This window comes from Paenibacillus hamazuiensis (assembly GCF_023276405.1).
Lineage (GTDB): Bacteria > Bacillota > Bacilli > Paenibacillales > NBRC-103111 > Paenibacillus_AF > Paenibacillus_AF hamazuiensis.
Genome location: NZ_JALRMO010000001.1, coordinates 8109560 through 8570932, shown reverse-complemented (window position 1 = coordinate 8570932; position 461373 = coordinate 8109560). Strand labels below are relative to the sequence as shown.

Sequence of the window (461373 nt, the reverse complement as noted above, 5' to 3'; positions counted from 1 at the left end):
CACTCCTCCAAGAAAAACACCTGCCGATCCTCCGGCCGCTGCCGAAGCTCCCCAGAAACCAAGGGCTTTGCCCAGTTCCTTGGGGTTGCCGCTAAACAACATCATGACGATCGTCAGAGCCGATGGGGCAATCAGAGCGGAACCGAACCCCTGCAATGCACGGCCGACGTTAAGCGCTCCGTCGCTCCAAGCCAACCCCGCAAGCAAGGAGGCTAAAGTCAAAATCGTGAATCCCCACATGAAGATGCTTCGTTGTCCGAATAGATCCGATAACCTGCCTCCGAGCAGCAGCAAACCGCCAAAGAAAATCACATAAGCGTTAAATACCCACTGCAAACTTTCCTGAGTATAGCCGAGCGCATCTTTAATGGCCGGCAAGGCAACCCCGATAATCGAGGTATCCATAATTACCATAAAATTGGCCAGGCATAGTAAAGCCAATGCTTTCCAACGTTTGGGATCGGCTTGTGATAAAACCTGTGATTCCATAGACATGACTATAACCTCCACCTCATTAAGATCCTCCGGTGGCTTTCCCAATACGATAACAACTCGTGACGGCCGTCTTCAAACGAGGTTATCGGGAAACCAAATTTTTCCGGAGCTCACGATTTGATTATAGTATAGTCCCCTACCCTATTGTAAAGATTATTTTCGAACAATCAACAAAAAATAATCTGTCCAGTAGGGGTCCAGGCGAAATCTTATTGGAAGACATTTTCATCTCGGTAAAACCCTCGTGTCTTAACTTTAGTATCTCCTCCGACATTGCTGCAGCCCGCCAATACTCCCCTCCCCTACCCCTTAATGACGCTGGCAGCAATGCCGCCGATCAAATATTTTTAGCCAATGAAGAAAATAATCAGCGGAACGACGGTCACCAGGCTTGCAATGTAATGGCCATCAAGTTGTTCCATTCGGTCAAATAACTGTTCCGGAACAGATTAAGTCCAAGCGTCAGCGTGTATTTCCGCTGGTCGTTCAAGAAAATCACCGGCCCCATAAAATCGGTCCACGCATTCATCGCTTGAAAAATGGCCACCGTTACCAGGGAGGGAAAAACAATCGGCAGCAGGATCCGCGAGTAGACCTGAAACGTGCCGCATCCATCGATTATGGCCGCCTCGTCGAGATCGTAGGGAATTGTCAAAAAATACTGCCGAAGCAGGAAAATATTGAACGCCGAACCGAAGAAAGAAGGAATGATGAGACAGCGTAGCGTATCAATCCAGCCCAGGATGTTAAATTCCACATAAAGCGGAATAAGTGTGACCTCGTAGGGGATCATCATGGAAGCAAGCAGGACGGCGAACCAGAAGTTTCTCCCTTTAAACTGGAATGTAAATGTCAAAACACGATCATAATTTATGAAAAATCGATATCGATGATTGACGAATTTTTTTTAAAAAAAAGAAGCCCTTGAACTCAAGGACTTCTTTGACCGATCCGCCTGGAATCGGCCCAAGTGAGCAGCTCCGCCAGCGTGTGCGCTGCGTCTGTGAGACCGGAAATACATTTGGCAGGTTGCAAGTCTGGAACTGCTCATGATATGATTTGCCGTTACGGGATGCCAGATGACGACGGCAACCACAACGTCGAACAGACCGTTTTTGACCATAAAAACCTTGCCGCGCCCCGCCTTCCTCTGCCGGACAACCATGCAGATCAATCATGATTAGTGACTATTTTTACAAAAACTGGCCTAATGCAGCCACCCGAGGGGAACCATAACAATTTGAGGAAACATCGTGAGCAAAAGAAGAACCAGCACTTCCGCTATCAAAAATGGCATGACTCCTTTCATGACGTCGTCCATTCCGACCTTTCCAACTCCTGCGGCGACATTAAGCACTGTTCCGACAGGTGGTGTCAGCAAACCAATGCAATTGTTGAGCACAAACAACATACCAAAAAAAACGGGATCAATACCTGCATGTTGTATAATCGGCATCAACACGGGAGTCAGAATCAAAATTGTAGGCGTCAAATCCATTGCCGTACCTACAATAAATACAAGTGCATTAATGACAAGCAACAGCAGAACCTTATTTGCAATAAAAGGAGTAAGAAGAACGCTGACTTGATCTGGTATATTAGCTACCGTGATTAACCAAGCCGACACCATCGCAGATGCAGCCAGAAGCATGACCACACTCGTTGTTTTCCCGGCTGCGATCAATACTTTGTACAACTGCTGCAGCTTTAACTCCCGGTACACTACCAATCCAATGACCAAGGCATAGACCGCCGCCACGGCTGCCGCTTCCGTAGGTGTAAAAATCCCGCCACGCAAGCCGCCAATGATAATCGCCGGAAGCAGCAGTGCCCATATGGCTGCTCGTGTTGCCTGCCACATTTCTTTTGGTGATTTCCGCGGCTGAACCTCCACTTTATCTTTACGCACGATCCATGTCCAGGTAATGATAAGTGCGACGGCCAAAAAAAGCCCCGGTATGATTCCCGCCATAAATAGTTTGGAAATCGATACGCCGCTTGTCACCCCGAATATGATCATTGGGATGCTCGGAGGGATGACAGGCGCAATTATTCCTCCTGCTGCAATCAGACCTGCCGAGCGGCTGCGATTATAACCCGCCTTCACCATCATTGGAATTAAAATGGCTCCCAACGCGGCCGTATCGGCAGCTGCAGAACCGGATAATCCCGCAAATATAACGCTTCCAATGATAGCTACGTATCCAAGTCCCCCGCGAAAATGGCCGACGAAAGCCATGGCAAAATTAATAATTCGTTTGGAGATTCCTCCTGCGTTCATTAATTCGCCTGCAAGGATAAAAAAAGGAATCGCCATAAGCGCAAAATTATCGGCACCATCGAACAAGTTGGAAGCCAGAATTTGCGTGTCGAAATTACTCATGACCAGCATCAAAGCCAATCCGCTTATTAAAAGCGCGAAGGCGATCGGAACCCCTAAAGCCATTACTCCCAACAACGAAACGGTAAATACCGCTAAAGTCATCTGAAAGTCCCTCCATTTGCCAGCCGATTGACCTTATGCGGCATCTCGCTTTCTGCTTCCCCTTCCGCATGTTCAAGCTCCTCCTGCAGGGTAAGCTCTTCGGAATCCGTAGTCATAACGAAATCATTATCATCATGCGAAGCAGACAGAACCCGATACAGATTGGCCAGCACGATAATCATCATGCCGACACTTGTGACAAGACCGATTCCATAAATAAAGAAATAAGGCATTCCCGTTGCCGGAGCGGTTTGATCCAAATTAATCATCGTTAACTTCCAACTGCCGTCAAACAAGAGCACAAGCGTAACCATTATGAGAAGATTGCTGATGACATATAATAACTTCCTGCCCTTCGCGGAGAGCTTCTTTACAAGCATATCCACACCCAGATGTTCATTGTCTTTTAGCCCGAGAATGGATCCCAAAAAAATCATCCATATAAATAAAAACCTCGACAGTTCCTCCGACCAAGTAATCCCGGAATTAAAAACATATCTCAATACAACGTTTCCAAACACGAATATGGTCATCAAGGAGATGGCAGCAGCTATGAAAAAATTCAGCATGCCGCTTATCCCTTTGATTATTTTCGCCACAATCATCACTCCTCGCTCTTCTCTTCATTGGCCCCTGATATTCCCGACTTTATTGATTCATTTTACAATGGAGCTATAACGCTTATCCGAATGGCATTCCGATAACAAGGATTTCTTTTTCACATCTTTGTTAACCAAATACTTGGGATATGCGCCGTCTATCAACACATCCAGCACTCCCATTGCAGCCTTGAGGCGCAATTCGGAAATCGCTTCCTCGGAATACCAAGCCATATGTGGAGTAAGTATAACATTGTCCATGGTTAGTAGCGTGTTGTTCCAATGAATCGGCTCGTACTCCACCACATCAAGAGCCGCTCCTGAAATCCGTTTATTTCGCAAGGCTTCAATTAAGGCCGCTTCATCAATCACATGACCGCGTGATGTGTTGATTATAATGGCTTCCGACTTCATCAGGTCAAACTGCCGTTTTCCGATCATCCCTTCGGTAGATGCCATTAAGGGAGCATGAACGGAAATAATGTCCGCCTCCCGGCACAATTCATCCAATGATAACAGAGCGACTCCCCCATTCTCCGCTATTTCGCAAGGACAATAGGGATCGTATGCAATCACGTTCAGGCCGAGCGGCTTCACTTTTTCGGCAAGGGCTCGAGGTATTTTCCCGAATCCGACAAGCCCCAACGTACGCCCTCTCAGACGGTAAATAGGCTGCGTCATTTTATAATCCCATTCGCCGCTCTTGACTGCACGATTGGCAGCGGTAACCTTCCTCAACCAACTGAGCATCAGAGCTAATGCATGATCGGATACTTCGTCCGCGCAATAGTCCGGGACATTGGCTACACATATCCCCTTCTCTGTCGCTGCATCCAGATCGATCGTATTCACTCCGACGCCGTACCGGGTTATCACCTTGCAGTTGTTCAGCGCCAGAATAACCTTTCGGCTGATCGGAGCGTACTGATTCATAATTGCATCTGCATCGTGACATACAGCGATGACTTCATCTTCGGTACGGCATTGAGCCGAAACGAGATCGATAGGATCCATATTCAGTAAAGATTTTTCATACCGCAAATCCTCATACTCCGAATCCGTAACAACCACTTTCCATCTTTTCATGGGGTCCCCCTCATGTTCGTTTGAAAGAGAAGCGGGACGAAGCAGTTTAGCTTACCAGCTTCGTCCGTTTCCACAGACTCTTATCAGTCGATTACTTTTGTCCTCTTGCTTTTTGAATTTCATCCATCATTTGCTTTACCAGGTCCTCGCCAAGGCTTTTCGAGTACTTATCGATCACAGGTTTCACAACATCCTGGATCTTCTTCGTTTCCGCCTCGGAAATTTCGGATACTTTCATCCCTTTTGCTTTCAAATTATCGAGCGATTTTTTGTTTTCTCCCCGGATCAGTTCACGTTCAAACTTGCCGGATTCGATGACTGCATCTTGAATGATTTTCCTTTCTTGATCGGAGAGCTGATCCCAAAATTTTTTGCTGCCCAGGAAGATAAAGGGAGTATATAAATGCTTGGAAATACTTAAATAGGACTGAACCTCATAAAACTTGTTCGATTCAATGACGGTTAACGGATTTTCCTGTCCATCGATGGTTTTCGACTCCATTGCCGTGAATAATTCCGTAAATGGCATCGGTGTAGGATTTGCTCCTATAGCCTTAAATACGTCAAGATGAACTTCGTTCGGAATCGTTCTTATTTTTAATCCTTTAAAGTCCTCCAGAGTGGCCACAGGTCTCTTGCTGTTGGTAAGGTTACGGAAACCGTTTTCCCAGTAGCCAAGGCCGACTATGCGGTGAGCGGGCAGTTTGTCAAGCAAAGATTTACCTACCGGACCGTCCAAGACGGCATCGGCTTCTTTCTCTGTATTAAACACAAACGGCAAATCGAAAACACCGAATTCTTTCACGCTTGCAGTCAATGGAGAAGTAGAGATGACTCCGAATTCCAAAGTGCCTGAAGCAAGAGAGTCAGCCACTTTTTTGTCATCACCAAGCTGATTGTTGAAGTAGACGCTGACCTGAAATTTCCCTCCACTGTTTTTCTCCACGATTTCTTTGAACTTCTTTCCCGCTATTCCTTCCGGATGCTCTTCAACCAAGCCGATGGACAGTTTAATTTTACGTTCCTGTATATCCTTGTTTCCCGCAGTTCCGGATTGAGCGGACGGTTGATTGCTCGGTTGGCCCCCACATCCGATCACTGAAACGAGAAGACAAGAAACTGCTAAACCCGATACTGCCGTTTTCCACCATGTTTTCATTTATTTTTACCTCTCCCCAATTAGTTTTTAGAATTTCCTTACGGTTTTGCCGAAGTACCGTCCGGTGTTCGCGCGAGCGTCCAAGTTGGTATCGTTCCCTGAACCGGATAGTTAGCGGCTTCTTCCTCTATGATATCGATGCCGAGTCCAGGACGGTCATTTACATAGGCGTAGCCATTCCGAACTATTGGGCACCCAGGGAATACGGTATGCAGTTGCTCATTTAGCGGTGTCCATTCCTGTATACCGAAGTTTGGCGTGCTGATGGATAAATGCAGATTAGCCGCGACGCCTACCGGCGAAATATCTCCGGGCCCGTGCCAAGCTGTTCTGACACCGTAGAACTCCCCGAAAATCGCCAATTTCTTTGCCGGCGTTATGCCGCCGATAGCGCTCACATGAGCACGTATAAAGTCAATATGGCGGTTTGATATCAAAGGCTTCCACTCGTTCACATTCGTAAACAGCTCGCCCATCGCGATAGGGGTGGAGGTCTGCTGCCGGATCATCTCTATCCAATCCAGATTCTCCGGGGAAGTCGGATCCTCCAAATAGAACAGATGATACGGCTCGAGCTTTTTGGCCAATCGGACCGCTTCGATGGGTGCAACTCTTTCATGAACATCGTGAATCAGTTCAATATTGTAACCAAGCTTTGAGCGCAGATGAGCAAATAAATGCTCAATGCTTTTCGCGTATGCTTCCGGGTCGAAGTACACTCCTTCCTGTCTGTTTTCCGGGGAACGCTTCGCTTGAATATTCGTCGCGCGAGAAATGACACTGGCAATAAGGCGAGTATCCTCCGTGCCGGAACCGCCATACATCCCCATTTGCACCCGAAGGTATTGATATCCCTCATCCATTAACCTTCTTGCGTTCTGCTCTACTTGGGTCTCATCGCTTCCGTCCACATGCCGGTAGAGTGCAACCCCGTCACGGCATTTTCCTCCCAGCAACTCATATACCGGCAGCTCGGCTATTTTCCCCTTCAGGTCCCATAAAGCCATATCGACTCCCGACAAGGCATTATTCATAATCGGCCCATTCCTCCAGTAACCGCTTACATTTGCGCTGTGCCATATATCTTCTATTCTGGACGGATCCTTGCCGACTAAGAATGGCTTTAAATAATGCTCTATTGCCGATTTCACTGCGTAAATTCTTTGTGTAAATGTCGCACAGCCAAGTCCGTACAATCCTTGTTTGTTCGTCTCGATTTTCACAACAACCAAATCAATCCCGCCGGGGGCTGTTAAAATCACTTTTACATTCTCAATCCTTACATTGTTCATCCGTATCTTCCTTATCTATAATTTCTTGTTAGTCGTCCTACATGTTTCGGCAAATGAATGGCCTCACCTGGGGCCATTTTAACTATTTGATTTCAACAGTTGCTTAAATTTGGGAATATTGTCTTCCATGGCTTCTTTCAATATTTGCTGCGCCGCGGCACTGTCGCGCTTCTGAAGCAATCTGTACAAGTTAATATGCACTTCGATACTTTCGATAGTCACACCAAAAACCCGATTTAATTCCCCTAGATAAAAAATATACAGTTCTTTGATCCCTTTGGTTACTTTATGGAAGACTTCATTCTTCGAGGCTTTGGCGATAGCAAGGTGAAACTCAAAATCGGCTTCCGTATACTTTTTATAATTATTACGGTTATTTATCATCACATTTAAAATGTTCTCAATCTCTTTAAAATCGTCTTCCGTCGCGTTCTGCGCCGCAAGCTCCATGCTTTTGAACTCCACGGTCTGACGGAATACCAGCATATCCAAAAATTCCTTCTCGCTCAGGTGCATGATAGGCCCGGAATCCATAAAATGAAAGTCGTTCAGCATCTCCGATACGAACGTTCCTCTGCCCTGATGAGTGACTACAACTCCCATATCGCGCAGCTTTTGAATAGCGCTTCTTACGCTGACCCGACTTACCTGGAACATTTCGCAAAGTTTGCTTTCCGATGGAATTTTGCTGCCTACCTTCCATTTCCCGCTGCGAATATGTTCATTCATTTGTTCAAAGACGCTGTTTACGATATTATTTTTCTGAATGGATTTAATGCTCATTCCTGACCATCTCCAAACATGTCTTACAAGTTCTCTTCATTATATAACATGTGTTGGAACACGTAAACACCACCCTCGTCCTTCCGCTTACCCGAGCTCAAAGTAATTATCGTCCCAACCAGCCTCCGTCAACGGCCAGCAAATGGCCATGAATATATTGTGCCGCATCGGATGCAAGGAATACGGCAGGCCCTTTGAAATCGTCCGGCTTCCCCCATCTGCCCGCAGGGATTCTCTCCAAAATCTGCCTGCTTCGAACGGGGTCTTTCATCAGCGCCTCATTCATATCGGTAGCTATGTAACCCGGCACGATGGCATTTACATTAACCCCTTGCGAAGACCATTCGTTGGCCAATGCTTTCGTTAATTGCGCAACCCCGCCTTTCGCGGATGCATATGCAGGGACGAAAATTCCTCCTTGATAAGAAACCAGCGATGCGATATTAATAATTTTCCCGCTTTTTTGCACAACCATATATCTGCCCGCCTGCTGACAAAGTATCCATACGGCCTTCAGGTTGGCCTGCAGCACTTCATCCCAATCTTCTTCGGAAAAATCAACGGCCGGCGAGCGGCGCTGGATACCGGCATTATTAACCATAATATCGATTTGGCCGAGCTTTTCCACTACCTTCGGCACCGCTTCTTTAACTTGCTGCGAATTACTTATATCACATGGAATTATGACGCATCTCACGCCCAATTGTTCTATCTCCCGCTTCACGTTTTCTTGCTCCGGGGAACGTTGAAGCAGCGCAATATCCGCTCCCGCTTCTGCCATACCGAGTGCGACGGAACGTCCAATACCGCGAGTAGCTCCGGTGATGGCAGCCACTTTGCCTTTTAAGCTCAATAACATATAAAATTCCTCCTGAATTATAGGTGAAATAAAACTTTCATCGAAATTTCCGTATTCTCCATATATCCGAAACCTTGCTTGATCTGTTCGATCGGCAACCTGTGAGATATCAAGGGACGTACATCAATGAGCTTTTTTTCCATAAATTGAATGGCTGTGGCAAAATCGTTCGAATTAGCACATCTAGTCGTCGTCAAAGATATCTCCCTGAAATGCATCGCGGCCAAATCAACAACCGGCGCTTGTTTGTATACGCTTACTACGACAATCGTCCCTTGAAATTTGATGCATTCAACCATCTGCTTAGCCGTGCTCTGAGTACCCGCTACTTCGAATACGACATCGGCTCCAATTCCATCAGTTCGGGCAAGCACGACTTCCTTGATATTCGTTTCTTTGGCATTAACGCAAATAAAACCCAGTTCCTTAGCAAATTGCAAACGAAATGGACTTATGTCCGAGATAAATATTTCACTGGCCCCCGCCTGCTTTGCTACCAATCCAATTAACAAGCCAATGGGTCCCGCTCCTAATATCGCTACACTGTCTCCTACCTTAAGATTAGAACGGCGCACTGTATGCACGGCTATCGCAAGCGGTTCCACTAATGCAGCCTCATCGTCGGATACATTGTCAGGCAGATGATGAAGACGATCCACCGGGACCGCTACATACTCACTGAATCCCCCGTTCTTATCAATGCCGATACACTTCAATGTAGCGCAAACATGATATTGACCTGCACGGCACGCCGCGCACCGCCCGCAGGTCAAATACGGTTCCACCGTCACCCGGTCCCCTGGCTTGAAACTCACATGATCTGCAATGGATTCAATGATTCCGCTAAACTCATGCCCCATCACAAGCGGAGCTTTTGCGCGAGGATGCTTTCCCGAAAAGACCATCATGTCTGTTCCGCAAATCCCGGCATAGGCTACCCTAATCAGAGCCTCGCCTTCACCTGGTATTGGTTTATCGATCAATGCTGATTGAACTGTTTTTTCACCAACGTACAGTCCGGCTTTCATTTCTACGCCTCCATTTTGGTTTGCTTGCAAGTCGAGGATTCATCCTTCAAAATTCATGTCATACAAGTTATTAGTTTATTTATAACAACTTGTCATACAACAATTATAATCCATACCATTTTCTTTGTAAACGATTATATATAAAATTGAGTATTTATTCGGACTACTTCCCATAACGATACCGTACTGCCCGCTTCGGCGTTTCCCTGAAAGTCGGTTTCGGATTGCTTATCACCGAATGGTCCGCCGGCTGCAGAGGATCGGTGCGGCCGGCGGAATTGTACCAATCTAATTGTCATGCACTTTCGGATGGAGTCCTGCCTCGTATTCAGCGAAATTATCCAGCCCGTCTCCATCCGGATCGGCCTCCGGTCCGCTGATGGCAGAATTGCTTAGGTCAGCAGCGGAGAAATAAATATGCCGCCAATCATCGAACGCACCTTTAAATGGAGGCAGCTGAGAGGCGGGCAGCACGGTCGGTGCCGTCCCGGTTTTCGTGATCGGGTAATCCGCCTTGACGTACTCGGAATAAGCGTACGGCTTTATTTCCTGGTTATATTTATAGTTCTGCGATTCCTGGTATCCCACCCAAGGGCGCTGCGACCATCTGCTGTCGTAGGTGACCACATTGGACGTATAGACTCTGCCGCCCACCCGAAGGTTGGAGATGCCGTTATCCCAGACTTGTACGTTGGAAAAGGAGTTGGTCCCCATCTGCGTCGCCACTCCGTAACCGATATTGTTGTAAACTTTGACATTATACGCCGCAAACGTAACGGTGTCTCGAGACTGATTGTAGATCCCGTTCTCGTTGCCCCAGAACTCCCCACCATTAATCGTGGAATTTGTACTGTCATGAGAGGAGAACCCTTCATCGAAATTGTTGAAAGCTTCGATGTTTTCGAACACTAGCCCCGTTCCGGTACCGTGAATATTAAAACCGTCGTTTTGTACCCCGGTGACCCGCAGATTGCGATACGTCTGGTAAGAATCGGTGGTGACGATTTCAACTCCGTTCGATAATGTGGATATTTCCCAGCCCGAAGTCGGCGACGCTTTATCCGGGTTCAAAATCAGCTTGCTGCCGTCCGAAGACAATACCGCATAGTCGCTTGTGAATATCCCGGCATTTTGTCCCGACGGCTGATCCAGTAAAAGCCGCTGACCATTATACGCTACCAAATGACGGAACGTGGTGGATTTGCCGTCCGGAAGCGTGTTCGCTATGGGTGCCGGCAGCGCATAAGTCCACTGCCCGTTCGCCTCCTGGGTGAACTGAAACGGAGTGAATCCGCTAATCAGCTCGCCGTTCCCTTCAAATATAATCGGATTGCCGGGAGCGCCGGACGCGTGTATTTTGACCGTTTCATGGTATGGACCGCTCCCCGGTACCAGGGAAATGACGTCTCCCGGTTTGAGTGCCGGAGAACTGGCGACGGCTGCGGCAATAGAAGTGTACGCTCCGCTCGTCATTCCCCGCCGGTCCACAAGCAATACTCTGGGCTCGCCGCTTGCCTGCACCGTAAAAGCGACCGGGTTGCTCATCTTGCCGTAAACGGTGAGTGTAACTGTTCCTGATCCTGCGCTGAGCGGAATCAAAGTCGTACCGTTCACCGAGGAAAACGCGGTTCCTGTTTTTACCGTCCACGTTGCAGGCAGTCCGGCCAGGTCATAGGAGCTGCCGAATTGATCCTTGCCGGTGACGGTGAGTCCGTTCAAATCATACCCTGCGCCGCCCGCGGTAAGAACGGGTATGGTCCCGCTTACCCGGACGGAGTCAAGATAAGGCGGGATAGACGGATCCGGCTCGGTCATGAGATTAAATTCAAGACGGTCGACCCTTGCCGCTTCGGAAGCATTCGATGTGCCCTCCAGCTTGACGATATCCCCCTGTCTTAGCGGAATAGCCGATACCCCTCTGCTGGTTCTCGATTTGTCCGAAACGGAAGCCGAGCCCAAGTCTTGATTGGCCGTCCACGCATCGACTTGCACATCGTTAACAAACAATCGATACGTTGCGGCACCGTCATTTTCGTCAAAATAGTGCACCTTCAGATCGTAGGTACCGATTTGCCCATTAAATGGCATTGCAGCCGTTCCTGTGCCCGACACTTTAATCACTTTTCCCCCGGAAGCCACGGATTGAACCTCAGGCGTATAACCGGCGAGCGTCATGTCCTCCGCTTCGACGAAAGTGGTGCTAATCGGGGGCTGCGTACCGTTGTATACCATGCCGGACGGCTGGAATACGACGTTGCTGTAAAATGTATTTTTGAAGTCCAAAGGGACATCCTCTTTGCTCCCCGCTTGCGCGCCTTGTATGACGATATTATCGAAGGTGACATTGCTGACCAGGTGGGTGGAATCATAACCTTCTATCGTTGAAGCCTGAACCGCTTTATTCCAAACATAGAAGTCCTTCACTCGGACCTGATCGATCCACCCCGGCCTGGAATTCCCGTTCAATAACCGGATGCGGAAATAAAAGTAGCGTTCGTTATAGTTGCCGCCGATGAATTCGGCCCGATTATTGATCACGTCGATATTTTGAATATGGCTAGCATCTCCTGCCCAAAGGGCGACGAACCGGTCGGCGCGAACGATATCATTGTTCTCGAACAAGATATCGCCGATATCCATCAGCGTCTCATCGCCTACCTTAAACGCGGCTTTCAAAGACCATAATACGTTATTTTTGATCTGTAAGCCGGACGTCGGTCTTTTCAAGTTCAAATAGCCCGTGACTTTAGGCGTGATCGCGTCGTCGCCGGTATAGATAAACGCACCGTCAATGGTTACGTTTTGCGACGAATCGATATCCACCCCGTCGGTGTTGGTCACCGTCGGAAGCAGAATATTCGGATTCGCCGGATCGGGACCGCCTCTCAAATCGTTGATCAGCTTTATATTTTTCAGGACAACATCTTTAGCGTAAAGAAGATGAATCGTCCATCGGGCCGAATCGACGAAATAGACGTCCTCGATCTGCAAATCCGTTACATCTGCGGTCCGTAAAAGCTTGATATTCGCTTTGTTGTTCAAGGTTTTGATCGCCATTCCGCTGCCGTCAATTATCCCTCTGCCGCTAATTTTCACATGACTTGCGTTTTGTATGAAAAGGAAGGAGGAGTCCGAACCGTTTTGGACCGGATAATTCGCGGTGCTGGAATCGGACACGGCTTTAATCCAGGCGCCGCTTTGTAAATAAAGATGCACGTTGCTCTTCAGCTTGAGCTGTGCCGTCACGTACTTCCCGTCCGGAACAAGCAGAGTTCCCCCCGCTCCGTTGTTCAATGCGGACGTATCGTCGATCGCTTCTTGCAAATAGCCGGTGACAGCCGCTTCTTCATCACGGCCCGCCGGTAAATAGTCGGCCAAATTGATCACGTTCGGATCGTGAATATCGGGTGCGGCGGTTTCAAGCCCATCGGCGAATAGAAGCAAGTTCTCCAAATTGTTTACGCTTACAATCAGCGTTCTCGGTTGATCGATGGAGAAAGAAAGACGGTTTCCGCTGCTGGTTCCCTGGATTTGATAGCTTTGCGGACTGATGCCAAACGAGGAAACCGCCTCGTTCGCGGTCACTGTGAAATGGGCCGCTCCTGTAAAGGAAAACCTGGCGAAGCTGACATCGCCGAACTTCTCAACGAATATGTTCTCCCCGTTAACCGACAGTGTATAAGAGCCGCTCGGTACGGCACCGGACCTGACGGGATACTGCCGGATCGAATTGGCCCGGGTGGTATAATTCAACTGCGATTTCTTCGATATCCCCGCAAACGTTTGTCCATCCGAATCAAAGAATGCCCTGGCGTTAACGAGAATGTAGTACATCGTATTATTTTGCAGAGGAGCTGCATGTTGAAGGGAGATGACATTCGATCCGAACCCGGTGACCTGAGCCGAATTTCCGGCAATGGATTCCACAAGCGAATCGTCACTATATTTACGAATCTCGATAACCCCCGGACCTCCGCTTGCGATCGTTTCATTAAACGTCAATTGAATAGGATCGCTTGCAGCAACGGAAACCGCATCGTCATTTGGAACGGTTGCCGTAAGTATTGGCGGCGACCCGCTTTGCCGATAAAGGGCCGGAGTACCTCCATGATTTACATTCAAGATATCCTGATCACCGTCACCGTCGAAATCGCCTACCGCAAGAAACCCGGCAAAAAAATAATTGACATTGGCTGTAAACGATACGCTCGCGAAAGGATTGCCGCTCCCTGTAAGCTCGGCAAAAGTGCCGTTACCGTTATTTTTCCAATACTGCACCCCGGTGTTAGCGGAATTTCGGTTTGCCAAATCCATCCATCCGTCGCCGTCAAAATCCCCCGCAACAAATTTGCCGGCTGTTGTGCCTACAGCCATACCGAATTCGTGGAGAGGATTCATTCCCGCACCTTGCAAAACCGTAAAGTTCCCTCCGTCATTTCGGTACATAGCCGGAGCCCCGCCATGATTGCCGTTGAAGATGTCCACGTCCCCATCGCCGTCGAAATCGCCCGCCGCTAAAAGCGGCGCCGTGAAATAGCTGCTGTTTGATGCAAACGATACGCCGGCGAGCGGATTTGCGGTACCGGTCAATTCGGTAAACGTACCGTCGCCGTTGTTTCTCCAATACTGTACTCCGGTGCTGTTCGTATTGCGGTTCACCAGATCGGTATCCCCGTCGCCGTCAAAGTCGGCTGCAATCGCCCGAAAGCTGCCTGTACCGATCGCCGTTCCGAATGCATGGAGTGGGTTGACCCCCGATCCTTGCAGAACCGCGAAGGTCTCTCCCTCATTTCGGTACAAAGCGGACGAGCCTTGATGATTTCCGTTAAATACGTCGACATCTCCATCGCCGTCAAAATCGCCTGTGATCAAGTAAAGTGCGCTAAAGTAGTTCGCAGAAGCTCCGGAAAACGTCACATTTAGAAAAGGGTTGCCGGAGCCGGTAAGTTCCGTAAAGGAACCGTCTCCATTATTTCTCCAATACTGTACTCCGGTGTTGGACGTATTCCGGTTCACCAAATCCGTATCTCCATCTCCGTCAAAATCGGCTTCAATAAACTTATTGTTGCCGCCGGAAGCTCCGACTGCCATGCCAAACTCGTAAAGCGGATTGGTCCCTTGCCCTTCCAGAACGACAATGCTCCCGGCCGCCGACACTTGCGCGGGAGACGGCAGACCCGTAAACCACACGGCCATCGCGACAAAAATAGCATACCTGGCGATTCGAAAGTAACGCATAAGATTCTCCCCTTACTCGATAGGATTCTATCCACGTGCTTCCACTAACCGTACCGGCTATTTTTCCTTCGCCTGTTCCGTAGCGATAAACTTGTTAATCGATTCCTCCGCGTTTCGTAAAGCGGTGTTTAGGTCCGACGCTCCGTTCGCGAAATTGACATACTCCGCCATCAACCGCCTCCGTGCATCGATATAATACTTCGATAAGTTCATGCCTGCGGCGGGTTTGCTTTTGAAGATCGACTGAAGATCGATTCCTTTCAGATGGGGCATATCCGCCGCCAGCTGCTTTTTGATGTCAGGATTTTTGAGCGGCGACATCTTGCCGTACTTCCGTGCAATCTTCAGCTGGACCTCGTCGGAGGTCATCACTTCCACGACTTTCATGGCGGCGTCCTTGTTTTTGCTCTGCGGGGTAACCACTATAAAATGAGCGTCAAGATATCCGTAAGTATCCGGCAGCTCCTTATAGCTCGGATATTGAGCCACGCCGAGATTCAATCCTTTTTCCATCGCCCCCTTCGAGTTTTCCAGCATATTGATCGTCGCATACATGGCCACCGTCTTATTTTTCCAGAAGGCATCCGTGTCGCCCGAATCCACCTTCGGCGGCATATTGTTCGGGATGGTAAGAATATCTTTGCCCAGCTGAAAAACTTTGCGCCACGTATCATTATTTACGTTCGCCTTCTCGGTCTTCGGGTCGACGATGTTCGGCGAAAGCGGAGAAGAAAGGCGGGAAGCGTGTTCATAAGCGAGCCCGCGGTACTGAATCCCGTTCTCCTGGCGCGAAACCTGCTTTCCAAGCTCGATCGCATCTTCCCAGGTCATGCCGTCTTTCGGATAAGGGACGCCGAATTTGTCAAAGATATCTTTATTGTAATAAAGTGCGTTAAACTGCTGGTTATAGGGGATGCCGTACAATTCTCCTTTATCGGACAATGCTTTTATCGCACCCAGAGCCACCGGTTCAAATCTGTCGAGGTCGATATGATGCTGCTTGGCCAGCGGGGCCATATCGCCGACCAGGTGATAGTTTTCCAACGTTTTGATTTCCGCTTGCCAGCCGTTGACCAGATCAGGCGTCGTGCCGGATGCGAGCAAATCGGGAAGAGTCATTCCGCCCGATTGCGACCGAATCACCTCTACGGAAATGTAGGGATATTTTTTCTTAAGCGGTTCCAAAATAGAATCGTTCAGCATCTCTTCGCTGGTGAAATTCTGGAAAGTGTACATCTTTAAAGTAACGGGCTCCGGATCGTCCTTTTGCCTTGTTTCATCGTGGTTGTTCCGGGCCTCATTCCCCGCCTGATTCGAACCGCACGCCGTGGTAAAACCAAGCGCCATCATGATGGAGATCCCCGTCAACATTGGTTTCCTCATTCGTGTACGCCTCCTCATTATCCGGTTACTGCTTCAAGCTGTCTTTGTTTTTGTCATACCACTCCTGCACCTGTTTCCAAACGTTTTCCCCGTTCAACCGCTTCCATTCCTTCTTCAGCTCGGCGGCTCCCCATTCCGGCGTAAACTGCGGCCCGCCCATAATGACCTTGTTGTCGATTTCGTCGGCCTTCGGGTTAAACTCGGCTAAAAACTGGCTCAGCTCCGGAAACGAAGGCGCGTACGGAATGTCTCTTCTGAAATTGTTTTTCATCGCCGTTTCCAGGCCCGACGCCTTCAGCTTGGCATATTCCTGGGAAAGCGGATCTGACGCGGCCATTTTTACAATGTCATCCGGCTTCGGATCCCATTGGTTAACGATCGGGTATTCATACGCGTAATCCAGTTCTTTCTTGTTTTTCTCTCCGTCAATGGCCTGCACAACCCCATTCGTTTTCTTGTAATGTGTGCCTTCCATGCCGAATTTGAGCGTAAACCAGCCCTTATCCAGCATCCAATCCAGGAATTCGACGGCGGCCTTCGGATTTTTCATGTTTTTGTTAAAAGCAATCAGCATGGAGGCCGGCGCTTCCTGCAGCAAGCCGAATTTGCCGTACTTCGTCGTCACGGATTCCAGAGGAACCGGCTGCGCATTCGGCACGTTTTGCTTCAAATCCCGGTACTCGGAATCCAGGTGCCACGAGCCCAGATAGATGCCCGCTTTGCCGGTAATCCAAAGCTGACGCTCGCGCTGGTAATTCTTATCGGTGATATATTCCTTGTCGACCATGCCGCCGTCGTACATTTTTTTGGACATTGCCAAGGTATCCAGATATCGGTCACTCAACCGGCCCAGCTGCATCTTGCCGTTATCCAAGTACCATGTGTCCGGTCTGGAAGCGAACATAGCCGCCGGGTAACTCTTAAATTGGCTGTTGAAGGCAAAACCCACCGTATCGTTCTTGCCGTTTCCATCCGGATCTTTCTCCACAAACGCCTTGGCTACGCTCAGAAGCTCCTCATCGGTTCGGGGCATCGCCAAACCGAGTTTGTCCAGCCAGTCCTTGCGAATCCACATCCCCTGGTTGGCGATCGTATCGATTCCGCGTTTGCTGGAGACGGCAACCATTTTCCCATCGATCGTCACGTAAGGCTTTAGCTCGGGATGTTCGCTTACATATTTCTTATAGGACGTGCTGTACTTCTCAATATAAGCATCAATCGGCTGAATCGCTCCTTGGGCGGCCAGCAGCGCGATATAGTTGCGGTCGTATTCCCAGATGAGGTCCGGCGCTTCGCTCGCGGCAATCAGAACATTCAGCTTCTGCTGCGCCGTACTGCGGGGGACAGGCACCCAATTCACCTTGATACCGGAATTGTCGTTGATCCACCCCGTCCAACGGTTTTTCTCATAGGTTCCTTCTTCAGCCGGTACGCGTCCCCTGTCAAACATGGAAATACTGATTTCCTTGGGGAGACTGGCGTACTTGTCGGTTTCCTTACCGTCACCCTGCGCCGGGGGCGTTTCCTTTTTGTCTCCACAGGCGGTCAGTCCGGTCATCGCCAGAGCGATAGCCAGAGCTGAAGTGACGTGCTTGCTTTTCATTGGGATCTGCATACCCTTGACCTCCTAAGTCGTCTGTCGATTTATATCATTTTAAGACTTATCGTCTTACAGATATCCGAATAGTGTCAACCTTTTATCGAGCCTATCAACACCCCCTTAACGAAATGCCTTTGAAGGAAAGGATATACGATCAAAATCGGTGCGGTCGCCGTGACGATCGCCGCCGCTCTGATGCCCTCCGGAGTCAAATTTTGGCCGCTCACCGCGCCTTCCGAGCCGCCGCCCGTGCTTAAGAGCGCTTCACTGACGTTGTTGATCTTCTGGTACAGCACCATCATGAGAGAAAGCTTCGAGGAGCTGGTAATGTAAATTAATACGTTAAAATAGGCGTTCCACCAATAAACGGCGTAGAACAGGCCGAGTGCGGCAAGAATGGGCAAGGACAGCGGGAGAATGATACGCGCCAGTGTCACCAGATCATTAGCCCCGTCGATCGAAGCCGATTCCTCCAGCTCGCCCGGCAGTCCTTCAAAAAACGTCTTCATCACGAACATATTGTAGGTGCTGATTAAACTGGGCAGCCAAAGTGCCCAGTAGCTGTTCATGATGCCCAAGGTTTTGATGAGAATAAAATTCGGGATCAAACCTCCGCTGAACACCATCGTGAACGTAATCGCCATCAAAAGTCCTTCGCGTCCGCGCAATCGTCTGCGGGACAGCGGATACGCCGCCAGAATGGTGGCGATCAGGTTGAAGCACGTTCCGATCAGTGTAATGACAACGGTGTTGCGCATGCCGACAAACAGCTGTCCATCTTCTATGAGATTGCGGAAGCCTTGCAGCGTCCAGTCCACAGGCCATAGAAATACTTCGCCTGACGCTATGGCCCGCCCCCCGCTGAAGGAGGTGGCTATCACATGAATGAACGGAAAGAGCGTCAAGAAGCCCGTCAAACCAAGAAAAATCACAATCACTCCATGGAATGCACGGCTGCCAAGATTTCTTTGTTCGATCATCTGTCGTCCCCCCTCACCATAAGCCTTTTTCTCCGAAAAGTTTGACCACCCGGTTCATGGACACAATCAGGATGAGCCCGATCACGGATTGGAACAAGCCCAGCGCGGTCGTGTAGCTGTACTGCACGTTCTGAAGCCCCATCCGATATACGTAAGTGCTGATCACATCGGCCACTTCGGATACGGCGGAATTTTGCAAAATAAAAATGTGTTCAAAGCCGATATCCATCATATAACCCATGCGCAGGATGAGCAGAATCGCAATCGTGCTGCGGATGCCCGGCAGCGTGATATGCCATATTTGGCGAATCCGTCCGGCCCCGTCGATACGTGCCGCTTCATAAAGCTGAGGGTCGATTCCCGTCATCGCGGCCATGTATAAAATGGTATTCCAGCCCGCACTATGCCAAATCCCCGACAAAACGAAGACGATAGGCCACCAAAATTGGCTGGCCAGGAAATACACCGGTTCGATGCCGAATACATTGTGCAGCGCCATGTTCACCGCCCCCGAGCTGGGGCTGAGCAAAGCGATGATGATCCCGCCGAGGACGACCCACGAGATAAAATGCGGAACATACAGCAGATTCTGAACGAGACGTTTGTACCATTCGATTCGCAGCTCATTAAGCAGCAGCGCCAGAATAATCGGCACCGGGAAACCGAAAACGACCGTATATACGTTCAGCAGAAGCGTGTTTTTCAAGATATTGAAAAAATCGGGACTGCCGAACAGCTTGCGAAAATGCTTCAGTCCCACCCAGTCGCTTCCCCAGATCCCATCCGCAAACCGGTAGTCCTTAAATGCGATGATTTCTCCGAACATCGGTGCGTACTTGAATACAAGATAATAGGCGATGACGGGAATCAGCATCAGGTACAAATACTTGTCCCGCTTGATGCATTTCCATAACCCGCCTGATTTCAAACGGGCCGATACCCGAGGTTCAGTATGTGGGCTCGCGGGGGCGGCGGCCAATTTTTCTCTCATTCATTCCACTCCTTCATGCCATCTTTCTGTGATGACCCTATCCTACCTCCCTCTGGCGGTTTTGACCATGTACACTTCATCATTAAATCGGCATATGATCACCTTTGGAACGGTGTCTTTTGTTATCATCATGGATGATTATTATCCCTATAACCCCACAAAGTGGCGCCTTGGCTTCGAAGCTGATTCAGGTACTTTGCGGGGAGCCCCGAAATTAAAAAAGCCGGGCTACGTGCGGCCGGCTGGTTGGTTTATGCATAGAAGTGACTTTATTTATCCTCATGGACGTTTGTTTTGCTGCGTTCCAATATCATCTGTTCGCGGTATTCTCCGGGCGTGAGACCGGTAACCTTTTTAAAAATGCGGATAAAACTGTGCGAGTTGGAGTAGCCGACTTTTTCCGCAATGTGAATGACCTTCGCATTTCCCTCTTCCAGCAGCTGTTTCGCTTTGTTCACCCGCAATTGAATCAAATAATCGGTAAAATTGCTCTCCGTGTATTCCTTAAATATTTTACTCAAGTAAGGTACGCTGAGCTGGAACGTATCTGCGATCCTATTCATGGAAAGGTCGCTTTGCATGTAATGTTTCGAAATATACTCCAAAATATGGGCAACGGTCTCGTTGCTGCCGCGTGCGTTGCGCTTTTCAGCTATACGCTCCAGCAGATCTTTGAAAAAACCGGTAATATCCCGCTTGATTTCAACCGCATCTTCGGCGAGCTCGACTTTTTCGTACAGCCTGGTATCCTCTCCGGTGAGCAGATCGACGTCAATCCCGATATCCGAACCGATTTTTAAGGCGCGATGCACTAACTGCAAGCATATTTGCTTCAGCATCTTGGGAGGAATGTTCTCCTGCAGCGTCCTTTGGAACAAAAGCTCCAGCTGCTTGTAGACGGTTCCGGCATCCGCCGATCTCATCGCATCCATCACCGCTTCTTCCAGGTCAAAAAGCCGATAAAAATGTTGGCTGTCGAAATCCTCCACATCTTCTATCGAAATGACTTGATTGGCTCCGAGCAGCATCCGATATTGAAGCGCTTCGTTCGCTTCGCGAAAAGAATGGTGCAGATCCTCCAATTTTTCGTACGGTCTTCCCACACCGATGGAAACGGTCTTCCTGAATTGTTCCTGAACGAAGGTCTTGATCAAATCGGCGACCGATAAGGCTCGAAGCATGTTCGATTGGGGATCATTTTGTTCGAAGCTCATGATCATGACGACGCGCCCGTCGAACATCTCGACAGCCATTCCGTGACTTTCGGAATGGATCAACTCCTCAGCCACGTTGCACATGGCGTAGGAATACAGCTGTAAATCTTTTGAGGGAATCCGGGACTTGTAATCGAGCTCCGCCGACAATACGATATAATGAGCGGAATGAAGGCGGATGCCGAGCCAGTCCAGAGAAGATTTTACATCCTTATACTGAGTCCGGTAACCCATTAACATGTCGGAAACAAGTCTCCACTTCATAGCCGGTATATTTTGCCTCACCTGCTGTTGTATGTTGTCATGCTCCAGAAGAAAGCTATCAAACAACCCTTCCGCCGCTTCAAGATTACCGTCAAGCTTCTCGTTGTTACGTTCCGTCCCCGTACTCTTCCGGGAATTCAACTGTTTATTAATCGAGCGGACGAAGCTTTCAATCGGCCGATATGTAATCGCGTTAACCGTAAATACGGCCGCGATCGCCGCAACGAACATAAGAAGAGAGATGATGAACAGCCAATTGCGGACGGTCAGCAGCTCGCGGTTCAGCTGCAGGCTTGGAATGACACTGACGTATTTCCATCCGGTATAGCCGGATGACGCATAGAAAATCAAACTCGGTACGCCGCTCACCGTCTCGGTGAAGTTTCCTTCTCCGGCACTGCCCAGGATTCGATCGATTTCCTTTCGGGAACTTATATTTTTTCCGAGCATACTCTTATCCGAATGAGAAATGACCACCCCGTCTTTATCGATGACAAAGGCTTGACCGAGCCTTCTGACGTCTTCATTTAAAGCCGAGTTATAAATCATACTCTCGTCCATATTGATAATCAACGCTCCTTTGCGAAAGGAAGGGCTGCTGAGCGTAGGGTAGGATCGTACCAATGTCAACACTTGCTTGCTTACCGGAAAAGGGGCCGTCCTATCTTCGATACTGCGAACGCCCAACCATTTGAAGTAGCCATCGAATGAATCGAAGCCCTCTCTCCAACCTTTATCGAAAAACGCAGCCTCTTCAGATGAAGTATAGGGCGATAAATACAATTTTTGGCCATAAGCGTAAAAATAGATGGAATGGACTTGGGTATTCGAATTCATCACATTTTCAAGTTTCTTCATCAGGTCGCTGTGCCTTTGCATACGCTCCAAATCCGTTGCATAGTTACCGTCGACAAACATGCGGACTTCCGGTTCTTGCAGCAGCCCCAGTGCATCCTTGTCCACTTCATGGAAGATCATTTCCGTTTTCTCCATGATTTGATGCAATAAGGCTGTATTCGAATAAACGAGCTCCTGCTTTAGGCTCTTGGTCGTGTTCATGTAGGATAGCAGTACAGTGGCCGAGATAATGACGAGAAAGATTACTGCGTAGATCATTCCGGCCGCTCGACGGATATTTTTATTAATAAAGCGCATTCAAATCCACCTCGTATAAAACTGCGTTTAACAACAGAGGATGCCTGGAAACAGACACCCTTTTTAGTCTACCTGAAAATCTATTTCAGAGTATCAGTATGCTTTTGTAACGGAAGCAAAATAATTGTATCATTGGATATAGGTAAATCCAATACCAATGTTTCAAGGGATTCAAGCGCTTATAGAGCTGCACTGCTTGCGTTGCCACAGATTCAATGTCTCCATCTATTTCTTTCAGTACATAAGATTCCAATACTCCCATTGTCGCGGGTTCCTAAAAACTTAAAAAAATGTATGGTCCCACGGTATATAATTATATCTATTTCAAACGAGTCCTTTGTCCTATTTGTTCGTAACACCTCGTCGTGGACTTCATCCGGCGGAATTAAGCTGCAAACCAAAATGAAAACGGCCTTAAGTCCAATCAAAATTTGGACCAAGGCCGTTTTCATTATCATTTATAGTAAGAGTCGATCAATGGAACGAAGTAACCGCCGCCATCTTTAACCTGAAGGGAAATGGTTACTGTTTTCACGTTGCCGATATTGACCTCGATGTCTTTCAGCCCGTCATTCGGCGAGATGGTCCCAACATCCTTGAGAAGCGCATTGCTATCAAGATCCTTGATTTTAATATCGGTTAAATCTTTATCGAGCGCCGCAATTTTCAAGTGCAGCGTTTGGTATTTTTTGTCCGGAGTGATGATGAGTGTCGGTCCGCCAGACCCGTCGTGATAATAGTAAGCTTCCTTATAGTCTTTATTTTTGTAAGTCGTTTGCGTCGGATCTTTCGTATAAGTGTAGTCATTAAACTTCTCTGCATTCAAGGGGGTTCCATTCACTTTCTCCCCGAGGATGACTTCCTGATTCGCCGCATCGTAATCAACGGCTACTTGCAAAGCATTTGCAACCGCTCTGACCGGCAAATACGTATTACCCTCGTAAGTTATAGGAAGAATCGCCGAACCTTGCTGGTCATTAAGTTGGACCACGGAACCGTTGACCCGAACTTTGAGATCTGCGTTTAAATAAGCTTTGATTTCTTGCAAATTGGCGCCGGCATATGCGCCCGCCCCAGCTCCGACAAGTAAAGACAATCCCACGATCGAGGCAGCTAACTTCTTGTTTGGCAATGTGTCGTTCTCCTTTTAGCAAAAGTATAAAGACAAAATCATCCAGCTCTCCCTATTGATTATAAAATAAATCGAAAAAGAAGCAATAAGTCTATATATCTATGTTTTCATCATAAGCAAACAACTCGTATTGGTATGTTAATTGTATTGATATACAGTTGAGATTACTTAATTTTACTTAAAATCAGTAGTTTTAGCGTCAAGCTAATAATCAATTCTTTTTTTGAGGTGATTCCATGGATGATAAGAAAGCAGGAATAATCGCACCCACAGTACTTATCGGGATTATTGTGCTTATTGCTGGTGTTTTTTTTATCCTTCTATATCGGTGCATATTTTTCCATAAATTTACTCTTCGTTCTGCAGAGCAGTAAACGGAATCAAAACTTGAAATGTTATGGCCTTAAAATCGCCCCCTTGTATTTAATCGCCTCGTAACTTACCGGTTAAAAATTGTGCCTCACCTAGTCCAAAACTCCAATCAGAATCAGTATTTTCAACGATTGACACCATTAAATCGCTTGGCGATATACCGCACTCGACTTCTAGCCGTTCGGATAATAAGGAATATAGTTTTTGTTTCTTATCTTTGGGTCGAGCTTTACTTACAATGGAAAGAACAACCAGTTTGTCGCTTCGTTTAAACCCTAACCCAGTATCTTCAATAATCATATGATCTGCTGGATGTTCGTGAACGATTTGGTAACGATCCCGCTCGGGAACTTCGAAAACTTCTACGATAACGGCATGAACAACGTCTAAAAGCTTTTTAAGACTTTCTTTATCTCGCCCTTTTATAAGATCAAAACGAAGTAACGGCATTAATTTATGCTCCTTCATTTTTTGAATTATTACTACATTGTCCTACGAATTTATGGCTCGAATCAGAACCGTTCCCCTGAATAGAGAAAACTCTTTTTAACAAGAGCATCTGCTTGCTCAATAGTTTGTTTGACGATTTCAGCTGCAGATTGGTCTTTGGCTAACCTTAGACCCTGTCCCGCCCAGAGTGACATATACTCCGGGTCATTGGCTTTTGCAGCTGCCTGTCGAATGTCTCGCGTCAATGCGTTTTGAATTGGAAAGGCAGGGATTGTTCCGGGATACTGATGCATGTCATTCATAAACGTTGTTCGAATGCCCCTTGCCGCTTTACCCGAGTATGCACGTGTAATTTCAGTGGAGTCCTCATTTGCTGAAAGGATCTTTTGTTTGTATACTTCATGGGCGCCGCTCTCAGGGCAAGCCAGAAACGCGGTTCCCATCTGTACAGCAGCGGCCCCTAATGCGAGGCTTGCTACAAGTCCCCGTCCATCCATGATGCCCCCCGATGCGATAACCGGAATCGAAACATGATCGACGATCTGCGGAACAAGTGCCATAGTGCCAATCAGTGATTCGGAAACATTTTTCAAGAATGTGCCCCGGTGACCTCCTGCTTCACATCCCTGAGCCACAATTGCCGTTACGCCAGCCACTTCCAGATGTTTAGCTTCTTCAACTGTTGTAGCAGTGCCTACTACGACTGTACCCCGCTGCTTCATGGCTTGGATCACGTCATGTGGCGGTATGCAAAGTGAAACTAAATACCGAAATTTGTTCTTCCAGCAATACTTGCACTTGCTCTTCAAACGCTTCTGAAAACTTCGGAATCGATGGATCTGGTGTAATGCCAAGTTTGACGCGGTATCTATTGAGATAATCTGTCATTTGACCGACCGCTTCTTCCGATTCTTCAGGTTGCTCAGGTACAAACAAGTTTACCCCGAAAGGCTTGTCTGTTAATTCCCTGATCTTTCGGATCGCTCCGCGAAGTTGTTCCGGCGTTAAATATGCTGCTCCCAGATTGCCTAAGCCTCCGGCATTTGAAACTGCTGCTACTAGGTCGGGCGTTGTAGGTCCACCTGCCATCGGTGCCTGGAATATTGGGTATCGAATTTTTAGCGTGCGTGTTAATTCAGTTTCAAACATTGCCCAACGCCTCCTGTTATTGTGAGTAGCAAGAATGAGCGGCAAATTGTAACCATTGGGCAGCCATACAGGCATTATGCCCCCCAAAGCTTGCATGATGGAAGTATGGAAGTGTATGAAAACCGGCCGATTCCCATTGCAATGATGAGCATAACAAATCCACTTATCATGGCCTTGGTGGATTCTAACATTTTCGTATGCTTTGTTCCTGCATTCTCCACGAGACCAGCCCCTTTCTAAACTCATTGTATCTCTCGATCGACATCGTGTAAAATGAACCTAAATGATATTAAACATCAAAATTTTCAATACCTTGAACGGAGGAGCGGCGGTGGACATCCGAGACTTGCAGATCTTTCTGGCTGTTGCAAACGAGGGGAGTATTACCAGGGCAGCCGAGAAATTGGAATACGTTCAGTCGAGTATAAGTATCCGTATCCAACAGCTCGAAAGTGAGCTGAAAACTGAGTTATTCCGTCGTGGGCGACAAGGGGTTAAGCTCACAACATCCGGTGAGGCATTAAAGTCCTATGCTGAGAAAATTATCTTTCTTACTCAAGAGGCTGAACGAGTTGTGGCAGATAACTCGATCCCGAGAGGAACTCTCCGGATCGGATCTCTTGAAACCACAGCAGCCATTCGGTTGCCATTTATTCTCACCGAATACCATAAATCCTATCCAGAGGTCGACTTGACACTAAAAACGGGAACGACCGAAGAACTCATCCATTTAGTGTTGAAGTACGAATTGGATGGAGCTTTTGTAGCTGCTCCCGTTGAGCATGCAGAGCTCGAAACTATAGAGGTTGGGGTTGAGGAACTTGCGCTCATCTCAGGAGAACAGTTCCCCTCCATTGAGCGGCCGGAACAATTGCGTAATCTTCCTTTACTGGTGTTTCGTGTTGGTTGTTCTTACCGCCGAAAACTGGAGGATTGGCTACATTTGAAAGGAATTCTCCCTGCAAAGATCATGGAATTCGGAACATTGGAGGGAATCCTTGGATGTATTCACGCTGGCCTCGGGGTCTCCCTATTACCTCGCTCGGTGGTTGAGAGAGCCCTGATTAAATATAACTTGCAATCTCAAGACATTTCGGAAAATTTCGCCAAAACACCGACTCTTTTCATTCGCCGTAAAGATGCCTTTGAAAGTGTAGCTGTGTCTGAGTTCATCCGGACTGCACAACGTAGTTTCAACCATATGGAACCCGATTTTATTCAAACAAAATAAACTTAACGAGTCGTGTCTGGCCAAGATTATGCAGTTCCGCTACTTCTTCTTATTCCATTCGGTCAGGCACTATAAATTCATCTTCTCATTATTCTTTTGTATTCTAAAGATATGTTAATTTTTCATTTGTTAGTTAAAAGAGTGAAGCCAAATTTCACGCTTCACTCTTTCCCTCGTTTCCATGTATTCCAATGTTATCAAATTGCACCTTGGTGCTTCCGGTTAAGGCAGTTTGGATTTTCTCGAAGACTCAAAAATCATGAACGCTTGAATTCCTGAGATGCGATGAACATTTGTAAAAAAATTGTTCACTACAACTTAATAAATTTGCCAGTTGCTTGAGATTCAAAAGCCGCCAATATAACCTTGAGCGAACATGCGGAGGCATAAACCGCTGATTATGGCCAACCATCAAAAAGACGCTATTCCTTCGCGCAGCTTCTATTATCTGTTCACCTTCTTCTACAGTAGAAGCCATCGGTTTTTCAACCAGAACATGTGCACCGGCATTTGCAGCGGCAATCGTCATTCGAGCATGCAAATAGTTCGGCGTACATACACTCACTGCGTCCACTTTTTCATTTTCCAAATAATTCTTCAAAAGAAGAGTAGCTTTTCCCTCCATAAGCTGCTGCCATCTCTTCTGAACGCTCGGTTTTCGGATCGGATATGCAACCAGCTCCACATTTGGATTGGCGGCATATTCCGGAATATGTCTGCGCTGTGCGATAGATCCGCAACCAAATACTGCCTCCATTACGACGGAATAACACCACCACCGCCACCCATGATGCAGGCGAGTGAGTAATTTATATTTTTTTGGATTTATATCTTAAACGCAAAAAAACCGCCACTTATGTGACGGTCATTAATTTAAATTTGATTAACAACCGGATCATCCCATTCGGCAACCCCCCGTTTTCCACAAACCGGTTCAACCGGTGAAGAAGTTCATCTGGAGCAGCATATAACGCCGGCGATATCAAAGGGCTTTGACGCTTCGAAATGGTTTACATCCGGTTGAATCCCGTAAGGGCCGAGGAGCGGGAGACACCGCCGCTGCTACGTCCCCATGTACAATAACGTACATGGGAAACAGCTGACATAGACATAAGTTGATCTAGTCTTCCTTCAATAACCGCTCCAAATTGCCGTAGCTGATGGCCACGCCTTCCACCTCATCTTTGGCCGTTACATCCTGCTCGACAAAAATATACTCTGCGGAGCCGATGCTTCGCGCTGCTTCAATAATCGCACGTATATTCAGCGTGCCGGTGCCGATCTCGCAAAAATGGGCGGGATCCTGCGTTTTATACAGCTCGTTGATCGTAATGCTGCTCGTTGCTCCAAACACATCAAACCAGTTCACAGGCTGCACAGTGACCGGCAAATCCTTTTGATGCAGCTTTTTGCAGCGATCCCCCAATTCATGAAGCCATACGATCGGGTTAGCTCCCCCCCTCACCGCCCAGTACGAATCGAATTCAAAATGAATCAAATCTTTCTCCATGTTGTTCAGCAAGATGTCCATCACCGTCTCGCCTTCAAACTGCTGAAATTCCTGAAAATGGTTATGGTAATACAGGCCCAGCCCGTTCGTTTTGCAAAGCTCGCCGTAACGGTTGAAGGTTTCGCAAAACCGGAGCACATCGTCCTTATTGGAGAAAAAGGCAACGGAGCAGCCGATGGCCGTGCTGCCGATCGTATGGTTAGCCTCGATGATCCCTTCCCATTCCGTTTCTTCATTGATATGGGTATGACAGCCGACCACTTTCATCCCGAGCCGATCAAGCTGTGCCCGTACTTCCTTCGCCGACAGCCCGCCGATTAGGCTTAAGCCTTCGTCAGTTTTTCGGATGACCATTTCCAGGTTCTCATAGCCGATGGCCGCTAATTTTTCCAATGTCCCTATAAAATCTTGCTTCAGTGCATTTTTGACCGAATACAGCTGCAGTCCCATGGATAAACTCATATTCCATCCCCTCCGTCAAAGTTGTTTATTTCGAATTAATGAAACAATGACGCCTGTAATAACAAGGAAAGCACCAGCTATTTGACTGACCAGCACATCCTCTCCCATGAAAATACTCATCATCATGGAGGTAATAGGAACGAAGTTAAAAAATAGCCCCGTGCGAGAAACTCCAAGTTGGGATATACCTTTGTTCCACCATAAATAGGCCAGCACGGAACCGAATAATGCGATGAAACCAATAATCATCCAAACGTCCGCCAAGTTAACCAAATGATCAGGTTTTGGCTCAAGTGGGAAGTTCATAAATGGAATAAAACAAATGGCTCCAAAACACATAGTAAGTGCCGTTGTTTTTTGAGGAGTACTATCTTTTAAATATTTTCTTCCTAACACTCCATAGAGAGCCCAACAAGAATTTCCGCACAACACTAACAAATCTCCAACAGATACTGAGCTCAACTTTGTTATGGAGCCTGCCGTAATGACAAACCAGACTCCTATCAAGGAAAGGATCATGCCCAGCAGTTGTTGCCTGCTCATCCGTTCCCTTAGCAGCAAAAATGAACAAATTAAGGTTACCGCTGGATTCGCCGCCGTGATTAGTGCCGTGTTTACAGCCGAAGTAGATGACAATCCGCTAAAAACCAATGCGTTGGTCATGAAAATTCCAATGACTCCTATGAAGAAATATCTTATTAAATTGGGCTTCAGCTGCCGATAGGTCGGCCTCTCCTTCAGGTAATAAATAAGGAGCAAACAGCATGCGGCTATTAAAAATCTCCAGCCTACCACATTCATCGGACCGATAGCACTAACGGCTATTTTCCCTAAATTAAAGCTCACTCCCCATAAAATAGCTGATCCGATGAGCATCAAATATATCTTTCCGTTTTTCACATGTGTCGATCCTCTCTCCGTAATCATCCGGGACCACCTGTTTGCGGGCAAACGCTCAACCTTTAACCGCACCTTCCGCTATCCCCGATACAATGAATTTCTGGAAAATCGCATAAATGAGAATAACCGGAATCGCCGTCAGCACCAAGGCCGCCAAAATTAGCGACCAGTCTTTCGTATATTCACCGAATAATTTATTGGTAGAGAGGATCAGCGTATAATCGTTAGCATCCTGAATCATCAGCAATGGCAGCAGGAAATCGTTCCAAATCCACAAAAAATTCAAGATGCCTGCAGTAACGGTAATCGGCAGAAGCAAAGGGAGAATGATGGTCGTAAACGTTCTGAATTGCCCGCAGCCGTCCATATAAGCCGATTCCTCCAGCTCGCGGGGAATAGACTTCACAAACCCATGGTATAAGAAGATCGCCATGTTCACGCCCAGACCGATATAAATGACGGCAAGTCCGTAGATGCTGCCTTGCAACGACAGGCTTTTTGCCGTCTTCACCAGCGGGATCATGATCGAGTGGAAAGGCACCAGCATGGAAGAGATGAACAGGAAGAAAATCAAACCGCTCAGCTTGCCGGGCGTTCGGGACAGCTTATAGCCTGCCAAAGAAGCGAACAGTAAGATGCCGGCAATCCCGAGCACCGAGACAATCACCGTATTTCCGAGACTGGACAGCAGTTGAGTCTTCTGAAGGGCATCCGTATAATTCTCGATATGCATTGCAGTCGGCAGCGACAAGATGGAGCCGAATATTTCTTTTTCCGTTTTGAAAGAGTTCAAGACGGTCATGTACAAAGGAAAGAAGGAAACAACCGCAAACAGCGACAGTACGATGGTAATGATAAAGGAATACAGCCTCGCCGTCCTCACGCTTCCACCTCCCGCTTCTTCATCACAAAAACCTGAACAAAGGTAAACAGCATGATCATAACGAAGAGAAGCACCGATTTCGCGCTGGCATAGCCGTAACGGAAGTTGCTCGAGAACGCTTCCTCAAAAATATTCATGGTGATCACCTGCGTCGCTCTGCCCGGCCCTCCGCCGGTCAATCCATAAACGACGTCGTAAACCTTAAATGCGCTGTTTAAAGTAAGAAAGAAGCATATCGTAAGCGCATGCGTGATCATGGGCAGCGTGATATGAACAAGCGTCTGAACGGGAGTGGCGCCGTCGATCGTGGCGGCCTCGCGAAGCGATTGCGGCACTCCCTGCAGGGCGGCCAAATAAATAATCATCATATACCCGACGCCGTGCCATAAGGAAACGATGGCGATGGAGAAGAAGGCCACCTTCGGATTCCCGACCCACTCTTGATTCAGAAACAACATCCCCGTCTTGGCGGCTAGCTGAGGCAGCACTTGAGAAAACACGAAGGTCCATATGAATGCGCTAATAATCAAGCTGACCATATTCGGCATAAAAAAGATCGTTCTGAACAAACCTTTCGTCTTCCGCCGCGATTCGATGAGAATCGCAAGCAGGAGCGCGATCGCATTTTGCGCGATGACCATGAAGACGACGTATTTGAGAGTAAACCTAATTGCATGAAGAAAGTCGGAATCTTCCGTGATCGCTTCAACGAAGTTGTCTAAGCCGACGAAACGATAGCTTTTGGCGAGCCCGTTCCAATCCGTAAAGCTGTAATAAAAGCCGCCTAGAGTCGGAATCATCAGCATTACCAAATAGGTGATGAATGCCGGGGCGACGAATGCGAGCAAGGACAGATGGCTGTTTTTCATTATTACGTGCACCTCCAGGAAGGGATAAAGACAGCATTTCTGCTGTCTTTATCGTTGTTCGTTCGCAGAACTATTTGTTGATTTTATTGGCGTTCTTCCAAGCCTTGTCCAAGACGCTGATGACGTCATCCTGCGAAATCGATTTGGAATAGTACGCTTGCAGCAGCTTCCCGACCTCGTCCTTGACCGCAGGCGGCATGGTCGGATCTTTGTACGCTTTGCCCTCTTTAACATAAGTCAGCGCTTCGTTAATCCACGGATAGCTTTCGAACGTATGATTTTTGGCATTCGGATTGTACTTCAAGCTCTTGAACAAATCGTTCGTTACCTTATCGTCCAGCACAAAGTTTACGAAATCGTACGCCACTTCTTTGTTTTTGCTGCCCGCAGCGACAGCGAGCGAAGTGGAGACGCTCATATTGATCATCGTGGCGTTCGGATTATCGTTGACCGGCAGCGGCGCAACGCCGAACTGCAGATCCGGGTTCGACTTCAGAAGCGTATCGGCATACCAGGGTCCCATCACCCACATCGCCGCTTTTCCTTGAGCGAACGCCGCCGCGCCTTCGGCTGCGGATACTTCCAGCGCCCGTTCGGTTCCGTTGGCATTCACCAGGTCAAAATTGCCAAACAGCTGATTTTTGATCTCCGAGAACGAACCTTTGTCGCTGTTCATCCGGTCGACGAAGTCCTTGTTTTCCGTATTGACCAGTGCACCGACGGTTAGCGGCAAGAAGAGCTGCGGCGATCCCGCTTCTTTATAGGCCAGCTGGAAAGGCGTAATTTTATTTTTCTTCAACGTCTCGATCACCGACTTCATTTCGGTAACGGTTGTCGGCGGCTTCAGCCCGAGATCGGCAAATATTTTCTTATTGTACAAATAACCCCAGTTCAGCGTTTCAAGCGGTACGGCCAGCACCTTGTTGTCAATCGTGACAGCCGGTCTGACGCTATCCAGAATTTTACCCGCGAATGGCTGCTTGGACAGATCATCTACATAACCGGCTTTATAATAAGTCGGCAGATCGTTGATCGCGTGCAAGGAGAACACATCCGGACCATCGTTGGCCGCCAGTCTTGTTTTCAAAATTTGCGGCGCTTGATCGATCGGCGGCATTTCCATCTGCACTTTGACATTGATGTTTTTCTCCGCTTTCTCTTTGGCCGTGAAGTCGGCGACAAACTTGTCGTATTGCTCTTTGAATCGCGGCTGAGCCAGAAAGACCTTCAAGGTGACTTCCTTCGGCGCGGCCACGCCGCTTCCCGAAGCTTGATTGCCGGTATTCCCGCCGCCATCGCCTTTTGCCGAGCATCCCGCGAGCAGCGAGATCGCAGCCGCCGTACTCAACATGACCTTCCAACTTTTTCTCATATATTGCGACCTCCCTGTAATGGATTACATTTTGATTATAAAGGAATACCGGAATCAGTTAATTAGATGAATTTACCCGCTTTCATTGCATTTTTTTAACCTTCTTCTTGATTTTTGCGCATTTCTCCGGGAGCTATGCCGAAATATTTCTTAAACACTCTGTAGAAATAAGCGACATCTTCGTACCCGCACATTTCAGCCACCGCTTTAATCGGAATCCGATTGATGACGATCAGCTCTTTGGCCTTCTCCATTCGCAGCTGTTGCATATAGTCCGTAATATTGACGGCAAACTCGCTTTTGAATGCCCGGCTGAGGTAGACATAGCTGACAAAATAAACTTGGGCGATCTTCTCCACCGTAATGGGCCTGGTGAAATTGTTTTCGATATACCTTTTAATATCCCGCAAATTCAACTTTTTCTTATTTTTCCGTTGATGGATCAAATCTTCGATGATAGAAACATAAAGCTTGGACAATTCCTCCACGACCGCTTCCCATGAAGAAAATCCGCATGATTCTAAGGGCAGGGGATCGCCATCAACCAAGTTTTTCGCCATAAGCTCTTTCAGTAAAAATAAATACTCCTGATACACGTGTTCCATCTCGAACGCTTCCAATCGCTTATAGGCATCGATTTGGGCCCCCAGCTGCCGGAAAGCGGATTGAACGTTGTCCGCATCCAGATCGGCAAAGGAAGAAGCGATGGCGGGCATCGCATTTTTGATCATCTTCGTCAGCTCGATATCGAACGCAGCGTTCTGCCCCGCCGCAACGGCAGATTCTATCTCCTCTTTGCACTTTCGCAATACGGCATTCAGTTCTCTGGGATCGATCGGTTTCAACAAGTAATCTTTTGCTTTCGAGAGAATCGCTTGCTTCATATATACAAAATCGTCATGCCCGCTAACCACGATCAGCTTGATTGCCGAAAACCGGCTATGGATCTGTTGCAGCAATTCAGTCCCGTCCATGCCCGGCATGCGCATATCCGTAATCACAATATCGGGAGACTGTTCCTCAACGAACCGAATCGCCTCCAGCCCATCGGCGGCTTCCGCTATAATGCGCATCCCGTAGGCTTCCCAGTTGCCGAACCTCTTGATGATGTCCCGATTCCATTCTTCATCATCGACAATAAGCACCTTAATCACTGGTGACGCTCCTTTCCTTAGGCAGCAGCAGCCGAATGGCGGTCCCTTTGCCGGGTTGACTGTCGATGGACAGTCCATAGAGGGACCCGAAATGCATGCGAATTCTCGCGGCCACATTATTCAAGCCGATCCGTTCGTTGCCTGCCCGAAACGGTTCGATTTGTGTCTCCAGCTGGTGCTGAAGCTGAAGCAGGCGTTCGGGAGGAATGCCCACCCCGTTATCTTCAATCAAGATGAAGATGCCTTCCGCAGTATGCTTGACCGTAATATGAATTTCCCAAGCTCCGGTTTTCTTATCCAAGCCGTGAATGAATGCATTCTCCACAATAGGCTGCAAAGTGAGCTTCGGGATCGCACAGGATTCTACGCCCGGTTCCAGAAAGATGTACGTCGATATGCGGGAAGTAAATCTTTGCTTCTGAATGTGCAAGTAATTTTGAACGTGATCGAGTTCCTGCTGAAGCGTCGTCAGCTCTTCCGGATCCCGGATAATATAGCGGAACATGTCGCTTAACGAACGGATGACATCATAAATTTCGTCCGGTCTTTTGGAGAACGCCATACTGCCGATCAACTGCAGCGTATTTTGCAGAAAATGCGGGTTGACCTGGGCCTGCAGCGCCTTCAATTGGGCGGTCTTTTTCTCCAAATTCATGCTGTATTCCGTCTTGATATATTCTTTGATCCTTTTGGACATATTGTAGTAGCGCATCTCCAGCAGTCCGATTTCATCTTTCCTCGTAACGGGCGGAGTTTCATCCTCTTTCGGAGGGACCATCCCTTGCATGGCCCTAGCCAATTTCACAATGGGCTTCGATGTCTTCCAGGCAATGATAATAGCAACGAGGACGGAAAGGAGGATCGAAACCGCGCCGATAATGATCGCGTACTGCCAAGTTCTTCTCGCGCTGTCGTTAATAAAACTGCTGGGTATCACTTTGATGACGTTCAAATTCCATGGCGGGATGTTGCCGTAAAACACATATTCTTCTTCCGTTCGAAAATAACCCGAACCGGAGTGCATGCGGTTTTGAAGCTTTATCAATTGATCGGCAGAAACGGGCTGACCTCCGAGGGAGTATAGGATCTCGCCTTGTTGATTGGCGATGATGACCGTTTGTTCGCTTCCCGGAGTCAGCAAATTCAGCGTATTGTCCAGATTGGACCAATTGATTTCAAGCGCAATGCCGCCAAGTCGTTTCCGGTCTTCGAACCGATTGATGGTCCGCATGAGATAAAAGACGCCGGTATGTTCTTTATTTTCGATGATGAAATCCACGTGCTTCTTGAAAAAATCGCCGAACGGTTCCGGAATCCGCGGTGGCGTGAAAACCTCGATATTGCTGCCGCTGACGAGAAATTGTTTATTCGTATCGTTCAAATAGATTTGAATCCCGGATAAATAATTGACGTTGGAATAAAAAATCGAGGTAACGGCATTCACGAAACCTTTTTGAGCGTTAAAAGCAATGGAAGGATTGGCATCCCCCATCTTGCGGATATAATCGTTGTAGCTTTCGTTAATAAGCTGGGTGTAAATAATATTGTTCATTTGCTCGAACCGTTCCCCCAAATAACCCGCAGTCCATTCGATTTTTGACGAGTTGGACTCAATGACCTCCGCTTCAACCGATCTTCTTGTATTTTCGGCGGCAAGCAAAGAGATGAAGATCAAGGGGACGCAAGAAATACCGATCATCGTGACAATCAATTTATTTCGAATACTGCGTTGAAAAGGATCCAGAATGAACTGGATAATCCTGGTCATTATTCTCAATGAACTCACAGCCTTTTTCTACGAAGTCACTTGCATCATTCATTATAACATTAGACCGGACCCCATAACTTTGAGGAACCCGGTCTAAGGACGTCATAATGAAACGCTATAGCTGTCTGCCAAACAGATTTACCCCTTACCACCGGCATCTGTACTGCTATTATAATATGGAAACAGATCCGATAGATTAGAAGGAATTACCCAAATTTATTGTATTTTTTTACCCTCAAGCAAAAAAAGAGGGGTTGCCCCCTCTTCAATGTACTTCATACTATGGTTTTTGCTGCTGCATGCGGCCGGCTGCCTTCAATCCTAGCGCGAGCGCTCCGCAAAGTCCGGCATCGTCTCCCAAGCCCGGCGGTACGATATACTCGTCAATTCGGGCCGATATCGCTTTCGCGCTTACATATCCGTTCAGGTTGTTTTGAATCTCGGTACGAATCATCGGGAACAATTGGGTCTGGTGCATGACGCCTCCTCCAAGAATGATTTTTTTCGGAGAGAGCATCAATATGGCGTTGGTTACGGCCTGGCCGACGTAATACGCCTCCAAGGCCCATGCCGGGTGATCGTTCGGAAGCTCGCTTCCCTTCCGCTTCCAACGTTTTTCGATAGCCGGGCCCGAAGCCATCCCTTCCAAACAATCCCCGTGATAAGGACATATGCCCGGAAAGGGCTGTCCATCCGCATGGTCTTCGACATGGCGTCTTGTCAGCATATGGCCGCCTTCCGGGTGGACGAGCCCGTGCGCCAAATTCCCTTCCGTATATACCCCTATCCCGATTCCCGTGCCGACGGTAAAGTACAAGCAGCTGCCCAGTCCTTTGGCCGCCCCCCACATGGCCTCCCCGAAGGCAGCGGCATTTACGTCCGTATCCCATCCGAACGGAACGTCGAACGCCTGCCGAAGCGTATCCAGGAACGGAAAGCCCGCCCAGCCGGGCTTCGGAGTGGTCGTTATATACCCATAGGTCGGGCTGGCAGGATCCAGGTCGACGGGACCGAACGATCCGATGCCGATTGCCTCCACTCCTTTGCCGTTAAAATATTGAATCGCCCGCTCCATCGTTTTCTCCGGATGCCCGGTCGGAAAGCTCGCCTTATCCTCGATGTTTCCGGCTTCATCGCCTACTCCGCAAACAAATTTTGTCCCGCCCGCTTCGATAGCGCCGATACGCAAGATGAATCCCCCATTTTCCGCATATTTACCAGGCGGATCTCAATTTCCAAATATCCATAGATTTGACGATCACCGTATCTCCGACTGCATATAGATCGAGAAAAACACTTGCCGGATCGGGATAAATATTGTTCGTCAGCGCAACCCGGTAATGGTCCACATATATTTCAACGACACAAGTATCGATAAAAATATGCAGCGTCAGCGTCTCGGAAGCTTCCAGGCGAACGCTGCACACCCCTTCGCTCCATCCGTCCGACCGGTTTCTGTCAAACGTCAGCTCTTTTTTGCGCAGATTGTAGCTGAGAACCGTTTGCTGTTTGCGGTCCTCGGAGGCTCTGAGAATAAATCCGACTTCTTCCGCTTCGGAGCCGGACAATTGGAGCTCGGCTTTGATTTCCAAACAGTCGCTGGCCGTATAATCCGGAAGAAGCGGGGTACCCGGCACAATTTTGGCATTCGTATAATGATAATGCTCTCGCCTGAGCACCTGCAGCTCTTCGACCGGCGGGAAACTCAATCTTCCATCCTCGCCAAGCTCCACCGTTCTCGGGGCCGACATGGCGCCGCACCAATTGTTTTTCCCCGTAGGTCCGAAGTTTTTAAACCACGGCATCCAATCCCATGCATTCAGCCAGGCAATGACGATTCTTCTGCCTTTGCCGTCAAGGAACGATTGGGGGGCATAATACTCGTACCCGAAATCGACATCGCCTATTGTATCCCATGTAAATGTACCCGTTTCGTAATCCATGTCGCCGACAAGATAGATCGTCTTTCGCTCGCCCATTCCCATAGGCGAGAACATCAGCACGTAGCGGTCTCCGAGCGGGAAGAAATCGGGGCATTCCCACATCGAGCCCATCGTGCCGTCGCTCTCGGCCAGCACCCCGACATAATCCCACACTCGCAGATTCGGCGATTTGTACAGCAAAGCCTTGCCCTGGCCGTCTTTGCTCGAACCTACCACCATATACCAAGTATTCTCGTGCTTCCAAACCTTCGGGTCGCGGAAGTCGGAGGACCCGTCCTCCGGAGGCGTGCTAATGACAGGATTGCCTTCGTATTTGCGGAACGTAATGCCATCCGAGCTGGTCGCCAGATTTTGAGTCTGAATCACCGCGCCGTCGCGAATGACGGTTCCCGTGTACAGCACCGACAAGATGCCGTCGTCGTCAACCGCGCTTCCCGAAAAACATCCGCCTCTTTCGTGAAGGTCATAGCTCTCGCTCGGAGCGAGTGCGATCGGAAGGTGCTGCCAGTGAACCAGGTCCTTGCTTTTCGCATGCCCCCAATGCATAGCTCCCCACTCCGGTGCGTACGGATAATGCTGGTAAAACAAATGGTATTCGCCCTTGTAAAAAATAAGTCCGTTCGGGTCGTTAATCCAATAAGCCGGCGCCATGAAATGATATTTCAAGCGCATGAGGTCTTTGCTTACTGAATCTTTCACTTTGGCGATGGAGTTTTCCGCTTTCAACAATGCTTCGCGATGCAACGAATCGTTTGACATTACGATCTATTCCTTCCTTTATTCGGAATCATGGAGCCGGTTAAGTCCCCGGAACAGACTTATCCGTTTGGTTTTATGAGTGAAAGGCGTTTCTTACCGCCTTGCTTTGCTCGATGTTTCCGCGGGAATGCTGCGCCAGCCTGTCTTCTTTTTTCTTCACCTGAGCCGCGCGGCCTTCCGCATATTGCTCCATCCGCGTTTTGGCCATTTCGTACGACTGCTGCATCTCCTCGTTCAGGGCAACCGGCTTCAGCGGTCCCGGGCTCGGGAATTGCGGCATCCGCTGGATGCGCTCCTCTACCGGCAAAATACCGAAAGGCTCGGACGGCAGCGTCTGATACCAATACGCCGTGGAGGACCAATCGTCGGACAGATGATTGGCATGACCGTGCTCGATCGTCACCTTCAAGCTTTCCGAGAAGTGAACCGGGTCGGTAATATGGAAGCGGTACGAAACTTGGTAACCCGGCACATCGCTTTCGTGAATGATCGAGCCGTGGAACGGGAACGCATTTTTTTGCATGCCCCAGGCATGATTGAAATAGTCTTCGGCGCCAGTACCGACAATGCTCGGGAGCTTCTCGCCGTCAATGAAGATCATGTCGTCGCCTTCGCCCCACCAACTGCCCTGAAAATGGGTCACGGACAAGTTGCAGCCGATATAATGCCCTTTTCCTTTCGCTTCCAGAATCACATAATTGCCTTCACCGTCCAGATTGGCTATCCGGTTTACTTCCGGCGTATTGACCTGCAGGTCCGGCCCCCAGCCGTCGCAAGGATTTTCCCGGCGCCACTGCGCGTGAAAATAGGCGGTGTCTTCTCCAAAAGGCTGCTTATACAGCTCATAGTCGATATGGAAGTACAAGCCGAACGGCACGTCGTTTTCATTGATGATTTCAATCTTGGCCCGTTTGTTGAACGGCATCGGCAAATAGCAGTTGACCGATGCGACGCCGCCGAACTTGAACTGCTCTTCCGGCTTGACGGATACCGTGAAAGGCAGCGAAGCAAAGTTGCCCGGCATCGAATGGCCGATGCAGAAAAAGTCGCCGTAAGGAACCAGTACGCTCGGGTGATCCTGATCGTCCCAGGTCATTTTAATCAGCACTTTACGGTACCACGCCGGATCGGCCGATTCCCAGGTTACTCCAAGCGCATTATGAATTTCGTTGACCGGCGCGATATTGCCTCCCCATTCCGGATGTATGACGCTCGGTCCGTGAACTCGGCGGCAGAAGGAAGTCATCCACAGATGCGTGATGCTTCCCGGGCCTTCAATGTCCCCCAGTACGATCGACTCTCCGGCGGGAATCATCCAATAGTCTTGATTTTTCCCGTCCTGGTCCCAACTGGAGACACGGGCGGAGCGGACTTCCTTGATTTGGGTCAAGTTTCCAAGCAGGTTCAAAGATTGATTTCGCATACATGATTTCTCCTTTAGTTTTTTTATATGAAATGGTTGCTGCCCAATGGATACGGCTCAGCCTTTTACCGCCCCGGCGGTCATTCCTTCGATAATGAACCGTTGGAAGATCGCGAAAAATACGAGCTGAGGGATGATCAAAAGCGTGCTTGCCGCAATAATGCCGCCATAATCGATATTAAATCGGCCTTTAAACTGAGAGATTCCAAGCGATATCGTCTGCATGCCGTCTTTGTTAACGAGCGTCACAGCGAATGGAAACTCGTTCCATATATAGAGAACATTAAAAATAAATATTGTTGCGACAACAGGCATAATGACCGGGACTACGATGGATCTGCACAATGTAAACAAGCTGCAGCCGTCGATGACGGCGGCTTCTTCCACTTCTTTCGGGAAGCCTTTCAAAAAGCCGGTGAACAAAAGCGTATTAAACGATATCGAAGTGGCGATGTACGGAATGATCAGGGATGCGTACGTATTTAACAAGTCAAGCGAAATCGTAATCCGATATACCGGAAACAGCAGGATAAACGCCGGAATCGCCAGCCCCGCCAAGAGAAGAACATGGATCGAATGCTTCAGCTTGGCGGATCTGAACACCATTCGCGACAAGGCATATGAACTCATGAACGTGATGACCAGCTCGATCGCGATCGTGACGACTGCAATCAGAAACGTATTTTGATACAACAACCCCAGATTCAACGTGTTCCATGCGCGAACGTAGTTGTCCAAGCCGAACGTCCTCGGCAAGCTGAACGGATCGTTCAAGATGTCGTTATTGGATTTGAACGATAATAGAATCATCCACAAGAACGGCAGCAGGACGACTAAGGTGACGGCATAAGATAAACTATGCGTGCCGATCGCATGAACATATGGATTGGACCGTTTGCCGGCGATGTGATTCAAACCCCTTCAGCCCCTATTCATTATTCATCGATGGTTTTTCTATTGAAACCCATGTACGCAAGCGAAAAGATCATCGTCAGCAGAAACGTGACGAAAGCAATGGACATCCCGTAGCCGTATTCCCCCGAGGTAAACGTCACATTATACATATAAGTGACCATCACTTCGGATAGATGATTGGGCCCGCCGCCCGTCAGCATAAATACCGTCTCAAATATTTTGAATACGCCGGTAATGATGAGTACGACATTGATCTTGATCGTTTCGTTCAGCATCGGGATTGTTATGAATAACATCTGCTGCAGACGGCCGGCGCCATCGATCGTGCTGGATTCGTACACATCCTTCGGAATCATTTTGAGACCGGCCAGGAAAATCGTCGCCAAGAAACCGACGGTTTGCCAAACAAAGATCACGCCGACGGAATAAGGGGTCCATGTCGTGCCGCCGATCCATTGCAAGGCGAGCCTGCCCAAGCCGATGCTTTTAAGAAAGTGATTGATGAGGCCCATCTGCGGGTCCAAGATGAACACCCAAATCAATCCGACCAGAATCGGCGCCACAATGCTAGGTGCGAAATTTAATGCCTTAATCGCGTTTCCGCCTTTCACCTTGGCGTTCAAAAGCAGAGCCAGAAAGAAAGAACCCGGCAGCAGCAAGACGATGGAGACCCCCAGAACGATGATCGTATTTTTTAAGGAAACCCAAAACAGACGGTCTTGAAACAACTCCGCGTAGTTTTTAAGTCCGATGAACTCGGCTGCTCCTATGCCCGTATACTTAGTGAAACTGTAATAAAAGGAAATTAAAACAGGCAAAATGATGTACCCCAGATAGATAGCCAAGGTAGGAAATAACATCAGAAACAAATATTTACGTTTGCTAAGCCAAATCATCGCACTCTCTCCCTGTCTGCCTTCTTGATGAGCGCGTTCTGCCGACGAAATGCCGGCAAAAAGCGACGACGATTAACGCATCTTCTTATCGACAAGATCAAGAGCTTCCGCAGGCTTGAAGATTCCGTTGATGACACCGTAAATGCTGTCGTTCAGGGCGTTTGCCGCAGCTTCGCTGAGCACCAGGTCCGGCTGCGCGACAGGACGCTCCCAACCCGGAAGGTTCATTTGCTCGAGCACCGCATTGTAGACGGGATACTTCTCCTTGTCTATTTTGCCCATATACTTTACGACCGGCGGCGCTTCATTCTCGGCCATAATGGCCGCGCCTTCTTGACTGTAAAAGAACTGGAAGAACTTCATGACCGCGTCATATTTCGCGGCGTCTTTTTTCACTTCTGCATTCGCTACGAGCGGAGCCGCTCCAACCACCATGGCGACTTTCTGATTGCCGACGCCGTCAGAGAATGTCGGTCCCCAAGAGAAACCTACGTTTTTCGCAATCGGACTTGCTTCGATCTTCTTGGTTTCCCATACGCCGGCATCCAGCATAGCCGCCTTCCCCGCGGTAAACATCTCCACCGCTTGGAAATAGGACAGTGTGGATACGTTTTCAGGGAAAGCTCCCGCCGTCCGAAGCTCGTCGATTTTCTGATAAAACTTGAGAAAATCTGGGTTGTTGAATTTCTCCTTGCCTGCTGCGATGTTATCGATCTTGTTAAAAAAACCGTAACGGGTCAGCATCCCGAGGAAAGCCCAGGTGCTGAAGGCGTCTTTCGCGCCTTTGGCAATCGTGACGACATTATTGCTCTTGAACACTTTCGCCGCAGCCAGCAGCTCGTCGTAGGTTTCCGGCACTTTCACTTTGTATTGATCAAATATTGCTTTGTTATACCATAGTCCGGTTACCAGCGCCTGATAAGGAAGGCCGAATTGCTTGCCGCCATCCTGGTAGCTTTGTTTCAGCTTGGCATCCATATTGGAAGCGATGTCATCGTTGGTTTTCAGAAAATCCGTCAGGTCGAGCAGCATGCCGGCTTTGTTCATTTCTTTCGCAGGTGCCGGCAGCATCCAGAATATATCCGGCAGCTGCCGGGCTTGCGCAGCCATCTTCATCTTCTTGACGTGCGAATCCGTGTCGGATCCTTGCAAATCGATTTTGATATTCGGATATTTTTCCTGAAACTTCTGTACAATGCCGTACATGTAAGGCTCCTGATCCTTGACATTGGCAACATGCATAGCAATCGATAACGTGACGGCCTTTTGCGATTCCGATCCGGTTGCCGATTTCGTGCCGCCGGACGGCTGCTCGTTGCCGCATCCCGCCGAACTCAAAGCAAGCAACGCCGCAGTCATGATCGACAAACATTTTCTCATATGCCCGATCTCCCCTTTTCCCATATTGCTCTCCTAGCAAATGTTGCTTCTGCCGCTCGGAGGTTACCCTAATATTAACCGTTTACATCCCCATTGTATTTAGCAAAGCTTATTTATTATTTATCATTTATTGCTTTTCCAACTTGTGATAGGATCATATTATACCGAACCTGCGAGGAGGAATTTCGTGATCTTGCACCAAATATCCCCATATATTCGCGTCGCCATGGACAACATCGTGGAAGGGCCTTGGGTTATTGAAGAGAGGGTATTGTTCGATTACGAACTGCTTTACATCATGGAAGGCAAAGTGATTTGTACGATCGAGGATACGGTCTATGAGGGAGAGCGCGGGGATATTTTTTTATTTCGTCCCAAACAGCGCCATAAAATTGTAAAAGTGGATGGTTCGCGGTTTCGCCAGCCGCATATTCATTTCGATTTTTTCTATAATACGGACAGCGAGAAGGTCAAGGTATCGTTCCGGCCCCTCGAAGAAATCGGCGAAGAAGAGATCAACTGGTTCCGTCAGGATATCGTCGATCAGATGCCGGTTCCGCTCCCCAGCCATTTGCGGTTGAAAAACCCGATCATGATTGAAAAAATGCTGATGGATATCATTTACGAGTATGAAACGAAAATGCCGTTATACGAATTTAAAGTGAAGGGATTGTTCATCCAGCTCTGGATTCAGCTGCTAAGGGAGAACTATTGGAACATGAATCCTCAGCTCGAAACGAATATGCACACTTTGATGCACGTCAAGCAGTATCTCATGCACAATACTAACCGGAAAGTCCGTTTGGACGAAATCTCCAGAATGTCGGGAATCAGCAAACATTACCTCGTTCGTCTGTTTCATCATTCATTTGGCATGAGTCCGATTCAATATCATAACTTGATGCGCATGCACGCCGCACGCCATCTGATTCAGTTTACCACGGAACCGCTTACTATCATCGCCGAGAAAATGGGATTCCCGAACATTCATGCATTCAGCCGATTTTTCAAAATGGTCGATGGCACTTCGCCGTCCTTTTACCGTTGAAAAGGCTAGGAATTTCGCCGCGACATCCGCTATTTACTAGAGCGGGATTGCCGGGCTCAGTTATACTTCCAATACAAAAAAATCTTATGTTAACATATGAGTTATATTGGTCTCCGGCGTTAAGCCTTAGCGACGCTTAGTCCCTCTTCCGTTTTGGGCTATGCGATTTCTTTATGATATGTTCCCCGGAATAAAATCGCTTCCTGCCGAGCGAACCGTTTCGTTCAGCGCGTTGTCCAGCACGAACAGAACATAATGCGAGCCGCTCCGGGAAAACGGCGACGGGCAAGTAGGGTACGGCGTCGCTCAGCTGAATGCCGATCGTTTCCGAGGTTCAAGGTCGCCATAGCGCTTTGTTTAAGGGGCTTGCTGAATGGGGACTTAGGAACCCGAAGTTAACTTTCGGAGAATCGTTCGGTACTATCTTCCCCCCCCCAATTGAAACATTTGGCGTCGAGACTAGGGGTCGACCGAGATATGCCGGTTTACGCATTAAACGAACGGAGATGGGGAGTTGTTTTCCAAACTATGCTTGACCATGTCCCTTCCTATCGCTGGCCGAGAAGGTTCAACCGCTGGAAACCTCAAAAGAAAATCTATTTGTTCATTATTCGGAAGCGCTGCAGGATCTGCGTAAATGCCTTCAGACTGATGACGAAGCCGCCGTGGAAAATACGGTTTCCAAGTGGATTTCCTTCATCGGGAAACACCGTTATCCGGTCCACGCCGTTCGCAGCTGGGTGGTCAACCTGATGAGCGATTTGGAGCTGAAATATTCCGGGGATCATGCCAACGCTTGTGGCAATCGGTAATGACCGTGAACGTGATGTCTTGGCCATACCTCACAGAAGAGCTCGCTGCTCTGCATGAATTCCCCGATCAGCGCCGCAAACCGCTCATCATGGGGAGCAGCGCCTTCGCTTGGGCTACGTCCTCTTCATTATATTCCATTTCCGATTACTAATTAAAGAACGTACGCGAATAGCATGTAGCTCTTAAACAGGGGACTTATCTTAACCTAAGCATTAGGAAAACAACTTTATTTTTTCAGTCTACTCGATAGATGACTTCATACGATTTCGGGTAGTTATATTAAACTGCTTTCCTCCAAAGCCGTTTCAACCAATTTTCAGGATAGCAAAAACAAGACACCTACCCTGAGAGGCAGTGTCTTGCTTGCAGAGAACTGTGCTCATCCTTTATGCGCGCTGAAAGCTACCCCTTCGATAAACCGTTTCTGGAAAAGGAAGAACAGAACGATCATTGGAATAACGGCCATGAACGCCCCCGCCATCAATACCGGATAGTTTGTGCTGAACATGGAGACCAGCGTGGCGAGTCCCGAAGATAACGTGAGCTTATCCGGCGAACTATTAATAATAAGCGGCCACTGCAATTCGTTCCACGACCAAAGAAGCTGGATGATAACGATAGCTACCAAAGCCGACTTCACCAAAGGCAGCATAATATATCGGAACGTCTGAAACGGGTTGCAACCGTCCAAAATCGCAGCTTCCTCCAACTCTTTGGAAATCCCTAGAAAAAATTGCCTGAGCATGAACATGGCGAACGGACTGACTAAAGAACAGATCCATAGGGCCGTCACTGTGTTGACCAATCCCCACTTGCTCATCAGCAAATATTGCGGCGTGTAAAAAACAGGATTCGGCACCATCATCACGGAGATGATGATGAAAAACAGAATCGTCCTGCCCGGAAACCGGATTCTGGCGAACGCAAAAGCGGCCATAGAGCTGAAAATAACAGGGAACACCGTTTTCATGAATGCGGTAAACACCGTGTTTACATAGTAATGAGCAAAATCCGATTTCTCAAACGCTTTCGCATAATTGCTCAAATTCGGATGCGACGGGAAAATGTTCACCGGGATTTGCGTGGCTTCTGTAACGGTCTTTAAGGATGTCAGAATCATCCACGCAAAGGGGATGATCATGACGATGCTAGCCGCGGTAAGCACCATGTGAATGATCAGGTTGGACCGGCGATGACCGGCCCGTTGATTGTTCGCCATTCTCTTACCCCCTTAATCGTAGACGACCCATTTTTTCTGAAAAGCAAACTGCAGGCCAGTCAAAATCAAATTGATGACCAGCAAAATATTGACGATAGCTGCTCCGTAGTTCTGATCATAATATACGAACGAATTTTGATAATACGCATAGACGAGAGAACGTACCGCAGGCAGCGCTACGTTCGTTTTGCCGATCAGCAAATAGATCGAATCGAAAATTTGCGTTGCGCCGATCATGAGGACAACCGTCGTGAAAAACAAGGTTGGCGTAAGCAGCGGCAGCGTGATATATCGGAACTTTCGGAACCGCACGGCTCCATCGATTTCAGCCGCTTCATACAAGGCTCTCGGAATGCCCTGCAAGCCCGCCAATATGAGCAGCATATTGAATCCGATCGCCCCCCATACCCCTACGATCACCAGCGCAAACATCGCAAACCTCGTATCGGAAATCCATGCGACATGAGTGCCCAGCAAGTAGTTGATAAAACCGTAATCGCGGGCAAAAAGCACGACCCAAACCATGGCCGCTGCGGCAGGCATCGTGACTTGAGGCAAGAAAAAGATGACTCGGTATGCGGACAATCCGCGAATTTTGGCGTTGAGCAGTACGGCAAAAAAGGTAGAGAACAAAAGCGTCAGCGGCACGAACATCACCGCATAATACAACGTGTTTCGCAGATTTTGCCAAAATTCTTTATCCTTGAACAGCCTTTCGTAGTTCGCCAAACCAACCCAATGATTGACCATCCCGAAATTCTCGGATTTTAAAAAGCTAAGATAAATCGAGTAAATCGCCGGCCAGGTCCAGAATAAAACTGTACCGAGCAAGGTAGGTGCAATCATAATATATGCCCAGACGTATCTGCTTCTCGAATTCATGGCCTACCTCCCCTTATTCAGCGGAGGCATTCCGGACTTCCGAAATGCCTCCGACTTCTTCCTATGATCTATTGCGAATCGCTTACTTATTGCTCGCGATCGCCTGATTCATCATCGCAGCCACTTGTTTGGCGCCGTCTTCGATCGAGATTTTGCCGCCCCAAGCTTGCGCCATAATTTCTCCTTCTTTAGTAAACCAAACCGGATAAGCTTTCGATCCTGCCGGGTACGGCATCGCATCCGCAGCCTGATCGATGAACACTTTCAGGTTCAACTGCGGTTTCGATTTTACCCATGCCGCTTGCGTATCTTTGAATGCCGGGATTGCCGCGCCCATTTGCGCCGTAATTTCCGCTGCGCGCTTCGAGCCAAGGAATTTGAGGAACTGCCAAGCTTCGTTTTTGTGTTTGCCTGAAGCCGCCATAACGTTGCCGAGACCGTTGATGATGTTGCCGCGTTTTACTTTGCCTTTCGGAAGCGGAGCCCAGTTCCATTTTCCTTTGATGATGTCGCTGCTGTCGATATCCGTCGTTCTCCAGTCGCCTTCGAAGATCATGGCCACTTTGCCGGATTTGAACATCTCCGTGGCATCCGTATCCGTCATTTGCTGATGCGTCGGGGAAGATTTGTCGAGAATCATTTGGTAGCGGGCTTTCAGCGCTTCGATCGACGCCGGATCGTCATATCCGGATTTCGAGCCGTCCGCGGAAATGATGAATCCGCCGTTCGCGAGCATATCATTCCAGTAGCCGGTTTGCGTATCCATCTTGGCCGCAAAGCCGTAGATGCCTTTGTCCGGTTGGCTCAGCTGCTTGGCTGCTTGCGCCAGTTTCGTGTAGTCCCACGTACCGTCCGGATACGGAATGCCCGCTTTGTCGAACAGTTCTTTGTTGTACGCGAGCCCGATCGTATCGAAGTCTTTCGGAATCGCATAGTTTTGTCCGCCAAGCGTGTAAATGGATCCCAGGTTCGCTTCGTAATTGTTCAGGTCGATCTCGCCGGCTTTCACTTTATCGGTGATCGGCCCCAGAAAATTGCCGGAAGCGTATTTCACGAATTGTCCGCTATGCATCCAGAACACGTCCGGCAAAGTGCCCGCCGGCGCCGCCGCGGACATCTTCGTCCAGTACTCGCCCCATGGAATGACGTCGACTTTAACTTTAATAGTAGGGTTTTGCGCGGTAAATTCTTTGGCGATCGCTTCCATCGCCGGCTGCTGCAGCTGATCCCAGATCGTATAAGTCAGCGTAACATCTTCCTTCGGCTTGTCGGCATTTTGGCCAGCCGGCGTGCTGTTTCCCGAAGCGCTTGCCGGTTCGCCGTCTTTAGAGTTACTGCCGGAGCATCCCATCAGAGCCAGAGCGAAGACAATGAGAACGCTCATTGTGATAATCCAGACCTTTTTGCGAAATAACACGGTTTTTTCCCCCTCAAGATTCATAATGGATGAACGCAGCCCGAAAAAAAATTTGCGCACATTTTCTCGGAGTTCGCCTCACAAGGCGTCCCTTGTGTTTCCATCATAAAACAGGTAATCCCCCGGTGGAATGCCTTATTTTTAAGATTAAAGCCCGAAAATTAAGATCGGCTTGCAAGATTGACGTTCGCCATCCATCATTGAATTTCGGCGATAAGTAAAATATATGCGCAATTTTTTGTATTCAGACCTCCGGCGATTACAGCCCGTTCTTATATTCCTGCGGCGTCATGCCGTAATGATTTTTGAACAGCTTGATAAAGTATTGAGGCTTTTGATACCCGACCTCTTGCGCGATCTGATTGATTTTCAGATCCTTCTGTTTCAGAAGCTGCAACGCCTTATCCATCCGCACACGAAGCACGTAGTTGGAAAAATTGTCGCCTGTTTCGGACTTGAACAAATTAGAGACGTAAACGGGATGCAGATGAACGTGATCCGCCACCGACTGCAGCGTAACGTCTTTCACTTGCTCGTTGACGAAACGGATGACCTGCTTGATGAGATCGTTGCGGAAGCGATCCGACATGCTCCCGCTATAAGTTTTCAACTGCTGCAGACTCTGCAGAGACCATTCCCGCAACGGCTCGATGCTCCAACCGGCATCGAGCTTCAGCATTTTTTCGGCTTCCCGGCCGAAGATGTCATAGAAGCGCTTCCCTTTCTTATGAACGTAATAGGAAAAAGCTTGCAAAATCGTGATGTACGCTTCGAAAACATGTTCTTTCGTTTTATTTTCCCGGCGCGCCAGCTCTTCGAATACTTTTCTGATTTTCTCTTCCGCGGCGCTCCAGTTCTCGACCTCCAGCAATTGCATGAACGTTGGAGCCACGTACAATACGGACAAGGGGCGTATAGCCTCTACGCTTCGCTCCTGCAGGTCATGAAAAAAGCTCTCCGTTTGGAACCCGATATAATCGGTAAACACGGAAAGCAAATTATGATACACTGCAGGAACTTCGTCCGGAAACGAGCTCCAATTACTCATGACCACTGAAACCTTGATCTTCAAAAATTGCTTAATCTGATGCTGCACGAGCCGGGCAAGCCTTTCCGCTTCCTCCATCCATTCCTTCCCGGAAGTTTCGGACGGGTGCTTCGGACGAACAAGAAAGACCACATAGTTATAGTCGTCCTTGCAATGCCAAATATGAAATCGGGGGGAGAAAATCTCGTCTGCGATATTCGTCAATGCATATTCAAGCAGCGACACGCTATAGAGATCCGTTCCGGCAAAATCCTCCTCAATGCGCATGCACAGCATAAGAACCGGATACCGCTCATAAAACGACAGCTCGTACAGCTCCAGCTTGTCGCGAAGCATGGATAACGGCGGCATTTTGCCGCCGAGCAGCTCGCGCAGCAGCGACTCCCGCAGCTTGGGCAGGCTTTCCCGAAACAAATACGACAGCTTCTGCTGATTGACCAGCAATTCTCCTTCTCTTTGCAGATCGCCGATCAGAGCGCGAATCGCGCTCTCCAGCTCTTCATAGGATACTGGCTTTAGCAAATAATTGCTGATGCCCTGGCGAATCGCTTCTTGCGCATAATGGAACTCGTCGTGACCGGTCAAGATGACCGACTTGATTTTGACCCATTTATCCTTCACCACCGAAACAAGCTCCAGCCCGCTCATGCCCGCCATCCGAATGTCGGTAACAATCAGATCGACAGCGTGATACTGCAGCAGCTCCAGAGCCTCTTCTCCGGAATACGCTTTATGCACGGCAGAAATCCCCATTTGTTTCCATGGAAGTCCGTTCGCCAAACTATCCACCAAATGCGTATGATCGTCCACGATCAAAATTTCGTACATGTCCGATGCCCCCTCCGCCCCGAAATCCGTACAATTCATTCTTGAACAAGCCAACTCAATTCCGTGCACAATCCGCCCCACTCCGACATGCTGAGCGTTAATCCCGCCCCCTCGCCGTATAGCAGCGTTAACCTTTGATGCACATTCTGCAAACCCGAGTCGATTTCGCCGCTCGCCGTGTTGCGAATCTTAGCCAGCATCGCTTCCATTTGCACCGGCGCGATGCCCGGTCCGTTGTCCTCGACCGCTATCCGCGCGGTGCCGAACTTCACGCTCCCCCGGATACGGACGATCCCGAATTGGACCGGCTTTCGGAAAGCGTGTACAATCACGTTCTCGACGAGCGGCTGCAGCGACAGCCGAGGAATGTCCATTTCCAGCATGGACGGTTCGATATCGATTTCGTACTCAAAATCGTCTGTCAGCATCCGATGGATGTCCAAATAATTGACGACCAGCTCCATTTCTTCCTTAAGCGTAGCTAAACTGCGGCTAGTCTTGGTCGTATAGCGATAATACTTGCTCAAGCTCATCGTCATGGAAACGGCCGCTTCCTTCTCGCCCAGTTCCACCATGCTCTTAATATACGCCAGTGTGTTGTAGAGGAAGTGCGGATTGATTTGCGACTGCAGCTGTTTAACTTTCGCTTCCTTCGTCCGGATTTGCTCCTTCAACACGTCCTCGATCAGTTCTTCGATCTTGGCGGCCATGGAGTTGAAGCGGTCATACAAATAACGGAATTCCCCTTTCGGAGGATCTTTCATCCGGCTCGTGTAAATGCCCTTCTCGATAAAGTTCATGCCCTGCATCAGCTTGCGGAACGGAATGCGGATGCTTCGGTAAAGAATAAAACCCAGGATGCAGGCCATGAAGAGCATCATCCCGCTGATGATGTAGAACGTCATCTGGTTTCGCTTGATGGGCGCCATGATTTTGCCGATCGGTACGTAGTCCACCAAATACCAGCCCAGCGGTTGAATCATCTCCATATGAACCTGGTACGTGCCATTCTTCATGCGAATCAGAAGCGGCTTATAGCTGTCGGCATGCTCGATGAGTTTCAGTTCGGGCAGTATCTCCCGAATTAAAGCTTGATTAGCCGTGTAGTTGTAGATAGGTGAATAACCCGGCTTGTACAGAAAAGGATCTTCCAGCCCTTTGCCCTTGATATCGGATAAATCGCTTTTGATTTCCCCCTCGTCCACTTTCGCTACGACCGTTAAGTCAACCTCTTCCCCTTTGGCTGTTTTGGCCGGGCTGGATATCGTTTCAATGAAATAGGCTCCTTCGTTTGCTTTCGTCCGGTAGTTCCAGAACCCGTCTTTATCCGGCAGCACGGAAGGCACGGCGCCCAGGCTGGAATTGCTCTTGATGACCATCCCTGTCTTCGGATAAACGACGGCGATAACCCCTTTCCACCTTCCGTATCCCGCCAGTCGGTTAATTTCTTCGGACACCGTTTTCAAAGTGCGAAAACGAAGCAGATCGTCGCCCAGAAGGTCGGGATAAGCTAAATTTCGGACTTCCGTGCTTTCATAAAGCATTTTTTGATAAGAGTCGAATTGAGCGAACATTTGTCCGAGCTGTCCGACGAAGGTTTCGACCTGCGTACGCTTCGCCTTCACGATTTCCTCGGTCAGCACGCGCGAGCTTGTTTGGTTGGAATAGGCGTACAGGATAATAATCGGGGTCAGCAACAGCAACAAGGCGATAACCATGTTCGTAAAAATGCTCGATCGCATCGTTATTCCTCCTGACCCGCAGGGGACGGCTGGCTCGCCCGGAATGCCGCATATTGCTGCTGCAGTTCAGCCCAAACCTTGTCGTAGCCGGATTTCTTGAGCGCGGCGATCGCGCTGTCGTATTGCTTTTCGTAACTGACGATTCCTATGTTGATAGGAACGAACTTCTCGTTATATACCGCGAGCAACTTGGCGTATTCTTTCTTCACCGGCTCCTGGTCGAAATGAAACCCGAATATCCGCGATATTTGGGCGTTATCGTCGTTATGCATCATGTCCTGCACGACGGAATCGTCGACATTGGCCGGGGCCATGAAATATTTTTTGTTCCGCCACATCCACTCGTACATCAGCTGATCGTTCGTCAGCAGCTTGATCTTGCCGTTCTCGATCCGGTAATCCTTGCCTTCTATACCGTAAATGATAAAGTTGTAATGCTCCTTGCTTTGCAGAATCCAATTCATGAGTCGCATGGCCCGTTCCGGATGCCGGGCTTTCGCCGGAATCATATACGCTTCGTTGGAAGGCGCAGCGATATATTTCGGCTTGTCCGGCGACAGATAGTACTCCCTAAGCCTCGCCGCCGCATCCGCATTTTGAGCCGTTTGCAGGTTTTCCATCGCCCGGGAAACGGCACCGACGCGAAACAGCAGCTTGCCCGCATTCTCTTGATCGATATTGGCGGCCGGATTGCCCACGAGGTTTTTATCGATCAGCCCCATGCCGACCCATCGCTGCCGGACATGCGCCACCTTTTTATACAGATCGGATTCCAGATAATTCACGAGCTCTCCGGTGTTTTCGTTCACGGCGAACATTTGGTTCTCGTCCAGAAAAGTGAGCGGCTGATCCGACAGCTCGCGCCATAGAACGTCTTGGCCGCGGTCCGTTTCCAAATATCCGTAGTAACTCGGGTCAACGGCATACATTTTGTCGTAAAATGTCTCCAGATCCGATATCGTCCGAATGGCCTTCATCCCGACGGACTCAAGCAAATCCTGGCGAACCATGACCGATGTAAATTTCCCCGCCGAGGTAAAGGCTTGGGAAGGAATCGCCCACAGCTTCCCGTCGATTTGGTCCAGCTTAAAGTTGTCCGCCGGTATGTTGGCCGTCAGATCCCGCCCATACTTATGCAGCAGCATATCGAGCGGCTGGATGTATCCTTTTGTCTTGTAGTCCGACACGAACGGCGTTCCGTACCAGAACAAATCGTATTCTTCGCCGGTGGACAGAGCGAGCTCGAGCTTCGATTGATAGTCCGACCACGGGATATAGGTCAATTCCAGCTTCAGATTCAATTCCTTCTTTAACCGTTCGTTCAGCTCGTTATCGGCGAACTCCCGCATGCGGGCCGACTCGTCGCCCGGCATGATCATCTTTACGGTAACGAAGGTTTGCGGTACGCCAGCGGCATCTTCGCCTTCGGACGAAACGGCTTCCGAGGCGTCGGGCGTGCCCACAGCGAACGGGCCGATGCCTTGGCAGGCGCCAATCAGCGTGAAAAACATCAAGAAAACCATCACCGCGAACAGATGCAATGCTCTGCCGGTCATATGCAAGCCCCCCTCGACTGCCTTAGAACATCAATACGATAACACGGCTTATTCTGAAAATGAACTCCCGATCCCGAAATGCCCGAACCGGAATCGGGAACGCAGCCCCCCCAAATCCGACAAGCCCGACCATGATGAATCCGCTGCGCGGATCGCCTTCATAACGTTTTCCCAACGCGACCGCAAAGGTTTGGAAGTAAGCAATAATTTGCGCAACTTTATCCAAAAATTATTTTATCATATGCGGCTTCCATATGCACCCAAAATCGAAAACAACGTTCGCCACAAACCGAAATATTTCATGCGAAGTGCTGGCTGTCAGGCGTAAATACGTGAACTTTTTTCCTTGACCATTACACTGAACCATTCTATAATATGAAAATAGTTGCGCAACTATTTGACTCATTCTCTGTTTACCCCCTTCCACTCCATATCCAGCTCCCACTCGTTTCAGCAGTCGCACCCGGTCTTGTCCAGCCATCTCAATAACTTTGAAAGGAGGTTTTTTGATAACGCCTTCATATCTTGCCTTATCGCAGTAAACCCCAAAAATTGAAAATGGATGGAGGTTTTTTATGTTACGCAAAAGTGCATTGTCTCTCTTGCTTATCGTCGCCCTCTTGTATGTCATCGTCCCGTTCGGCTCAGCATCCGCCGCCACCCTCTCCTATACGGGAGATTTCGCGACTGCATTTCCGAATCCCGAACGCGGATATCATAACCGCTATGAAATCATCGACGACCCTGGCGTCAACGACTATGCCAGTTCCGCGACGAGCATCGCCGGCTTCAATCCGGATATGCTCGACCGAACCTTCGCCCGCGCCAAGGCGGACGGGGACACCCTCATTCATAGCTATATCCATCTCGACAAGTACAAAAATACCGATCCACTCCCCCAAGCGCTGCTGGACAACTTGGCGTCCGGGCTAGCCGCGATCCGCGCCGCAGGCTTGAAGATCGTCCTGCGTCCCGCGTACGCTTGGTCCGACTCCCCGTCCGTCCCCGAGAGCCGCATCCTCGGCCATATACAGCAGTTGGATGCCGTCATTGCCGCCAACGCGGATGTGGTCAATCACCTCGAAGCCGGTTATCTTGGCCCTTGGGGAGAATGGCACACGAGCCAATACACCGATCCGTTTAATCGCACCGAAGCCGACACCCGTTACCGGATCATCCAGAAAATTTTGAGCACGACTCCGGCTTCGATTCCAGTTGTGATCCGTTACCCCATCTTCATCAAAGAAGTGACGGAACTTCCCGCGCCTTCAGGCTCAACCGCCCTTACGCAACAGGACAAAGACCGGATCGGCTTCCATAACGACTGCTTCTTGTCCGACAGCGCCGATATGGGCACCTACGACAATAACTCTTGGATGGGCTGGTACTATGTCGAAGAGAAGAAACAATGGATGTACGACATGGCGACGGCTTCCGGCGCCAACAAAATGGTCGGTGGGGAAACGTGCGACTCCGCGGGCTCCAACGACGCCGCCGGCGTTAATGTACAAAGAGAAATGAGCAAGCTGCATTTCACCGAAATCAACGAAGACTACGCGCCGGTGAATCTGAACATATGGAAAGCCGCCAATCTGGACGCTTCCGGCAACGATCCGGCCGAAACCGCCTTTACGCGCATCAAGCGGAAGCTCGGATACCGCTTGCGAATGGTCGATGCGACTTTTCCGACTTCGGCGAGTCCTGGCGCGGGCTTCACCTTCTCCGCGCACCTGAGCAACGACGGATACGCCGGCATCATCAAGCCCAGGCCCGCATTCCTCGTGTTCGACAACGGTACGCAGCGATACGATGTGCCGCTGTCCGGCCTGGACCCGCGGCAATGGGTCAGCGGCACGGTTAACGTACCGCCGCAGACAGTCGCATTGCCTGCCAATATGACGGCCGGCACCTACAAGCTGGCCTTCTGGCTGCCGGATAACGCCCCCGGCTTGCGTTCGCGCCCGGAATATTCCGTGCGTCTTGCGAATACCGGCATGTGGGACGCCGCGAAAGGCTACAACGTCTTATCGAACGCCGTGACGGTCGGCACGCCGACGATACCCGCCGCTCCGACGAATTTGACTGCGACGGCCGGCAATGGCCAGACGACGCTCTCATGGAAGGAATCATCCGGTGCGGCGAGCTATTCCGTGTTCCGTTCGACGACGAGCGGATCGGGGTACGCCCAAATCGCCGGCAACATTGCCGGTACAAGTTATGTGGACACCGGGCTGAACAACGGCACGACGTATTATTACGTGGTGACGGCCGTCAATTCAGCCGGCAGCAGCAGCAGCTCCAATCAAGCATCCGCTACACCTAACAATAACGTGACGGTTCCCTCCGCTCCCACCGGTTTAACAGCGACGGCTGGCAATGCGCAGGTGGCGCTGACTTGGAAGGCGTCTGCCGGCGCGACAAGCTATACCGTGCTGAGATCGACGACGAACGGCTCGGGTTATTCCGCGATCGCCGACAATGTGGGCGATACAGCTTATTCCGACGCCGGAGTGACAAACGGCACGACTTACTATTACGTTGTGCAGGCGGTCAATTCGGCCGGCAGCAGCGGCATTTCCGCGCAGGCGAGCGCAACGCCTTCGGCTCCCGCGACGGCGGTCACGATCGACTCATTCCCGAGTCAGGCGAACTTCGCCGCGAAAATCAACGACCTGAATCAAACGATCAGTTGGTCGATGGACAGCATTTACTACGGTTCGGACACGTCCGGCAATCTGGTCATGAACTCCAGTTCGGCCGGCCAATATTTGCAGGAAAACGTCAATCAAAGCTTGGCGGGTTTGCAAAATTTAATCATCAGAGCCCGCGACTGGGGCGAGACCGATACGGAGCAGCATTGGAACGTCGTGCTGAACGACGGAACCGACCATACCGTCGGTCCGCTCTCCGCCTACGGCAACATCAACGGCAGCTATGTGGACTTGTCCATTCCGCTAGCGAGCTTTGGCGCCAACCTTGCGAATACGAAATACATCCGCATCGTTCATAAAGACGCGACCTATGCCGTGCTGCTAATCGATGCGATCAAGACCGACGGGCCAGCCGGTGGCGGGGGAGGCGGCGATACGCAAGCGCCGACGGCTCCGTCCAACGTGAACGGTGCCGCCTCAAGCACGTGGATCCATTTGTCATGGACTGCCTCCACCGATAACCGCGGCGTCACCGGCTACGATGTTTATCGCGGCGGTTCGCTCATCGGCTCTTCGACAAGCAACGGTTTCCTGGATACGGGACTGGCGCCAAATACGGCTTATACTTACACCGTGAAAGCGAAAGACGCCGCCGGCAACGTTTCACCCGCCAGCGCGCCGGCGACGATTACGACGCTCGCTCCCGACACGACCGGCGATCTTCCGACGGTGCCGGGAGGCCTGCCGGTTAACCCTTACCCGTCCCAGACGCCGGACAGCTCTTTGACCGTACATGCGCTGGCGAAAGGAACCGATCCGGTAACGAATCCGCTTAAAGGCTTCGCCATCTGGTTTTATCCCGGCGACCGCGCCGACAAAACGACGATGCAATACGGCGGCATCAACAACTCGGTCGAATGGCGTTACTTCGGCCTGGGTGAGCTGATGACCGGCATGAACACGTTCGAGTGGGAACCGATGGAGGCGGCATTGGACGAAGTCGCTTCCCACGGCAAACAGCTGGCGCTGCGCGTCGCTTCGTGCCAATCGTTTTCCAGCAAAGATTATCCCGACTTTCTGTCCGGGCAAATCCGCAATGGCTGCATCTTGAATTATGATTCTCCGACCGTCAAGCAGGCGTTCCAAAACTTCATCGCCGCTTTCGGCGCCAAGTATGACGGAGATCCGCGCATCGCTTTTATTACGATGGGGCTCGTCGGTTATTGGGGCGAGTGGCATACGTGGCCGAACGACGGCAGCAACGGGACCGAGAACTGGATGATTTCCGATGCCGGCGCCAACGTGCTGATGGACGCGTACAATGCGGCTTTCCGTAAGACGCCGGTCGAAAACCGCTATCCGCGATCGGGCGGAGGCACGCATCTGACTTCGCTGTCGCGCATCGGCTATCACGACGACTCCTTTGCGTACAAAGAGAACGACCCGAATCTCGGCAAGGTCGGTAGCATGACGCTGCCGCTGTCCATGGGCGGCAAAACGGACGCACAGCTGACGCAAGCGTTGCTTTACGGCGCCGAGAACAAATGGGTAACCGGCAGCTTCGGCGGCGAAGTGCGGCCGGAAGTCCAAGGCAATTTGTTCGATCCCGCTTCCGCCACCAAAGACGACGCATTGGCCGATATCGAGATGACGCATGACACCTGGATGATTTGCCAAAACTGCAAATACAACAAGAACGACCCGAATGAAGTGGCGGCATGGCAAAAGATGGGTTACAACTTCTACGCGTCGAACGCCTATTTCAACAACACGGTATCCGGCAGCTTCAAAGTCGGCGTGCAAATCGTGAATACGGGTGTGGCGCCGTTCTACTATGATCCGGATATGTATCCGGTCGAACTCGCGCTTAAGGACGGCTCCGGCAGCATCGTGAAGACTTGGACGACGAACTGGGATTTGCGCAAAATCATGCCGTTGCAAATTCGCGCGTTCCCGGACTGGAACGTCCCGGGTAATCCGACCTATGTCAACTTCGGCACGCCGCAATATTTTGATGCCACGGTGAGTGCCGCCGGGGTGACGCCCGGTTCCTATCAGCTCGCGATGCATATCTACAATCCGCTGTGGAAAATCAAAGAAGCCGACGTTCGCGCCAAAGGCCACATGCCGAGTTATCTTCCTTGGAACAATCCTTTGCCGATCCTGTTCGCGAACCAAAGCCAGGGAGCAGACGGCTGGCTCGGTCTGGGAACGATTGCGATCCAATAACGTTTCAACATGATGAGGCTCCCCGAATCGGCTATCGCCGAAGGGGAGCCTCCTTGTCGCTATCGATTGTCCACTGCAATGAATGCCGGTTTGCTTTGCAGAGTGACACGTTATTATCCATTGACGGACACGGGAGCGCACGACTCGCGCTCGATCAGTTCCGTCTTCAGGCTGATGTTGACTTCGGAAATCGTCTTGTTCGTAATGAGCTCGGTCAGCATAGTGACGATAAGTCCGCTGATGTCGTAACGGAATCGTCTGACGGTCGTCAGAGGCGGCATCATATATTCGGACAGCTTAAGATCGTCGAATCCGATAAGGGAAATGTCCTTGGGAATTTTCAGCTCCAGTTCGGCTAATGCCTTCATAGCGCCGAAGGCCATCATATCGTTAAAGGCAAACAGCGCGGTAATCCCGCTCCGCTGCCCGATCAACTGCTTGGCTGCTTGATAGCCGTGCGACGGGTCAAACGCCCCCGACCGAACGTGCCGATTGTTCCAAGCGAGGCCCAAATCGCGGAAGGCGTCCTTGCAGCCGTCCAGCCGATTCAAGCTGACGAGGTGGTCTTCCGGCCCCGCGATCAAGCCGATTGTCCGATGACCGAGGCGATACAAATACTGTATGACCTCATAAGCCCCCTTGCGATTATCGTAATCGATATAGTTTTGGACCCGGTCATACCTCCTGCCGTTCGTCACGAGATAAGGAATCCCCCGACTCACAAGCTCGTCGACCAGCTTGTCTTCGACGAACGGATCGAATACGATCGCAGCGTCGATCTTGTTGTCCGACAGCAGTCGATAAGCGGAGCCGGACGTCTGGGTACCGCACGAATGGGTCGCCAACAGAAACCGGTGACCGTGCGATTCGAATTCTTCCTTGAGATGGCTTAAATCCGCTGAAGAGGCGGGGTCGTTGTCCACGAAATCGTGAACTTCCGGCACGAATACGGCAATGGTGTACGAAAGGCCGGCGATCTTGGCAGGCATAACGCCCGGTTTCAAATATTCTTTGGCGATATCCATCACCTTGCGGCGCGTATCCTCGCTGAAATTTCCCTGGTTGTTGATGATACGGGATACGGTACTGATCGAGACGTTAGCTTTGGCAGCAATGTCCTTCAGCTTCATATAAGCATCTCCCTTCCGGCAAAAACCGATACACTCTCATTCTAAAATTTGCGCAAAAAGGAGTCAAACGGATTTTCCTTGCGATACCAAGGAAGCCTGGAGAGCGGGGCTGCAACGGACACGGTACAAGGGCCCGTTATCCGGCTTCCGTCTTCGCCACGCCACGTGCCTTCCGGAAAACGGATCAGCCGTTCCGACGCGCCTTTCTCCAGTACCGGAGCGACCAATATCGATGAGCCGAGCATGAACTGGTCCTTGACGATCTCCCAGCCGTCATCCGGAAACTCAAAAGCCATCGGCCTCAGCATCGGCTCTCCTGCCGTTGCCGCGGCCCCGGCCAGCCGGATGATTTCCGGTCCCATGGCGACCCGCAAACGAACCGCATCCTTGCAATAGCCCAAATGCTCCTCGTCCAGCACATTCCAGGGAGCGGTAGAAAACTGCATCATCGGAAACAGTGCGGCGCATTGCGCATAACGGACGAACAGCTCCGCATCGAACGGCGTCGTCCGCAAGTCTCCATCCCAGCCCCCTCCGATCATGTCCGGACAATTAAACGGGTAGCCCGTCAGACCTTGGGCGATCGCGTTCGGAATGAGCGCTTTCAGGCCGTCTTCCCCCCACGAGTGCGGTTTATCGCGCAGCCGCTGCATGAGCGGAGCGCCTCCCGCTTTCCAGCTGGCGCGATATTCGCTGAGCGGGTAATGAAGACCTAACCGGCTGTAAGCCGCGCAATCCTCGTTTGGAATGCCGGAGCCGCGCCAACGATACCCGGTCGCCCAAACGCCCGCATCATTTTCGGATGGATCGCCGGCATCGAATTTGAAGCCGTCGACGCCGTAGCGGGACACCAGTTCATCCAGCTTGCCCTTGAACCACTCGAAAGCAGGAGGGTACGTATAATCAAGCACCGCGCTGCAGCCGTTCCACCAGCGGCGAAGCGCCATCCGGCCCTCATTGTCCTGCACGAGAAGTCCTTGTTTATCCAGCTCCCTTGCCGTTTGACTGTCGGGACTTACGTAAGGGCAAACCCAAAGCATCACTTTGAAACCCAAATCGTGAAGCGTATCGAGCATTCGCTTGGGATCCGGAAAACGTTCGGCATGAAATTCCCAGGTGCCATAATCCTTCATCCAGTTATCGTCGATAATCAGAACGCCCGGTGGAAAACCGTTCCGTAATATCTCCATCGCGTAAGCAATCGTTTTTTCCTGTGTCGGCTCATAGTGCATTTCCATCCATGTGCAATATTGGGGTGCCGTGAATGCGATCGGATCGGGCATGCGGCCTTGCGCGGGAAAATGCTTCCGAGATGCTTGACGATAGGCACCCGGCAAATTAATAAAACCTTCAGAAGGCTGAACAATCTCTTCGTCGGATTTTACCGACAAGATTCCGGAGCGAAACGCAAAAGAAAAAGGCCGATCCAGCCATAGAAATCGGCCGCGGTTCGATACAAGGAAAGGCGCGCCCGAGTTTTCCAGCAAGTTCGTTAAATCTATCGCGACGGCATCTTCGGCTTGGCCATAGGGCATTCGCGTCCCGTCGTGCACGGCGCCGCCCCACCAAACCTCACCGGGCAACAGCTCGATCTCCACGTTTTTTTTCAATGACATCCACACTCGCTTTCGAATGCAAATTTTTGCGCAACATTTTTATCATTTTAAAATTTTTTGCCCGATTCGTCAATAACATTCCACTCGCTGCGGAAACTCCTTCATGCGCCATTGGGAGGATCGCAGCGTGACCGAGACTACGGCACAGTCCGTCGTACGCGGACCCAAAGAAGCATTCACGGAAAATCTCCGGACCAATACCGCATTGCTGCGACGGAGAATCAAAGACCCGCAGTTGTGGTCGGAAAGCAAATCGCTAGGCAAATATACGAAAACCGCCGTTGTCATTATGTATATTCATGGTTTAGCCAACGACAAAAATCGTAGAGGAAGTCCGCTCGCGTCCAGTGTCTCCCGACACACTTCAAGATACGGCCCTGCTCTTGAATAAGGGATAGCCGTTCTGCTTGAAATACCGTGTTTAAATGGTCACCACCTGAAAATAACTGGGCGCAAAAGAAAGAAGAGGGGCTCCCCCTCTTCACCGATTCGCTATATTTACTGGAATCCATCGTCTCGTTTGAACGGATGCCTCCACAGCCGCGAGCACTTCCTGATTGGCTACCCCATCATCGACGTCAACCGGAACCGGGGTATCGTTGGAGGCGGTTAAACAATTTTCTTACATGAGTCTTACGGAAGTAGTTACCCCATCCCCGTATGACAGGGTTTATGGAGTCGATGATTTGGAAGGTAGTGAGCGGTATGCGTCTGTGCGTTCGAACTCTAATGATATCCATGAACGATTTGATTGATTTGTCCTTGGGATAGGCATAAATATTTGTTCTGGGTTTCTTCTTCACCTTTTCGCATCCCTTATTGCCCTTGCGGCTTCCGCCTGCGTTTTGCAGAGAACCACCCAATCGTCGGCGAAACGCGTCAATCGGTACCCTCTCCCCGTCATTTCATGGTCGAACCGATATCTCCAAATTGGTTGGATTTCCGCCGACCCAGTTATACATATACATCGCCACAGCAAAAAGAAGCAGACCGCAAACGATAAACGGACGCCTGCCGAACCGGTCCAAGAGACCTAGACTCCATTTTTGAAATCTTTTCACCGTGGCTGAATTCCACTCGCAACAAATAGTAACTGCCAAATGTTTCGACAGAGTGTTTTTTCAAAGAATCTCCGTACTGGGAAAACGGACTCTATTTCGTCACGGATTCAGGTCCACAGGACAGAACCCTAGCTTTTTTAATGTATCCATGTAAATTACCAATTCATCAGTATTCATAATGCTTTTTATATTCATTAAAGATTTTAAACAACTTGAGATTACGGCTTTCCGCGGATTCTCAGACATTGCTTCATTCTGCACAAATTGTAACAAATCAAGGGCGTGCTGCCTATTATCGTTATTTGCAGGAAGTTTCTCAATTAATTTCTTTAAATTCCCAGCACTTAACATAAGGTCATTATAAGGGAAATCTACTTGTCCTATACTAAGTAAAGACTGTTCAAACTCTTCAATATTAAATAGCCGTATTCGCTTATGTTTGAGTAATGAAAGTACTTCATCTACCAGACTAAAACAATAATTGCAAATTTCAATCATAGGTTTTGGTTGGATTTGAACATTATTTATTTCGTTGGCATTATGCAGAATCCCCGTTAAAAAAATTGTAGCATCAGCAATATAATCTCGATATTCTGGGTAAATCTGCTTCATCCTTGTGAAGAACCAATATGCCCATTGTTGCCTAATCTGTTTTAAGAAAGCAATAATTTCATTATCGTTGGATACTAAAGCATCCATGAGCAATGCATCTACTTTTTTTTCTACGCGATAGTTCATCATAACTTCTAACTGACGAATAAAGATATCTTTGTTCGTTTCATCCTGTCCGATTAAAAGTTGATCGCGATCCACATACATTTTTTCTTCGGAATATACAAGTACATCCCTGAATAGTTCTCCTTTTGTTTGAAAGTGTTTATAAAAAGTTCCTCTTGAAATATTGGTTTGGTCAAGAATGTCCTGGATCGATGTGGCATGATAACCTTGTTCAATAAAAAGACGGAGAGCCGTAATTAATATATCGGATTTTTTCACCTGCATCATTATCATCCTTTCTGTTAACATTATACACCACATACTATATGTTTAAATGTATATTCCGAGTATATTTAGTGATTGATTTTTTGGTCATTCAAGTATAATATAGACCCAGTAAACTATGAGTTTAAATATATACTCAAGGTATAAACGGAGAGGAGCTGTATAAAACACCAGTCGCAAAAACCGTAGCTCATTTCGCTGTACCGATGATGCTAGGCACTGCAATGAGTGTCATTTATTCTATTTTGAATGCTTATTTTCTTGGCACCCTTAACAATACAAGAAGATAATAGGAGGAAACCAACATGGAGAAAGAACAGTCACTTCCAACGTTTAAGCGGACTGTACTTGTGGTAGTTATGCTTGCAGGTGCTTTTATCACCATGTTAAATCAGACGCTACTCAATACCGCTTTGCCACAAATCATGAAGGATCTATCCATTTCCGCCAATACAGCTCAGTGGTTAACGACCGGGTTCATGCTTGTCACCGGGGTATTGATTCCGGTTTCTGCTTTTCTAATAGAAAAATTTTCGACAAGAAGACTGTTTATTACTGCCATGTGCCTGTTTGCGTCCGGGACATTGATGGCTGCTCTTGCACCAAACTTTCCTGTTTTATTATTCGGGAGGATTCTACAGGCGGTAAGTGACGGGCTCATGCTTCCGTTAATGCAAACGATCTTTTTAATGATTTTTCCTGTTAAGCAACGTGGGTCAGCAATGGGTATGGTGGGACTGGTAATGGCTTTTGCTCCTGCGATTGGACCGACACTTTCCGGTTGGGTTGTCGGTAACTTTTCATGGCGAGCCCTCTTTTATATGATTTTCCCAATTGCTGTACTTATAATCATGTTTGCTTCGTTTATGCTTGAAAATGTTACCAAAATAACCCGTCCAAAAATTGATATTATGTCTATTATTTTGTCATCCCTTGGATTTGGAGGATTGTTGTACGGCTTCAGCAGCGCAGGTAATCATGCCTGGAACAGTTCAGAAGTGGTCATTGCTTTGATTGCCGGTACGGTCGCAATTGGTTTGTTTATTTGGCGGCAGCTGGCTGTTGAAAAACCGATGCTTGAGTTCAGAGTGTTAAAAAACTGGACCTTCTCATTGACCTTATTTATCGGTATGGTTGTTATGGTGACGATGATCGGCGTAGAGCTTTTTCTTCCGCTTTATATACAAACGGCAAGAGGCTTTACACCGCTTGAATCGGGTTTGCTCCTGTTACCCGGTGCGATTGTGATGGGGATTATGTCGCCGATTACCGGGAGGATCTTTGATAAGATCGGAGCACGACCGTTGGCTCTTATTGGTTCGGTTATCTTAGTAGGTATGACGTTCTTGTTCGGTAACATGACCGCTTCAACGCCATACTTCTATATGATGGTCATTTACGCCATACGAATGTTCGGAATATCTCTTATGATGATGCCAGTCATGACGGCTGGATTAAACCAACTGCCTGACCATTTGATTCCACATGGAACCGCGATAAGTAACACGTTGACGCAAATGGCCGCTTCTGTTGGAGCAGCCTTGCTGGTTACGGTTATGACGAACAATACAGCGGCTGCCGTGCAGCAAAAACTTCCCAATCCAATGATTCATGGGGTCTCAGCTGCCTTTACGTTCTCCACCGTTCTGGCATTCTTTGCTTTAGTATTATCATTCTTTATAAAACCGATGAAAATATCACAGAAAGAAGTTACACAAGACGAAGGCGGTTCTGCTACTGAAAGCTAAACCGGGTCTGCGCGCTGCCAAGCGCACAAAAGTCCGCGAACTTCGCGGACTTTTTAGCATTTATATTACTCATCTTTGTTATACTAGCTTAATAAAGCTGAATTGATTGGACCGCCTAATGGCGGTTTTTTTGATAACTTTTGTATGCGAATTTATGTATATTTATTTATTTTCTCATTAATTGTGAAAATATTTCTCATCAATTATGAAAAAATTATTTCTAATTATGACAACACACACCTCGACACCACTCCGTCAAAAATCTTTCACCACCCCATCACAATTGCTGTGAAAAAAATCACATACAATACTGTAAAATAATACATAGATCAACCGCATAGTATCCTTGAGAAGGAGTTGATTGCGATGCTGCCTTACGATCCCGTTCTGTACAGCCGCATTCTGACCGGAGTGACCTTGGGGTTTCACATCATTTTCGCGACGATCGGCGTCGGCGTGCCGGTGATGATTGCCATTGCCGAGTGGCTCGGCATTCGCCGCAAAGATCCTTATTACACGCTGATGGCCCGGCGCTGGGCGCGCGGCTTCGTTATTACCGTCGCGGTCGGCGTCGTGACCGGTACGGCAATTGGGCTGCAGCTCAGCCTGCTGTGGCCCAGCTTCATGCAAATCGCCGGACAGGCTATCGCGCTGCCGCTGTTTATGGAGACGTTCGCCTTTTTCTTCGAGGCGATCTTTCTCGGCATTTATCTTTATACGTGGGACCGGTTCCGGAATCCTTGGGTGCATTTCGCCTTCGTCATCCCGGTTGTGCTCGGGTCTTCGGCATCGGCCTTCTTCATTACGGCGGTCAACGCCTTCATGAATACGCCGCAGGGCTTTGAGCTGGCCGGGCGCACGATCATCAACATCGACCCGATCAAGGCGATGTTTAACCCGGCTACGCCGACGAAGACGGCCCACGTGCTCTCGTCCGCATATATGACCAGCGCGTTCGTGCTGGCGTCGATTGCCGCTTTTGCGATACTGGGAGGCCGGAAGCATCCTTATTATAAAAAAGCGCTCAAGCTCACGATGATCGCAGCGCTCGTGTTTTCCGCACTGACCGCTTTCATCGGCGACTTGTCCGGCAAGTTTCTGGCGAAGTACCAGCCGGAGAAGCTTGCGGCAGCCGAGTGGCATTTTGAAACGACGGAGCAAGCTCCGCTCATATTAGGCGGCGTGCTCGGTCCGAACAACGAGGTCCGCTACGCGATCAAAATTCCGTACGCGCTCAGCATTTTGGCGCACGGCGACCCGAATGCGACCGTGCAGGGCCTGAACGAATTTGATCCTGATAAGCTGCCGCCGCTGCGCACGCATTACTTTTTCGACGCGATGGTCGTTATCGGCGGATTTCTTCTGGTATTATCTCTCTTCTTCTGGCTCAGTATCCGTAAAACAGGACGTTTCGCCCATAACCGTCTGATTTTGCGCTGCATCGTCGCTGCCGGACCACTCGCCATGCTGGCGATCGAATGCGGCTGGATTTTCACCGAAGTCGGCCGCCAGCCGTGGATACTGCGCGGCTACATGACGACGCAGGCCGGCGCGACGACCTCCGATCACGTTGACGTGATGCTGCTGCTGTTCTCGGCGTTATACGCGATTCTTGCTGCGACTTCGATCAGCGTGCTCGGCAAAATGTTCCGGCGCAACACGGCGGAACAGGAGCTGATCGCCAGAGGCATCGAAAGGGGGCCGCGCACATGAATTACGAGCTGCTCGGCATCAGCGTGCTTTGGATTTTTTTGTACGGCTATTTGATTGTCGCCTCCATCGATTTCGGGGCAGGCTTCTTCAGCTTTTACAGCATGCTGACGAAGGAGCGCCATCTGATTCACGGCGTGATTGAACGCTATTTGTCGCCCGTATGGGAAGTGACGAACGTGTTTTTGATCTTTTTCTTCGTCGGGATGGTCGGCTTTTTTCCGGATACGGCTTATTATTTGGGCACGACGCTGCTCATTCCGGGCAGCATCGCGATCATTCTGATCGCGCTCCGCGGCTCGTATTACGCCTTCAGCACCTACGGCGCCAAGGACAACAAGCTGTATATGTTCGTGTACGGCGCAAGCGGTCTGCTCATTCCCGCCTCCCTGTCCATGGTGCTGACCATCTCCGAAGGCGGCTTTATCGAAGAGAAAGCCGGCAAGCTGACGCTGCTGTACGACAAACTGCTTGCCAGTCCGTATGCCTGGTCCGTCGTACTGCTTGCGATCGTCAGCATTTTGTACATTTCGGCCGTGTTCCTTACGTTTTACGCGGACCGTGCAAGAGACTTTGCGGCGCTTCAGGTTGTACGCAAATATGCCTTCGCCTGGAGCGTGCCGACGATCTTAAGCAGCCTGCTCGTATTTTTCTCGATCCATCGGCATAACCCGGACCATTTTGCAAAAATGATGGATCTTGCCTGGATGTTTGTGCTTTCGTTTCTCTGCTTCCTCGGCGCGATCCGGCTCATTTGGCAGGGGCGGCGCTACGGAACGGCATTTGTGCTGGTGATGCTGCAGTTTGCTCTCGCTTTTTTCGGATACGGGGCCGCACATTTGCCTTATATCGTATATCCGTTTGTGACGATTCACGAGAGCATTACCAGTCCGACGATGGCGCTGGCGCTGGTAATGGCCTTCATAGCCGGACTTTTGCTGCTTATTCCATCGCTCGTCCTGCTCATGCGCCTGTTCCTGTTCGATGCCGATTATGTGCAGGGGAAAAAGAAATGAATCGCCAATCGGCGCGATTCGTTAGCTGCCTCCGTACAGGCGATACCCGTTTTTTCCAGACTCTTTTATCAGGTACATCGCCTTATCCGCATGATTCAAAAGCGTGTCTACGTCCTCGCCGTCTTCAGGATAAACGGCGATCCCTATGCTGGGCGTAACTTTCAGCAGCTGGCTGTTATAGGAAATCGGCATTCCGAGCGACTGCACGAGGCTTTCGGCAAGCCGCACAATATCGTCGGTACCGCCCGCGTCGCATAGCAGAATCGTGAATTCGTCGCCGCCCATGCGGGCTACCGTATCCTTCATGCCTACCGATTGCTTCAGCTTCACCCCGACCTCATGCAGGACGTAATCGCCGGCGGCGTGGCCATATGTATCGTTAATGTGCTTAAATCCATCCAAATCGATCCAGAATACGCCGAACCTTTGACCGTTCGACGATGCCGAAACCATAACCTCCGTCAATCGTTCCTGAAATTGGCGGCGGTTCGGCAATGCGGTAAGGGCATCGTGGAAAGCCATGAAATTGATCATTTCGAGCGCCTGTTTATGTGAGGTAACATCTTTGGCTATGCAGTAAATCCCGACAATTTCTTGATCGACGACGATAGGCAGCAGCTTAACGTTCAGGTCCACCCGGTTTCCCCTCACATCGACAAGCGCGGAATCGAAGTGCTGAACCCCGGCCAACCTCACCTCACGGAAGTGCTTCTCGAAACGATGGCGCTCCTCGGGATGGATGTGCTCCAGAAGCGGCCTTCCCATGAGCTCCGTGCAGGAAGAACCGGTCATCGACTGGGCGGCGGGATTCGCATCCGTGACCCGGCCATTCAAATCCAGCGAAAGCGTGGCATCCGAATTTTGCTCGAACAGCGATTTGAAGCGTTGTTCGCTTTCTCTCAATTTCCTTTCGGCCATCTTCCGGGCGGTAATATCCCGAATGATGCAAGCGTAGGAAATGATGGAACCGCCACGGTCTTTTATCGGAGTAACCGTTTCGCTGGCGCTAAAAACGGCGCCGTTCTTCCGTTTCCTTACGGCTTCCTGCTGGCCTACATTCCACTGGTGCTCCCGGAGATTTTTCTGAAAAAAGGCCCAATCATCTTCGCGTACGATCGGCAGAGTCATACCCAAAACCTCCGATTGTTCCCAACCGAAGACGGTCACAAACGTACCGTTTACATAAATTACCTTATTTTGCAAATCACAAACGATGAAAGCAACGGTCGCATTATTCGTGAGTGCTTCCACCATGCCTCGAGCAAGCTCAAGCTCGTCATCGCGGTCCGTATCGGCGTTTTTTTTCTCGAACGATTTTGCCAAGATAATACCCCCTTTGTCCTGTCCATCCTACTGCCGGGCAACCTCAATCTGCTCCTTAGTAAGCCAGCTCGCGATTTCACCCGCTTTTAACGCAGGGCTGAACAGATATCCTTGGGCAATATCGCACTGCCAGGAGCGGCAGAGCCGGAGCTGCTCTTCCTTTTCCACGCCCTCGGCGACCACGGTCATTTGCAAACTGTGGGCCAATGTGACCATGGCCGACGCAATGGCTGCATCATCCTCGCTTTTGGTAATATCACGAATAAAAGCTTGATCGATTTTCAATGTATCCACCGGAAACTTCTTAATGTAGCTGAAAGAGGAGTACCCCGTGCCGAAATCGTCGATAGACAAATACAGCCCCAGCCGTTTCAACCCATCCAGCGTGCGAATGACCGAGGCTTCGTTGAACATCGCAACGCTTTCGGTGATTTCCAGCTCCAAATATTGCGCATCCAGTTCGGTTTCCTTCAGCGTCCTGCGGACGGTTTCGACCAAATCCTGCTGCTGAAACTGCAGCACCGACAAATTGACGGATACCCGGATATGCGGCAGCCCCAGTTGCTGCCATATTTTATTTTGCCGGCAAGCTTCGCGCAGCACCAGGCAGCCGATCGGCACGATGAGGCCGGTTTCCTCGGCCAGCGGGATAAAGCGGGTGGGGGATACGAGCCCAAGCTCCGGATGATTCCAGCGAATAAGCGCCTCTACCCCGTGAATGCGGCCGTTATGAAGGTCGATCTGAGGCTGGTACCAGAGCTCCAATTCTCCGAGCTCAAGCGCGCGGCGCAGCTTGCTCTCCATCTCCAGCTTTTCCAGCACGACTTCGTTCATCTCCGGCAAATAAAATTGATATTTGTTCGATCCGAGTTTCTTCGCGCGGTACATCGCCATATCGGCGAATTTGATCAGCGTCTCTCCGTCCTCCGAATCGATCGGATACAGGCTGATTCCCATGCTCGCCGTGACGTACAGCTCGCGGCCCTCGACCCGGTAAGGAAGCGACAAAGTTTTTGTCAATTGCCCGCATAACCTTCCCAGTTCCTGCGTGCTGCGAACATTGGAAACAAGAATCATAAATTCATCTCCGCCCAAACGGAAAGCTGTGCCCGAATCTCCGAGCAGCGGAGTTACGCGTTCCGCGAATGCCTGCAGCAGCAAATCTCCGGCCGCATGTCCGAGCGAGTCGTTTACATTTTTAAAGCGGTCGAGATCGACATACAGCAAAGCGAACTTCTCCTGATTGCGCTTCGCTCCCGCCAGTTCAAGCTCCAGCCTGTTTCTGAACATAAGCCGGTTCGGCAGCCGGGTCAGCGGATCGAAATAGATGACATCCTCAAGCTGACATACCATCTTGGAAAAAGCGCGGCTCAAGTCGCCGATCTCATCTTTGGCCGGATGTTCCTCCACCTTGGCGAGCCCCCCGCCTGCCACCGCTTGGGCTTGCAGCGCAAGCGTTTTTAAAGGTTTCGTGATATGCTGAGTCAGCCGCTCGTTCGAGACGTAGGCACGCCAAACGAGAAGAATTACGCCAAAGGAGCAGAGCCAGATAATGAGCCTGATTTCCGATTCCAATGTGGAGTTATGGTTCTCATACAGTTCGTTTACCCGCTTCTGGAGAAAATAAAGATCGTTGAGAAACCCGAGAGTTCGTATCGATTGACGGTTTGCTTCCATACTATCCCGCGTAGCCAAGGCAACGAGGGACGATGAATGAAGCTGCGACCACTTCCGTTCGATCGATGCGAGAACCGTCTGAATGTCCCCGTCCGCCGGCGGGGATATTTGCTGTGACACGATCAGGCGCTCCAGCGCACTCTTTAATTGGCCGAGCACTTGAGTGCTCCGCTCGAGCTGCTTCTTCACTTCGATTTCGCTGCCGTAGGTCGCGTTGGACGAATAGTGGCTCAGCGCTTGCCGCGTAAGCGCGATGGAGGCCTCAAGCTTCTGAACGGCGACAAGCGCGCTGACATTATCCTTATCCGACGCTTGCATCTCGAGCATTTTGATCAAAATAAACCCGATCAATAAGGTGGCAATAATTATGGTGAACACCGAATGAAACATTAACTTCGCACGCAATTTCATAAAACTCCCCTCACCGTTCATCGGTTTCCGCCGAAATTCCTTGCAGAAAAGGTGCGGTAAGACGATCCCATACCTGTTGTTCCTCAGGTGAGAAGGGAGCCAGGCGAAGCGAAGCCAGACCGACGCCGTTATCCCTAAGTCCGAGCTTAATGTGTTTCTGCTTGAAGGAACCGTCCTGCACGTAATTCTGTATGGCGCCATATATAGGCCCAGCATCCAAATGCTTCAACACGGAGGTCAAAATGGCGTTCATGCATCCTGATTTCCCTTTGCTGCGCAAGATCGTCCGATTACAGCGAAGCTGCCCTTGCAAAACGAAGCGGAGGCTTCTTCCCTTTATGCCCGGTTAGCCCGTCTCCTCCGGTTGCCGAATCATCCGGGCTTTTGTCCGACTTGGTTTCCTCCAGCGTAAATTGCTCCAATGTCATGGACAGCTTGTCGGATACTTCGCGCAGCACCTTGACTTTATCGCCGATCGAAAGGAAGGCCGTAAGCTGCTCGGAAGTGGATGCGGATATTTCCTCGCTTGCCGCTGCCGATTGCTCGGTGACGGCACTGATGCTTTCAACCGAGCGAAGCACCTGTTCGCTCTTTTCCACGGAATCGTGCATCCGCTCCGTCAGTTCGCGCAGTTGCTCGGCGATTTGCGCAACCTTGCCGCGAATGCTTTCGAACGCATCGCCTGTCGTGCTCACGGCCTGCTCCTGCAGCCTGGTCATCTCCAAATTGTCCTGCATCGTCATGACAACCTGCTCGATACCGCCGGCCACATTCTCCAGTATCGTCATCATCCTATTCGCTGTTAAAGAGGATTGCCCGGAGAGCTTTTTCACTTCCTGGGCGACTACAGCGAAGCCTTTGCCGGCTTCCCCGGCGCGTGCCGCCTCGATTCCGGCATTGAGCGCGAGCAGGTTCGTTTGAGAAGCCACCTCCGAAACGTACCCTACCATTTGGCGTATATCGCCGATCGAGTCGGACAGCTGCCTCACCGCTTCCTCCATCCGGCGAATGGCTTTCATGTTCTGTTCCATAATGCCGCGCTGCGTCTCGATGGCTTCCGTTCCTCTCCCGATCGCTACTACGGCTTCCTCTCCGTATTCCCCGGATTGCAGCGAGCCCTCCAGGTTGATCTGGAAGCTGCGCTTCAGCTCGTCCATATGCGAAACGGCTTGCTGCAAATCTTCCGCTACGGCTTGTCCGCCGGAAGCCATCTCGTCCGTGGAAACGGCGATTTGCTTCGAAATGTCGGACAGCACGGCATTTTCCTTCTCAAGCTCATGGGACAACCGGTCCACCCGCTCGCCGACCTGCTGGGCGGTGCCGACGATGCCGCGCAAATTCACCATCATCGTCGCGAACGCCCGCGTCAACTCGCCAACCTCATCCTTGTTGCGGCTTTCCTCGATGCTCACAAAAAGCTGCCCAGCGGCAATCGCATTTGTATGGCGGCTCAGCCTCTTGATCGGCTGAACGATCCGCCACGTCGTTATGTAGTTAAATAATCCGGCGATCAGGAACAGCGCAGCACCGCCGATCAGGGAGAAAACGTACACATTGCGGATCTTGGCGTCAATTTGCTCGGTCAAGCTTTGCTGAAACTCGGCCGACAGCACGGTGAGCATATGAACCACGTTCAAAACGCCGAGAATCCGCACCGATTGGCGCTTGATCTCCGCCGCATTGCGATCGCTGAGCGCCTTGCTTCCCTCCAGCGACACCGATTTGAATTTATCCTGCGCCTCATCCAGCATGCTGCGGTAAGACGGGATCGTCACCTTCCCCAGCATGTCGGTCAATCTGGAATCCGCTTTATGCAGCCTGCTGAGCGCTTCCGTCTTGTTGGCTTCCGTCATGTTGCTGGAGGCATTAGCCAGCGAAAGCTGGGAAAGAATCAACTCGGTCTTCAGCTGCTGGCTTTCGGTCATAAGCTCGATAATTTGCCGGTTCGACGCTTGCAGTCCGGAAACGTTCAGCACGACATAAACTAACACCGCCAGAAGCATAAGCAGCGAGATCATCGTATTGATCATCAGCTTCATTTGCAGTTTCATGGTTCGTCGCCTCCTCTGAAATGGGTTTATTGAATTCCGCCGGACAGCATTTGCTGCTTCAACGTCTCGAGCCGCTGCTCTTCCTGCTGCGTCATCGGCAAAACCCGGATCGGCGCCAAGCCGACGCCGTTCTCCTTTAAGCCGAACTGAAGTTGCCGCTGCGGGAACTTTTGCTGCTCCTTAAACGTTTTGACGGCGGAGTAAATGGAGACATCCACATTTTTCAGCATGGAAGTGAGAACCGCTTTTTCCGCCAAAAAAAACTGATCGGAGTCGACGCCAATGGCAAGTTTGCCGCGTTTCTGCGCTTCCTGCAGGGCGCCTGTCCCAGTAAAGCCGGCAGCGGCATAAACGATATCGGCCTTGCCCTGCTCGAACATGCGCCCGGCAATTTGCGCGCCAAGCTCGGCCTTGCCGAAGTCTCCGGCGAATTCGGAGATCACCCCGGCATTCGGATTCGCGGCTTTTACCCCGGCAATAAACCCTTTTTCGAATTTGCGGATAATCGGAACGTCCATGCCGCCAATAAATCCGACTACATTCGACGTCGTCTTCATCCCGGCGACGAGTCCGGCAAGATAGCTGCCCTCGTCTTCCTTGAATGTGAGCGAAACGATATTGGGCAGATCGGAAACTTCGTCGATGAGCAGAAACGTTTTGTCCGGATACGTTTTCGCTATTTTTTCCAGACTGTCTTTAACCATAAATCCGAGGCCGATCACCACATCGTTTCCTTCTTCCACAAGCTCCTTCAAACCTTGGTCGTACGTCTTGGAAGCTGCAAGCTCCCGGTAATCGAAAAAAATATCAAAATCCTCCTGGGCTTTGAGCAATCCCGCAAAAGCCGCATCGCTGAACGACTGGTCGCCGAGACCGACGTCGGACAGCATGATGCCGATCTTTAACCGCTGCTTCTCCGGTGCAGCCGCTCCGTTTTGCAGCGAGCATCCGCTTAATAACAGCGCCATCCCTAAAACGAACGTCCAAATCATCCGAATCGGTTTCATTTCCGATAATACCTCCGTTTGCCATTGGTTTGTCGTTGATTGGCGAAAGCATGCTGCAGCGCGAGATTACGAGGCTGTACTGATCCGAAAGCGCCCTATCATGCGGGCACTGATACAATTAGTTCAAACGACCCCGCAGGCAAATAGACCGTGATGAAACAAGTCGATTGCAAATCGGGCAATGGCGCTTGCTCCATTACTTTCTGAGGCGTCAGTCCGAGCTCGATGCCTTGCTCAGACATGTTGATGAGGAATAACCCATTGTGCAGGTTGAGAAACTCGCCGACGGAAGCCAATGCCAATTCGTCCGCCGCTTCAACCGGTTCTTCCGCAAACCGGGAGGCAACGTGCAGAAGTATATCCGTTTTCAGGGAAAATCCGGTCGTCAGTCGGATAGGGCCTGTAACCTCTTGCGACACAAGCCACTCGCATTCATAACCTGCAGGAATCCGGTTCATCTCCATGAACACCTGAGGTTCGATGAAACGGATCATATTTTTGATAAAAAGTGTTAGATATGGAGCATATGCAGAGGTGTTCATAGAAGGGTCGGCCTGCAAAACAGCCGATACCAGCGCATCGATATCGCCGTTTTGAACGGCGGAGAACTGCTCGTCGGATAAAAAGTAATCCGTCTTAAACTGCTTCAGCGCCTCGGAGAATTGCTCCAAGTTCAGTGCCTCCTGATCGATCAAGGCTTGTCCGAGCAAGAGATGGCTTTCCTTCTGCGCCGAAAGCAAGCTTTGAAGCTGCTCTTCCGTCATATACCCGAGGCCGACCGCAATTTCCCCGAAGCGCCGGTCCGTTTTCATTTGCTGCCGATGGACCTCTTCCGCTTGAGCGGCCGTCATGTAACCCGCATTGACAGAGAGCACCCCTAATTTGACATGAGTGATTTGCATCTGCTCAAGCGCCTTTTGCAAAGCCGAAGGGCCAACCCATCCCCGGTTCAATAAATAATGTCCGAAATACTGGGTAAACATTAAACCAACTCCCGTTCTTTCAACACTTTGCTTAATACGCCGGCAATCATTTCAGCGGCGACGGGCTTTTGCACAAAATCATAGGCTCCATATTTCAGAGCTTCGAGCAAATTCGCCTGCGTGCCGGCGGAGGAGGCCATAACCACTTTGGCGGACGGATCGAATTCCCTGATTTCTTTGAGCGCCTCGATCCCGGTTTTTACCGGCATGACTATATCCATAAACACGACATCGGGACGATGTTCCTTGTACTGCTGCACCCCTTGCTCCCCGTTTTCCGCAAATAAAATGAGCGAATTTCCATTCAACTCGACAAGCGTCTTCAGCTTCGCGCGAATCAAAGCGGAATCGTCGCATATTAACACTTTTATCATGTCATTCATCGTTCCACGGCTCCTTTTGTAATGAAATATGATTTCATGCCTAGAAGATTTAACAAATTTAAGTCTACCGGCACTTGTCTAGAATGATAATTGTCGATTGTTAGTAATAATCAATAACAATGTTAAGTTTTCTTGGATAAATTTTGTAGAAAAATAAAAACGCAAAAATCCCCTGCCTTTAAATAAGACAGGGGATAAATTTGCAGCACTTTCCTATTGTCATTGTGGTCCCGTGAAAAAGGTTAAGCCCGTTACTTTAATCGAAATATACGGCTTTGCCGGTTTTCGCGGATTCGTAGATCGCTTCGAGAATTTCCGATACGACGCATGCCTGCTCCGGCGTAACGACAGGATCTTTGTCCTGCTCGATCGCTTCGATCCACAATCTCATCTCGGTATCCTGCGCGCTCTCGCGTTTGCCGTCGTAGAAATCGACGCCTTTCGCGTCCAGCTGAATCGTGTTCATGTACAGGCGGCTGTGTTTCTCGCCGTTGATGCGAAGGCCGTCCCACATATCGGCGCCGCCTTCCGTGCCGCACAGCGTACATTTCGCTTCGCCCGTCTGCAGCGTATTCAGCGCCCAGCTCGATTCGAGCACGATGGTTGCGCCGTTTTGCATCGTGATCATCCCGAACGCGGAATCTTCCACCGTAAACTTTTTCGGATCCCACGGGCCCCAAGCGTTGGCGGCATTTTCACGGCTCGCCAGCTTGTGGTACGACGTGCCGAGCACAGCTTTCGGTTTGTAGTTGTCCATCATCCAGAGCGTCAGATCCAGCGCATGCGTGCCGATATCGATGAGCGGACCGCCGCCTTGCTTCTCTTCATCCAAAAACACGCCCCACGTCGGCACGGCACGGCGGCGAATGGCGTGAGCTTTCGCAAAATAAATTTCTCCGAGATCGCCATCCTCGCACACCTGTTTCAAATAAAGGCTGTCCGCGCGGAACCGGTTGTTGTAGCCGATCGTCAGCTTTTTGCCGGAACGCTTGGCCGCTTCCACCATCCGGCGGGCGTCCGCCGCGGTTTTCGCCATCGGCTTCTCGCACATGACGTGTTTGCCCGCATCCAGCGCGGCAATCGTAATTTCCGCATGAGAGTCGTTCGGCGTGCAAACATGCACGATTTCGATGGAACCGTCTTCAAGAATTTCCCGGTAATTGGAGGTTACCCGCGCGCCTTCGGCGCCGTATTTGCCGGCTGCCTCTCTCGCCCGGTCTTCCACGATATCGCAAAACGCGACCATTTGAACGTTAGGGAGCTTGGCCAGGCTGGGCATATGTTTGCCGTTTGCGATACCGCCGCAGCCGATAATGCCGATTTTGAATGTTCTGGACATGCTAACAATTCCTCCTTCGGAGATCATCAATGCTATCTGAGCTATCCATAAGTATAGTGAAGTTTTGTATAAAAAGATATTTCAAATCTGGCGCATCTTATATGCGATTTTGCCATTACCGTAATCTTTGCAAAATGCGGCAAATTCATGCATGGGGAAACTATGGGCGCAGCATGAAAAATCGGTCGACATATTTCGCCCGACAAATTTCCCGGGAAATTTAGCAAGCCTCTCTACTACGGGGAACCAAGTTCCCCGCAGCCTGCTTTGCTTCGCAAAACCCAAAGCGCTCGGACATGATGTCGTTCGGGTAGATCCCATAAAGGAACTATGGTGCGCTAAACCGGCCATTTCGGGTGTTTTGGAAAATTAGCGGAACTCAGGTGAGCTATTTGTCTTTTTTCCCACCCCCCAAGCCATTTTCCGACGATTTAGCGCATCTCAGTTCCTCTAATTTTTCGGATCAGTCCATTTACCGGAGAATAGCGTACTTCAGTTCCTTTATGCTTATGAACAGCTATTTTGCCCTTAACCCACCCGCTGGGATAACCATTCACCGCTAGTTCGCGTTCGTCGGGCATGGCATTAAAGCGGTTAGCCAATAAAACTTTAGCCCGGCACGCGGTACTTTTGGCGAATGTCACGTAAAGCATTTCGGCAAAATACTTATGACGGACACCTTTACGTCTGTCCTTGCCGCTCACAAGAAACATCGCTCTATTTATTAGCTTGTTACAACACCAAATCCGATACCAAGGAGTGTTAACCCGATGACCCAATCGAAGCGCCGCAAGGAGAATGATTGGAAAATCCGCAAACAGACACAGAAGCCGCACGGTAAAATCAAATCGCTGGATGAGCTCTCCGATGAATATGATGCGGAGCAGCAGTAACCGCCTGTCGCCGCGAAATGGCGCCGCAGGATTTTCGGCCTAATATTTCCTGGCAGCTAAAAATCGCCCCCGCGGCCCATTCAGGGCACGCGGGGGCGATTATTAACGTCATGAACCTTTTTTCAGCGACGCCGTGACCAGCTTGTAGCCGACGCCGCGGATCGATTCGATCTGCACCGACTGCTGGTTCATTTCCAGCTTTTTGCGCAATGAGCTGACGTGCACGTCGACGGTGCGCTGGCCGCCGATATAGTCGAATCCCCACACGATGTTCATCAGATCGTCGCGGGTGACGACGACGCCGGGGCGCTGCACAAGATAAAGCAGTACTTCAAATTCTTTAGGCCGTAAAGGAATCGATTCGCCGTTCAAATTCACTTCGTATTTTTCCGGATAAATGAGCAGATCGCCCACGGCGATCACTTTGTCGCCGGACGCCGTTTTATCCACGGCCGTTTCGTCGTTTGTCGTCCGCCGCAGCACGGCGGATACGCGCGCCAGAAGTTCGGCAACGCCGAACGGCTTCGTAATGTAATCGTCCGCTCCGTATTTGAGGCCCTGAACGACCTCCTCTTCGGCGTTGCGCGCCGTTAATATGATGACCGGCGTCCGGTTCCCCTTCTGCCGGAGTTTGGACAAAATTTCAAAACCGTTCAAGCCGGGAAGCATAATATCCAAAATAATCAGGTCGTAAGGATGCTGCAGCGCAGCCTGAAGGCCGTCTCCGCCATGGTCGATCACTTTCGTTTCATAACCTTCCTGCGACAAGTTATAGGAGAGCAGGCGGGCGAGCGTAGGCTCGTCTTCGATGACCAAAATGTTTTGCGGCATGGGAATCCCCCAATTATATATATAATCCATATTGCTCGCGACAAGCTTATCATAGCACGTTTTTGTAAATGTAACGTAAATATTTTGTAAATTTAATGTTAACGTTTTTGAAAACGGCCGAATTTTCAATGAATAACCGGCAGCTCGATGATGAAGCGCGTGCCCATGCCGACTTCGCTTTCGACGCGGATCGTGCCTTTATGCAGCTCGACAAGGTGCTTGACGATGGAAAGCCCGAGGCCGGTGCCGCCGGAGCTTCGCGATCTCGCCTTGTCCACCCGGTAGAAGCGTTCGAAAATGCGCGGCAAGTCCTTTTTCGGAATGCCGATCCCGGTATCGGAGATGATGAAGCGCAGGCGGTCATATTCGGCAGGATCGCCGGAGCCGGGATCGGAAATGCCGGCAGGTTCAACCCGGACGCGCACCCGCCCGCCTTCCGGCGTATAATTGATGCCGTTCGACAGCAGATTAATAAGGATTTGGCGCAGCCGATCCTCGTCCGCTTCCATGTACAGCTCCGCATCCACCTGCATTTCGAGGTCGATCGATTTTTTGCGCGCTTCCGTTTTCATCACTTTCATGCAATTGCTGACGAATGTCTGCAAATGAATCGGCGAAAACTGCATCGGAATGCGCCGCGACTCGATTTTCGACAGCTCGAGAATGTCGCCGATCAGCCGGTTGAGCCGCTCGCTCTCGTCAAAAATAATTTGCAAAAACGACCTCGCCGTTTCCTTGTCGTTCAGCGCCCCGGCCAGCAGCGTCTCGGCAAAACCTTTGACGGCGGCGATCGGTGTCTTCAGCTCGTGGGAAACGTTGGCTACGAACTCGCTGCGCATCCGTTCGAGCCTCCGCACCGCCGTAATGTCGTGCAGCACGATCAGCACGCCGGCCCATTCGTCGTCCGCCTGGGAAATCGGGCTTAAGTTGATTTCAAGAATACGCTCCGTCGGAAAATAAAAGATCATCTCGTCGCGAATATGCTCGCGGGAATCGATGCACTCGCGGATGAGCTGGGTAAACTCGAACTGCTGCTTCGCTTCGTTGAATCGCTTGCCGAGCAGCTCCTGCGCGGAAAAGCCGAGAATATCTTCCGCGGACCGGTTAAGCAGCACGATCTTCTCGTCGCGGTCGATCATCATGACGCCGCTGATCATGTTTTCCAACACGCTTTTCAGCCGGCTTTCGTTTTCCAGAATGCGGTTCATCTGCAGCTGCAGGCTGCCTGCCATTCGGTCGATCGCTTGGCCGAGCTGGCCGATTTCGTCCTTCTGCCCCGCACCGACGCGCGCTTTGTAGTTGAGATTCGCGATTTGGTGCGCGACGCGCGTGATCCTCTCGATCGGCCGCGTGATGCCGAACGCGATGCGGTAGCTGATCAGCCCGGCCAGCACGAACACCGCGAGAAGACCGGCGATCAGCCCGAGCCAGACTTGCCGGATCGACAGATCGACATCCTGAAGGCTCATGCTGAGCCTGAGATATCCTCGGAGGCCGCCTCCGTCCTGAAGCGGAATCGCCACGTACAGCATGTTGCGCTGGATCGTATCGCTGTAGCGGATAGCCGAGCCGACGCCGTTTTTACCGGCTTCGATGATCTCCTGCCGCCCGCTGTGATTGTCCATCGTCTGCGGATCGTGATCGGAGTCCGCCAGCACCTTGCCGTCAGCGCGAATATAGGTGACCCGCGCATCCGCAAAATCCTTCAGCTTTCGCGCCTGCTCCATATAATAGCGGATCTGCTCATCCTCGCTCCCCGCCTTGTTCCAGTCGATCGTCGACCGAATGATCCGCAGCTCCCGCAGCATGTTGTTTTTCAGCGCTTCCACATGGGAATCTTCCAGCATTTTGGCCATAAAAATGCCCGCGGCAAGAACGGAGGAACCGATAAGCAATATAAAAATGACCGTCAAACGGGCGCGAAATTTGTTCATGGCACGTCCCTCGCTTTGTCAACATTCGCATTATTTGAAATTTTATCGTAACTTATCCGCCGCGGACGGGCCAGTTAAGAAATTGTAAATGCCGGTTGCCCGGGAAAAAAAGAGAATCCAAGCATCTTGCGATGCCGGGATTCGGGGAGTAACGGCAAAACTTATTTGAAAACGGGTTCTTTGAACGTCGCCAATTTTTCCAAAGAATTTTTCTCCACTTCCGCATGCAGGCTGTTGCCGTGCGAATCCATCGTGACGATGGCGGCGAATCCTTCGGTTTGCAGATGCCACATCGCTTCCGGCATGCCGAATTCCATCAGGTCGACGCCTTCCACCTTCTTGAAGCATTCCGCGTAATATTGAGCCGCTCCGCCGATCGCGTTCAAGTACACGGCGCCGTGCTCTTTCAGCGCGGCCAGCGTCTTGGCTCCCATGCCGCCTTTGCCGATGACGGCGCGGATGCCGAACTTCTTGATGATGTCGCCTTGGTAAGGCTCCTCGCGGATGCTTGTCGTCGGGCCGGCCGCCTTCACCTGCCATTCGCCGTTCTCGTCCTTGGCCATAACCGGGCCGCAGTGGTAAATGATGCCGCCGTTCAGATCGACCGGGGAATCGTGGTCCATCAAATATTTGTGCAGGGCGTCGCGTCCTGTATGCATAAGTCCGTTGATGATAACGACGTCGCCGACTTTCAGCTCGCGGATTTGCTCCTCGGAAATCGGAGCGGTCAGCACGAACTCGCGGCGCTTCTCGTCTGCCGGAGCTGCTGCCGCAGCGGCTTCCTGCTGCATCGGATGTTCGGTGCCGCGCTCGTAAATCCATTCCTTGATCCCGCCGGTGGTTGCGTCGATCATTACGCCTTGACGGCGGAACGCCCAACAGTTGTAGGCAACCGATACGAAAAAGCTCGCCGGCAGGCGGTTCGCGACGCCGACTTTACAGCCGAGCAAAGTGACTTGTCCGCCGAAGCCCATCGTGCCGATGCCGAGCTTGTTGGCGTTTTCCATCACGTAATCCTCCAGCTTGCGCAGCTCCTCGTTCGGGTTCACGTCGTCCACCTTGCGGAACAGCTGGTGCTTGGCAAGCTCGTAGCCGCTCGTCCGGTCGCCGCCGATGCCGACGCCGATGAAGCCGGCGCTGCAGCCTTGGCCCTGCGCCTGGTACACCGCGTGCATGATGCACTTGCGGATGCCGTCGAGATCGCGGCCGGCTTTGCCTAGCCCTTCGAGCTCCGCAGGCAGGCTGTACTGGATGTTTTTGTTTTCGCAGCCGCCGCCCTTGAGAATGAGCTTGACTTCAATGTCGTCCCGCTCCCACTGCTCGAAGTGGATGACCGGCGTGCCCGGCCCAAGGTTGTCCCCGCTGTTCGCGCCGGTGAGCGAGTCGACGGAGTTGGAACGGAGCTTGCTGTTTTTGGTCGCGAGTGCAACCGCTTCGAGAATTTGTTTTTTCATGACGATCTGGTTGGCGCCTACCGGGGTATGCACGATAAACGTCGGCATTCCGGTGTCCTGGCAAATCGGCGAAACGTTGCATTCCGCCATATGGATATTATTGGCAATCGTGGACAGCGAGAGAGCGGAACGGGTCCCCTTGTCCTCCTGCTCCTTCGCTTTCTGAATCGCTCGCCGCACGTCGGCAGGCAGGTTGGTTGACGTTTCCACGATCAAATCGTATACGCTTTGCTGAAATTGTTGCATGAGTTTGGTTTCTCCTTTCGTTTCTATAAAAGAGGCATATCTATATAATAACATAAGTAAGATCAGGTTCGAAGTGTTTCAGCGCGGTTTACCTGCATTTTCATCGCCGGTTTCAACCGTCCGAAGCAGGAATTTCAGGACGCATTCGCGAATAAAGATTAACACGACTCAGGAAAATGCGACTACACCCAGCAAGGAGTAAAGAACTACATGCCCAAGCTCATCATAAAGGCCGTTTTGCTTGTTGTCATCGGCCTCAGCATCCTCGTACCTTCGCTGAATGCGGCCAAATCGAACGTGCTGTACAAGGATCAGGTCGCCGTCATCATGTACCATCACGTCGACGACTATGCGCAAAGCTCCGGCACGATCACGACCAAGCTGTTCAAGGACCAGCTGACTTATTTGCGAAACAAAGGATATCAGTTCATTACGCTGAAGCAGTTCAAGATGTTTATGGAAGGCTCCAGCGTGCCGAACAATGCGGTGCTCGTTACGTTCGACGACGGCTACGAAAGCTTCTATCTGAATGCGTATCCGATTTTGAAAAGCATGCGCATCCCTGCCGTCAATTTCGTCATTACCGGCGATCTGGAAAACCCGCTGGCCAGCTATATCCCTTCGCTGTCGCGCGACGAAATTATCGAAATGACGCACGATACCAATTTCATCGACGCCCAGTGCCATACGAATTCGTTCCATAACCGGCTGCCGGACGGAAGCGCCACGCTCGTCGGCCGTATGATCGTAAACGGCCAGCCGGAAACGCCGGAGCAATACAAGCAGCGTGTCATCAGCGACACGCAAATGTGCTTGTCCAAGCTGAGCGAGCTGTATTCCGAGCCGGTCGATTCCTACGCTTACCCGTACGGCATTTACGACAAGCTGTCGCTTGATTATGTGAAGCAGGGCGGCGTCAAATTCGGGTTTACGATCGTGCCGGAAATGGCGACGCGCCGCCTCGACCCGATGCAGGTCCCGCGCATCAACGCCGGCAACAGCGCGATTACGCCCGAAGGGCTGCACAATTCGATCCTCCGGCGCGTGGTTGCCGTGAACCATCCTTACAACGATGCGGACGCTGCGGCCGTCATGTCCCAGCTCGGCGGCAAAGCGACCACCGACAAGGGGGGCGGCGTAACGCTGCAGTTCCGGGGCAAAACGTGGACCGGCAAAATCGGCTCGAACCAGATGACATCCGGAAGTGAGACGACCACGCTGCAAAAGCCGCTGCTTTTGAAAAGTAATAAAGCGATGATCGGGCTGGACGATTTGCAAAAGCTGCTCGGAGTCAATCTCGTGTACAACCCGAACGTGCAGAGCTACTCCGTTCAGCAAAGTCCGGTCGTGAAGTAAGGCGGCGCATAAGTTGGAGGCGCCGCCGCACAGGACGCCTATTGCAGGCGCAAGGTGAGCGGGTCTCGGGAGGCTCATAAAGGAACCGCAGTGCGCTAAAAGGGTTAAATCGAGCCGTTCGGCGAGATTAGGGGAGCTGTGGTGCGCTATTTGCGTGTTTTTTCCGATCCACACGTCATTTTCGCCGATTTAGCGAATCTCAGTTCCTCTATATGTTCAGATGTGCTCGTTAACCTGAAGATAGCGAACGTGAGTTCCTTTATTTTTTTAAAGTTCAGTCTCTTTGGAAGTCCCATCGCCATCGGGTAACCTATGTTTCCGCGCGGATACACTACCTGGCAACATTGTGCAAGAGTAGACCGTGCAGACGGAAAACTTCCGCTCAGATGAAAACCGGCCATCGGCCTCGCTGACGAGTCCGGCGGCCGGTTGCTTTTTTTGCGCGATCTGGCGTAGAATTAGGGCTGCCGCTGGCATCCGGGACGACGGTCGCCAGGAAGAATCAAGGAAAGAGGAAAATCGTGATGGACAGTCATTTTTTTGCTTATATGTACCGTATGCGTTTCATCGAACGCTGGAGCCTGATGCGCAACGTCGTCCGCGAAAACGTCGCAGAGCATTCGTTTCACGTCGCACTGCTCACCCACGTGCTCTGTACGATCGCCAATGAGGTGTTCGGCAAGCAGGTGCCGACCGATAAAGCCGTCTCCATCGCGCTGTTTCACGACGTGACTGAAGTGTTCACCGGTGACATTCCGACGCCGGTCAAGCACCATAATCCGGACATTCTCGCCAACTTCCGCGAGATCGAGCAGATGGCGGCAGGACGTCTGCTGCAGATGATTCCGGAGCCGCTGCGGACCGTATATGAGCCGCTGATCGACGGCAAAAAGGTCGATGTCGACTATGCCATATATGTCAAGGCGGCGGATCTGCTTGACGCGTATTTGAAATGCGTGACCGAGCTGTCTGCCGGCAACCGCGAGTTCGGCGTCGCGAAAAAGCAGCTCGAGCAGTCGATTCAGCGGCTCGACATGCCCGAGGTCGACTATTTCCTTCGACATATGGCGCCAAGCCTGGAGAAAACGCTCGACGAGCTGTCGGACTGACGGGCAGTCCTCCGACAGACCGTTAAGCGGAGCGAAGCGAGGCGGGCGGGGCGGCAGACAGGGCCGGTGCCGGTCTCGGCCCCCTAAGTGTTGCGGTCAGGGCGCGGGGTCCCGCAGCGGGATCGCTCCGGGCACCATCATCGGTAAGTCCATCCGGGGGCCGTGGTCGAAAACGGCAGCTTCGGCAAATAAGCGCAAACACTTGGTTTATCCCCGCTCGATTCGCACCATTTTGTACAAATAATCCCAATTACTTGGTTTATTGGTGGACTTTCGGCCGGATTCGGGCATTATCCGGAGAATTAGTACAAGTTTTTACGTTTATTGATTCGGAAAAGGGATAAACCTGAACAATAATCCAAGAAATTGCGCTTATTTGCTCTTCCTGCGCCTTTGTGCGCCCTTATGTCTTCGCCCTTATGCGCCTTGGTGCGCCTTTGTGCGCCCTTATGGCCTTCGCCCTTATGCGCCTTTATTCGCCCTTATCTGCCTTATGGGCTTCATCCGCCCTTATGGCCTTCGTCCGTCTTTGTGGCCTATCTGCCCTTATGGGCTTCATTCCCCTTTTCCGTCCTTATCTTCCCTTATGCGCCCTCATATCGTCCTTGCACACCTTCAACCGCCTAAAGCATTGGCCAAAATCGCAGCCTAACTCGCGGCACCGGCGGGATGGCCCGGCGCCTTACGGCACCTTAACGAACAGCCGGGATTCGCACGCGCAGAAAAGAGCCTTGGCATCAGGCTCGGCCAAGGCTCTTTTTCCTATACGTTTCTATGCGAACAAATTCGGAAAGTTCATGATGAAGACGATCAGCAGAAACAGCACTCCGGTCAAGTTGCTAAGCGAGCGGATTTTCCCGAGCTTGCCCGCGATGTCGCGGCCGGAGCTGTCATTCAGCGCGAGACGCATGTTTTTGCCGAGCACGCCGGTAATGGCGCCGAGCGCCAGCAGCAAAACAACGGCTGCAATCATCCAGGCGACGGGATAATGTGCTTTGCCGACCATGTAGCCGCCGGTCAGCAGCTCGATAACCAGCGCCAGCTGGCCGACCCGGTTCGCGGCAAACAGCACGTGCAGAAATCCGAACTGGGCTTGTCCGCTTAGCGCCCCAATGCGGGCCGCCAAGAAGGGGAGCAGCAAGTAAAACCCCATCATGATAGCTCCAAGTATATGCAAAAATAAAAAAACTTGATTCATAACCTGCCTCCCAGCAAAAAGTCATATTATTCCTAGTATACTTGATGCTATGTCCAAGGGCAAGGAAGCAGGTCGAACCCACACGTATATTCGATGCTCGGCCGCTAGCCGATATCGATCCATTCTTCCTTATAGAGAGCACGCGGATAACGGATGAGCAGCAGTCCCCTGTCGAGCCGCGCGGAAATTCGCGGAGGCTCCCCGAGCTGGGGCAGCACGATACTCCTCTCGAAGGGCCCGTAAAAACGTTCCGTTTTTATAGCCGTTTGGGGGCTGTCGGTCGGATGTTTGATAAACCCTCTGACCGTAAGAACATTTCCCGAAACGGTCACCTGCACGTCTTCTTTAAAAGCTCCGGGAAGCTCCATCACCACGAGATTCGTATACTCCTCATAAAATATATCCACTGCCGGGAACATTGCGATTTTGTCATTCTCTTCCGCTTCCTCTTGGCTTGAGCCCGAAACTCCGGGGGTACCGCGCTCCAGCACCGTTCGCCAAAAATCGGTTTCGTCATGCTGCTGCGCCAGCTCCAGCCATTCCTTGATTTTGTCCATTTCGAACATCGCGGCAGCATCCCCTTATCCATTAAATTTGGTTGGCAACGGGTGCGGACGGGTTGGCGATTTGATCCTGATCGCTGACATCCGGGTCAATTGTATTGTTAAACAAAACCGCGCTTGCAGGGGCGATGTCGCCAAACGACTGGTTGACTCCTATCAATTTGGCGTTTGCCGTATGGCTGTTTTGCAGACCCGCTCCGAAAGTGACATTGCCGTTCGCCGAAACGGTGTTGACTTTAAAATTGAAAATATTAAATTGGTAAGGCATCTAAATGCCCCCTTTCAGCAATTCCCGCTGCAATCGATCATATCTGCGAGCTAATGGCAGTATCTTTGCTGGCAACTTCGCCCATATCATTCACATCCGGGTCGATGTAAATGTTTTTCATATTCGCCTGAGGTGGAGCTGTATCTCCGTAGGACGCGTTCAAGCCCTGCGATTTCGTATTCGCCGTTGGGCTGTTGTGCAGGGACTCCCCGATATTGACGGATCCGTTACTGGCAATACTGTTGATTTTCATGTAAAAAATGTTTATAACCGACGGCAACGGTTGTCACCCGCCTCCATTCCGTGATTTTTTATTATATGGGCAAACCCCCGGATTTGATGACTCCAAAAGGAAAAGAAAGCGCCGCTCCTGGAGGGGACGAACGCTTTCAAGCGGATTACATGCTCTGCCCGGGTCCGGCATGGGCCGAAACATGTGCTGAAGCATGGGCCGGGGCATGAGTCGGAGCGTGGGCCGCCGGATGATACAAAGAGACACCGCGCCGTGCCGCTCTGCGGTCGCGCCACTTGGCGACGATGACATACAGCGACGGGACGACGATGAGCGTCAGCATCGTCGAATAAAGCAGGCCGGAGATGATCGTCGTCCCCATCGGTCTCCACAGGTTGCCGCCCATAATCGTCATAGGCAGCAGTCCGCCGATCGCTGTCGCCATGGTGAGCAGGATCGGCCGAAGCCGCGCTTTCCCCGCTTCCGCCACCGCCTCGTACAGCTCGAGCCCGCGCTCTCTCGCCTGTTCGATGAATTCGATCAGAATAATCCCGTTGCGCACGACGATTCCCGATAAGCTGACCAGACCCATCAATGCCATGAAGCCGATCGGCGCGCCGGTGATAAACAAGCCGATAATAGCGCCGCCCGCCGCCAAATAGACCGTCGACAGGATGAGCAGCGGAAGCGACAGCGAATAAAACTGCATGACCATAACGATGTAGATCAAAATGATGACGACGATCGACAGCTGGCCGATGGCGGCAAAAGCGTCGTTGCGCTCCTCGTTTTCCCCGCCGAACTCGACGGTGTAGCCCGGGGGCATAGCGTAGCTCTCCATTTGCTTCTTCAGCTCGCCGACCACATCGTCCGGCAGCCTGCCGTCCGTAAAGCTGCGCACGGTGATCGTGCGGGTTTGATTGCGGTGCTGAATCGACTTGATCATGCCGGATGCCGTCGTCTCGCCGAGCTGCCGCACCTCCACCGTACCACCCTGAAGAGCAGGGACGTGCATGCGGCGGATCGTCTCCAGCGGATCGCTTTTCGTTTCTTTGGCGTAAAGCGTCACGTCGACTTCATCTTCGCCTTTTTGATATTTCGTGATGTCGAGACCTTCCGTAGCGATCCGTACGGTGGTCGACAAATCCTTTTCGCTGACTCCGAACAAATTCAGCTTCCCGGCATCGGGAATGACCTCGATCGTGCTCAAATCTTTGCCGACATCGTCGGAAATGCTGATCGTCCCCTGGATTCCGGCGAGCATATCCTGAATGTCCTGCGAAATTTTACGCAGCTGCGGAAGCTCCGCGCCGCCGATGCGCACGGCGATCGGAGCGCCGACCGGCGGGCCCTGCTCCAGCTCGCGGGGCGTAATTTTCACATCGTCCGGGAACATCGCCTTCAGATGTCCGCGCCACGGCGCCACTACTTCCTTCGTGTGAATGACCTTCGGGTCAATCTTGACGAACAGCTGCCCGATGTTCACTCCCGTTCGGTTGTCCTCGGAGTAATAAAACCGCGGGGTGGTGCGGCCCGAATATGCCGACACGAACAGCACGCCCGGCTGCTGCCTCATCCAGTCTGCGGCCTTGCCCAGCGTGTATTCGGTCTCGGCGAATACGCGCCCGGTCGGCAGCTCGAAATCGATCAGCATCTCGTCTTTCTCGGCGGGCGGAAAATACTGCACGCCGAGCTTCGGCAGCAGGCCGAAGGCGCTCGTGCCGACGAGCAGCGCGACCATTGCGGTGAGCAGCGGCCGGCGCAGGAAGCCGTAAATTTGCCGGCTGTAAAATTCGCTTAGCCGATGGATCGGCCGGCCGAGCAGTCCCGGCGCGGGCGCTTCCGTACGGGGCGCCGGGCGCTCCCCGGCTGCGCCTCGCCCTCCCGCTGCGCTTTCCGTAGCGGTCCCGGCCGCCTTGATCTTTCGCCGCATCTGCCGCTCCGACACCCACTGGCGGAAAATCGGAATGATCGTCAGCGACATCGCCATCGATGCGGCCAACGTGAGCGTGATGACGACCGGGATCGGCCTGATGAAGCTGCCGATGTTGCCCTTCAGGAAGAAGAGCGGTAAAAACGCCGCCGCCGTCGATATCGTCGCCGTCAAAATCGAGACGGCGACATCTTTGCTGCCCTCGAGCGCCGCGGTTTGCGGCGAATCGCCGAGCTGCAGGCGGCGCTGGATGTTGTCGTTGACGACAATCGCGTCGTCGACGAGAATGCCGAGCACAATCACGATCGCCACGATCGTAATCTGGTTCAGGTCGATGCCGAACCAGGCGACCGGGATGAAGCCGACCGTAATCGAAATCGGAATGGCCAGCGCGACAATCAGCGACGTGCCGAAGGTGAGCCCGAGCGAGCAGACGACGATGACGACGGCAATCCCGATAAAGAGCTCCCGGCCCAAATCGCTGAACAGATGGTCGAGGCTTTCCTTTTGCGTGAACAGCGATGACATCGTGACGCCGGCCGGCAGCTGGCTTTTCAGCGCGCCGACCTTCTCGTCGATTCTCCGCTGCAGCTCCGGAATATCGGCGCCTTTCTCCGCGTTGATGACAAGGTCGACAGTCGGCTTGCCGTTATGTAAAATGCTGACTTCGCGTTTCTCCGGCTTCAGCTTCACGTCCGCCACATCGCCGATCTTCAGTCGCATGCCGTTCGGCAGTCCGACGATGTCCGTGCCAGCAATCTCCTCCGGCGTCTTCCATTCGCTCGGCATATCGACAAAGTACGATTTCGCTCCCTTGTCGACGGTGCCGAGAGGCACGCGGTCATGTTTGTTCGTCAGCGCCTGAGCGACGACCGTCCATGGCAGATGAAGGGTGTCCAGCTTCTCCGTATCGAGCGTGACGGCGATTTCCTGGTCGGGCAGCCCGACGATGTCGACGTTGCTGACGCCGGAAATGGTGGCGAGCTGCTTTTTCCATATCTCCATCGTCGGACGAAGCGCCTCGAGCTCGCCGGGCGTCTCCACGGAAAAATGCAAAATCTGCTCGGCGATTTTCCCCAAATCGTCGTTGACGACCGGCTTGCGGGCGTCGTCCGGCAGCTCGCTTTCCGCCGCCTGCACCTTCTGCCTGAGCGTATCCCACGCCCGCTTGATGTCGACGTCCGGCTTGATCTCCACGTTGATCGCCGATACGTTCGCCGCCGAGGTCGAGCTGAGCACGCTGATTTCGCTCATCTCTTTAATCTTTTCCTCCAGCGGCCGGGTTACGAACTGCTCGACCTTTTCCGGCGAAGCGCCTGGATATACGGTCGTAACCAAAGCGACGGTCAGGTCGATTTCCGGATTTTCCCGCTGTTTCAGCGTCACGATGTTGAGCGCTCCGAGCAAAATCGCCATGACGAAAAACAGCAGCGTCACCTTGCGCCGATGTATGAGTTTCGCGATCACGGCGATTCCCCTCCTTTCGGCGGAAGGCAATCCGGCTGCAAATCAACGATGACGCGGGCGATTTTATCCACTTCATCCAGCCCTCTGTCCTTGATGATAAACCATTGGTAAGCTACCGCCTCGACCTTGCCGATTTTCGCATATGCCGCGATCTCCAGTTCCTCGTCGGTAAAGTCCGGGTATACGTTAAAGCGGATCAGCTTGTTCTTGATCGACGTCATCAGCCTGAAATAAAAATGGTCCATGATGTCGTGAAGCTCGTTCGAAGCGTTGCCGTGCTTGGAAATGATGCGAATAATCGAGCGGTTGTGGGCATATACCTTGAGGATGTCGGTGATCATCCGGTACATACCGTCATCTTCGCACGGATCGGCGTCTTCCCGCTCGAGCATCGAGACGATCTCACCGAGGCACGACTCGGCAATGCTGCGGAACAGGTCTTCTTTGCTTTTAAAATAAAGATAAAACGTCCCTTGCGCGACACCGGCCTCCTGCACGATATCCGATACCTTCGTGTTGTGGTAGCCCTGCACCTCCAGCAGCTTTAAGGCAGCCGCAATCAATCTGTCCCGTTTCTCTTCTCCCATCCATGAACCCTCCGAATTCTCGATCTGACTGATCAATCAGTCATTTTTAGGTTAGTGACTGACTCGTCAGTCATTTTTCTCACATCGTAGCATACGCTGGCATTTTTTTCAAGATCTCTGGATAGCAGTAGAACAATCCGGCATTTCTATTAATATGGCTAACGAACCGGGGGACGCTCTTAACCGAAATACGCGCAAACGGATGATTTTCTCATTATAATGGCGCTGAAGTCCGTTACCATTAGTCAGCCAGATATATTCAAAATTGCAACTGTTGTATAAATACAATTATATTCGTTTTCACGCGGCTGTCAACTCGATCGAACCGGTCCGAAGCATCTCTATCGTTTTGGGACATACTTTGTTATACTTTGATATACGCTTACGAATTTTTCAAAAGCTCGGGTGAACGCATGAATCCGGAAATATTGGCTGAATTGATCAATGAAATATTAATCAAGTCGACTTTGTTAGGCGGTTCCGACAAATCATTTATTGAGGGGCTTACCCCCAGACAAGTGCATATTGTTATGGAGATCGGCACCCAAGTTTTCAGAAACGGCGATTTGGCGGGCCGTTTGGGCGTAGAGCCCTCCACGCTGACCCGAACGCTCGACCCGCTTGTGAAAAACGGGCTCGTCGACCGCAGTCTCAATCCCGAAAACCGCAGAGAAGTGCTGATCCGGCTTTCGGAAAAAGGGCGGACCGTTCTGCAGCAAAGTCATCGGAAAATGGTTGAAAACTGCGCGCAAATTTTGGAGCACGTCCCCGGACAGCAGATGGAGCAGATGGAAGCAAGCATTCGTTTGCTGCTCGGCATCATGAAGCAAATCCATTTCAAGCATCATTGAATCGGCCATTCCTCCCGCTGGGGGCACCCAGGCTTCGGAAGCATGGGGCGCAATATTGTCGGTTAAACGGGACCATAGAGGAATTATGGTGCGCTAAATCGGTCCGTTTCGGATATTTTTGAGAATTAGCGGAACCCAGGTGCTCTATTTGCCTGTTCGTCCGGTACAAATGCCGTTTTCAACCGTTTTAGCGCATCTCAGTTCCTCTATTTTTCCGGTGCAGCTATTTTTCGGGGAATAGTGAACGTGAGTTCCGCTATTTTTACAGACGCTTGCCGGCTTGGACATGTAGCCCGTCACGCATCGCCAAGATTGTTCCTGTATTGGCTTGGCGTCATGCCGGTGTACTTTTTGAACACTTGAAAAAAATATTTCTCGTCGGTATACCCTACGTCATGAGCGATGTCGCTCAGCTTCAAGCTGCGGTCGCGGAGACGTTCGCAGGCGCGTTCGATCCGAATCTGGTGCAAATAATCGAGGAAACTCGTTTTCATCTCCTGCTTGAACAGCAGGCTCAAATACCCCGGCGTAATGAACACCTCGCGCGCGACCGTCTCCCGGCTTATATCTTTATGGAAGTTTCGCCCGATATATTCGAGCGCCGTCTGGAACAGCTTGTTGCGGTTTTTCTTCGCGTTCAGCTCCGCGGAGATCTCAAGCACCGTGCCGGCCAGCAGGCTGCGGATATACTCCAGGCTGGATTGCGACAATACAGCGGCCAGCCCCGTCAAATCGTGCCCGAACACGGAGCTCGTGTTCAAGTTTTTTTCCACGCAAAACCGGTACAACGTAAAAACGAGGGCGACCGTCGATTTTAAAATATGCTCTTTGGAGCTGCTGTCCGGCTTCAGCGCATCGTGAAATTCCTCTAACCGGCCGAGTATCGCATCGCGGTCTCCCTGGACGACGGCCTGCAAAATCGCTTTCTCCTGCACCAGCGGATACGACGACTGGTCCGGATCGTCATCGACCGACTCCGTATAATCGACGATTTTGGCGGAGCCGATGTAGTAACGGGCGTTGAGCGCCTTGACCGCTTCCCGGTAAGAAGCTCTCAGATGGGAGATGGACGCCTCGAAGCTTCCGATGCCGATCGAAACGGTGAACTTCAAATACTGCCGGATGTTTCTTTGAATCGCCTCCGCGTATGGGATGAGCGCCTCCGTCCCGATCCATTCCCCGGCATTGACGATAACCACGACGTCATCCTGCTGCTCGAAGGCGGCGCAGCGGAAGCCGGCGGACATCGTTTCCTCCGCTATGTTTTTCAAGCCGTATTTGTACAGCTCGATGTCTTCGTGGCTGTATGTTTGCAGCAGGCCGTGGAAATGATCGATTTGCAGCACCATCGCGCCGAAAAACATAAACGGAAACTCCAGGCCGTTGATCCGAAGATTGGACAGCAGGCGGTCATACGGCGGGTTATCCGTCATCACGAGCCGGCTTAACGTCTTCTCCTTCAGCAGCGGAAAGCTTTCTCTGAATCCCGCCTTCAGCTGCTCCAGCGTTTTCTCCTGATTCCTCTCATTTTCAATCACGGCGGCCAGCTTCAGGATCGTATCCAAAATCTCCTGGGTCCGGCTCGGCTTGAGCAGGTAGTCGCTCGCTCCGAGAGCCATCGCTTTCTTCGCATAGGCAAATTCGTCGTATCCGCTCATAATGACGCTTTTTATATGCGGGTACTGCCGGGCGGCACGCTCGATCAAGGCGAGCCCGTCCATCTCCGGCATGCGGATGTCGGTCAGCAGGATGTCCACCTTGTGCCGCTGCAGCAGCTCGAGCGCTTCGACGCCGTCCCGCGCCTCGGCGGCGATGGATATCCCGTGCTTGCCCCAATCGATCAACGTGCGAATGCCGGCGCGCGCCCGCTCCTCATCGTCGACGATCATCAATTGGATCATGTTCGTTATCCCTCCTGGGTATCGGGAATGGCGGGGAGCGTCAGCTCCACTCTCGTCCCCTGCCCGGGTTTGCTGTCATAGCGAATTTCATAGTTGTCCTTGTAATAATGGCGCAGTCTGGCGTTCACGTTCCGGATGGCGTAGCCGCCCGTTTCCCGGGACGTATTGATATCGCCGTCAGTCTCGGGCTCCAAAATGCGCTTCACCGCCATTTCGTCCATGCCGGCCCCGGTATCTTCGATGACAAAATGCAGCGAGTTCCCTTCCAGAGCGCCGGTGACCGTGACGCTCCCGCCTCCGCGTTTCCTTTCGATTCCGTGAACGAGCGCATTTTCCACAAACGGCTGCAGCACCAGCTTCATCATGACAAAACCACCCATCTCGTCCGGTATGTCGATCCGGTACTGCAGCAAATCTTTGAACCGCATTTTTTGGAGCGACAAATACAGCCCGAGCATCTCTTTTTCTTTGCCCACATTCGTAAAGCTCTTGCCGCGATTGAGGCTGAGGCGGAAGAGCCGCGACAGATTGACGATCATTTCGCTGATCCGGCTTTGCCCCGCCGCCTCGGCCTCCCAAAAAATCGTATCCAGCGTATTGTACAGAAAATGCGGATTGATTTGCGATTGCAGCGCCTTGAGTTCCGCTTCCTTCTCCCTTAGCTGAAGCACGTACACGTCGTTCACCAGGTCTTTGATGTTTTTGACCATGCTGTTGTAGCCGCGGCTGAGCTCGCCGATTTCATCCCGGTATTTGATTTCCACCCGCTCGTCGAAATGGCCGTTCTGGAACCTTTTCATGGAAGCGAGCAGCGTTTTGAGAGGAGCGGTCAAAATCGACGTCAGGATCATCATCAGCGGCACGCTCAGCAGCAGGCAGGCCAAAATCATCGCGATCACAAACACTTTGATCGAGCTGAGCTCCTGCGTGAGCAGCGCCAGCGGTACGACGTACAGAATGCGCCAGCCATTCTCGTTGATTCCGCTGTAGGAAATGAGCATCTGCTGCTTGCCGATGGACGCCACGGCCGAGCCCGGGTCCTTCTGCTTCAGTATCGTCGCGAGCGCCGGATCGGACGCTCCCGCGACGTCAATCTCCCTGCCGGCCTGCAGCAGAGGAATTCCGTTTTCATCGAGGATAATGATGCTGTGCTGGTCGTCGTACAAGTTTTTCAAATACAGCTGCCGGATCGTCTCGTGGTTAATGCCCATAAAAATAAAGCCGATCGTGCTGCCGTCCTGGATGCTGCGGACAATCCGGGCCATGCCGATTTTCTCGTTCCGGTTATTCTGGATCAACATGCTGTTGCTGCCCGTCAGCGGAAACCAGTAAGATGCGCCGTTCAGTCTCGCCGCCGCTTCGTACAAACGGCTGGACTCGATTTGCGGCAGACCGACCGCCCCGCTGCTGCCGTCCGTAGCCTCCTGGAATATGGGGGAGGCACCTTTGCCGTACAGCGCCAAATAGTCGAAATTGCGCGTGAACAGCATCTGGTTCATCATCGAGGCGGTCGGCCCCGAATAAAGCGACGATTCCAGACGATCGGACGTACGGCCGTCGCCGATCAGAGCGGCCTGCACTTCGGAAGCGAGGCTGAATACGGTCACCCAGTCCGAAATATTGCGCTGCATGCCGGTGATGTTGTTTTCGATCTCCTTGATCACCCCGGTGTTGGTCATGCTTACCTTCTCGATAATTTGATTGCTCGACGTTTGGTAAGAGTAATACCCGAGTGTCAGCGAAAGCGCAACGACAAGCAAATAAAACAAAATAAATATTTTGTATTTCACGCTAAGATTCAAATAAAATTTTCTCATGCGCCCACTTACCTTATCTGAGCTTGATGGTCCGTCATCATCGATTCTAACCTTGTTTGGCCGCGGCATCAACGTATACGGCCCGTTATTCGACAAACTTCCACTTTACGTTTCTTTTCTCTACTGACGGGTTCCCCGCGTTTTGTTATGATCCAATCAGGTTGCGACGATATCCAATATTTTGAAATGGGGGAACTTTCTATGACCGAAAAAAACAAACTGGCAAAAGCCGCGCTTCTGACCGCCTCCGTCGCCATGATCGGCACGCTCGCCGCATGCAGCAGCAGAGGCGGCGGCACTGGCAATAGCGGCGGCAGCGGCAGTGCAGGCAGCGGTGGGCAGACGGCACCCGCTCCGGCGGCATCCGATAAAAAAGAAGGAAGTGCCGTTACGCTCCGCTTCTTCTCCAACCTGCCGGACCGCAAATCCGGACAAGGGCTCGCCGAGCAGATCGTCATCGACAGCTACATGAAGGAAAATCCGAACGTCAAAATCGAAGTCGAAGCTTTGGCGGACGAACCGTTTAAAAACAAGCTCAAAGCATATATGGCGTCCAACGAGCCGATCGACATCACGATGGTGCACGGCGGCGCCGATCTGAACACCCTCGTTCAGGCGAAGTACGTCAAGGAGCTGAATCCGAAAGATTACGAAGGGGATAAATACAATTTCCTTCCCGGCGTGTTCAAATCGTTTACGTTCGGCGGAAAGCTGTACGGCCTGCCGCGGAACAGCGACTACGAGGTCATCTATTACAACAAAAAGCTGTTTGCCGATAACGGGGTTAAGGTGCCGTCGACCTATAACGAGCTGCTCGACGCGGCCAAAGCGTTCCGCGCCAAAGGCATCGTGCCGATGTCCACCAACGGCAAGGAGCTGTGGAGCTTCGGCCTGTTGTTCCAAAATATCGCGCAGCGGGTAAGCGGCGATCCTCTGGCCATTCTCGACGCCGTCGATCAGAAGAAGCAGTTTCCGCAGGACGACAGCTTCCTGCAAGCCGCGAAGCTGATGAAGCAGCTGATGGATGTGAAAATGTTCCAGGACGCGTACATGGCGGCGGATTACGGCGCTTCGCAAAACCTGTTCACCCAAGGGAAAGCCGCGATGTGGTACATGGGCTCCTGGGAAGCGGGCATGGCGACGAACGACAAGCTGCCGGAAGCGTTCCGCAGTAACCTCGGCGTGATGAAGTTCCCTACCGTCGAAGGCGGCAAAGGCAAGGACAGCGACCTGCTCGCCTGGAACGGCGGCGGCTACGCGCTGCCGGCTTCCTCCAAGCATCCGGAGGAAGCGAAGAAGTTTTTCGATTACCTGATGAGCGCGAATCAATGGGCCAAAGCGGCCTGGGATACCGGGGCTGCCGTGCCCGCACAAAAATATGCGCTGACCGGCAAGGAAAGCGAAGTGCAGAAGCAGCTGACGGACATTCTCGTAAACGCCACTTCCACGCCGGGCGCTTCGTTTATCGACTACGGCACACCGGGCTTCAAGGACGATTCGCAAAACGCGTTCGGCAAGTTTTTCGCCGGAACGTCCACGCCGGAGCAGCTCGTAGCCGATCTGCAGGCCGCCGCGGCGAAGCAGAAGAAGTAATGGGGGCCCCCGGTCCCCCTGGTCCTCCCCCTCGTAATCCCTACTCCTGGGAGGGCCTCGCTTCCGCAGCCAGCTTTGCTCCGCAAAGCTCCCGAGGTGCCCGGGCAATGCTGCCAGGTTAAAGCATTTAACGAATTCGCATAGATCGTGGTCCCGGACCTGACAGACCGGGTTACTAAAATAAGCTGCTTATTAAAAATAGCGGAACTTACGTTCGCTATCCTCGGAAAAATAGGCACTTCGGAAAAATAGAGGAACTGAGATGCGCTAAATCGGTGGAAAATGGCGTTTGTACCGGCCGAACAGGCAAATAGATCACCTGAGTTCCGCTAATTTTCAAAAATGTCCGAAATTGACCGATATAGCGCACCGTAGTTCCGCTATGATCCTAGCATTGGGCCCCGGGTACCTGGACTCGCCCGCCGGGAGGGGGCGCTCGTGGGGGGGGGGCTGATCGCCGGGAGATTCAGCTCGCTGCCAGGTCGCGTCTGCCCGGCATGGAATTATTGCTGTTAAGCAATAATTCCTATGCTGGCACGCTTCACTTTGGGAGCGGTGACGTTGAAAGAGGGTGAGTGCCTCTGACCCGCGGTTGCCCGGTACGTTTTTCGGCTATCGCGGAAAAACTGCACCGGGCACGCTCTACGACCGTCGTTTACGCCAGTGTCATATCAAAAAACACGATAAGGACAGGGAAACATCCTGTCCTTATTATGTTCGACAGGATTGGAGTGGAAAATCATGCAAAAGGTGTTAAGCAACAAGCTGGCCGTCTTTGTATTCGTCTTTCCCGGCGTCTTGTTGTTCGTGCTTACGTTTCTCGCGCCGATTGTGCTCAGCGCGTTTTATTCGCTCACCGATACGCTCGGACCGGGCACGCCAATCCGTATGGTCGGCCTGCAAAACTTCAAGGAGCTGCTTTTTCACGACGCGCGCTTCTGGAAATCGCTGCTCAACGCCGTGCTGCTCGGGATCGGTTATGTCGTTTTGCAGCATCCGGTCTGCATCCTGTTCGCCGTTTTGCTGGACAGACTCGGCGGGAAAGCCGAGAAGTTTTTCCGAACGGTCTTTTTCGTCCCGTGCGTCATTTCCGTAGTCGTCATTTCGAAAATGTGGCTGACGATTCTCGACCCGTCGTTCGGCATCTTGAACAAGCTGCTCGATATGGCGGGGCTCGGCGCGTGGAAGCACGCCTGGCTCGGCGATACGAGCACCGCGCTCGTCTCATTGCTGTTCATCCTGATCTGGTCCGGCTTCGGATGGGGGCTTCTGTTTTATTATGCCGGCATCAAAGGCATTCCCGACGATCTGTACGAAGCGGCGCAGCTGGACGGCGCTTCCGGCTTGAAGATGCACCTGCGGATCACCGTGCCGCTATTGTCCCCGGTCATCGCAGTGCAGGTGACACTCGCGATGATTACGGCGCTGAAGCAGATGGAAACGGTGTTTTTGACCACAAACGGCGGTCCCGGTGACGCAACTCAATTTCTCGCCGTTTATTTGTACAACAAGGCGTTCTCGGCGAGCGAGTACGGCTACGCCAACGCCATCTCCATCCTGTTCATCGCCGTCTGCCTGCTCGCCACATATTTGAGCAACAGACTGATCCGCAGCGATGCGGCAGAGTATTAGGAGGTGACGCGCATGAAAAAGAGACAAAAAACGATCACCTGGATCGTCTTTCTGATCGTCGCTTTCGGCCAGCTGTTTCCGCTCATCTGGCTGATCGATTTTTCCTTTGTAAACAGCAACGATTTCTTTTCGTCCGGCATTTTAAAATGGCCCGATGCCCCGGAGTGGAGGAACTATGTGAACGCCTGGGTGGACGGGAAATTTCCCAAATACTTGTTCAACAGCGTGCTCGTATCCGCCGTCACGATTGCGCTCACCGTGTTTTTTTCGCTGTCTCTCGGTTATGCGTTTACCCGCATGCAGTGGAGGCTTAGAGGATTTTTCTTTGCCGTCATTTTGCTCGGCATCATGATCCCGATTCACGCCACGCTGCTGCCGAACTTCGCCATTTTCAAGACGATCCGTCTTACCGATTCCTACCTCGGCCTGATTCTTCCTTATACGGCGGTCTCCGTTCCGCTCGGAACGTTTATTTTGTCCGGATTTCTGCGCAGCATTCCGAAAGAGGTCGAGGAGTCGGCCGTCATCGACGGCTGCAGCATTTACCGCATCGTGTTCCAGATCATCATGCCGCTGACGGCGCCTGCGCTCGTCACGATTGCGGTGACGACGTTCCTGAACTGCTGGAACGAATTCATTATGGCTTCGACCTTCCTCACCAAAGATTCGTTAAAAACGCTGCCGTTTTCGGTGATGAACTTCGTCGGGCAGTACTCCTCCGATTACGGCTCGCAGTTCGCCGTTATGGTGCTGACGTCGGTCCCGGCGATCGTCATCTACGCGCTGTTTAACGAGCAGATTACGAAGGGGGTTACCGCCGGCGCGGTGAAAGGGTAAAGCGCCCGCATTTGGGCCGAATGTGATAAAACTCTAACGGTCGCCACGGAGGTTATTGCAAGGATTTTGCTGAGTTTACAATTCTAACGGTTCTGACTGAGGTTATTTGGGCAATAGGATGATCTCTTATCGGATAATCTTTGAAATAAGCTCACTGGCAACCGTTATAATTTGAAAATGAGCATTTTCAGCCAAATAAGCTCTATCACAACCGTTACACTTTATGAACAGATTTACATGATTTTTCTGTCACGACAAAAAAAGGCCTTCGCCGTTTCCGGTTCGAAGGCCTTTTTACCCGCATTATTTCATAAACGCGCCGCCGTTGATTTCGATCGTCTCTCCGGTCAGGAACGAGCTGAGCGGCGAAGCCAGGTATACCACCGCCGCGCTGACGTCCTGCGGCACGCCGCCGCGTCCGACCGGAATGCCGGCGATCGTCGCCTTGCGCGCCTCCTCGGAAGTCAGCGTCGAGTGGAATTTCGTCTCTTCGATGAATCCCGGAGAGACGACGTTCACCCGGATGCCATGTGGAGCAAGCTCCTTGGCGAGGCCTTTGGAGAGGCTGAGCACCGCCCCTTTGGACGCGGCATAAACGGATGCGCCGTTCGCCCCGCCGTTGTGAGCGGCCAGCGAGCTCATGTTGATGATGACGCCGGAGCCTTTCGCTTTCATGCCCGGGATCACCGCTTTGCTGACAAAAACGGTGGAGAACACATTGACGTCCATAACCCGGTTGTACAAGTCTGCGGTCATTGCTTCCACCGTCCGGCGTTCGATCATATGGCCGGCGTTGTTGACGAGAATGTCGACGGTGCCGCCAAGGGCTTCCTCCGTCTGCGCTACCATCGCAGCGATTTCGTCCTCTTTCGTAACGTCCGCTTTAACGATAACCGCCTTGCGTCCAAGCTCGCGAATGCGCGCCGCGGTTTCCTCCGCGCCTTCCTGGTTGCTCAAGTAGTTGACCGCAACGTCGGCGCCGCAGGCCGCAAGATCTATCGCGATGGCGCGGCCGATCCCCCCGCTCGCTCCTGTCACGAGTGCAATTTTTCCGCTTAAATCGATGTTCATCATCCGTCAAAACTCCCTTCCGCTTGGGCTTGATCACATGCTTGCTCTATCATAACATGCTCATGCCCACCGTGATTAGGGATTTTTTTATGTCCGATTGGAATAATTTCATATCCCCGCTTCAAATGACGTTTATTCGCCGGCTCCTGTACGTCCCGCTTCGTGCGCCTGCCGGCATGCTGCTCCATCAGAAAACGCACGTACACATCATCCTTGACCAGCCATGCGCCGTATTCGCGTTTCACGGTACGCTCGGCCTCCTCGAAGGAGGGGTACGGCTCGTCCAACACTTCTCCGTTCAGATCGATGAACCAGCCTTCGTCCCCTTGAAACACGAACAGCTTCTCGTCCTTGCGGTTCTCGTACAGGGAGCCGAACGGGGAGTTTTTCAAATTATATATGTTTTTAAAAGCGTCCGCCCGCATCGGCTCGAGCTGGAACGGTTTGTCGACGTACAGCCGGTATACTTCGTCCGTCATTGCGCATCCCGATGCTTTCGCATGGCCGCCCCCGCCGAAGCTCCCCGCGATTTCGGACACATCGATATGGTCGTGGATCGTGCGCAGGCTGACTTTTTTCCCGCCCACGTTAAGTATCGCGATATAATCGAGATGCGGGTTTTCCTTGCCCAGCTCGCTGCCCAGCTCCGAATGATACGATTCGGCGTGAACGATTCCGACGCACAGATCGGCGATGTACGTCTGCACGATCTCCCTTTTTTTCCGGCGCACATACCGCTCGATCTTCTCCTCCTCCATATCGAGAATTTTCTCCTCGAACTCGTCGAAGGCGAAGTGCTCGCTGTGCAGCAGACGTTCCGTCATCTTCTCCTCGAATTCGTCGATCGACACCATGTAAAACAGATCGTTCAGCCGCTTCGCCCGGGACTCGTCCCGCTGCTCCCATTCCCACGTATCGTACAAGCGGACGAGCTCGACGAATTCATTCAGCGCAGGGGTAGCGGCGATGAGGCCGTTTTGCAGCAAATATTCGTAAAACAGCGATGTCGCCGAAGCGAGACGTCCGTCCTCGTATTTCACCTGCACGGAAGCCCAGTTATGTTCGTTTAAGTGCAGCGCCGACTTGTGGTGGTCAAGCAGCTTCGCCTTCCCCCCACCTTCCGTGTAAGCAGTAAGACCTTTGGCGTTATCTTCGTTCACCGACAAGTCGGTAATAAACAGGAAGTCGTGTTTCCCGCCCTTCTCCTTGGCCCGTTCCAAAAACCGCTGCACCTGCACGTTCAAGCCTTCGACGGAGTTGTACCGCACCTCCGCTTTGTCCCCAAACGCGTATTTCGCTACGATGCCGCATCCTACCCCATCCAGATCGTTATGCGTATACAATCGATACATGGCAGTTTTGACCCCCAGTCGTCTATTCGGCGGATGCCGCTGCTTCGTATTTTTGTAAAAAAAGGGTAATTCTATGCATAGTCGCTTAGAGAGAAAAAAAGAAGAGGGCTACCCCAAGGTTCCACCCTTGGAACAACCCTCTCATTGCCGCCAAGCCCTAAGCTTCGGCAAAGCTACTTCGCCTGCTGCAGCACCAGGCTCTGAATATCGCCGATGCCGATAACCAGATGGACGTTATTCATGGTCCGCAAAGATCCCGATATGATTCCCGCCAAATGACCGAAGCGGTCGATCAGCGGTCCTCCGGACATGCCGCTTACGATCTGGGCGGATGTCAAAATGCGATCCCGCCCGTTGATCTCCGCTTTCGGAGAATTGACGATCCCCTCCGATATGATAGGCACATCTTTCATCGGGTACCCGATGGCAAACACTTTTTCCCCATGCTTCACGTCTGTTTCCCGGATCGGAAGCGCGCGATACGTTTGATCCGCTTCCGATCGGGCGGGCAGCTTCAGCACCGCCGCATCCGTCGCTTCGTTAACCCCGAGCACCTCGACCGGAGAAACCGTCCGCCCGTCGTTAAAAATGGCCTCGATCCGCTCCGCATCGGCAATGACGTGGTAAGCCGTTGCCGCTATGCCGTCCGGCGAGATGACCACCCCGGAACCGGCGGCTTTAAGCGAATCGTCGCCGTTCAGCGCCCGGATATAAAATACCGATGCTTCGGAGCGCTCGTAGATTTCCTCCGCATTGTAAACGGCGGGGGCATCCGCGTTCACCTTTATGAAAAATGGTGCCCCCGACGCAATGATGAGGAACATGCACACTAAAGCGATTTTGACTCTCATTTGTTTTACCGCCTCGCCATAACCTGATTTTTTAGCGGGCTGCCGCCATAACGTCCTCGAAAGCCCAGTGGGTCGGAGGCAGATCGCTGAATTTCGGCTGCACGTCCTGCTGTTTCTGCTTTCCGATAATCCGGTTGACCAGGACGACGGCCTGAGCCCTCGTGATCCGGCTATCCGGCTGGAACGTACCGTCCGGGAAACCTTCGACATACCCCGCCTTCGTAAAGGCGTCCACGTATTTCTCGGCCCAGTGCCCGCTTACATCGGAAAGGACGGTCTCGCCGGCTTCGGAAATGTCGAGCTTCAGCACTCTGGACATGATGACGACGAACTCGGCTCTCGTCAGCCCTTTTTCCCCGCCGAACGTCCCTTCCGGGTAGCCTTCGATGATTCCGGCCGATGTGAAGAATGCGGCGAGCTCTTCCATACTTTTGTCCACATCGCCGAACACATTCCCGACGGGAACCTCCTCCTTGTCCAGCAGCGGTGAGAGAAGGTACATGATTTCATACCTGCTGAGAGCGGCATCCGGCTTAAACTCGTTGTTCTCATAACCGGAGATGTATTTCACCTGGCCGGCATCGCTCTTTAAGGCAAATTTGGCGTCTTCAACGAGATAATGGATCGTAACGACCGTATCGTCTTTATCGGTAATCATTTTGATGGTCATGTTCCCCGTGATAAGAATCCCGTCTTTATATTGCGGGCTATTTTTCGTAGGGGTGCTTCCATCGGTTGTATAATAAATGATTTGCCCCTCGGGAGCGGATAAGGTCAATTTGCTGTTTCTGGCGACAATGACCGCGGATTTGCCGTCGGTTTGAATTCGGGTTTGGCCGACATTGGCTTTAATTGCCGGTTCGGAAGCCGGTGCCGGTTCCTGTTCGGCAGCGGGTGTCGGGAAGAATCCGCCGCCCCCGCCTCCGCCGCTTCTAATGCCGCCTCCGCTGGTCATCACCTGCTTGGTCCAAGTACCCGACAATATCTCGCTGTTTTCCTTCTCATCCGCGATTGTAACGGCTCTGATCGTAGTCGTATTCGTGAGCAGTATCGGCCCCGTATACAGCTTGGACCAGACGTCCGGTTCGCTGCCGTCCACCGTGTAATATATTTTTCCGGCCGTCTCGTCCGTCGTCAAGGCGACGGAAACCTGAGGATTAAACCGGATATCTCCGGAAATGACCCTTGGCTTTAAGGCGGTCTCGGCAAAAGGCAGAACATCATTGATCGCGATGCTTCGGCTTTCCCCGTTGACCGTGGCTGTTAACAAGACGCTGCCCGCCGACTTCAAGGAGCCTTTGAGCACGCCGGACGCGCTGCTGAGCGATACCGCATTCGGATCGGCTGTCCATACGACCGGACTGCCGGTCAGCTCGAACTCGGATTTGATCCGGCCCACCGTATCCTTCAAGTCAAACATAACGGCCGCGGCGCTCACTTTGGACGCGTTCGTTTCCTTAAACGCGGTCAGTTGCGGGTAAAACCCTGCTGCCGCATACCATAGATCGGAGGAAAGCATTTCCGGCAGCGTTCCTTTCGCGAGGTCTTTGGCCGTCATTCCCGCCGCTTCCCCCGGAGCTCCCGCCGTCCTTTTCCCCTCAGCGTTGTAGTAGGCCGTGTCGGCTTTCAGCATCATCTTGTTGTAGGCCGTTTTCCCGATAACGGCGGCATCTTCCTTCTGTCCGGCGATTCCGCCGAAATAGCTGCCTCCCGGCACCACTTTTCCGCCGATCGACGCGATAATTTCGCCATAGTTCATCACCTGGCTTATCGAGCCGGCCACGGCGCGGCCGGCGATGCCTCCGGCCCATACTTTAGCGGTGCCTTCGGCTTTCGCGCGTCCCGAATAGTAGGAGTCGTGGATCGATCCGTAGTTCATCCCGGCAATCCCGCCGGCTGCGCCTTGATCGGATACGATGTCCACATCGGCGAACGAGAAGGATGATGCGATCTCTCCGCCTGCCTTGTTGACTCCGGCGATTCCTCCCGCTGCAGCTGCCGCGGCGGATGGCGCATTGCGGATGCTGCCCTTGGAATAAGCTTTGCGGATCAAACCTTCGTTCTCTCCGGTTATGCCGCCCGTGTAGCTACCGGCTTCTATGACGGCATTTACAGCGATTCCTTCCAAACTGCCCTTGTTCAGACCCGTCAGGCCGCCGGCGTAATTGCCGCCTTTCAAGGTCAAAGACGAAATCGTGACATCCGAAACGGCGCCTTCGTTTGTTCCGACCGCTCCGCCGGTATAATCGCCGCCTGTGACCGCACCCGCGGCCGTAATGCCGCTCACGGTCGCTCCGGCGCGATTCGTTCCGGCGATCAGCCCGGTGCCCGCTGCTCCCGTGACGGTAACGTTGTTCAATGCCGCATTGGTGATGGTCTTGCCGTTGTCTCCGGCCACGCCGCCGGTATGGCTGCCCGAACCGGTTACGGCCAGCGAAGCGGCGGTCATTTTCTCGATGGAGCCGCCGTTCAATCCCGCGAAGCCGCCTGCATAATCGGCGCCGTTTACGGTAAGAGACTCCGCGTTGATATCGGAAAGATTGCCCGCGTTTTTCCCTGCCGCTCCGCCCGTGTAGTCGGCTCCATTCACGATCAAAGATCGGATGGTGATTTTCGAGATGCTGCCTTCGTTCGTCCCGGCCGTTCCGCCGGTATAGCTGCCGCCCACAGCGGTACCGCCCGCTGTAGCCCCGCTGACGGTTCCTCCGGCACGATTGATTCCGACGATAAGCCCGGTGTTCGTTCCTCCTGTGACGGCCGTGCTGTTCAGCGCCGCATTCGCGATCGTTCCGCTGTTGTCCCCGGCAACGCCGCCGGTGTAGCTGCCCGCCGCGGCCACCGTTGTCGCGGAAAAGGCTGCGCTGCTGATGGTGCCGCTGTTCGACCCGGTCAAACCTCCCGTATAATCGGCGCCGTTCACGGTGAGCGATTCCCCGTTTACGTTCGACGCGCTGCCTTCGTTTTTCCCGATCGCTCCGCCGGTATAAGCGCCTCCGCTCACCGTACCTTTCACCGTAACGCCGCTGACGGTTCCGCCCTTACGGTTGATCCCGGCAACAATTCCGGTGTTGGTTCCGCCCGTCACATCGGCTTCGGCAAAGACGATATTGGCGATTTTCCCATTGTTCTCGGCGGCGAACCCATAAGCGGCTGCTGCCGGCGACTTTCCTTTAAAACCCGAGATCGTTTTGCCTTTGCCGTCGAATTCGCCGTTAAAGACGCCGAACGGAACCCATGCGCCGCCGTCCACGGAAATATCCGCTCCGAGCGAAAATTTGTTCAACGCCGGTTTGGCGGCAGCCGTTCGGTTAAACAGCCGGTAATAATCAAGTCCCGTATCGTTGTAAAGCAACACGGCACCGCTTAGCTGCTTGCCGCTTTGAATCACGATTTCGGCGAGCCCGTCCCCGGTCAGGAAAGACGTATCGGGATCAAAAATCCAGTTTCCGTAGCCGTAAGAGTCGGTCCGGTCGCTTTCGGCTTTGACGATGTCCGCCGCCCCCAGATTCCGTCCAACCGGCTCGGACGATCCCAGATAAGAAGAGAGCGCGACTTTGCCGTTTCGGAAATTGTATCCGATCAGACCGCCGCTAAATACGTTCGCGCCGCTCACATTCATGACCAATTCGGAGTCATTCGCAAATGCGCTTTCCACCGCCCCGTCGTTGTAACCGGCAAATCCGCCGGCATACGAGCGGATGGCTTGATTGATTCCGGTCGTTGCGATCGTTGCCGGGGCCGCGTAAGCTTTTTTCACGACGGCCGCTCTTTCGATAATGCCGGCAAAACCGCCGCTCCGCGTATCGAAGCCCGTGTTGGAAATATCGCCGGTTGCGTAAGCGTCGGTGATCGTATAACGGTCCACCGATCCGGCGAAGCCGCCGGCATAAGCGCCGGTCACACCTTTAACGCTCACCGCACCCTTGGCATAGGCGCTTTCGATCGTCCCCGCACCCGGCTCGGCATCGCCCAGCATACCTGCAAAACCGCCGGCATAAAGGGTGTTGTCTTGGTTGTCGCAGACGATCTCAAGCGGGATATCGGCAAACGAATGGGTGATTCTCGTATTGTCGCCCGTTCCTGCGAAACCGCCGGCATGAGTGGCCGGCGTCATTCCCGGCTTCGTGACGGCGCTGCCGACGGCGATCTTCTGTCCCGCGACGGAAACCGCGTTCGAATAATGAATTTCCCCGCCTGCGGCCTGGCCGACGACGCCGCCCACGTGATAAACGCGGCTGGAATCCGCGCCGATCCCGCTATGAACCGTCGCGCTGACGATGACGCCGCTGCTGTAGCCGGCAATGCCTCCGACCGTCGCCGTGCTGCCGCCGCTGACGGCAATTCCGGTAGACGATGCGGACAAATAAATGGAAGCTGACATGTTTTTGCCGGCGATCCCGCCCGCGTACAGGTCCGCTTCATTATCTACGGAAGCCGCTTTGATTCCTTTCGCGGAAACGGAAGCATTATAAATACCGTGATAGAAAGGCACCGGCTTGCCAAAATCGAAGCTTTTGTTCATATCCGCGGACGACAGGATCCCGGCGATCCCACCGGCGGCGGCTTCGCCCGCTGCCGAAACGACATCGATATCCGTCTTCGCGTCGGCCATATAGATAATGGAATCGTCCGCCTGGCCCGCAATACCTCCGGCTGCGATTCGGCCACCGTTTGCCTTCACCGCGCCGCTTGCCGCAGCCTGCCGCACCGCGGTCCCGCCAAGCTTCCCGGCGATACCGCCGAGAAATGCCTGCGGACTTCCGTCCGCCGCGGCGATTGCGAGGTTTTCAACCTTTACATTGTCCAGGTCAAACGTGTTGTTCCCTTTGCCCGTCTTGAGGCCGACGATGCCGCCGACGATGCCGTTGCCTGTCAGCTGCCTGCCGCCCGCCGCGGCGGTTACCGTCACGTTGCGGATTGGGCTGTCGGCGTTCGACTGTCCGATCACGCCGCCCAGCGTCGAGTCCGGACCGGTCGTCTGCATCGCGCCGTCCGTAAAGGCGAGCGTAATGTTTTCCGCTTTTCCCGACAGGTGCTGGCCGACGAGTCCGCCCAAAACGCTGCTTGCCCCTGACGACGAGAGGCGGTATCCCGCCGAAACGGTCATACTCATGCCGGTGACGTCTCCGGTTTGCTTCCCGACGATCCCTCCGATCGTCGCGTTGCTCTGGGAGCTTCCTGCGCTGCCGTCCACAGTGCTCAATTTGATGACGTCCGGATTTAACGCAAACGTATTTTCGCCGACGAATCCGCCGACAACCGGATTTGTTCCCGTGCCTTCCACCCGGCTGGCGCCGTCCAGGCCGACGGTCATCGCCGCCAAAGTCCCCGTGTTTTTGCCGATCGCGCCGCCGACGGTCGTCCCGCTAATTTTCGCAGCGCCGAGCAGCTTGATATCGACATTGGACACACCGCCTTGATTCCATCCGGCCAGCGCTCCGGTTACTCCCTGGCCTGCCACGGACAGAGGCTCCAGCTTGACGTTCATAATCTTGCCCTGCCCGCCGACAACTCCGAACAAGCCGGAATACCGGTAATTGGGCAGAACGCTAAGCCCGTCGATCAGCTGGCCGTTTCCGTTGAACGTTCCTTGAAAAGGGCTGTCTTCGCTAAAGCCGATCGGCACCCACATTTTCGATTGAATGTGGATCGAATTTTTCACCTTGACGGTTCTGCCCGCAAAATCGAACTTGGGTACGCCTGACATCGTGCCGTTCACGATGGCGGCAAGCCCGGCGAGCTCCGCTTCGCTTCTCAGCTCGAAGCTCAGCGCCCCCTGGTCCTTCATATACCAGCTGATGCTCGCATTGATATCGTCGCTGCCTCCCGATCCCCCGCCGGTATTGGCCGTACGGATTAATTCGGGATATTTGTACGCAGCGTCAAGCGATCCGTATCTCCAGGTCGAACTGAAGTCCCAGCCGGACAAGCCGGGGAAATAACTTCTGTCCTGCAGCGTTGCCGAAAGAATCGTGCTAAGCCGCGCGTGCACATTAAGCCAGATCATATTCCCGTCGGCAAAATCCGGCAAATCTCCGTTAATGTCGTTGTCAATGTCCTTGACATAATACGACTTATACAGCAATTCCTTGCTTTCGCTGTCATAACGCCCGGCGAAACCTCCGGCCAATGCGCCGCTTGCCGCCGACACCCGTCCCGCCGAGTAGGCGGTCGTCACGGTGCCGTTCGTAATTCGGCCGAGCAAGCCCCCGGCGTAGGAATGATCGGCATTCGCAACGACCTCTTTGGCCGCATACGAATTGGTGATGCTGCCTGCCGCATGATCGCCGACAAGGCCGCCTACATTCGTATAACTGCCGTTCGCAGTCACTTTCGATACCGAATACGATTTATCGATCGTCCCGCTGTTCCGTCCGACAAGCCCGCCCAAGTAAACGGAGCCGTTTTCGGTGCCGTACGCATTGCCCGTAATATCGATATCCACATAGGAGGTCAGGACGCGGCCTTTGTTTTCGCCCACCAATCCTCCGGCAAGCGTATCCTGCCCTTCAATGGTCAGGCTTGCGTTGGAGTACGTGTAGTAGAGCGTCCCGCTTTCCTCGTTAAGGCCGGCCAACCCGCCTGCAATGCCGGCTTCCCCTTTGGAAACGACCGAGATTTTATCGGAAATGCTCCCGTTGGCAATCAGACTTCTGTTGCTGCCAACCAATCCTCCCGTTACGGAAGCGCGCGCGCCGGACGAGATCGTCCCGACGATGCGGCTGTTTTGGATCGTGCTGATCTCCTTGTCCGGCGCGGGGCCCGGCTCGCCGGCCCGTTTGTCGTTCAGTCCGACCACTCCGCCCGCCGTGGAGGAAACGGCGTTTGGACCCACCTTGATGCTCAAGGCATCCGTATTATTGTTTATAATCACGGCCGTATCGGTGCCCAGGTTATATCCCGCCATGCCGCCCACCGTCGAACTCGGACCGTTCGCGATCAGATTGACGGCGCCGGAAAACACTTTCTCCACCCGGGTCTTGCTGCCGTAGCCTACAATCCCCCCGATATAGGAAGAGGAGGCGTCGGCTGTGCCGGAAACGATCAGGTTGTCGGCGTTGATCTTCTGGGCATCCCCGATGATTTTGCCGTTGTCCGTCTTGCCGGCGATGCCGCCTGCAGCCGATCCGGCACCGGCGACGTTCAGCGTCGCGTAGTCGGGAAGCACCGCTTCGATTTGAGGATTTTGGATTTCGGTATTTTTCGCATACCCGGCGATCCCGCCGACAGTCGAATTCTGACCGCTTGCGCCGATCAGCACATTTTCCCCGGCATGGACCCATACGTCCTTGACCACGGCAGGCGAAGCGCTGCCGTCGGGCGCTTCGGAACGTCCGACGATCCCGCCGATCTCGGCTCCGACCCCGCTCGCGCTAAGCTGATGATTTATCGCCTTGGCTCCTGCAATTACGCCGGTGCTCTTGCCGGCGATCCCGCCGATCTGCGGGTTATTTCCTTGCGCCGTCAATGTTACATTATTTACCGCAATCATAAATCCATCGGCCGCCTCGGTCCCCGCTGCAGCGTTCTGCACGCCTGCCGCACCGCCGAAGCTCACCCCGGAAGCGGGAATGGTGACGGTCAGGCCCTCTACGTTCAAGAAAATCTGCGGGGAGCGGTTTATGCCGATAGCCCCGCCCACACTGCTGTTATCCGCCTTAATGTCGATCACCAGATCATTAACCTTTACCGGCGATCCGGCGGTTCCGACTTTGGCGTCGGACATCAAGGATCCGGCAACGGCACCCAGGTTGTAACCGGTTCTTCCGGTTTCGCTGAGCAAGCCGATCTTCGCGACACTGCCGCTTGCAAGCGTAAGAGGCCCGTCATTATGCCCCACGATGCCGCCGGCCGTCACCCGGTCGATTCCGCCTCCTCCGGCAAACTTTACGCTGTCGCTTGTTTTTGAAGTTGCGTGCCCGATAGTTGCATTGGAAATGGTCCCCTGAGCCGTACCGGCTACCCCGCCGGCGAAGCCGTCCGCCGATGTCACGGTAAACGTTATATACTCAACCGTAGCCGTAGCCGCAGTCCCTTTCAAATAACCGGCCACGCCTCCGCTGCTTCCGTCGGACGTTATCGCCGCGTATTGCGGAGGCGTTTTACTTACGGTCGCGCCTGTCACCGAACCTCCGTCCACGTAGCCCGCGATGCCGCCGGTGAACGTACCCGTTCCGCCCGCCGCTGTGATCGTCCCATGGAATTCGGCGGAATCGATCGCTGCTCCGGCCGAATAGCCGACGATGCCGCCGGTGCTGACGGCATTGTCCGCGCCGGACGATGCCGCTGCGACGGTAATATCGCCTGCAAACACCGCTTTCCTGAGCGTTTTATCCGCGCTGTCCGCAGGCAGGGAACCTACATATCCGCCGGTCTGGATTTTGGTTTTGCCGGTAACCTTGATATTGCCCGTACTCGAGACATTTTCGCTGGCTTTTCCGTCCGATTGGGCGTAACCCCGGTTGGAAACGATCCCTCCCGTATATACGCCCGTGCCTGCGCTTACGGTGATAGATCCGCTGTTTTCATAGGCCGAAGCGGCCGTGCTTTCGAATATGACCCGGCCGGCGGCATAGCCGACAAGACCGCCGGTATAAGCTTCATCCGGTTGCCCCGATTGGCCTCCTCCCGAAATCTGAAGATCACCCTTATTTTTGGCAATATTGGAAAATTGTACATTTCCTGAAATGTACCCGACAAGGCCTCCGGTGTAGACGTGGTCTTTGCCCGACGCGGTAATGCCCGCGTTGTTGGTAAAGCTTCTCGTCCAGGTTAAGGAGCCTTCGACATAACCGGCAATGGCTCCCGTGTACACGTTCGATCCGCCGTTATTCGCCACTGCGCCGGTACCGGCGGCAAAAGGAAAATCCAACGTCATCGATCCGGCCGTATCCAACCGGCCGGTCAATCCTCCTGCATACGAACCGCGTGCAGAGGGAGCTCCCACATTGACCGCACCGCTGTTTGTCGTATTCGCAGAGAAGGTCACTTCCCCGCTCACTTTGCCTAAAATGCCGCCGGCGTAGTTGTTTAAACCGTTTGACGCCGTAACGGCGCCTGCATTCAAAATCGCCGTACTTTCTTCGTCCATTTTGATGGAGGTCGAAGAATGGCCGGCAATCCCGCCGGCATAAACATTCTTGCCCGCCTTGCTGGCGGCGCTGACTGCGCCGTAATTCCACATTTTCTTAAGCTTAAGCCCGTTTCTGTCCACGGCGCCGGTGATGCCGCCGGCATAAACGTCTCCGCCGTAAGCGGCAACCGCGCCGTTATTGACCAGGTTGGAAACGATGCCTTCCGCCCGGCCGACGATGCCGCCGGCATAGGTCACTTTCGTGACCGAATCGACCGAGATGGACACGTTGTTCGTAATATCGTACAAGATGCTGTTGTTCGCCATCAAGCCGACGGCCGCACCCACATAAACGTCCTGAGTTACGGAAGACATGCTGATGCTTCCTGTGTCCGTAAACTTGAATCCGCCGACCGTCGCTCCATCCATGTATCCGATAAAGCCGGCATAAGTCAAGTTGTCCGTCAATGTCATGCCGCTAATGTCCTTGACTTTTCCGCCCGCAGCAATAAGAGTTCCTTTGAACGGCTTGGCCCCCGTTCCGATAGGCACCCATTCGTACGCCGACAAGTCCAGGTCGCGGTCGATCTCGAGGATTTTGCCGCTGAACCCGTTAACTGAGGCCCCTCCCGGGCTGACGCCGTCATTGACCAGCTTGGCTACGCCGGCCAGCTTCGCCGGCGTATCGATCGTAAACGTCGTATAGACCGGATTGTACCAGCCGGTATCCGCATGGTCCGACCAACGCTCCCCGCTTGCATCGGCCAGAAACGCCCCTGCGCATGCAAATATCGCCATCAACAAAACGGCACATACAATCCCGCGGATTGATTTTTGCCTTACCGTCATTTCCACACCGCCTCAATTTGATAAAATCCGCTTACAGATCAGGTACCGGCACTCATCCGAAGAATCGTGCCGGTACCGTTTCATCACTGATTGCCGATGATCCACGAATCCAATCTGTTCGTAATGGCCGCAGCCTGCGCCCGCGTCAAAGCGTCCGTCGGATTCACATTGCTGCCGTCGCCTTCGATGATTCCGTTCTTGATGCAAAGCGCCGCAGGGATGCGGGCCCAGTCCGGAACCGCCTGGCCGTCCGCAAACGCGCTGAGCACCTTGGAGGCTTCCTCCTCCGTCAGATCGGCGACGCGCCCGGTCGCTTTGAGCAGCCTGCCCGCCATCGTCATCGCTTCGATCCGCGATATCGTGGCCTGCGGTGCAAAGCTGCCGTCCGCCAGGCCGTTCGCGATGCCCATGCGCGACGCGATCGCCACGCTTCGGCTGTACCAGTCGGTTTCCTTGACGTCCGTATATGCAGCTTCCGCATTTTTGTTCATCATGCCCGCAACCCGGAGCAGCAATGTCGGATATTCGGCCCGGGTAATGTTGCTTTCCGGCTCGAACCTATCGGCATCTTTGCCCTGCACCAGCATTTTGGCGGCCGCTTGACGAATGTTTTCCTTACCCCAGAAATCATCCTCCACGTCGGCGAACGTTTTGGCATTCCGCATAAAGACCAGACTTCCCTCTCCGCTCAGCAAAACGTCGGCATAAGCCCCGCCTTCCGGCTGTACGAGCCTCCACGGCAGCGTCGTCCATCGTCCGTCCGCCCCTTTCAGCACGACGGCCGTAATGTCTTCCGCGCGGACCGTATCCGGTACCGGAATTTGGGCGGAAACGTAACGGTTCCAGATGTCCTCGGGAATATTGGTTTTGATGGAAACGCCCTGATCCGCCGCAAGCAGGGAAGCGCCCGTATCCGCCGCTATTTGCCCCCACGCGGCCAAAGTATCCGCTTCGTTGTACCTGATATCCAATTCCAGATCCTGCTTAATGCCCGCGAGCAGGTAAGGCGGCAGCGTCAGCTTGGCCATAGGCAAATCGATGACGATGTTTTTCTGCCGTGCGGCAGCCTGTTCGGCGATGACTTTATCCAAACGCAGCGTGTAGCCCTTGGCCGTTTTGTCCTGCGAAGCGATCACGATGTCTGCGGTCCCCGTCAAGTTGACGTCTTGAGCCGTCAGATGGGCTGAGATGATGTCGTTGTTTCTTTCCGCGTTGATCGTCTGCCCGTTGGTGGTCAGGTCCGCCGCCTGGGTGCCGCCCCCAAAGCCGCCGCCTCCGCCGGGACCGCCTCCGCCACCGAGGCTGCCTCCCATTGCCCGCCATATGTTGGCGGTAAGCTTGCCGCTGGTTGCCACGGCCAGCTTGGTGGACGATTTTCTTTTCGCCACTACGACCGCATTGCCGTAGCCGGCCGAAATGATCCCGTCCTCAGGCAGGAAGCTCCAGCCGCTGAGATCCTGATTAAACGTCGGAAGCTCCGCGCCGGCATAAGATGAGAACACTTTATAGACGAGCTGGTAGCCCAGCGTCTCTCCGGCATCGCTCACCGTCACCCGCGTCTTGGTGCTGCTCCCCGAAACGGTGACGGTGGAAGCCGCGATGCTTCCCATTTGCGTCGGCTCGGGAACCTCCACCGAAGCGGCCGCCATCGCCTCCAGAGTAACGCCTTCAGACACGCGGTAGCTCGCTTGAAGAAGGCTTGCTCCGGTTGCTTTCGCCGTCACCTTTCCGCCTTCGGCCAGCTCGACCGCATCTCCCGACAGGACGGAATAGCTGATTTGTTCGGAAGGAACGGCGACTTCTTTGAACTTCGGCTTCCCTTTCGCATCCTTGCCGTCCGACAGCAGCAAATACGGCTGCATCGTATAACCGTCGCCGGGCTTCAGCACCGGCAGCTTCTTGATCACGAGCCCCGCCGGCACGTTGAACCGGTCGTTCGTGATCATCACCTTGGCCGTATTTCCGTTGCCCGCGCCGTCGCGGGCCTCGAACGTCAGCTCCACCGTCGGGTCGGCCGACGTTACGGCAATCTCCTGCGAGAAATGTCCGTTCTCTTCGCGGCTCAGGACGGTTTCGTTCCCGTTTTCGATCACCTTGATCTGCGCATCGCTCGAGGTGCGGCCGGAAACCTTTATTTTGCCTCCGCTCGTGCGGGCGCCGGTCATCGGCTCATCGAGATACAAGATCGGCTTGATCGTATCTACGGTAAGGTAAAGCATCTTGACCTTGTGGTCTTTGGTTTTCGTATTTCTCGCTACGAGCTCGATCGCATATGTGCCGTCCGTCGCGAACGGTTCGAGCTGCAGCACGCCATGGCTGCCGCTTCCTTCATTTTGCAGGCTGATCTTCCCGACCGACCTGCCGTCATAAATGGCCTCCACCTCGACATTCGGCTGATCGGAGAACAGCTCGACGCTTTGCTGCGCCGTATTGTTCGTCAGCTTGTCGATTTTCGGCGTTGCCGCAGCGCCGGCGGCCGTCTCCAAATTCGGCTTCGCCGGTATCGGAAGCTGCTTCTTCACGCTGTCCGTTCGGGCGGCATAATGGTAGTTCTCATTTTTATCCGCATCTTTGTCCGGCTTGACGACGGCGGAGACGCCGATGACATACTCCTGCCCCGTCTGCAAGCCGGTATATTTCACCTTGCCCGGATCCGGCGCCGCGCCGTCAAGGCTCTTCTGGTTCACCTCGTTGGTCATTGTCGTTGCCGTCCAGCCGCCGATCAGAATGCCTTCGTATTTGCCGTTCGCCGGATTCCAGTGGCCGGCCAGCTCTTTTTCCGTAAACATGAGCTCGCCGAAATTCGGATAAGCGACCAGCCCGCCGGCTTGCTCCTGCATGGCGTTGATGACGTAGCTGTGCTCATAGCCCTTCAGGCTGTCTTTCTTCAGCGCCGGTTTGAACGATAACGAGAAGTATCCGTTGCCCGCCGGCTCGATCTCAACTTCGCTGACCTCCTGCGGAGCGAGCGGATCGACGATGTCAAACTTCTCCTCCGAGGTTTTCGTGCCATAGGTGGCTTCCGATTTGAGTTCGGCGCGCAAGTAGTAGCTGCCCTGCTGCAGCAGGCCGCGAATATCTTCCTCGCCTCCCAGCATTTCAACCTTGGCTGCATCTATGATCTGGCTGCCGCTCGTCATATTCCCGTTGACGCCGCCGTTTCTTGCCACCGGCACATCCTTGGCAATCAGCATGCCCGGGTCGCCCGGATTCAGCACGGACTTCCCGCCCGGAAGCGCAGTTTGGTTGGCCGTCACGGCATCCTTGGTCAAATACAAGCTGACGGTATCCCCTTCGCGCGCATTGGCGACGGCCCAGCTTGCCGTAAACGTGTTTGCATCCGTGCCGCTCTTGGTCAGATTCACCTGCTTCAGCTGCGGTACGGTCGGAATGTTGAGCAGACGCGTATCGACAGCCGATTCGGACGTCAACGTCCAAGTGCCTCCATTTGCAGCCCGATCCTGCGGAATCGCGATATACAATTTCCTGTGGTCGACCTTGTCGCTTGATGTTGCCGCAGAGATATACTGCGTGTAAGCGGTCGCCTCCGGATTCGTGTTCGTATTGTCAATGACGATCGGATAAAGCTTTCCGGCGCCGTCTTTAAGCGTAATGTTCGGCATTTCCTGATCGGTATACTCCACTTCGATCATGGCATTTCCGGTAACTTCGCCCATCGGGATTTCATGTATCCGTCCGCTGTTTTTCACCGTAATGCCGCCGATGCCGATGTTCATCGTTCCGTTGTCCAGCACCTTGACGCCCGGAGCCACGTCCCGGTACACGATCTCGTGGGTTTCCTTCTCCTCCTCCACCCACGAGGTGGCGAGCGTCTTCATCCCCTGTCCGATGACCATCAGACGCGGGCCGTGCTGCGGATCTTCAATGAGCAGGTGGGTGAATCCTTCGGGCAGCTCTTCGCTGGAGGTGCCGAACTCGACCCCGCCGCCCCAATAATACGTGATGCCGATCGATAAAAATAAATACCCGACGCTGCCCCAAACCTTGTCGTTATTCAGTCCGAAAAATACGCTGGCCAGCGGCAAGCCGCCGACGACGGGCACGTCTCCCGGAATTTGCACCTTGGCTCCGATATATCCTTCGAAATCGATGCGGTGTTTTTCGAGATTTTGCCCTACAAAGATGCCGGCCTTGCCTACCACGACATCCCAGCCGCCTATGTCTACCTCCGCCTTCAGACGAACGAACCACGGCGTTACCCACTGGGCTTCCAAAAGCGCCTCTGTCAGCATCGGAACCAATTCCTTCTCCTTAGGCTCGGCCTTCGGAGAAAAATCCATCTTCCCTTCGATCGCGATTCCAGTCCGCTTCAAGGTCAGGTCGATGTCGCCGAAATGGTATGCAGGCGCGACGCCGAACCGCAAGCTGACGCCGGCTTCCAGCGTAAGCGGGAACGGATCGTCGTCGGTTCCGCCGGCGATCGTATCGGCCAGCTCACGAACGGCTCCGCGAATCGCCGTTAAGTATGTAGCCCCGGTAATCAGCACTCCCGGCTTGGGAAGCGTAGTGCCGAAAGCGACCACGTCGGGTAAAATTCGGCCGTCTGCCACCTTTTTGAAGCTCAGCTCCGCTTCGATCTCCATCATGTTTTTCAACTGCGCCGCGAATTCGATGCCGTACTCGTTCGAGACCCCTTCGACGGGCTGCACGTAGTGAACGATATGGATCTTGCCGCTCGGCTTGTCGGGACCTTCCGGCTCCTCCTTGCCGCCTGCGCCTTTGTCTCCGGCGCCTTTGTCTTTCTCTTCCCCGCCGTCTTTCTTTTTATCGGGCTCGAGAAGGCCCAGCTCTTCGTTCAAATCGAAATTGAGCGCCGCTTCGATCCCTACAAAACCTTTGTCGTTAAATACGACGTTGTTGATTTCCGCCTGCACAATCTTCATGGAAATCGTGCCGCCGAACGATACGCCTCCTTCTCTTAACACAAAATCGTTAAAAGATATGCCGAAGCCGGAAAAGGTGAAGTTCGGAACGGCGAACAGGCTGTGCTTGTTGAAATAGACAAGCTGGATCATCAGCTGGCGCAGCGGATTGAGCCGGTCTCCGAGCGCTCCCGCCGCCCATCTCAAACTGCCGTTCAGGCTGTCGTCCTCTTCGTTGTCCTTTTTCTCCGGATACTCCGCCTGCTTGATCGTATAACCTTCGCCGAGCGTTTTCTCGAAACCGTTGAAAAAGTCCAGAGTCCATTCTCCCTTGTGAAACACAAAGCCGCTGCTGGCCACGCTCAGCGTTCCGTCTCCCTTCACGAATAACGTGTCGAAGAACGGCATGCTGTCGTACCCGTTCACCTTCTGCTTGGCGCCGAAAATATCCAGCTTCCCCCGGGCAAAGACCATGTCCTTCCCTTTATATGCCACGGCGCCGTTGATGATGGCCGGCTCGGTTTTGGTGTCGACCACCACCTGCTGGTCCGTTCCCTTGCCGACCTGTTTGACCATTCCGCGAATGTCGACGAGCTTTTCCTTATCTTCGTCCTCGAAAAACTCATCCATCTCTTCTTCCGATTCGAACAGCTCGTATTGATAGGCAGGCACTTCTTTTAACGACTCGTCATCCAAAAATTCGGCAAGATCGAATTCGGGATCGAGCGCTTTGCTGGCAGTCCCGAAAAAGGTTTTGGCCATCTTAAAGGCCGTCACTGCGCTGAATAAATCCGTTCCCGCTTTAAAAGGCTCGCCCGGAAAAGCACTGTTGATTTCCTCCAGCAATTTGCCGCTGACCGATGGAGTCACATGGCTTAAGTCGACATACTGCTTGTAAACCGCGATAATATTCGCTTCGCGGATCCGCGTCGTCTCGTTATCCGTTACGGCAAACGTTTGGGGAGTCGCGATGTCGTACATGGCGGCGATTTCCGCATCGCCCCCGGTATCTCCCTTATAGTCGACTTCCACCTGGTATTCGCCCAAAGGCAGCTCGGGCCCTAGTCCCGCCTGAACGACATCGCCTTTGCCGTCCACTTCGTCCCCGCCCCGGTATGTGATGCGCATATCGCCAGAGAAGCCGTCGTCCGTCGGCTGCAAAATGACGGAGCTTTTGACCGGCACTTTATAGCGTTTGCCGGACACTTTTTCCTTGAAATACAAATCGAAGTTAGGTTCGGTCGTCTCGTTCCCCGTATTGTACGCGTCGATGTTCGTCAAGTTGACGGTTACGTATTTAACATCGCTGCTGAACGTTTCTTTCGGCGACACCGCGTATGAATACGTGGGCACCGCTTGGCCGATAGGCGGCAGCAAAATAAAATTCGCTTTGTTCGATTCATACTGGGCTTTAATCCCTTCGTCCGCCTCTCCGCCGATCTTGGCTTCGGTTTCCGGGCTGCTTGCCGTCAGCATATACTGCTTCGTCGTCGGCCACGGCCTGCCCTTCGCCTGCACCTTGAAGGAGGCGGTTATCGTATCTCCCGGCTTGTATTTCGGAATAATGCCTTGTGCCGCTTCTTCAGGTGTCGCCGATTTTTTGAACTCCAGCTTTTTGCTGCGGAACGCTTCGGTAAGCGCCTTGCCGTTTGCATCGCGCACGATCCGTCCCTGCTCATCCAGCTTGACGAAGCTCAGCCCGCTTTCAAGCGACAGGCTGACGTCGATTTGCGAATGCTGCATGTTAAACATCGCAAGGTTTTCCACTTCCGCATTCAAATCGAAGATGCCTTCGTTTTCATAGCTGCTGTTGTCGCTTAACGTAGCGAGCTGCTGCGGCGTATCGAGAAAACGGATGGAAAACACCTTGTCCGGCTCGACGATTTCCCCCAAGCCGTAGACGGTTTCGAACGATTGCATCGCTTCGCTGGCGAGCGGCTTCGGCTGCCAGTAGAAGGCCACCGCGGAATCGGCCGTGCCGTAGTCGTTCGTGTCCCGGGTAAAGTCGAGATTGCCGTTCGGGGTGTAATCCCATTTCGTATTGGCCAGCCCGTTCCAGTGCCCCACGATCATTTCGTCCACGATGTTGATGTTCTGCTCGGCAAAATTGTTAAATCCGTAGGCGATCACGTTGGTCGCCAAAGGATTTGTCAGATCGAGCTTATCCCTCATGACCCAATAGGGCGGCAGCTTGTGGAGGGGCCGATCCTCCTCCGAAATGCCCGGATCGTCCTCCGGATTATGCACGAGCTTTCTTTCCACCATAAGCGGAACTTTGTAGGCCGTCCCGATCTGAAACTGCGGACCGTCGTTGCCGGCTACCATCGTATCGAGCAGCACGCGTGTGCCGAGCTGCACCTGGGCGCCGCTGTGGTTGACGACTTCATAACGCACATTGACGTTTCCTGCATTTTTCTTGTCGGAAGGATCGCTGTACAGCATCAAAATCTGTTTGATTTCAACGCCCTTGATCTTCCATACGGTTTCAATTTGCCTGGTCCCGTTGGCGTTCTGCACAATTCGGGGCGGTGTTATTTCAGAGAAAAAATCGACGGCGAATTTGTACGGATTGCCGAAAATATAATCCGTCCCGTCGATCCGAAAGGTGGTAAAGGACGTTTCCGGGTCGTCCCCACGGAACATCAGATCGACGTTCTGGTCTTTCTTCCGAATGGGCTGCCCTTCCACCGTGCGGATTCCGAACCGCCCCGTGTTGTTGTCTACCGTAATCTTGATAAAATCGTTTTGCAGCACCGTCACCTTGGGCGCATTCAGCTCCGCCGCAAAAATGAGAGCAGCCTGCGTATTCGCGCTTAAGATGAAGATCAACGCAAGCAACGATACAAGCGTTTTTTTGATCAGCTTCAAATGAACTGCCTCCTGTCGTCAAACATAAATACCGCACGGGACAAAAAGCTCCTTGTGCCAGGAATCCCTTCATCCCGTGCCGGGCCAAGCTATTCCTTCCCGCCGATGAAGAAGGTTGCGTACTCCCGTTCCCGTTCCTGGTTTCTCACGATGATCGTGTACCAGCCCGCTTCCGGGAAGGTGACTTTGTAATGGCCATTGACCAAGTCGCTGTATGTGATCTTGCTTGCGATATATTTCATTTGCCCTTCCCGGTACAGTCCGGGCTGATAGAGCAGGTCATAGGTGCCCCATTCGTTAATCCGGTCCTGCCCGCCGACCTCCATGACATTGTATTGCGAGATGCTGAAGGTGAGCGTATTTTTGTTAAACAATGCGGTTTCCCCACTGGAGGAGGATATGAGTACATCGTCTGCGAAAATTTGCATTCCGTCGCTCGGGACGACGATGACATCCTGGTATTCCACCGTCGTATTGCCGACCTGATCGCGGGCCGTATATGTGACGCGCTGGCGTCCAAGCTTGCTTACATCGAGGCCGCTGGCCGATACTTCGATCTGATCCGCCGCAGACACGTTATCGGATACCGTGTAACCGCCCAAATCTTTGCGGAAGTCGAAGTCCGCCTTATTTTGCGCGATGGCGACGGTCGCCGCATTTAGCGTGATGGTCGGGGCGGTGTTATCCAGCCCTTTAATGGAAACCGGGACCTTCCTCACGTTGCCGAGCAGGTCCGACACGGCGATCAAAGTGGAGCCTTCCGTCGAATAGGTCCGCGAATAGCTGAAATTCCCGTCCGGATCGCTGATCCGGTTCGTATACACGCCGCCGTTCAAAATCGGCGTCGTTCCGGCGAACGCCATGTTCGGCGCCTCCGTTTTTCCGCTAAGGGTCGCCTTCACTTTGCCCCGCGCATACTGCTGCCCGCCTATTGTTACAATGCTGCTTTCCGGAAGCTGGTTGCCCGCCTCGTCCACGAACGTATAGACAACCTTGTCCACAATCGGCGGTGTCGAGATGATGTTGTTTACCGTTTCCGATACAACGGTGGTGTTGCCTAACGCATCGGCCACGACAAAGGAAACGGTGCCGTTCTCCTGCAAGGTCACGACCTTTTTCCCGTCGACCGCGATAAAGTCTTCCGCCTGCGCATCTTCTTTCTCAACCGAGAGAGTGACTCCCGAGGAGTACAGAACGTTCCCGTTCCCGTCCTTAATCGTCCCGAACGTTTGGCTGTTGTTCTCCCCATATGAGTAGGAACGGACTACCTTCACCCGTGGCGGCTGCTTGTCGATGTTGTATACCTTAGCCGTAACCGTATTGGTATTTCCCGCTTCGTCCTCGATATCGAAACCGAAGGAATCGTTTTTTGTAAAAGTATAAGTTGCATGACCGTTATTATTAGTGATCTTGAGCGGCTCGGAGAAATCCGTCAGCCTGACTGTCACGTTGCCGCTTGTCGGCTCCGTCGTGAGCAATTCGTAGCTCGCTTCGGGAGGAAATCGGTCTACATTCTTGACGACGACGTACAACTTCGCCGTTCTGCTTGCATCGGCTGCGTCGGTCAGGTCGAAGGAGTACAGTCCGTTCTCCCTTACCGTAAACTTGTTGCCGGTACGGACCGGTACGTCGGGATTGCCAGCAGACGGCGCAACTTTGATGCCGACCGGAGTCCAAACGTCGATATCCACCCCGGTGCCTGGAGTCACCGGCTTGTCCGTGCTCAAGGTGGCAAGCGCATAAATCGGCTCATCCGTCGATAAATGCGAGGCATCGAGACTTTTTGCTTCGCCGACGACCCCGCCCGACGTCCTGAACTTCACCTGTATTTTCAGGTCCTCCGGTTTGTTTGTCGGCACCTTCAGAGATGCAAAGTTCGTATACGGCCGCCATTTTAACCAGCTGACGCCATTATCGGGCGATACCGAATAATCGTACCCGCCTTTATCCATCGTTTTTGCGTCAAAGCCCAGGTTCACAACGGCGGTGTAGCCGTCCTGCGAATCGCCGTACAAATAAACGAGGTCCGAATTCACTTCGACCGGAGGCGTATCAGCCGGCTTCGAAACCTTGAAAATCCCGTCAGTCCTGACAATCGCGCTGTTCTTCGCATTATCCTCCGTCCACACGTACAGCCGGTAGCTGATTTCTGCGCCGGGAGGAACATTTTTGTTATCTATCTCAACTTTTCCTCCTTCAGGCAGGTCAACCCAACCGACGGAGGATTCGTTCGGTGCTGGCAATGTATCGTCAACCCACTGGTACACCTTTTTCACATTGCCGCTGTACGCATCTGTCACAGTGACGGTGACCGACTGCTTGGGTTGAGGGTAACTAACCCCGGACTTACTGAACTCAACCTTTGAAGGTTCGTTATCAAAATAGTAAGCCTTTGAAAAGTAATATTTCTTTTCCACTCCGTTCGAGATCGTCTTCACCAAAATATGGATGAATTGTTCGCCGCTTAACGTCGGGTCCGCCGGAACGGTATAGGTGCGTTCTCCGCCGCTTTCGTTATAAGAAGTAAAAGGTTTGAACGCGGACTCATCCGGACGAATGATGCTGTTACTGAACGTATAAGACACGTTGATCTGGTTCGCTAACAACGCGAAAGCCGATGCTTGATAAGCGGACTGCGTCACGGTAGCCGAATAAGTCGATTTCGTCACGGTCGGCGAATACGTCAATCCCGTTACGGTTGACGAATAAGTCGAAGAGCTGACGGAAGCGAAATTTTGCCCGGAGCGATCTCTGAGCTTAAAAGAGATATCGTAGCTCTTGACATATTTATTTACCTCAGGTTCCGGCTCAAATTTGCCTTGGATCATATTGGCGGAGTTAACCACGACCGCGCTGGAGCTTTTGACGGTTTGTTCATTGCCCAATTTATCCGTCGCCTTGACGTACAACCAATAGCTGCCGTCCTCGACAATTTCATTCTCGGTCGATAACGTAACGCTTTCTCCTGAAAGCTGCAGCTCGTTCCATGAAACTTGGTCGGGATCGCTTTTATCCTTCACCCACTTGTACATGGCGGTCTCAAGGCCGCTATGCTCGTCCTTAATGCTTACCGGAACCTGAACGACGGCGGTATCGCTGCCGATAACCCCCTTGAGCGTGATGTCCGGCGCCTTGTTATCCACCTTGATCTTTGCCACGTTGTACGTCCAGTTCGAATCGTCTTTCTTGAAGTCGGTCAGGGGCCATATGACGAGTTTCGAATAGTCGCCCACCGCCGCCAGCGCTTTATTGTTCGCATAAAATTCCTTATCCGCCTCGGAGCCGGAAGCCTCATCTTTCCACCCCTTATATTCGGCCGGATGTTCATTGATGTAGTTTTTCATTTTCGCATACTGCATCAGCTCTCTGGCCGAATCCCAGGTCATATCGGCCGTCCATGTATGAAGGTACCACTCTCCGCTGCCATCGCTCGTAAGCGCTTCGGCCGGCAGAGGAATCAGGTTTGTCTTGTTATTGGCCGTGCTGAAATTGAAATTCGTGAATTCTCCGGGGTACAGATCGTCTCTAGGCTGCTTGGCCGCCAAAGAATATCTTTTTACCGCTGCAAAATGATCGCCGCTCTTCGTCGCGAACGGATCATCCGGTTTATTGCTCCACCAGTAATAAACGAGCCCGACTGCCGGCGATCCCGTTCCGGTCATATTGGAGGGGCGGTAAATGCCCTTGCTCGGCCTTGTCGCTTTCGGGTCCTCCGGATCAAGATCTGGAACGATCAATTGCGGATCGTTGGCGTCGATCGTGATTTTGCCGTTCTTCTTATATTCCGTATCGCTCGCCCCGCCGGATTCAAAATGGTAGCTGATCACCGGCTTCGTATTGTCGATCGACAGCTGAGCCCAGTCGATTTTGGAATTGACGTTAGCCGTCTCGCCGCCGTCCGGATCGACAAAAACGCCGTCGTAGTTAGCCGGCTGGACCAGCATATTGCCCGCGTAATCCTGCAGAACATTTTTGTCTGCGCCGTTTACGTTGTCGTGAGACAAGGCGATCACCTTCAGCAGCGGAGCCTCAATGTCCACCCCATCGGGAATGTCGAGATGGAACCGCCATTTATCCGTTCCGGATCCAGTCTTTCCGGTGTCGTCCGGGACGTAGTAAGCTTTCATTCCGTTATTCAGGAGAAGGAACGTCTTTTCCACATCCCAACCTGTTTTCACAATCGCTTCTTCCGTGAACTGTACCGTAAAGTCGATAGAATCGTTGTTGTTCAAGGTGACCCCGGTTAAAATTTCCGGCTGAATCCCGTTGCCCACCTTAGTATACTTAGGGGGCACAGCATCGACGATTACCCGGTAGCCTCCTTTCTCATAATCGAAGGGGTTAATTGTTTTTCCATCAAGGTAGTCGTTGCTTGCACTGTTCGCTTCACCCGGGAATTGAATGGTGGCTACATTGCCGGCGGCGTCGGCAAATACGGCTTCCTTAAATTTTTGTTCCAGGGGTTCATCGATTGGGTCCACATTGGAGAGACTGCCGGTAATCTTCGGTTCAAGCGGATTATTCCCGCTGTTGTGATACTTGGATCCCGTGTACTTAAATACAACACTGTTGTGAAGTTCGTTCAAGTTATTGGAATTATAGGTTTGATTGATTAAATACTGCTGCTCTCCTGCAGCCGGCAAGCCGGTTCCATCAGGATTGACAAACAACGGATGCTTTAAAAAGTGCTCACTGTAAGACGGAATCAACTGCGTTGGTTTTACCGGCTCGCTGAAATTATATGCCAAAGTGATGTTTTCGTTTTTCTTGACATACAGCTCTTGCTGATTCTTTTTGTTCAGTCTTTCCGCCCCGTCACCCGTGAAGGTATAGCCGGTCATTACAGGACGTTCTTTGTCCTGAAACTTGATAAACATGCCGTATACCCCGGCTCCGCTGCCTTCTATCCATACGGAGATCTCTATAACTGTATCCTTCTTAATCCTGACTGTTTTCTCCAGGTGAGATGTATCTCCGCCATGAGAGCTGTCTGATAATTCCTGACCATCAACAGTAATCGAAGCTGAAGTTACGCGCGTTTTACAAATTCCAAACACGCAACCGAATTCATCGTAATCCAGCTTGTCCCACCCGAAATTCACCTCAGCATGCCCGCTTTGGGCAAGATCAAGCAATGCGGGGTTATCTTTAACATTTATCCTGAATTCCACGGATACTCCATTATCGCCATCGGGCAGTATATCGCCATCGGCCCAGCCGTAGATCGCGTCGTTATCGGTTTCTGTTTGAGTAAAACCTGGCGCATTTTGATGGAAATTTATAAAAGCATTATCCGCCGCGTAGGATAAGTTACCGATCCGCGTGCCCGCTCCGAAAGTCACTTCAAGATCGCCGCCTGCGGCTTGCACCTTATCCGCAGCCCAACCGGGCAGCAACGAGAAAATCATGATCAATGCTAACGCTATAGAGATGCATTTTTTTGCTATCCTGCTTTTAAGCATAAAAACTTGATCCTCCTTATAAAATCCTGGCTCCATTTTCTAAAGCTTCCGTTCGACTCTGCTGTCGGGAAGCGCGTGCAACCACCTTCAGCTCATAAAGTCCTCCCCTCCGACCTATTAATAATTAAATTTTTCAACAAATTTCGACAAAAACGGACCGTAATATATGCCAAAAGACATATATACCTGATCTTAACTGCCCAAAGAGTATAGTTTCGCCTTATTGTATCGTATACTGCAAGGGCTGTAATTTCACTTCAAATTTAATTAAAAATTATTTAAAAACTTTATAATTCTACAGTTTTGTCTTATTTCGCCCTCAATATCATACGATACGAAACCTTAAAAAAACCTTAAAAAGTTTAGGTCTTTCGATTCATAAGAAAAACGACAACCTTCTCTCCCGCCATCCGGGAAAAGATTGCCGTTTCTCGTCTCTCGCCAGCTCCGCCTACACCGTCTGCATAAGACGGGCCCTCTCCGCTTCGGCCGGAATCGATACCGTTACTACCGTTCCGCCTCCCGGGGTGCTCTCCAGCTTCAGCTCCGAGTTATATTCGTATTTGAGCCGCTTCATAATATTTTTTAGCCCGACCCCCTGCGGGCCGCCGGTCTTCCGGCCGAGCAGCTGCTCCAACCGTTCGGGCTCAATGCCGACGCCGTCGTCTTCGATTTGAAAAATATAGCATCCCACAGCTGGGGCAGCCGTGATTTTTACCGTTCCCCCTTCGGTCCTGCCTCGTATCCCGTGCCGGATGGCGTTCTCGACGAGCGGCTGAAGGAGCAGCGGAGGAATCATGACTCCATGCATCGCGTCGGCGATGTCGTATTCGATCCGCAGGCGGTCCTTGAACCTCGCCCGTTCAATCTCTACATAAGAGCGGATCAGATTCAGCTCCTGGGCGAAGGTAGTCCGCTTCTGGACGTTGCTGAACCGGAAGCTGCCGCGCAAATAGTCGGCTAGATCGGTCGTCAGCTTGCGGGATTTTTCCTCATCCGTATAACTTAAAGCAACAATCGTATTCAGCACGTTGTACAAAAAATGAGGCTTGATCTGCGATTGAAGAAACGCCACCTCCAATTCGATCGCCTTTTCGAGCGAATCCTTCATCAGCAGAAGTCCTTTGATTCTCGCCTTCAGCTCCATCGTATCGAACGGCTTCGGCAAAAAATCGTTGGCCCCCGCCTCGAAGGCGGCGAGTTTATCCTGCGGCTGAACCGCCGTCGTCAACATCAGCACCGGCATTTCCAGCAAACTGTAGTTTTTGCGGATTTCCTGGCACACCTCATACCCCGTCATTCCGGGCATCATCAGATCCAATATCACGAGGTCGACCGCATTCGGCCTATTGATTTGCTCCACGGCTTCGAAGCCGTTTTTGACGGCAATGACATTGCAGCCAAGCGGCTTCAGTTCGTCGATTAATATTTTCAGGTTCGAAAAATGATCGTCCGCAATCAGAATCGTATGTTTTCCGCCATTTTCCGCATAAAAGGGGGTGTCGAACGAATAATCCGGATCCTGCTTCTCTTCGTCATAGACAGGCGTGTTCGTCCCTGCACCGCCTTCTTCTCCGGAGGATGGGAGGCTGAACGTAAACACTGTCCCTTCGCCCTCCGCAGACGAAACCGTGATCGTGCCGTTTTGCAGCTCGACCAGCTGTTTGACGATGGACAGTCCGAGTCCGAAGCTTTGGCCCGCGGAATCTTCAAACGTTTGGAACGGCTCGAAGATTCGTTCAAGATCGTGCCGGGCAATCCCTTTCCCCGTATCTTTAACGGCAATTTCAATCCTCGCCCCGGCGGCCCGCGCCGATACTTCAATGGTTCCGTATTCGGTATATTTGACCGCGTTATCGATCAAATTATTGAGTATTTGCCGGAAGCGGTTTTCGTCCGCCCATATTTTCGGCAAGTTTACCGGAACGTTGTTGATCAAGCGCACATTTTTGCCCATCGTCATAAATGAAAAAATCCGCAAAACGATGTCGACCGTCGAGCGCACATCGACCGGCACAGGCCGCACGGTCATGTCGCCTTGCTTCAGCTTGGACAAATCGAGGATGTCGAGCACAAGCTGGGATAGCTTTTTGCTGATGCTGACGACAAGCTCCATCTTCTCCTGCTGCTCCTTCGGCAGCGGATGGCGCCGGTCCTCAATCATCGACTGCGAAATGGTAATGACGCCGGCAAGCGGCGTTTTAAATTCATGCGACGTGCGGGAGAGAAAATCGTCCTTGAGTTTATCCGCATTCAGCAGTTGGACGGACAGCTGCTCGATCTTTTTAAACGCGTTGGAGAACCGAAGCGACATCATCAAGGCGAGCATCAGCAGAAACAGGAACACCTCGAAAGGAACGACGGAATGCAAGGGCAAATTGCTGTAAATGTTCAAGTTTTGTACCATTACGTAATGATTCAAGGCTACCGCGGCCGCTACCAAATACAAGCTGCCTTCCGCGCGGTGAAACGCCGCCAGCACGAACACATACATCGCATACAAAAACGGATAGGTGCCGTAAGCCGTCGTCACCATCAGCAGCGTTTGTTTATATGCCGTTTCGGCGAACTCCAGCCCGCACACGATCATGATCAGCCCCCAAACAATTCCCGCATAAATGAACCGCTTGGAGCAAAATGCCCGAAAGGCCGTGTACACATACAGCAAAAGCGCCATGCCTCCGGCGTAAACGGAAACGATCTGAATACGGATATAAAGCCAATACGGGATGGAGTTGAACAAGAACAGCAGCAATCTTTCGCCGCGCGTTGACAGAAACATCGCGATAAATACGCATAACAGGCCGAATGCGAGGAGTGAATAGTCTCTTTTTCGCTGGCTGTACAAGCCGATAAAATACAGTCCCATAATCAAAAAACAGCAGATGGATACGAGATCGTGGGCGATCGCGTTATCGCGCAAGCCGGAAATATGGGAAGAGTCGCCGAAGAAAATCGAATTCATAATGCCGCTGCTGGCTTGAAAATTGTAATTGGCCACCTGCACGACCAGCTCGTTCCAGCCCGGCTGCAACGTAAAGTAACTTACATACGGCTTGTTGCTTGCTTCGTACAGTTGCTTTCCCGCCGGGGTTCCGCTGGAACCGACGACAACGCCGTTGACGATGATGCGGTTGGACATTTGGATGGACAACGTCTTGATTCCATAGATGCGGCTCGCGTCATCGATACGGATCTGCAGCCGGTATGTGGCCATGCCAAGCGTATCCATCTGCGACGCCCATGAACCGGGCACGTTGATCAGCGACGACGGCAGAGCGCCGCGGCCGCCGGAAGCGGATTGCACTTGATTATGATCGACCAATTGTCCCGGGTAAAACTCCCATTCCCCGTCCAATGGAACGACGCCGTCTTCACCGAAGCTCCAGCCGCTCAGGTCCAAAAGACCGCCTGCGGCAACGGGCGCCTTTCGTTCATGTGACAGGATCGTTTGAAACAAGAAGCCGTATGTAGCCGCTAAAATGATGAGAGTTACGGCCGCAGCCGCCAATTTTTTTCGCATGACGTTCTCCTCAACCGGTCAAGGAAATATCCTTGTACAACCGGACCGTTTCTTCTTCGAGCTCCACGCCGAGATTTACCCGTACGGCGTGGTCCAGCTGGCGGAATACCTTCAAAGCTTCGTTGCGTTGGTCCGTGCTTGCATACAGCCGGATCAGCTCCCGGCCGTCCTTCTCGGAATCGGGCGAAAGCGCCAGTATGCGCTGCAAGCTGTCGGTCGCCTGGGGAACATTTCCGTTTCGCATAAAATGCTTGTGCATCGTTCTCAACGTTTCGATATATTTCGCTTTCAGCTCCTCCCGCTTCCACAGCGCCCAGCCGAAATCGCAGCCTTCCAAATATTCGCCGCGGTGCAGAGCGTTCAGCTTCTCATAAAGCCGCTCGTCCGGATTTCCCCCCGCTGCCGCCTTCTCCATAATGGCCGAAAATTCCGTCACATCGCTTTCGATGGCGTTCATTTCAATCACGTACCCTCGGCCGATTTTGTCCACCACCGCCTGAACTCCGCTCATCTGAAAAGTTTTCCGCAAATAAGAGATGCAGGTATACAAATACGTTCTCGCTTTGCTCAGCTCGGACTCCGGCCAAATCGATTCGATAATGGTGGCCGCGTCGATACGGCTGCCGCCGTGATGGAGCAGAAACGCGCAAAGCTCCTTTTCCTTGTTCGTTTTCCACGGGAGCAGGCCGTTTGCCGTTTGGATCTCGAACCCGCCCAGAAATCGCACGTATGTACCATTTTTCTCCGAAACATCGCCTGGAGCAACCTTCACGAGACGCGAAACGGTATTCCGCAGCCTCTCTTTCGTAAACGGCTTTAACAAATAATCTTCGGAGCGTATCTCGAACGCTTCCACCGCGTACTCGGAGTAAGCCGTCGTAAACACGATCTGGGTTTGCGGCTTGTTCGCCTTGATCCGTCTCGCCGCCTCCACCCCCAATATGCCGGGCATCTGGATATCCAAAAACACGGCGTCCACCTGGAGCTCCTCCAGCGAATCCAGCGCCTGAAGCGGGTTTGTAAATCTCCCGGCAACCGTGACGCCGCCGATCTCGCGAAGCAGAATTTCCAATATATCCAGCGCGCTTTCTTCATCGTCGATCAGCAAAACGCGTATCATAAATTCACTCCTTTTTCGGGCAGTAGGCCAAAATCAACCGTCAATTAGTCAATCGGTTTTTCATCAACGAATCTTAATATGTGCTGCCTCCGACGGATGCGACCAATTATTCCCAGACTCGTTAGCAGCGAAAAAAGCCGACTCCGCCGTCAGGCAGGTCAGCTTCCTTCCAAAGCTTAATCAAAATCCTTATGCTCCCATTCATCTTCGGGTATCGGCAGCGGCTCGCCGGAAAACCGCTGCTCCCGGAACGGATCGGCGTAATTGTGAAAACCGCTGCGCTCCCAAAATCCGGGCCGGTCTTCCTTCATAAATTCGAACCCGCGGATCCATTTCGCGCTTTTCCAAAAATACAAATGAGGCACGAGCAGACGCAGCGGTCCGCCGTGCTTGTCCGTCAGCGGTTTGCCGTCATATTCCCAGGCCAGCAGCACGTCATCCCGCAGCAAATCGGCCAAGGGCACATTCGTCTCGTAGTCCGGGTCGGCATGGACCATCACATACTTGGCATCCGCGCTGACCTCTAGACGCTCATAAAGATCGCGAAACCGAACCCCCTTCCACTGGGTATCCAGCTTGGACCAACGGGTCACGCAGTGAATATCGCAGCCAACCGTTGTATGGGGTAGCGAAGTCAGCTCCTCGTAAGTAAACGTCCGTTCCTCAGCAGCCTCGCCGGCAACCTTAAACCGCCACTGCGCCATATCGTATCGCGGCACATCGCCTTCGTGCAAAATCGGGAAGCGTTCGGTCACCACCTGGCCGGGCGGTACCCGGTGCGCCACCGCCGGATCCGGCACGGGTACCCTTGTCCGCTGAATCCGCTGCGCCTTGTCGCTCGCCCTTCCGTTCATCATCCACCGCTCCTTCGTGTTGTCATGGTTCCTTGCATCTCTCTATTTATGACAAAAAGGAACGTATCCGTCAAGCCGCAAATGCGGCATGGAACCCCCTCGTCAAATCGTGCAGGGCGGGTCCGAAGGACTCCACTCCATGGCGATATAGGGAAACTTTTCTTCGACCACCGCAAAACCTAATCGGCGGTAAAGCCGCTGGGCCGGATTGTTGAAGATGACGTGCAGGCCGATCGCCTTGCCCAATTGCCCTGCATGCTGCTGCAAAGATGTAAGCAGATGCGTTCCTATTCCCCGGCTTCGGTAGGCCGACAGCAAGGAAATATCGACAAGAATAATCGTTTGCTCCCTTTCAGCCGTAATGATCCGGCCGATTTTCTCCCCTTGATTCAAGATGATATGGTAAACCGCTTCCGGATATTGCAGCTTGTAGGACTGCCGCTGCAGCTCAAACTGCATGCTCATAAATGACTCGGCTTGCTCCTCCGCCCATCCGAACATGGAAACCTCCCCGCTTCGGGTATCGCAATATAACGCATACATAAACGGATCGTCTTCGGTGGAAGCCGGTAAAATCGTTATCATTTTCCCATCTCGTTCCTGTTGAATTTATCCGATACAATCGCAAAATCGCCGGGCCGCCAAAACCGGTGCACCCGGTTAACCGACTCCGTATCCTCTTTCTGCAAAATTTCCCATAAATCCTTCCGGGAAGTCGAATTTTTAATGTACACTGTAAAGAGGAGTTTTTCTTGCCGGCCGCAGCCAAAACAAAAAGCCCCGCCTTAAAAGCGGGAGCTTTCTATTAGAGGTGTAGATATGATTTTACATAAAGGAGAAACACTGTTTCGCCAAGGGGACACAGGCCCGCTATACCGGGTCGAAAGCGGGCTGCTCAAGATCGTCCGCCTTCACGAGGACGGCACCACGGTGCTCATCAATATCATCGTGCCCGGAGAGGTAATTCCGCACCATTCGTTGATTACCCCGATGCCTTATCATGGGACGGCCATTGCGCTCATAACAAGCGAGATCGACGTGCTGCCTTCGCATGAATGGTATTCCTCTCTGGCTAACGATCCGGAAAAAAACCGCGAGATCGCGCTGCTGCTGCAGACCAAGCTGCGCATGATGCAGCAGCGAATCGACCAGTTGACGCAGGTAACGCCCGCGGAAAAGCTGCGCAAGCTGCAGAGCTGGTTCGAAACGTATATCTCCCCCGCTGCCTTGACCGATGTGCTCACTCAGGACGAAATCGGCCAGCTCATTGGCCTGCGACGGGAGACGGTCAACCGGCTGCTCAGGGCTCAAGCCGCGGGCAATTGGACCAAGCGGGAATCGTAATTACCCGCGATTCCCCGCTGTCTGCTCCGTCTCCTCCAGGCTGCCGGCAGGACCGAAAAATTCATACCGGATGTCCGCCGCGGCGACTCCCCACATCTTCAACGCACGGTGGATAGCTTTCATAAACGGAATCGGGCCGCAGAAATAGAACGGGCCGTCCGCCGTCGGCACCACCGTTTGCAGCCACGGCAGGTCGATATAACCGTCTTTATCGTAATCGCCGGACGCTTTATCAAACGTCGTCGGTTTTTCATAGCAGAAGTAAACTTTCACCTGCGGATGGTTTGCTGCAATAGCCCGCACCTCGTCCTTCAGCGCATGAACGTCGCCGTTCAGCGCCGCATGAATAAACGTGACCGGACGCTGCGGCTCCTGCTCGACGAGCGTCTTCAGCATGCTCACCATCGGCGTCAGCCCGACTCCGCCGCTGATCAATACGGCAGGGCGAGCATCGCCGCGCTGCAGTGTAAAATCTCCGGCCGGAGCCGACAGCGGCAGCACGTCGCCTTCTTTAACCTTCTCGTGCAAATATACGGATACTTTGCCGGCAGGACGCCCCGAAACGGCATCCTCCCGCTTGACCGAAATACGGTAATACGGCTTCCCCGGCGCATCGGACAAGCTGTATTGGCGAATATGCGTATACTCCTCACCGGGAATTTCCAGCTTGACGCTGACGTATTGCCCCGGCTCAAACCCGGCTATCGCCCCGCCGTCCCGCGGCGCCAAATAAAACGAAGTGATAACGTCGCTTTCCTTCACCTTCCGCTCCACGACAAACTCGCGGAAACCGGACCAGCCTCCGTTCTGCCTTTCCGCCTGCTCGTACATCTCGGCTTCCACACCGATAAAGGCGTTCGCGATAACCCCATAAGCGTCCGCCCACGCCTGCAAAATCTCATCCGTCGCCGCGTCGCCCAGCACATCTTTAATCGCCGTCAGCAGCGTTTGCCCGACAATCGGATAATGCTCCGGTTTAATACCCAGACTGCGGTGCTTATGACCGATTTGCTTCACTGCCGGCAGGATCGCCGCCAGATTGTCAATATGCACAGCCGCGGCATAAACGGCATTTGCGAGCGCCGTCTGCTGCCGTCCCTGCTTTTGATTGGCGTGGTTGAAAATGTTCAGCAGCTCCGGATAATTCGTAAAAAGCAGCTGGTAAAACCGCTGCGTGATGGCCGTTCCGTGAATCTCCAGAACCGGCACCGTCGATTTGATGATTTGAATCGTTTTTTCCTGCAGCATAGCTTTCCCTCTCCTTTACCCTTTCATGTAATCTCTGTATTTAGTTTAGCGGGCGGGAAAGTCTCATCTTGTGATTGAAATCACAGCAAAAAGCAACGATCTGTGACGATGCAATAAGTTTAAAAAAAGATTTGCTCGTGACGTTACGTCACATAATACAATTGAATACGAGGTGAGACAATGCACAGCGAACATGAGCAGCTCTTCACGGTGGGCGAACTTGCGCGAAAGTGCGGTGTGACGGTTCGTACCTTGCAGTATTACGACAAAAGCGGGCTCCTGTGCCCGAGCGGATACAGCGAGGGCGGCCGGCGTTTGTACAGCAGGCGGGATATCATTCGTCTGCAGCAGATTCTTTTTCTAAAATCTATGGGTTTCTCTTTAGAGGAGATAAGTCAAAAAGTATTGCCGGCGGATTCGGCCGCCGAGCTGACGCAGGTCTTTAAAAATCAAAAAACGATATTGGCCCGGCAATTGGCTCAAATTCAACAAACGATCGCCCGGCTGGACAAAATCATGGAGGAAATACAATCCGGCAACGAAGTCGGAATTGAAAAACTCCTTATGATCACAAGGGCATCCCGGTCGGACAATCCTTACTTTTTTTTGCCCCGGCATATGTCCAAAGAGCAGATCGAGTATTTCATTCAACGGTTTGACGAGGATGGAACGTCTGATTTCAATAAAAAGCTGCTGGAATTTTCGGCAAAGCTCATTGATCTGCACGGGCGGAATGAGAAACCCGAAGGCGCGGAAGGCCAGCAATTGGCGGAGATGTGGTGGAACCTTGTCATGCTGAAGACCAAAGGGGATTTATCCTTAATCCATGATATTGGCTCCGTAATTATTAACGAGAACAATTGGCCGCAGGACGCCGCCGATTTGAAGGACGCTACGTTAACGTTTTTAAGAAAAGCCGTTCTAACGTATTTACGAAAAAACAATATAAAATTGCCCAAAAATCACGGAGGAATCGATAAATGAAGCGTAAAGGGGTTAATTATGACGTAGGCATTGAAACCGGCGGTTTTAATTTGCGGCCAACATGGTCTCGGCCAAAGTTCGATATCGAAGTTGTCAGCCGGGAGATCGCTATTATCAAAAATGACCTGAACTGCAATGCCATAAGGATATCGGGCACCGATCCCGACCGCTTGATGGCGGCAACGGAGATTGCGCTTGGACAAGATCTGGAGGTATGGCTGTCGCCGCACCTTCATGACAAAGATGCGGAAGAAACATTATCTTACACTATAGCATGCGCAGAGAAAGCGGAGCGGCTGCGCCCGCGTTTTTCGAAGCTGGTATTTGTTTTAGGCTGCGAATTAACCTTATTTATGCAGGGGTTATTGCCTGGAAATACGATCTTTGAACGAGTCGGCAGTCCCTCTTTTATGGATATCGTTAAGTCAGGGGGGCACAACAAGCTCCTCCGAGCATTTCTTTCCAAAGCAGTCAGGGGCGTCCGGAATGTGTATCAGGGAGAAGTGACGTATGCTTCCGCCCCGCTGGAAGCCGTAGACTGGAGTATGTTTGATTACGTGGGTCTTGATTATTATCGGGCTTCGCACAATAAACCTTCCTATGCCAACAAACTAAAATCTTTCCACAAGTGGAATAAACCTGTAATCGTCACCGAGTTCGGCTGCTGTGCTTATCAAGGAGCCGACCAGGCCGGAGGAAGAGGATGGATGATTGTGGAACACACAACTCCGAAGCGGCTTAACGGCGAATATGTGAGAGACGAGGCTCTGCAAGCGAGGGAACTCACCGAGCAGTTAACCATATTGGATGACGCGGGCGTGGAAGGAGCATTCGTATTTACGTTTATCGCTCCGGTATGGGTCCACGACAAAAGTCCGCTGTACGATCTCGACATGGCAAGCTACGCCTTGGTTAAAAGTTATGCGGACGGACGAGGAGAGCGCTACCCGGATATGACGTGGGAACCCAAACAATCCTTCGAAGCGGTAGCCCGCTATTATGCACAGCATTAGCCTGCCGACAGTCCGTCACAGCATGAATAAGGATGTGAAAAATAAAATGACTCATAGAGCGGAAATGAAACGGCACTACCGACAGTCGCTTATAAAGTTAATCCCGAGTCTGGTTATCAACTGGCTTATTCCAATAGTGTTGTATTCCTTTTTGCGAAGCTACGTGGCAACCGACACTGTCGCGCTGGCTATATCAGGGGCCGTTCCGACGCTTTGGGTGATGATCCAAATGTTTAGAATCCGCCGAATCGACTGGATCGGCCTGCTCGGGGCGGCAGGCTTTGGAGCAGCGTGCTTCATATCTTTTCTGTCAGGTGGAGAATCGCTGCCAATTAAGCTTTATCATCCGATTGTCGCTTGTTTGATTGGAGTAATAGCCCTGGTTTCTGTCGTTATTCAAAAACCTTTAGGACTGGTACTCATTCGTTCGTTGAAAATAGGCAATCCCGGGTTTTTCAATAGTCCGGCCGCACGTCGAAAATTTACGCTGGCTACGGTGATATTCGGCATGCTTCTTATCGTTGACGGGATCATACACGTCATTATGGCACTTTCATTATCGACAAGCGTGTTCCTGATCTGGTCGAAAATCGTTTCTCTGATTATGGCGGTCATATTATTTTTTGCCGTCCGACATATACTTTGGCAAAAAACATAATGACGGAGCCTCCCCGCCTGCTACTCAATATTCCACTTGCTTTTGATTTCATGGGCGGATCTTTCTTTATGCTTGCGCATGAGCTCCTGGGCGCTTTCCGCGTCTTTTTGCGCCAGCAGATTAAAGATCTGCCTATGCTCCTGATACGAGCCTTCCGTAAACTCCGCGTTGTTCTTGAACACGCTCCGGTACCGTTTGGAATGATCCCACAGATTAAAAATGATATCGTTCAGCCGCTTGTTCGGATTTTTCTCATAAATAAGCTGATGAAACTCCACATTCAGAAGACTGAAGTCTTCGAGCTCTTCAAGTTCGATCGCAAATGCTTGCTTCTTCAAGTTTTTCTCCAGCTTCTGCAGGTCGCTTTCGTCCAGATGCGGAGCTGCAAAATATGTGGCCAACGCTTCCAAATAAATGCGCAGCTGCAAAATTTCATTCAAGTCGTCATTGGAAACGGGCGCTACGATCGCTCCGCTGTGAGGGACAACTTCAACCAGCTTTTCGTTTTCCAGCACTTGAATGGCTTCTCTGACGGGTATCTCGCTGGTCACGAGCTCCTTGGCGAGCGAACCGATGTGAAGACGGTCGCCGGGCTTCAGCTCGCCGGATAATATATTTTCCTTCAGACGGTTATACACCATCTCTTTTTTCGTTTGAAAAGACTTCACCCGTGATCGCTCCCTCATGCCGCTTGCATGCACGTTTTTTCTAATTTTATAATATATCATATATAATTAACGGATGAAAGATAACATCTCCCCCTAATTGATGATGATCAGGGGGAGATGCGAAATATTATGGCAGCAAAGCTTGGAATTGATCCGTAACAGGCTGATGTCCGTTGTTTTCCGGGTACGCTTCCTCCCGCTGCAGGTCAAACCGCTCCATAATCGGCAGATCGCTTGTGGAGAACAAATAAGCGTCTTCGCCGGAGGACGCGACATGTTCATGCCAGGCCCAGTTCGGCACGACGAAGAAGTCGCCTTTCGACCAGTCGAAACGAACTCCGTCAATCACGGTGCAGCCCTCGCCCTTAAATACGTGGTAGATCGTTGAGCTGGTGTGCCGGTGCGCTTTGGAACGAAAGCCCGCCGGCAGCTTCTGCATCCAGGAAGCGATCGTCGGACAGGCCGTTTTGCCGGTTGAAGGATTGATGAACTCCACGGCGTATCCGTCGTAAGGGTCCGGTTCGTACCGGCTGAGTCCGTTCAGCGCGGCCAGCGTTTGCGGCCATTTGAACGACCCGAGCGGCGCCTTCTGCGGGGTGCGGTCGTGAATCGGACGAACAAGGCCTCCCGCGTAGCGGTTGATCGAATAGTTGTCCGGTTTTTCCGGCTGCTGAATATGCTCCGGATACGATTCGAAGAAGGTTCCGCCAAGGGCGAAAATCGTCGGGATATCAAGGCAGTCCATCCAGATCATCGGTTCGTTTCCGGGATGGCCGTGCCCATGCCACAATCCGCCCGGCGTCGTCAGGAAGTCGCCTTCCTCCATAAAAATGCGTTCTCCGTCCACGATCGAATAAGCTCCCGAGCCGCTTGTAATAAAGCGCAGCGCGCTTTGCGTATGCCGGTGCGAAGGAGCGGTTTCGCCCGGTAAAATCAATTGAACGGCGGCGTAAAGCGTCTGCGTAGTGGAAGCCCAACCCCACGGCTCGCGATGCTTCAGGCCCGGATTTTGCAAAAAGATGGCTCGCCGTTCTCCGCCCCGGTCCGGGGTGAAAATTTCTCTGGCCTCCATCAGCTTCTGGTACAGCGTCTCCCACTTCCAGAGATAAGGGGCGGCCTGCGGCGTAGGCTGCTTGTGCATCAAGGCAGGGATCGCATTCCACAGCGGGCCCAGATGAAACCTTTCAATTTCTTGATTGAAGTCTTTGACGATCTGACTTTGAAAAAACTCGTTTTTTTCTGCCATCCCGTTTACCCCATTTCGTAAAAAATTGGATTTCAGGCCCGAGCCCCGTACTGCGTCTTGTTTCTGCCAATTTGCTGCAAATGTTTATCCAGATGTTCAACGAGCAAATGATCGATAATAAATTGCACCGGCTTTGTCCCGAATCGCGGATTGCGGCTCGGCGATTCTATGGCGAGTTCGGCATCGGTAAGCTTTCCGAGTACATCTTCGGCCGTCTTCTTCGATCGTTCAATATGCTCGAGCACGGCTTGAAGCGAACGCTGATGCGCCCCGCTTACTGCAGCCAATCTGGCCTCGTCCTGCAAGCCGCGTCCCCATTCGATGCCGGGCGATTCCACCATTTTTTCGATTTCATTCAACCAATACGGAACAGCTTCTTCCACGTGGCATAAAACTTCCATAATGGACCAAACATCATCGGCCGGCTTCCAGTAGAGCAAATCCTCGGACAAGCCTTTGACCGCTTCGAGGATGCGGTCCGTCGTTTCGTTTATGGATGCGATCGCCTGTTTAGTCATCGCTTACACCACCTGCCCGACGGATTTGACTTTATTCTCCAGAACGCCGATTTTATCGATGGCTACTCGTACGATATCGCCGTCCTTTAAAAACACCTGAGGCTCGCGGGCGACGCCGACCCCGCCAGGAGTGCCGGTAAGCACGATATCTCCCGGTTCCAAAGTCATAAGCCCTGACAGAAACTCCACCAAATAAGGCACCGTAAATACCAAATTCCGCGTATTCGAACGCTGTCTCTCTTCCCCATTGACCGTCAAAACAACCTCCAGACCGGATGGTTCGCCGAGCTCGTCGGCTGTGACGAGCCAAGGTCCCATCGGCGCGCTGCCTTCGACCGTTTTTCCCTGCAGCCATTGAATCGTTCTTCTCTGGATGTCGCGGTATGTAACGTCATTGACGATCGTATAACCCGCCACGTAATCCAGCGCTTGTTCCCGGGAAATATTGCGCGCCCGCTTGCCGATAACAAAAGCGAATTCGGCCTCATAATCCAGCTGCTCGGAGATCGGGAAAAAAGGAATATCGTCCTGCGGACCGATGATCGTATTGCTGAATTTGGCGAAGATGACGGGATACAGGGGAAGCTCGCGGCCCATTTCGAGAATATGCTCGCGGTAATTGTGCCCGACGCAAACCATTTTTCCGGGATTCGGCAAAGGCGCCTCCAGCTTGACCTCCGAAGACGAATAAATCACCTTGCGCTTCAAGCTTGCTTGGGATTTGAGGGCGTAACTCACGGCTTCTTTCGCCAGCGCCAAACTTTGTTCCCCGCCCTGCAGAAACTCGGTCATGTTCGGCGGAATAAACGCCTCGGCGATTTGTTTGGCGCGCAGCCGCCCCTGCTGTTCCAGCATGGATTGATAGGCTCCATTTAAATCTACAATCTGTTCATCAACGAAACAACCCAGCCGGGAAGTTCCTTCAAACGTAAACGTAACTAAACGCATTACTTGCGCCTCCTTCGGTTTGAATCAAGCTCTATATATTCATATATCATATATAATATATTTAGTACAGTGATTTTTTTTGAGGGTGTTGGAATGAACTTGGTTGACACCATATATAATATATTATATATTAACTCTTGTTCAAACAGATATGATTCCTCTAATACTCGAGTTATTGCATTTAGGAGGCGGTTGTTCCATGAGATGAACACGTTTACATATTGCCGTTCTTTAAAAAGCGGAATGTATCATTTTCGGGGAGGCAACATGCATGAAAGTCATCAACCTTCAACAAATCATTGATGCAAGCAAATTAAACCGCTTTCATCTGAGCTTGTTATTATGCTGCATATTTATCATCGTTTGTGACGGATACGACATGTTTATGCTTGGGGCGATTATCCCGGCCTTGATGAAAGAATGGCATATTACGCCGATTGAGGCCGGAGCCTTGAGCAGCTATGCGCTCGTCGGCATGATGTTCGGAGCGTTGATTTTCGGGCCGGTCGCGGACCGGATCGGGAGGAAAAATGTCATCCTGCTCTGCACCGTCGTTTTTTCCGTTTTCACCTTTACCTCCGGTTTTGCAGGCGGAGCGGCATCGTTCGGGGCTCAGCGGTTTATTGCGGGGCTTGGATTGGGCGGTGTTATGCCGAATCTGATCGCGCTCGTCACCGAGTATTCCCCGGCCAAATACCGCAGCACCCTGGTCTCCGTTATGTTTAGCGGCCATGCTCTGGGCGGGGTCGTCGCATCGCTTTTGGCTATCTATTTGATGCCCGGTTTCGGCTGGAGATCCGTCGTTTGGCTTAGCGCGGTTCCGTTGGTCCTCATCCCTGTCTTGTTCAAAGCGCTGCCGGAATCTCTTCGTTTTTATGTGTTAAAAAATCAGACCGATAAGGTGCTGAGTATACTTAACCGGCTTCAGCGGGATCATGTATACGGGCCAGGCGATCGGCTCGAGCATACATTTGCCGAAAAAAACGCAGGGTTCCCGGTTAAGGAATTATTTAGGGAAAACCGCGCTTTCAGCACCGTTTTGTTTTGGATTTCTTTTTTTATGTGCCTGCTGGTCATGTACGGTTTAAGCACGTGGCTGCCCAAGCTGATGCAGGGCGCCGGTTATGAGCTCGGATCGAGCCTGACCTTTTTGATAACGCTTAATGCAGGTGCGGTTATCGGAGCGATTGGCGGAGGAAAATTGGCGGACCGGTTCGGGGCGAGAAAAGTGCTCGTTATCTTTTTCTTTATCGCGTTTCTATCTCTGCTGCTGTTAAGCTTTAAACCCGGCATGCTGCTGCTGTATGTTTTGCTGGCGGTTGCCGGCGGCACGACGACGGGTTCGCAAATTATAGCCAACAGCTACGTCTCGCAGTTTTATCCTGCGGAAATGCGTTCGACCGGAATCGGATGGGCGTTGGGCATAGGCAGGCTTGGAGGAATTATGGGGCCGACGCTCGGCGGTGTATTATTAAGCCTGAATCTTCCGCTGCAGATGAACTTTTTGTCTTTCGCCGTCCCTTGCGTCATCTCGGCTTTGGCCATTTTGCTCGTTCAGGAAAAGTTCGGGCAGCACGCCCGGAGGTTCGGCCCCGCGGCGCGCAGCGATCTGCATATGAGCTAGAACAGAAGCTTTTCCGGACTGCCGGAAAACGATTTTCGGCAGATCTGCTCCGGCCTGTGCGCGAGGGCAGCAAAAACGGCGGAAAAAAGCGAACGAACCGTGCAGCTCCCGAAGCTGCACGGTTCGTTTATGTGAGCGATATTACTCGCCGGTTACGATTTTGATGACGTTGCGTACGGATTGAGCGGACTTGTCGAGAGCCGCTTTTTCCTCCGGAAGCAGCTCGAGCTCGAACACTTTCTCGATGCCGCCCCCGCCGAGCAGGGTCGGAACGCCCATAAACAGGTTGTCGTACCCGTATTCGCCTTCCAGCAAGGCGATGGAAGGCAGGATGCGCTTCTTGTCCTTAAGGATCGCTTCCGTCATTTGCACGAGGGAAGCCGCAGGAGCGTAATACGCGCTGCCGTTGCCGAGCAGGTTGACGATTTCGCCGCCGCCGGTACGGGTCCGCTGTACAATCGCTTCGATGCGGTCGGCCGGAATCAGCTTCTCGATCGGGATGCCCCCGACGTTGGAGTAACGAACGAGCGGAACCATATCGTCTCCGTGACCGCCGAGCACGAAGCCGCGCACGTCTTCTACAGATACGTTCAGCTCCTGCGCGATAAACGTGCAGTAGCGGGCCGTATCCAGCACGCCGGACTGGCCGATGACGCGGTTTTTCGGGAATCCGAGCGCTTGGTAGGCGACGTAAGTCATGGCGTCAACCGGGTTGCTCAAGATGATCACGATCGAATCCGGGCAATAGGTTTTCACGTTTTCGCAAACGGATTTCACAATGCCGGCGTTCGTGTTCACGAGGTCGTCGCGGCTCATGCCCGGTTTGCGGGCAATCCCTGCGGTGATGATGACGATGTCGGAGCCGGCCGTTTCTTCGTAGCTGGAAGTGCCGACGATATTCGCGTCGAAGCCTTGCACCGGGGAAGCCTCGAGCATGTCGAGCGCTTTACCTTTTGTAGGGTTTTCCAATTGCGGGATGTCAACGAGCACAACGTCTCCGAGCTCTTTTTGCGCAAGCATCAGCGCTGTCGTCGCACCGGTGAAACCCGCACCGACAACCGTAATTTTTTTACGACGGATGGCCATGGCAATAACCTCCAAATTATAGGTTGTGTTGCTTGGAACCGCGGATGTGGCTGGCCTGCTTTGCTTTTGCAGAGTTCCAGCCAATCATGCCATTCCAGCGTGTTCCCGACATTTAGCGGAACTGTGTTCCTCTAGTACCAGCGTCTCCCCGTCTCCGTGAATAAATGACTCTTTTCGCACTCAGCAACCCCGGTAGTCTCTTGATGTATCGCACCTCTAGAAAGCCGCTACGCCCCAATTATCTGCCCCTGACGTGCACGCAAGAGAGCGGGTCCAAGCGAGCCTTGCGACAGCAAGGCAATGCGCAGGACGAAAAGCGGGCCCCCTAACCAACCTGCCATCGAAGAGACAACTTTCGTCGTCCAGGGGGCGAAACCCTTGGGGTCCCCCTCTGTAGAGGGGGATTTAGGGGGTGTGCCCCACCGGCTTACATATTCGCAATAATCTGGTTAGCAAACTCCGAGCACTTCACTTCGGTTGCGCCTTCCATCAGGCGGGCGAAGTCGTAAGTGACGGTTTTTTTGTTGATCGAAGTTTCCATGCCTTTGTAGATCAGCTCAGCGGCTTCCAGCCAGCCGAGGTGCTCAAGCATCATAACGCCGGACAGGATGACCGAACCCGGGTTCACGACGTCCAGACCTGCGTACTTCGGAGCCGTACCGTGAGTCGCTTCGAAAATCGCGTGGCCTGTCACGTAGTTGATGTTGGCGCCCGGCGCGATACCGATGCCGCCGACTTGTGCTGCCAAAGCGTCGGACAAGTAGTCGCCGTTCAGGTTCAGCGTCGCGATGACGTCGAAGTCGGTCGGACGAGTGAGCACTTGCTGCAGCGCGATGTCGGCGATAGCGTCTTTTACGACGATTTTGCCTGCTGCTTCAGCCGCTTTTTGAGCTGCGTTCGCTGCGTCGGTGCCTTGCTCGGCTTTGATTTTGTCGTATTGCGCCCAAGTGAACGTTTTGTCGCCGAATTCGCGCTCGGCCAGCTCGTAACCCCAGTTTTTAAACGCGCCTTCGGTGAACTTCATGATGTTCCCCTTATGTACCAGGGTCACGCTCTTGCGGTTATGCTTGATTGCGTATTCGATAGCGGAGCGGATCAGGCGCTCGGAACCTTCCTTGGATACCGGCTTGATGCCGATACCGGACGTTTCCGGGAAGCGGATCTTTTTCACGCCCATTTCCTTTTGCAGGAATTCGATCACTTTTTTCACTTCGGCGGAGCCTTCTTGGTATTCGATGCCCGCATAGATATCTTCCGTGTTTTCACGGAAAATAACCATGTCGACGAGTTCAGGGCGTTTTACCGGGGAAGGTACGCCGTTGAAATAACGAACCGGACGCAAGCACACGTACAGATCAAGCTCCTGGCGCAGCGCCACGTTCAGGGAACGGATACCGCCGCCGACCGGAGTCGTCAAAGGCCCTTTAATAGCGACGATGTACTCGCGGATCGCGGTCAGCGTGTCGCCGGGAAGCCAGTTGTTGTATTGGTTGAAAGCTTTTTCGCCGGCAAACACTTCGTACCATGCGATTTTTTTCTCGCCTTTGTAAGCTTTCTCTACAGCTGCGTCAAGCACGCGTTTGGAGGCAGCCCAGATGTCGGAGCCCGTGCCGTCGCCTTCGATGAACGGGATGATCGGGTTGTTAGGCACCTGCAATTGGCCGTCTTTAATCGTAATGCGTTCGCCTTCCGTAGGCAATGCGTAAGATTCGAATTGTGGCATGTCGAAAATTCCTCCTAATTTGGATGTGAGCAAAATGGAACGGGAGTTCCAGCGGACCGCCGCATACGCAGGAGCAAACTCCCGCGCAGCGATGCCTGCCGAACAGCCCGTTTTTATTAGAAAAATGGATTAACGCTGGTCGATCGGAACGTATTTCTGCTGGGAAGGACCCGTATATTCCGCACGAGGACGGATCAGACGGTTGTTTTCGTATTGCTCAAGAATGTGCGCCGTCCAGCCGGAGCAGCGGCTTACCGCGAAAATCGGCGTGAACAGGTCGCGCGGAATTTCAAGCGACGTATATACCGAAGCGGAGTAGAAATCGACGTTCGGCTTCAGCCCTTTTTGCCCGGTAACGAGGTCTTCGATCTTGATGGACATCTCGTACCATTTCAGGTTGCCGGTCAGCTTGCCGAGCTCCTGGGACATCTTTTGCAGGTGCTTCGCGCGCGGGTCGCCGTTTTTGTAAACGCGATGGCCGAAGCCCATGATTTTGTCCTTGGCCGCCAGCTTGGCATTGATGTAGTTCTCGACGTTGTCGACAGTGCCGACTTCTTCCAGCATCGCCATAACCGCTTCGTTAGCGCCGCCGTGCAGCGGCCCTTTCAAGGCGCCGATCGCGGAAGTTACGCCGGAGTAAATGTCGGACAGCGTAGCGACGGTCACGCGCGCCGCGAATGTAGAAGCGTTCAGCTCGTGATCCGCATGCAGCACGAGAGCCTTGTCCAAAGCTTCGATAGCGACCTTGTCCGGATCTTTGCCGGTGAGCAGGTACAGGAAGCTTTCGGAGATGGAGCCGAACTTCTTCGGAGCAAGAGGTTCTTTGCCTTCGCGAATGCGGGCGAATGCCGCGATGACGGTCGGAATTTGCGCTTGCAAACGAATCGCCTTGCGAAGATTCGCTTCCTTGCTCATGTCCTGAGCTTCCTCATCGTACAAAGCGAGGCTCGAAACCGCCGAGCGAAGCGCCGCCATCGAGTTGGCGTCCTTCGGATATGTTTTTAATTGGTCGATCACCGCACCCGGGATCGCTGCATACTCGTTAAATTGGCTGATCAGCCCGCTCAGCTCCGTGCGGTTCGGCAGCTTGCCGTACCACAGCAAGTAAGCGACTTCCTCGAAAGTTGCATTTTCCGCCAAATCATCAATGTTATAACCGCGATAAGTCAGCACGCCGTCAATAATCGAGCTGATGGACGACTCCGCTGCGACAATACCTTCCAAACCTTTGGTCGCTGTCAATGCAATCTCTCCTTTGGCATACGAATTAGGCTGAATCCGCGCCTTCTTTCCATTCGCCGGATCCCTGCCCGAACGGTCTTTCAACTGTTACATAACTTAACATAACATCAGAGATGTTTGTCGCTAAACTTTATGATAAAGGATTTGGTAACCAAAGTGAACAAAATCGGCATAAAACTTAGTTATCACTACTATTAAAAAATGTTTTTCGCCATTTTTCCACGATAAAAGCTTTTTCTAATTGCTGCTAAAATATACAAACTTCTTCCCAATTCCGGGAAGACCTGCGAGTCGAATATTTGCGCCTTTTCAAAACGATGATAAAATAAGGATATTGTACATCATTCGTCACGGACTCTCGCTTTTGGAGGATACCTGCCTTGAACACCCGGCGTACCGGCATTATCGACATCGGCTCCAACTCCGTTCGGCTCGTCATCTATGAAATCGTTCCCCCGTCGGCTTACCGGGTCATTCACGAATTCAAAGAATCGGCCCGGCTCAGCCAGCGCATCGGAACGGATGGAGCGCTCGCAGAACAAGACATCTTCAGCCTCGTTCGCATTTTACAGCAATTCCAGCAGATTTGCCATGCCAACGATACTTTCGAAATACGGGCCGTCGCGACGGCGGCGATCCGCAATGCAGCCAACTCCGATCAAATTCTGGGCATGCTGCGGGCGCTGTCCGGAATGGACGTACAGCTGCTTTCCGGCTACGACGAAGCACGCATCGGCTTTATCGGCGTCATCCGCACGATGGACATCGCGGACGGCATTTTGGTCGATATCGGGGGCGGCAGCACCGAAGTATCGGTGTTCCGAAACCGCAATCTGGTGCGGAGCGTCTCGTTCCCGTTCGGCGCCGTCAATACGGCGAAGCGGTTTTCGGACGACGGGAATTTCCCGCAGGCCGCCCTGCAAAGCATTCGCTCGATGGTCGAAAAAGCGATCGACACCGAGCCGTGGATTCGCGAGCATCCGGGCATGCCCTTGGTCGGCTTGGGCGGTACGATGCGCAATCTGTGCAAAATCAGCCAGCGCCGGCGCAAATATTCTTTGCCGCAAACGCACAACTACATGATCGATGCGGCCGAAATGGACGATATGGCCGGATGGATTTGCGCCATGCCGGCGGACAAGCGCAAAAAAATCGACGGCTTGTCCAAAGACCGCTTCGATATTATCGTTCCGGGCGTGACCATACTGCAGACGATTTTCCGCGCGGCGGGCGCTTCGCATTACGTGGTGAGCGGCGCAGGCCTCAGGGACGGCCTGTTCTACGAGCACGTGCTGCCCGCGCAGGGCGAGGCGGCGCAAATCCTCGAGCGGAGCGCGCACAATCTGCTGGCGCTTCATCCGTCCGCGCCGAAACGGCACGCGGAGCAGGTCAGCCGCATGGCCGGCATCCTGTTTGATGCGCTGCGGCCGCATCATGGGCTGCCCGTCCGCTACCGCACGCTGCTGCAGGCTGCCGCTTTGCTGTACCGGATCGGCGTCTCGGTCAATTTTTACCATTATGCCAAGCATTCCTTTTATTTGATCGCCCATTCGCGGCTTGACGGGCTCACGCATCGCGAAGCGCTGCTGTGCGCGCTCATCGCCTCGTATAAAACGAAGAAGCGCACGCTGCAGCAGATTGCGAAATACAGAGACATTTTGCTGGAAACGGACACCGATTTGATCGCGCTGCTCGGCAGCCTGCTGCAGCTTGCCGCGGCGCTGGATTTCAGCGAAACGCAGCCGGTGGCGCTGCTGGAAGCGGGTCTGCGGGAGAAGGAGCTTCAGCTGCTCCTTACAACAAAACATGCCCCCGATCTCGAAATCCGAGAAACGGAGGCGTTGCGGAAAGATTTTAAAAAGACATGGGATGTGGCCTTCACGCTTCATGTGAGGTCTGGCGCTTAACGCGCCCGTGTTTCCAAGAGCCGATCTTCATCGCCTTAAACTGGCTGCGAAGCGGCTCTTCTTGCGTTTCCACCCGCGCGTACATGCCGTTGGGCTGCAAAATTCGCGCTTTGACGTTATCGTGCAGGCTCAGCTGCAAAATGCGGATCAGCTCTTGCTGCAGCCGATCGTTGAACACCGGGCAGATCAGCTCGATCCGCCGGGTCAGGTTCCGCGTCATCCAGTCGGCGCTCGACAAATACAGCTCCGGATCGCCGCCGTTTTCAAAATAAATGATGCGCGAATGCTCGAGAAAACGGTCGACGATGCTGCGCACCGTAATGTTTTCACTTAGGCCCTCGACGCCGGGCCGCAGGCAGCATACGCCGCGTACGATCAGGTCGATTTTCACGCCCGCCTGCGAAGCGGCATACAGCTCGTCGACCATCTGCTGGTTCGACAGCGAGTTCAGCTTGGCGATGATATGCGCCTTCCTGCCCGCCGCGGCGTGCTCCGCTTCCCTGCGGATGAGCGCAAACAGCTTATCCTTCATGTCGGTCGGCGCCACGCCGAACGCCTGCCATTCATGCGGCGACGAATAGCCGGTAATTTCGTTGAACAAGGCCGACGCATCCTCGCCGATGACGGTATCCGCGGTGAACAGGCCGATGTCCGTATACAGCTTGGCCGTGTTGTCGTTGTAGTTGCCGGTGCCGACATGCACGTAGCGGCGCAAGCCGTCCTCTTCCTGGCGGACGACAAGCGTGATTTTGGCGTGCGTCTTGAGACCGACGAGGCCGTACACGACGTGGCAGCCGGCCTGCTCCAGCTTGCGCGCCCACGCGATGTTGCGCTCCTCGTCAAAACGCGCCTTCAGCTCGACGACGACCGTCACCTGCTTCCCCGACTCCGCGGCGCGGGCGAGCGCCTGGATGAGCGGCGAATTGCCGCTGACGCGGTACAGCGTCATTTTGATCGCCAGCACCTTCGGGTCGTAGGCCGCCTGGCATATAAAATCCGTCACCGCGTCGAACGACTCGTACGGATGATAAACAAGCACGTCGGTTTCCCGCAGCTTCTCAAATACATCGTCCGTGTCGAGCAGCTCCTTCGGGTACTCCGGCTCGACCGGCGGGTAGCGCAAATGTTCGAAACCGGTCAGCGAACCGGCCCATTTCATCAAATACGTCAGATCGAGCGGCCCGTCGATTTCAAAAATATGCTCGGTCAACTCGAACTCTTCCTGCAGCACTTCCAGCGCATAAGGGTGAATCCCCTGCTGCACCTCGAGCCGCACCGGAGCGCCCCAGCGGCGGCGGCGCAGCTCCTTCTCAATCTCCTCCAGGAGATCCTCAGCGCCTTCCTCGTTCAGCGTAAGGTCGGCGTTGCGCGTAATCCGGAATCCGTGCACCGCAATAGGCGTATAGCCGCTGAACAACGTGTGAATATGCTGCGTAATCAAATCTTCCATCAGGATATATTCCTGCTTTTTGCTGTTTGAACGGGTCGGCACCGCAATGTGGCGCGGCAAATTCGACGGCACCTGAACGATGGCGAAATACGGCTCCTCCCCTTCGTCTTCCCCGTCTAGCCGCAGCACGACAGCCAAATACACCGCCTGCGTATGAACGAGCGGAAACGGACGGCTCTGGTCGACCGCCATCGGCGTCAGCACCGGAAAAATAATATCGTGATAATACGAATCCATCGCTTTGCGCTGGCTCGCCGTCAAGCTTTCGTAATCGGTAAAAATAAGCCCTTCCTTGGCCAGCAAACGGGAAATTTCGCGGAACGTCTTGTACTGCTCGGATACTAATTTGGTCGCCCGCTTCATGATGCGTTTGAGAAGTCCGGCCGGCGTGTAGCCGGTAAAGTCCTTTTTCAAATACCCGGCCTTGAGTTGATCCTTGATCCCCGCGACACGCACGCTCATAAATTCATCGAGGTTCGACGATACAATCGATAAAAATTTCACCCGTTCCAGCAGAGGTGTACTCGGGTCCTGCGCCTCCTCCAGCACGCGCCAATTGAATTCGATCCAACTCAAATCGCGGTTGATGTAGATCGACGACGATTCTCGGGATACTGACTCTTTTACGGCGATTGTCATGGAAACCCCCACTTTAATTTGGCGAAAAACGACATATTCCGATACGTTTGTCACTATTTCTTACTTTCATTTTACTATGCCCGGATAAGCTTCGACAACAAGTTCAACCTGCGCCCTTATGTTAATTTTATGTAAATGTCCGTGAAAAATGATGAAAACCGTTTGGGTTATCTCCGGTAAAAAAAGCGGAAATCGCCGCTTGCGATCTTTTTGCGGATAAACGCGGTGACGCCTATTTTAAACAGCGGGCGGGTCATCGGGAAGACGAGCAGAAAGCCGAGAATGTCGGAAAAAAATCCCGGCGTCATCAACAGCAGCCCGCCGGCAAAAATGCAAATGCCGTCGACGATCGAGTCGGCCGGAATTTGCCCCTGCGCCAGCTGGTGCTGTGCGTAGCTCCACACCTTGCGCGCCTCGCGTTTGGCGAGAAAGGCGCCGACGAAGCCGGTGGAGAGCAGCAGCACCACCGTCTGCCACGCCCCGATCAGCTTGCCGACGGTGAGCATGCCCCATATTTCCAGCGCCGGTACGATGATCATGAGCGCTGCGAGCATTTTAAACATAGGATCAGCCTCCGTTTCGGTTTTGGGCGAGCAGCGCGTACAGCTCCGGCGCTTCCCGGTCGATGCGCGCCGGCTTCCACTCGCGGCTGAGCCACACGTGGCGCGTCCCGCCGCTGACGAGCAGCTCGCCTTGCGGCTCGGTGATGGGCGCCGTCATGGCAGCCGCATGTATCGCTTCGTTCACCGCTTCTCCGTGCGTCCCGGCGGCTGCGTCCTCGCCCCCGCCTGCGGTGCTCCTTTTTCCCGTGACGGGGGCGGATACTTGTGGATTGGGTGCCCCCTCCGCTTCCTTCAGGCGCTTGCTTCCGTTTGTCCCGCTGGGCAGATCTGCGTGCCTCCCTGCTTGTGCGGCCGCTTCTTCCGGCGTCAGACGGCGGATTTCCGTCGCGAATTCGAGCCTCAGGTTAGTGAAGCTGACGATTCGCGTATAAATGCCGATCAGATCGTCATAACGCGCCGGCTGCCTGAATTTCATTTCCGCCTCGATGACCGGCAGCAGCAGCCCCGACGCCTCAATCGTCTGATAGGTCATGCCCATTGCCCGGATCAGCTCCGTCCGGCCGATCTCGAACCAGTTCAAGTAATTGGCGTGATAGACGACGCCCATCTGATCCGTCTCCTGGTAGCGCACCCGAATGATATGTTTGTGCCACATTGGTTTATGCCCCCCTTGTATACTAAGAGCAGCTCAATGATCGGTTTACATAATATCCGATCTTGAGGTGCTTTTTTTAAATGCTGCTCCTTGAAAATTGAATAATGCATCACTTTACTATGGTGGATGTGGACGTAGCCCAAGCGAAGGCGCGGGAGGCTTATGTTTTCACAGCCAACGTAGCAAATTTATTCGACTGGGTGCTTTACGATCCTGGGGTGTCTTTGGGAAAATAGCCAATAGGTGTTACCGACGGGAATGTTCCTTGCCCCCCTGTTGACCTTGCTTTCATGCGGGTTCTTCCAATTTAGAGTGTTCCCTTGGCCTCTTCCGTATTTTCCTACACGCTGACTGTTTCCCGGGCGTTCCCGTCCCTTCCGCATAGCAGAGGAAGGAAAGTGCACCGACGGGCCCCGGTGTATTCCTATAGCTCGCAAGGCTGTTAGCGGAGAGTTTCCCAAGGACATCCCAGGACCGTAAACACCGAGTCCCTTACGAAAGGAGGTGTACCCTATGCCCAGCATCTTATTTGTCGGGATCGATGTAAGCAGCAAGAACAACGTAGTCTGTTGCCTGCCGGAAGGTGATGTCCACAAACCTCTGAGCCGGTTTACCGTCACCAATGATGAACCCGGCGTGATGATCTTTCAGGAGAGGATCAAGGCGCTGATGAGCAAGCACGGGTTGACGCATATTCGTTTCGGACTCGAAGCTACAGGCCCTTTTTCCAGTCATCTGGCCCGTTACTTGCAAAGCGTTCTGACCTTCGAACCTTATGAGCATGCCGTCTACGTCTTCAACCCGAGTCTGATTAAGGAGTTCAAGAAAGCTCACTTTCTGTACGCCCCAAAAAACGACAGGGTAGACGCCTGGTTCATCGCCGCGAAGCTCCGATCCGGTCATCTACCCCGTGCCTACACGTGGAGCGAGTCCATGGCCGCCCTACAGCGCCTGACGAGAACCCGTTTCCACGTTGTACATACTTTGACACGGGAGACCAATTTCCTGCTGACCAACTTATTTTTAAAGTTCAGCAGTTATGCCAGCGGACCTTTCCGGCACAAGACGTCGGCGACCAGCTTGGCTGTCATCGAGGAATTTGCCAGTGTCGAAGACATTATTCACATGTCCGTCGAAGACTTGATGGCCTTTGTGATGGAGCGCGGCCGGAATCAGTTTGAGAACCCGGAGGAAGTGGCTTTGGCGCTGCAAAAAGCGGCGCGCTCCTCCTACCGCCTGCCAAAGGCCATGGCGGATGCTGTCAACTTTGCGATGGCTTCCAACATTCGCATCATCCGATCTTTACAGGAACAAGCCAAATCACTGCAAAAAGCGATTGAAGATCATTTGGCGTCCATTCCGCAGACCCTCACTTCGGTCCCCGGAATGGGCCCCATCTTCGCGGCGGGCATCCTCTCCGAGATCGGAGACATTGGGCGCTTTCCTAGCCATATGAAACTGGCCAAATACGCCGGACTTGCATGGACAGAAAACCAATCGGGTAACTTTAAAGGCGTTGAATCTCGGCTTATTAAGTCCGGCAACCGCTACTTGAAGTATTACTTCACAGAAGCAGCAAAGAGTGTCCAGGTGCACGACACTATATTTGCGCAATATTACAGCCACAAGAAAGCGGAGCCGGCTAAATACGCCGAAAAACGTGCCCTTGCGCTTACAGCTCGTAAGTTGGTGCGGTTGGTCGATCATCTGCTGCGAACCAACCGACTCTACGAACCCCAGGAGGTGATCCGACAAGAAGCTTAGACATAGATCCCTAGAAAAATCCACCTATTTCCATTATTAGACATGGTATTATTTACCATTTGATATAGTGGTAGGGTGGGTCTGATTTGGTGTTGCCTTTTTTCGGGTCACCTCCTAAAAAGGTTCGGAGCGAAAAATGTTATGTTAACAAAGGGGCTTGACATCGTACCGCTGCTCTAAATCCCCCCACCGGGGGGACCCCAGGCGCTTGCGCCCTGGACCCGCCCTGTTGGAGGGAGTGCTCGCTTCTAGTCCGCGTTTGTCCGGCATGGATTTATTGCTGTTTGGCAATAAATCCTATGCCGGACACGCTTCAGTTTTGGTGCAAAGGGCGCCGATTGAGACTTCGTGCCTCGCACTCGCGTTTGGCTGCATGGATTTTGCTGCCGCAAAATTACATGCTGCCACGCTTTACTTCTCCCTAATTCAGCCTCCCACGGCGCGCGTTCCGTCGCTGCGTGGCGGCTGGTCAGATCCCATGTCCTAGACCGGACCCACCTAAAATGCCCCTCCCCGCCGAGGGAACCATAGACACTGCGCAATGTTTGTCAGGTTATGCGGGATGTGGGATGCGGGATGCGGGACCATAGCGGAACTATGGTTCGTTAAGCTGGGCAGTTTCCGCTTTTTTTGAAAATTAGCGGAACTCAGGTGATCTATTTGCCTGTCTGCCCGACATACAAGCTCTTTTCCACCGGTTTAGCGCATCTCAGTTCCTCTATTGTTTTCAAAGTGACTATTTATCCAAGAATAGCGAACGTGAGTTCCGCTAACTTTTTAAACTACTTCATTATCGGGATAACAGTATCTATGCCTTTCAGTCTGCTAGGCGGTTCTCCGCTTAGGTTAAAACCACGATCCGCGCGAACGCGTTAACCGGCAACAACGAGCCGCTTGCGCGTAAATCCGGCCTATTCAAGGGAATGCCGCGTTCGTCCGACGTGGATTTTCGCTAATTGCCGATCCTATGCCGGACACGCTTACTTTTCCCGGTTATTTGCTTCTTATCTCCTAGCGGTGCGGGAAGTGGTTTGAGAGGCGGTTTTGGCCCCTCTCGGTTCATGCCCTCGCTCCGCGCAGTGCGGGGGCCGCCCCGAGAGGCGGTTTTTCCTGCTCTCGGCCGCTTCCAACCCCACTTCCGCGGGCCGAGAGACGGTTTTGGCCTCTCTCGGTTCATGCCCTCGCTCCGCGCAGTGCGGGGGCCGCCCCGAGAGGCGGTTTTTCCTGCTCTCGGCCGCTTCCAACCCCACTTCCGCGGGCCGAGAGACGGTTTTGGCCTCTCTCGGTTCACGCCCTCGCTCCACGCGGTGCGGGGGCCGCCCCGAGAGGCGGTTTTTCCCGCTCTCGGCCGCTTCCAACCCCGCTTCCGCGGGCCGAGAGACGGGTTTGGCCTCTCTCGGCCCGCTCCTTCACTCCGCGCGGTGACGGGGCCGCCCTTCCGCAGCAGCATACACCCTCCCAAGCGCAAAAAAAGAGCGAACGGGACAGCGCCCGCCACACTCTTTTTCAGCTTAAGCTATTAAAGAACCCGCGATTGGCCGGAGTAGATGACGCCAACTTCCGGATAAATCGACACTTCCACGCCATCTTGAACGGCGTTCAAAATGCCGTCCGCGCCGACGATCACCGGCTTGCCGAGGCTGAGGCCCACGACAGCGGCGTGGGAGGTGATGCCGCCGGCTTCGGTGATGATGGCCGCCGCTTTTTCAATCGCCGGCATGTAGTCTTTGTCGGTGGATACGGCGACAAGAATCGCGCCTTCGGTCACCTTCGCATTCGCTTCTTCGGCGGATTTCGCCGTGACAACCTTGCCGGTTGCGGTAGCCGTGCCGATGCCTTGCCCTTTGCCGATCATTTCGCCGATGTGGTGCACCTTGATCAGGTTCGTCGTTCCGGAGCGGCCGACCGGCACGCCCGCCGTGATGACGATGAGGTCGCCCAGGTTCACATGGCCCGCCTTGACCGCCGTATCGACAGCCGCTTCGAACAGCTCGTCCGTCGTTTTGCACTCCTCGCCTTTCACCGGGATCGCTCCCCAGATCAGGCAAAGGCGTCGCATCACTTGCTCGTTAGGCGTCACCGCGATAATCGGCGACTTCGGACGGTACTTCGATACCATCCGCGCCGTATATCCGCTCTCCGTAGCGGTCAGGATCGCCTTCGCGTTCAGATCAAGCGCCGAGCTTGCCACCGCTTGGCTGATCGCTTCCGTTACGGTGCGCTGCTGAGCTGCGCTTTGGCGCAGGAAAATTTCGCGGTGATCAAGCGCCGACTCGGCACGTTCCGCAATGCGCGCCATCGTCTGCACCGATTCGACCGGATATTTGCCTGCCGCCGTTTCGCCGGACAGCATGACCGCATCCGTGCCGTCGAAAATCGCGTTCGCCACGTCGCTCGCTTCCGCGCGGGTCGGGCGCGGGTTGCGCTGCATCGAATCGAGCATCATCGTCGCCGTAATAACCGGCTTGCCGACCTGGTTACATTTTTTGATCATCGCTTTTTGCACGATCGGCACGTCTTCGGCCGGAATTTCGACACCGAGGTCGCCGCGCGCCACCATCAAGCCGTCGGACACTTCCAAAATCTCGTCAAGGTTGTCGACGCCTTCCTGGTTTTCGATCTTGGAAATGATCTGAATGTGCGAAGCATTGTGACGCTCCAAAATTTCGCGGATTTCGATGACATCCGCCGCTTTACGCACGAAAGAAGCCGCGATGAAATCGACGCCTTGCTCGATACCGAACACGATGTCGTTCGCGTCTTTTTCGGTAATGCCCGGCAGATTGATTTTCACGCCCGGGACGTTGACGCCTTTTTTACCACCGAGCAAACCGCCGTTTTTGATCAAACATTCGATATCGCCGCCGCGGATATCCACGACTTCGAGTCCGATCAGGCCGTCGTCGATCAGAATCGTCGAGCCGATCTTTACATCGCGAGGCAGCTCCTTGTACGTGATCGAAACACGCTCGGCGTCGCCTTCAACTTCCTCCGTCGTCAAAACGATCTTGTTGCCCTGCACAAGCTCGACCTTTTGGTCGCCCTTCAGCTTGCCGGTGCGGATTTCCGGACCTTTCGTGTCGAGAAGAATCGCCACCGTCTTGTTCAGCTCTTTACAAGCTTGACGCACGTTTTTGATCCGGTTGCCGTGCTCTTCGAAATCGCCGTGGGAGAAGTTCAAACGGGCGACGTTCATCCCGGCCTCGATCAGCTTTTTGAACATGTCAACGGATTCGCTGACAGGTCCGATCGTACATACAATTTTCGTTTTACGCATGACTGCCCTCCTGAATATAAGTAAACCTGCCGATTTCTCGGAATTTTTTATATCGATCCTCCACGAGCTCGTCCTCCGAAAGGCGGAGCAGCTCCTGAAGGTGATTCCAAACGCTGGTCTTGATGCTTTCCGACTGGGCGGCGAGGTCGCGGTGCGCTCCGCCCTTCGGCTCGGGCACGATTTCGTCGATCACGCCGAGCTCCTTGATATAACCCGCCGTGATCTTCATCGATTCCGCCGCCTCCATCGCACGGGAAGCATCTTTGTATAGAATCGAAGCCGCAGCTTCCGGCGTGCTGACGGAATAGATCGCATGCTCCAGCATCAGCACGCGGTTGCCGACGCCGAGCGCAAGCGCTCCGCCGCTTCCGCCTTCGCCGATGACGACGCAAATGATCGGCACCTTAAACGAGGCCATCTCCATCAGGTTGCGGGCGATCGCTTCGCCTTGCCCCCGCTCTTCCGCGGCATTGCCCGGGTAAGCCCCCGGCGTATCGATAAACGTGATGATCGGGCGGCGAAACTTGTCCGCCTGTTTCATCAGCCGAAGCCCTTTGCGGAAGCCTTCCGGGTGCGGCATGCCGAAGTTGCGCGCGATGTTATCCTTCGTATCTTTGCCTTTCTGGTGGCCGACCACCGTGACCGGAATGCCGTTCAGCTTCGCGATCCCGCCGACGATCGCCAGATCGTCGCCGTACAGACGGTCGCCGTGCAGCTCCAGAAAGTCGGTGAAAATGTTATGGATATAATCAAGCGACGTCGGGCGCTGCGGATGTCTCGCCAGCTGGATTTTCTGCGAGGTCGTCATCTGGCTGTACAGCTCTTCTTCGAGCTGACGATAGCGCTGCTCGAGACGCGCGATTTCTTCGGTAAAATCGATCTGCTTGTCCGCTCCGAACTTGCGCAGCTCCTCAATCTTCGCGCGCAGCTCCACGAGCGGCTGTTCAAAAGGAAGTTCACCCGCCACTGACATTCGCCCCCTTCACCGTATGCAAATCGAGAATTTTGATCAGCGTGCTGCGGATTTCTTTGCGCGGAATCACTTTGTCGACTTGTCCGTGCTTCAAGTTGAACTCCGACGTCTGGAAGTTGTCCGGCAGCTTCTGCCGGATCGTCTGCTCGATGACACGGCGGCCCGTAAAACCGAACGCCGCCCCCGGCTCGGCGATGATGATGTCGCCCAGCATCGCGTAGCTCGCCGTCACGCCGCCGAACGTCGGGTCGGTGATGACGGAGATGAACAGCCCCTCCTGCTCGGCGAACTTATGCAGCGCCGCGCTTGTTTTGGCCATCTGCATAAGGCTCAGGATGCTTTCCTGCATGCGCGCTCCGCCCGAGGTGGAGAATACGATGAGCGGGTACTTCTTCTGCATCGCGTGTTCAATCGCCTTGGCGACCTTTTCCCCGACTACCGACCCCAGGGTGCCACCCATGAAATCGAAGCTCATCACCGCGACGACGACCGGAAACCCGCCGATCGTGCCTTCGCCGGTAATGACCGCATCATTCATGCCCGTCGCCTCGACCGCTTTGGCGTATTTGGCCCCGTAATCGGGAAACTCCAGCGGATCCTCCGACATCAAATCGGTATCATACTCAAAAAAACGGCCCTCATCCATCGTCATTTGAATACGTTCCACCGCATTCAATTTAAAATGATAGCCGCAAGCCGTACACACTTTTAAATTTTTGTCGAGTTCCTTCGTAAATTGAATCGTGCCGCACATCGGGCATTTATTCATCAAACCCTCGGGAATGTCGCGTTTGGTCCGCTCCGTCGGGATCGTAGCGTATTTCCGTTTTTTCTGAAACAAATCTTTTATCGACACAGGCTACACCTCACAGGCATTCCTAGTAATTTTCGCTTAATAATCGGATGAAGTTCTATGTAAAATCGCATTAAGCACTTCCTGTGCCTCTTCGAGCTCACCTTCGGGAACCAAAATCTCAAACTGGTTTTTCGTCATGCTGATCGCACGGACTTGTACGAGAAAACCTTCTTCCGTCATCTTTTCCTTGATTCTTTCACAAATCTTGGCCGTCGGTGCAATGTAAATCACCGTCCACATGAAAAAAGACCTCCTAAACATGCCCTGTCACGCGGACAACTGTGCCCACGCAATGGATTCATGATATCACAAGTTGCCTTTTTCCCGCAACAAAGCCAGGAGCCGCCAGGGGGCGTATGCGCGGGCGGACGGACGGTTTTACCCCAGAAAATCCTTCTCATCCTCATGATCGTGGGCAATTCGCGCCGACGCCGCCGCAGCCAGACCCGCCACAAGATCGTCGAGGAACACGTGAATTTTTTGGCTGTGATCGTTCAGTTCGCGGATGATGCCCATCTTTACCTTGTCCAAATAGCCGAAGCTGGTCAGTCCGATCATGCCGTACACGTGGACGATGCCGAGCGCCAGCGTCTCATCGGCGCCGTAAAGCGACGCATCCTTCTCCATGATCGTTTGCAGTGGCTGCGGCAGCAGCTTTTGCTCGGCCAATTCGTCCAGCGCAATGCCAGTGTACAACGTATACTGGACCTCGCGTTTTTTCAGTACGGCAAGCACGCTTTCCACGCATGCCTCTTTGGAAAGCTTCGGATTGTAAGGTTTTTGTAAATGGTGGACGATCTCTGCGATCGCTTCGACGGTTACCCCGCGTTTGCTCAATAGTTCGACGATCGGTTGAACGGACATGGATATGCCTCCTCCGGCTTTGCGATTTTTTGAGGGTTTTACCATCGTATGCCGGAGGGCTGACAATTATTTCACCTTTACAGTATCTTTACCGAGCAATTTTTCAATTTCGCCAAAAAGCTCCGGGGACGGTCTCACCGCGTAAGAATCGCTCAGTCCGATCGTTTTCTGGCTGCTTTCGTAGTACAATGCGACCGTGAGCGGCCCTTTCGACTTGAGGAGCAGCGCCTTAAGCTCCTCCAACACCGCAGGCTGCTCGCGGCCTGCGGAGATTTTGATAAACACGCGCTGGCTCGTTTTCGCGCGTGCCGCGGTTCCTGTCCGCGCGGCCGGCGATGCGGCCCCAGCCGGATTTGCCGGGCCCGCGGCAGGGCCGGGAGCGCCCACGGAGCCGCTCACGCGCGGAGCGGCGGCGGGTTGCGCTTCGGCAGCGCGCCCGCCGCCGGGGTGCGCACCTGCCGCTCGCGCCACCGCCGCAGGCGCATCCGCGCCACCGCGCCTCTCCGCCGCGCGCCCGCCTCCGGGCTGCGCGCCTGCCGGGCGCACTTCCGCCGGCCGGGCGCCGGCGTTGCGGGTACTCGCCGGCTGCCCCCCGGCCGCGTGCGGCTCCGCAGCCCGCTGCGGCTGCCCCGCAGCGGCCGCGGTACGGCCCGCCGCTGCCGCCGGCCGGCCCCCGCCGGCCCCGCTTCCGCCGAATCGCCCTCCTGCGGATGAAGGCACGAACCGCTTCGCTTTTTCCTTCAGCTCCGGATCGTTCAGCATGATCACCAGGTCGGCGAGCAGCTTGACGTCCTCGTCGCCGTGCTGCAGCTTGGCGCGAATGTACACCAGGCTGCCTTTTTGTACGAGCGGCGCGTACCGCTTCCACGTTTCCGGGAACAGCACGACCTCCGTTTTGGCGATGCGGTCCTCGAGCTCGATAAACGCCATCGGCTGGCCTTTTTTTGTGACGATCGTCTTGCACGAAACGACCATGCCCGCCACGGCTACGTCGCTATGATCGGGCAGCTCGATCAGGTAATGGATCGGCTCCGCCTCGAGCTCATCGATCAGCTCCGCATAGTCGTCCAGAGGGCTGCCGGAAATGTACAGGCCGAGCAGCTCCCGCTCCAGTTCCAGCTGCTGCGATAAAGTGAGCGGCGCCACCTCCGGGTACTCGACCTCCCAGTTGACCTCCTCGGTAAAACCGAGCAGCGACAGCTGCAGGTCGTCTCGCTCCTTGCGCCACTTGACGGCGGCTTCGATCGTTTCCTCCAGCATGCTGAGAAGCTGCGCCCGGTGGCCGGGCAGCGAATCGAACGCGCCGGCCTGAATGAGCGATTCGATCACCCGCTTGTTGCACACGCGCAGATCGACCCGGCGGCAAAAGTCGAGCAGGCTCTCGAACGGTCCGATCTGCCGCTCCTGCAAAATCGACTCGATCGCATGCGTGCCGACGTTTTTGATCGCGGCGAGCCCGAAGCGGATCGCTCTGGCGTTTGCCGCGGCAGCGCCGGCTGAAGCGTCCACGTTTTCGGCGGCGGATGCATCGCTAGCCCTCTCACGGGAATGTACGTTCCCATGAACAGCATCCACCGGAGCCGCGTCCGCTCCGGACGGACTCTCGGCGCCTGCGGACATAAGCGGCTTCCCCTCCGGCCCAAAATCCCGGCCTGTCTGCATCACCGGCGTGAATACATCGCGGCTTTCGTTGATATCCGGAGGCAGCACGGCGATGTCCATTCGACGGCATTCGTCGACATATTCCGCTACCTTATGGTGGCTGCCGAGAACCGCCGTCAGCATCGACGCCATAAACTGCACCGGGTAATGCGCCTTCAGATACGCCGTCTGGAAAGCAAGCACGCCGTAGGCCGTCGCGTGCGCCTTCGGAAAGCCGTAATCGGCGAAGCGCACGATCATGTCGTATACCTTGTTCGCGTCCTCTTCGGAGTAACCTTGCCGGGTGCTGCCGCCCACGAAATGCGCGCGCTGCTCGTCAAGCACCTCGCGTTTCTTTTTGCTCACCGCCCGGCGCAGCAGATCGGCTTCGCCGAGGCTGAAGCCGGCCATTTTCGAAGCGATCTGCATGATCTGCTCCTGGTAAACGATGATGCCGTACGTATCGCCGAGAATCGAAGCAAGCTCCGGGTGGGGGAACTCCACCTGCTGCTGTCCGTGCTTGCAGGCGATATATTTCGGGATGAATTCCATCGGACCCGGCCGGTACAGCGCAAGCACGGAGATGATGTCCGTAAACGCCGAGGGCTTCAAATCTTTCAGCACCCGCCGCATGCCCGGGGATTCGAGCTGGAATATCCCCGTCGTATCGCCATGGCTGAGCAGCGCATAGGTGGCAGGGTCGTCGTCCATCGGTATCCGCTGGAAGTCGATCTTCGTGCCGTACTGCTCGCGGATCCAAAACAGCGTTCTTTCTATAATAGAAAGCGTTCGCAGCCCGAGAAAATCCATCTTCAGAAGCCCGATCGCTTCCAAATGCTCCATCGGGTACTGCGTCAGCGCCGTCTGCTCATTGCCTTCCTGAAGCGGCACATACTGGGTCAAAGGCTCGCGGGAAATAATCACGCCGGCGGCGTGCGTGGAGGCGTGACGAGGCATGCCTTCCACCTTCATCGCGATCTCGAGCAATTCCGCCGTTTTCGGATGCTTCTCGGACAAAACCTTCAGCTCGGGACTGTATTGCAGCGCCTCCTGCAGCGTTACGCCGAGGTGGTGCGGAATAAGCTTCGCCGCCCTGTCCACCTCGTTGTACGGCATGTTCAGCACGCGTCCGACGTCGCGAACGGCGGCCTTCGCCGCCATCGTACCGAACGTGATGATTTGCGCGACATGCTCCTTGCCGTACTTTTGCACGACATAATCGATCACTTCGTCCCGGCGCACGTCGCTGAAGTCGATATCGATATCCGGCATCGTGACGCGCTCCGGGTTCAAAAACCGCTCGAACAGCAGATCGTATGCGATCGGATCGACGTCCGTAATCCGCAGCACATAGGCGACCAGACTGCCTGCGGAGGAACCCCGGCCCGGGCCGGTGGCGATGCCCCGCTCATGCGCGAAGCGGATGAAGTCCCAGACGATCAGAAAATAATCGCTGAACCCCATGCTGTCAATGATGCGCAGCTCGTAATCGAGCCGCCGCTCCACCTTCTCGCGGAAAGCTTCGTCCTCCCATTTAGGCGTATGCCCGTACCGCTTTTCGAGCCCCATCCAGCACAATTCCGCAAGATATTCGCCCGCTGTCCGATCCTCGGGAATCGGCGCAAATTTTGGCAAAATCGACTGACCGAATTCGATCTCCAGATTGCATCTCTGCGCCACGATCTCCGTATTTTCGATCGATTCCGGCACGTGCGCGAACAGCTTGTCCATCTCTTCGCCGCTTTTCAGATACATCTGACTGGTATGAAACTTCAGCCGCTCCTTGTCTTCGACCGTCTTGCCGGTACCGATGCAGATGAGAATATCCTGCACGGCATGATCTTCCTGTTTTACATAGTGCACATCGTTCGTGGCGATCAGCGGAATGCCGGTATCCTCGCTCAGCCGGATCATCGCCTGCATCACCTTTTTTTGCTCGAGGAGGCCGTGATCCTGAAGTTCCAGGAAAAAGTCCTCGCCAAAAATGCCGCGATACCGCAAAGCCGCCTTTTTCGCTTCTTCATATTTATCGTGCAGCAGATGCTGCGAGATTTCACTCCCGAGGCACGAGCTTAAACAGACGAGCCCTTCCCCGTGCCGGGCGAGGTGCTCGTGATCGATTCGAGGTTTATAATGGAAGCCCTGCAGATGGCCGATCGTGCAAAGCTTCATGAGATTCCGGTAGCCCTGCTCGTTTTTGGCAAGCAAAATGAGGTGGTAGATCGGCTGCTCCTGGCGCGTTCCTTTGTCACGGATCGAACCCGCCGTGTAATACACCTCGCAGCCAATGATCGGCTTGATGCCATGCTGCTTGCACGCCTTGTAAAAGGGAATCGCGCCGTACATCACGCCGTGATCCGTCAAGGCGAGCGACTTCATGCCGAGGCGGGCGGCCTGGCCGACCAACTCGTCGATCCGTGCCGCTCCGTCCAGCAAGCTGTATTCACTGTGCACATGAAGATGGGTAAATCGGCTCATGCCGCTGCCTCCTCCGGTTCGTGGACTTTTTCTTGAAATGTGTCTGCGGGTAACTACTAAGGGAGGAATCCATCTGTCATGGGTGGAGGTATCCCCTCCGGCCCGCTCTTGAAATCATATGAACTTATTTGAAAATTTAGAGGTATTCACATGATTTCAAAGGCGGGACGTAAACTCCTCCGGGGAATACCCCTCACCCTTGTCACAGGATTCGTCTCTAGCAGGTGACCACCGAAGAACAAACATTTCAAGAAAAAGTCTATATATTTCTTCTATTTTATCATATTGCGGTAGGGGTGTCCCATACATTAGCAGTAGAGGGACAAACCCGGCACGATCCGGGATAGCGGAAGGCAGGCGGCTTGGCATGTTTTGGGCGAAAATGACGGAATGTTTCTTCGTGGCGTTCGGAGCCGTGCTCGGAGGGTCCATGCTGGCCGGGATCGGTGCGATTTTCATGCTGGAGCCGCCGACAACAACGATGCTGCGCATCTCCGACAACATTAAAATCTGGGCACTCGTCGCTGCGGTGGGCGGAACGATCGATCCGCTGCGCGTCATCGAGAGCAACTTTTTGGGTGGCCATCTGTCTCCCGCATTTAAGCAAATCCTGCTGTTCGTCAGCGCATTCGTCGGAGCCTCCATGGGCACGTCGCTCATCCAATGGATTTGCAAGGGGGGAGGGACGTCTTGAGAGTCCCGCAGTTTGAATATTATGCTGGGCTGCTTCAGGCGTTCGGCCTCATGCTGGCGGGAGCCGTCATCGGCAGCGCCGTCTTCATGGGCATTTATAAAAACAACTTCAATATCGTGATCGAGCAAAACCGCGAGCTCAAAAAGGAGCAAGCCGAGCTGCTGGAAAAAATCGAGACGAACAACAAGCTGCGCAACAAGCAAAGCGTCATTGGCGACGTCAAAGTTTTCGTCTCCTCCGGGGATAACAGCCAGCTGGACAAAATTGCCGCAGGAGAGCTCGAGCGGAAGGTCGAACAGGATCTTAAGGTCGTAATCGGGCAAAAAATATCAGCCTTCGAGGAAAATCCGCAGCTGTACGAAAAACTGATCGCCCAGCGAATCTACCAAGGTGTCGCACAAAAAGACTACACCGTGTCCGTCAAAACGATGGTGCTTACGCAAACCCAGCTGAAAGTATGGATCGTCGCCAAGGAATGGAACCGCCTCCCTGCGGGATAAGCCGCTAATGCATTTTCCGGCAGCAGCCGTACGAAGTCGCGAAGATTCAAAGCAGCTTCGGGACGCCGCAAGCCGTCGGACGAACAGATGACACAGCTGCAACCTTTCCGGCATAAAAAAACCGCAAAACCGCCTTCCTGCTGGAAAACGGTTCGCGGCATTGCTTAATATTTTCGAACAATATCGGTATACTCTGTCCAAGACCCCTTGATCTTGATCGTTTTGACGTCCGCTTCCGTATGGCCGTTTGGCCAGACGCCGGTAAACGTAAATATATAATTTCCGTCCGGAAGCTGCTCGAAATCGTCTCTTTTCATCTCCCCGTTCCACTTCAGTCCGCCGCCGCTGCCGCTTAAGGCGATTTTCATTTCCGTGTAGCTCATGCCCGCATTGACGGAAACCGCCGGGTTCGAAACGTCCGCTTCCAGCTTAAACCCTTCGCCGGCCCAGAACATGTCGTAAGGTCGCGGCAATTCGGGATCTCCCGTTTTGGCGCGGTTGTAGGCTTGGCGATTCAGGTTCCATTGGTCAAAATGCTTCACGAACCCCGTTATCGTCAAATCCCCGACATTGACGGGCTTGGTGACGCTGGAGCAAAGTCCGTACGGATCGCAGGCCGTAAGGGTCACAACGTAAACACCCGGATGATAATCGGTAATATCGCCCGAAATCGTCGCATCCGTCGTCGTCTGGACCGGAACGGCCGGCGAGCCTGCCGGACCGGCTGCGCTCCAGGTGAAAGATAAACTGTGTCCGTCCGGGTCGGATGACCGGTTAATCAGCGTGATCGTATCGCGTTCATACGCCGGATTCGGCGTCCAGCTGAAGTCGACTGCAGGCGGTCCGTTGATATAAAACCAGGTGACGGAAGACCAGCCCGAGGCTGCGCCGTATTGATCCCAAACCTGCACGCGGACCCCGTATAACCGGCTTCTCGGCAAATCCTGATTGGGCGTCCAAGCTCCTAAGGTGCCGGTCGTATTTTGAGCGACGATACCGGAGTCAGCGGCAACATCGAAAGAGTCGTTTAAAATTTGCACCTGGTAGTTGGAGAATACTGCTGCTGCATCCGGATCGGACTGCAGCCATGTTACCGTCGGCCGGGTCGAATTCGTCACGTCCGGATTCGTTTGCGGGCCGGTCGGCCACGTCAGCACGACAGATGGCGGCCGATTGACTGATATCCAAGTGTAACCTGACCAATCGGACCATAAATAACCATCGGTAGTCATTACCCTTACAGCAATAGGAATGCCGGTTGGCAGATCAAAATTTACTTGCCACCAATTCGTCGTTGCTGTAGTGTTCTGCCAGATTTCCCCCGTGTCTTTGATCATTCCGTTTGTAGGGTCGGTATCCGTATCGAATTGGAACCTGAAATAAGTGAACGTCGTGCCGGGGTCCGGGTCGCTTTGATACCAGCCTACCGTCGGCCGCAGCAGGTTCGTCATATCCGGGTAGCTGGAAGATGTGCTGCTCGGATACGCCATGCTGGCGGAAGGTGCCCGGTTCGTGATCATCCAGCCTACATTACTCCAGTCCGAACACTTTTCACCGGCGCAAACTTGCACCTGGACTTGGTACTTCCCCCCCATGGAGAGCTTCGTGTCCATTGTCCACGCCCAGTTGTTTTGCGTCGTGTTCATGCTCCTGTTGTTGAAACATTCCGTGCAATTACCCCACTGATCTTTAATCGTCAAATTAAAGGTCGTGAAGATCGTTCCCGGATCGGGATCGTATTGGTTCCAAGTGATGGTCGGTTGCAGCGAAACCGGCGTCGGAGCGTCAAACGTTCCGGTCGGGAACGTCAGTATGACGCTTGGCGGGTTATCCGGCGCAGCTGTGCATCCGTCACAAATATAGATGGTTGTTTCGTAATACTCCGACCATGCCTTGTATTCGTCCTGCACGGCTTTCGCTACGATATACGTGCCCGATTCCGTCGGGTTTGTGAGCTGGCTTTGCACTAAGTTACCGCTCGGCGTGATGTAGTAATACTTTTCACCAAAAATGCCGCGGGTTCCACTGTATGCAGGCTGGCAATCTCCAGAATTATAACAACGGTCCGGATCGTAGGAATAATCGGTCCATTGGACTTTGTTCCCGGCGCCTAAAGCTACGCTGAAGTTGGCGATGGGCCTCCGATGAACAATGAGATACTGCGAATACCATTCCGCATACTTGGAATGCGCTTCAAACAAGTAATCGCCGTATGCAATTCGGTGATTCGGATGCGGATCGTCCGGCACCCGGTAGTCGATTTTGTATACGCCAACCTTGTCGAAGCTCGGGAATACCGTCTGTACGGTGCGTCCGTGGAGTGATGATAATCCAGATTTCCCATCCCCGGCATCAAGGAATTTGGTCGTATCGATGTGATTATAAGACCATTGTGTTCGCGGGTCTAACCTCGGATCGTTTTCCGGGTCCGAGTAGGTCGGATCGTAAATGACATTCGTGTCCACAATTGCCACGCCCGGCGTATTAAAGTTTGCGCCTGGTGTGGCCCATTGGAGCGTGATGCCTTTAAATTCCGTGTTGTCCGCCGCCGAATAAGGGCCGATCGTTCCTTGCGTATACGAGCTGTCATAAATGTCGATGACCATGGAGCCGTCTTCATATACCTTGATGTGATTTCCTGTCAGCTTAATCTGGTACGTTACCCAGCGCTCATTGGTCATCGTTCGCATCGCTTGGCCGATCGTCGTTTTCCTGCCGTTGACGATTTTGACCAGTTGGATGCTGTCCTTATAGTTTTCGAGGCGATACATGTTTTTAAAATCCTTGATCCGGAATCCGAGCCCGGCGTGCATGTTGACGTGATCGAGATTATGAAACTTCATGCTCCATGAGATCGTGCCGTTAGCCACCTGCGCGGAATACGGATTGAAGAGCTGTCCGAACGTAACCGCTTCGTTGCTGTAAGGCGATTGTCCCGTAAACGGCACATAGGAATATAATTGGGTTCCTGAAGCGTACTGGGTATCGCTGATAAATTTGATACTGGCATCGACTTCCTTACCGCTCCAAACATTATGAATGATGTTGGTTTCCTTATCCACCACCGCCCCGGAACCTTTATCATACAAAAGATCGCCGTAGTCCGATGGTTTTTTGCCTGCCCCAAATCCATTCTGAAAAACTTCGTATAAAGGAGACCCCGTCAAATGCGGCAAAAATTCAGCGAAATCACTCGGCTTGCTGGCGAATGTCGCTTCAGTTGAAACGTTTCGATATTGTTCCACGTCTTTATAGGTGTCATCTTCGTACACCGTCACGCGAACTTTCACATACTTGGCATCTGCTGAAATGTCTAATAAGGTTCCTCCGCCGCTCCCTATATTTCCTACGACTGAAGGCATTCCCGTGTTACCGTCCCAACGAACAAGTCCTGGAGCTTCCCATGTATAATAGTTGCCTTTTGCATCCAGAAGGGAGCTGCTAGTAAAAAACTTCTCCAATACACATTGATCGTTACAAGGCCACAAGTAGCCCGGGTAGGCGGTTGTCGAGCTGGCAGGCACCGCCGGAATTGTGGTGTACGTTTCCGTTTTGTAAGGGACTGTTTCTCCTTTCCGGTACGATTGAATCGTTCTTTGCGTTTTGTTGATGACTTTATAGTCCGTGTTAAACCGAACACGGGGGTTTTCACCCATTTTCTCCCCATTGCTAAAAGAAGGCATTGTTCCGGTATTGCTGTATCCGGGACCGCTGCCATACGTAGCGCGAAACGATCCGCTTTTAATCGACGAAACGGAGCCGCTGCGCAAGGCACTTATCTTATATACATTCCAACCGATATTATAAAATCTCAAACTGCCGGAGTAGCCGTCCGTTATGGCATAGAAGATAATTTCATCTAAATCTTCCCTTATCTCATAACTGCCGCAGGAGCCCCCGGTAACTCCTCCGCATGAAATGCTAATCGGATTATGGGTTGTACTTGCCAAATATATTTTGTTCCCTGTGTTAATGACCTGCAGAATGACAAACTCGTTATTTCCCAGTGACAGTAAAATGCCGGTAGGATAGTTTCCGCCGGTAGGTGTTATAATGTCTTGCTTGGACAAACCGTAATTCTCTGCGCCTAGCGGCAGCGAGAACGGGCTAAAATTGGGAGACACGCTCTCCCTTCGCGGACTTACCAAGCTGCCTTCGCCGGAAACGGACCATCCGTTCATGATCCAGGAAGCATCAAGGCTGGTCGCCGTCCAATTGACCAAATCCGATGGTTTGAATGGTGTAACATTCATCGGCATCGGTTCGGTGGCCGTGCCCGTTACCGTAAACGTCACATCGGGGTTGTCGTTGATGACCTGTACCGTGTAATCTTTCACGGCGTCTTTCCCAAAGTTTTCTTTGGCATAGACGCGGAAGCAGTAATTTCCGACATATGGCGGATTAAAGGCAAAATAATTCGCATCGTTCGAAATGACCGTGGTCGGGTTGCAGGTGCCATTATTGCCTGCATCATAGCCGTAAGACACCTGATATGCGTCAATCGTATCGCCGTCAGGACTGTACGAAGCATTTCTAAAAAACTTCGTTCCCCTTGTGATCGTTCCGGAATATTCAAATTGTATAACCGGCGGCTGATCGGGAACGACCGTAATATCATGCTTGTCAGGGCTAAGAGACTTTAGACCAGTATTATCAAAGACATGCAGATTCACCGTGACTTTCCCCGATTTTGGAAAAGATGTCGGCCGGCCGCTGACGTTGGATGTGGTGCCGTCGTCCCATTGCGCTTCATACCACCACTCGTCTCTGGAATGGTCGATAGACCGCCCGGTAACCGGCGAATAACTCTCATTTGCATCGAGCTCCGGAGTTAAGGTTCGCCCCTCCTTGACGGCGATTCCGCCATTGATTTTCGGGATCGGGTTTGGGCCTGTGACATACAGGTCGGCGCAGTCCGAGCCGACACCGCCGCGTGAATCCGTCACTTTTGCACATACCCTATGGGGCCCGAGGACTTCCGCGGTGATATTCGTATACTGCATTTTGTTGAAAGCCAGCGTCCATCCGTATTTACCCGGCAGCGATTTGATCCATGGGGTAAAGGTGGGGTTATTAAAGTCCCACTCCACCGTTAATTTGCTAGCGCTCTCGTCCGGATCGGATACGGAAACCACTTTCAGGAATACCTTTTCCCCTTGCGTGGTATTGTTGGTTTTTTCGTTGGAAATTGCGCTAAACCATTCGATATCAATGGACGGATTGTTATTCGGCGGCTGCGGCTTGATGACGAAGGTTTTCGGATCAATCAATGAAAAACCGCCGCATGTGTCCTTTATCGTATAGCTGACTTTGACCGTTCCATCTTGAATCCCGCCGGGATATTCGTCATGGTAATCGAAAATGTAGAAATCCTTGGTCGGCGTATACACGGCAATCCAATCCGTCTCGTACGCGATCGAACCTTGGGACATATAATACTTGCCCGATTCCGGCTTGCAGCTGTCCGGCGGCGTGTTGATCGTGACCGTAAACAGGTTTGAGTCGCCCCACTCAATTTCGGGTTTATCGATGGTTAGAGTGCCGGTTAGCTTCCCACCCGTTGGCGGCGGATCGGTCGGTCCTCCGCCTCCGCAAGAGGATAGGACCGTAACATCCTGCGTCTTTGCGTTATTGCCTTCGCCGGGTCCCTCATCAACGGTATTACCGCTATCCACGACAAAATTGAACGTATATGAACCGCCCGAGGAGAACGTATACGAAAAGGTTCCCGTTTTTTCTTGCAGTTCTCCCAATCCGTTAATGGTGAACGGACTGCCGCTTACATCGCTACCGTTCATGGTGATTTTGGCTTGAAAGCTGCCCGGTATGTTCGGTCCATTGTTGCGAATTTTGTACGTGAATGTCGTGCTGGCCCCTACCACGATGCAAGACGATCCGCTGGTGATGCTGACCGGAATCAGGTCGGGCCTGGCCGGAATCACGGCGTCTTCATATGTGACTTGAGCTTGCTTGGGATACTCGTAGGTTTCGCCTTGCAAATCGACTTTGAAGGCGTAAAAATACACCATAAGTTTAGCCCCGTTAGTATTGATCACTTTGGAATAAGGGCTTGCATAATTAAAGTCTTGTTTGAACTTGACTGAAAAGCTGGTTCCGGATGCAAGAGATACAGATATGTCATTGATTGTACTTTCATCAGCAAATCCATCTATTCCGCTACCATCTGGTCCCGGAATATTAACCTCGGTGTTTACCAGTGGATTACCATCTTGAGCCACGTTCTTAATAGCGTCAGCTGGCACAATATCAAGTATTTCATCCCTGAAGTCGTTGACAGTGTTTGTACTCGCCGAAAGTTCAAGCGACGTGAAGTCCGCGCTTGTACATCCGGGATATGCACGCATTGATGATCCTGCGACGGTTTCCATTGGAGCTGATGAGGAAGGGCATGTTACTTCACCCACAGCACTATCAAATACTGCATACCACTCTTTTCCATGTGGATCACCCACATTATAACGATACCATGCCCAATATGCTTTCAGGGACTGATTATTCTTAGACTTTACATGTAATTGTTTACCGGGAATATTGCCGCTCAAACTCCCGCTATATGAGGGGCTTCCTATAGCACTTGTGGGCGTAACATCACGGACGGTTCCGTTCTTGTCAGTCACCTTGATGCTTTTTATAACTTTACCCGATTTTCCGGAGATACTAATACCCGGCGTTATTTGCGTGTTTGTCGAATATGCACGATCGGTACTACTTAATCTGACGCTGTCGCCATAATCTAAGTCTACTGACTCAGTAATTTCTCCGGAAGCAGATGCTTCGTAGGGTGGAAGCAAAATCCCTATATTTAATAAGAGTTCTAAAATTAGGGTTAATGCCATGAGTAAAGATAGTCGTCTTCTGCGAATCATCTACGGCATCACTCCCAGTTTACTTGCCCAATGTATCAGGTACATAAGATTTGATTATGAACCGGCTTTGATCTTCTCTCGAATCATATGCAGGAGCATAAATGCTGATAGCTATCTCATTATTGTCTAATGCGAAACCTTTTTTCGGAATGATGAAGGCTGGGTAGTCGCCGGGAGATTTTACATATACTGGCGCTATTTTATTAAGAGATCCGGCGTACAATGCGTTTCGGTCTGGGGAGGTAATCCCATAGAATCCGTATAAAATGTTCCTTCCATATTTGGAAGTATCATTGTTAAAATTAGTATGGCGGTCAAAGAAAAGTACGTAACTTTGCGGGTAATCTTTTATAGGATAACCTGGTTTAGACGGTGCCCCCGACCAAAGTAACCCATCAATGTCCCCCAAAATCCAGCGATTCGGGTCGTTTGGGTCCTCCATATCGATTGCCACTAACTGATCAAGAGCGCCTTTAAACAATCCATCTGGTGTTTCCACAATCAATTTACTTTCGTCCCAAGGAAACTCCGGATATATCTTGCTCTTCCCATCCGCCCCGAAAAACTGCGGCATCACCATAAAGATGTTCGTCTTATGCCATTTCAGCTCGGCCCGGTTGACGGCTTGTTTTTGCACGGGGAGAGTTTCCCCTGCCCGTACCTTCTTGATCCGCTCGATGACGGTGATTGCTTGAGCGCGGGTCGTCACCTGGTCTTCCCCGAGCGTCCCGGTATCGTCTAGACCCTGTATGATACCTTTGCTCGTAGCAAGGTACATCCACTTTTTACTTTCATAGTTCGCTTGGCCGGTCGCACGAACGGCAAGGCGAGATACCTCTTCCCGCGAAATTGCCCCGTTCATGATGTTATCGCCATAAAATTCTTCATACTGGTGGATGCCGTTCGCTACAGCTGCATCGACATATGGCTGATACCACGGACCATCAGCACCCAGCCTCGGCTGAAACTTTAACGCGGCGACGATCATTTTGATAAACTCCGCACGGGTGATCGACGTATCCGGTTCGAATGTTCCGTTTGGGTATCCATCCACATACTTTTCCTGAACCGCATTCAAAATATCTTTTTTCGCCCAATGGTCGGCGATATCCGAAAAGGCCGGATTTTCCGCCAGCGCCGGGAAAACGAAAAAAACTCCCGCTACGACCGCCATTCCCGCGGCAGTCAGCCACCGTTTGATCTGTTTAACGTTCACCACAAAACCCACCCCTTGGTTGAATGTTTAGTTCCGCTCACCATCCCCTCCGTTCACCAGCATGAATTCGCCGGAAGGCGGGAATGGCACAGACACGCGCCCGCCGATAATGAATAAAAGCGCCGCATGCCCTTGCCACCGTAAAGAAGACTCTTCGCATATTACCCGGAAACAATTCGAAACGCGCTCCCCGCGGCCGGAAAACTGCTTCGCAGCTTCGACGAGCAGCGGCACGCAAGCGAGCAATGCCAACAAACCGATGGCGAGCATTTTTCTTCTTACCGCCGCTTCGCTTTTCTCCCCCCGTTTTAAGCGAAATTGTAGAATCATACACGTAGTATTACATAATTTTCCCATAATCGTCTACCAATTCCTTCCCATGATTTGTTAAAACAAAAAACCGCCCAAATCACGATACATTCGTGAAATGGACGGTTCTTCCGTTCCGAGGTTTAACTTGTAAGCAATAATTTACCATATGCGCATGCGATTTTCAAGACGGTTCATTGATTTTCTTGTCGAAAATAGCTACAGTTAAAGATAACCTATCGCAAAGGAAGTGCCTATTTTTCCATGGATACGATTCGAACCATACTGTTCGTTCTGATCGTGGTAATGCTGGTCGTCTCGGTCTACTTCAGCATCCGCTACCGCAGAGAGAGCGACCCGGGGCGGCGCGGACTGTTCACCTCGCAGATGAACATCTCGATCGGCATTATGCTCGCCATCATCGCTGTCACCCAGCTGTTCTTCTTTACCGACTCGGTGACGCGCAGAGTGTTCGGGACGGTCTGTTTGCTGCTCGGCCTGTTTAACCTGTTTGCGGGCATCCGCAACTACAGCATCTTCAGCCGTTACAAGGAACAAGGTCCGCCAAAGTGAAATTACGACTGATCGATCACCTGCGCGGTCAGCATAGCTTTGCAAACGAGAGATTGGGCGTGGTAAATTTCCACGTCCATTTTGCTGAATTTGCGGCTCACTTCGATGATTTTCGGACGAATTTCCACGACGCTGTCGATTTGCACCGGCCTGAGAAAATAAAACGACATGTTGTCCATCACAAGGTCGCTTTTTTTCACGTCCTGCACGACATGGTAGGCAGCCTGGGCCATCAGCGTCGTGAGCGCGCCTTCCGAAACGGAGCCGAAATGGTTGGTCATTTGCGGCGTGATCGTCCCGCGGAACAGCAGCTGCCCCTGCGCGTCCCGCTCCTCCGTGAATCCGCTCCAGATCAGATCCTCGAACGTTTCGCCGTTTTGCGGCTGCTTCTGGATATACTGCATCGCCCGCAGGACGTCCTTGCGGCTGATAACCCCGACGAGCTTGCGGTTACTGTCGACGATCGGCAGCAGCTCGATGCCTTCCCACACCATCATATGCGCGGCCGAAGCGACGGACGTTTGCGGGCTGGCGGTTACCGGATTTCGCGTCATCAGCCGGTCGATCGTCTGCTCCGGCTCGGCGCCGATCAGGTCCTTGGCAGTGACCATGCCGATCACGCGGTTCCACTCGTCGATGACCGGGAACCGGCTGTGCCCGGTCTGCTCGTTCATCCGCTGCCACTCCTTCAGCGTATGATGGCCTTTTAACGTGTAAATCGGCATCCCCGTAACCAAAATATCCTCGATCAGCAAAATCTTCTTCTTGATCAAACGGTCGTAAATCGCGCGGTTGATCATCGAAGCGACGGTAAACGTATCGTAGCTGCTCGAAATGATCGGCAAATCGAGCTCGTCCGCCAGCCGCTTCACTTCGTCGCTCGTATCGAAGCCCCCGGTAATCAGCACGCCCGCTCCCTGCTCCAGGGCACCGAAATGAGCTTCGCTGCGGTTGCCGACGATGAGCAAACTGCCGGCCTCGATATATCGCATCATCGCATCCTGCTCCATCGCGCCGATGACGAATTTATTCAACGTTTTCTCAAGACCGCCCCGTCCGCCCAAAACTTCGCCGTCCACCATGTTCACGACCTCGGCGAACGTCAGCTTGTCGATGTTTTGCCGCTGCTTTTTCTCGACGCGCACGGTGCCGATTCTCTCTTTTGTGCTGACCAGCCCTTGGTTGTCGGCTTCCTTGATCGCCCGATAGGCGGTCCCCTCGCTCACGTCAAGGGTTTCGGCAATTTTTCGCACGGAAATTTTAGTGCCGACCTTGAGACTTTCGATATATTGCAAAATTTGCTCATGCTTCGTGGACTGATGCGCTCCCTGCTGCTCCATACTGTTACACCTCGAATAAGACAAACTGTATCACTCTGTATTATATAATAGCATATATCGAGCAAATCAGCCATATCTCTACAAAATTGTAGAGAAATCAAAAAATTTTCGAAATATTGTAAAAATATGTTGAAATTCTGAATACGGTTCACTTATAATAGGGCTACAGCACCAGTTCATACATAATATTCCATAAAAGAAAGGAGGTTCCCAATGATTTTGGAGCATATGCCGCTGGGCAGACAGCTGGACATCGTATTTCGCCAACTGAAGGAAGAGCTGGCTCATTTGACTTCCGGGACGATTTTCATCCAAATCCGCAACAACGTGATTGGTAAATTCGGAATCCGGCATTTCCCTCTGGAGAGCAAAGGCGACCAATTGCAGAAGATGGAAAAGGGGCTGTCAGAAGTACATATCGTTTCGTTTCACAAGATGGCTAAAGAGTCTTTGAAGCTGAAACGTTGGACGCACGGGGAAATTTTATTTGAGTTCGCCGTTAGACAAAACATGCTGTGCACAAGCGTCCAATTCGAATCGAACTACAATATGTCCAACCTGATGACGGATCCTGACCGCCTTGTGTAAGACCAGGCATACGGCACTTATTCCCAATTATACCTGAATCAAGCCTGTCAAAAGAAATAGTCCTCCGAAGCGTATACCCATTACCTTCGAAGGAGCTTCCTCATGCGAAGGTCCCGTATTCCGCCAACGGAATCGGGACCTTTGTACTTGCGGTTACTTTTTAAATTGCAGCATTTTCCGTCTGCCCTGCAGCATCTGCTCGAACTGCCATTTTTTCATCTTCTTCACCCGGCTCATCTCTTTCCGCGCTTCTTCGTCCACGCCGAGAATCTCATGCAAATGCGCAGCGATAACCATAAGGGCAAAGCAAATCCACGTTATGCCAAATACGTTCGGCAGCGTCATGCCTTCGCCGATATCGAGCCGGGGGACGGCATAAAACAGCATCCCCAAGGCGATGGCCATGTACACGATATTTTTCGTCCCTTTTCCTTTCACAGAGCCGTTCACTCCCATCTTCATCAGCGTCCCAGTTTCAGCTTATGAGGATGCGGGACAAAATAGAACCTGTCCGCCGCTCAGGCGCGCACTTGCACTTTCTTCTGCATCACCACGCGGGACATCCGGCCGTAACCGAGCACCAGCAGCCACGGGATAATCATGCTCAGGAGGAAACCCGTAACGGTATATACATGGTAGCCTCCCACCTGCTCGGGTAAAAAATAGGTGCGCCAAAAGGACAATACGGACGGATGCACGAGATAGATGCCGAACGACGCGGCTCCAAGCGCAAGCAAAGCTTGCGACAGCCGGGGCACTCTGACGGTCAGCAGCCGCCCGAACCAAATAAACGCAGCCGAGGCGAGTATGGGGTAAAGGTTAAAAAGCAGCTCGTACCAGATGGCGGGTAAGTAAATGCCCTTCCATTGCTCCAGCTCGAACAGCATCATAAAGGCCCCTCCGCAAAGCAGCGCCGCCGGAGCAATCCAGCCGATATGCTTGCCCAGCCACGCGACAAAAGCATCGTAATACAAACCGATAAAACCCCCGAGCGTAAACAGGCTGAAATACGTCGCACACAGTGATGCGGAGTGCTCGAAGGAGTAGCCGTAACGCTGGATTTCGTAAAAAACGACTTGAATGGTAAGCCCGACAAGCCAAAGCAACCGCCGGAACCAGACAAAACGGGCGCAAAGCGTCATCAAAAGCGGGAACAGCAAATAAAATTGCACGATAATGACGATGAAATACAAGTGGTATGCGGCATCCGACCAGGGGAGAAGCTCCGCAAATTCACGCCAGTCCAAGCGGATGCGGGTGCGGTCGACAAGCCACTGGTCGTAGATGTAGTAAAAAAACGACCAAATCAAATACGGAATGACAATCTGCTGAATTCTTTTGCGATAAAATTGAGCCGCCTGTCTGGCGCCCCAATCGCCGGAATAACGGTAAAACAAAACGAGTCCGCTCAGAAAAATAAACACAGGCACCGCAAAATTGCTCAGCTTGTTGATCGCGAGATAGATGCTTTGTCCGATGCTCCCGGACGGCAGCTCCACAGTCGCTTCGCTCGTACCGTGAATCGTAAGCACCGCCAATATCGCAATAGCCCGAACGATGTCCAGCTCGATCAGTTTTCTTTTCGCCATGTCAGATCCTTTCGCGCTATGTAAAAGGTTTGTAAAGATTTCTTTATTTTTTGATTGTATCATAAAGAAGGCACAACCGGGAAGCTTGTAAAATTACTTAACATCACTTATATTCACTTAAATATGCTTATTTTCACTTGAAATACTTAAGCAATAGTGATTAAATAAATACATCCGATAGGAATCAGATGCGTTTATCACTTAAAAAGGAGGAGATTCGACTGTATCAGGAGGAACGTATCATCGCCATTTTGCAGTATATGAAAGAACACGGACGGATCAGCGTCGATACGATCTGCGAACGGTTCGGCGTTTCCCGGGATACGGCAAGAAGGGATATGGTCAAGCTGGAGGAGCAGGGCAGCATTTTACGCACGCGCGGCGGAGCCATCCTGCCCACCCTTTCCAAAGATATTCCGACCTACGATAAAAGAATGACCGACGAAACCGCCTCGAAACGGGCTATCGGCAAGCTGGCCGCCTCACTCATTCAGGATCGGGATTTTCTGCTCATGGACGCGTCGACCACCGTTTGGTGCGCCGCGGAGGAAATGCGTACCGAGAAAAACGTCGTCGTCACCAACTCGATCGACATCGCCTCCGCGCTGATCGCGAAGCCGGGAATGACCGTTCACATGCTGGGCGGGCAGCTTAATGCGGAGCACCGGTATATTTTCGGAGCGAGAACGCTCGAAATGCTGCGGGATTACCAGGTCGACAAGCTGCTGCTCGGCACGTGTGCGATCACGCTTGACGGCATCTCCACCCCTTTTGAAGAAGAAGGCTACGTGATGCGTGAAATGATGAAAAGGTCGGATCAGGTGATTTTGCTGGCCGATCACTCCAAGTTCGGCAAAAGGCAGTTTCATCGCGTGGCGGGCTTCGAATCGATCGATATTTTGATCACCGACAGAGAGCCGGATGAGCCGCTGCGGGAAGAGCTTCAGAAACACCAAGTGAACATTATGCTGACGGAAGGAGTGTCGCAAACGTGATTCAACTTATGATTACCGACTTGGACGGAACGCTGCTGACCCACGACAAGAAGGTGCGCCTGGAGGAAAAAAGAGCTATTCGCGAAGCGGCCCTGCAAGGGGTGCGTTTCGGTATGGCGTCCGGGAGGATGCATCCGGAAATGGCCGTCATCGCCCGGGACATCGGCATTCCGATGCATATCGTTTCGCAGAACGGGGCGTTCGTTCATACGTCGGAAGGAAAGCAGCTTCGGGAAACATTTTTTATGCCGGAGACCGTGAGGCAGATCATGCGGATCGGGGCGAAATTCGACCTGCTGTCCGTCGTTTGCGCATTCGACCGCAACATCGTCGCCGCATGGGATGAACGCGCCGAGAGGAAACAGGAGAGAATGTCCATCAAGCTGAGCTTCGAGCCGGATGTGCTTGAGCGGCTTGGCGGCGGCGTGGACTGCAGCAAAATTACCTTTTTCGGACCCATCGATTTGCTGCTGCAGCTGCAAACGGATATTCGAAATGCGATGGGTCATGAAACGGATACGTTCATCTCCGACGCCGATTGTTTGGACGTCATGCCCCGCGGCATTTCCAAAGGCAGCGGTCTCGGCATCCTGATGGAACATCTCGGACTTGAGCCGGAGCAGGTCGTATGCATCGGCGATTCGTTCAACGACGTGCCGATGTTCCGTGCAGTGTCCCACAGCTTCGCTATGCCGGGCAGCCATCCGGATGTGCGCAGATATGCCCGATATAACGCAAACAGCGTATCCCACGCCATCGAGTGGCTGCTGAGCTTTAACCGCAAGCGTAAAATCGCCGGTTTTCCGGGAGGTGACTGATCGTGGCAATGAGACTTCTTTGGATCGGCTGCTTCTCGTATTTGCTCATCGGCTTCACGCATGTGATCATCGGCTCGGTTCTGCCGGAGCTGCTGCACTTGTACGGCAAAAGCTACAGCGCCGGCGGCGACCTCGTTTTCGCCCAATTTTTCGGGCTGCTGACCGGCGTGCTCTGCATGCCTTGGCTGGTGCGAAGGCTCGGACGGCGCAGCAGCCTTGTGCTGGCGTTCGGCTGCATGACGGTGGCGGAGACGTGGATCAGCTTTCTCCCCCCTTGGCCCGGTCTGCTGCTGCTCGCGTTTGCCGCGGGCTTCGGCTTCGGGCTCGTGGAATCGAGCGTCGGCACGCTCGTGCTGCGGGCTGTCCGGGACCGTCAAGCGGTTGCCATGAGCCGGCTTGAGGTGTTTTTCGGGCTCGGCGCGCTCTTGATGCCGTTTATTTCCGGGTTTTTGATCGCTTACGGGCTGTGGACGTGTTCGTTTTGGTTTCTGGGCTTGTCTTCGCTGTGCATGCTGCTGTTTTGGCGGAAGCTGTCGTTCGGCGAGGAAATGGACGCGTATTTGATTCATCGCAGCGGCGCAGAGCCGGAGAGTTCCGGAGAAACGGCGGCGGGTCGGGCCGAAGCGGAGGGAACCTCACCTGTCAAAGCCGCGGCTGCCGTGGGATATCGCCGAGGTTCGCTGCCTCTGCTTATCGCATTTATCGCCGTATTTTTCATGTACGTGGGAAGCGAAGTCAGCCTCATTCATTACCTGCCATCCGTGTTCATCGAAAATTTCTCGCTCACCAGCTCGGCCAGCACGATCAGCGTCACGATCTACTGGGCCGCCATGGTCGCCGGCCGCATGGTCGCCGGCTTCGCAGCGGAGCGGGCCGGGTACGCCCGCTACCTGCTGCTCACCTGCATCGTCAGCGTCTTCGCGCTGATCGGCCTCGCCGTTGCCGCCAATCTTTGGGCGGCGTATGCGCTCGTGCTGGCGCTCGGGCTGCTGATGGCCGGCATGTTTTCGATCGCGCTGGTGTATGCGAACCAGCTGCTGCCCGGCACGACGGAGCGGACGACGAGCCTGCTCATCGCATCCGGCGGCCTCGGCGGCGCCGTGATGCCGCTCCTGCTCGGGCGGCTGATGGATGCCGCTTCGGCATCCGCTTCTTTATGGTGCGTGAGCGGGGCCGCTCTCCTCATGTTCGGCCTCATCGGCGCCGCGAGATTAGGGCAGGCGAAGCGGATGAGCGTGTCCGCGTGACAAACGGATGCGGCGCTGAGAGCGGCTTTTTCCTCCTCTCGCGCGGACACGCGGCGCTCCCGGGCGGCTGTTAGCCGGTTTTGCCGCCTCTCGGCCGATACGCACCGCCGATTCTGCGCTCCGCCGATGCCGAGAGCGGCTTTTTCCTCCTCTCGCGCGGACACGCAGCGCTCCCGGGCGGCTGTTAGCCGGTTTTGCCGCCTCTCGGCCGATACGCACCGCCGATTCTGCGCTCCGCCGACGCCGAGAGCGGATTTTTCCTCCTCTCGCGCTGCACCGCGGCGCTCCCGGGCGGCTGTTAGCCGGTTTTGCCGCCTCTCGGCCATCCCGCACCGCCGCTTCGGCGCTCCGCCGACGCCGAGAGCGGCTTTTTCCTCCTCTCGCGCTGCACCGCAGCGCTCCCGGGCGGCTGTTAGCCGGTTTTGCCGTCTCTCGGCCACCCCGCACCGCCGCTTCTGTGCTCCGCCGACGCTGAGAGCGGCTTTTTCCTCCTCTCGCGCGGACACGCGGCGCTCCCGGGCGGCTGTTAGCCGGTTTTGGCGTCTCTCGGCCACCCCGCACCGCCGCTTCTGCGCTTCGCCGGCGCCGAGAGCGGCTTTTTCCTCCTCTCGCGCTGCACCGCAGCGTTCCCGGGCGGCTGTTAGCCGGTTTTGCCGTCTCTCGGCCACCCCGCACCGCCGCTTCTGTGCTCCGCCGGCGCCGAGAGCGGCTTTTTCCTCCTCTCGCGCTGCACCGCGGCGCTCCCGGGCGGCTGTTAGCCGGTTTTGGCGCCTCTCGGCCACCCCGCACCACCGCTTCAATGCTTCGACGACGCCGAGAGCGCTTTTCCACTCTCGCCCGGACACGCGGCGCTCGGCTGCCCTCCAACGCCCGTACTCCTTTACCGGAGTGCGGGCGTTTTTGTATGCATCCGCCCGCTATTTGGGTGGCGATGGACCTGTTTTCTTTTCACCAAGGTAAAAATGTCCTCATATGATGAATTAGTTAGCTTTATTCAAGCCAGAAAGTCGGTGCTGGAAGGAGTTCGGTTCATGAAAAGAACAAAAGTCAGGGTACAAGTGCAAAGTGCCAGCATCTACATGGACGATAAGGTTATACTGCTCGGGGAAACCGTGATCAAAAAATGGAAGATCCCGACAGGGCAAACCTTGAATTTGCGCTTCGGTTCTTTCAAGCACGACGTGAAGGTTGCTTCGAGTCAGCAGCCTCTGGCCCTGCGCCTGTCGGACTCGCTTGCATCCAAGATGGGCCTGACGGGCGGCAGGCAGCTATGCCTGAAATACAGCGCAACCTCCCGCACCCTGAGCATCGGACCTCTTATCGGAGTTATGGTCAGCCGGGTATTCAGCAGTTCACCGGATCGTCCGTTCGGCACGATCACGGCGTTTTGCCGCGAAATGACCGACGCCTGCGAGGAGCACGGAGCTTTTGTTTATTTTTTCACGCCGGACGATATTAGCCCCCGCAGCGACACGGTGAAAGGATATACGTATTCGGGGCGCTGGATCCGAAATTCGTTTCCGGTCCCCCATGTCATTTACAACAGGCTGACTTCGCGCAGATACGAAAATCGTCCGGTCGTCCAGCAATTTATCCAAAACGCCAAGCTTCATCACCACAGCAGCATTTTTAACGAGAAATATCTCAATAAAAACGAAGTGTTCGATGCCCTGCGCAAGGAAGCGTCGCTGCACATTTATTTGCCGGAGTCGCATTTGCTGAGAAACGCACAATTGCTGAAGGGCATGTGCACGAAACATGCCACCGTATTTCTCAAACCGATAACCGGCAGCCTCGGCAAAGGCATCGTCCGGATTCGGCGGCAGGAGAGCGGAAGTTACGTTTGCCATTATGCGGGCGTAAACGGCACCCGCAAGCAGGCGTTCCCGAGCCTCACCGCCATGGTCCAGGCGCTCGCCGGAAAAATTAAAACCCGGCGTTACCAGGTTCAGCAGGGACTGAACCTGATCTCCGTCGGCAACCGTCCCGTCGACTTCCGCTCGCTCGTGCAGCGGGATAAAACCGGACAATGGGGAGTCACGTCCATTGTCGGACGCATCGCGGGAAACCATCACTTCGTGTCCAATCTGGCACGGGGGGGCACGTTATGCCCTGTGAAGGAGGCGATCGCCCGCTCCAACGCGGCAAACAAAACCAATGCGGCGGCAAGGCTGAAGCGCGCTTCGCTCCTGATCGCCAAAGGAATCGAGTCGCAAATTAACGGCCACTTCGCCGAACTCGGGATCGACCTGGCGATGGATACCGCGGGCAAGGTGTGGCTGCTGGAAGTCAATTCGAAGCCTTCCAAGGACGACAATACCTCTCTGCAGGCGGATCGCAAAGTGCGCCCTTCCGTGAAGCAAGTCGTCCAATACGCGCGTTATCTCGCCAAGTTTTGACCGGCTAGCAGGAAGGGGGAAAACGACCATGCCCGAAATGTTGCGGCAGCGGTTTCTAGGCATTATGACGTCCCCTGCGGAAGGAGAAATCCCTTTTCGGAATCGGGGCTTTTACCGTCAGCTCTGTTTGCTTGGGGCCAAAGCGGGGCTGGCCGTTTATGTGTTTTCGCCGCAAGACGTCGACTGGATGACGCGGACGACAGCCGGATACGCTTATGACGCCGCGGCCGGGTCGTGGTGCAAACGCCGGTTTCCGCTGCCGGATGCCGTGTATGACCGATGTTTTTTTTCCGGCAGAAAGCAGTATCTCGAATACCGCAAACAAGTGCGCCGGCTGAGCGGCGCGGGCATCGCCTTCCTCGGGGTAGGACTTGGAGGCAAATGGGACGTCCACCGCATGCTGCTGCGCGAACGGGAGCTGGCGCCGTATTTGCCCGAGACGACTCCGTACGCCGGCCCGAAAACGCTGGAGGCTTGGTTCGGGCGGCATGACGATGCGTTTCTGAAGCCGCTGGCCGGCTCCCAAGGCAAAGGCGCGCTGCACGTGCACAAAGACAAGGCGTCCGGCCTCTACCTCATCAACGGCAGGGACCGGCACAACCGAACGGTTCAATTGACCATTGCCGGGTTTACCCAACTGCAGCTCTGGCTCGAGCGCTTCATCCGCGGGCGCAGCTATTTGCTGCAGCGTTACCTCGCGTTAACGACGCCGGAAGGCGAGGCGTTCGACGTTCGCTCGCTGGTGCAAAAGGACGGCAGCGGCCGCTGGCGTCTGACCGGCATGGCCGTTCGTCGCGGGCGCCCCGGCAGCGTCACCTCCAACCTGCACGGCGGAGGCGACGTGGCGGAGATGATGCCGTTTCTCGCCGCACAATTCGGCGAGACGCACGCCGGGCGCATCGCAGCGGAGCTTGCCGCACTCTCCCGCCGGCTTCCGCCGGCGCTTGAACGCCGGCATGGCCGGCTTGCCGAGCTCGGCCTCGATTTCGGCATCGATGCCGCAGGCCGCGTCTGGTTTCTGGAGGCCAATTCCAAGCCGGGGCGCTCGATTTTTGCCAGGCTGAACGATTCCGAAGCCAGGCTGAACGCCTTGGCCAGCCCGATTCGCTATGCCGGGTACTTGATAAAGAGAACGTGGAATGGAGCAGATATACGAAAACTTGGCTTAGAAGAAGCTCCTTATTTTCCGAGGAGGAGTACAGGAGGACAATCATGAGTATCACTACCTGCACGATTCATGTGACGCAACGGCCGGAGAGAGCCATCTATCTCACCAGCGAGCTCGCCAAAACGTTAAAGCTGGCCAAGACAAAAACCGTGACTCTTCGGCTTGGGACCAAAAAGACGAACGCACCGCTAAAAATATTGAAAAAATCCGGGAGGCACGCCTACTTCCCTCCCTCGCTCGCCAGCGCCATCAAAATCCCGCCTTCGGGCTCCAGCATGATCATGTCGACGACCGGCAAAGACATTCAATTCGGTCCGCTCATCGGCATCATGACCGGGGTTCTTGCGAGCGAGTCGCGCCCTTTCGGCACGCGAACCGGCCTGATCCGCGAATTTATGAGTCCGGGCGAAGGCCGTTCGTTCACGTTCGCCTTCTCCCCGCGCCATGTCAATTGGGCGCAGGAGACGGTGCTCGGTTACTTTCCCCGCAAGGACGGCGGTTGGGTTCGCCGGACGGTGCCTTTGCCGGACGTCGTGTATAACCGGCTGCCGAGCCGCAAAGCCGAAAAGCTCGCCTCGATGGACAGCTTCAAGCAGCGTTTTCTGCGCCGGGGCATTCCGCTGTTCAACTGGGCTTTTTTCGACAAATCGGACGTCTACAACCTGCTTGAAGGGACGGAAGCGTTCAGGCATGTGCCCGAATCGCGAATGAATCCGACGCAAGCGCAAATCAAGGATATGCTGGAGAGGCACAAATTCATTTACCTGAAGCCGACCGGCGGATCGCTTGGCATCGGCATTTACCGGCTGACCTACAATCCGAAGCGAGGGTATTACGCCCGCTTCCGCAGGGCCGGCAAAAACGTGCTGCTCCGCTTCAGCAAGTTCGAGGGATTGTATAACCACATCAGCCGCCGCAACGGACGGCTGAACCATTATGTCGCCCAGCAGGGCATCCGCCTGATCGAAATCGATAACTGCCCGATCGACTTCCGCTTCCACCTGACGAAAAACAGCAGCAACGAGTGGGTCGTCGCCGGCGTCGGCGCGAAAAAGGCGGGCAAAGGCAGCGTCACGACCCACGTGCGCAACGGCGGCCAGCTGCTTACGCCGGAACAGGCGCTGCGGCAAGCTTTCGGCAGCCGCGGCGACGAAGTGCTGGATAAAGCGAAAGAGACCGTCATCCAGCTTGCCGAAGCGATCGAACGAAAGCATCGGCACATGCTGGGCGAGCTCGGATTTGACATCGGCATCGATCAAAACGAGGGGATTTGGATGTTCGAAGCGAACTCGAAGCCGGGACGCTCGATTTTTAAACATCCGGCCTTAAAAGGACAGGGGAAAGCGACGCTCAATCACATTTTCGACTTTTGCCAATATTTGAGCCGATTTCGCCCAAGGAGGGAAGCTTGAGTGGACGACATCGACATCGACGCCGTCGTACACGAAAAACGGCCACGGCCCACCCTGGCTATACTCACTTATGACGACGGCGAAAGAATTTTTCGCGGAAATCGGGAAAATTATATCGACCTGATCCGCACCGGCCAGGAGCTCGGCGTGAACGTCTACGTGACGACCACGTCCGACTTCAAGATATCCGGCAAGAACACGCTTGGCTACGTTTACGATTTTAACGCAAAAAGGTGGAAAAAAACGGAGGTGCCGGTTCCTAACGTCGTCTACAACCGGATCCCGTTCCGCAAGTTCGAGCTGCTGCCCGAAGTTCAGCAAACGCTACAGGCCTGCCTCAAACACGGGCAAATCCGCCTGTTTAATCCGTCGTTTTTTAACAAGTGGACCTTGTTCGAATGGCTGAACAAATCGGACGTTACCCGCAAGCTGGTGCCGGCCACGCAGAAGCTGACGACGAGCGAGGATCTCGCGGAGCTGCTGCAGAAGCACCGGGCGTTGTACTTGAAGCCGGTTCGCGGCAAGGCGGGCAAAGGCATCATGAAGGTCGCCAAAAGCACGAGCAAGCTGCGTCCGAACGATTTTCAATTATCGATTCAGGATAAAACCCGCAGCATTATATCCTATTATCCGACGATTTCCTCGCTTTGGACGCAAATCCGCAATTTGGCGGGAAATCAGGATTACATTATGCAGCAGGCCATCCCGCTCGCGACATTCAAAAACCGGCCGTTCGATTTGCGCGTGCTCGTGCAAAAAAACGCCAAGGGACACTGGTCGGTAGCCGGCGTCGGAGCGCGCCTTGCCGGCAAGCTGAGCATTACGACCCACGTGCCGCGCGGCGGGTCGATCGACAATCCGAAAAAACTGCTGTCCTCTACCTTCGGCCTGCAGGACACCAAGAAAATCATCCGGCGGACGAAACGGACCGCCATCACGATCGCAAAGCAAATCGAAAAAGCGTCCGGACAGACGCTGGGGGAAATGTCGATGGATCTCGGAGTCGATACGAAGGGAAACCTGTGGTTTTTCGAAGCCAACTCGAAGCCGATGAAATTCGACGAACCGCCGATACGCAAAAGATCGCTGGAAAACCTGATCAATTACTCGGCATTTTTGGCAGGGATGAAAAAAAGGAAACGCACGCGTGCCCGCAAACGAATCCGCACCCGCATGCGGACGCGTTCCCCCTTGGCTGCGCCTAAGCGAAAAAAAGCGTCTGTCCGTCTTTTAAAGCCTACGGAAGGCGGTTGATGCTGCATGGCGTCTTTACGTCTCGGCATTTTGGCCATGTATTTGAGCGAGAAACGGCTGGAGGAACGGTCGTTTTTCCGCAAGTTATGCATTCATGGAAAACGGCTCGGCATCGAGCCGTTCGTTTTCACTCCCGACGATGTCGATGCTTCCAGGCAGCTGGTGCATGCGCAGTATTACGATCCGGGTACGGGAATGTGGCGGCGCAAATGGATTTCGCTCCCACAGATCGTTTATGACCGCTGCCGCTACCATGGGGTAAACAATTACCGCAAAATCCAGGCTTTCCGAAGCCGGTATAAGCTGCACTATATCAGCAAGCCGCTCGCCAACAAATGGACCATGCACCAGATTTTGCTCGAAAGCGAGAAAATAGCGCCTCATTTGCCCCAAACGGTGCAGTATAGGGACGATAAGGCGCTCAGCCGCATGCTGAAGGAGCATCGGCTTGTTTACTTGAAGCCGCGAGGCGGCACCGGCGGCCGCGGCATCGTGCGCATCGAACGTATCGGCACGAACACTTTCCTGCTGCAGGGCCGCGACCAGCAGCGGCGCATCATGATGCCCCGGCAGGTGAGCGTACGCGGCATTGTGCGAACGCTAAACGGCTTTCCGCTCGCTCAAAGATATCTCGTCCAGCAGGGAATTCCGCTGAAGCTGAAAGATGGCCGCGTACACGACTACCGCATGCTCGTGCAAAAAAACGGCAGCGGCGAATGGGAGATCACCGGCTGCGCCGGCAGGATCGGTCCGAAGCGCTCGGTCACGTCGAATCTCCATGGCGGCGGCATCGCGGTGCCGATGGAGAAGCTGCTCGAAGGGCGCTTCCCAAGCGCGAAGGTGGAGCAGATCAAACGCGAAGCGTACCGGCTCGGGCTCGATGTCGCCGAACATCTTGAGAAGCGGTTCGGCAGCTTCTGCGAGGCGGGCATCGATTTGGCCGTCGATCCGACCGGCCATGTCTGGCTGCTGGAGGTCAACCCGAAGCCGTCCCGCGAGGTATTTTACCGCATCGGCCAGCTGTCGACGTACCGCAAGGCGATCACCCGGCCGCTGGAGTACGCGCTTTGGGTTCATAAGCAGGGCAAGGCGAAAGCCTCGCAGGCAGGCCCTTTCCATGAATTCGGTCCTGCGGACGGCTTGTCATGATGAAAGCCCTTGACTCCGTTTAAAAAAAAAGGATGCCCCCCGCACGCAGCGGAAAGTGCATCCTTTTTTTTGGGGCTGCATTCGCTTAACCCAAATGCCCGAGCAGCTCGCCGAACCGGCGGATCACGATGTGCGCCCCTTCCAGCTCGCCTTCCTTACGGAAGCCGGCGTAGTCGCAGCCGACGACGGTGAGCCCGTTTTTGCGTCCGGCTTCGACATCCGAGGAACGGTCGCCGACCATCCAGGCGCTCTTGATTCCGTGCTTATCCAGCAGCAGCCGAACCAGATCGACCTTGGAGGAGGTCTTGTATTCCCCGGCGCTGTACAGGCCTTCAAAGAGCGGCGCAATCCCTTTATGCTCCGGCACCTGCTTTACATAAGCTTCGAGGCCGTTGCTCGCGACAAACAACCGGAACCCCCGCTCTCTCATCTCCCGTAAAGCGGAAGCCACTTCGTCGTACAGCTCTCCTTGCCCGCGGCGCAAGCCTTCGAGCTGGTACTCCAGCAAAAGCTCGTCCGCACGCAAACGGGCTTCCTTCGAGGAGCCCGGCATCACGTTTTGCCAAATATGCTCCAGCAGCATCCCAAGGCTTCCCAAAATTCTCTCTTCCGGAGGCGTCGGCCCTGCAAACAGCCCTTCCGCCCTCAATTGGTCAAATGTGGCATGGTAGGCCGGCAGCAGCAAAGTTTCCGTTTTAAACAACGTTCCGTCAAGGTCAAAAAGAAGCGCCTCCGGCCGTTCCCCGGATTTCGATGACATTTTTATTCCACTCCCTTGTTCTTTCTGAATTCTATGTCTATACAAGCACGAACAAGGGGGGCGTGTCAATCGACCCGGTTAAAAACGGACAAATGTCACATACTGGTTTTAAGCATATGAACCGGAACCTTGAAGAGAAAAAGAAACGTCAAGGTGATAAAGAAGGACAGCACATAGGCTATCCACGATCTTTTTTGATGCAGACGAAGCATGGGGAACATGATGAAATCAAAACTGATCGACCACCAGTAGCTCCAACCGTGATGGTAATCGATCCGCCCGAACCTTTCCCAGACGAATTCAACCAAGGCGTATACGGCTATCCAAAAAACGATATGAAGCAGTTTTCTCCCAATCGTCCCTTCGGGAAAACGAGCCAAGTAAAGCAGCACCGTGCAGGGGAATACGATGAACGTATACATCAGTTCGGTTACGGCTTCGGGGAATACTTCCGGATGGAACTCCCAAAGAACCCACTCGTACGTCAGGACATTGTAGAGCAGATTCCCGACAATTACGTAAAGCAGGGATGTATGGAGCTCCGGCGCTTTTCTCCATACTCCGGTTAATAAAACCGCTAAAATACTGACCGCGGCAACGGTTAGGTGCATCCAAGTTACCCTCTCTTTGCGCTTCCGATTGCTATACTTTTTACCATCCCCATCCATCCGTTGGAATATACAATATTTGTAAAATATTTCGTCGTAAACTTGCTTTTGAATGCATTTCGAGGGTATGCCATTGGTACGAAATAGTCATAGCGACGATGACCTCCCCCATATCCATAATATAAAAAGGATGAACTCGCTCATGAGCCCAACCTGCCGTATCGAAGACCGGATCGCCGAAGGAGCTCTTGTCAACTCGAAGGTAACGCTCGGCCAAGCAGGTTATACGCTTCTTCACAGCAACAATCCCGAATACCTCGGGGGACAGCAGCTCAAACAGCAGGCCGTCGCCGACAACGGGTTTTATTTGTACCAGGACGTATCTCCCGGCCGCACCCGGGTGTTTTTTTACCATTACAACAACACAAGTGCACCCGTTATCATGCGCGTACGCGTACGGAATCCGAATGCGTCGGCGGTATATCTGTACCTGAACCGAACCGGACATGCCGTTCATTCAACCTCCATTTTCGCCGGTACCAGGGCGTGGGATGCCTGGCTGACGAACCATCCCCGCGGCCGCGACATGTACAAAGCGACTCTTCACCCCGGGGAACCTTTCGTGCTGCTTGAAACCGGCGCCGTGGGCGTCGACCAAACGGCAGCCGGCATCGTCGATTTTGTCGCCCATAACGACCGATCCGATCCGATGCCGATTGAGGTGACCGTCTACGCGTTCTGGAAAAAGGCGGCTCCGGTGCTGGAGGCGACCCAGCCCGATCCGTATTACCAGATATTGCCCGATCGTCCCGATGCGGACCCTTGCTTTAAGGGGCAAAGGGTCGGCTACGGGGAATACTGCTTCGAAGCGCAGGTGCGCGGCACATTCCCCTCATGTTCCCGCACCGCCTATATTCCGTGGAGCACGGCCGCCGGCACGGAGTACGTCGAGCTGTTCAACCGGCATTCGAACCCGCGAGCGCTGGCCGGAGAGTTCGAGCCAGGCATTGACCGAACGACCGGAAACACCGTCTATGTCGCCAATTACGGCGTCGATTATACGCTGCATTATTTGCTCACGGACGAGGCAGGGGCCGGCGCGGCGCGGGCGTTCATGCAAAATCCGTATGACAGCGGTCAATATTTTATCTTCAGCGACGACTCGACGACCAGGTACTGCGGACCGGTCTCGTCCGATCAAAGCTGGGGCTTCAAATATTTGAAGCTGGACGCGAGCCGCGTCTATCCTTTATGGACGACGATTCCCGGAGGCTTCGGCGGCAAGCTGCAAATCGTCTGGAAAACCTGATGCCCGCTCGCTTTTCGGCAGCTCTGCGGCCGGGCGAAGCCCGGCCATGTTTCTTTGCAGCATTTTGTTGTATGCTGGAGATATGTCTATTTTTTCTCCAAAGGAGCCATGATGGGCGTCATGTTCAAAATCAGCGCTTTTGCCAAAATCAGCCGGGTTTCCGTCAAAACGCTGCGGTTTTACGATGAGCTTGGCTTGCTGAAGCCCGCTCACGTCGACGAATTTACCGGCTATCGCTACTATTCCCCCGAACAGCTGCTGACGGTAAAGCGGATCTCCGCTTTCAAGGAACAGGGCTTTACCCTCGAGCAGATCAAGCCGCTTTTGGATGACGGCGTGTCCCCCGAACAGGTCAAGCAGCTCGTCGCAGCCAAACGCGCGGAGCTGGAGCGCACCATCCGGGAGGCGGAGCGCCGGCTCGGGGAAATGGACGCAAGGCTTGCCCGCCTTGAGCGGACTGTGCCTTCTGCGGATCAGCCGGAGGTGAAGCTGCAAAACGTAAAACCGCAGCTCGTCGCATCCGTACGCGCCGTCTGCCCCCGTTCGCACCTGTGCCTGCTGCTGGACGAAGTCAAGGCGTACGTGCGTGCGCACGGCGAAGACGACAACGCCCCGCTGACCGTGCTTTGGCACGATTGCGGCGGCGAGGGGGAACACTCCGACGTGGAGGTTGCCGTAGCCATCTCCAAGGAGATTCCCGGCAGCGACAGAGTGAGCGTCAAATGGCTGCCGGAACTGAAGGCGGCGGTCCTCGTGCATCGCTGCGACCCTTACGTCAGCTCGTGCCCCGCTATGGACGAGCTTGCTTCGTGGATGGCCGCAAACGGCTGCCGCCCTTCCGACACGGAGCCCGTCCGCGAGACCTATTTGACTCCGGACAAAGAGATTTACGGGAGCTCGAGAACGGCGGAGCTTATCGTTCCCGTCGTGCCCGCCGTTTCCTGAATCTTCTTGAACGTCGGCTGAAATCGCCTCTTGACTCTCCCCTTAAGGGGAAGGTGTAGTGTAGATTTACATCTACCGATAAGGAGTGAGGTTCATGAGACGTTTGGAAGGAAAAACAGCCATCGTTACAGGAGGAGGCAGAGGAATCGGAAGAGGGATTGCCCTTCGCCTCGCGGAGGAAGGCGCTCTCGTCGCGGTGCACTACGGCAGGCGGCGCGATGCGGCGGATGAAGTCGTTCGTACGATTGAGGACAATGGAGGCGCCGCCTTCGCCGTCGAAGCGGATCTCGAATCCGTTGACGGCGTGCACCGGCTCGTTCGTTCGCTGGATGAGGAGCTCGCCACGCGGAGCGACAGCCGGCATTTCGATATTTTGGTGAACAATGCCGGTATCGGCACCTCGTCTACCTTTGAGGAAACGACGGAGGACATGTTCGACGGGCTGTTTGCCGTCAATGTGAAGGCGCCGTTTTTCCTCGTGCAGCAGTCGCTGTCCCGCATCCGGGATGGAGGCCGCATCATCAATATATCGTCCGGCGTCACACGGATCGCTTATCCGCACATCATGGCGTACAATTTGACCAAGGGCGCCATCAATACGTTCACGCTGCATCTCGCCCAGCTGCTCGGACTGAGGGGCATTACCGTCAACGCGGTCCTGCCCGGCATCGTCGACACCGACGTCAACGCCTCGTGGCTCCATACGCCGGAAGGTCGCAAACACGCGGAGGACATATCGGCGCTGGGACGGATCGGAGAACCTTCCGACATCGCCGATATCGTCGCGTTCCTTTCATCGTCCGATAGCCGCTGGATCACCGGGCAGCTGCTCGACGCCACCGGCGGGTCGCATCTTTAAGCCGGAAAGCCGCCTTTTGGCGGCTTTTTTTAATGATAAATAATTTATGGATCTGTCCTTTTTGTCAAAATCGTCGCCCTCGAAAAAATAAATAATATTACATTTTATCCATATTATGTTTAGACGGCAGATGTAATATCTTGTATTTTAATGTATGTTATTGTAACTCAAATAAATTAAGGGAGAGATTTTATTGAAAAAAATGATTTGTCTGATGGTTGCACTTTTTCTACTGATCCCCGCACTAGAGGTTTCGGCAGCAACGGTAAGTTTACCATTGTCTGATGGCGCAGACGGAACTTCGGTTACCGCATACGCTGCGGGATGGATTGAGGGAGATGCCGTCCCCTCTGAACCTATCAACACCCGATACGTGATGCCGATCTCGGTAAACCTCAAAAGCAGTTCTCTTTCACCGGAACCTCCTACTGAATCCGGCCTGGAAAGCGCTAATTCAAACGAAGTCTCAGCGTTACCTCAAAACCCTTCCCTGACGGCACCCTCTGTATATGGCATATCTGGAAATGCACAAATCACTCTTGCGTGGAACTCGGTTCCAAACGCCGATTCATATAATATAAAACGCAGTCTCACCTCCGGTGGTCCTTACGCTATTATCGTGAACCTGCCTGCAACAAGTTATAGTTATACTGACAACTCCGTAACAAATGGTATTACTTACTATTATATCGTAACGGCTGTTAATTCCAATGGAGAAAGCGCCGATTCAAACGTAGTATCCGTGACGCCCGAAGATCCTATATTAAGTACCCCACAGATCCAATGGACATCGTTTGGCGATTCGGTAGTTAATAATTATTGGAACACGATTCCCGGTTCAACGGGGTACAATCTAAAACGTTCAACATCGCCAGGAGGGCCTTATACAACAGTAACCACCACCACTTATACATCTTATAGCGATACTTCCGTCACCAATGGAATTACGTATTATTACGTAGTTTCTGCTTTAAAAAGCAGCGGTGGGGAAAGCGGGTATTCAAGAGAGATATCCGTCACGCCTCGCATCCCTGTTCCTCCACCAGTGGCACCGACGAACCTAACCGGCGAAGTTAGCAACGGACATGTCATTTTGAACTGGAATGCATCAAATAATGCAGCGGCTTATAACGTTAGACGCTCAGTCTACGCCGGCGGCCCGCACATGTTATTGGCTTCCACCGTAACGGGAACAACCTACACGGATGCTTCCGCTGCCGCGGGCGTTACTTATTACTACGTCGTTTCTGCGATCGGAGCAGGCGGCGAAAGTAATCCTTCCAACGAAGCTTCAGTGACGATTCCCAATCAACCTAATCTGGACATCGCTATTGCAGAAACCAAGGTTGCAGTTGGAGATGAAATTAAAGCTAATGTGGTATTGAAGAACGTCAACAACATTTATGCTGAAGATTTCTCCGTACATTATGATAATAATCGCTTCGAATATTTAGGTATCGAGGAAGTATCAGGCTACAAAATTTATAACACCCCTATAGATCAAAACGGTACAATTCGTTTTATTATTGCAAGCCAAGGACAGGCATATGGCATTAACGGCGAAACTATAATCTTAAAGCTGAAGCTGCGTGCAAAAGCGGCAGGGACCGGCAAGATAGACGCGTTCAAATGCCGTATTGCGAACACCGAACGTGAATTTGATTTAGACGAAAATTCTTGTTTGGAGGACACCGTACTGATCGGTGATGTACAGGACGTCAACAAATCGGGAGATTACACGCTTCTTGACCTGGCTATAGATGCTTACTATTACGGCAAACACGCCTCCAACGCCGATCCGGTAAAATATAACGTCAATCAAGCGGGCGATGAATTTGTAACAAACGAGGACCTTGTTTACATTGTCAATAAAATCCTTGCCAATTCAAACTACACGCCTAATCACTAACAAAAAATCCCCGCCAGCCTCGCTAGCGGGGATGTCTTCTTATCATCCCAGATAAAAACTAAACTTCCCCTTAAGGTAATCCCCCTAAAAAACCGTCTTCACTCCCTGCCCCGCCTTCAAAATCTCCACCGCTTCGCGGAACCTCATCGAATGAACCACTTCCCGCTCCCGCAAAAACTTAAGGCCGTCCTGTAAGTCGACGTCGTCCGTCAAATCGATCAGCCATTGATACGTGGCGCGTGCTTTCTCCTCAGCGGCTATGTCTTCGTACAGATCGGCGATCGGATCCCCTTTCGCCTGTATGTAGGTGGCCGTCCACGGCACTCCCGAAGCGTTTTGATAAAACAAAGCCTTGTCATGGTTGGCGTAATGATCGTCGAGTCCGGCGGCTCTGAGCTGTTCCGGGGTGGCATCCTTCGTAAGCTTGTAAACCATGGTCGCGATCATCTCAAGGTGCGCAAATTCCTCCGTCCCTATATCCGTCAACAGCCCGATGACTTTATCTGGTATCGAATAGCGCTGGTTCAAATAACGCAGCGCCGCCGCAAGCTCGCCGTCCGCACCGCCGTATTGTTCCAGCAGCAGCTTTGCCATGCGCGGATCGCATTTGCTGACCCTGACCGGGTATTGCAGCTTTTTTTCATAAATCCACATAAGGGCCTGCTCACTCCTTTACGTTTATACTTGCCACGGCCAGGGTGTCTCCACCCACTGCCACGGGCTTCTGGAGTAACTGTGACCGAACTGCATGAGCGGCCCGTATTCCTGCTCGAACTGAAAGGCCAGCTTGTGGCGCTGCTGCGACATCTGATTGAACTGCGCGATGGCCTGTTCGTCCCAAGGATGCGTATCCAGGTAAAGCGTGAGCTCGACGAGTACAAAATCGACGGCCTGAAGCTCCTGCAGCAGTTGGTAATAATGTTCCGACAACGGATTGGACACGGCTTATTTCCCCCTTTCTACTTGAACGGATTCGGTTCATAATGACTATACAAGGCGGGCCAAAGCGTTCCCCGCATCAAAGCCTCCTGGGGCGAAAATTGCGGCAGATTCGGCGGCTGAAATTGAATAAATAACTGAGGCGGGGTGCTGTACGTCTTGACGATAATCGGCGGACAAGGGTCAAAAGGACCGACGAACGGGTGGTACACCTTTTCATTGCTGATCACGGACGATCCTCCTTCGTAAAACGATCTACCAATATGTATAGATGGAAAGGATGTCCATTATGTGTGGCGTTTGGATAAAACAAAAGCTCACCTAATCGGTGAGCCCTTGTACATACAGCATATCTTCGACAGCCTCATTGGAGTTTTCCTCACTGATCAGACCGTTTTCCAGCAAATGCTCGCGGATTGCTCCCGCCTCGTTTACAACCGGCCAATCATTATCATAAAGCCTTTGTTCCGACCAAAAGCCGACGATTTCCTTGATTTCCTGCAAAAGCTCCTGCTCCGGTACGTTGACAACACAGCCCGCCAAAACCTTTTTCAAATTAACCCGGATGGTTGTTCGGAAACTGATTTTCATCGGAATCACTTCCCAAGGTTCTTATAATATCAGTATATGTGCGAGTCCGATGATGTGCTAACATCCCGAGTCTCCCCGCAAGACCTTCAGGCGATTTTTGCATAATCGAGGCGGGTCACGCCGAAAAGCCAAGCTTGAAAGCTTTGAGCATTAGCTGCGATGCATTTCCCGGTATTTGGAGGGCGGTACACCTTCGATTTGCTTGAATAGTTTACTGAAATAAAAGGCGTCGTCGATGCCGATCTCGCGGGCGATTTCCTGGATCGACAGCTGGCTTTCCTCGAGCAGATGCTTGGCCCTTTGGACGCGCAGTTGATGGATGTAATGGACGATGTTCATTCCGGAATGCTTTTTGAATACTTGGCTGACGTACTCGTAGCTGCGGTTCATTTTGTTTTCGATTACTTCTTTGGTCAGATCGGTCTGGTAAAAGTCGTGCAAAAAATTAAGCAGCTGCCTGTAAATATTATAGGAACCCGGCAGCGTCATTGTTCTGAAGTTTTGCTCCAGCAGGTCGGTTGAGATGATCTCGATGATTTTGCACAAATGCTGGGTGAGACGAAAGCGGAAATAGCCGACGGGATGCTTCATTTCGTTGTCCAGATTTTCGAATAAATTGAGCAGTTTGAACCGTTGGTTCGGCTTGAACCGGCGCGGAATGAGCAGTTGGTCGGCGTCGCTCGTCGTTTTGGTGCGCAATTCGTTTTTTTCGGCATGTAATATTTCGTACTCGCTGATCGGTTTTGTCGAGGTGTCGAGTTCCTTGAACGGCGGGTTCGACGAAAATTGCACCCAGAAAAACGCGGACACGCCCTCCGGCCTTCTCCAGCCCATATGACGCTCCCACGGATTGAGCAAGAACGTTTCCCCCGCCTCCAGTATGAACTTTTCGTTCTCCACCTGCCAATAAACCGGTCCTTCCGTGACCATAATCAGCTGATAATAAGGGTTGTAATGATACGTATAGAAGGATTCGCCGACATGATACTGCTTGGTCCATTTGACGTCAAAGACGGAAAGGCGCGAAGCTGCGTAATATTTCATCTGATCACCCTATTCGTTCGTGTCGAAAATTATTTATATCGTAGCACAGTCAGATTTGTTTTACCAAGCGGTCTCCCGACCCTTGACAAGTTTGGGATAAATCGCTTAATAATCTTAAGATTATCGATGTTCACGACCTTTCCCGGCTGGTACATTGTTTGTTGAGCTTCAAAAATATGTCATCATGGAGGCTGAACAATGGGAGTCAGTAAATTGAACGAAACCGAGTATTATCGCAAAATTTACGGAGGCTGGCTGGGCAAAAATATCGGCGGTACGCTGGGGTATCCGGTCGAAGGGCGAAAGGAACTGCTCAATCTGTCGTATTATCCACAGCTGTCGGACGGGCCGCTGCCGAACGACGACCTGGATCTGCAAATCGTCTGGCTGCACGCGCTGGAGCAGTACGGAGCCCGGCTGACCGCGACCGAGCTGGGACAGGAATGGATGGAACATGTGTTTTTCCCGTTCGACGAGTATGGCTACGGTCTGGCGAATTTGCGCAGAGGGCTGGTCCCGCCGGTGGCCGGCTGGTTCAACAATCCGTTCGCCGATTGCATGGGAGCACCGATCCGCTCGGAAATTTGGGCGATGATCGCTCCGGGCTGTCCCGGCGTCGCGGCATATTACGCGTATCAGGATGCGATTGTCGACCATGCCGGAGGCGAGGGTGTTTATGGCGAAATGTTTTTTGCGGCGATTGAAAGCGCTGCATTTTTCGAGACGGACCGCGACCGGCTCATTCAGATCGGGCTGACCTATATCCCGGAGGAATGCCGGACGGCCCAAGCGGTGCGCGCGCTGCTCGAATGGCATCGGGAAGGAAAGACATGGACCGAGGCCAGGGGGCTCGTTCTGGAGCATCACGGGCATCCGAATTTTACGGACGCACCGCAAAATATTGCATTTACGCTGCTCGGCTGGCTGTACGGCGAAGATTTCGGCGACGCGATTCTGAAAGCGGTCAATTGTGGCTACGACACCGACTGTACGGCGGCGACGCTGGGCGCGATTCTCGGCATCATTCTGGGGCCTGAGAAGCTGCCGGAGCGCTGGCTGAAGCCGGTCGGCGACCGAATCGCAGTGAATGCGCCGATCAAAGGCTTCGCGATTCCGGAGACGCTCGACGAGCTGACCGCACGAACGCTCAAAATCGGCAAGGAAGTAGCTGCCGTCTGGAACATTCCAATCACGTTCGGACAGGAGAAAACGTCGCCGGAGCTGCAATCGGAGCTGGCCGAATTTTACGATCCGCGTTGGCTGTGGAAGCTCAGTTTCCGCTCGAACCGTTACTTGCTGCCGAAGGGGACGCGCAGCAACATGGGAGTCGAGCTGATCGTCGATTACGGCGACGAGGGGCCGGCGATCGGCAGAGGACAGAGCAAGCCTATCGCAGTCACGTTGATCAACCGTTCCGCCGAAGCATGGGAAGGGTTGCTGCGGCTGTCGGTGCCGGCCGGCTGGCGCGGCCCAGCGGCCGAGAAGCTTGAGCTGAAGCCGGGTCAGGAGGCGTCATGGACGCTGCAGGTCTTCTCGGATAGGGAAATCAAGCCCTATTATGCGCTGCAGCTCGAAATCGAACGCCATCATGACGGCCATTTCTGGAACGCGGAGTCGGTTCCTCTCCATCTGGTCAGCGCGACGCATTGGCAATTGCGCGGACCTTCGGACAGCGATTGGCGGGAGGCGGTCATGCCGGGCAACCGGATCGACTTCGCCGGCGCGCTGCAAACCTCCGAGTCCGGCATCTACCGTGCGGCGACTACACTGTGCAGCCCCGACAGCCGGCAAATCCGGCTGATCGTGGCGACGGCCGGCCCGGTCAAAGCGTATTTGAACGGGAAATTATTGATCCAGGACGAGCGGGAGACGGAATTCATGCCCGCCTTCCACCGGGCCGTTCCCGACAAGCTGGCAGAATTCAAACTGCCGGACGGCGAGCACCGGCTGGAGATCGAAGCAGTGAAGGGCGACGCCCCTCTCGAGCTGTACGTGCTGCCCGTTTCCATGAAAATGACGAAAACGCCGGGACCTTATTATTTTTATACCGATGTGTTGTTTACTTAAATTTTGTAAATGAAAACTTAAACTTTTTGACACTAAAAAAGGGGAGCGATTCAAATATGTTCAAATCAATCGGTGTGGTGGCTGCGTTGACTTTGGCCGCTTCTGCGCTGCTGTCGGGCTGCGGCGGCGGCCCGGCCGAGCCGGGTACCGCTGCGGACAAGTCGTCGGCCAAGAATGCGGGGCCGGTCACGATCAATTGGTGGTCGTGGAACCCGGACGAGAATAAGGCCAAAACGTATGTGGATGCCTTTAACGCCTCGCAATCCGACATCAAGGTCAATTACAAGCGTTACGAATTTACGGACTATGTCAAAACGCTAAAGCTGGCGATGATTTCCGGCGATGAGGTCGATCTGTTCGGCTTGCAGGCCGGGGGGATGATCAAGGAATACGCGGAATTTACGGAAGACTTGACTCCTTACGCGAAGAAAGAATGGGGCGAGAATTGGAAAAACCGGTTTTTCGATCTCGGCTTGAAGCAGCTGATATCCGGCGACAAAACGCCCGCGCTGCCATGGTTCGTTTCGGCGGCCGGCTATTTGTTCTACAACAACACGATTATGGAAAAGGAAGGACTGAAGCCTCCGTCCACGTATGCGGAATGGATTGAAGTGAGCAAGGCGCTGCAGACCAGAGGAGTGACGCCGTACATTCAGGGCGGCAAGGATGCCTGGCAAAACCTCGACATGTTCATCGCGCTCGCCAACGAATTCGATCCCGGCAAAATTTATGCCGCAGAGGAAGGCAAGGCCAAATGGACCGAAGCCGGCCTGGTTAAAGCCGCAACCGTCTGGAAAGAAATGTTTGAAAACGGCATCATGCAAAAGGGCGCACTCGGAATCGGCTTTTATCCGGATGCGTACGACAAGTTCAACAAAGGCGAAGCGGCTATGACGCTGCTCGGCACGTGGAACGACAACCGGATGACCAAGACGATTTTGCAGACGCACCGGCAAAAATACGGTGTGACCGTCGATTATGAATTTATTGCGGCGCCGTTCCCCGATATGAACGGGGACGGCAAACCCGGCCGGCTGTTCGGCGGCCCCGACGTTGCGCTGGCGATTAACAAAAACAGCAAGAAGAAAGACGCGGCATGGAAGTTCATGCAATGGCTGGAATCGGCCGACGGGCAAAAGATCAATGCCAAATATTTGATGATTCCGGCGATCAAAGGAGTCGACATCGAAGACTCCGACGTGCTGACCGATAGACAGAAGGACAATATAAAGCAACAGATGAAAGATTTGGAGAACAGCATCGGCCGCAGAGAGCTGATTTATCCGGAGATCAAAACGGCGCTGGGCGACGCGCTGCAAATGATCGCGACAGGCAAAACGTCGCCCGAGGAAGGGATGAAGACCGTGCAGGCGGCCGCGGACAAAGTTAGCCGCTAACAATCCGGGTTTTCCGCCGGGGTCCGCCGCAAGGGGGGCGGGCCTTGGCCCGAAACGCCGGCATGCTGCAAGGAGGAACGACACCTATGAACCAGAAGCTGCACCGATGGTTGAATACGTTGTATATAGGACCGATTTTTTTATTTCTGGGCGTGTTTATTTTTTATTCCTTATTCGATACGTTCAAGACGAGTCTGTACAAATGGAATGGCTTCAGCGAGGATAAAACGTTTATCGGGCTCGGCAATTTTGCGCAGCTGTTCGCCGACCCGATCTTTTACCAGGCGATCCGCAATACGCTTGTCTACATGGTGCTGACGATCGGCGTCCAGATGGTTCTCGGGCTGCTGATTGCGCTGCTGCTGAAGACGAATGTCTTGCTGAAAACTTTATATAAAATCGTGTTTTTCCTGCCGGTCGTCTTGTCCCATTCCGTCGTATCCTACGTCTTCCGGCATATTTACGATGCCAATGACGGCAGTCTGAACCGCGCGCTCGAAGCCGCAGGGCTGGGCGCGCTGGCGCCGTCCTGGCTTGCCGATCCGGATATTGCGCTCTACGCCATCATCGTCATCAATATATGGGCCTGGACCGGCTTCAGCTTTGTGATGTATTACGCGGCCTTGACGTTAATCGACAAGGAGCTGTACGAGGCGGCCAAAATCGACGGAGCGGGTCCGGTCCGCACGATCATCGGCATCACCTTTCCGCTGCTGCGGTCGACGCATTTTTCCTTGATCATTCTCGGCGTCATCGGCTCGCTCAAGCAGTTCGATTACGTGTTCCTGACGACGGGCGGCGGTCCCGGCCGGTCGACGGAGCTTTTGTCCACCTACATTTACAAAAAGGCGATTCTGGAGTACAACGCGGGCTATTCGTCGGCGATGGCCGTCATTTTGCTCGTCATCGCCCTGCTGCTGACCGCCGTACAATTGCGCGCATACCGCAGCTCGTAACGAAAATATCCGGGAGGATCCTATGCTGACTCAATCCAAATCGAAGGCGAAGACTACGGCGCTCGCCCAACTGCTGCTCACTGCGCTGGCCGCCCTGTTCGCCGCTCCGCTGGCCATCATGATTGCGGTTTCACTGCAGGGGGAAGGACTGGCCAATTATGCCGCGGTACTGACGCATCCTATGATTCCGCGTTTTTTTTTGAACAGCCTGATTATCTCTGCCTGCACGATCGTACTCGTCTTTTGCATTACGCTGCTGGCGGCTTACGCTTTTTCCAAGCTGGAGCTGCCGGCCAAGGGGGTGCTGCTCAATCTCATTTTGACGGGTCTCATGATCCCTTCGGTCGCCTTGATCGTACCGCTGTTTGTAATTGTGAAAAGCCTCGGTCTGTTTAACTATTATTTCTCGTTAATCGGACCGATTTGCGCGTTTACGCTGCCTTTTACGCTGCTGCTTTCCAAAAATTTTATGGACGATCTGCCGAACCAGCTGCTGGATGCCGCACGGATCGACGGCTGCGGTTCGTTCAAGGCGCTGCTGTTCATTCTCGTTCCGCTGTGCAAGCCGATGTCGGTCGTGGTCGTCATTTGGGGATTTCTCAATTCGTGGAACGAATATTTTTTGGCGCTGGTCTTTATGCGCAAGGAATCGATGCAGACGATCACGCAGGCGCCGCAGTTTTTTACGGACACTTATTCGTCGGATACGGGCAAAATTTTCGCGGCGCTTGTCCTGATCAGTATTCCGGTCGTTGTACTGTATTTATGTTTGCAAAAATATTTCGAAGACGGCATGACGTCGGGATCCGTAAAATAACCGGTGAGGGGTCCAACCATGAGAACCGTAAGCTATGATTCGTATTACGACATAGTTTATGGAGGCATCGCAGAATCGGTGCCGCGCAGCCCGCGACATTTCTGCTGGGTCAACGGATTGAGCAGTCTCGTCACTAAACTCTAGAGGCGGCAAATAGAAAACTTAGGAGGTTGCAGCACGTGATGCGCATCGACGCCCACCAGCATTATTGGAAACCGGAACGCGGGGATTATGGGTGGCTGACCCCGGATACGGGAATCTTGTACGCCGATTATATGCCCGAGCAGTTGGAGAAACAGCTGCAACGATACGGCTTTGAACGGACCGTTGTCGTTCAGGCGGCACCTACGATGGAGGAGACGGAATTTATGCTGTCGTTATATGAGCAATATGACAGCATAGCCGGCGTTGTCGGCTGGCTGGACCTGGATTCGCCGGATTTTCCCGAACATTACCGGAAGTTCCGCCGCCACCCGGGATTCGTCGGCTTCCGGCCGATGATCCAGGATTTGCCCGATCCGTGGCTGCTGCGCCCGGCCGTGATGCGCCATTTGCGGCTGATTGCGGACGAGCGGTTTCCGATCGATTTGCAGCTCAGGCCAAGGCTTCTTCCCTATATCCTGGAAGTGATGCGCGCCATCCCGACGTTGACCGCAGTCGTCGATCACGCCGCCAAGCCATTTATCGCCGAAGGCGTGCTGGAACCCTGGAAATCGCAAACGAGCGAGCTTGCCGCATACCAGAACGTCATGTGCAAGCTTTCCGGCCTCGTGACGGAGGCCGATCAAGCGGCGTGGAGGCCGGAGCATCTGCGGCCTTACGTGCATCACGTGATCGAGGCGTTCGGCCCGGAGCGGATCTTGTTCGGCAGCGACTGGCCGGTGTGCCTGACGACTTGCAGCTATGGTGAAGTTGTCGAAGCGCTGCTGGCCGCCCTGCCCGCCGGCTTGACACCGCAGCAGTTGAACGCCTTGTTCGGCGGGAACGCAATCCGCTTTTACGGGCTCGAAGCAGCCGGGAACGAGCCCGCGTCCGTGTAGACCGTAGACGATTTCGTCCCTGCCTCTGAGCGGGTACCAAACAACCTGCGAATCCGCCTTAGAGGCGAATTTGCAGGTTGTTTGTTTTGAATATAAAGTAGTAGGTAGAGTTACCACGAGACAACCACACAGGGGGAGGGATATCCGATGTATCAAAGAGATTATTTGCTGCGCATGATCGAGCAGTTCAGCGTCGTGCTGGGGAAGGTTATTTTTCAGAGGCGCAACCAGCGGTTTGCCGAAGCCCTGGAGCTGCTCGCGCAAGCGATGAAGCAGCTGCTTGGCCTGAACTCCAAGCTGGTCCGCGCCTTGTCGGCCAAAGACCTGCTGGGGCTGCTGTCGACGCAGGGCCATGTCGATGCGGGCAAGGCGCTGCTGCTCGCCGATATGCTGAAGGCGGAAGGAGAGGTGCTGCTTGAACAAGGTGAGGAAGCGGCCGGCCATGACTGTCGGCTGAAGGCGCTAGAGCTGCTGCTGGAGTTAAGACGGCTTCCCGAAGCGGAGCCGTTCGCGCCGGATGCGGAGGAGCGGATCGCCGGACTGCTGCTGCAGGTACGCGAGCCGCAGTTGCCGCCTCGTGTCACGGTGCCGCTGATGCATTATTACTCGGAGCGCGGGCAGCTGGCGAAGGCGGAGAACATGCTGTTTTTTGCGCTTGAGGACGAACCGGACCGAGCCGGGCTGCTGGAGGAAGCGCTGCGGATGGTTGACAGCTGGTCCGAATTGGAGGCGGCGGAACAGGAAGCCAGCGGACTGACGGAGAAAGAAATCGGCGAGCTGCGCGAGCAGCTGCTGCAATTGATACAAAAGAACGGGCAAGTGTGAGGGCGGAGCCTTGGCAGAATTTCGGACACGTTTTCTCCTCCGCTTCATATGCTTTAACTTTCAAAACCTCCGAACCACCAGTGAATGGTTTGGAGGTTTTGAATTTTGAGAATCCCGCTGTTTCTGCGATAAAAACCTGCTTACATAATTTATACAATGAAAAGTTTGATAGATTCGGATATATTTGCAGTAGCAGCCAGAATCCACTTAAAAGGAGATCATCCATGCCGAAGAAAACGCTTGCAATAACGATGTTGTGTTCCGCGCTTCTCTTATCTTCCGTGCTGGCGCCGCAAACTGCCGAGACCGCACACGCGGAAACGGTCTACACGACGCTCAAGATCGGGTCGTCTAACTCGCAAGTATCCAATCTGCAAAGCAATTTAAAAACATTAGGTTACTTTACATACCCCACGATAACCGGTTACTATGGAACGATAACTGCTCAAGCGGTGACCGATTTTCAAAAAGCATACAGCCTCTCGGCAACCGGCACCACGGATGCAGCCACGCAGACAGCTGTCGCGCACGCGCTTGTCAAAAAGAGCATCGTCCAGGACAGCACAAATTACTTAAAAATCCCGTACCGATGGGGCGGGTCCAGCCCATCGACCGGGTTTGATTGCTCCGGCTTCGTCTACTACATGTTCACCTCGCACGGAGTCTCCATGAGCCGGACGACGTCCGCCGAGCTTTATGGGCAAGGCACGGCAATCAGCCAAAGCAGGCTGCAGCCGGGAGATTTGGTCTTTTTTGCCGTAAGCACACCGGGGACCGTTGACCATGTAGGAATCTATTTGGGCAACGGCCAGTTTATTTCGCCGCTGCGTTCGGCCGGCGTGTACGTGCAGAGCATGGTGAACAACAGCTATTGGACGCCGAAGTATTTGGGGGCCAGACGGATATATTGATATTCCGTCTCCGGATATTTGTCCCGGATCATGCTTAGGCCGGCTGCAAAGGAACGTTCCATGTTTGCCGGGTTGGGCTTAATCTACAGCAGCACAAAAAAACAGGCCGGGAAACGTCCGGATTCGGACATGCTCCTCGGCCTGTTTTTCTATGTACCGTTACACCTTAATATTAAACTCCAATATCCGTTCCCGCCGCAAAGCCTGATAGATGATGACGGCGACAGGGCCCATAATAAGGCCGATCGCGCCGAAGAGGCTGAAGCCGAGATACATGCTTACGAGCGCGGCAAGCGCGTTGATGCCCACGGTATCGCTGATGATTTTCGGCTCGATGAGGCGGCGGAAAATCATGATGACGAGCAGCAGCACGAGCAGTCCGATGCCGAGGTGCGTATTGCCGACTATGAAGCTGTACGCCGCCCACGGAATGAGAACGGCGCTCGTCCCGAGCACGGGCAGGATGTCGACCGCTACGATCAGCAGCGCGATTGCCAGCGGGTAATCGACCCGCAGCACGAGCAGTCCGGCCAAAGAGACAACATACGTCAGCATGCTGAGAATCAGCTGCGCGAACAGGAAACCGATCAGCGCCCGCCGCAAGTCGGTCATCACCGTAACGATCTTCGTGCGGGAGCCTTTTTCAAACAAATTCAGGAAAGACTCGTACATTCTCGGCAGGCTGAAGCAGATCAGGTAAAGGGCGATCAAATAAACGATCATAAAGACGAACAAGCTCGGAATCGTTTTCGCCACGTTCAGAAAATAACCGGAAATCGAAGTGACGATGTGATTCAGATTATCCGTCAAAGCCTTGATGCCCGTTTCGATCCAGCCCTGCACTTGGTCGGCCACATCCGGAGGAAGAGAGCGGTACAGAATCATCGTGCGCTCCGTGGCGTCCTCTACATAGGCATTGGCATTGTTCAGATATGCGGGCGCCCTTTTCCAAAATTCGATCGTCTCCGAGACGATTTTGAAGCCGATCATGTAGATCAGCCCCAGCGCCACCGTCGTAAAAAACGTGCATACGAACGCCGCAGCCGTCACCCGTTTCAGCTTCAAATATTTCATCAGCAGAGCGATCAGCCCTTCGAGAAAAAGAGCCGTAAGCAAGGCAAGCAGAAAAGGAGCGCCGACGGTAAAGAGGCCGTACAAAAAAACGATCCCAAGCGCCAAAAAGGCGATGGTGCGAAGCGACATAGCGGATGAATCACCTCACTTTCGGAGAGCTTTCCTCCAGCTTCTCGGCAGTATGCTGCAAATCCTTACGATAAATGGATACGCGCAAAATCCGCAAACGTTTCACTTCCGCCACTTCAAATATGTAGGACCCGTGTGCGGCCTTCTTCCCTTTGGCCGGCGTGCCCTCCAGTTTCGTGAAAAGCCAGCCCCCGATCGAGTCCACCTCGTCATCCTCCAGATCCAGGTGCATCAGGTCGTTGATATCTTCCAGGAGCATGCGTCCGTCGACCGTGGTGATGTCGCCGTTCACCTCGATCGGCGGGCGTTCGTCTTCGTCAAATTCGTCATGAAGCTCCCCGACGATCTCCTCCAATATTTCCTCCGTTGTCAAAAGTCCCGCGGTGCCGCCGTACTCATCGATGACGATGGCGAGCTGGGAATGGCGCTTTTGCATCAGCTTCAACACCTTGCTTACTTCCATCGATTCGGGAACCGTCAAAATCGGCCGTAAAAAATCTTTGAGCTCGTGAGGTTCATCCGGGTCGGCGGTCAGCAGGTCGGTAATATGGACGAAGCCGACGATGTTGTCCTTGTCGCTCAGGGCGACGGGATAACGCGTGTGCTTCGTCTTGTACACCAGCTCCATATTGTCTTCCCAGTTCCATTCGATAAAGAGGCAGTCCATGTCGGTCCGGGGAAGCATGACCTCGCGCGCCAGCCGGTCGGAAAACTCGAAGACGTTGTCGAACAGCGCCATCTCGTCTTTATCGATGATGCCGCTTCGGGCGCTCTCATCCATCAGCAGGCGAATCTCTTCTTCGGTGTGAGCCGCTTCCTTCTCCGAGGCCATGGCGATGCCGAGCCAGCGCAGGACACGATTCGCCGCGCCGTTGAGCAGCCAGATCGCCGGGCGAAACACCTTGTAAAAAAACAGCAGCGGCGCCGCGAGCCACAGCGAGGTTTGCTCCGACTTTTGGATCGCCAGCGATTTCGGGGCCAGCTCTCCCAGCACGATATGCAGGAACGTGATCACGGCGAACGAAACGCCGAACGACAGCGGCTTGCTGAACACCGCATTTTCCATATGGAACAGCGCCAGTGTGGGATCCACGATCAGATGGGCGACCGCCGGCTCACCGACCCAGCCGAGCCCGAGCGAGGCGAGCGTAATCCCGAGCTGCGTGGCCGACAAGTAGGCGTCAAGCTTTTTCGTCACCGCCAGCGCGTATTTGGCGCGGGTGTTTCCTTCGTTTTGCAGCTGCTGCAGCCGACTGATGCGCACCTTGACCAGCGCGAATTCCGCCGCGACGAAGAAACCGTTAAGCAGCACCAGAAACAGCACGAGCAGCATATTATAGATGATTTGATCGAGTTCGAAAGCTGGGGTTTGCACCGTGACATCTCCTTCGCTACATAACAGCCCGTTCCCACGTTGAATGCGAGGCTCATGGGAAACGAACCCATTATCAGCTTTTACCGAAACCCGCCATCCTAAGCATCCGAATCGCAAAAAATGACGTTTTTCCGGCGGGATGTCCTATACAATCGCCTTGCGCCGGGTAAAATCGACGTCGCGGTAATACGAGTCGACGACGAGCAAATTCGGGCCGCAGCAGCGGACGGCCGGGCAGTGGCAGCCCACCGCGCGGTTCAGCGGATGCTCGGTCCAGCGCCGGAACACGTCCTGCAGCGCATCCCGGTGAATGTTGCCGAGCGCCGGCACGTCGGAGAAGTCGGTGACATATACGTCACCCGTAAAGGTGTTGACGTTCAGGCGGTTGCGCCCGTCCGGATCGTTGCGGACCGTCACGTTCGGTTCCCGGCGCAGCCGCTCCAGCAGCTTCCGGTCTTCCTCATCCGGACTGCAGGCGTAAAACGGCAGCGTGCCCAGCAGCATCCACAGGTCCTGCTTGCGGCTGTCCAGTAGCCGATGAATCGCCGTGCGGATTTGCTCCAGCGTGAGAAGCGGGAGATTCGCCGCAAAGGCGCTCGGGTACATCGGATGCACCTCATGCCGCCTGCAGCCCATCTCCGCGATCAGCCGGTGAATGCCGGGAAGCTTCTCGTGCGTGCGGTAGTTGATCATCGACTCGGCGGATACGAACATGCCGCCTTTACTGAGCGCGATCGCATTTTCCACCATCCGCTCGTACAGCTTGACCGCCGTTTCCCTGCCGACAGGCCGGTCCGACCGGACAAAGCCGACCTCGTGGAAGTCGTCGGCGTTTAAATAGTTAAACGAAATATGCATCACGTCGAGGTAAGGCGCCATCATCTCATACCTGGACAGATCCAGGGTAATGTTGGAATTGATTTGCGACCGGACGCCGCGTTCGCGGGCATATTTTAAAATGGGAACGATGTAGTCCCTTACCGTTTTCTCATGATAGGAAGGCTCACCGCCGGTAATGCTGATCGTCTCAAGCTGCTCCAATTCGTCGAGCCGCCGCAAAATGTCGGCCAGCGGAATTCTCGGCGCATCGGCCAGCGTAAGCGAGTCGCCGACCGCGCAGTGCTCGCAGCGCATATTGCACAAGTTCGTAACCGTCAGTTCCACGCTTGTAATCACGTGTTTGCCGTATGCGTCCAGCGAACGGATCGGATCCCACGGATCGTATTCGGGAGAAAGCGGCCGCAAAGGAGAATTGGCTGTTTGTTTGATCATATTGTCCATTCACATCCGATTATGCATGAATTTTTTATTTCTTCATTTTAGCCCAGGACAGCGGAAAAGGAAACCTTTATCGCCGCAGGCCCGGCAGTACGACAAAACCCGGTCATCCGGACCGGGCTGCCTTTTCCCTATTATGTATTTAGAGCGAATTCGGATTTATATCGTTCACATCGGTTATGATCAGGTGAAGCTTTTTCGATAAATCGATTTCATACGGTTCGGCCACATCCTGACCGTCCGCATCCTGCAAAATGCGCACGATCGGACGCATCGGCATCGACGCGTTCAAATCGACCACCACACCGGACTCGCCGGTGTTGATACGCACGCTCACACCGATCGGATAAATGGCGATTTTGTCGCGGAATATCTCGACTTTCTGCTTTTCATACAGCGTCCCCGTGCCGGTAAACAAAACTTCCAGCGCCTGGTGCGGCAGCATGGCGCTGCGGTACACCCGGTGCGTCGTCATTGCGTCATACGAGTCGGCGATTCCGATCCAGCGGGCGTATTCGTGAATGTCCGACCCTTTGAGGCCCCGCGGATAACCGGAGCCGTCAAGCCGCTCGTGATGCTGCAGCGCGCAGTGGGCCGCCAGCAGCGGAATGTTCGGCTCGTCCTTCAGGAAGCGAAAGCCGTACTCGGCATGTCGTTTGATGATCTCGTATTCCTCGCGGGTCAGCTTGCCTTGTTTCTTCAGCACATCGGTCGGAATTTGCGTCTTGCCGATATCGTGCAGCAGCGAACCGAGGCCGATCGTCATCAGCTCCTCGCGGGAATATCCGTGCGACATCGCCAGCATCGTCGTATAAATGCACACATTCAGCGAATGCTGATACAAATAGTCGTCCATGACCTGAATGTTGCCCAGCATGATCATTGCATCTTTATGGCTGCTCAGATCGTCGATGATCATGGACAGCACATCGCGGAAATTTTTCCCGAGATGGTAATTGCTTACCCATTTTCGCCTGACGGAGTCGTCCATCATCTTGCGGAACGCATTCCGGATTTCCGCCGTTGCGCGAATGCGCGTCTCGTCCGACAGAAGCTCCTGAACCATAATGTCATCCGTCCGGGGATCGTCGATATATATGAAGTCGATGCCGTGTTCAGCCAGCCGCTGGATCAGACTTTCGGTGAGCTCCACGCGCTCGCCGAGCAAAGTTAAGCCATCCTCGTTGTAAATCCGCTTGCCCAGCCGCATGCCGGGCCGTACTGTGCCGATCGGCATTAACCGCATAGTCGAAACCACATCTTCTTTCCCGTAAATTGGTGCTATTTCTTATACTGTATAAGATAATGAAAAAAAGAGCAATCCACATTCGACAATTTCCGAGAAAAAAACCCGGTGCACGGCCGATACGAGCCGTAAACCGGGATATTTGGAAAGTGCAGTCAATATGCTTCTATTTGCCCGAAAATAACCAGATGGCATAAAGCACCGCAGCCGCAAACCGATAATAGGCGAAATACGTCAGGGACAGCCTTGATACCAGCTTAATGAAGGTGACGACCGCCAGCAGCGCCACGATAAAGGATACGACGAAGCCCACCGCGAAAAACGCCATAGACCCCGACAGCAGCACTTTGTAGCTGTCCAACAGCTCGTAACCGGTCGCCGCGACCATGACGGGAATCGCAATCAGAAACGTAAAGTCGGCCGCCGCTCCGCGGCTTGCCCCTGCCAGCATGCCGCCGGCAATCGTCGCCCCGGAACGGGAGAAACCCGGCCATAGCGACAAGCATTGCGCGATGCCTATAAACAGCGTCTGCTTGTAGGTGAGCTGATCCATGTCGGTTGCGGTCACTTTCGGCTGCTGCCTCTCCCCGATAATGAGGAAGACGCCGCCGAGCACAAGACCGATCAGCACCGTCGTCGGCGAGAACAAATAATCTTTAATGAAATGCCGGCCGATAAAAGCAAGACCCAATGCCGGCACGATCGCAATCGCGATGTGCAGCAGGTTGAGCTTCGGTCCCCGCTGCTCTTCGCGCCCCGCCAGGCCGAACAAGCGGAATATCCGCTTCCAGTAGATCAGCACGACGGCGAGAATCGCGCCGAGCTGAATGACCACTTCGAACGTCTTCATCATTTCGTCCGATTCCGGAATGCCAAGGAGCGACTGCGTCAAAATCATGTGTCCGGTCGAGGACACCGGCAAAAATTCCGTTAGTCCTTCCACGATGCCGATAATGAGTGCGTCCCATAAACTGTACATAACTGCCTCCAATATAAAAATATAGGCTTGATCGCCAGCCTTTCTTAATGTATCACGCCGGAGGAGCGGAAACAACCTGCCGCCCGGGAGGAGCCGCATCGGACAGGGCGCACCGGCCGAGGCGTACCGCAGCGCCCGCAGATGCTACACCCGGTGCCATCTGGCCACACGGCTGGACGCGATCGCTTCCGGGTCCTGCAGTTCGCGCTCCAGCACGTCGCGAAGGAAATACGGCAGGAAAAAGCGGATGTCCTTTCCTTCACGGAGCGACAAGTACCCGACGCCGAAGGTAAACATATCGATCGTGGCGACATCGTATTCGCGGTCCCGCTCGAGCAGCCCGCTTCCGACCGTGACGGAGCGGATTTTGCGGTAATCCGGCGCTTGCGGGTCATATTCGATCCGCATGCCGTCGACGCACAGCGTACCGAGGATTTTGCCGCGGAATCCGAAGCCAAGCAGCTGCTTATCCTGGTACTCCGGCACAAGCGATTCCTCGAGCGACTGCAGGATCAAGTCCCCGCGCAGCCGCATGCGGCACGTATTGATCGGCGACGGACAAATCCGCAGCAGCTCGGCTTCGCTGACGCTGCCGGCGTCCAGCCCTCCGAGCAGCTGCCCGGCGTTCACGAGGCCGATTTCGGCGCCGACCCATGCGCGGATGCCTGCCGCCAGCAAGTTGCCGAGCGCGGATTCGCCATGCCAGTCAATTCCGAGCGGCTCCTGCAGCGTGGCGACGCTGCGGCTCAGCTTCCGCATCGCGGCTTCGCCGTAAGCTTCGATGAGCGATACAATCCGCGGCGCCGGAGGGTAGTCCGCGATATCCCGGCAGCAGCCGGACAAAGCGGAGATGCGGCGGAGCTCCATGTCGAACTCGAGCTCCATCACGCCGACGTAACGGCCGTATTTGCCGGCGGCGCCGATGTACGTGCGGCGGACGAGCCGCGGGGTTTCCAGCAGATGGTGCGTATGACCGCCCAAGATGATGTCGATCCCTTCGATCTGCTCCGCCATCCGCTCGTCGTTTTTCAGCCCGAGGTGGGACATCACAATGAGCACATCCACCTGCGGGCGCAGCTCGCGGGCAAGCTCCGCGACTGTGGCGAAAGGCTCGCGAATGTCCCAGCCGAGCAGCCGGTAATATTCGGTGAAATAGGCGGTCACGCCGATCAATCCGATGCGGATGCCGGATTTCTCCACTATCCGGCAGGGTGCCAGCCATGAAGGCAGCTCCCCCGTCCCGGCCAGCGGCAAATTGCCGCAAACCGCCGCGAACCGCGCTCCGGCGTAAGTTTCCGCCAGCACTTCGCTCGAAAAGGTGAGCCCCTCGTTGTTGCCGAGCGTCACCGCGTCATAGCCGGTTTCGTTCAAAACCGCCACATTGACGGCGCCTTCCGTCCCTTCCGTCTCCATCCGCATCCGGTCCATATGGTCGCCGATATCCAGCACGAGTAGCCGGTCGCTTCCTTCCGCTTCTCTGCGCCGATCGATGAACGAGGCGATTTTCGGCATCTGCTCGAAATGGCTGTGAATATCGTTCGTATGGAGGATAACCAGCTTCCGCAGATCGCTCATGAGCTCCCCTCCTTCCTTTTCTCCTTTTAACTGCGGCGGGAAGCCTCTTCCCTGTAACCATTTACTTTTTCCTCAGCTGCTCGGGACTGAACGTATTTTTAAACCCGTAGGTCGCCTCTTCGCCAAGCGATTCGTCATATAAAAACCAAACGTGAACCACGCTTTTCACATTCAGGCATTCGCTGCTCCCATCCGGCACATACAGCCGGATCGGAAAGCCTTTCTTAAGCGGCGCCCCATCCTGTTCATATAAAAAAGCCGCGCTCCCGAGCTGCCCCCAAGGAATGCACGCCTGAAATTCGTCGGCCGCCTCCACCTTCATATGCGTCGGCCGCAGGTCTGCGGCGGCGTCCGCCTGCTTCTTCCGGGCTTCGTACCACGAAGCGACGTCGAACGCCCTGCCATAAGTTCCCGGCACCCGCTGCGAAAGCTCGATATGCTGCGGCGCCTGCGTCTTCAGCTCCTCGACGGAATAAACGCCGCCGCCGATTTTTTCATCCCCTATATGAATATTCACCGGTCGTCTTCCTCCCCTGCAAACATATGCCTATTATACCATTACCGTTTAAAAATATGGTATGCTTAAAAGAAAAGCAAGGGGGACGCCAAGTGAACGTTCAAATCCACCTTTTTGCGGGGCTTGCCGAAACGATCGGCAGCCGTCTGCTCACGCTCGAGCTGCCGGCCCCCGATATGACGATAGAGCAATTGAAGCAGCTGATCGCCGAGCGTTATCCGGATGCCGCGGAAGCGGTCCGGCAGGCGTTCGCCGCGGTAAACCATGAATATGCCGCCGGCGACAGGCTTATACGCGAGCGGGACGAGATCGCTCTGATCCCGCCCGTATCCGGGGGGTGAGCGGAGATGACGACAGCCGGTGAAACGATGTACGAGCTGACCTACGCCCCGCTTTCCGTCGAGCAAACGACGGCCAAAGTGATCCGGCCGGAACATGGGGCGGCGCTGAGCTTTACCGGCACGACGCGGGAGTTCACCCATGGCAAGCGCACCGTGCATCTCGAATACGAGGCGTACGAGCCGATGGCGCTGAAGACGATGGAGCAGATCGGCCGGGAAATCGCCGAGCGGTGGCCGGGAACGCTGTGCGCGATCAGCCATCGGCTCGGCAAGGTCGATATCGCCGAAATCAGCGTCGTGATCGCCGTTTCCTCCCCGCACCGCGCCGAATGCTACGAAGCGAGCCGCTACGCGATCGAACGACTGAAGCAGATCGTGCCGATCTGGAAAAAAGAAATTTGGGAGGACGGCTCGGAATGGAAGGGGCACCAGCTCGGTCCGTGGAACCCTACCGCTCCGGCCATCGACAACTAAACAGAAGGAGCCGTTCGCATATGGAGAGGATGGAAACCAAACCGGCTGCCGCCGACAGATATTCCCGGCAAATTTTGTTCGCCCCGATCGGGGAAAAAGGCCAGGACGCTCTGGCCCGCTCGCGCGTCGCGATCGTGGGCATGGGCGCGCTCGGCACCGTGCTCGCGAACCATATGGTCCGTGCCGGAGTCGGCTTCGTGCGCCTGATCGACCGCGACTTCGTCGAGGCGAGCAATCTGCAGCGGCAGATGCTGTACGACGAAGCCGATGCCGCCGCCGCGGCGCCCAAGGCGATCGCCGCGGCCGAGCGGCTGCGGCAGGCGAATTCCGCGGTCACGATCGAGCCGATCGTGCAGGACGTGAACGCGACAAACGCCGAGCAGCTGCTCGGCGATGTCGACTTGATATTGGACGGATCGGACAACTTCTCCGTCCGCTTTTTGATCAACGATGTGAGCGTGAAACGCCGCATCCCGTGGATTTACGGCGGCGCGGTCAGCTCCCGCGGCGTGTCGATGACGGTCGTGCCGGGGGAGACACCGTGCCTGCGCTGCATGTTCGGCCAGGCGCCCGCCCAGGGCACGACGGAAACGTGCGACACCGCCGGCGTTATCGGCGCGATCATCCATGTCGTCGCCTCGCACCAGGCGGCGGAGGCTTTAAAGCTGCTGGTCGGCGACAAGGCCCATCTCAACCGCAAAATGATGCACTGGGACCTGTGGTACAACCAATTTTCCGCCGTCGATGTGAGCGGCGCGCGCAAGCCGGCTTGTCCGGCCTGCGGCGAGCACCGCTACGATTACCTCGACGCGGAGATCGAAGGGGAAACGATCCAGTCGCTGTGCGGCCGCAACTCCGTGCAGATTCACCCGGTCCAACCTGTCCGGCTGCCGCTGGCGGAATGGGCCGAGAAGCTGAAGCCGCTCGGAACGGTGGAGCTCAATCCGTTTTTGCTGAAGTTTCACGTCAGCGATGAGATGAAGCTCGTCCTGTTCCCGGACGGCCGCTGCATCGTGCAGGGTACGGACGACATCACCGCGGCCAAAAGCTTGTACAGCCGCTACGTCGGGATGTAGCATTTTCACTCTGAAGGCTTTACGCTAAAAGGCCACCCTTTTCGCAGTCAGAAACGTCTTTTTCCAATAAGCTTTATTGATATTCGAAATTTGCACGCCGTTTTTCGGCGCAGGGGACGCATGCAGCATTTGCCCGTTCCCAATATAGATGCCGACGTGGCCGACGATTTTGTTCGATTTGAATCGGCCCGGCACCGCGAAAAACATCAAGTCTCCCTTGCGGAGGCTTTTTCTGCTTACCCACACGCCTTGACGCGCCTGGGCCCGGGCGGTACGGGGCAAATTAATTCCGAACTTGCCGAAGACGTAGCCGGTAAAGGTCGAGCAGTCGAAATACCCCGTTTTCGCATAAGACCCTGTGCCGAACTTGTATTGTACCCCCATATACTGGCGCCCTTTGCGCACTAACGCGTTTATATCGACGTTTTTGATCACGGGCACCGCATCTTCGTCCTGCCAGGAGACCGGAGTGGTCACCGGCAGCTCCTCGGGAACGTCCGTCACGGCCGCCGGCGCTTCCGCCGCATTTTCGTCCCCGCCTTTAAACGGATCGTTCGGGTCGTCGGCAAAATCCAGCTCGGCCGGGGCGACGCCATCCTCGTCGATGCGTTCCGCCACCGGATCGTTCGTCGCATGCACGATCATGCGATCGTCTGAAATGTCATAACTCATGTCTTCCTTGAACAAATCGGCCACCGCGCTGACGGGCAAATAAGCCGTATCCCCTTGCAGCACAGGGGCATTCGCGAGCACCACTTCGGCATCTTCCTTGCGCGCCTTGGTGGAATCCACGACGAGTTCGTAGGAGGCGTCGTTATCGCCTATGGCCAGCGTCTTCGTCGCGGCGTCCCAATCGGACTGGTACTGCAGCGTATCGACCAAATCCCGGGCGGACACGTATTTGACGCCCGCTATGGTGACGATCGGCAGCTCCTTGTCCTGCGCATCCAAAGCGCGGTAATCGGACGAGGGCGCCTGCTGCATTTTGATCTGCTCCATCTGCGACGGCGTCTGCTGCGGTGCCGGAACCGCCCCTTGCTTACCTGCACAAGCGGTGGTCAGGGCTAAAGATACAGCTGTGGAGAACATAATGATTTTGCGGCTTCTCGGATGCATAAGAAGTCTCCTTTATGAAGAGGTCTTCCCATAGCATGAGGAAAGCTTATCCGAAATATGCATGAATGCGCCGCGGGTGGTATAATAAGCTTTGGTAATAAAAGCCTGAAAGGATGGTCATTTATGGACTATTTGGACACAAGCGGCATACACGATCCTTATCATTCCCGCAGACCGAGAACCTCCGCAGCGGCTACGGCCGGCCTTGTGCTGGGCATTATCGCCATCGTCCTTAACGCGCTGCTGATCACGCTTCCGCTTGGCTTCGTCGCCGGAGTCCTCTCCCTCATCTTCAGCCTGCTTGCCCGCAAACGGTACCGTCTCGGCCTCGGCGGTCTGCTCGCATCCGGCGTTTCGTTTTTTATCGTGCTTGTCTGGCTGATCAGCTTGTTTGTGCCGCTTATGGCCGATCCGACGCTGGGTGTGCTCCAGCGTTAGACGATCCGCTTCAGAAATTGGGGTATTTCCGTTCTCCGCGCAGCACCGTAAACATTCCTGTCAGCAGGATTCCGGCACGCTTTTTCACTTGGCATGAACTTCAAGATTGACCGCGTCATTGAACATTTGATGACTAATGTCCGCTTCCGCATAAATGGTATTTTGGAATATCACTTTTGCATAACAGTGCTTCACACCCAGAACACTTCTCCAATGTTCCTGAACATAGCTGTTGATCAATTGCTTCTTTGAATATTCCGACAGCTGCTGAAATTGATTTAAGGAGTCCTTGGTCGGAAGCTCCAGGAACATGATCGCTTCTGTGATTTTTAAACCGTATGGATTTGAAGAGATGCCATCAATGACCTTTTGTTGAAACGCTTTTTTCAACCGGACGATGTTATATTGTTCATCTTTTTCATCCAGACCCGGTGCCTTATATTTTCCGTTTTCGAAATACCCGCTCGAGATGACCTTTCCGGAGGCGTCCGTTAATGTCCCCAGTCCTTCCGGTTTATTATTGTAAACCTCTCCCTCGTAAACTTCGCCGTTCTCGTAATACATTTTTCCTTTTCCCGTCTCGTTGTTATACTTAAATTCTCCCTCATAAGTCAGCCGGCCCTTCTCATCGTACATCTTGCCAAATCCGTGAGGAACATCATTAAAAAATTCGCCCTCATACAACAGCGATGCCTTCAGGTTGTACATTCTCCCCTTTCCTTGCTTTTTTCCTTTGTAAAACTCCCCGTCGTAAGTTACTTGTCCTTTGTAATAGATCTTTCCAAAGCCATGCTGTCGCCCCCCCTTATAATTCCCTTCATAAAGCAAACTGCCATCAAGGTAGTAACTCTTCCCCGCGCCTTCCTTTTCGTCATTAACATAAGTGCCTTCATACCAGAGCTTCCCGTTTTTAGCGTAAATCTTACCCAATCCTTCTCTTACCCCTTCTTTGAACTCACCGAGATAATAAGAACCATCATTAAATACTAATTTCCCCTGGCCATGAGGCAAATTGTTTACAAACTGTCCTTCATAATAGGATTGAGGACTGTCCGGATCATACTGCTTGCCTTGCCCTTCCATTTTATTGGATTTAAAATCCCCGACATACCAAACAGCGCCGTTATAGGTATATGTTCCTTTGCCTTCTTTCATATCGCCCTTGAGATCGCCTTCGTATTTCAAACCATTCGAATAGAGCATGTCATTCGTCTGGGAACGCAGCGTGGAGACAATGTCGATCGTTTTCGTATCGTTATCCCACAATACATTTCTGCCGGTGGCTTCCCCGATAAAACGCAAGGGAACAAACGTATATCCATTCATAATTTGTGCAGCTTTAGGCAAAATCTTTGTTTCTCCATTCACCTTTGCCTGCTGCTGATTGATAGTCAAGGATACGCTCCATTTGTCTTTTTTGCCCGAAACGGTTTGAGTATTCTCATCCCACGAAACTTGAAGACCGAGCCTTTCAAAAATCGGTCGAAACGGAACCATGGTCGTTCCATCGACAATCGTTGCCGGTTCGTCAAATTGGACAAGTTTCTTGTCAATGTAAACCGTAATCTCTTTCTCTTCGGCGTTAACAGCCGGAATGGAAGTGAAAATGACACAGGACATAAACAGGATGCTAATACTTTTCTTCACGAAAATCTCCCCTTATGTACTTGTTCGGATACTACCCGTTTATTTGGAGTCCGGAACCGGTTTCCCATCTTTGAACATTCCTTTGAATTTCACGGTTCCATCCGAATTATAAAGCGTACCTTGTCCGTTTCTTATTCCGTTCTTAAAGTAGCCTTCGTATGTGATAACACCGGACGGGCTGTATTGTTTGCCCATACCGCTTGCTTCATCCTCATGAAATTCTCCTTCAAATTTTAAGTTGCCGTCGGCATAAAACATTTTCCCTTTTCCTTCGAACAAGCCCTCCTTGAATTGACCTTCGTAGACCAACTTCCCATTTTCATTAAAAAATTTCCCTTGCCCGGAGCCAATCCCGTCAACCAGTTCCCCCTTATAAAAGGCGCCGTTGTTGTAGTAAAACGTCCCTGTACCTTGAATGGAATTATCGACCATCGTGATGCCGTCATACCAAAGCCTTCCATCTTCCTTGTACAGCTTACCGGAGCCGTTCATGAACCCTTTAGACCATTGCCCTTCGTAAAGCTTCTGCCCTCCCTGCCAATAAAGGGTGCCGGTGCCGTTGATTCGGTTATCTTTAAACTCCCCTTCAAAAACAAGCTTTTTATCGGCATAAAGTGTACCCCGCCCGTTCCTTTGGCCGTCTTTCATATCCCCGACATAAGTCACTTGCTTATCGGTATAATAAAGCGTATTTTGCATGTACGTAGCTACATCGTCTCGCAGAAAAATAGAGTGCTTTTTCTCGTCCCAGACTACATATTTATCCGCCGCTTCGCCAATAAAGCGAAGTGGAACAAACGTATTTCCATTCACTATCTTCGGCGCCAGGGCAAGATTCTCTGTCGCACTATTGAGTTTGGCGGTTGTGCTCCCGATTTGAAGTTCGATCGTTAAGTTATTCCGCGTCCCCTTCACCGTTTGCGTTTCGCCGTCCCAACTGACGGTTAAGCCCAAATTTTCGAATACGGGGCGAAACGGTACCATCGTCGTACCTTCTTCTATAAACGGTTGAACTTCAAACGAGATCTTTTCACCGTTGATAAAAACAGGGATCGCTTCATCCGCTTTGGTTACCGTCGGCGTACTCAAAATAAAAGCGGCGGCTGCAATTACAGCTGTGATCGACTTTTTCATTGGACATTTCTCCTTCTTGGATGTCGGTTTGAAGAGCTACCGTTTGATTTCCTGAATATCGATACCCAGAAACAGGCAGGTCGGCACGCCGACCGTAATGGCCATACGACAATACGACAGGCTTGCGGTTATTTCTACTTGCTCCTTGCCCCCCTCGACCTCTCCTCCCAAATGGATATCCCCTTTTAAAACGACAAAAAACAAGCCCATCCTGGTAACCCGGCTGCCATTCTTCGTAGTCTCGCTACTAACCGTAACGATCCCAAAGATTCAGGCCCGTGGCTTTGCGTCCCTCCCTTTCGGCGAGGTTTGCCTTTTTTCAGTTCGCTTGTTTAGTCTTATAGTTCTACGCATAGGAATAATTTCCTGCTTCATCTTTACGAAAATCCTAAAAAATTTATCGAGAATTAGGATATAAGATCGAATTTGAACGGGATGAGAGGCAGCGGCGCCTGTAAAAGATTGCTGCCCAAAGCCTTTGCACCTGTTTGATCTTCTCCCCAGCCGGGTTGTACTGGCTGATACATTTTCGTAAATATATAACCGGATTGTTTTGCACGTACAAAGATAAGGGGGTTATTCGGTACCGGGTAACCACCGTTTCTAAATCCAGGACTTGATTTGTTTGGACCTCGATTAATAGACGAGAAATTATTATCTTTGTTTTCCCAGAATAAATGGAATACTTTTGCCTTGCTTTCCTATGAGTAAAACCACCCTTAGGGAAATATTCCCTTACCTCTACCGTAAATTCTAATGGCCCGCCGCCCACTTGTTTATAAATCTTCAAACCCCATGACCTGTCAGCCATGATGCCTGCAGGAGTATTGGCGGGATGGTTTCGGAAAACATGGATTCGTCATTCCCATCCTTGGTTGTAAAGTTGAGATTCTTTCATTGTAATCTCCTGCATTTCACGCCGAAAGGCGCTTATAGCAGAACTTGTCGAACAGAGAGTTTTGGCCCCGGATTATCAAATCACTCTGCGGACTACATCTCTTTTTTTTCATTCTGCTTGTTTCTGTGGTTAATTTCTGAAATAGCCATTTTTGCGTCTTCGACAATATCTTGTCTAGGGTGGCTTAAATAGGTTTCTAGTAAAGGAAGATATTTCGCTTTACCAGAAAAACCAAGGCAAATGAACACAACTTCAAGATACTTATCATCAATATTTGAGATTTGATTAGCTAGTGGATCCCAATCGATCTCTTCCACAATATCATAAAAAGTAGCAGCACCACATAATGCATCAAATAACCCTTCTTTGATCGCCTCATCATCTTCTCTTAGAGAGTCATTCATCATTTCATAAACAACCAATTTTAGTGCTTCTCTATTGACATTGACTCTGTAGTACTCAAGATCGTCAGCAATTTCAGTAATTTTAGCAAGACGATGGTCCGGACGATCAGAATTACGAAATTCTTGATACATTTTCAAAATATCAATCATATTATCCCCCTAGTTGATATAATGGGCATCATCGGGCAACGCCGTGTCACTATTGACAACAACTTCACCTACGCCGCCCGGAATCCACGCAACCCTCGAATCATCGTCGATTGCATAATTGCCAGTAACATCGTAGCCGTGCACATCGGTATGAACAAGTCCATTAGAATGTCTTGCCTATCCAATCCACAAAATGGTATCATCTGTTTTAAAAGCTAAAGGCAATTCTTTTATAAGCAAATCAATCCTAGCGACCATATATTCCAAATCATTATTCTTAAGATTAGATTGTGCCCATATTCTCAATTTTTCTAACTCCAGAAGTGTAGATTCCAACTGCTCTTTTCTTAATTCTATTCCATTCTGAATCCCAGAAATTTGTAACTCCTCAATAGCAGGTTGCCAAAACTTTGTAAAGAATTCTTCGCGAGATATTGGCATTTCAAAACCTATTTCAAATGAATCATCCTCTGGATTCATTCTAAACACACTAACAGACATTTATTGGCCTCCAAACTGAGCTGAAAAATTATAGCTCGGATATTTGATTTGTAATTGATTAATCTCATTTTGAACCGCTGTTCTTAAAGCAGGAGTATCAGCATTTATCCTAAAAACATAGTTATTATGTTTTGAATATCGCTGACTGATGGAACACTTTGACTTCCATTTGTTGTAGGTCTGGTTGACTCAGCATTTTGAATGGTGTCAATTCTATTTACCGTTTTATTATAAATCTGCTTTTTCGCCCATTGTTGTTCTGTTTGTGGTACAGTCGGGTTCTCCATGTATAAACCAGAAGCGTTTTTATCCTCAAAAATAGTTTTACTTTTTAAATCAATATCATCTAATTCCGTTAACTGATTTTTGGGAGCAACAACTTCAACCCCTTTGAATTTACCCGTACCCTTAGGGAAACCAGCACTCTGAGCATCTCCGGCAACTGGTTTTTCAAATTTTCTCACTTCCTTAGAAGGCACTTCGCCCTTTTTGACCAGATCGTTCCAAGTTTTCGTCGCACCACTTTCGATAGCGGCTGTACGATTTATCATGATACTTGATTTAAAGATCGCATTTAGCTGTACCGCACCAAGTAATTCGCCAAACGACTGATTACTTAACTCTCGGTCAAGATCGGTTATCGTACGATTGTCAAGCATCGTCAATCGATACTCTAATTCTTGTAGCTGCTTGTGCCGCTTTCGTCCTGCATCGAGATGCGGTGCCCGCTTCGTCATTGATGTAAAGGATTCGGTCGCCGGTTTCCGCCACTGCTTTCTCTACGATGAAATTGCGGTTGTCGTAGCGGTACCCGCGTATGGCGCCCCATCCGGTCAGTCATGACGGTTACGTTCATGGCAAGATCATATTGGAAGCGGATTTCGCGGTTTGTGGCATTCGTCGTTTCCTTCAGCAAGCCGAAGGCGCCGTAGCCGTATTGCGTCACTTTGCCGCGGCCGTCGGTCATGTACAGCTTGTTGCCCGCTTTGTCGTAATCGTATGCCACAGCGACGCCGAGCGGGTCGGTCACCTTGATCAAACGGCCTGCCGCGTCATACTCATATGTGGACGTATTGCCCAAAGCGTCGGTTTCCTTGATCTTCTCCCCAGCCGGGTTGTACTGGCTGTATATTCTCGTAAATATAACCGAATTGTTTCGCACGTTCAAAGATAAGGGGGTTATTCGGTACCGGGTAACCTCGCAAAAAAAGAAACCTTGAAAGGCACAAAGCCATATCAAGGGTAAGTAAAATCATTAAAACATATTTGTAATATCATCCCATTCAACACTCGTTGGGAAATTCTCACCTTTCAAAAACGATTTGAATAAAAGGATCACCGTTTCTAAATCCAGAACTTGATTTGTTTGGACCTCTACTAATAAACCAGAAATTATTATCTTTGTTTTCCCAGAATAAATGGAATACTTTTGCCTTGCTTTCCTATGAGTAAAACTACCATTAGGGGAATATTCCCTTACCTCTACCGTAAATTCTAATGGCCCGCCGCCCACTTGTATATAACTTCCGTCTGCTTTTTTTCCATAACAGCATAAGAATTAGAAGAGCCATTAATCATTCTTAGATGATTAACTCAACTTTCGCATCTTGAAAATCTAACCTAAGCCAGATGTGGTGCGGTTTGCGGACGATTAATTCTTTGAATTGACAGAAAAAACACCTTTCGTTTGGTAAAATGGAAATTGTCCAGATCCCCATTCCAAACAGAAAGGTGCGTATCTTCATGGTACACCAGAACGCTCTGTCTGAAAAGAGTTTGCATCGAATTACATCGTTGTTTGTTACTTTAAAAATCGGCCACTTGCTGCGCCAGGCCGGCATTCGTAAGTCGTTCGGTATGCCAGCGCTGGAAGTTTTTCAGCTTCTGTTCACGCTTGTTTTCCAGCAGCGTAATTGGTATCGCCTGTTAGAGAGTGAGCGCTCCTCGGTGCCTGGCAAGGACGTCATCTATCGCTTTCTTAATCATTCCGGCTTTGCGTGGCGTAAATTCCTTCACAGCCTAAGTCTCTTGGTTGTTCGGCGCTTCGAATCTCTCATTTCAAGTTCTCGTACTCGCGTGTTTGTCGTAGACGATTCTGTTTTTGAAGCGAAATCGAAGCAAGAAAGCAGAACTGTTGGCTCGCGTTCATGACCATACGACTGGCCGATTCGTCCGCGGTTACAATATGCTCACGCTGGGTTGGTCGGATGGCTTCAGCTTTTCACCGATCGATTTTGTCATGCTCAGTTCCGCTAAGATCACCAACCGTTTTTGTGAAATAAAAGATAACTTGTCGAAACGGACCCAAGGATATAAGCGTCGCTTGGAAGCATTCACCCGTAAGCCAGATGCGGTCGTAGAATTACTCAAACGTGCGATTCGGGCTGGTTTTGCTGCTGAATTTGTGCTCATGGATAGCTGGTTTACGCAAGCGCCACTATTGCGAAGCCTTATGTCGGAAGGGCTTCACGTCATCGGGATGATCAAGGAGATGAAGCAGCGCTATGTCTTGGGTGAAGACCTCGTCACGTTGAAGGAGCTTTACCAAAGGCTGCCGTGATCGACCAAAACGGATGTACTCGGCTCGTTTCTTGTTCAAACAGCTTGTGGTCTGCCGATTCGACTCGTATTTGTGCAAAACCGTAACTGTCGTAGGGAATGGCTTGTTATCTTGAGCACCGATACCGAACTGAGCGACACGGAAATCGTGAGGATTTACGGAATGCGGTGGAGCATAGAAACCTTCTTTAAATTCACCAAATCCCATTTGAAGCTTGGGACGGAGTTCCGAGGCAGATCGTTCGATTCGCTGATTTGCCATACTACGATTGTGTTCAGTCGTTACTTGTTATTAGAATGGGAACGCCGTGCGAATCAGGATGCTCGTTCACTTGGAGGTCTCTTCTTCCTGTTTGCAGACGAAGTTCGGGAACTTGACTTCAAATCGGCGCTACAACAAATTGTGGTGTTCTTCTTGGAGTTGACCAAGACCAAGACCAATAGGGAGAGGTCTGCACTTATTAGTCAAGTCCAACAATGGATCGCTGGTTTGCCCAACTATATCAAGGGTTTACTGACTAATCTTAGCTGCGAAAGTTGAGTACTTAATTATATTCCCGCAGCCAACAACCCCTTCCGGATGATCGTCCAAACGCAAAAAGGCACCTGAATTCACTGTCACAGTGAAATTTCAAGTGCCGAAAGTTTACGAAGTTGCTCGCAGCCGCACAGGCTGTCTGCACGAAGATTATGACACACTCTCGTCTGGCGGTCAATCCTAATGATTAAACCACCGAACTTTGCGTCTGCGACATTCTTCTTCATGCTCCGGGAGTTTGTACACTCTGCCGTTAGAAAACGTCATCTCGACGTATTTGCATTGGTCGGAATATAGAAGCATGCTACACCTACCGTTACCCATAGATTCACATTAAACAATCACCTTCATGAGTTTCACCTAAAAATCACCATCATGAGTTCAATCGAAAAAATTACCATCATGAGTTCAATGTGCAGCACTGTAATTTTGCTGCATTCATCCTTCACTATCATATTAAATCTTCATGTTCATGAGTTGTTCGCAAATATTGTTGTTTGCGATATCGCGGCGGATAAAAAGAAACCTTGAAAGGCACGAGGCCAATCAAGGTCAAAATGAATACTAAGCAAAACTATCACTGGTCATGAATTATTTTGCTTAGTTCCTCTAAAATTAACGAACTTGTGTCACCATCTAGCTTTTTGATTGCATCTTTCAACAAGCCAGATGATGTTTGGTTTAATATTCTGATTGAAATTAGTCTTAACATTTCGTCATCATCTTCTAACTTTTGAAAAGATATTTCGTTTGCTAATTGTGGATTGATTTTTGCTAAGGATAATAGGGCTCTTCTTTGAACGTACTTATTACAATCGTTAGTTAAAATTATCAAGTACTTTTCCCATGCTTTATCCTGTTTTCGACCTATTAACTCAGCAATTTGCCATCTAGTATTAGATAAAGGGAATAAATGACCTTTCTCTATAATAATATTCAAGCTAGATTTACTTAATCGGTTTTCACATTCAGTAAGTATGGCCTCTTCTTCATTATCTAAAGCCATTACCTCTAGTATCAAATTTGTTTGAGATGTCTCACCAATTTCTAAATTGGCTATTGCAATACAAGTCAGTCTTATTAGTTCATTCCAACGGGGATACATGAACTCTTCTTTGTTAGTTTTTGTACCTAATAATTCATATTCTTTACTGCTTGTTCCAAGCCAACTCCAAAATTGCTTTAATTCACTTTCTAATGAATACGATATATCCATATAACACTTCCTTTTTACCATTATGGAAGGTACTGATTCGGGTCTACTGGATAACCGTGTATATTACCTTTACTATCCATATGAACTCGAACACCCGTTTCCCCGTTAGGTCCAACTGGTTCTCCTGCATCCCAAACTCTTACTTTATCAGAATTGCTTGTTGGTGTACCTTTCATCCAAGCTTCTTGAGTTAAGTCGACCCCATCCTGTCCCTCACCCCATGAGGACTTATTGGGGTCAAAATTATTATGTCCGGGAACATGCTTTCCTTGTTTGCCAGCATCAACTTTTGGTGCTCCTTCGACATTCCCAGTCACTGTACCTTGGTTTGGTAATTTCGGAGCATCATCCGTCTCCTCGGTTTGTTCCGCCTGATCATATACAACATGCGACGATTCTGGTTGAACAATAGGGTCTTTAATTGTAGTGGTTTCTTGAACAATAACCGGATCCTTTATTGTTGTTACCTTCTCATTCTCAGGGGTCGGTGTCTGTATTAATGGCTTTTCTTCTTCTCTAGTAATAGGTGTTACTTGAATACTGGGGATACTGGGTCCGGAAACAGTTATTGGTGTAATAAGAGTGATACCTTTTTTAGCCGCATCAAGTATCATATTACCTAATGATGACCAAAAACTGTTTTCCTTCAATTCATTCGGATTCTTGCTTAAATTAGACTGATCAAGTTGTACATAATTATTCACTTGATAGGCTAACATAGGTTGCCCATCCGAGACTGGCTTGCTAGCAGCTTTATCCTTCTTGTCCTCTTTAGCCTGAGCTTCCGCCTCTTTCGGATCTTTCGTCAGAGTTTTTTGCTCGTCGCTGCTTGAGCCCGAATCATCCGACTCGGAGCTTTTCGTCGAATCGGATTTGCTGCTGTCGCCGGAATTCGACGTATGCTCCCCGCCGTTGCTGGATTTGCCAGCTTCAGAATCCGTTGGGGGTTCTACGATTCCACCCGAGCCGTTGCGGATACTCTCCGCTCGCTCGTGAATAGCCTCTCGCTCTTCATCCGTGGTTGCATTGTAATAAGCTTCAGTCAGTTCCATAATCTTATCTTGCGCTTGCGGGCTTAAATTTTCGTCGCCTTCTTCCCAGTGCCCCGTCGGATCCTTGTACATCAGCGGATTATTCAGCACATACGTGTAGCGGTTCAACGATAACGGATCTTCGGCTTGCCCCGCATACGTATCCTCGGTGGTGAATCGTCCCGTATACGGATTGTAGTAACGCGCCCTTAGGTAATACAGCCCTGTCTCATCGTCGAAGAACTCCCCGGCATACCGGATGGCGTTGCCGTATTCCTCCACCGTTAAGGTCGGGTTGCCAAAGATGTCGTAATCGTACTGGTTCTCCACTTCTCCCGCCGCGCTTACGGTCTGCACGACGTCCCCATGTCCATTATACAGGTAATAGGATAGTTTTTCCGTACTATCTATCCGGGCGATATAGTTGATACCGCGTACGTAACGTACGATCACCTGATCCGCCGCATCGGTTTCTAGAATGACGTTTTGGCGATCGTAAAGATAATTCGTGACCTTCTCCGCATAGGCGTCTTTCGAGCTGCGCACGACCTTTTTCGTTCGCAATCCGTCGCCGTTGTACGTATAGTCTACCGTTACCCGGTCTCCGCCCTTGATCTTCTCCATCTGCTTCAACTGGTTAAAGCCGTCGTAGGTGCTGCTGACCTTTTCAATCAGGGTGTTTAATTCATCCGTAATCTCGTCGCCGTACAGGTTGCCCCCCATGACTTGTCTCATGCTGCGGGTGTGAGGATGGAGATAGGCGACCATTTGACGGATTTCGTTCCCGTTTGCGTCATACAGATAGTTGGTCGTTTTCTCGAGAAGCTGTTGTCCCGCCTCATCGTACATCTTTTCAACCAGCTTCAGCAGCTCGTTTGTGCTCGAGTACACATATTCGCTTTTCTTGAGCTTGTATTGTACTTCCGCTTTGGTGTTCGGGTCCATAAAACCGCTCGGCTGCACCGAGGTGTATGTTTCGTTCAGCGTTTGCCGGTTGCCGGACCGATCGTACGTGTACAGCGTCGTTTTGCCGGGAGCCTCGACTTTCTCGATGCGGCCTGACGCGTCGTACGTGTAGTTCGTTGTGCCGTAGCTGTCGGTTTTGGACGTTTGCCGGCCTGCGGCATCATACGTATAACTGTAGGACGAAATCGTGCTGCCGTCCGGTTTTTTGTTCGTTAAAGTTAACAGCTTGTTGTTCTTGTCGAAGCTGTATTCTTCGGTGACGCCGCCGTCGTAAGCGATCGACGTGCGGTTGCCGTTTTCATCATAGGAATATACCGTCTTCTTTCCCTGAAACAACACCGTTTCCACCCGGCTTAACTTGTCGTAGCTGTAGGCTGTCGTGACGCCGGTTTTGTCCGTTACCGATTCGATGTTGCCCAAGACATCATACGTATAATAGATCTGCGCGGCGCCGTCCTTGGCGATGCTCAGCAGCTGATTTTTCTTGTCGTAGGTGTAGCTGCTCGTTCCGCTGGCGTCGGTCATGGTAAGACGGTTGCCGGCTTCGTCATACGTATAACTTACGGAATCCCCGGTTTCCTTGACGTTTTTGCTCAGCAGCAGGTTCCGGTTGTCGTACGCGTACACGGTGTGATTGCCGATGCGGTCCGTCATTGCCGCTGCGTTTCCGGCCAGATCGTAATGGTAGCGGATCGACAGCCCTTCTGCGTTGGCCGTTTCCAGCAGCCATCCGAAGGCGCCGTAGCTGTAACGGGTGATTTTGCCCCGTCCGTCGGTCATGTACAGCTTATTCCCCGCATTGTCATATTCATACGTGACGGCCACTCCTAGCGGGTCGGTAACCCGGATTAAGCGGCCCGCCGCGTCGTAGGCGTAGGTGAACGTTTGCTCCAATCCGTTCGTTTCCTGCACCTTTTGTCCTGCAGCGTTATACTTTGTCTTGGTGACGGCATGTTCCGGATCGGTGACTTTGATGGCCCGGTTGCCCAAATCATATTCGTACAAAATCCCGTATCTGCCTTCATCCGTATCGGCGGACTTATAGCCCTTGGCATCGATTTTCTTGGCCACATTGCCGTTCGGATCGTAGATGAGATGTTGAATGACGACTTGATTCGGGTCCGTGACCGAAGACAGCCGGTTCAGCTTATCGTATTGGAACGTCGTGGCGTATCCCTTGGCGTTCGTTTCCGATATTTTATTACCTGCCAGGTCATATTGGTAGATCAACGTTTGCTGTTCCGGGTCCGTAACCGTGAGCACCCGGTTTGCGTAATCATACGTGTAGCGAGTCTCGAATCCGCGTTCGCTGCGTTCTGCGATTTTATTACCGACTTCGTCATAGCTGTATTGCTTGTACACTTCAGTCCCATTCCACTGACGGACGGATTTCTCCAACCGGTTTAAAGCATCGTACGTGAAAGTAAACGTGAAGGCATCCCGATTGGCCGTGTCTGTTGCCGGATAAGCGTACGCTCTCGGATCGATTTCCCGGATTTTATTGCCCGCCGCATCATAGGCGTATCCGGTGATGAGACGGATTTTGCCTGGATATTCGTTATCCCTCAGATCCGCGATAGAAGCGAAGCCGGCTTCAGGCGCGAAGCTACCTTCGTCGGCAAGCCGGATTCGCTGGATCATCCGGTTCTGGCTGTCGTACACGTATTTCTCGATATCCATAACTCCGGCGTCCCGCTGCTTCTCCAGCTTGATGACGTTCCCGTTTCGATCGTAATATTTCTTGCTGTATCCGCCGCCGTTATCTGATGTCGTATTTTGCAGGTTATTATCATAGTAAGTGTAAGTCGTCTCACGGATGAAAGATTTATCTTTGGAATCGGTGACGCTTTTCTTGAGCAGGTTGCCCAAAGAGTCGTACACATACGTTTCTACGGCATAGACGACATTGCCGCTGCCGTCAAGCTCTAAAGGCAGCCTCTTCTCGACCATTTTGCCGTTCGCATCGTATTTCATGAGCGTGGCGCTGCCCCGCTTATCTTTCATCAACACGACATTTCCGTTCAAGTCATATTTCGATTCGACTGTGAACCCGTACGCGTCCGTTACCGTCTTTTCCTTGCCGAATGCGTTATATGAGTACGTGGTCGTACTTCCTAACGGGTTGGTTTCCGATGTTTTTCTCCCCAGCTTGTCATAGCTGTAGCTGATCTTTCCTCCGTCGGGGTTAATCGTAAGAGCCAACGTTCCGTCCGGATTATAAGCATAAGTAGTCGTTATGTTTCTGGCATCCGTTTTAGTTACAAGGTTCCCCAGCACGTCGTAGGCAAACCTGGTGATGCCGCCCAGAGCATCGGTAGACTCGAGCACCTTGCCTAATCCGTCGTATACATAGGATGTCCCTGGGGAAGCGGCGACATCTCCGTTATACTGTACACCGTTGACGATTTTCTCGACTTGTCCCTTGCCGGTATACTTGATATACTCCAGACCTTGACCGTCAGGAGCGATAGTGGCCGTACGCCGGTTCATCGCATCGTAGACATAGATCATGCCTGCCAGCGTTTCCAGCAAAGCCGGAATATCCTTAGCCGGATCGTAGTCGTTCGGTGCGATCTGCTTGACGAGATTGCCCGCGGCATCGTACAAATACCTTATCGTCGCCGTTCCCCCGCCCGCGGCGGGAACAGATTTGCGAATAAGCTTATTCATCGCATCGTAATCGTATACCGTAGCTATTCCTTTGCTGTTGGTCTCTCTGACCAGATTGCCTTTAAGATCATAGCCGTAGGTAGTTACCGCCTTTAACGGGTCCGTCTTCTTAACCGGCCTTCCATCATAATCGTATTCGTAAAACGTCGCCTTTCCATAGGCATCCGCTTTGCTCTTGAGCTTGCCGTTCTTATAATAGGTGCTGGTTGTCGTTGCCTTGACGCGGTCCGCGTATACGTTGTCAAACTCGGCTCCGGCCAAGGAATCGATGCTCAGCCCGGATGTACGAACGAGCAGCGATTCTTTCGTCACGAGCGAACGTATATCGTACTCGAATCGCCTGACGTCATAGTTTCCTTCCTCTACCTTTTGCAGCTTGGCGATCATATTGCCGGCCCTGTCGTATTCCTGAATCGTTTCTCTTCCGAACGGACCGGAAATCCGGGTAAGTCTGCCGGCTTTATCATAGATATAATCGGTCTTATCCCCTGCTGACGTTTCCGACACATCGGCTCCATCAGACTGGGACGCTCTTTCAAGAAACGTTTCGCTGCTGATCAGGTGATTCGCCTCGTCGTAACGCATCCTCGTTACTTTATGATACGTATACCCTTGGTCCGAACGAATAAATTCTTTCTTCCACACTGGGTTCCCGGCAGGATCGTAGGCCATATATTTGGCATTCCCCGCCTGATCGACACTTTCGATTAAATCGCCTTTGGCGGAGTACCGGAACGTTTCGCTTGTCCCATCCGGATAATCGATCCGGTACGGCTTATCGAATATGGTCTGGAATGTCGTCGTGATTCGGCCGGCGCGGTCCTTTTTTCGAACCCAGGCTTTCCCCGTCAAATCATAATCGTAAGATTCGCTGTAACCGTCGGCGAATGTTTTCTCCTTGAGCAAGCCGTTCAAATAATAGGAATATCTTGTTACATTCCCAGCGGCATCGGTTTCGGTCAGCACATTTCCCGATCCGTCGTACGTGTAGCGATTGCTTACATTGTTTGTCCCGCCAGATGCGTTCAACGCAGCCGTTTGTGCCGATATGAAAGTGATCTTCTTATCGCTAACATCGTACTCAAACACACTGCCGATCGAATTTCTTGGCTCGCTTGCGTTATAACCTTCGCCGTCGGCTTCCTTGACGACGTTGCCGCGGCCGTCATATTCCTTGTAAACGACAGTTGTTCTCGCTGTTCCGTCAAAAACCGTCGTCTTCACCAAGCGATTCAGCGCATCGTATTTGTATTCCTTACCCGGTGCTTGCTCCGCTGTTTGTGTCGGGTATCTTGGATCGGTTTCTTTGATCAGATTCCCGGCCGCATCATACAGAGATTTGATCATATTCCCCAAGGGATCGACTTTGACAATCGTTCGGCCAAGTCCGTCGACCTTATACGAGGTCGTTGCATCCGCACCTTGAATCGTCAGAGTCTCTGTCAGAAGATTCCCTTTTTTGTCATATTGATACTGGGTTCTTTTCTCGCCGGAACTTCCTGCAAACGGTTCGGTTTTCAGGATAGGCTTATTCCTATAGTTAAACGTATAGGTCGTCGTATCCCAGCCGCTGCCATTGAAAGCCATCTCTTTTACAGTATTCCCCGCATAGTCCCGTTCGGTCCGCTTGAGATAACTGCCGTAGACGATTTCGCTGCCGCTGCCGTCCTGCTCCTTGTAGGCTCCCGTCTCTTCGCTTACTTTACCGGCGTAATCGTAACCGTAGGAGTATACACGAAACTTCGACTTATCCGCATCGGCGTACTGGACGACCTGGGTTTTGTTTCCGTTACGGTTGTACTGATTGCTGACGACAGCCGTTCTGGATTCATCCATTTTCGTCGCTTCTTCAATGACACGGTTCATGGCGTCGTAAGCATAGGAGGTGTCGGAAGACGGGGAATCGGCGCCTCCGATTATCCTTCCTTGCTTGGTATTCAAAACGTTTCCTGCCGGATCGTAAACATATGAAGTATAGATATAGTCCGCTTCCGCACCTTGCTTGTACAATTTTTTCCGGGATAATCTGCCTAATCCGTCATAAATAAATTCCGTGGTTTTGCCGTCCGGCTCCCTCTGAAGCGTAACCTTGTTCAGCGCATTGTACGTGTATTTCGTCTCCATCCCGAGGGCGTCCGTTTTGGTTATCAAACGCCCCAAGGAATCATAGGTAAATCGGGTCGTATGATTGTTCCCGTCGGTTTCGCTCAGCTTGTTGCCGGTATAATCGTACGTGAACAAGTTGGTATAAAATTGAGCGTTATCCGGCGTCCTTTCCGATTTGGTCAAGCGTCCCAATACATCGTAATAGAATCGTTCAATGTACCCTTCTTCGTCCGTAATCGTAACGAGCAGAGGCGTACTTTGTGCGTCGCCTATCGTGTAGCTGACCTTCATCGAGCCTTTATCCGTGATATCGTTTTCCCAGAAGCTCTTTTTGACGATTCGGTTTTTGCTGTCATACTCGAAACGAATGCTGTGTCCGTTGGCATCGGTTTCTTTCGTTTTGTTCCCTTTGGCGTCAAACTCAAACGATTTGAGTAATCTCCACGCTCCTCGATCGAATACGCTGTTTTTCAGCAAATTGCCCTTGATATCGTACTCATACGAAAATGCCGTTTTTTCGGGATCGGTGTATTGGATTTTGAAATTGGCATAAGGATTGTCTTCGTAGCTGTATTCCTTGATGCCGTTGTCCGGCAGCGTCGTTTTTACAAGACGGCCTACGGCATCATACTCGTAGGAAGTTCGGCCTCCCCTCGCATCGATTTCCGCCAAACGATTACCCGTGTTGAAATCGTAGGAGTACCGTTTGGCAATCTCTTGTCCGTCCAGCAGGCTGTACTCCTTGGTGAGGTAACCTCCCCTCATATCGACTCCATTTGCATCCGTACCGTATTCATAATACGTAACAAAGGAATCGCTGCCGGACATCGTTGTTTTTTTCGTCATATTGCCATAGCTGTCGTACAGATGCTCGGTCACCACATCGCCGCCGGCATTTACTTTGGTTGACCGGACGACGTTCCCTCTGCTATCGATGGAATAAATGACTTGGCCGGTGGTATCCTTATTTATTTTCCAGGTTTTCTGCGAAAGAACGTGGTACTTATCATAAGCATAGGAATAAATCACCGTATGCTCCGAATTGGTCGGATACCCGCTCGCATCCCTTTCCGCCTCAGGTCCCGTATAGTTTGTCAGGTTTCCGTATTCGTCGTAGCGCAAATTTTCGATTTTCTTCACGGGATTGCCGGTGACCTGACCGTTCACGACATTATACATGACGGTTTCCTGTTTTTTGACCAGCTTCATTTCATCCCGTTCCTGGGTGATGACTTCTTTATGCTCTTTGCCAAGCTTCTCTGTAACCAGCAGCTGATGCAATCCGTCGAAGATGTATTTTGTCGTATTCCCATTCGATTCGGTTGCCTCCGAGTAATACCTGAACGTGTCCCGTAGGTAATTGACGTCATTCCCTCTATATCCGTCCGTACCATAGCCGTTTGGTTCAACCGTATATTTATAGTTTGTTTTGTCCTTAACCTCTGTAATAAACCGCTCCAGGAAAGACGGCCGGGAAGCATCGAACCCGCTTTTTGACAAATCCGCAGATTCGAATATTTTGCGGTACTGCATCGTTCCGGAGCCAAGACTCTTAATGTACGTCTCGTAAGTATATCTTTTGATCCGGTTCGTTTTGCTGTAGTCCACCTGCACCAAATTTTCGTAATGATCGAATGCAGAGTAGTCGGTGTTGCCGGTAAACGTGTAACCAAGAGACGGCCGCTCGTACCAAAAATGGTATTTGGGCTTCCCGTCCGTATCGAACACACGCTGCAGCCGGGTCCGGATGACATGCTTGGAATAGCTGACAAGCAGCGCCGTTTTGTCATAAACGAGCTGTTTATCTCCGGGCAAATGAACGATAACCTGGAACTTGCCGTTCAGATCGCCTGAGTCTACATTATTCGGATTTTGGGACGTTTTATAAGATTCGTCGGCTCCATATTGTATGTTTGCGATTGGCCCCACTGTAAAGGAAGGGTCCTCTTTGTACTCTATGGTGGTAACCCTGCCCAACGAATCCGTGATTTGCGAGATCAACCTCTTGCTCACCGGTCGTCTGTCAATTTCGTAGGATAACGTCGCATACTCGAACTTGATCGTATTGCCATACCGGTCCATCATGGCGAGAATTCTTCCGTCATCGGCGAAATAAGTCTTCTTGCCCTCCTTCGTAGTCATTACAAATTTCGATGTTCCGTCGGATTGGCCGTTCGAATACTCCGCAGTCTCTCTAACCGTTACATCTTTAACCGTTTGCCCCTCGACGATATATTCGGACGGGTTTAAATAGGATTTGTTCAAGTAATACACATCGCCGCTTTCCGTATGCAAAAACTTCTGACTACCCTTCATTTCAATAGAAGGAAAGGAGAAACGCATGCCAATGCCGAGATTATACCGATCTTCATAAAAAGAAGATGTATAGTCTTCCGGGTAAGGGTAATCAACCCATGCGCCGTCAATGTATCTGACCTGCAGTCCTTCAAGATTGCTTGCGTTGTTTTTATAAATGCGCTTGATTTCCAGATCCATTCCGTTTCTGCCCGGCAGCACGTAATCCGTCTGCGATAATGTCAATTGGCCGCTCTGCGGGCTGATCTGTTCTTCCAGTTGGTTTGTTTTCAAATAAACCGGAGACAGCATCGTATCGTACTGCTCCTTGGGCCCGATCATATGGTTCATAAGATCTTCCACTGTTTCGGCGTGTGCCATACGCAAAGGAATAAGGAAGAAGAAAAAGCATACTGCCGCTACTCTATATATATGCCTCACAGAAGCGCCTCCCATGCCGGTTCAAAATAATAGAACTCCATGATTCGTCTTATGAATCGAGTTTGCTTTGCAGGATTTCGGCAAAAACTGCCTCTTCCGTCAAACCGCTCCCGACATGTCCGATCACGATTTTCGGCTGTACGCCCAGCTTATTGGCCAGCACAAAAGCTTCGGCGATTTGTTTTCTGGAGAGCGCCCCGGACTGCAAATATAACTCCATGTCCTCCGCCGTGATCTTCACTCGGGGCAAGACGGATGCACTGTTCAAGATGCCAAGCTCCGCATTGATGTCTTTCCAGCTTCGTCCCGGATTATCGGTTTTCAAACGAAGCAGCTCATCGATCTGCTTGCCGCTTTCAAACGAAACCCGGTCGGCCAGCATGATGTCGTCCGGAGATATTCCCGGTGTCGATATGAAGGCAGCCAGCTCTCCCGAGTCAAAATCTCTTGGAACAAAGGAACCCCGCGATTGTTTATACTCCATAAAAATAGTTTCCCATGTTTTTCCCATTTTCTTCTGGTTTACGAAAAACTCCAACCGGCTCATATCCCCATAGTTGTGATATAAATACTCGTAAGCGATAAGGATATCGGGCAACCGATGTCCGGCCAGCACGAGGCGATCTATCTCATTTTTGAATTTCTGATGAACATCCCGGGTTATCACGACGGTTTTGTAGTTCGTTACATTGCGATCGTAATGGGTCGGATCCGATTCCTTAATTTTATTTAATACGTCTTGGGATATTTGAACTTCTGCAATGGCCGCGGATTCCGAAGCGCTTGCGGCAGGCGCCGCCGTATCTGATGTCGATGAAGCGCCGCCCTCTCCGGTAACCGCGAACACAACAACACCCGCTTGCAGCGCAAAACCGAGCAAAAGTGCCCCAATGACAACTTTAGCGATAGATTTGATTTTCATACGATGACTCCTCTGTTTAAGGTTTGTTAGGGTCTAAGCTCCGGATTTCATTGCGAATTTCTTCCGTTGGATTTTTCGGCTTCACGTCCGTTACCTTCGGCAGCGGCACGTCCGGGAGAGGCATATTTGCTTCCTTCGCCTGCAATACAGAATCCGTCGTCTTTCGGGTATCGGGGAAAGCTTCCTTCACCGACATATTTTCCGTTTTGATTTTATCCAGCAAGTCCTGTTCGAGCACTGATAACGTAATGAGGGCATTTCGCATGATGCCCATGCTTTTCTCTTCTTTTTGCTTGGCGTATTGAGCTTTGTCCTTCAAGTAATCTTCCAGCTCAAGCCCGATCTGCAATGCCAGCAAATATTCGTCAAGCACTGCCTCGAAGCTTCCCAAATCCTTTTTTAGCTTCAGCATCAAGGTTACGGCTGTCTTCAAGCTGAACCCTTCAGCGATTTTTTCATATGCCTCTTTTTTGGCATCATTTTTCAGATTAAGCATCGATTCCGCTGAAGGTATTTCCACTTGCTTTAAAGGCGATTGTTCCACGATTTCTTTAAGCTGAAATTGCAGTCTCTCGGCGATGAACCGGGCTTCCTTAATCTCTTGATTCGAATATCCCTGGGCCAGCAGAGAATCCAAGTCATCTTCCCCAATACCGGACTGGGAGAGCAGCTTGTCCCTGCTCTCTTTATCCGTTTGCCCGATTGCAGGCCGATTTTTCAAAACTTCCAACACTTCGTTCCACGATTTTCCCGACTGCTTGAGCTTCATAATTTCTTGCACCGTAACCCCAGTCAGATTGGAGATGTCCGCGGCAATTTTCCCGTCTTCAGATGTACTGCCGCCCGTGAACGCCTGACGCACTCCGAGTGTTCCCCACGGGAATACAACAAACATTTGAACAAGCAGCGCAATGGCTAATAAAATCGCAATATGCTTGTTATACCTCATCAACAATTTACTCATCGTTTTCACCTCTAGGAAAGGTTGCCTTACTGTGCCGTCACTTCAATAGAAGCTTGTCCATCGAATTTGGATTTGAATTTAAGGGTCGTAATCTCTCCCGACCAGGACGTTCCCGGCACGATATTCAGTTTGTTCCGAAACACAATTTTTCCGGCAGCATACGTCACTTCCAGGTTGGAGCCCGGAATTTTCCCCGACTTCGTGTCTAGAGCCGGCGTAAAGTTGTACAGGTCGACAATCTCCAGCTGATTCTGATCATACGTCACCACAAATTGCGATTCGTTAAAGTCCTGGACATTGTAGGCGAATAATATTAAATCAAACTGCATGCCGTTATGGGCATTCACCGTGTATGCGGGACTGGTCGTGCTTTTCGTAATCGCCTCGCTCCAGGCAGCGGCTCCGGTAATATTTTTGGCTCTTACCCTGTAAGTGTGGGATGTTCCCGGAGCCAGCTTGGTATGCAAATAATTCGTATTTGCTCCGATGTCTACGGTTGTGCCGTCCACCTCAATGTCGTAACCATCCGCCGCCGCAACCTTATTCCAGTTCAGTTCGATCGTATTCGTTGTGGCAAAAGCATTCAGGCCGGTCGGTGCATCCGGCAGGTCCGGCAAGGTGGACAAGGATAGAATCGCAACCCACTCTCCGGATTGACCGTTTCTTAGCCGGATCTTATAAGTATGAAACTCATTGGGATTGAGTCCGGTATGATTGTAGATGGTGTTTTTTCCGTTATCCTGCAATTCTCCATCCACTTCGATGTCATACTGGGCATCCGGCGCCACCGTCTCCCAGGAAATCATGATTGACCTGGGTGCGACCACAGCTACCATATTCGTCAGGGACAAGTTCTTTCCACTGCCGGCAGGCAGCGTCATAAGTGTGATCGGCCTCGTCCATTCGCTGTCCCCGCTTATGTTCTTTGCTCTTACCCGGTAAGAATGTTTGCTGTCGGGGGACAAGTTCGGATCAACCAACTGATTCCCTTGTACGTTGAGGATGGTTGTGCCATCCACCTCCACATCGTAGCTGTCGGCATGCGGCACCTGATACCACATCAAGGTTATGGCCGTTTCCTCGGAGGTACCCATCACATTTCCGGGTGTAATCGGCTTTTCCGGGTGCGTCCTTACGTTCTGCGGCTCGCTCCATGGGCCTTTGCCTCCGATATTTTTGGCTCTGATTCGATACGTATGATCGGTTAGTGCATCCAGCCCTTCATCTACGAATTGCGTGCTGTTGCCGTTCTCTCTAATGTATCCGTCCGCTTCGACTTCATAACCTGTCGCTCGTTCAACAGGTTCCCAATTCAGCGTAATTTTGTGGATAGAGGGCTGCGAGCTTATTTTAGTTACTGCCGGCGGCGGGTTCGGCCATGTTTTTTGTTTCACGATTGGACTCCATTCGCTCGCTCCTCCCGAGTTTTTGGCACGGACTCGGTAGGTATGCTCGGTTTCCGGCAATAACCCGGAATGAACGTAACTTTTACTCGCTTTTACGTCGACGACTTCACCGTCCACTTCAATATCGTAGCCGGTTGCCCGGACGGCCAGATCCCATGTAATCGTAATCACGGTCTGCGTGGTTGTGACTTCCACATTTCCCGGCGTCGGCGGGGGGTCGGGCAGTGTCTGTTTCGTAATGTACTCGCTCCAGACGCTGGTACCGCCCGCATTTCTTGCCCGGACCCGGTATGTATGCTGCGAATTGGGAACAAGCCCGCTGTCTGTAAAGGACGTTAACGTCCCGTTATCTTTGACGATGCCGTCGGCTTCCACATCATATCCGCTTACTCCAGGGGAAGCCGGCCAAGCAAGCTTGATCGTTTGCTGCGAAATTTCTGTTGTTATATTCACAGGCGGTGTCGGGAGAGTAACAGCAGTCATGGCCGTTCCAAAGCCCGTAACGGCGCCTGCTTCGTTTATCGCTTGAGCTTGGAAGGTATATGCCGTATTCGGCATCAGCCCCGTCACCATAACAGATTTGCCCACTGGGGCGATCCATTCCGGTGTCCCTGACATTTGGCCCGCGTTGTTTACATAAAGCCCGTTCGTCGTAATCTGGTATCGGGTGCCTGAAGGATTTCCGTCGTTTAATGAAAGCCCCGCACTCGTTGTTGTAACGGAATTAGCCGTTAAACCCGGCCTCTGGGCCTTCGTATACGTAGTTTGCTCCCGAGCCGAAATTTGGCCGAACGCGTCCCTGGCCTCGAATTTGGTGTAGTATGCGGTGTTAGGTGTCAAATAAGCCTTCGCATAGGAAGTGCTCTGCGTCCATGGGGACACCTCCGGCCCTACCGTATAGCGATAAGGAGCGGCGTCCAATCCTCCGACAGGGTCATTGGCCGACCCGGTTATTTGAATCGACGTATCCGTGGAAGAAAATTCGACAGCTTGCAAATTGGGTCCGGAATGATCGACTGTAAAACCAACCGTCTGCTCCGTCGTCGCCTTTCCGTCGCTGACCGTAAACCGTATCGTATGGCCGCCTTCGTATAATTGCCCGACGTTTAACGCGTTAAAGCTGACCAATTGAGCGGTAGTTGTGTTTGTGATGCTTAATGTTTCTCGCGGTGACGATTCCGAATCAAGATAATAGTTGACGTTAAGCGTATCTCCGTTTCCGTCGGCTACTCTGACGGCCGGGATGAATGGAGCGCCTCCTATGATTTGGTTTGCCGTCGGAGCGACCGCTTCAATGGTCGGCGGTACCGGATCCGGTATGATTAATTCATAAGCTTCTTGGGGGAAAGTGCTGCTAAACATGTCGATAACTCCACTGATCCCGCCGGTCTTCGATTCCAAACCATACCCGAAGTGATTGGAATAAGAAGAAAATGTAATATGCTTTGAATTCATGAGGTCTGCAGTTTCTTGGATAGTCTTGTTATATTTGCTGTCCAAAGTTGTTGCTGCCGATATGAAAATAATATGGTTGGATGCCTGGTTGTCGAAATGGAATGAATTTGCTGCACAGTATGCAGCATCCAAGCCATAATCGGACTGATAATTCGAAAAATTCGCAGTAGTGATATATGCAAAGTAACCTCTTAGGTTAGCAAGATTAGCATCGAATTCTCCGCTGCAGCCCATATTCGAGTTGTCAAACGTGACGAATCCTACTCGATAATCGATGCCCTGTTCGTTGAGTAATAAGTCGAGCAATTTCAACAAACCGGGCTGAGCATAGTTCCATTGATGACGCATATCGTTGGAAACATCAAGAACAAACACAATATCGACCTTGCTGTTTGCGTATGCGGCTTTTGGCGGGATCATGGTCAATACCAGCAAAAACGAGCATAAACTTAAAATCAGCCTTCTCATGAACAATCGTTTTTTCATCACTTGGGTTGGCTCCTCCTCCGTACCTACTCCACCGTATACGTCACCTTCGAGTACTCGTTCGTGAGCGATTGCAGCTGGATGCTGTTCACAATCGTCTTGTCGGCGTTCTGGATCGTATACACGATGCGTCCCGGAACGAACTCGGCGACCTTCAGGTTGGTGCCGACGATCGCCCCCGGGGCTTTCTCGATGTCGGGAGTGACCGCGCTCAGATCGAGCACCTCGATAGCGCCCGGATCGTACACGACCGTCACTTTCCGCTCGGTCAACCCATTTTTCTTCGGCACGACGAAAACGAAGTTGAAAATCGTATCTTTGGCGATATTCAGCGTCAATTGCGGCGTCGTGATCTTCTGCAGCTTATCCGTCCAGCTGCCGCGCACGCCGCGGTTAGCCGCGCTGACGCGGTATACGTGCATCGTGTTTGGCTCCAGCCCGCTATGCGTGTACGTGGTGCCGGAGGAACTGACCACTTGTCCGTCGATTTCCAGGTTGTATGAATCCGCTCCGCTGACCGCATCCCATTTGAGCGTGATGGAGTCCGGCGTTGCTGTGGCGGTCAAATTGGCGGGTACGCCGGGGGCCGTCACCTGATCCACGCGGACGCTCCACTCGCTCAGATCGCTCCAGTCGCTGTAGACATTATCGTTTTTCGCCCGGACCCGGTAAGTATGTCTCGAATTGGAAGTCAGTCCCGTATGGGTAAATGTCGTCGATTCCCCGTTGTCCTTCAGGACGCCGTCCGCTTCTATCTCATATCCGCTTGCTCCCAGCACCGCGTCCCAAGTGACCGTAATGGATGAGCTGGAAGGTATGGCCCGCAAATTGGCGGGTACGCCGAGCATAGTCGCTGTCGTCGCGGCTTCGCTCCATTCGCCGGTCATTTCGGCCGTTTTCGCCCTGACCCGGTAAACGTGCCAGGAATAAGGCTGCAAGCCGGTATGCCCGAACGTCGTGGAAGCCCCGTTGTCGTGCACCTCTCCATCCACAAAAACATCGTATGCCGACGCTCCCGGCACTGCGTCCCAGGTGACCGTGATGGAATCCGTCGCCGTCTGCAAATGAACGTTTTGCGGCGCACCGAATCCCGTTGCCTGAGCCACGACGGCGCTCCATTCTCCCGCTCCGCCGGCGTTTCTTGCCCGCACCCGGTAAACGTGACGGGAATTTGCCTCCAGGCCGTTATGCTCATAAGACGTATTTAGCCCGGTGTCCACAATCGCTCCGTCCGCCTCCAGCTCGTATCCGGCCGCTCCGACGACCGTATCCCAGGACACCGTAATGAAGGTGCTGGCCGTGGCCGCTTGCAAGCCGGTCGGTACGCCCGGAGGGGTCAGCTTCGTGACCGGCTCGCTCCACTGCCCGGTGACGGGTCCGTTTTTCGCCCGTACCCGATATGTATGTTCGGCATTGTATCCCGCTCCCGTATGATCGTAAGATGTCCGGGTTCCGATATCCGTCACTTTGCCGTCGATTTCCAGATCGTATCCGGCAGCTCCGGGTGCCGCATTCCACGACACGGTGATATTCGGTCCGGAAACTGCAGCCGCCAGATTTCCCGGTACAGACGGAAGGGTAACGATCTCAACCGGCCCGCTCCAGGCGCTCGTTCCTTTGCTGTTTTTGCTCCTGACCCGGTAAGTGTGTACGGTATAAGGCTGCAAGCCGGAATGCAGATACGCTGCGGAAGCTGCCTCGACCAAGTCGCCGTCGATTTCGATGTCGTATCCGGAAGCGCCTGCAATAGCGTCCCATGTGACCGCGACAGAGGTATCCGTCGCGGTGCCGGTTACGCCTCCGGGCACTCCGGGCAGCGTCGTTTCCGCCGCAACGGCGCTCCATTTGCCGGCGCCGCTGGAGTTTTTCGCCCGCACTCTGTACGTATGCTGGCTGTTCGGGGTCAGCCCCGACTCCGTATATTCGGTCGAATCGGCGTTGTCCATGACGGTGTCGTACGCTTCAATGTCATAACCCGTCGCCCCTCTTACCGCAGACCATTTCAAAGTGATGGTATCGCTTGTCGAAGACAACACGATGTCTTCCGGGATCCCCGGCAAGGTCCATTTACTGACCGGCGACGTCCAATCTCCCGTGACCGCCTCGGTTTTGGCCCGCACCCGGTAGCTGTGCACCGTGCCGGACAAAAGCCCTTCGTGCAAATAACTCGTATTGTTGTCATTATTGATAAAAACGCCATCCACCTCGATATCGTAGCCGGTCGCTCCGTACACAGGCTCCCAATCGACCCGAATCGCCGTTTCCGTCGCCGTCATTTCCCGAATGGAGGTTGTCCCCAGCTTTGTCGCTTCCGTTATGGACGGGCTCCATTCTCCAATGACGATGCCGCTTCTCGCTCGGACCCGGTACGTATGCAGCGTTCCCGGCATCACATCGTTATGTACGAAAGAGGGAGCGGAGCCGGCATCCACAACCGTTCCATCGACTTCCACATCGTAACCGTCGGCAAAGGTAACCGGGTTCCACTGCAAGGAAACCGTCGTTTCCGTAGATGAGGAGGTCAGTCCCGCAGGCACTCCAATCGGATACAACTCAATCTTAGGGATAATATCTTTGGCCTGGGACGCGCTCTCCCAAAGCAGCCGGACCCGCGACGTGCCGTTTGTCTCCCGATATTCCATGCGGATGTCGTAGCGTTTACCGGCCTCGAGGGTAATGCTTCCCTGCCCGGTGCTGCTATTATGCGACTGCCAATCGTCGACCAGAAGCCGGTCAGCCACCCACAGCCGCACGCCGCCATGAGCTTCCGTATAAAATGTATACGTCTCCGAGAACGCCGGCTCGACTTGTCCGGTCCAGCGTACGGAAAATACGCCATCTTGAATGCCCTGAGCAGGAGACGCCTGGTTCCAGTTAAAGTCGATCGTATCGTCGATGCGCGTCGTTTTTAGATTCGTCAAATCCTCATTGTCAAAATACTGCCCCTTCAGCCCGATGCCGTGCCCTGTTTCGGGAAGAGTGGATTTATAGACAAACGGGCTCCATGCTTTTGGTCCGTCCGCCTTTCGTGCCCGCACCCGGTAAGCATGCCGCGTATTCGGCATAAGACCGCTGTGCGTATAAGCTGTGTCGCTGCCGCCGTCAAGGATCTGACCGTCGGCTTCGACGTCATATCCGGTCGCCCCGATCACGGCATCCCATGACAGCGTGATGCTCCGGCTCGTATTAACCGCCTGCACGTTGGTCGGAATTTCCGTCAAAACCACTTTGGTGATCATGGCGCTCCAATCGCTTGCTCCGGTTGCGCTTTTCGCCCTCACCCGGTATGTATGCTGCGTATTCGGCATGAGACCGCTATGAACGTAGGTCGTGGACGTTCCGTTGTCGATCGTGAACCCGTCCGCTTCGACGTCGTAGCCCGTCGCCCCGGCAACGGGATCCCAGGTCACCGTAATCGTCATGTCCGATTCGACTGCCCGAACGTTCGCCGGAACGGAAACCTTCGTTTCCGCCTGCAGCGGATCGCTCCAATCGCCGGCTACCTCCGGCACCCGGGCCCGAACCCGGTATGTATGTCTGGAACCCGGGGCCAAATTATTTTGCGTGAAGGTGGTCCCCGATCCGCTGCTTACTATCGATCCGTCAGCCTCGACCTCATAGGAGGCAGCTCCCGTTACAGCGTCCCAAGCAAGCGAAACGGATGTACTGGAGGCCGAAGCGATGCGGAAGTTCCCCGGTATCTCCGGCACGAAAGGCGGATTGAGCTGGCTCTTGGGCACAATCTCTTTGGTCTGGCTGCTGCTGGACCAGAGCAGTGTCGCTGCGCTGACGCCGTGTTCCTCCACATATTCCATCTTGATATCGTAAGTCTGGTTGGATTTAAGAGAAATATTTGCGCTTTCATGTACCCTGCCGTTGGCGTCCCACCGATCGATCAGAAGCTGTCCGTTCACCCACAAGCGAACCCCGCCGTGCGACTCGGTGTACAACGTATACAACTCGGAATACCGCGGCTGCAGCTTCCCGCTCCACCTTACCGTGAACGTACCGTTATCCAGTCCGGCTGCGGTCAGCTCGTCATCCCATTGAAAATCGATCGTATCGTCCAGCCGCCTCAGCTTCAAATCCGTAAAACCGGTGCCGCTGAAATATTCGGCGCGTACCCCGCGGCCTTGGCCCGATGCGGCCAAGGCGGAGAACATGGCGGAAGTCGTCACGGTCAGCGGCAAACTCTTGGCGGAAAAATTTCCGGCCGCATCGAAGGCTGCAATTTCATATTTATACGACGCAGCAGGAGAAAGCCCGGTATCCGTATAAGACACGCTGCCGGTCACCGTCGCGATTTCTGCGCCGTCTCTGTACACCTTATAACCTGCAACCGCATTGTCATCCGCTGAACTGTCCCATTTGACCGTAAGTCCGGTTGCCGACACATTTTCAGATGTTATATTTTGGGGGATACTGGGCGGATTCGTATCGGCCGGATTTTTCCCGACGATCTCGATGAAATTAAGCGCCGTCATCCCGTCGTCCAGGCTGCCGTGATCGACCGTCAGTTTTCCGTCGCTTACCTGAATCGTCTTCGTCTGCTGCAAATGCAAGCCGCCGCCGAGAACCGCTCCGCTCCAGATGCCGACGCCCTCTACGTTCACCGTATTCGTGCTGCCGTAAACGGCATCGCCCACGCTGACCGTGACGTCGTAGCTCCCGTTCTCCAGCGCTATTTCCCATACCCCGCCACGATGCGGCCAGACGGAAGAATCGAGCATCGCATCTTGATATGTACTACTGCGGACAGTAACATCCGTATGATCTATATTCCATCCGTAAGTGAACCCGTTTCTTGAACCGTACACTTGTCCATAATCGGCAATATCCCCGGCAGGAACCTGGGAGGCCGGCGGTTGAAAATGGATTTTAACCCGGACAGGCTGGCTTTGCGCCGATGCTTTCGCGTCAAACAGACCGAGCCCGGACTCCATGAAATATTGCACCAACAACATGAATACCAGCAATCCCGAAATCGTCTTCAAGCACTTTCTCATAAAATTCCTCCGATTGTAAATTTCACCTTCAGTTAGACGCAAAAATGCCAAGTACATTGGCAACCTGGCAACCGTAGCGACAGCAGCACCGAAACAAAACATTTCGTTAACAGAGCTGTACGCCTTAGGCCCATGGCTTTGCGCCCCCGCCTTTCGGACGGGTTTGCCTTTTTCATTTACTTGGCATGTAGGTCATTGGTTCTGTGATGTCGTTCAAAGGTAATGGAATTATTCTGCAAAATCCGTCAAAATCCTCTCAGCGTTCACACAATTTTGCAAAATTAGTCATAAAGAACCACAAATCTTTGGATATGTCTAACTTTGTCGATTTATAGCAAATGATTGGGCGCATATTCATGGTCCACCCTCGCCACATGATGAATAGCATGTGACTGTGGCATCTGCCTAACTTATATTACACAAAGGAAGGTTGAGGTAATGCTCGATATCGATTTAAGAAATTTTGTTCTGGGGACCGTCTCTCCGGTCGTTCAATACGGACTGTATGAAGCTCAGCATACATCGGTTCCACACTCCATGTACGAGATTTCCGCAATCTCTTATTTGATGGGGAGCGGCTTTGATTTTTACACTGCTCGGTGTATTGTGGAATCCTGGGAGGTAAACGAGTCGTTTCCGCCTTATCAGATGACGATGGTGTATTAAAGGAGAATCGGGTGGCAGTAGTAAAGGCCCGGAGGATTTGCAAATTGGAGAAAAAAGCCCGAACGGCTGAAACACGCGAGCGTTCCAGCCGTTCGGGCACGTTTTTGGTTGTTAAGGCAAGGATCGAACAATATCGGTTCGCTCCTTCGCCCATCGGTCTATCCCGCCGCTTTGCGGAATTTTAACCGATGGACCCTTCCATTTCAAACTTAATCAATCTATTCATCTCAACCGCATATTCCATCGGCAGCTCCTTCGTGAACGGCTCGATGAAGCCCATGACGATCATCTGAGTCGCTTCGGCTTCGGTTAAGCCGCGGCTCATCAGATAGAACAGCTGGTCCTCGGACACCTTGGATACGGTAGCTTCGTGCTCCAGCGTGATGTTGTCGTTCATGATCTCGTTGTACGGGATCGTATCCGACGTCGACTGGTTGTCGAGAATGAGCGTATCGCATTTGATGTTCGCTTTGGAGCCCTGCGAGTTGCGTCCGAACGATGCCAGACCGCGGTATGTTACTTTACCGCCGTGCTTGCTGATCGACTTGGAAATGATTGTCGACGTCGTGTCCGGAGCCAGGTGCGTCATCTTAGCGCCTGCATCCTGGTGCTGGCCTTTGCCGGCTACGGCGATGGACAATACCATGCCTTTCGCGCCGCGGCCTTTGAGAACGACGGCCGGGTATTTCATCGTCAGTTTGGAACCGATGTTGCCGTCAACCCATTCCATCGTCGCGTTTTCTTCCGCAACCGCACGTTTCGTAACGAGGTTGTAAATGTTCGGCGCCCAGTTTTGGATCGTCGTATAACGAACACGGGAGTTTTTCTTGCAAATGATTTCAACGACCGCGCTGTGCAGCGAGTTCGTGCTGTAGACCGGAGCCGTACAGCCTTCGACGTAGTGCACGAAGCTGTCTTCGTCGGCGATGATGAGCGTACGCTCGAATTGGCCCATGTTTTCCGAGTTGATGCGGAAATATGCCTGCAGCGGGATTTCCACCTTCACGCCCTTCGGCACGTAGATGAAGCTGCCGCCCGACCATACGGCGCTGTTCAAAGCCGCGAATTTGTTATCAGCGGGAGGAATGACGGTTCCGAAATGCTCGCGGAAAATTTCCGGATGCTCGCGAAGCGCGGAGTCGGTATCCATGAAGATAACGCCCTGCTCTTCGAGATCCTTTTGCATGCTGTGGTAAACGACCTCGGACTCGTACTGAGCGGATACACCGGCGAGGAACTTTTGCTCCGCTTCCGGAATGCCGAGCTTGTCGAACGTTTCTTTAATTTCCGTAGGAACCTCTTCCCACGTTTTCCCTTGCTTTTCGGACGGCTTTACGTAGTACTGGATATCGTTGAAATCGAGATCGTCCAGGTTGCCGCCCCAACGAGGCATAGGCATTTTCGTGAACTGCTCGAGCGACTTCAAACGGAAGTCGAGCATCCATTCCGGCTCGCCCTTCATTTTGGAAATTTCCGCGACGATTTCTTTCGTCAAGCCTTTACCGGACTGGAAAACGGCTTTATGCTCATCCCTAAAGCCATATTTATACTCTTCCATTTCAGGCATTTTCTTAGCCATCGTTTATCCCTCCTGTATTAAAAAACTCACTGCTTCGCCTGCTCAATCCCTTTGCGCAAAGCGTTCCACGCCAGCGTCGCGCATTTGATCCGCGCCGGAAATTTATTTACGCCGGACAATGCTTCCAGATCCTCATATTCGAACTCGACCGGTTCGCCCTTCATCAGCCCGGAGAACTTCTCCGCCATCTCGAGCGCTTCGTCCAGCGTCTTGCCTTTGACGGCTTCCGTCAACATCGACGCGGAGGACAGACTGATGGAGCAGCCTTCACCGAGAAACTTCGCTGCCGAGACCTTTCCGTCCTCAACCTGCATCTGGAGCGTGATGCGGTCTCCGCAGGTCGGGTTGTTCAGGTTGATCGTTACCGCTTCATTGTCGAAACTGCCGCGGTTTCTCGGATTTTTATAATGATCCATAATGACTCTGCGGTACAAATCATCCAATTGCATGACCGAAGTACTCCTTTGTTTTTAGTAGCGCCTGGATCAGGCGGTCTATGTCCTCTTCGGTGTTATACAAGTAAAAGCTGGCTCGAGCCGTCGCGGTCACGTTCAACCATCTCATCAGCGGCTGGCAGCAGTGGTGTCCGGCCCGTACGGCGACGCCTTCAGCGTCAAGCACCGTCGCTACGTCGTGCGGATGCACGTCGCCCAGATTAAACGTGACGAGCCCTGCACGGTTTTGGCGCGGCCCGTAGATCGAAATGCCTTCGATCTCCGACATCCGCTCCATCGCATAAGCGCTCAGCTTCTTCTCATGCTTGTCGATCGCGTCCAGCCCGATCTCCTGCAGAAAATCGATCGCGGCGCCAAGACCGACCGCCCCGGCGATAATCGGCGTTCCGCCCTCGAACTTCCAGGGCAGGTCCTTCCACGTCGACTCGTACAGGTCGACGTGGTCGATCATTTCGCCGCCGAACTCGATAGGCTCCATCTGCTCGAGCAGCGCCTTCTTGCCATATAGCGCGCCGATCCCGGTAGGGCCGCACATTTTATGGCCGGACAGCGCATAAAAATCGCAATCGAGGTCCTGCACGTCGATCTTCAGATGCGGAGTGCTCTGAGCGCCGTCGACGACCACTTTCGCGCCGTGACGATGCGCAATCGCCGCAATTTCCTTCACCGGATTGACGACGCCGAGCACGTTGGATACGTACACGACGGAAACGATCTTCGTCCGGTCCGTGACCGTCGCTTCGACATCTTTCAGATCGATCGAACCGTCCGGCTGCAGCGGGATATATTTGAGCGTCGCTCCCGTCGCTTTGGCCACCTGCTGCCAAGGGATCAGGTTGCTGTGATGCTCCATCGGGGTGATGACGATCTCGTCGCCTTCGCCGCAGACGGCCCGCGCATAGCTGGAGGCTACGAGATTAAGAGCGGTCGTCGTGCCGCGGGTGAAAATAATCTCCTCGATGGACCCCGCATTGATGAACGCTCTCAGCTTCTCGCGAGCCCCTTCATACGCATCGGTTGCGCGGGAACCGAGCGTATGTACTCCGCGGTGAACGTTTGCGTTATCCCATTCGTAATAACGCTTGACCGCTTCGATAACCTGGACCGGCTTCTGCGACGTCGCCGCGCTGTCCAAATAAACCAATGGGTGCCCGTTGACTTCCTGGTTCAGTATCGGGAACAGTTTCCGTATCTCAGACGTATTCATTGTCCGAGCTTCCTTTCTACGGTAAGTTGCAGCTGTTGCTGCACTTTCTCCAGCGGAACCTCCGCCACAACCGGGGCGAGGAAGCCGTAGATGATCAGCCGCAAAGCGTCTTCCTTGGAAATGCCGCGGGACATCAGGTAATACAGCTGATCCGGATTCACTTGCCCTACGCTCGCCGCATGGCCTGCCTTTACATCGTCTTCGTCGATGAGCAGGATCGGGTTCGCGTCGCCGCGCGCTTTCGGGCTAAGCATCAGCACCCGCTCCGTTTGCTGGCCGTTCGCTCCGGTAGCGCCTTTTTCGATCTTCGTAATGCCGTTGACGATAGCTGTCGCTTCGTCTCTCATAACCGCGCGGGTGATCATGTCGCTCGGCGAATTTTTGCCGAAGTGAATCGCACGTGTCGTAATGTTCAACTTCTGCTCGCCCGTACCTACGCAAATGACCTTCGCGTCGGAGCTCGAGCCGTTGCCCTTCAAAATCGACGTCGTATCGGATACGACGTTGCCGTCATTCATCTCGCCGATGATCCACTGGATCGTGCCGTCGTTTTCGATATTCGCGCGGCGGAACGTCAGGTCCGTCACGCTTTCGTTCAGGCTGTGAATCGAAGCGAATTGAACGGTGGCGCCTGGCTTCACGACAACTTCAACGATGCCGTTTTGCACGAGGTTGTTCAGGTTGCCTACGGATGCGTAGTTGTCCACGTAAGTGACGGACGAATGCGATTCCGCCACGATCAGCACGTGCGGGGAAAAGCTCGCTTCCGCATCTTCGGCCAGGAACAGCGCCTGCACCGGAACTTTTACCTCGACGTTTTTCGGCACGTAGAGGAACACGCCTCCGCTCCACAAAGCGGTATGCAGCGCCGTCAAGCGGTTTTCGTCTTTTTTCACAACGCTCAGGAAATAGGATTTCACCAAATCGCCGTGATCTTGCAGCGCCTGCTCCAAACTTGTAAAAATAACGCCCATCTTGGACAGCTCTTCAGACACGCTATGATAAACGACGCCGGAATTGCGCTGCACGATCAGGTTTTCCGGATGGCCGCCGTTTTCTTCGGTGAGCAGAGACTTCACGGATTCCGGAAGTTCGTCCACCGATTGAATGGCCGGAGCCGCTTTGTAGGACCCGAACGATTGCAGGTTCCAGCGGTCGATTCTTGTTTTCTCAAGTGCCGGAAGCTCGAGCTGAGCGGCCAAATCAAGCGCTTCGGCGCGCAGATCGGTCATCCATGCGGGTTCTTGCTTGCTTTTCGAAAAAGCGATGATCGCATCGCGATTTACGGGAAGAGCGGTTTGTGTACTCATCTTCGTATCGTCTCCTCCCTATCAATATTTCGGCGCAGTCGTGTTCATCGGCACTTTGAATTCTTCCGTATCTTGGCCTACCGTTTCATCGACGATGCCCAGTTCTTCTTTAATCCAGTCGTAGCCTTCGTTCTCCAGACGCTCGGCGAGCTCGGGACCGCCGGATTTGACGATGCGGCCTTGCATCATGACGTGAACGAAGTCCGGTTTGATATAGTTCAGCAAACGCTGATAGTGGGTGATAATCAGGAATCCGCGGTCTTCGCTGCGGAGCGCGTTCACGCCGGCTGCCACGATGCGCAGAGCGTCGATGTCGAGACCGGAGTCGATTTCGTCCAAAATGCAAATGCGCGGCTCAAGCAGCATCATTTGCAAAATCTCGTTGCGCTTCTTCTCGCCGCCGGAGAAACCTTCGTTCAAGTAACGGTGCGCGAACTCCGGATTCATTTCGAGTTCCTTCATTTTCGCTTCCATTTGGCGGATGAACTTGATCAGGGAAATCTCGTTGCCTTCGCCGCGGCGGGCGTTGATGGCGCTGCGCAGGAAGTCCGCGTTCGTCACGCCGGCGATTTCGCTCGGATACTGCATTGCGAGGAACAGGCCTGCGCGCGCTCTTTCGTCGACGGCCATCTCCAGAACGTCTTCGCCGTCGAGCGAGATGCTGCCTTCGGTAATTTCATATTTCGGATGGCCCATGATCGCGGATGCGAGCGTACTTTTACCGGTACCGTTCGGTCCCATGATCGCATGTACTTCGCCGCCTTTGATTTCGATGCTGAGGCCTTTCAAAATCTCTTTCCCTTCGACAGTCGCCCTCAAACCGTCTATAGTAAACTTCGGTGCATTTGCCATTGAATTCATGCCTCCAACCACTTTTAGTGAGTTTATTGTTGTAACTTATATTACATAAGAATCATTCTAAATGATTCTCAGTGATTCTCAATAATAATTTTATTATAACTTACCAGTTGAAATCAATAAAGAACTAAAAGTTCATTTTTTATACATTTTTATATAAAAAGTAAACTAACCCCGTAATGCCTGCTTTATCCGGGCCAGAGCCTCGGAAAATTCCGCATCGCTCAGCACGGGACTTCTTTTTATCCCGCCCAGATCGGCATTTAGCTGTATCCATGACTTGCATCCGTTATAGGATTCCTCTATTGAAAGTGTTGCCGGTTGTTCGAGTGAATACACCCGCAGGACCATCACATGAAGCGGATTATTTCGTTTCCACTTTAACCTCTCCTCGGCAAAGCTGTCCGTCCAAATGTGAAAAGGGGCCAGCTTGTCCAGATCGGCCTGGTCGCTTATCTCTATATCTTCCGCCAGTTCGGCATAAGTATCCACCACCGTCGTCGTTTGCCCGGGCTCCCAGCTTTTAAGCGTGTCCTGCAGGCTGTCCGCATGCTCCGGCTTCAGCAGCCCGCTTTTCTGGTGCTCGTAGGTCGGAAACAGGAAGAAAGCGTCGCTTTCGATTTGAAAATCTTTCGTTTCCTCACGGATTCCCCCTTTTCGCATGATGATGATCTGCTTCCCTTGACGCAAAGCCTGCACTGCCACGGCCCACTCCTTCAGCGCTATCGGCATGTTCACCTTCGTCCCCTGCCTTTCATTACTAATATTATGTCGATAATTATACGGGGTGCAGGCAATTTAATGCAATGTGACACGGCAAGTATAATTCCGCCCCCGCCAAACAACCCTAAGAAGGCAACACCACATCCACGCGAAAAGTGAGGTTGATATGCCATGCGCGAAGGACTCATTCCTGCCGTACTTGGAACTGCCGTCACTGCTTCCGGCGTCGTTTTAAGAGGTAAATACCCGATGGCGGCCGCAGCCGTAGCCGGTTTCGGCCTTGCCCATATGGTGCTCGGCGCGATCGATTTGGTGGAGCATCGCAGACAGCGGTTTTAACGGTGGTTGTCTTCCAGTCAGCCTCGCTAAGCTGTCTGCAAAAAAAAGGGGACGGCGTTTCCGCCATCCCTTTTTCCCTATATTTTAAAATTATTTCCGGTCCACGTACATATTCGTTTGAATCCGTTCATACTGCGCGTAATTCGCTTTCATCGGGTTCGCAGTCGCCGGCGAAGTCTCCGGAGCGTACAAACCGAGCGTTGCAACGACGCCAAGAGCGGCAGCGGCCATCAGGATGCGGCTCAACACTTTCATTTTTTCGACCTCCGTATTCGCCTGCATTTGTTTATTATTTTAGTGTGTAAAAATTAAAGCCGTATTATCGGGGTGTGAATTATTTGTAAAAGAGGTCCGGCCGCTTTCGCCCGGTTATTCCCCTGGATTCGAATTTCCTATATACTATAAGAATGGTAGTTTTCAGATTGGATTAATGGAGGAACATTGAACCATGGGTAAATATCATGCTCTGACGGAAGCCGAAGCGATCGAATATGCCCGCAAGCTGCCCGATTTGTTCACGCCCGGCGGCGAGCTGGTCAGCCGCGAAATCGGCGACGGCAATTTGAATCTGGTGTTTCATATCAGCGAACCGGCTACGGGAAAAAGCATTATTCTGAAGCAGGCGCTCCCATATGCCAAAGTCGTCGGCGAATCGTGGCCGCTCACGCTCGACCGGGCCCGAATCGAAAGCGAAGCGCTGATGATCCAGGAATCGCTGTGCCCGGACCTCGTGCCGCATGTGTATGCGTACGAACCGGACCTGGCGCTCACGGTGATGCAGGATCTCAGCGACCACGTAATCATGCGCAAAGGCCTCATGGAGCGCAATAAATATCCGCTTTTTGCCGGACACATCAGCCGATTTCTGGCGCGCACGCTCTTTTTCACGTCGGACTTCGGCATGAACCAGCAGGAGAAAAAGAACCGCGTCAAGCAGTTCGTCAATCCGGAGCTTTGCAAAATTACCGAGGATCTGATCTTCGACGACCCTTATAGAAACGCCGACACGAACAATGTGGATCCGCGCATTCAGGATGCGGTTGAACAAATTTGGCAGGATACCGAGCTGCATCTGGAAGTGGCGCGGCTGCGCGAAAGCTTCCTGACCCATGCGCAGGCGCTGCTTCACGGAGACCTGCACACGGGAAGTATTTTCATCAAAGCGGATTCGACGAAGGTCATCGACCCTGAGTTCGCCTACTACGGCCCGATGGGCTTCGATATCGGCGCGGTTTTTGCGAATTTGCTGCTGAATTTCGCCGCACAGGAAGGATGGAGCCCGGACGCGGCGAGCCGCGCCGATTACCGGGGGTATTTGCTGGATACGATCCGCGACGTATGGACAGGCTTCGACCGCGAATTCCGCGCTTTGTGGAACGAGCGAGTCGTCGACCGGATGGCGAAAACGCCGGGTTACCAGGACGTATACATGCAGCAGCTGCTGCAGGATACGCTCGGTTACACCGGCTGCAAAATGGTGCGCCGCGTGTACGGCCTGGCTCAAGTCGCCGACATTAACAAGCTGGAGGACGCCGCGGCGAAGGAACGCGCTCAGCGCATCTCGCTTGCTATCGGCACGACGCTGATCAAGCAGCATCGCCAGGCAGGCAGCATCGACGATTTGCTGAACGTGGCGAAGCGGGCGTTGGAGTAGACCGGAGTTTAGGGAGCGGCCAAGCAAGTGGCGGATAAGCGGGACGTGAGGCTATCGCAGCTTGTAGAGCAAACCTGCAAGCCGCCTTATGCCAACACCACCTTCTGCCTGCCGCCTGATGACCCTCTCCGCAGTGATAGGTCGGAAGTTGACTGCACAGGACTTGGGCAAATTTAACTGGAGTTTTTCCATTTACATTGCTCATGACTTTATGAAGAAAGAGGATTTGTTATGACAAATGGGACTGGAACGGACACGACTGCGGGAGCGCCGTCTCCCGCTGAAGGCTGGCTGCAATCGGTGCGCTGGAACGAAAAGCATCTCGATTTGCTGGATCAGCGGCTGCTGCCGGAGGAAATCGTTTATTTGGAGCTGACCACCTCCGAAGAGGTGTGGGAAGCGATCAAGCATTTGAAGGTGCGCGGGGCGCCGGCTATCGGGATCGCCGCGGCGTTCGGGGTTTACCTCGGCGTGCGGGATGCCGCCGGGGACAGCGCCGCTCTGGTGGCGGAGGTCGGCCGCCAGTGCGATTATTTGGCCACCAGCCGCCCGACGGCGGTGAATTTGTTTTGGGCGCTCGACCGGATGCGGGCGCGGGCTGCGGCGCTGGCTGAGCAGGGCGTGCAGCCGGATGCTTTGAAGGCGGCGCTGCTGGACGAAGCGAAGCAGATTCAAGCCGAGGACGAGGAAACGTGCCGCCTCATCGGAGAGCACGCGCTATCGTTGTTCGAGGACGGCATGGGTGTGCTCACGCACTGCAACGCCGGCGGACTCGCCACCGCGCGTTACGGCACGGCGCTTGCGCCGATGTACCTCGCGCAGGAGCGCGGCATGCGGCTGAAGGTGTACGCCGACGAGACGCGTCCCGTGCTGCAGGGCGCGCGCCTGACGGCGTTCGAGCTGCAGCAGGCCGGCGTCGATGTGACGCTGATCTGCGACAACATGGCCGGCTACGTCATGTCGAAGGGCATGGTACAGGCCGTCATCGTCGGCACGGACCGGGTTGCCGCAAACGGCGACGTCGCCAACAAGATCGGCACGTACAGCGTCGCCGTGCTGGCCAAAGCTCACGGCATTCCGTTTTACGTCGCGTGCCCGATGTCGACGATCGACCTGACGACGCCGACCGGTGCCGAAATTCCGATCGAGGAGCGCCACGAAGACGAGATCACGCAAGGCTTCGGCAAACGTACGGCGCCGCAGGGCATCAAGGTGTTCAACCCGGCGTTCGACATTACGCCAAGCGAGTACGTGACGGCGATCATTACGGAGAAGGGCATCGTCCGCGCGCCTTATGAGGAAAATTTGCGGAAGCTGTTTGAGTAGTTTTGCTGCTCCGATCTGCCGCGGTTTTCGGTACTGCCGTACCTCAGGTATGGTATAGGCGAACGGAAAGGGCACTTCTTACTTGGGGATGCCGTGAGGCTCTACGAAGAACCGGGCGAATGATTGCAGCAACAATATGAAAAAATATTCCTCATTACCAAAAAAGTGGCGGTTTCCGGCAATCATGCCGGGAAACCGCCACTTTTTTTGACTTAATAACCTTTTACTCCGAAGTAAATATTTTGACCGGTTCGATTTTTTTCAGCCAATATTCGACGTCCTTGACGTCAAACACGCCATCCCCCGTTACATCTGCCCCGCCTTTGATCTTGGATAAAATATCTTCTGCACTTGTACGGCGATCAAACGTATAAGTATATACGTCGCTGTTTTTCATACCTTGTTTTACCGCAATCGCTTTGAAAACCACCTTGGCTTCAAGCCGGATTTTCTTAGTTTTATCGTAGAGTAAGCTTGACGATGTCGGCACGCTGCCGTCGAGAGTATAATAAATCGATACCCCGTCCGGTATATTGCTGAATCCGATTTCCTTGATCGTATCCGAGACGTAGCTGATATCCGGTTTCGGCAAATTCACCGTCTGCTGCATAGATGCCCGGAAAATATCGATCTTGTACTGTTCGATAGCCCGATTCGGCGCATAAACCGACATAGTGACTGAATTGGTCCCAACGGTAAGCGAAGGGAACGTGATGGTCCTGCCGGAATACGTGACTCCCGTCACCGTATCCGCCGGAACGCTGATTGCTGCGGCCTCATTGTTCAGCCCAACGTCGAGAGCTACCGCCGTGACTTCATACGGGACGGACAACGTAAAACTGCTGCCGGCCCGTGAAATCGCGCCGTCCTTGTACTTGATTTCCGATACCATGCTGCTATTAGGGTCGGGCGCAGTCGTAACGGTGATCGGGTACTCTTGTGACGCTGTGCCGTTCGGAGCATACACTACAAGATTTGCCGTTTTGCTTTCCCCAGCTACCAAACCACTGAAAATAAGCGATTTTCCGGAATAAGTTACCCCAGTGACCGTAGAATGCAAGCCAATCTGCGCGTTCTCATCCTTCGTGGTCACATTTAATGTGACGCTCGTCGTGTTGTAAGGAACCGATAGGTTAAATGCATTTTCAGTTCTGGAAAGCGTTGTTCCGTTATAATAAATTCCTTCAATACCGGTTTCGCCGGAAGCGGCACGTTGTACGTTCACCGTATATGTCCTCTTCGTTGCGTTATCGTACCCCGTCACTTCCACGTAAATCGGCGTTACACTGCCTGTTAGCGCGACGGTTTGGGAAGTACCGTCAGCCGTGGATACTCCGTTTACTTTGATGCTGGCAAATGAACCGTGCTGCAGGGTTGGAGTTACCACTACGCTGCTAGTCTCAGCTGCGGCTTTTACGTTATAAGTGAGAGTTTCAGAATTAAAGCTGAGCGCTTCCGTTAACGGAGTCACTGACAATGTGGACAGGCTCACATCGGGACCCTTCAGCTTTTCGGAAAATGCCCGGATAACCTCACTGAACATCCGACCCGTTAAAAAATACCCGCCATCCTGCGTTTGGATCGCCCTATCATAATAGGACTCAGCGTTAAATCGTTCTACACCCGAATACGCCCACACGATACCGCCATATCTGTCCAACTTAATAGCCAGCCCTCGCAGGCCGGCAGCTTGACCTGCAATGATAAAGCCGCCATCTTTCACAGCATCAATCGAATGAACCTCGCCCGGCATGTACATATTTTGCCATTCGGTACCACTAAAATCCGACTTTAATTGGGCAACCCACATGATGTTAAAATTCTGATAAATTTCGGGTAACCAAACGCTGTCTGACCCGGCAATAACGATATTTCCCGCTTCGGTTTCCGTCACGCCGTAAGCACTTTTGGAACTATAGTCCGTGTCGGAGTCTGAATTACCAATTATAAGTTCATTTTCTTTAATAAGAGAAGTTGTTCCTGCTGTAATTTTCCACAAATAAACAGCGTATTCTTCGATATCCGGAACGTTAATGTTGGCTGCTATTGCATATTGGTCGCCCGGACCATGATGGGCCAGTTTTTTAATCCCGGAAATCCGGGAGATATTCCAACCCGTCGGCGCTGAGAAATAGTCTTTTGTTATGTTCGTTACCGAGCCGTCAGAACTTAATGTTCCTTTTATGACGATCATTCTCCCGTCCGGTGACGCCGCTGTTGCCGCAGCGATGAATCCGTCCTGCGTTGAGGCAAGTGACCACCCGGCAGCTCCTGGTTCCATCAGATTGGAGGATAGAACTTGAAATAAATTTTCGTTGGAAGGAGATGGTTTTAGAACAATCGGAACCACGCTAACCCCGGAATCATTGTTGACCATCAGTAAATATTTTCCAGGCGACGTTTCCAAAACATCCGCCACATTGTCGGGGTATGTTTGGACCCAGAGCAAATTTCCGCTTGCATCGGTTTTGCCGATTTTGTAGGTATTGTCCGAAAAAACATAGGTGCTGCCTTTCAAAATCATAATGTAACCGCCGTCCGATGTCGGCCGAACAGCTACCATTTCACGGTAATCATAATCGCGAAATCCATTCTCTTCTTGACTCGGAGGCGGTGTTTCAAAGCCTCTATTGACCCGTAAGAAATAATACTCAATGTTTCCATTAGCAGCCCTGACCTCAATCGTGACCGCATTAGTCCCCGGCTCAAGGGGGAGACTGATTCCGGCTGATTCATACGGCAAATGATTGACGAAGATAACACCGTCCTGTGCCGCAGCCTTGATTACGATGCTGCTGACGGTGCTTTCCTTATCGATCTTATATTGTTGGTCGTTCGAAGATAAGAGGTCAATCGGCACATCGGAAACCGAAAGAGAGATCAGCTTCGGTAACAAGGGAAGCACCGTGAGATAACCTTCCGCCGGGGACGCATCATTGTCAGTTCTGACTTTAAAAGCATACGCACCGTAGCTGTTCACTGTCTTCAATCCTGAGCCGGAATTAAACGTTAATGTGGCCAGGGTTCCCGCGCTAACGGTATTCTTTGGTGTTATGTACAAATAGTCGTCGTTACTTATCGACTCGATCGACTGGCCGTTTAGTGCAATTTCCGTCTCGTTCAGAGTTGCGCGCCTATCCATAAACTCATCAGGGATCGATAACACGATTCTATTGCTCGACGTTATATCCGATTTCGGCGTAAAACTGATTTTGTAGCTCACTCCCGAAGCACCTTCCTTATAATTGGAAGCGGCAACGACTACGCCATCGAAAGATACAGGTGTCGGCGTACCGAACTTCAGAGCACCGCCGGTACCCAATTGGCTATGCTGGTTGTCGCCCCAAGCGTACAAGCGGCCTGAAGAGTCAAGAGCAAAAGAAGATTTTTCTCCTGCGGCCACACCGCTTACCATCGGAAGGTCGTACACTGCCGTGAGCGTTGTCGTGTTTACATCCATCTCAAGGCGACCTTGTTGGCCTGCGTCATTTCTGCCAAAGGAAGCAAGTGTTTCAGCTCCTGCAGAACCAAGCGTAATCAAAGTATGATCTCCACCGGCTGCCAGCCTTACGGCCGTCGTCTCGGGGTCCGCTGCATTTACCATCACATATTGTGGCAATGGGACTGCCAGGGATGTCGCGCCAATTCCAAGCTGGCCGTACTGATTACTTCCCCAACCAAGCGCAAAGCGAGTAGAATCGTTTTCGTAGATAGCCACAGAATGATAGCTTCCTGCGGAAATTTGCCGAATCCCCGCCAATGCATTCGAACCCTCTGCCGCAGGCTGCAGCACAAGCTGAGGCTTAGTTCTGAGGTTCGTATCGCCTACGCCGAGTTGACCTCGTGAATTTTCTCCCCAAGCCCATACGTTCCCGTCGACAGTTAACGCCAAGCTGTGGTAACCGCCCAGGCTGATCTGCTTGATGCCGGATAATGTTCCGGTACCCGCGTTATCAACTACAAGCTTGGCATATTGCGAATTCGTCACGCCGCTGCCAAGTCCGAGCTGACCGTATTGGTTGTCGCCCCAAACGTAAACACGGCCGTTTTCGGTAAGTACAGCCGCATGATTAAAGCCGGCAGCTACCGAAGCAATGGAACCGGCAGTTCCAACATTCAATTCAACTCCATAGCCGGAAACCATTTCCATGACTTTCACGGGGGAGCCGGTGTCCGAAGCCCCGCCGTTCCCGAGCTGACGCTTCGAGTTGCTGCCCCAGGTCCATACCGTACCGTCGCTTTGCAGAGCCACTGTAAAGCCGCTGCCGTCGTTGGGATCGCCGCCGGCCGCAACGGAAACGACATGGTCTAATCCCGCAACCTTCTTAGGCACGACTTGGTCCAATCCGGATGTATCATAGCCTAATTGTCCATGGTTATTGGCTCCCCAGGTCCATACGGTGCCGTCGTTTTTCAATGCGACGGTGTGAGAATGACTTGCGGAGACCGCTATAAAATTCACATTCCCTCCGCTGCTTCCATAACCGTACCCGACATGCGGAAACATAACCGCAGCCGCACACCAAATGCAGACCAAGGCCAATACATGATAAAAAGCCCTTTGCCGGGCCCGCAGTTCGCTCAGCAAACGGCTTTTTTTGCTGTCAAAGAGCATGTATCCTCTTCCCTCCTTATTCTTGTTATCGCCTAGACTCATTCTACAATATTTTACAGAAGGTTACCTTAGTTTTCTGTATCAAATGGCACAAAAAAATATTAAAAAATGGTATAAAAGTCATGTTCACAATGAGTTACCTTTTTCTCAATCCGTTAACTTCTAAAAAAACAAAAAACCTATCCCATAAGCAGGTTATCTGCAGTGGAATAGGTTTTCAGAATTAGTTTGTGACTGTAACAGGCACCGTAAACGGCATAACTTTCTTCAGCAAAGACGCGACATCCTTCTCGTTGAAAATGTTATCGCCGTTCTGATCTTGTTTGTTGCCGATTTCCTTTAACACGTCCGAAATGCTTGTTCTGGCCGGTATAGGCGCCTGCAAGCTGCCCTTTTTCCCCGGACTGATCGCATACGCTCTGAACGTTTCACCGGCGGTTGCCGAAAGCTTCTTCGTCGTATCGAATTGCTGACTGCTTTCGGTCGGTTCGCTTCCATCAAGCGTGTAGTAGATGACGGTTCCGTCGGGCAGGTTGTTGTAGCCGATCTCCGCGGTCATATCCGTTTTGTAGGTAATGCTCGGAACAATTACGGTGTCCTCTGCTTCGAATACGCCGTAGGTGGAGAAGTGACTTACATAGGCGACCGCTTTCCCGTTTTCAATTTTGGTTCGCTGGTACTCCCATCGCTGTTTATCCGGGTTGTAGTAGAATACCCCCACTTTAGTCGAATCCGCCGCTGCATTCAGCGTGAACTCGATGCGCACCGGCTGCCCGAAGGTAACTCCTTCGGAGAGAGTAACCTCCAACGTCGCTCCTGCCGATTTCATCGATGCCGGAAGATTGGCTGGAGTTACTGTTTTCACTGTAATCGTGGCGCCCGCAGGTATCGAAACTCCCGTCAAATTGATAGTAACGCCGCCTGGGGCCGTAAATACCTTGGAACCTGATGTCGGTATGGGAACAGGCTTATTTTCAGGCAATGGAATTTCTCCGGAAGATTCAGGGCTGTTTACAGAAATGGTATATGTCTTGACAACCGAACCATTTACCTTAATCGGAACCTGAATCGTCGTTGTCTTACCCGGAGTAAGAACCACAGTTATAATCCCGTTGCTGTAAGTGGCACCCGTTACCGTATCAATGGTCGCCCCAGGCGATACGGACGGATAAATTCGCAGCGAAGTTACACCGGCCTGAGCTTGAATCGTAATTTCCGTTCCACTGGCTGTAACAGTCCCCTCATTGGTTTCCGCCGTTAAACTTGGCTCCGCGTATGATTTTCTGGCCACACTGATCGTGTACTCGCCAACGTGTATTTTATCCTCCGCATAGACCGACATGTTGACCGTTTTCATACCTACGGGCAAATCTGTAAAGCTAATAATCTTGCCGCTGTAAGTTACCCCTGTTACCGTGGCAGGGACACTAATTGTGGAATTAGTATTGTTGGTAATGACTTGCAGCGTTACCTCCGTAATCTGATTGTCAACAGATAACATAAAATTGTTGCCGTTCCGATCGAGCATTCTATCGTTGTATCTCACTTCAGCCACATCGGTATCGCTACCGGCTAGACGATTGATCCGAATCACACTCGTCTTTGATGTTCCGCTTTGGGACATAACGGTGACGTATACCAAATTATCGCCTAATTTAAGGTTAGATACATAAATGGAAGTTTCGCTATAGGTGTTTATAGTTACCGTTGAAGACGACGTCACCGAGCTTATTTTCGCCAAAGCATCCGCTTTTTGCAAACCAAGCACTACATCCGTTAGAGCATAGGGCACTTCCAAAAAGTATTCGCCATTAAGAAAGGGCAAATCGGACGAGTTATAAGTAACCTTGCTTAAATTCGCGTTGTCCGAAGTCGAGCTTTGTTTCAGCACCGTAACATTAAATGTCTTTTGCACCGAAGCCGCCCCTCTATGGATTGTGGCGGTAATAGTCACCTTCGCATCGGCATCGTTCGGGCGATGGATTTCCCCGGAAACAGCGTCGATGGCCGTACCGCTGGAAGCCCAATCAATTGCTACATCATAAGCATAGCTTTTCGGCAAAAACATCGGTGATGTCACCTCGGAAAGCGATGCATTAGCTCCCTTAATTACTAGATCAGTCAGGTTGTTCTGCGCCTCCGAAATCGCTAATTCATCTGTAGGCGAGCTAAGCAGCTGAAACGGATTTCCCAACGAACCGTCACCTTGGGCGATATAGGCATCTGGATTTAGATAAACGACCGGACGCACCCCGTATCTGAACGGAGGATGATTGAAAAACAGTTCGCCGCTGCCTCCTCGTACCAAATCAATGAGAAGCGTACCCTCTGACGAATATGGAGTAATCAGCCACCAGCTTACATCCCCTTCGCGCGTTCCGATCGTTTTGTCTCCGTAATACGTAGAATATTTTCGATACTCCGCCGCGCTAAGCAATCCGACCTTGGCAGTCACCGTTCCGGTTGCACCATAGAGAACGGCTCCCGTTTCGTCTTTTACATCCCAATCATGAGATAAAATGAACCCGGAATCGTTTAAGGAATCGTAGAAAGTTCCGTTCAAATAATTTGCCAATGTACCGGCTTTGGAAGGATCGAAAGCTATGTCTCCCATGTCAGGACTCCATTGCTTCCCTCCATCGCGGACTTGGTCTTCGTAAGTTATGGACATTCCCGTCGCAGGGTCCAGCAAAATCCAGCTTACTCCCCCAATTGTGACGATTTTTCCCTTTGAACTTCCCTTTAAAGTATTGGGGGACTTGATTTCGAGACTTTTGAATTGATTCATGGCATTCGTCAAAGCGGTGGTAGCGGCATCGATCTGACTTTCGGTCGCCGCAGAATCGGAGCTGATCTTCTCTGCCGCTGAGATAGCCTCACTTAGAACAGCCATGGAGCCATAAGGATACTGCCCCGGATACCACCCTTCTTTGGACGCGTTGAGTAGAACTTTTGACTCCGCGATGACTTCGTTTATATCTTTTTTAAATAGCCCTATTTTAATATTGTCCACATAAAATCCGGCATCTACGACAGAACTATCCGATTGCAGGTTAAACCGTATTCTGAATTTTTCTACGGCATAGGATGGATCCAAATCGTACTCGAACCTGGTCCACGGAAGTTTCATTCCCGAAGCAGGCGGTGCTAACAAACCACCCTCACCTTCGCCGACGCTCTCGTCCTGAGAGTATTCCCCTCCGGTATGCTCATAGATTTTCGCCCAACTTTTTCCGTCATCATTACTGACCTCAATTCGGCTGTAATCATAACCACTTTCTGTCGCTTCCCATTTCCACAGGTACAATTTAAGCTTCTTTACATTTGTTGCCCGCGTATCGATAGGCGGGGATATAAGGTAGCTGTTTTCGTTCGAACTGTATCTTCCCGAAAGATTGGTTCCCCACAGATTTGTTCCCGATTGTGCGCTAGCGGGCCCAAAGGTCGGAGTTCCCCATTCCCATGAAACAGGACCGCCCTCGGCGGAACTTGAGGCGGTAAATCCGCCCTTATCGGCATTCTCAAAATCTTCCCGATAAATAATAGGCGGCAAAATTCTTGAAATGTCGAAAGCGTTTATCGCAGATTGCAGAGCCGATAATGCGGAATCCACAGTTGCTTGCGATGCGTTCGAAGCATTCATAACGTCCACTGCCGAGTTGACGGTGCTTTGAAAAACAGACTTGGAGCCCGCTGCGTATTGATCTGGCTTAGTCCCTTCAACTGCTGTGACGAGCAATTGTTGGGCCATTTGAAGCAGCGCTGCCAACGATCTTTTGTCGGCCGGTCTATTGACCGATTCGGCAAATACATTCAACGCATAACTCAACGTTTCTCTGGCGCCATTGACGGCCGCCTGGGTTAACGCGTTATCCGCCGATTCGTATACGTTTTTAGCCGAATTGATGGCATCGAGCAAAGCAGCTTTGGCGCTGGTAGGGTATTGTCCGGGTTCCTCCCCTGCCACCGCGATGTTGTATACAGCTTGAGCGTTTTCGATCATACTCGCCAGATAAGATTTATCCAAAGCCCGCTCGGATAGTTCGATGCTGTAGTCTCTGTAAAATACTCCGTCCGCACTTCTTATTCGTACAGGAACTGCAACCCGGCTTCCCCTCATCACGTCAACGGTTATGGAATCGCCATTGGCATGCGAAACATTATCCCAGACCATGGTTACGCCGCTGGTCTTCGTGTATGGATAAAGCGTCGCAGCAGGTTCCCCATAAGGAACCGACACATAAATGACGGTTGTCGAATCATCAACCGGGTCAGGTGCTTCAAAAGTATCCGTATTGATCATAATCCGATCGAGCCGCAAATCGGGAGAACCGAGCAGGAATGGAGTTCCGTCCTCTTTGACGACCTGAACCGGCATTCGGCTGAGTTTCGCAATATCCCCGCTGCCGGTCTCCCCATTGCCCAATTGCCCATAGGAGTTTAATCCCCATGAATAGGCAGTGCCATCATTAAGAACGGCAAACATATTGTACCAGCCTCTTCCAATATCGCGGACATTGCCGAGGTAACCCGACCCTCCGGGGCCGGCCACTTGAAGCTGGTTATTTTGATGAGCAATGGAATTAGCCCCCAATGACCCGTATGCATTCAGTCCTGCAGACCAAAGGGTGCCATCCGGACGAAGCGCAACGGTCGCAGCGTAACCGCCGCTTATTTTTACGATGTCGGAAATATCGGGTTTCCCCGACCACGTTTCCGACAACATTCGAGTGGGAGATGAAGGCCAGTTAAACGTCCATAATTGCCCGCTTTGTGTAACAACGTAGGTGAAGTACATCCCTGCACCGATATCTTTAATGGGTCCCGGTATTTCGTTATTCACCACAGTGGAAACGACGGGAGCAGATTCGTAATGGTCCACGCCTGTAGAAGGAATCCCTAATTGCCCCGAACCGTTTGCCCCCCAAGCTACGACGGTTCCGTCGTTCTTAAGGGCAGCAGCAAACATATCGCCTACCACCACTTTTTTGACCCCGGATAAATAACCGGTCCCCCCTACACCCAGCACCTGAACAGGTGCGTTGCTGTCGATAGTCGTACCGTTTCCAAGCTGGCCAAGGCTGTTCATGCCCCACGCCCAAACAGTCCCGTCATCTTTTAGAGCGTAAGAAGAGTAGAATCCCGCCGAAATGTCTTTCACATGACCCAGTCCATCAACCTGACTGGGAACAAGCTGGAAGGATAAAGTACCGTCTGCATTTCGAATTTCGCCCCAGTACCACACGGTGCCATCGGATCTTAAAGCAAGGGAATGTGTTCGACCTGCAGCTACTGCAACGAAATCGGTCAATGCGCTCCCGTCTTGATAGTTAACTTGCTTGGGATATACAGCGCCGGCAGTTGCGTTATTATCGCCAAGCTGCCCGCCCGCGTTCGTCCCCCACGCCCAGACTGTACCATCCGCCCTTAAAGCGACTACATGATTCTCGCCCCCGCTAATCATAGGTGTTACCTTTTCAATAGCAGCCGAAGCGTTGATGCGGCCGGGCATAATGCATACTGCTGATAAAACCAGAAATATGCAAAATCCTAATACTCCCCATCTTTTGTTATACACCGTTTTAAAGGCCTCCCTTTACTATCCAAGTATGATATCAACAAAAAACGACAAAATCCCCTGCTTCGATATGTAAAAAATAGAAGATTTCTAAACTATTCTACCAATTTTTTCGAGACCTTTGTACTATTTTCGTAAGATTACTTATAATTTTACAATCGGGTAGGCGGTTACCCATTAATTGAGTATCCGACCTCCCACACACCATACGTACCGATCGGTATACGGCGGTGCATCGTTTGGCCGGAAGATGAATAATGTACAGGCGAAAGATTTCTAATGTTCCTACGGAAAGCTGTCACGACTTATCCCGACGGCAAAATCGTCATGGTGCCGGGCCATTCTCGTGTCCATCATGCAAAACTGCGCAACTTTGAAATTCAATAATTTAACTTTAATATTAATATTTATATCTTCTGCCAATAAAAAGAGCCTATTCCATTTGCAGATATCTGCCATGAAAAAGGCTCTTTTTATGATTAGTTCGTCACATTAGGCGACACCGTAAACGGCATAATATCCCCAAGCAGCGACTTCACATCTTCCACATTAAAGATACTATCGCTGTTCCGATCCTGCTTGCTGCCGATTGCTTTCACCACATCCGTGATGCTCATTCTCGCTTTTATCGGCAAAGGCTCCTGCAAGCCACCCAATTTCCCCGGGCTGACCGAATACGCTTTAAACGTTTGCCCGGCGGATACCGTAAGCTTCTTCGTCACATCAAATTGCGGGCTATTCTCTGTCGGCTCGGTGCCATCGAACGTGTAGTAGATCACGGTTCCATCGGGCAGGTTGCTGTAGCCGAGCTCCGCGTTCAAGTCCGTTTTGTAGGTGATGCTTGGAGTAACTACGGTCGGTTCCGCTTCGAATACGCCGTAAGTGGAGAAGTGATTTACGAAGGCGACCGCTTTACCGTTGCTAACATTCGTTCGCTGGTATTCCCATCGCTTCTTGTCCGGGTTGTAGTAAAATACCCCCACCTTACTTGAATCCGCCGCAGCATCCAGCGGGAACTCCAGACGGGCCGGTTGATTGAAAGAAACGCCGCCGGTCAAGAAGATTTCGAGTGTTGCTCCGACTGACTTCATCGAGGCCGGTTTATTCGCCGGGGTTACCTTATTCACCTTAAACGTGGCGCCCGCGGGGATGGAAGCTCCCGATAAATCAATGCTGACACCTCCGGAAACGTTAAAAATCTTAGGACCGGGACCCGATATATCAACCGGTGTATTTTCCGGCACTTCCACAGCATTTGTCCGTTTAATGTTGAACATGTAGTTTCTGCCGGCCATCACGTTATACACGTTCACGGTAACTGTACTCCCGTTTTCGGAAGGAACCGTAAACTCGAATGTTTTTGGATTCGTTCCCATATCTATTTGGCTGCCGGCCGCCCCCGTGATTTTAATTTGTGCGTCCAGAGGAAACGACCCTGTAATTTTTTCCCCCGAAGCCCCTAGGCGAACATATACATCCTTCTGATAGTTCGTAGAATCGGAAGTCGAGAACTGTATGGATGAGCTGGTTGTCCCATCGTGCAGCATCACGTTTGTAAGCTCCGGTATCAGAATTCCGTACGTTGCCTTGGTTACCGTTAAATTATAGATTCTGGCTGTGCTGTCAGCGGCAAATATATTGAGCTTGAACTTGGTCTCCTGCTCTATCGGTCTGAGTGTAAAGGAGTTGTCTGAATTGCGGTCATAGGTAGCGCCGGTCACGGTATACGAAGCCCCCGAAGGTAGCGTCGGCTTGAAAGTAACGCTGTATACGGCTTCCGACACTGTAACGGTATACGTGGTAATATCACGGCTAAATTCAGGGTTTAAGGAGCGGCCGATAACCTCCAGATTCACGAGTCTGTTTTCGGATGACAACGGAGGGACCTCACGATTAATTTTGATGGTATACATGTTCGACGTGCCGTCCTGCGCCTTGACTTGCATCACAACTTTGTTCGTACCGATGTCGAGCGTCGGCAGCGCCAGATTTCCGCCGCTGTAAGTCGCCCCCGTAACGGTTCCGATCGTAGCGTACTCCGATACCGTTAAGCCAAGAGTGATCGTCTCCACGCTGTTCGGCACGTTGATCGTGTACTCGTTCGCGCCGGTTGCCTCGACCTCATACGTTCCCGAACTAAGGGTCAGGTTTGCTTCACTCGACGCCGAGACTCGGGTTACGACAATCGTATACGTGGAGGTTGTTCCATCCTCCGCTTCAACCGTGACAATATATGTATTGCTTCCCACCGATACCGACTTCGTTACGGTCGTACCGCTGATCGTATCCGCATCATCCACCTTCAGCTTCGCATTCTCAACCGAAACACTCGCTGCGATATTGATACTGGTCGTCGTATAAGGGACGCTCAGCGTGAAACTTTGCACCGGTTGGTTCACCGTCAACGGCAGATTCGTTCCGCCGACGGTCAGGCTGCTCAGGTATGCCCCAACGACAGCTGCTGTCGTAACAGCTTGACGACTTTCAACGTTCCCCGCGTTATCGACGCTCCAATATTCGATTGTGTGAGCAATGTGTTTCGGAACGGCAATGGAGGTTCCGGTTTGCTCAGGTCCTCCATCGACGGAGTAGTATGTATGCTCCACACCCGAGGTTTCATCGGAAGCGGTCAGCGAAATATAATAATAACTTCCGTCTATCACGGGAGCTGAAGAGCTGGTTACCGGCTTCAGCGTATCCTTCTTGATCGTCACGCTTCCTTTTCCCGTACCGTTGGCGGAAGTCGCCATACATGTTAGCGTAGTGCCTGTGGTGTCTGAGGTAATGGAGGCCGGATCGCAGCCGGAAGATGAGGTAATGGGCAGTCCGGTCAGATCCGCCGACGTCCAGTTGACATTGACATTGGACGTATACCAACCGGCGGCATTTTTAGTTCCGGTGACAACGGGCGTAACTTCCAAAGGGGGTTCAATCTCCAAAGTTCCGTGAAACCAGTCGGTTGCGTCAAAATTTCTGCCTTCAACAATAAATCCATACGTATCGCCCGCACTCACATTAAGAGAAAGATATCCCTTAAAGCTGAAAAAATCCCAAACACCGCTGTCGACAAGCGTCTTGGTATCGATGCGATTGCCATTCGAATCATTCACGTATGCCGTAAGTGTGGCGTGGGCCATAAACCAATCGTGAATTCCGTTATAGCGCCACTTGAAGTAAACCGTTTCCGTTACCGAAGATGTGGTTTTAAACTCCCAGATTCCGTGATAATTGATTCCGCTCGCGTCGTAGTACAGCGACACCCCGTTCGTATCCGGAATCGCAGTGGCCGAAGTCGTTCCAGGTCCTGATGTTGTCCACATTTGATCGCCAAACGAGGAAGCCTTAACTTCCGCAGTAAACAAGAAGCAGCCGGCTATGGCCAAGAAACAAAAGAGCCCCAGTTTCCTCATGGCAATCGCTGACGGCAAACGGAAACCGTTCTCAATCGCACGCGAACAGAACCGTTCGACCGCCCTGAACACTGCAAACATGATTGTTATGATGTGGAAAGTCTTCCGCCTGGCGAGCAATCCGTTTGACAGACGACCTTCTTTGATTTCAAGGAACATGGAATCCCTACCCTCCTTCATTTTTTTCTGCTGCATGTCCTCATTCTACATTATTTCTTAAAGAGATTCTGCAATTTTTCGTAAATTTTTAGTATAAAAGTAACGAATTTATAACTATTGACCTGTATTTTTGTCAGGTCTATAGAACCAAAAAAAAAGCCCCCCGTTTCCGGAGGGCCTTCCTGCCTCACACCACGCTAAATTGCCGCCTCAACCGGCAGGCGAGAAAATACCTCAGCTCCTGCAAATCGTGCTGCGAAATCCAGCGGATTTCCGCGCTGTAGCGAATGCCTTTTTCCATAAAGTGGGCGTATTTGACAACGAGAGTCGGCGCCACTACGATTCGCCCCAAAGCGATGGTAGCGTTGTAAAGCGTGTGAAACTGAACGGACAAGTCGTTCGTAACAAATCCGATGCCGAGACGGCTGACATCGACGACACGCACCGGCTGGGGCTTGCGTTCCCGCGCGATCGTGGCGAAGGCATTGATCTTGTAGCTGGCGCAGACTTCGCCGGAATCCAGCGCGTCTTCGTTAAATTGGTCCGTGTATATTTTAAACAAATCGGAATCCGCCGGGATCAGCGTGACCTTGGCTTTTTCCGTTTGTATGACGCGCATCGTATGCTTGCGGTTAAAACTTCTGATGGTAACTTCATCTCCGCAGCGAAAAAAAGCCGGCTGAAACAGGCAAATCTCCAGCCAATCGGCTTCGTCGCACAGTATTCCTCCCCGGTACGACATACCTCCGTATTGCAGCTGCACTTCCTGCATATGCTTCACCTCCTAACCTATTAATCTCATCTTAAAAAAGAAAAGTTTAATAAGTTTGAGGTAAATATTAGGAATCTATTAAAATAGTTTTACAATTTTGTAGAAGGAGGTAATTTGCAAGAGGCAGGGTGAACCGTCCCGCTGCGTGTCTCGGATCGTGCTTCCGATCACTCTTGCTCTCGGATTTCTTAATCATCACGCCATTCGGCGGTAGAAATCCGTTCACAAAGGTGACCGCTAACGCTTCTCCAGCACGATTCCGTACACTTCGCTTAATCACCATGCATCACGTAAATCGAGTAGGCCCATGAATGAATTCATGGGCCTCTCACAGAACCGGACGTGCGGGTCATCGCATCCGGCTCCTCCGCGCTTATCCCCGCTGGGGATGATGTTCATTATAGATGTCTACGAGAAAAACGAGACCTCTTTCTCTGAACCAATCGTTTGGCATTGCAACACTGGCTGGCTTGGATAGCGAGCTTCTCCATGCGAACATACGCATCTTGGGAAGCTCTCCCCTCCACTTATTCTTTCTTAGTGCCCTGTAGAAGTTCTTCGGCTTTTTCCAGCTCCGCAACTGTACCATCCGGAGCCTTCTCCTTATCCATGCATCGTACTCTCTCATCAGACTTCCTACGTTGCCCCAGCCAAAATAGCTACCCCATCCACGTAAATATGGATTCAACTTCTTTCGGATCAGCTGTTCCACATTCACCGTTTGGTTCCGCCGCGTAATTGCTTTCACGCGTTCTTTAAATTTCTGTTTGGCTTTCGAGGATGGAGTAACCCAAAATCCCGGTTTAAACTCATGACCTAGGAACATAAAGGACTGTTCCAAGTTGTTCACGATCTTGGTTTTCTCCGGGTGTACTTTGAGCCCAAGCTCTTGTTCCAGTAGACGAATAACACCTTGGAGTACCCTCTCTGCCCCCTTTTGGGATTTGCAGCAGATCACAAAATCATCGGCGTACCGTGTTATACGGTGCTTCCGTTCAGTCATGAGCTTATCCAGCGGGTTTAGGTAGATATTCGCCAAAAGCGGACTAATAACCCCACCCTGTGGACTTCCTTGCTCGTTCAGGTGAAAACTTCCGTTCTCCATGACTCCGGACTTTAAGAAGCTTTCTATGAGCTTTAGGACACTACCATCCACCACTTCTTCCTTGACGGCCTTAAGCAACTTGTCATGTGGAATGAGATCGAAATACGATTTCAGGTCGGCGTCGATCACATAAACGTATCCATCCATGAGATCTTTCCGAATGTTCTCCAGCGCCATGTGTGCACTGCGTCCCGGGCGAAACCCAAAACTACACTCCATAAATGTCGCCTCGTAAATCGGTTCGAGGATTCGGCGGGTCGCCGCCTGTACTACGCGATCGCGAATTGCGGGTATCCCGAGCGGCCTTTGACCCCCATTTTCCTTGGAAATGTACATGCGCCTGACCGGCATCGGCTTGTATGCCTTCGCCCGCAGCTCCTGCTGAAGCGTTCTTAAGTTACGCTCCAGTTCACTCTCGAATACCTTTATGGTCACTCCGTCTACTCCCGCTGCTCCCCGGTTGCGCTTGACCTCCCGGAATGCCTCCTCAAGGTTCGGCATCGCCCATATCTTGTCGATGAGGCTGTGCCATCTGCGTTTTCTCGGGACTTCTACTCCCTCACGAAAGCCTACCTCTCCTTTTCCTTCCTTCATGTCTCGTGTTCCTTCCCTTTCAGTTTCCGGACGTATAGCTAATCTTTCAGCCTTTCCGGTTCCCCTTCGGTACTCCGCCCCAGACGGCCTACCCTTTTGTTCAGCCCCGGCTCTTCGCTCTTCTTGGCTCCCCGGCTTCTGTCTGGCACATGACGGCTTCCTAGGTGGTTATGCTTTTCTTCCACGGTTCCGGGCTTCGCACCAAGTCTTTGCCTTTTGGGTCTAAGCTTGCACCGACAACGTTGGTGTCGGTTCACTTGCCATTGCGGCTTTTCCGGCAAGCTTTCTCACTACTATCCCTTCGTATGACTGCTCACCATCCATCATTCTGTCTTAGCCCTATAAGCCTTGAAAAGAGTTTACCGCTATGCGGAAGACGATAAGCCCTCCTTGGGTCACGTCATCGTCTTTCCCCCGAATCCAGTCCTCCTAACTTTCGAAGCCTATGGTGGTATAGGACGTCCCCTTCTCTTGCAGGGTTATCCGGCTTCGCCAGCCAACATGGTTCATGCCGCCTGTTCCGGGTTTTGCCTTCTGATCCTCCGCACCCTCCCTTACGGCCAGAGCACTACCAGTCGGCTATGCGCTTCCGCCACCCCGCGGTGCGCTCGGGACTTTCACCCGTTAGTACGATGCGCTGCCAAGCGCACAAAAGCCCCGCTTCACAAAAGAAGCGGGGCAGCGCTCAGCCGGAGACGATCATGACGTTGGCGTATGGCACCGTATCTCCGGTGCGGATGACCGCGCGGGATTCCGGGCAAATTTCCTTGAAGCGCCGATGGGATACCGCGACGATCCGCACATCGGGAAAAAGCCGCTGCAGCTCTGCGTACCGTTCGGGGCTCGCCGCCTGCATCTCCTCGGTGACGACGATCCGGTCGATCACAAACTCGCGGTGCACCGCCCGCAGCACATCGACGACGGTCGGGATATCGTCCACCAGAGCCAGGTCAAGCCGTTCCGGCCCGGAGGGGACGGGGAAGCCGCGGTCACAAATCGTCAGCAGATCGGTATGCCCCGTCTCGGACAAAATGCGGCTCAGCGCCGGATGCAAAATGCCGCCTCGCTTCATGCGCCGCCGCCCCCTTCCCGGGAAGCGGATAAAGCTTGCTCGCGCTGCTCCAGCGTGATCTGCTCGCGGAAGCCGGGGCAAGGCCGCTTCAGGTAAAACGTTTCGATCCCGTCAACGACGGTGACGGAAACGAGCTCCCAGCCTTCGAGGCCAAGCTCCGCGAGATCGGAACGGTCCGTGCGGATCAAATACTGCCACCGCTGCGCCGCCGTCATGCTCCGCCGCCTCCGTATTGCATCGCCACGACGCGCGCAGGTGCGCCGCTGGACTCGCGGATTTTCATCGGCAAAGCCATGACGTGCCAATCGCCGGACGCCAGCTCCGGAAAATCGAGCTGCAGCGCCTCGGCGATCCAGATGCCGGCGCCGAGCACGATGCGGTGGGTTTCCTCGTTTTCATCCACCGTGCCGCCGAGGCTCGGATGGTCGATGCCGATGCCTTTGACGCGTTTGGCTGCAATAAGGCGCGCCGCGTCCGGATGCAGGTACGGCGAGCCGTACACCCACTCCTTCGTCCAGGCGCGTTTTTCCCCCCAGCCGGTATACAGCAGCACGATCGAATTTTCGTTCATTCGGTCCAGATAAGGCTCGATATCGTCCGGCGTGATTGGTTCCCGCTGGCCTTTGCGGCCGGCGAGCGGCACGTAGACGCAAGCGCCCTGAAACCGGTCGACCGAATACTCGTCCAGATCGGTGCGGAACTCCTCCATATGCGACGGCGCATCCATGTGAGTGCCGGTGTGGGTCGTCAAGGTAATGCGCTCCATTTTCCAGCCGTCGCGCGGGCCGATGAATTGGTACTCGAACTTCGGCGGGTCAAAATTAGGCAGGTTCGGGCAGTTGTGATACAAATCCTGAGTCAGGTCGAGCATGCGGATGATGTTCACGGATCATTCCCCCTCAGTCAGGTCCCCCTGTTTATCCACGAAACTAGCTTCACATCATTTCCCATACAATGAAGACGAGGCTTAATGCTCCATATGGTCGTCGGGCTGCGCCGCTTTCACGGTAAGGCCTCCGTCCACCATCAGCAGGTGGCCGTTCACCTGCATCGCTTCCTCGGAAGCGAGGAATACGCAGGCGTCGCCGATCTGGCGGGCGGTGCCGAGCCGCTTCATCGGGTTCGCTTCGATTTCCTTGGCGCGGATCGCCGGATCGGCCAAATAATCGGTGCACATATCGGTATCGACGGTGCTCGGGCCGACTGCGTTCACGTTGATGCCGTATTTGCCGAGCTCTATCGCCATGCCTTTCGTCAGCATGTGAGCCGCCGCTTTCGACGACTGGTAATGCGGAATGACCGGGCTGGTCACGACAAGGCTGGCCGTGGAAAGGACGTTGATGATTTTGCCGTACCGCTTCTCGATCATCTTGCCGGCCGCCAGCTGCGAGCACAGAAAAATCGATTTTACGTTCGTCCGGTACGTCCGGTCCCACGTTTCCTCGGTCACCTTCAAAAACGGCTCGAACGGTGCGATGCCGGCATTATTGACGAGAATTTCCACGTCGCCGAGCTCCTGCTCGACCTGCCGGAACATCGCTTCCACCTGGGCTTTCACGCCGACGTCGGCCTGCACGACGATCGCCTTGCTGCCGAGCTCTTCGATCTTCCGCTTCACATCCTCGGCCAGCGCCCGAGAGCGCTCCGAGGTGAAATTGACGGCCACATGCGCGCCTTCCTCCGCCAAGCGGACAGCGATCGCTTCGCCGATCCCCCGGCTGCCCCCGGTGACGAGAGCGACCCGGTTTTTCAATCTAGCCATTTATAAAGCCTCCTTAAAAATTACAAGCTCGGTCCGATCCGGTTGATGCTGAACTCGGTATGGCCGAGAATTTCCGCTTTGGTCAGCTTGCCGCCGGCCACTTCGCGAATTTCCTGCCAAATCCGCTGCCCGGCTTCCTCCAGGCTCAGCGTACCGGCCAGCATGTCGCTGACGTCGACGTCCATGTTGTCCGTCATGCGCTCGTACATCCGTTTGTTGCCGGTGATTTTGATCACCGGCACGACCGCAGAGCCCGTCGGTGTACCGCGGCCGGTCGTGAAGCAGACAAGATGCGCGCCGCCCGCCGCCATACCGGAGACGCATTCGATGTCGTTGCCCGGCGAGTCCATGAAATAGAGCCCGTGGCGCGGGATGTCCTCGGCATATTCGATCACGCCTTGAATCGGCGCCGTGCCGCATTTGCTGATGCAGCCGAGCGACTTCTCTTCGATCGTCGTGAGTCCGCCGGCAATGTTGCCCGGGCTCGGATTGCCGCCGCGCATATCGGCGCCCATGCGCTCGACTTCTTTTTCGAAACGGCCCACGATGTGGTACAGCTCGTCGGCCGTTTCGCTCGTTGCGCAGCGCGCCGCAAGCACATGCTCGGCGCCGATGATTTCCGTCGTCTCGCCGATGACGACGCCGCCGCCTTCGGCGATGAGCAGGTCGGCCGCCTGGCCGAGCGCCGGGTTCGAGGCGAGGCCGCTCGTCGCGTCCGAGCCGCCGCATTTGACGCCGATGATCAGCTCGCTGAACGGAATCGGCTCCGGCGTCATCGCATCGAGCTGCGCTCTCATCTTTTTGGCGAGCTCCGTGCCGTACTGAATCGCTTTAACGGAGCCGCCGACCGATTGAATGTCGAACACCTCGACGAGTTTGCCGGTCGGGCGAATCGCTTCGGCGAGCTCGTGCGGGTCGATGACCTCGCAGCCGAGGCTGATGATGATGACGCCGCCGACGTTCGGGTTCTTGCCCGTTCCGGCGAGCACGTCGAACGTGCGCTGTTTGTCCGCGCCGATTTGGCTGCAGCCGTGCTGGTGCGGAATGGCGACCGTCTCAGGCACGAGCTGCATGATGCGGCTGCACACCTGGTTGGCGCAAATGACGGTAGGAATGATCAGTAAATGATTGCGAATACCGACGGAGCCGTCCGGCCTGCGGTAACCCATCATATGGTCCATGAGAATGCACACCTCCGGGTGATGTTGGTCTTGCCTTATGCGTGTTATCCCGCGGACTGAGCCTGGTCCCCGCGGCCGCGAATCCCTTCCACGTTATGCACGTGGACGTGCTGCCCGGCGCGGATGTCCGCCGTCGTGCGGCCGATCACTTCGCCGTATTTGCGAATGTCGGTCCCCGCCGGAATATCCGCGATCGCCACCTTGTGGCCGAACGGAATCGGGTCGAGCAGCGTCAGCTGCTTCACTTCATCGCCGATGCGGAACGCGATCGTGTCGCCCGCCTGCAAATCTTTGATGGCTGTCGCCACATGATCCTTCGCATCCATGACCAGAGCGTCGGCTCCGGCTTCGATTGGTCCTGCCATCGCACACCGTCTCCCTTCGTTATTCCGCTACAAAACGGTTCGTCAGCGAGCCGAGCTTTTCGATCTCGATCGTCACGACGTCTCCGTCCTTCAAATAAACCTGCTTCTCCTCAGGCAGCCCAAGGACAACCCCTTCCGGAGTTCCGGTCAAAATGATGTCGCCCGGCGAAAGCGTCATGTGCTGCGAAATGTAGCTGACGATTTCGTCGCAGTGGAAAATCATGTCCGCCGTGTTCGAGTTTTGCCGCACTTCGCCGTTCACGATGCAGCGGATCGCCAGCTCGTTCGGGTTGCCGACTTCATCGGCGGTGACAAGATAGGGCCCGAGCGGGCTGAAGCCGTCGCACGATTTGCCGAGCAGCCACTGGTGCGTACGAAGCTGCAAATCGCGGGCGGACACGTCGTTGACGTTGCAGTAGCCGAAAACGTAATCGAGCGCGTTTTCCTTGGATACGTATTTCGCCGTCTTGCCGATGACGATGACGAGCTCCGCTTCGTAGTCGACTTTGGACGATACTTTCGGCAGCGGAACGTCGTGGCCGTGCGCGTTTACCGTGTTGTTGAATTTGTTGAACAGGATCGGATACTCCGGAATTTTCGCTCCCGTTTCCTCCGCATGCTTGCGGTAGTTCAGGCCGACGCAGATGATTTTTCCCGGATTCGGTACGCACGGCCCGTAAGTCAGCTTCGACTCATCCAGCAAAAATTCGCCGCCCTGAGCGGATACTTTCGCCGCATATTGCTCCAAAGCCGCCTGAGCGGCTTGACCGCCTTCGATTACCTCATGAACCGTCTGCGCAACGCCGGCTTCCGGAACCGCTTGTAAAGCGCGAGCGACGTCGACGACGCCTTGCCCGGTTTTGACCCCGAGGCGCTGCCGCCCGTTTTCAATAAAAGTAAGCAGTTTCATATGTAGTTACTCCTCCTTGAAATGGTATCGAACCTAAGCGTTTTTGCCGAAAACGACGCCTCCGTCAATATACAGCGGCGAACCCATCATAAACTTCGAATCGTCCGACGCCAGGAACAGAGCCGCCTTTGCGACATCGTCCGGCCGGCCGAGATCGCCGCTCAACTGGCGTTTCTTCAGCCCCTCGTACGCTTCCTCCGGATTATCGTAAGACTTGCGCAAATAATCCTCGACAAAAGGCGTCAGAATCGTGCCGGGAAGCAGTGCGTTGACGCGAATGTTATAAGGCGCGTAGTCAACCTGCATCGATTTGGTGAGCGCCAGCACCGCGCCTTTCGTCGCCGAATACGACGCCCTGCGGGCAAGGCCGATTTCGGCGATGCAAGACGACATATTGATGACCGAGCCTTCGCGGCGGTCCATCATATGCGGCAGCACGTATTTGCACGGCAGAAAGACGCCGCGAATGTTGACGTTGATGACGCGGTCCCAAGCGTCCGGCTCCACCTCGTGGATGGCGCCTACGCCGCTGATGCCCGCATTGTTGAACAAAACGTCGATGCGGCCGAACTTCGCAATCGCTTGATTTACCATCGACTGAACCGATTCCGGATCCGTGACGTCCGCTTGAATGAATACCGCTTCCCCGCCGGCATCGCGGATTTCCTTCACCGTTTCGTTGCCGCGCGCCTCATCCAGATCGTTGACGATCACCGCCGCTCCTTCCTTGGCAAAAAGCAGCGCGGAGCTTTTGCCGATCCCGGAGCCGGACCCTGTAATAAGCGTTACCTTGCCCTGCAACCTCATGGAAATCACTCCTTTTCATATCATAAGTTATGACAAGCTGCCGTGGGAAAGACGTTTCGCCAGCGCGCAAATTTCGCGGATCGCCAGCTCCTTCTTCTCCTCCCACACATGCTGGAACATCGAGCAGCTGATCGCCGCGACCGCCTCTCCTCTCAGGTTCAGCACCGGCGCGGCCACACAGCAGAAGCCGACGACCGCCTCCTGCAGATCGAAGGCATAGCCGTTTTGCCGGATCGCGTCCAGTTGGCTCCGCAGTTCCCGCTTTGTCTTCAGCGCGTAAGGCGTCATGCACGGCTCCAGCGTTTCGTTTGCATAAATCCGGTCGAATTCGTCCGGCGGCAGCATCGCAAGCAGCGCTTTGCCGAGCGCGGTGGAATGGGCAGGAAATTTTTTACCCGGCTCGGAGGCAAGTCTGACGGGAGAAGGAACCTCCTCCTTGGCCAAATACAGCACGTCCGTCTGCTCCAGCTTCGCCAGCTGTATCGTTTCCCCCAGCTTCAGCTTGACCGCCGACGCTTCCTTGCGGAACAAATCGATGAGGCTGAACTGCTTGAAAAACGCGTTGCCGATAAGGCCGAGCCGGTTTCCGAGCGAGTAAGTGCCGTCCTCCTCGCGCACGACCCATTCAAGCGCTTCCATCGTGGACAGAAGCGAAAACATCGAGCTCTTGTTGATACCCAGCCGCTTCGAAAGGTCGATGAGCTTGAGCGACGAAGGCGCTTCCGCGATGAGCAGCAGCACGTCGTTCGCTTTTTCCAAGGCGGGGACCCAGTATTTTTTTTCCATGAAGCTCCTCCCAAACGGCCTTGTGGTTTATTATAGTAAACCATGGTTTTATATCAAAAATGATCGTAGCACGGTTTTCCCGGAACTGTCAATGCACATTTCGCACAAAACACGCTGTTCGATTCCCGCCCGGCCGGGCCGGGCAGCGCCGCGCATTTTTTTGAGAAGCAGCCGTTGCAGTTTCCTGAAAATGGGCATTCTAAGCGAAGCGGATTAAACAATGGGGGCATCGATGGCTGCCCTTGTCTGTGAAAATTTCTCGTGAGGTGATGTATTTTGTCGTATGTATGCCCTGTGTGCAACGGATTGGAAGCGCTGCAGCCCATTTGCCCGGATTGCGGGCAAGCGGCGGCGGATCAAGGCAAGCTGAGCGATTTTTACGGTCCCTACTCGCCTTACCGTCCGATCGATGATTTGAAAATGACCAACGGATACGACGATTTGCGGCGGCATGTCTGCATGCACTCGGTGTATTGTTCCCGGTGCGGACGCTCGTTTGAGCTGGCGGTAGGGGAGCGGCCGGAGTGAATGGATTGCAGATAATTTCCTTTATACGTGGTATCATTACCTTGAAAAATGAGGCCAGCGTTTGGAGAGGGGATACCACGCATGAAAACGATTCGATGGGGAATTATCGGCTGCGGCAATGTGACGGAAGTAAAGAGCGGTCCGGGCTTTCAAAAAGCGGCGGGCTCCGAATTGGTCGCCGTGATGAGAAGAGACGCCTCGCTTGCCGAAGATTACGCCAAAAGGCATGGCGTGCCCAAATGGTACGGCGACGCGGAGCGGCTGATCGAAGATCCGGAAGTGGATGCGGTGTACATCGCCACGCCGCCGGCTTTTCATAAGGAGTATGCGCTTCGGACTGCTAAAGCGGGAAAACCCGTCTACGTGGAAAAACCGATGGCGATGAACCACGCCGAGTGCGAGGAGATGATCGCGGCGTGCCGCGAGGCGGGAGTGCCTCTGTTCGTCGCTTATTACCGCAGAGCGTTGCCGCGTTTTGCCAAGGTCAAAGAGCTGCTCGAACGCGAGGCGATCGGTCAGGTGCGTTTTGTGACGTCGACTCATTTCGGCAGACTGAAGGGCAATAGCTCCTGGAGGGTGGACCCGGCGATTTCCGGCGGCGGGCTGTTTGTCGATGTAGGCAGCCATACGCTCGATCTGCTCGATTACTTGCTCGGACCGATTGCGGAGGTGCAGGGATTTGCCGGCAACCAGGCGGACTATTACGCCGCCGAAGATATTGTCACCGCGTCTTACCGGTTTGCGTCGGGCGTATACGGCTCGGGCACGTGGTGTTTTTCCACGTATCAGGATACGGATGTGAACGAAATCGTCGGTTCCCGGGGCAAAATCGCTTTTTCCACGTTTCAGGAAAAACCGATTGTCGTCTCTACCGCCGAAGGCACCGAGGAGTTCATGATCGAACATCCCGCCCATATCCAGCAGCCGCTTATTCAAACGATCGTGGATGAGCTGCTCGGACAAGGCGTATGCCCGAGTACCGGCATTTCCGGCGCACGGACGAGCAAGGTGATGGATGCCGTTTTGCGGGAGTATTACAGGAAGTGACGGGTGCGAGGGAAGGGGTTCGCGGTTCATGTGGGCGTACCGGACATCGTGGCACGCAAATGGCCGCGTTTCGGGTGCGCACCTCTTTCGGCGTGCGTCCGGAACGCGTCGCAGCTGTTACGGCGGGTCGTCAGCCTTCCTCGCTGCGCAGTGGGTTGATGTTGCGGGAGCGGCATGACCATTAGCTGGAAAAACCGCATCTAATTGGACGACATTCGCTCGTATTGACCAAGTAGCTGGAATTCCTGCATCTAATTTCGACGGGTTCCCCGGAAATGGGCTGTATTAGCTGAATTACCTGCATGTTTTCCATCAAAACATCCCAAGTCGATGTTTCGAGTCACATTAGCTGCAGAGTTTCCATTTAGTTATAGAAACGTATGCGAATAGACACTATAACGCCATCTCCACCGAAACGAGAGCGGGTTTTTCCGGCTCTCGGCCGTGCCTGAGCGGGGCCCGAAGCTCTGAGAGGCGGTTTTTGCCGCTCTCGGACTTCGATCGGCCGGGTTTTGCGCGAGGAGGACACCTGTTAGCGGGTTTTACCTCCTCTCGGCTGTGCCTGAGCAGGGCCCGGAGCGTTGATAGGCGGTTTTTGCCGCTCTCGGACTTCGATCGGCCGGGTTTTGCGCGAGGAGGACGCCTGTTAGCAGGTTTTTCCGGCTCTCGGCCGTGCCTGAGCGGGGCCCGGAACGTTGTTAGGCGGTTTTTGCCGCTCTCGGACTTCGATCGGCGGGGATTTGCGGGCGGAAGACGCCTGTTAGCGGGTTTTTCCGGCTCTCGGCCGTGCCTGAGCGGGGCCCGAAGCTCTGAGAGGCGGTTTTTGCCGCTCTCGGACTTCGATCGGCCGGGTTTTGCGGGCGGAGGACACCTGTTAGCAGGTTTTTCCGGCTCTCGGCCGTGCCTGAGCAGGGGTTGGCACGCTGTTAGGCGGTTTTTGCCGCTCTCGGACTTCGATCGGCCGGGTTTTGCGCGAGGAGGACGCCTGTTAGCGGGTTTTTCCGGCTCTCGGCCGTACTTGAGCGGGGCCCGAAGCGCTGATAGGCGGTTTTCGCCGCTCTCGTCGATCGGGCTCCTGTAAAAGCGGACGGACGCTAACCTTCGATCGCCAGGTACGCGAACGGATGACGCCGTTTATTCCAGCGAACAACGGCTTTCTCAACACGAACACCCCGGCTTCTTGCCGGCTCCCTCCCGGAGTGGAGGAGCCGACAAGAAGCCGGGGTCGTTTTATTTAATGATGACCGCGTATACTTTGCCCGGCCCGTGAATGCCGATCGTCAGGTCGTTTTCGATGTCGGCGCTACGGCTCGGGCCGGTGATCAGGTTGAGCGAGGACGGATAGTCGAGCGGCGAACGGACGCCGGCAGTAATATCCGCGAAAGCCTCGCCCATGCGGGTGACCAGTTGATCGGCACGGAACACCGCGAACAAGATCTCGGTCAGCAGGCTGACCGAGCGCCCCCGCTCGCGGGATGCCTTCAGCACGAGCGTGCCCGTGTTCGCGACAGCGAAGTCGGGCCAGACGAGCCCGAGCTGGCACCGCTCGGTGCGGCGCAGCAGCTCGCTGCGCTGCGCCCAGTTCGAGCCGCCGCCACCCGCATCGGCAGCGGCTGCGCCGCCCGCGGGGCCCGCCTGCCCGGCGGCGCCGTTCCCTGCCGGCTGCTGCGCAGCGCCGGCGCTAACCGCAGCCGCAGCGCCCGCCTCCGGCTCGCGCCACGGCACCACCTCGATGCCGGCTTCCGCCAGCGCGGCATCGAGACCGAGCGCGCGGAGGCCGTCGTGCTCCCAGCGCGATACGCGCTGCACGCCGAGCTCGGCGGCGACCTCGCGCAGCCAAGCGCCGATTTTCGCCGCGGCTTCGGCTTCCTCTACAACCAGCACCTTACCGGTGAGCGCGGTCCAGTTTTGCGTGAACAGCTCGATTTTTTCCTCCGTCGTCAGTTGAATCGCTTTATAAAAATCCGGCGCGCCGCGAAACGGATGCGGCGGTGCATCAGCCAAAGGGGCCGGGCGGCCAAGCCGCTTCGCGATATTCGCCATAAACGCTTCCCTGCCGCGAATCGTTCCGGCCCCGCCGGCAGAGGCCGCCGTGCCTCTCGCTGTACCGGTGACCACGCTGCCTGTCTCCGTCGAAGTACCCGCGTTTGCGACATATCCCACGCTGCCCAACCTCTCCGCCGTTTCCGCTCCGGCTGCGTTTGCTCCCCTGTTTGCTCCAGACTGGCTCACTGCTCTCCCCCTCCGATCTCCGGCTTACGTCCTGCTCCTGCTGCCTGATCTTGCTCAATTTGCTTTTGTTCCGTACCCGTTGCTGCCTTCGTCACACTTTGCCCATCTCCCGTATCTCCAGTCGCCTTCGCTGCCCCAGGACCTTGCTCCGTCCTCGCTGTTCCCGGACCGTGATCCGCTCTCTCCGCCCCCGGACCTTGCTCCGTCTTCGCTGCTCCCGAACCGAGCTCCACCCTCGCTGCTACCGGACCGCGCTCCGCATCAGCTCCGCCGTGCCCTCGCCCTGCACCTGCGGCGGCTTTCGCCGGGCTCGCCTTCAGCTCGCGCTGCAGCGCCTCCCAGCGGTCGCGGAACGACGCCTTCGGCTTCATCGGGAAGTGGCGCGACTGCGTCCAGCCGGACATCGGGCCCGGCCCATCCTTGATCCAGCCCTTGCGGACAAAAGGCAGCTGCGCATAATAAGCGGACTTCGTCGCCAGCTTATACAGCGTGACGTTGCCGAACGCGGTTTGATACGATTTGAACGCGATCCGCTCCGCGAGCGGCGTAAGCCCGAGCTTCACTTTGCGTGCGCGGAGCTGGACGAGCATGTCGTGCAGCGGAATTTTCACCGGGCACGCCTCATAACACGCCCCGCACAAGCTGGATGCATAGGCGAGCTGGCCCGCCTCCTTCATATCCTGCTGCAAAAGCGGCGTCAGCACGGCGCCGATCGGGCCGCTGTACACGCTGCCGTACGTGTGGCCGCCGACATGGCGGTACACGGGACACACGTTCAGGCACGCCGCGCAGCGGATGCAGTGCAGCACCTCCTGGAATACCGGGTCGCCGAGCTGCGACGAGCGGCCGTTGTCGAGCACGATCAGGTGCAGCTCCTCCGGCCCGTCGAGCTCACCTTCGCGCCGCGGGCCGGTGATCATCGACGTGTACGTCGTCAGCTTCTGGCCTGTCGCGCTGCGCGCCAGCATGTTCAGCACGACTTCCAGGTCGTCGTACGTCGGCACAAGCCGCTCCATGCCCATGATGACGACGTGGCATTTCGGAATCGTCGACACCATCCGGCCGTTGCCTTCGTTGGAGACAAGCGTGATCGCTCCCGATTCGGCAACACCGAAGTTGCAGCCGGTCAGCCCGATATCCGCTTCGAGGAAATAATTGCGCAGCTTCCGCCTGGCGAAATCGGCCAGCACCCTCGTTTCCGGTACGAACGTTTCGCCCGCCTCCCCGGAGAAAATATCGGCGATCTGCTGCTTGTTTTTATGGATGGCCGGAATGATCAAATGCGACGGCGTTTCCTTGGCAAGCTGCAAAATATATTCCCCAAGGTCCGTTTCGATCGCCTCGATGCCGCGCTCTTCCAAACGGTGATTCAGATGGATTTCCTCCGAAACCATCGATTTGCCCTTGGCCACAAGCTTCGCGCGGCGCGCTTCGGCAATGTCCAGAAACGTCTTCACCGCTTCCTCCGCACTGCTGCAAAAGTAGACGTGCCCCCCTGCTTTGGCGACATTATCGGTAAACTGCGTCAAATAGTAATCGAGATGGCTCACCGTATGCTCGCGGATCGCACGCGCCCGGTTTCGCCACTCCTCCCAGCTGCCGAACGCCTCCATCGCGGCCAGCTTGCCGCCCTTCAGCTTATCGGTTGTAAACGCTACCGCCTTGCGGAGAAAATCGTTCGCCAGCGCTTCTTCCGTACGCTTTTTCAATCCCGTGCCGATGAGTTCCTTTTCGCTGACCGCCCCATGCGCCGAACTATGACTCACTGCGCTTCACTCCTTCCTCCAGCAGCTGCGCCAAATGCATGACGCGGATCGGCTTGTTTTCCTTGTTTAATCTGCCCCCGATATTCATCAGGCAGCCCATGTCCGAGCCGACCAGCACGCCGGCCTTCGTCGAACAGACGTGCGCCGCTTTTTCGCATACCATCGCCTCGGACATATCCGCCATCTTGACCGCAAACGTGCCGCCGAAACCGCAGCAGTCTTCTTTTTTCGGCAGCTCGACCAGCTCCAGCCCCTTGACCTGCTTCAGCAGCGCACCCGGCTCTTCCTTTACGCCGAGCAGACGCGTAGCATGGCATGAAGGATGATAGGTGACCTTTTCCGGAAAAACGGCGCCGAGGTCGGTAACGCCCAGCACATTCACGAGAAACTGCGAAAACTCGTAAGTTTTCCCGATCAGCGCCTCCGCTTTCGCCTTCCATTCCGGCTCATCCGCAAAAAGCATCGGATAGTAATGATGCACCATCCCCGTGCAGGAGCCGGAAGGAGAGACCACATAGTCGCTGTGCTCGAACGCACGAATCAAATTGCGCGCCACCTCTCTCGCCTCGTCATGATAGCCGCTGTTGAAAGCGGGCTGCCCGCAGCACGTCTGCGCCTCGGGAAAATCGACCTCGCAGCCGTACCGGTGCAGCAGGCGAACGACACTCTCCCCCACCTCCGGATACATCTGGTCGGCCAAACACGTAATAAACAACGACACCCGCACCCGAATCTCCCCTTTTTTCCAAAACGTCAGACTTCTATGATTATCAGGTTATCAGATAAGTTGATGTATGAAAAGAGGGTAACGCAAAAAAACGCTGCCCTTCCCCCGCTTACTTTTTCAAAAACTTGATCAGCATCTGCTCCACATGGAGCAAGTGGCTTCGCATCGCTTCCTGCGCCCCCGAAACATCCTGCAGGCGAACCGCTTCGAAAATCGCCTTGTGCTCCTCCCACAGTCGGGCGGACACCGGCTTGCTCGCGTACATCTGCAGCCGCCTCGTTTCGCGGATGGCCGTCTGCATTTGGCTCGAGATCGAATCGATCAGCCGCAGCATGATGGAATTGTGCGCCGCGCGGGCCAGAGTCAGGTGGAACTCGATGTCGGAGCGCTCCCCTTCTTCCTCGTCCCCGAGGTGAGCTTCCATCCTCTGCAAAATGCGCTCGAACGCCTCCACATCCTCGTCCGTCCGTTTCTCCGCCGCCAGCGCGGCGTTCGATATTTCCAGCGCCTTGCGCGCTTCGAGCAGCTCGATCACCGTCTCGCGATTCATCAGCAGCGACTGAAAGCCCGGCAGCTCGAGGTCACCAGGCTCGATTTGCCGCACGTAGCTGCCTTCGCCTTGGCGAATCTCGACAAGCCCCATCGCCTTCAGCGCGCTCAGCGCCTCGCGTACGGTCGAGCGGCCGACCTGGAACTTTTCGGAGAGCTCCTTGGTCGAAGGCAGCTTCTGGCCCGGCTGCAGCGCACCGCCGACGATCATGTTTTTCATCTGGTCGGCGACTTCTTCGTATATTTTTCGCGTGGAGATTTTGGTGATTTCCATAAACCGGCCGGCCCCTTTGTCACGATGTTAACTATAGTCCTATTATACGGTCCCGCCTGCAAATCGCAAGGCGACCGGAAGCAAGCCCCCTTCCCCGGCCGCAAATAAAAAAGAGCCCCGCCATCAGAACAGGACTCTATCTCCGCGGCGCGTGCCGCATTCGGCTGTATTCACAACTGTGCCGCTTACACGTCCGTCAGCGATTTTTTGCAAAAACGCCGGATGCATTCGAAAGTCAGCCATACCGCGGCATCGTTGCTCATTTTTAACGGCAGCTCCTTTTCCGGGTCGACCGTTTTCTCAAAATGAGCATCCAAAGTATCTCTCAAATGGTGCCGCACCTCGCGGATATACTCAATGTACGGCATGTAGTCATATAAATACTGGTCCGCCTTCTCCCGGCTCCTCCTGATGACGGAAACGGCCTCGTCTTCGGTCAATTGGTAAGTTTCCTTGAGCAAGTCTTTGACTCCATCCATTGCATCGCGGTACTCCATTTCCGTCACAAAATCGGACAACGTCATGGACAACCCCTCCCGGTTCAAAGCACCATCACAATACGGTACACTCAAGAAAAACCGCAGTTCGATCTTTCCTATGCCAAATTAGGGTTAGCAGCAAAGCTCCCTTAAACCAATAGTAGCAAATTTTTTAAGCGGGCAGTTCCATTTTATTGTTAATAAATTGCACTGTGTTGCTATAATATGATTAACACAACAGGCAAGGAGGGTTTCGTCCGATGCCGTTTCCGCAATCCGACAATGTCTTGCAAAAACGTCAGGTGCATTTGCAATACAGACTGCTCACTTCCGCCAACTACCCGGGATTTTACCATTACCATCGCGGAATTGAAATATTGGTTGTTTACCGGGGCAAGGGCCAGCTGCTGCTTAACCGCAAAATGTACGAGCTGAAGGACGGCTGCGTCGTGTTTCTCCAGCCGTTTCAACTGCACCGGATCGATTTTGACGTCAGCGAGCAGTGTCCCTACGAACGTACGGTTCTTACCTTTGAGCCGACAGCTTTTGCTCCGTTTTTCAAAACGTTCCCCGGCATGGGTCGGTTTTTCGAGGAGATGTGGAAAGGAGAGCTGGTCGAACAAGTATTTTACATGGAAAATGAGATGCCCTATATTTCCGCGGTCCTCGACCGGTACGGGCGCAAGCTGGCCGAACGACACGACGCGGACGACCTGGAAGACGCGGCGATTGCGATCATGCAAATATTGGACTGCCTTCAGCCGCTGAAAAAAGACGCTCCGTTTCGCGGGACCGCCCGCGCGGAATCGCACGCGGAAAAAATTATGCACTGGGTGGAGGAGCATTATACGGAGCCTTTCGATTTGGGCGAGCTGGCGAAGGAGCTGCACCTTTCCAGGCACCACGTCTCGCACCTGTTCCGGTCCGAGACCGGGAGCAGCATCACCGACTACCTGATCGCGCGAAGAATCCGCCAGGCTTGCTGGCTGCTCAAAACCGAAACGACGCCGGTCGAGCATATCGGTCCGAAGGTCGGCATACCGAATTATTCGTATTTTTGCCGGCTGTTCAAGAAAATTACGGGGCTGACTCCGACGCAGTACCGGAGCAGCTATTAGCGGGCGGTCTCCCCCTCCTTCACGTGCCTGAGCGCTTTCATGTGCAAAAAAACAACCCGAACGCGGCCCGCTCACTTTCCGGAAGTGTGCGAACGGACGCATTCGGGTTTTCTTTTTCCGGACCCGGTCAATCGGGCCTACATCATCATCGCCACGGCGTCGCGGCCTTTCGTACCCGCCGTAATACCAAGCGCTTCCGCCTCGAACGTGACGGATTCGAGCGGCGCTTCCAGCAGCTCCTCCAAGGTGCGCACCCCGACGGCGCGGCCGGCGATAATTTTGCGATCTTTAAGCCTGTCGTTCAGAAGACCGACGTCCAGCGCACCGCACATGATGTAACCTTTATCCGTCGTTACGGCCAGCAGCGTCGTTTTGGGCAGCTTCACTTCAATCCCGAGCGCAGTGCGGCCGTCGATGACGATCGGCTCCATACGCATCATACCCCTCACCCCAATCGCCCAACAAAGTTGGAATCGGTCTGTTGTATTATCATATGAGCGCATGTACGAGATGCTACGGCGGGGTAAAAAATGGGCGGTTATCGGCCGATGTTTCGCCGGACAGGTGCCGCTGCTAACGAATCAATAATTCAATTTTTGAGAGAACCTCGTTTAGAGTCTGCTCAGGCACTCTACATATAAATGCTGCTCGACGGGATTGCCAATCGAGACTTTTAATCTGGTCGGAAAGAATGACCCCTTCAATCGGCAAATCCCGTGGAATGATCACTTCAAACAGGTAACCCTTGATTTTGGAGGTCACCGGACAAAATAACGTTAAGCCACCTTGGCATTGTATGATGACGGTGTTAAAACTAAGGCAGGTCGTTTACCGGCTTGCTCGTAGCCTAGTTGCAGATTGAACTGTAACCACACCAAGTCACCTCGATCTGGAACGTATCGCTCTACCATGACTCTCGTCCTTGCGGCCCGCCTGTAGGAGCCTCCTTGTGGAGATTATCTGGCGTAACTTGCGCTAAGAGCTCATCTAACGATTTCGACTTGGGCTTGATGACAAGATGACCATCTTCAACATCCAGATCGATCTCGGTCCCTTCTTCAAGACCAACCTTCAAGGCGATGGATTTCGGGATCCGTATGCCGAGTGAGTTGCCCCATTTTTGAACCTGCAGCATGATAACGCTCCTTTAAATATGTTTATACAAAGTATAAACATATGGCTGGTTGAGGTTAATATGTTAGCAACCCCATGCGGGGACAGTCATTGCCGCCAATAGTTCAGTGAATAAGGTGCGATTCGAAAAAACATTGATATTTTTCGACAAATTTAGTGCAGGGCAAGTCCTATTTTTGGTTGGGCATTAATGGTATATTAAACATATAATCTGCGATCCAAGGGAGGCTCCCGCGTTTGAACGAAAGTAACGCCAACGAGACCAAGAGATTTTTATTTACGGTGGACATCCTTATTGAAGACGAATCGAACGGGCGTGCCTTGGAAACGCTGCTGCATCATTTAAATTCTGCAAAAATCAAAGATTATCAAATCAAATCCGGCATTGAACTCGGCAAAGCCATACAAACGGCGCTGATGGAAGCGAAGGTGGCGGAGCTTAGATCCGCAGGCAAGAAGGAATCGTCCCCCAATGCTCACCTCTTTGCGCAAATGCAGAAATTTAAAGACAATAATACGCTCGTCCGGCTTACGATCGTAAAGGGTATGGGCGTCAAGCTTAGCGTTCCGTGCCGCGTGATCAACTTTGACCCGGCTTCGGAAAATGTAACCGTATACCATGTGGATGAGAAAAAAGTATATTTGTTCAAGGTCAACGAAATCGACGATGTTCAGGTTGGGTAATACCCCTGGATCAGGGCGAGTCGCCCCCTTGAATCGTAGGGATATCCCCTAAACAAGATGACCGAGCGTCACAAAGGGGAATGAAAATGGGCGCCATCGTCTATTTTCCCATCAAATCCCACTGGAGGGGGACCCGGGCTCTTGCGCATTGTTGTCAGGTTAACGCTTTCGATGGTTCGTGGTCCGAATTTGACAGGTCTTGCTTCTAAAATTAGCAGCTTATTAAAAATAGCGGAACGTACGTTCGCTATTCTCGGATAAATGGGCATATCCGAAGAAATAGAGGAACTGAGATGCGCTAAAACGATGGAAAATGGCATTTCCATTGGACGAACAGACAAATAGAGCACCTGAGTTCCGCTAATTTCCAAAAGATCCGAGTCCGGCCGACTTAACGAACCATAGTTCCGCTATGGTCCCGCTTAACTTGACAACATTGGGCGCTTGCGCCCTGGACCCGCCCCGTAGGATGGAGTGCCCGCCGCCAGTTCGCGTTTGCCCGGCATGGATTTATTGCTGATAGGCGATAAATCACATGCCGGGCATGCTGTTTTTTGGAGCGATGACTTCGGAGGGGATGCGTGCCTCCGGAGGTCATCTTGCCTCTAGCCCGCGTATGTCTGCTTTATTACAGGCTACTTACGTTCCCTACTCTTAAGCGACAAGACTAATTAAATTGCCATCGGGATCCTTTACAATCGCGTAACGCTCCCCCCAAGGCGTATCCCGCGGCCCGCGACATCCGGTATATCCATCCGCCGTCAATTGGCGGTACAGTTCGTCCAGCACTTCGCGACTGTCGAACTGAAATGCGAGTTCGATCCGATTTCCGACAGGCTCTTCCAGGCCGTCAAAAACGACTTTCGCCGATTCCCATGTGCCGAAAGCCAAGCGAAGTCCGTTTTGCTCCACCTCCACGTGATGTTCTTCGTCGGCGTTTTCCGGTATTTCCAATCCCAACATACGATAGAAATCCAAAGCCCTTTTCATCTGTCCCACGAAAATCGCGACTCTTTTTAACTTAACCGACATGCTTCGCAGCTCCCATCATAGTGATTTATTTTTCACCTCCATTGTATCGATTGCATCGGTTGTCAAAATAGTAAAAAACGGACTTCCTCATCCCCTTTTAGTCAGTCGTTTAAAAGGCAGCCCATAATAATGCGCAAAGGTATTGGAAAAATGAGACTGATCGTAGTAACCGTATTTCAGCGCAAGATCCGTCAAGCTGGAATAGTCCCCCCTGTAAAACTCCTGCAGAATACTTTGAAACCGTACGATTCCCAGCATCTCCTTCGGGCTCAATCCAAGCTCCCTGTCGAAAACCCTTCTTAAGTGCCTTTCGCTGAAATTAACCTTATCCGCCAGATTCGATACGGAAAGATTCCCTTTGCAAGCATACATATGCTGCATGCTTTGGTACACCAGAGAAGGAGTGGGCATATCGCTGTCAGACAGCATCCGGCATAATTTATGCTCGGCAATTTCAATGATGTCCGAGGTTGTTTTTGCGGTCAGGATTTCTTCGACCCAATGCAGCCCTTCGGAGCCCCAGATCTCTTCCAGAAAGACATGATGTTTCTTAAACGCCGAAAGGGGAAATTTTAATATAGCCCGGGCCGATTCCGAATAAATTCGAATGCCGAATACCGAACGGGCTTCAGAGAAATGCAAAACTTTGGATCGGGTCGCCAGCCCTACGACAAAAGCGGCTTTCCGGCTTGTGGGAGAAAGAAGGTCGACAACGATATCGACGCAGCCATCCGGTATGACCCGATGCCATTGATGCTCCGACTCGGGCTGAAAATCCATCGTCCAAAAGGAAGCGACATGCGACTCCAAGCGGCGACTCGGCGTATATTCCCGGCAGCTGTACCAAGGGCGACGCAGCTCCGGCTGCAAGTGGGGAGCATGTATAGGGCGATAGGGATGAGTCATCTTAACCTCACCTTGTCCACGAAATTTTTGGAAATTTTGTTCTATCGTTTTATTATACTTCAGCTAATCGAAAACTCGGCTTTTTCAAATGATTTTCAATTAAGACTATAGAAAAAAGCAGCAACCTTCAAACCGAAGATTTGCTGCTTTCGTTTTCTTTTTGAGACTGGTCCGCGCGCTCCTGCTTGCCGGCGGCGATCGCCTGCGTGCGCTGCAGCAGCTGCTCCATCTGGTCGCCGGAAATCGGCGGGCTGAACCAATAACCTTGGATTTGATTGCAGTCGTTGCGGTGCAAAAACTGCAGCTGTTCGACCGTCTCGACACCTTCGGCGATGACCTTCAGATTGAGATGGTGGGCCATCGCAATGATCGAAGCGACGATGGCGGCATCGTTCGGATCGGACATAATGTCGCGCACGAACGATTTGTCGATTTTCAGCTTATCGATCGGGAACCGTTTCAAATAATACAAAGAGCTGTAGCCCGTGCCGAAATCGTCGATGCTGACATGGACGCCGAGCTCCTTGAGCTCCACCAGCAGGCCGGTAGCGTGATCGACGTCCATCGCGCTCGATTCGGTGATCTCAAGCTCCAGGTAACGGGCGTCAAGCCCTGTTTCCTTCAGCACTTCGGCAACCGTCTCCTTCAGGTTGTGCTGCAAAAACTGCCGCGTAGACAAATTGATCGACACCGGGATCGGATCGAACCCTTGCAGCTGCCACGTTTTGTTTTGCCGGCATGCTTCCTTCAGCACCCATTCGCCGATCGGCACGATAAGCCCGGTTTCCTCGGCCAGAGGGATGAAATCGACCGGCGAAATGACCCCTTTCTCCGGATGATGCCACCGGATGAGAGCCTCCATGCCGACGACGCGGCCGCTCTCTATGTCCATCTGCGGCTGGTAATGAAGCGCCAGTTCGCCGTGCTGCAGCGCGCGGCGCAGCTCGGTCTCCAGCGTAAGCCGCTGCAAAGATACGGTTTTCATGTCGGCGTTGAAAATCTGGAAATTTTTCCGCCCCACTTCCTTCGAGCGGGACAACGCGATTTCGGCGCATTTCATCAGCGTCCCGGCGTCGACGGTTTCCTCGCCCAGAAGCGAGATGCCGATGCTGGCCGTTACGTGAAGCTGGTATTGCTGCAGGGAAAAAGGCTCCTCCAGCACTTTATGGATAAGGCTCGCGGTCGCCGCCACTTCCTCCATGGAGCCGATGCCCGTGAAGAAGAGGGCAAACTCGTCTCCTTCGGTGCGGGCTACGAAATCCCGCTCGGAGACAAGCCGGGTGAAGCGCTCGGCCACCTGCAGCAGCAGCATATCTCCGTAATCGTGACCAAAGCAGTCGTTCACCGTTTTAAACCGGTCGATATCGAGATAAAATACGGCGAGCATGCCGCCATGCTGCCTGGCCGCCAGTATCGCCTCGGCGAGATGCTCGCCGAACAGCCTGCGGTTCGGCAGTCCGGTCATATCGTCGTAATAGGCCATGTGGCGCATTTGCTCTTCGGTTCGCCTGCGGATCGTGACGTCCTGGCCTATGAAAACGGACCCGGAAGCGTCTTCCCCGTCGAGAATGGGCACAGCGGTTACGTCCATATCGACGCGGTATCCGCTTTTATGTATGACAGAGGTGAAAAACGTCTGAGGCACGCCTGCGCGCACGAGCTCGAAATGCTCGTACGTTTTGCGCAGATGCTCGCCCGCGATCACCTTCGATAAATTCGTGCCCTTCAGCTCCGCCTCCGAATAGCCGAGCAATTGCTCGGAAACGGCGTTTAGCTTGAGGATCCGGCCCATCTTATCGATCAGCCCGACGGCATTCGGGTTATGGTCAAACAACGATGCGAACACCCGCTCCGTCTCGGCGAGCCGCAACTGAAGCCGCTCGTATTCCGCGCCATCGTCTGCTGCAGTCTGCTGCCCGGACTCCCCGGGCGCCGGCACGCCGGGATCGGCCATTTGCCGGGATTGCTCAGGCAGCTGCAGCTCTTTGGTCGGAGCGGTCTCGGGAACGCCGGCTTTCCGCCGAAGAGCAAACAGCTGAATCCCGCACAAGACAGCGGCCAGCAGCCATGACTCCAGCCGGCGATCGATCGCCGCCCACAGCAAAACCACAGCCACCCAGCACCATACCGTTTTGTTCAATATGCTCCCCTACCTTCCCACTCCAATGAATGTTTCTCGCGCTTATATCTGCAATGACGTCGCTCGTATGGACCGAATCGATTTCTTCGACGTATTGGAAGGCGGCAAGTTGAGGTTTTCCGCATATGAAATTCCACATTCAAGAAATTCTACACATGCTACAAATTTCCTGCAAAAAATTTGAGAAAGTGTGTAATTTCCCACAAAACGACGGCGCATTTCTACAAGATCAGCTGTGGGCGACCGGTTTAATGCCTGAACGCAGCGACGGCCAGCATGATCCAGCCCGCCAGGAAGGCGACCCCGCCGAGAGGCGTAATGGCTCCGAGAATGCCGATTCCGCTTAGGCTCAGCGCGTACAGACTCCCGGAGAACAGTACGATCCCGGCAAACAGCAGCCAGCCTGCGAGAGCCGCTTTGCCCCCCAGCTTGCCGGAGACGATCCCGATGGCGAGCAGACCAAGCGCGTGCATCATATGATACTGCACGCCGGTTTTGAATACGTCCAGCATATCCGGCGTAATAGTACCCTTCAGACCATGAGCGCCAAATGCGCCGAGTGCAACCGCCAAACAAGCGTTGATGCTTCCAAGCCCGATAAAACGTTTATCCATAAACACGGCTCCTTGACTTTTTTTCCTCATCATAAACAATTCGCACGCCCATTGCCAAGCAGTTCGCCATTTCGCCACAAAACCTTTGTCATTTAGCCATATTTCCCGAACCTAAGCGAACCTGCCGCCCCTTATAATAAAAATATAAATACAAGGGGAGGGCTTGTCATGACCGGATACCAAAGAGTGGATGAGGCCAATCGGCATGTGTTTCCGGATTGGATCGAGCTGCAAAACGAAATCAGCGAGGAAATTACCGATCTGATGATTGCCATGGACGAGGGAACGGATTTCAATCTGACGCACAAGCTGGACGGGCTGAACGAAAAAATATCCCGTTACAACGAGGCGGTACCCAGCGTTCATTTAAAAAAGCCGCATCTTACTCCCGGCCAATTGGCCAAGCAAGCGTATTTGTGGGTATGACCGAAGGCTCCGCTAATAACTTTTAAATCTTATTGATAAAAAACTCCCGTCCGGATGCCGGCGGGAGTTTTTGGTGTGCGCTTTTTTTATACAAAACGGCAAAAGTTATACTTCCCCGATATCGTGCTGGCCGATGATCAGGGTGACGGGTTCGAGAAATACGTTAGCGACGGACGGTTTGCCGATCAAATCGATTTCGATGTCGATGATGCGATGGCGGGCAGTGCGCCCTTCCCTTTTGTCGTAAACGACTTCAAACTGCTTCAGGCCGAGTTCGTAATGATGAACGGAAGAGCCGATATTCAGCGCCGGAGCTTCATACTCCCCGTGTTCGAACATAGTTTCGGAAATAATCTCATTATTCATATCGATGACTTTAACAGACTGCAAAATGTTGTAGCGCATCCTATTCCTCCTTTAATTTTCATTCCGGCAAAAAGCTTCGTACCATTCACCGAGCCATTTGACAGAAAATTTCAGCTCTGTTGAAAGGTATTATTCGACATCATCGGCGGGAAATCCTTTTTGATCCGGGACTTTTTGCGCATGTTTTATTGTCGAAGCACATCTTTGCGCAGCATGGCCGGACAGCGAATTATGGTATAATGGACGCGTAGTTACGCCTTTTTTACAAAGGAAGGTCGAACGTTCATGAAGCCGATTTTCAGCGCCCGCGAATGGGCGATTGCCCAGGCGGCGATGGCCGCCGTGCTGCTGCTGCTCATCCCGCTTGTCAACCTGCTTGCGCCCGGCGGGGACAGGCTCGTTTCCGTGCTGCACGGGGCGGCCTCCTTCGTTACGGTCGCGCTCGCCTGCCAGGCGATCCACCAGCTGTATCCGCTTTTGCGGGGAAAAGAAGGCGCTGCGGCGAGGCTGGAGCTTACCTTATGGCTGACCAACGCTCTTGTGCTGGCGACGATCGTTTTCGGCAATTGGTTGTATATCGACTACCGTCTGCCCGACCAGGCGCAGCAGTGGCTGCTCTTCAACAATCCGGCCGGGCATTCGATCATTATGGAATTTAAGGAATTCGTCTCGCTTTTTCCGCTACCTCTCGGCGTCGGCGCGGCATGGATCCTGCGCAGATTCCGTGAGTCGCTGCCGGGAAAACCGGACGTCGCCTCCGCCGCTGCGCTGCTGGTGACGCTGATGTGGGGCACGCTTTTATGCGGGCTCGTTTTCGGGCTTGCGTTAGCCAAGCTGAAGCTGGTTTAAATGAGGAGGTTCCGTCTTGAGATATGAAAAAGGACCGCGCACGGGAGAAATCGCCGCTCTGCTGCTCGCCATATGGATCGGGCTGCTGGCGCTGTGCGCCAGCCATATTTGGAGCGTCGCCGACCCGTATCGGGCGAATCTGCTGCTGCTCAAGCTGGGATCGTGGCTTCCCGGCTGGTGGGGAATCGGCCCGTATGCGGGCAAAGAAACCGCCGGTCTTGCCGCCTGGCTGGCAAGCTGGCTCGTGCTGCATGTTGCGATGGGACGCAGCCGCCCGCGGCTCGCTCCATGGATATATGCTTTTACAATCGGCTTTGCGCTGCTTTTGGTCGCGATTTGGCCGCCCGTCTACCATGCCGTATTCGGCTGGCTGCCGACCGCACCTTAATCAAACATCGGGAGACCCGTTATGAATCGGTTGAAACGTCATTTTCTCCTTGCAACGCTGGCCATGGCCGGCCTGGTTATGTTCAGCTCTCTATGGTGGTCGGGCATACCGACTCAAGGTTTCCTGTCCTACAGCCCCCCTCCTTCCGTATTTCGCGCGGCGTTCGCCGCAGACCGGACCTGGGGAACCGCCATGGCTTCGGCACCGCTGCCGCCGGGCACGCTGCTCATAACTCCGGACAAACTGGCCTCCTCTTTGCCCGCAGCGGTTCCCGGTCTGTACCCGGTCTATGACGGCAGCGTTTCTCCGGAGCAGTTCGGAGGCAAGTATCCCGCTCTGCCTGCGGAATCGCTTCCGTCCTACGGCAAGACGGTTTACGCAGTCGATTACGCGGGAACCCGGCTGCTGTTTCTGAACGGCAGCCGCTTGAACGAAAGCGCGCAAACGCAGTGGCTGGAACGGCAAACCGATCCGCGGTCCGGCCTCGTACAAATCGCCGTCATGGATCGGCCGCCCCGGGACCCGGCGCTCTGGTCATTGCTCGACGCCCGGGGAGTGCCTATCGTCTGGGCGGACGGCAGCATATACGTTCCGGCTGATATGGCGCTTATGCCGGAAGCCGAGCGGGCTCCGGCGGTGCCGGGGGAGGGCGCGGGGGTGCCGGAGGCCTCCGGAGCGGCGGGTTCGCGGGTGGGCTCGGGAGCGACGGAGGCGGCAGGGGGCGCCGGAGTGACGAAGGCCGCTGATTCGGCGGAAGGTGCGGGTTCGCAGGGGCCCATGGGAGCGCCGGATGCGGCAGAGGGCGTGGGAGCGACGACGGCCGTTGATCCGGCGGAGGGCGCAGGTTCGCGGGGGTTCGCGGGAACGCCGGTTGCGGCAGGGGGCGCGGGAGCGACGACGGCCGCTGATTCGGCTGGAGCGGCGGCTATAGTTTCACATGGGCCGCGAGAATGGCTGCGCTGGACTCTTTCGGGGAGTGCGAGCGGAACGGCATATGTGCTGATCGAGCATTCCGGTTCGGCTCTGTCGTTTATAGCCATGTCTGCGGATGGCAAAAAGCTCGGGGAGTGGACCGTGAACGCCGCGGCGGGAGCAAATCGGTCGGCGGACGGTTCCGAACCGGTATACGCCATACCGCCGCGAGCGGTTTGGAAGTATGCACCGGGCAGCAAGGACATCCAAAGCGCCATCCCGCCCGGCTTCGACGTGACCGGCGAGCTGCCGATGTCGTCCGAGGCGGAGCTGCCGGCAAGCGACTGGCGCAGCCCACTCTTTGGCGACAGTGTCTGGCGGACGGGCGCGGCACCTTTCGGCTGGCGATCGGACGCCAAGGAGGCCCGCCGTCTGCAGACGGCGCTGCCGGCGAAAGGAGCGCTGCCCTCCGTTTATTTTCGCAAAAGCTTTACGCTGAACACTCGCCCGGAGGACATTAAGACAATGCGGCTGGTGATCAGCTATGAGGACGGCTTCGCCGCTTATATGAACGGCTCGGAAATCGCCCGCCGCTCGCTGTCCGGCGGCCTGCTCACTCCATACACGCTGGCCGATCCGAACGAGGCGGTGGAGCAAACCGTGATCGATCTGAACGAGCATACAAACAAGCTCAAGCCCGGGGTTAACATACTTTCCGTAGAAGTGCACCGCAGCCACCCGAACGCGGAAAATTGGCTGTTTGACGCAAGCCTAGAAATTGCAAAATAAATGGAAAAACTCAAATTGTTAAGAAAACCCAATGAGGGGCATTCGCCTAAGGAGTTGTTATGAGGACCCCCGCAAAGTAACCCGGCAAAGTAATTAGGAATAAGCTCCGAAGCAGATCTTCATTTTGTGGGATAAAGGAACTCGCCGGACTATGAGTCGGGTTAACGCGTTTTCTTGGAATCGCGGACTAACCGGACGAGGAATCGACAAACAGACCGAACAAACTGGGAACTGTTATGCCGCTCACCTAGGCGCTCACATACTTAGAGGAACTCACGTTCGCTATTTTCAGGAAAAGGAGCGCATCTGAAAAATAAAGGAACTGAGATGCGCTAAATCTATGGGAGACCGCTAAAATATCGAAAAAACAGGAAAATAACGAATTTCAGTTCCTTTATTTTTGGCTAATCACTCGAAATGGCCATTATAGCGCACTGTAGTTCCTCTATGACCCGGGGGACAAGCGCAGCGAGCTGTTCGAACTCCACCCGACAACATTGGCCGGCCGGAGTCGATCCGCCATCTCCCCTTTTGGAGTTTTCAACAGTCTGAAATCCCATTTCATCGACAGTATCGGATTTCCACGTATTTGCTCCAAAAGCTGCGTTAATTGCAAATTATCCATTAAGCGAAGAGCCGGTCACTTTTCAACACTTGATTCGGACATAAAGGTGGGCTATTTTGCCGTAATTACGGTAATCCGTAGGCTGTACGAAAAATAAACCCGGTGAGGAGGGCGTGTCAGATGATGTGCCGTAGACGGTTGCTGCGACAATGGATGCAGCTATGGCTGCGGTGTGCTGTTGCTGCTTGCTCCTTGAGCATCACCGCTGCCGCCGTCGGCTGCAGCAGCAGCGAGTCCGGAGGAGGAAAATTGCCCCTGGTCGCCGATATTGGGGTCACGAAGCAGCATTTGATCGTCAAGAACGGCGATCCGTTCGTATGGAGGCAGGTCACGATTACGCTGGACGAGGCGTTTACCTACAAAACCGATATCATGCCCCGGGGCAGCTCCAGCATTCCGCTTGCGGATTTTAAAGACGCTGGCGGGGAGTCCTATCGGCCCGGGGTCACCCATCTGAAGCGGGTTCGTATTGAGGCGGCGGAAACGGAGGATGGCATACCCGGGCAGTTCGATTGGTAAGGCGGCGGCCTTGCAAGGAGCGGTCAGCCTGGCTGCTTGGCGGCCGGCGCGACATGTGGGGTTCGGCAGGCCGGTTGAACGAGGCGGCGCGCGATCTGCCGACTTGCCTCACGGCAAGCGGCCGGCGGCAGATCGTTTGGCCGTCAGCGGACACACGGGATTCGAGCAAACGGTCTGACCGCTGGTTTTACATAGTGGTGACGGTGCATGGTCGGTGGACATAAGTCTCGGACAACCGAGCTGACAGCCAGTTTTACTTGGCAGCCGGCGGACCGCTATGCACAGTCAGCCGAGCGCCATGCCGGCGAGGGCGGCGAGTCCGACGACCGCCCACGGCGGCAGCTTGCCGTAGACAAGCGCGCCGAAGGCCGCCAGGGCGAGAGCCACGTCGGACGGAGCGTGAACCGCGCTCGTCCAGACGGGGTTGTACAGCGCGGCGAGCAGGATGCCGACGACCGCCGCATTGATGCCGGCAAGCGCGGAGCGCATGCCGGGCTTCGAACGCAGCGCGTTCCAGAACGGCAGCGCGCCGACGACGAGCAGGAACGCGGGCAAAAAGATGCCGAGCGTCGCTGCAACCGCGCCCGGCACGCCTCTCGCCACGACGCCGAGGTACGCGGCGAACGTGAACAGCGGCCCGGGTACGGCTTGCGCCGCGGCGTACCCGGCCACAAACTGCGCGGGCGTCGCCCAGCCCGCCGGAACGACCTCCCGCTCCAGCAGCGGGAGGACGACGTGGCCGCCGCCGAAGACGAGGGCGCCGGCGCGGTAAAAGCTGTCGAACAGCGCGAGCAGCTCGCTGTTCGAACCGGCGCGCGCGAGCGGCAGCACCGCAAGCAGCGCCGCAAACAGCGCCAAAGCGGCTGCGCCGGCGCGGCGGCTGACTGTGACCCGGAGCGGCTCTGCCGCCTCCGGGGCCCGGACCTTGAGCAGCGCGAAGCCGAGCGCGCCCGCTGCGGCGATCAGCAGCACCTGCGCGTACGCGTAAGGTGCGAGCAGCGTCACGATCGCCGTGACAACGGCGATCAGCGCACGCGGGCGGTCCGGGGCGAGGCTTTTGCCCATGCCCCAGACCGCCTGCGCGACGATGGCCACGGCCGCCAGCTTCAGGCCGTGCAGCCAGCCGGTGCCTTCGGCCGGGTAGGCCTGCAGCGCGAAGGCGAACAGCACGAGCAGCAGCACCGACGGCAGCGTGAAGCCGAGCCAGGCGGCCACCGCACCGAGCCAGCCGCCGCGCATGAGCCCGATGCCGATGCCGACCTGGCTGCTAGCCGGTCCGGGTAAAAATTGGCACAACGCGACCAAATCGGCGTAGGCCTGTTCGCCGAGCCATTTTCGCCTCACGACATACTCCTCGCGAAAATAACCCAAATGCGCGACCGGCCCGCCGAACGAGGTTATTCCGAGCTTCGTGGAGACAAGCAATATCTCGAACCACGATCCTTTGCTCCGCACATTTTCACGCATCCGGCCGTCCGCTCCGTTTCCGTGCGTCCTGCCGGAATCTTCCCCCTCGTTTGCCGCAACCGAGCCTTGCCCCAAATCGACCATGACAGAAATCACCTTTCTTTGACGGAAATAGTTGGTGATGAAATCGGCAGTTATTTGACGGTTAAATGGCATAGTTTTCCAAAATTTGCTGAGCTAACGGTAAAATCAGCATTCAATCCTACTCCATTGTAATCGCCCAAGCCCGGATCGACAATATGCCCCCGCTCCAAGCGAACCGACGGAAGGCTCTGCAGACGCTGGACGGGCCGGCCGAAATGAACGCGTTGGATCAAGCGCGTGCTCAACCTGTTCGGCGCTCGGCACGGCTTCGTCAACCCCCACAAACGGCCAAACACTCTTTATCCGCGCCAAAAAAACCGTAAAGGCTTACATCAAGCCCGTACGGTTTTTTTTCGTCCCACATCTTTAAGCGGCCGCCCGCTTCCCGCGAACCATATACGGATAAAGCAAAACAAGTCCGAGCACATAGACGGCAAAAGCAAAATAAGCCGGGAGCAGGTGGATAAAGTCGGTATAGCCGATAATGGCGTGAACGCTGAAACCCGCGAAAAATCCGGGAAGTCCGCCGAGCAGAAACATCCACCACAGCCAGCGCTCCCCTTTCTGGACGCCCCACAGCGCCGCCGCTGAAATCGCAATCGCATCGGAGAACAGCGCGCCGCCGAATCCGGCGCGATCGTGGGCGATCAGCGGGATGATCCGCTCGTTCAGCTCTTTCAGCATCTCGGGAGTTGCGCACAAAAAAGCAAGATCGGTCGGCACAAAAACATCCGTAATCCCGATAAAGGAAATAACGGCTCCGCCGAGCGCAAGTCCGAAGCCGACGACGACCATCATGAGCTGCCCCCATTGTGCGAGCCGCCAGTCGCGGTCATTATGGACGTTTGGCGGACGTCTCGACGGTTCGTCGGTATGGCCCCGCATCGAAAGGATGAACATCGGCAGCAAAATCGCCGCAACCAGGGCATGCAGCGGATCGAAATACCCGTAGCCGAGGTATAGAAAAAAGCTGCTGAACCCGACGGCACACGACGTCATCAGCGCGGTTTTGCACCAATGCAGCCCATAACGCAGCCCGTACCGCGCCAGCATAAAATAGATGACCCCGATCGAAATCATCGTCCCCGCCAGCGTAATCCGGTCGTGCGACATAAACGGAAGTATTCTGGCATTTGCCCGGGACAGCAGCTGCGAGGTCATGCCGAGAAAAGACACGTCGTAAGGCAGCACCACAACCGTCGCCGCGATGAGCCACGCAAGCGCGCCGCCGATGATCATACCGAGGCCTAGCAGGCACATCCATCCCCAATTTCGCCAAAAAGGCTGCTCCGGCGCTGCCGTACCCCGAACTTTGCGGTATACGACCGCTTCGTTGATCCGTTTGGGCAGCCCCGGCCCCGCATACACAAGCCCGCTGTGCAGCTGCACGTAATCCGCGCCGGCGTCCAGCGCATCCAGCGCATGCTGCGGCTCATGGATGCCTGCCGACATGATAATGACCGGCGCCGGCTCGGAGCTGTTTCGGCCCTCCGCCGCCGCAGCTTTAGGCACCTTCCCGCGATCGCCGCCGGACATGGCCGCAGCATCCCCCGGCTCGTACCCGGAATTCGCATAGAGTCTGGGCGCCTCACGCTCCCGTCGGGATCCGAAACTACCGGACTTAGCCGCCGAATCCTCGCGTCCGTGCCCGGCATCGCCGACCTTCGACGCACCCCCGTGCCCGTACCCGGCTTCGCCGACCGTCGACGCATACCCGTGCCCGTACCCGGCATCGCCGCCCACCGCCGCATCCCCGTGCCCGCACCCGGTGCCGCCGCCCGACGCCGCACCCCAGTGCCCCGACCGTCCGCCGGCATCGGCGGCCCTGTCAGTCCGACTCCGCCAGCGCCCGCGGATGAAACGCGTCAGCTCCAGGCCGGCTGCCAAACCGCCGGCTCCGACGGCGACGGCTTCACCTGCGGCGCAGGCTCCCACCGTAACGGCCGCGGTTTGGCCCGCATTGTACCGGCCGGCCGGCCCGCCGGAAGCGCGGCCGCTGCCCATCATGGCTCCAACCGCCCCTCCGGCTGCGCCGGCGGTACAGGCGGCCGTCTCGCCTACGGCCTGACTGCGGCTTGCCGTCGCGGGCCCCTGCGCCCCGCCGCCGGCTAATCCGGCCATCCCGGCCGCCGCTTCAGCTCCGCCGCCGATCTTCTGCGCATCGCCAATGACGGCTCCCTTCCAGACGCCGCGGCTGCGCTCCAGCATATCGAGCGCTTTTTCAAGCAGCGGGCGCGAAATACCCAACGGAACATAAAGCAGCAGCGGCTTATGTCCGGCCGCCACCGGCAGCGTACCGGACAGCCGGTCGAGCAGCTCCAGCGCCTCGTCCTCCTCGTACGCGTCAAGCACGTCGACAAAAAATGCCGCGGCATAAGGCGAAAGACGGGACGCCAGCAGCCGCAGCTCCTCCGGCGCATCCGCCGCGCCGCAGTCCGGCATCGGCCTGATCCGGGCCATGTACGGCAGCTTATGTTTCCTCCTGCGCTCCAGCCTGCCGATCCACGCTTCCAGCCCGTCGTTCGCCCAGGCGCTCGGATAAAGGATCGTTTCCCGCCCCGCATCCCTCCGGACAGCCGCTCCGGTGTTGACCGGGCGCACGGTGACCGGACCGATCTCGATATATCCGAAGCCGAATTGCGCCAGTGCGTCATGGGCGGTGCCATGCACATCCAATGATCCGCCGAGGCCGACCGGATATTTTACCGGAATCCCGCACATCTGCGTATGCAGGATCGGGTGCGATTCCATATGGCCAAGCGTGCGGATGACCAGGCTGCCGCCCGGAAGCTTGCTGAGCGCACCCATCGCCCCCAGCGTCACATCGCGGGCCGTCTCCGCAGGCAGCCGGAACAGGGCCGGTTTGAACAACGTTTGATAAGACCAATCCGGCATGGCTCCACCCCGCCCTTTCGTTAAATGAGCATTTCGTTAATTTATATTGTACAATCGAATCAGAGAAGAGAACAGCTTTAACCGGAACCGACTCCGAGATGGAACAAGCTGGAATAACGGCTGCGACGTCGGTGCAAGCTACCCGTAACCGGTTAAATGGCACGGACGAGGAGGATTATCAATAATGGAACAAGATTGGCCGATGTTAACGGAAAAACTTCCTTTCTGGCTGGAAGAAAGCCGCAAAATCGCTTCCGCGGGGAAGGTTGCTTCCTATATCCCCGAGCTGGCAAGGGCGCCGCAGGACGCGCTGGGTATTTGCATTGCGGGCCGTGACGGCCGTCAGCTCACCGCCGGCGATGACACGCTGTCGTTTACGCTGCAGAGCATTTCCAAGGTGTTTACGCTGCTTCTGGCGCTGATGGACCGGGGTGAGTCCGCCGTATTTTCCAAGGTCGGAATGGAGCCAACAGGGGACAATTTCAACTCGATGCTGAAGCTCGAGCTCGTGGAGCCGGGCATTCCGTTTAATCCGCTGATCAACGCCGGGGCGATTGTAGTCAGCTCGCTCATTCGCGGAGCGACTCCCGCGGAAAAGACGGACCGCATCCTCGCCTTTTTCCGCGAGCTGGCGGGCGACGACACGCTTGCCGTGAACGAAGCGGTGTTCCGCTCGGAAACCGCGACCGCGCACCGGAACCGGTCGCTCGCATATTTTTTGAAGGATAACAAGGTATTGGAAGAAAACGACGATGTGGAAAAAGTGCTGGAGGTGTATTTCCGCCACTGTGCGGTGGAGGTGAACTGCCGGAGCCTGGCCCGCATGGCCCTGGTGCTCTCGCTGGGGGGCAAGGACCCGGAGACGGGGCGCGAGCTCATACCGCGGCGGTACGTGCAGATCGCCAAAACGTTCATGGTCACGTGCGGCATGTACAACGAATCGGGCGAGTTCGCCATCCGCGTCGGCGTCCCCGCCAAAAGCGGCGTGTCCGGCGGCATCTTGGCGCTCGTGCCCGGCCGCTGCGGCGTCGGCATCGTCGGCCCGGCGCTGAACCGCAAAGGCAACAGCGTCGCCGGGATGAAGCTGCTGGAAACGCTGTCGGCCGCGTTTGACTGGAGCCAGTTTTAAGTAAAGAAAGTTCTTGTTTGCACTTTAACGATTTCGGCAGCGCTGTTCCTTCCGGACTCAATGGGGCGGCAGCAGAAACCTCGAGGCAATCTTTACAGACATCTGCCGGACCATCTGTCAGGTCTTTCTGAACATCGTATTAGAGCTGGATGCGATAAAATTGTAACGGTCGCCACGGAGGTTATTGCAAGGAATTTGCGGATTTTAAAATTTTAACGGGTCTGGTTGAGGTTATTTGGGCAATATGCTGATCTCTTATCGGCTACTCCTACATATAAGCTCAATGGCAACCGTTACAATTTGAAAATGAGCATTTTCGGCCGAATAAGCTCTATCACAACCGTTACAGTTTATGAACAGATTGCGCGCTTTAGCGCGTTAATGATCCTAAACTTTCTGTCACGAAAAAAAAGACACAACATAAAAAACATGTCGTGTCTTTAGCGGTCTGCAGACCGCAATATTTGCGTACGCGGCCGTCCGGAAGTTTGCGTTATTTATTTCACGCCTGCGGGCGGCTCAATTTTTTTCGGATCGTTGCTGAATTTGTACGTATATTCGGCTTCCATTTTCAGCGTGCCGTTCTCGTCCTTCGTCTCCAACGTAAAGGCGGCCGACTTCGGCAGGCTGGTTCCGGCATCGAGTACGTAATGCTGCTCGAAGGCTGTCGTTTTGGCATCCCCGGCTTCCGCTTCGGACAGTGCATCCCATTTTTGCACATCGTAAATGACGTCGACGACAACGTCGCTTCCGCCGGATTTTACCTTGATATCCTTGATCGCATCGATTGCCGCGCACGAGAAATATTTGGACATCTCGTCCGAAGCGTCGCCGAATCCTTCGCCCGCCGGAACGGCCTGCCATCCCCCGGTCATGGAGCTTTTCATGTACATCTTGTCTTTGAGGATAATGCTTTCCTGGTCGGTCGCGAACTCGCCCATCTTGGTGGACGATTTGATATGCTGCGCGTATTCCGGGTGCAGATTGACATCGCCGCTTATGGTCATCGACATGTCGGTGCCGCTGCCGCTCATTTTCATAGTCCCTTCGTACGAGTAGCTTTTCGCCTTATTATAGGCATTGATCATGGCAAGGAAAACGGCCTTGTCGCCCGATGCGGCGGGATTTTTGCAGGCCGCTTCTCCTGCGTTTTGGTTTTTGTTTTGATCTTTGCTTTGACCTTTGCCTATTTGAATGACGGCTTCTCCGCCTTCGTTCGAAAAGGCCACTTCGTTGCCGCTGTTCTCCGACACGAACCGCAGCGGAACCATGGTGTTTCCGTCGATGATTTGCGCCGGCACCTCAAGCTTAACCTCTTTGCCGTTCACTTTGGCCGCCCCGCCGTCGATGACCAGCTCGATGTCCAGCCCGTCCTTCGTTCCGATCGCCTTGCGGATATCCCCCTTGTCTTCCCACTTGACCGTAAATCCGAGCGTTTCGAACAGCTTGCGGAACGGAACCAGCGTGTTTCCGTCTTTAATTACAGGCTGCGCCTCGCCGAACTGCAGCAGCTCCCCGTTGTAGTAAACATTCACTTTCCCGGTCTCGGCAAACGCGGCCTGTCCTGCCAACGCTCCCCAAAGCAGCAGACCGGCCATGGCGCTAAGCGCTTTTTTCTTCAAGCTTTTTTTCATTTGGTGAAAATCCCCTTCCATATTGGATCCGTTTTTGCAAACCGATACTAATCGTATCATAAAAGAAAGTGTAAAACTGTATGATATGTTACAATATTGGATATTTTGTTCATTTATTTAATTTGGAAAGGAGAACGATATGCCTTTTGATTGCTATATAGGTATCGATTATTCAGGGAGAGGAGGACCGGATCAGCGCACATCGGGGATTCAGGTGGTGAGCATGGATACGTCGGGACACATTCGGAGGATTTCTCCCGCCGGCGGTCATACGAAAACGTACAGCTGGTCCCGCAGAGAGGTTTATGAGTATCTGGGAAATCTGCTTGCGGAACAGAATCGGAGAATAGCGATCGGGATCGACCATTGTCTGTCGTTTCCCCAATCCTATTTTATACAGCATGACCTGCGGGATTGGGATGAGTTTCTTAACCATTTTCAAGCGTTGTGGAATACAAAAGCAGAACCGGTGAGAGTATGCCGGGAAAAATTAGCGGATTATCCGAATTCGCACGAGCTGCGTAAAACCGAAACCTTCACCTCTTCGGCGAAAAGCGCTTGGAACTTCGAACAGATGACGGGAGCCGTCTCTTATTCCACTCATGCCGGGCTGCCGTGGATTTACGAGCTGCGGGCTTCTTTCCGGGAGACGCTCCATGTTTGGCCTTTCGACGGCTGGAACCCTCCCCTGGAGAAAAGCGTGCTGGCCGAAGTGTACCCGGCGCTTCTTTACCAAAGATATAAGCTTTTTGACCCTCGTTTTCCCCACGAATGGCCTCGGGATGCTCAAGATGCCTTTGTTATTGCCGCATGGCTGCAGGAACGGGACCGCAACGGCACACTGGACAGGTATTTTATGGCCGACACCCTGACCGAAGAGGAGAAGAGGCTCGCCTCGCGGTACGAAGGGTGGATTTTAGGGGTTTGCTAGGCTGCAGCCTTACCCGGCCGGCAGCCTGCTGCCTCCGGCGAACTTCGTCCGATCCGTCAGACGGTAACCGTTTCTCCGTCCTTGGGCCATGCCACCGTTTTGGAAAACACCTGACTTGCCGCTTCCACGCATGCATCCGCCTTGCCGAGAGGCCCATGGACCAGAAGAAGCTTTTCCACTTGGGCGGCTTCCGCGATGCGGGCCGCATCGATAGCTCCCGAATGCAAGGCCGGATTATGCTGCGGATCGGCCGAAACCGGTCCGAGCGATGCTTCCGTGATGAGCAGCGAGCTTCCTCTTACATGGTCGGCGATCGGAGGATGGTACGCGGTATCCCCGGTGAAAGAAACAACCTTCCCCGTCCGCTTGTCCACGAAGCGGTAGCATAAACCTTGCACAGGATGAACCGTTTCGCAGGTGTGCAGCGTAAAAGCGGCATCCTCGAAAAAGTCTCCCGGATGGAGAGGGATCAATGTCGGAGCGCCTTTACCGCTGTAAAAACGGTCGACCTGCAGCAGCTTCATGGACAAGGTCACGACCCGCTCCAAATCCTGAACGGGGCCGATCATTTTCAAGTCCTCTAAGTTTTTTCTCTTCATTAAAAAGTAAAAAATAAGCGAAGGCAAAGACAAATAATGGTCATGGTGCATGTGGGTAAAGAAAACATATTCGATCTCGGTCGGGTCCACCCCGACGTTTCGGAGATTGGAAACTGCGGACCAGCCGGTGTCCACCAAATATTTGCGGTTAATTACAAAACTGGCCGTATCGCTTCCAAGGTCGGGAAGAGCTGTCGAGGTTCCCAAAAAAGTGATGGTTGTTTCCGGATTCGTATGAAGCAAGCAGTTCACCGCCGTTTTCGAATGTAATCGGTTCCTGTCGATCATACACGGATTCGATTAAATTCATGTCAACCGGCTGTGAAAAAAATATGAATAGGGGAGAAAATTTTTTCAAAAAAGTTCTATTTTCATGTTCCGTGCAGTATTATTTAATATCCGATACGTATCGCCGGAGGTCTGCCCTCGAATGGTCCTGTAATTGATCCTGGGAGCGCGGGGAGCTATCGTATCGGGGAAACGTTATGAAAAAAGGCGGTGGTCAAGCTTAAAGAAGATGTGATAAGCAGACGTTGTTAGTGCTGTTCTATGTAACCCCCATGCCGGACTGGCCGAATATTTCTTATCCCGGATCCGGCAAGAAGGTTTCCATGCAGATGCATCGAAAGGGGGTGAAAACATATGGATGGTTTGCGGTTTTGGTTGAACGTACTCATTCATTGGCTTTCCGAGCATAGCGCCGCAATCAACGCCGTTCACCTGGCGATCCGTACGGTGGCAGCGGCTTGGGACTTAGGAATGCGATGGAAGCAATGGCGCAAATCCAGACAACCGAAAAAACGCCGAAACAAAAAATCCACTTCCCGCAAGAAAGTGGATTCGCCGAAAAAGGCTGACCGGGCCCCTACCCAGTAACACCTGTTTCGTCCCCCGATTTGGTTGCGACAAATCGGGGGGTTCTCCACTATTATATTCCGCATAGCGGATTATTGCCATTGCTTTGTTTTCATGAATATGCGGAAAAATAGATAAAAATAACCGTCCGCGGAGAAATTCCTCAACGCCAAGGAACGAAATCCGGATTAACCGGCGGAATTTTCGCCTCCACGCTTTTCCGCCATGCAGCCAGCTTCGCGCGAAGCCGCTCCGCCAGCTCGGGAAAACGGGCCGCCAAATTATGCTCCTCGGAAATGTCGTTTTTCAAATCGTACAGCTCCAGCCGCCCGTCCTCGAAAAATTCGATCAGCTTGTAATCTCCCGCGCGAACGGAAGATCCGGGCGTCCCGCCTTGATTGCCGTAGTGAGGGTAATGCCAGTAAATAGCGTCACGCTCCGGAGCACCTTCCCCCTTCAGCAGCGAAATAAGGCTGCAGCCGTCCGCATGCTGCTGCGGTTCATGCGGCAGTCCGGCGATATCCAGCAGCGTCGGATAAAAATCCGGGCTTGTCACCGGCGCCTCACAAACGGTGCCAGGCGCTACAACGCCGGGCCAACGCACGATGAGCGGCTCCCTGACGCCGCCTTCATACATCCAGCCTTTCCCTTCGTTCAGCGGCAAATTGCTCGTCGGCGACCCTTCCGCCGTCGATAAACCTCCGTTATCCGAAGTAAACAGGATCACCGTATCGTCCAGCGCGCCGGTTTCCTCCAGCGCCTCGAGCAACCTCCCGATATTTTGATCGAGATTGTAAATCATCGCCGCATAGGCGGGATCCGATTGGATGATGCGCCTCTGCACGCGGAGATCCTTCTTATGCTCGCACGGAAACGGCTCCCCCGGAACAACCGCCGTCTCACGATCGAGTCCGAGCTCGCGGGCTTTGGCAGCAAAACGTTCGGTCAGTTCCGCGTCAACCTCAATCGGGATGTGAACCGCATAATGCCACAGGTTCAGAAAAAACGGCGTTCCGTCGTTTTGCCGGATCAACCGGATCGCCTCATCGGTGAGCCGGTCGGTCAAATACTCCCCTTCCGGCCCTTCCGCGAGCGTTTCGATGCCGTACGGGCTGAAGTAGCCGAACTTCGGCATCCCCCAATCGCAGCCTCCTATATTCACGTCGAAGCCGTGTTTGTCCGGATAATAGGCGCGGCCCCCCAAATGCCATTTGCCGACATGCCACGTCCGGTACCCGGCTTCCTTCAGCGCTGCCGCAATCGTTTTCTCCCCGGAGGGCAAATGATCGATATAAGGAGCGTCGATAAGCCGCCCTTTCGTATGACCGCCAATCCAGTTGGTCACTCCGAGCGTGGCGGGATATTTCCCGGTCATGATGCTGGCCCTTGTCGGCGAACATACCGGGCAGGCGGCGTACGCTTCCGTGAACCGCATTCCTTCGGCCGCCAGGCGGTCGAGGTGGGGCGTCTCGTAAAAGGAGCTGCCGTAGCACCCGAGGTCTTTCCAGCCCATATCATCGATCAATATGAAAATAATATTCGGTCTGCGTTCCGTTTTTCCCGTCATCGGCAGCCATCCTCCTTATTGCGCAAGGAAACCCGCCGATCAGCGGGTTCTTGGGCACGTCATCGTTTTAAAAAGGGCGATCCCCGACGATCGCGACACGCTCTGCGATCCGGCGGCTCGGGTAATAGTCCGACGAAGCATAATGCTGTGTCGCCCGGTTATCCCAGAAGGCGACGGAGTTCGCTTCCCACCGGAAGCGCACCTGATACTCGGGTACTTGCGCCTGCAGGAACAAATACTGCAGCAGCTTTTCGCTCTCGTCAGGCTCCAGACCGACGATCCGCACGGTGAAATTCGGGTTGACGTACAGCGTTTTGCGCCCCGTTTCCGGGTGCTTGCGCACGACCGGATGGATGGCGGCCGGAAACTCGGCTTGCTTCGCAAGCAGCTCCTCCGGGGACAGCCGTACTCCGAACACATGGGTGAAATCGTGCACCGCGTGCAGACCGTCGATGCGCTGCTTCACATCGTCGGGCAAGTTATCGTAAGCGGCCGCCATGTCCGCCCACAGCGTATCTCCCCCGGCCTCCGGCACCTCGATCAACCGGAGAACGGCGCCCAGCGCCGGAGTAAGCCGCCAGCTCACATCGGAGTGCCAGCTGTTTTCCCTGCCGACGGACTGCTCGTTTTTGGCGAAGCGGACAACCTCGTCCGAATCTCCTTGAGGCAAGAACGGATGGGTTTCCAGCTCCCCCCACAGTCTGGCGAAAGCCCGCTGCTGCTCGCTCGTAATGTGCTGGTTGCGGAAAAACAGCACCTTCCATTCCAGCAAAGCACGGTTCAGCTCCTTCTGCAGCTCCGGCGTTACCGGCCGGCGCAAATCCACGCCTTCGATTTCCGCGCCGATCGTTACGCCGAGCGGCTTCACGGTAAACAGCTCGTACGGCTGCGCCTCCACACCTTCCGGCAGCCGGCTCAGGTGCCTCGGCCCGGACTTCAACCCGCGCTCCGGCACCGATAACGGACGATCGTGACTCGCAACGATTTCAGACATTTGACATGCTCCTCTCACAAAATTAATATATGATGCTTTTAAGCGGATACAACCGTGTTCATCATCGCGATACCGGCGGAGCCTGTTACTTCCCGCCGTTTTTCCGGTACTCTTCGCTTACGTCCTTCAAAATCTTATCGCCGCCGGCCTGTCTCCATTTCTGACCGAGCTCGGCGATGCCTTTGTCGATGTCGAGCTTGCCGTTCAGCAGGTTGACGAAATATTGGTTATACACTTCGTTGACCGCTTTGCCGTATTCGATTTCCGCGTCGGTTTTCTTGTTGACCAGGTTCGGCATGATGTACTTCGAGGCGACCTTCACCGAGTCGAGAGCGCGATCGATGCGGGGCTCCGTTTGCGGCAAATAGCTTTCGTCGATCGGCCACGTCACATTGCCCCAGGCGAGAGGATGTGCCCAACCGTTAGGGGAAAATCCGTCTTTCTCGCGCTCCGGCTCGTTGTACGTGATCTTGTCGCCCTGCTTCGTGTAGTGAACGCCTTCGATGCCGAGCTGAAGCAGCTCGCGCCCTTCCTTGGACAGCAAAAACTCGATCAACTGCGCCGCTTTTTCCGGCTGCTTCGCTTTTTTGGTTATCGAAGTAAACAGGGCGTTTTTCGATTTGAACGCCATACCTTGCTTCCCGTCCGGTCCGGCCGGCGGCGCCGTATAGCCAAGCTTGCCCGTCGGAATCACCTGCTGGAGACTGCCTTCGATGCGGCTCACATGGCGGAACAACGGTCCGTCCATAAACCCGGCCTTGCTTTGGAAAAACTTCTGCTCCTTCGCCGGACGGTCATATACGATAAACTCCGGATCGATCAGCTTCTCGTCATACCACTTGCGCAGTTCGGTGATCCCTTGCTTGAACGCCGGATGCTCGAACCGCGGAATCACATTGCCCTTGTCGTCCTTGGCGTAGTCTCCGTAAGGCATGCCGTATGCATAAAAGACAAAGTCGAAAGCGGTGAGCGGATCGCCGGCGATCGGCTTGTTCGTAATGTACCCGTAGGTATCGGCTTTGCCGTTGCCGTCGGGATCCTTCTCGACGACCGCCTTGAGCGCGGCGTGCAGCTCATCCAGCGTTTTCGGCGGCTGCAGCCCGAGCTTATCGAGCCAATCCTGCCTGAACTGCAGCGTGTAGTTCGACTTGTCGACCCCGCTGATGAACGGGTAGCCGTAATATTTGCCGTCAAAGGCTGTCCACTGCAGGCCGTTTTCCAGCTTGGCCTTGAGCGTCGGCGTGTTTTTCAAATAATCGTCCAGCGGGATGATCAGCCCCTCCTTGACCCACTGGGATATCGAAGCGGAAGGATACTGCGTCGTAATAATATCCGGGAGATCGCCGCTGGCCATCGCCACATTGATTTTGTCGTAGGAAAATTCGGGAACGATTTTCAAATTCAGCTTGATATTCAGCCGTTTGTTGATTTCCGCGATAATCCGGTCGTTCGGCTGCAGCGGCTTCGCGCCCTGGTCCCCCGTGGTCAGGTAAGTCAGCTCGTAAGGTTCGTTCGAGCTTGCCGCCTGGGTGCCGCCCCCGGAGCCTGCCGACGCGGAGCATCCGGCCTGCAGCAGCAATGCGGCGGCACCCGCTCCTAGCGCCCATTTTTTCATCACACGTTGATCTCTGTTCATCTCTCCGTCTCCTCCGTCAAAATCCATGATCATTGTTGATTTGTTTCATTCCTTGACCCCACCGATCATAACGCCGCTGGCAAAATATTTTTGAAAAAACGGATACACCAGCATAACCGGAATCGTCGCCGCCATGACCGTCGCCATTTTAATGGACGGCCCGAGCAAAAACAGGCTGTCCCCGCCGCCGGAATAAGACGATTCGTTCTCGAACAGCATGCTGCGCAGGAACAGCTGCAGGGGCCATAAATTTTTATCGCTGATGAAAAAGATCGCGTTAAAAAACTCGTTCCACCGCGAAACGGCGTAAAACAGCGTGATCGTCGAGATCGCCGGCATCGACAGCGGAACGACGATTTTAAACAGCACGCCCCAGTCGTGACACCCGTCGATCCGCGCCGCATCGATTAACCCCTCCGGCAGCGTAAAAAAGAAATTTCTCATCACGATCAGGTTGTATGTATTCACCGCGCTCGGGATAATCAGCGCCCATACCGTATTCATCAACCCCAGATTTTTGACGACCAGATAAGTCGGGATGATGCCCCCGCTGAACATCATCGTAAAGACGAGAAGGAACATGATGACGCGCCCTCCCTTAAGCTGCCTCTGGGATAACGCATAAGCGGCCATCACCGTAAGCAGCATGCTGAGCGCCGTTCCCGCGACGGTGACGAAAATCGTCACCCCGTAGGAAGTCCACAGCTCCTTCATCGAAAACAAATACCGATACGCTCCGAAAGTCAGGCTTTTCGGAAACAGGTGAATGCTCGCACCTAAATATTCGTCAAGCGGAATGACGGAAACGATCAGCGTATCCCAAAAAGGATACAAGGTAATGACAGCGAGCAGCGCCAATATCGCGAAATTAAACGCGTCGAACAGCTTGCCGGCGGTTCCCGTACGGTGCATAAGCGCCCTCCTCCTCTCCACTCGGTTAATAAACTCCTTTTTCCCCCATCATTCTCGCGAGCCTGTTCGCCAGAACGAGCAGCGCGAAATTGATCAGCGATTTGAACAGGCCGACCGCCGCCGCCATGCTGAAGCGCCCTTCGGTCAAACCGATGCGGTATACGTAGGTGTCGATAATATCCGCAACGCTGTAAACGCCGGGATGGTACAGCACGAAGATTTGCTCGAACCCGGCTTCCATAATGCCGCCGAGACGCAAAATGAGCAGCAGCACCACCGTGCTCCGAATGAGCGGAAGCGTCACGTGCAGCAGCCGCTGCCAGCGGCCGGCTCCGTCGATGACCGCCGCTTCATACAGCTGGGGATTGATCCCGGCCAGCGCCGCCATGTAAATGATCGTGTTCCAGCCGAACTCCTTCCAGATCATCGAGACCACAAGCGTACCGCGAAAGTAAGCTTCGTCACTCATAAAACCGACCGGCGCACCGCCGAACGATTTGATCATATTGTTGATTACGCCGTTATCTGTGGACAGCAAATTGATCAGCAAGCCGCCGAGAATAACCCAGGAAATAAAATGCGGAAGGTAGATGACCGTTTGCACCGTCCGCTTGAACAGCTTTACCCGCACCTCATTCAGCAGCAAAGCGACGACAAGCGGCGTCGGAAAGCCGAAGACGAGCCGGTACAGACTGATCACCACGGTGTTGCCGATCACCTCCCAAAATTTGTCCTGCGAGAACAAATAGTTGAAATGTTTAAGCCCCGCCCAGTCGCTGCCGAGGATCCCCTTCGTGATGCTGAAATCCTTGAACGCAACGACCGCGCCGTACATCGGGATGTAATGAAAAACCAAATAAAACAGCAGCGCCGGCGCCAGCATCAGGTATAAATGCCGATGAAACCATAAGTACCGCCAAAACGCGGATTGTTTTCCGGATGATTGACGAGGAACCGGCTTGGCCGCTTGCGCCCGAATTTCGCTTTCCGCTGTTGACACCTTAATCCCCTCCCCGTTAAAGCCGGCCCCGTGTCACGCCAGTTCTTCCAACCTCGCACCGCCCGTTTGCATGCAGCAAAAAAGACACAACATGAACAAGCATGTTGTGTCTCTGGCGGTCCAGTCGACTGGAAGCATTATTTGTGCGCGTGCCTATTGCAAATTTCTTAAATTCCTATGTGATTACTATGCTTTATTGATATTTGGATATTAGCACCGATAGTTCGTATTTGTCAATCATAATTTAATTATAATTATTCGTTACATCTATTGACAGCAACCGGATTATTAGGGAACGATTAGTTATATACCGCTAAAAAAATCGGACGTGGGGGGAGGGGGACTTTTGGACACCTTGTCGTATTCGGAGGAGCTTGCATTAGTAAGGCCGAACAGCCGCTTTAAGGCATCGCTCCGTATATGCAGCCGTACAAGCCCTTATGAAGAAACAGAAGCGGCAAGCATCCTGCATGAACAGGAGCTTGCCTATTACCGGAAGCTTCGATTCGATAGAAAACGGAGTTTTGTTTTGGGAAGGTACTGCGCGAAGCGGGCGATCGCCGGCTATGCGGGTGCGGAGCACTTTCGGCCCACGCAAATCTGGGTTCAGCAGGGCGTTTTTCACCAGCCCGTCGTTATGCTCCAACGGGCCGCCGAGCCGATTCAGGTTACGATCACGCACTGCGGCGACTTGGCTGCAGCGATCGCGTTTCCGGAGGTCCACCCGATGGGCATCGACCTGGAGAAAATCGACAGCAACCATGCGGGTGCCATCGAATCCCAGATTACGCCGCTCGAGAAGAACATATTGCATGGCCTCTCCTTCGAATACGAAACGGCGCTCACCATGCTGTGGACCTCCAAGGAATCGTTGTCGAAGATTTTAAAGACCGGACTGATGACTCCGTTTTCCGTCTATGAGATTAACCAGGTGGAGATCAAACCGAACTGCATGATCGCAAGCTACACCAACTTTGCCCAATACAGCACCTTATCGTTTGTCCTCGGCCGGTATATGATCTCGATCACACATCCGAAAAGAACCGGCTTTAAAGTGAATATCCCGGAGATTCAACGCCTGTTTCAGGCATCCGGGTAATTCCCCGCTTGTTACCGGGCTTTCCTGAGACTCCATGCCTGAATCCCGATAATGATGATAAACACGGGCAGCTGCGGGATGGAGTATTGCAGCAGATGGCGGTATCCTGCCGCGATGATGACGGCGAACGCAATCAGGTTGATGGACACGATTCCCAGAGGGATAAAGGCGGTGAAGCCGGGCAGTGAAATGACCCGTTCGGCCGACAGCAGCTCGACGATCCCTACCGCGGCGAGCAGCAGGCCGCCCTGCAAGGACATGGCCCGATAGGAGCCGATCAGGAAATCGTCGGCGGCCATCGATTTTAATGCGGTGATGTGCATGACTTCTCCGTATATGACGTGGGCGATACTCATAACGATCAGGACGATACCGGCAATTCGCTTTAACAGTTTGGCGCTCATCTCGTACACTCCCTCTCTTTTTACATACCGCAGATTACGATACGACGGTGGTCCCTTTCGCATGGATCGCCGCTTGTTCCTGCCCGCGCAGCGACCGGCTGAATCTCAGCTTCGAAGATTCAATCAAATCGTACACGACCGGCACGACGATCAGCGTCAGCAGCGTCGAGCTGGCAAGCCCGCCGATGACGACGACGGCAAGGCCCTTGGACATGATCGCGCCCTTGGAAAATCCGAGGGCAAGCGGCATAAGGGCGATCATCGTCGCTCCCGCCGTCATGATGATCGGCCTCAGCCGCGTTGCACCGGCTTCAAGCAGCGCCTCGCGGATGCCGCAGCCTTCCTCGCGAAGCTGCTGCACGCGGTCGATCAGCACGATCGCGTTTGTCACCACGATGCCGATCAGCATCAGAAAACCGATCAGCGACGTGACGTTGATCGTTTCCTTGGCCACCAGCAGGCCGTAGAAACCTCCGATCAGGGCGAGCGGAAGCGAGAACAAAATCGAAAACGGGGCGCTCGCGTTCCCGAACGAGACGACCATGATGAGATAGACGATGAAGATCGAAGCGACCATAGCGAGAAACAGCTGTACGAAGCTCTCTTCGATGTCCTCGGATACCCCTTTCACCTCGCGGACGACGCCGGAAGGAAGCTCGACGGCGTTTAAATCGTTCGTTATTTTGGCGATTATCCCGGCCTTATCCTTCGCGTCGATATTCGCCGATACGGTCACCGTCATCTTCTGCATGTCCCGCGTGAGTGATGCGGGTGCGGCAATAAGCCGTACCTTCGCCACGTCCTGGAGCGCGATTTCCGCCCCGGCGGGGGTCTTTAAGGTAAGCCGCCCGATTTTGTCCACCGAATCTTTGTCATTCTCGCTCAGCTCGATTTTCGTCGTGAAGATCTCGTCGTTAAACTCGGAAGTCGCCGATGTCCTTAACGCCGATCCAGGCCGCTACCATCTCCAAAATTTGCGCCGAGGAAAGTCCGTACAGCCGGGATTTTTCCGGATCGACCGCAATTTCGACCTCCTCCCGCTTGTCGCCGAGACTGTCCTTGATTCCGATCAGCTCCGGATACGATTTCAGCTTCTCCTTGACGGCTTCCGCCGCTTTTTCGAGCTGCAGCTCGTTTTCACCCTTTAAGTGATAGACGAAATCGTCGCCTGTCGATACGCTGCCGAAGGAAAGCACCGTGCTTTCCACGGTCGATTTTTGCGGAAGCTCGTAAACGATCTTCTCCTTGAGCTGCTTCGCCGCCGCCTTGGCGTCGGTCGTCTCTCCGGCCCTCAGGAAAAACATCGCGCGATTCTCGGTGCGTTCGTCGGCGTTCAGGTAATACCCGATCAAAGCCTCGACGTAATCGAACGTCTTTCCGCCGTTATCGTTTTTGGCTTCGGCCATGATCGTTTCGATCTGCTTCATTTGAAGATCGAGCATATCGAAGCTCGTCTCCGGAGGCATTTTCACTTCGACCATGATCAGCTTATCCGCCTCGCTTTGCGGCATGAAGCTGGCCCCGAGAAACGGCACGGTCGAAACGATCGAAACGACGAAGATGAGGCCGGTGAGAAGCAGCGTCTTGATCCGGTTGCGCAGCACCCAGTCGAGTGATCGCCGATACCGCTCGGACATGCTTCCCATGCCTTCATGGTGGGCGGGAATCGCCTTCTTCCGCCTAAGCACCATCAGCTTGGCCAGCATCGGGATGACCGTGACGGACACGAGAAGCGAGGCGAGCAAAGCGACGACAATCGTGAGCGCGAACGGCCGGAAAATTTCCCCGAGCGTATCGCCTACAAGCGCCATCGGACCGAAAACGCCGACGGTCGTGATGGTGGAGGAAGTGATCGCCGTCGCCACCTGTTTCGTCGCGAACCGGATCACATCCTCGCTTCGCTCCTGGCGCTTCACGAGCTGGGTGTATATATTCTCGATAACGACGATGCTGTCGTCGACGACGCGACCGATCGAGATGGCGATGCCCCCCAGTGTCATAATATTCAGCGTAATGCCGAGCGGGGCCATGACAAGCAGCGTGATCAGAATCGACAGCGGAATCGACACGAGCACGATCATCGTCATCCGCACGTTCCGCAGAAAGACGAGGATCATCGCCGAGGCAAGCAGAGCGCCGATCACGCCCTCCTTCACCATGCCTTCGATGGAAAGCTTGATGTCGGCCGCCGCATTATACACCGTATGAAATTTGACGTTCGGCAGCGTTTGCTTCCAGCCCTCGATCAGCTTGTCGGCTCCCTCGGCAAACTGAACCGCATTCGCGCTTTTCGCTTTGTACAAATGAACCGCGATGGTCGGTTTGCCGTCCAATCTCGCGATATACTTCGATTCGCTGACCGAGCTGACGGACGCCAGCTTGCCGAGCGGCAGCACATCGCCCTTCGGGGTGGTGACGTTCAGCTTTTCCAGGCTGTAAACGGTGTTGATTTCGCCGCTTACCCGGACCATTCGGCTTTGGCCGTCGATTTTGGCGTTGCCCGCCGGGCTCGACTGGAGCGCGTTTTGGATGCTTTGCTCGACATCCCGGGGGGCGAGGCCGAACGCATTTAGCGCCTTCGCATCCAGCTTGATGCGGATTTCCGCCTCGTGGTTGCCGATCGAAGCGACGTGATCGATCCCCTTCAGCCCGTTAAATGCGGGAAGGATGGTATCTTCATATACCCGGTCCAGCTCCGCCTGACTTATTCCGTTTTCACCGTAAATCGCCATGTAATAGACCGGATCGTTGGCAAAGCCCGTCGTCATCGCTTTCGGCCGCTCCGCCCCCTGCGGGAGGCTGACGTTTTGCAGCAAACTTTCCACATCGCGCTTCGCTTCCTTCAGGTTCCGGCCTTGCCCGAATTCAAGGACGACGGTGGAGACGTTGTCGCTGGAGGTGGAGCTGATCGTATTGAGCCCTTCGACGTTGGCGAGCTCTTTTTCGATCGGCTTCGTGATTTGATCCAGCACGTCCTGCGGCGGCGCGACGTACCGCGTCTGCACGACGACGATCGGAAACGAAAAGTCCGGCAGGCTTTCCATTTTCAGCTCGCTTCCGGCATACAGGCCGCCGCCGAACAGCAGAAACATGATGATGAACACCGCCGAAACGTTTTTCATCGAAAAATTCGTCAGTCGGCTCATCGGCGTACCTCACTGGCGGGACATTCCTGCACAGGGATCAGCTTGCGGTTGATGATTCGGCAAATGTCCAGCCATTGGTCGTTCAGGAAAAAATGCCCGCCTTGGTATTCGTGCACCTCGAAGCGGCCTGACGTATACTGCTCCCACTCATAGATATGCGGCTTGGTCACCAAAGAATCCCCGTCGCTGTGCAAAAAAACGACATCGGACGCAAACCGCGCCGGAGGCAGCTTGCATCGGTACTGCTCGATGATCCGGTAATCGTTGCGCAAAATAGGCAGGAACAGCTTGATCAGCTCCTTCGATTCGAACAGCTGGGGCGGGGTTCCGCCAAGCCGCTTGATTTTGTCCAGAAACACCTCGTCCGTCAGCGCGTGCATCTCGTTATTGACATAACGGTGATGCGGCGGGAGCCGTCCCGACAAAAACAATACGAGGGGTTCGGGCAACCCCGCTTCGCGGATCGCCGCCGCCAGCTCGTAGGCCAGCACGGTGCCCATGCTGTGGCCGTAAATCGCGTAAGGCCGCAGCGCGACCCGGGAGCGGATCGAGCGGAGCATATCCGCCACGGCGGAGGCGACGCTGTCGTCCAGCGCCTGCCCCATTCTTCGGCCGTGCCCGGCCAGCTCCAGAGGATGAAGCTGAATCCGCGCATCCAGCTTCTCCGCCCATTTGCCGTAAATGGCGTGAGCGGACCCGCCGGCATAAGGAATGCAGATCAAGTCGATCGGGCTCATCCCATTCTCGCCTCCGTTTCCTTTTTCTCCATGCGAAGCTTGAGCAGATGCGCCGTCTCCTCCTCCACGATTTGGCGAACGCGCTCCATGTCCGGCTCGAATTTGCACAGGATGAGGAAATCCAGCTCCCCGCTTACGACTTTGGCCACTCCGTAAAAGTCGGCGTAGTCCAGCTTCTCCTGATTGTCCTGATCGAGCAGCTCCATGCTGTAATCCCATATTTTCCCGTACTCCGCTTCCGCGCTTCCCGCATAGTTCATCAGCAGCGGTGTGAAAAACGACGATTTGCCGCTTTTCATTTTGGCGAACAGCTTTCTCCACGTCAGCAGCGACGAGAGGTTCCATACGAGGTTGAAAAAATTGATATTGTGCTTGTTGACCAGCTCCATCCGCTGCCGGATGACGGCGGTCATGCGGGACGGATCGTCGCGGTCGACCGGAACGACCAGCGGCAGGCCGTCGACAATAAGGCCGATCACGTCGTTAAAGCTCTTGCTTTGGTATCTGCGGTTTTGGAACAGCAGCAGGAACGGGACGCCGTCGATTTGCAGCAGCCGCGAGACGACCAGGATGTACAGGTGCAGCACCAGCTCGAACGTGCCGTCTTCGTCGGTATGATCGAACTGGAACGGCGTCAGGTCGATTTTGCAGCGCACCTGCTGAATTCTCCCCTGCGGCCGCGCCTTCATCCGCTCCTGCGCAAGCTGCAGGTATCGGTTGAACTTGTCAAGCTCCAGCGCGGCGATCAAGCCGTCCGCATCGATGCCGATCGGGCCGCGGCGAATTTGCTCGAGATATTCCCGGTAGCCGGTCGACACCTCCATCGCCTTGCGGACGCCCCTCTGCAGATCCCGGTACCGCTGAAGAATGTGCCGCCGCATAATTTGGCCGGACGTGACGTCGAAGATCGAGTGATCGATTTGGAAAAACAAGTCGTAGCGCCGCTCGTTGTATTTAACGAGCACGACGTGATACATCGGCGTGCCCGCCTTTTTGAAATCGGCCTCCCACTCGTGTTTGATCAGCTCCATCATGACGCGGGACTGCGCCTCTTGGGACAAGCCGGACAGATCGAGGCGCGGAAGCGGCGTTTGCTGGGGAGGCGCATGCTCCTTCCAGCGGTATTCCCACATCGTCTTGTACAGACAGCTGCGCAGCAGGCCGTGGCTGCCGACCACGTCGCAGAACGCCTGCTCCAACACGCTTTCGTCGACGAGATCGTTAAACTCGATCAAATACATCTGCAGCCGAACCTCGCTGCGGAAGTGCATCCGCTGCGCATTGCTGAGGCCGTAGCGGCTGACGACGGGCTGATTCAAAATCGCTTCGTTAAACCGCCGGCGATCCTCGCCGATGCGGCTCAGGAAGCCGTCCAGCACCGCTTTTTCCGAATGGCCGAGCACGCCGCGTCCAAGCAGGTTTTCCATCGTGATGATGTCCGGCAGATGTGGCCCGAACAGGGACGCAGGAAGGATGTAATGCGGCAGCAGCTCACCGGGCACTCTGAGGCTGCGCAGCTGCTTGCGAATCGGCTCCGCGTCTTCGCCCGTCCATTCGTCTACGAGCAGCAGGTTCAGCGGCTCCTGATCATTCGCGGCCTGCACGATGCGGTGATGGCAACTGAAACCGGCCGTGTCTTTGAGAATGGCGATAAGATCGGCCGCTTCGGCGATATCCTTGTTCTCCTTCTTGCTCTCCTCCTCCAAATACCGGGCGAGCGAACGGATCGTCGGATATTTGTACACCTCGTTCATGAGCACCTTGTAGCCTTCGCGTTCGAGGTCCATCGTCATTTGAATCAGCTTGAAGGAGTCGCCGCCGATCGCAAAAAAGTCGGCATCCGGGTCGATCTCATCGCGCCCGAGCAGCTTGCTCCATACTTCGCCGATGATCGCCTCGAGCCCGCTCAGTCCGGATGCTTTGCTTTCCTCCGCGACAGCGGCGCTTACCTGCGCCGGCTCGAACAGCGGATGCCGGCCGGCATCGATGACCGTGCGGCGCAGCCCGGACTCCAGCATCGTCTCCAGCATCGGAATTATGGTTTCCATGGAGCGAAGCGCGTCTCCATCGGGCACGTATATGCGGTATACCTGCGCGGACGCGTCCAGCTCTTCGTGCCCCGCCGCCCAGGCGGTAAGGTCGGGCCCCCAATCGCCCGGCTCCGGAAGGACGGAGACGATCATCGCCGGCCGGTTTTGCCTGGCGCTCGCTTTGGCTGCCACGCGGCCTGCGGCAATTGCCGCTCTGGCCCTTTCGGCGACGGCGGGCACGAACGAGTCGCGGCGCAGCGAGGTCGGCTGGGCGGCATCCCACAGGACGATCTCCTCCACGTCCGTCCGGTCCGCCAGGGCGGCTTCCAGTGCCTCCTCCAGAGCCGCTGCGTCGGCAGCGGCGACAGGCCGCAGCAGCTTGACCCCTTCCGGTGCCGGTTTGGCCGCCGGGGTTAGCTCGGCGGCTGCGCGCTGGCCGATGATGATGCCGACGTCCAGCCGTTCGCGCAGCTCGTTTTTATCCGGGAAAGCGGCGACCTCCTCAAGGCCGAGCGCGGAGAAATGCCCCTCCCATTGCTCCAAGGAAGCTAGCGGCGACAGCTCCCGTTCGGTTTCGTCAAAGTGCCACCAGCCGTCCGCCAAGCCCCAGATCAGGTCGACGTAACGGCGCACCCGCGTGCGCTCGAGGACGCAGAGCAGCCCGCCGGGCTTCAGCAGCTTTTGCATATTGCCCAGACTGACCGACAAGCGGTGCGTAGCGTGAACGACGTTATAGGCGAATACGAGATCGAAGGAGGAGAGCTCAAAGCCTTGCTCCTTCGGATCGCGGGTAATGTCAAGCACGCCGAAATGCATGAAATGCAAATCCTCTTCCAGCGCGTGCATCTTGAACGATTCGACGAACGAGCTGCCCACGTCGGTGAAGTAATATTCGATTTCCATGCCTTTGAGCAGCGGTGCGACGCGGCGCAAAATCGAGCCGTAGCCGCCGCCCGCTTCGAGAATCCGGATTCTCCTTTTCCGGCCGGCGATGCGCATGAGCAGGACGGAGAACATTTCCTTGATCAGCTCGTCTTCCCGCTCCTGGACCGAGCCTTTATAGCTGTCGAGGATCAGCTGGTTGCTGCCCCCCGGGTACAGGACGGCGAGCGCCGGCACTTCTCCTTTCATCGCCGATCTGAACCCGCCGACGCAGTGCTCCAGCAGGTTCAGCTGTCCGGAAAACAGTGGGGTCATCCGCTCGATGGCGGCGCGGATGTCCGCCGGATTGCGCAGCTTTTTGTCCGTAACGCGGTAGTGGCCTTCTTCCCCCCCAGCCGCCAAAATGCCGTCCTCGCGGAACATGTGGAGGAAATAACGGCCGTATTTGCCGAGAGAGGGGGCGATGCCGAGCCCTTCCATAAACTCGCCGGTATCGAACGTGCGCCCCGGCTCCAGCGGGAACAGCTCCTGTACAAAGTCGAAGCTCAGACGCGCGGCATATTCGTCCACGAGCCGATGGGCAGCGGTCAAGTCTTCTATGCCGAAGCGGCTTATGTAACGGTCCTGCTCCGCGGTCAGCTCCTGAAGCAGCGGCCTGACCGTCGTTTTGTCGAAGGCGGCGCCGCCCAGCCGGTATGGCAGCATGCTGATGCGCGCACCCGCTTGGACGAAGGAGGCGGCCAGCGGAAGCGGAAGCCGCTCATCGGGGCTCATGACGATAACGTGGCGGCCGCGAAAACGGGACATGCCGCTCACCGGCGTCTCATGGAAATCTCTGAAGCGCGGCACGAGACGCTGCTCTCCCGAATAGCAGACGGCTGCGTGCAGATGCTGATCCGAGCCGAGCTCCCGCTCCAAAATCGCGGCCCAGCGGGCGGCGGTCGCTTTGCCGTTCAGCGGTTCTCCGGCATCGATCAAGCGCAGGTTGAGACCGGGGATTTCCGCACGCAGACTGCGGATGAGCGTCACAAGCCCCTCGCTTGCGGTAACCGGAGAAACGGGGCTGAGCACGACGATCTCCGGCAGCGCCTGTCGCAGCTCTGCCTTAAGCGCATGGACGAGCAACCTCAGCTCCGCTTCGGTGCGGCCACCGGCCGAACGCGCCACGACAATCGTATCGGGAAGCAAAGCCCGGTTCCGCAAATCGCGGATCAGCCGGTATACATCGATCGCATTCGCCGGGCGTACGGTAGCGCCGAGCGTGCCGTTAAAGCGGTAGCCCTCGCCGCTTTGTACGAGCAGGCTGCGCCATCTCGGCATCCTCTGCAGGAGATGGCGGATCGAAACGGCGTCGTCAGCCATGATCAGGCAGGCCCGCGGCTGATCCGAGCTCGTCACCGGCGGCAGAAAAACAGGCTCCCACACGACCCTGCCGGCATATCCGGTACGCTCGGCAGGCATCGGCCCCGGCGCGGGAACGGCGGATGCCGCAGCCGCCTCCTGCCTGGCCGGCAGCATCCCGCTGTAGTCGCCGCGGCCGAGCGGAAATGCCGTCTCATCAAACCGGTACAGCGGCAGCGGGATGCGGCTCCGCACTTGATCTTTATAGTAGGCTTTCCAGTCGGGAACTACCCCTTGGCACCACAGCTCGCCGAGGCTGGCCGCAAGAAACGCATCGTCCGGCCCCTCCTCCTGCGCATTGCGAAGCGTGACGATGGCGGCAACCGGATTTTGGGCCGCCATCTGCCGTGCGAAAGACGACAGCACCCGGCCCGGACCGACCTCTACCAGCACAGCCCGGGAATCGGCGAGAACCGCGGCCAGCCCCTGCTCGAACTTGACGCTGCCCCTCAGATGCTTCGGGTAATATGAAGGATCGACGGCTTCTTCGGGCCGGATCCAGTCGCCGGTCAAGTTCGACACGTACGGCAGCACGGGCTCCTGCAGCTTCACGCTGGAGATCAGCTCGCCGAACGGAGCGAGCGCCCCGTCCATCAGAGACGAGTGAAACGCGTGCGACGTACGCACCCGGCGCGTACGAATGCCGGCGGCCGACAGCTTGTTTTCCGCCTCGGCGATCGCCTCGTCGGTGCCGGACAACGTGCAGCTGGCCGGGCTGTTCATCGCAGCCACGGACAGGGCGCGGCTCAAGTACGGGAGTGCCGCTTCCGCGGATGCGGCGACGGCGAGCATCGAGCCGCGGGGCATCGATTTCATCAGGCGGCCCCTGGCCGTTACGAGCCGGATGCCGTCTTCGAGCGAAAACACCCCTGCCAGACAGGCGGCCGTATATTCGCCGAGGCTGTGCCCGATCATGCCCGTCGGCTGAATGCCCCACGACATCAGCAGCCGCGCCATTGCGTATTCGACCGCAAACAAGCTCAGCTGCGTCATGTCGGTTTCGAGGATCAGCTCCTCGTCGCCTTCCTTCGGCTCCAGAAGCACGCGGCGCAGTTCGCCCATGCCTTCGGCTTCGGCCAGCTTCAGGCACGTCTCCAGCTCCCGGCGGAACAGCGGCTCCGCCCGGTACAGATCGCGGGCCATACCCGGATATTGCGAGCCTTGCCCCGGGAACAGGAAATAGACGTTCGGCTTGGAGGACGATGCCGCCGCGCGGCGGGCACGCCCAGGACGGGCGCCCTCCAACGCCGCCCGCAGGCCTTCGGCCAGCTCCTGCGGATCGCGGTAGGCCATGGCGAAACGCTCCGACAGATTTCGCTTGCCGGTTTGCACGCTCCACGCCAAGTCGGCGGGATTCAGCTCCCCCGGATATCGTTCCAGATGCGCGAGATAATCCTCCTGCATGCGCCGCAAAGCGGTATCGCTGCGCGCCGACAGGCAGAGCACGTTCCATTCGCGTCCGGGACCGGACGGCTCGCGCTCGGGCGCCTCCTCGAGCACCACGTGCACGTTCGTGCCCCCGATGCCGAAGGAGCTGACCCCGGCGCGCAGCGGCAAGTACGCATCCGCTTCGCCCGGTGCCGGCTTTCGCTGCCAGCTTTCCGTCTTCGCTACGATGCGGAACGGGCTGCCGTTCAAATCGATGTTGGGATTGATCGCTTCGAAGTTGAGGCTTGCCGGGATGACCCGGTTTTCGAGCGAGAGAACGGTCTTGATGAAGGACGAGATGCCGGCGGCCACGTCCAGATGACCGATATTCGACTTCAGCGAGCCGATGCCGCACGAGCCGGGAGGAACGGACTGGAACGCCTTCGTCAGGCCGGCGACCTCGATCGGATCCCCGAGCGTCGTGCCGGTGCCGTGAGCTTCGATGTAGCCGACGGTTTCCGGCGGCACGTCCGACAGCATCAGCGCGCGGCGGATGACCTCCGCCTGCCCTTCGACGCTCGGCGCCGTAAAGCCGACCTTGCGGTTGCCGTCGTTGTTGACCCCGGTTCCCCGGATCACGGCATAAATGCGGTCGCGGTCGCGAATCGCGTCCTCGAGGCTTTTCAGCACGACGACGCCCGTGCCGTTGCCCTCGACAGTGCCCTTCGCATCCTGGTCGAACGGACGGCAGTGGCCGTCCGGAGAATGGATCATGCCCTCCTCGTACAAATATCCTTTGCGGTGAGGCAGAGTCAGACCGCTGCCGCCCGCTACCGCAATGGAGCAAGCGCCGGTCAGGATGTGGCGGCAGGCCATATCGACGGCATACAGCGAGGTGGAGCAGGCGCAATGTACGGTGGCGCAAGGGCCTTGAAGATTAAGACTGTAGGCGATTCGCGTAGCGGCAAAATCTTTATCGTTCAGCTGGAGGGTGGCAAACTGCAGACCGCCGCCGTCGACGGTCGCTTTCATCGTCTCCAGCTCCCAGACGAAATTGCCCGAGGCGCCGACGAACAGCCCGATGCTGCCGCGGTACGTATCCGACGCGTAGCCCGCATCCTCCAGCGCGCGGTACACCTCCTCGTGAAGCGCCCGGACCTGGGGGTCCATCATCGCAGCGTCTCGCGGCGTGTAGCCGAAAAACTCCGCATCGAAAAATTCAAGCCGCGGAAAGACGCCTTTGGCGCGAACGTAGTTCGGCTTCGCCAGCAGCTCGGGCTCAACGCCCGCCGCAATCAGCTCGTCGTCCGTAAAAAAAGATATCGATTCGACTCCCCCGGTCAGATTGCTCCAAAACGAAGCTACGTCATCGGCCCCCGGAAAACGACCCGACATGCCGATGACCGCAATTTCGAGTCCCGTGTAGTTCGTCTTTACCTTCATGCTTGATCCTCCAGTTTTCGGATAAGGGAGCCCGTTTTCAGCAGCGTGCTGCGCGCTCTGGACAGCTCCCGGCTCATCTCTTCGTCTCTGCCGGCTCCGGAAAGGTCCGGAAGCTTCAAATATTCGGCCAGGCGGGAGACGCTGGTGTGCTCGAACATCGCCGTCAGCGGAATGTCCCGGTCGAAAGCTTGCTTCAGCCGGTTGTTGATCGTCATTAAGTTCAGGGAGTTGACCCCGATTTCAAAAAAGTTATCGTTCGTATCCACCGTCTCCACGCCCAGCACCGAACAAACAATGTCGGCGACCGTCTTTTCCACCCCGCTTAAAGCGCGGGGGGCGGCGGAGCCGGCCAAGGAAGCCGCCGACGGCGCGGGGAGCGCCTGCCGGTCCACCTTGCCGTTGACCGTGAGCGGCATCGCCTCCAGCCGGGTGAAAAACGCCGGGATCATATAGCTTGGAAGCGCCTTGGCCAGCGTCGTTTTCCAGCCCCGCAAATCCGGCTCTCCTTCGCAGGTGAAGTACGCACAAAGCTGCTTATCCTCGCCGATCTCCCGAACCAGCACCGTCACTTCCTTGACGCCGGGCAGCTGCGCCATCGCGCGTTCGATTTCGCCGAGCTCTACGCGGTAGCCGCGAATTTTCACCTGGAAATCGGTTCTGCCGAGAAAATCTAAGCGTCCATCCGGCAGCCAGCGGGCCAAATCGCCGGTCCGGTACATCCGACCGCCTGGCGCGAACGGATCGTCCAGGAAGCGCTCCGCCGTCAGCTCCGGCCGGTTGTGATAGCCGAGTCCGACGCCGTCGCCGCCGACGCAAAGCTCGCCGAGCGCCCCGACGGGCAGCGGCTGAAGTCCGTGATCGACGATATAGGCGGTCGAGTTGGCCAGCGGCCGCCCGATCGGTATGCGTCCGTTCCGGAGGTCGGCCTCCGTCACGACATGAGTCGTTGAGAACGTCGTATTTTCCGTAGGCCCGTAGCCGTTGACGATTCTAAGCCCCGGATTCGCTTCCAACGCGCGGCGAATATGGCGGGAGGACAGCACGTCGCCGCCGACGAGCAGGTTGCGAAGCGGCGCGAATAGCGACGGGTCCTGGTCGCACAGCTTGTTGAACAAGGCGGCGGTCAGCCATATGCTGCTGACGGCTTTCCGCTCCAGCAGCGGCTTCAGGCGGCCCGGATCGAGGATATCCTCCTCGCCCGCAAGCACGAGAATGCCGCCATGCAGCAGCGCTCCCCAAATTTCAAACGTGCTGGCATCGAAGGCCGGGGAGCCGGTTTGCAAAATGACCTGGTGCGGGCCGAAATCGATAAAGTCCGGGCCGAACACGAGGCGGAGGATGTTGCGGTGCGTAATCAGACATCCTTTCGGCTGGCCGGTCGAGCCGGACGTATACATCAAATAGGCGGTGCATTCCGCATCGTGCTCGGCGGGAACCGGGGGCGTGCCCGCCGGATCGTTCGAATCCTCCAGCAGCAGCACGTTCATGCCGGATGGAGCTTTCGGGGCGAGCTCCGGCAAGGTGCAAAGCACTCTGATGCCGGCGTCCCCGATCATAAAGGCGAGCCGTTCCGGGGAATTGAGCAGGTCCAGCGGCACATAAGCCGCTCCGGTCTTCAAAATGCCCAAGATGCCCGCGGCCATTTCCGGGCAGCGCGGGGTCATGAGCCCGACAACCGATCCCGGCCCCACTCCCTGCTCCTGCAGCTTCGCCGCGAGACGGTCGGACCAGCGGTCGAGCTCGCCGTAGGTGCAGCTGCGGTCGCGCCACATCAGCGCGGTATCCGCGGCCCGACGGGCGGCGACGTCCCGGAACACGGCGTCGACGGTGGAATCGGCCGGATACGTCCGGCGCGTCGCATTGAAGCGTTCGATCACGATGGCTCGATCCGTTCCGGAGCATATGCCGAGCTCGTCGACGGAAGCGTCCGGCTTGGCGCAGGCGGCCTCGAGCAGCGTCGTCAAGCTGCGCTCCAGCCCTTCCATCGTCTCCCTCGTGTATACCGCCTCGTTGAATGTGAATTGTACGACAAACGTTTCGCCGGGATTGACGACCACATGGAAATCGTAGTTGGTGCGCTCGAACACCTGCACGTCCTCGAACGACAGCGATTGGCCCGATTGCGAGGCGAGATCCCGCAGCCGCTCGGCGAGCGGATAGTTTTCGAAGGCGACGACGTGATCCAGCAGCTTGTTTTTCAGCGGGCTGCGGCTTTGGATGTCGAACAGCGGGCAGAACTCGTAAGGCACGGCCGCGAAGCTCGCCTTCTGCACGCGCGAACAGAGGGAGATGAACGTATCTCCCTGCTCGGCATGCACCCGCAGCGGCTGGGTGTTGATGAACAAGCCGATCATCGATTCCACGCCCGGCAGCCCGGGAGGGCGGCCGGACACGACGCTGCCGAATACGGCGTCGCGGGTGTAGTTATATTTCTGCAAAAGCAGCCCCCAGGCGCTCTGGAACAACGTATTCACCGTCAGCCGGCGCGACCGCGCGAGCTCGCCAAGCCGAGCAGCCAGCGTTGCCGGCAGCTCGAAGCGATGGACGGCATGGCGGTAAGGGCCTCCCGGACCGAAAGCGGGAATCGCCACCGGCTTTTCGTAGCCGGCGAGCGCTTGCTCCCAATAGGCCAGCGCCTGCTCCTCGCTCTGTTCCTCCAGCCAGCGAATGTATTCGCGGTAAGGATGCGCATCGCCGGCCAGCGTGTAGCGGTCCGGCTCGGCCGCCGCCTCGTACAGGCCGAACAATTCCTGAAACAGCGGGCCGAGCGACCATCCGTCCATCAAAATGTGATGGAAGGTGAGCACAAACCGCCATCTCCGCTCCTCCGTGCGCAGCAGCGCTCCGCGAAGCAGCACGTCCTGGCTCAGATCGAAGCCGCGACCGCGGTCCTCCGCCTTGAACGCCTCCGCCGATTCCTCCGGCGAGACGTTTTCCCGCAGGTCGAGAAAGGTGAACGGAGGCTCCCACGATTTCAGGACGACCTGCCGCGGCAGGTCGGTCTTCCGGTAGGAAAATACCGTGCGAAGAATATCATGCCGGTCCGAAAGCTTCGCCAGCGCCCACTCCATGCGGGAGGGGTCTACGTCCCCGGCGATACGAAAGTCAAACTGCTCCACGTATGCCGAAGACGATGTATCGAGCGCATGATGGACCAGCATGCTTTTTTGCATCGAAGACAAACCGTAAATATCCTGGATGTTCTCTTTGCTAATCATCGTACAGCTCCTTTATCGACTGCCGGGCGGACAGCATCCCCCGGGAGTGAAGTATCCCTTCACAGTTACTTTTAGGAGAACCCCCCTGTAAGGTCGTCGAGTATATTTTCCAGCTCCTCCTGCCGCAGCCGGGCTGCCGTGAAATCGGAGGCGGTCTTCTCGCCGCTCTCTTTGCCGGTGCAGTAAGCCGCAATCTCGCGGGCGGCGGCGCCCAGCATGCCGAGGAATTCGGCGAACTGCCCCTCATCGAACATCGCCCGGGGATAGCGGAATTCCAGGCTTAACGTTTGGCCGGTCTGGGCCGCAACAATGTCCAGCGCCCACCCGGACGCGAATTCGTCGTCGACCGTTATATCCGCCGGCAGCGCCTCGGTCCGCACATCTGCCGCGTCCGGTTCGCTCCGACCGCTCGATCCCGGCATGCCGCCGGGCTTCTGAACTGCACCGGGCACATCCGTAACCTCCGCGCCTGCTCCTGCACCCGCCGCGCCCAAATCCTGGACGCCGAGGTAATTAAAGCTGATCGCCGGCTGCAGGCTCTCCAAATCGGCCCTCGCTTCCGGGGCGAGCTCCGCATCCAGCCAGCGAAGGGCGCCGAAGCCGAAGCCCCGCCGCGGCACGCCGCGAACGGCTTCCTTGACCGCAACGACGGCTTCGCCCGGTTCGCCGCTCGCGTCCAGCAGCACCGGGAATGCGCTTGTAAACCAGCCGGCCGTGCGGCTCACATCGAGACCCGGCGCAAAGCGCTCGCGGCCGTGTCCCTCAAGCTGGACGAGCACGGCCGGCGCCTGTCTCCAAGCCCCGAGCGCGCGGCTCAGCACGCAGAGCAGCAGGTGGACCGTCTCGGTATGATAGGCGCGGTTCGCTTCGCCGCACAGCGCCAGCCCGACCTCGCCGTCGATCCGGTGCACCGCGCGCACCGTATCCCGGCGCAGCACGGCGACGGGCGGGAAAAGGGGCGGAAGCGCACGGGCCTGCCGGGCCACGCTGCGCCAATACGGCAGCTCATTCCGCGCGCCGCCGGTCCGGGCCCAATCGTTCAGCGCCCGCGTCCACGCCGCGAACGATGTTGTTTTCAGAGGCAGCACCGCCTCGGGATCCGCCATCAAGACGGTCAGATCCTCGAGCAGCACGCCCCAGGACACGACGTCCACAGCGATGTGATGGATGGCGATAAACAGCCTCCAGCCATCGGGACCGCTCCCTGCCGCCGCTGCAACCAGCGGACCGTTCTGCAGGCGGATGTGTCCCTGGACTTCGATCATAAATTCTTCGAGCGCACGGCCGCTCAGATCGGCAGGCATCTCCGCCACATAGACCAGATTGTCGTCTGTCGACGTTCTCAGGACCAATTCGCCGTCCGGGGACAAAGCGAGCCGCAGCGCATCGTGATGGCGGCATAGGCGATCGAGCGCCGCCTCGAGACGGCTGCCGTTCCATTCGCCTTTGCCGCAAATCAGCATTGCCTGATTGAAACGCTGGGATATTCTCCCGCCGTCCCGCAAATACCAGGTCTGGATCGGGTTCGGCAGGCAGGCGCCCGTCACTTCCCCTTGCTCGCCCTCCGGAGCTTGCTCGGTTTTCAGACGCGGCGCCAGCGTTTCGATCGTCAAATATTGGAACATGTCCGCCGTTTCCAGCGAATAACCCGTACCCTGCAGGCGCGCCGTCACCTGAATCGCCTTGATCGAATCCCCGCCGAGCGAGAAGAAATTGTCGTCGATGCCCGGCTGAGAAATACCCAGCACGTCGGACCAGATGCCCGCAAGCAGCATCTCCCGCTCGTTGCGCGGTCCCCTCCTCGTTCCTTGCGGCTCTTCAGCCGGTGCCGGTAAACGGACTGTGTCGATTTTGCCGTTCTTATTCAGCGGCATTGCGGCGAGCGGCACGATAAACGGAGGCACCATATAATCCGGCAGCATGCGCGCAAGCTTCACGCGCAAATCGTGCGTGTCGAAAGAAGCGATATCTCCGGTCGGAACGATCCATAAAGCAAGATTCCGGCTGCCCTTGTCTTCGGCGCCGACGATGCCCGCGTGGGCTTCGCGCACCTCCGGCTGCCTTTTCGCCGCCGCTTCGATTTCGCCGAGCTCGATCCGGAAGCCGCGCAGCTTGACTTGATGGTCAAGCCGACCCATGTAGCGGAGCAGCCCGTCCTCGCTCCAAACGACGAGGTCGCCGGTTTTGTACATCGTTTCGCCCGGACGAAATGGGTTCGGCACAAACCGCTCGGCAGTCAGCTCCGGCCGGTTCAAATAACCGGCGGCAAGGCCGTCTCCCCCGATATACAGCTCCCCGGGAACGCCGATCGGCGTCAGCCGCAGCTTGCCGTCCAGCACATATAGGTGGGTATTGCCCATGGCGCGGCCGATCGGGATGTTATCCTGCTCCGGCAGCCGGTCGACCGTGTACGTAACGGCGAACACCGTCGTTTCCGTAGGTCCGTAGCCGTTGATCAACCTTCCCGGACCAAGCCGCGCGAACGCTTTCCGCACATGGCGGGCCGACGCCGCTTCGCCGCCGAACATCACCGCCCTCACGTTGTCGAGACATTCCAGATTCGTATCGACCAAAGCGTTAAACAAGGAGGTCGTCATGAACAATACGTTGACTCCGTTTTCCCGAATAATGCGCCCGAGCGCCTCCATATCGATCACCTCGCGCTTATGCAGCAGCACGAGGGTTGCGCCGTTCAGCAAGGCGCCGAAAATGTCGATGATCGAGCCGTCGAACGAATAGTTGGACAGCTGCAGCAGCACATCGTCCTGGCGGAAGGTGAAAAACGGGTTGCCCTTCACGACCCGGATGACGCTTTTTTGGCGGATCAACGTGCCTTTCGGCGTGCCGGTCGAACCTGACGTAAACATCGCGTAAGCGAGATCGTCTCCTGAGCAGGCAAGCCCGAGATTGCCGGCCGACAGCTCGTCGTTCAGCCCGCTCAGATCGAGCACGGCCAGCTCCGGCATCGCCTCCGATACCGGGTGCCACTCCGCCTCCGGATGCGTCACGAGCACGTTTGCCCCGCTGTCCCGGATGATAGTCGACAGCCTGTCGGAAGGGTTCTCCGCGTCAAGCGGCACGTAATGGCAGCCCGCCTTGAGCACGCCGAAGATAGCTGCAATCATGTCAAAGGAGCGCTGCAGCAGCAGGGCGACGGCCGACCCGCGCTCCGCTCCGTTGCCGAGAATGGCCCGCGCAATGCGATTGGCCCTTGCATTCAGCTCTTCATAGCTGAGCGTCCGCCCGTCCATCCGCAGCGCCGTTTCGCTGCCGCGAATCTCCGCCCACTCCTCGAAAAGCGGCACGATCCCCCGGCCGCCGGGGTACGATGTCGCGGTATCGTTCCATTCCTCGAGCAGCCGCGAGCGTTCACCCTCCAGCATCAGGTCGAGTTCGCCCAAGGTCGTCTGCGGATTGCCCGCCGCGGCCGCCAGCATGCGTTCGAAGCGGCGGGCCAGCCGCTCGATCGTTTCCTGCGTATACAGGCCGGTTGCATACTCCCACTCCATGAGCAGGCCTTCCGGGGTTTCCCGGGCAACCACCGTCAAATCGAACTTGGCCGTTCCCGATTCGAACGGGATGATGCGGTCCGATGGGCCGGATAAGCCCATATCGATATTTTGCAGCGCGAAATAGACGTCGAACAGCGGGTTGCGGCCGGGGTAGCGTTCCGGCTGCAAATCTTCGATCAGCGATTCGTAAGGATATTCCTGATGGTCAAAAGCGTGAGTTATCGTGCGTTTCAGCGAGCTTAACCATTCGCTGAAGCTCATCCCGTCCTCGGAACGCGTCCGGATCGGCAGCGTACCGACAAACATCCCGACCACCTGCTGATAGTTCGCTCCGGGCCGGCCGGCGACCGGGGTCCCGATCACGATATCCCGGTCCCCTCCGAGACGCGCGAGAAGATTGTGGAAAACCCCCATTAACGCCATAAACAGCGTAGCCCCGGCGTTTTGCGCCATCGCCTTCGCCCGGGCCGTAAGATCGGCCGGAATCGTATGGAAAATCCGCGCGCCGATATAGTCCTTTGTGCCGGGGCGCGGCTTATCTGTAGGCAGGTTCAGCATGGGGACGCCGTCCGCAAACTGCTCCATCCACCAGCTGCGGTGCCCCTCCATGGAGGAGCTTTCCAAACGGCTGCGCAAAGCCAGGACGGCATCGCGGTACGACAGCGGCAGCGCAGCGGGCGCCCGGCCTTCGGCCAGCGCCGCATAGTCGGCGAACAAGAGGCCCATCGAACTGCCGTCCGTAACGATATGGTGCAAATCGATCGCCAAATATGCATCTCCATCGTCATATTGATAAAAGCATGCGCGCATCAACGGAGCTTTTGCCAGGTCGAACGGCCGAATAAACGAACCCAATTCTTCCTGCAGGTGCCGGATTCGGGACATGCCCTCCCGCGTTTGCAAAACGCGGCGTTCCAGGGTGAATTCCGCCCTCGGATGCACCACCTGCACGGGGACGCCGTCCTCCATATGGAAGGAAGTGCGCAGGCTGCCGTGGCGCTCAATCAGCCGGAGCATCAGGCGCTCGACTTCGCTTGCGTTTTCATGCGGCTCCAGCCTCATCACTCCGGTCACGTTGTAAGCGACCGAATGAGGTATGAGCTGGGCCGTAAGGAACATCCGGTTTTGCGCCGGCGTCAGCGGAATCGGCGACGAATCGTCCGCACGCTCCGGCACGTCCGGTCTTTGCAGCGCAGCCTGAAGCCGGGCCTGCGCCAGTGCAGCGGACAGGCCGTAGCCACTTTCCGTTCGCCGGACAAAATCGGAGAAGTTCTCCGCTTCCAGCAGCGCCGAAATCGGAATGTCGAGCGCGAGCGCATCGTTCACCGCCTGAACGATGCGCAGGCCGACCACGGAGTCGCCTCCCAGCTTGTAAAAATCCGCCTGCGGCTCGATGACCGGATAACCGAGCGCCTCGGACCATATCCAGGCGAGAAACCGCTCCGCTTCGCTTGCGGCCTCGTGTTCTTCCGGCAGGCGGGAACCCGCCGCTTCGGCTTGCAACCACAGCGGGGCATCGTCCGGCAATCCGCCGCGCTCCTCCTCCAGCCGCTTGCGAATGCGCGGCGTCTCATCCCAATAACGCTTATTGTTGAAAATATGCGGCGGCAAGGAGCAGCGGCGGACGTCCGTGCCCGCGAACAGCGGCTCGAACGCGATGTCCGTTCCTTGCACGTACAGAGCGGCAAGCTGCTGCCAGGCGTCCGCCCTCAGCCCGGCATCCGCTTGCGCCGCGGAGGACGTCAGCCGGCGCGCCTGCGCCTGCGCGGCGGCCTCCGCGTAAAGCGCAGCCTCGGCCCCGGAGCCGGATGCGGCAGGGCTCGGCAGCCAAAACGTATATCGCTCGCTTTCGTATACGGCAGGCGTTCCGGCCCCGGCAGACGCAAGCGCTTCGGCGAGTGCCTCCAGGCCGGCGATCAGCCCATTCCTGTCGTGGCACCACACCGCAGCCCGCACGTTCAGGTGCTCGCGGCCGGTCGACGCGGTAAAGCACGCATCCTCCAGCCGCAATTCCGGCCGCCGCCGCAAAAATTGCAGGTGGCGTTGAACCGTCTTGCCGAGCAGCTCATATGAATAACCGGAGAGCGGATATACCCAGCCCTCCGCCGCTTCGGCAGACCGGTTTGCATTCGGCGCCTCCTCCACGACCAGGTGGCAGTTCGTGCCGGAAAGGCTGAAGGAGCTGATCCCGGCGCGGCGCGGCACGCCGGCCGGCGGCTCCCACGCCGTCAGCCGGTCCTGCACATAGACAGGGCTGTTCATGAAGTCGATCAGCGGATTCGGAACCGCAAAGTTAAGGCTCGGCGGGAGCTGGCGCTCCTTCAAGGACAGCATGACCTTGATCAGGGAAGCAAGGCCGGCCACCCCGACCGTATGCCCGATGTTCGTCTTGATCGAGCCGATCGCGCAAAACTGGCGTTTGCCGCTGTGCTTGGCGAACGCTCCGGCCAGCCCCTTGATTTCGATCGGGTCGCCGAGACCGGTGCCCGTACCGTGCGTTTCGATATAAGAGATCGTTTCCGGATGAATGCCCGCCCTCTCCCACGCCTTGAGCAGCACCTCCTGCTGCGCGCGGGCGCTCGGGGCGGTGAGGCCGTTCGATTTCCCGTCGTTGTTCACCGCGATGCCGCGGATGATGCCGTACACCTCGTCGCGGTCCTCCATCGCCTTGGACAGCGGCTTGAGGTACACGGCGGCCACGCCTTCGCTCCACACGGTGCCGTTTGCGTCCTTGTCGAATGCGCGGACGGTGTAGTCCTGCGATTGCGTTTCGTTGGCGAAATAGACCGGATCGAACGTGATATTGACGCCGCCGACAAGGGCGGCTTCGCAGTCGCCCTCGCGGATCGACTTGATGGCGGCGTCCAGCGCGAGCAGCGCGGATGAACAGCCGCTGTCGACGACAAACGCCGGTCCCCGGAGATTGAGCAAATACGACAGCCGGCTGGCCAGCACGCCCGTCCACGAGCCGATGCTCGTCGTAAAGTCCTCGTCCTGAAGGTACGTAATATAAGAATCGTGCATCCGATGCGTATGGTCGTTGCCGACGAAAATGCCGATGTTCCGCCCCTGCACCTGGCCGCGGTGGTAGCCGGCATCCTCGAAGCTCTCGACGAACACCTCGAGCAGCAAGCGGTGGTACGGGTCCATGTTCATCGCCGCACGCGGCGGAATGTTAAAATACTCCGCGTCAAAATAGTCCACCGATCCGAGAAATCCGCCCTTCCGCAGCTCTCCGGAGTAGTCTTTGATCCGCTGGAAATCCTCCAGCCTATTCGCCGGAAACGGGCCGATCGATTGCCGGCCCGTGGCCAAATTGCTCCAGAATTGCCCGGCGTCCTCCGCCTCGGGAAAGCGGCATGACAAACCGACCACGGCGATCGGCTCCGGCTCGCTCGCAGAGCTCTTTTGCAGCTCCTTGATGAAAGCTACCGCCTGCTCCGGGTCCAGCTCCTTCCGCTTCAAACGATCCAGCAAATAACGGACAAGCTCTTTTTTTATCGTCATGGCCTCGTCTGCCATCGTTTACCTCCCGTTTCGCTCCTTGAACAGCTCCAGAAACTCGCTGCCTTCCAGCTCCTTCTCGACAAGCTCCATCAGCTCGCGCTCCGCCGCATCGCCGGACTGCTCCTTACCTGCGGCAGCAGGTGCAGCCGGACGTTTGCTGTCGATGAACATCGCCAGATCGTCGACTGACGGATACGAGAACAGGTCGGAGATGTCCACCGTTCCCGGGAACTGCTCATCGATCAGCTTCAACAGCTGCGTCGCCATCAGCGAGTTGCCGCCCATGTCCTGGAAGCTGGCGAAAATATCGATTTCACTCAGTCCGAGCACCGCTCCGAAAATCGCCCCTAACGTGCGCTGCGTATCCGTCGGATCGGCGCAGCCCTTGATGCGCACATCCGGCACGCCCGCTCCGCCCGTAGCCGCTCCCGCCCGGGATTCGGACGCTCGGAATTCCGCGGCAAGCCGGAACGGCAGCTCCTCGGCGAGCTCCACTGCGGCGGCTTTGTTCAACGTGCCGGGAATAATGCTGCGCTGCGGATGGACGATCAGCCATTCGAGCCAGTCGAGCGCATCGGCGACGGCGATCGGGCGGAACAGGTTATTCTCTTCGTCCACGCCGAAATCGACCGACATGCCGACTTCTTTCCAGCTCGGCCAGTTAATCGAGATCACACGGCGGCCCGCTAGTTGCCCCGCATCCGCGAGCGTATCGAGGAAAGCGTTGGCGGCGCTGTAGTCGCCCTGCCCCTCTCCGCCGGTCAACGCGGCAATCGAGGAGAAAAGGGCCAGGAAGCCGGTGCCGTCTTCGGGCAGCAGGCGCAGCAGCGCGAGCGTCCCCTCCAGCTTCGGCCTCGTTACGTCCTGATAGCGCTGCTCCTCCTTGAACATCAGAAATCCGTCGCCCGCTACTCCCGCCGCATGGAATACGCCGGCAATGCGGCCATAGCGCGCCTTCAGCTCTTCGCCCAGCCTTTCTATCGCCGGGCCGTCGGCTGCGTCCGCCGGTATATATTCGAGGCTGGCAAGCCTCGGTTTAAGCTCCGTCAGCGCGCGGTACCTGGCTTCTCCGGACGCAGCCAGCTCCTCCCATTCCTCCGGGGAAGCGAGGCGGCTGCGGCCGAGCAGCACGATTTTGGCCATACCTTTGTCGGCCAGTCGGCCGGCGATGGACAATCCCAAGCCGCCGAGGCCGCCGGTAATGACATAGACCGCTTCCGTATCGAGCGTCAGCTTCTCCATTTCGGCGATCCGGTGAGGGCGCAGCTCTTGGGTGAATACGCCGGCCGGACGAACGGCGCGGAAAAACTTGCCGCCGTAAACAAACAGCTCGTTCATCGCATCGGTCGCCGGAACATCGTCCGAAACGTCGACGACGTCGACCTGCAGATGGCGGTATTCCTGTCCGATGACTCTGGCCAGCGCCGCGGTCGCCGCCGAAAGCGGCGAAAGCCCCTTTTCGTTCCCGTCCACCGACCACGCCTGACGGACCAGCACTTTTAGTCCGGCCGGCCATTTCGATTTGCGGGCGAGCATCGTTTTGCACAGCTTGAACAAGGCGTCTACGCTAAGCTCGCGTCTGGCGCGGAACGCTTCATTCGGGACGGCGAGACGTTCAAGCGACTCGTCATTAGAGGTGTAATCGGCGGCGAACAGAATACCTTGCGCACCCTGCTGCTCCGCTGCCGCCAGCATGGCGTCCAGTCCCTCTTCGTTCGGGCTGTAGACGCCCTCCGCTCCGGCGGCGGCTCCCAGATAGAAGGGAAGCACATGCTTGCCGGCGGTCTTGATCGCATCAATCAGCCGATCGGCGCGGGAGCCGGCGATGGCGACAAGCGCCCACGGGCCACCTGCCGTCTCGGAAGAAGCCGCTTCTGCTTCCGCCGCAGGCAGCTCACGAAGCACCCAGCCCATCTGCATGCACTCGCCCGGCACGCTGCCGCTGCCGAGAGCGGAAACATCGTGCACCTTTTTGATCGTATACCCGCTGACTTGCGCCAGCACGCGGCCTTCGCCGTCCAGCAGGTCGACGTCGTAGGTGATCGTTTCGCCGCTTCCGCCTTTGTTTTCGTGGACGCGGATGTGCGAATACATGTCGTCCGTCATCGGCGTATACAGCCGGAAGCTCTTATACGTAAACGGCAGGAACGTCGCTCCCGTGCTTTGGCTGAGCAGGTTCATGGCGTTGTCGAGCACCGACGGGTGCAGCTTGTATACGCCGAGCTCCGGCTGAAACGGCGCATTCAGCTGCAGCTTCGCGAGCGTCTCCGAACCGAGCTGCCATACGACGCGGACCGTGTCCCAATGCGGTCCGAACTGGAACACGCCGGTGTCGGTTTCCCCAATAAACGGGTCGATGACGCTATCCGCGCGGCTTTTCAGCTGAGCCAAATCCGTCTTCTCCCTATCCGGCGCGGCGGCCAGCGGAAGCAGCTTGCCTTCGACATGGGGAACCCAGTCTCCATCTTGGTTGAGGCTGGAAACCGTAAACGCGTAACCGCCCGGTTCCGCAGCGGACTGCCCGGACAAACCGGAGAGCGTCAGCCGTGCCGTAACCTCCGCCCCTTCCTCCACCACCATCGGAACGAGGAAGTAAATGTCGCGCAGCTCTACGCTGTCTCTGCCGAAGGCTCTTGCCGCGGCAAACCTCGCCATCTCCAAATAAGTGGTGCCCGGCAGCACAGCCCGCTTGCTGATGCGGTGATCCGACAGCACCCAGTGCCGATCGATTCGGAATTTCGTTTCGTATACCGTTTCGCCCGCCGCCCCGGCCGGCAGCTGCTCTTCCACGAGCGGATGCAAAACGTTCACTGCTTGCGAGCGAACCTTGGTGATTTTCGGAGCGGCCCAGTACCGGATGCGCTGCATCGGATACACCGGCACAGGAATCCGGCGGCGCTTCTCACCCGCGTACACGGCCTTCCAGTCGACGTCGGCGCCGGCCGCATACAAGCGGCACACCTCCGCCAGCAGCGACGCGGCCGACGAGCCGTTCTCCAGGTAATCGCGCAGCTTGCCCGCGGCCGTCTCGTTGAGCTGGCGACGCTCGCGCATGCGCAGCTCGCCCGGCTCCAGCTGCGTCTTTTTCTCGCTGACAATGCGATGGTTGCCGGCGAATACGTACGGGATGCCGTCCGCCAAGCCTTGCTGGGCGGCCAGCACCGCGATCTGCCGGCGCAGCTCATCTTTGGAGCTCGCCACCAGCGCGGCGCGGTATTCGTAGTGGCCGCGGCCGATGTTGGACGTGTAGCACAGATCGGCCAAATTCCAGGCGCCGCCCTCCAGATGGTCCGCATAGTTTTGGATATAGTCGCGGTAGGCCTGCTCGTTTTTGGCGCTGATCGTCAGGCAGTAGCGGGGCTGCCCCGCAGGTGCCGGTGTCAGCTCCGGCGCTTCCTCCACGATCATGTGGCAGTTGGTGCGGCTGAAGCCGAAGGAGCTGATGCCCGCCCGGCGCGGAAAGCCGTCCGTCTCCCACGGCCGAACCGTGTCGTTCACGTACAGCGGGCTGTCCGTGAAGTTGATGTACGGATTGGGCGTTTGGAAATTGATGATCGGCGCCAGCTCCTTATGCTCCATCGCCTTGATCACCTTGATCAGCGAAGCGGCGCCGGACGCTCCGACCATATGCCCCATGTTCGTCTTCAGCGAACCGATGGCGCAAAACTGCTTACGCGACGTATAACGGCGGAAGGCGCTCGTCAGCCCTTTGATCTCGATCGGGTCTCCGAGAACGGTGCCCGTTCCGTGCGCTTCGATGTAGCTGACCGTCTCGGGCGAAATACCCGCTTTTTCCCACGCCTGAAAAATCGCTTCCTCCTGCGTTTTCGCGCTCGGCGCCGTCAAGCTGTTCGTCGAGCCGTCATTGTTGATGACGCTCGCTTTAATGATCGCGCGGATGTTGTCCCCGTCGGCAATGGCGCGCTGCAGCGGTTTAAGCATGACAAGGCCGACGCCCTCGCCCCATACGGTGCCGTTGGCCCTGGCATCGAACGTACGGATCGCGCTGTCGTCGGATTCGACGTTCCCCATGTTCGCTCCCTCGAGAAAACGGGCCTTCAGCTCGCCGGTCGTGAACAGGTTGACGCCGCCGGCGATCGCTTGATCGCACTCCCCGGCCAAAAGCGCTTGAGCCGCCATATGAACGCTGATGAGACCGGCCGAGCAGGCGGTGTCGATGATCATGCAGGGGCCTTTGAAATCGTACAAATACGAGATGCGGCTCGCGATCAAGCTTTCCCAGGAGCCGGTCAGCTGCATCGGGTCGCGGAAGGAGCACAGCCGGTAATAGGAATAGTTCGTTCCGTCCTTGCCGATATACACCCCGGTCCGGCTGCCGATCAGTGTATCGCCGCCGTAGCCGGCGTCTTCCATGGCTTCCCATGCGGTCTCAAGCGCCAAACGCTGGCTCGGGTCCATGTACGTCGCCTCGGAGCGGGGAATACCGAAGAAATCCGCATCGAAACGGTCGATGTTGTCCATGTAGCCGGCCTTGACGTGGATGTGGGCGAAGTCTTCCGGCTGAATGTCCCGGCCGAACATAAATTCGGTATAATACGGGTTTTGCAAAATCGGCTCGAAATCTTTCAGCCTGTGGGCAGGGTATTCGCGAATGCAATTGACCCCCTCCCGCAGCAGCTTCCAGAACGCCTCGGCATTTTCCGCTTGCGGAAATTTGCCGGCAAGCCCGATCACCGCGATATCCTTATCGATCGCAACCTCCGCGGAGGTCAGCTCCAGAAGCAGCGCTTTGGCCTCTTCCTTGGACAGCTTCTGCCCGGCGACCTGGGACAAAATGTATTTTTTGACCTGCTCCACAATCAAACACTCCCTTTATCCAAATTCGGGGATTCCCCAAAAGCGCACAAAATATGTTCATGGGGGCTCCCCCAAAAGTACCCGGAATTTGCTGCGAGGGGTTGCTTCACTTTTGGGGGACCGGTATGTTCATGGGGGCTCCCCCAAAAGTACCCGGAATTTGCTGCGAAGGGTTGCTTCACTTTTGGGGGACCGGGTTGGTTTACGTCGCTTTCGGGGGATTCGTAAGGCGGCTGGACGATTCCTCGACCGTAATGTCCCCGCGGAACAAAAGCTCCAATACTTCGTCGATATTGCCCTCGTCGATCCGGTTGTCCTTCGCCTGCTCATTGGCCGGTTCCTTGTTGGTCGGCTCCTTCGTCGGCATCCGCTCTTTGCGGCTTTGCGCTCTCACATGCTCCGCCTGCCGGCGGATCGTCGTATAAGTGAACAGATCGGCGATGTCCATTACACCGGGGAACCTTTTCTCGAACTCGCGGTGCATTTGCGAGGTGAGCAGCGAGTTGCCGCCCAGGCCGACGAATTCATCGTCCGCCTCCAGCTCCGCCAGCGCCAAGGTGCGGGCCCAGATTTGCGCCACCGCGAGATCGAGCTCGTCAGGCACTGCGATGCCGAGCAGCTTCACTTCGCCGGCGGCCGACTGCGCTGCGGCAGCCGGCTTCGCCTGGCGGAATGCGGGAGCGGCCTGCCGGCGTTTCCGGCCGGGCATGAGCACCGGCGGCAGCTCGCCGCTAGCGCCCAGCACCCGGTCCAGCAAGTCCAAAGCTTCCGCCGTATTTACCGGCGCAAACGCCTCTTCCTCGTCGATCGCCCCCATGCGGCGGGCGATGCCCGTTTCGCGCCAAGCCGGCCACTGCAGGCTGAGCGCCGGCAGTCCGGCTTGGCGCCGGTGCTCGGCAAGCGCATCGAGGAACAGGTTGGCCGCCGTATAATCGGACTGCCCGGGATTCAGCAGCAGCGAGGAAATGCTGGAAAACACGACGAACAGCTCCGGCCGATCCTCCAGCGTCGCCAGATGCAGCTGCCAGGCACCGTCCGCCTTTGGTCCATATACGCTGCGGAACGTTTCTTCGTTTTTCTGAATAATAAATCCGTCGCCTGCCCGGCCTGCCAGATGAAATACTGCGCTTATACGGCCGCAGGCGGCTCGCAGTTCGGCCAGCGCCGCCGCGACTTCATCGTATTGCCCGAGCGGCACCGAGACGACCTTGAGCTCATCCACGCTGCGCTCCAGCTCGAGCCAGCGGCGGACTTTGCCGCGCAGCTCCTCGTCCGCGGGCGAGAATGGCTCGGCAATCTGCTCCCACAGCTCGCGGGCGGGAACCGGACGATGACCGAGCAGCGCCAGACGCCGGAAGCCCCGGCGGGCGAGCAGCCCGGCAACCTCGATGCCGAGATCCCCCGTCCCTCCGCTGATGATGACCAGCCCGTCGGCTTCTCGTGCGGCATCCACAAACGCAGCCGTGGCCGGTGTCGGGCTTGGCTCGACGGCCGGCTCGTAGGCTGCGCCTTGGCGGTACGCGATGAATCCCGGCCGCCCGGAAGCGGCCAGCTCGGCCAGCAGCGCCTGCGCCGGCGTTTCGTCGTCGCGGTCGATGCAGCGCATGCCTTGGGCTTCGAACTCCAAGGCGGCTACGCGCCACAGTCCGCCCAGCGCGGCCTGCTCCGGCCGCACGCTCCTGTCGCCTTCGCCGACGGTCCAGCCGCAGCCGGTCAGCGCTGCGAGGCCCGCCTGCGCCTTCAGTCTCGCGGCGGTCCACGCCTTCAGGAAGGCGAAGCCTTCCTGAAGGGCTTCATTCGCTTCCGCTTCCCATGAAGCGGCATCTTCCTCCATGGAGCCGGAACCGCTCCATTCGAATACCGCGAGCGCGATCGACTCCCCGGCGTTCACCACGTCAGCGGCGTGAGCCAGAGCTTGCTCCCAGTTTCCGTTTTCCGGGAACGCCTCGATCACCCGCCGTCCTTGCTCCTGCAAACGTCCGATGATCCCTTCCAGTACGGAGGAACGCTTCCCGGCCACCACTACAGCCCCCCGCGGAAGCTCACTCGAATCCGGAAGAGAATAGCTTCTGAACGTCTGTACGTACCCGTACTGAGTCCCGGATTCCGTCCCGACGATGAAGTCCGCCGCCTTCGAAGCGGATTTGATGCAATAATTGCGAACGTTCAAAACAGAGCTTCCGCCATCGTCATAAATGCCGATTTCAAAACGGTGAATCGGAGCCCCGTACGCCCCTTCGGTTTTGCGCAATTGAACCCATATATGATCCGGCATCCGCTCATAGACCGTCAGCTCGCCGTAGGACAACGGCAAGTACAGCTCTCCGTCGCCCATCAAATGATTGACTGCGTTCACGGCGGTATCCATCAGCGCAGGATGCAGCCGATACGCGCCCGCTTCGGAGCGGTAACGCTCCGGCAGAGCCAGCTCGACCAAAAACTCCTGCTGCGCCTCGTCCATCCAGCCGCCGACGAACGAGCCGTTCCAGCGGTCGCCGAGCTCAAGCCCGCGCGACAAGTCGTCGTGCAAGCTCATTTGGACGACTCGGGACAGCCGCGACTTGACCTCCTGCACATCCAGCCGCGACGAGGACTTCGTCCCGTCTTCAGTCCCGCCGCTTCGTGTATCGCCGCGCCAAGAGGCTTCAGCGTGAACGACCCACTCGCCTTCCTCGGAGACGCTGGCGAAGCGAAGCCGGCGCCTGCCCGCCTGCCCATTCTCATCCTCATCCTCGTCCTCGACGAGCAAATGGAGCTCCTTGGATGCCCCCTTCTCCATGGAGAAAGGATGGATGAACATGATGTCCGTCAAAACGATATCTCCCTCGTGCCGGAAATAATCCCGCACGCAGCTCGTCATGATCTCGACGAAACCGGTGCCGGGCAGCACACAAATGCCCTGAATTTTGTGGTCGGCCAGCTCCCAATGCTCATCGGCCTTAAGTTCGCTTCTAAACAGCGTGTGGCCGAAAGTGGCGACGGCCGCCGCATCGAACAGTGGATGGGAGCGCTCTTGCGGCTTCCGCCTTGCACCCTCCCCCTGATCCGCCCAGCAGCGAATGCGGCGGAACGGATACGTCGGCAGCGGCACCCGCCTTACCTCCATCCGCCAGGTCAAATAATCCCACGGCAGCTCGGCGCCGGCGATGTACAGCTCGGCCCAGCGGGCCAGCACCTCGGCGGACAGCCGTTCGCGCCGGCCCTCCATCATCGCCCGCGCTTCGGCGCTCAGCCGCTCGCAGTCCGCTTCCGTGATGTCGCCCGGCCTGCGGATGCCGGTTTCCTGCGCGACGACCCGATGCTCGCCACAGCGCAATAACGGATCGGGCGAAGCGGCGACTCCCGCCTCGGCGAAACGCTCCAATGCCGCGCAAAGCTGCTTGCGCGTTTCGAACAGCACCGCGAGGCGCGCCTGGTGATGCAGACGTCCCCGCGCTGCAGTAAACACGGCGTCGGCCAGGTCCACCCCGGGGTCCGCCAGCCGCTCCTTATATGTTCCGGCCAACTGCTGCAGCGTCTGCATATTTTGCGCGCTGAGCGGCAGCAGGAACGGCCCGCTCTGCTCGGGCCGCACACGCGAAGGCGGTGCCGATTCCAGCACAAGATGGCAGTTCGTGCCGCTCAACCCGAAGCTGTTAATGCCGGCGCGCAGCTTGCCGTCCGCACCTCCGGCCCACGGTACGGTCCGGTCGTTCACGTAAAGCGGAGACTGAACGAACGGAATGTTGCGGTTCGGTACGGCGAAGTTCAGGCTGGCCGGCAGCATGCCGCGCTGCATCGACAAGACGACCTTGGCGACCCCGCCGAGGCCCGCTGCGTTGTCCAGATGTCCGATGTTCGTTTTTAAGGAACCGACGGCGCAAAACTGCTTTTTCCTCGTAAAATGGCTGAACGCCCTTTGCAGGCCGCTGATTTCGATTGGATCGCCGAGCCGGGTGGCCGTGCCGTGAGCTTCGATGTAGCTGATGCTCTCCGCCGAAACTCCCGCATCCGACAATGCGCGGACGATCAGGTCCTCCTGCGCTTCCGAATTCGGGGCAGTGATGCCGTTGGACGCTCCGTCCTGGTTAGCCGCTCCCCCGAGGATGACCGCACGGATCGCATCCCCGTCGCGCAAAGCGGCGTCCAGCGATTTCAGCACGAAGGCGATGCTGCCTTCGGCCCCGGCGGTCCCTGCGCAGGCGTCATCGAATGTGCGGGTATGGCCGTCCGGGGCATATGTATCCTGAATGTCCTTAATGCCGACTCCGTCCTCCGAATCGTCCGCCAGCAGCGGGAGAAGATCGCATTTGACGGCGCCGGCGAGCGCCATCGAGCAATCGCCGCTTTGGATCGAACGGCACGCCAAATACATCGCCATCAGACCGGACGAGCAGGCGGTGTCGATGAGCATGGCCGGTCCGCGCAGGTTCAGATGATAGGCGAGCCGGCTCGCGATAATCGATTTGATGTTGCCCGCTACGGAAATCTCCGGCGCATCCGGCGCCAGCACGGAAAGCATCTGCCTGTAGCCCTCGCCGAAATCTGACGAGAAGCCGACGAATATGCCCGTATCGGAGCCGCGAACGTCCTGGCCGCCGTATCCTGCATCTTCGAGCGCCTTCCAGGCGGTCTCGAGGAATATGCGCTGATTCGGGTCCATCAGGTTTGCCTCCTGCCGGGAAATGCCGAAGAAAGCGGGGTCGAAGCCGGCGATATCGGTCAGAAACGATTCCTTCACATACCGGCTTTCGGAGATCGGGAGCTTCACGCCTCTGGCGGCCAAATAAGCGTCGACATCCTTGCGCCTCTCCTCCGGAAGCGGCCGCAATCCTTCCCGTCCGCTTTCCAGCAGCTCCCAAAATGCTTCGAGATCGTCCGCTGCGCCGATTTTGCCGCTCATGCCGATGATGGCTACAGCCCGGGAGGCGCGTGGCGCCTCCTCCGCGCGGGCTCCCCGTCCCGATTCGCCCCTTGCCGTCAGCCCGCCGAAGTCCAGTTCATCCAGCCTTAATATGGAGGTGCCCATTACGCTCCCTCCAGAATCAAATCTGCATATTCGGGAAACAGCTCTTCCGTATCCGTCGCCGCGAGAATATGCTTAAACCTCTGCACCCGCTCCTCCGCCGGAGTTCCTTTCGTTTCGAAAATAACGCGAAGCAGGCTCAGCGCCCTGCCCATCTCTTCCTGAGTCGGCACGCGGCCTTCCTTCTCCGCCGATTCGTACAGCGCCTGAAGCTCCTGATACGGCTTGATGACCCCACGCTCGTAGGCCGCCTCGTCGAAGTTCGAGTTGCGTGTGCATACCGCCGCCCCCATGCAGAGCCCGACCAGGTTCGGCCGGTTCAGCTTGCTTTGCGCCTGGCGCTCGCGGTCCGCTTCGTCGTCGTACGCGTACGCGTTCGCGCCGGGGAACGTATGCAGCGTCAGCTTCTTCAGCACGTCCTTCGGACCGACCTCGAGCCACTGTTCTACTCCCGCTTCCATCAAAGTGGACAAAACGGACGTCCAGCGCACGGGCTGCGTCACCTGGGCGACAAGCGACGCTTTGATATCGTCGTCCGGCACGTACGGCTGCCCGTTCAGGCAGGAGACGACGGGAACGGCCATGGCGCCAAGCTGCACAGGCTGCAGCGCCTTCTCCAAAGCTTCGGCGGCGCCGGCCATGAAGCGGCTGTGGAACGGCCCGCTGACGTTGAGCGGGATCACCTTGGCATCCGCCCCGAGCTTCGCAATGCGTTCGCCGGCAAGCTTCAGCCCTTCCGCGCTGCCGGATAAAACCGTTTGCTTCGGCGAGTTATAGTTGGCGACCTGCACGGAGACGCCGTCCGGATCGATGCCCATCAGCACGGCGGCAACTTCGGCGCCGGTGATGCCCGTTACGGCCATCATGCCGCCCCCGCTGCCTTCCGAGCAGGCTGCCATCGCTTCGCCCCGGATACGCGCCAGCCGGACGGCATCGGCAAACCCGATGACGCCGGCCGCCGTCAAGGCGGACAACTCGCCGATGCTGTGGCCGGCCAGATAGGAGGGGCGGATGCCATCCTCGCGGCGGATCGCTTCGAACATGGCCACGCTGAGCACAAGCAAAGCCGGCTGCGTATTTTCCGTTTGGTTCAGCCGGGCCGCAGGGCCGCTGAACATCAGCTCGGCGAGATCGAATCCAAGTATCTCCGAAGCTTCGGAGAAGCGCTCCCGAACCGATTCGTGGCGTTCGTACCATGTTTTGCCCATCCCGACATACTGGGAGGCTTGCCCCGGAAACAGAACTGCGATTTTACCCATACCAAGTAGACTCCTCTCAATTGGTTGTTGCCATTAGGCGGCTGCTGTCGATTTTGTCCGCGACGGCGCCGAGCAGCCCCGCAAACCGGCCGAGCCCGGATTCAAGAGCGCCTTTATCGAGACGGCGGCCGTATTCGAAGGCAATCTGCAGCCGTTCATTTTCTTCCTGCACATGCAAAATCAGATCCAGCCGCAGCAGGAAGCGTCTTGCATCGAAGCCTCGGCCGGAGGCGAATCCGACCCGCATGCCCGCATCCGAAGCCGCGAACGGCTTCAAGCTGCGGAGCGGCCGGTATTCGCTCAAGGGAGGAACGGAAGCGGCCACGTCCCGCAATATTTCATCCAGATCGGTCCGCCCCGCCATATTCAGACGCAGACGAGCGACCCGCTCGGCATCGCCGACCATCCAAAGCGGGATTTCGTCTTGGTTTAACGTTTTATTCAAATATAAAGCGAAAATCGCGATAACGATTTCGGACAGCTCCAGGCCATACGCGATGCCAAGCTTCCTCAGCTTTTCGGCAAGCTCCGGCGATGCGGAAAGCTGTACGCTGCCAGCATCCCCTCCGGATCCGGCTGCCCATGCCGCCGGTAAAGGGAGAAGGCTCTCCTCGGATGCGGAACCCGATACGGACGATTCGACATGCTGCCGCAGCTGTACGATCGTCGGATAAGCGAACAGATCGGCTACGGTAAAGACGCCGGGGAACGTTTTCTCCAGCTCGGCATGCATCAGCACAAGGCTGAACGAGTTTCCGCCGATATCGAAAAAGCTGTCGTGCAGCCCGATCGGACGGTCGCCGAGCACGGCTTGCCACGCGCGGATCAGCATCCGGTCCACATCGTGACGGACCCCGTCTGTCTCCTCCGGGGAAACCGCAGTCGTGACCGGCACCGGATGTGGAAGCGCCTTGCGGTCCGTTTTGCCGTTCGCGGTTTGCGGAATGGCCGCAAGTTCGACCAGAAACGCGGGATTCATATAATCCGGCAGCCGCTTTGCGAGCCAGACCTTCATTTCGTCCGCCGAGACCTTCCCGCCGTCATGCGGCTGATAGTAAGCCGCCAGCACGGAATTGCCGGGGCTCAGCTCCTTGACCGCCGCAGCGGCCTGGGAAACGGCCGGATGCGAGCGCACCGCCTGCTCGATTTCGCCCAGCTCGATCCGGTAACCGCGCACCTTCACCTGATCGTCTTCGCGCCCGAGGCATTTCAGCTCAGCTCCGTGCCAAACGGCGCGGTCTCCGGTCGCATACATCCGTCCGCCGGTCCACGGATCCCGCACGAAACGCTCGGCCGTAAGCTCGGGAGCTCCGGCATAACCGCGGGCCACTCCGGCCCCGCCGATCCACAGATCCCCCTCCGTACCGGGAGGCAGCAAGCGGCGGCCCACCCCCAGCACATACGCCTGCGTGTTTGCGATAGGCAATCCGATCGTTACCTCATCGGACCGCGTCAGCTCCTTGCAGGTCGACCAAATGCACGTTTCGGTCGGACCGTAAACGTTGAAAATCCGCAGCGACGGAACCTTTTGCAGCTCGGGAAGCAGATGCGCAGGGAACGGCTCTCCCCCGACGATCAGCGTTCTCGCCTGTCCGAGCGCCTCCGCAGCGCTCCGGTCGCTCAATAGCAGCTGCAAGCGCGTCGGCGTCATCTGCAGGCAGTCCACCCGTCCTTCGCTCAGAAGCTGCGCGATCGCGCCGGGATTTGCCGTCTCGCCGTCGCCGGCCAGCACGATGCAGCCCCCTTGCGACAAACAAAGCAGCGTTTCCAGCAGAAAAATGTCGAACGATGCCGTCGACATGCAGGCTGTGCGGCTTCCCGGCCGCCAATCGAGCGCCTGCGCCATGCCGGCGAGGAAGTTCGCCAAAGCGCCCTGTTCGATTTGCACCCCTTTTGGCAGTCCGGTCGAGCCTGACGTGAAAATGACGTAGGCCAAATCGTCCGGACGGCACGGCACCTCCAGTTCCGCAGCACCTGCGGCCACATCGGCCGGATCGACGGCCTTGATCCCCGGCTGAAGCCGCTCCCGGGTTTCGCTATCGCATAAGAGCAGCTTGGCTTCGCTTTTTTCGATCATGTAGCGGAGGCGCTCCTGCGGAAAAGCGGGGTCGAGCGGCAGCCACGCGGCGCCGACCTTCATCGCCGCCAGTATGGCGGCTACAAGGTCCGGCGTACGCGGCAGCAAAATGCCGACGACGTGTCCGCGACCGATTCCTTCGGCGGCAAGCCTGCCCGCCAGCGCCTGCGCGCGGGCATCCAGCTCGGCGAAGCTGAGCTCGGCGCCCCGGAACCATACGGCCGGGCTTCCGGCATGCGAACGGAATGCACCGTCCAGCAGCGATTTCGCCGTCAGCCCTTCCACGTTCAGCGCCGGTCCCGAGCCAAGAGCGAGCAGGCTGCGCTCCTCATCGTCCCGCAATAACTTTAGCTCGCCGACAATTTGCTGCGGATGATCCACCGCATCCTCAAGCAAATCTTTGAACCGCTGAATCCAATCGTCCATTCGCGCCTGGGCAAACAAAGGCACGGCATAATTCAGGCTGCAATACAAAATGCCGTCCCGTTCGATCATTTCGAGCGTCAGGTCGAACTGGGCATGGCCGGCGGGCAGCTCGCCCGGCTCGGCATGGACCCCATCGAGCTCGAACGCACGCTGCTCGCCGTTTTCGTAAATAAACATCACGTCGAACAGCGGATTCCGTCCCAAATCCCGCTGTACCTCAAGGTCCCGCAGCAGCGCGTCCAGCGGGTAATCCGCATGGCCGTACGCTCCCAAGCAGATTTCTTTCACCGTTTCCAAATAGGCGGCAAACGGTTCCGACGGCTCGGGATGCAAACGCAAAGGCAGCGTTTGTGCGAACATCCCAACCGTGCGCTCGTAATTCCCGTTATTGCGCCGATCCCAAGGGATGCCGACGACGAGGTCGCTTTGCCCCGATATCCGCGACAGCAGCACAGACCAAGCCGCCAGCAGCACGGTGAAGGGGGTGGTCCGGCATTCCTTGGCCAGCCGCTTGACCCGCTGAACGATCTCCTTGCCGATGGTGAAAAACCGGCTCGCCCCCGCAAACTCGTTGATCGGCGGCCTCGGCGCGTCGGCGGGAAGCTGCAGTGAAGCAGGCAGCGGGCGAAGCAGGTTCAGCCACCATGCTCTCTGTGCCTCCGCCTCGGGCCCGGCCAGGAACCGTTTTTCCTCCTCGACGAACGCACGATAAGTCAGCGTCGTTTCTGCAAGGGGAACGCCGCGAACGGCATCCGCCAAATCCTTCAATAATATATTCACGGCGCTTCCGTCGACGATGATGTGATGGAAGTTTAGGGTCAGCCGGCAGTTCCCTTCCCCGTCCGCCAAAACTCCCCAGCGCCAAAGCGGAGCCTGGGCCAAATCGAAGGGCCGCTGCCACTTCGCTTCGAACTCCTCCGCGCTGTCCCCGCTTCGCATATCGGCATACACAAACTCGGGTTCGATGCGGTCCGCGATCCGGTGCACCACTTCCGAACCTTCGATGTGAAACGAGCTTCTCAGCATCTCGTGTTTGGCCGCCAGCGTGCGGAACGCCCGCTTCAGCTTCTCCAGGTCGGGCCGGCCGCTCAGGTTCAATACGCCGCGCACCTGGTACGCTTCGCTGCCGCCCTTCAGGCTCGACAAAATGTACACGCGTTTCTCCTCCGACGATAAGCCGAAGGAACACGGCTCAGGCCGGTCGGGGGGAGTCGGGGAGCCGGCGGCACGGAAAGAGAAACCTCCGGCCCGCAGCGTCTCAACGCCGTAGCGCAGCGCAGCGAGTATTTTCTCCGCATCCTCGTCCGAATGCGCGGTCGAGAAGAAGCAGGTGCGGCGCTCCCATACGTAAACCCCCGCTTCCATCATCAGGCGGAAAAATAAATTCAGCTCCATCGGCAGCATCGCCATATCGCTCGCCACGGTCGTTTCGAAGCGGTACATCGAGCCGAACCGCAGCGTCTTCAGCGGCACTTCCGCTTCGGCAAAATACGCGTTGGCCCGCTCGACGAACCGCTCGGTCCGCGCGTTCACCCCATCGATCCAAAATGGCCCTTCGTCGCGAATCCGAGTCAGCACCGCCCGCATCGCCGCCATCGTGAGCGGATGCTTGCAAAACGTGCCGGCAAAAAACGTCGTCGGCACGGAAGGCAGCGAGTCGTCCCCGTAGGACCAACTGCCGCCGTCGACGGCGTCGAGATAACGGGCGTCGCCGGCCACAACGCCGATCGGCATGCCTCCTCCGATCAGCTTTCCGTACGTGACGATGTCGGCTTTGACCCCGAAGTACGCCTGCGCGCCGCCCGGGTGAATCCGGAAGCCCGTCACCATCTCGTCGAAAATGAGCGCAATACCGAGCTGCGAGCATAACGCCCTCAGCTCCCGCAAATATTCCCCGGGCTGCAGGCCCGGATTGCGGCTCTGCACCGGCTCCACGAGCACCGCCGCCAGCTCCGGTCCGAGGCTCTTGATGTGCTCCAGCGACTCCCGGCTGCCGTAACGAAGCACGACCGTATCGTCGACCATCGACTGCGGAATGCCGATCGACATCGGCTTGCTTTCGTCGCCTTCCCTGTCGGCGAGCACTCCGTCAAAGCTGCCGTGGAAGGAGGTGATGAACCGGACGATTTTATCGCGTCCGCTGACCGCGCGGGCCAGACGGAGCGCGACCATGACGGCCTCGGTCCCCGTGTTGCAAAAGGCGACCCGCTCCACCCCGGTAATCGTGCGGATCAGCTCCGTCACTTCGCCGACCAAATTCGACTGCGGGCCGAGCTCGAAGCCTTTGTCCAGCTGCTCCCGCACCGCCTCGGTGACAAAGCCGGGCTTGTGGCCGAAGAAGGCGACGCCGTAGCCCATCGCGGTATCTACATATTCGTTGCCGTCCACATCCCAGAAGCGAGCTCCTTCCGAGCGGGCCGAAACGAGAGGATATACCATTTCCTTGATGCTGCGGCTGAAATTCAGCGTCACGATCCAATCGGCCAGCCCTTCCTTATGCTGCGCGGAATATTCCTTCGAGCCCTTCGTGCGGGCCGTCCACCTGGCGATAAAATCGGCGATAAACCGCTTCTGGCGCTCGCTCAAACCCTCTTCCTCTCCGGTATCGGCCGTTTGTGCGGCGCGAAATGCAGCCGGCGCAGGTTTATCTCGACGCACAGGCGCCGGACGGAACAGGGACTCGGCTTTGTTCTCTGCCGTCGCCGAGCCGAGGAGCCGCAGCTGCTCTTCCATAATGGCGAGCTGGCGATTCACGATCCCCTGTATGCCGGCCGGTGCGGCTTCCGTTACCCCGGCAGGAATCGCCGAAGCTGCAGCCGCCTGTGAAGGACGGACCGCGGGCGCGGAGGAGCCGGAGATGGCCGCAGGTTGCGCTGCCTCTACAGAAGGAGCGCTGCGGACGAACGTTCCGTTTTCCGCAATATAGGCCGCCAGCTTCTCCACGGTGTGCAAATCGGAGAAGAAAATTTTGATCGGAATATCGACACCGAATTGGTTCAGAACCGCTTTACCGAGCTGCACGAGCATCAGCGAATCGAGACCGAGCGAGAACAGATTGAGCGTATCGGCAATATCCTCGGCAGCGACGCCGGTCACCTGCTCGATCATTTTGCGCAGCGCATCCGCGACATCGCGAACAGGCGCCTCCTGCGCAGCCGTCTCGACGGCTGCGGATACTTCCGCCAGAGCCAGCTTCCCGGCGGAGGATTCCTTTGCCGGTGCTGCGCCGGCGACCGGCAGCACCCGCTCCTTTTCCGGCGGTGTGAACCAAACCCGCCTGCGGTCGTAAGGCGTATGCGGCAAATCCGCAAGCCTTACCGCACCGCCCTCATGCAGCGCCTTCCGGTTCACCGGACAGCCGGTCTGCCACAATTGGCCCAAGCTGCCCAGCATCTGCCTCCAGACCGGCACGTTTTCCCGCAAGCTCGGCAGGAACAGCATGCCGTCCTCGGCGATGTTTTGCGCAGCCAGACCACACAAGGTTGCCGTGCCGCCGATCTCGAGAAAGAGGCGGGCCCCCGCTTGAACGGCCGTTTGCAGCGCATCGGCGAAGCGGACCGGCAGGACCAGATGGTCGGCCCAATAGCCGGCATCGAGATCAGTCCCTTCGGGCACGAACGAACCCGTAACCGTAGAAATCATGCGGCGCGATGCGGACCTGAAGACAACACCTGCAATCCGCTCCTTCAGCTTCTCCGCCCCTTCCCTCATCAACACGGAATGAAAAGGATGGGATACCGCAAGCTCCTCAATGAAGATACGCGCTTTGCGCGCTCTTCGAACAATCTCGTCGACGCTGGTCCTGCCTCCAGATACGGTCACGTTCTCCGGCGCATTGACGGCAGCTATCGATACGTCGTCAAAATCCCCGATCAGCTCGCGAACTTTCGCCTCGCTTTCCAAAATGCCGATCATGCGCCCTTCCGCAGGGGTGCGGTCCATCACTTCGGCGCGGGCCGCCACCATGGCGACGGCGTCGCCGAGCTCCATGATGCCGGCCAGGCAGGCGGCGGCGTATTCGCCGATGCTGTGGCCGATGACGATGTCCGGCGTCACGCCGAGTGTTTCCCAATAATGCGCGAGCGCCATCTCAATGGAAAAAATGAGCGGCTGCGCGTAAAGCGGACGCGTCAGATTTTCCTCCACCGCACCGTATGCAAGCTGTGTGAGCGATAACCCGATGTGCGGGCGGAACCGTTCGTCCAATTCGTCCAGCTTGGCCCGGAACGCCGGGGCCTGCTCGTACAGCGCGCGCGCCATGTTGCGGTATTGCGAGCCTTGGCCCGTGAACAGAAAAACGACAGGACCACGGCCCTCGGCAGCGTCGGCACCGACAGGCTGCGGCGAATCGGCGAGATTCGCCAGCCGCTTCGCCAGCGTCTCCATGCTGTCCACGGCTATCGCCAGTCGGCGGGGAAGCGGCGCCCTTGCCGCATTCAGCGTCCCGCACAGCTCGGCGACTTCAGCGGTCGCACTGCCGCTCCATTCGGCCATCCTGCGGACATACTCGCGCAGCGAGGCTTCGGTGCGGGCCGACAGCGTAAATAAGTGAAAATCCCTGGACGGCGCCTCGTCCTTCGCCGAAACGGTTTCGGCGGGAGCCCCTTCCACGACAATATGAGCGTTAGTACCGCTAATCCCAAACGAGCTGATCCCGGCTCTGCGCGTTCCCCCGCGCAGCCCCCACGCTTTCGGCTGTTCGCTGACCTCGAGACGCAGCTTATCCCAAGCGATCAGCGGGTTGCCTTTGCGGAAATGCAAATTTCCCGGAATCGTGCCGTGGCGCATGGACAGCAGCACTTTGAGCAGGCTCGCCATGCCGGCAGCCGTCTCCAGATGGCCGATATTCGATTTGACGCTGCCTACATGCAGCGGGCGGGTCCGGCCTGCAAATACGTCGCCGAGCGCATTCATCTCCTGCGGATCGCCCAGCTTCGTGCCCGACCCGTGCGCTTCCACGTAGTCGATGTCATCCGGCTCCAGCCCGGCATCGGCCAAAGCCTGCCGGATCACCTGCTGCTGGGCCGCACCGCTCGGCACGGTCAGTCCTCCGCTGCGCCCGTTATGGTTGACGGCGGCTCCGCGGATGAGCCCCCAGATGCGATCGCCGTCCCGCCGGGCGTCTTCAAGACGCTTAAGCACAACGACGGCACCGCCCTCGCTGCGGATATAGCCGTCGGCCGACTCGTCAAAGCTGCGGCAGCGCCCCGATGGAGCAAGCGCCTGCAGCTTCGAGAAGCTCTCGTGCGCCTCCGCCCGCAAAATCAGGTTGACGCCGGCGGCAACCGCCATATCGCAGCCGCCGGTGCGCAGCTGCAGCACGCCTTGGTGCACCGCAACGAGCGACGACGAGCACGCCGTATCGATCGCCATGCAAGGCCCCCTCAGCCCGAACGTATAGGAAATGCGTCCCGCTGCGCTGTTCAGCATCGTGCCCATAAACGTATACGGTCCCGGTTCCAGCCCCATATCCCGGCCGACCTGCGCATAATCGCTGGCGGCAATGCCGACGAACACGCCGGTCCGGCTGCCGGACAGCGACTTCGGATCCCAGCCGGCGTCCTCGAACGCCTCCCAGGTCAGCTCCAGCAGCAGGCGCTGCTGCGGATCCAGCGACTCGGCTTCCGTCGGGGAGATTTCAAAAAATAACGGATCGAATTGCTCCACATCGTCCAAATATCCGCCCATCCGCGTCGTCAGTCTGGCTCCGGCTCGGGGATCGCCGGCCCATCGGCTCGGCGGAACGTCCCGCACCGGGTCGATTCCTTCGGACAGCAGCCGCCAGAACGCATCTGGCGAATCCGCCCCGCCCGGGAAGCGGCAGGCCATGCCGACCACGGCGATAACGCCGCTGTCGTCAAGCTTCAAGGTCTCCGATTCATGCGCCTGCCGGACGGCTTCCTGCGAACTCTCCCGCTCTGTCCGAGCCAGCAGCTCCGCGAGCGACCGGATGGTCGGGTAATCAAGCGCCGCCGTGGTCGAAAGCTCCAGCCCCAGCCGCTTCTCGAGCCGTTCCTGCAGCAGTAAAAGCTTGGCCGAGCTAAGCCCGATGTCGAAGAAACCGGCATCCGCATCGATCCCGCTCCGTCCGAGCAGACGCTCCACCTCTTCGCGCACCGGCGCCATGAGCGTCTCAGCCGGTTGTGCCTGAACGGACGCTGTGAAAGTTCCGGGCGCTTGAGCGGCGTCGGCAAATCCTCCCGCAGCTGCAGCCGCCTCTGCAACTCCGGCTGCTTCCGCAGCTGCGGCGTTTGCCTTGGCTGCTCCGATATCTCCGGCGATTGCCGCAGCTTCTTCCGCCTGCTTCTCTCCGACGGCTCCGGCAACCGCCTCCGCTTTTTCCGAATCCGCGAGTTTTACGGCTGTCGCATCTTGCGGCGCTTTCGCAGCTTCCGCATCCCCCACAATAGCCGTGCCTTCCCCCGCCGCCTCTTCCGCATTCTGCGCCTGCCGTTCGGCCGCCTCGAAGCGCCGGATCAGCTCGTCAAACTTGCCGTCCCTCAGTTCCTGCACCAGCTTGAACCGCTGGATTTTGCCGCTGGTCGTCTTCGGCACGTGTTTGACCGGTAGCACATGAACGACGTTCAGTCCCATCGCGTCAAGCACAAGCCGGCGTACATGTTCGATTATCGGCACGAATTCGTCCGCCTGCTTTTTGAAATAAACGAAAATCACAAGATCCTCAGTGCCCGTTTCCGGATTGTAGACGCCGCAGGCGACGTACTGGTTCAGCTTATCTTCCCCGACGCTGCGCAAAATCGCCTTTTCGATATCGTGCGGGAAATAGTTGATGCCGCCGATGATAATCATCTCTTTGACCCGGCCTACGATCGTCAGCCTTCCGTTATGCATAAAACCGAGATCCTGCGTATCCAGCCACCCGCCCGGCGAAATCAGCGAGCGTGTCGTCTCCTCATTGCGATAGTACCCTGCCGTAACGCTGCTGCCTCTGATTTCGATATGGCCTACGACATCCTCTCCCAGCGCATTGCCGCTGCCGTCCGTAATCCGTACCTCCGTATGGGCAAACGGAAATCCGCAGTCGACAAAGTCGACCGCGTTCGCCGAATCGGGCCGGACAAAAAGGACCGCTCGTCCTGCCGCAATCTGCGTTCGATCCAAGGTATGGGTGATGATTTCGTTTTCCGCAGCGGGACACAACGTCACGATAAGCGTCCCTTCGGCAAGCCCAAAGCCCGGGCTGATCGCCGACTCGCGCAGCCCCCACTCGCCGAGCGTGCGCGTAAACTCGTCGCAAAGCGCAGCCGAGATCGGCTCCGCCCCGTTCATAATCACCTTGACGCAGCTGAGATCCCACCCTTCGGACTGCGCCGTTTCCCTTTTGAACCGCTTCAGGAAATGACGGTAGCCGAAGTTTGGAGATCCGAGCACGGTAGGCCGGTATTTATTCACCGCCGACATCCAAATGACCGGATTCCAGACGAAGGTGTTCGTCGGAATGCGGTATTGATCGACGCCGGCAACGACAGGCAGCAGGTGGAACGCGATCATGCCGAAATCGTGGGTGATCGGCTTCCAGCTTAGGAAAGAGTCCGTTTCATCCACGTCCAGGTAATGAATCGTATCGTAAATGTTGCTGAGCAAATTCTCGTGAGTAAGCACGACGCCTTTGGGAAATCCGGTCGAACCGGATGAGAATTGAATAAAAGCGATCGTTTGCGGACCGATTTCGGGATAGACGCATTCGCGGCCGCCCGTATCGATGCGGTCCGGATAAATCAGGCGGGAAGACATCTCCGAGAAGGCCATCCTTTGCTCCGGAGAGACGGCGTAAGATTCCAACTTGCCTTGCAGCTTCTCCGTATCCGCAGCCATCCACGGGTGCTCCAGCACCTGCCATACGGCAAACACCTTTAGCGCATCGTCATGGTTGTCGCCGACGGAAAGCGGAATCGGGATGATGCCTCCGAGCAGGCATGCCCAATAACCGATCGCGAAGGCGCGCGACGATTCGAATTGAAGCACCAGCTCGTCCCCGGCCCTTACACCGGCCGCCTGATAAGCGGCGAGACAGCGACTGGCCTCCGCCAGCAGCTCGGAGTAGGAAAGGAAATCCCGCTCCTGAGAGCTGTTCAGAAAATGGATCCCGCACGTTCTCCGGGCATTGTCCCGAAGGGCTTCGGTCAATGTCGTATATTTGTTCATAGGAGCCTCCCAAAAAACACGGCTTAAGGCCGGCGATATTTGCGCATGCCGTGGCCTGCAATCATAACTTGCTGCACTTGCGACGTACCTTCGATAATTTCCAATATTTTCGATTCGCGGAAAAGCCGCTCCACCGGATATTCGTTCCAACAGCCGTTTCCGCCGAATACCTGCACCGCATCCGAAGCAACCTGCAGTGCCGTTTTGGAGCTGAAATATTTGGCGATGTTCACTTCCATCACCGCATCGTCGTCTCCGGACAACCGCATTCGTCCGCTTCGCTCGCACAGCGCTCTCGCCGCATGAACCCGCGTCACGCTGTCGGCGATTATACCCTGGATGAGCTGGAACTCTCCGATTTTCCGGCCGAACTGCTCCCGCTCTCGCGCATAACCCACCATTTCTTCAAGCGCGGCTTGACCGATCGCCACCCCCGCCCAGGCAATGCTGTACCGCCCGTAAAACAAAGCGGTGTTCGCAACGAAGCTGAAGCCGGTTCCCGGGCGTCCCACCATATTTTCGGCCGGCACTTCCACGTTCTCGAAGATCACCTCGGCCATATGCGCAGCGCGGTTGCCAAGCAGACCGCTCATCGGTTTCACCGACAAGCCCGGCATCGAACGTTCGGCCAGAAACGCGCTCACCTTATCGCCGTCCGAAGCGAATACAAGAAACAGATCGGCGATGGCGGCGAAGGAGATCCATTTTTTTCTGCCGTTCAGTACGTAAACGTCCCCTTGCTTCCGGGAGCTTGTCGTGACCGAGGTGGCATCGGTGCCGACCCCCGGCTCGGACAAAGCAAAACAGGCGATGCGGCTGCCCCGGGCCATATCCGGCAGGAACCGCTCGCGCTGCGCTTGGGTTCCCAGCCTGACCAGCGTTTCGCCCACAAGCGAGGTATGCACCGTGAGCAGGGCGCGGGTGGAGCAGCACGCTTTGCCGATGATTTCCGTAAGCGCCCCGTAACGGAGCGGATCCAGTCCGAGTCCGCCGTATTCGGCGGGAATGGCGGCGCCGAGCAGCCCCCGGGAGGCGAGGCCGTCGATGACTTCTCTCGGCAGCGATTCCTGCCGGTCGAACTGCCCGGCCTGCGGCCGGATGACCGCCTCGGCATACTCTCTCGCCGCCTCGAGAACGTATTCCTCGCGCGCTTCAGACATTGGCGGCGCTCCTGATCCTGCCGATCAAGGCAATCATCCGGTCCACGGAGCAAAAATTAACGAGCGTGATGTCCTCATCCGGCACCTGGACGTCGAACTTGTTTTCAATGAAATCGAGCAGACGTACGGCGAAAATGGAAGTGACGAATCCTTTTTCAAAAATATTGTCGGAGTCGCCGAGCTCGTCGGCATCCTTGAACGCGCTCATGTTTTGCTCAATAAACTTGCGAATGACGGAGCGCGCTTCGCTCTCTATGTGCATCATCGATACCATCCTTTTACTTTCGAATGTTTTCCAAATAACGGACCTTTATGTAGGGAGGATACTCCTGAATGTCGGTCAGGTCGTTCTCGAACAAAATGACATCGTTTACCCGGCTCGCTTCCTTGAAGCCTGCGAACTGATAAGTCATCAGCATCGGCCGGTTGCGCTCCGTGCGGCGAAAATCCGCCTGCAGCCTTTTGCCCTCGGCCTTGGCCTCCTTCATCAGAAAGGTCAGCAGCACCGAGCCGACGCCCCTGGCGACCGTACGGCATGACATGAGCAGCAGCCGGATGATCCAGACGTCCTCCACCGCTTCCACCAGGACGAGGCCGATTTTTCCGTAAGAGCCATATTTGTCCGTCAGCTCGCAAATCCACAAGCGATGCTTCGGGGAAATCATCAGCCCCCTCAGCTCGTCGTAGCCGTAGGGAATGCCGGTGGAATTGAGCTGGTTGGTTCGCACGGTCAGCTCCGCTGCACGCTGCAAATCGTCCTCCCGCGCCACGGAGACGGTAAATTCCATATTCAGACCGGCCAAAAATTCCGAAGTGGGGCCTTCGTATTCTTCCTCCTCCGCCTTGCGTTTCTGGTCCTCGAGATACATCTGCCGGCGCCGGGCGCTGTCCTCGGTGATGAACTTCGGATTCAGGCGGGGCCAGGCGAGCATATCGTTATATTCGGCCGAGTCGACGACGGTTACCTCCGGATATACGGACTTGACCTCGTCCCGCTCGAAAGCCTGGTCATCCAGGAAAAGAATCGTGTCCATCCCGATGTTCAGCTCCCGCTGAATGGCTGCAATCGATGCGGATTTGGCGTTCCAGCCGATTTGCGGATACAGGAAGTATTCATCGAGACCGAACGTTTTCAATTGCGACATCGCATCGTCATAGCTGTTTTTGCTGGCGATGGACAGCAGAATGCCGCGCGCGTCCAGCGTTTGTACGATATGCGCAATGCCCGGCTTCAGACGAACCTGATCGCCCTCGGCCAGGATGCCGTCCCACATCGTATTGTCCAAATCCCAAACGACACATTTGATTTCCTTCAAATCGAACCCCTCCTCAAAACGCGCTTCTAATACATGTTAAAACCGCGTCCGCTCTTTCGCCCGTACAATCCCGCGTCGACCATCTGCCTGAGCAGAGGACAGCAGCGGAACTTCGGGTCCTGGTAATTTTGATAAAGCACTTCCAGCGAACGGACGACCGTATCGAGCCCGATCAAATCCGCTGTTTCGAGCGGTCCCATCCTGTGACCGTACCCCTGCTTGAAAATGGCGTCGATCTGCGCCGGCTCGGCCACGCGATCCTGAACGAGAAACGCCGCTTCGTTCATAAACAGATGGGAAAGGCGGTTGGCCACGAAACCGGGGAAATCGTTCACCAAGATGGCCGTCTTGTTCATGCTGCGCAGCAAGCTTTCGGAGGCTGCGATCGTCTCCTCCGACGTATGGAAGCCGCGCACCGTCTCGACCGCCTCCTTGAGCGGAACCGGATTCATGAAATGCATGCCGATCACGCGCTCGGGACGCGGCATCAGCGCCGCCAATTTCGTAATCGAGATGCAGCTCGTATTGACGGCAAAGAACGCTTCCGCGGAACAAACCCCGCTTAATTCCTTATACACCGCGCTTTTGACTTCCCAGTCCTCCGTCACGTTTTCAATGACCCAATCGGCCTGTCCAAAACCTTCGTATGTATCCGTGAACGTAATCCGGCCGACGATGTCAGCCGCGTTCCATTCCTGAAGCTCCGGGGACACCATGCGGTAGCTCCGCACGTTTCTGCGCATGATAGCAGGCGCCTCCGACAAAACGCCGGGGTCGACATCCTTCAAAATGACGTCGTATCCGTAATGCGCCGCCGTTGCGGCTACATCGACGCCCATCACACCCGCTCCAACCACTGCAACCACCGTCATCTCGCAACTCCCGCTTTCGTCCGATAATCTTTACTTCCGGTTCAGCACAAGGATGGCTCCGCCATACCCGATCACGGCCCAGATGGTCAGAATGATGTAATGCTTGGCATCGACGGCGAAGGTGGAGGCCGCCATGGAAGCGCGGATGACCTCGGCCATCGAATAAAGCGGCAGCACGCTGTGCAGCGCTTGCAGCCATTCCGGAAGGCGTTCCATCGGAAAGTTGATCGGCGAGAACATGAGAGCCCCGAAGATCAGCACCTGGGAAAGAGCCATCGAGCCTTGCGGCGGCAAGCCGTAGGAAAATCCGTAGCCGACGCCGATCGAGGTGAGCGCCGTGAGCAGCATGGCCGGAATGATCGTCCACGATATGTCATACCCGGGATGAAAAATGAAATGGGCGCAAAGCGACGCCAGCACGATGCCGGGAATCGTGATAAGCAGCCAGATCAGCGTATCGGCCGACATAATCACCGCGCGGTTCACGGGCCATGTGCGGACGAAATCGATATAACCTTCGACTTTCGCGCTGGCGATCTGCTGCGGCAATATGACAAGCCCCGTCAATATCAAAATAATCGTCGGCGCCCCGGTGGCCAGGAATAAAACCGTGTGCGGGTCGGGATTATCGAACAAATAGGTGAAACCGATGACGATACCGAGCGAAATCATGATTTGGATGATGGCGAAAAACACCAGATGCCCGGCGCTCCGCAAAAACTGCAATTGAAAAACGTAGCCGAACTGCTTCCACACATTCATTGGGGCTGCCCCTCCTTCTCCTCGGTGAGCTGCACATAGACGTCTTCGAGGGTCGTCGGGGATAACGAATAATCGATAAAGCTGCCCTGATTGACCCGTTCGCCCGCCCAATCGATCGCCACAGTTACCGCCCCCTGCTCCAGTGCATACGTTACGCGCTCCCCGGTCCGATGAGCGGATAGCGCCCAGCCCGGCGTTTCGATCGGATCGTTTGTTGCGAGGCTTGCCTCAAGGCGAAGATGGCTGCTGAACGAACGCTTCACCTCGGAAGGGGTTCCGAGCGCCAAAAACTTGCCTTTATGTAAAATAGCGACGCGGTCCACCGCCTTCTCGGCTTCGAGCACATTATGCGTTACCAGGATGACCGAACTTCCGTTGTCGGTCAGCTTGCGGATCTCGCCCCAAAGATAACGGCGCCGCACAGGATCGACATCGTTCGTCGGCTCGTCCAGGATGACCACCTTGCCCGGAGTGACCACCGCCATGCAAAAAGCCGTCAACCTGCGAACGCCGCCCGACAGGTGCATGCCCTCCTTGTTCGCCCAACTGCCGATATCGAGCGCCTCAAACAGCTGCTTCATCCGCCGGGATACATCTTCGGGACGCCCTCCGCGCATTTTGCCCATAATCGATACGGCCTGCGTCGGCGTCAGGCTTCCGAGCGGCAATTGCGATTGCGGCTGCACCGAGCAAAGCGTTCTCGCTCTGACCGGGTCTTTCGCCACCGACTTTCCCATCAGCAAAATTTCCCCGCTGGTCGGCGTGGTCAGTCCTACGGCCTGGTTCATCAGCGTCGTTTTGCCGGCTCCGTTGTGGCCGAGGAGCCCCATAATCTCGCCTTCCTTGATGGACAAGCTGAGATTGTCGTTTGCTACGGTCTCTGTTTTTTTCGGACCGGAGTAAACTTTGGTGACCCCGTTGAATTCCAATATCATGCTGCACCTCCGATAGGATATGTTTTATGATTATGAAACATCGCAGCACTAACGCTTCACAGCATAGACGCTTTTATGCATAGACGTTTCCTAGCGTTTAAGCGCGTAAGCGTCAGCGCATAGATGTATCATGACGACGCCATAGTTGCTTTGATTCGCCGCAGCAGGGCAGGGCGTCATCGCTGCATGGTCGTTGCCGCATAGAGGTCTTGGTGTGTCGGTTCTGCATCAGTTCGTTGGCCTGATTTACTTTTCATTTGGACATGATGCGGAAAGCTCGTTGGCGCATTCGGGTCTGGACGCGGTGAGGGGTATAAAGCTTGAATGTCGGTTCGGGGATGATGTCGGGAATTGCTTCCCACGATTTGTAGTGTTGTCTTCCGTACTAATTGGGAATTATATCCATGGCGTTCTTCCTCTTATAAGTTAACATGCGATCCATTGTATCTCAAGTTAATAATTTGCAAATTTAACGCTTTGCTTTCATCCCGAGTATTGTGCTGCAGGAAAAACATCCGGTTTGAGACTGCATGCCAACGCACCGCCAAGGAAAAAAAGCAGCCCGCGAATAACGGGCTGCCGCTGTGAACTGCACGCGAATTAACATGATCTTAATTGGCCTTGGAAAATTTCATCCGGTCCAGGTTGCCTACATACATGAGGCTGGTTGTCGTCGAACCTTTGAAAACGACGCAAATCGTCGCCTTGCCGGTCACGAGCTGATCCAGGCGGACGCCGGCCGTTTTGTACGTCCCCCAGCCGCTGCCCGTATTCGGCAGGGCCAGCACGCCGATGACCGGACCGTCTTTGTCGTTCAATCGGATTTCCGCTTTGACGTCAGCCGGCGCTTTTTGCGAAGGCGCGTCGTACACCATCTCCACGTAATTTTTGCCCTTGGTCCCGAAATCGACATTTTGATACGTCATCCAGGCGCCGTTGAACGTATTGGCGACGACCGTTCCGCCGTTGTTCGCTTCCGTCTTTAACGGCTTGCTGTTAAATGTGTTGAGGTCGGGCGACCACGCTGTGTATGCCTCAAGCTCTACCGTCACATCGGCTTCCGGCTGCTGCGCGCTTAATGAAAAGCTCGCGTTGTCAAAATTGCCGATGTATTTGTATGTCGCAGTGCCCGTACCTGTAAGCACAAGGTACACATCTTGAATACCGGTGACGGTTTGGGTCAATGCTCCCGTCGCAGTTTTGTAGGTGCTCCAATTGTTCGCAGTCGGCGGCGTGGCAATCTTTCCGACCAACGTGCCGTTCACTCCGCCCAGGCGGACTTCAACCGTCGCGTCGGCCGGACAGCTTGCGGTGTTGCCGGAATACTCGACGGTGAATTGATTGACGCCCTCGCTGCCGAAATCCATCCGCTTGTACGCGAGCCATGCGCCGCTGAACGTATTGGCGACCTGCTGGCCGCTTTTTCCGTTTTCCGTCTTCAACGGGCCATTGTTCTGCGGATTGAGGGCCGTCGTCCATTCGTCGTATTTCTCCAGCTCCAGCTTGGCAAAATCCGTTCTAACCCCGCGATATTCCAAGGTAAAGCTGTCGAGGTTGCCCACATAAGGATGATTGGTATCCGCACTTCCCTTCAGCACCAGGTAGACATCCTGCTTGCCGGTGACCGTTGTCGTCAGATCCGCTTCCGCGGATTTATACGTTCCCCAGTCGTTGCCCGTTTGGGTCAGATTGACCGTCCCGACGAGAATGCCGGCAATGCCGCCCAATCGGATTTCTGCGGCGGCGTCCGCAGGCGTCTTCTGCACCGGTGCATCGTAGACAACCGTCATATGATTTTTCCCTTTCGTGCCGAAATCGACCGCTTTGTAGGAAAGCCATGCACCGCTAAACGTGTTCGCGACAACTTGCCCGCCGTTATTGGGCTCCACCCTGAGCGCGCCGCCCTTGGTCGGATGAACTGCCGCGGTCCATTCGGACTTGTTTTCAAACTCGACGGTCACTTTATCCGGCTCCGGCTGTCCGCCGCCGGGGTTTTCCGGCGCCTTGTAGGAAAAGCCCGCATTGTCGAAATTGCCGATATATTTGTAAGTCGCATCGGTAGACCCTGTAAACACAAAGTAGATATCTTGAACTCCGGTTATCGTTTGGGTCAATGGGCCGGTTGCCGTTTTGTAGGTGGTCCAGCCGCTTGCTGTCGGGGGCGTGGCGATCTTGCCGATGAGCAGACCGTCCACTCCGCCGAGACGAATTTCCACAGCCGCGTCGGCTGCGCAATTCGCGGTGTTGCCCGAATACTCGATGGACAGCTGGTTGACCCCTTCGCTGCCGAAGTCCATCCCTTTGTACGCAAGCCATGCGCCGCTGAACGTATTGGCGACCTGCTGGCCGCTTTTTCCGTTTTCCGTCTTCAGCGGGCCGTTGTTCTGCGGATTGACGGCGGTTGACCAATCGTCATATTTCTCCAGTTCCAACAGAGCAAAGTCGTTTCTGATCTTCTGGTATTCGAAAGATAAACGGTCGAAGTTGCCGATGTAAGGAAGCGAGCTCGTCGTGCTGCCTTTCATGACCACATACAGCTTTTGCTTGCCGGTTACCGTTTTGCTCAGTTGGGTTTTGGCTGTTTTGTAGGTTCCCCAGGCGCTGCCCGTATTCGGCAGGTCCACGGTGCCGATCAGCTCGCCGTCGACGGCGTTTAACCTGATCTCCAGCTTGCTGCCCGCAGGCGCTCTATTCGTCGGCGCATCGTATTCCACCGTGATCTTATTTGCGCCCTGAGTACCGAAATCAAAGTTGTCAAAAGCAAGCCATGCTCCGTTAAACGTGTTGGCGACAACCGTTCCGCTGTTGCCCGCTTCCGTACTTAACGGTTTGTTGTTAAACGTGTTGACCGCAGACGTCCATTCCGTCCGGTTTTCGAACTCCAACGTCAAATCGGGTTCACCCGGCTGTTCATTGCCGGGATCGTCCGGTTCCTCCGGCTCCGGTTTCACTACCGGCAGCGGCAGCGGTTCAGGGAGAGGCTCCGGCGCCGGCGGCGGCGGATCGGATGGAGCTCCGGTTTCCGGCTTCGAAACGATCGGTTCCGCAAGCCAAAGCGAATCGTAGATGTTGCCGTTATAGCGGTCGACCAGGTACACGTTCATCTGATATTTGCTCGCATTGACGTTAAACAGCTGGGAAAGCTCGAAGCTTCCGACTTGCACGGGCACCGCGTTGGACATCAACGCCTGCTCGTTGCCGTCCATCAATTGGAAAACGGCGGTGGCCGAATCGCTGTAATTTCCTTTCAACGTGCCGGTTACATCGACCGTCATGTTGCCGCTGCGGTTCACATCGGCTTTCAGATCGAAAACATCCCACCGAATGTCCGAGGTATATGCCGCATTCGAAAGCAGCGCTTCACCGGATGTACGGTACAAGCTTTCATTCGCCTTCACGCGGACTTGCACCTTGCCTGCTTCATAGTCAAGCGGACCGACCGTCTGCGGATTGGAAGTGGCGGGCTTCCATTTCAAGCCTCCATCCGTGCTGTATTCATAGTCGGCCGCCTGCTCGATGCCGGGAACAAAAGTCCAGCCGAACGTGTTGGCCTTATCGTCGACAACGGGTTCCGTCGGAGCGGCCGGCTTCGCCATTTCCCCAACCGCTTCGAGGCTGAATTCGAAGGCGATGTCCGAGCTTGAAGCGTTCGCCTGATGAACCTCGGCGCTTAAGACATTGGTGCCTTTCACCAGATAGGCCGGATCAACGATAAACGTAATGCGGTCCCGCTCATCGTTTACCGTCGCATTCGCATAGGTGCCGTACTTCACTTCCCCTGCCGGCATATTGGTCCGGAACACCTCATGACCGTTCAGATACACAACCGCTCCGTCGTCGCGGATCAGGCCGGCATCAAGTTCATGAATACCGTTTACGTCAGCCACTTCGAACGTTTTGCGGAAATAGGTGGTCGGGTATTTGTTGCCCGCATCCGGACCGTAGCTGACCTTGGTTTGTACTTTCCCGGTGCTGTCATACCCGAGCATGGCGGGACCGGATGCCCAGCCGCTGTCGTCGTAGCCGAGGCTTGTCCAGCCGTCCCCCGCATACTGGCCTTTGTCGAAATATTTCCACTCCGACTGCTCGGCAATGAGCGCCTGACGGCCGTATGCGTTGTCCACATCCGCGGTAAAACTAAGCGTAGGCGGCGCGGCGCCGGCGGCGGCTCCCCAGCTTGTGTTCGGCGTGGAATCCATTTCGAATTCGAGCGTGCCGCCCGACATAATATCCGCGTATTTGATCCAGGCCTGGTTGAAATTCGTTCCGTTCAGCTGCGCCGATTTGATGAAACGGTTTTTGCTGGAAACGTTATTCGCCTTGATCGTGAACGTTTTTCCGTTGTCCAGATGCAGCTTCACCTCGGAGAAAATCGGCGAGCCGATCAGGAAATACGCTTCCCCCGGAGTTCCCGGGAACAGCCCCATCGCACTGTACACAAACCACGAGGACATGCCTCCGGCGTCATCGTCCATCGACGGCAAATATCCTTCCGGATCGTCGCGGTAAACGCGGGATTTGATCTCGTATTTGTATGGACCGTGGTTATGGTATCTTTGGGCGACCTTTTCCGTCGTAAACTGTCTTACGTAATATTGGGTCAAGTAAGGGTACCCCAAATAGTTGAACAAATAGGGTACATGCAGGTCAGGTTCGTTAATAGCCATATACTCATTGATTTCGAAAAAACGCTGCAGCTCCTTCGCCATCGCCTTTTTGCCGCCCATGAGCTGAGCCAGTCCGTTAATATCCTGCGGAGCGGACCAGCGGTATGTCCACAGGTTGCCTTGGTAGGCATATTTGTCTACCGCCAAAACATCCCCTTTGGCTACGGTGTATCCGTTTGGCGTAAAGAAGCCGCGTCTCGTGCCCTCCTCGTCCACCTGCTTCGGATTCCACAGCTTTTTGTAAGACAACGCGAGATCTTTGTATTTCTCGTACGCAGCCCGGTCTCCGATCAATTCGGCGAGCTTCATCGGAAAAGATGCGCTGTTCGCCTTCTCCAGCTTGCCGGAAATTTCTCCATCGCTGATGGAGAAATTGTCCGCATCGATGGCCATTCCTTTCAGCGCTTTGTATACGTCGAAATTCGTAAAGCCTTTCGAGTAAGCATCGAGGATAACGGCTCCGTTAAATTCGTTCCTGACGGTCGGGCTCGGCCAGTATCCTTCGCCCCACTGCGTATAGGAGCCTCGGGTACCGTACAGATCTACCAGCGACTTCACCATGTTTTCGAACTTTTTAGGCTCAAGCAGCGAAAACAACGAATATTTGCGGAAGTCGTCCCATGTGGTCCAGCCGTTGTAGTACTCGAAGTCATCGCCAAATTCCGACGTTTGGCGTATCGTGTTCTCGTCCCTGCCTGCCTTGAACGTGCCGCTGGAGCTGGTCACGTTGTTCGGATGCAGGAAGGAGTGGTACAGCTGCGTATAAAAAATCCGCTTGTTCGTCTCGTCCGCATCGGTGATTTCCACTTTGTTCAGCAGCTCGCTCCAGGTGTTTCTCGCACGGGTATGCTGCGCGTCGAAATCCCACCCCGCAATATCGTGATCGCGCTCGTATTTGGCCTGCTCCACGCTGATCGGCGAGAGGCCTACTTTCGCCTGGATCACCTTGCCCTGTTTCGTATTGAAATTCACCCACACGCCGCTGTTCGAGCCGTTGCGTTTGGGCTCCGCCCCGACCGCATCGCCCTGCCAGGAGCTGTAGGAATTAAAATCATGATCGAACTGGATCGAGTAATACATGGTGTAATATCCATGACCGCACACATTTTTCGATTGGATCATACCCGAAATCTCGCTGTTGTTTTCCACGGTCAGATTGGCATCCACCATACCGGCATACGAATTGGAGAGATCGATCAGTACCGAGCCTGTATCGGTTTCCGGAAAGGTGTACCGGTGAAAGCCGACATTGCGCGATGCGGTCAGCTCGACGCCGATGCCCGAGGCCAGCTTCACGCCGTAATAGCCGGGAGAAGCCTGCTCGCTGTTTTTGTCGTACTGCTGCTTGTATTCGCTGCTGTTTTTCGTAAAGGAGCGGGTTTCCGGCATCATCAGGATGTTCCCGCCGCCGCCGCTGCAGCCAACGCCGCTAAACCGCAAATGCGAAAATCCCTTTAAAAATTTGTCCTGATAGTAGTATCCGCTGAAAGCTCCGCCATCGCTGTCCGGGCCCAGTGCAACGAGGCCGAACGGCGTCGTCGGTCCCGGGTTCGTCTGCCCGTTGTCGCCCATCGTGTTGATAAACGGATCGACATAATCTACAGGCGCCAGGTTCGTTGCCGGATATGCCGGCAGCTTATCGGAGTCCACCCCGTAAATCTCCAATTCATATAATCGCACCGTCGTTCCTTCGTCAGCCGCCTTATCGACGTAAAACCGGATGTACCGGGAAGAGAATGCCGGAACATAACGCTCTACGATCGACTGCACGTTATCTTTGACGGTATCGACATCCTCCCACGTTTGTCCGTCGCTGCTTTTTTGCAGCCGAAAGCTTTTCGTGTTCCAGAACGGGCTGTTCGCGGATTCGTTGATCGCGGCGTTTTTTACAACCCACCGGTTAATGTTATAGACCTGGCCCAAATCGAGCTTCAGCCACTTTTTGGCGGTGCTTGAATTGTCGCACCATTTCGTATCGTTTTTCCCGTCAACCGCATAACGCGCGCCCTCGTTGCCGTTGCATTGTCCCGAAGCGGTTGCGGCCGCGTTCAGCGCCACATTTCGGGTCTCCGCCGTCTGCAAAGCGGGATCGGAGGCTGCCGAAGCAGTCTCCAAGGTCAGAGGCGTCAGCAGGCTGAACGATATCAAACCCGTCATAACGACGGAAATAAGCTTTTTCCACATTGCGCTTGAATCCTCCTGCCCTCGTTTTATAAAGAACCGTTCCTCAGCAGCCGGTCGATCATGGCCGCCACTTCAGCCCGGGTAACGGGTTGCTTCGGATTAAAACGAACGCCGTCGCCCTCCATAAGTCCCTTCGACCAAGCTTCGTTTACCGCCGTTTTGGCCCAATCGGAGATCTCGTTCATATCCGCAAAAGAAGGCTCGTCCTTACCCGACTTGATCACGCCGAACCGGGATGACGCCTGGACAAGCGCCACCGCCGCCTCTTCGCGCGTCATCGTATCGCTTGGACGGAACGCTCCGTTATAGCCGGATACGATGCCGAGAGCCGCCGCTTTTACGATATGATCCGTGTAGTATTGTTTGCCCGGTACATCGGAGAACGGGTTCGCCGCAGCTTCCGGCAGCGGGCCGCCCTTCCAGCCGAGCGAACGCATGATCAAGGTGACGAACTCCGCCCGGGTGATGCTGCGATTCGGCTCGTAACGCCTGTCGTCTACGCCTTCCACGATATGTTTGGCTGCGAGCGACCGAACCGGTTTGTCCGCCCAATGTCCCGCCAAATCGGCAAAAGCCTTGTTGTATTCGAGAATCGTATAATACGAGAAGTGCTTCGCCGTGAAGGTGAAAACTCCCTTATCCAAAGTGCCGCCGACATATTCGGCTTTATCTCCGTTCACATAGTAGACGCCGGCCAAATCCGAGGAAATGGCTTTCTGCTGAGCTTCCGTCAATTTGACGGACACAACTGCCGGTTTGTCCAACTGATGAATTTCGGTGACCTTGTCGCCGGCGATCAGTTGAATGACAACGGAAAGCACCAGTCCGGTCGGCACGTAGTCGGAATCTTTCAGAATCAATCCGCCGATCAGACTTCTTGCTTCCGCGCTCATCACCGTGTTCAGATCGATGCGAATCCGCGACTGTTCATCCGCAGCCGAAATGAAGCCTGCCGGGAAACGGACCGAATGATTGTCGGATGCGATAATAAGGTCCACTCCGTTATCCTTGAGATCCTTTAGCGATTTCGCGGAAAAATCGAGAGATAAAGCGGATTCGCCCGTCTGTGCGGGCAATTGAATGATTACTGCGCCCTTCGCTTGCTGCATGGCTTGAGACAGTGTATCGGAGCCGACTATGTACCGACCTTCCTTGTTTACTTCAGGCTGTACGATGGAACCGTCCGCCTTGCCGGCAGTGGACGGAATGTTTGCCGCATCTGCAGATGCGGCTGCGTTCCCCGTACCCGAGCCGTGCGAATTTCCGCCGCTGCCCGAATCCGAATCTCCACTGCCACCGCTGTCGCCTCCGCCGCCCGGAGTCGTTCCTCCGCCGCCCGGAGTCGTACCTCCACCGCCGGGATTCGTACCTCCGTCACCCGGATTCGTTCCTCCGCCGCCGGGATTCGTTCCTCCACCGCCTGGAGACTCTCCCCCTCCGCCGGGATTCGTGCTCACTCCGATCGAAAATGTTTTGGTTTCCGCCCCATTTTTAGTGCCGGCGACGACCTTATAAACGCCGTTCGGGGCATCGTCTTCATTGGCCGGAATGGATACCGTAGACGTATAGCTGCCCATCGAAGGCGTCAAAGAATCGATATAAAAAACCGTTAGATTGGGACGTACGATCTTCACCGTAACTTCGTCCGTATCGCTTGCAACCGTCCCCGAAAGTGTGATTTTACCGCCGCGCTGCGCTTCATTCGCGCTCAGGCTCAGCGTAAATTGAGCGGCTGCGCGTGCGGAAACCGGCGAGAGCACGAAAAGCAAAGCCAGCATGGCCGCCACATATTTTTTCACCTTATCCACTCCTTCTCTCTCTGCCGATGCATTACTGGAATACGACAGGTCTCGCCAGCTGGACCGGTATCGTAAGATCGCTGTTAAATTGATCCATAATAAATACTTTCACCTTATAGTCCGCACCGGTTACATTAAAATATTGGGTAAACGTCAGCTTGTTTTGCTTCATGGGGACGGCGTTAATGAGAACCGGCCGGTCTCCGTCAAGCAGCTCAAATACCGTGTAAACGTCGCCGCTGTAATCGGCCACAGGCTCCAGCGACACGTCGATCTGCAGCTTGTCGCCGCGCTTCATTTCCCCGGATATTTTGTACGTATCCTTAATATGGTTCACGGTGAACGGCAAGTCCGAAGCAAGCGGCTGACCGGCGGCTCTTCCCGAAGCGGCATCGGCTTTCACGCGAACTTTTACCGCTCCCGCAGCATAATCGAAATCTCCCACCGGCTGCGGATTCGCCGCTGCGGGCTGCCATGTCGCTCCGCCATCTACGCTGTATTCATAGTCAGACGGCGAGGAATACCCGGAAACGTTCGTCCAGCCGAACGTGTTATGACCGTCGTCCACTACCGGAGCGGTCGGCGCAGCCGGCACGCTTCCCGAAGTGCTTGCGACGCTGGCGGCGGAATTGTCCCGCTTGTCGACAGCTTTGACGATGAACTCGTAGGTTTCGCCGGGAAGCGTGTCCGCCACGGTATACCGGTAGCTCGTTTGACCCTTAACCGCCGGCATATATGCGCTCCAGTTCATCCCCAGCTTTCCGCTCGTTTCATAAATTCTAAAACCGCGGACCTCGTCGTCTGCACTTGAGGATTTCGGCGCGTTCCAATCGAGAACCGCTTTGCCATCCCCCGTTTTGCCCACCGTCAATTGTTCGACCGGCTGCGGCTTGCCGTCCGTTCTGACGATTGTATACTTATCGAACGGCTCAGCCTCGCCGGACCTGTAAGATTCGATCGTAATGCTGTTTTCCGTCATGCGGATGCCTGAATAAATCGCTTTTTTCGGTTGTTCGAACACCGCTGCATAATACCGGTCCACGCCTTCCTGGAGATCGTAAAATTTTGTGGCGGCCGAGTTATTGATCATATACAGCGTGCCGTCCGGATTCAGCGGATTATTATTCTCATCCCTCTTGATATCCGCTACCGGCGCGTCGTTGTACATTTGATAAGATCTCATGAACGTATGGTCATGCCCTTGCAAAACGACATCGATCCCCAGCTCGTCGAAGACGGGGTAGAGCATTTTTCTCATATCTTGAATATCTTTCTCGAGCGCGTGGTTGCCGAGCGAATAAATCGCCTTATGAAAAGCGACGATTTTCCACTTCTTGTCGGTCTCGGCCACTTCTTTCTTCAGCCATTCCACCTGCTGCCGGAACGATTCCTTCTGCCGGTCGTCCCAACCGATATCCATCGTGTTGAGCACCATGATGTGCGCGTCGCCGTAGTCGTACGAATAAACGCTGCCCGGAGGCAAAGGATTTTTAATGGAATCGTTCGGATAATTAAAATGGTAATAATAGTTGTCGTTGTACGGCCCTTCGTGGTTCCCTACCGCAGCCATGATGGGCAGCTTCATGAACATGTCCTGCGGTTTTCCGAAATAATCGAGCCACTGGGATTCGAGGGAGCCGGCATCGACCTGGTCGCCGGTCATCACCATGAACTTGGCATTCGGGTAATGCTGAAGCCCTTGCTTCAGCGTGTTTGCGAAAACCTCATAATCGTTCGAATTGGAGCCCTGCGAGTCCGTCATATACAGGAACTCGTATTTGTTCTCGTTCTCCGCCTCCGTCGTAAAGCTGCCGACGCCGCTCCAGTTGCCGTCGCTTCCGACCCGGAATTTATAGGCGGTTCCCGGGGTCAGACCCGAAGCCAGCACCTTGTGGCTGATAAAGGAACCGGTGGTCTCGTTTGTGATTTTCAGGTTCAGCACCTTGGTTTCTTCCGGCTTGCCCACGAAACGTTTCACTGCGGACGTGCCGAATTCCTTATCGGCTTCCACCACCTCGACGATGCTGTCTTTGGCATTCGCCGGCGCGTTTTGCGGATTTTCGTAACTCGTATACCAGGCGAACGAGCGGTTCGTTTTCGGGCTTCCATAAAACGACATCGCGATCGCCATCGGCGAATAATTCACCAATTCCGGCACGTTGAAGTTAAAGCCGGCTACGGACGTGCCGTTCACAGATTGCAAGGCGGCTTGTCCGTCGTAGGAAACTTTTACTTTTTGACGGGGCTTAATGGCGGTGGCCAAATTCAGCTTCAGGACAGACGGGGTGCCGCCCTGCTCCACGCTTTGTACTCCGATGGACTGACTGTCGGCCGTCACCGTCAGGTGCGATGCTAACGCAGTTGGAAGTGCGTTCAAATCGGCAGCCATAGTCAAAGAAACGCTGGAGCCGTCATCGGCAATGCGGCCCGCTATCGGACCCGCGTAATTTTTCGGCAGGAAAAACGCGCCGGCGGGTACAATGGCCTTAGCCATTGTAGGCGTAGACCAGCGCAAATACAGATTCGAGCCGCCGAAATCTTCGAAGTATTCGATTTTAAAATTGTACTTCTTGCCGCCTTCCAGTTGGACGGCATTGCTGACCTGCTCCTTGTCCCAATCGTTCACCCAATGATCGATGACCGGCTTATCGTCAATCCATAAGCGGAATCCGTTATCCCCGATCATGTAGAACGTATATGCATCCGTTTGCGGAGGCATGATCTGGCCAGTCCAGCGGACATTGGCATGGTCCTCCTCGCCTGTAAAGGCTCGCAGCGTGCCGTTCAGATCCGCGAAATTAATCTGCGAATCGATCACCGTCGCTTTATACTCTCCAAAATCAAAGCTGCTTGTGCCCTTGTAATATTCGCCAAGCAATCCCTGAGCTGCACCCTGCGGCGACGAACCGGGTGCGTCTGCGAAATAACCGTAGGCCTGAAACTCATAAATATTGGCGGTATACCGACCGGTCGACGAATCCGGCGCGCCCGGGTTGGTAATGTTCAGCTTGAAATACCGTGCCGTAACGGGAGCGGCCAAATTATGGGTCGTCGTTCCGTACGTGTTATTGGTCACGCTGACGAGGCGGGTCCAGTTCACATCGTCGCTGCTCGCTTCAATGGTAAAATCCCGCGTATTGTAAATATCCGGCTCCCCGCCTGAGCCTGCATGCGCAAGCACGAACTTCTGCACAACCGCTTCCGCGCCTGCGTCAATTTTCAACCAATAGGAATGATTTGCGTCGGGCAAACTTGTTCCGCCGCTGTAAACCCACTTGCTGACGGCAGCATTTCCGTCGATCGCTTTCGCCGGCGCGTAAAGACCGGACAAATACCCATATGCGGATGCCGTTACTCCCTCCGAAGCAAAAACGTTCACAGGTACCGGCTCTGCATACGCCAGCTGATTGGGGACGTATCCCAAAGAAAACACCGAGCCCCAAATCATGGCCGCTGTAAGAATACGAGCGATCAGCACAATACTTTGTCTCACTATTTTCTCTCCCTCCTGACAGAATGTTGGTTTATTTTTGTTTATCTGTCTTTGAGGTACTATACGCCATTAATAGTTTAATGTTCAATATTTTTAATAGAAAGAAAATATGTTGTTTTTGTAAATTTTTTCAATGTTTAAGAGAGAATGTAGAAGTAATCGTTTGCATGCAAAAAAACCTGCCTGAAAAGGGAAGTCCCTTCTCAGACAGGCAGTTATAGTGCGACGATTCTACGTGTGAATTCAGATATAAGTTATCTTTTTGCGTCAGTCCCAACTATTGTATCTGAAAAATCATACAAAAGTTGTTCGGCAAGGAGCGTCAAGCGATTTCAGTATAAATTTGAAAGGTTACGCCGAATTTGTCGGTTACATCGCCAAAACCCGGGCTGAATTCGGTTTCTTCAAACGGCATATTAACTTGACCGTCTTGCCGCAATGCTTCAAAAAATCGTTTTGATTTTTCCACGCTGTCGGTAGTAATGCAGATGGTGACCTGCTTCCCCTTGGGAATCGGCGAACCGCTTGGAGCATCCGAAAACATGAGTTCCGATTCTCCTACCCGCAGCTTGGCGTGCGCCACAAAATTTTTTAAATCGTCGGTGAAAGTATTAGGCATTTCCGGCATTTCTCCGTAAGTGATGATGGAGAGGACTTCGGCGCCTATGGCTTGCTCGTAAAATTGAATAGCTTCCTTTGCATTCCCCTCCATATTGAAATAAGGGGTAAGTTTTACCGACATCATTGATCAACTCCTTTTTTTTCAATCATAGCATGTAAGTAAATCTTGGATTTCTTCTGAATTGCTAACTTGGAATGACCTGATTGTAGGACCTTCTTTGAAAAACAAAAAAACCCGAGGCAGTTCCCCGGGTCTAGTCGATCGTCACCGATGATGCGGACAAACCGCCGCATCCTGCTTATCCATACTGCAGCCCGCTTCCGTTCAAAACGTCGGACCGATGCGCCAAATACCGAAGTCGTGCTGCTTCAGCACCTCCGCTTTCGTCAGCTTGCCGGAGCAAACGCGCCCGATTTCCGCGAAAATGCGCTCGCCGACCTGGGCGATCGTTTCCGTCCCTTCGATGATCGTTCCGGCGTTGACGTCGATGTTGTCGCGCATTTTCTCAAAAATCGCCGAATTCGTCGAAATCTTGATCACCGGCGCGATCGGCGATCCGGTCGGCGTTCCGCGCCCGGTCGTGAACAGCACGATCTGCGCGCCGCCGGCGACCATGCCGGTCAGCTGTTCGATGTCGTGTCCGGGCGTATCCATCCAGACAAGCCCTTTGCGCGACGGCATCTGAGCGTAATCGATCAGCTCCTGCAGCGGGCGGCTGCCCGCCTTGTTCGCCGCACCGAGCGACTTCTCCTCCAGCGTCGTCAGACCGCCCTTGACGTTGCCCGGGCTCGGATTGCCCGTGCGGATGTCGACGCCCATCGCGAACGCGCGTTTCTCCATCGCGCCGATCACCTCGTACACGCGCTTCGCGACGTGGTCGTCCACGGCCCGGTTCGCGAGCAGATGCTCCGCGCCGATCAGCTCGGTCGTCTCGGCGAGGATCGACGTGCCGCCGCTGTCGACGATGCGGTCGCTGACATAGCCGACCGCCGGATTCGCCGACAAGCCGGAGCAGGCGTCGGAGCCGCCGCATTCGGTGCCGACGATCAGCTCGGCGAAATCGCACTCTTCCCGCAGGAGCGCGGACGCGTCCTGCACCATTTGCGCAGCGATGCGCGCCCCTTGGGCGATCGCCTGCAGCGTGCCGCCGTGGTCCTGGATCGACACGACCTCGACCGGTTTGCCGCTCTTGGCGATTTCGCCGGCGACGCTGCGCGCCTGGTGCGTTTCACAGCCGAGGCCGAGCACGACGACGCCGTACACGTTCGGGTTCAGCCCCATGCCGGCGTAGGTGCGGAACGTCTGCTCGTAATCGACGCCCACCTGGGCGCAGCCGTGCTGGTGGATGAAGCTGACGGTGCCGGCAACGAGCTCCGTAATTTGCTTCGCCGCCTGCGTGGCGCAAGTAATCGTCGGCAAAATGAGCACATGATTGCGAATGCCGACGCGGCCGTCCGGCCGCCGGTAACCCCAAAATTTGGCCAATCCCGTTCCTTGAGCTGTCAAAGCCAATCTCCCCTTCCGTTTGCGAGGTTAGGAAAACGTTTGCATTCAGGCAAAGCCGGGGTTCCCGGCAAGCCGCCGCTTCCCGTCCTTCTACCTGCAAATGTAGGGCGGTTTTCCGGTTTTGTCAATATCCGGTTTCTGTCATTTCCATAGGCTGAAACCGTCCATTACCGGGCATTGTGAAAAATAACACCGAGGCTGAATCTTCTCCCGCCCGTAATCTCGCTCACACCGTGGCGCAGCGTCGCCCGGTAATACCCGCGCGTTCCCGCTACGGGCCGATGCTGCGTCGGAAAAATCACCCCTTCGCCCTGCTCCAGGGCGATGGCATGCCCCCGGGACTGCGCCCGCGGCCGCTGCTCGACGAGCAGAAACTCGCCTCCGGTGTAATCCACCTCCCGCCGGTTCAGGGCGAACACAACCTGGAACGGGAAATAGATATCGCCGTACAAATCCTGGTGCAGGCAGTTGTAGCCGCCTTGTTCATACTTCAAAAGCAGCGGCGTCGCACGGGTCTGTTCGTACCTGGCGCATTCGGCGAGAAACGACTCCAATTCGGGCGGGTACATCTCTTCTTTTCCGAGCAGCCGCAGCCAGGCATTCGCCGCGGCCGCCAGCTCCGGGTACAGATGCATGCGCAGCTGCTGAACGAGGAACGGCAGCGGGTCGGCGAAGTATTGGTATTCCCCTTCGCCAAAACGGTATCGGCGCATATCGATCCGGGTGCGAAACAGCGGCGCCTCGTCGTACATGGCGATGAGCTCCCGGCATTCTTCCGCTTGGAGTAAGGCGGGCAGCTTGGCAAAGCCTCTCTCGCTCAGCGAACGGTGCAGAGCTTGCCAGTCCATGGCGGCTATACGTTCGGCAATGCTGTTCATCGGCTTCCGACCCCTGCCGGAACGAAAGCGGCTTCCCGCTGCGCTTCAAGCTGAAGCAGCCGCGCCTTCATGTCCAGTCCGCCGCGGTATCCGGTCAGCTTCCCGTTTTTGCCGACGACCCGGTGGCATGGAATTTCGATCAATACCGGATTGGCGCCGATCGCCGCAGCCACTGCGCGAACGGCGGAAGATTTGCCGATCTGCTCCGCGATGTCCGAGTACGACCGCGTCTCTCCGTACGGTATCGAACGGAGCGCCTCCCATACGTCGCGTTGAAACGGCGTTCCCTGCACATCGACCGGGAGTGCCGATACCTCCTGAACGCCGTCGAAATATTCGGCCAGCCGCCGGCCGTAAGCTTCCAGCCTGGGCTCGTCACATAGCAGCGTGCAGCCTGGCCGACATTTTTCCGCCCACTCCGCCAGCTCTTCAAACGGACCGTTTTGCGAGCCGACGAAGGCCAGTCCTTTTTCTGTCGCCGCCATATATATTTTCCAATCCCTGTGCACAAAATGCGACCAATAGATCATATTCTTTTCCTTCATGATAAAATTCCCCCTTCCGCCGAACCTCCGCTTTCCCGGCTCGTCCGGCGATATTGTGTCGGCGTGCAGCCAGCCGTTTTTTGAAACAGCGTCGCAAAATGCGCGGCGCTCGGAATGCCGACCGAAGCGGCGATGTCCGTCACCGTTTTGTCCGTCGTCCGCAGCTCGCGTTTCGCCTGCCGCATCCTTACCTGCAAAATATATTCCGCCGGCGTCACGCCCCGGATCCGTTTGAACGTCCGGTGCAGGTGGTACGGGCTGCTGTGAAAATGGTCGGCGAGCAGCTGCAGCGTAATATTTTCGGCAAAATGTTCATCGATCCAGCGGACCATTTGCTGCACCCATTCCTCATCCGGCAAAAGCTCTCCGCCCGGCTTGCACCGTTTGCACGGACGGAACTGCTCCTTCAGCGCCTGCCGGACATCCGCGAATATTCGCACGTGCTCTTTGTTCGGAATGCGCGATTTGCAGGACGGCCGGCATACGATGCCGGTCGTTTTCACCGCATAATAAAACTTGCCGTCATAGGACGCGTCGTTTTCCACGATCGCCCTCCACATCTCATCGTTTATCGTTTCCATCGGTTGCGCTCCACCTCCAAATCCGCTATCCTCCTCAATATATCCCGAATCGCGGTAAAATGTAATATTTCCGGAATGGAAAAGCAAGATTACGAAAGCACGGACAGCTTGGTTGTGCTAAAACTTACCTATACCCGAAAAAGAAACGGAGAGGATAGAAATGCCAAAGCAACAATCGCCTGCGGCGCCGCGCGCGGCGGAAGCGAACCAGCCCGCGGGGTCCCCGAAAGCGACAAATCCGCTCAGGATCGCGGTTCCGCGGGAATTCCGCTTTCGCGAAAACCTGAACTATTTGGCGCGCTCGCCCGCCGAGTGCATGTACCGGATAGAGGATGGAAAGATATACAAACTCGTCCCGCTGGGCGACGGGCAGCCGCTCATTGAGATTAGCGGCGAAGAGGAAGGAGTCCTGCTCGTCCGTTTTCCGGACGATATCGTGTGGCCGGAAAGGGTACGTTCGGCGGTGTCCCGCTACATATGGCATTGGTTCGATTTGGACACGGATTTGGTCCCGTTTTACGAACAGGGGCGGCAGGATCTTTTGCTGAAAGAGACGGTGGACCGGTTTTACGGCCTGCGGCTGATGGGGATTCCGGACTTGTTCGAAGCTTTGTGCTGGGGAATTATCGGCCAGCAGATCAATTTGCCGTTCGCCTACACGTTAAAAAGGCGGTTCGTCGAAGCGTTCGGGGACAGCATCCGCTCCGGCGGCCATATCTACTGGCGGTTTCCTTCGCCGGAGCGAATCGCCGCGCTGTCCCCGGACGATATGGCCGGCATGCAGATGACCTCCCGCAAGTCCGAATATTTGATCGGCGTGGCCCGGCTCATGGCCGAAGGCACGTTGTCCAAGGAGAAGCTGATGCGCTCCGGCGATCACGAAACTGCGCTTAAGCAGCTCGTCAGCATCCGCGGCATCGGTCCTTGGACGGCGCATTACGTATCGATGCGCTGCCTGCGGTTCCCGGATGCGTTTCCGATTCACGACGTCGGTCTGCACAATGCGGTCAAGCACGTCCTCGGCCGCGAAAACAAACCGACGATCGAGGAGCTCCGCCGGCTGTCGAAAGCGTGGAGCGGCTGGGAGGCTTATGCCACGTTTTATTTGTGGCGGGTGCTGTATTGAGGCGGCGCCCCCCTAAATCCCCCCACCGGGGGGACCCCAGGCGCTCGGGCGCCCTGGACCCGCCCGAAGGGAGTTCATGCTCGCTGCTAGTTCGCGTTTGTCCGGCATGGATTTTGGGCTGTTTGGCCAAAATCCTATGCCGGACACGCTTTACTTTGGGAGCGATCCCTTACGAGCTCCCGGCTGCCTCGGGCTCGCGTTTGTCCGGCTCGATTCGGCTTCTGCCGAATTGGTGCCGGTCACGCTTTACTTTGGGAGCGTTCCCTTACGAGCTCCCGACTGCCTCGGACCCTCCTCATTAAACCTTTCTAAGTAAGCGCGGACCCGGTTTCAAGCAGCGTTTTGAGGCCCGAGAGAATAATCGGCACGCCGTTTTCCAATATATTCGCGGAATTCATGGCTTGCTCGAAATCCTCATGTACGACGGTAACCAGGGTGACGCCGGCAAAGTCGCCGTGAGCGGCGATTTCCCACGTGACACGCGAAGGTGCGTCGCCGGCGGCTTCCGGGAAGCTCAAATACTGCCAGCTCAAAACGAGCTTATGCGGAGGGTCGATGCCAAGAATCGAACCTTCCACCCGCTTTTTCCCCTCCGGGCCCCATAGTTCGAAAGCGGACCCCGGTTCCCAATCGGACCGGACCGCGCAATTGAACCAAAACTTCGAGGTTTTGACCGGATCGGTGATGGCCTGCCATACTTGTTCGGGAGTCGCTTTGATGGCAATACGGTTGACATGACGAGGTTTATTCTCCATATTCGTCTCACTCTCCAAATCGTTTTTCAGCGATGTTAACCCGATGGCCCATGGTTCGGCGTATTTGCTGACCCATCGGTCGTATATTTGGCGTATCGGCACTGAATTCAAATAATGCAGTTTTTCCCTGCCGATTTTTCTCGTTGCGACGAGCCCGGCTTCCTCCAATATATGAAGGTGCTTCATCACGCCGAACCTGGTCATATGCAAAGGGATACACAGGTTGCTCAGCGTCCGCCCGTCCGATGCGTGAAGATAGTCCAGCAGCGTACGGCGGCTCGGGTCGGCCAGCGCTTTAAATATTTCGTTATCCATCGAATCACCTCCTTCAATTTTAAATTTTTTTGTTCCTGCCCCTTGACGTGTTACCAAAAAGTAACGTATTATAAACGTGACCACACAGTCACATATTAACACAACCGAATCTGTTTTGTCAGCCGGCGGCATTGCAGAACATACCCGGAGGTGAAAATAATTTTTACCGGCAAGCACGACATTACTTTTATTAAAAAACTCTACTATACATTCAGAAAGGCGGAATATAACCATGAAAATCGCATTGATCGCAGGAAGCAACCGCAAGGACGCTGTAAGCACAACTCTTCTTCGCTATATCGAATCCCAGCTGAAATCCCAAAACATCCCGGTCACTTTCGTCGATCTGTACGAGCTGCAGCTGCCGCTCTTTACTCCCGACAACTGGGACTTTCACCCGAACGCCCGGCGTTTGCTCGAAGCGGTTCAAGGCGCGGACGGCCTCGTTCTCGCAAGCCCGGAATATCACGGCTCCATTTCGGGAGTGCTGAAAAACGCGCTCGATTACATGAATCCGGAGCTGGTTTCGGGCAAGACGGTGCTTTCCGTCAGCGCTGCCGGCGGCCCGGTAGGTGTCAGCTCGCTTACGCACCTGCAAACCATCGTGCGCAACCTGCATGGGGTCAACAGCCCGGAATGGATTTCTATCGGAGCCGGGTACAACAGCTTCGGTCCGGATGGAGCCCCGGCGGACGAAGGGATGAAGCAGAGAGTCGCGAGCGCGGTCCGAAAGTTTATCGAACTGACCGGGAAACTCGCGTCCGAAGTCGCGGCCGCACAGTGACGTCAGGCAGCTGCTTTTTTGCGGAATATAGGTGACCATAAGGCAACATTATAAAGGCGGGCCTGCATCTCGCTTCGTGATATGCAGCTCCGCCCCCCATCACAAATTCAAAAAGGAGATGTTTGATGATGAAATCGACAGACCAAAACAATATCGAAGCCGTGACCGCGTTTATTGAATCGCTGAGCCAAGCGAATCTGGATCGGACGGAGCAATTTTTTTCCGGGCAAATCGAAGAGGCCTTTCCCGACCGGCAGTACGCGGTGGACGAGATTATGGCGCAAGGGGAAAAGGTCGTTGCCAGACTCGTGATGACCGCCACTCATCAGGGCACATTTGCCGGAATCGCGCCTACCGGCCGCGCTGTCAAGACAACCCAATTCCGCGAATATCGCGTAACGGACGGTCAGGTTGCGGAACAGTTCGTCTGGTTCGACACAGGGCTGCTTATGATGCAGCTTCAAGCGAAGTAAGTCCAGAGCAAAGCATTGCCAACCAAAACAAAAGGGAGATGTTTGATGATGAAAACGATCGAGCAAAACAATATCGAAACGGTGACCGCCTTTATCGAAGCTTTCTGGAATGAAAACGATCCGGACAGCACGGAACGTTTTTTGTCCGACGACTATCAGGAGCTCGCTTACCGATCCAAGGAAGGTCTGAAGCAATTCGCCAAAACGATCCTGGGAGCATTTCCCGATAAGCGCTACACAGTCGAGGAGATCGTGGCCCAAGGAGAAAAGGTGCTCGTGCGCATGACGGTGAAAGGCACCAATACGGGAATGTTTTTCGGCAACCCGCCGACGGGAAAAATGATGGAGGTCACTTTGTATCGCCAATACCGCGTAGCGGACGGCAAAATTGTCGAGCATCGCGGCTGGATCGATATGGCGACGATGTTCCGCCAGCTCCAGGGCCAGTAATAAAGTCCCCGGTTAGCCACAAAATAGCTGCGTTTCGTTGCGAATCGGATGTTTAACGCCTCCCGGCTTATAAATTCCAAGAAAAGTCGAGCCCCCGGCTCATCTTGAACCGGGGGCCGTACGGACAGATGCCGTTTATTCAGGCCGCAAAACAACGGATACGAGCTTCAGTCCCAGCTCCATATCGCAGACCAGCTTTTGCGGTTTGACGCTTAACGTGTAAGTGCCCGGCGCATCGAAGCGGACCGTGCCGCATTCGGAGCGGACGCGGTGGAAGTACAGCGAGCGGGAGGTGACGATCCGCTCCTTCTCCTCCACCGTGCAGCGGAGCTCCTGGCCGGCGACCTCGATCGCCAGCTCGTGCCCGCCTTCCCAGCGGCCTGCCGTTTCGCCCATCGCCTCGCGCGCTTTCTCGGCCATGCTGAGCAGGTCGATGCGGAAGCGGCCCGGCGCGATCACCTTGAACTGCCAGCTGACCCAATCGCCTGCGTCGGACCACCCCGTGAGCACCCCGGCCCGCGACAAGATCAGCGTCGAAGTTTCCGACGTATGCAGGTTCGCCCGGTGCGCCTCCAAAATAATGCTGCCGCTTGCCTGCTGCATCAGCGTGTTATCGGCCTGCACGTCCCCGTCGATGTCCAGCGCCAGCACAGCGACGCCTTTCGGCGGCTGATCCGACAGCTTTACCTGAAGCGCAAACGTGCCCGCGCCCGTATCGTACATCTGCTCGAAAGCCAGCTCCCGCTCCGGTTCGGCCAGCATGCAGGCTTTGCGCACCGTGTTTTTCAACCCGTATAACTTAAACGCCCCCTTCGCCGGCCATTCGTACAGATGCGCGTACACCTTCCCCGGTTTCAGCGTCAACGTGCCCCATTCGAACTCGGTTTCGAACGGATTCGGCTTCGTGCCGCGGATCGCTTCTTCGTTTGCCTTCAGCCAGCTGCCGACCCGCTTCAGCACGTTTACGCTCGGCTCCGGAATGACACCCTCGGCGGTGGGACCTACGTTAAGCAGATAAGTGCCGCCTTTGCCGACGATATCCGTCAGCAGCCGGATGACCGTTTCCGGGTCTTTCCAGTGGTGGTCGTTCGTTTTGAACCCCCACGTATGGTTCAGCGTCGCGCACGTCTCCCAGTCCACATGCAGCGATTTGGCCGGCGTTTCGTTGTCGCCGAGGCAGATGTAATCGCCGCGGCCGTTGCCGACACGGCCGTTCACGATGCAGTCCGGCTGAATGCTTTTCACGAGCTCGACCAGCTCGGCGCTTTGCTCGCCGGTCATCGTCATCGGCGTATCGAACCAGATCAGGCCGATCGGCCCGTACTGCGTCAGCAGCTCCCGCACCTGAGGCTTCACTTTGTTTTCCAGATACGCCGCGAAGTTTTTCTCCTCCGCGTTCGGGAAGTCCCAATCGTTGCCGACGGCGTCCTTTTCATACCAATCCTGGGTTTGCGAGTAGTAGAAGCACAGCTTGATCCCAGCCTCGGCGCACGCCTCGGCAAGCTCCTTCATCGGGTCCCGCCCGAACGGGGTCGCATCCACGATGTTGTAAGACGACACCTTGGAGTGGTACATGCAAAAGCCGTCATGATGCTTCGCCGTAATGACGATATATTTCATCCCGGCGCTCACGGCGAGCTCCACCCATTCGCGTGCGTTGAATTTCACCGGGTTAAACTGCGCGGCGAGCTGCGAATATTCGGCAATCGGCACGCGCGCCCGCTTCATGATCCATTCGCCGATGCCGGGCACCTCCTGCCCGTTCCATACGCCGGCCGGAAGCGCGTACAGCCCCCAATGAATGAACATGCCGAATTTCGCTTCTCTCCACCATGCCATTTTCCGGTCGTGAGCCAAAATTTCGTTTTGCGCCGTTTCGTTTGTCATTCGTCACTTGCTCCTTTCACTGTCGGATAGCTTATTTCTTCTTCATTGCGTCGTACGCCTGCTGATAAATTTCCAAATACCGCTTCAGATTCATGTTGTCGAGATTTTTCACGTAGGAATCCCAGTTTTTGTCGATATCCGTATCTCCGGTGATAAAACGGGCCATCATCTCCTTGACATGATCGAGGATCGTCTTCTCCAGATCGGCGATTTCCGAAGCCTGGTCGGCCGTGAAGAAGACCGGCGGCATCACTTTTTCAATCGGCATTTTGTACGGCTCCATCTTCTGCTTCGTCTCGTTGTACAAAATGATCTCCAGCGGCTGCTCGGGATTCGCCACCTCGCCCAAACGGAAATCGCTGGAACGGTAGCCCGGCCCGGTTTGGCCCCAGTTGACGTTTTGCACGCCGCCCCACGGCGTCAGCTGCTTCCAGATCGCCGGCTTGCCGTTGATGCCGATCTCGCCTTTTTCCGCATAACGCCATTCGGTGCCTTCGCGGCCGGCATACCAGCGGATCGTCGTATCCGGGGAGTTGAACATGAAGTCGGCGAGACGAAAGGCGAGCTCCGGATTTTTCGCGTTTTTCGTAATGATGTACTGCCCGTTGGTAACCACGTACGGATGATATGCGGCATTCCGGAAGCCTGACGGTCCCTTCAAAGGCGGCACGGCCACATATTCCTTCCAGCGGCCGCTCGCCGCTCCGAGCTGGGTCAGCGAGCCCATGTTATGGCCGGAAGAAGCGCCCAGCACGGCGATGTCGGGATTTTCGCCGAGCTTTTTCAGCTGGTTGTTATCCTGCGTGAGCGCCTGAGGATCGATCAACCCTTCGGCATACAGCTTGCGCAAATATTTGAGGCCTTCCTTCCATTCCGGCTTGTTGTAGGGCACGGTCACCTTGCCGCCCTCGAGATACAGCTTCTTTTCCCCGTGATCGTAAATAAACGCGTTCATCAAAAACGAATCGAGCATCTGCGTCGAGAACAGGTGGCTCGCACCCGCCTGCACCGAACCGGACAGCGCGATTTCGTCGGCTTTGCCGTTGCCGTTCGGGTCTTTCGTTTTAAACGCCTTCAGCATTTCATAAAAGTCCTCGGTCGTTTCCGGCATTTTCAGTCCGAGCTTGTCGAGCCACGGTTTGTAGACCCACATTCTTTGCTGGAACATGCAGTGGTAGCATTCGTTCACCTGCGGCAGCGCGTAAATTTTACCGTCCGGCGCGGTGATCAAATCTTTGTAGAAGGCGTTGTCGGCGAACATCTTCTTCATTTCCACGCCGTATTTGTCGATCAAATCGTTCAGCGGCAGGAAGACGCCCTGGCTGCCGTAAATCATCATCAGCGTCGGCGATACGCCGAAGCCCATAATCACGTCCGGATAGTCGCCGCTGGAGAGCACGAGATTGAGCTTTTCCGTCGCCGTCTTTTCCGGCGTCACCTCCCATTCGATATGAATGTTCGTTTTCTGCTCCAGCCATTTCGTAAATTCGTTCGTCGCAAAATCCTCGACGCTCGCGCTGCCCTTCATCAGCACCTTCAGCGTCGTTTTTTCGTTCACGATAGGCAGCTGGCCCGGCGGATTGACGGCGGCTTTCGCCGTTTTCCCTTCCTCCTTGGCCGGCTCCGTTCCGCCCCCTTGCGAAGAACACGCGCTGAGCAGCGTCCCGATACTTAAAATGAGCGCCATGACGAGCACGATCGTTTTTTTCAAAACTAACCCCTCCTCTTTGCGTTTGGAGAATTTCACTTTAGTTCAGTACAGGCAGAGTAACGGTCGCAGATGAGCTTATTTGGCTCAAAAACGTTATTTTTGAATTGCAACGGTTGCGGCAGAGCTTATTTCTCATCATCTATCCCTCAAAACGACGAAAGTTCACAAATAACCGCTCCGGCAACCGTTACCGTTATGAAATCAACAATTTGCCCACTTTAAGCTCACCTGCAACCGTTACACCATGTTCCGCATAAGCTGTGGCCGACCGCTGCACCTTGTAACTTATATAGCTACCCCTTCAGCGAGCCGATCATGATGCCTTTCACGAAATATTTCTGGACAAACGGGTAGACAACGAGCAGCGGCACCGTAGCCACGACGATCAGCGAATATTTGAGCAGCTCGCGCAGCCCTTCCCTTTTGGCGACCTCCTGGACGTCGGCCAGCATGTTCATGTCCACGTCGTTTTGCACGAGAATATCCCGGAGCACGAGCTGCAGCGGGTACAGCTTCTGATCTTTTAAATAAATGAGCGCATTGAAAAAGGAATTCCAGTGGCCGACCGCATAAAACAGCGTAATGACGGCGATAATCGGCCCGGAGAGCGGGATGACGATCCTCCAGACGAACTGAAAATCGGTGCAGCCGTCGAGCTGCGACGCCTCCAGCAGCTCGTCGGGAATCGTCGTTTGAAAATACGTCCGCGTGATGATCATATTCCATACCCCCAGGGCGCCCGGGAGCAGCATCGACCACGTCGTGTTGAGCAGCCCGAGGTCCTTGACCAGCAGGTAAGTCGGGATGAGGCCGCCGGAAAACATCATCGTAAATACGAACAGGAACATAAACGCGTTTTTGCCGTAAAAGTCTTTTCTCGACAAAGGGTAAGCGGCCAATATGGTCATGACCACATTAATTGCGGTGCCGGCTGCGGTGTAATAGATCGAGTTCATGAAGCCGCTGCCGATCAGCTTGTGCCGGAACACGGTGGTGTAGCCTTCGAGGGTCGGATCCACCGGCCACAGCCACACCTTGCCGGAGACGACGGCTTCGGAGTTGCTGATTGAAGCGCTTGCAACATAAATCAAAGGATAAAGAATCGTCACCAAAAACAGCGACAACAGCACATAGTTGAACACGGTAAACAGGCGGTCTCCCCGCGACTCCCGGATCGCCGAATGCTCCATAGGATTCTCCTTTCCGCGCATAACTGCCATAAGTCGAAGCCGCCTTCGGGCATGCGTTTACCAAAGGCTCGCCTGCTTCGTTTTTTGCGCGATTTTGTTGACGGCCACGAGCAGAATCAGATTGATGACGGATTTGAACAAGCCGATCGCCGAGGAGTACGAGTAGTTCATCGCCTGTGAGGCGAGTCCGACTTTGTAGACGTACGTATCGATGACCTCCGAGGTCCGCACGTTGAGCGGATTTTGCATCAGCAGCACCTTCTCGAAGCCGACGTCGAGCATATGGCCGGTGTTCATGATCAGCATGATGATCGCGATCGGCATAATGCCCGGCAGATCGATGTGCCACATCCGCCGCAGCTTGCTGGCCCCGTCGACGACGGCGGCTTCGTGCAGTGCGGGGTCGATGCCGGACAGCGCGGCCAAATAGATGATGCAGGAGAAGCCGACGCTCTGCCATATGCCCGACCATACGTAAATCGATTTGAAATATTCCGGCTTGCCCATAAAATTGACCGGCTCCATCCCGAGCGCCTTCAGTATGGAATTGACGATGCCGATGCGCGGATCGAGCATTTCCAGGATGATGCCGACCATCACCACGACGGAAATAAAATGCGGCGCATACGTGATCATCTGCACCGATTTTTTGAACAGCCGGTTTTTCACGTAATTGAGCGCCAGCGCGAGAATGATCGGAAACGGAAATCCCGCGATCAAATTGTAAGCGCTTAAAATAATCGTATTGCTCATGATTCTCCAAAAATCGTAAGAATGGAAAAACCGGTCGAAATGCTTGAAGCCCACCCATTCGCTGCCCATGATCCCCTTCGTGACCACAAAGTTTTTGAATGCAATCTGGGCGCCGTACATCGGAACATATTTGAAAATAATGATGTAAAGAACCGGCAGCGCGATCAGGACATACAGTCGCCATACTTTCCTCATCTTTTTAAGGGGCGTCGCATGGCGCGTCTTGACGGCCGTCCCCGATCGAACTGCCGCTGCTTCCTTCATCGCCTCCATGCCGCCTCCCCCTCCTTCTTCGGCTCCATTCGGTAAGGCCACCCTCTTTCCGGTATAATCTGACTTCACGATACTTTACCGCGCCGAAAGCTGTAAATGTGAAAGCCTGCAGCTGAATGTGCAGGCTTTCATATAGCGGATGTGCATTTGTTTTTTCGATGTGCAGCCGTTAAGAATGCGCTTTCAAAACGCCGTCGAACGGCGAAAAGCCAATGCGCTGACCCCGTATAACCGCTTGAACGCCCGGCAAAACGTATTCGCGGAGCTGTATCCGACCTGCTGGGCGATTTCGCCCACGGGCAAATCCGTGCGCGCCAGCATCATCTTGGCCTCGCTCATCCGCAGATTTTCCAAATAGTCGGAGAAGCCGATACCTTTCTGCTCCTTGAAAAACTGCGACAAATATCCTTTCGAAATGTTCAGCTCGTCGGCAACCACATCGAGGCATAAATCGGGCTTCGCGTAGCTTTCGTTCAGCAGCTTCTCGATTTTCTCCAGCAGCAGCACGTTTTGGCTTTTCTTCCGTTCGTTCACGACCTCGCAAACATGCTTGAATGTGCAGGCGAGCGACCGGTAGCTTCTCTCCAGAACGTCAAACGATACCTTCCCGCCGGATAAAGGCATCATTTTCTCCAGCACGAGGCTTTCGTTCATGCCGACCTGGGGAAGCAGCTTGATCAGCGTGCCCCACATTTCATGAATGTACATCTGAAGCATCGCGACCGGCAGCCGCCGCTGCTCGAAGTTGATGCGGTACAGCTCCTGCAGCAAATCTTCCACCTGGGCCTGCTCGCCCGCCTTCGCCAAATTCGTGAGCCGCATCTCCAGGTCGGATGGGTAATAATAGCTGCTGTTTTCCTGGGGCAGCTCCCCGTACCTCATGATTCCGCCCGCATTCGTCCACTCCATATATTCGAGCGTCCGCTTCGCTTCCTCGTAGGATCTGGCGATGTTGGGCAGATTTTCATACACGCCGCCGACAGCGATCCGCGCCGTCAGCTCCAGCCGCTGCCGAATCGTATCGCACGCCCGCCGCAGCGCCTCGTCCAGGACGTTCATGCTTTCCGCGGGATGTTCTGGACCGAAGGCGAACAACAGGGCGATCTGATCCTCCGCCACATCGTGCCAGTACACCGCCGTATTCCACTCCTCATGCAGAACATCCTTCAACCTGACGCGCTTTACGTCCAGCTCCTCCAGCGCATCGCGATCCAGGCCGGCATTATAGCCCTGCAGCTGAACGACGGCCGCCACGAAATATTTGCCCTGCGTCTCGATGCCGACATGCTGCAGCAAAACGGGGGTGTCCTTGGGGGACAAGTATTCCCCCTTCAGCAGCCGTTCGAACAGCGCGGCCTGCAAATAAGGCGACTGGTGGTTGATTTTCTCCTGCAGCTCGTGATTGCTGTCGATCAGGCGGGCCACCGATTCGCGGATGAACCGGTACGCGTCCGCCCCGGGGGAAGTCTCCCCCTCCATCCGCTCCGTGATCGTCTCCACGATATGCCGGAGCGGGCGGCTGTTGCGGTAAGCGATCAAATAAGCGATGAGAAGGCCGATCGTCAAAAAGAGAAACGCCATCGCAAAGGTGATCTTTTTAATGTACAGCACCTTCTGCAGCACGACATGGGCGGGCTGCGCCACCATATATGTCCAGCCGTTCACCCCCGACTTCGTAAACGTCACGATCATTTTCCGATCGCCGATGTCGGCAAGCAAGTTTCCTTGACCGCCGCCGAGCTGAACCCGGTTCGCTTCGCAGGAAAACGAATCCTTGGACAAGGCGCTGATCACCGTGCCTCTTTCGTCGATGATGCAAGCCATGCCTCCGCCCGAAAGGTCGAAGCCGCCGAGCAGCTTCTGAATTTCCCGGTTATCGACCGTAATGACCACCGCCCCCTGCGGGTAACCCTGATAGCCGAGAGATTGAACGAACGTAACGAGCGAATATTTATTGCCTTTGACGGTCACTTCCTGGGCGGGAAACACTTTTTGATGATAAAACGAGTCCGTAAACAAGCTTTTCCACGATTGCCGGTCCATCTGGCCGACCCGGAAATTGTTGTAAAAGTCGGAGAGCGTATACGTAGAGTCTTCGGCGAGAACGAGGTCGCTGTTTTTGTAAATCACGAAGTAGTTGAACAGAAAATTGTTGGTCAAACTGTGGTTATAAATGCTTTTGCGCGTTTCCAAAATCTTGTAGGTGTTAGCTCCCTTAAACGGCTCGGTCACCGTTTGAAACTGCATAATTCTCGTATCGGCCGCCAGCTGCATGGCTATGGTGCCGATTTCCGAGACCCGGCGGTCCAAAATATCGCGGCTCATCCGCAGCAGATGCATGTTGCCGGCCGTGACTTCCTTCTCCATCTCGACCAGAGTTTTGTTGTAAATGACCCACCCCACAAGAAGCGGAAGCAGCAAAAACAACATGTTCGGCACCATGAGGCGTAGAAACAGACGATGGCCGCTGGCCCTGCGTTTGATTTTCCACATACCGATACCTCCAAAAAAACAATGCGCTTGCTTCTATTGTAAGTCAGTTTGTAAGGGCATACAAGGAAAGAAATCGTCGAAAAATGCTGCTTTTGGGGGAGGCCTCCTTGGCTGACTGGGCAATTTGCTTTGCATGATTTCCTGTTTTCCTCGGAAACAAAAAAGCCATGGGCCTTCGGTCCATGACCTTTCATTATTGTATGTTTGAAGCGGCTGCTAGGAGTCTGTCCGACGAAGCAAGATCGGTGAATTTTTATTCAATGAAGTGTATTCCGTGTAAGGGATTGCCTCTCCACCGCTCTTGAAATCAAGTTGTTTTATTAATATTAGTCCGATGTAACAACTTGATTTCAAAGGCGGCCGTAAACTTTCCGAGGCAATTCCCTCCCCTCCATACATCTATTGAATAAAAATTCACAAAATCCCTTCCGTCGGACAGACTCCTAGGTGTGCGCCGGGGTGGGAGTGCCGTCGACGTTTTTGTTGTGCCAGTTCTTTTTGTGCAGCAGCCGGCGCAGGTACGGCATCAGGTAGAAGTCAACGCCGAATCGTCCGGCATTGGCACCGGCCAGGAAGAGGATGCCTCCGAGCAGGATCAGCCACGGGTTCGTGCTTACGGTTCCTGCGAACAGGAACATGAAGTTCATCAGCAGTCCGAAGAAGGCGGCGGCCGTTGTCAGGCAGCCGAGGATCAGTCCGAGCCCGACCAGCGTTTCGCCAAGCGGAATGATGAAGTTAAACAGCTTGGCGTTCGGCAGGGCGAAATGCTCCAGGAATGCGGTGAAGGTCGGGTAAACAAGCTCGTTTGTCGCTTTGTCGACGATCGGCTTGGTAACGGCGTTTTTAATAAATCCCGTGGCGTCGAACCCGCCGGTCAGCTTATGCCAACCCGCCGTTATCCATTCATACCCTACGTACAGTCGGAGCAGCAGCAGCACGGCGGCGGCATATACGTTCTCTCTCAGAAATTTCATCATGATCATCGTCTCCTTTTAATGTGAATTTATTCACATATTAGTGTTTGCTTCGTCCTTACATCTATAATGTAACACGGAACTTTGAAACAGTATGTGAAATAAATCACATGAGTCAAAAAAAGGAACACCGCCAAGCGGAGATTCGCTGGCGGCAGCCCCTTCGATTATTTTTTCTGTGTCTTCGCGTATGCTTCCTTGTACTCCTGAGCCATCTTGTCGCCGCCGGCTTTTCTCCATTTCTCGATCTCGGCCTTCCAGCCGGCCTCGTCGAGTTTGCCCATAATGAATTTGGTTTCGGCGTCGCTGATCATTTGCTCCAGATCTTTGCCCCGTTCGGAGAACGTTGCGGAGTCCAGCGTCAGCGCCGGGTTCGGGACGATATACTGCTCGTTTTCTCTGCCGATCTTTTGGTTTTTGCGGAACAGCTCGGGCTGCTTCATCGGCTTGGCGATATTGTAATTCTCGTTCCGCTGCGGCAGCGTATCCCGGTACGGCTTCACTTCTTTGACATCCGCATCGCGGTCGAGCGGCACCGTAAATTCTCCATCGTCCTTCCAATGCTTGCCTTCAATCCCTTTGACGAGCAGCGTCGCCATTTTCGGATCCATCAGCTTATCCAGGAACGTCAACACCTTTTTCATCTCGTCCACCGACTTCACGCTGCTTTTCGGGATGGCCAGAAATCCGTTGTTGCCGCTTTCCCCGGGAACTCTTCGGCCATTCGGGCCTTCGAACGGAGCGTTATCGATGACCGCGGTCGGCACGACTTTGCTGATTTTATCCTGCCAGCTCTGCGCGTTGCCTCCCGAAATTCGAATCGCGGCGCGCCCGGACTCGTAGACTTTATCGATTTCCGCAACATCGACGACGGCAAAGTCCTGATTGATCAGCTTTTCCTCATACAGCTTGCGGAATAACTTCATCGTTTGGAAAAAAGGCTCGGTCACAAATTCAGGGGTAAAGCTTCCGTCGCTCTCCACCTTCCACTTGTTCGGGCCGCCCTGGCTTACCGAGAAACGGGTCAAAGTAGAGTCAGCGTTTACGTTGTACTTTTTATCCATCATGAATCCGTAAGTATCGTTTTTCCCGTTTTTATCCGGGTCGCCGGACGTCATCGTCTTGATCACGTTGTACCAGTCGTCCAGCGTCTTCGGCACCTGCAGCCCGGCCTGGTCGAACCAATCCTTCCGGTAATGCACGACGGATCTGCCCAGATCGCGGAACAAAGGAACGCCGTATATTTTCCCGTTCACGGAAATGTTATCGTAAAATTGCTGATTTTGCGCCGACAAATTCTTAAATTCCTTCAAGTAAGGCCCGATTTCCCAAAACAGGTCCGCCTTCAGCGCTCCGATGACCGTTGCATTGTAATTGAGCTTGATCAGCTGCGGAAGCTCGCCCGAAGCGATCATCACATTGACTTTCTCATCGTAGCTGGAGGCGGGAATCCATTGAAACTGCAAATCCGTATGGGTATATTCCGCCATCGCTTTTTCCATGTCGTTGCCCTTGGGCGGAATCTCGCCGACCTGGTTGATCACGATCGTCATCGGGTAAGGCGTATTGTCGTCCTTCGCGGCTCCTTGCTTGCCGCCTTCCGCCGTCTTTTCCCCGCTGCATGCCGATAACACCGACGAAAGCAGCATGACGGTCCCCATCGTCAAAGCCATCTGTTTCTTTTTCATGTCGAACCCTCCATTTTTTTATGATCTATTTCCTCCCCTTTGCCAAGCACGCGGGATTCATAGCTTGCCATTGCACTGCAACCGCTTAACCTTTGACCGAACCTAGAAGAACGCCTTTGGTGAAATGCTTCTGCAAAAACGGATACACGATCAATATCGGCAAGGTGGCGAACACGATCACCGCCATGCGGATCGTCAAAGGCTGAATATCGACCTCGTCGATGCTCGTATCCCCGATACGGCTTTGCGCCAAAATGACGATCTCGCGCAGCAGCACCTGAATCGGCCACTTCGTATTGTCGTTGATGTAAAGGACCGCGTTAAAAAACTGATTCCAGTGCGCCACCGCATAAAACAAAGCGAACGTCGCCATGGCCGGCATCGACAGCGGAAGCACGATGCGAAACAACACCCCTACATCGCTGCAGCCGTCGATTTTGGCGGCATCCTCCAACCCGTCGGGAATTTGGGAGAAAAAATTTTTCAAGACAATCAGGTTAAACGCGCTGATTGCGCCCGGAATCATAAGAGACCAAAACGTATCGATCATGTGCAGATTTTTGACGACAAAATAAGTCGGGATCAATCCGCCGCTGAACAGCATGGTGAACAACACGCCCAGCAAAATGGTGCGACGCCCTTCCAAATGCTGCTTGGCCAGCGGGTAGGCCATCAGAGAGGTAAGCAGCAGGTTGATCATCGTTCCTACCACCGTGATGTATATCGAGACGAGCATGCTTCGAAACAGCGTGTCCGTCGAGAAAATATATTTGTAAGCGGATAGCGACCATTCCTTCGGAAACAGGATGATGCCGCCCTTGGCCGCTTCCGTCGGGCTCGTAAAAGATACCGCCAGCACGTACACAAATGGAAGCACGCAAATGAGCGCGGTTACGGCCAGCAGCAAATAAATGACTCCGTCGATCACCCGGTTGCCTAACGTTTTATCGTAAATCATTCTCGTGAGTCCCCCTCCCGTTGCGCCATTAATAAACGCCTTCCTGTCCGAATCTCTTCGCCAGCCAATTGGCGCCAAGCACCAGTACCAGCCCTACCGCCGATTTGAATAAGCCCACTGCCGCGCTGTAGCTGTATTGGGCTTGCGTCAAGCCTTTGACGTACACGTACGTGTCGAAAACTTCCCCCACCTCACGGTTCGTCGGCGCCAGCATGAGGAAGATTTGCTCGAAGCCCGAGTCCAGAAAATGGCCGAGCCGCAAAATGAGCAGGATGACGATCGTGCTGCGGATGGCCGGAAGCGTAATGTGCCACAGCTGGCGCCAGCGCCCCGCCCCGTCGATGCGGGCGGCCTCGTACAGCTGCATGTCCACTCCGGACAAGGCGGCCAGGAAAATGATCGTGCCCCATCCGACTTCCTTCCATATGGACTGGGTGACAATCATTGTCCGGAACCATTCCGGTTCAAGCAAAAACGCGATTTTCTCCCCGGTCATTCGATAAATCAACTCGTTCAAAATCCCGTTTTCCGTTGTCAGAAGCATATAGAATATCCCTACGACGACAACCCACGACACGAAATGCGGAATGTAAATCAACGTTTGCACGAAACGTTTGAACCGCTCGAGCCTGATCTCGTTCAGCATCAAAGCGAGAACAATCGGCAGCGGAAAGAAAAAGACCAGATTATACAGCGCCAGCAGCACCGTGTTGCGGAACAGCATCCAAAACTGCGGTTCTCCGAAAAACCGTTCAAAATGCTTGAACCCTACCCACGGACTGTTCATAAATCCGAGATACGGCTTGTAGTCCTGGAATGCCATGACGATGCCGTACATCGGTACATATTTGAAAATAATGAAGTACGCCACACCCGGCAATATCATCAAATACAGCCATTTGTCCCTGAGTATGTTTCGTAAGCGCGCGTTAGCCAAGCGCTGCCGGGCGCCCGAACCGTGCCGTCCTGCCGGCAGAGCCGATTCCATCTTCATCTCTTTTGTAACCCCCTATCCGTCGATGCCCCCATTATCCGGCACATCGGCATGTCAAGCTATACCTTGGATATAACTCTTTCGGATAAGCCCGGCGTTTCCCGGCATTGCCGCCCAAACAGCCCGGCCATAGCCCGCATTTAACCTGGATATGCGCTTCGTAAAACCATTTTGACGGTTCGGAGCGCCACGCAAAAACAGGACTGCCCCCGCCGAAAGATTCCGGCGAAGATAGTCCCGTTTAAACCCGGCCGCCGTTATTCCCGCCCCTTTTCCAGCATCTCCCGGTACTGGCCGGGAGTTGTGCCGAACGTTTTGCGGAAAGTGCGGATAAAGGCGCTTATATTTTTATACTGCAGCTTTTCGCCGATTTCCGATATTTTCATCGTCGTCGTCTCCAGCATGGTTTTGGCCATATTCATCCTGTATTCGGACAAGTAGTCGCTGAAGGAAACCCCCATCTCCTTCTTGAAGACCCGGCTTAAATAAACCGGATGAAAGTTTAAGGACGAAGCGCACGATTCCAGCGAGATTTCTTTGTCGTAATGGCTGTGAATCATTTTGACGATCCGGTCGGCAATGTTGACATACTGAGTGTCGGCCTTTTCGGAAAGTGTTTTCACAATCGGCGCGAACAACCGGGACTGGAACCAAAGAACGATTTCCTCCCGGGTCTGCAGCCGGAGGAGCCGCTCGACCGCGCCTTCGCCGTCCAGGATCCTTTTTACCGAAACCCCTTTGTCCTGAACGATCTGCAGAATACGCGACATCAGCTGAACCAGAAGAATATGATGCTCGTTCGCATAGCTGTCTTTATGTAAAACGGCGTTTAAATATTGGCGGAAGATGTCCACGGCTTGCTCCAGCTTCATCTCCTGAAGCGCCCGAATCATTTGCTCCTCCATCAGCTTGAGGTGGGAATAGACGGCGGATTCCGCCCCCTCGTTTTTCTCCATATCGTCGTAATGCACGATAATATCGGATCCGAGACTGATTCTGCATTTCAGCGCCTCCATGCTTTCCCCGTAGGCCTTAACCGTGTCGGACAAGCGGTTAAACGGACGGCTGATCCCGATGCTGACCTGAAGCTGCAAATATTTCTCCACCGTTTCTTTGATCAGCTCAGCCGTCCGGTAGAAGTGCTCTTTCAGCACTTGGAGGTCGCTCTCGTCCGCCGCCAGCAAGGTTACCTGGGATTGCCCGAGAATGATCGGGCTGAACCGCGATGCCGGCGGCAGCAGCTCCTGAACGATGTTATTGATGGCAAACAGCAGAAGCTCCCGGTCGGTTTCCTGATATCTCGTTTCCTGCAGATTATCGATCTGCAGCGCCAGCACCCCCAGGCTGCTCCAGTTTTCCGGAAATCCGTACAGCCGGGAACGGACATGAAAATCTTCATCCGAAATTTGTCCGGTAAACAGCTTTAATACGAAAAACTCCTTCAAGTGCCCGGCCTGCCCCTGCATCTGCTCCTCCATACGGGTTCTGGAGACAGCGAGCGTCTCTATGCTTTCTTTGATGTACTCCAGCTCGTCCCTCTTCGGTCCGCCCTGAGGCGGCTTATCTTCGATTTTTTGCGTGAGCTCCACAAGCCGGCGGATCGGCGAATACATTCGCCTGCTGCCGAAATAACCGATGGCCGCAACAACGATCAAAATAAACGCGCAGGCTCCGATCGTGAACAGAGCGATTTTTTCCGTATCTTTCGTTATGTCGGTGACGGAGACGACCGATACGTAGGTCCATCCGTTGTAACCGGAGGACCGGTATAAGACCGCTACCTCCTTCCCGTTCGCCCGGGCGCTCAAAATGCCCTCCTTTTGTTTGGGATTAACCGCTAAAGAGGATACGGTTTGGTTGATTTCGCCGTAAGCCGCCTTTTGCTTCGCATCCGACAGAAACGCTTGTCCCGATTGATCCAATATATAATTGGAGCCGAGGCGGTTGCTTGGAGCGAGCAAACCTCGCAGCTCGGACGCGGATATTTGCACCACGAGCAGCCCTTTCGGCGCATTCGTCTTGGGAAGCAGCGGGATTTTTTGCACCAGGCTTACCGTTTCCACCGGAGGGGAGGAAGCCCCTCCATCATCCGCTTCGTCCGGCGGATTGTCCGCTGCGGTTAATTGACTCGTATACCAGAACATATTGGCGGGTGCGGATGCATAAGCGAAAAATTCGTCCCTGTTATTCAGTTCGCTCAATGCTTTCATCATATTTAAATTGATGACCCAATCCTTATCGAAATTAACGAGGTAAGCCTGCTTGATCACAGCCGTCGTCTGCAGGGTGGCGACCTCCGTTGTCAACTCCCGCACCTGAACGAAATCCTCTCCTGTCAATGGCTCGTTCATGGCCGATTGAATCAAGGAAGAGTTCGCAAGCTGCGCCGACGACATTTCGAGCGATTTCAGCGATTGCTCCACCCGCATTTGGGTTTGCAGCAGCAGCTGCATGTTGCCTTCATACACTTTCTCCTCGATGTCGTTCGTGGCCACGTAATAGGAAATAAGCCCGATAAACACCGTAGGCAGCGCGCCCAAAATAAGGCTGAATACGAGCAGCCGCAATAAATATGTTCTCATAGACGATAGGTACCTCCCGTTTGCATCGGACAGCGCTTGCAGACGCCGGAAACATAACAAGCAAATTCAAATACGAAGGGACCGGCAGCTATACCGGTCCCGCAGTTCTTACCGACATTATAACGCACCCCGGGCAAGTCTATCTACTCCATACATGCCCGGATCGCTTGTTTCTTTTCCATTTTTGCTCTGCCGCCCGGTCGAGGAACCGGGTGCGCTTTCTAATGGTCATCGGGAATGTAGAAGCAATTTTTCCCGATCTGAATATTTTTGGACGAACCGTCGTCATCGTGAACAAAAAAGACGCTGCGCACGACAGTTCCGTCGCCGTACGTAAGCTCGATCGTGTTGCCCGAGATCGTATATTTCCCCTTGTCGCTCTTTGAGCCGGACGCATTGGTCTGCGAAACTTTCACATCCAGGGAGGAAAGCGACAAATCCGTACTTTCGAAGGTGCCGTCACCGGAAAAGCTAAGGTACTCGGTCCATGACGTGGAAAACGCATTGATGCCGATCAATCCGCTGTAGCCGATATATTTATATCCTCCTTTGAGCTTAAAGCCTTCGGACACCGGAGCGACCGGGGACATGTAAACTTCGTTGATCTTCAGGCCCCCATCATCGGAAAGGCCGATAGAGTAGCTCTCCCCGCCGGAGATTTGCAGCTTGCCGTCCGCAATCGCATACGTGCCGCATTTGTCCCGGGCGCAGTCGATCGTCTCCGGACCGCCCTGCGGAGGAGGACCGACGAAGATGCGGTTTTCGGGAAGAAACGTATACATATCCCAGCAGGCGCCGCCGCATTCGAACCCGCCAAAGTCGTCTCTAAGACCGTAATACATGCCGGAAAGCTTCGACAGATCGACCGGTTTGTCAGCTGCGGCGTTGGATTGTCCCGGAGCGGCTCCAGCGGCCGGCTTCTGCTTGGGATCGGGTGCGGCCGGTTCCCCGGTCGGCGGATTTTGCGCGCTCTGCGCCGCTTGCTGCTTCGCCTGTTTGGCGTCGTAATCGGCGAGCCGCTTCTGCATCTCCTCCTTCGACATGCCCACCTTCTTCAGAAAAGTTTCGGTTACGATCTGAATTTCGCGGGTTATCGCATCCCAATGAACAATCGCTCCCGTCGCTTCCCCGATAAAACGCAGCGGCACCATCGTGCTGCCGTCCACGATCTGCGCGCTTTCGCTTAAGTTCACCTGCTCGCCGTTCACCGTCGCTTTCGGATCGTTGATGCGAAGGACGATCGTTAGGCCCGGTCGCGTGCCCGTCACCTGCTGCTTGGCTTCCTCCCATTTCACTTCCATGCCCATCGTTTCGAAAAGCGGCCGAAACTGGACCAGCGTAGTGCCGTTCACGATTTGCGGCTCCACCTGAAAAGAGATTTTCGTCGTATCGACGAATACTTTCACAGGCTCCCGCGCAGCTGCGGCCGGCAGGCCGAAAATCACAGTCAAGAGCGCCGCAAAAAGCGGTATGACCGCCAGCTTCAAACGACGGCATAAACTCACGATAAATTCCTCCTTAAGCTTACTTTTTTTCACAATCAAGCTATACGTTAAAGTTTATCCCTGCATTTTCCAAGGTCCGTTAGTACGAAAAAAATCGGACTTCCGTAACTTTTACGCGATTCGCCCGTCTTATTGTTTATTAAAAAGAGGCACGTTTTAGGAGGAATCGCTTTGACGATACAGCTTCTCGGCGAAATCACCCATATCGCCCGGTATCCCGTAAAATCGTTTGCCGGCGAAAGCCTGGCGGGCGGAAAGCTGGAGCGATACGGACTGTATGGCGACCGCAGCCACTCTTTTATCGATGAAACGAAGGAAGGCTGGGACAGCTACTTTACGGCCAGAGATATCCCGGACATGCTCCGCTATCGCGCGGAGCTGGCCGGAGAAGACAGCGAAAACGAGTTTCCCGAGGTCCGGGTCACGGCGCCGGACGGGCGTACGTTCAGTTGGAATGAGGAGCTGCTCCGGGAAATCCAAACGTATTCGGGGAGAAAAATGTCCATGAAGCGCCATACGCCTGACAGTACGGACCTGCTCGCTGTCGACGAGGGCAGCCTGCTTATCGTCACGGACGTTTCGCTGCGCAGGCTGGAAGCTTTCTGGGGAAAGCCGCTCGATCCGCGCCGTTTTCGGGCGAACATCGTTGTCGCTGCAGACGACGAATCGTGCCATGAAAGCCGTTGGATCGGGAAGCGACTGTCCATAGGCGAAGCTGAGTTGCACATCGATGTGCCGTGCGAACGTTGCTCGATGATTGCGATTGACCCGGACACTTTGGAGCGTGACACGTCTCTATTGAAAAAAGTTCACGAGGTGATGGATTTGCAATTTGGGGTATATGCTTCGGTTCGAAAGCCAGGACTCATACACGTCGGAGACAAAGTGTATGAGGAAGGTTGAGCGGACGGGCTGTGAACTTCCCACCCCTTAGACGTGCGGTTCAAATCGCTATAGGGGGAAGAAGACAAGTTCACGCCGCCCTTTATATTCCTGCAAGAAGCTAATAACACTCGAAAAGCCGCTCAATTCCGGGCGGCTTTTTTTTATCGGGCGGAACTTAATGAATTGGTATCAAAATGTATCCTACCATACAAAAATGATCGGATCATACAAAAAAGTGCGTACTGTTCAACGATTGGGGAACCTGATAACCTACATATAGAACGATCGATCCAGATGTAACGGAGCGATGCGGTCATCAAAACAATAATAGGTGAGGTGTCAAGTATGCAGGAATATCAACTTATTTTGAAAGATAAGCGAATCGTTTGGGGAACTGCGATTGATATTGAGCCGCTCGTTGGCAAATATCCCGGTGACTCCATCAGACCGGGCGTAAACGCGGCCTTGGATTGGAATTTGCCTGCCGGTGTATATCGGGCGAAGAGGTTGTTATCGAGCTCGATAAGATGCTCGAGGCGATGCTGGTTCAGCTCGGCGAACCGGTGAACGGCGATCCGACGGTGCTTTTGGACAGCCTTCAAGCCAATTTGGCGATTTCCGGACGCGTGTCATCTTTGCCGCTGGGGCCACTCGCTCTTGAGGATAAAGCCGGCGCCGAGATTACGGCTCAGGCCGTGCGCATCGGCGAACAGCTGATAAGCTGGGCGCGGGAGATTAATGCCGGGAAGAAGGCGTTTGCCAAGTATGGGCCGGAAACGCTTGGCATGCTGGAATTTCGAAGCCACTGTTACGGTCATCCACTGATCCCGGAAGCCGTCGCTCAGGTGTGGGGACCATTCGGTGGCCCAAAGATCATGCAGATTTATAATGAATACCTGCACCAATTTGTTTTGCTGCGGGATGCCTTGCTTCCGTTCGCCAATTGGGAGGAGGTTCCTTTCGAAGTCAAGGAATATACGGAGTTCAAAGGGCTGCGTTTTCTGGAGCCGGCCCGTGAGGTCTTTTTAACGCAATTGCTCGGAAAAAAATTGACGCACAAATCGATAGTTCAGTATGCGCAAAGTGTGGTCGGCTCGGGGTTAAGCAAGGCCGGTTACGGCTTCCAATACCGGCTGGGGACCGTTTTGCCGGCCGGCTTGGGAGAGTCGGTCCGGACGGCGGCGAGTTACCTGCTGAAATGGCATCCGGTACAAACCATAGCCGCAGATGAAACGCAAAATTTGGCCGCGGTCTCCTTCGATTATGAATACGACGATTATTATGCCGCGCCGCGTAATGAGGCCGGAAAAGGAACTCCCGCGGACGAGGACGCGCTTCCTGTTTCCAAGGAGCAGTACGATGAACCATCCATCGCCCGGTTGCTGCCAAATGCCGGTAACGATCGTACAATCCTGCGTTTCGGTCTGGAAATGGAAGGCAGCGAGATTACGATAGATCTCGGTCAGATTTTCAGGGGACAGCGCTTCTTATATCGTCCGCAAAGAAGCGGCGATGCCGCCGCCGCATTCGCGAAGCGAAATTCCTTTAGCCGGCACCTTGCGGCAGACATTCTCTCGCATTCCGGATTGGTGACAAATTGGGACGGCATCCATTTCATTCCGACCGGCGGAAATGAACTTGTGTTATGGGCTTTACTGGGCAAGCTGTATCCCGAAAATGTGGTTTTATTGGACAAAGGGGATCAGGAGGAATTGGAAGCAGCTTATGTTTCCGGCAAAGGCTTCGGTACGCAATTTTTAGTGCTGTAAGCCGTTAAACGAAACGGGATTCGCCGTCCATTCAGGATAGGAGCGGGAGGAGATTTATATTGACCAGACAACACAAGCTTCTGGCTTTAAATTTGTTTTTATTGACATTTGTACTGGGAACGAGTGAATTTGTAATGGTAGGTTTATTAACCGAAGTGGCCGCGGACATGAAGATCGCCGTATCGGCCGCCGGCTTTCTGGTGTCGGCTTTCGCTCTGTCATTTGCCATAGGCACCCCGGTCTTCACGGCGTTATTCAGCCGATTTTCCAAGTACCCGCTCATCCTTGCCTTGATCGGCATATTTATTGTCGGGAATATGATCACGGCCATATCCGGATCATACGGTCTGCTTCTGGTGTCCAGAGTGATCACGGCCGTAGTTACCGGCGTCTTGATTGCACTTGCGATGGCGGTGGCCAGCGAAACGGTGCCTCTCGATAAAAGAGGCCCGGTGATATCCATCATCTTTACGGGCTTCACCGTGGCCAGCGTCCTCGGCGTTCCTCTCGGCACTTTCATCGGGCAATGGGGCGGGTGGCATATGTCTTATTGGTTTACCACGCTATTGGGGATCATTTCTCTGATTACAAGTCTTGCAACCATTCCCAGGGGACTAAAGGGGGCGCGAAGTTCACTCAAAAAACAACTCAGCTTATTCACCTATCCCAGAATTGTGCTTGCTTTCTTTATTCCTGCACTAAGCATCGCCGCAACATATAGCGTCTATACGTATTTGGCTCCTTTGCTTCAGGATGTGCTTCTTGTTCCGGCACATTATATCAGCCTCGTCTTTTTACTGTATGGCGTCGTGACCATCTTTAGCACGTTAATCGGAGGAAAGCTGGCTGCCGGTGGCGGGATGGGAAAAATTCGCTATATATTCCTGATTCAGGCCGTCATTCTCGCGTCACTTTATGTTTCTTCCGGCTCGCTTGCCGGGGGACTCGTCAGCATCTCATTGATGGCTCTCGCCGTTTATCTTATGAACTCGACGATGCAGTTGTACTTCATCGATTGGGCCGATCGGCATGTTCCGGAGGCTAGAGACTTGGCTTCGTCCTTAACCTCCGTATCCATCAATGTCGGCATTGCGATGGGTTCCGCTTTGGGCGGATTTGTCGCGACGAACATGGGGCTCGTTGATCTTTCCTGGTCCGGGGCAATTATGGCCGTTTTGGCAGCCGTGTCGGCTTTTATCAGTTACCGTTTAGATCGGGAAGCTCGCAGCGCATCCAAAGAGGAAAATAGGCTGCAAGGCCAATACGAAGGAATCTTGTGATTACGGAATATAAGGTAAGAGGTGCTCCGGGAGGGGTACCTCTTATCGTTTTCGCGTTAATGATTTTTTCTCAGGCATGCTTGTGGTTAGTGTACGATACTTCATCGGAAAAGCTCTCGATATAGGTGGTGCCAAAATCGCATAACATCGTGAGCATTGGAGCCAATTGTTCGCCCAGCTCGGACAAGGCGTATTCCACTTTTGGCGGTGAAACCGGATAAACCTTGCGAATAACGAGTCCGTCGCTTTCCAGCATTTTTAACTGCATCGTAAGCATGCGCTGTGTCGCGTCGGGAAGAAGTCGCTGCAGCTGATTAAACCGTAACGGCCCTTCGGTCAATTGGTCTAATATGGATATTTTCCATTTTCCGCTGACTATGCCTAGTATGATTTCCGAAGTACAGCGATATGTTTTGTCTCTAAAGGTTATCATCTGCCGACACATCCCTCATAGAAAAATTGAGCAAAAGACATGAGTTTTTCAGTTAAGCCGTATTGAATTATAGATCGATCATTCTATATGTTAAGTTTAGCCATGCTCCCTTGTCAAGGACTTCCGGATCGATTAGTATAAAATGAATAAAGGAGGTCATCTTATGCCACGAACGGGACGGCCGCGCTCATTTAACCGTGACGAGGCGGTGGCTGCCGCCATGCTCTTGTTTTGGGAACACGGCTTTGAATCCACTTCACTGGCTCAGCTGCGGGCGGCGATGGGGGATATTTCGGCGGCGAGTTTTTATGCGGCGTTTGAATCCAAGGAAGCGTTGTTCCGTGAAGCGGTGGATAAGTATATATCTACTTATGGACATGTTTCGGAAACTTTCAGAGATACAAGCTTGACATCCAGAGCAGCCATGGAGCTGGGATTGCGGCAAACGGCACGGGTGCAGACGGAGAACTCCCATCCTTCAGGTTGTCTGTTGGTGTTGTCCGCCGTAAACTGTTCTCCCGGGCAAAAACACATCATAGAGATGCTGGCCAAGGAACGGGAGAGGGTCCGCGGTTGGCTGAACGATTGTATAGAACGGGCAGTTGCCAACGGGGAGTTGCCTGATTCAACGAATATTTCCACACTGGTTACGCTGTTTAATACATTTCTTCGAGGAATATCGACGCAAGCCCGGGACGGGGTTCCCTACGAGGCCATTGACGCGGCCATCACGCAGTTGATGAGCGTATGGGACGCGTTAGCTGCCAAGACGGGCCGGCAGGAGAACTCGACATTTTAACCCTCCTCGAATACTCATAGTAGAAGCTCATTCAAAGCGAATTTCCAGTTGATCCGAACAACGGGAATGACGTGTTGACTCAAGTGGGAAGGAGATTTGGATCAAATGCGTGGCCTGAACGCAATACCCGCCAAAAACCTTGATTTTTCAAGATTGTTGGCGGGTACGCGATTGTGCGGATGCCAAGGTTTTTTGAGGGCAAACCTTTGCAGTGGCCCGGGTTATGGATGCGAATTGGGCTTATTATTTGCGCAGCTTTTCCTGAATCAGCTTGTTCATTTCTTCGTCCGCGGTCCGGAGAGCCGTGTTCAGATCGGTCTCGTCGACAATATAGGCATTAAACGCCTTCGACAAGATTTTGTCGACATCGACGTCCGGCAAATATTTGAACGGTGTCATGACGGCGAATTTCAGCTTGGTCATGGCTGTCAGGTTTTTGCCTTGGAACTCGGTCAGCCCTTTGCCGAATTCGCTTTTCAGCTTCTCGTCCTTCAGCACGGTCATCCGGCCGCCGCGCATCATCGCTGTCTGCACCTCGTCGGATAACAGCGTATCCAGCACGAGGAACGCCGCATCCTTGACCTTGCTCTGCTCGGTGATCGACAGGATCGGCGAGTCGAGGCGCTGCCCGATGCCCGGCGCTTTGCGGTGCTGCGGATACATGGCCATGTCCCAGTTGACCTGTGGGGCCGTCTTTAGCGTATTCAGCAAATTGCTGTGGCTTGCGATCATCGCGAGTGTTCCGTTTGCAAACGCCTGCTGGTTTTTGCCCGCGTTCGGCACCTTGAAATCGCCTTCGGTCAGATTCGGAATCTTAAACAAGGAACCCCAAATTTCGAACGCCTCTTTCCACGATTCGTTCGTCAACAGCGATTTGTTTGCCGTGAAATCGGCGAACGGAATGGACAGCTGCTGCTGGATGCGGCCGATCCCGTCCGGGAAAATCCCCCTGATCTGCACCCCGCCGTCCGACTTGGTCAGCTTCTTGGCCAGCTCGGCCACCTCGTCCCAATACATGCCGTCCTTCGGATACGGAACTCCGAATTTATCGAAAATGTCTTTGTTGTAAAACAGCGCGAACGTGTTGGTGTAGGCCGGCAAACCGGCGAGGTAATCCTGGCCTCCGGCGATTTTCAGCGTCTCGAGCGCTTCCGGCGCAAACCGGTTTACGTCGAAGCGGTACTTCTTGATCAGCGGCTCCATGTTGTACAGCAGCTTGTATTCGGCCAGATTGCTTCCCATCGGTCCCGGGTAATTGGCGACGATGTCGGGAATTTCCCCGGCGGAAATCAGCTCCGGCAGCTTGGATGCGGACGCATTGATCCGCTCGACGGTAATTTGCGGATATTTCTTTTTCACCGGCTCGACGATGTATTTCTGTACCTCATCGTCCGAAAACATGCCGCCGCTGGCCATGATTTTCACGGTGACCGGATCTTTGCCAAGCTCCGGCAGCGCGTCTGTCGCTTTATCGCTCGTTGGTGCCGCGCTCTCCGGCGGCTTGGCCGATCCGCTGCAGCCGGCCAGCGATATAGTGCAGGTTAGCGCGAGCAGCGAGATGAACAGCTTTTTCATGCGAAATCCCCCCCTTTGTTTGGTTGGCAGTGTTACAACCTGAATGACAGCGATTTCCTCCATTCTATTTTATGATGAATGCGCTTTCTTGAGATTGTCGCAAATTCATCGGTTTTTGTTTGAAACTCAGTTATAGCGCCCCCCTAAATCCCCCCACCGGGGGGACCCCAGGCGCTCGGGTGCCCTGGACCCGCCTGGCTTGAGGGACTGCTCGCTTCTAGTTCGCGTCTGTCGGGGCATGGCTTTTTACCTTCGGATAAAAAGCCTATGCCCCGACACGCTGTACTTTCGGTGCGGTGCCGGGGGAGCAGGTACGTGCCTCGGGTCCGCGAATGTCTGCCATGGTTTAGCTGGCGCGAACCAATGGCAGACCCGCTTTACTTCGGTGCGGTGCCGGGGGAGCAGGTACGTGCCTCGGGTCCGCGAATGTCTGCCATGGTTTAGCTGGCGCGAACCAATGGCAGACCCGCTTTACTTCGGTGCGGTGCCGGGGGAGTGAGTGCGTGCCTCGGGTCTGCGAATGTCTGCCATGGTTTAGCTGGCGCGAACCAATGGCATTCCCGCTTTACTTCGGTGCGGTGCCGGGGTGCGAGTGTGCGCCCAATGTTGTCAGGTTATGCGGACCATAGCGGAACTAGGGTGCGCTAATCAGGTCAGTTTCCGATACTTTCGAAAATTAGCGGAACTCAGGTGATCTATTTGTCTGTTTGCCCGGTACACATGCCATTTTTCACTGATTTAGCGCACCTCAGTTCCTCTATTTTTTCAATGTGCCTATTTATTCGAGAATAGCGAACGTGGGTTCCGCTATGTTATAAACTACTTGATTTTAACGGATAACAGCTCCAAGGCCTTGGTAAAACCCACGGTCCATGAAAGAATGCGTTAACCTGACAACATGGAGTGCGTGCCTCGAACCTGTGTTTGTCCAGCTTGCCGGAGACGCAAATAAGGCCGCCGCGGACGATCCGGGCAGCCTTTCCTTGCTAACGGAAATTACACGGCTTTAATACTGGCAAAGATGCGCCTCGCCGATTTTACAGCGACCAAACGTCTGTTGGCCGGACTCGGGCGTCAACCATTGGATTGAATCGAAGCCTTCAGGACGTCTTCGAAGGTCATCGGCGGCCGGCCGATGAGACGGGCCAGCGTTGGATCCGTTCGTGCGAATTCGCCTTCCCGGCTCGCGCGAAAGACACCCAGAAGCAGGTCAGCCCTCTCCTCGGGGAGACCGTGAGATATCAAGCGGGCGCGATACTCGTTGTCCGACACGACAATCCGGCGGATCGGGCGGCCGACATGCCCCGAGGCGATCGCCGCGATGCCGTCCATATCAATCGCTTTGGAGCCGGTGAGGGCGGGCGTTACGCCGTCGAGACTCCCTTCGCTTAAGACGACCGCCGTCACCTCGGCCAGGTCGGCGTGAGATGTCCAGGCCACCGGACCGTCCTCCGGAGCGATCAATTCCCCCGTTTTGAGCGCTCCACCGAGCAGCATGAGCGCCGACGCGGTGTAAAAGCCGTTGCGGAGCGACGTGAAAGCCACACCCGAAGCTTTTAGCGCCTCTTCGGCAGCAGCATGGTCAACCATGGGAGCGAATCGCGACGTCCGGGATGAGCCCATCTGGCTTGTGTAAAGGACTCGACCGGCACCGGCCTTCTTCGCCATGTCGATCGCCGTAAGATGCCTGCGGGTGGCAGTCTCTCCCAAGCTGTCGGTTGAAACTATGAGAACCTGCGACGCCCCTTCAAAAGCGCGGGCAAGACTCTCGGGATCGTCGAAATCGCCTTGACGGACACGAACGCCTCGTTCCTTAAGTCCCTGCGCCTTTTTCGGGTCCCGGACACTTACACCGATCTCCTCAGCGGGAACACGTTCAAGCAGCCGCTCCACCACGGCCCGCCCCAGTTGCCCGCCTGCTCCGGTAATAATAATCATGAAAACCACCTCCTCAAAAATCGCGTGACATCGCATCCTCCAAATCGGCTTTCCATCATTTTTTCATACAACATCCATCCTTTCTTGCACTTGGCCGGCTTTAAACGGCGCGTCCGAACGGACACTTTGAAATCCAACAGTGTCGTCTAAGCATCAATATTGTGTATAATACACTGTATATAGAAAAGATAAACGGATTGAGTGAACCGGACAATCAGCAAAAGGCAGTTATCGTTGTATAGACAACATCTGCGCGTTTTTGTTGTCTTGGAGCTCATGGCCGATTCTCGGTTAAAAATCTCATGGTAGGAGTGAGGTCGAATATGCCGGTAAACCCCGACGATCCGCGCGTAAAACGAACGCGTCAGTTGTTAATGCAGTCCTTTATGGAACTGCTTGAACAAAAGAAAAATATTTACTCCATTTCGGTGCAAGACATTGCGACTCGAGCAACAGTCAATCGCGCCACGTTCTATGCCCATTTCGAAGATAAATTTGCTTTTCTGGAGTGTTGGATGAGGGAAAAATTCCAGACGATATTGAAGAAGCGACTGCCGGATTTATCCATTTCGGATATGGGCAGCTTGCGAACCCTCATTCAAACCGTTTTCGATTTTCTTGTCCGTTTCAGGCAGTACTTGAATCCGGGAGACAGACAGTTTGAACCGTTGTTCGAAATCGCGATGCAAAAAGAACTTTATCAGTTGCTGCTCAAGTGGTTGCGTGAGGAGTCGAATGCTCCTGTATCACAAGAGATGGTAGAAGCCACAGCCCTTGTCGTAAGCTGGGGTATATTTGGATCGGCCGTGCAGTGGAGTCGAAGTCCTCAAAATCGTACGGTAGAAGCGATGGTAGAAGACGTACTCAAGGTTGTAGCGGCAGGTTTGGCTCCTGTCATGATATAACCCGCCGGACGGATACTACCGGAGCCCGCAAAATTAAAAAGTCTGCCCGAGTTTGCCTTACGGCGCCCAAGCAGACTTTTTGCCTATTCTATATTAAAAATGGTGCCTATACCCGGAACAACCTACGGAAAAGCGAGCGAAGCCGTCCGTCGTTTACCGGAATTGTCACCAGTCCAGCTCGGACCATAAAAGTCCGTCCCTTAACATACGTTTCTTCTCCCGGCAATCGCTGCACCGTTTGGGAGGGTCCCAACCCCGCATGCGAAAATGATCCTGCTCCTCCACCGTCCAATAAAAGCGCTCGCCGCAGTCCCAGCACTTAATTCGTTCCGGGCCGCGCTGCAGCTGGAGCAGCTCGGAAGCGGGAACAAAACTATCGGCAGGCGCTTCTTCGAGAGTGAATTTTCCTTCGCCCGGATTTTCCAAATGATCGATCACCTTGCGAATCGCCTCCCGCACCTTCCGGAAGTCAAGAGGTTCCCACTGCTCCAGCAGCGGAATATATCGCTTATTGCCGGTCTCCGCAATTTTTTTTAAGAAAAAGCAGGACCGTTTCCCGACTGTTATTCTTGAGATACGGCATGTCCTCCGGCAGTTTGCCCTCTTCCACCCATCCACTCCATTGCTTTAGCCACAGATCCACAGTCTGCTCCCTTTGAATAATCCATCCCTTATCTGAAAAATAAAGCAGCGGCATATCCCCCTGGTAACCGATACTCAAAAATCGTTCTTGATCATCCAATCGACCCGCTCCGTAATTTCCGCCAGCGTGAGCGACCCGTAATAGCCGTACGATACGTTGTCGTACAGCCCAAGCTCCAGCAGCTTCTTGTCGCGCGAGCCTTTTAAAATTTTCGCCAGCAAGTTCCGTCCGGCCTTACCGGCGATACTGTCGGCCGCATGCAAAATGCTGCGAATTTCTTCTTCCTGCAACGCAGGCTCGGTTTTACGTTCAGCTTGCCCTCGCAGCTGTTTCGGCATAACCATCCCTATATAAATCTATTATTATCATATTCATAGCTTAATAAACCACCCTATGAAAGGTTGATATTTATCGAGCTGACGCCCGACCAAGTAAAGCCGTTTATTTTACATCCGGAACCTGCGGTATCGCATGCCGCGCTCGAATATTTTGCCGATAGCAACCTGCACCTCGGCGATCTGTCGCTGATGCCTCTCGTGCTGCAAAGACTTCAGCAAGTCAAGAAGGGCGAAATCTTCCACTTGCATGAAGCGTACCATTTTCCGCAAACTGAAGAAACGGTTACCGAATTGCTGAAGCTGCTGAGCTCGCCGGATTTTGATCATAATACCCAGTTTCATTTAACAAGAATCCTCCTTCACAGCGATTTATCCCTGCTTGCACCTCATCTGGAGGTTTTACGCCCGCATCAAGAATTTATGATCCGTCTCCAAAACAGAATGGACATCGCCGGCATGTCCAATGACGAGCTGTTCGAAGCATTCCAGCTATTTCTTAAAGGAACCCGCGGCAAATATTATAACGAAATCGACACTTTCTATGGAGAAGAACTGGTAGGCGAGCTTGCCCGGCGCAGGTGCTTGTCAGACGACCGGGTCTTGCATACGCTCGATTCCGACGATCCTTACGATCTTGGTTATGACACGATCTATTATGTGCAATTAGCCGGGGAGATGCAGCTCGAAGCCGCGATTCCCCATCTGTGCCGCTTTCTCAGTTCGGAGGACGATATTTTGCCTGCTAAAGCAGCGAGAGCGCTTGTCCGCATCGGCACGGAGTCTGTCATCATAACCTTGACGGAAGCTTATAAGACTGCCTCGGAAAAATTCTTCAGGCTGTTCGCGTCAGACGTATTCGGCAAAATCAAGCTGCCCGTATCGGGAAGAAGTACAAGAAGTGCTGCGGGAGTGCGTAGAGCGGCGCCCGCAGATTGCCAATATACCGCTATCATCTAAAGAAGGCGCCGCCCGTTGCGGCGCCATATTTCAAAGCTTAAGCAGCTCGCGGATATCCTCCTCCGTAAGCGATGCCAGCGCTTCTTCTCCAGGCTGAACGATGGCGTCGATCAAGTCCTTTTTCCGCTGCTGGAGCTCGTACATTTTCTCCTCAATCGTCCCTTCCGTTATGAGACGGATAACATGGACGACGTTTTTCTGCCCGATCCGGTGGGCACGATCAGCTGCTTGCTGTTCGACTGCCGGGTTCCACCACAAATCGAACAATATGACGGTATCGGCTCCGGTCAGGTTCAGTCCCGTTCCGCCCGCTTTGAGAGAAATCAGGAATATATCCGTCTCGCCTTCATTAAACCGTCGGCACAATTCGACGCGTTCACTGGGTTTGGTAGATCCGTCAAGATAAAAATAAGACCATCCGCGCCTTGCCAGTTCCTCCCTAATAATAGCGAGCATCTCGGTAAACTGTGAAAAAACGAGCATCCTTTTACCTGACCCCAGGCATTCCTCAAGCAATTCGAGCAGCTGCTCCAGCTTGCCGGATGCTCCTTTATAATTGTCGATAAAAAGCGAAGGATGACAGCATAGCTGGCGCAGCCTGGTTAGTCCGGCCAATATTTTCATCCTGCTCTTCTGAAAGCCTTCCGCCTGCAGCTGCTCGGTGGTTTCCTTCTGTAGCCGCAGCAGGTAAGCCATATACAGCTTTTTCTGCTCGGGCAGCAGCTCCGACGTTTGCAGCGTTTCGATTTTGTCCGGCAGCTCGGCAAGCACATCCTTTTTCAACCGCCGCAGCAGGAACGGGCGAATTTTACGCGCCACCAGCGCGGGCTCGAGATCGCTGAACGCCTTGCGGCTTGCAAACAGCTCCGGAAATACCGCGTCCATGATCGACCAAAGCTCCTCCAGCCGGTTTTCAACCGGCGTACCGGTCAGCGCGAATCGATGTGCGGCCGATATCGATTTAACCGCCTGGGCTGTTTGCGTCGTATTGTTCTTGATGGCCTGAGCCTCGTCCAGAAACACCGCATGGAATGTCTGCGCAGCGTACCAGTCCGCATCCCGGCGCAGCAGCGGGTAGGAGGTAATGAGCACATCGGCTTCCCCGGCCTGCTCGAATACTGCGTCGCGTTCGACTTTGGTGCCGGCCGCCACAGCCGCCTTCAGGTGCGGCGCGAATTTCGTCAGCTCATTTTTCCAGTTGTACACCAGGGAAGCCGGGCATACGATCAGCACAGGCGCTCCCTCGAAGCTATTTCGTTCTCTCTCGGAGGCGATATATGCGATGCTTTGCAGCGTTTTACCGAGCCCCATATCGTCCGCGAGAATTCCGCCGAACCCGTAGTAGCCGATCATTTTCATCCACTGAAAGCCGTACTTCTGGTAGTCCCGCAGCACCGGGGCGAGTGCGGACGGCAGCTCGAAGTCGAGATTGTCCGGATTTCTCAGATTGTCCAGCAGCCTCCTGAGCGATTTTCCGAGCTTGACGTTCGCGGCCCCGCCCCCTCCCTGCTCATGCAGGGAAAGCCCTCGCACAACGGGCAGCTGAATGTTCTCCCCCTTGAGCTCCGACTTGCGAATGCCCAGCTCTTCGAACAACCGGCCAATTTCGCGAAATCCCTCTTCCTCCAAAGAGACAAACGCTCCGTTCGACAGGCGGTGGTACCTCTTCTTCTCCACGAGCGAGCGGAGCAGTTGAACGAGCTCCTTCTCCTCCACGCCGTCCAGGTCAAAACGGACTTCCAGCCAGTTCATGTCCGAATTGGCATCCACGGTCGCACGCGGCCTTAGCCCTCTGGAGGAACGCGCCGCCTGAACGGCAGGAGAGGCGAATACGTCGGCTATCCGCTGCAGCTGCTCCAGCCCGCCGAACAGAAACTCGTATTCCGCTTCCTCCGAATCGATGGCGAGTTCATACCCAAGCTGGCGAAAGGAGGCTTGCCGCAGCAGGTCAAGCACGGCCCACTCCCGTTCCGGCTCCCGCATCACAATATGTCCGAACGTACCTTCCTCACCGGCGCACGTTTGCAGCGGCCAAAAATGAATATCTCCGTATACGAACTCTACTTTTGCGCTGAGTAATCCATCCGGCCGGTCCAAATATACGTTCGCCCGCAAAGGCTCGCTGATAACCCGTTCCGCGATGCTTTGATCTACACCGAATTCGCCGATTCGCTTCAACACCGGCACGACCCGCTGCAGGTAGGCATCGACCTTCTCAGACGGAATCGTGATTTTCCCGTCCGAGGTTTGTTTCGAAAGAGCTTGCAGCTGCGACAACCGGGATATCGTCGCCGCATCCATTCGATATAAGCTCCCGTCCTCCACGACGGCAAAGCCGTAACTGGGGATAAACTTCAGCTCGTGCAAACCCTTCAGTTCCAGCTTGTACGCACTCTCTATCGGCCCTTGTTCGAGCCAAAATAGGATAGGCGCGTTCCCTTCCCTTACGTCGAGCTTGCTAAGCGTTTTGCCACCGATTACGAAGCTGACCGCCGATTCCGACAGCTTCGGCAGCAGTGCCTCCCAAACCGCAGGCGGAATGTAAAGCGCCCTGTCCCCGCCTGACGAGTTGTAGGAATACGGATTCGAAATTGCTTTATAAGCCTGCTCATTCCGGTACGTTTCCCGAAGCAGGCGGATTATTTCCGCGTCAGTCTCGCTGAACAGGTGAACGGTCGGGTCAAACAAGAAGAGCTTTGTAAAAGCGATCGGTTTCCTTTTTTCCAGCGCATCAAGAAACTCTTTGATTCTTTGTACGACATACAGCTTTCCAGGCCCAACCTTTATCTCCAGCCATATTCCGGAGTGATAACCTGTCTCGATTCGGCATGAATATTCGACTGCGACCTGCTGCTTGACTTGAACGACCTCCGCCGATCGTGCCGGGACATTCGCCGGCCGCTCGAACAATGCAAGGACGGCGCCGGCAATTCGAACGTCCCCTTCCGGAATGGCCGGGGAGGGGGCGGCGGCATCGCATTCTGCGGTGGGGCCAAGCTTCCGCCATGTTGGGCATGCGCCTCGATCTGGAGAAGAACGGCCGCTATGTGCTTGCAGTATTCGGAGTACGATCCGAATGCGGGGCATTCGCACTCTGCTTCGATGTCTCCCGTATGCTCATCGATCATGACCGATACGTTGTATTTTCGCTTCCCATCACGACCGCATAATATGTCTCATTACTCGGGTCGTAGGTGAGCTGCCGCACCCTCTTGGCACGAAAGTAACTTTCCCCGCGGCTATAGGAAGTCGTTCCGCAAAGCGACTTGATTTCTCTTTTTGATAATGATGCACCGAAAGACATGTTTCAACGAACCCTTTCTTTTTGAACTCGGATAGCCGGTCCATTAGCTTGTTTTAATCATACTACAAGCGAACCCGCAAAGCATTACGCTGGTGAAGGAAAGCTGGGGGCCCCGTATTCAAATAAAAAAAATCTGCGTAAGCTACGGGAATTTTACCCGAAGTTTGCGCAGATTTTGTAGAATGAGAGGTTTTTGGGGTTTATTCCGACGGTGCATCTTCGATCAGCCGCAAAATACAAGTGTTAAATTGCACAACACCTTGAATGAATTCTTCAGCAATCTCACGATCGAAAAACACTTCTGTGTTATAGTCCGCGTCAGAACGAACCGGCCCGTTAATCTTCTTTGTCACAATCCAGTTTTTCCTCAGCCTTTCGGAGCACCGCCAGCTTGGCCTTATCATTGTAGGGCAAGTTTTGCTGCTGTTCATCGAGGGGCACGCAGCATATCTCGAAAATTGGCATCGCCATCGCCATATCCTGACGATGCTGCGCGACGAGATGCCTTATTTCTGGCCGCAGATCGAGACGTAAATTATGAACGAAGGCTTAGCGGCGTTTCGCCAAGGTACTTACGCAAATAAGCTCTCCACGAACGGTCAGGGATCGACAGGAGAGCTTTATTGTTGCCTGTTTTCTGATACAATAAAGGTATCAGAAACCATATGGAGGTGCAAGCAATGCAATGGGAAGAAGTTCGTAAGATTTACCCTGATCAGTACGTAAAACTGCAAATCCTCACTTCCCACACCGAAGGCAATACTAAATACGTCGATGAGGTTGCCTTGATTAAAGCCATCCAGGATCCTAGAGAAGCAACCCATGAATTGCTTCGTTCGAAGGACGGCATCATTGTATCCCACACCTCGAATGAAGAATTGAAGATCGAACTCCGTACACTTCGAGGCTTACGGGGAGTTATCCAATATGAAAATTGATCTCGTAGAAAGACTACTTCAGACCTCGATAACAATAAATTACAAGGGACAAGCCCTCATTATAGATAAGCTGGTCATTGATACCGGTGCTTCTCATACGCTCCTCTCCGTCGATGCAGTAGCCGATGTTGGGGTTTACTTTGAAACCGGAGACGAAATAATCAGCGCCTTCGGCATCGGCGGCGAGGAGAGCTGCTTTAGAAAAACGTTTGATTCTGTGACTTTAGGCGACTTCCAGATTGAGAACTTCAAACTCGATGTAGGCGCTCTACATGAGAAGCTTGAGATTAATGGGCTTCTGGGATTGGATTTGCTTATGGCGGCAAATATAGTGCTTGATTTATCGGAACTAACAATGTTTTCTGCAAAAGGAAAAAGCTAAGCTACCATTTTAGGCAACCTAACTTTTATTAGAACTAAATTCTTCTGAAGAAATTTCCTCGCTTCCCACATCGAAAATTGTGTCCCACACCGCGAATGAAGAATTAAAAATCGAGACTCACACAATTCTAGGCTATCGGGAAGCAGGCAATTTAGAAATTTATGAATATTTGATTAAGCAAACACAGGGTCTTCAGTGGCATCATTTGTTCCAAGTTCCCCTCTAAACGCTTTTGACAAAGTTGCTGAAATTATCGAATCAAAGGAGCTCATCAAGTCAATATTAGCTATTGCTGAATCTTCGATGTATAATAGTTCCTTAATTCTCTTTACGATCTGTATTTGTTCTTCATAAGGAGGAAGTGGGACAAGTGTTGATGAAAGTTCTTCAGTATTTATATTATTAATTCCTGCTGAAGATTTTGTTTTATTAAAAAACTGTCTTCTTGTTGATTCCGACTTAAGAAGAAAATAAACATACTCTGGAAGAACACCGATCGTGCGAATCCTTATTAAGTAAGATGCAAATGCATACCCATTACAATTTTCGCCAACAATTGCACACTTACCAACTAAGTCTTTACTTCCGTTAGAACGGATGATTAAGATGTCACCCTCTGAAACGGTATTACTACTATCAACCTCAGTTTCTGAAAGGTACTTCAAATCATCCAATTCTATGCTAGTATCACCTATATTCGGAATTCGCAATACTGGAGTCCCTTTGTTGTTATAATCGCTTTTCGAAGAAGTACCATATCTGAAATCGTAAACAATATCCCCTAATGAACAATAAATCCAATCTGGGGGTAGTTCAACATCAATTTTCGGTTTTAATGTGAGCGTCTTAATTTTCTGAGGCCTTTTTTCTCCGTTTCTAGTTGCCATTGCAAGATCATCGTTATATTTTCGAAGTTTCAATTCATTAATTTCGTTCAAGAGAATTTTCCCGGATTTATGGTATGTATTCTCCACCCGCCACCTCTTCGTCAACTCCCCACGAAAAGCCTTGTCCAAAATAGCCGCTCGACGAAGTTCAAAGGTTTCTTTGGCTTCTTCAATTAATTGTTTGGCTTGATTGATTTTGTCCAAAAGTCGTTCAACTTTGTCGGCAATTCGTTTTTGTTCGTTTAGAGGCGGGAGTGGGAACTTTAATGATTCAATCATCTTTCCACTGATATTGGGTTGAGCTCCCCCATAAGATAATTCATAAATTTCTTGAGACGATTTAATTACAAAGTAATTTTTGTATTTTCTGTACAGTACATTTTCATCAATTTCTTTAATATTACCGACCCGTTGATTTTGTAGAGCAATTTCATCAGACTCGTATATACCTGTTTTTCCAGTAGTTGCACCAGACATCGCAATTAGTAGATCCCCTCTTCGAATTAGATACTTTTCGTCAAGTAGCGATGCCGGAACTTTAACAGCATTCTCAGTATTTGTATCTAAACCCTTGATATCTGATATTCTTATTACTGGAATACCATCTTCACAATAATCATTACTTTTAAACGCGTAACCATTGATTAGACGAGCAACATAACCGAACCACACCCAAACCCAATTCCCCGGCACCTGATAAGGCTGCTCCTCCTCCGGCACCAAAGCTTCCTTCAGCAGCTCCTCAACCGACCTGGCATCCTTCTTACTCATTTGCCATACACCCCGGAAGCCTCGGCAACCTTTAACAACGCCGGCTTGCTCTCTTTATATCCATCCTCTTTCGCCTCAACGGCCTTCAATTCTGCAACCACTTCGCCAAGCAAAGCTAATGCCTCTTCCAGCTTCGCCATCGCTTCTTCCGCCGAGTCGATCGGATCGGGAAGATTATCGTAGGCGGACAATGACTCATCGGCGATTAGGCCGATATCCAGGCTATCGTCCTTCTTGCGAATCTCCTCGCGGGTAAATACATTGAAACGTTCGTCTTCGACTTTCGTGCGATCCTCGGCCGTATAAGCGGCAACAAATGCATCAAAGTGAGACTCCGTCAGCGGAGTACGTTTACCGAAGCTCGGCATGTTTGTCCGCAGATCGTACACCCATACCTCTTTTGTGCTGTCCTTATCTGTCTTTTCGCGGGTGAAAAACAGCACGTTCGTCTTTACGCCCTGTGCGTAGAAGATCCCGGTCGGCAGCCGCAGAATCGTATGCAGGTTACACTTGTCCATCAAGTCGGCGCGAATTTTTGCGCCGACGCCGCTCTCGAACAGCACGTTGTCCGGCAGAACCACCGCCGCGCGCGCCTTACCGTTCGGTTTCAAGGCACGGTAAATATGCTGAAGAAAATTCAGCTGTTTATTCGTCGTCGCAAACGTCAGATCGTCGCGCGTAGGGCGTTCTCCGCCCTGCTTCGTGCCAAATGGCGGATTGGTCATGATCACGTCGTAGTTTTTCAGGTCTTTGCCATCGTCGGACAACGTATCGCCCAAAATAATCTCGCCATGAATATCGTGCAGCATCGCATTCATCATCGCCAAGCGATGCGTATCTTTGACCAGCTCAACACCGGTGAAGGCCTGGTATTTCTGGAACTCGGCTTCTTTTTCGCCAAGATCGAAATAATCGTCCGTCTTGCTGCGAACATGCCGGTCCGCGGCGATCATAAAACCGAAAGTTCCCGCGGCGGGGTCATTGCATCGCTCCCCCGGTTGGGGATCCACCAGCTTGACGATGACGTCGATCAGCGGACGCGGAGTGAAATATTGCCCCGCTCCGGACTTCGTCTCGCTGGCGTTCTTTTCGAGCAGCCCCTCGTACAGATCGCCGAGACCTTCTTCCTTCGCGCTGTACCAATCGAGCTGATCGATGGACGTAATGATTTTCTCCAGATTTTTAGGTTCGTTGATATTGGAGGTGGCATTCATGTAGATCATCTTGATCGTCTCGTTGCCTTGATTGCCGAGGTCAAGAAGCAGTTGGCGGTAATGCTGTTGCAAGGCGAGACCATGTTTATCCTTCAAGGAATCCCAGCGATAATGTTCCGGCAGCATGCCTTCGTTATCGGTTTCCTTCATCATTTTCAAAAAGAGCAAATACGTCAGTTCCGTCACATATTGATGATATGTGATGCCGTCGTCACGAAGTACGTTGCATAAGTTCCAAAGCTTCTGTACAATTTCCTGATTACCCATTTATGCAAGATCCCTCTTTTCTGGTGTATATAGCGCTGTGTTGATAGTCGTGACGATCTTGTCGATCTCGCCGTCGAAAATTTTATTCAGCTGCTTATAGCCGCCCTTGCTCTTGAACGGCTCCACATCGAAAGCATTCTCCGGATTCGGATCCAGCACCGACTCCTGCAGCAGCTGCTTTTCGATGCGCTTCAGCCAATCCTTCTGGACCTTCGACCAGACCTTCATATCATAAATCTTTTTCATCGCGCCCTCAATACGCTCTTCATGGCTGATTAACGGATCGCCCAGCGCTTGCTGACGAATGAAGCTGATGATGTCCGCCGCGATATCTTCGTTTTTCGCATCGCGCCATGCCGTTTGCAGCGCCTTCTCCGAATACCCTTGTTGATCAAGCGCCACTCGCAGCTTGCGCAGTTCCTCGCGGGTGAGGTCGCTCGGACGCGTACAAATAATCGTAAGAGCCGGAATAAGGTTCAAATTTTCCTTAATAAAAGAATGGAACCCTTCCAAATAGTCCTCCGGTTTCTGGGCATTGCCGTATCCCCGGGAAGTGGAAAGCAGCTTGTCCTCATGATCGGAAATATAGATGCGATGCGCCCTGCCGCGATTTTCGTCGATAAATCCGACCAATGTTTTCCTGGTTTGCAATTCGGAGCCGGTCTCCAGAGCGCTTTTGTTCTTAAGCGATTGAATAAACTCATCTATGCTCAGCCCGCCCGACAGCGCTTTAAAGTCCTCGTGATCCTTGGCCGTCCAGGTGCGCTTTTTGCGCTGTATTTTGGCGATGATTTCATCCTTGTGCTGTTTCCCTAGTTCCTCGCTGTGGATCTGGACAAGCTCGGTTATGAGCATATCCAGCGTAACGGACGGTCTGGTCGCAACCGGCTTCATATCCGTGTACGGCTTCAAGCTTTCGTAGATCCCCACCGCGTCAAAAATCATGAAATGATCTTTCCCGATCTCATCGCAGCGTCTGGTCGCTCTCCCCAGCATCTGCTCGTACAATATCCGCGAACGCACGCGGCGCAGAAACACAAGATTCGTAATGCTCGGAATATCGACACCCGTTGTCAGCAAATCCACGGTAACCACGACATTAGGGAGGCGTTCGTTCTTGAAAAGCTTGATCGCATGTAGGGGATCTTTGATCGATCCGGTAATTTTCATCACTGCGTTATCGTCTACGGCTCCGTATACCTTCTCCAGCTCTTCCTTGAAAATACGCACGACCGTATCGGCATGATCGTCGGTTGCCGCGAAAATAAGCGTCTTCCCGTCCGATTCCGGATCGATATATTGAGTGAGCTCCCGTAAAATAACCCGGTTGAAGTTCTCCGTAACGACGGTCTTATTGAACTGTGTGACTTCAATATTGATTTCGTCCTGGAGCAGCTCTTTTTCTATACTGCCGGTGGATACATCGTACACCGCCACTTCTTCCCCGACCCGCCACTTGATGCCGTTTTTCTTCAGCAGGGTTTCGAATTGCATCGGAGGTTCGTGATCGATGAGGTAGCCGTCGATCACCGCTTCGCGATACGAATAGTTGAATACGGGGCGTCCGAATATCTCAACCGTATGTAAGGCCGGAGTCGCCGTTAATCCGATCCGGACAGCATCGAAATAATCCAGCACCTTGCGGTACTTGCTCACATAATCTTCGTGATCGCGGAATGCCAGTTCGAGCTCCGACATTTCTTTATCCAGCGTATAACCGCGGTGGGCCTCGTCGACAAGGATACAGTCGTATTGATCGACTGATGGAATATCGGCGTCCGATTCGTTATAGAACAAGCGTTTGATCATGCCCTGCACAGTAGCGATCTGGACTTTCGTCTCGTGATTCGGCTTCTTGTCATCCAAGGTTTGCAGCTCGAAAATTTCCGTAAAAGAGTGATAGCTCTCCAGCTTCGAGTCCTTGAACGCCGCCTCCGCCTGACGTCCAAGAGCCGACCGATCGACTAAAAAAAGAATGCGCTTGAAGCGGTTGTGCTTGATGAGACGGTAAATCAGGCCGATCGCCATCCGGGTTTTGCCCGTACCCGTCGCCATCGCAAGCAGTATCTTGCGTTCTCCGGATGCTATAGCACGTTCAACGGACAAGATCGCATCTTCCTGATACGGACGCAGCTTGAGGTAATCCAACGTTTCGTCCTGAAGCGCTTGGGCCGCTTGATCGAGATCCTGCTGCAGCAGACTCTTGAGCCCTTGCGGCGAATACCACGCTTGCAGCGGGCGCGGATGATTCGTCGATTTGCGGGCATCGAGAAACCAAATGCCCGACATCGTCTTGAGCTGTTCCAAGTACGGGCGTCCGTTTGTAGAGAACAGAAACGGGACCTGATAATTCCCCCACGGACCGTAAATAATCTCATCGCCGTGACGTACGACCTGCATGGCATACTTCTTGGCCTGCGCGATATCCGCTTCTACGTTCTTGCTCATCCTTTTGGCTTCGACGATGCCGACAAGCTCTAACCCGCAGAATAGCGCATAGTCCGCATAGCCTGTTTTAAGCGCCCACTCCGCGATCGCCAAGTTTCGTCCCTTCTCCGGGCGAACGCCAAGACCGTAACGGAGCGTCTGCGAGTCGGCTTCCCAGCCGGCTTGACGCAGCTTCTCATCAATGATGAGTCTCGTCTCGGCTTCCGTTAATGCAAACGCGCTGCCTGCCTGCTTGGATTTCGCATGGCGCTTCTTCTTATCCTCATTCGTCACTGTTAGCTGCTGCTGGCGAAGCAGCGCCAGCTCCTGCTGCAACTCTTCCATTTTATCTTCATAGGACTGCGTAAGCTGAGCCAGTTGTTCCTGGTTGGCAACCGTATCCTGCTGCACCGGCTCGACGTAATCGGGTGCTTGAAATTCCCAATCTCCGTAAACCTGCATAAACCATACGCTAAGACGGAACGCCAGCTGCGTCAGAGTACGCGCCTCTCCGGTCGATCCGTAACCGGCCTCGTGTGCGGCCTTGTTTCCTATTTTTCGAAGCGTATGAAGCATGTCCACGATCTCATCGGTCAGCAAATCTTCCCGTTGCAGCTGCGAGAGCCGCTCAACTTGCGTCAGCTCTTTCGCCTCGTCCATCGCTTCCAACGCGCATATGTATTTTGTTAGAGTTTCACCAAACATGCGAAGCTTGATTAACGATGTATTCGGGTCCACGAAGAGATTGCGTTCCGCCATCTCCCCCAAGTCGGATAATATGTTCCAACGGCTTGTTAAAAATCCAAAATTTCCGCCCAACCAGCTGCACCTCCGGTACCAAACGATTAGTTCCGCAGTAACGGTTTTTATGGTTGTATTCGACATCTATACCATTAAAACCTGCAAATTTGGAAATTTTAAACGAACCATGTAATTAAAAAAAGTCCGCTTGTTCTCCAGCACCTACGTGTGAGGAGTAAGCCGACTTTGCAGGTTTATATTGAACATAACATAAAACCGAAGCATGATGTATTCTTAGGACTTGCTCATCCCTCTCTCATTCCCCAAAGCCCGTCCCCCCGCTCAAAATCCGCGCCCGTCCTTCTCACATATCCACCTCTTTCGTGAATATATTGGTAACAAGCTATATTTTTTTATATAGTTTCCGGCCCTTTTGTCACCTCGCCATGCTGCAAAGAAACGTCGAACGTTCCTGCGGCATTTAGCATGTCAAAAGCATTTCAAACAGGAGGTGTACCGCATGGCAGAACCTTTATTTACCGTGTCTCGCGAAGACTGGTCGCTGCACCGCAAAGGCTATCAGGATCAAACCCGGCATCAGGAAAAAGTGCGCGATGCGATCAAACAAAACTTGCCGGACCTCGTGTCCGACGAAAGCATTATTTTGTCCGACGGCAAGCAGATCATTAAAGTGCCGATCAAAAGCCTTGACGAATACCGGTTTCGCTACAACTACAACAAGAGCAAGCATGTGGGGCAAGGGGACGGGGAAAGCAAGGTGGGAGACGTGCTCGGAACCGATCCGCAGCCGGCATCCGGAGCCGGCAAGGGCGAAGGCGCCGGGGATCAGCCGGGCGACGATTATTACGATGCGGAAGTGAATATGGAAGAGCTGCAGACGATGCTGTTCGAGGAGCTCGAGCTGCCCAACCTCAAGCAAAAGGATAAGCAGAATGTGACAACGAAGGAAATCGTTTTTAACGATATACGCAAAAAAGGAATCATGTCCAACATCGACAAGAAGCGGACGATTCTCGAAAACATCCGGCGCAACGCCACGCACGGCGTTTCCGGCATACGCGGCATCAGCCCCGACGATCTGCGGTTCAAAACGTGGGACGAAATCGTTACACCGCATTCCAATGCGCTCATTTTGGCGATGATGGACACGTCCGGCTCGATGGGCTCCTTCGAAAAATATATCGCCCGCAGCTTCTTCTTCTGGATGACGCGTTTTTTGCGCACGAAATACGAGCAGGTGGAAATCATATTTATCGCCCACCATACGGAAGCGAAGGTCGTCACGGAGGAGGAGTTTTTCACCAAGGGCGAAAGCGGCGGCACGATCTGTTCGTCCGCTTACCAGCTCGCTTTGGAAATTATCGAACGGCAGTATCCGCCGGCGAGCTACAACATTTATCCGTTCCATTTCTCGGACGGAGATAATCTGACGAGCGATAACGAGCGCTGCGTCAAGCTGATCGCGGAACTATCGAAGCGCTGCAACATGTTCGGGTACGGCGAAGTGAACCAATATAACCGCAGCAGCACGCTGATGTCGGCTTACCGCAACATTCACGATCCGAACTTTGTTTACTACGTCATCCGGGAAAAAGGCGAAGTCTATAAGGCGCTTAAAACGTTCTTCCCGAAATCGGGCGACGGAGGGAAGGTGGTTGGCGCATGACCGGCGACGAGATGAAGCAGCTTGAGTACGCCATTGCCGAAATTACCGAAATCGCCAAGGGGTTCGGGCTCGATTTTTACCCGATGCGGTATGAAATTTGCCCGGCGGACATCATTTACACGTTCGGAGCTTACGGGATGCCGACCCGCTTCAGCCATTGGAGCTTCGGAAAAACGTTCCATAAAATGAAAACGCAATACGATTTCGGCTTAAGCAAAATTTACGAATTGGTCATCAACTCCGACCCGTGTTACGCGTTTCTGCTCGATGGCAACTCGCTCATTCAGAACAAGCTGATCGTCGCGCACGTGCTGGCGCACTGCGACTTTTTCAAAAACAACGTCCGCTTCTCGAAAACGAACCGCAACATGGTTGAAAGCATGTCCGCCACCGCCGAACGCATCCGCCAATACGAAATCGAGCACGGCACCGACGAGGTGGAAAAATTCATCGACGCCGTTCTGGCCATTCAGGAGCACATCGATCCGCTGATCTCGAAGCCGTACGGCGTCGCCCGGCAAGTGCACGACCGAAAAGCGCCGCCGCAGGAGCAGACGGAGCGCCGCTTCGGCTACGAGGACCTGTGGGACCTGGAGAATCTCGGCAAATCCGCCGAAAAACCCGAAGCGGAGGAAACGAAACGTTTCCCGGCCAAGCCGGAGAAAGATTTGCTGCTGTTCATCGAGGAGCATGCGCCGTATATGGAAAACTGGCAGCGCGATATCCTGACGATGCTGCGCGACGAAATGCTGTATTTCTGGCCGCAGATCGAGACGAAAATCATGAACGAGGGCTGGGCGTCCTACTGGCACCAGCGCATCGTGCGCGAGCTCGATTTGACCGAAGACGAGACGATCGAATACGCGAAGCTGAATTCGTCGGTTGTCATTCCTTCCAAGATCAGCTTGAACCCGTATTACCTGGGGCTGAAAATTTTCGAGGACATTGAGAAACGTTGGGACAATCCGACATCTGAAGAGCGGGAGCGGTTCGGACGGGTTCCGGGAAAAGGCCGCGAAAAAATATTCGAGGTGCGGGAGTTTGACTCCGACATCTCGTTCATTCGCAATTATATGACCCAGAGCTTGGTCGAGGAACTGGATTTGTACATTTTCGAGAAAAAAGGGCCGGAGTGGAAGATCACCGACAAATCGTGGGAAAACATCCGCGACCAGCTCGTCTTCTCCCGCGTCAACGGCGGCTTCCCGTACATCGTCGTGCAGGACGGCGACTTCCTGCGGGGCGGCGAGCTGTACCTGAAGCATCTGTACGAGGGCATCGAGCTCGACCTCAAGTATGTGGAGCGGACGATGCCGTACATTTACAAGCTGTGGGGCAAAAATGTGCACCTCGAGACGATTGTTGAGGAGAAGCCGGTTTTGTTTACGTTCGATGGGAAGAAGCACCATCGGAAGTTCCTGTGACCCCCCCCCCTAAATCGTTAAGGCTCCCCCCTAAATCCCCCCACCGGGGGGACCCCAGGCGCTCGGGCGCCCTGGACCCGCCCTTATGGAGGGACTGCTCGCTTCTAATTCGCGTCTGCCCGGCATCGATTTTTCGGCTTCGCCCGAAAAATCAGATGCCGGGCACGCTTTACTTTGGGCGCGAGGCCGAGGGAGCGACGGCGTGCCTCGAGCCCGCGTTTGTCTGCCATGGTTTAGCTGACGCGAACCTATGGCAGACCCGCTTTACTTTTGGCGCGATGCCGAGGGAGCGACGGCGTGCCTCGAGCCCGCGGTTGCCTGCCATGGTTTAGCTGACGCGAACCTATGGCAGACCCGCTCTACTTTTGGCACGATGCCGAGGGAGCGACGGCATGCCTTATATCCGGTTTTTCTGGCGAAGCCGGAACCACTCTACTACTACACAACCAAAACCGCGGCGATGGATTGCCGCGGCTTTGGTGTGTCTTTGAAACCCTGCAAGGGGCGAATCCGATGACCAAGGTGAGGGGTATCCCCGGAGGAGTTTACGTCCCGCCTTTGAAATCGTGCAATTACCTCTAAATTTCCAATAAAAGATTGCACGATTTCAAGAGCGGGCCGAAGGGGTTACCCCCACCTATGACAAGCGGATTCGCCCCTTCTTTAAGGGTTTCCACCAAGGCTATCCATCGCCGCGTCAATTCGAAGGCGCATTCAAATCGAGCATGGCAAAGCCGAGCGGCCGATATTCGCGGATGACTTCCCGCATGCGGTCGAGCCGATACGTGGGAAAGTTCACCATCACGATTACTTCCGATTTGTCCAGCCCCGGTTCTTTAGCTTGCTTGCTTTTGCTGATCAAATAATGGACAAGAAGAGTCAGCAGCGTACCGCCGACCAGCCCGATAAGCCCCCAAAGGATAGGCCCCCATACCAGCACGTATCCGTAAATAACCCCCAGCAGCATGCAGGCCGTACCGATCGCAAGCGGAATATCCAAAATATTGGCGCCGCCTGTGGAGGTAGCGGTGATTTTCCGCATCTGCATCATGTCCTGGTGCAAAGGTATCGCGAGAATTTGATCGCGGCCGACGCCGATCTTCTCCAAATCGCGGAGCAAAATTTCAAGCTCGAACGAATGGTGAAACGTACAGATTAAATACAAGCTGACCCCGCCTTTTTCGACTGACGCTTCTTTATATGGGCATGCGAAATCGTTTGTCCTGGTATTGCTCCTTCAAGAAATACCCTTGCTGCTGCTTAAAAAGCTTGGTAAATTGGGACGCTGCCATATGGGTTTCAAACAGCGCATAGCCGTAGAGCGAAGGCATAAACAAGACCCACTGCGGCGGCATCGTCGCGATGGCTTCGGCGAAATGTCCCGTCATCGTATAGTGAAGTCCCGTCGGCAGCCTGGAAAAATAACATGTCAATATCCACCCGGCAAATGCAAATAATCCCGAAATAAGACGCTGCAGGTAAATATGGCCGAGACCCGGTAAAAAACTCGACCACAGCAAGGCGAGCCATGGCTTATATGGTCTCATGAAATGAATGCCGACCGGCGTCATGACGACGGGTGGCTGATCGATCCACTCGTTTTCCGAGAGCATGGCCAACTTGTTGGCGTCGTTTGTTTTATTGTAGCTGTCCCATATCGTAAAAACGTATACCGCAATATATAAAGAAATCCACTTCGTTTCCAGCACGGCCTTCGCTTGCACGAAATCGCCGATCATGGTCAAAAAAATAGCTTCGTTCAAATGGGCCTGGACGTTGGTATAAAACTCCCACCCCACAAGCAAAAAGCCCTGCAAATATTTGCCCAGCATCATATGCCCGAATCCGGGAATCGCGGCAGACCACCACAGGACGAGAAACGGACTGCGCGGATATACGTGGTTAAGGGTAAATACCGATAAGGATGCTCTCGGGTAACGAGGCACCTTTCTCTGGGAAGATGGTTTCATAACCGGGGTGCTCCTAACCTGGGAGACTGATTCTTTTGTATTATGCAAAAAAATTCCCATTAATATGCAAACCATGTTACTTTTCCCCAGTTCCGATGTTCAAAAAAATAGCGGCATAATCTTAAATATTTACAAAAAATATTGCCTTCTTCTATGGAGAATCGCGATTCGCTCCGCTATAATTTAAATCAAATTAGTTCATCCGATGAACTAACTCAGCTCCATTCTTGACGGCCAACTTTTATTTTGCTCATGACAGCGCTGCCATATGGTGAACTTTTGAACCCGCACATTTTTGCAGGAAAGTTAAAACATCTCACATGAAATTAAATAATTACAAATCCTATTTGCGCAGCGTAGACGGAGGAAATCCTTTAATCGCTTTAAAGACGTTGCTGAAATAGCTGATGTCCCTGAAGCCGCACCGCTCCGCCACCTCCGATACGGAGAACCCGCCGGCCCGCAGCATCATTTCCGCATTGTTGATGCGGATCAGATTCAGAAATTCCTTGAATGAATAGTTCGTATTCGCTTTAAACAGCTTGCTTAAATAGACAGGGTGCAGGTTGACAATGCCGGCGACCGAGGACAAATCAAGATCTTCGGAGTAATGGTCGATAATGTATCCCTTCACCTTGTTGATGCGGTTATCGGCATGTACGGAGGAAGTTTGGTGAAAAGATATGGTGAGCAGACGATGGATGATGAGCGTCAGCAACCCTCTTGCATGCATTTGGTAACCCGGCTGCTTGCTCATCCATACTTGAGTGAATTCGCGGATGTAACTCAAAATTTCGACGGTGATATGTTTTTTGGTTACCGTTTCAAACGGCAAATGCAAGCCATTGTCGGGATGCATGTAAAAATTGAATGCATACGAATGCATCGGGCTTTCCTTAAACGTATGCGCCTGCCGAAGATTCCCCTCGGGAATGTAGATCATATCCCCGGCTTCGACCGTATGTTTTTCGCCGTTGACATAGTAGTTGGCTTTGCCTTCGACAACAAAGGTCAAGTCGTGAAAATCGATTTTTTGCTTGATGATCTCCCAATCCGGGAAGCATCTCCGATCCACGAACAGGAAGCAGCTTGGAACGATTTGTTCGTATAGCTCCATATTGATCATACATCAACCCCCCGCTGGATTTTATAGTATCACGCCGCTGCAAGATAATAAAGACCGCCCTGCCGGGGGCGAGAACGAATTGAAACCGCATACAAAGAGTGAAACTCGCCGCCTTGGTATTGTTGTTATTGAAGCTGCCCGTCCAGCTTCCTTCGGCCCGCTGCGAAGCCGGCGAAGCTTTTATCTACAATATAAAAAATATGTAGAGCCTGTTCAAAAAGTCGAAGCGCGGGCGCAGGAGCGAAGCGTTCTGCTTTTGAAAAAGCGGTGAAAACAGCGAAGCGGGACGGAATCGTGCTGGAGAAGCGCCAGCGGTCGCCTTTGTGAACGGATTTCTACGCCGAACGGCGTTTGAATCAAAAGAAATCCGTGAACAAGAGCGATCGAAAGCACGATCCGGAACGCGAAGCGCCCGATTTTCACCATTCTTTTCACGAACGCGAAGCTGCTCCCCGGCAGCGCAAGACTTTTTGACCAGGCTCAACTCGAAAGGACGATCTCTATGCCAACCAATATGTTTTTCAACGCCCACCATTCCCCGATCGGCGCGTTCGCCAGCTTTACGCTCGGATTTCCGGGCAGCGGCGGCGGTCTCGATCTCGAGCTCGGCCGTTCCCCGAGACAAAACGTCTACATCGGGGTGGAATCGCCGGACCGCGAGGGGATATACGAGGCTTTGCCGTTTTTCGCCTCGCAGGACGACGAAAGCAAGCGGTACGACATCGAAAACCCCGATCCCGAGCCGAATAAACCGCGGATCATCCTGCCGTTTCCGCAAGACGCGGTGAAACGCGATTTTCGCCTGGGTACGGACACATGGACGGCAGGGGACCTGACATTCACAGTGTACTCGCAGGTGCAGCCGGTGCCGGACCCGGCGCTCGGCGGCGAAGACGAGCTGAAGCTTACGCTCGTCCCGGCGGTGCTGGCCGAGCTGACGATCGACAACACGCAGGGAAACCGCAGCCGGCGCGCCTTTTTCGGCTATCAGGGAAGCGACCCGTACAGCTCGATGCGGCGCCTCGACGATACGTTGGACGGCGTGGCAGGCGTCGGCCAAGGGCGGCTGACGGCGATCGCATCGGCCGATCCGTCCGTTCGTTCGGCGCTCCATTTCAGCCTGGAGAACATTTTGCTGACGCCGCTCACGGAAAACTGGACGTTCGGACTCGGCACGGTCGGAGCGCTCGTGACGGACGTCCCGGCGGGAAGCAGCCGGACGTACCGCTTCGCGGTCTGCTTCCACCGCTCCGGCATCGTTACGGCGGGCATGGACGCCGCTTACTGGTACACCCGTTATTTCCGCAGCATCGAGGAGGTCGCCTCCTTCGCGCTTGCCGAATTCGAGACGATCGCCGCCCGCGCCCGGCAGGCGAACCGGATGATCGACGATGCGAAGCTGTCGGACGACCAAAGGTTTATGATGGCGCACGCGATTCGCAGCTATTACGGCTCCACCGAGCTGCTGATGGCGGACTGCGAACCGTTCTGGGTCGTGAACGAAGGCGAATACCGGATGATGAACACGTTTGACCTTACGGTAGACCAGCTGTTTTTCGAGCTGAAAATGAATCCCTGGACCGTCAAAAACGAACTGGACATGTTCGTGAAGCGGTTCAGCTACGAGGACCGCGTCCGTTTTCCCGGCGATCCGGCGGAATATCCCGGCGGCATCAGCTTCACGCACGACATGGGCGTCGCAAACACGGTTTCGCGTCCGCATTATTCCTCCTACGAGCTGTACGGCCTGGACGGCTGCTTCTCGCACATGACGCACGAGCAGCTCGTCAACTGGGTGCTCTGTGCGGCCGTATACGCGGAGCAAACCGGGGACAAGACGTGGCTCGCAGCCAACATGGACGTGCTCGTCCGCTGCCTCGAGAGCATGCTGAACCGCGATCACCCCGATCCGGCTCAGCGAAACGGCATCATGGGCCTTGACAGCACGCGGGTGATGGGCGGCGCCGAGATCACGACTTACGACAGTCTCGATGTCTCGCTCGGCCAGGCGAGAAACAACATTTATTTGGCCGGCAAATGCTGGGCTTCCTATGTGGCGCTCGAGAAGCTGTTTGCGGAAAACGGCATGCCGGAGCTGGCCAAGACAGCTGCGGATCAAGCCGACAAATGCGCACGTTCGATCGTAAGCCACGTGACCCCGGAAGGGTACATTCCCGCTGTGATCGGCGAAGGGAACGACTCCCGGATCATTCCGGCCATCGAAGGGCTCGTTTTCCCTTACTTCACGGGCTGCAAGGAAGCGCTCGACCCGGCCGGACGGTTTGCCGAATATATCGCCGCTTTGAAGACGCATTTGCAAACGGTGCTGAAGGACGGCGTCTGCCTGTTTCCGGACGGCGGCTGGAAAATTTCATCCACCAGCAGCAATTCGTGGCTGAGCAAAATATATTTGTGCCAGTTTATCGCCCGCCGCATCCTCGGCCTGCCTCGGGATGAGCGGGGCGCGGCTGCGGATGCCGCACATGCCGCATGGCTGACGCATCCCGAGCTGTCCGTATGGAGCTGGAGCGACCAGATCATCGCCGGGGAAATTGCGGGCAGCAAATATTATCCGCGCGGCGTGACAAGCATTCTTTGGCTGGAGGAAGGGGGAACAGACACGTGAATTCTTTAGGCATCGAAGCAAAGAGCGCGTTGAAAACGAAAGTGAAGTCGGGCCGAGGGTTCGTCTCCTTATGGAAATACCGCTGGCTGTACGTATTTATGCTGCCGGGCGTCGCCTACTTTATCATTTTCAAATATGTGCCCCTTTGGGGCCTCCTCATGGCGTTCAAAAACTACCAGCCGCATCTGGGGTTGATGAAAAGCTCCTGGGTCGGCTTCCAGCATTTTGCACGGTTTTTCGGGATGCCGGAGTTTTGGATGCTGTTCCGCAACACGCTGCTGCTCGGGCTCTACAGCCTCGTCATCTTTTTCCCGATTACGATCATCCTGGCGCTTCTGCTGAACGAGCTGAGGAGCGAGCTTTACAAAAGATTTCTGCAGACGCTCATCTACGTGCCGCATTTCCTGTCGTGGGTCGTTATCGCGGGCATATCCTACATGCTGCTGACGACGGAAGGCGGCGTCATTAACGATATCATCACCGGCATAACCGGGGGACCGGCGATCGAATTTTTGACGAGCACCGAATGGTTCCGCCCGCTTATTATCCTGCAGATGATCTGGAAGGATGCGGGCTGGGGGACGATCATTTTCCTGGCGGCGCTGGCCGGCGTCAATTTGCAGCTGTACGAGGCGGCCCGCATGGACGGAGCGAACCGGCTTCAGCAGCTTTGGCATGTCACGCTCCCTTCCATCCGCAGCGTCATCGTGATTCTGTTCATTTTGCGGCTGGGCAGCTTTCTCGACCTCGGGTTCGAGCAGGTGTTCCTGATGCTGAACGCAATCAATCGCGAGGTCGGCGAAATTTTCGATACGTACGTGTACCGGGTCGGGCTTCAGCAAGGGCAGTTCAGCTACAGCACGGCGGTCGGGCTGTTCAAATCCGCCGTCGGGTTCATCCTGGTCATCATCGCCAACAAACTCGCCAAAATGTTCGGCGAAGAAGGCATTTATTAGAAAGGAGGCCCTCATGCACACACATGCGTCTTTGCCTAGCAAAATCTTCGATGCGATCAACTTTACTGTGCTCGGCCTTGTCGGTCTGGCGGCGTTTCTTCCTTTCGTCTATGTCGTCGTCACCTCCTTCTCCGCGCAAAACGTCGTTTGGCCGACCGAGTTTACGCTGGATACGTACAAGTACATCTTTTCGACCGCCACGTTCGTCCGCAGCATCGGCGTTTCGGTTTACATTACGCTGCTCGGCACCGTGCTCAGCCTGCTGGCAACCTCGCTTATGGCCTACTCGCTGTCGTTCAAATATTTGCCCGGACGAAGCGGCATTTTGCTTATGGTGCTGTTTACGATGCTGTTCAACGGCGGCCTTATCCCGACTTATTTTGTCGTGAAGCAGCTCGGAATGATCAATTCGCTTTGGTCGCTCATGGTTCCCGGCCTCATCAGCGCCTTTTATTTGATCGTCATGCGCGACTTTTTCGCCAGTGTGCCGCACGAGCTGATCGAATCGGCAAAAATCGACGGAGCCCACGATATCGGCATCCTGCTGCGGATCGTTTTGCCGCTGTCGCTGCCGGCGCTCGCCGCCTTCGGCTTGTTCTACGCGGTGGGCATCTGGAACCAATATTTCAGCGCGATCATGTACATCAATACGCCGGAAAAGTGGCCGGTGCAGGTCATCCTGCGGCAAATCGTCGTGCTCGCGTCCGGCGGCCTCGGCGATTCCGGCGGTTCGTCCGGCGAAAACGTCGCCTACTATGGTCAAGGAGTGAAGATGGCGGTCATCGTCGTCTCCACCATCCCGATTTTGCTCGTCTACCCGTTCCTGCAAAAGCACTTCGCCAAAGGCGCGCTGCTCGGCTCGGTAAAAGGATAACTTCGGCAACAGCAGGCGAATCAGCCCGCAGCCGAAGCGATCGTTTTATAAAATTCACACAGATGAAGGGGAGGTTCTTTATGAAAGGAAACACATTGAAAAAGCTCGGCTTCGGCACGATCGCCGCAGCGATGGCCGGCTCCATGCTGGCCGGATGCTCTTCGAATGGAGACGGCTCCGCCGCCCCGCCGCAGCAGCCTGCGGCCAATCAGCCTGCCGGTCCGCTGACGATCAAGATGACGCTCAACTTCGACGGCAAGGAGGTTCCGAAAAAAGACAACGAGGTCGAGCTCGCCATCGAGAAGTATACGAATACGAAACTCGAACTCACGCATATCTCCAGCAACGATTTTTGCACAAAGCTGCCGGTCATGATCGCCTCCGGCGACCTGCCGCAGGTGATCGCCAGCTGCGGGGCCCCCAGCCAGTCCTATTTGATCAGCGCAGCTCAGGGCGGCACGTTTTGGGATATTACGAACATCATCAAGGAGTTCAAAAATTTGTCGTCGATGCCCAAGATTGTCTACGACAACGTTTCCATCGACGGCAAACTGTACGGGGTTCCGAGGTTCCGTCCGGTCGCGCGTTATACGACGGCGTACCGCAAAGACTGGGCCGACGCGCTTGGCATCAAGGAACCGAAAACGCTGGACGATTATTACAACATGCTGAAAGCGTTCACGGAAAACGATCCGGATAAAAACGGCAAAAAAGATACTTACGGCATCACCGCGATGATTCAAAACACGGCGTTCAGTCCCGATTTCGGCCTGATGTTCGGCGCACCGAACAACTGGGGCGAGAAGGACGGCAAATTCATCAAAGCGGAAGAAACCCCGGAGTACCTGGAAGGTTTGAAATTTACGAAACGGCTGTATGACGAGGGGCTGCTGAACAAAGATTTCGCGACGATCGACCGCGGCAAATTCGAAGGCGATCTGGAGAACGGCAAAGCCGGCGCCATCAGCGCCACGACCAATACGGTGCTCGCTTACCAAACCCGCGTGCAGAAGCAAAATCCGAACGGCAATCTCGATTTCTTCAGCGTGCTCGAAGGCCCGAAAGGCAAACGCGTGCAGGCGGACCGCGGCTCCAACGGCATCCTGATGTTCCCCAAGGCAGCGGTCAAAACGGAGGCCGAGCTGAGGCAGCTGCTTGCCTTCTTCGACAAGCTGGCGGATAAGGAAATGGCCGATCTTCTCGAATGGGGCGTCAAGGGCAAACATTACGACATCAAAGACGGCAAGCCGGTCAGGACGAACCAGGAGCTGTACGACAACGAAGTGTCGTTCCCGTACAAACTGCCTCTGCGCGCCGTGCCGCTTGACGATATTAAAACGCAGGGCGATCTCGATCCGATTTCGAAAAAGGTGCTGGAGATCGAAAAGGATAACGAGAAGTATGCCGTCAAAGACCCGGCCATGGTGCTGATCTCCGATACGTGGAACCAAAAGGGCGCCGAGCTGCTGCAAATTTTAAACGATGCCAAGGTCAAATTCGTCATGGGCAAAATCGACGAGGCCGGCTGGCAAAAAGCGGTCGAGCAGTACAAAAAAGCCGGCGGCGACAAGGTCGCGGAAGAATACGCCGCAGCAGCAGCCAAAGCGAAGAAATAACAGGCTGACGCCGAAGAAACGTTTGCCGCTTCTGCCGATATGTCCCGTCATGTCGGCAGGAGTACGGTTTAGGGCTGCTGACGGGGAATGGATCAAGGTTACGGCACCTGACGTTTGCCCGATAAATCGCTCTTGCGACCTACAGGCGGCTCTTTCCATTGACTCACATATACGTAATTTTTACTGTTTACCAAGAAAAACGGGCAAATAACCGCACCTCAGTCCATTAATCGCGAGCCGAAAAACAAAGGCCGGACCATCGGGTTAAGACAGAACTTGTTTGAAGAAGGTATATATCCATTGCAGGAGGGCTCACATGAAACTATTGAGACAAGAAAGCGGCTACACCTGTTGGCTGCGCTGCGAAGCATGCCGCGATGAGCATTTACTGCGCGAATACCGTTCCTGGTGCGGCGGCCTGCAGACGATCGGGTCGTCGGAGATACTCAAGTCCGCACAGAAGGAGCTGCTCTCGGGAATCGCCGCGATAACCGGCCAGACACCGACCTCCGAGGCGTCCGCGCAGTTTCTGCTGCTTGGGGTGCTCGGGCAATCCCCGGAGCTCACAGTCGCTTCCGCCGGATTAACGGAAGACGGCTATCTGATTCGCACCGTCCGCCGGGATGGGCAAAGCTTCATTCTGCTCGCCGGCAAAACGGATAAAGGCGCGCTGTATGCGGCATTTCATTTTTTACGGCTGCTGCAAACGGGAGAGCCGCTGGGTACCCTCGATATCGCCGAAAACCCGAAAAACCGTTTGCGCATGATCAACCAGTGGGACAACATGGACGGCAGCATCGAACGCGGATATGCCGGCCGGTCGATATTTTACGAAAATCATGATTTCATAGGTGACCTTGACCGCATCCGCGATTACGCCAGGCTGCTTGCGTCCACAGGCATCAACGCCATCGCGATCAATAACGTGAACGTGCACCGCACCGAAACGAAGCTGATCACGAGCGAATGGCTGCCGGAGGTGGCCCGCGTGGCGGGGGTTTTCCGCGAATACGGCATCCGGACGTTTCTCAGCATCAATTTCGCCGGCCCCATCGAAATCGGCGGCCTGGCGACAGCCGATCCGCTGGACGGAGAAGTTCGCTGCTGGTGGGCGGATAGGGCCGCCGATATTTACCGGCATATCCCGGATTTCGGCGGCTTTCTGGTCAAGGCGGACTCCGAGTTCCGGCCCGGCCCGTTCACGTACGGGCGGGATCACGCCGACGGCGCCAACATGCTCGCGGAGGCTTTGCAGCCTTACGGCGGGCTCGTCATCTGGCGCTGCTTCGTGTACAACTGCCTGCAGGATTGGCGCGACCGCTCCACCGACCGGGCCCGGGCGGCTTACGATCATTTTACTCCGCTGGACGGCCGATTTCTGGACAACGTTATTTTGCAAATTAAAAACGGACCGATGGATTTTCAGGTGCGCGAACCCGTCTCCCCGTTATTCGGCGGCATGACAAAAACAAACCAGATGCTGGAGCTTCAGATTACCCAGGAATATACCGGGCAGCAGAAGCATTTATGCTACCTCGTGCCCCAATGGAAGGAGGTGGCCGACTTCGACACGTACGCCCAAGGCCCCGGCACTACGGTAGCCGACGTCGCGAGCGGCGAAGCGTTCGCAAGGCCGCATGGCGGCTTTGCGGCGGTGTCCAATATCGGCGACGAAGCGAGCTGGACCGGCCATATTTTGGCTCAAGCCAACCTTTACGGCTTCGGCCGTTTGGCGTGGAACCCGGCGCTTGCCGCGAAGGACATTGCCCGCGAATGGGCGGCGATGACGTTCGGACCGGACCCGACGGTGGTCGGAACCGTTTGCAGCATGCTGCTGGCCTCCTGGAAAATTTACGAAAACTACACGGCGCCGCTCGGCGTCGGCTGGATGGTGAACCCGGGGCATCATTACGGCCCGAACGTCGACGGGTACGAATATTCGAAGTGGGGCACGTATCATTTCGCCGACTGCCGAGGCATCGGCGTGGACCGAACCGTACGGTCGGGAACAGGTTATACGGCTCAGTACCGTTCCCCGCATGCGGAGCGTTACGAGTCGCTGGAGGAATGTCCGGACGAGCTGCTGCTGTTTTTCCATCACGTCCCGTATACGCATCGGCTGAAATCCGGCAAAACGGTGATCCAGCACATTTACGACTCGCATTTTGACGGCGCGGAGCAGGCGGCGGAGCTGGTTAAAATCTGGGAATCGCTCCGGGGTAAAGTGGACGATGAACGTCATCGCCTGGTGCTCGAACGTCTGAAGGAGCAAGCGGAGCACGCGATTGAATGGCGGGATGTCATCAACACGTACTTTTATCGTAAATCGGGCATTCCCGACGAGCAGGCACGTACGATTTATTGAAGCGATGTCCTGAACCGAGCGTCGCGTATACGAAAGAGGGGCGATACGAACGTCGCCCCTCTTCCTTTTCCCCAAACGCATCGGCATGATCGCCCGGAAATACGCAGCGCCTTTCGGCACCCGTAAGCTCAGCCATGACCGGCCTCCTTAATAACCACCGCGGACCAATCGGTGCGGTAAAAACGCAGCATCACCGAAACCGCAAACAACGCGAGAAACGCATACAAGGCTATCCACGAACCGACGCTGTGAAGGTCCAGCATAAAAGTGAGCGCATACGTCAGCGGAATAAACACGAGCCAGCTGAGCAGAAACGAGGTGCGCAGCAAAAACGTCGTATCTCCGATCCCCCTGAGCCCGCCAGCGTAAAAATTGAGCAGCCCGTCGAATATTTGCATAAACGCGGAAATGCGGATCAGCTGCGCCGTCAGCTCGTAAACCGCCGGATCGTCCGTATAGATGCGCGCCACCGGCCCGGCGAAGACGAATTCGGCGAGCCCGAGCACGAACAAAAACAAGCTGCCCAGCACCGCCACATCCGTACCCATGCGCCGCGCTTCGAGAGGCTGGCCTTTGCCGATTTCCTGCCCGACGAGAATCGTCGCCGTCGCGCCGAAAGCGAACGCCGGCATAAAGCCGAAGCTCATCACGTTGAGCGCCACCTCATTGGCCGCAAGCGCATGGGTGCCTAAGCGGGTGACAAACATCGTAAACACAAACATCGAAAGGCTCATCGCCACTTCCTGCATGCCGAGCTTGCCGCTTTCCGCGGCAATCAGTTTCGCTTCCGCCCGGTCGCTAGCCACGCGAGCCCTCGTGCCGAACCGCCGATGAAGCCGCACGAAATACACATACATGCAGCCGATTACGTTGACCAGCTCTCCAAGCAGCACGGCGAGCCCCGCACCCCACAGGCCCAGTTCGGGAAAGCCGAAACGACCGTAGGTCAGCACGTAAGTAAACCCGATCATCGCCGCGTTCCCCGCCAGCGACAGCACCATCGGCGTGCGCGTATCGCCGATGCCGCGAAAAAAGCCGTGGAACACAAAGCCGGCGGTCGTCGCGGCAACCGCATACAGCCGCAGGCACAAGTAGTCCGTGCCTGCGGCGACCAATTCCTCCGAGCCGCCCATCAGCCGCAATATCGCGCCGGGCGCGGCATAGCCGGCCAGCAAAATGAGCAGCACGACCGCAAGGCATAAATAAAGTGCGATATAAGTGCGCTGGATCCCTTTTTTCATATCCCCTGCCCCGTAATTTTGCGCGACCAAATAATTGATCGAGTTGCCGATCCCCGAGCACAGCGCCCAGGCGTTATAGCAAATGATGTTGGAAACGCCGACGATCGCGATAACCAGCGCCCCCATATGCCCGACCATGATCAGGTTGATCGTGCCCGTCACCGTTGCCGAAGCAAAGGAGACGACCGACGGAATCGCGAGTCCGAGAATAAGCTTCCAATTCGTAAACATGCTGCGTTTCCTCCGATAAAGTCCATAATATCCCTATTTTGACTCTTTTCGAAAATTCCGGCAAGGTAAAATACGCCTAAAACCAATTCCCCGGTTTCCCGGGAAACCCGCTCTCCGTCTCTCAAAGAAAAAACTCCCGGGCGCCGAATGCCATTCAAAATGAACAGTCGGAACGCCGGGAGGCCTTTAACTTGTCAACTTCCCGATTCAAAGGAAAGAGCGATATCCAGATAAGGATCCCCGCTGCCGGTGACAGCCAGATCGGTTTTGCCGTTGCCGTCGAAATCCGCCGCGATGAGCCGTTCGCCCGCTTTGCCCCAAGGCCCGAACGTCGAAAGCATGCGGTATTCGCCGTTTTTCTCCTGAAGGTATACGGTGTAGCGCATCTCCGTTATATCGGCGCGCAAAATGTCCTCTCTGCCGTCGCCGTTAAAATCGCCGAACCGAATGTCACCGTCTTCGTTCGGGATGCTCAGGAATGCCTTTCTCGCCGTCCACTGCATCGCAGCCTGATCGATCGTCAGCTCCAGCCCGGTTACGTCGTCTTCCCGGGGCACAAACACGCTCATGGTCCGATCGTCAATCCTGCGGGAGAGCGGTTCGGTTTTTGCCGCCGTTTTGAACTTGAACGGCTTCAGCGGCTTGATCTTATTGCCCGACCTGAGCAGCCCGTTCAACTGCATGTTGTCCTTCGACAAACCGAACAGCAAAACATCGCCGTTCGGCTGCGTCTGCACCGTCAGCTTCCCCCAGCTTAGAGGCGGAATCGTCCAGCTTTGCGCAAATACGAACCCGCTGCCGTCGCTTGCGTACCTTAGCAGCCTTCCGTCCGGCTGAGCGACGTACAAGTCGCGCGAGCCTTGCGTGACCGTATCGCTCAAAGCCATCGCCGCGCCGCTCTGGTATTTGATGTTCGTCCACCGCTGCGGGGCGGTCTGTTCGGCGTTTCGCCGCTTTTTAAAGTCGCATGCCGTTACCGTCACATCCCCCGTCACCGTATCCCACCTGACAATGTCCGTCTGCCGGTCCCCGGTCACATCGCCCACCGCGAGCTTCGCCTCTTTGGCCGAGCCTACCGTCACGCTGTGAGCGGGTGTAAAAGGCACATAATCATGAATCGAATAAAAACGGTACCCTTTAGCCTTTAAACCTGCCAGCAGCTTCTGCAAATTGCTTTTGTCCTGAGCCGGATAAACATATTCGGGAAGCCCGTCGCGGATCACCGGGTTGCCTTCGCTGTCGGTGACCGGTATCAAATGCTTGAATTCGAGAAACGGATGGTAAAAGAACGAGTTGATGTTATCCGATTTGCCGAGGCGATCGAGGATGACCTTCTCGTCTTTGTTATAAGCGATATAGTCGAACGGTGTCGGCACGTATGCCGCCCCGAGCGTCGATACCCCGTATCCGGTGTTGCGCTCGTTCATGTAAAAAGCCGCCGGCGCCCCGCGGTGCGCCTGCACCTCGGCCTGGTAGTTCAGCCCGAAATAGTTGCGGAACATCGCATCCTGCTCCGCCGTCGAACGGTAATGCGGCGCTTCCCAAAACGTCGGCTGAAAGCCGGCCGCCTCCAGAATGCGAAGCCCCTCCTGAAGCCGCGGATAAGCAAAGGCCGCCGTTGTCGTCTCTTCCATATTGTTCTCGTTAAACTCGTTGCCGATCCCGCTCTCGTGATGCCCGTCATCGCGCCGAACGCTGCCCACCTGGTGCGTGTACCCGTGCATGCCGAGCACGGCTCCGCTTTGCACCGACTGCTGCAGCAGCCGGTCGAACGCCTGCACGTACGGGTTATTCGTCTGGTCTAGCGATACGTCGTAACGGCTGCCGTCCGCCGGGTAATCGATCCACCGCGGGATGACGGCGAGATGGTAAGCGGCGTTGTTTTTTTGCAGCAGCTCCAGCACCGCCCTCAGCTTCCCGAGCTGCTCGACCGAACCGTATTGTCCGCCCGGACCGATGTCCTCCAGCCTCATAATGACAAATTTCGGCATGTTGGAGCCGCCTTCGACCGTAATAATATGAACCGCCGTAAACAGCAAACTTACCGTAGTCATCGCCGCGATATAGCGCATCCACCGGCTTCGTCTCCCTATGTACCAACCCTTGGCCAGCCGCCTTAACAACAACATAGCGGGTTCCCCTCTCGCTGTTCATAAAACGCTTACACTTCAAGTTATGTCGATTGTATCACGTTTTATGTCGGTCGAATATGTATATTCTTCTAAAAAGCTTAGGTAAAAAGCACCAAGGCTTGTACGGGATGCTGCAAAAAAAATCGGACCGCCAAAAATAACCGGCGGTCCATTTTTTTGTATTGGACGGACGCAAAAGGTAAACGGCTTTCGAAACGTGTAGCGATGGGCCGCTATTCCTATTTGCCCTGGATTTGATTTAACACCTTCTGCGCTTCGGGAACCCCTTGCGACGACTGCGGCGCTTTTTGTAAATATGCCGTCAAGCTTGCTTGCGCCGCTTCCTTCTGGTTCTGCTTGAATTGAGCGAGTCCCATAAAGCGGTAGGCTTCAACATATTCGGGGTCGTTCGCAATCGACTCGAGCAGCGGAATAACCTGCGCATAGTCTTGCTTGACGTAAAGAATCTGGCCTTTTTTGAACTTCAAATCTTTGTAATCCGGGTTTTGTTTAAGCCCTTCGTTGATAACGCTCAGCGCCTCGTCCAGCTTGTTTTCCAGCATTTTGACAGCTGCTATGTTGTTGTAAACTTCGGGAAGCTGCGGCGATTTTTTCAGTGCCGCCTCGTAATAGGCAAGCGCCTGGCCCATCTGATTTTGCTTGCGCGCGATGTTGCCCAGTTGGAAGTCGAATCTGCCGTCCTGAGGAAATTTTCCGATACAGCCTTCAACCTGTTTTTTCGCTTCGTCGTTTTTATTCGCCTGAATAAGCGCCAGTGACTGGCTGTAGCAAGAGTCGGCATCCTGCGGCACATCCGGAACGCGCGTCGAATAATAAACCCAAATTCCCGCGATCAGCAGCACCGGGATCAGGAGTAAGACCAGTTTGTTTTCTTTCATTCTGTAAGCGACCTCCGCCCGACAAGATACTCCTATTTTCGACGAAAGTAAAAAAAGAGTCAAACCCTTTTTAGGGCTTGACTCTTGAAGGAAAGATTAGTGCTAATCTTTGTAAACGGTGAAGGTGACGGTGTCGACGTTCTTGAGAACTCCGTCTACCATTCTCTGTAAACCGCTGATAGAAACCGTGTATACCGATCCGCTAACGGTCGGAATTGCGTCTTCGATCTTAAGATTGTAAACAGAGTCGTATACAGATGCGTACACGGAAGAGGTTACCGTACCGTTGTTAACCGTTACATGTGGTTGAGAATATTTCAAATCAATTCCGTTGTCGAAAGTGATAATCAAAGTAGTATCATCATTCGACGCATTGATAACAAAATTGCCGGAATTGTTAGTTCCAAGCGGCCCGTAGACACTGCCGGAAACCGAATCTTGCGTATATGCTTTGTAGTCTCCGGCATTTACCGTATCCGGAGTAATCGAAGCAAATGTAATGGTATAAGATGCTGTTAATTTGCCGTATTTTGCGGTAATCACAGCTGTGCCGGGAGCGACCTTAGTAACCAGCCCAGTATTGGAAACCGTCGCTATCGATGTATCAAGGCTTGTCCAAGTTGCACTGTTGGTTACATCTATCAAATCCCCGTTGCTGAGAACGGCTTTCAGGTTCAACTGATAATTTGGCCCAGATACTGTTCCCGGTTGGCTGTACACCAGGTCTGTTACTGTAACGGAAGGAACAGACGGAACCGCTACTTTCACACGATAGCTTTCAGCGCTGCCGGTACCGGACCTTTGGAAGTACGAGACGTATACGTCCAAGGCGCCGTTCAGACTATAATTTGGTACATTATAGATTTGATCTGTACCATTAGCTCCTGTCAATGGGGCAAAAATATTGCCGTCTTTGGCCGTATAGACGCCTACCCATCTTTCGTTGGCATTGCCTAAACCTTTAAAAGTAAGTTGAAGATCACCGTTTTGTTTTCTTTCAGGAACGATGCTCTTAGGATCAAGATCGGCTGGACGTACAGGAATATCCAACTCCAGTTTTTCGCTTTCCAGCTTGCCAACCTCCGTAATGGTTACATAAATCTTCGAAGCGCTGGCAGGGAAGCCTTCCTTAATCCATGCATAGATAGTATAGCTATCGTCTTGTTTTTTCGCAGAGCCAAGTTCATTCCCGTCAGGTCCGTAGACTTTAACGATAGTTCCTTCTTGTAATTCGCTATCAACGTAAACATCATCGCCGCCTTCAACGTAGTTAACCAAGAAAACGTCTTCCGCTACCGGTTTTGCAGATACCGGAGTTTCCGAAGTGCCATAACCTTTAACTACAACGGTGAACGTTTTTGTTACATTATAAACCCCGTTAGTGAGCGGTATCGAAATTTTAGCGGTTAATGTCACTTTCACATCTTTCGGCTGACGAGTAACTTTACCGCTGTCGCTGACAACAAGCGGATTGTCGGAAGACCAAATTACAGTCGCCCCATCAAGTTTGCCCAGCTTCAGATCTTTCGTTACCGAAGATGCGCTGTCGCCGCTTTCGTATGTAATGCCGACCGTAGCCGCCTTAATCGCAGCAACAACAGAATCGACCACATTGGTGAGCAGATCTTCCAGCTTGGAACCTTCAGGTACTACGATGTTGATCTTGCCGATTGCATTAGCATTGTCACCGAGGTTGACCTTCACACCAACTACAAACGTAACCTTCTTGATAACGGAAGCCGCTTTGTCATTAATGTTCAGCTTCGCACCGGTTACTTTCGGCGTTACGTTCTCGATGGAGCCGCTGCCTTCAATGGAAACGTCCGCTTTATCAGACGTCAACTGGACATCGCTAAGCGAAGCGCCTTCGTACACATTCATGGTTACCGTGCCTGCAACATTAATTGTGCTTGTAATGGTCCCCTTGAATGTAACTGTTTTGTTGCTCGACGAAGGATTCAGCGTAATCGTACCGAATACGTTTCCGCCTCCCAGGGCTTCTACGATAGCTTGAGAAAGTACATCCGTCGCCGCGATGGAGGATCCGCCTTCAGCTACGACACGAACGACTGCATTTTGCCCTCCTGCGCTGATCGTCAACTTCACCTTAACAATTACACCCTTCAGGTGAATGGAGTCCGGTGCGCCGGAAGCAACAACGATATTGTCCGCTTCGATGTTGTTAAGCGTAATGGTGCCTGTCTCACCCGGGTTCAGCGTCAACGTACCTTTGACTCTCGCCGTACCGGTGGCCGGACCGTAAGTACCTGCCGGCAAAATAACGTCGCCTTCTACAGTGCTGCCGTTATTGATCATATTGATTTTGGAAGTGTTGGACTTGTCCTTGCTCCCACCGCTGCTGCTGCTTCCGTTACCGCCAGAGCCGCCAGAGCCGCCGCCTGTTCCGGGAGTCGTTTCCGGAGTAGTCGTCGCCTCTTCTTTCTCGATTTCCTTGGCTTTGTCGACGTACTTCGCCTTGTTGGTCTTGAACTCATACGCCAATCGAGCAAGCGCTTGACGCTCTGCGCTGTCTTTCGGGCTGAATTTCAAGGTGCCGTCCGCATTGTCGATTCCGTTCACGAAGCCGATCTTAAACGCGAGAGATACGTGCGCACGCGCCCAATCGGATACTTCATCCAGGTCTGTCAGTTTCGCGTCGGCTTTGAGCTTCTTAGCCGTTTCTTCCAACCCGAATGCGCGGATGAAAAATACGACAAGCTCTTCGCGGGTTACTTTCGCATCGGGGGAGAACGTCGTATTCGAGGTTCCCTCAGTAATTCCCGAGTCTACCAAGGCACCCACATAGCCGCGATACCAGCTCTTCGCGTCCACGTCCTTGAACGCTGCCGCTTTGTCAGCGCTTTCTTTCAATCCCATCGAGAGAACGATAATCTTCGCAAGCTCCGCGCGGGTCATCGCTTTGCGGGGTTGGAAAGTGTTGTCCTCGTAACCGGAGATGATGCCGGCTTCAACCAAGGATTGAATTTCCGTTTTTGCGTATGAATCAGCGAGATCCTTGAGCTGCACGGTTGCACCGAATGCCATGGACGGCATCAAGGCGCTGAGGAGCAGTGCTAGGACCAACAATTGACTGATCATACGGCGTCTTGCCTTGAACAGCATGTCTTGGTTCCTCCTCTTATGTTGTTTTCAATGAGCGATTCTCTTACTCTAGTAAGGGCAGCTCAAAAAGAGACACCAAAATAAGGTAAGAGACAGAATGATTATACTACATTTCACGTCGTTCGAACATGCTTTTCTACATTTTTATCGGGAGAGTCGAATTCTCCAGGCCATCAGGCAAAAAGTCCTATATAGCCAAACGTACAGTTACTCAAGCAGGAATTGAAGGGCAAAAATAAGAACTGCGGCATCATGGCAACATCAAATACAAGTCGTATAAATTTTACGAATCTCCTCCTTTATACCTAAATAATTAAAAGGCATTCCTGCTTGTCTCCAAAATTCGACACGACCATCCTTTTTCCTGCGTACATGGATTGTGAATTTTACCACATTTTCAAATAACGGCGTGGTTGCGGCATCGGCCTATAAAATATTATTTACGGAAACGTCCTATCACTATATAATGAATGAGTCACAGTATGCGTTTTACAGAATTTGGGGGATTCCATGCTATTTTTGGGAGCATTTGCCGTCTTCGGCGTAACGATGACTTTGGTCATTTGGCAGCCTCGCGGCCTTAATATCGGCTGGTCTGCCGCATGCGGCGCCATTGTCGCGCTCGTCAGCGGAATCGTCACCTTGGCGGATGCCGCGGAAGTCACATCGATCGTCTGGAATGCCACACTGACCTTTATTGCGCTGATTGTGATGTCGCTCATTTTGGACGAGCTCGGCTTTTTCGAGTGGTGCTCCCTCCATGTGATACGCTGGGCCCGCGGCAACGGCAGGCTTCTCTTTTTATATACCATTCTGCTCGGAGCGTTCGTATCCTGCTTCTTTGCCAATGACGGAGCCGCACTGATTTTGACCCCGATCGTACTTGCTCAAGTACGTGCGCTTCGCCTGCCGGATACAATGGTCATTCCGTTCGTGATGGCCAGCGGGTTTATCGCCGATACGACATCCCTTCCGCTGATTACCAGCAACTTGACCAACATCATCTCCGCCGACTTTTTTCATATCAGCTTCAGCCAATATGCAGCCAAAATGCTGGTGCCCAATCTGTTTTCGCTCGCGGCAAGCACAGCGGCGTTGTTCCTATATTATCGCAAACAAATTCCGGGCTCGTTCGACGCAAAACAGCTGGCTATTCCGGGAGAAGCGATAAAACATCAGGGAATGTTCCGATTTTCTTTGATCGTTCTCATCCTGCTGTTTTTGGGGTATTTATTTGCCGAATCGGCCGGCATTCCGGTTTGCCTGATAGCCGGTGCAGCCGCGGCGGCCCTTTCCATTTTCGCACAAAAAATAAAACTGATGGAAGCCAAAGCTATTTTGAAGGAAGCGCCCTGGTCTATTATTGTATTTTCGATCGGTATGTACCTGGTCGTATACGGCTTGAAAAATGCCGGCCTTACGGACTTGCTCTCCGGCTTGCTCGCTTCTTTCGCCCGGCACGGCGAACTGGCGGCTGCACTCGGCATGGGTTATACGGCGGCGCTGCTCTCCTCGGTAATGAACAATCTCCCGTCGCTGATGATCGGCGCTCTCGCCATCGATAGCAGCCCGGCGGAAGGTCCCATTCGCGAAATTCTCATCTATGCCAACGTTATAGGCTGCGATCTCGGACCGAAAATAACGCCGATCGGCTCGCTTGCTACGTTGATTTGGCTGCATATTTTGTCCCGCAAAGGCATCGCGGTTTCGTGGGGCGCATACTTTCGGACAGGTCTTGTTTTGACGGTACCTACCCTGCTTATGGCCTTAATCGGACTGTATGCAACGAACTGAAAATTCCATTTTTTTCTTGCAATTAATGCGATGAAATCGGTTTATTTTCATATATAATAGATTTAGACACAGCAAGGAGTTGATGAATGGGATGCAGAAAATTCCAGTTACCCGCGATGGAAAAAAAGGCTCGGAAATACTCATAATCAACTCGGATGAAGCCGTCAAAATCGAAAGCGTAAGAAATAAAGAATTCATTATCCATACAAAAGATGGAAAATACTATTGGAACGCTTCCCTCGAAGCGTTTGAAGAATGGTTGTACGAGGAGGGCTTCCGTCTCATCGACCAAACGAACCTCGTCAACATGAATCACGTCAGCGAATACGATTTGAAAAAAGGAACCGTCTATTTCGGCAGATCGACCGACCCGGATACGAAAAGCGCTTCCGCCGCCCGCATTCACCGCGAGCATATCGTCAACGTGATGGAGATGCTCCGCCGCGTCAACCGCAAAAACATGGGAGCCAAGCAAACGGCGGAAACGGACGAGCTGCTCAGAACGATCATGGAGCAAGCCACCGATGACCGGTTTGCCAGATCCTATGCGATGATCCATGCGATTTACGAAAAGAAAAAAGCCGAGAAACGTCTGGAGGAAAGCGAGCAGCGGTACAAATCACTCTTCGAAAATAACCCTGAGCCGATTTGTTCTTTCGATATGGACGGGCACGTCCTCAGCCTTAACCCCGCCATGGAGCGGATGACCGGGTATACGTCGGCGGAACTGCTTCACAAGTCGATCGATCATTTGATCGTTCCGGGTCATATCAACCGATGGCAGTTTCATTTTGGAAAAACGCTGCAGGGGGATACGCAGCATTACGAGATATGCTTTCTGGGCAAAAACGGCCAGGCCGTCGAGCTCAGCGCCATCAACGTGCCGATCGTCGTCAACGGGGAAATCGCCGGGGCGTACATGATCGGCAAAGATATCACCGAAAGCAAGCGGGCCGAAGAAATGCTGATCAAGTCGGAAAAGCTGTCCATCGTCGGCCAGCTCGCGGCAGGCGTCGCCCACGAAATCCGCAATCCTCTCACTTCGCTGCGCGGTTTTGTGCAGCTGCTCGATTCAAAGGTGAGCGGCTTCAAAACGTATTTCGACATTATGCTGGACGAGCTGGACCGGATCAATTTTATCGTCAGCGAATTTCTCGTCATCGCCAAACCTCAATCGGTATCATACCAGCCCAAGCAGATCGGGCCGATCTTACATAATACGGTGGCGCTCCTCAATTCGCAGGCGATTATGAACAACGTGCAAATAATCATGAAACTGGACGAAGATTTGCTGCCGATCAATTGCGACGAGAATCAGATCAAACAGGTATTCATCAACATATTGAACAATTCGATCGATTCGATGCCCGAGGGCGGAGATATTATCATTCAGGCCAAAAAATACGACGACCGCCACATCGTCGTGCGCTGCATCGACAAAGGCTGCGGCATCCCCGAGGACCGAATCCCGCGGCTCGGCGAGCCTTTTTACACGACGAAGGAAAAAGGCACCGGGCTCGGGCTCATGGTCAGCTTCAAAATCATCGAAAATCACCGCGGCCAGATGCGCATCGAAAGTGAGCTGAACAAAGGAACGACGGTTGACATCGTGTTTCCCATTGCGGAGTGATCCTCTCTCCCTGAAATCGGGGAGGTCCACCCCCTAAATCAAGGAGGTCCCCCCCCTAAATCCCCCTTCCAGGGGGCCCCCAGGCGCTCGGGCGCCCTGGACCCGCCCGGTTTGCGTGGCTGCTCGCTGCTAGTTCGCGTTTGCCCGGCATGGATTTTTTGCTTTCAGTCAAAAAATCCTATGCCGGGCACGCTTTACTTCTTGCGCGGTGCCGGGGGAGATTGAGTGTGCCTCGCGCCCGCGCTTGTCTGCCATGGTTTTGCTTACGCAAAACCAACGGCGGACACGCTTTACTGTAACTTCCACCTAACGACCCTAAGCTAACGGACTGACTGGACGTTATTTACCGCTTTTTGCGCACATTGAAACCGTATCGGACACCAGGGACGTTATTTTATCCATATGACGTGGATTTGAGCCGATTGTAGCGAAATAAGAGCGCCTGGGTCCGTTAAACTTGAAGAATGCCCATTTTTGTACAAATAAGGTCCGTGGTGTCCGTTACGAGACTCACGGTTTAAAAAACCTTCCGAGTAAACAAGCTGGAAGGTTTTTTATATATACTCTACCCAATGAAGGGGAGGATTCCCCCTTCATTGGGTGGACGGAAATCCGAGACGGATGAATCCCATGACAGGGCCGAGGGGTATCCCCCGGAGAGTTTACGTGCCGCCTTTGAAATCGTGTGATTACATCTGCTATTTTCAATTAAAATATCGCACGATTTCAAGAGCGGCCGAAGGGGGAACCCCCGCCCGTGACAAATGGATTCATCTGTCTCTTTACCGTCACAGTAAAAATGAAGGGGAGCGCTCCCCTTCATTACCCTTTCAACGACAAAAGCCATTCGGTATAACACGGGCTGCAAAGAACCTCAAACCGCTCTTCGACGCCGCTTTTCCCATAGACGGTAATGCTGTGGGCGGACTGCGTCGCCTTCTCACAATGATAGCATCGGTACGACATGGGACTACACCTCTCTTATGTTGTTGTTTCGGGCAAGGGTAGTTTTCCCAGCAACAGTTCCGATTATGAACGCAGACACGGAAATCCCCCGCCCGCACCGGCCTTTTGCACAGACCGGGGCAAACGGGGGAAACAGGAAGGTCAGCGGTTGAGCAGGCTGCCTACGTAGCGGAGCAGCTCGTTCGCGCAAACCGGGCAGTAGCCATGTTCGTCGATGAGCCGTTCGGTCACTTCGTTGATCCGCTTCAACTGGCGCTCATCCGGCGTTTTGGTGGACGTCGTAATTTTGACGATGTCCTTCAAATCGGCGAACAGCTTCTTCTCGATCGCTTCGCGTAAACGTTCGTGGCTGGAATACTCGAATTTTTTGTTTTTCCGGGAATACGAGGACATGCGGATCAAAATTTCTTCGCGGAACGCTTTTTTCGCGTTCTCGGAAATGCCGATCTGCTCCTCGATCGAACGCATGAGCCGCTCATCCGGATCCATCTCCTCGCCGGTGAGCGGGTCGCGGATTTTTTGCCAATTGCAATAGGCTTCGATATTATCCAGATAGTTATCGAACAGCGTCTTGGCGGATTCCTCGAACGAGTAGACGAACGCCTTCTGAATTTCTTTCTTCGCGAGCTCGTCGTATTCCTTGCGGGCGACAGAAATGAAATTGAGGTAACGTTCGCGTTCCTCCTTCGTGATCGAAGCGTGCTGGTCGAGACCGTCCTTGAGCGCCCGCAGCACGTCGAGTGCGTTGATGCACTGCAGGTCCTGGCGAATCAGCGCGCTGGATATCCGGTTGATGACGTAACGCGGATCGATCCCCGACATGCCTTCCTCGACGTATTCGTTTTGCATCTCCTTCAGATCGGCTTCCTTGTAGCCTTCGACCTCCTGGCCGTCGTACATGCGCATCTTTTTCACGAGATCCATGCCCTGCTTTTTCGTTTCCTTAAGGCGGGACAAAATCGAGAAAATTGCCGCAGCCCGCAGGCTGTGCGGGGCGATGTGAATGTGCGACATGTCGCTTTGCTTGATCAGCTTGGCGTAGATTTTCTCCTCTTCCGACACCTTCAAATTGTAAGGGATCGGCATGACGATCATCCGGGACTGGAGCGCTTCGTTTTTCTTGTTGGAGATGAACGACTTGTACTCGGATTCGTTCGTATGCGCGATGATCAGCTCATCGGCGCTGATAAGCGCGAACCGACCTGCCTTGAAGTTGCCCTCCTGCGTCAGCGAGAGCAGGTTCCACAGAAACTTCTCGTCGCACTTGAGCATCTCCTGGAACTCCATCAGCCCCCGGTTCGCCTTGTTCAGCTCGCCGTCAAACCGGTAAGCGCGAGGGTCCGATTCGGAGCCGTATTCGGTGATCGTGGAAAAATCGATGCTGCCCGTCAAATCGGCAATGTCCTGGGATTTGGGATCGGACGGGCTGAATGTCCCGATGCCGACCCGGTTATCTTCAGAAATCAGCACCCGTTCGACAAGAACGTCCTCGATCCGCCCGGCGAATTCGGTTTTGAGCCGCATTTGGCAGGATGGGCACAAATTCCCTTCGATTTTGACGCCAAGCTCCTTCTCGACGTCGGCGCGCAGCTCCTGCGGAATGAGATGAAGCGGCTCCTCGTGCATCGGACACCCTTTGATCGCGTATACCGCCCCTTCTTCCGTTCGGGAAAAACGCTCGAGGCCGCGCTTGAGCATCGTCACGATCGTCGATTTGCCGCCGCTGACCGGCCCCATCAGCAGCAGTATCCGTTTGCGCACGTCGAGCCGCCGCGCCGCCGAGTGGAAGTATTCTTCCACAAGTTTTTCGATCGCCCGGTCGAGGCCGAAAATTTCTTCCTCGAAAAACTTGTAGGTACGCTTGCCGTTCTCTTCCTCGATGCCTGCCGAGGCGATCATTTGATAAACCCGTGAGTGCGCCGTCATCGACAGGCCCGGATTTTGCCTGATTTTTTCGATATACTCCGCGAACGTTCCCGTCCACGCCAACCTCTCATTTTCCGCACGGTGCTCCGAAATTTTCCTGAAAATATCCATAGTCTTGACCTCCTGAGGGCTTTCTAGGAGAGAAAGCCGGCATCGTAAGGATAGCCGGGTTTTTACGCGGTAAAGCCGGCACGTTAAGACGTCCGGATCCTTCCCCGGCAAAAAACCGGTGTTGTAAGGGTTCGATCCGCTTGAGTTCCTTTGAGATTTACCCTTAAGCTGCCGAAACAACGCTCGCATATAAGAACGCTTTGCTCTCAAGCTAACCCCGTGTGTCCGCTTAAGTGACATAACTTAATGACAGAGAGCTTACGGACCTCTTCGTCATAGGTTCGGTCCATCGCCCGATAAAGAAGTGTATTATATACCTATGCCTTTTCCCTCCGTAACTTGCCCGAAATTTTCGAAAATGGGTTTTAAAAAAAATCTTGCAGCCTCCGCCGCACATATAAAAAAGCACCTCCCAAGGCTTGGAGGTGCCGTATATCGGCAAAGCAAATCCGATTTCTTCCTATATATGGCGCATCAGCCGCAGCACCGTAAACCGGTTGCGGACGAAAATCGCGTTCTCCAGGCTTTCCGCCAGCAGGTCGGGGGCGATGCCCAGCTCCTCGGGGCGGGCATGGCCGCCCGCCTGCGTGAGCCAAGCGGCCATGCGCTCGGGCGACGGAACGCGCCCGGCGATGGCCATTACAGCGTCCCAGCGCTCGGCGAGCCGCTGGGCGAAGCTGCCGTCGTCCGTCGGTGCTGCGGCCCCCGCCGCGGCGGGGAAGTTCTCCGCGATTACCTGCGGGGCGATCGCGCCGTAAGCGGCGCGGATGAGCCGCTCGTCGTGAGCGCGGTCCGGCTGCGGCTTCGTCCGCAGCCGCTCCAGCGCTTCGTCGCGGCTCATCGCGGCCAGCCGGGCGTAGCGCTCCGCCATCAGCACGGCGGCGACGCCGACTTTGGCGCCGTGCAGCAGGGCGCGGCGTTTTTCACGCAGGTAGGTCATCTCCCAATAATGCGACAAATGATGCTCCGCCCCCGAAGCCGGCCGCGAGTGGCCGACCATCAGCATGGAGAAGCCGGACAACGTGAGGCCCTCCATCAGCTTGCGGACGCCGAGCTCGCTGCCGCGGGCAATGTCGTCCAGGTGATCGAGGCACAGCTGAAGCCCTTGCCGCGTCAGCTCTGCGGCAGTTTCGCAGTAGCTTTCGTCAAACAGCTCGCGCCCGAGCTCCCAGTCGGCAAGCGATGTAAACTTGCCGAGCATGTCGCCGAAGCCGGCGGCAATCAAAGGCTGCGGTGCCTTCGCCATGATCTTCACGTCGGCGAACATCGCCTCCGGGGCGATCGCCGGGATCGTCTGCTTGAAGCCGCGCAGGATCAGCGGCGCGCCGACCGAAGTGAAGCCGTCGACGGAAGGCGCCGTCGGTACGGAAATAAAGGCGCGTTTCGTCTTGTCGCACGCAAAGCGCACGATGTCGTGGATCGTGCCGGAGCCGACGGCCAGCACGGCGCCGATGTCGTCGCCGAGCGCCAGCAGCACTTGCACGATCGCCTCTTCGTTTGCGGCGACGTCGCCCTGCTCATCCGGCGTCAGCAGGCAAACCTTCGCGGAGATGCCTCCGCCTGCGGGCTGCGGCTCCGCCAGCTTCTCGAGCAGCCGGCGTCCGGCCGCTTCCATCGTATGTTCGTCCGCTACCAGCAGCACGCGATTGTAGCGGTTTTCCCGCAAGTACCCGGGTATCGCGTCCAGCGCGCCCGGCTCGATAACGATGCGCCGGATCGGTACGGCGTGTTCTTGCCCGCAGCCGCATGCGAAGCGGCTTTCGAGCCATTTTTCTATAGTGGACATGGTTGACCGACTCTCCCTTCTATCTCCCAATATCGTAACAAACTTATGCTATAATGGCACTAGAAAAAACGTTCCCATCGCAAGTTTACGCATATTTTTCGGAAGGAAGACACATTACATGGCCATTCGAAGCGAAACGGAGCTGTATGCGCCGGTTAAAGCATATTGGGAAGCACTTGGGTACGATGTGCGCGGGGAGGTTCATCATTGCGATGTCGTCGCCATTCGGGGAGAGGAGGAGCCGGTGGTGATCGAGCTGAAAAAAAGCTTCAACATCCCCTTGCTGCTGCAGGCCATCGACAGGCTGCGGCTCAGCCCGAACGTGTACGTCGCCTTCGAGCTGCCCAGCAAAGGAAAAGCGCCGCATGGCGCAACCTGGACCGATATCCGCAAGCTATGCCGGATGCTCGGACTCGGGGTGATGACGGTGCAGTTTTATAAAACGCGCAAGCCGAAGGTGGAGATCGTCTGCCATCCGGAAGCGTATATGCCCCGCCCGAACAAACGGGCAGCCCGGCTTGTCGTGCAGGAGTTTAAGGAGCGGACAGCCGATTACAACGTGGGCGGAAGCACAAGGCGCAAGCTAGTCACGTCGTACCGGGAAAAGGCGCTGCACTGCGCCTCTCTGCTGAAGCGGCACGGTCCGATGAGCCCAAGACAGCTCAAAGAGCTGACGGGAAATGCGAAAGCGGCGGGACTGCTGCAAAAAAATTATTACCGCTGGTTTCAGCGTGTGGAACGCGGGGTTTATCGGCTTAGTCCGCTCGGCGAGCAGGCGGTGGCGGAATATGCGCACGTGGTGGAGGGATTCGCGGCGGAGACGGCGGCAGCCAAAACGGAAACCGCCGGCAAGCCGGCTGCAGCAAGCAAGCCCGGCATGTCTGCCGCCCCGGACGCTTGGATCCAAGAAGCGGCGGCAGCCGCTTCAACATCAGGCAAGCGCCGGCGCCGCAGCCGGCCGTGAAGGAACCCGGCCTTATCGTACCCTAAGCTGTAAATATCCCCTTTTATTCGCCCCACCTTTTAAAAATAAGCACCGCATTGTGCCCGCCAAAGCCGAACGAATTCGACAAGCCGATCTCAAGCTTCGCGGACCTTGCCTCGTTCGGCACATAGTCCAGATTGCATTCCGGATCGGGATGCTCCAGGTTGATCGTCGGCGGAATGACGCCTTCCTGCAGCGTCTTGATGAGAGCGACCGCTTCCACTCCGCCGGCGGCTCCGAGCATATGGCCGAGCATCGATTTGTTCGCGCTGACCGGCACCTCATAAGCGCGCTGGCCGAGCAGCTTCTTGATCGCGAGCGTCTCCGAGCGGTCTCCCTGCTGCGTGCTTGTGGCGTGAGCGTTGATCGTATCGATGTCCTCGGGACGGATTCCGGCATCCCTGACCGCTTCCCTCATCGCCCGATACGCCCCCATCCCTTCCGGATCGGTCGCGACCATATGGTATGCGTCGGACGATGCGCCGTACCCGATAATTTCCGCATGAATGCGGGCCCCCCGGCGCTTTGCGTGCTCCAGCGACTCGAGCACGACGATGCCCGCTCCTTCCGAAGAGACAAAGCCGTCGCGCTCCGCATCGAACGGTCGGCTTGCCCGCTGCGGCTCGTCGTTTCGCGTCGACATCGCGGTCGCGTTTCCGAAGCCCGCCATGGCAAGGTCGGTGATCGTCGCTTCCGCGCCGCCGGCCACCACAACGTCAGCCGCGCCGCGCTGGATCAGCTTGAACGCTTCGCCGATCGCGTTATTGCCGGTGGCGCAGGCGGTCACCGGTGCGAGCGTCGGACCGGTAAACCCGTAAATCATGCTGACCTGTGCCGCCGCCATATTGGCGATCATCATCGGCACGACCGTCGGGCTGACGCGGCCGTGTCCCCGGTTGAGCAGCGTGCGGTAATTTTCCAGCAGCGTATGAATGCCGCCGATGCCGGAGCCGATGTAAACCCCGACGCGTTCGGGATCCGCTCCTCCCGCCTCAAGCCCCGCATCCTCCAGCGCTTCTTTGGCGGCCGCTACGGCGAACTGGGTGTAGCGGTCCATTCGGCGCGCTTCCTTTTTGCCAAACTCCGCTTCCGGATCAAAATCGCGGACGACCCCGGCAATTCTCGTTTTATATTCATCGAAATCGGAGCCGGGTATCGCGGCAATGCCGGAGCGCCCCCGGACAAGCCCTTCCCAAAACGCCGCCACACGATTGCCGATCGGCGTGATGACTCCCATGCCCGTTATAACTACACGCGGAAATTGATGCTGCATAATAAAATCTCCTCCTTGTTATATGAAACAGGATCACTACTAGGATGGCACATTCATTATCCTATTACAAGTTAGAGTTTATCCTGGTATAATACATGATAGCATCACCAGTAATGCCATATTTCGAAAGAGGGATCTCATGAACGACACGGTTCGTTTGCAGGCGTTATCCGAGTTTCTCAAAGCCCACCGGGCCAAGCTTCAACCGGGAGGGGTCGGGCTGATTCCCGGCACCCGCCGCCGAACGCCCGGACTGCGCCGCGAGGAGGTCGCCCAGCTCGCCGGAGTCAGCACGACGTGGTACACGTGGCTCGAACAGGGGCGGGACATCAAGGCGTCCGTGCAGGTGCTGGACCGCATTGCGTGGGCGCTTCAGCTCGGCGAAGACGAGCGGCAATATTTGTTCATGCTTGCGCTGGAGCAGCCGGCTCCGCCTGTCGCTCAGGACAAGCCGACGGCCGTTACTCCCGCGCTGGAGCGCATCCTGGGCGAGCTGAAATATTGCCCGACGATCGTGTCGGACCGCAAATGCCACATCGTCGGCTGGAACTCCGCAGCCTCCGCCGTATTTATGGATTTTGAGCGAATCGCTCCCGAAGAGCGCAACATGATCCGGCTGCTTTTCGCCCGCAAGGAACTGAAGGCGCTGGCCGTCAATTGGAGCGACTTTGTGCGAGGTTTTCTCGCCATGTTTCGTTCCTATTACGGTCAATATGTCGCCGACCCGTGGTATAATGAATTTATCGAAAAATTGAGCGGCGCCTACCCGGAGTTTCGCGAATTTTGGAACCGCAATGACGTCAGCTCTGCCCCGGAAGTCTCCATCGAGTTTCGCCACGCAAAGGGAGGCAAAATGCTGTTCGACCTCACCTCTCTGCAAGCACACGGCGCGGCGGATCTGCGATTAAGCATCTACACGCCTTCGTCCGGATCGGATACGGAAGCTAAGCTGAGGCAGCTTATGCAAAGGCTGGAACCGCAATAACCCGGTCCGGGGTTATTGCGGAACGTGCCGCTCCGGCGGCGGACGTTTCTCGCCCGGCTTCTAAAATAAGATTCCCCGCATAGATTAGAATCATAGAATACTTTCTCTAGGGAGTGAAAGAGCTTATGATTCTGCGCCTGCTTCGGCTTCCTCTTGCCGTTCTCCTTGCTCTCTCCTGCTTTTGTTTCGTTATTGCGGCCGCTCCCGCTTTGGCCCAAGACGACAAGCCTCCTCCGGTCTCCATTCCCGTGCTGAATTACCACAGCATCACTTACGATCCCGGCAATATCGCGGTCATCACGCCCGAAAAGTTTGCCGAACAAATGCATTATTTGGCTGACAAAGGCTATACGACGCTGACGATGAAGCAATTTACCGATATCATTTCTCGCAAAGAAGATCCCCCGGAGAAGCCGGTGCTGCTCACCTTCGACGACGGCTACGCGGACAATTACGAGCACGCGCTGCCGCTGCTCAAAGAGCTTGGCTTTCACGCCACGCTGTTCGTTTCGCCGGGAACGACGGATGACGGCTACTTTCTGTCCTGGGACAAAATCAAGGAAATGCACGAAGCCGGCTGGGACATCCAGCCTCACGGAATGACGCATCCGCGTCTCGACCAATTGAAGCCGGAGCAGCAGGCCTATGAAATCGGGGAAGCGAAGAAGCAAATCGAGGAACAGCTCGGCACCACAGCCGATATATTTTGCTACCCGTACGGGCGGTACAATGCGACGACGCTGCGTCTGCTCAAAGAGTACGGATTCCGCTACGCTTTCACGATTGAGCAGGGCAAAACCCGCAGCACGGAAAATCCGTATAAGCTGCGGCGGATTTTCGTGAACGGGGAAGAGTCGCTCAAGACATTTATTTATAAGCTGGAAAAATGGTGAGCTCCCCCGGGCACCCCCTAAATCAAGGGAGCCACCCCCTAAACAAGATGACAGAGCGTCACAATAAGATATGAAAATGTTCGAGCGGTTCACGGTTTAAACTCTGTTTAAACCGTGAATTCTTTTTACTACACAGTGCAGGTAAGTCGCCGGGATTTTGAGTGTACGACCTCGCCCCCTAAACTGACTTACCACACCCTGAGAACAAATCTTTGTCGCCACGAGCACACCCATCAAATTTCGGTCTGGGAGGGTGTTGGTAGCCTGTGTAGAAAGGATGATCTATTTGGATGCGATTCGTACTTGCTGCGCCGGCCTCGATGTTCATCAGGCCAACGTTGTTGTTTGCTTGTTAAAAGGCCCTCTTCATCAAAAGCCGACGAAAGTGATTCGGGAGTTTTCTACGGTACTCTCCGGCCTGCTCGAACTAGCCGACTGGCTCACTGAAGAAGGATGCACAGAGATCGCCATGGAAAGCACCGGCATCTTCTGGCAACCTGTTTACAATGTACTTGAAGCTTCTTGCACCATCACTCTGGCCAACGCTGCCCATATTAAAGCCATCAAAGGCCGTAAAACCGATATGAAAGATGCCCAATGGATCGCAGAACTTCATCGGTGCGATTTAATCCGCGGCAGCTTTGTGCCTCCTGTGGAAATCCGCGAATTGCGAGATTTGACGAGATACCGCAAAAAACTCGTTGGGCACGCTACCGCCGAAAGAAACCGCATCTTGAAGGTTCTCGAGATGGCTAACATTAAGCTCTCCACCTTTATGAGCGATGTTTTTGGCGTTTCCGGCCGTCTCATGCTTCAAGCTCTTGTGAATGGCGAAGTTATTGAACCCGCGCAAATCGCCGATCTTGCCAAAGCCTCTCTGCGCTCCAAGATTCCGCAACTCGTTTCTGCTCTCAATGGTCGCGTCACCAAACACCATCGTTCCATGATCGCTAGATCGCTCAAACATCTCGAATTTCTCGAACAATCCATCGCTGAGTTAGAGGCCGACATGGAAGTATACTTCGCACCGTATCAGCGGCAATTAGAGCTATTGGATAGTATTCCTGGTGTTGGCGAGCATACCGCCAAGATCATCTTGGCTGAACTGGGAACGGATATGTCTGTATTTCCCACGGAGATGCACCTATCTTCTTGGGCAGGGCTTAGTCCGGGCAATAATGAGAGTGCCGGTAAAAAAAAAGTACTACCATAACCAAAGGCGATAAAATTCTTAAGTCTGCTCTCACAGAAGCAGCCTGGGCCGCCAGCAACACGAAATCCTACTTAGGTGCAAAGTTCTGGTCCATTACAAGTCGGCGCGGGAAAAACAAGGCTGTCATTGCGATCGCCCATAAGATTCTAGTCATTGCGTACCACATCCTATTGAAGAACGAACCGTACAAAGAACTTGGTGCGGACTATTTAGAGAAACGACGAAGCATTTCCAAGGAAGAGCTAATGATTCGTAGGCTACAAAAATTAGGTTACTCGATACAAAAAGTAGACGAACTTCCCTCAACCAGTTAGGCTCTTTTAAAAAATATTCATTATGGGGACCGGGCATCCTATTGCCTTTTTTCGGCTTTTGACCTCATTTCAATCCATTTTCTCTTCGAAGTGACCTCGAGCTAAACGTTATTTTCCCATCAAATCCCCCTGGCAGGGGGACTCCAGGCGCTTGCGCCCTGGACCCGCTCTTAAGGAGTGAATGCTCGCTGCTAGTTCGCGACGGCTCCCCCCTAAATCCCCCCAAAGGGGGGACCCCAGGCGCTCGGGCGCCCTGGACCCGCCTGCTGGAGGGAGTGCTCGCTTCTAGTTCGCGTTTGTCCGGCATGGATTTTTTGCTTACGCTAAAAAATCCGATGCCGGACACGCTGTACTTTTGAGCGGAGACCGGAGGTGTGAACGCGTGCCTCAGGCCCGCGATTGTCCGCCAAGGTTTTGCTGGCGCAAAATCCTATGCCGGACACGCTTCACTTTTTGCGCGGTGCCGGGGGTGCGACTGAGTGCCTCGGGCCCGCGGTTTTCCGCCATGGTTTTGCTGGCGCAAAACCTTTGCCGGACACGCTTTACTTTTTGCGCGGTGCCGGGGGTGCGACTGAGTGCCTCAGGCCCACGGTTTTCCGCCATGGTTTTGCTGACGCAAAACCTTTGCCGGACACGCTTCACTTTTTGCGCGTGTGCCGGGGGCCCAATGCTTGTCGGGTTAAATGATATGAGCAGCCAGTCGATCGATGGTTAAACGGGACCATAGCGGAACTAGTGTGCTTTAAATCAGTCAATTTCGGTTATTTTTCAAAATTAGCGGAACTCAGGTGACCTATTAGACTGTTTCCTCACTCCTCAAGCCATTTTCCACCGATTTAGCGCATCTCAGTTCCTCTATTTTTCCAATGCAACGATTTTCCTGAGAATAACGAACCTGCGTTCCTCTATTTTTAATTAGCTACTTATTTTAGGACCACGATCCATCGAAAGCGTTAACCTGACATCATTGAACCGCTTGCCTCGGACCCGCTTCACCTTGCAAACGAAGTTCAGCAAAAACAAGACGCCGAACCGGCAAAGGTTCGGCGTCGTTTTTCATTTACCTCGATTACTTCGACGAACCGGAGGACTGCCTGATCTTGAGCAGCTCCTTATGCATCCATATGGCGGCTTGGGAGCCTTCGCCCATGGCGATCGTCAACTGCTCGGCGTGTACGCCGACGTCGCCCGCCGCCCATACCCGGGGCACGCTGGTCATCTTCGTGCGCGGATCGGTGGCGATATGTTTGTTCTCCAGCCGCTCTACGCCAAGTCCGTCTACGACCGAGGAGCGCACTTCGTTGCCGCCGAAGGCGATGAAGCCGCGTTCGCCCCGGATTTCGCATCCGCCGGTAAGTTTTACTCCCAGAAACTCGCCTTCCTTATCCGGGGACGTTAATACCTTTTCGATGGCTTCCTCGCGGTAATCGATGCCTTTTTGCCGAAGCTGCTCCAGCAGCGGTGGGTCTACAGGCTTTTGCTCGTGATTAACATATATGATATCCTGAGTAAAATAGTGTAAAGTGAGCGCCATATTCGCCCCTGTATTGCCGGCGCCCATAATGACGGTGCGACGATCTTTCACTTCAAAACCGTCGCAATCCGGACAAACGTAAACGGACAAGCCCAAACATTCCACAAGCCCGGGCAGCTCGGGAAAACGGTCCATTACGCCGGTTGCCACAAGCAGCGTCTGTGCTTCGTAACTTGTTTGCTCGGGCGGACCGCCGGCCCTTGCCGTCCCTGCGCCGCTTCCGGCTGCCCCTACCAATGCCGCTTCGGCCACCTTCGTCTCGGACATCTGAAGCACGGGCGAGACGGCAATCTTAAAAGCTTCGCCTGACTTCATCACGCCCGTTGCCTGGCCTCTGACGAATTCCACACCGAACTTTTTCGCTTGAAGCTGTCCGGTTTCTCTAAGCTCTTTGCCGGAGATGCCATTGGGCCATCCAAGCACGTTGTGGTAGCTTTTGCATAATGTAGACCTTCCGACTCCGGCGTCGATAACCAGCACCTTGTGCTGCATCCGGCCCAGCAGTATCGCCGCTTGCAGCCCGGCTATGCCTCCGCCGATAATAATGCTTTCGTACAAAATCGTTAGCCCCCTCCCGTCGTTTCCGCTGCCGCTGTGAAGTAGGTTGCCCGTTTTTTCAAGAATTAATATATTGTTAAGGATTTCTTCAGGTTTCCATCATGTTAGATGCAGAAATTTTGGCTATGATAAATACATGAAAATAAAGGGGGAATCGCGTTCCAATGAATATGACGGCTTCAACATGGCAGAAATGTTTATTTTTATATAAGTTCATCCGTTTTCCGAAACAAATAGGAAGCGTCACTCCGAGCTCGAAGGCGCTGGCAAAAAAGATGGTGTCCTCCGTCCCTTGGGATAAGGTGCGTCATGTCGCCGAGCTGGGAGCCGGCACGGGAG

General features: G+C 54.1%; 317 protein-coding genes, 7 pseudogenes and 2 riboswitches (2 of these 326 only partly in view). Of the genes and pseudogenes, 96 read left to right on the top strand and 228 right to left on the bottom strand.

Translation table 11 applies throughout. The features are described from left to right. The 19 genes and pseudogenes from MYS68_RS37485 to MYS68_RS37395 all read right to left on the bottom strand — a co-directional run. Positions 1 to 495, bottom strand: partial view of an MFS transporter gene (locus MYS68_RS37485; protein WP_248930611.1) — the start only. 951 nt of this gene lie to the left of the window's left edge; only the first 495 of its 1446 coding nucleotides appear in the window; it begins with the start codon at positions 493 to 495; the stop codon falls past the left edge of the window. A gap of 382 nt (positions 496 to 877) precedes the next feature. Beyond that, positions 878 to 1351 carry a carbohydrate ABC transporter permease gene (locus MYS68_RS37480; protein ID WP_248930610.1) on the bottom strand — a complete coding sequence of 158 codons (474 nt, stop codon included), beginning with the start codon at positions 1349 to 1351 and terminating at the stop codon, positions 878 to 880. Between the two features lie 351 nt (positions 1352 to 1702). Next, entirely contained in the window at positions 1703 to 2980 is a 1278-nt protein-coding gene (locus tag MYS68_RS37475; RefSeq protein ID WP_248930609.1) for a TRAP transporter large permease, read from the bottom strand. Further along, positions 2977 to 3585 (bottom strand): TRAP transporter small permease, encoded by a 609-nt coding sequence (locus MYS68_RS37470; RefSeq protein ID WP_420852191.1) that lies wholly within the window; start codon positions 3583 to 3585, stop codon positions 2977 to 2979. The genes MYS68_RS37475 and MYS68_RS37470 overlap by 4 nt, the downstream gene beginning before the upstream one ends. A 51-nt stretch (positions 3586 to 3636) precedes the next feature. Further along, positions 3637 to 4665, bottom strand: a complete 1029-nt coding sequence (locus MYS68_RS37465; protein WP_248930607.1) for a C-terminal binding protein — start codon at positions 4663 to 4665, stop codon at positions 3637 to 3639. A gap of 91 nt (positions 4666 to 4756) precedes the next feature. Then, positions 4757 to 5824 (bottom strand): TRAP transporter substrate-binding protein, encoded by a 1068-nt coding sequence (locus tag MYS68_RS37460; protein ID WP_248930606.1) that lies wholly within the window; start codon positions 5822 to 5824, stop codon positions 4757 to 4759. 38 nt (positions 5825 to 5862) lie between these two features. Continuing rightward, entirely contained in the window at positions 5863 to 7116 is a 1254-nt protein-coding gene (locus tag MYS68_RS37455; RefSeq protein ID WP_248930605.1) for an enolase C-terminal domain-like protein, read from the bottom strand. A gap of 78 nt (positions 7117 to 7194) precedes the next feature. Next, positions 7195 to 7899, bottom strand: coding sequence for a FadR/GntR family transcriptional regulator (locus MYS68_RS37450; protein WP_248930604.1), 705 nt, complete (start codon positions 7897 to 7899; stop codon positions 7195 to 7197). 106 nt (positions 7900 to 8005) lie between these two features. Then, complete coding sequence (locus MYS68_RS37445) at positions 8006 to 8758, bottom strand: glucose 1-dehydrogenase (RefSeq protein WP_248930603.1); 753 nt, start codon at positions 8756 to 8758, stop codon at positions 8006 to 8008. A gap of 17 nt (positions 8759 to 8775) precedes the next feature. Then, positions 8776 to 9786 (bottom strand): zinc-dependent alcohol dehydrogenase, encoded by a 1011-nt coding sequence (locus MYS68_RS37440; RefSeq protein ID WP_248930602.1) that lies wholly within the window; start codon positions 9784 to 9786, stop codon positions 8776 to 8778. 288 nt (positions 9787 to 10074) lie between these two features. Then, positions 10075 to 15024 (bottom strand): FG-GAP-like repeat-containing protein, encoded by a 4950-nt coding sequence (locus MYS68_RS37435; RefSeq protein ID WP_248930601.1) that lies wholly within the window; start codon positions 15022 to 15024, stop codon positions 10075 to 10077. 57 nt (positions 15025 to 15081) lie between these two features. Next, the gene (locus MYS68_RS37430; RefSeq protein ID WP_248930600.1) at positions 15082 to 16407 is read right to left on the bottom strand and encodes an ABC transporter substrate-binding protein; all 1326 of its coding nucleotides are present in this window, start codon (positions 16405 to 16407) and stop codon (positions 15082 to 15084) included. Between the two features lie 25 nt (positions 16408 to 16432). Further along, positions 16433 to 18022, bottom strand: a complete 1590-nt coding sequence (locus tag MYS68_RS37425) for an extracellular solute-binding protein (RefSeq protein WP_248930599.1) — start codon at positions 18020 to 18022, stop codon at positions 16433 to 16435. A 74-nt stretch (positions 18023 to 18096) separates the two neighbouring features. After that, positions 18097 to 18987, bottom strand: coding sequence for a carbohydrate ABC transporter permease (locus tag MYS68_RS37420; RefSeq protein ID WP_248930598.1), 891 nt, complete (start codon positions 18985 to 18987; stop codon positions 18097 to 18099). Positions 18988 to 19000: 13 nt separating this feature from the next. Further along, complete coding sequence (locus tag MYS68_RS37415) at positions 19001 to 19978, bottom strand: ABC transporter permease (protein ID WP_248930597.1); 978 nt, start codon at positions 19976 to 19978, stop codon at positions 19001 to 19003. A 269-nt stretch (positions 19979 to 20247) separates the two neighbouring features. Further along, positions 20248 to 22611, bottom strand: coding sequence for a helix-turn-helix domain-containing protein (locus MYS68_RS37410; protein ID WP_248930596.1), 2364 nt, complete (start codon positions 22609 to 22611; stop codon positions 20248 to 20250). A gap of 454 nt (positions 22612 to 23065) precedes the next feature. Then, on the bottom strand, positions 23066 to 23743 hold the full coding sequence (locus MYS68_RS37405; protein WP_248930595.1) for a stalk domain-containing protein: 678 nt from the start codon (positions 23741 to 23743) through the stop codon (positions 23066 to 23068). Positions 23744 to 24166: 423 nt separating this feature from the next. Beyond that, a complete protein-coding gene (locus MYS68_RS37400) occupies positions 24167 to 24565 on the bottom strand; it encodes a tautomerase family protein (protein ID WP_248930594.1) in 399 nt (132 codons plus the stop codon). 62 nt (positions 24566 to 24627) lie between these two features. Then, positions 24628 to 25714: pseudogene (locus tag MYS68_RS37395) on the bottom strand (NAD(P)H-dependent flavin oxidoreductase). Between the two features lie 331 nt (positions 25715 to 26045). On the opposite strand from MYS68_RS37395, the gene MYS68_RS37390 reads away from it, so the two are divergent. Then, entirely contained in the window at positions 26046 to 26945 is a 900-nt protein-coding gene (locus MYS68_RS37390) for a LysR family transcriptional regulator (protein ID WP_248930593.1), read from the top strand. A gap of 250 nt (positions 26946 to 27195) precedes the next feature. Here the strand turns inward: MYS68_RS37390 and MYS68_RS37385 are convergent, their stop codons facing one another. The 14 genes from MYS68_RS37385 to MYS68_RS37320 form a co-directional block, all read right to left on the bottom strand. Next, entirely contained in the window at positions 27196 to 27702 is a 507-nt protein-coding gene (locus tag MYS68_RS37385; protein ID WP_248930592.1) for a Gfo/Idh/MocA family protein, read from the bottom strand. A 363-nt stretch (positions 27703 to 28065) separates the two neighbouring features. Then, positions 28066 to 28917 carry a sugar phosphate isomerase/epimerase family protein gene (locus tag MYS68_RS37380; protein WP_248930591.1) on the bottom strand — a complete coding sequence of 284 codons (852 nt, stop codon included), beginning with the start codon at positions 28915 to 28917 and terminating at the stop codon, positions 28066 to 28068. Positions 28918 to 28932: 15 nt separating this feature from the next. Then, the gene (locus tag MYS68_RS37375; RefSeq protein WP_248930590.1) at positions 28933 to 29844 is read right to left on the bottom strand and encodes a DMT family transporter; all 912 of its coding nucleotides are present in this window, start codon (positions 29842 to 29844) and stop codon (positions 28933 to 28935) included. A 28-nt stretch (positions 29845 to 29872) separates the two neighbouring features. Next, positions 29873 to 30700: a carbohydrate ABC transporter permease gene (locus tag MYS68_RS37370; protein WP_248930589.1), complete on the bottom strand. Its 828-nt coding sequence runs from the start codon at positions 30698 to 30700 to the stop codon at positions 29873 to 29875. Further along, positions 30697 to 31569: a carbohydrate ABC transporter permease gene (locus MYS68_RS37365; RefSeq protein WP_248930588.1), complete on the bottom strand. Its 873-nt coding sequence runs from the start codon at positions 31567 to 31569 to the stop codon at positions 30697 to 30699. Before MYS68_RS37365 ends, MYS68_RS37370 begins: the two co-directional genes overlap by 4 nt. A gap of 70 nt (positions 31570 to 31639) precedes the next feature. Further along, positions 31640 to 32941, bottom strand: coding sequence for an ABC transporter substrate-binding protein (locus MYS68_RS37360; RefSeq protein ID WP_248930587.1), 1302 nt, complete (start codon positions 32939 to 32941; stop codon positions 31640 to 31642). A 95-nt stretch (positions 32942 to 33036) separates the two neighbouring features. Beyond that, positions 33037 to 34095, bottom strand: a complete 1059-nt coding sequence (locus MYS68_RS37355; protein ID WP_248930586.1) for a response regulator transcription factor — start codon at positions 34093 to 34095, stop codon at positions 33037 to 33039. Beyond that, positions 34088 to 35863 (bottom strand): sensor histidine kinase, encoded by a 1776-nt coding sequence (locus MYS68_RS37350; RefSeq protein ID WP_248930585.1) that lies wholly within the window; start codon positions 35861 to 35863, stop codon positions 34088 to 34090. Before MYS68_RS37350 ends, MYS68_RS37355 begins: the two co-directional genes overlap by 8 nt. A gap of 280 nt (positions 35864 to 36143) precedes the next feature. Then, positions 36144 to 37052 carry an ROK family protein gene (locus MYS68_RS37345; RefSeq protein ID WP_248930584.1) on the bottom strand — a complete coding sequence of 303 codons (909 nt, stop codon included), beginning with the start codon at positions 37050 to 37052 and terminating at the stop codon, positions 36144 to 36146. A 25-nt stretch (positions 37053 to 37077) separates the two neighbouring features. Then, positions 37078 to 38565, bottom strand: a complete 1488-nt coding sequence (locus tag MYS68_RS37340) for a glycoside hydrolase family 32 protein (RefSeq protein WP_248930583.1) — start codon at positions 38563 to 38565, stop codon at positions 37078 to 37080. A gap of 73 nt (positions 38566 to 38638) precedes the next feature. Then, positions 38639 to 39988, bottom strand: coding sequence for a glycoside hydrolase family 172 protein (locus tag MYS68_RS37335; RefSeq protein WP_248930582.1), 1350 nt, complete (start codon positions 39986 to 39988; stop codon positions 38639 to 38641). Between the two features lie 57 nt (positions 39989 to 40045). After that, positions 40046 to 40903 (bottom strand): carbohydrate ABC transporter permease, encoded by an 858-nt coding sequence (locus MYS68_RS37330; protein WP_248930581.1) that lies wholly within the window; start codon positions 40901 to 40903, stop codon positions 40046 to 40048. 20 nt (positions 40904 to 40923) lie between these two features. Then, positions 40924 to 41799 carry a carbohydrate ABC transporter permease gene (locus MYS68_RS37325; protein ID WP_248930580.1) on the bottom strand — a complete coding sequence of 292 codons (876 nt, stop codon included), beginning with the start codon at positions 41797 to 41799 and terminating at the stop codon, positions 40924 to 40926. Positions 41800 to 41871: 72 nt separating this feature from the next. After that, positions 41872 to 43179: an ABC transporter substrate-binding protein gene (locus tag MYS68_RS37320; protein WP_248930579.1), complete on the bottom strand. Its 1308-nt coding sequence runs from the start codon at positions 43177 to 43179 to the stop codon at positions 41872 to 41874. A 187-nt stretch (positions 43180 to 43366) separates the two neighbouring features. Between MYS68_RS37320 and MYS68_RS37315 the strand changes: the two genes are divergently transcribed. Then, positions 43367 to 44227, top strand: a complete 861-nt coding sequence (locus MYS68_RS37315) for an AraC family transcriptional regulator (RefSeq protein ID WP_248930578.1) — start codon at positions 43367 to 43369, stop codon at positions 44225 to 44227. A gap of 665 nt (positions 44228 to 44892) precedes the next feature. Beyond that, positions 44893 to 45039 (top strand): hypothetical protein, encoded by a 147-nt coding sequence (locus tag MYS68_RS37310; protein ID WP_248930577.1) that lies wholly within the window; start codon positions 44893 to 44895, stop codon positions 45037 to 45039. On the opposite strand, the gene MYS68_RS39240 is transcribed toward MYS68_RS37310, so the two are convergent. The 7 genes from MYS68_RS39240 to MYS68_RS37280 all read right to left on the bottom strand — a co-directional run bounded on the left by MYS68_RS39240 (position 45012) and on the right by MYS68_RS37280 (position 53732). Then, positions 45012 to 45095 (bottom strand): hypothetical protein, encoded by an 84-nt coding sequence (locus MYS68_RS39240; protein WP_476742047.1) that lies wholly within the window; start codon positions 45093 to 45095, stop codon positions 45012 to 45014. The genes MYS68_RS37310 and MYS68_RS39240 overlap by 28 nt on opposite strands. 324 nt (positions 45096 to 45419) lie before the next feature. Next, positions 45420 to 46259 (bottom strand): carbohydrate ABC transporter permease, encoded by an 840-nt coding sequence (locus MYS68_RS37305; RefSeq protein ID WP_248930576.1) that lies wholly within the window; start codon positions 46257 to 46259, stop codon positions 45420 to 45422. A 12-nt stretch (positions 46260 to 46271) separates the two neighbouring features. Next, entirely contained in the window at positions 46272 to 47141 is an 870-nt protein-coding gene (locus MYS68_RS37300) for a carbohydrate ABC transporter permease (protein ID WP_248930575.1), read from the bottom strand. Positions 47142 to 47223: 82 nt separating this feature from the next. Then, entirely contained in the window at positions 47224 to 48558 is a 1335-nt protein-coding gene (locus tag MYS68_RS37295; RefSeq protein ID WP_248930574.1) for an ABC transporter substrate-binding protein, read from the bottom strand. Between the two features lie 259 nt (positions 48559 to 48817). After that, positions 48818 to 50434, bottom strand: a complete 1617-nt coding sequence (locus tag MYS68_RS37290) for a response regulator (RefSeq protein WP_248930573.1) — start codon at positions 50432 to 50434, stop codon at positions 48818 to 48820. A 35-nt stretch (positions 50435 to 50469) separates the two neighbouring features. Then, positions 50470 to 52176 carry a sensor histidine kinase gene (locus MYS68_RS37285; RefSeq protein WP_248930572.1) on the bottom strand — a complete coding sequence of 569 codons (1707 nt, stop codon included), beginning with the start codon at positions 52174 to 52176 and terminating at the stop codon, positions 50470 to 50472. 2 nt (positions 52177 to 52178) lie between these two features. Continuing rightward, positions 52179 to 53732, bottom strand: a complete 1554-nt coding sequence (locus MYS68_RS37280; protein WP_248930571.1) for an extracellular solute-binding protein — start codon at positions 53730 to 53732, stop codon at positions 52179 to 52181. A gap of 575 nt (positions 53733 to 54307) precedes the next feature. Here MYS68_RS37280 and MYS68_RS37275 point away from each other — a divergent pair. Beyond that, on the top strand, positions 54308 to 58612 hold the full coding sequence (locus MYS68_RS37275) for a DUF4832 domain-containing protein (protein WP_248930570.1): 4305 nt from the start codon (positions 54308 to 54310) through the stop codon (positions 58610 to 58612). 113 nt (positions 58613 to 58725) lie between these two features. Here MYS68_RS37275 and MYS68_RS37270 read toward each other — a convergent pair whose 3' ends face one another. Beyond that, positions 58726 to 59742 (bottom strand): LacI family DNA-binding transcriptional regulator, encoded by a 1017-nt coding sequence (locus tag MYS68_RS37270; protein ID WP_248930569.1) that lies wholly within the window; start codon positions 59740 to 59742, stop codon positions 58726 to 58728. Positions 59743 to 59783: 41 nt separating this feature from the next. Next, positions 59784 to 61358, bottom strand: a complete 1575-nt coding sequence (locus tag MYS68_RS37265; RefSeq protein WP_248930568.1) for a glycoside hydrolase family 31 protein — start codon at positions 61356 to 61358, stop codon at positions 59784 to 59786. A gap of 103 nt (positions 61359 to 61461) precedes the next feature. Between MYS68_RS37265 and MYS68_RS37260 the strand changes: the two are divergent. Continuing rightward, positions 61462 to 61702, top strand: a pseudogene (locus MYS68_RS37260) (spore germination protein); the annotation flags it as partial. A 234-nt stretch (positions 61703 to 61936) separates the two neighbouring features. On the opposite strand, the gene MYS68_RS37255 reads toward MYS68_RS37260, so the two are convergent. Both MYS68_RS37255 and MYS68_RS37250 read right to left on the bottom strand, forming a co-directional pair. Next, on the bottom strand, positions 61937 to 62098 hold the full coding sequence (locus MYS68_RS37255; protein WP_248931147.1) for a group II intron maturase-specific domain-containing protein: 162 nt from the start codon (positions 62096 to 62098) through the stop codon (positions 61937 to 61939). 420 nt (positions 62099 to 62518) lie between these two features. After that, entirely contained in the window at positions 62519 to 63424 is a 906-nt protein-coding gene (locus MYS68_RS37250) for a TetR/AcrR family transcriptional regulator (protein ID WP_248930566.1), read from the bottom strand. Positions 63425 to 63564: 140 nt separating this feature from the next. Here MYS68_RS37250 and MYS68_RS38995 point away from each other — a divergent pair. The 4 genes and pseudogenes from MYS68_RS38995 to MYS68_RS37230 form a co-directional block, all read left to right on the top strand. After that, positions 63565 to 63702, top strand: a pseudogene (locus MYS68_RS38995) (MATE family efflux transporter); the annotation flags it as partial. Positions 63703 to 63726: 24 nt separating this feature from the next. Continuing rightward, positions 63727 to 65169 (top strand): DHA2 family efflux MFS transporter permease subunit, encoded by a 1443-nt coding sequence (locus tag MYS68_RS37240; RefSeq protein WP_248930565.1) that lies wholly within the window; start codon positions 63727 to 63729, stop codon positions 65167 to 65169. A gap of 366 nt (positions 65170 to 65535) precedes the next feature. Next, entirely contained in the window at positions 65536 to 66882 is a 1347-nt protein-coding gene (locus tag MYS68_RS37235; RefSeq protein WP_248930564.1) for a cytochrome ubiquinol oxidase subunit I, read from the top strand. After that, positions 66879 to 67895, top strand: coding sequence for a cytochrome d ubiquinol oxidase subunit II (locus MYS68_RS37230; protein ID WP_248930563.1), 1017 nt, complete (start codon positions 66879 to 66881; stop codon positions 67893 to 67895). Before MYS68_RS37235 ends, MYS68_RS37230 begins: the two co-directional genes overlap by 4 nt. Positions 67896 to 67916: 21 nt before the next feature. On the opposite strand, the gene MYS68_RS37225 is transcribed toward MYS68_RS37230, so the two are convergent. The 9 genes from MYS68_RS37225 to MYS68_RS37185 all read right to left on the bottom strand — a co-directional run bounded on the left by MYS68_RS37225 (position 67917) and on the right by MYS68_RS37185 (position 77773). Beyond that, positions 67917 to 69218 carry a diguanylate cyclase domain-containing protein gene (locus MYS68_RS37225; RefSeq protein ID WP_248930562.1) on the bottom strand — a complete coding sequence of 434 codons (1302 nt, stop codon included), beginning with the start codon at positions 69216 to 69218 and terminating at the stop codon, positions 67917 to 67919. 27 nt (positions 69219 to 69245) lie between these two features. Continuing rightward, complete coding sequence (locus MYS68_RS37220) at positions 69246 to 71306, bottom strand: bifunctional diguanylate cyclase/phosphodiesterase (protein WP_248930561.1); 2061 nt, start codon at positions 71304 to 71306, stop codon at positions 69246 to 69248. Between the two features lie 10 nt (positions 71307 to 71316). After that, positions 71317 to 71559 (bottom strand): hypothetical protein, encoded by a 243-nt coding sequence (locus MYS68_RS37215; protein ID WP_248930560.1) that lies wholly within the window; start codon positions 71557 to 71559, stop codon positions 71317 to 71319. Between the two features lie 37 nt (positions 71560 to 71596). Continuing rightward, a complete protein-coding gene (locus MYS68_RS37210; RefSeq protein WP_248930559.1) occupies positions 71597 to 73357 on the bottom strand; it encodes a methyl-accepting chemotaxis protein in 1761 nt (586 codons plus the stop codon). 26 nt (positions 73358 to 73383) lie between these two features. Next, complete coding sequence (locus MYS68_RS37205; RefSeq protein ID WP_248930558.1) at positions 73384 to 74364, bottom strand: BMP family lipoprotein; 981 nt, start codon at positions 74362 to 74364, stop codon at positions 73384 to 73386. Between the two features lie 98 nt (positions 74365 to 74462). Then, complete coding sequence (locus MYS68_RS37200; RefSeq protein WP_248930557.1) at positions 74463 to 75347, bottom strand: hypothetical protein; 885 nt, start codon at positions 75345 to 75347, stop codon at positions 74463 to 74465. Continuing rightward, the gene (locus MYS68_RS37195) at positions 75347 to 75730 is read right to left on the bottom strand and encodes a response regulator (RefSeq protein WP_248930556.1); all 384 of its coding nucleotides are present in this window, start codon (positions 75728 to 75730) and stop codon (positions 75347 to 75349) included. The genes MYS68_RS37200 and MYS68_RS37195 overlap by 1 nt, the downstream gene beginning before the upstream one ends. Positions 75731 to 75986: 256 nt before the next feature. Next, positions 75987 to 77069 carry a Gfo/Idh/MocA family protein gene (locus MYS68_RS37190; RefSeq protein WP_248930555.1) on the bottom strand — a complete coding sequence of 361 codons (1083 nt, stop codon included), beginning with the start codon at positions 77067 to 77069 and terminating at the stop codon, positions 75987 to 75989. Between the two features lie 431 nt (positions 77070 to 77500). Next, complete coding sequence (locus MYS68_RS37185) at positions 77501 to 77773, bottom strand: hypothetical protein (protein ID WP_248930554.1); 273 nt, start codon at positions 77771 to 77773, stop codon at positions 77501 to 77503. A 66-nt stretch (positions 77774 to 77839) separates the two neighbouring features. Between MYS68_RS37185 and MYS68_RS37180 the strand changes: the two genes are divergently transcribed. Further along, positions 77840 to 77962: a DUF6254 family protein gene (locus MYS68_RS37180; RefSeq protein WP_248930553.1), complete on the top strand. Its 123-nt coding sequence runs from the start codon at positions 77840 to 77842 to the stop codon at positions 77960 to 77962. Positions 77963 to 78070: 108 nt separating this feature from the next. Here the strand turns inward: MYS68_RS37180 and MYS68_RS37175 are convergent, their stop codons facing one another. The 3 genes from MYS68_RS37175 to MYS68_RS37165 form a co-directional block, all read right to left on the bottom strand. Beyond that, positions 78071 to 78793 carry a response regulator transcription factor gene (locus MYS68_RS37175; RefSeq protein WP_248930552.1) on the bottom strand — a complete coding sequence of 241 codons (723 nt, stop codon included), beginning with the start codon at positions 78791 to 78793 and terminating at the stop codon, positions 78071 to 78073. A gap of 125 nt (positions 78794 to 78918) precedes the next feature. Then, the gene (gene pnpS / locus MYS68_RS37170; protein WP_248930551.1) at positions 78919 to 80727 is read right to left on the bottom strand and encodes a two-component system histidine kinase PnpS; all 1809 of its coding nucleotides are present in this window, start codon (positions 80725 to 80727) and stop codon (positions 78919 to 78921) included. Positions 80728 to 80888: 161 nt separating this feature from the next. Continuing rightward, positions 80889 to 82427: a fumarate hydratase gene (locus MYS68_RS37165; protein WP_248930550.1), complete on the bottom strand. Its 1539-nt coding sequence runs from the start codon at positions 82425 to 82427 to the stop codon at positions 80889 to 80891. A 210-nt stretch (positions 82428 to 82637) separates the two neighbouring features. On the opposite strand from MYS68_RS37165, the gene MYS68_RS37160 reads away from it, so the two are divergent. Together MYS68_RS37160 and yfbR are read left to right on the top strand one after the other, a co-directional pair. Further along, on the top strand, positions 82638 to 83783 hold the full coding sequence (locus tag MYS68_RS37160; RefSeq protein WP_248930549.1) for a polysaccharide deacetylase family protein: 1146 nt from the start codon (positions 82638 to 82640) through the stop codon (positions 83781 to 83783). Between the two features lie 524 nt (positions 83784 to 84307). Continuing rightward, positions 84308 to 84892 (top strand): 5'-deoxynucleotidase, encoded by a 585-nt coding sequence (gene yfbR, locus MYS68_RS37155; protein WP_248930548.1) that lies wholly within the window; start codon positions 84308 to 84310, stop codon positions 84890 to 84892. A gap of 772 nt (positions 84893 to 85664) precedes the next feature. Here yfbR and MYS68_RS37150 read toward each other — a convergent pair. From MYS68_RS37150 to MYS68_RS37125, 6 genes are all read right to left on the bottom strand, one after another. Then, a complete protein-coding gene (locus MYS68_RS37150; RefSeq protein WP_248930547.1) occupies positions 85665 to 86090 on the bottom strand; it encodes a hypothetical protein in 426 nt (141 codons plus the stop codon). Between the two features lie 104 nt (positions 86091 to 86194). Continuing rightward, positions 86195 to 86656, bottom strand: a complete 462-nt coding sequence (locus tag MYS68_RS37145; RefSeq protein WP_248930546.1) for an Hsp20/alpha crystallin family protein — start codon at positions 86654 to 86656, stop codon at positions 86195 to 86197. Positions 86657 to 86678: 22 nt separating this feature from the next. Beyond that, a complete protein-coding gene (locus MYS68_RS37140; RefSeq protein WP_248930545.1) occupies positions 86679 to 86921 on the bottom strand; it encodes a spore germination protein in 243 nt (80 codons plus the stop codon). A 37-nt stretch (positions 86922 to 86958) separates the two neighbouring features. Further along, positions 86959 to 87201 carry a spore germination protein gene (locus tag MYS68_RS37135; protein ID WP_248930544.1) on the bottom strand — a complete coding sequence of 81 codons (243 nt, stop codon included), beginning with the start codon at positions 87199 to 87201 and terminating at the stop codon, positions 86959 to 86961. Positions 87202 to 87319: 118 nt separating this feature from the next. Next, positions 87320 to 90553: an efflux RND transporter permease subunit gene (locus MYS68_RS37130; RefSeq protein ID WP_248930543.1), complete on the bottom strand. Its 3234-nt coding sequence runs from the start codon at positions 90551 to 90553 to the stop codon at positions 87320 to 87322. Continuing rightward, the gene (locus MYS68_RS37125; RefSeq protein ID WP_248930542.1) at positions 90550 to 91140 is read right to left on the bottom strand and encodes a TetR/AcrR family transcriptional regulator; all 591 of its coding nucleotides are present in this window, start codon (positions 91138 to 91140) and stop codon (positions 90550 to 90552) included. Before MYS68_RS37125 ends, MYS68_RS37130 begins: the two co-directional genes overlap by 4 nt. A gap of 413 nt (positions 91141 to 91553) precedes the next feature. On the opposite strand from MYS68_RS37125, the gene MYS68_RS37120 reads away from it, so the two are divergent. Continuing rightward, a complete protein-coding gene (locus MYS68_RS37120; RefSeq protein WP_248930541.1) occupies positions 91554 to 91991 on the top strand; it encodes a MarR family winged helix-turn-helix transcriptional regulator in 438 nt (145 codons plus the stop codon). A gap of 296 nt (positions 91992 to 92287) precedes the next feature. On the opposite strand, the gene MYS68_RS37115 is transcribed toward MYS68_RS37120, so the two are convergent. Further along, positions 92288 to 93892: a response regulator gene (locus MYS68_RS37115; protein WP_248930540.1), complete on the bottom strand. Its 1605-nt coding sequence runs from the start codon at positions 93890 to 93892 to the stop codon at positions 92288 to 92290. 5 nt (positions 93893 to 93897) lie between these two features. Further along, the gene (locus MYS68_RS37110) at positions 93898 to 95709 is read right to left on the bottom strand and encodes a sensor histidine kinase (protein WP_248930539.1); all 1812 of its coding nucleotides are present in this window, start codon (positions 95707 to 95709) and stop codon (positions 93898 to 93900) included. Between the two features lie 201 nt (positions 95710 to 95910). Here MYS68_RS37110 and MYS68_RS37105 point away from each other — a divergent pair, with 201 nt between their 5' ends. From MYS68_RS37105 to MYS68_RS37095, 3 genes are all read left to right on the top strand, one after another. Continuing rightward, the gene (locus MYS68_RS37105; RefSeq protein WP_248930538.1) at positions 95911 to 97302 is read left to right on the top strand and encodes an extracellular solute-binding protein; all 1392 of its coding nucleotides are present in this window, start codon (positions 95911 to 95913) and stop codon (positions 97300 to 97302) included. Between the two features lie 741 nt (positions 97303 to 98043). Further along, complete coding sequence (locus tag MYS68_RS37100; protein WP_248930537.1) at positions 98044 to 98934, top strand: carbohydrate ABC transporter permease; 891 nt, start codon at positions 98044 to 98046, stop codon at positions 98932 to 98934. Positions 98935 to 98946: 12 nt separating this feature from the next. Beyond that, positions 98947 to 99771 (top strand): carbohydrate ABC transporter permease, encoded by an 825-nt coding sequence (locus MYS68_RS37095; RefSeq protein WP_248930536.1) that lies wholly within the window; start codon positions 98947 to 98949, stop codon positions 99769 to 99771. A gap of 303 nt (positions 99772 to 100074) precedes the next feature. Here the strand turns inward: MYS68_RS37095 and MYS68_RS37090 are convergent, their stop codons facing one another. The 10 genes from MYS68_RS37090 to MYS68_RS37045 all read right to left on the bottom strand — a co-directional run bounded on the left by MYS68_RS37090 (position 100075) and on the right by MYS68_RS37045 (position 132262). Further along, on the bottom strand, positions 100075 to 100842 hold the full coding sequence (locus MYS68_RS37090) for an SDR family NAD(P)-dependent oxidoreductase (protein ID WP_248931146.1): 768 nt from the start codon (positions 100840 to 100842) through the stop codon (positions 100075 to 100077). After that, a complete protein-coding gene (locus MYS68_RS37085) occupies positions 100842 to 102194 on the bottom strand; it encodes a DHH family phosphoesterase (protein ID WP_275983650.1) in 1353 nt (450 codons plus the stop codon). Before MYS68_RS37085 ends, MYS68_RS37090 begins: the two co-directional genes overlap by 1 nt. Positions 102195 to 102367: 173 nt before the next feature. Continuing rightward, a complete protein-coding gene (locus tag MYS68_RS37080) occupies positions 102368 to 103045 on the bottom strand; it encodes a S1 family peptidase (RefSeq protein ID WP_248930535.1) in 678 nt (225 codons plus the stop codon). A 31-nt stretch (positions 103046 to 103076) separates the two neighbouring features. Then, positions 103077 to 112967, bottom strand: a complete 9891-nt coding sequence (locus MYS68_RS37075; RefSeq protein WP_248930534.1) for a chitobiase/beta-hexosaminidase C-terminal domain-containing protein — start codon at positions 112965 to 112967, stop codon at positions 103077 to 103079. Positions 112968 to 113050: 83 nt separating this feature from the next. Next, a complete protein-coding gene (locus tag MYS68_RS37070; protein WP_248930533.1) occupies positions 113051 to 120718 on the bottom strand; it encodes an S-layer homology domain-containing protein in 7668 nt (2555 codons plus the stop codon). An 89-nt stretch (positions 120719 to 120807) separates the two neighbouring features. Further along, on the bottom strand, positions 120808 to 126180 hold the full coding sequence (locus MYS68_RS37065) for a hypothetical protein (protein ID WP_248930532.1): 5373 nt from the start codon (positions 126178 to 126180) through the stop codon (positions 120808 to 120810). A gap of 451 nt (positions 126181 to 126631) precedes the next feature. Then, positions 126632 to 129703 (bottom strand): hybrid sensor histidine kinase/response regulator, encoded by a 3072-nt coding sequence (locus tag MYS68_RS37060; protein ID WP_248930531.1) that lies wholly within the window; start codon positions 129701 to 129703, stop codon positions 126632 to 126634. Between the two features lie 10 nt (positions 129704 to 129713). Continuing rightward, entirely contained in the window at positions 129714 to 130823 is a 1110-nt protein-coding gene (locus MYS68_RS37055) for a response regulator (RefSeq protein ID WP_248930530.1), read from the bottom strand. A 176-nt stretch (positions 130824 to 130999) separates the two neighbouring features. Further along, the gene (locus tag MYS68_RS37050) at positions 131000 to 131680 is read right to left on the bottom strand and encodes a sulfite oxidase-like oxidoreductase (protein WP_248930529.1); all 681 of its coding nucleotides are present in this window, start codon (positions 131678 to 131680) and stop codon (positions 131000 to 131002) included. A 99-nt stretch (positions 131681 to 131779) separates the two neighbouring features. Then, positions 131780 to 132262 carry a GNAT family N-acetyltransferase gene (locus tag MYS68_RS37045; protein ID WP_248930528.1) on the bottom strand — a complete coding sequence of 161 codons (483 nt, stop codon included), beginning with the start codon at positions 132260 to 132262 and terminating at the stop codon, positions 131780 to 131782. Positions 132263 to 132496: 234 nt separating this feature from the next. On the opposite strand from MYS68_RS37045, the gene MYS68_RS37040 reads away from it, so the two are divergent. Then, positions 132497 to 133021 carry a Crp/Fnr family transcriptional regulator gene (locus MYS68_RS37040; protein WP_248930527.1) on the top strand — a complete coding sequence of 175 codons (525 nt, stop codon included), beginning with the start codon at positions 132497 to 132499 and terminating at the stop codon, positions 133019 to 133021. On the opposite strand, the gene hmpA is transcribed toward MYS68_RS37040, so the two are convergent. Beyond that, positions 133022 to 134269, bottom strand: a complete 1248-nt coding sequence (gene hmpA / locus MYS68_RS37035) for an NO-inducible flavohemoprotein (protein WP_248930526.1) — start codon at positions 134267 to 134269, stop codon at positions 133022 to 133024. It lies immediately after the preceding gene. 180 nt (positions 134270 to 134449) lie between these two features. Between hmpA and MYS68_RS37030 the strand changes: the two genes are divergently transcribed. The 3 genes from MYS68_RS37030 to MYS68_RS37020 are packed head-to-tail and all read left to right on the top strand — an operon-like array spanning position 134450 to position 136924. Continuing rightward, entirely contained in the window at positions 134450 to 135253 is an 804-nt protein-coding gene (locus tag MYS68_RS37030) for a MerR family transcriptional regulator (RefSeq protein WP_248930525.1), read from the top strand. Then, positions 135250 to 136266 (top strand): hypothetical protein, encoded by a 1017-nt coding sequence (locus tag MYS68_RS37025; RefSeq protein ID WP_248930524.1) that lies wholly within the window; start codon positions 135250 to 135252, stop codon positions 136264 to 136266. Before MYS68_RS37030 ends, MYS68_RS37025 begins: the two co-directional genes overlap by 4 nt. Then, complete coding sequence (locus MYS68_RS37020; RefSeq protein ID WP_248930523.1) at positions 136253 to 136924, top strand: VC0807 family protein; 672 nt, start codon at positions 136253 to 136255, stop codon at positions 136922 to 136924. The genes MYS68_RS37025 and MYS68_RS37020 overlap by 14 nt, the downstream gene beginning before the upstream one ends. A gap of 20 nt (positions 136925 to 136944) precedes the next feature. Here MYS68_RS37020 and MYS68_RS37015 read toward each other — a convergent pair whose 3' ends face one another. The 4 genes from MYS68_RS37015 to MYS68_RS37000 form a co-directional block, all read right to left on the bottom strand. Continuing rightward, positions 136945 to 137592: a GntR family transcriptional regulator gene (locus MYS68_RS37015; protein ID WP_248930522.1), complete on the bottom strand. Its 648-nt coding sequence runs from the start codon at positions 137590 to 137592 to the stop codon at positions 136945 to 136947. Between the two features lie 127 nt (positions 137593 to 137719). After that, on the bottom strand, positions 137720 to 138838 hold the full coding sequence (locus tag MYS68_RS37010) for a cupin domain-containing protein (protein WP_248930521.1): 1119 nt from the start codon (positions 138836 to 138838) through the stop codon (positions 137720 to 137722). A 32-nt stretch (positions 138839 to 138870) separates the two neighbouring features. Next, positions 138871 to 139356 (bottom strand): DinB family protein, encoded by a 486-nt coding sequence (locus MYS68_RS37005; protein ID WP_248930520.1) that lies wholly within the window; start codon positions 139354 to 139356, stop codon positions 138871 to 138873. A gap of 3 nt (positions 139357 to 139359) precedes the next feature. Continuing rightward, positions 139360 to 140304 carry a fumarylacetoacetate hydrolase family protein gene (locus MYS68_RS37000; protein WP_248930519.1) on the bottom strand — a complete coding sequence of 315 codons (945 nt, stop codon included), beginning with the start codon at positions 140302 to 140304 and terminating at the stop codon, positions 139360 to 139362. Positions 140305 to 140575: 271 nt separating this feature from the next. Here MYS68_RS37000 and MYS68_RS36995 point away from each other — a divergent pair, with 271 nt between their 5' ends. Then, the gene (locus MYS68_RS36995; protein ID WP_248930518.1) at positions 140576 to 141928 is read left to right on the top strand and encodes an MFS transporter; all 1353 of its coding nucleotides are present in this window, start codon (positions 140576 to 140578) and stop codon (positions 141926 to 141928) included. A 141-nt stretch (positions 141929 to 142069) separates the two neighbouring features. Here the strand turns inward: MYS68_RS36995 and mdh are convergent, their stop codons facing one another. From mdh to citZ, 3 genes are all read right to left on the bottom strand, one after another. Further along, on the bottom strand, positions 142070 to 143014 hold the full coding sequence (gene mdh, locus MYS68_RS36990) for a malate dehydrogenase (protein WP_248930517.1): 945 nt from the start codon (positions 143012 to 143014) through the stop codon (positions 142070 to 142072). Positions 143015 to 143441: 427 nt separating this feature from the next. Next, positions 143442 to 144737 (bottom strand): NADP-dependent isocitrate dehydrogenase, encoded by a 1296-nt coding sequence (gene icd / locus MYS68_RS36985; protein WP_248930516.1) that lies wholly within the window; start codon positions 144735 to 144737, stop codon positions 143442 to 143444. A gap of 129 nt (positions 144738 to 144866) precedes the next feature. Continuing rightward, positions 144867 to 145979 carry a citrate synthase gene (gene citZ, locus MYS68_RS36980; protein ID WP_248930515.1) on the bottom strand — a complete coding sequence of 371 codons (1113 nt, stop codon included), beginning with the start codon at positions 145977 to 145979 and terminating at the stop codon, positions 144867 to 144869. A gap of 380 nt (positions 145980 to 146359) precedes the next feature. Here citZ and MYS68_RS36975 point away from each other — a divergent pair, with 380 nt between their 5' ends. Then, positions 146360 to 147886, top strand: a complete 1527-nt coding sequence (locus MYS68_RS36975) for a Ppx/GppA phosphatase family protein (RefSeq protein WP_248930514.1) — start codon at positions 146360 to 146362, stop codon at positions 147884 to 147886. Here MYS68_RS36975 and MYS68_RS36970 read toward each other — a convergent pair. The 3 genes from MYS68_RS36970 to MYS68_RS36960 all read right to left on the bottom strand — a co-directional run bounded on the left by MYS68_RS36970 (position 147858) and on the right by MYS68_RS36960 (position 151193). After that, complete coding sequence (locus tag MYS68_RS36970; protein WP_248930513.1) at positions 147858 to 149975, bottom strand: RNA degradosome polyphosphate kinase; 2118 nt, start codon at positions 149973 to 149975, stop codon at positions 147858 to 147860. The genes MYS68_RS36975 and MYS68_RS36970 overlap by 29 nt on opposite strands. Positions 149976 to 150142: 167 nt before the next feature. Further along, positions 150143 to 150538 (bottom strand): FxsA family protein, encoded by a 396-nt coding sequence (locus MYS68_RS36965; protein WP_248930512.1) that lies wholly within the window; start codon positions 150536 to 150538, stop codon positions 150143 to 150145. Positions 150539 to 150542: 4 nt separating this feature from the next. Further along, positions 150543 to 151193, bottom strand: coding sequence for an acyl-CoA thioesterase (locus tag MYS68_RS36960; protein ID WP_248930511.1), 651 nt, complete (start codon positions 151191 to 151193; stop codon positions 150543 to 150545). A gap of 513 nt (positions 151194 to 151706) precedes the next feature. On the opposite strand from MYS68_RS36960, the gene MYS68_RS36955 reads away from it, so the two are divergent. Next, complete coding sequence (locus MYS68_RS36955; RefSeq protein ID WP_248925944.1) at positions 151707 to 152957, top strand: IS110 family RNA-guided transposase; 1251 nt, start codon at positions 151707 to 151709, stop codon at positions 152955 to 152957. A gap of 1519 nt (positions 152958 to 154476) precedes the next feature. Here the strand turns inward: MYS68_RS36955 and pyk are convergent. The 6 genes from pyk to MYS68_RS36925 all read right to left on the bottom strand — a co-directional run bounded on the left by pyk (position 154477) and on the right by MYS68_RS36925 (position 163046). Beyond that, positions 154477 to 156234, bottom strand: coding sequence for a pyruvate kinase (gene pyk, locus MYS68_RS36950; RefSeq protein ID WP_248930510.1), 1758 nt, complete (start codon positions 156232 to 156234; stop codon positions 154477 to 154479). Further along, positions 156227 to 157201: an acetyl-CoA carboxylase carboxyltransferase subunit alpha gene (locus MYS68_RS36945; protein WP_248930509.1), complete on the bottom strand. Its 975-nt coding sequence runs from the start codon at positions 157199 to 157201 to the stop codon at positions 156227 to 156229. The genes pyk and MYS68_RS36945 overlap by 8 nt, the downstream gene beginning before the upstream one ends. Beyond that, on the bottom strand, positions 157191 to 158063 hold the full coding sequence (gene accD, locus MYS68_RS36940) for an acetyl-CoA carboxylase, carboxyltransferase subunit beta (protein ID WP_248930508.1): 873 nt from the start codon (positions 158061 to 158063) through the stop codon (positions 157191 to 157193). Before accD ends, MYS68_RS36945 begins: the two co-directional genes overlap by 11 nt. A gap of 36 nt (positions 158064 to 158099) precedes the next feature. Further along, positions 158100 to 158303 carry a glutamate decarboxylase gene (locus MYS68_RS36935; protein ID WP_248930507.1) on the bottom strand — a complete coding sequence of 68 codons (204 nt, stop codon included), beginning with the start codon at positions 158301 to 158303 and terminating at the stop codon, positions 158100 to 158102. 138 nt (positions 158304 to 158441) lie between these two features. After that, a complete protein-coding gene (locus tag MYS68_RS36930; protein ID WP_248930506.1) occupies positions 158442 to 158927 on the bottom strand; it encodes a phosphatidylglycerophosphatase A family protein in 486 nt (161 codons plus the stop codon). 66 nt (positions 158928 to 158993) lie between these two features. After that, positions 158994 to 163046: a DNA polymerase III subunit alpha gene (locus tag MYS68_RS36925; protein WP_248930505.1), complete on the bottom strand. Its 4053-nt coding sequence runs from the start codon at positions 163044 to 163046 to the stop codon at positions 158994 to 158996. 367 nt (positions 163047 to 163413) lie between these two features. Between MYS68_RS36925 and MYS68_RS36920 the strand changes: the two genes are divergently transcribed. Together MYS68_RS36920 and MYS68_RS36915 are read left to right on the top strand one after the other, a co-directional pair. Beyond that, positions 163414 to 163740, top strand: a complete 327-nt coding sequence (locus tag MYS68_RS36920) for a YtrH family sporulation protein (protein ID WP_248930504.1) — start codon at positions 163414 to 163416, stop codon at positions 163738 to 163740. Further along, positions 163737 to 164240 carry a sporulation membrane protein YtrI gene (locus MYS68_RS36915; RefSeq protein ID WP_248930503.1) on the top strand — a complete coding sequence of 168 codons (504 nt, stop codon included), beginning with the start codon at positions 163737 to 163739 and terminating at the stop codon, positions 164238 to 164240. The genes MYS68_RS36920 and MYS68_RS36915 overlap by 4 nt, the downstream gene beginning before the upstream one ends. Before the next feature lie 164 nt (positions 164241 to 164404). On the opposite strand, the gene MYS68_RS36910 is transcribed toward MYS68_RS36915, so the two are convergent. Together MYS68_RS36910 and MYS68_RS36905 are read right to left on the bottom strand one after the other, a co-directional pair. Continuing rightward, complete coding sequence (locus tag MYS68_RS36910; protein WP_248930502.1) at positions 164405 to 170269, bottom strand: CARDB domain-containing protein; 5865 nt, start codon at positions 170267 to 170269, stop codon at positions 164405 to 164407. 877 nt (positions 170270 to 171146) lie between these two features. Further along, positions 171147 to 172343 carry an S-layer homology domain-containing protein gene (locus MYS68_RS36905; RefSeq protein WP_248930501.1) on the bottom strand — a complete coding sequence of 399 codons (1197 nt, stop codon included), beginning with the start codon at positions 172341 to 172343 and terminating at the stop codon, positions 171147 to 171149. A gap of 573 nt (positions 172344 to 172916) precedes the next feature. Between MYS68_RS36905 and MYS68_RS36900 the strand changes: the two genes are divergently transcribed. Continuing rightward, a complete protein-coding gene (locus tag MYS68_RS36900; protein ID WP_248930500.1) occupies positions 172917 to 173225 on the top strand; it encodes a YtpI family protein in 309 nt (102 codons plus the stop codon). A gap of 2 nt (positions 173226 to 173227) precedes the next feature. Here the strand turns inward: MYS68_RS36900 and MYS68_RS36895 are convergent, their stop codons facing one another. Then, a complete protein-coding gene (locus tag MYS68_RS36895) occupies positions 173228 to 174565 on the bottom strand; it encodes a DRTGG domain-containing protein (protein WP_248930499.1) in 1338 nt (445 codons plus the stop codon). Positions 174566 to 174778: 213 nt separating this feature from the next. On the opposite strand from MYS68_RS36895, the gene MYS68_RS36890 reads away from it, so the two are divergent. Next, complete coding sequence (locus MYS68_RS36890) at positions 174779 to 175153, top strand: O-methyltransferase (RefSeq protein WP_248930498.1); 375 nt, start codon at positions 174779 to 174781, stop codon at positions 175151 to 175153. Between the two features lie 153 nt (positions 175154 to 175306). Here MYS68_RS36890 and MYS68_RS36885 read toward each other — a convergent pair whose 3' ends face one another. Both MYS68_RS36885 and MYS68_RS36880 read right to left on the bottom strand, forming a co-directional pair. After that, positions 175307 to 175591 carry a hypothetical protein gene (locus MYS68_RS36885; protein WP_338043659.1) on the bottom strand — a complete coding sequence of 95 codons (285 nt, stop codon included), beginning with the start codon at positions 175589 to 175591 and terminating at the stop codon, positions 175307 to 175309. A gap of 80 nt (positions 175592 to 175671) precedes the next feature. Beyond that, entirely contained in the window at positions 175672 to 176742 is a 1071-nt protein-coding gene (locus MYS68_RS36880) for an acyltransferase (protein ID WP_248930497.1), read from the bottom strand. 221 nt (positions 176743 to 176963) lie between these two features. On the opposite strand from MYS68_RS36880, the gene MYS68_RS36875 reads away from it, so the two are divergent. The 8 genes from MYS68_RS36875 (at position 176964) to MYS68_RS36840 (ending at position 187184) form a co-directional block, all read left to right on the top strand. Beyond that, complete coding sequence (locus tag MYS68_RS36875) at positions 176964 to 177737, top strand: DeoR/GlpR family DNA-binding transcription regulator (RefSeq protein ID WP_248931144.1); 774 nt, start codon at positions 176964 to 176966, stop codon at positions 177735 to 177737. Next, the gene (locus tag MYS68_RS36870; protein ID WP_248930496.1) at positions 177734 to 178555 is read left to right on the top strand and encodes an HAD family hydrolase; all 822 of its coding nucleotides are present in this window, start codon (positions 177734 to 177736) and stop codon (positions 178553 to 178555) included. Before MYS68_RS36875 ends, MYS68_RS36870 begins: the two co-directional genes overlap by 4 nt. 8 nt (positions 178556 to 178563) lie before the next feature. Further along, positions 178564 to 179802 carry an MFS transporter gene (locus tag MYS68_RS36865; protein WP_248931143.1) on the top strand — a complete coding sequence of 413 codons (1239 nt, stop codon included), beginning with the start codon at positions 178564 to 178566 and terminating at the stop codon, positions 179800 to 179802. Positions 179803 to 180833: 1031 nt separating this feature from the next. Next, positions 180834 to 182201 carry a YheC/YheD family endospore coat-associated protein gene (locus tag MYS68_RS36860; protein ID WP_248930495.1) on the top strand — a complete coding sequence of 456 codons (1368 nt, stop codon included), beginning with the start codon at positions 180834 to 180836 and terminating at the stop codon, positions 182199 to 182201. Between the two features lie 28 nt (positions 182202 to 182229). Next, complete coding sequence (locus tag MYS68_RS36855; protein WP_248930494.1) at positions 182230 to 183417, top strand: YheC/YheD family endospore coat-associated protein; 1188 nt, start codon at positions 182230 to 182232, stop codon at positions 183415 to 183417. Next, positions 183414 to 184781: a YheC/YheD family endospore coat-associated protein gene (locus tag MYS68_RS36850; RefSeq protein WP_248930493.1), complete on the top strand. Its 1368-nt coding sequence runs from the start codon at positions 183414 to 183416 to the stop codon at positions 184779 to 184781. The genes MYS68_RS36855 and MYS68_RS36850 overlap by 4 nt, the downstream gene beginning before the upstream one ends. Then, the gene (locus MYS68_RS36845; protein ID WP_476742046.1) at positions 184782 to 186035 is read left to right on the top strand and encodes a YheC/YheD family endospore coat-associated protein; all 1254 of its coding nucleotides are present in this window, start codon (positions 184782 to 184784) and stop codon (positions 186033 to 186035) included. A 6-nt stretch (positions 186036 to 186041) separates the two neighbouring features. Next, a complete protein-coding gene (locus MYS68_RS36840; RefSeq protein WP_248930492.1) occupies positions 186042 to 187184 on the top strand; it encodes a YheC/YheD family endospore coat-associated protein in 1143 nt (380 codons plus the stop codon). Between the two features lie 85 nt (positions 187185 to 187269). Here the strand turns inward: MYS68_RS36840 and MYS68_RS36835 are convergent, their stop codons facing one another. Then, positions 187270 to 187944 carry an HAD family hydrolase gene (locus MYS68_RS36835; RefSeq protein ID WP_248930491.1) on the bottom strand — a complete coding sequence of 225 codons (675 nt, stop codon included), beginning with the start codon at positions 187942 to 187944 and terminating at the stop codon, positions 187270 to 187272. A gap of 95 nt (positions 187945 to 188039) precedes the next feature. After that, positions 188040 to 188555, bottom strand: coding sequence for a CBO0543 family protein (locus tag MYS68_RS36830; RefSeq protein WP_248930490.1), 516 nt, complete (start codon positions 188553 to 188555; stop codon positions 188040 to 188042). 199 nt (positions 188556 to 188754) lie between these two features. Here MYS68_RS36830 and MYS68_RS36825 point away from each other — a divergent pair, with 199 nt between their 5' ends. From MYS68_RS36825 to MYS68_RS36810, 4 genes are all read left to right on the top strand, one after another. Next, positions 188755 to 189861, top strand: a complete 1107-nt coding sequence (locus MYS68_RS36825) for a hypothetical protein (RefSeq protein WP_248930489.1) — start codon at positions 188755 to 188757, stop codon at positions 189859 to 189861. Between the two features lie 120 nt (positions 189862 to 189981). Beyond that, complete coding sequence (locus MYS68_RS36820) at positions 189982 to 190806, top strand: MerR family transcriptional regulator (protein WP_248930488.1); 825 nt, start codon at positions 189982 to 189984, stop codon at positions 190804 to 190806. Positions 190807 to 190900: 94 nt separating this feature from the next. Continuing rightward, positions 190901 to 191665, top strand: coding sequence for an SDR family oxidoreductase (locus MYS68_RS36815; protein WP_248930487.1), 765 nt, complete (start codon positions 190901 to 190903; stop codon positions 191663 to 191665). Positions 191666 to 191867: 202 nt separating this feature from the next. After that, positions 191868 to 193574 (top strand): cohesin domain-containing protein, encoded by a 1707-nt coding sequence (locus MYS68_RS36810; RefSeq protein ID WP_248931141.1) that lies wholly within the window; start codon positions 191868 to 191870, stop codon positions 193572 to 193574. Positions 193575 to 193658: 84 nt separating this feature from the next. Here MYS68_RS36810 and MYS68_RS36805 read toward each other — a convergent pair whose 3' ends face one another. The 5 genes from MYS68_RS36805 to MYS68_RS36785 all read right to left on the bottom strand — a co-directional run bounded on the left by MYS68_RS36805 (position 193659) and on the right by MYS68_RS36785 (position 196148). Further along, positions 193659 to 194228, bottom strand: coding sequence for a manganese catalase family protein (locus MYS68_RS36805; protein ID WP_248930486.1), 570 nt, complete (start codon positions 194226 to 194228; stop codon positions 193659 to 193661). A 24-nt stretch (positions 194229 to 194252) separates the two neighbouring features. Then, on the bottom strand, positions 194253 to 194516 hold the full coding sequence (locus tag MYS68_RS36800) for a spore coat protein CotJB (protein ID WP_248930485.1): 264 nt from the start codon (positions 194514 to 194516) through the stop codon (positions 194253 to 194255). Positions 194517 to 194533: 17 nt separating this feature from the next. Continuing rightward, on the bottom strand, positions 194534 to 194743 hold the full coding sequence (locus tag MYS68_RS36795; protein WP_248930484.1) for a spore coat associated protein CotJA: 210 nt from the start codon (positions 194741 to 194743) through the stop codon (positions 194534 to 194536). Between the two features lie 91 nt (positions 194744 to 194834). Beyond that, entirely contained in the window at positions 194835 to 195104 is a 270-nt protein-coding gene (locus MYS68_RS36790) for a hypothetical protein (RefSeq protein ID WP_248930483.1), read from the bottom strand. Positions 195105 to 195254: 150 nt separating this feature from the next. Next, on the bottom strand, positions 195255 to 196148 hold the full coding sequence (locus MYS68_RS36785) for an AraC family transcriptional regulator (RefSeq protein WP_248930482.1): 894 nt from the start codon (positions 196146 to 196148) through the stop codon (positions 195255 to 195257). Positions 196149 to 196346: 198 nt separating this feature from the next. Here MYS68_RS36785 and MYS68_RS36780 point away from each other — a divergent pair, with 198 nt between their 5' ends. The 7 genes from MYS68_RS36780 to MYS68_RS36750 all read left to right on the top strand — a co-directional run bounded on the left by MYS68_RS36780 (position 196347) and on the right by MYS68_RS36750 (position 204161). Then, positions 196347 to 198215 carry an ADP-ribosylglycohydrolase family protein gene (locus MYS68_RS36780; RefSeq protein WP_248930481.1) on the top strand — a complete coding sequence of 623 codons (1869 nt, stop codon included), beginning with the start codon at positions 196347 to 196349 and terminating at the stop codon, positions 198213 to 198215. 56 nt (positions 198216 to 198271) lie between these two features. Beyond that, positions 198272 to 199612, top strand: a complete 1341-nt coding sequence (locus MYS68_RS36775; RefSeq protein WP_248930480.1) for an ABC transporter substrate-binding protein — start codon at positions 198272 to 198274, stop codon at positions 199610 to 199612. 44 nt (positions 199613 to 199656) lie between these two features. Further along, on the top strand, positions 199657 to 200568 hold the full coding sequence (locus MYS68_RS36770) for a carbohydrate ABC transporter permease (RefSeq protein WP_248930479.1): 912 nt from the start codon (positions 199657 to 199659) through the stop codon (positions 200566 to 200568). Between the two features lie 22 nt (positions 200569 to 200590). Then, entirely contained in the window at positions 200591 to 201385 is a 795-nt protein-coding gene (locus tag MYS68_RS36765) for a carbohydrate ABC transporter permease (RefSeq protein ID WP_248930478.1), read from the top strand. Positions 201386 to 201567: 182 nt separating this feature from the next. Then, entirely contained in the window at positions 201568 to 202425 is an 858-nt protein-coding gene (locus MYS68_RS36760) for an amidohydrolase family protein (protein ID WP_248931140.1), read from the top strand. A 147-nt stretch (positions 202426 to 202572) separates the two neighbouring features. Next, complete coding sequence (locus tag MYS68_RS36755; RefSeq protein ID WP_248930477.1) at positions 202573 to 203250, top strand: DUF6483 family protein; 678 nt, start codon at positions 202573 to 202575, stop codon at positions 203248 to 203250. 224 nt (positions 203251 to 203474) lie between these two features. Next, a complete protein-coding gene (locus tag MYS68_RS36750; protein ID WP_248930476.1) occupies positions 203475 to 204161 on the top strand; it encodes a C40 family peptidase in 687 nt (228 codons plus the stop codon). Positions 204162 to 204320: 159 nt separating this feature from the next. On the opposite strand, the gene ytvI is transcribed toward MYS68_RS36750, so the two are convergent. From ytvI to MYS68_RS36715, 7 genes are all read right to left on the bottom strand, one after another. Further along, a complete protein-coding gene (gene ytvI, locus MYS68_RS36745; protein WP_248930475.1) occupies positions 204321 to 205364 on the bottom strand; it encodes a sporulation integral membrane protein YtvI in 1044 nt (347 codons plus the stop codon). Positions 205365 to 205374: 10 nt separating this feature from the next. After that, positions 205375 to 206697, bottom strand: a complete 1323-nt coding sequence (locus MYS68_RS36740; RefSeq protein ID WP_248931139.1) for a hemolysin family protein — start codon at positions 206695 to 206697, stop codon at positions 205375 to 205377. Positions 206698 to 206883: 186 nt separating this feature from the next. Beyond that, positions 206884 to 208020, bottom strand: a complete 1137-nt coding sequence (gene yfkAB, locus MYS68_RS36735; protein WP_248930474.1) for a radical SAM/CxCxxxxC motif protein YfkAB — start codon at positions 208018 to 208020, stop codon at positions 206884 to 206886. A gap of 139 nt (positions 208021 to 208159) precedes the next feature. After that, positions 208160 to 209263, bottom strand: coding sequence for an HD-GYP domain-containing protein (locus MYS68_RS36730; protein ID WP_248930473.1), 1104 nt, complete (start codon positions 209261 to 209263; stop codon positions 208160 to 208162). A gap of 166 nt (positions 209264 to 209429) precedes the next feature. Next, a complete protein-coding gene (locus MYS68_RS36725; RefSeq protein WP_248930472.1) occupies positions 209430 to 210242 on the bottom strand; it encodes an undecaprenyl-diphosphate phosphatase in 813 nt (270 codons plus the stop codon). A gap of 144 nt (positions 210243 to 210386) precedes the next feature. Continuing rightward, positions 210387 to 211817: a bifunctional metallophosphatase/5'-nucleotidase gene (locus tag MYS68_RS36720; RefSeq protein WP_248930471.1), complete on the bottom strand. Its 1431-nt coding sequence runs from the start codon at positions 211815 to 211817 to the stop codon at positions 210387 to 210389. A 61-nt stretch (positions 211818 to 211878) separates the two neighbouring features. Continuing rightward, positions 211879 to 212334, bottom strand: coding sequence for a hypothetical protein (locus MYS68_RS36715; protein WP_248930470.1), 456 nt, complete (start codon positions 212332 to 212334; stop codon positions 211879 to 211881). Between the two features lie 92 nt (positions 212335 to 212426). Between MYS68_RS36715 and moaD the strand changes: the two are divergent. Together moaD and MYS68_RS36700 are read left to right on the top strand one after the other, a co-directional pair. Further along, positions 212427 to 213149, top strand: a pseudogene (moaD, locus tag MYS68_RS38775) (molybdopterin converting factor subunit 1). Between the two features lie 20 nt (positions 213150 to 213169). Continuing rightward, a complete protein-coding gene (locus MYS68_RS36700) occupies positions 213170 to 214225 on the top strand; it encodes a ThiF family adenylyltransferase (RefSeq protein WP_420852188.1) in 1056 nt (351 codons plus the stop codon). A 24-nt stretch (positions 214226 to 214249) separates the two neighbouring features. On the opposite strand, the gene MYS68_RS36695 is transcribed toward MYS68_RS36700, so the two are convergent. After that, positions 214250 to 215341: a C40 family peptidase gene (locus tag MYS68_RS36695; protein WP_248930467.1), complete on the bottom strand. Its 1092-nt coding sequence runs from the start codon at positions 215339 to 215341 to the stop codon at positions 214250 to 214252. 123 nt (positions 215342 to 215464) lie between these two features. Here MYS68_RS36695 and MYS68_RS36690 point away from each other — a divergent pair, with 123 nt between their 5' ends. Beyond that, complete coding sequence (locus MYS68_RS36690; protein WP_248930466.1) at positions 215465 to 215779, top strand: hypothetical protein; 315 nt, start codon at positions 215465 to 215467, stop codon at positions 215777 to 215779. Between the two features lie 84 nt (positions 215780 to 215863). On the opposite strand, the gene MYS68_RS36685 is transcribed toward MYS68_RS36690, so the two are convergent. The 7 genes from MYS68_RS36685 to MYS68_RS36660 all read right to left on the bottom strand — a co-directional run bounded on the left by MYS68_RS36685 (position 215864) and on the right by MYS68_RS36660 (position 221681). Beyond that, positions 215864 to 217426 carry a stalk domain-containing protein gene (locus MYS68_RS36685; protein WP_248930465.1) on the bottom strand — a complete coding sequence of 521 codons (1563 nt, stop codon included), beginning with the start codon at positions 217424 to 217426 and terminating at the stop codon, positions 215864 to 215866. Positions 217427 to 217465: 39 nt separating this feature from the next. Next, positions 217466 to 218560, bottom strand: coding sequence for a stalk domain-containing protein (locus MYS68_RS36680; RefSeq protein ID WP_248930464.1), 1095 nt, complete (start codon positions 218558 to 218560; stop codon positions 217466 to 217468). Positions 218561 to 218596: 36 nt separating this feature from the next. Then, complete coding sequence (locus tag MYS68_RS38770; protein WP_275983645.1) at positions 218597 to 218731, bottom strand: hypothetical protein; 135 nt, start codon at positions 218729 to 218731, stop codon at positions 218597 to 218599. Between the two features lie 39 nt (positions 218732 to 218770). Continuing rightward, positions 218771 to 218884: riboswitch (cyclic di-GMP riboswitch) on the bottom strand. Between the two features lie 666 nt (positions 218885 to 219550). Next, a complete protein-coding gene (locus MYS68_RS36675) occupies positions 219551 to 220012 on the bottom strand; it encodes a hypothetical protein (RefSeq protein ID WP_248930463.1) in 462 nt (153 codons plus the stop codon). Between the two features lie 177 nt (positions 220013 to 220189). Continuing rightward, a complete protein-coding gene (locus tag MYS68_RS36670; RefSeq protein ID WP_248930462.1) occupies positions 220190 to 220513 on the bottom strand; it encodes a hypothetical protein in 324 nt (107 codons plus the stop codon). Between the two features lie 104 nt (positions 220514 to 220617). After that, entirely contained in the window at positions 220618 to 221172 is a 555-nt protein-coding gene (locus MYS68_RS36665; RefSeq protein WP_248930461.1) for a hypothetical protein, read from the bottom strand. 74 nt (positions 221173 to 221246) lie between these two features. Further along, positions 221247 to 221681: a hypothetical protein gene (locus tag MYS68_RS36660; protein ID WP_275983644.1), complete on the bottom strand. Its 435-nt coding sequence runs from the start codon at positions 221679 to 221681 to the stop codon at positions 221247 to 221249. 575 nt (positions 221682 to 222256) lie between these two features. On the opposite strand from MYS68_RS36660, the pseudogene MYS68_RS36655 reads away from it, so the two are divergent. Beyond that, positions 222257 to 223613 (top strand): annotated as a pseudogene (locus MYS68_RS36655) (IS4 family transposase). Between the two features lie 574 nt (positions 223614 to 224187). Here MYS68_RS36655 and MYS68_RS36650 read toward each other — a convergent pair. From MYS68_RS36650 to MYS68_RS36625, 6 genes are all read right to left on the bottom strand, one after another. Then, the gene (locus MYS68_RS36650; RefSeq protein ID WP_248930460.1) at positions 224188 to 224826 is read right to left on the bottom strand and encodes a HEAT repeat domain-containing protein; all 639 of its coding nucleotides are present in this window, start codon (positions 224824 to 224826) and stop codon (positions 224188 to 224190) included. 20 nt (positions 224827 to 224846) lie between these two features. After that, positions 224847 to 234335: an RHS repeat-associated core domain-containing protein gene (locus MYS68_RS36645; RefSeq protein ID WP_248930459.1), complete on the bottom strand. Its 9489-nt coding sequence runs from the start codon at positions 234333 to 234335 to the stop codon at positions 224847 to 224849. A gap of 49 nt (positions 234336 to 234384) precedes the next feature. Further along, positions 234385 to 235257: a hypothetical protein gene (locus tag MYS68_RS36640; RefSeq protein WP_248930458.1), complete on the bottom strand. Its 873-nt coding sequence runs from the start codon at positions 235255 to 235257 to the stop codon at positions 234385 to 234387. A gap of 16 nt (positions 235258 to 235273) precedes the next feature. Beyond that, on the bottom strand, positions 235274 to 236221 hold the full coding sequence (locus tag MYS68_RS36635) for a hypothetical protein (protein WP_248930457.1): 948 nt from the start codon (positions 236219 to 236221) through the stop codon (positions 235274 to 235276). Positions 236222 to 236247: 26 nt separating this feature from the next. Continuing rightward, on the bottom strand, positions 236248 to 238989 hold the full coding sequence (locus tag MYS68_RS36630; RefSeq protein ID WP_248930456.1) for a fibronectin type III domain-containing protein: 2742 nt from the start codon (positions 238987 to 238989) through the stop codon (positions 236248 to 236250). Positions 238990 to 239594: 605 nt separating this feature from the next. Next, entirely contained in the window at positions 239595 to 244574 is a 4980-nt protein-coding gene (locus MYS68_RS36625; protein ID WP_248930455.1) for a fibronectin type III domain-containing protein, read from the bottom strand. 55 nt (positions 244575 to 244629) lie between these two features. After that, positions 244630 to 244752: riboswitch (cyclic di-GMP riboswitch) on the bottom strand. A 260-nt stretch (positions 244753 to 245012) separates the two neighbouring features. Between MYS68_RS36625 and MYS68_RS36620 the strand changes: the two genes are divergently transcribed. Then, a complete protein-coding gene (locus MYS68_RS36620) occupies positions 245013 to 245240 on the top strand; it encodes a hypothetical protein (RefSeq protein ID WP_248930454.1) in 228 nt (75 codons plus the stop codon). Between the two features lie 181 nt (positions 245241 to 245421). Here the strand turns inward: MYS68_RS36620 and sufB are convergent, their stop codons facing one another. From sufB to MYS68_RS36590, 6 genes are all read right to left on the bottom strand, one after another. Then, positions 245422 to 246819 (bottom strand): Fe-S cluster assembly protein SufB, encoded by a 1398-nt coding sequence (gene sufB, locus MYS68_RS36615; RefSeq protein WP_248930453.1) that lies wholly within the window; start codon positions 246817 to 246819, stop codon positions 245422 to 245424. 26 nt (positions 246820 to 246845) lie between these two features. After that, on the bottom strand, positions 246846 to 247268 hold the full coding sequence (gene sufU / locus MYS68_RS36610) for a Fe-S cluster assembly sulfur transfer protein SufU (protein ID WP_248930452.1): 423 nt from the start codon (positions 247266 to 247268) through the stop codon (positions 246846 to 246848). Then, complete coding sequence (locus tag MYS68_RS36605; RefSeq protein WP_248930451.1) at positions 247255 to 248481, bottom strand: cysteine desulfurase; 1227 nt, start codon at positions 248479 to 248481, stop codon at positions 247255 to 247257. The genes sufU and MYS68_RS36605 overlap by 14 nt, the downstream gene beginning before the upstream one ends. Beyond that, on the bottom strand, positions 248478 to 249791 hold the full coding sequence (sufD, locus tag MYS68_RS36600; protein ID WP_248930450.1) for a Fe-S cluster assembly protein SufD: 1314 nt from the start codon (positions 249789 to 249791) through the stop codon (positions 248478 to 248480). The genes MYS68_RS36605 and sufD overlap by 4 nt, the downstream gene beginning before the upstream one ends. A 21-nt stretch (positions 249792 to 249812) precedes the next feature. Further along, entirely contained in the window at positions 249813 to 250643 is an 831-nt protein-coding gene (gene sufC, locus MYS68_RS36595) for a Fe-S cluster assembly ATPase SufC (protein WP_248930449.1), read from the bottom strand. Positions 250644 to 250817: 174 nt separating this feature from the next. Continuing rightward, positions 250818 to 251381: a DUF1802 family protein gene (locus tag MYS68_RS36590; RefSeq protein ID WP_248931136.1), complete on the bottom strand. Its 564-nt coding sequence runs from the start codon at positions 251379 to 251381 to the stop codon at positions 250818 to 250820. Between the two features lie 162 nt (positions 251382 to 251543). Between MYS68_RS36590 and MYS68_RS36585 the strand changes: the two genes are divergently transcribed. Beyond that, on the top strand, positions 251544 to 251711 hold the full coding sequence (locus MYS68_RS36585) for an asparagine synthase (RefSeq protein WP_248930448.1): 168 nt from the start codon (positions 251544 to 251546) through the stop codon (positions 251709 to 251711). Positions 251712 to 251801: 90 nt separating this feature from the next. Here MYS68_RS36585 and MYS68_RS36580 read toward each other — a convergent pair whose 3' ends face one another. Beyond that, entirely contained in the window at positions 251802 to 251966 is a 165-nt protein-coding gene (locus MYS68_RS36580; protein WP_248930447.1) for a hypothetical protein, read from the bottom strand. Between the two features lie 193 nt (positions 251967 to 252159). Here MYS68_RS36580 and mtnK point away from each other — a divergent pair, with 193 nt between their 5' ends. Beyond that, entirely contained in the window at positions 252160 to 253365 is a 1206-nt protein-coding gene (mtnK, locus tag MYS68_RS36575; protein ID WP_248930446.1) for an S-methyl-5-thioribose kinase, read from the top strand. A gap of 231 nt (positions 253366 to 253596) precedes the next feature. Then, positions 253597 to 254691, top strand: coding sequence for an S-methyl-5-thioribose-1-phosphate isomerase (gene mtnA / locus MYS68_RS36570; RefSeq protein ID WP_248930445.1), 1095 nt, complete (start codon positions 253597 to 253599; stop codon positions 254689 to 254691). A 223-nt stretch (positions 254692 to 254914) separates the two neighbouring features. Here the strand turns inward: mtnA and MYS68_RS36565 are convergent, their stop codons facing one another. The 14 genes from MYS68_RS36565 to MYS68_RS36500 all read right to left on the bottom strand — a co-directional run bounded on the left by MYS68_RS36565 (position 254915) and on the right by MYS68_RS36500 (position 277807). Continuing rightward, on the bottom strand, positions 254915 to 259306 hold the full coding sequence (locus MYS68_RS36565) for an RCC1 domain-containing protein (RefSeq protein WP_248930444.1): 4392 nt from the start codon (positions 259304 to 259306) through the stop codon (positions 254915 to 254917). A gap of 223 nt (positions 259307 to 259529) precedes the next feature. After that, positions 259530 to 264884 (bottom strand): RCC1 domain-containing protein, encoded by a 5355-nt coding sequence (locus MYS68_RS36560; RefSeq protein ID WP_248930443.1) that lies wholly within the window; start codon positions 264882 to 264884, stop codon positions 259530 to 259532. A gap of 479 nt (positions 264885 to 265363) precedes the next feature. Then, entirely contained in the window at positions 265364 to 268204 is a 2841-nt protein-coding gene (locus MYS68_RS36555; protein ID WP_248930442.1) for a cadherin-like beta sandwich domain-containing protein, read from the bottom strand. A gap of 436 nt (positions 268205 to 268640) precedes the next feature. Next, positions 268641 to 269225 carry a hypothetical protein gene (locus MYS68_RS36550; protein WP_248930441.1) on the bottom strand — a complete coding sequence of 195 codons (585 nt, stop codon included), beginning with the start codon at positions 269223 to 269225 and terminating at the stop codon, positions 268641 to 268643. Between the two features lie 373 nt (positions 269226 to 269598). After that, entirely contained in the window at positions 269599 to 270924 is a 1326-nt protein-coding gene (ltrA, locus tag MYS68_RS36545; protein WP_248924450.1) for a group II intron reverse transcriptase/maturase, read from the bottom strand. A 685-nt stretch (positions 270925 to 271609) separates the two neighbouring features. Then, positions 271610 to 271996: a D-ribose pyranase gene (gene rbsD, locus MYS68_RS36540; RefSeq protein WP_248930440.1), complete on the bottom strand. Its 387-nt coding sequence runs from the start codon at positions 271994 to 271996 to the stop codon at positions 271610 to 271612. Further along, positions 271993 to 272211, bottom strand: coding sequence for a hypothetical protein (locus MYS68_RS36535; protein WP_248930439.1), 219 nt, complete (start codon positions 272209 to 272211; stop codon positions 271993 to 271995). Before MYS68_RS36535 ends, rbsD begins: the two co-directional genes overlap by 4 nt. Next, positions 272208 to 272882, bottom strand: coding sequence for a cyclase family protein (locus MYS68_RS36530; protein WP_248930438.1), 675 nt, complete (start codon positions 272880 to 272882; stop codon positions 272208 to 272210). Before MYS68_RS36530 ends, MYS68_RS36535 begins: the two co-directional genes overlap by 4 nt. An 81-nt stretch (positions 272883 to 272963) precedes the next feature. Further along, on the bottom strand, positions 272964 to 273758 hold the full coding sequence (locus MYS68_RS36525; RefSeq protein WP_248930437.1) for an SDR family NAD(P)-dependent oxidoreductase: 795 nt from the start codon (positions 273756 to 273758) through the stop codon (positions 272964 to 272966). A gap of 20 nt (positions 273759 to 273778) precedes the next feature. Further along, on the bottom strand, positions 273779 to 274939 hold the full coding sequence (locus MYS68_RS36520) for a UxaA family hydrolase (protein ID WP_248930436.1): 1161 nt from the start codon (positions 274937 to 274939) through the stop codon (positions 273779 to 273781). Positions 274940 to 274983: 44 nt separating this feature from the next. After that, positions 274984 to 275304 (bottom strand): UxaA family hydrolase, encoded by a 321-nt coding sequence (locus tag MYS68_RS36515; RefSeq protein WP_248930435.1) that lies wholly within the window; start codon positions 275302 to 275304, stop codon positions 274984 to 274986. A gap of 19 nt (positions 275305 to 275323) precedes the next feature. Then, entirely contained in the window at positions 275324 to 276214 is an 891-nt protein-coding gene (locus MYS68_RS36510) for a fumarylacetoacetate hydrolase family protein (RefSeq protein ID WP_248930434.1), read from the bottom strand. Between the two features lie 33 nt (positions 276215 to 276247). Then, on the bottom strand, positions 276248 to 277021 hold the full coding sequence (locus MYS68_RS36505; RefSeq protein WP_248930433.1) for an SDR family NAD(P)-dependent oxidoreductase: 774 nt from the start codon (positions 277019 to 277021) through the stop codon (positions 276248 to 276250). Positions 277022 to 277048: 27 nt separating this feature from the next. Further along, positions 277049 to 277807 carry an IclR family transcriptional regulator gene (locus MYS68_RS36500; RefSeq protein ID WP_248930432.1) on the bottom strand — a complete coding sequence of 253 codons (759 nt, stop codon included), beginning with the start codon at positions 277805 to 277807 and terminating at the stop codon, positions 277049 to 277051. Positions 277808 to 278083: 276 nt separating this feature from the next. Here MYS68_RS36500 and MYS68_RS36495 point away from each other — a divergent pair, with 276 nt between their 5' ends. Both MYS68_RS36495 and MYS68_RS36490 read left to right on the top strand, forming a co-directional pair. Beyond that, positions 278084 to 278335 (top strand): hypothetical protein, encoded by a 252-nt coding sequence (locus MYS68_RS36495; RefSeq protein ID WP_248930431.1) that lies wholly within the window; start codon positions 278084 to 278086, stop codon positions 278333 to 278335. A gap of 81 nt (positions 278336 to 278416) precedes the next feature. Continuing rightward, on the top strand, positions 278417 to 279382 hold the full coding sequence (locus MYS68_RS36490) for a Gfo/Idh/MocA family protein (RefSeq protein ID WP_248930430.1): 966 nt from the start codon (positions 278417 to 278419) through the stop codon (positions 279380 to 279382). 1230 nt (positions 279383 to 280612) lie between these two features. Here MYS68_RS36490 and MYS68_RS36485 read toward each other — a convergent pair. The 5 genes and pseudogenes from MYS68_RS36485 to MYS68_RS36465 all read right to left on the bottom strand — a co-directional run bounded on the left by MYS68_RS36485 (position 280613) and on the right by MYS68_RS36465 (position 285454). Continuing rightward, positions 280613 to 281614: a LutC/YkgG family protein gene (locus tag MYS68_RS36485; protein WP_248930429.1), complete on the bottom strand. Its 1002-nt coding sequence runs from the start codon at positions 281612 to 281614 to the stop codon at positions 280613 to 280615. 310 nt (positions 281615 to 281924) lie between these two features. Beyond that, positions 281925 to 283380, bottom strand: a pseudogene (locus MYS68_RS36480) (LutB/LldF family L-lactate oxidation iron-sulfur protein); the annotation flags it as partial. Then, positions 283370 to 284107: a (Fe-S)-binding protein gene (locus MYS68_RS36475; RefSeq protein ID WP_248930428.1), complete on the bottom strand. Its 738-nt coding sequence runs from the start codon at positions 284105 to 284107 to the stop codon at positions 283370 to 283372. The gene MYS68_RS36475 and the pseudogene MYS68_RS36480, both read right to left, overlap by 11 nt. A 109-nt stretch (positions 284108 to 284216) precedes the next feature. Further along, entirely contained in the window at positions 284217 to 284930 is a 714-nt protein-coding gene (locus MYS68_RS36470; protein ID WP_248930427.1) for a FadR/GntR family transcriptional regulator, read from the bottom strand. 185 nt (positions 284931 to 285115) lie between these two features. Further along, positions 285116 to 285454 carry a hypothetical protein gene (locus tag MYS68_RS36465; RefSeq protein WP_248930426.1) on the bottom strand — a complete coding sequence of 113 codons (339 nt, stop codon included), beginning with the start codon at positions 285452 to 285454 and terminating at the stop codon, positions 285116 to 285118. A 215-nt stretch (positions 285455 to 285669) separates the two neighbouring features. Between MYS68_RS36465 and MYS68_RS36460 the strand changes: the two genes are divergently transcribed. Next, a complete protein-coding gene (locus MYS68_RS36460) occupies positions 285670 to 286527 on the top strand; it encodes an AraC family transcriptional regulator (RefSeq protein WP_248930425.1) in 858 nt (285 codons plus the stop codon). 137 nt (positions 286528 to 286664) lie between these two features. Here MYS68_RS36460 and MYS68_RS36455 read toward each other — a convergent pair whose 3' ends face one another. From MYS68_RS36455 to MYS68_RS36445, 4 genes are all read right to left on the bottom strand, one after another. Then, entirely contained in the window at positions 286665 to 286967 is a 303-nt protein-coding gene (locus tag MYS68_RS36455; protein WP_248930424.1) for a YunC family protein, read from the bottom strand. Between the two features lie 133 nt (positions 286968 to 287100). After that, positions 287101 to 287256, bottom strand: a complete 156-nt coding sequence (locus MYS68_RS38765) for a type II toxin-antitoxin system PemK/MazF family toxin (RefSeq protein WP_338043683.1) — start codon at positions 287254 to 287256, stop codon at positions 287101 to 287103. A 47-nt stretch (positions 287257 to 287303) separates the two neighbouring features. Further along, complete coding sequence (locus MYS68_RS38760; protein ID WP_275983643.1) at positions 287304 to 287438, bottom strand: type II toxin-antitoxin system PemK/MazF family toxin; 135 nt, start codon at positions 287436 to 287438, stop codon at positions 287304 to 287306. Then, on the bottom strand, positions 287432 to 287662 hold the full coding sequence (locus MYS68_RS36445) for an AbrB/MazE/SpoVT family DNA-binding domain-containing protein (RefSeq protein ID WP_248930423.1): 231 nt from the start codon (positions 287660 to 287662) through the stop codon (positions 287432 to 287434). Before MYS68_RS36445 ends, MYS68_RS38760 begins: the two co-directional genes overlap by 7 nt. 236 nt (positions 287663 to 287898) lie before the next feature. On the opposite strand from MYS68_RS36445, the gene MYS68_RS36440 reads away from it, so the two are divergent. Continuing rightward, the gene (locus tag MYS68_RS36440) at positions 287899 to 288345 is read left to right on the top strand and encodes a hypothetical protein (RefSeq protein WP_248930422.1); all 447 of its coding nucleotides are present in this window, start codon (positions 287899 to 287901) and stop codon (positions 288343 to 288345) included. Positions 288346 to 288999: 654 nt separating this feature from the next. Here the strand turns inward: MYS68_RS36440 and MYS68_RS36435 are convergent. From MYS68_RS36435 to MYS68_RS36420, 4 genes are all read right to left on the bottom strand, one after another. Further along, positions 289000 to 289377 carry a VOC family protein gene (locus tag MYS68_RS36435; RefSeq protein ID WP_248930421.1) on the bottom strand — a complete coding sequence of 126 codons (378 nt, stop codon included), beginning with the start codon at positions 289375 to 289377 and terminating at the stop codon, positions 289000 to 289002. A gap of 87 nt (positions 289378 to 289464) precedes the next feature. After that, positions 289465 to 290283, bottom strand: coding sequence for a response regulator transcription factor (locus tag MYS68_RS36430; protein WP_248930420.1), 819 nt, complete (start codon positions 290281 to 290283; stop codon positions 289465 to 289467). A 127-nt stretch (positions 290284 to 290410) separates the two neighbouring features. Then, complete coding sequence (locus MYS68_RS36425; RefSeq protein WP_248930419.1) at positions 290411 to 292423, bottom strand: putative bifunctional diguanylate cyclase/phosphodiesterase; 2013 nt, start codon at positions 292421 to 292423, stop codon at positions 290411 to 290413. 248 nt (positions 292424 to 292671) lie between these two features. Then, positions 292672 to 293037: a DUF423 domain-containing protein gene (locus tag MYS68_RS36420; RefSeq protein ID WP_248930418.1), complete on the bottom strand. Its 366-nt coding sequence runs from the start codon at positions 293035 to 293037 to the stop codon at positions 292672 to 292674. 168 nt (positions 293038 to 293205) lie between these two features. On the opposite strand from MYS68_RS36420, the gene MYS68_RS36415 reads away from it, so the two are divergent. After that, positions 293206 to 293463: a hypothetical protein gene (locus MYS68_RS36415; protein WP_248930417.1), complete on the top strand. Its 258-nt coding sequence runs from the start codon at positions 293206 to 293208 to the stop codon at positions 293461 to 293463. 105 nt (positions 293464 to 293568) lie between these two features. Here the strand turns inward: MYS68_RS36415 and MYS68_RS36410 are convergent, their stop codons facing one another. After that, positions 293569 to 293868 carry a hypothetical protein gene (locus MYS68_RS36410; RefSeq protein ID WP_248930416.1) on the bottom strand — a complete coding sequence of 100 codons (300 nt, stop codon included), beginning with the start codon at positions 293866 to 293868 and terminating at the stop codon, positions 293569 to 293571. Between the two features lie 246 nt (positions 293869 to 294114). On the opposite strand from MYS68_RS36410, the gene MYS68_RS36405 reads away from it, so the two are divergent. From MYS68_RS36405 to MYS68_RS36385, 5 genes are all read left to right on the top strand, one after another. After that, positions 294115 to 294678: a hypothetical protein gene (locus tag MYS68_RS36405; protein WP_248930415.1), complete on the top strand. Its 564-nt coding sequence runs from the start codon at positions 294115 to 294117 to the stop codon at positions 294676 to 294678. Positions 294679 to 294694: 16 nt separating this feature from the next. Beyond that, complete coding sequence (locus tag MYS68_RS36400; RefSeq protein WP_248930414.1) at positions 294695 to 295066, top strand: hypothetical protein; 372 nt, start codon at positions 294695 to 294697, stop codon at positions 295064 to 295066. 21 nt (positions 295067 to 295087) lie between these two features. Further along, positions 295088 to 296767, top strand: a complete 1680-nt coding sequence (locus MYS68_RS36395; RefSeq protein WP_248930413.1) for a hypothetical protein — start codon at positions 295088 to 295090, stop codon at positions 296765 to 296767. A gap of 745 nt (positions 296768 to 297512) precedes the next feature. After that, positions 297513 to 297911: a hypothetical protein gene (locus MYS68_RS36390; RefSeq protein WP_248930412.1), complete on the top strand. Its 399-nt coding sequence runs from the start codon at positions 297513 to 297515 to the stop codon at positions 297909 to 297911. Then, positions 297883 to 298089 carry a hypothetical protein gene (locus tag MYS68_RS36385; RefSeq protein WP_248930411.1) on the top strand — a complete coding sequence of 69 codons (207 nt, stop codon included), beginning with the start codon at positions 297883 to 297885 and terminating at the stop codon, positions 298087 to 298089. The genes MYS68_RS36390 and MYS68_RS36385 overlap by 29 nt, the downstream gene beginning before the upstream one ends. 107 nt (positions 298090 to 298196) lie before the next feature. Here the strand turns inward: MYS68_RS36385 and chrA are convergent, their stop codons facing one another. Together chrA and MYS68_RS36375 are read right to left on the bottom strand one after the other, a co-directional pair. Beyond that, complete coding sequence (chrA, locus tag MYS68_RS36380; RefSeq protein ID WP_248931135.1) at positions 298197 to 299378, bottom strand: chromate efflux transporter; 1182 nt, start codon at positions 299376 to 299378, stop codon at positions 298197 to 298199. 450 nt (positions 299379 to 299828) lie between these two features. Then, positions 299829 to 302357: a dihydroorotate dehydrogenase gene (locus MYS68_RS36375; RefSeq protein ID WP_248930410.1), complete on the bottom strand. Its 2529-nt coding sequence runs from the start codon at positions 302355 to 302357 to the stop codon at positions 299829 to 299831. 184 nt (positions 302358 to 302541) lie between these two features. On the opposite strand from MYS68_RS36375, the gene glsA reads away from it, so the two are divergent. Continuing rightward, on the top strand, positions 302542 to 303486 hold the full coding sequence (gene glsA, locus MYS68_RS36370; RefSeq protein ID WP_248930409.1) for a glutaminase A: 945 nt from the start codon (positions 302542 to 302544) through the stop codon (positions 303484 to 303486). A gap of 497 nt (positions 303487 to 303983) precedes the next feature. On the opposite strand, the gene MYS68_RS36365 is transcribed toward glsA, so the two are convergent. Further along, on the bottom strand, positions 303984 to 305120 hold the full coding sequence (locus tag MYS68_RS36365) for a copper amine oxidase N-terminal domain-containing protein (protein WP_248930408.1): 1137 nt from the start codon (positions 305118 to 305120) through the stop codon (positions 303984 to 303986). A gap of 223 nt (positions 305121 to 305343) precedes the next feature. Between MYS68_RS36365 and MYS68_RS36360 the strand changes: the two genes are divergently transcribed. Continuing rightward, positions 305344 to 306051, top strand: coding sequence for a hypothetical protein (locus MYS68_RS36360; protein ID WP_248930407.1), 708 nt, complete (start codon positions 305344 to 305346; stop codon positions 306049 to 306051). Positions 306052 to 306107: 56 nt separating this feature from the next. Here MYS68_RS36360 and MYS68_RS36355 read toward each other — a convergent pair whose 3' ends face one another. After that, positions 306108 to 306893, bottom strand: a complete 786-nt coding sequence (locus MYS68_RS36355; RefSeq protein ID WP_248930406.1) for an MBL fold metallo-hydrolase — start codon at positions 306891 to 306893, stop codon at positions 306108 to 306110. A 399-nt stretch (positions 306894 to 307292) separates the two neighbouring features. Between MYS68_RS36355 and MYS68_RS36350 the strand changes: the two genes are divergently transcribed. Continuing rightward, positions 307293 to 307526 carry a hypothetical protein gene (locus MYS68_RS36350; protein WP_248930405.1) on the top strand — a complete coding sequence of 78 codons (234 nt, stop codon included), beginning with the start codon at positions 307293 to 307295 and terminating at the stop codon, positions 307524 to 307526. 142 nt (positions 307527 to 307668) lie between these two features. Here MYS68_RS36350 and MYS68_RS36345 read toward each other — a convergent pair whose 3' ends face one another. The 5 genes from MYS68_RS36345 to MYS68_RS36325 all read right to left on the bottom strand — a co-directional run bounded on the left by MYS68_RS36345 (position 307669) and on the right by MYS68_RS36325 (position 313614). Continuing rightward, positions 307669 to 309072, bottom strand: a complete 1404-nt coding sequence (locus tag MYS68_RS36345; RefSeq protein WP_248930404.1) for a sulfatase — start codon at positions 309070 to 309072, stop codon at positions 307669 to 307671. A 67-nt stretch (positions 309073 to 309139) separates the two neighbouring features. Beyond that, a complete protein-coding gene (locus MYS68_RS36340) occupies positions 309140 to 310066 on the bottom strand; it encodes a TauD/TfdA dioxygenase family protein (protein ID WP_248930403.1) in 927 nt (308 codons plus the stop codon). Between the two features lie 85 nt (positions 310067 to 310151). Continuing rightward, a complete protein-coding gene (locus MYS68_RS36335; protein ID WP_248930402.1) occupies positions 310152 to 311702 on the bottom strand; it encodes an extracellular solute-binding protein in 1551 nt (516 codons plus the stop codon). Between the two features lie 45 nt (positions 311703 to 311747). Beyond that, the gene (locus tag MYS68_RS36330) at positions 311748 to 312614 is read right to left on the bottom strand and encodes a carbohydrate ABC transporter permease (protein WP_248930401.1); all 867 of its coding nucleotides are present in this window, start codon (positions 312612 to 312614) and stop codon (positions 311748 to 311750) included. A gap of 25 nt (positions 312615 to 312639) precedes the next feature. Continuing rightward, positions 312640 to 313614, bottom strand: a complete 975-nt coding sequence (locus tag MYS68_RS36325) for an ABC transporter permease (protein WP_248930400.1) — start codon at positions 313612 to 313614, stop codon at positions 312640 to 312642. Positions 313615 to 313960: 346 nt separating this feature from the next. Here MYS68_RS36325 and MYS68_RS36320 point away from each other — a divergent pair, with 346 nt between their 5' ends. Continuing rightward, the gene (locus MYS68_RS36320) at positions 313961 to 314713 is read left to right on the top strand and encodes a 4'-phosphopantetheinyl transferase family protein (protein WP_248930399.1); all 753 of its coding nucleotides are present in this window, start codon (positions 313961 to 313963) and stop codon (positions 314711 to 314713) included. Between the two features lie 11 nt (positions 314714 to 314724). On the opposite strand, the gene MYS68_RS36315 is transcribed toward MYS68_RS36320, so the two are convergent. From MYS68_RS36315 to MYS68_RS36200, 25 genes are all read right to left on the bottom strand, one after another. After that, complete coding sequence (locus MYS68_RS36315; RefSeq protein WP_248930398.1) at positions 314725 to 315117, bottom strand: hypothetical protein; 393 nt, start codon at positions 315115 to 315117, stop codon at positions 314725 to 314727. A gap of 34 nt (positions 315118 to 315151) precedes the next feature. Continuing rightward, positions 315152 to 316003 carry an efflux RND transporter permease subunit gene (locus MYS68_RS38755; protein WP_275984158.1) on the bottom strand — a complete coding sequence of 284 codons (852 nt, stop codon included), beginning with the start codon at positions 316001 to 316003 and terminating at the stop codon, positions 315152 to 315154. Between the two features lie 28 nt (positions 316004 to 316031). Beyond that, the gene (locus tag MYS68_RS36310) at positions 316032 to 318263 is read right to left on the bottom strand and encodes an efflux RND transporter permease subunit (RefSeq protein WP_275983639.1); all 2232 of its coding nucleotides are present in this window, start codon (positions 318261 to 318263) and stop codon (positions 316032 to 316034) included. Beyond that, positions 318260 to 319000 (bottom strand): thioesterase II family protein, encoded by a 741-nt coding sequence (locus tag MYS68_RS36305; protein WP_248930397.1) that lies wholly within the window; start codon positions 318998 to 319000, stop codon positions 318260 to 318262. The genes MYS68_RS36310 and MYS68_RS36305 overlap by 4 nt, the downstream gene beginning before the upstream one ends. Next, on the bottom strand, positions 318997 to 326124 hold the full coding sequence (locus tag MYS68_RS36300; RefSeq protein ID WP_248930396.1) for a type I polyketide synthase: 7128 nt from the start codon (positions 326122 to 326124) through the stop codon (positions 318997 to 318999). Before MYS68_RS36300 ends, MYS68_RS36305 begins: the two co-directional genes overlap by 4 nt. Further along, positions 326121 to 329342, bottom strand: a complete 3222-nt coding sequence (locus MYS68_RS36295; protein WP_248930395.1) for a non-ribosomal peptide synthetase — start codon at positions 329340 to 329342, stop codon at positions 326121 to 326123. Before MYS68_RS36295 ends, MYS68_RS36300 begins: the two co-directional genes overlap by 4 nt. A gap of 71 nt (positions 329343 to 329413) precedes the next feature. Further along, a complete protein-coding gene (locus MYS68_RS36290; protein ID WP_248930394.1) occupies positions 329414 to 336376 on the bottom strand; it encodes a non-ribosomal peptide synthetase in 6963 nt (2320 codons plus the stop codon). Between the two features lie 3 nt (positions 336377 to 336379). Beyond that, the gene (locus tag MYS68_RS36285; RefSeq protein ID WP_248930393.1) at positions 336380 to 341179 is read right to left on the bottom strand and encodes an SDR family NAD(P)-dependent oxidoreductase; all 4800 of its coding nucleotides are present in this window, start codon (positions 341177 to 341179) and stop codon (positions 336380 to 336382) included. Between the two features lie 202 nt (positions 341180 to 341381). Further along, complete coding sequence (locus MYS68_RS36280) at positions 341382 to 346187, bottom strand: beta-ketoacyl synthase N-terminal-like domain-containing protein (protein ID WP_248930392.1); 4806 nt, start codon at positions 346185 to 346187, stop codon at positions 341382 to 341384. Then, the gene (fabD, locus tag MYS68_RS36275; RefSeq protein ID WP_248930391.1) at positions 346187 to 347443 is read right to left on the bottom strand and encodes an ACP S-malonyltransferase; all 1257 of its coding nucleotides are present in this window, start codon (positions 347441 to 347443) and stop codon (positions 346187 to 346189) included. The genes MYS68_RS36280 and fabD overlap by 1 nt, the downstream gene beginning before the upstream one ends. Positions 347444 to 347459: 16 nt before the next feature. After that, a complete protein-coding gene (locus tag MYS68_RS36270) occupies positions 347460 to 358112 on the bottom strand; it encodes a non-ribosomal peptide synthetase/type I polyketide synthase (protein WP_248930390.1) in 10653 nt (3550 codons plus the stop codon). Positions 358113 to 358135: 23 nt separating this feature from the next. Beyond that, on the bottom strand, positions 358136 to 359272 hold the full coding sequence (locus MYS68_RS36265; protein ID WP_248930389.1) for an acyl-CoA dehydrogenase family protein: 1137 nt from the start codon (positions 359270 to 359272) through the stop codon (positions 358136 to 358138). Then, on the bottom strand, positions 359265 to 359537 hold the full coding sequence (locus tag MYS68_RS36260; protein ID WP_248930388.1) for an acyl carrier protein: 273 nt from the start codon (positions 359535 to 359537) through the stop codon (positions 359265 to 359267). The genes MYS68_RS36265 and MYS68_RS36260 overlap by 8 nt, the downstream gene beginning before the upstream one ends. Positions 359538 to 359550: 13 nt before the next feature. Next, on the bottom strand, positions 359551 to 360588 hold the full coding sequence (locus tag MYS68_RS36255) for an HAD-IIIC family phosphatase (protein ID WP_275983635.1): 1038 nt from the start codon (positions 360586 to 360588) through the stop codon (positions 359551 to 359553). Between the two features lie 26 nt (positions 360589 to 360614). Beyond that, positions 360615 to 361460 (bottom strand): 3-hydroxyacyl-CoA dehydrogenase family protein, encoded by an 846-nt coding sequence (locus MYS68_RS36250; RefSeq protein WP_248930387.1) that lies wholly within the window; start codon positions 361458 to 361460, stop codon positions 360615 to 360617. A 30-nt stretch (positions 361461 to 361490) separates the two neighbouring features. Further along, a complete protein-coding gene (locus MYS68_RS36245) occupies positions 361491 to 362222 on the bottom strand; it encodes an ABC transporter permease (protein WP_248930386.1) in 732 nt (243 codons plus the stop codon). Next, complete coding sequence (locus tag MYS68_RS36240; protein ID WP_248930385.1) at positions 362219 to 363157, bottom strand: ABC transporter ATP-binding protein; 939 nt, start codon at positions 363155 to 363157, stop codon at positions 362219 to 362221. The genes MYS68_RS36245 and MYS68_RS36240 overlap by 4 nt, the downstream gene beginning before the upstream one ends. 611 nt (positions 363158 to 363768) lie before the next feature. Further along, a complete protein-coding gene (locus MYS68_RS36235; protein WP_248930384.1) occupies positions 363769 to 370008 on the bottom strand; it encodes a glycoside hydrolase domain-containing protein in 6240 nt (2079 codons plus the stop codon). 26 nt (positions 370009 to 370034) lie between these two features. Next, complete coding sequence (locus MYS68_RS38990; protein ID WP_248930383.1) at positions 370035 to 371807, bottom strand: S-layer homology domain-containing protein; 1773 nt, start codon at positions 371805 to 371807, stop codon at positions 370035 to 370037. Positions 371808 to 371838: 31 nt separating this feature from the next. Continuing rightward, positions 371839 to 375300, bottom strand: coding sequence for a PA14 domain-containing protein (locus MYS68_RS36225; RefSeq protein WP_248930382.1), 3462 nt, complete (start codon positions 375298 to 375300; stop codon positions 371839 to 371841). A 322-nt stretch (positions 375301 to 375622) separates the two neighbouring features. Further along, positions 375623 to 376042, bottom strand: coding sequence for a VOC family protein (locus MYS68_RS36220; RefSeq protein WP_248931133.1), 420 nt, complete (start codon positions 376040 to 376042; stop codon positions 375623 to 375625). 204 nt (positions 376043 to 376246) lie between these two features. Continuing rightward, positions 376247 to 377428 carry a UxaA family hydrolase gene (locus MYS68_RS36215; RefSeq protein ID WP_248930381.1) on the bottom strand — a complete coding sequence of 394 codons (1182 nt, stop codon included), beginning with the start codon at positions 377426 to 377428 and terminating at the stop codon, positions 376247 to 376249. 167 nt (positions 377429 to 377595) lie between these two features. Then, a complete protein-coding gene (locus MYS68_RS36210; protein ID WP_248930380.1) occupies positions 377596 to 378306 on the bottom strand; it encodes a 2OG-Fe(II) oxygenase in 711 nt (236 codons plus the stop codon). Further along, the gene (locus tag MYS68_RS36205) at positions 378303 to 378851 is read right to left on the bottom strand and encodes a methylated-DNA--[protein]-cysteine S-methyltransferase (RefSeq protein WP_248930379.1); all 549 of its coding nucleotides are present in this window, start codon (positions 378849 to 378851) and stop codon (positions 378303 to 378305) included. The genes MYS68_RS36210 and MYS68_RS36205 overlap by 4 nt, the downstream gene beginning before the upstream one ends. After that, entirely contained in the window at positions 378848 to 379432 is a 585-nt protein-coding gene (locus MYS68_RS36200) for a bifunctional transcriptional activator/DNA repair enzyme AdaA (RefSeq protein ID WP_248930378.1), read from the bottom strand. Before MYS68_RS36200 ends, MYS68_RS36205 begins: the two co-directional genes overlap by 4 nt. A gap of 160 nt (positions 379433 to 379592) precedes the next feature. On the opposite strand from MYS68_RS36200, the gene MYS68_RS36195 reads away from it, so the two are divergent. After that, the gene (locus MYS68_RS36195; RefSeq protein WP_248930377.1) at positions 379593 to 380558 is read left to right on the top strand and encodes a DNA-3-methyladenine glycosylase family protein; all 966 of its coding nucleotides are present in this window, start codon (positions 379593 to 379595) and stop codon (positions 380556 to 380558) included. Between the two features lie 308 nt (positions 380559 to 380866). Here MYS68_RS36195 and MYS68_RS36190 read toward each other — a convergent pair whose 3' ends face one another. Further along, positions 380867 to 381628: an ArsR/SmtB family transcription factor gene (locus tag MYS68_RS36190; RefSeq protein ID WP_248930376.1), complete on the bottom strand. Its 762-nt coding sequence runs from the start codon at positions 381626 to 381628 to the stop codon at positions 380867 to 380869. 232 nt (positions 381629 to 381860) lie between these two features. On the opposite strand from MYS68_RS36190, the gene MYS68_RS36185 reads away from it, so the two are divergent. From MYS68_RS36185 to MYS68_RS36175, 3 genes are all read left to right on the top strand, one after another. After that, entirely contained in the window at positions 381861 to 382412 is a 552-nt protein-coding gene (locus tag MYS68_RS36185) for an NADPH-dependent FMN reductase (protein WP_248930375.1), read from the top strand. Positions 382413 to 382537: 125 nt separating this feature from the next. Continuing rightward, positions 382538 to 382885 (top strand): ester cyclase, encoded by a 348-nt coding sequence (locus MYS68_RS36180; RefSeq protein WP_248930374.1) that lies wholly within the window; start codon positions 382538 to 382540, stop codon positions 382883 to 382885. 45 nt (positions 382886 to 382930) lie between these two features. Next, positions 382931 to 383335, top strand: a complete 405-nt coding sequence (locus tag MYS68_RS36175) for an ester cyclase (protein ID WP_338043656.1) — start codon at positions 382931 to 382933, stop codon at positions 383333 to 383335. 135 nt (positions 383336 to 383470) lie between these two features. Here the strand turns inward: MYS68_RS36175 and MYS68_RS36170 are convergent, their stop codons facing one another. From MYS68_RS36170 to MYS68_RS36120, 11 genes are all read right to left on the bottom strand, one after another. Next, complete coding sequence (locus MYS68_RS36170; RefSeq protein ID WP_248930373.1) at positions 383471 to 385222, bottom strand: alpha-L-fucosidase; 1752 nt, start codon at positions 385220 to 385222, stop codon at positions 383471 to 383473. A 31-nt stretch (positions 385223 to 385253) separates the two neighbouring features. Next, positions 385254 to 386933: an ABC transporter substrate-binding protein gene (locus MYS68_RS36165; protein WP_248930372.1), complete on the bottom strand. Its 1680-nt coding sequence runs from the start codon at positions 386931 to 386933 to the stop codon at positions 385254 to 385256. A 293-nt stretch (positions 386934 to 387226) separates the two neighbouring features. Then, positions 387227 to 388123 carry a carbohydrate ABC transporter permease gene (locus MYS68_RS36160; RefSeq protein ID WP_248931131.1) on the bottom strand — a complete coding sequence of 299 codons (897 nt, stop codon included), beginning with the start codon at positions 388121 to 388123 and terminating at the stop codon, positions 387227 to 387229. Between the two features lie 57 nt (positions 388124 to 388180). Continuing rightward, the gene (locus MYS68_RS36155) at positions 388181 to 389149 is read right to left on the bottom strand and encodes an ABC transporter permease (protein WP_338043655.1); all 969 of its coding nucleotides are present in this window, start codon (positions 389147 to 389149) and stop codon (positions 388181 to 388183) included. Between the two features lie 183 nt (positions 389150 to 389332). Next, the gene (locus MYS68_RS36150) at positions 389333 to 391642 is read right to left on the bottom strand and encodes a helix-turn-helix domain-containing protein (RefSeq protein WP_248930371.1); all 2310 of its coding nucleotides are present in this window, start codon (positions 391640 to 391642) and stop codon (positions 389333 to 389335) included. 443 nt (positions 391643 to 392085) lie between these two features. Further along, entirely contained in the window at positions 392086 to 392622 is a 537-nt protein-coding gene (locus MYS68_RS36145; RefSeq protein ID WP_248931129.1) for a DoxX family membrane protein, read from the bottom strand. 161 nt (positions 392623 to 392783) lie between these two features. Next, on the bottom strand, positions 392784 to 394304 hold the full coding sequence (locus MYS68_RS36140) for an extracellular solute-binding protein (RefSeq protein ID WP_248930370.1): 1521 nt from the start codon (positions 394302 to 394304) through the stop codon (positions 392784 to 392786). An 85-nt stretch (positions 394305 to 394389) separates the two neighbouring features. Then, positions 394390 to 395262 (bottom strand): carbohydrate ABC transporter permease, encoded by an 873-nt coding sequence (locus MYS68_RS36135; RefSeq protein WP_248930369.1) that lies wholly within the window; start codon positions 395260 to 395262, stop codon positions 394390 to 394392. Between the two features lie 28 nt (positions 395263 to 395290). Next, positions 395291 to 396256 (bottom strand): ABC transporter permease, encoded by a 966-nt coding sequence (locus MYS68_RS36130; protein ID WP_248930368.1) that lies wholly within the window; start codon positions 396254 to 396256, stop codon positions 395291 to 395293. Between the two features lie 257 nt (positions 396257 to 396513). Beyond that, entirely contained in the window at positions 396514 to 398838 is a 2325-nt protein-coding gene (locus tag MYS68_RS36125; protein ID WP_248930367.1) for a helix-turn-helix domain-containing protein, read from the bottom strand. Positions 398839 to 399059: 221 nt separating this feature from the next. Then, positions 399060 to 400343, bottom strand: a complete 1284-nt coding sequence (locus MYS68_RS36120; protein ID WP_248930366.1) for a stalk domain-containing protein — start codon at positions 400341 to 400343, stop codon at positions 399060 to 399062. A gap of 171 nt (positions 400344 to 400514) precedes the next feature. On the opposite strand from MYS68_RS36120, the gene MYS68_RS36115 reads away from it, so the two are divergent. The 3 genes from MYS68_RS36115 (at position 400515) to MYS68_RS36105 (ending at position 404277) form a co-directional block, all read left to right on the top strand. Then, positions 400515 to 401246, top strand: coding sequence for an MOSC domain-containing protein (locus tag MYS68_RS36115; RefSeq protein WP_248930365.1), 732 nt, complete (start codon positions 400515 to 400517; stop codon positions 401244 to 401246). A 452-nt stretch (positions 401247 to 401698) separates the two neighbouring features. After that, positions 401699 to 402997 (top strand): hypothetical protein, encoded by a 1299-nt coding sequence (locus MYS68_RS36110; protein WP_248930364.1) that lies wholly within the window; start codon positions 401699 to 401701, stop codon positions 402995 to 402997. Positions 402998 to 403056: 59 nt separating this feature from the next. After that, positions 403057 to 404277, top strand: a complete 1221-nt coding sequence (locus MYS68_RS36105) for an MFS transporter (RefSeq protein ID WP_248930363.1) — start codon at positions 403057 to 403059, stop codon at positions 404275 to 404277. Between the two features lie 70 nt (positions 404278 to 404347). Here the strand turns inward: MYS68_RS36105 and MYS68_RS36100 are convergent, their stop codons facing one another. Continuing rightward, a complete protein-coding gene (locus MYS68_RS36100) occupies positions 404348 to 404710 on the bottom strand; it encodes a winged helix-turn-helix transcriptional regulator (protein ID WP_248930362.1) in 363 nt (120 codons plus the stop codon). Between the two features lie 163 nt (positions 404711 to 404873). On the opposite strand from MYS68_RS36100, the gene MYS68_RS36095 reads away from it, so the two are divergent. Continuing rightward, positions 404874 to 405509 carry a TetR/AcrR family transcriptional regulator gene (locus tag MYS68_RS36095; protein ID WP_248930361.1) on the top strand — a complete coding sequence of 212 codons (636 nt, stop codon included), beginning with the start codon at positions 404874 to 404876 and terminating at the stop codon, positions 405507 to 405509. Between the two features lie 243 nt (positions 405510 to 405752). Here the strand turns inward: MYS68_RS36095 and MYS68_RS36090 are convergent, their stop codons facing one another. Then, on the bottom strand, positions 405753 to 407084 hold the full coding sequence (locus MYS68_RS36090) for an ABC transporter substrate-binding protein (RefSeq protein WP_248930360.1): 1332 nt from the start codon (positions 407082 to 407084) through the stop codon (positions 405753 to 405755). Between the two features lie 1074 nt (positions 407085 to 408158). Next, complete coding sequence (locus tag MYS68_RS36085) at positions 408159 to 409058, bottom strand: SDR family oxidoreductase (protein ID WP_248930359.1); 900 nt, start codon at positions 409056 to 409058, stop codon at positions 408159 to 408161. A 287-nt stretch (positions 409059 to 409345) separates the two neighbouring features. On the opposite strand from MYS68_RS36085, the gene MYS68_RS36080 reads away from it, so the two are divergent. Then, a complete protein-coding gene (locus tag MYS68_RS36080; RefSeq protein WP_248930358.1) occupies positions 409346 to 409927 on the top strand; it encodes a TetR/AcrR family transcriptional regulator in 582 nt (193 codons plus the stop codon). Between the two features lie 165 nt (positions 409928 to 410092). Here the strand turns inward: MYS68_RS36080 and MYS68_RS36075 are convergent, their stop codons facing one another. From MYS68_RS36075 to MYS68_RS36065, 3 genes are all read right to left on the bottom strand, one after another. Then, entirely contained in the window at positions 410093 to 410365 is a 273-nt protein-coding gene (locus MYS68_RS36075; RefSeq protein WP_248930357.1) for a zinc-ribbon domain containing protein, read from the bottom strand. 70 nt (positions 410366 to 410435) lie between these two features. Then, positions 410436 to 410669 (bottom strand): hypothetical protein, encoded by a 234-nt coding sequence (locus MYS68_RS36070; protein WP_248930356.1) that lies wholly within the window; start codon positions 410667 to 410669, stop codon positions 410436 to 410438. Then, on the bottom strand, positions 410645 to 410908 hold the full coding sequence (locus MYS68_RS36065) for an RQC domain-containing protein (RefSeq protein ID WP_248930355.1): 264 nt from the start codon (positions 410906 to 410908) through the stop codon (positions 410645 to 410647). The genes MYS68_RS36070 and MYS68_RS36065 overlap by 25 nt, the downstream gene beginning before the upstream one ends. Before the next feature lie 63 nt (positions 410909 to 410971). On the opposite strand from MYS68_RS36065, the gene MYS68_RS36060 reads away from it, so the two are divergent. Further along, complete coding sequence (locus MYS68_RS36060) at positions 410972 to 411865, top strand: HEAT repeat domain-containing protein (protein ID WP_248930354.1); 894 nt, start codon at positions 410972 to 410974, stop codon at positions 411863 to 411865. A 30-nt stretch (positions 411866 to 411895) separates the two neighbouring features. On the opposite strand, the gene MYS68_RS36055 is transcribed toward MYS68_RS36060, so the two are convergent. From MYS68_RS36055 to MYS68_RS36045, 3 genes and pseudogenes are all read right to left on the bottom strand, one after another. Continuing rightward, entirely contained in the window at positions 411896 to 414952 is a 3057-nt protein-coding gene (locus MYS68_RS36055; protein ID WP_420852187.1) for a DEAD/DEAH box helicase, read from the bottom strand. Continuing rightward, positions 414940 to 414993: pseudogene (locus MYS68_RS39230) on the bottom strand (hypothetical protein); the annotation flags it as partial. The gene MYS68_RS36055 and the pseudogene MYS68_RS39230, both read right to left, overlap by 13 nt. Positions 414994 to 415369: 376 nt before the next feature. Beyond that, on the bottom strand, positions 415370 to 415522 hold the full coding sequence (locus MYS68_RS36045; RefSeq protein ID WP_248930353.1) for a hypothetical protein: 153 nt from the start codon (positions 415520 to 415522) through the stop codon (positions 415370 to 415372). Between the two features lie 64 nt (positions 415523 to 415586). On the opposite strand from MYS68_RS36045, the gene MYS68_RS36040 reads away from it, so the two are divergent. The 3 genes from MYS68_RS36040 (at position 415587) to MYS68_RS36030 (ending at position 416489) form a co-directional block, all read left to right on the top strand. Continuing rightward, on the top strand, positions 415587 to 415703 hold the full coding sequence (locus MYS68_RS36040; RefSeq protein ID WP_420852186.1) for a SpoVR family protein: 117 nt from the start codon (positions 415587 to 415589) through the stop codon (positions 415701 to 415703). Positions 415704 to 415849: 146 nt separating this feature from the next. Beyond that, positions 415850 to 416107 (top strand): hypothetical protein, encoded by a 258-nt coding sequence (locus MYS68_RS36035; RefSeq protein WP_248930352.1) that lies wholly within the window; start codon positions 415850 to 415852, stop codon positions 416105 to 416107. Beyond that, entirely contained in the window at positions 416097 to 416489 is a 393-nt protein-coding gene (locus tag MYS68_RS36030) for a retropepsin-like aspartic protease (RefSeq protein ID WP_248930351.1), read from the top strand. Before MYS68_RS36035 ends, MYS68_RS36030 begins: the two co-directional genes overlap by 11 nt. A gap of 173 nt (positions 416490 to 416662) precedes the next feature. On the opposite strand, the gene MYS68_RS36025 is transcribed toward MYS68_RS36030, so the two are convergent. The 3 genes from MYS68_RS36025 to hsdR are packed head-to-tail and all read right to left on the bottom strand — an operon-like array spanning position 416663 to position 422874. Beyond that, positions 416663 to 418147: a restriction endonuclease subunit S gene (locus MYS68_RS36025; protein ID WP_248930350.1), complete on the bottom strand. Its 1485-nt coding sequence runs from the start codon at positions 418145 to 418147 to the stop codon at positions 416663 to 416665. Next, a complete protein-coding gene (locus MYS68_RS36020; protein WP_248930349.1) occupies positions 418144 to 419628 on the bottom strand; it encodes a class I SAM-dependent DNA methyltransferase in 1485 nt (494 codons plus the stop codon). The genes MYS68_RS36025 and MYS68_RS36020 overlap by 4 nt, the downstream gene beginning before the upstream one ends. Continuing rightward, a complete protein-coding gene (gene hsdR / locus MYS68_RS36015; RefSeq protein ID WP_248930348.1) occupies positions 419629 to 422874 on the bottom strand; it encodes a type I restriction-modification system endonuclease in 3246 nt (1081 codons plus the stop codon). 442 nt (positions 422875 to 423316) lie between these two features. Here hsdR and yhbH point away from each other — a divergent pair, with 442 nt between their 5' ends. Both yhbH and MYS68_RS36005 read left to right on the top strand, forming a co-directional pair. Beyond that, on the top strand, positions 423317 to 424483 hold the full coding sequence (yhbH, locus tag MYS68_RS36010) for a sporulation protein YhbH (RefSeq protein ID WP_248930347.1): 1167 nt from the start codon (positions 423317 to 423319) through the stop codon (positions 424481 to 424483). Beyond that, complete coding sequence (locus tag MYS68_RS36005) at positions 424480 to 425907, top strand: SpoVR family protein (RefSeq protein WP_248930346.1); 1428 nt, start codon at positions 424480 to 424482, stop codon at positions 425905 to 425907. The genes yhbH and MYS68_RS36005 overlap by 4 nt, the downstream gene beginning before the upstream one ends. Before the next feature lie 697 nt (positions 425908 to 426604). On the opposite strand, the gene MYS68_RS36000 is transcribed toward MYS68_RS36005, so the two are convergent. The 3 genes from MYS68_RS36000 to MYS68_RS35990 all read right to left on the bottom strand — a co-directional run bounded on the left by MYS68_RS36000 (position 426605) and on the right by MYS68_RS35990 (position 429003). Beyond that, positions 426605 to 427072, bottom strand: a complete 468-nt coding sequence (locus MYS68_RS36000) for a hypothetical protein (protein WP_248930345.1) — start codon at positions 427070 to 427072, stop codon at positions 426605 to 426607. A 31-nt stretch (positions 427073 to 427103) separates the two neighbouring features. Next, positions 427104 to 427877 (bottom strand): hypothetical protein, encoded by a 774-nt coding sequence (locus MYS68_RS35995; RefSeq protein ID WP_248930344.1) that lies wholly within the window; start codon positions 427875 to 427877, stop codon positions 427104 to 427106. Between the two features lie 343 nt (positions 427878 to 428220). After that, positions 428221 to 429003 carry a helix-turn-helix transcriptional regulator gene (locus MYS68_RS35990; protein WP_248930343.1) on the bottom strand — a complete coding sequence of 261 codons (783 nt, stop codon included), beginning with the start codon at positions 429001 to 429003 and terminating at the stop codon, positions 428221 to 428223. A gap of 79 nt (positions 429004 to 429082) precedes the next feature. Between MYS68_RS35990 and MYS68_RS35985 the strand changes: the two genes are divergently transcribed. The 6 genes from MYS68_RS35985 (at position 429083) to MYS68_RS35960 (ending at position 437440) form a co-directional block, all read left to right on the top strand. Continuing rightward, on the top strand, positions 429083 to 429274 hold the full coding sequence (locus MYS68_RS35985) for a hypothetical protein (RefSeq protein WP_248930342.1): 192 nt from the start codon (positions 429083 to 429085) through the stop codon (positions 429272 to 429274). A gap of 231 nt (positions 429275 to 429505) precedes the next feature. Beyond that, positions 429506 to 431629: a glycoside hydrolase family 52 protein gene (locus MYS68_RS35980; protein ID WP_248930341.1), complete on the top strand. Its 2124-nt coding sequence runs from the start codon at positions 429506 to 429508 to the stop codon at positions 431627 to 431629. Positions 431630 to 431658: 29 nt separating this feature from the next. Continuing rightward, positions 431659 to 432585 (top strand): ABC transporter permease, encoded by a 927-nt coding sequence (locus MYS68_RS35975; protein WP_248931127.1) that lies wholly within the window; start codon positions 431659 to 431661, stop codon positions 432583 to 432585. 13 nt (positions 432586 to 432598) lie between these two features. Then, on the top strand, positions 432599 to 433459 hold the full coding sequence (locus MYS68_RS35970) for a carbohydrate ABC transporter permease (protein ID WP_248930340.1): 861 nt from the start codon (positions 432599 to 432601) through the stop codon (positions 433457 to 433459). Positions 433460 to 433539: 80 nt separating this feature from the next. Next, positions 433540 to 435075, top strand: coding sequence for an extracellular solute-binding protein (locus tag MYS68_RS35965; protein WP_248930339.1), 1536 nt, complete (start codon positions 433540 to 433542; stop codon positions 435073 to 435075). A gap of 316 nt (positions 435076 to 435391) precedes the next feature. Next, a complete protein-coding gene (locus MYS68_RS35960; RefSeq protein ID WP_248930338.1) occupies positions 435392 to 437440 on the top strand; it encodes an alpha-glucuronidase family glycosyl hydrolase in 2049 nt (682 codons plus the stop codon). Positions 437441 to 437568: 128 nt separating this feature from the next. Here MYS68_RS35960 and MYS68_RS35955 read toward each other — a convergent pair whose 3' ends face one another. The 4 genes from MYS68_RS35955 to MYS68_RS35940 all read right to left on the bottom strand — a co-directional run bounded on the left by MYS68_RS35955 (position 437569) and on the right by MYS68_RS35940 (position 445066). Then, complete coding sequence (locus tag MYS68_RS35955; protein ID WP_248930337.1) at positions 437569 to 438912, bottom strand: MATE family efflux transporter; 1344 nt, start codon at positions 438910 to 438912, stop codon at positions 437569 to 437571. A gap of 194 nt (positions 438913 to 439106) precedes the next feature. Further along, positions 439107 to 441041 (bottom strand): DUF2334 domain-containing protein, encoded by a 1935-nt coding sequence (locus MYS68_RS35950; protein ID WP_248930336.1) that lies wholly within the window; start codon positions 441039 to 441041, stop codon positions 439107 to 439109. Between the two features lie 242 nt (positions 441042 to 441283). After that, the gene (locus tag MYS68_RS35945; RefSeq protein WP_248930335.1) at positions 441284 to 441943 is read right to left on the bottom strand and encodes a tetratricopeptide repeat protein; all 660 of its coding nucleotides are present in this window, start codon (positions 441941 to 441943) and stop codon (positions 441284 to 441286) included. Between the two features lie 102 nt (positions 441944 to 442045). Then, entirely contained in the window at positions 442046 to 445066 is a 3021-nt protein-coding gene (locus MYS68_RS35940) for an S-layer homology domain-containing protein (RefSeq protein WP_248930334.1), read from the bottom strand. Positions 445067 to 445576: 510 nt separating this feature from the next. Here MYS68_RS35940 and MYS68_RS35935 point away from each other — a divergent pair. Continuing rightward, entirely contained in the window at positions 445577 to 446860 is a 1284-nt protein-coding gene (locus tag MYS68_RS35935) for an arsenic transporter (RefSeq protein WP_248930333.1), read from the top strand. Positions 446861 to 446951: 91 nt separating this feature from the next. Beyond that, positions 446952 to 448490 carry a PAS domain S-box protein gene (locus tag MYS68_RS35930; RefSeq protein ID WP_248930332.1) on the top strand — a complete coding sequence of 513 codons (1539 nt, stop codon included), beginning with the start codon at positions 446952 to 446954 and terminating at the stop codon, positions 448488 to 448490. A gap of 1107 nt (positions 448491 to 449597) precedes the next feature. Here the strand turns inward: MYS68_RS35930 and MYS68_RS35925 are convergent. Both MYS68_RS35925 and MYS68_RS35920 read right to left on the bottom strand, forming a co-directional pair. Then, on the bottom strand, positions 449598 to 451493 hold the full coding sequence (locus tag MYS68_RS35925; protein ID WP_248930331.1) for a PrkA family serine protein kinase: 1896 nt from the start codon (positions 451491 to 451493) through the stop codon (positions 449598 to 449600). Positions 451494 to 451953: 460 nt separating this feature from the next. Continuing rightward, a complete protein-coding gene (locus MYS68_RS35920; protein ID WP_248930330.1) occupies positions 451954 to 453279 on the bottom strand; it encodes a sn-glycerol-1-phosphate dehydrogenase in 1326 nt (441 codons plus the stop codon). A 118-nt stretch (positions 453280 to 453397) separates the two neighbouring features. On the opposite strand from MYS68_RS35920, the gene MYS68_RS35915 reads away from it, so the two are divergent. Next, complete coding sequence (locus tag MYS68_RS35915) at positions 453398 to 454243, top strand: DUF2161 domain-containing phosphodiesterase (protein WP_248930329.1); 846 nt, start codon at positions 453398 to 453400, stop codon at positions 454241 to 454243. A gap of 43 nt (positions 454244 to 454286) precedes the next feature. Here the strand turns inward: MYS68_RS35915 and fabF are convergent, their stop codons facing one another. Beyond that, positions 454287 to 455537, bottom strand: coding sequence for a beta-ketoacyl-ACP synthase II (gene fabF / locus MYS68_RS35910; protein WP_248930328.1), 1251 nt, complete (start codon positions 455535 to 455537; stop codon positions 454287 to 454289). Between the two features lie 139 nt (positions 455538 to 455676). Here fabF and MYS68_RS35905 point away from each other — a divergent pair, with 139 nt between their 5' ends. The 3 genes from MYS68_RS35905 to MYS68_RS35895 all read left to right on the top strand — a co-directional run bounded on the left by MYS68_RS35905 (position 455677) and on the right by MYS68_RS35895 (position 458628). Then, a complete protein-coding gene (locus MYS68_RS35905) occupies positions 455677 to 456522 on the top strand; it encodes a helix-turn-helix transcriptional regulator (protein WP_248930327.1) in 846 nt (281 codons plus the stop codon). Between the two features lie 125 nt (positions 456523 to 456647). After that, positions 456648 to 457415: a polysaccharide deacetylase family protein gene (locus tag MYS68_RS35900; protein ID WP_248930326.1), complete on the top strand. Its 768-nt coding sequence runs from the start codon at positions 456648 to 456650 to the stop codon at positions 457413 to 457415. Between the two features lie 286 nt (positions 457416 to 457701). Further along, positions 457702 to 458628 (top strand): IS110 family RNA-guided transposase, encoded by a 927-nt coding sequence (locus MYS68_RS35895; protein ID WP_248925012.1) that lies wholly within the window; start codon positions 457702 to 457704, stop codon positions 458626 to 458628. Between the two features lie 1383 nt (positions 458629 to 460011). On the opposite strand, the gene MYS68_RS35890 is transcribed toward MYS68_RS35895, so the two are convergent. Next, positions 460012 to 461034, bottom strand: a complete 1023-nt coding sequence (locus MYS68_RS35890; RefSeq protein ID WP_248930325.1) for an NAD(P)/FAD-dependent oxidoreductase — start codon at positions 461032 to 461034, stop codon at positions 460012 to 460014. Between the two features lie 164 nt (positions 461035 to 461198). On the opposite strand from MYS68_RS35890, the gene MYS68_RS35885 reads away from it, so the two are divergent. Next, a protein-coding gene (locus tag MYS68_RS35885; RefSeq protein ID WP_248930324.1) for a class I SAM-dependent methyltransferase crosses the window boundary here: on the top strand, positions 461199 to 461373 show its start. It continues 410 nt past the right edge of the window; the window shows 175 of its 585 coding nt (coding positions 1–175); it begins with the start codon at positions 461199 to 461201; its stop codon lies beyond the right edge, outside the window.

Coding starts and splice junctions, on each gene's coding strand:
- MYS68_RS37475 (WP_248930609.1), bottom strand. CDS start 2,980: ATGACTTTAGCGGTATTTACCGTTTCGTTGTTGGGAGTAATGGCTTTA.
- MYS68_RS37470 (WP_420852191.1), bottom strand. CDS start 3,585: ATGATTGTGGCGAAAATAATCAAAGGGATAAGCGGCATGCTGAATTTT.
- MYS68_RS37465 (WP_248930607.1), bottom strand. CDS start 4,665: ATGAAAAGATGGAAAGTGGTTGTTACGGATTCGGAGTATGAGGATTTG.
- MYS68_RS37460 (WP_248930606.1), bottom strand. CDS start 5,824: ATGAAAACATGGTGGAAAACGGCAGTATCGGGTTTAGCAGTTTCTTGT.
- MYS68_RS37455 (WP_248930605.1), bottom strand. CDS start 7,116: ATGAACAATGTAAGGATTGAGAATGTAAAAGTGATTTTAACAGCCCCC.
- MYS68_RS37450 (WP_248930604.1), bottom strand. CDS start 7,899: ATGAGCATTAAATCCATTCAGAAAAATAATATCGTAAACAGCGTCTTT.
- MYS68_RS37445 (WP_248930603.1), bottom strand. CDS start 8,758: ATGTTATTGAGCTTAAAAGGCAAAGTGGCTGCCATCACCGGAGCTACT.
- MYS68_RS37440 (WP_248930602.1), bottom strand. CDS start 9,786: ATGAAAGCCGGACTGTACGTTGGTGAAAAAACAGTTCAATCAGCATTG.
- MYS68_RS37435 (WP_248930601.1), bottom strand. CDS start 15,024: ATGCGTTACTTTCGAATCGCCAGGTATGCTATTTTTGTCGCGATGGCC.
- MYS68_RS37430 (WP_248930600.1), bottom strand. CDS start 16,407: ATGAGGAAACCAATGTTGACGGGGATCTCCATCATGATGGCGCTTGGT.
- MYS68_RS37425 (WP_248930599.1), bottom strand. CDS start 18,022: ATGCAGATCCCAATGAAAAGCAAGCACGTCACTTCAGCTCTGGCTATC.
- MYS68_RS37420 (WP_248930598.1), bottom strand. CDS start 18,987: ATGATCGAACAAAGAAATCTTGGCAGCCGTGCATTCCATGGAGTGATT.
- MYS68_RS37415 (WP_248930597.1), bottom strand. CDS start 19,978: ATGAGAGAAAAATTGGCCGCCGCCCCCGCGAGCCCACATACTGAACCT.
- MYS68_RS37410 (WP_248930596.1), bottom strand. CDS start 22,611: ATGCGCTTTATTAATAAAAATATCCGTCGAGCGGCCGGAATGATCTAC.
- MYS68_RS37400 (WP_248930594.1), bottom strand. CDS start 24,565: ATGCCGTTACTTCGTTTTGATCTTATAAAAGGGCGAGATAAAGAAAGT.
- MYS68_RS37385 (WP_248930592.1), bottom strand. CDS start 27,702: ATGGAGGCAGTATTTGGTTGCGGATCTATCGCACAGCGCAGACATATT.
- MYS68_RS37380 (WP_248930591.1), bottom strand. CDS start 28,917: ATGAGTTTATCCATGGGACTGCAGCTGTATTCGGTCAAAAATGCACTG.
- MYS68_RS37375 (WP_248930590.1), bottom strand. CDS start 29,844: ATGATTACGGAGAGAGGATCGACACATGTGAAAAACGGAAAGATATAT.
- MYS68_RS37365 (WP_248930588.1), bottom strand. CDS start 31,569: ATGAAAAACAGCCATCTGTCCTTGCTCGCATTCGTCGCCCCGGCATTC.
- MYS68_RS37360 (WP_248930587.1), bottom strand. CDS start 32,941: ATGAGAAAAAGTTGGAAGGTCATGTTGAGTACGGCGGCTGCGATCTCG.
- MYS68_RS37350 (WP_248930585.1), bottom strand. CDS start 35,863: ATGACCAGGATTATCCAGTTCATTCTGGATCCTTTTCAACGCAGTATT.
- MYS68_RS37340 (WP_248930583.1), bottom strand. CDS start 38,565: ATGTCAAACGATTCGTTGCATCGCGAAGCATTGTTGAAAGCGGAAAAC.
- MYS68_RS37335 (WP_248930582.1), bottom strand. CDS start 39,988: ATGCGAAATCAATCTTTGAACCTGCTTGGAAACTTGACCCAAATCAAG.
- MYS68_RS37325 (WP_248930580.1), bottom strand. CDS start 41,799: ATGATTTGGCTTAGCAAACGTAAATATTTGTTTCTGATGTTATTTCCT.
- MYS68_RS37320 (WP_248930579.1), bottom strand. CDS start 43,179: ATGAGAAAATGTTTGTCGATCATGACTGCGGCGTTGCTTGCTTTGAGT.
- MYS68_RS39240 (WP_476742047.1), bottom strand. CDS start 45,095: ATGCAGAGCAGCGAGCTCTTCTGTGAGGTATGGCCAAGACATCACGTT.
- MYS68_RS37305 (WP_248930576.1), bottom strand. CDS start 46,259: ATGGCGAACAATCAACGGGCCGGTCATCGCCGGTCCAACCTGATCATT.
- MYS68_RS37300 (WP_248930575.1), bottom strand. CDS start 47,141: ATGAATTCGAGAAGCAGATACGTCTGGGCATATATTATGATTGCACCT.
- MYS68_RS37290 (WP_248930573.1), bottom strand. CDS start 50,434: ATGTACGAAATTTTGATCGTGGACGATCATACGCATTTGGTGGATAGT.
- MYS68_RS37285 (WP_248930572.1), bottom strand. CDS start 52,176: ATGCGATCGAGCATTTTTACGAACATGGTTATCGCCTTGTTGCTGTTG.
- MYS68_RS37280 (WP_248930571.1), bottom strand. CDS start 53,732: ATGACCGGCAGAGCATTGCATCTGTTCGCGGTGATGGTTTTCTTGATG.
- MYS68_RS37275 (WP_248930570.1), top strand. CDS start 54,308: ATGTTACGCAAAAGTGCATTGTCTCTCTTGCTTATCGTCGCCCTCTTG.
- MYS68_RS37270 (WP_248930569.1), bottom strand. CDS start 59,742: ATGAAGCTGAAGGACATTGCTGCCAAAGCTAACGTCTCGATCAGTACC.
- MYS68_RS37265 (WP_248930568.1), bottom strand. CDS start 61,358: ATGTCATTGAAAAAAAACGTGGAGATCGAGCTGTTGCCCGGTGAGGTT.
- MYS68_RS37255 (WP_248931147.1), bottom strand. CDS start 62,098: ATGGATATCATTAGAGTTCGAACGCACAGACGCATACCGCTCACTACC.
- MYS68_RS37250 (WP_248930566.1), bottom strand. CDS start 63,424: ATGATGCAGGTGAAAAAATCCGATATATTAATTACGGCTCTCCGTCTT.
- MYS68_RS37240 (WP_248930565.1), top strand. CDS start 63,727: ATGGAGAAAGAACAGTCACTTCCAACGTTTAAGCGGACTGTACTTGTG.
- MYS68_RS37235 (WP_248930564.1), top strand. CDS start 65,536: ATGCTGCCTTACGATCCCGTTCTGTACAGCCGCATTCTGACCGGAGTG.
- MYS68_RS37230 (WP_248930563.1), top strand. CDS start 66,879: ATGAATTACGAGCTGCTCGGCATCAGCGTGCTTTGGATTTTTTTGTAC.
- MYS68_RS37220 (WP_248930561.1), bottom strand. CDS start 71,306: ATGAAATTGCGTGCGAAGTTAATGTTTCATTCGGTGTTCACCATAATT.
- MYS68_RS37215 (WP_248930560.1), bottom strand. CDS start 71,559: ATGAACGCCATTTTGACCTCCGTGTTGAAGCATTTGGATGCTGGGCCT.
- MYS68_RS37210 (WP_248930559.1), bottom strand. CDS start 73,357: ATGAAACTGCAAATGAAGCTGATGATCAATACGATGATCTCGCTGCTT.
- MYS68_RS37205 (WP_248930558.1), bottom strand. CDS start 74,364: ATGAAACCGATTCGGATGATTTGGACGTTCGTTTTAGGGATGGCGCTG.
- MYS68_RS37200 (WP_248930557.1), bottom strand. CDS start 75,347: ATGTTTACCCAGTATTTCGGACATTATTTATTGAACCGGGGATGGGTT.
- MYS68_RS37195 (WP_248930556.1), bottom strand. CDS start 75,730: ATGAATGACATGATAAAAGTGTTAATATGCGACGATTCCGCTTTGATT.
- MYS68_RS37190 (WP_248930555.1), bottom strand. CDS start 77,069: ATGTCCAGAACATTCAAAATCGGCATTATCGGCTGCGGCGGTATCGCA.
- MYS68_RS37180 (WP_248930553.1), top strand. CDS start 77,840: ATGACCCAATCGAAGCGCCGCAAGGAGAATGATTGGAAAATCCGCAAA.
- MYS68_RS37175 (WP_248930552.1), bottom strand. CDS start 78,793: ATGCCGCAAAACATTTTGGTCATCGAAGACGAGCCTACGCTCGCCCGC.
- pnpS (WP_248930551.1), bottom strand. CDS start 80,727: ATGAACAAATTTCGCGCCCGTTTGACGGTCATTTTTATATTGCTTATC.
- MYS68_RS37165 (WP_248930550.1), bottom strand. CDS start 82,427: ATGCAACAATTTCAGCAAAGCGTATACGATTTGATCGTGGAAACGTCA.
- MYS68_RS37160 (WP_248930549.1), top strand. CDS start 82,638: ATGCCCAAGCTCATCATAAAGGCCGTTTTGCTTGTTGTCATCGGCCTC.
- yfbR (WP_248930548.1), top strand. CDS start 84,308: ATGGACAGTCATTTTTTTGCTTATATGTACCGTATGCGTTTCATCGAA.
- MYS68_RS37150 (WP_248930547.1), bottom strand. CDS start 86,090: ATGAATCAAGTTTTTTTATTTTTGCATATACTTGGAGCTATCATGATG.
- MYS68_RS37145 (WP_248930546.1), bottom strand. CDS start 86,656: ATGTTCGAAATGGACAAAATCAAGGAATGGCTGGAGCTGGCGCAGCAG.
- MYS68_RS37140 (WP_248930545.1), bottom strand. CDS start 86,921: ATGCCTTACCAATTTAATATTTTCAATTTTAAAGTCAACACCGTTTCG.
- MYS68_RS37125 (WP_248930542.1), bottom strand. CDS start 91,140: ATGGGAGAAGAGAAACGGGACAGATTGATTGCGGCTGCCTTAAAGCTG.
- MYS68_RS37120 (WP_248930541.1), top strand. CDS start 91,554: ATGAATCCGGAAATATTGGCTGAATTGATCAATGAAATATTAATCAAG.
- MYS68_RS37115 (WP_248930540.1), bottom strand. CDS start 93,892: ATGATCCAATTGATGATCGTCGACGATGAGGAGCGGGCGCGCGCCGGC.
- MYS68_RS37110 (WP_248930539.1), bottom strand. CDS start 95,709: ATGAGAAAATTTTATTTGAATCTTAGCGTGAAATACAAAATATTTATT.
- MYS68_RS37105 (WP_248930538.1), top strand. CDS start 95,911: ATGACCGAAAAAAACAAACTGGCAAAAGCCGCGCTTCTGACCGCCTCC.
- MYS68_RS37100 (WP_248930537.1), top strand. CDS start 98,044: ATGCAAAAGGTGTTAAGCAACAAGCTGGCCGTCTTTGTATTCGTCTTT.
- MYS68_RS37095 (WP_248930536.1), top strand. CDS start 98,947: ATGAAAAAGAGACAAAAAACGATCACCTGGATCGTCTTTCTGATCGTC.
- MYS68_RS37090 (WP_248931146.1), bottom strand. CDS start 100,842: ATGAACATCGATTTAAGCGGAAAAATTGCACTCGTGACAGGAGCGAGC.
- MYS68_RS37085 (WP_275983650.1), bottom strand. CDS start 102,194: ATGTATCGATTGTATACGCATAACGATCTGGATGGGGTAGGATGCGGC.
- MYS68_RS37080 (WP_248930535.1), bottom strand. CDS start 103,045: ATGAGAGTCAAAATCGCTTTAGTGTGCATGTTCCTCATCATTGCGTCG.
- MYS68_RS37075 (WP_248930534.1), bottom strand. CDS start 112,967: ATGACGGTAAGGCAAAAATCAATCCGCGGGATTGTATGTGCCGTTTTG.
- MYS68_RS37065 (WP_248930532.1), bottom strand. CDS start 126,180: ATGCTTAAAAGCAGGATAGCAAAAAAATGCATCTCTATAGCGTTAGCA.
- MYS68_RS37060 (WP_248930531.1), bottom strand. CDS start 129,703: ATGCGAAAAAAATTGGCGGCTGCGGCCGTAACTCTCATCATTTTAGCG.
- MYS68_RS37055 (WP_248930530.1), bottom strand. CDS start 130,823: ATGATACGCGTTTTGCTGATCGACGATGAAGAAAGCGCGCTGGATATA.
- MYS68_RS37050 (WP_248930529.1), bottom strand. CDS start 131,680: ATGATGAACGGAAGGGCGAGCGACAAGGCGCAGCGGATTCAGCGGACA.
- MYS68_RS37045 (WP_248930528.1), bottom strand. CDS start 132,262: ATGATAACGATTTTACCGGCTTCCACCGAAGACGATCCGTTTATGTAT.
- MYS68_RS37040 (WP_248930527.1), top strand. CDS start 132,497: ATGATTTTACATAAAGGAGAAACACTGTTTCGCCAAGGGGACACAGGC.
- hmpA (WP_248930526.1), bottom strand. CDS start 134,269: ATGCTGCAGGAAAAAACGATTCAAATCATCAAATCGACGGTGCCGGTT.
- MYS68_RS37030 (WP_248930525.1), top strand. CDS start 134,450: ATGCACAGCGAACATGAGCAGCTCTTCACGGTGGGCGAACTTGCGCGA.
- MYS68_RS37025 (WP_248930524.1), top strand. CDS start 135,250: ATGAAGCGTAAAGGGGTTAATTATGACGTAGGCATTGAAACCGGCGGT.
- MYS68_RS37020 (WP_248930523.1), top strand. CDS start 136,253: ATGCACAGCATTAGCCTGCCGACAGTCCGTCACAGCATGAATAAGGAT.
- MYS68_RS37010 (WP_248930521.1), bottom strand. CDS start 138,838: ATGGCAGAAAAAAACGAGTTTTTTCAAAGTCAGATCGTCAAAGACTTC.
- MYS68_RS37005 (WP_248930520.1), bottom strand. CDS start 139,356: ATGACTAAACAGGCGATCGCATCCATAAACGAAACGACGGACCGCATC.
- MYS68_RS37000 (WP_248930519.1), bottom strand. CDS start 140,304: ATGCGTTTAGTTACGTTTACGTTTGAAGGAACTTCCCGGCTGGGTTGT.
- MYS68_RS36995 (WP_248930518.1), top strand. CDS start 140,576: ATGAAAGTCATCAACCTTCAACAAATCATTGATGCAAGCAAATTAAAC.
- mdh (WP_248930517.1), bottom strand. CDS start 143,014: ATGGCCATCCGTCGTAAAAAAATTACGGTTGTCGGTGCGGGTTTCACC.
- icd (WP_248930516.1), bottom strand. CDS start 144,737: ATGCCACAATTCGAATCTTACGCATTGCCTACGGAAGGCGAACGCATT.
- MYS68_RS36970 (WP_248930513.1), bottom strand. CDS start 149,975: ATGACAATCGCCGTAAAAGAGTCAGTATCCCGAGAATCGTCGTCGATC.
- MYS68_RS36965 (WP_248930512.1), bottom strand. CDS start 150,538: ATGTTTAAAATGCTCGCAGCGCTCATGATCATCGTACCGGCGCTGGAA.
- MYS68_RS36960 (WP_248930511.1), bottom strand. CDS start 151,193: ATGTGGCACAAACATATCATTCGGGTGCGCTACCAGGAGACGGATCAG.
- MYS68_RS36955 (WP_248925944.1), top strand. CDS start 151,707: ATGCCCAGCATCTTATTTGTCGGGATCGATGTAAGCAGCAAGAACAAC.
- pyk (WP_248930510.1), bottom strand. CDS start 156,234: ATGCGTAAAACGAAAATTGTATGTACGATCGGACCTGTCAGCGAATCC.
- MYS68_RS36935 (WP_248930507.1), bottom strand. CDS start 158,303: ATGTGGACGGTGATTTACATTGCACCGACGGCCAAGATTTGTGAAAGA.
- MYS68_RS36930 (WP_248930506.1), bottom strand. CDS start 158,927: ATGTCCGTTCAACCGATCGTCGAACTATTGAGCAAACGCGGGGTAACC.
- MYS68_RS36925 (WP_248930505.1), bottom strand. CDS start 163,046: ATGAGCCGATTTACCCATCTTCATGTGCACAGTGAATACAGCTTGCTG.
- MYS68_RS36920 (WP_248930504.1), top strand. CDS start 163,414: ATGTTTTGGGCGAAAATGACGGAATGTTTCTTCGTGGCGTTCGGAGCC.
- MYS68_RS36910 (WP_248930502.1), bottom strand. CDS start 170,269: ATGGTGTATTTTTACGCCTTCAAAGTCGATTTGCAAGGCGAAACCTAC.
- MYS68_RS36900 (WP_248930500.1), top strand. CDS start 172,917: ATGGATACGATTCGAACCATACTGTTCGTTCTGATCGTGGTAATGCTG.
- MYS68_RS36895 (WP_248930499.1), bottom strand. CDS start 174,565: ATGGAGCAGCAGGGAGCGCATCAGTCCACGAAGCATGAGCAAATTTTG.
- MYS68_RS36890 (WP_248930498.1), top strand. CDS start 174,779: ATGATTTTGGAGCATATGCCGCTGGGCAGACAGCTGGACATCGTATTT.
- MYS68_RS36880 (WP_248930497.1), bottom strand. CDS start 176,742: ATGGCGAAAAGAAAACTGATCGAGCTGGACATCGTTCGGGCTATTGCG.
- MYS68_RS36865 (WP_248931143.1), top strand. CDS start 178,564: ATGAGACTTCTTTGGATCGGCTGCTTCTCGTATTTGCTCATCGGCTTC.
- MYS68_RS36860 (WP_248930495.1), top strand. CDS start 180,834: ATGAAAAGAACAAAAGTCAGGGTACAAGTGCAAAGTGCCAGCATCTAC.
- MYS68_RS36855 (WP_248930494.1), top strand. CDS start 182,230: ATGCCCGAAATGTTGCGGCAGCGGTTTCTAGGCATTATGACGTCCCCT.
- MYS68_RS36850 (WP_248930493.1), top strand. CDS start 183,414: ATGAGTATCACTACCTGCACGATTCATGTGACGCAACGGCCGGAGAGA.
- MYS68_RS36840 (WP_248930492.1), top strand. CDS start 186,042: ATGGCGTCTTTACGTCTCGGCATTTTGGCCATGTATTTGAGCGAGAAA.
- MYS68_RS36835 (WP_248930491.1), bottom strand. CDS start 187,944: ATGTCATCGAAATCCGGGGAACGGCCGGAGGCGCTTCTTTTTGACCTT.
- MYS68_RS36830 (WP_248930490.1), bottom strand. CDS start 188,555: ATGCACCTAACCGTTGCCGCGGTCAGTATTTTAGCGGTTTTATTAACC.
- MYS68_RS36825 (WP_248930489.1), top strand. CDS start 188,755: ATGAGCCCAACCTGCCGTATCGAAGACCGGATCGCCGAAGGAGCTCTT.
- MYS68_RS36820 (WP_248930488.1), top strand. CDS start 189,982: ATGTTCAAAATCAGCGCTTTTGCCAAAATCAGCCGGGTTTCCGTCAAA.
- MYS68_RS36815 (WP_248930487.1), top strand. CDS start 190,901: ATGAGACGTTTGGAAGGAAAAACAGCCATCGTTACAGGAGGAGGCAGA.
- MYS68_RS36810 (WP_248931141.1), top strand. CDS start 191,868: ATGATTTGTCTGATGGTTGCACTTTTTCTACTGATCCCCGCACTAGAG.
- MYS68_RS36805 (WP_248930486.1), bottom strand. CDS start 194,228: ATGTGGATTTATGAAAAAAAGCTGCAATACCCGGTCAGGGTCAGCAAA.
- MYS68_RS36790 (WP_248930483.1), bottom strand. CDS start 195,104: ATGAAAATCAGTTTCCGAACAACCATCCGGGTTAATTTGAAAAAGGTT.
- MYS68_RS36785 (WP_248930482.1), bottom strand. CDS start 196,148: ATGAAATATTACGCAGCTTCGCGCCTTTCCGTCTTTGACGTCAAATGG.
- MYS68_RS36780 (WP_248930481.1), top strand. CDS start 196,347: ATGGGAGTCAGTAAATTGAACGAAACCGAGTATTATCGCAAAATTTAC.
- MYS68_RS36775 (WP_248930480.1), top strand. CDS start 198,272: ATGTTCAAATCAATCGGTGTGGTGGCTGCGTTGACTTTGGCCGCTTCT.
- MYS68_RS36765 (WP_248930478.1), top strand. CDS start 200,591: ATGCTGACTCAATCCAAATCGAAGGCGAAGACTACGGCGCTCGCCCAA.
- MYS68_RS36760 (WP_248931140.1), top strand. CDS start 201,568: ATGCGCATCGACGCCCACCAGCATTATTGGAAACCGGAACGCGGGGAT.
- MYS68_RS36755 (WP_248930477.1), top strand. CDS start 202,573: ATGTATCAAAGAGATTATTTGCTGCGCATGATCGAGCAGTTCAGCGTC.
- MYS68_RS36750 (WP_248930476.1), top strand. CDS start 203,475: ATGCCGAAGAAAACGCTTGCAATAACGATGTTGTGTTCCGCGCTTCTC.
- ytvI (WP_248930475.1), bottom strand. CDS start 205,364: ATGTCGCTTCGCACCATCGCCTTTTTGGCGCTTGGGATCGTTTTTTTG.
- MYS68_RS36740 (WP_248931139.1), bottom strand. CDS start 206,697: ATGCTGCTCGTGCTGTTTCTGGTGCTGCTTAACGGTTTCTTCGTCGCG.
- yfkAB (WP_248930474.1), bottom strand. CDS start 208,020: ATGGACAATATGATCAAACAAACAGCCAATTCTCCTTTGCGGCCGCTT.
- MYS68_RS36730 (WP_248930473.1), bottom strand. CDS start 209,263: ATGCGGTTAATGCCGATCGGCACAGTACGGCCCGGCATGCGGCTGGGC.
- MYS68_RS36725 (WP_248930472.1), bottom strand. CDS start 210,242: ATGTACAGTTTATGGGACGCACTCATTATCGGCATCGTGGAAGGACTA.
- MYS68_RS36720 (WP_248930471.1), bottom strand. CDS start 211,817: ATGAGCGATCTGCGGAAGCTGGTTATCCTCCATACGAACGATATTCAC.
- MYS68_RS36700 (WP_420852188.1), top strand. CDS start 213,170: ATGGAGAGGATGGAAACCAAACCGGCTGCCGCCGACAGATATTCCCGG.
- MYS68_RS36695 (WP_248930467.1), bottom strand. CDS start 215,341: ATGCATCCGAGAAGCCGCAAAATCATTATGTTCTCCACAGCTGTATCT.
- MYS68_RS36690 (WP_248930466.1), top strand. CDS start 215,465: ATGGACTATTTGGACACAAGCGGCATACACGATCCTTATCATTCCCGC.
- MYS68_RS36680 (WP_248930464.1), bottom strand. CDS start 218,560: ATGAAAAAGTCGATCACAGCTGTAATTGCAGCCGCCGCTTTTATTTTG.
- MYS68_RS36675 (WP_248930463.1), bottom strand. CDS start 220,012: ATGATTGATATTTTGAAAATGTATCAAGAATTTCGTAATTCTGATCGT.
- MYS68_RS36670 (WP_248930462.1), bottom strand. CDS start 220,513: ATGTCTGTTAGTGTGTTTAGAATGAATCCAGAGGATGATTCATTTGAA.
- MYS68_RS36665 (WP_248930461.1), bottom strand. CDS start 221,172: ATGCTTGACAATCGTACGATAACCGATCTTGACCGAGAGTTAAGTAAT.
- MYS68_RS36650 (WP_248930460.1), bottom strand. CDS start 224,826: ATGGATATATCGTATTCATTAGAAAGTGAATTAAAGCAATTTTGGAGT.
- MYS68_RS36640 (WP_248930458.1), bottom strand. CDS start 235,257: ATGAAAATCAAATCTATCGCTAAAGTTGTCATTGGGGCACTTTTGCTC.
- MYS68_RS36635 (WP_248930457.1), bottom strand. CDS start 236,221: ATGAGTAAATTGTTGATGAGGTATAACAAGCATATTGCGATTTTATTA.
- MYS68_RS36630 (WP_248930456.1), bottom strand. CDS start 238,989: ATGTTTAGCAGCACTTTCCCCCAAGAAGCTTATGAATTAATCATACCG.
- MYS68_RS36625 (WP_248930455.1), bottom strand. CDS start 244,574: ATGAGAAAGTGCTTGAAGACGATTTCGGGATTGCTGGTATTCATGTTG.
- MYS68_RS36620 (WP_248930454.1), top strand. CDS start 245,013: ATGCTCGATATCGATTTAAGAAATTTTGTTCTGGGGACCGTCTCTCCG.
- sufB (WP_248930453.1), bottom strand. CDS start 246,819: ATGGCTAAGAAAATGCCTGAAATGGAAGAGTATAAATATGGCTTTAGG.
- sufU (WP_248930452.1), bottom strand. CDS start 247,268: ATGCAATTGGATGATTTGTACCGCAGAGTCATTATGGATCATTATAAA.
- MYS68_RS36605 (WP_248930451.1), bottom strand. CDS start 248,481: ATGAATACGTCTGAGATACGGAAACTGTTCCCGATACTGAACCAGGAA.
- sufD (WP_248930450.1), bottom strand. CDS start 249,791: ATGAGTACACAAACCGCTCTTCCCGTAAATCGCGATGCGATCATCGCT.
- sufC (WP_248930449.1), bottom strand. CDS start 250,643: ATGGCAAATGCACCGAAGTTTACTATAGACGGTTTGAGGGCGACTGTC.
- MYS68_RS36590 (WP_248931136.1), bottom strand. CDS start 251,381: ATGCCGATAGCGCTGAAGGAGTGGGCCGTGGCAGTGCAGGCTTTGCGT.
- MYS68_RS36585 (WP_248930448.1), top strand. CDS start 251,544: ATGCGCGAAGGACTCATTCCTGCCGTACTTGGAACTGCCGTCACTGCT.
- MYS68_RS36580 (WP_248930447.1), bottom strand. CDS start 251,966: ATGAAAGTGTTGAGCCGCATCCTGATGGCCGCTGCCGCTCTTGGCGTC.
- mtnK (WP_248930446.1), top strand. CDS start 252,160: ATGGGTAAATATCATGCTCTGACGGAAGCCGAAGCGATCGAATATGCC.
- mtnA (WP_248930445.1), top strand. CDS start 253,597: ATGACAAATGGGACTGGAACGGACACGACTGCGGGAGCGCCGTCTCCC.
- MYS68_RS36565 (WP_248930444.1), bottom strand. CDS start 259,306: ATGCTCTTTGACAGCAAAAAAAGCCGTTTGCTGAGCGAACTGCGGGCC.
- MYS68_RS36555 (WP_248930442.1), bottom strand. CDS start 268,204: ATGTGGACAACATCAGGACCTGGAACGACTTCGGCCACTGCGATTCCG.
- MYS68_RS36550 (WP_248930441.1), bottom strand. CDS start 269,225: ATGCAGGAAGTGCAGCTGCAATACGGAGGTATGTCGTACCGGGGAGGA.
- ltrA (WP_248924450.1), bottom strand. CDS start 270,924: ATGAAGGAAGGAAAAGGAGAGGTAGGCTTTCGTGAGGGAGTAGAAGTC.
- rbsD (WP_248930440.1), bottom strand. CDS start 271,996: ATGAAGCGAGGCGGCATTTTGCATCCGGCGCTGAGCCGCATTTTGTCC.
- MYS68_RS36535 (WP_248930439.1), bottom strand. CDS start 272,211: ATGACGGCGGCGCAGCGGTGGCAGTATTTGATCCGCACGGACCGTTCC.
- MYS68_RS36525 (WP_248930437.1), bottom strand. CDS start 273,758: ATGGCTAGATTGAAAAACCGGGTCGCTCTCGTCACCGGGGGCAGCCGG.
- MYS68_RS36520 (WP_248930436.1), bottom strand. CDS start 274,939: ATGGACCATATGATGGGTTACCGCAGGCCGGACGGCTCCGTCGGTATT.
- MYS68_RS36515 (WP_248930435.1), bottom strand. CDS start 275,304: ATGGCAGGACCAATCGAAGCCGGAGCCGACGCTCTGGTCATGGATGCG.
- MYS68_RS36510 (WP_248930434.1), bottom strand. CDS start 276,214: ATGAAACTGCTTACTTTTATTGAAAACGGGCGGCAGCGCCTCGGGGTC.
- MYS68_RS36505 (WP_248930433.1), bottom strand. CDS start 277,021: ATGAGGTTGCAGGGCAAGGTAACGCTTATTACAGGGTCCGGCTCCGGG.
- MYS68_RS36500 (WP_248930432.1), bottom strand. CDS start 277,807: ATGGAAAAAAAATACTGGGTCCCCGCCTTGGAAAAAGCGAACGACGTG.
- MYS68_RS36490 (WP_248930430.1), top strand. CDS start 278,417: ATGAAAACGATTCGATGGGGAATTATCGGCTGCGGCAATGTGACGGAA.
- MYS68_RS36470 (WP_248930427.1), bottom strand. CDS start 284,930: ATGGAAATCACCAAAATCTCCACGCGAAAAATATACGAAGAAGTCGCC.
- MYS68_RS36465 (WP_248930426.1), bottom strand. CDS start 285,454: ATGACGTTGTCCGATTTTGTGACGGAAATGGAGTACCGCGATGCAATG.
- MYS68_RS36460 (WP_248930425.1), top strand. CDS start 285,670: ATGCCGTTTCCGCAATCCGACAATGTCTTGCAAAAACGTCAGGTGCAT.
- MYS68_RS36455 (WP_248930424.1), bottom strand. CDS start 286,967: ATGATGCGTATGGAGCCGATCGTCATCGACGGCCGCACTGCGCTCGGG.
- MYS68_RS38760 (WP_275983643.1), bottom strand. CDS start 287,438: ATGGTAGAGCGATACGTTCCAGATCGAGGTGACTTGGTGTGGTTACAG.
- MYS68_RS36445 (WP_248930423.1), bottom strand. CDS start 287,662: ATGCTGCAGGTTCAAAAATGGGGCAACTCACTCGGCATACGGATCCCG.
- MYS68_RS36435 (WP_248930421.1), bottom strand. CDS start 289,377: ATGTCGGTTAAGTTAAAAAGAGTCGCGATTTTCGTGGGACAGATGAAA.
- MYS68_RS36430 (WP_248930420.1), bottom strand. CDS start 290,283: ATGACTCATCCCTATCGCCCTATACATGCTCCCCACTTGCAGCCGGAG.
- MYS68_RS36420 (WP_248930418.1), bottom strand. CDS start 293,037: ATGGATAAACGTTTTATCGGGCTTGGAAGCATCAACGCTTGTTTGGCG.
- MYS68_RS36415 (WP_248930417.1), top strand. CDS start 293,206: ATGACCGGATACCAAAGAGTGGATGAGGCCAATCGGCATGTGTTTCCG.
- MYS68_RS36410 (WP_248930416.1), bottom strand. CDS start 293,868: ATGCGCTACAACATTTTGCAGTCTGTTAAAGTCATCGATATGAATAAT.
- MYS68_RS36405 (WP_248930415.1), top strand. CDS start 294,115: ATGAAGCCGATTTTCAGCGCCCGCGAATGGGCGATTGCCCAGGCGGCG.
- MYS68_RS36395 (WP_248930413.1), top strand. CDS start 295,088: ATGAATCGGTTGAAACGTCATTTTCTCCTTGCAACGCTGGCCATGGCC.
- MYS68_RS36390 (WP_248930412.1), top strand. CDS start 297,513: ATGATGTGCCGTAGACGGTTGCTGCGACAATGGATGCAGCTATGGCTG.
- MYS68_RS36385 (WP_248930411.1), top strand. CDS start 297,883: ATGGCATACCCGGGCAGTTCGATTGGTAAGGCGGCGGCCTTGCAAGGA.
- chrA (WP_248931135.1), bottom strand. CDS start 299,378: ATGCGTGAAAATGTGCGGAGCAAAGGATCGTGGTTCGAGATATTGCTT.
- MYS68_RS36375 (WP_248930410.1), bottom strand. CDS start 302,357: ATGCCGGATTGGTCTTATCAAACGTTGTTCAAACCGGCCCTGTTCCGG.
- glsA (WP_248930409.1), top strand. CDS start 302,542: ATGGAACAAGATTGGCCGATGTTAACGGAAAAACTTCCTTTCTGGCTG.
- MYS68_RS36365 (WP_248930408.1), bottom strand. CDS start 305,120: ATGAAAAAAAGCTTGAAGAAAAAAGCGCTTAGCGCCATGGCCGGTCTG.
- MYS68_RS36360 (WP_248930407.1), top strand. CDS start 305,344: ATGGATACGTCGGGACACATTCGGAGGATTTCTCCCGCCGGCGGTCAT.
- MYS68_RS36350 (WP_248930405.1), top strand. CDS start 307,293: ATGGATGGTTTGCGGTTTTGGTTGAACGTACTCATTCATTGGCTTTCC.
- MYS68_RS36345 (WP_248930404.1), bottom strand. CDS start 309,072: ATGACGGGAAAAACGGAACGCAGACCGAATATTATTTTCATATTGATC.
- MYS68_RS36340 (WP_248930403.1), bottom strand. CDS start 310,066: ATGTCTGAAATCGTTGCGAGTCACGATCGTCCGTTATCGGTGCCGGAG.
- MYS68_RS36335 (WP_248930402.1), bottom strand. CDS start 311,702: ATGAACAGAGATCAACGTGTGATGAAAAAATGGGCGCTAGGAGCGGGT.
- MYS68_RS36330 (WP_248930401.1), bottom strand. CDS start 312,614: ATGCACCGTACGGGAACCGCCGGCAAGCTGTTCGACGCGTTTAATTTC.
- MYS68_RS36315 (WP_248930398.1), bottom strand. CDS start 315,117: ATGAGCGCCAAACTGTTAAAGCGAATTGCCGGTATCGTCCTGATCGTT.
- MYS68_RS36310 (WP_275983639.1), bottom strand. CDS start 318,263: ATGAGCCGACTGACGAATTTTTCGATGAAAAACGTTTCGGCGGTGTTC.
- MYS68_RS36305 (WP_248930397.1), bottom strand. CDS start 319,000: ATGAGCCCGATCGACTTGATCTGCATTCCTTATGCCGGCGGGTCCGCT.
- MYS68_RS36300 (WP_248930396.1), bottom strand. CDS start 326,124: ATGAAGGTAAAGACGAACTACACGGGACTCGAAATTGCGGTCATCGGC.
- MYS68_RS36295 (WP_248930395.1), bottom strand. CDS start 329,342: ATGATTAGCAAAGAGAACATCCAGGATATTTACGGTTTGTCTTCGATG.
- MYS68_RS36290 (WP_248930394.1), bottom strand. CDS start 336,376: ATGGCAGACGAGGCCATGACGATAAAAAAAGAGCTTGTCCGTTATTTG.
- MYS68_RS36280 (WP_248930392.1), bottom strand. CDS start 346,187: ATGGGCACCTCCATATTAAGGCTGGATGAACTGGACTTCGGCGGGCTG.
- fabD (WP_248930391.1), bottom strand. CDS start 347,443: ATGGGTAAAATCGCAGTTCTGTTTCCGGGGCAAGCCTCCCAGTATGTC.
- MYS68_RS36270 (WP_248930390.1), bottom strand. CDS start 358,112: ATGAACAAATATACGACATTGACCGAAGCCCTTCGGGACAATGCCCGG.
- MYS68_RS36265 (WP_248930389.1), bottom strand. CDS start 359,272: ATGTCTGAAGCGCGCGAGGAATACGTTCTCGAGGCGGCGAGAGAGTAT.
- MYS68_RS36260 (WP_248930388.1), bottom strand. CDS start 359,537: ATGATGCACATAGAGAGCGAAGCGCGCTCCGTCATTCGCAAGTTTATT.
- MYS68_RS36250 (WP_248930387.1), bottom strand. CDS start 361,460: ATGACGGTGGTTGCAGTGGTTGGAGCGGGTGTGATGGGCGTCGATGTA.
- MYS68_RS36245 (WP_248930386.1), bottom strand. CDS start 362,222: ATGAATGTGTGGAAGCAGTTCGGCTACGTTTTTCAATTGCAGTTTTTG.
- MYS68_RS36240 (WP_248930385.1), bottom strand. CDS start 363,157: ATGATATTGGAATTCAACGGGGTCACCAAAGTTTACTCCGGTCCGAAA.
- MYS68_RS36235 (WP_248930384.1), bottom strand. CDS start 370,008: ATGTGGAAAAAGCTTATTTCCGTCGTTATGACGGGTTTGATATCGTTC.
- MYS68_RS36220 (WP_248931133.1), bottom strand. CDS start 376,042: ATGTCGGTAAAACTTACCCCTTATTTCAATATGGAGGGGAATGCAAAG.
- MYS68_RS36210 (WP_248930380.1), bottom strand. CDS start 378,306: ATGAACAGCATTGCCGAACGTATAGCCGCCATGGACTGGCAAGCTCTG.
- MYS68_RS36205 (WP_248930379.1), bottom strand. CDS start 378,851: ATGAAGGAAAAGAATATGATCTATTGGTCGCATTTTGTGCACAGGGAT.
- MYS68_RS36200 (WP_248930378.1), bottom strand. CDS start 379,432: ATGGAAACGATAAACGATGAGATGTGGAGGGCGATCGTGGAAAACGAC.
- MYS68_RS36195 (WP_248930377.1), top strand. CDS start 379,593: ATGCCAAAGCAACAATCGCCTGCGGCGCCGCGCGCGGCGGAAGCGAAC.
- MYS68_RS36190 (WP_248930376.1), bottom strand. CDS start 381,628: ATGGATAACGAAATATTTAAAGCGCTGGCCGACCCGAGCCGCCGTACG.
- MYS68_RS36185 (WP_248930375.1), top strand. CDS start 381,861: ATGAAAATCGCATTGATCGCAGGAAGCAACCGCAAGGACGCTGTAAGC.
- MYS68_RS36180 (WP_248930374.1), top strand. CDS start 382,538: ATGATGAAATCGACAGACCAAAACAATATCGAAGCCGTGACCGCGTTT.
- MYS68_RS36175 (WP_338043656.1), top strand. CDS start 382,931: ATGATGAAAACGATCGAGCAAAACAATATCGAAACGGTGACCGCCTTT.
- MYS68_RS36170 (WP_248930373.1), bottom strand. CDS start 385,222: ATGACAAACGAAACGGCGCAAAACGAAATTTTGGCTCACGACCGGAAA.
- MYS68_RS36160 (WP_248931131.1), bottom strand. CDS start 388,123: ATGGAGCATTCGGCGATCCGGGAGTCGCGGGGAGACCGCCTGTTTACC.
- MYS68_RS36155 (WP_338043655.1), bottom strand. CDS start 389,149: ATGGAGGCGATGAAGGAAGCAGCGGCAGTTCGATCGGGGACGGCCGTC.
- MYS68_RS36150 (WP_248930371.1), bottom strand. CDS start 391,642: ATGTGGAAAATCAAACGCAGGGCCAGCGGCCATCGTCTGTTTCTACGC.
- MYS68_RS36140 (WP_248930370.1), bottom strand. CDS start 394,304: ATGAAAAAGAAACAGATGGCTTTGACGATGGGGACCGTCATGCTGCTT.
- MYS68_RS36135 (WP_248930369.1), bottom strand. CDS start 395,262: ATGATTTACGATAAAACGTTAGGCAACCGGGTGATCGACGGAGTCATT.
- MYS68_RS36130 (WP_248930368.1), bottom strand. CDS start 396,256: ATGAAGATGGAATCGGCTCTGCCGGCAGGACGGCACGGTTCGGGCGCC.
- MYS68_RS36125 (WP_248930367.1), bottom strand. CDS start 398,838: ATGAGAACATATTTATTGCGGCTGCTCGTATTCAGCCTTATTTTGGGC.
- MYS68_RS36100 (WP_248930362.1), bottom strand. CDS start 404,710: ATGATAACCTTTAGAGACAAAACATATCGCTGTACTTCGGAAATCATA.
- MYS68_RS36095 (WP_248930361.1), top strand. CDS start 404,874: ATGCCACGAACGGGACGGCCGCGCTCATTTAACCGTGACGAGGCGGTG.
- MYS68_RS36090 (WP_248930360.1), bottom strand. CDS start 407,084: ATGAAAAAGCTGTTCATCTCGCTGCTCGCGCTAACCTGCACTATATCG.
- MYS68_RS36085 (WP_248930359.1), bottom strand. CDS start 409,058: ATGCGATGTCACGCGATTTTTGAGGAGGTGGTTTTCATGATTATTATT.
- MYS68_RS36080 (WP_248930358.1), top strand. CDS start 409,346: ATGCCGGTAAACCCCGACGATCCGCGCGTAAAACGAACGCGTCAGTTG.
- MYS68_RS36065 (WP_248930355.1), bottom strand. CDS start 410,908: ATGCCGAAACAGCTGCGAGGGCAAGCTGAACGTAAAACCGAGCCTGCG.
- MYS68_RS36055 (WP_420852187.1), bottom strand. CDS start 414,952: ATGCCCCGCATTCGGATCGTACTCCGAATACTGCAAGCACATAGCGGC.
- MYS68_RS36035 (WP_248930352.1), top strand. CDS start 415,850: ATGCAATGGGAAGAAGTTCGTAAGATTTACCCTGATCAGTACGTAAAA.
- MYS68_RS36030 (WP_248930351.1), top strand. CDS start 416,097: ATGAAAATTGATCTCGTAGAAAGACTACTTCAGACCTCGATAACAATA.
- MYS68_RS36025 (WP_248930350.1), bottom strand. CDS start 418,147: ATGAGTAAGAAGGATGCCAGGTCGGTTGAGGAGCTGCTGAAGGAAGCT.
- MYS68_RS36020 (WP_248930349.1), bottom strand. CDS start 419,628: ATGGGTAATCAGGAAATTGTACAGAAGCTTTGGAACTTATGCAACGTA.
- yhbH (WP_248930347.1), top strand. CDS start 423,317: ATGGCAGAACCTTTATTTACCGTGTCTCGCGAAGACTGGTCGCTGCAC.
- MYS68_RS36005 (WP_248930346.1), top strand. CDS start 424,480: ATGACCGGCGACGAGATGAAGCAGCTTGAGTACGCCATTGCCGAAATT.
- MYS68_RS35995 (WP_248930344.1), bottom strand. CDS start 427,877: ATGAAACCATCTTCCCAGAGAAAGGTGCCTCGTTACCCGAGAGCATCC.
- MYS68_RS35990 (WP_248930343.1), bottom strand. CDS start 429,003: ATGATCAATATGGAGCTATACGAACAAATCGTTCCAAGCTGCTTCCTG.
- MYS68_RS35980 (WP_248930341.1), top strand. CDS start 429,506: ATGCCAACCAATATGTTTTTCAACGCCCACCATTCCCCGATCGGCGCG.
- MYS68_RS35970 (WP_248930340.1), top strand. CDS start 432,599: ATGCACACACATGCGTCTTTGCCTAGCAAAATCTTCGATGCGATCAAC.
- MYS68_RS35965 (WP_248930339.1), top strand. CDS start 433,540: ATGAAAGGAAACACATTGAAAAAGCTCGGCTTCGGCACGATCGCCGCA.
- MYS68_RS35960 (WP_248930338.1), top strand. CDS start 435,392: ATGAAACTATTGAGACAAGAAAGCGGCTACACCTGTTGGCTGCGCTGC.
- MYS68_RS35955 (WP_248930337.1), bottom strand. CDS start 438,912: ATGTTTACGAATTGGAAGCTTATTCTCGGACTCGCGATTCCGTCGGTC.
- MYS68_RS35950 (WP_248930336.1), bottom strand. CDS start 441,041: ATGTTGTTGTTAAGGCGGCTGGCCAAGGGTTGGTACATAGGGAGACGA.
- MYS68_RS35945 (WP_248930335.1), bottom strand. CDS start 441,943: ATGAAAGAAAACAAACTGGTCTTACTCCTGATCCCGGTGCTGCTGATC.
- MYS68_RS35940 (WP_248930334.1), bottom strand. CDS start 445,066: ATGCTGTTCAAGGCAAGACGCCGTATGATCAGTCAATTGTTGGTCCTA.
- MYS68_RS35935 (WP_248930333.1), top strand. CDS start 445,577: ATGCTATTTTTGGGAGCATTTGCCGTCTTCGGCGTAACGATGACTTTG.
- MYS68_RS35930 (WP_248930332.1), top strand. CDS start 446,952: ATGCAGAAAATTCCAGTTACCCGCGATGGAAAAAAAGGCTCGGAAATA.
- MYS68_RS35925 (WP_248930331.1), bottom strand. CDS start 451,493: ATGGATATTTTCAGGAAAATTTCGGAGCACCGTGCGGAAAATGAGAGG.
- MYS68_RS35920 (WP_248930330.1), bottom strand. CDS start 453,279: ATGTCCACTATAGAAAAATGGCTCGAAAGCCGCTTCGCATGCGGCTGC.
- MYS68_RS35915 (WP_248930329.1), top strand. CDS start 453,398: ATGGCCATTCGAAGCGAAACGGAGCTGTATGCGCCGGTTAAAGCATAT.
- fabF (WP_248930328.1), bottom strand. CDS start 455,537: ATGCAGCATCAATTTCCGCGTGTAGTTATAACGGGCATGGGAGTCATC.
- MYS68_RS35905 (WP_248930327.1), top strand. CDS start 455,677: ATGAACGACACGGTTCGTTTGCAGGCGTTATCCGAGTTTCTCAAAGCC.
- MYS68_RS35900 (WP_248930326.1), top strand. CDS start 456,648: ATGATTCTGCGCCTGCTTCGGCTTCCTCTTGCCGTTCTCCTTGCTCTC.